The sequence below is a fragment of the Pigmentiphaga sp. MLSB6-MA01 genome (assembly GCF_058793475.1).
In genome coordinates this window covers 1-442,162 of sequence record NZ_JBXAFV010000003.1, presented here as the reverse complement: position 1 = coordinate 442,162, position 442,162 = coordinate 1, and the positions used below count along the sequence as shown (strand labels likewise).

The following is a 442,162-nucleotide window of genomic DNA, read 5'->3' as shown; positions in this document are numbered from 1 at the left end:
TCACTCATCGTCGTCGGTGGTCTTGGACTGGTGGGGTGGGGCCCCCCACCGCGGGCCGCCCCACCCCACCGGTCAAGGACGGTTCAAGAACCTACCGTTGACGCTAGCGCGCCGCGAACTCGCCAGCCAGCGCGTTGACCAGCCCGCCGCTCTCCCAGATCCGCACCATCTGCGGCGAAAACGGCGGCGACGGGATGACGCGGCCGTCGGCCAGTTCGATCGCGCCGGTGGCCGGCGTGACGCCGATCACGTCGCCGTCGGCCACGGCCTGCGTGATGCCGGGGACGAGCAGTATCGGCAGGCCCTGGCTGAGCGCCCGCCGGATGAAGCCCGATTCGCAGGATTCCACCAGCACCGCGGCGATGCCCGATGCCTTGATGGCGACGCTGACTTCCACGTGGTTGTGATGCGCGAAGTTCTTGCCGCCGACGACGATGTCGCCCGGCTGGACGTTCGACGGGAATTCGGGCCGCAATTGGCGAAAACACATCTGCCTGAGCGCGTCCAGGTCGAACGGCTTGCCGAAGCCGTCGCGCACCGCGGCGAATTCGATGATGCCGTCGTCGCCGCAGACCTGGTCGCCGAACTTCCAGACCCGGCCCCGCAGGGTGCGCACGGAGGATGCTTCGTTCATGTCGTGCCGCTCCTCAAAGCCGGCCCGCCAGCAGCGGGCGGGGGTCGGTGATCTCGCCGGCCACGGCCGAGGCCGCCACCGTATAGGGCGAGGCGAGGTGGACCGCGGCCTGGGTGCTGCCGTTGCGGCCCTGGTAGTTGAACTGGTGGGTGGTGATCGAGACGTCCTCGCCGCTGAGCACGCCCAGGTAGCCCCAACAGGTATTGCAGCCGGGCGACAGCACGGTGGCGCCGGCCTCGGCGAACACCTCCAGCAACCCTTCGCGGGCGGCCGCGGCGTAGACGTTCTGGCTGCCCGGCGAGATGTACATCGTGACGTGCTGTGCGATCCGGCGGCCGCGCAGCACGGCGGCCGTCGCCCGCATGTCTTCCAGCCGGTTGTTGGCGCAGGACCCCACGGCGGCCTGGTCGATGCGTCGGCCCGCCACTTGCGCGACGTCCACCGCGCCGCTTTGCGTGGGCGGCACGGTCACCATGGGGGTCAGTTGCGACAGATCGTAGGTCAGCACCGCCGCGTAGTCAGCGTCCGGGTCGCTGCGCAGGACTTGATACGGCCGGCCATCGGCGCGTTCGTCGACGTAGTCGAGCGCGCGCGCATCGACGTCCATGATGGCGGTATCGGACCCCGTGTGGAAGGTCGAGGCCAGGATGGCCTGCCGGTCGTCCAGGCTCAGCCCGGCCAGCGCCGGCCCGCCGTACTCGACGCAGCATTGCAGGAAGGTGCCCTGTTCCTCGTGGTCGCGAATGATGGACTGGACCAGGTCGCGTCCGGTCACGCCGAAGGGCAGGCTGCCCACCAGTTCGATCCGTACCGTGCGCGGCACGCAGACCCAGTGCTGGTCGTTGAGCAGCGGCGCCAGCACGTCGGTGGACATGGAAATGTTCAGCGCGCCCACCGCGCCGATCGAGGCGATGTTGCCTTCGTCCGAAAAGACCAGGGACCCGGGCCGGGCGTAGCCGCGCTCGACCAGCACCAGGTGGCGCAGCCCGGTGTTGGGGCCGTAGAAGTTGTCGACCCCGAAGTCGCGCGTCAGCTGCTTGAGCATGTGATGCGTCGCGGCGTGCGGCGAACCGGTGGCGGCCGCCGGCGTGTGGTCGATGACGATGATGGCCTTCTCGGGCCGGGCGAACGAGGTCGCGCCTATTTTCTCCAGGTTGCGCTTGTGCATGGGCCAGACCATTTCCTGGGTGACCACGTGGTCCGGCACACAGTTGACGTATTCGCCCGGCGCCACGGTCTCGCGGCCCGCGGCGCGGGCGAGGATCTTCTGGGCGATGGTCTGGCCGGTGGAGGCTGGCATGGCAAGGTTTCCTGTGGGAATCGGTCAGTTCAGCGAGATGCCGGTTTCCTTGATGAATTGGCCCCAGAACTCATAGCTGCCGAGGACGTTCTTGCGATATTGCTCGGGCGAGCTGGAGACGGCAAGCGAACCCATCTGCTCGTAGGCCTTGCGCACCTCGGGCGTGGCCAGGATGGCCGCCAGCTCGCGCTGGACGCGGTTGACGATGGCGGCCGGGGTGCCGGGCGGCATGATGACGCCGTATTCGGTCGCCTGCACGACCTTGGGGTAGCCCAGCTCGACCAGGGTGGGCGCGTTGGGCAGCAGCGGGGTCCGCTTCTCGGTGGTCACCGCCAGTACCCGGACGGTGCCCGCCTGCACGTGGGGCAGGATGGGGGTCAGGTCCGAGACCATGGATTCGACCTGTCCGCCCAGGAGATCGGTGATCGCGGGGGCCGCGCCGGCATAGGGCACGTGGACGATGTCGATGCCCGCCTCGCGCTTGAAGCGTTCGCCGGCCAGGTGGACCATGGTGCCGGTGCCCGCGCTGGCATAGTTCATCTTGCCGGGATGGCTGCGGGCGCGCTCCAGGAACTGCGCCATGTTGGCGATGCCGGACTTGGCGTTGACCGCGATGACGGCGGGCACTTGCGCCAGGCTGGAAACGTAGGTCAGGTCCTGCGTGACCGAATAGGGGACTTTCATCAGGTGGGGCATCACCATCAGCGCGCCGCCGGCGCCCAGGCCCATGGTGTAGCCGTCCGGCGCCGCTTTTGCCACGGCCGCCGTGCCGATCGAGCCGCCGGCCCCGGCGCGGTTCTCGACCACGATGGTCTGCTTGAGCGCGTCGCCCAGGGGGCCGGCGATGGTGCGCACATAGGTGTCGGTCGGTCCGCCGGGTGGGAAGGGCACGATGAAGCGGATCGGTCGCGTGGGCCACGAGGCGTCCTGCGCCATGGCCGGTGCCGTGAAGATCCCCAGGGTGCAGCTCGCGATCAGGCATGCCGCAAGGCGTCTGGTGTGCATGGCAGTCTCCTCCGTGGCGGGCGTGGCCGCCTGTCTTGTCGGTGTCCGGGCATGGTATCGGGCGGGCTTCGCCGCCGGATAGGCGCCGCCGCGCAAAGCTGCTATGGCGTGGGCGTTAACCGGGCGCGGCGTACAGGCCCAGCCGTTCGGCGCGCACCCGCGCCAGCGCATAGACCGTGTCGAGCAGCGGCGCGGGCACGCCCAGTTCGGCGGCGATCTCGACGGCCGCGCCCAGGATGCTGTCCAGTTCCACCGCGCGGCCCGCTTCCACGTCCTGCAGCATCGAGGTCTTGATGTGGCCCAGCTTGCGCGTGACCGCCAGCCGCGCCGGGGGCTCGATGGCCAACGGCAGGCCCAGCGCGTCGCCCATGGCCAGCAGTTCGCGCATCATGGCCTGGAACAGGCGGTTGACGCGTTCGTCGTCGATCAGCAGGTCGGTGTGCGAGCCCGTCAGCAGGCTGACCGGGTTGAAGCAGGCGTTGCCCAGCAGTTTTTCCCAGACGATGCGGCGGATGCCGGGGTTGGCGGATGCCTCGAAGCCGGCGGCGGCCAGGCACGCGGCCACGTTCTGCGCGCGCGGGCTGGCGCCGCCGCCCGGCTCGCCCACCACCAGCCGCGACCCCGAGGCGTGGGCGACCACGCCGGGTTCGGGGCAGGAGCTGGAGGGAAACACCACGAAACCCAGGATGCGGTCCGCGGGGATGGCGTGTTCGAGCCGGCCGTCGGGATCCACGGCGCGCAGGCGGTGGCCGGCCAGCGGGCCGCCGCCCGACTGGAAGAACCACCACGGGACGCCGTTCAGGGCGGGCAGTACGAGGGTGTCCGGTCCGATCATGGGACCCAGGCGGTCGGCCAGGTCGGGCAGCGACGGCGACTTGACCGCCAGGATCAGCAGGTCTTGCGGGCCGAGCTGCCGGGGATCGTCGCTGGCGCGGACGCGGGCGGCCGATCGCGCGCCGCCGCTGTCCAGCCGTATGCCGTGTTCGTCCAGCGCGCGCAGCGTGGCGCCCCGCGCCAGCACGCTGACGTCGTTGCCCGCCAGGGCCAGGCGGGCGGCCAGAAAGCCGCCGATGGCGCCCGCGCCGGCGACGCCTATCCTCAGGCGGGCAGGGGTGGGCGGGGTCTGGTCGTGCGCGTCGTTCATCGATGAGGTCTCCTGAGGGAATGGCCGTGAGGTCTGGCCCATTATTCCGGTCCGCGCCGCGCGCGCGGTGTACCCCCGCGGCATTTCTGCCTGCGCGCCGCGGATATAGCGCGCACGTTATGCGCATGGACGCATTGCAGTCTTGCCGGCCCAGGCAGTAGGCAAGCCCGCGCCGCGCCCCTAGAGTCCGGACTGCGGCGACAGGCGCGGACGGGACGAGACGCGTCCGGCCGTCGGCGCGAACGCGGAGGAATGTATGCATCGATCGACGGGCCCGTTGTCGCACGTCAAGGTCCTGGACCTGAGCCGTATCCTGGCCGCCCCCTGGGCCAGCCAGACCCTGGCTGACCTGGGCGCCGACGTCATCAAGGTGGAGCGCCCGGGCAGCGGCGACGACACCCGCGCCTGGGGACCGCCCTTCCTGAAGGACGGCCGGGGCGAAGATACCGAAGAAGCCGGCTATTACCTCGCGGTCAACCGCGGCAAGCGGTCGATCACGGTCGGGCTCGACACGCCCGAAGGCCAGCGCATCGTGCGGGAACTGGCCATGCGCGCCGACATCCTGCTTGAAAACTACAAATTCGGCACGCTGGCGCGCTACGGGCTGGACGAGGCGTCGCTGCGCGCCCTGAACCCGCGGCTGATCTATTGCTCGGTCACCGGCTTCGGGCAGACCGGGCCGCGCCGCGACCAGCCCGCCTACGACTTCCTGATACAGGCCATGGGCGGCCTGATGAGCGTGACCGGCGAGCGCGACGGCCGTCCCGGCGGCGGTCCGCAGAAGGTGGGCGTGCCCATCGTCGACCTGATGACCGGCATGTACACGGCGGTAGCCGTGCTGGCCGCGCTGGCCCGCCGCAACGAGACGGGCAAGGGCGAGTACATCGACATCGGCATGTTCGACGTGCAGGTGGCCACCCTGGCCAACCAGGCGATGAACTACCTTGTGTCCGGCAAGCCGCCCCGGCGCAACGGCAACGCCCATCCCAACATCCAGCCGCAGGACGTCTACCGCTGCGCCGACGGCGACATCATCCTGGTGGTGGGCAACGACGGCCAGTTCCGCAAGCTGTGCGAGGCCCTCGGCCACGCGGAATGGGCGGCGGACGAACGCTACGCCACCAACGCGCAGCGGGTGCGCCATATCGAACAGTTGTCGGCGATGCTGCGCGAGGATCTCGCGCGGCGCGACCGCGCGAGCCTGCTTGCCTTGCTCGACGGCGCCGGCGTGCCGTGCGGCCCGATCAACACCGTGGCCGAGGTGTTCGAGGAGCCGCAGACGATCGCGCGCGGCCTGCTGCGCCATATCGAGCATCCCAGCGGAGGCCGGGTCCCGCAGGTCGCCAGTCCCATGCGGTTCGCCGACGCGGCGCTGCCGGGTCTCGCGGCGCCGCCCACGCTGGGCCAGCACAGCGCGGAGATCCTGGCCGAGCTGGGCTACGACGCGGCCGGCATCGAAGCGTTGCGCGCCGCGGGCGCCATCTGATGGGAGTGGACATGAAGCTGCACTGGTCGCCCAAGTCGCCGTATGTACGCAAGGTCATGGTCTGCCTGTACGAGCTCAGGCTGGAGGACCGCGTGGAGCGCGTGCGGTCGGTCGCGGCTATGCTGCGGCCCAATCCGCAGATCATGCGCGACAACCCGCTCAGCAAGATCCCCACGCTGGTATTGGACGACGGCATGGCCTTGTTCGATTCGGCGGTCATCTGCGAATACCTGGACGACCTGGCCGGCGGCGACCTGTTTCCTGCCCGGAGCGAGGAAAAGTGGCGGGCCCTGCGCTGGCATGCCTTCGCCGACGGCCTGCTGGATGTGCTGATCCTCTGGCGCAACGAGGCCGACCGGGACGCGGCGCAGCGCTCGGATGCGCTCATCGATGCCTTCCGGATCAAGACCGAGGCATCGCTGCGCCGGCTGGAGGGCGAGGCGCGGGAACTGGCGGCTGCGCCGTTCGGCATCGGCCACATCGGGCTGGGCTGCGCGCTGGGCTACCTGGATTTCCGCTTTGGCGCGCTGCAATGGCGCGAGCGGGCGCAGCACCTGGCCGCGTGGTACGACGAGATCGCGGCGCGGCCGTCCTTCCGGCGCACGGAGCCCGTGCTGGAAGGATGAGCGCGCCCTACGCGTAGAGCCGGGTCGGGTTGTCGACCAGGATCCGGCGCGCCAGCGGTTCGCTGTCGGTCCACGCCAGGAAGGTGTCGAACAGCCGGCGCGTGCCGGGCCACGGATCGATGCGGATGTGGGGCCAGTCGCTGCCCCAGACGAGCTGGTCGGGATTGGCCTCGACCAGGGCGCGATGGAAGGGGCGGCCGGGCTCCGGGTCCGGCGTATCCAGCAGGCTGCGGTAGGCCGACAGCTTGACCCAGGCCTTGCCGTCGCCCAGCAGCCTGGCCAGTTGCTGGAAACCCGGGTCGTCCGTGCCCGCCTCCACGTCGAAGCTGCCCATGTGGTCGATCACGACCGGGCAGGGCAGGTCCGCCAGCACCGGCGCGATGCCCGGCAGGGCCCGGCAGTCGGTCCACAGTTCGACGTGCAGTCCGGCATCGGCCACCGCGCGGGCCATCTGTTGGAGATCCTCGATCGAGGCGCTGCCGGCGAAATTCCCGGCCGCGCCGCTGCGGTGGCTGTAGCGCAGCGCGCGCACGCCGCGTGCGCGCAGCGTGGCCAGGTCCAGCGGCGTGCCGGGGCGCGCGACGATGACGCCGCGCAGGTGGTCGTGCGCGGACAGCGCATGGAACAGCAGCGAATAGTCTTCCCCGTACGCGCTGGGATGCACCAGCACCGCATGCGACAGCCCCTGGCTCGCGAGCATGGCCGAGTGGTCCGCGACCAGCGCTTCCGGCGGCGTGTAGCTGCGTTCGGCCGCCAGCGGAAAGCGGTCGTAGGGGCCGAGCAGATGGTTGTGGCAATCCCAGCCGGTGATCGGGGTGGCGTGCCGCGCGACCCCGATCATCGCGGCTTGCCCCATACCGCCGGGTCGTCCTGGGGCAGGGGAAAGGCGGCGACGACGCCGGGTTCCAGCGGGATCTGGTGCGCGTTCAACGTCATCGCCACCAACGTGTAGTAACCGATCAGCGCGGTCAGCTCCACCACCGCGCGCGCGCCGAAACGGGCCAGCGTCGCGGCGTAGGTGGCGTCGGACACCGACCGGTGGGCGTTCAGCTCGCTGGCGTAGCGCACCACCAGCGCATCGTCCTGCGCCAGCTCGATGGGGATGCGGCGTTCGCGCAGCGCCTCGATGATCCAGGCTTCCACGCCCGCCTTCTCGGCCTCGGTCTTGTGGGCGGCCCACTCGAAGGGCGAGCTGCAGGCCCGGGCCGTGACCAGGATGGCCAGTTCCGACAGCCGGGGCGGCAGCGTGGTGTCGTAGCGCAGCAGTTCGCCCATGGCCGACCAGCGCTCGGCCAGCTCGGGGTTGTACAGCGCGGCGCGCAGCGGGCCACGCAGCCGGCCACGCTTGCCGGCGATGACTTTGTCGTGCACCCGGCGTTGTTCCGGGCTCATGGTTTCGGGCGTGGGCAGGTCGATTCTCGGCATGGGCTCCTCTCGTCTTGCCTGCATTATCGGGCGCGCCGCCCGCGCGCGCTATGGCGCCGGGCGCATAGCAGCCTTGACCGCGCCCGCCTTTGCGCGGGTTGCGCGCGCGCCTAGACTCGCTGCGTATCCTGCCCACGATCACGACCCTTTTCCATGAACGAATTCAAGCAACTGCAACTGCGGGTGGATGGCCACATCGCGCTGGTGACCCTGGACAGCCCGCCGGTCAATGCCCTGACCCGCGTGCTGAACGATGAACTGACCGCCGCGCTGGACTGGATATCCGAGACGCCCGAGGTCCGGGTGGTGGTGCTGACCGGGGCGGGGAAGGTGTTCTGCGCCGGCGCCGACCTGAAAGGGCGGGCCGACGTGATCAAGGGACCGGGCGACCTGCCCGCTCACCTGCGCCGCACCCGCGAGTGCTTCCACGCCATCCGCGAATGCGCCAAGCCCGTGGTGGCGGCCATCAACGGCCCGGCGCTGGGATCCGGGCTGGCCATGGTGGCCTCGGCCGACGTGCTGATCGCCTCCGAGCGCGCCTCGCTGGGCCTGCCCGAAGTGGACGTGGGCCTCTTGGGCGGGTGCCGCCACGCGATGCGCCTGTTTCCCCATTCGCTGCTGCGGCGCATGATGCTGACCGGCTACCGGGTGCCGGCGGCCGAGCTCTACCGGCTCGGCATCGTCGAGGCCTGCACGGCTCAGGAAGACCTGCTGCCCGCCGCGATGGAGATGGCCGGCGTCATCGCCGCCAAGAGCCCCGTCTCCACGCGCATGGGCAAGCACACGCTGAACACCATCGAGGACATGAGCCTGCGCGACGGCTATCGCTACGAACAGGACATGACCACGATCATCGCCACCACCGAGGATGCCGCCGAGGCGCAGGCCGCGTTCCGCGAAAAGCGGGCGCCGGTGTTCAAGGGGCGGTAGGGTGTTATACCTAAGTTACATTTATCAGGTATAACATCTGCTGGCTTCTTCGTTGTACCCGAGTTACATTTTGAAGGTACAACCACTCAAAGGGGCATCATGTCCGCACCCTTCGCCCTGGAAGCTCATTACACGGCGCTGCCCATGCGGGCGCAAGCCGCTTTCGCCCAGCTTGGCGATGTTGCCGTGCGAGCCGAGATGGCCCGGAGTGTCGCCTTGTTATCCGGCTCGTTTTCCCGGCGCCAGGTTCGGGGCAAGACATACTGGTACTTCAAGCATACCGATGCCTCGGGCAAACAGCGCCAGATCTATGTCGGGCCCGATTCGCCCGAGATCAGGAGGCTCGTCGAAGAGAAGCAGTCCTCACCGCAGCCCGATGCCCTGCGCCAACTGGCGAAACTGGCCGCGGTCAGTGGGTGCCAGACGACCCCCTCGCTGCATTTCAGGGTGATCAAGCGGCTTTCCGACTATGGTTTTTTCCGCAGCGGCGGCGTGGCCATTGGTTCCCATGCCTTCATCGCCTACGGCAACATGCTGGGCGTGCACTGGGGAGGGGGCTCGGCGGCCATTACGATGGATATCGATTTCGCGCACGCGGGACGAAGCCTCAGCGTCGCGCTGCCGGCCGACGTCGAAGCGAATGCCGGCGATGCCATCGAATCCCTGAAAATGGGGTTCGTGCCGCTTCTTGGCGGCTCGGGTGGCGGGGCCGGCTCCTGGGTGATCCCCGATACACCGGAGTTCACCCTGGATTTCGTGACCCCGAAGACGACCACAGACGGCGCGCCATTCAAGCACGAGCAACTCGGGGTCATGCTGCAACCGCTGCCGTTCATGGAGTACTCGTTGGAAGACGTGCAACAGGCGGTCATCTTCGACATGACCGGAGCCGTCGTTCTCAATGTGCCTCATCCTGCCCGTTATGCGCTGCACAAGTTGATCGTCTTCGGCGAACGCAGCGGCGAGCACCGGACGAAGTCCAACAAGGATCTGCTGCAGTCGGCCTTGCTGCTGCATATCCTGCGTATTCAGCGGCCCGATGAAGTGGAGGAAGCGTGGCGCGACCTGGTGAGCCGAGGGCCAGGATGGAGGAAGCGTGCCAAGCTCGGCCTCGATGCAATCGAAAAACTGTGGCCGGACGAAGGATTCGCGGACTGGCTTCAAGGCGCAGTCAAGGCCTCTTCCAACTGAGTGAACCAGTCAGTGCATGTTTCGCCGTGGTGGGGGTATAAACTCGTCTTCTTTTCCTGGACGAGCGCCGCTTGCGATGCAGCATCCGAAAGCCACCAGCATCCAGCTGGACGTCACCGCCAGCCTGCAGAAATGGCGGGCTTTTCTCGCGATCGGCGAACTGGGCAGCCTGACGCGCGCGGCCCTGTTCCTGAACAGCAATCAATCCTTGCTCAGCCGGCAGTTGAACGCGCTCGAACGCGAGTGCGGCACGCGGCTGTTCGTGCGCACCGGCCGGGGCGTGGAGCTGTCGGACGTGGGGCAGCGCATCTTCCCCCAGGTGCGCGCGCTGCTGGCCGATGCCGAGCAACTGGAAAGCGAGATCCGCGAGCAGGCGCGCGACGCCAGCGGCCGCGTCACGCTGGGCACCCTGCCGTCCATCGGCCACCATCTGGTGGGCCAGCTCTTCACCGAGGTGCGGGCCCGCTATCCCGGCGTCAACCTGAAGGTGCTGGAAGGATCCAGCGGCCAGGTCGAGGAGTGGCTGGTCGACGCGCGGGTGGACATCGGCATCCTGTACCGCTACGGCGGCGCGTTGCCCGAGCATGAGCAGTGTCTGGCCACGGTGGACAGCTACCTGATCGGGCCCGCGGGCGACCGCCTGACCGCGCAGGAGGAAGTGCCCTTCCGCAGCCTGCACGAGCTGCCCTTCATCCTGCCCAGCGCGCCCAACGGGCTGCGCACCGCGCTCGATTCCATCGCGCGCCAGGAACACATCACGCTGGCCCCGGTGATCGAGGCCGATTCGCTGCCGCTCCAGGCCTCGCTGGTCGCGCGCGAGCGGCTGTACACGGTGCTGCCGCTGCACGCGGTATGGACCGAGGTCGGCAAGGGCGAGGTGCAGGCCGCCCGCATCGTCGATCCGCCGTTCCAGCGCGCCGTCGCGCTGGTCTTCGCCAAGACCAAGGGGCCCGGCAAGGCCGTCTCGGCCATCGCGGGCCTGATCGGCGAGATCGTGGACCGGATGGCGCGCGACGGCATGTGGCGGACCGACCGCTAAGTCCCAGGAGGAACCCGATGCCGACAAAACCCGGCAAGCTTTATCTCGTCAGCCTGGGAACGGGGGATCCCGATCACCTGACCCTGCGGGCCGACCGCGTCATGCGCGAAGCCGATCTGGTGGTGGGGCAGGCCGACGCGCCGTCCCGCTATCCGCAACTGGCCGGCAGGCGGTTCATGGAAGCCGGCCACGGCCTCTTCACGCCCATGGCGAGGCGGCGCGCCTCGCCGGAAGAGGTCGAGGCGGAAGAGGCTCCCCGCCGCCGGGCCATCCGCGATTGCATCGCGGCGGGTGGTACGGTGGCGGTCCTGACGCAGGGCGATCCGACGCTGTACGGTCCGCAGATCGGCTACCTGGACGCGTTCCGCGACCTCGGGCCCGAGGTCGTGCCGGGCATCTCCAGCTTCGCCGCCGGCAACGCGGCGCTGGGGTGCGCCGTGACCGGCGGGAGCGACAGCCAGTCGGTGATCCTGAGCCTGGGCAAGAACGCCAACGCAGGCTATGGCGGCCGTGATCGCCTGTCGGTGCTGGCGCAGAGCCGCAGCGCGCTGGTGCTGTTTACGATGCGGACCGACCTGGCGCGGGTGGTGGACGAGTTGAAGGCGGGCTATCCGGGCGACACGCCCGTGGCCATCGTCTGCCATGCCGGGCGCGAGGCGCGGCAGCGGGTGCTGCGCGCCACGCTGGATACGCTGGTGGAGGTGGCTGGCCGGCATGAACTGCCGTTCGAGCACCTCGTCTACGTCGGCGATTTCCTGGCGCGCCCGGCGGGCGACTACCAGGACGGCTGATGCGCCAGCGGGACGTCCCGGCCGTCCTTGGATGATTGCAGCATCGCCAGGCAGATCTCCAGCGTGGCCCGGGCCCAGCGGCCGTCGTGCCGGGGCGGCAGGCCCCGCCGCACGGCGGCCGCGAGTTCATCGATGACCTCGTGGCGCGGCACGGCCGGCCGGTCCAGCGGCACCCATCGTTTCTCTTCGTCGGCGTGGATGGCGATGCCGTCCGGCAGCGGCCGCAGGTCGGCATGGTCGCAGGACACGATGATGGGGCCGAAGTGCTGGTGGGCGCGGGGTTCGTCGTCGGCGGCCGGCGGCCTGTAGGCCGACCCGCCATAGGTGCCGGCGGCCTTGGCGCGGGCTTCTTCTTCCGGCGAGGCCACGGCGGCCAGCTTGCGCCGCGCGGCGCCGTAGTCGTCGGGCGACTTGCGGTTGCCCATCTCGCCTGTCCAGCCCGTCCATTCGTCGGAATCGAAATGCGCGTAGCCGTTGTAGGACAGCGAGGCGTAGGCGCCGGACTCGAACCACAGCATGGCCGAGTAGGCACCCTCGGTGACGCGGCGCGGATCCCAGTTGCCGACCGCGGCGCGCAGCCGCGTGGGCGGCGAGCCCGCCAGCAGCCGCACGATGTCCACCTGGTGCGCGGCCTGGCTGAAGATGGCGCCGCCGCCTTCGGCCGTGACCAGTTCCTCCGGCCGGCGCGGACGGTAGAGGTAGTCGGTGTAGTTCAGCGCGTGGATCATGCGGACCTGGCCGAACTCCCCGCTGGCGATCAGTTCGCGGGTCTTCAGGTAGGGCGTGTCGAAGCTGTGGCAGTGGCCCACGATCAGGTGCACGCCGGCGCGCTCGCAGGCCGCGATCATGCGGTCGCATTCGTCCATCGCCAACGCCATGGGTTTTTCCACCAGCACGTGCTTGCCATGCGCCGCGGCGATCTCGGCGTGGCGGGCGTGGAACTGGTGGGGGCTGGCGATGTAGATCGCGTCCAGCGACGGATCGGCCGCCAGCGCATCGATGTCGCCGTGCACCGGCACGCCGAAGTCGCGCGCGAACTGCGCGCGGGCGGCCTCCCGCGGATCGCAAGCCGCCGCCAGCACGATGCGCGCATCGCCCAGGAAGGTCGGCAACATCAGCGAAAAGGCACGTCCCAGGCCGGCTATGCCCAGCCGCATTGGAGCAATCGACATAAGGCTTCCCCTGGCTACACCTCGTAGTTGGCGTCGAGTCGCCGGGTGGCGGGTACGTCGTCCCACACATGGGACACCTGGTACTCGCGCCAGTCGACCGACTTGGGCACGATGGCCTGGAACGAACAGATCTCCTCGGGAATGGCGTTCTCGCCGAGGGCGATGGGCGCTTCGCCCGCCGCGAACTCGTCCAGCGCCGCCAGCATCCGGCGCCGGAACTCGACGATGGCCAGGTCGCTGGTGCCCAGCCTTTCCTCGGACCGGTCGGCCAGGGGGCCCATGGTCACCCACATGGCGATGTCCTGGTTGGGAAAGCCGGTGATGCCGGTGAAGTTGCCCGCCTTCATCGCCTGACGGTCCTGCCAGAAGCGGTTGTCGTGGTTGCGGTGCGGCCGGTAGCGGTCATCCACGTCCGGGCCGACCTGCGCGCGCAGGAACTTGCGCCAGGTCTCGGTATCGGGCGTCTTGGCCGGATGGCCCCAGGCCAGGAAGTAGAACGCCGTGTTCGTGTCGTCCATGGGCACGTTCACATTGGCGACGTTGTAGAGGTTGTTGGGCGGGACCAGCACCGTGAACGGGGCGACGAACACCGTCGATCGCACGTAGTCCTGCGTGTCGGCATCGAAGATGGGACGGCGGATGGCGGCGTAGCGGAAACCGTAGGGCGTGCGCTCGACCTGCAGGCGGGGTGCCTTGTCGGTGGACGGGCGCAGCCAATTCTTGTCGGTGGCCTCGGCGCCGTTGACCTTGGCCGGCACGAAGTCCGACGAGTGCAGGCTGGAACTGTGGGCCGAGTCGATCGCGCCTTCCAGTACCTGCGCCCAATTGCAGGGCAGGATGACCTTGGCGATGCTGACCTTGGCGTCCCGGGTCGGCGCCCAGGATGGAGGAACGAATTCGGGCGCATCGTCTGCCTTGCCCAGGAAGACCCAGACCATGCCGCCCCACTCCCGCGTGGGATAGGCCTGGGTCCGGACTTTCGAGGCCATGGGGCTGGTCCCGGGCTCGGACGCCATGTCCAGCACTTGTCCGCTCACGTCCATCTTCCAGCCATGGTAGAGGCAGCGCAGGCCGCCTTCCTCGTTGCGGCCGTAGACCAGCGAGACCCGCCGGTGCGGGCATTTCTCGTCCAGCGCGCCGATGCGGCCCTGGGTGTCGCGGAACACGACCAGATCCAGGCCCAGCAAGCGGGCATGCACCGGCGCGCCGTCCGGCTCGGCCACTTCCTCGATCAGGCACAGCGGCAGCCAGTGGCGGCGCATCAGCGCGCCCATCGGGGCGTCGCCCTCCACGCGGCACAGCCGCTCGTTCTTTTCACGCGACAACATGCTGCTTCTCCTTCAATTCTCTGGCTTGATGCCCGCGGCCTTGATCGGGCCGGCATAGCGGCGGGCTTCCTCATCGATGGCTTGCGTGTACTCGGACGGCGTTCCGCCCACGGGTTCGATGCCCAGCCCCTGCAATTGCTTGATGACCTCGGGCTGCTTGACCACCTTGGCGATCTCGGCGCTGAGCTTCTGCACGATGGCCTGGGGCGTGCCGGTGGGCGCCAGCACCCCCACGGTGACCGCGAAGTTGAAATCGGGAACGATCTCGGAGATGGCCGGAACGTTGGGCGCCAGGGTCGAGCGCTTGAGGGAATTCGTGGCCAGGATCTTGGCCTGTCCCTTCTGCGCGAAACCCGCCAGCGAGGGCAGCGCGGCCACCACCAGGTCTACCTGCTTGCCCACCAGCGCGGGCACGGCCTGGCCCGAACCCCGGAACGGCACGTGGTCCAGGCGCAGGTTCAGCGCGCTTTTCAGGGCTTCCATCGTCAGGTGGTGGCTGCTGCCCACGCCCGAGGAACCATAGGTGATGCCCGTGGGACTCTTCTTGGCCAGCTCGACGAATTCCTGCAGCGTGTTGGCGGGGAAGTCGGGCCGGGCGGCGATGAACAGCGGCGAGGTGGCTACCAGCGACACAGGCACGAAGTCGCGCTTGGGGTCGTAGGCGAGGTCTTTGTACAGCGACGGGTTGATCGACATCATCGAGCCGTCGGTCACCAGGAAGGTATAGCCATCGTGCGGGCTGCCCATCAGTGTCTGCGCGGCCACCACGCCGTTGGCGCCGGGCTTGTTCTCGACCACGAAGGATCTGCCCAGGTGCTCGGTCAGGCGTTGGCCGATGATGCGGGCCACCGTATCGGGCAGGCCGCCGGTGGCGTAAGGCACGACGAAGCGGACCGGGCGCGAGGGGTAGTCGGCCGCGTCGTCGGCCTTGGCCAGCGCCGGCGCACAGGCCAGCAGCGCGGCCAGGCCCAGGCGCGCGGCCGCCGTGGCGGTGTCTCGGGCGAGGCGGGGGGCGGAATGGGGCATGGAGGTCTCCTAGGGTGGATTCGCGCCTTGTGCCTGGCGCGTGTCTGCTCGTAAACCGGCACCGGCGATCCGGCCACGCTGGTTTTATTAGAGCTATAAGAATAATATTAAAGCTCTAAGTATTTTTCAAGCCCCCGTTCCCGTGCCACCGGACGGGTATCATCTGCCCGAGTACAGCCCCCGGAAGACCATGAGTTCCGCCGAAGACACCCGCAAGATCCTGGAGCATTGGCAGAGCGCGGCGCCCAACGATCGCCTGGCCCATCTCGTCAAGGACGCCACGCGCGCCTTCGTCCGCGCGTTGCAGATGAGGTTGAACGAGCATCACGTCTCGTTCGGACACTGGGCTTTCCTGCGTATCCTGTGGGAGCGGGACGGCCTGACCCAGCGCGAGCTGAGCGACGAGGCGGGGGTGATGGAACCCACCACCTACAGTGCGCTCAAGGCCATGGAAGCGCTTGGCTACGTCGAGCGCAAGCACCTGCCCGGCAACAAGAAGAACATGTACGTGTACCTGACGGACCGGGGGCGCGCGCTCGAGCGCAAGCTGATCCCGCTGGCCGAGGAGGTCAACCGGATCGGTATCGGCGGGCTGACCGAAGACCAGATAGACGTGGCGCGCAAGGTGCTCCTGGGCATCATCGCCAACCTGGCCGAGGACGAGGAAAAGGCCGAGGCGCGCAGCCTGCGCATCCCGTCCACCCGGGAGTTGTCGCGCCGCGTGTCTGAACGTGTGGAGCGGCAGCGCGCCCGCGCGCCCCGGCGCGAGGCCGAAGCCGGAACGCAGGCCGCCGCGCCGCGGAAAAAGCGGGTCGCCGCCCATGACGAATGAGGCGCGGACCGGGGCCGCCCTGGTGTGGTTCCGGCGCGACCTGCGCAGTTTCGACCACGCCGCGCTGCACCAGGCCCTGATACGCCACGGGAAGGTGTATTGCGCCTTCGTCTTCGATACCGACATCCTCGATGTCCTGCCTGCCCGCGCCGACCGTCGCGTGGAATTCATCCACGCCAGCGTGCTGGAGCTGGACCAGGCGCTGGACCGCATCGCGCGCGAGGCGGGGGCGGCGGGAAGCGGCCTGATCGTCCGCCACGGCGGCGGCGCGGCGGCGTGCATCGTCCGGCTGGCGCGGGAGCTGGGCGTACGGGAGGTCCTGGCCAATCGCGACTACGAGCCCGACGCGATCGCGCGCGACCAGCGGGTGGCGCGGGAGCTGGCGGACTGCGGCATCGCCTTCAGCGACTACAAGGACCAGGTGGTGCTGGACAGGGACGAACTGCTGACGCAGCAGGGCCAGCCCTACAGCGTGTTCACGCCCTACAAGCGCGCCTGGCTGCAACGGGCCGACGACTTCCAGCTCAAATCCTATCCGGTCGAGCGCCATGCCGCGCGCCTGGCGCCCAAGCCACCGGGCGAACATCCGCCCACGCTGGAGGCGCTGGGCTTCCTGCCCACCAATCTTTCCGCGCTGGCGCTGCCCACCGGCATGCGGGGCGGCCGCGAGCTGCTGCGGGATTTCGAGCACCGCCTGGCGCGCTATTACGAGGCGCGGGACTATCCCGCGCGCAAGGGCGTCTCGTACCTGTCCACGCACCTGCGCTTCGGCACCGTGTCCATCCGCCAATTGGCCGCGCTGGCGAGCCGCCACGGCGGCGAGGGGGCGCAAACCTGGCTGTCGGAGCTGGTCTGGCGCGAGTTCTACCAGATGATCCTGTGGCACCACCCGCGCGTGGTGCAAGGCTGCTTCAAGCCGGCCTTCGACCGCCTGTCCTGGGACGACGCGCCCGAACTCTGGCAAGCCTGGTGCGAGGCCAGTACGGGCTACCCGCTGGTGGATGCCGCGATGCGCCAACTGCACCAGACCGGATACATGCACAATCGCCTGCGCATGGTGGTGGCCTCCTTCCTGACCAAGGACCTGGGCATAGATTGGCGCCGGGGCGAGCGGCACTTCGCCGCGCACCTGAACGACTACGACCTGGCGGCCAACAACGGCGGCTGGCAATGGGCGGCTTCGACGGGCTGCGACGCGCAGCCGTGGTTCCGTATCTTCAATCCGGTCACCCAGTCGCAGAGGTTCGATCCCGATGGGAGCTTCATCCGGCGCTACGTGCCCGAACTGGCGCGTGTTCCCGGCCGCTTCATTCATTTCCCTGCCGCGATGCGGCCGGTGGATGCCGAGGCGTGCGGCCTGAGGCTGGGGCGGGACTATCCGCTGCCCGTGGTGGATCATGCGCGGGCGCGCACCCGCACGCTGATGCGCTTCGAGGCGGTGAAGGAGGCGCCGGCGGGTCCGTGACGCCACGGGCCCGCCGGCGTAGTAGTCCGTGAATTCGCCGAACGGTCCCTCGGGCAGCGTGTCGTCCGGATACATCTCGCCTTCCCGCACGATCTCGCTGTGGGCCGGCATGGGCAGCTTGTGGACTTCGCTCGGCACCACGTCGAAGGGCAGGCCGCTGCGCAGCTCGTTGCCGCCGGCCATTTCGTGCAGGAAGGGGATGGGAATCTTGAAGATGTCGACGTCGCCGTCGCGGTCGATGTTCTACAGGACCGGACTGGTTTCCACGCGCGCTCAAGCTGCTGGGGCTGGACGAGGATCTGAAGTAGGGAAGGGAAGCCGGCCGGCTTCCCTTCAATCGACCGACGCGGCGTAGGCGGCCAGGTCCTTCAACAGCACCGACAGGCTGCGGTTGCCGACTTCCTGGACCATCTCTTCCTGGGCCACCGCCACGGCCCGTCCGAAATCATCCAGCCACGCCAGCCCCGCGGGCGTGAAACGCACGATGCGGGCCCGCTTGTCCGTCGGATCGGCCACGCGTTCCACCAGGCCCAGTTCCTCGCACTGTCCGATCAATTCGTTCATCGCCGCGTTGGTCATGGCCGAGCGCCGGGCCAGGTCGGTGATGCGCGTGCCCTCCAGGTCCAGGTGGCGCGTCAGGTTCACGTGCCAGCGGCGCGTCTCGGCATGTCCCGCCTCGGCCATCAGGTCCATGACGCGCTGTTCGAAACGGCGCAAGGCGCTGTTGAGCACGCGGCCGGGGTTGTGGGTGCGCCAGAGGTAGGCGTCGCTGTCGAGGGTTTTCACGGGATCGAACTTGATTGTGCGTGGCAATTTACTTTGGTAACCTAAATAAATATCGAATCAGGCCAGCTAGAGAAGGAAACATACGATGCTTGACGACGCACAGTCTACTGTCAGGGCGGCGACCCGGCTCGACGTCGACGTACTGGTCGCGGGGGGCGGCCCGTGCGGGCTGATGCTGGCCAACGAACTGGGGCCGCGCGGCGTGCGCTGCCTGATCGTGGACGCCAAGCCCGGCACGGCGTTCAACCCGCAGGCCAATGCCACCCAGGCCCGCACCATGGAGCATTTCCGCCGCCTGGGTTTCGCGCACGAGATCCGGGCGCTGGGGCTGCCGGCCGACCATCCCACCGATATCGCGTACTTCACGCGCTATGCGGGCCATGAGCTCGCGCGCATCAAGCTGCCTACCGCCGCCGAGGCCGCGGTGCGTATCAGGACGATGACGGGTTCCTGGAGCGCGGCCGAACTGCCGCACCGCGTGTCGCAGAAGTTCGTCGAGGCGGCGCTGCGGCGGCATGCGCAGGCCTGGCCGTCGATCGACCTGCGCTACGGATGGGCGTTGAGGGAATTCCGCGAGGAGGACGATGGCGTCGTCGCGCTGGTGCGGCCGGTCGACGGCGGCGAGCCCGTGGAGGTGAAAGCCCGGTTCCTGGTGGGCGCCGATGGCGCGCGCAGCTTCGTCCGGGGACGACTGGGCATAGAGTGGGACGGCGTGACCGGCATCCAGCGCGAGTTCATGGGCGGCAAGATGTTCGCCATCTACCTGCGTTCGCCGGAGCTCCTGTCCAGGCTGCCGCACCCCAAGGCCTGGATGTATGTCGCGGTCAACCACCAGCGGCGCGCATTCATGGCGTCGGTGGACGGCGTGGCCGAGTTCGCCTTCCATGCGGCGGTCCACCCCGGAGAGAACCCGGAAAGCTGGACCGAAGCGGACGCGCGCCGCATCTTCGCCGAAGCCGTGGGGGGCGAGGTGCCGATGGAGATCCTGTCCATGGGCACCTGGCTGGCCGGGCACGCGCTGGTCGCGCGGCGCTTGCGCAGCGGCCGCGTGTTCATCGCCGGCGACGCGGCGCACTTGTTCACGCCCACCGGCGGCCTGGGCTACAACACGGCGGTCGAGGATGCGGTGAACCTGGCCTGGAAGGTCGCCAGCGTGCTCAAAGGCCAGGCGCCGCCGTCGCTGCTGGACAGCTACGAGGCCGAGCGCAGGCCGCTGGCCGAACGCAACACCGGTTTCGCCCGGCGCTTCGCCGATTCGGTGGGCCTGTTCCAGGCCCGGGCCGTGCTGGAAGCGGACACGCCGCAAGGCGCGGCCGAACGCGCGTCGGCCGCGCATCATCTGGATGAGCATGCGCGGCTGGAGTTCAACATCCCGGGCGTCACGTTCGGCGGCCGCTACGACGGCTCGCCCATCATCGCGGGCGACGGCGCGGCGCCGCCGCCGGACGAGCCCAACCAGTACGTTCCCACCGCCAGTCCCGGCGGCCGCCCGCCGCACATGTGGCTGGAGGACGGCCGTTCGCTGTTCGACCTGTTCCATCGCGAGTGGACGCTGCTGGTGCTGGGCGAAGACGAGGTATCGCACGCCGGTTTCGAGGCCGCCGCGCGCCAACTGGCCATCGACCTGAAACCCGTCCGGCTGGCGTCCCCGGCGCTGCGCGCGTTGTACGAAGCGCCGCTGGTCCTCATCCGGCCCGACCAGATCGTCGCCTGGCGGGGGGCGAACGCCGACGAGGCGCGTGCCGTATTGGCAACCGTCACTGGCCGCCCAGCCTGATCCCGTCTACACAACCGCTCCACAGGAGCGCCGATCCGCCAGGAATAGGAGTTCGAGGTGGCACGGCGTCATGTCAATCATCGAAGTCCCAGAGCTGGTGCGTGTCCAGTCGCAGGCGGCTGGCGCTTTCCAGTGCGTCGATACGTGCCGTGTGTTCGGCCAGCGTGGCGTCCGCCAAGGCCCGGCGGGTGATCAGCAGTTCGGACAGCCCGGATTCACCCGCGCGCCAGGCCCGTAACGCGCGTTCGGTGGCGTGGCGCTGCAGAGCCACTGCCTCGGCCTGTGCCCCGGCGGCTGCGCGCCTGCCGGTGAGCTGGTTCCAGAGTACGTCGAATTCCGCACCCAGGCGTCGTTCCACCGCCAATCGCAGAGACAGGGCCGCACTCGCGTCGGCTACCGCGGCAGCCGCCTGAGCCCCACGATGCGTTGAACCCAGCGGCAGGCTGATGCTGATGCCGGCGATACGCTCGGCACCGCCGCGTTCGCTGGCCGCGAACACGCCGATGGACGGGTCGGGGCGCCGCTCCAGATCCGCCCGGCGGGCCTGCTCCAGGGCCAGGCCTTCTTCGGCTCGCGCGAGCAGGTAGGCATGGCTTTGCTCGATGAAGCGGCTGCGTAGCCGCTCGAGACTTTCATCGGGAAGATCCGGCAGGATCATGCGGGAGGTTCCAGGTGTGCCCAGCCCGGGGAAGCGGGCTTGCAGTTCCGCGAGCGCGGCATTCTCCGAGGCCGTTGCGATGGCAAGCGCCGCCTGCATGCGCGCTTGTTCGGCGATCGCAAGCTCGCTATCGAGTCGCGCGGCGTCGCCGGCACGCTCCCGGCGTGTGACGACATCGGCCAATTCGGCCGCGGCCCGGGCGCCATCCTGGATGGCCAGGCGAGCCTGTGTCGTGCCAAGCGCGGCAAACCATGCCCGCAGTATCTCCCGTGCAACTTCGTGGCGCGAATCCCGGGCGGCGACGCGGCCGGTGGCCGACGTGGCGTCGGCCAGGCGGGCATCGGCTTCGGCTTTGCCCCACAGGCGCAGCGGTCGTTCGATCGAGATCTGGCCTTCGACATAGCGTTCTGCCGTACCCTCGCGAGTCGAGCGGCGTTGTCCGGTGGCTCGGATCACCGTTTCCCGAGCGCCGGCTCGCAATCCCGTGGCCCGTGCCTCGGCGCCCCGCTCGCGAGCTTGCGCCGCCTGTACCTCGGGCGCCTGCGAGACAACCAGTCGAACGGCCGATTCAGCGGGCAGGTAGTCGGGATATTCGATGGCATGGGCGTGCGTGGAGCCGGCCAGCAGGAGCATTGCGGTCCAACGAACGGATCGGTTCTTCATACGGACTCTCCTGAGGGACGCGCCACACCGAAGCGCTCGAACAACAGTGGCAGCAGCAGCAAAGTCAATGCGGTGGAGCTGACCAGGCCGCCAGCCACGACCACGGCCAATGGCCGTTGGATTTCGGAGCCGGGGCCGGTGGCCAGCAACAACGGCACCATGCCCAGCGCCGTGATGCAGGCCGTCATCAGCACCGGGCGCAAGCGGTCTCGCACCCCCTGGCGGACGGCCTGGGCCAATGGCACGCCGGCGGCGGTCAGGGTGTTGAAGTGCGATACCAGCACTACGCCATTGAGTACGGCGATGCCAAGCAGCGCGATGAATCCGACGGATGCTGGCACCGACAGATATTCGCCGGCCACGTGCAGCGCGGCGATGCCACCCACCAGAGCGAGCGGAATGTTGACAATGACCAGCAGCGCCTGTCTTGCCGAGCGGAAGGTGAGCGTAAGCAGGATGAAGATGGCGGCCAGGGCGGCTGGCACCACAACCGCAAGACGGGCCGCGGCACGTTGTTGGTTCTGGAACTCGCCTCCCCATACGATATGCAGGTCTTTTGGCAGGCTGGCCTCGGCGGCCACGGCGGCCTGCGCATCGCGCACGAAGCCCGTCAGGTCCCGTCCTTCCACGTTGACCTGCACCACGGTGAATCGCATGCCATTTTCGTGGTCGATCCGAACGGGACCGTCCTGGGGCTCGAGGCGTGCCAGCGAGGTCAGCGGCCACGTCTTGCCATCGGGCGCGGTGATCAGCAGACTGGCCAGTCTTTGTGGGGATCGCCGCAGCGCTTCGCCGCCACGAAGTATGAGCGGCGTCCGCACGACTCCCTCGGGAATGATGCCTACGCGTTCCCCCTCCACCAGCATGCGTAGTTGTGCCTGGAGAGCATCTCCGCTTATGCCTGACTGGCCGAGTGCTGCTCGATCCAGTGTCATCTTGAGGTACTGGACGCCGCTATTGGCCGGAGCAATGATTTCCGCCGAGCCAGGAACATCGCGCATGCGGGCGGCGATGGTTTGTGCCGCCGCGGCAATCGCGACCCGATCCGAGCCGAAGATCTTGATCGCAACGTCGCCTCGGGTGCCGGTCAGCATCTCCGAGACGCGCATTTCTATCGGCTGGGTGAAGCCATAGATCAGACCGGGAAAACTCGCCATGATCCGCCGTATGTCATCGGCGATGTCATTCTTGCTGCCTCGCCACGTGTTGCTGGGATTGAGGACGAGGAACGCGTCGCTTTCATTGAGCCCCATGGGGTCCAGTCCAAGTTCGTCCGAGCCGAGCCGGGATACGATCGAGCGGATCTCGGGGACCTGCTCCAGCAGCGCGCGTTGCACGCGCAGATCCATGTCCAGTGACGTTTGCAGCGAAATGGACGGGGCTTTCTGCAATTGCACGATCAGGTCGCCTTCGTCCATGGTGGGCATGAAGGTCTTGCCCGCCGCGACATACAGAAATGCCGCTCCTGCCAGTGCTAGCAACACGGCGGCGTAGACCGTTCGACGGTGGGCCAGGCTCCAGCCCTGCAGGCGCGCGAAACCGTGTGCCAGGTGGCGCATCAGCCATGGGGGACGGGCATCGTGAGCCTGCAGAAGCAGCGATGCCAGGGCCGGTACCACGGTCAATGCAATCAGGGCGGATGACATGAGGGCCATGACGATCGTGATGGCTACAGGCGCGAACAGCTTGCCTTCCAGGCCCTGCAGCGTGAGCAGGGGCAGGAACACGATGGCGATGATGCATACGCCCGCCAACATGGGTACGGAGATGGCGGAGACGGCGGCCCCGATCAGCGTCAGCCTGTCCGAGGTGCCGCCGTGGACGGGATTGGCCAGCGCGGTCTCCACGTTCTCGACCACTACCACGGCCGCGTCCACCAGCATGCCCAGTGCGATGGCGAGTCCTCCCAGGCTCATGAGGTTGGCCGTCAGGCCGGCATAGTGCATGAGCAGGAACGTGGCGAGTATGGCGAGCGGCAGCGTCGCGGCGACGACCAGCGCCGCGCGCACACCCCCCAGGAACAGATAGAGCATGACGATCACGAGCACGCAGGCTTCGAGCAACGCGCGTGTCACGGTGCCCGCGGCGCGCGAGACGAGGTCGCCACGTTTGTAGAACACTTCGACGTGCATGCCTTCAGGCAGTCGTGGCGCCAGTTCGCCCAGCTTGGCCTCCACGTCCCGGACCAGGCCACGGGAATCCACGCCCCTCAGGCCGAGTACCAGTCCTTCCACGGTCTCGCCGCGTCCATCCCGGCTGACCGCGCCATTGCGGGTGGTTTCCCCCATCAGCACCGTCGCAACGTCGCCGACGGTCACGGCCGCTTGCCCGGTGTGGTTGGAAGCGGGTTCGATGACGATGGCCCGCAGGTCTTCCAGCCCGCGCGCGCCCCCCTCCAGACGCACCACCCAGTGTTCTTCGCCCTGGTCCAGCCGGCCGGCCCCGTCGTTCCGGTTGTTGGTCTCGAGCGCGTGGCGCAACTGGTCCAGCGTCACCTCGCGGACGCGCAGGCGGTCCGGGTCCGGAACGACCTCGTAGCTGCGCACTACGCCACCCAAGGGATTCACGTCGGCCACGCCGGGCACGGTTCGCAACGCAGGACGTATCACCCAATCCAGGACTCGCCGGCGTTCCGCCAGGGAATAGGCCTCGCCCTCGATGGTGAACATGAACATCTCGCCCAGCGGCGTGGTGATGGGGGCCAGTCCTCCTTGGGCCGTATCGGGCAGGTCGCGCGCGATTCCGGCCAGGCGCTCGGATACCTGCTGGCGTGCCCAATACACATCCGTGCCTTCGGCAAAGTCCACCGTGACGTCGCTGATGCCGTACTTGGAAACCGATCGCACCATGGTCTTGTTGGGCAGGCCCAGCAGTTCCTGTTCGATGGGTGTGGACACACGCTGCTCCACCTCCTCGGGCGTCATCCCGGGGACCTTCAGGATGACCTTGACCTGGGTGGGAGAGATATCGGGAAAGGCGTCGATGGGAAGATTGACGTAGGCCCATGCGCCCGCGATGGCCAGGGCACAGGCAGCCAGGAGCACCAGCGTGCGTTGCCGCAGCGAGAAATCGATCAGACGTGCCAGCATCATCGATTTCCCGCCATCAAGCCCTTGAGGGCGGCAATGCCGGAAACGGCTATGCGTGTGTCGGCAGGCAGCGTCCCACGCAGTACCGCAGTGACGTCGTCGCTCGCATCGATCGCCATGGGTTGGAACCGCACCCGCCCCATGGCCTCTGTGAACACGCCGGACCTTCCCTGCCAGTGCGCCACCGCGGCCGCCGGCACGCGCACCCGTCTTTCGGTCTGGACGTTGCTCGCGAATGTCAGCACGGCGGTGACGCTTTCTCCCACGCGCAGGTCGCCGGGCTGTTGCAGGCCGATGCGTATTCGCATACCGGCGGAACCGTCGCCCACGGGAGCCACCCCCGCCACAAGGCCGGCCGCGCCGCGCATGGGCACTTCCACGCGATCTCCGATCGCTGGCAGCGGAACGTCGCGGCCTATCAACATGTCGAGCTCCAGGGCCGACGTGTCGGCAATCCGTATCAGAGGGGCGAGAGCGTCCACACGCGTCCCGGGAAGGACATGGACGTCGGCCACGATGCCCGCGCGGGGAGCCAGCAATCGTGTTTCACCGTCGATCAGCGCGACACCGCTGGCAGACAATTCGGCGCGCCTGGCTTGCAACATGGCGGCCGCCTCGGCCGCGCGGGCCTGGGTCGCTTCCCAGCGGCTGGTGGCGATGATGCCGTCCTCGAGAAGGACTTGGTCGCGGGTCAGCGCCTGGCGTGCCAAGCGTGCCTGGGATTCGGCCTCGGAAAGCGCCCGGCGCGCTTCGTATAGCTGCGGGCTGGTGAAGCTTGCCAGCGGCTGGCCGCTGCGCACGGTCTGGCCGATCGCCACCAGCACGCGCGGCACCGCCCCCGGGTAGGGGGCCGCTACCACGGCCTGGGCGTCGGACCGGAGTATCACGCGAGCGTGGGTGGTTACTTCCAGGCGAGGCGCGGCGGCGATGGTTTCGAAGCGCACGCCCAGCGTGCGGGCCTGTTCCGGGGAAAAATCCACCGCCGGCGCGTCGGCGGCAATGGCGGGAGCCGGCAGCGTGAGCGCGCCGGTCAGCAACAATCGAGCAATGAGCATTCCTGGCTCCAAATGCGACCGGATGGCCTGCGGGGACGGGCGCAGGCACGAGCGGTCCAGGTCTTGTTAGGACGAGCGAGTCAGGAAAACCGGGGAGGGGCCTGGGCGGGCGAGGGACGGATGAGGAGGTCCCGACATCGGACGCCCAGATGTTCCGAAGGGCGGCGAGGGGGGAGCAGGTACAGCCTGTACAGGCGCGCCGCCAGCATGCCAAGGGTCAGCAGCGCCAGGCCGACGATGGCCAGTGGGGGCAGGAGCGGGAAGTCCAGGGGCTGCAGGGCGGTTTGTACGTCTATCTCGAAGGGCTCCGCATCCTGATGGGCATCGGCATGCGGAACCCCGACGGGCTGTCGTGACTGGAAATGAGAATCAACCAGTCTCGATGGGAGGGGGTGCACGTGCAGGCCAGCTTGTTTCGGTGTTCCAAGATGGCCATGCAATAGCGGGATCAAGAGCTGTGCCGCCATGATGAGCAGCACTACCGTGATCCTGAGAGGACATCTCCGGCTTGCACGCGACATGCGTGGATTATAACGCGCCCTTGACTGGAGAAAATAAAGTCGGTCGAGAGCGCCGCGGTCAAGCCATTGATCCATAAGACGTTAGGCCGCACTCGAAAGTCTGTCGGACGTAGTCAGTTTGTCGTCTCAAGTTTCACACCGACAAACAAAGTCAGTCGGTGCTGCAAGGGCCAGTCCGACCAAACCAGCCGCCCGGTTCGGCATAGATCGCGCGGGGGTATTCAAAGAGGGCTACCCCGCAACAGCTCCGCGCCTTCGCGCAAGGTCTGAGCGGATATGGTGGAACGACGGGGTAAGGGCGTCACCTTAGCCGCATCGTTCGGCCGTAGACCTTGATCATTTCGGCGCGTATGGCTACCCAGTCGAATGCCATGGAGTCTCCTTCCGCTCAGTCAGCTTCGGGCTCTGCGTCCGGCACCGCCACGATGTCGGGTTGGTCGATGAGCTGGTCGTAGCTGAAAGTCATGAAAGTGGACTCGCCGCGAACGAGCTCGGTCCCACTCATGTCGAAGTCTTTGTGGCCGGTCCTGCCGTATCGCAGTTGATGCTCGACATCCGCCCAGGTGTTCGGCCACAGGGCTGTGGTGAACTTTCCCACCTCGAGCTGCTTGCGATCTTCAATGTGCATGGGCAGCGCGATTTGGAAGACGTGATTGCTGAGCTGCAAGATGAACTGAATGTAGAGGCAATCGTCGGGGCTCCCCAGCTTGCGCCGTAGCAACCAGCAGGCTACCCGGTCGTTGGGCACTGGGCCTGGCGCGAATTGGTAGAGGATGCGGAGCGGCCGGTAGGGATAGCTCTCAAACGTGTGGGTTGGCAGAAGAATCCACTTCTTCAAGTGGGCGCACCGATGCTCCACGTCGGGAGGCATCACCGCAATTGCCATTTTCACCAAGCATTTGAAGGCGCCCATTGGCACGTAGGCTGGCCGGTCGAGCGTGAGTTTGACGGTCTTGGTCGCTTCGTCGAGCTGGTGGCGGACATCGTTGGCTCCCATGAGTATCTTGAGGCCATGGCGCACAGCGCCCGAGCCCGTCTCGGTCGGCGTAGAGGCGACAGTAGCGTCGATACGGAACTTCTTATCGTTGGACTTGATGGAGGGGACGCCTTCCTTACCCTTGATGCGGCCCAAGCTCCGCCAAGGCAGCGTCCACTTGCCGAAGTCGTCTTCGATCCGCTTGGCGAAGTCCCCATTGCAGGTGTCGCACTCCTCGTAATCGAAAAGCCAGTCGTTGCCCACTTGGTCCGGAATGGCATGGGCGAGCTTCTTGAACTTGACCTCCGGCGCGGCCCGCCCGCAGTAGCGGCAAACCTGCTTGGCCTTGTCGCCGAGGTAGACGCGCTCGCTGTCCGGCCGGAAGGCGAACATGTTGGCGATTTCGTACCGAGCATCGAACCATTCAAGGCGCTCGACCATAGCTTTTTTGATGTCTGCACGGAGCTGCACGGCGTCTATTTCGGCAGACTGCGTCATGGCTTCCTCCTTGATCTGGCGTGCGACTGTTCAGCGCGAGCTGCCACTATACTCACCCTGCATCGCCCCGGGTTTCGCGGAGGTCATTTTGTTTACGTCAGGCCCTTACAGCCTGACTGGTTTGACTCCGGTAATAGTTTGACTCAGCTTCAGCCGGTGGCATGCAGCCAATCGGCGCGAGCAATCGGTGATGGTTGAACCAGGCCACCCACTCAAGGGTTGCCAGTTCCACGGCTTCAGCGTTTGCTCACGGCTCAATGGCAGGGCTGCCAATCATCTGCGCTTCCGCTTCAGGGGAGATAGCAGACCATGACGGGGATTGAGACCAGCGACAGCTCAGGCCGAAAAGCAGCCGTCCCGCATGCCCTCCACTATGGCCCCTTCACACGCGCCCCTACCCAAAAAGTAGGGGGCCGACGGCCCCCTCTCTTCGCTCAGACTCCGACGAACTTTATTTGCTCCAGTCACCCTTTCTCGCCGGACTCACTCCACCGTCACGCTCTTGGCCAGGTTGCGCGGCTTGTCCACGTCGGTGCCGCGCGCGCACGCCGTGTGATAGGCCAGCAACTGCATGGGCACCACGTGCAGGATGGGCGAGAGCCAGCCGTAGTGCTCGGGCATGCGGATCACGTGCACGCCGGTTTCCGAGCGGATGTTGCTGCCGGCGTCGGCGAACACGTACAGGTGGCCGCCGCGGGCGCGCACTTCCTGCATGTTCGATTGCAGCTTCTTGAGCAGCGCATCCTGCGGCGCCACGGTGATCACGGGCATCTGGTCGGTGACCAGGGCCAGCGGGCCGTGCTTGAGTTCGCCGGCCGGATAGGCCTCGGCGTGGATGTAGCTGATTTCCTTGAGCTTGAGCGCGCCCTCGAGCGCGATCGGGTAGTGCATGCCGCGGCCCAGGAACAGGGCGTTTTCCTTGCGCACGAACTCCTCGGCCCACGAGATGATCTGCGGCTCCAGGGCCAGCACGGCCTGGATGGCGACCGGCAGGTGGCGCAGCGAGCGGATGTGGTCGGCTTCCTGTTCCGTGGTCAGGCGGCCCTTGCTCTTGGCCAGCGCCAGCGCCAGCAGGAACAGGCCCACGAGCTGGGTGGTGAAGGCCTTGGTCGAAGCCACGCCGATTTCCACGCCGGCGCGGGTCAGGAAGTTCAGCGTGCATTCGCGCACCATGGCGCTGGTGGCCACGTTGCAGATGGTCAGGGTGTGCTTCATGCCCTGTTGCTGCGCATGCTTGAGCGCGGCCAGGGTGTCGGCGGTCTCGCCCGACTGCGAGATGGTGACGACCAGGCTGCGCGGGTTCGGCACGCTGGTGCGGTAGCGGTACTCGCTGGCGATCTCGACGGCGACCGGGACCTGGGCGATGGCCTCGATCCAGTACTTGGCGGTCAGGCCGGCGTAGTAGCTGGTGCCGCAGGCCAGGATCAGCACCGAGTCGATCTGGTCGAAGACGCCGGCGGCGGATTCGCCGAACAATTCGGGCGCGATGGTCTCGATGTCCTGCAGGGTGTCGCCGATGGCGCGCGGCTGCTCGAAGATTTCCTTCTGCATGTAGTGCCGGTAGGGGCCGAGGTCGGCCGCCGCGGTATGCGCGATCACGGCGCGGGCCGGCCGCTCGACCGGCTGGCCGTTTTCGTCGACGATCCAGACGCGGGCGAGCTGCAGGTCGACGACGTCGCCGTCTTCCAGGTAGATGATGTTGCCGGTCGTGCCGGCCAGGGCCAGCGCGTCGGAGGCGAGGAAGTTCTCGTTTTCGCCCAGGCCGACGATGAGCGGCGAGCCGTGGCGGGCGCCGACCACGCGATGCGGTTCATCGCGGCAGAACGCGGCGATGGCGTAGGCGCCCTGGAGTCGCTTGACGGTCTGCTGCATGGCGGCGAACAGGTCGCCGTCGTACAGGTGGTTGAGCAGGTGGGCGATGACCTCGGTGTCGGTCTGGCTTTCGAACTCGTAGCCGTAGCCTTGCAGCTCGGCGCGCAGTTCCTCGTAGTTCTCGATGATGCCGTTGTGCACCAGCGCGACGCGGCTGCGGCCGTTGCGGTCGGCCGAGAAGTGCGGGTGCGCGTTGTTGGTGGCCGGGGCGCCGTGGGTGGCCCAGCGGGTATGGGCGATGCCGGTGAAACCGGTCACCTTTTCGCCCGCGATCAGCGATTCGAGTTCGGCCACGCGCGAGGTGCTGCGGGTGCGCCGCAGTTCGCCCTCGAGGTGGACGGCTACGCCGCAGGAGTCATAACCGCGGTATTCCAGGCGCTTCAGGCCTTCGATCAGAACGGGAACGATGTCGCGTTGGGCGACGGCGCCGACGATGCCACACATGATGCTTGTGTCCTTGATGAACGGGTCCGGCGCAATTCTGGTCTTTTCAGGGGGAAATGTAATTACTATTTTTAGGTATTTTTTGCTGAAAATTTCTTTCTGAAGAGTGGAAGAATTTTTCTTAAAAAATTACTATGATAGTTGTTGAAAATTTCACTTATTGACCTGCCTATGAGCGTGGCCGTGGATCTCGATGACGTCGATCGGCGCATTCTGTCGGTTTTGCAGAACGATGCGACGCTGACCAACCAGGAACTGGCCGCGCGCGTGCACGTGTCGGCGCCGACCTGCCTGCGCCGCGTCCGGCGGTTGATCGAGCAGGGTGTGATCGAGAAGCAGGTGGCCATCGTGTCGCCCGAGAAGGTGGGCGCGGGCCTGACCGGCATCGTCGAGATCACGCTGGACGTGCAGGCGGCCGAGCGCCTGGCCGAATTCGAGGCCGCCATGGCGCGCGAGACCGCCGTGACCCAGTGCTACCGGGTCTCGACCGGACCGGATTTCGTGCTGGTGGTGCAGGTCCCCGACATGGCCGCCTACCATGCGCTGGCGCATCGGGCGTTCACGGCCCAGGGGAACGTGCGCAACGTGCGCACGTTCTTCTCGGTGCACCGGAGCAAGTTCGATACGCGGGTCGCGATCTGAAAGCCGGCGGCGCGCACGCGCCGCCTTCCGGCCTTACTTCTTCTTCACCGGCCGCTTCCAGCCTTCCACCGTGGTCTGCGGCGCGCGGGTCAACGTCAGCTTGTCCGCGGGCGCGTCCTTGGTCAGCGTGGTTCCGGCGCCCAGCGTGGCGCCGCGGCCCACCGTGACGGGAGCGACCAGTTGGGTGTCCGAGCCGATGAAGACATCGTCCTCGATGACGGTGCGCGACTTGTTGACGCCGTCGTAGTTGCAGGTGATGGTGCCCGCGCCGATGTTCACCCGCGCGCCCACGGTCGCGTCGCCGACGTAGCTGAGGTGGTTGGCCTTGGAGCCGGTATCGAAGCTGCTGTTCTTGATCTCGACGAAGTTGCCCACGTGGGTCTGGTCGCCCAGCTGCGTGCCGGGGCGCAGCCGCGCGTAGGGGCCGATACGGGCATCGGCGCCCACGGTGGCGCCGTCCAGGTGGCTGAAGGCCGCCACGCGGGTGCCCGCGCCGACGCGCACGTCGCGCAGCACGCAGTTCGGGCCCACGGACACGCAGTCGGCCAGCTCCACGCTGCCTTCGAAGACGCAGCCCACGTCGATGAAGACGTCGCGGCCGCAGTGGAGGCTGCCGCGCACGTCGAAGCGGGCGGGGTCGGCCAGCGTGACGCCGGCTTCCAGCTGGCGTTCGGCCTGGGCACGCTGGTAGATGCGTTCCAGTTCGGCCTGCTGCACCCGGCTGTTCACGCCCAGCGTCTCCCTGTCGTGGCCGGGGGCGGCGGACAGCACCGGCGTGCCGTCGGCCACCGCCATCGCGATGATGTCGGTCAGGTAGTATTCACCTTGGGCGTTGTCGTTCTTCAGCGCGGCCAGCCAGCGCTTGAGCGCGGCGGTGGGCGCGGCCAGGATGCCGGTGTTGACCTCGCGTATGGCCCGTTCTTCGGGCGAGGCGTCCTTGTGTTCGACCACCCGGTCGATGGCGCCGGCGCCGTTGCGCACGATGCGTCCGTAGCCGGTGGCGTCGTCCAGTTCCACCGTCAGCACGGCCACCGCGCCGGGCCGCGAGGCCTGGGCGTCCAGCAGCCGCTTCAGGGTGTCGCTGTCCACCAGCGGCACGTCGCCGTACAGGACCAGGGTGACGTCGCCGGGCGCGTCGCCGCCCGCCAGCTCCGGTACCGCCTGTTGCACGGCGTGCCCCGTGCCCAACTGCGGTTGTTGTAAAACGAATCCGAGGTCCGTGTCCTGTTCGTAATGGCGCTTGACCGTGTCGGCGCCATGGCCGACCACCAGGACGATGCGGGAGGGGGCCAGCGCCCGCGCGGCGCCGAGCACGTGGGTCAGCATGGGGCGGCCCGCCAGTCCATGTAGTACCTTGGGCAGGTCGGACTTCATGCGCTTGCCCATGCCGGCGGCCAGGATCACGATGTTCAGCATTTGCAGCACTACTCCGCTTGGAGATGGGTGAAAGCGTGGCAGTTTAAGGCAGCTTCGAGACGAATATATGATCAGAAGTGTATTGATCGTTGTCATCCTGGGCCTCTTGGCCGCGTGCAGCGGCGTCAGGCTGGGCTACAACAGCGCGGACAAAGTACTGGCCTGGCGCATGGACGACTGGTTCGACCTGTCCGACGGGCTGCGCCAGCCGGCCCGCGACCGCCTGCACCGGGTGCTGGCCTGGCACCGGCAGGAGGAACTGCCGCGCTATGCCCATATTCTGCGCTCGGCCGAGCGCAGGCTGGCCGACCCGGCGCCGCTCGGCGCATCCGAATTGCTGGCTTTGCAACAACAGGTGACAGGCCGTCTGCAGGTACTGGGCGGCCGGGTGGCCGACGAGTTCGCCGAGGTGCTGGTCCAGTTCGGTCCCGCGCAGCGCCGGCGGCTGCTGGCGCGCCTGGCCGAGAACAACGACGAGTTCCGCGAGGACTACGTGGAGGCGGACGCGGGTGCCCTGCGCAAGCGCCGCATCGACCAGTTGGTGGACCGCTACCAGTTCTGGCTGGGGCGGCTGTCTCCCGGGCAGCGCGCCCACATCGAGCATTGGGTGGAGGTGCGCGGCACGGATGCGGCGTGGCGCCTGTCGCTGCGGCAGGACCGGCAGCGGGTATTCGTCGGGATCGTGGACGAAGCGGTCCAGGGCAAGTCGCCGCCGCAGACCGCCTCGCGGCTGCGGGCGTTCTTCTCGGACCTGGAGGCGCCGTCCGCGGCGCCGGTGCGGGCGCGCCACGAAGAGGGCGAACGGGCCCGCGCGCAGTTGACCGCCGATCTTTTCAACATGGCCACGCCGGCCCAGCGCGACAAGGCGCGCGAGCGGCTGCGCCGGCTGGCCGAGGATTGCCTGGCGCTGGCCGAGCAGGGCGCGGGGTCGTAGCGGCCCGGGCCGCGGTCAACCCGCCAGCAGTTTCTCGATCTCGCGGGTCATGCGGGCGTCGGTGGGTTCGACGGCGCTGGGGAAGGCGGCGACGGGCTTGCCGTCGCGGCCCACGAGATACTTGTGGAAGTTCCACTTGGGTTGCTGGCCGGTCGCCCTGGCCAGCGAGGCGAACAGCGGGTTGGCGTCCTTGCCCGACACCACCGATTTCGAGAAGATCGGAAACTTGACGCCGTAGGTGTTGAAGCACAGGTCCGCGATCTGCTCCTTGGAGCCGGTTTCCTGCGCGAAGTCGTTGGAGGGGAATGCGAGTACCACCAGTCCACGATCGCGGTATTTGGCGTAGACGCGCTCCAGGCCTTCGTATTGGTAGGTGTAGCCGCAATAGCTGGCGGTGTTGACCACCAGCAGCACCTTGCCCCGGTATTGGCACAGGTTCTGCGGGGATTCGTCCTGGAGCTTGGGGAAGGTCACGTCCAGCAGGGCGGGGCAGGCGCCGGCGGGTGCGGCCGGCGTATCGGCCCGGGCGGCGCGTGGCATCGCGGCCATCGCCGCTGCCGCCAGCAGCACGGCGGCCAGCAGGACGCCGGCACGGCGCAGCGGATGCGGCGCGGCGGCCGCGCGGGGGAAATGGGATGGCTTCATGATGCGGCTCCCGGCGGGTGCGCCGTCAGAGGAAGACGGCCAGCACGCCTGCATACCAATATAGCCGGTCTTTGAAGATCTCGCCGTTGGCGTACAGGCCGATCAGCGGCAGGTCGCCCAGTTGCTGCTGGACGAGCTGCATCTCGGCCGAGGGGCCGCCGAACAAGGTGCCGGTGCGGCCCAGGCAGGATATGTAGAGCGCGCCGCGCACGCGATCCATGCCGCCGTGTTCGGACTCGATCTGCTCGCGCAGCGAAGTGCAGGCGCGGATCAGGTCGGCCTGCGCGGCGGCGCGGTCGCGGCGGCAGAACACGACGTGGTCGGCCGCTTCCAGGTCGGTGCCCAGGGCCAGCGCGCGCTCGTGCGGGTCGACGCCGATCAGCGGCCGCACCTGATAGTCGCCGTGTATGAAGGCATCGCCGTTGCCCATGCCGACGAAGGTGCCCTGCAGCATCTGCACCGCCGAGGCGGAAGGGGAGGCGCCGGCCGGCGTGGCGCGCCGCTGGAGTACGTCCGGCGCCCCCATGTCGCGCAGCAGCACGTCCAGCGCGGGGGCGCCGTCCAGGCGGTTGAGCCGGCGGCCGGTGGACTCGGTGATGCGGTGGACCGGTCCGATGGGCTGGCAGCTCTGGCTGACCCGGCTGGCGACGGCGACGTTCTCGGACAGCACCACGCCTGACAGGCCACCGGACAGGACGCTGTCGGCGATGGTGGTCTGTGGGTGGCGGCTGCTGGAGACGCCGCCGAAGACGGTCGCCCCGGCCAGCTTGCCGCGCATGTCATGGATCAGGTCGGGCAGGTCGGGGGTGGCGGCGTCGGCATGGACGAGCGCGGTCCAGGCGGCGCGGCGGCCGTCGGGCGTGCGCGCCAGCCGCTCGGGCGGCGGGGTCGCCCCCGAGAAGACCTGGAAATCATCGGGTGCGAAATCCGCCAGCATCAGTGCCATGGCGGGTTCGTCGATGTATTCGGCGGTGCCGGCCGCGATGCCCACGCCGATCGCGCCGGTCCAGTGCGTGACGCCCGTGCGCTCGCGCAGGAAGGCCAGGATGTCGGCGGCCTCGTCGGCGTGGTGGTCGGTCAGGTAAAGAAAGCCCAGCGTCGCCCCGGCGCCCGCGCCGACGCGGCTGGCCCGTTCGATCTGCGCCAGGCACAGCGACGCCGACATGCGCCAGTCGGGATGCGTGGCGTGGGCCCAGGGGAACCGCGAACTCACGGCACCGCCCTGCCGCCGCCGCGCGGCGTCCCGCCCATGGGGCGGGCGGCGGCTGCGGTCGGCCGGGCGGGCCGGATCATGGCTGGGCCTTGGGCTTGCGGGCCCGGGATGCCGTGGCGGCGCGTCTGGCGGCGGGTTTGGCCGCTGGCTTGGGCGCGGCGGCCGGCGTGCCCTTGCCCGCCTGGGTCCCGGTCGCGGGTGGCGTGGGCATGGACGCGGCCGCGGCGGTCGCCATGCGGTTGAACTGGTCCTGCAGCATGTTCCACCAGGGGTTCGCGGCCAGTGCCTCGGCCGGCTTGGCCGAGGCCTCGGGCCCCTGGCCTTCCCCGGCCTTCGGGGCCGGATCCGGCTCGTTCCTGGTGGTGGCCTTCGCGGCGGGCCTGGCCGGCGCGGGCCGCAGTCCCAGCGCGACTTCCAGCGGCGAAGGCGGCGCGTCGGGGCTGCCGCCACCGTAGGCCTGGCCGGCGGTCTGCGCGAACGAACGCAGGGTGGAGATGGTGGCGCGCTGCACCTCCAGGCCCTGGATGGTCCCGCGCAGCATGGTCAGGTTCAGGTTCAGCCAGTTCTCGACGGCGCGCAGGTCGTTGATGCGCCGGTCCAGGTCATCGAGGCCCATCGTGGGAGAGATCGGCGCGGCCTGTGGCAGGGCGCCCAGGCTGCCCCAGACCTGGCGCAGCATTTCCATGCTTTGCAATACCGGGTTGGCGATGTTGCCATCGCTGCCGGGAAGCTGGAGGCCCGGAATGCCGAAAGGGTTGGTGGGGCCGGCGTTGTGGGAGGCCATGGCGGTTTCCTCGCGGGGGAAGGCGCTATTGCTGTTGCTGGGGCGTGGCGACGGCCTGGTCGATGGCGCCGAACAGGCTGGCGCCCGCGTCGTCGAACATCTCGATGCGTATAGTGTCGCCGAATTTCATGAAGTCGGTGGAGGCCGAGCCGTCGGCGATGACTTCCAGGCAGCGCTTCTCGGCGATGCAGGCATAGCCGACCGACGCATCCTTGTTCGATACGGTGCCCGACCCCACGATGCTGCCCGCGCGGCAATTGCGCGTCTTGCAGATATGGGAGATCAGGCGCGGGAAGCTGAACACCATGTCGGTGCCGGCGTGCGGCCGGCCGACGACCTTGCCGTTCCAGGTCACGGTGAGCGGCAGGTGCACCATGCCGTCGCGCCAGGCGGCGCCCAGTTCGTCGGGCGTGACGGCGACGGGCGAGAAGGCGGTGGCGGGTTTGCTCTGGAAGAAGCCGAAGCCCTTGGCCAGCTCGTTGGGAATCAGGTTGCGCAGCGAGACGTCGTTGGCCAGCATGACGAGCCGGATGGCGTCCGCCGCCTCGGCGGGCGTGGCGCCCATGGCGACGTCGCCGGTGATGACCGCCACTTCGCCTTCGAAGTCGATGCCGAAGGCTTCCGCGCCGCAGACGATGTCGTCGGTAGGGCCGAGGAAGTCGTCGCTGCCGCCCTGGTAGATCAGCGGATCGGTCCAGAACGTCTCGGGCATTTCGGCATTGCGCGCCTTGCGCACCAGCTCGACGTGATTGACGTAGGCCGAACCGTCGGCCCATTGGAAGGCGCGAGGCAGCGGCGCCGCGCACTGTCCGGCCGAGAACTCGAACGGCCGCGTGGCGCGTCCGGCATTCAGGGCATCGTACAGGTCCTGCAATTGCGGCGCGATGAAGTTCCAGTCGTCCAGCGCGCGTTGCAGCGTGGGCGCGATCTCGGTGGCGTAATGGGCGGTGCGCAGGTCGCGGGAAACGACGATCAACTGGCCGTCGCGCGAGCCGTCGCGGTAGGAAGCGAGTTTCATGGCTGCGTGGAAGGAATGCGATGGGGGGACGAGATGCCGAACAGTAACACGATGCCGACGGGGGCCGCCGCGGCCCCGTAGCAGTCGCTAACAGCCTGGCCGCGCGCGTCCGGTACGATAGAGGCATCATCGTATCGAGGGCCGCCCAAGCGTGGTCCGGACCTCCCATGCACGTCGTCTCCCGTTCCTCCCGCCGACATTTCGCCCGCGCTTGCGCGGTCCTGGCGCTGGCCGCCGCGGCGCCCGCCCTGCACGCGGCCGAACGCTATTCGCCGCCTGCCTCCGCCGTGCTGACCTACAAGCTCAATGCCTCGGCCAAGGGTTTCAAGATCAATGTGGACAGTACGCTGGAATGGCAGCGCAACGGTAGCGATTATCGGCTGGTCAACCGCGGCAGTTTCCTCTTTTTCAGCTTCGTCTGGGAAAGCACAGGCAAGGTGGGCGCCGATGGCCTGCAACCCGTGCGCTACCAGGAAACGCGCAACAAGCGCGTCAAGACGGCCGAGTTCGACGCCGCCGCGGGCCGCCTGCGCCTGCCCAGCGGCAACGAGGAGCCGCTCAAGCCCGGCACGCAGGACCGCATGTCGGTGCTGCTGCAATTGGCGTCCATCGGCCGCGCCGACAGCGGCGCCTTCGCCGACGGCAAGGTCGTGCCCTTCCGCGTGGCGGGCTCCAGCCAGTCGGACAACTGGCGTTTCCGGGTGGTGGGCCGCGACAAGCTGTCCACGCCCATGGGCAGCATCGAGACCGTGCACCTGAAGCGCGAACGCGACCACGACGATGGCCAGAAGATCGAGGTCTGGCTGTCGCCCGCGCACGATTGGCTGCCGGTGCGGGTGCTGTCGAACGAGTCCGACGGCGATTTCCTCGACCAGGTCGTGCAGAAGATCGAGCGCCCCTAGGGCGTCCGGCTGCTGACTCCTGCATCCGAGGCGCGGCTTCTCCGCCGCCTCGGATCGTCATCTTCAAGCTCGCGGGCGTGGAGCAAATCCACGCAATGGGCCGGCAGGCCCGAGTCGCGGCGGAATTCCACCGGCTGATTCCAAGCGAGGCGCCCACCTCTTGCGCGAAATCCAAACTCACTTTAGGATGTTCACAAGTAAAAACGTGTCGTTCATGTTTGTGAACATCACGCAGAGTTTCCCATTATCGGAGCCGTGACCGGACGGCCGCGTGTCTCCATTTTCCCGCCGTTACCTTGAAGAGAACGCATCATGACATCGACGAAGATTTTCGCGCCCGCCGACATCACCGGCATCCTGCCTCCCTTGCTCACCCCGCTCGATGACAACGAAGACATCGTCGAAAGCGTGCTGCGCCAGGAAGTGCGCTACATGCTGTCCAAGGGCGTACACGGCCTGGTCCCCGGCGGAAGCGCGGGCGAGGGCAATACGCTGTCGACGGATGAGTTGCGCCGGATCGTGGGCGTGACCTGCGACGAGGCGGATGGCAGCGTGCCGGTCGTGGCGGGCATCATCGTCAACAGCACGCGCCAGGCGATCGAGAAGGCGAAGGCCGTTGCCGACCTGGGTGTCTCCGCCCTGCAGATCACGCCGGTGCACTACATCTACAAGAACGACGACGATGCGATGATCCGCCATTACCGGACCATCTACGATGCGGTGGGCATCCCCATCATCATCTACAACGTCATTCCGTGGAACTATCTCTCGGTGGACCTGATGGTCCGGATGATGCGGGAGGTGCCCGGGGTATTCGGCGTGAAGCAGAGCGCCAGCGATCTCAAGTCCATGGCGGACCTGATCCTGCGTTGCGAGCCGCACCAGCGCATCTACGCGGCCATCGATGCCTTGCTCTATCCGACTTTCGCGCTGGACGCGCACGGCGCCATTTCCCAGATCCTGTCCGCGGTTCCCGGTCCCTGCGTGGAACTGTGGAATCTCGTGAAGGCCGGCGACCACAAGCGCGCCCTCGAACTTCATACCAGGCTGCTGCGGATGTGGAACGCCATCTCCGGCGACAACCGGCTTGCTGTCACCAAATACACCATGTCGCTGCAAGGGGTGCCGGTCGGCAACCCCCGTGCGCCGCTGACGCCGGCCTCGGCTGCGCAGCGCCGGGCCGCCGAACAGGCGCTTGCCGAACTGCTCGGGACCGAGGCGGTGCTGCAAACCGCCTGACGACGGTCGCAGGGAAGGTCGGAGCCGGACCGCCACGCCGGTCCGGTCCGGCAAAAAAAGACCAGGAGACAAGCAATGAAGCAGTGGATTCTCTGCCCGCTGACAGCGGTGATTGCGAGCGTGTCGCAGCCATTGGCGGCTGCCCCGTCTTATCCGTCCCAGCCCATCCGTCTGATCGTTCCTTTCGCGCCCGGCGGCACCACCGACGCGGTTGCCAGGGTAGTCGGCGCCAAGCTGGCGGAGATCACGGGCCAGCCCGTCGTGGTGGACAACCGGGGCGGTGGTGGAACCATCATCGGCACGGAAGCACTGGCGCGGTCGCCGGCCGACGGCTACACCATCATGCTGGCGACGCCGGACTTCACCGTCAACCCGAGCCTGCGGTCCAGGCTGCCCTATGACACCCTGAAAGATTTCACGCCCATCGGGTTGATCGGCACCTACCCCATGGTCATGGTGGCCAATGCCGGCCAGACGCTGCGGTCCGTGGGCGATTTGATCGACAGGGCGAAATCCCAGCCCGGGCAGATCAATTTCGCGTCGGCGGGCAACGGCTCCATGCCTCATCTGTGCGGCGAATTGTTCAACAGCCTGGCGGGCGTGAAGCTGACGCACGTTCCCTACAAAGGGAACGGACCGGCGCTGGCCGACCTGCTGGCCGGCCGGGTATCGGTGCTCTTCACCGGCGGCCCGGCCGTGGACGCATACATCAAGAGCGGCAAGCTGACGATGCTGGGCGTCAGCACGGCGCAGCGGCATGCCTCGCTGCCCGATGTGCCGACCTTGAGCGAGAGCGGCGTCGGGGGCTACGACGTGACTGCCTGGTTCGGTTTCCTCGGGCCGGCCGGGCTTCCCAAGGACACCGTTGCCCGCCTGAACACGGACATCGCCACCGTCCTGCGGTCGTCCGAGGTGCGCGAGAAGCTGTCGTCGCTCGGCGCCGAGCTGGGCATGGGAACGCCCGAGGCCTTCGGCGCGTTGATCCGGGACGAAGTCGACAAGTGGTCGCGCGTCGTGCGCACCGCCAACATCACGGTGGAATGACATGATCGTTGATGACTACCTCGACGCCGCGCGGGCAGGCATCGTGCGGCGCACCCTGGCGTTCATGGCCGTCCTGTTCGCCGCGTTGTCCGTCCTGCCCGCGCAGGCGCAGGAGACGTTTCCCAGCCACCCCTTGCGCATCGTCGTTCCGTTTCCCGTCGGCGGTCCGGTGGATGTGGTGTCGCGCAAGATCGCGCAACAGCTGTCGCAGCGGCTCGGGCAGCCCGTGGTGGTGGACAACCGTCCTGGCGCAAATACCATTCTCGGTGCCGACCTGGTCGCCAAGGCGCCCGCCGACGGCTATACGATGCTTGTGACGAATACCGGCGTGGTGCAGAACCCGTGGTTGTATGCCAGGCTTCCCTACGATCTGGAGTCGGACTTGCTGCCCGTCGCGCAGATCCTGGAAGCGCCGCTGCTGCTGGCCGCGAACGGCACGCTGCCGTATGGCGATGTGGCCGGCCTGCTCGACCACGAGCGTTCGCATCGAGGCAAGACGGCCTTCGGGAGCACCAGCGTGGGAGGCACGACGCACATCTACGGCGAACAGCTCAAGCGCGTGGGCAAGCTGGATACCGTCCACGTTCCGTACAAGGGCGATCCGCCGGCCTTGCAGGACTTGCTGGGCAATCGGATCCAGTGGTACTTCGCCACCGCCTCGCAAGCGGCGAAGTTCGTCGCCAATGGCCGGCTCAAGGCGCTGGGGGTGACCGGGACGCGCCGTCTGGCATCGCTGCCCGATGTTCCAACCATGGCGCAGGCCGGCTTGCCAGGTTTTGAAACCGTGGCCTGGTACGGGGTTTTCCTGCCGGCGAAGACGCCGCGACCGGTTGCCGACCGGCTGGAAAAGGAGCTCGTCGCCATCGTGCGGGGGCCGGAGCTGACCGCATTCATGGTCGACAACATGTTCTCGCCCGCCCCCCTGGACGCGGCCGCCTTCGGAAGCGTGGTCCAGGACAGCCTGGCCAAGTGGCGCGATCTCATCCAGGGCAATGGCATTCGTCTCGAATGACGCCGCCTGCCCGCAACAAGGAAACGACATGCCGAAGTTCGCCGCCAACCTGACCATGCTGTTCACCGAATTGCCTTTCATGGAGCGCTTCCAGGCCGCCGCCAGGGCGGGCTTCGAGGCGGTGGAATACCTGTTTCCCTATTCCTTCGACCGGAAGGAGCTGGCCGCCGCGCTCAAGGTCAACGGCCTGCAACAGGTGCTGCACAACCTGCCGGCCGGCGACTGGGATGCCGGCGAGCGCGGTATCGCCTGCCATCCGGCGCGGATCGACGAATTCCGCGCGGGCGTGGCGCAGGCCATCGCCTATGCCAAGGCGCTGGGCTGCCCGCAAGTCAACTGCCTGGCGGGCAAGCTGCCGCCGGACACGGGCGCCGACAAGGCGCACCGCACGCTGGTGCGCAACCTGCGCTACGCGGCCGAGGCATTGCAGGCCGAGAATATCGGTTTGCTGGTCGAACCGATCAATACCTTCGACATTCCCGGCTTCTTCCTGACCCGTACCGACCAGGCGCTGTCCTTGCTCGACGAGGTCGGCTCGGCCAATCTGCGTGTGCAGTACGACATCTACCACGCGCAGCGCATGGAGGGCGAACTGGGCAATACGCTCGGCCAGCATCTTGCGCGCATCGGCCACATCCAGTTGGCCGACAACCCCGGCCGCAACGAACCGGGAACCGGGGAAATCAACTATTCCTGGCTGTTCAGGCATATCGACGCCATCGGCTACGACGGCTGGATCGGCTGCGAATACAAGCCGCGCACGAATACCGCGGATGGGCTGGGCTGGCGCCAGGCCCTGGCCTGATGAAGAGAAAAGGAGACGTCGCCATGAACGGCACCGCACCACGCAAGATCGGTTTCATCGGCCTGGGCATCATGGGTGCTCCCATGGCCGGCCATTTGATGGACGCCGGCCACGCCTTGTTCGTCAATACCCGCAGTCGCGTGCCGGCCGCCATTGCCGGCCGGGCCGAATCCTGCGCCACTGGCGCCGAGGTGGCCCGCCAGGCGGATGTGGTCTTCCTGATGGTGCCCGATACGCCTGACGTGGAGAAGGTGTTGTTCGGCGCGCATGGCGTGGCATCGGGTCTCGTCGCCGGCAAGACCGTGGTCGATTGCAGTTCCATCGATCCGGTCGCGACCCGGGATTTCGCCCGCCGGATCGCCGCGTTGGGCTGCGGCTACGTGGATGCGCCCGTTTCGGGCGGCGAGGTGGGAGCCAAGGCGGCCAGCCTGACCATCATGTGCGGCGGCAGCGAGGCGGCGTTCGAGTCGGTGCTGCCCCTGCTCGAAACCATGGGCAAGACCGTGACGCGGGTGGGCGAGGCCGGCGCCGGACAGGTCGCCAAGGTGGCCAACCAGATCATCGTGGCGCTGAACATCGCCGCCGTGGCCGAGGCGATGGTCTTCGCAGCCAAGGCGGGAGTCGATCCGGCCAAGGTGAGGCAGGCACTGATGGGCGGTTTCGCTTCCAGCCGCATCCTGGAGGTACATGGCGAGCGCATGATCGGCCGGGCGTTCGCCCCGGGATTTCGCATTGCCTTGCATCAGAAGGACCTGAACCTGGCGATGCAGAGCGCCCGCAGCCTGGGCGTGGCGCTGCCGCAGACGGCCGGGGCGGCGCAATTGATGAATGCCTGCGTCGCGTTGGGGCATGGCCAGTCCGACCATTGCGCCGTCATCTGCGCGCTGGAGGCGCTTGCCGGGGCTTCGGTTGCCGCGTCGGAGGGGTGACGCCGCAGCGTTGGCCTTCGCTGCTGGGCACGTAGAATGTGGTCTCGTCGTATAGATGCCCAGAACATGAATGACTCCGTCAAGTCCGCTACGCGAGTGCTGGATCTCCTGGAACTCTTTTCCGTGGAGACCGGACCGCTCGGGGTGAGCGAGGTGGCAAAGAAAATGTCCATTCCCAAGAGCAGCGCCCAGGCGCTGCTCCTGACCCTTGCCGGCCGGGGCTATCTCGTCCGCGACGAGTCGGGTTACCTGCTGCCCGCGGAAATGCGCGGCGGCTGGGTCGGGGGAATGCGCAACCGCTTGCTGAGCCTGGCGACGCCGGTACTTGGCGAGATGGCGCACGAGAGCAGGGAGTCGGCATTCGTGGGCGTGCTGACCGGCGGCGGCGACGTGCAATACCTGGCCAAGGCCGTCAGCCCCCAGGAGGTGCGGTATGACGCGTCCCTGGAGCATCTTCGACCGATACACTGTACGTCCATGGGGCTCGTATTCCTGGCCCATGCCCCGGAACGCAACCTGTCGCGCTGGCTGCAGGCTTCCCGCCTGGCCGCGATCACGTCAACGACCGAGGTCGATCCCGAAACGATACGGACGTGGCTGCCAGGGATCCGGGAACACGGCTACGCGGAGATCCGCGACGGGAATGTCGAGGGGGCATCCGGTGTTTCCGCGCCCATTTTCGGCCCCAGCAACAACGTGATCGCCGCGCTCAACCTGGGCGCTCCCACCTGGCGCTACGAGAACGCCAGGCAGACGCTCATCAAGATCGTGAAGCGGGAAGCGGCCAACATCTCGCGGGCATTGGGCGCCGCCAACGAGTCATAGCCTGGCCGCGCATATCAGGCACCTACAAATTTGAAATTGGACGGGTGTTTTCCCCCTGCCTAGACTGGTGGTCACCAGATGGACAGGGGAAACACTTGAAGGGAATCATCGCTTATCTGCTGACGCCCTGCGATGCGCGGGGCGAGGTCGATCACGCATTGCTGGCCCGCCACGCCGAACGGCTGATCGGCCAAGGCGTGCATGGACTGGCGCCGCTGGGCAGCGTCGGCTGCCTGCCTTACCTCGACGATGGCGAACGCGATGCGGTCGTGCGGACCGTGATCGATACGGCGGCGGGCCGGGTGCCTGTCGTGGCCGGCGTGTCCAGTCTCACGACGGCCGGCACCGTGCGCCACGCCCGCTACGCCGAACAGGTGGGCGCGACGGCCATCCAGGTGCTGCCGAGCACGTACTGGAAGCTGACCGAGGACGAGCTGTTCGCTTACTACCGAGCGGTCTGCGAGGCGGTCTCCATTCCCGTGATGGCGTACAACAATCCGTTCACGACCGGCATGGACCTGCCCGTGGCATTCCTGCGCCGCCTGGCTGACCTGCCCAATATCACCATGCTCAAGGAGGCGAGCCCCGACGCGACGAAGATCGGCAGGCTTCGCGACGCCTGCGGCGACCGGCTGTCGATCTACGTCGGCCTGAACAGCATGGCACTGCGCGGGTTCAGCGACGGCGCGGCAGGCTGGTGCACGTCGGCGCCGAATGTCTGCGCGTCCATGATGCTGGGCTTTCATCGGTGCGTGGCGGCGGGAGACATGGCCGGCGCCGAAAGCTGGTTCGGGAAGCAGGCCGAACTACTCGACTTCCTGATGGACCATGGACTGCCGCGCACCATCACCGCCGGCCTTGAGCTGCTGGGGATGCCCGCCGGCCACCTTCGCGCGCCGCTCGCGCCGCTGGATGCGGCGCGGCGGGAGCAGCTTCGCTCGATCATCACGAAAATGGGGATACAACCATGAAGAAGACACTGCTGGGCCTGCTGGCCGCGAGCCTGCCGATTTCGTTGGCGTGGGCGCAGGGCTATCCGTCGCAGCCGATACGGATGGTCGTGCCCTTCGGGGCGGGCGGCATCACCGACACCACGGCGCGGACGTTCGCCGAAGGGCTGTCCCGCGAACTGGGCCAGCCGGTCGTGGTGGAAAACCGCGCGGGGGCGGCCGGCGCCATCGCCGCCGGCGCGGTCGCCGGCGCGAAACCGGACGGCTACACGCTGCTGGTCATCACCAACGGCATGTATGCGGTGAATCCGCTCATCTACAAGAAGCTGGCCTACGATCCCAAGCGCGATTTCACCTATGTGGCCATGCTGGCCAATACGCCGACGATACTGGCGGTCGCGCCCGGCAGCCCGTCGCGCACGCTGCAGGAACTGCTGCAGAAGGCGGCGGCGCAGCCGGAGAAGATCGCTTTTTCCACGGCGGGAGAAGGGTCCGACAACTACCAGGTCATGCAGCTTCTCCAGCAGGCCAGCGGTGTGAAGATGCTGCACGTTCCCTACAAGAGCGGTCCGGAATCGCTGACTGCGCTGATCGGCGGCAGTGTGGACGTGACCGCCATTTCCGCCGTGACCGCCGTCGGTTTCGTGGAGTCGGGCCAGATCCGGCCGTTCGCCGTCACCTCCTCCCGCCGCCTGGCGAACCTGCCCGATATCCCGACGGTGGGCGAGGTGCTGGGCAAGAATCTCGAAGGCGGGTCGTTGTCGGGCATTGCCGTGCCGGCCAAGACTCCGCCGGAGATCGTCAAGCGCCTGAACGCCGCGATCGCCGTGGTCGCCAGGAGCGATGCCGTGCGCCGGAACATCTACGCGCGCGGCAGCGAGCAGGTGGAGGGATCGCAGGAAGCGTTCGCGGCGCGCGTGGCGGCCGAACAGAAGAAGTGGGAAGCCATCCTGGGTTCGTCGGCGCAGTGACGCCTCAGGCCTCCAGGACGTCCCGGACGGTCTCGATGAAGGGGGCCACGGCCGGGTTGGGGGAGTTCTCCCGCACCGCCAGCGACATGGCGTAGGTCAACGGACGTCCCGAGGCATCGGAGACGTCCACATAGGCCACGTTCTCGATGGCGATGCGCCGGTGGGCCTCGGGAACGATGGCGATGCCGTGGCCCGCGGCGACCAGCGGCAGGCTGATCAGCGCATGGGACGATTCCTGCAGGACGCGGGGATGGAACCCGGCCTGCTGGCAGGTGGCGGCGATGCTGCCGGCAAAGCCGGGACTGTCCGAATGGGCCAGTGTCACCAGCGTTTCGTCGCCCAGCTCCGACAGCGAGATGGCGGGCCTGCCGGCCGCCCAGTGGTCCGCCGGCACGGCCAGGATCAGGCGCTGCGGTGCCAGCGCGAGCATCTCCGCGCCGGGTACCCGGGAGGCGGGCGGCACCAGGAAGGCGGCATCCAGTTCGTCGCGCTGCAACTCCCCCAGGATGCCCACGGTGCTCCCGCTGGACAGCCGCAGCCGGATCTGCGGAAAGCGCCGGGCGAAGACGGGCAGCACCTTGGGAAGCAGGTTCAGCGATGCGCTGGGCACGGCGCAGACGCGCAGGGTGCCGATGCGGCCCTGCGCGGCATCCCGCGTGATCGCCAGCGCGGACTCCGCGCCGTCCAGCAGGCGCCGGGCCTCGCCCAGGAAGGCGCCGCCGGCCACGGTCAGCCGCACGCCCAGGCGGTCCCGCTCGAACAGCGGCGTGCCGATCTCGGCCTCGAGCTTCTTGATGGCGATGCTCAAGGGCGGTTGCGTCATGTTCAGCCGTTCCGCCGCCTTCCGGTAGTTCAACTCGGTGGCGAGCACCACGAATTGCTTGAGTTGGCGAAGATCCATGAAAGGAGGAAGGGCGGACGATGCGGCGGAGCCGGGGGTCGACGCATTCTCGGGTAAAAGCCGGTGTCCCGCAAGCGCGCGCGGCGCGTGGTCTGCGTTGCTCCGCCAGCAACGCAATGTTCCGCCAGCGGTGATTGTCCGCTCCGGGAGCGCCCGCGAGAATGGGCGCCTGGCATCTCCCCTGGCGGTTCCGTGTCTTCTTCCTTCGTTTCTTCCGCGCTGCGGGATGGCATCGCCATCCTGTGGATCGATCATCCTCCGGTCAACGCCATCGGGTCGGAGGTCCGCGCGGCCCTCGGCCAGGCGCTGGGCTGCATCGAGCACGACGCGTCCGTGCGCGGTGTGGTCGTGGCCGGCACGGGGCGCATGTTTTCGGGCGGCGGCGACCTGCGCGAGGTCGGCCGGCCCGATGCCCCGGGCACGGTCCGCATGGCCGATCTCGCCCGGCGCATCGAGACTTTCCCCAAGCCCGTCGTGGCCGCGGTGCGCGGCAAGTGCATAGGCGGCGGCACGCTGCTGTCCCTGGCCTGCCATGCGCGGGTCGGCGCCGACGATGCGTTGCTGATGCTGCCCGAACTGAACCTGGGCCTGGTGCCCGGCGCCGGCGGGACGCAGCGGCTGCCGCGCCTGGTGGGCCTGGAGGCGGCGCTGGACATGGTGGCGCGTGCCCGGGGCGTGGATGCCGCGACCGCGCTGGCCCAGGGGTTGCTGGATGAGGTGGCCGACGATCCGGTGGCCGCCGCCGTGCGCCGCGCGAACGACATCGCGTCGGGCCGCCTGCCGTGGCGGCGCACCGCGGAACTGTCCGTGCCGGGCGGCGTGGATGCCGGCGCGCAGCGGGCGCGCTACCTGGACGTGGCCGCGCAGGTCTTCCCCGGCCGCGATGCCGGTCCGCGAGCCATCGACCTGATCCTGGCCGCCGCGGTCCTGCCCTTCGAACAGGGTTGCGAGGCCGAGCGCGAGTGTTTCGCGCAACTGGCCGCGGGCCCGCAGGCCCGGGCCCTGCTTCATCTGTTCTTCGCCGAGCGCGCGCTGGCCAAGGCCGCCGACGCGCCCGACGCCGCGGCGCGCACCCGCATCGCCCGCCGGCTGCGGGCCGCGGGCGAGCCCGTGCCGCCCTACGCCGCCTGGGCCGAGGCGGCGCGCGCCTGCCTGGCCGAGGGCCTGGCGCCTCGAGCCGAATTCATCGATGTCATCGCCGTCAAGGACTGCGGCTTTCCCGCCTTGTCCGGAGGACCCCTGCACCATGCTGGACCGAATTGAATCCCCCGTCCGCGAGCACGCGGCCGGTTCCCTCGATCCGTTGTTCTCGCCGGCCGCCATCGCCGTGCTGGGGGCTTCGGCCGATCCGCTCAAGATAGGCGGGCGTCCCATCAAGTTCCTGAAGGCGCACGGCTATGCCGGGACCATCCTGCCGGTGAACCCCCGGGGCGGCGAGGTGCAGGGGCTGCCGGCCCTGCGCAGCGTCGGCGAGTTGCCGTGGGGCGTGGACCATGCGGTCGTGGCGCTGCCGGCCTCGGCCGTGCTGGACGCCGCGCAGGCCTGCGCCGACCGCGGGGTGAAGGCAATGACGGTGTTCAGCGCCGGTTTCGCTGAAGTCGGGCCGGAAGGCGCCGCCATGCAGGCCCGGCTGTCGGCGCTGGCGCGCGAAAGCGGCATGCGCATCATCGGTCCGAACTGCATGGGCGTGATGAACTTCCGCGTCGGCCTGATCGCCAGCTTCGCTTTCATGGTGGACCTGGGGCTGCCGCGCCTGGGGCGCACCGCGCTGGTCAGCCAGAGCGGCGCGTTCGGCGGCCAGGCGCTGGTGATGGCCCGCCGCCGCGGCCTGCCGCTGGGCGCCTGGGTGACCACCGGCAACGAGTGCGACGTCGAGATGGCCGACTGCCTGGCCCACTTCGCGCGCGACGACGAGACCGACGTCATCATGGGCTACATGGAAGGCTGCCGCAGCCCCGACCGGCTGGTGCACGCGCTGGCCCTGGCGCGCGAGCGCGGCAAGCGCGTGGTCATGGTCAAGGCGGGCAGCTCGGACGTGGGGCGGGCGGCGGCGCAGTCGCACACGGGCGCGCTGGCCGGCAACGACCGCGTCTTCGACAGCCTGTTCCGCCAGTACGGCGTGCATCGCGCCGACTCCATCGAATCCTTCTTCGATGCCGCCTACGCGGCGGGCAGCGGCAAACGCATCGTCGACGGACGGGTGGGGGTGTTCACCGTGTCGGGCGGCGTGGGTGTGCTGATGGCGGACGTGGCCGAGCAGGAAGGACTGGACATGGCGCCGTTGCCGCAGCCGGCCCAGGACGAGCTGCGCGCCATGCTGCCGCTGGCCGCCGTACGCAATCCGGTGGACGGCACGGCGCAGATCTGGAGCGACATGGAGCTGTTCCGGCGTTTCCTGCGCACGATGCTGCGCGAGGGGCGCTATGAGGCGGTAGTGTTTTTCCTGACCGCGATGCCGTATTCGCCGCCGCTGCAACAGCCGCTGGCCGAGATATTCGCGGATCTGCGCCGCGAGTTTCCCGAGCCGGCCATGGTGCTGTCCATGCTGGCGCCGCAGGCATTGCAGGACCAACTGGCAGACCAGGGATACCTGCTGATCGAGGATGCCTCGCGCGCGATCCGGGCCCTGTCCGCGCTGCGCGCGCTGTCGCGGCCCAGCCCCGGGCCGGCCGATCTCGCCAGCCTGCCGCGCGTGCCCCGGTTCCCGGCGCTGGAAGCGGCCAACGAGCATGCGGCCAAGGAAATCCTGGCCCGGGTCGGGATACCCGTGCTGCCCGAGCGGGCGGTGGCCGACCTCGATGCCGCCTGCGCGGCCGCGTCGGAACTGGACTATCCGGTGGCGCTCAAGGTCCTGTCGCAGGACATCGTGCACAAGAGCGAGGCGGGGGGCGTGGCGCTGGACATCGCCGACGAGGCGGCGCTGCGCGAGGCCTGGGCCGCGATGCGCGCCCGCGTCGCGCAGGCCGCGCCGCGGGCGCGCATCGAGGGCATGCTGGTCGCGCCCATGGCACCCCCGGGCGTGGAAATGATCCTGGGCGTGCAGCGCGACCCCGTCTTCGGCCCGGTGGTGATGGTGGGGATGGGAGGCATCTACGCCGAGCTGCTGGACGACGTATCGCTGCGCATCGCGCCGGTCGATCCCGAGGGCGCGATGAACATGGTGCGCGAACTCAAGGCCTTTCCGCTGCTGGACGGCGCGCGCGGCCGGCCCCGCGCCGACCTGGACGCGCTGGTCCGCGCCATCGTGCGCCTGTCGGTGTTCGCGCATCAGCACGCCGACCGCATCGAGTCCATCGACATCAATCCTTTCCGGGTGTTCGAGGCCGGCCGCGGCGCCGCCGCGCTCGATGCCGTGCTGCTGACCCGGGAGCCGGAAGACGGAGGCCGCGCGTGAAGACCCTGACCTTTTATTTCTCGCTGCTGTCGCCCTGGGTCTACATGGCCGGGCCGAGGCTGCACGAACTGGCCGCCGAGTCGGGCGCCCGTATCATCTACCGTCCCATGGACCTGCTGCGCGTGTTCAAGGAAACCGGCGGCGCGCCGCTGGCGGGACTGCATCCCTCGCGGCGGGCCTACCGGAGCGCGGAGCGTACGCGCTGGGCCCGCCACCTGGGCATGCCCATCAATGACCAGCCGCGCCATCATCCCGTGGACGAATCGTTGGCGGCCTGTTCGGTGCTGGCCGCCGAGCGCGCCGGGCTGCCGGTCTGGCCGCTGGCCCAGGCCATCCTGGCCGGGGTCTGGGTGCGCGACCTGGATATTTCCGATCCGGAGACGCTGGTCCGGATCGCCGACGAGGCCGGCTATCCCGGCCGCGAGCTGGTGGCCGAGGCGGATACTGCGTCCTGCCGCGGCCTGTTCGAGGACCATACCCGGGAAGCGCTGGCCAACGGGATATTCGGCGTGCCGAGCTTCGTCATCGACGGTGAACTGTTCTTCGGACAGGATCGCCTGGATTTCGTGCGGCGGGCGCTTGTTTGACTAAGGAACCCATCATGAATCCTGCAAGGAAACTCTCCGCTTTCATCCTGCTCGCGGCGAGCCTGCTCGGCTGGCAAGGCGCCAGCGCCCAGGCCTACCCGGCCAAGCCCATCCAGTGGATATCGCCCTGGACCGCGGGCGGCGGCAACGACATCCTGTCGCGCGCGCTGGCCGAACAACTGGCCACCCGCCTGGGACAGCCGGTGGTCGTGGAGAACCGGCCCGGCGCCACCGGCACCATCGGTACTTCCCAGGTGGCGCGGGCCGCGCCCGACGGCTACACGCTGACGCTGGCCAGCGCCGCCACGCATGCGACGGCTCCCGCCATCTACAGCAAGCTGACCTACGATCCGGTCAAGGATTTCACGCCCATCACGCTGGTGGCGACCGTGGCCAACGTGCTGGTCATCCATCCTTCGGTGCCGGCGCACAACCTGAAGGAACTGATCGCCTATGCCAAGGCCAATCCGAACAAGCTGAACTTCTCGTCGGTGGGGGCGGGTTCCATCCAGCACCTGTCGGGCGTGATGTTCAATCAGCTGGCCGGCGTGCAGACCGCCCACGTGCCGTACAAGGGCACGGCGCCCGCGGTGGTGGACCTGTTGGCGGGCCGTGTGCAGATGGCTTTCGAGAGCCTGCCCACCATGCTGCCCCACATCCGCAGCGGCGCGCTGCGCGCCATCGGCGTGACCACGCCCAGGCGCTCGGGAGTGCTGCCCGAGCTGCCCACGCTGGCCGAGGCGGGACTGCCGGGCTTCGATGCCTCGCTGTGGTACGCGGTGATGGGTCCGGCGGGCATTCCGCAGCCGGTGGTGAAAGTGCTGCACGACACCGTGGTCGCCAGCCTGCAATCGCCGGAAGTCATGCGGCGCCTGTCCGAGCAGGGCGCGGAACTGGCCACCAGCTCGCCGCAGGAACTGGCCGAGTTCGTCCGCAAGGACACCGAGAAGTGGAGCGGTTTCATCAAGCGCGCTGGCGTGACGCTGGACTAGACCAGGCCCTGGCGCCCACCTTCGATGTGGGCGCGCAGATGGCGCAGGTAGGCGTTGACCGCCGGCGTCAGGCGGCGCCTGCCCAAGACGCAGATTTCGAGCGCGGTCCGGCCCAGCAGCGGATCGGACAAGGGCACGCCCACCACCAGGGCGCCGGGACCCTGCCGGTGCAGGGATACGCCCAGCAGGATGGCGACGCCGCCCTGGTCGCGCACGAAAGCCTGCATGGCCGCGATCGAGCTGGTGACCAGGGCCGGCGCCAGCTCCAGCTTGTCGACGCGGGCCACCGCGTCCAGCAGGTGCCGGATGCCGGTGTCCGGCGGAGGCAGCGCCAGCGGATAGGCCAGCAGCTCGGCCATCGATACCGAGGCCCGTCCGGCCAGCGGATGGCCGGGCCAGACCACCGCGCACAGCGGCGCCGGCAGGCGGACGGCGCATTCGACCGCGCTGGCCGCGCGCGGCGACAGCGCGATGCCGATGTCCGCCCGCCCGGCCTCGATGGCCGCCATGATCTGGTCGCTGCCGTCCATGGCGAGCTCGAAGGTGATGCCGGGGTACTGCCGCCGGAAGGTCGCGATGGTGGAGGCCGCCAGTTCGGCGGCGTGGCCTTCTATGGTGCGCAGTTTCACATGGCCGGTGCGCAGCCCCTTGAGCGCGTCCAGTTCCTCCAGGACCAGCTTGCGGTTCTGGCGCAGGCTCTCGACGTAGTTCAGGTAGACCTCGCCCGCGGGCGTCAGGGTCATGTTGCGGCTGTTGCGGTCGAACAGCTTGATCTGCAGTTCCGATTCCAGGCGGCCGATCTGCCGGCTCACGACCGAGGGCGCGAGGTCCAGCCGCTCCGAGGCCTTGCGTATGCCGCCGCACAGGGCGACCTGGTAGAAGCAGTCGAGTTCGTCGCTATGCACGGCGGGCCCGCCTCGGAAGCGCGCGCGACGGGTCAGGGCAGCACATGGACCTGGTCGACGATGTCGGTCGTGAACGCCGACCGGTAATCGACCTTGGGACTCAAGAGCTTCTCGCGCACCATGAAGTCATAGGTCTTCTTCCAGCGCGCGTCGGTCATGGTCAGCAGGCCCTGCGTCCGGGCGTCGCCGCCGTCGACCAGCCGCGCGTCGCGCAGCGCCTTGACGCCGTAGTCCAGCAGCGCCCGCGTCATCTGCGGGTTGTCCTTCAGGATCAGCGCGTTGCCGGGGGCGGGATTCTTCAGGTAGCTCTTCCAGCCCTCGGCGCTGGCCTCGACGAAGCGGCGGATCGCGTCCTTCTTCGCGTCCAGCCCCGACTTGGTGGCGACGATGGTCTGCGCATACGGGGGGTAGCCGTAGGCACCCAGCAGGAACACCGTGGGCTTGAAGCGGCCCTGGGTCTCGATGGTGTAGGGCTCGGACGCCAGGTAGCCTTGCACCGCGGAGTTCTTGTCCACCAGGAACGGCTGGACCGAAAAGGTATAGGGTTTCTTCTGGGCTTCGGTGAAGCCGTACTTGGTCTTGAGCCAGGGCCAGTAGGTGGTTTCGCTGGCCTGGCCGATGTACAGGGTCTTGCCCTTGAGGTCGCCCAGGGTCTTGGGGCCGGGGTGGGATACCAGGACGGTGGGCGACTGCTGGAAGGTGGTGGCCACCGTGACCAGGGGCAGGCCCTGCTCGACCGCCTTGTAGGTCTGCAGGTCGTCGCCCATGGCGACGTCGTACTGGCCGGCCAGCAGCAATTGCAGCACGTTGATCTGCGGACCGCCCATCTTGATGGTGACGTCCAGCCCGTGCTTCTTGTAGAGGCCTTCGGCCAGGGCCTGGTAGAAACCGCCGTGCTCGGCCTGGGCGTACCAGTTCGAGCCGAAGACGAGCTTGTCGGCGGGCGCGGGGGCCTGGGCGTGGGCCTGGAAGGCCAGGGCCAGAGGCAGGGCGGCCAGGAGGCCCGCGATGGGGGTGTTTTTCATATGCCTCACTCCTTGGATGGTGGCCATTGCCGGGCTGCGTGCAGTACACGCAGTACACGAATTTTCTCGCCGGTCATGTCATAAACCAGCACATAGTGCCTGTGTACGACGAGTTCCCGGGTACCGGCGACACGGCCAGGCAGGCCCATGTCCGGGTGGTCGACCAGGCGGCCGGATTTTTCTTCAAACAGTTCGTCGAGGGCGAGTGCGGCGACAGGGTCGTCGGTCTCGATGTAGTCATAGATCGATTCACGGTCGCCAATGGCCTCGAATGTCCAATACAGTCGGATCATTCCGACTGTTCAAGCCGGCGTCGCGTGGCAGCCCGACGGGCTGCGAATCGGGTTTCGACCTCGGCGGCCGGTGCCAGACGGCCGCCATTCGCGGAGTCCTGCCCGGCTTTCACTTCGCGGCGGAACCAGGCGTCATGTTCGGCCGCTTCATGTTGTTGCTGCACGAACTCGCGCATGAAGTCGCGTAGAAGTTGGGCGCCGGTCCGGTCGCGAGCCTTGGCCGCGGTGGCAAAAGCGGTCTTCAGCGACTCATCGACCCTGAATGTAAAGGTTGCCTCGCTCATGGCGCTGCTCCCGATGTGTTACATGATAAGTACAGGGTAGCACATGAGGCGTGGCGAAAACAGGACAGGCAGGTCCTGGATGGCTTACCGCATCTCGTGCCAGCCCCGCAGCACGACGCGCGACAGCAGCGTCATCGCCGCGAACAGCACCACGCCGGCCAGGGTGATGAGCAGCAGCGCGGCGAACAGGCGGGGAATATTGATCTGGTAGCCGGCCTGCAGGATCTGGTAGGCCAGGCCGGTCTGCGAGCCGCCGGTGCCGGCGACGAATTCGGCCACGACGGCGCCGATCAGGGCCAGGCCGCAGGCGATGCGCAGGCCGCCGAAGAAGGCCGGCAGGGCCGACGGCAGGCGCAGCCGCCACAGGATCTGCCAGCGGCTGGCCCGCTTGAGGCGGAAGAAGTCGAGCAGGCCGGGGTCGATGCTGCGCAGCCCCAGCACGGTGTTGCTGATGATGGGGAAGATCGCGACGATGGTGGCGCACAGGGTCAGCGCCACCAGGGTGTGTTTGACCCAGATGATGATGAGCGGCGCGACCGCCACGATGGGCGTGACCTGGAGCAGTACCGCGTAGGGAAACAGGCTGGCCTCGATGACGCGGCTCTGCACGAACAGGAAGGCCAGCAGCACCCCCAGCACGGTGGCCGCCAGCAGCGCGAGGCCGGTGATTTCCAGCGTGACCCAGAGCGAACCGGACAGGAGGTCCCAGTCCCGCGCCAGGGCCTGGGCCACGTCCGTTGGCGCGGGCACCAGGTAGATGGGGACGTCGAACGCGCGCACCAGGGCCTGCCACAGCCCGATCACGATCAGCGCGACCACGACAGGGGCGCCCAGGCGCAGCCAGGAGTTCATTGCTGCCCCTCCAGCAGCGCCGCCTGCAGGCGCGCGGCCTGCATGGCGAAGGCGGGCGAGACGCGGAAGGCGGCGTCGCGGGCGGAGGCCTCGATGGGAATGTCGGCCACGATGCGGCCGGGCCGGCGCGACAAGACGATGACGCGGCTCGACAGGTAGACGGCCTCGAAGATGCTGTGGGTCACGAACACCACGGTCAGGTTCTGCCGGGCGGCCAGGCCCAGCAGTTCATCGTCCAGGTGCTGGCGGGTGATGTCGTCCAGCGCGCCGAAGGGTTCGTCCATCAGCAGCAGGCTGGGCTCGGTCGCCAGCGCGCGGGCGATGGATACGCGCATGCGCATGCCGCCGGACAGTTCGCTCGGGCGCGCGGCGGCGAAGTCGGTCAATCCCACGCGTTCCAGCGCCTCGCGCACCCGGCCGCGCCGGGCTTCCATGGGCTGCCGGCGCGGGCCGCGCTCCAGGTCCAGGGGCAGCCGCACATTGGTGGCCACCGAGGCCCAGGGCATCAGGGTGGCATCCTGGAACACGTAGGACAGTTCGTCGACCGCGCCATGCCGCCGCAGGCTGCCGGCGGTGGGTGTATCCAGTCCGGCGAAGATGCGCAGCAGGGTGGTCTTGCCGCACCCTGACGGGCCCAGCAGCGTGACGAACTCGCCCGCGCGCACGGTCAGATCTATCGGCGACAGGGCATCCACGCCGTTGGGAAAGCGGCGGGCGACGCCTCGGGCCTCCAGGACCGGCGTGGCGTTCAATGCGCGGGGCCGTCGCGGAAGAAGCGCACGGTGCGTTCGGCCGGGGGGGCGCCGGCCTCGTCGCCGCACGTGGCGGCGGGGGCGGGCTGCGGATCGATGTGGTCGAAAGCGGTATCGCCGTCCGGGTCGGGCACGCCCGTGGGCCGCAGGTTGGCGAAGTCGAACAGGCCGCGGTCCAGCAGGTGCGACGGGGTCACGCGCGACAGGGCGTTGAAGATGTTCTCGATCCGTCCCGGGAAGGCACGCTCCCATTCGTCGATCAGGCGGCCGGCCTCCTTGCGCTTCAGGTTCTCTTGCGAACCGCACAGGTTGCAGGGGATGATGGGGAAGCCCTTCCATTGCGCATAGGCGATCAGGTCGTCTTCCTTGACGTAGGCCAGCGGCCGGATCACCGTGTGGCGGCCGTCGTCCGACACCAGCTTGGGCGGCATGCTCTTCAACTGCCCGCCGTAGAACATGTTCATGAAGAACGTGGCGAGGATGTCGTCGCGATGGTGGCCCAGCGCGATCTTGGTCGCCTTCAGCTCGTCGGCGACGCGGTACAGGATGCCGCGCCGCAGCCGCGAACAGAGCGAGCACATCGTCTTGCCCTCGGGAATGACGCGGGTGACGATGGAATAGGTGTCCTGCGTCTCGATGTGGAAAGGCACGCCCAGCCCGGTCAGGTAGCGCGGCAGGACATCGTCCGGGAAACCGGGCTGCTTCTGGTCGAGGTTGACGGCGACGATGTCGAAGTCGATGGGCGCCCGCTCGCGCAGCTTGAGCAGGAGGTCGAGCATCCCGTAGGAATCCTTGCCGCCCGACAGGCACACCATGACGCGGTCGCCCGCCTCGATCATGTTGAAGTCGCCGATGGCGCGGCCGGTCTCGCGCATCAGGCGCTTTTCCAGCTTGTTGCGCTCGCGTTCCAGCTTGAGCCGCGCGCGGCCGGCGTCCGCGGCAGGGGCGGCGGGGATGACGATGGCGTCCATCAGTGCCCCTGGCCCCGGCTGGCGGATACCTCGATACCCACGGCGGCGCAGTCGGCGAAGGCCTGCGGCTTGGCCACGCGCAGGCGCACGTCGCGGATCTCGGGGAACTGGGCCAGCAGCCGCGCGGCCAGCCGGTCGCACAGCGTTTCGATCAGATTGACGTGGGTGCGCGTGCATTCGTCGATGATGCATTCGCGCAGCCGCCGGTAGTCCAGCACCTCCTGGATGCCGTCATGGGCCGGACGGTCCACGCCTTCCAGGTCGATCTCGGCGTCCACGTGCAGGGGCTGGGTGGCGCCGCGTTCGTGGTCCAGTATGCCGATCTGCGCATCGATGGCCAGGCGGTTGAAGAAAATGCGGCGTGTGCCCATGGTTTTGCTCAAGTCTGGCCGGCGGCGCCCGCCGGCGGGTTCATCATGCTGAAGTCGCGGTCGAAGCCGACCAGGTGTTGTCCGCCGTCCACCAGCAGCGTCGTGCCCGTGATCGAACGGTTCTGCGCCGCGAACAGGACGGCCTGGGCGATATCCTCGGGGTGGCTGGCATGGCCCAGCGGCGACATCGCATGGGTCTGCGCGAACTGCTGGGGAGTCTGCATATGGCTGATCATGGTCAGTCCGGGAGCCACGCCCACGACCCGCACCGCCGGCGCCAGCGCCTGGGCCAGCATGGTCGTGGCGGCTTCCAGCGCCGCCTTGCTCAGCGTGTAGGAGAAGAAATCCGGGTTGTAGTTCCAGAGCTTCTGGTCCAGCAGGTTGACCACCGCCCCGCGCGCATCCGGGCCGCGCCGGGCCACATCGGCCGCCAGCGCGCGCGCCAGGATCACCGGCGCCACCAGATTGGGCAGCATATGGGTCTGCAGCGCCGCCACGTCGAACGAGGCCACGTCGTCGTACTCGAAGGTGGAAGCGTTGTTGACCACGGCGTCCACCCGTCCGAAGGCCGCCTGGACGGCGGGAAGCAGCGTTTCCGCGGCCGCGGGGTCGGCCAGGTCGCAGGCGTAGGCCTCGGCGCGCACCCCCAGCGCCCGCAGCGCATCGCGCGTTTCCAGCGCGGCGTCGCGCGAGGTCGCGTAGTGCACGGCCACGTCCCAGCCCGCGCGGGCGAAGGCCAGGGCGATTTCACGGCCGATGCGGCGTGCGGCGCCGGTGATCAGGACGGCGGGACGGGAGGAGGAAGGGCGCGCTTCGCGCATGGCGAGTCGGTCCGGGATGACGGCAAAACGGGCATTTTAGCAAGGAGGGGGCGCGGCACGCAGTCATGGGAAAATGGCGGCATGACCAAGCTTCCCGATCTCGACCCCGCCTCCAGCGCCCATTCCCGCCTCGTCGCCCGCCATCTCCAGGCGCGGATCCGCGCCGCCGGCGGCTGGCTGCCGTTCGACCAGTGGATGGAAGAGGCCCTGTATGCGCCCGGCCTGGGCTATTACGCCGCCGGCAGCGCCAAGCTGGCCGAGGGCGGGCGGCATCCGTCCGGGGATTTCGTGACCGCGCCCGAGCTCACGCCCCTGTTCGCGCAGACCCTGGCGCGGCAGGTGGCGGAGGTGCTCAAGGCCTGCGGCGGCGCCGAGGTGCTGGAGTTCGGCGCCGGCACCGGCGCCCTGGCCGAAGGAGTGCTGGCGGCGCTGGACGAGCTGGGCATGCCGGCGCGCTACCGCATCGTGGAACTGTCGGCGGACCTGCGCGATCGCCAGCGCGCGCGGCTGGCGGCCTATGGCGACCGCGTGGCATGGCTGGATGCCTTGCCCGACGCCTTCGTCGGCTGCGTGGTGGCCAACGAGGTGCTCGATGCCATGCCCGTGCGGTTGTTCCGCTGGACCGGGGACGGCCTGGAGGAGCGGGGCGTCGCCCTGGAGGGCGACGAGCGCTTCGTCTGGCAGCACCGTGCCGCGCCGGCCGGGCTGGCGCAGGCGGTCATGGCGCGGATGCCGCCGCTGCCGGGCTACGTGTCCGAGATCAACCTGCGGGGCGAAGCCTTCGTGCGCGGCATGGGCGCGTGGCTGAAGGCGGGCGCGGCGCTGTTGATCGACTATGGATTCGCGCGTGCCGAGTACTATCATCCGCAGCGCGCCGAGGGCACCCTGATGTGCCACCTGCGGCACGTGGCGCATGCCGATCCGTTCGCCGCCGTGGGGGTGCAGGACATCACTGCCCACGTCGATTTCACCGCCATGGCGGAGGCGGCGGCCGAAGGCGGCCTGGACGTGCTGGGCTATGCCTCGCAAGCCGCCTTCCTGATGAACGCCGGGCTGATGGATTTGCTGTCCCGCGTGGACCCGGCCGACGTGCAGGCGTATGCGCGGGCGGTGGCGCCGGTGCAGAAACTGCTGTCGCCGGCCGAGATGGGCGAGTTGTTCAAGGTCCTGGCGGTGGGGCGCGGCGTGGCGCGGCCGCTGTCGGGATTCGGCCGCGGCGACCGCAGCCACGCGTTGTAGGCCGGGCCAGGGCGGGCGCTACGCCGTCAGTCCCAGGCGGCGCGCGGTTGCCATGATGGCGCGGGCGCGCCGGATGAACGGCGCGTCCACCATGCGGCCGTCCACCGTGAAGGCACCCAGCCCGGCGCGCTCCGCTTCCTGTTCCGCCTGCAGTACCCGGGCCGCGTGCCGGATTTCCTCGTCGCCGGGCCGGAAGGCCTCGTTGGCCGCGGCCACCTGGCTGGGATGGATGCAGCTCTTGCCCACGTAGCCCAGCCGTCTGGCCATGTGCGCCTCGGCCAGGTAGCCGTCGCGGTCGGCAATGTCGGCGTAGGCGCCGTCGCACGCCCAGACGCCCGCCCGGCCGGCGGCCAGCCGTATGGCCAGCAGCACGTGGTGGACGGCGGCGGTGTCGCGGCGGTCCACGCCCAGGTCCTCGAAAAGGTCGCCCAGGCCCACCTGCAGGCCCGCCACGCGAGGGTGGGCGCGGGCCAATTCCGCGGCCCGCGCCAGCGCTTCGGGGGTTTCGATGTTGACCAGCAGACCTATCGGCCGGGTGATGCCCCGTTGGCGCTCGAGTTCGTCCAGCCGCCGGGCGGCGGCCTGGACGGCATGCGGCGTTTCGGCCTTGGGCAGGTTGAGCAGGTCCAGCGCGGGCAGCGCCACCGCGTCCAGGTCGGCCTCGAAGTGCGGGCTGTCCGGGCCGTTGACGCGTACGACCATGACCTTGCCCGGCTCGGCCGGCCGCGAGGCGAGAAAGGCGGCGACGGCCGCGCGCGCCTCGTGCTTGCGCGTGTCCTGGACCGAGTCTTCCAGGTCGAACGACAGCGCGTCGGCCTCGCCGGCCAGCGCCTTGGAGAACAGCTCGGGCCGCGAGCCGGGTACGAAGAGTTTGCTGCGCATGGCGTGTTCCTGGAAGGATGCGGACGTCAGTCGTCCTCGTTTTCCCGATGCACGGCGCCGCCCCGCACCAGCTCGCGGTAGCGCCGGTCGTCCACGCCCAGCCCGGCCAGCACTTCGCGGTTGTGCTGGCCGATGGCCGGCGCGGGGGAGCGGATCGCGCCGGGCGTGCCGCCCATGCGCGGCACCACGTGGTGCATGGGGAAGGCGCCCATGTCGGGGTCGGGATAGTCGGCCAGGATCTCGCGCTCGACGAAGTGCGGATCGTCGACGATCTGCGAGATGTCGTAGATGGGGCCGATGGTGACCTGCGCTTCCTCGAAGAAACGGACGTTCTCGGCCTGGGTGCGCTGCGCGATGAAGGTGCCGATGAGGGTATCGAGTTCTTCGGCGTGGCGCACGCGGCCGGCGTTGGTGCGGTAGCGCGGATCGGCGGCCAGGTCGGGCCGGCCGATGGATGCGAACAGGCGTTCGGCCATCTTCTGGGTGGAGGCCGACAGGCCCACGTACAGGCCGTCCCGGCAGCGATAGGCGTTGCGCGGGCCGGAGTTGGTGGACCGGCTGCCGGTGCGCGGCTTGACGCGTCCGGTCAGGCGGTAATTGGCGGCCTGCGGGCCGAGCACCGCGAACAGCGGATCGAGCAGGGGCAGGTCGATCACCTGTCCCTGCCCGCCGTTGACCTCGACCTCGCGCAGCGCGATCAGCAGTCCCGCCACGCCGTACAGCCCGGCCACCGTGTCGGCCAGGTACATGGGCGGCAGCACGGGTTCGCGGTCGGCGAAGCCGTTCATGGACGCGAAGCCGGAAATGCCCTCGACCAGCGTGCCGAAACCGGGCCGGCCGCGATAAGGCCCGGTCTGGCCCCAGCCCGAGATGCGCACCACGACCAGGCGCGGATTGCGCGCCAGCAGTACGTCGGGCGCGAGGCCCATGGCCTCCAGCACGCCCGGCTTGAAGCTCTCGACCAGCACCGCGGCCGATTCCGCCAGCGCCAGCAGCAGGTCGCGCGCCACGGGCTGGCGCAGGTCCAGGCCCAGGCTCTTCTTGTTGCGCGCGTACAGCTTCCAGTTGGTGTCCACGTCCTCGGTGCGCCAGGCACGCAGGGTGTCGCCGTCCGGGCTTTCCACCTTGACCACGTCGGCACCGAAGTCCGCCAGCACCTGGGTGAGCGTGTTGCCCGCCACCAGCCGCGACAGGTCCAGGATGCGCACGCCCGACAGCGGGCCGCCCGCGCCAGGTTCGTAACCGCGTTGTTTCAACGATGCCATCAGTCCGCCTTGATGTCCGCCTGCCGGGCGATGCGCCGCCATTGCTCGATGTCGCCGCGCAATTGGGCGCCGAATGCGTCCGGCGTCTTGGGGTCCGGTTCGGCGCCTTCGCGCAGCAGCAAGTCCTTGATCTCGTCCTGGCCGAGGATACGATTGATCTCGGTGTTCAGGCGAGCCACGACGGGAGCCGGTGTGCCCGAAGGCGTCAGGATGCCCCACCACAGTCCCGATTCGTAGCCCGGCGCGCCGTTGGCGGCCAGCGGCGCCAGCCCCGGCGCCACCGCCGACGGGGTGGCGCTGGTCACGCCCAGCGCGCGCACCTTGCCTGCCTTGACCGTGGGCAGGATGGACGGGCCGCTGGCGATCAGCACCTGGATATGTCCGCCGATCAGGTCGTTGATGGCCGGCGCCATGCCCTTGTACGGGACGTGTGTCATCTGCACGCCCGCGACCTGGGCATATTGGTGGGTGGCGAAGTGGTTGATGCTGCCCACGCCCGAACTGGCGTAGTTCAGCTTGCCAGGCTGGCTTTTCGCCAGCGCGAGCAGTTCCTGCGGCGTCTTGACGGGCAGCTCGTTGTTCACCGTCAGGATCATCGGCCCCTTGGCCACCATGGCGACCGGCGCGAACGCATGCACCGGATCGAACGGCAGGCTGGTCTGGATGGCCGCGTTGGTGGTGTAGGTGGACGACACGAACAGCAGCGTATAGCCGTCCGGCTGCGCGCGCGCCGCCAGCCCCGCGCCCACGCTGCCACCCGCGCCGGCCTTGTTGTCCACCACCACGGGCTGGCCCAGCGCGTCGCCCAGGCGCTTGCCGATCGCGCGCGCGAACACGTCGTTGGAGCCCCCGGGCGGATTGGGCACGATCAGGGTGATCGGCCGGGCGGGGAAGGCTTCCATGGCCAGGACCTGCGCCGGCCCGGCGCAGGCCAGCGCCGCGGCCAGGCAGGCCGCGCGGCGGCCGGGACGCAAGAGGGGCAAGGCACGGGCGGGCGGGAACGTGTTCACGGGAGTCTCCTTGTCGTGGTTATCCGACGGATTCTAGACACTGGATAAACTACGAAAAGCGATTTTTCGTGATACGTCAGTTTAGGAAATCTAATGAAACTGGAATTCCTGCAGACCCTGTGCGCCGTCCTGCGCCGAGGCACCTTCGCGGCGGCCGCGGAGGAAGTGAATCTGACGCCGGGCGCGGTCAGCCAGCACATCAAGTACCTGGAGCAGCATTTCGGGCAAGCCCTGTTCGACCGGGCGGCGCGCCAGGCCCGTCCCACGCCGTTCGCCCACGAGCTCGCGGCGCTGGTCCAGGGCACGCTGGAATCGCTGGATGCGCTGCGCGCGCGCCGCCAGACGCGCGTCTCCGGCAAGGTCGCGCTGGGCACGATCGATTCCATCCAGGCCACGCTGCTGCCCATGGCGATGAAGGTGCTGCAATCGGACTATCCCGAACTGGACGTGCACTTGGCCCGCGGCCGCTCGGAGCGGCTGCTGGGCGAGCTGCGGGACGGCGCGATCGACGCCGCGGTGCTGGTGCGGCCGCAATCGGGCGGATCGAGCCGGCTCCACTGGCAGACGCTGATGCACGAGGCCATGGTGCTGGTGGCCCCGCCCGACGCGCGGGGCGACACGGTCGAGCAATTGCTGCGCGGCCACGACTGGATACGCTTCGACAAGACGTCCACCGGCGGCCGCATCGCCGCCCAGTACGTGCGCCGCCTGCATCCGCGCATGAAAAGCCGCATCGATCTCCTGTCCAGCCACGCCATCATCGCGATGGTCTCGGCGGGACTGGGGGTCTCCATCATTCCGCAGCCCTACGATCCGCTGCGCAAGGCCTACCGCTTCCGCGAACTGGCGCTGGGGCGCGGCGGGCCACGGCGGCAGATCGCCTTCGTGTGCCGCCGGGCGGATGTCGACAAGCCGGCGCTGGGCGTGCTCAGGGCGGCGTTCGAGCGGGTGGCGGCCCAGGCCAGGGACGCGGGCGCGGATGCGGCGTGAGCGGGCCTAGGCCGGGCGCGGCAGCGCTTCGTCGGCCGGCAGGTAGCGAGGCTCGTCCCCCGCCGCGTGGACGGGACGGTAGCGCAGGTGGCGGCCATGCCAGCGGGCGACCGTGCTGCGGTGGGCGATGCTGACGATGGCCGCGCGCGGCAGGCGTTCGACCAGCAAGGCATACATGGCGGCCTCGGTTTCCTCGTCCAGCGCCGAGGTCGCTTCGTCCAGGAACAGGAAGTCGGGCTGCTGCAGGATGGCGCGGGCGACGGCCAGGCGTTGCTGTTCACCCGGCGACAGCCGCATTCCCCAGTTGTCGCGCCGTTGCAGCAGGCCGGCCAGCCGCTCCAGCCGGCAGTCGCGCAGCAGGGCGGCGAGGGTGGCGTCGTCGTGGGTGCCGGGCTGCGAGGGGTAGTCCAGCGCGGCGGCCAGCGTGCCGGTGGGCACGTAGCTGCGCTGCGGCAGGAACAGGGTGCGTGCGTCGGCGGGGCGCTCGATGGTGCCGCGGCCGTAGGGCCAGATGCCGGCCATGGCGCGGAACAGGACGCTCTTGCCCGCCCCCGACGGACCTGTCACCAATACCCGTTCGCCCGGTTGCACGGTCATCGAGAAGGGGTCGGTCAGCGTCCGCCGCTCGCCGCTGCCGGGCAGGGCCAGCACCAGTCCGGCTGCGGCGATGGCGCCGTGTCCGGCGCGATGGTCGTGTTCGACCAGCGCGATGCCGTGCAGGCCGTCGCGCGCACCGTGCTCGGCTTCGGCCGCGCCCAGCGCGGACGAGAAGTCCAGCAGGCGGTTGGCGGCGGCCTGCCAGCCCACCAGCGATGCATAGCCGTCCACGAACCACGACAGCGCGCCCTGCACCTGGCCGAAGGCCGAGGCGATCTGCATCAGCACGCCCAGCGTGATGGCGCCGGAGAAATAATGCGGGGCGGCCACGATCAGCGGAAAGACGATCGCGACCTGGCCATAGCCCGAGTTCACGAACACCAGCCGGCGCGTATAGACCATCAGCCAGCGCCAGTTCTCGCGGATGTGGTCGAACGACCCGCGCAGCCCCGCGCGCTCGGCGGGTTCTCCACCGTACAGCGCGATGCCTTCGGCGTTTTCGCGCAGCCGCATCAGCGCGTAGCGGAAATCGGCCTCGGTCTGTTCCTGGCGGAAGCTCAGGCCGATCAGCGGCTTGCCTATCCTGTGGGTCAGCCAGGATCCCGCCACGGCGTACAGGACGGCGAACCACACCATGTAGCCGGGGATGGAAATGGTCTTGCCGCCGAGCGCGAAAACCAGCGGTCCCGAGATGGTCCACAGCAGCGTGACGAAGGACAGCAGCGTCACCACCGAATTGAGCAGGCCCAGCGACAGCGTCAGGCTGGTGCTGGCCAGTGTGCGCAGGTCCTCGGCCAGGCGCTGGTCGGGGTTGTCGGCGCCATGCGACTGCTCCACCCGGTAGTACGCCTGCCCCGCGGTCCAGCGGTGCAGCCAGTGGTCGGTCAGCCATGTGCGCCAGCGCATCTCCAGCATCATGGTGTAGAACTGCTTCATGATGGCGATGACGATGAATGCCGCCGCGATCGCGCAGAAATGCGCCAGTTGCAGCTTGAACGCCGCGAAATCGCGCGCTTCCAGGGCGTTGTAGAAAACCCGGTTCCAGTTGGTCAGCCAGACGTTGGCGGCCACCAGGGCCAGGTTCAGGCCCACGACCAGGGCCAGCAGGCCGAGTGCCGCCCCGCGGTCGTCGGACACCCAGTAGGGCCTGAGCAGCCGCCACGTGGCGCCCAGGCGCAATTGGCCGCGAATGTCGCGGGGGGCCGGGCCGGCGTCTGCGGCCGGGTCGTCGGGGCGGGGCATGGCGAGGGACATGACGGGCATCCGCGTGGAAATGGCTTCCACGCTATCAATACTGTCTTAAAGGCCGCTTAAAGCGGGCCGGCGCTACTTGGCCCGGATCTCGACCCGCCCGGGCGGGTCGGGAGGCGTGCAGCCGTCCTGGCCGCGGGCCAGCAGGAAAGACCGCAGCACCGATACGGTGGCTTCTTCGACGCGCGCCTGGCCCAGGCCCAGGCCGGCGAAGTTCAGGTGAGTCGCGCCGTCGATGACCGCCAGCCATTTGCAGCCGGGGCGCATGTCGGCAAATGCCAGGGTGCGTGCGCGCCAGTCGGTCCGGTCCTGTCCGCCGTCGCGGGTTCCGGTAATCGACAGCACCGGCTTGGCGATGCCGCGCCAGGCCTGTTCTGGAAAGACGCTGCCCGGGCCCTGGGGCGACAGCACGACATAGGCGTCGAAGGCGTCGCGGCCGTGCACCGCCAGCCGGTTGCGCGCGCCGGCCTCGATGAGGGCGGTGGCGGCGCCCATGGAGTGGCCGAGCAGGATGGCATCGCCGCCGGGACAGCGGCTCGCCGCCCAGGCCCGCGCCGCGGCCACGTCCATCAGCCGCGCCCGGTAGGCCTGGGGGTCGGCCACGAGTTCGGCCAGGCCCTCGCGCAGGCCTTCCTCGCGGATGCGCGAGTGCAGGGCCCGCGGACCGCTTTCGACGTGCCCGGCCACGATGGCCAGATAGCCCTGGTCCGACATGGCCCGGGCCAGGTAGCCGTATCCCTTCTCGGAGCCCCCCGCGCCGGGCGACACCACCGCGATGCCCTGGCAGCGCGGGCCGGCGGGGGCATAGGCGACGGCGGGTACGGACTGTCCGTCGGCGCGCGCCAGCGAGACGGTTTCCTGGCCGTGCGCGGCCGTCGCGGCCAGGCAGGCCGCAAGCAGCGCGAGGGTGCGGGACAGGGTGGGCATGGCGTCTCCTGCGGGAGCCGGCGGGCCGGACGCTCAGGCGCCGCCGGTGTCCATGGCGGGGGCGAGGGCGGCCAGGCGGGCGGCCCGCACGGCCTCGCGGATGCCGCCGGGCTGGCCGGCATGCCGGGCGGCGATGGCGCCGGCGTCGACCGCCTTGACCGTGTCGCGCCACGCCATCCATCGGACCGCGTCCACGGACTGCCGCCGCCGCGCGGCTTCCAGCAGTTGTTCGAAGCGTTCCGGCTTGCGCAGGGCGTCCGTGCGTTCCAGCAAGGCCAGCACGCGCTCCGGATCCTGTCCCGCGCCGGGCAGGTCGGCCAGGGCCACTTGCAGCAGGCGAGCCATGTCGTTGCAGTCGTTCGACGCGCGCAGCCGCTTGCCCAGTCCGGCCGGATCGGCGCTGTCCGAGCACAGCAGCGCATAGCGCGAGGCCAGCGGCAGGCCCGCGCCAGCCGCCTCGTCCAGGATGGCCAACAGGTTGCCGTCCACCGCCAGGCCGGGGGCGACGCGGGGCAGCGCCGCGGTATCGGCCAGCACTTGCACCATGCGGGAGGGCCGTTCCTGCATCAATCCGCGCGACAGTTCGCGCCAGACGCGTTCTGGCACCAGGGCGTCGACCTCGCCGTCGGCGGCCATGCGGCGGCACAGCTCCAGGGTCTCGGGCACCACCGCGAAGTCATGGAAACGGGCGGCGAAACGCGCCAGCCGCAGGATGCGCACGGGGTCTTCGGCAAAGGCCGGGCCGACGTGGCGAAACCGCCGGGCGCGCAGGTCGTCGCGGCCGCCATAGGGGTCGACCAGACGGCCGTCGGGCGCCTGCGCGATGGCGTTGATGGTCAGGTCGCGACGGCCCAGGTCGTCTTCCAGCGTGACGTCGGCGCCGGTGTGGAAGGTGAAGCCCTTGTAGCCGCGCCCCGACTTGCGCTCGGTGCGGGCCAGCGCGTATTCCTCGCGGGTGACGGGATGCAGGAAGACGGGAAAGTCGCCGCCCACGGGCACGAAACCCCGGGCCGACATCTGTTCCGGCGTGGCGCCCACCACTACCCAGTCGCGGTCGCCCGCGGGCAGCCCCAGCAACTGGTCGCGCACCGCGCCGCCCACGACGAAGACCGCCAGTCCGGCGGTGGCCGGATCCGGCACCGGCCGGGCGAGGTCAGCGCCGGCCATGGCGCATGCGGAACATGTCGAAGCGCGTGTGTTCGCGTTGCCCCAGGTAGTCGGGCGCCAGCGCTTCCAGCGAGCTGGGGTGGATGTCCAGCTCCGGTGCCAGCGGTCCGTCCAGGACCGCGTCCCGCGTCAGGGTATCGAGGTTGTCCCGCGAGACCAGCGGCGCGCCGGGCAGCATCTCCATGGCGGCCGCCTGGAGCTTGCCCAGGCCCATGGGCAGCGGCAGCACGCGGCGGGGATGGCCGCTCCAGGCGGCCGCCTTCTCGATCAGTTCCTTGAGCGCATAGGCCTGCGGCCCGGCCACCGGATAGGTCTTGCCGTAGGTCCGGTGGTCGCCCAGCGCGTTGACCATGGCGTCGGTCAGGTCGCCCACGTAGATGGGCTGCAGGCGCGCCGACCCGCCCGCCACCGGCAGGACCGGAAAGCAGCGGGCCAGTGCCGCGAAGGTATTCAGGAAGCGGTCGTTCGGGCCGAACACCACCGAGGGCCGGAAGATGGTCAGCGCGCCCTCGGGCCAGGCATCGAACACGCGCCGCACGGCGGTCTCGCCGTCGCCCTTGGAGCGCTGGTACATGCTGGCGCCCTGGGAGTCCGCGCCCAGGGCGCTCATGTGCAGCATCCGGGTCACGCCCTGGGCCACGCAGGCCCGGGCCAGGCGTTCCGGCAGTTCGACATGCAGTGCGCGGAAAGTCTTGCCGTAGGGCGTGCCGCGTTCGCCGTGCAACGTGCCGACCAGGTTGATGACCGCGTCATGCCCCTGGACCAGGCGCGCCAGCGTGGCGTCGTCGGACAGGTCGGCCAGGGCGATGTCCACCGTGGGCAGCGGCAGCAGGTGGCGGGCGCTCATGTAGCGGCGGGTCGGGACCAGCAGCTTGCGGCCCTGGCCAGCCAGACGGGCCACCAGGTGGCTGCCGATGAAGCCCGAACCGCCCAGCACGAGTATGCGTGGATAGATCATGGTCATGGCGTGTGCTTCCTCAGGGTATGGCGGTGGTCTCCACCGTCTGCGGGACGACCGTTCCCAGCCTGGCCTTCAGGGACTGCGGCTGTCCGGTGAACAAGGCCGCATAGTACGTGGCGTTGGACAGCACTTTCTTGACGTAGTCGCGGGTCTCGGTGAAGGGAATGGTCTCGGCGAAGATCGCGCCTTCCACCGGGCCCGGCAGGGTCGCGCGCCACGTGTGGGGCCGCCGGGGCCCGGCGTTGTAGCCGGCCGAGGCCAGCAGCGGCGAACCGCCCAGGTCGTCCAGCACGATGCGCAGATAGCTGGTGCCCAGGGTCAGGTTGGTATCCATGTCGTTGACGCGGTGCTGCGCGTAGTCGCTCATGCCGATGCGGCGCGCCACCCACTTGGCGGTGGCCGGCATCAGCTGCATCAGGCCGGAGGCGCCGACGCTGGAGCGCGCATCCATGACGAAGCGCGATTCCTGGCGGATCAGGCCATACACCCAGGTCGCGTCCACGCCGATCTCGCGCGACTTGTCCACCAGCTGATCGCGGAAAGGCGTGAGGAAACGCAGGTTGAAATCGTGCTGGTCGCGCGTGCGCTCGGCGGTGTTGACCGCGCGGTCGTACAGGTTCTCGCGGTGGGCGAGCTGGGCGGCGGCCAGCAGTTGCCGGTCGTTCATGCCGCGCAGCGCGTAGTTCCATTCGCGCACGCCTTCCGTGCGCCAGCCCAGCCGGAACAGCGCGACCGCGCGCTGCAGGCCCGGGTTGTACTGCGCCTTGGCCAGTTCGTCCGGCGTGATCGGCGCCGTGGACGTGGGGATGGTGGTGGCGATGCCCAATTCCTCGGCGGCCAGCTGGCCGTAGAAATTGAACTGGCCGGCGATGCTGCGGTAACCCGCCTGGCCGTCCTGCACGGCGCCTTGCGCGACCAGGCCGCGCGCATGCCAATAGACCCAGGTGGGGTCCTCGCGCATGGCGGGCGGCATCTGTTCGATGTAGCGGTTCAGCGTGCGCCAATCCACGGGCTGCTGGCGCAGCACCATGCGGGCGCGCCAGGCCTGGTTGTATTCGGTCAGCCTGCCGCCTTCGCCGGCGCGATACCAGGCGACGGCGACCGGATCGAGCTTGAACGAGGCTTGCAGCGCGAACTGGTTGCGCACCCAGCTGGCATCGTCGGCGGGCAACTGCCGCGCCCAGCTGCGTTCGAAATAGTCGTAGCCGACCTGCAGGTCGTTGCGCGCCAGGCGGCCCAGCGCGGTCACCACCAGCTCGCGGCCGGCGCGGTCGCGCGGCAGCGTGTTCTGCCGCACCAGCCAGATCATGGGCTGGTCCAGCACGCCGTTCAGTGTCTTCTGCTGGGCCGGGTCGAACACATAGCGGGCCATGCGCTTGGCATGGGCGACGGTGTTGGTCTCCAGCAGGTTGCGCATCTGCGCGGAGAAGTCGTCCCACTGCATGACGCCGTCGGCCTGCAGACGGTCGTACAGCGACCAGCAACTGTCGCCCGGCTCGAACTTGGACATGGCCTGCTGGGCGGTGATCCGCTCGCCGCGCGCGTGCATGGCCAACAGCACCGCGCAGTCCACCTGCGGCGTGTTCACCGTGGTATCGGCCAGCGTCCGCACCGTGGCGTAGTCGGCCTGCCTGGCGGCGGCCAGCAGCCACTCGCCGCGCAACCGCTCGGCCAGGTAGGTGCCGCGATGGGCGTTCACGAATTCGTTCAGCTCGGACTCGGGCAGCGGCTTGCGCGGATCGTTCAACTGCTGCCGCAGCAGCCAGTATTGAGGATAGGCCGCCAGCACATGGCCTTCCGTCCGCGGGATCAGCGAACGGACGATGTCCCAGTTGCCGGTCTGCACCGCGGTCCGCGCCGCCAGCAGGGCGTCATCGGACCCGGGCGCCGAGACCTGCGCGCAGGCGGTGGTGCCCACGGCGGCGCTTGCCAGGACGGCGGCAAGTGCTGTAATGCGGATTCTGTTGAGGAGAGCTGAATAGGCCATGGCAGCAAGAATAGCATCGGGTAAACCCAGGGAGGCCACCGCCGCCGCCCTGCGCCCACGCCTGCGCGCCTTGCGCGCGGCCATGAGCGCCACGGCGCGAGCCGCGGCCGACGCCCGCATCGCCGGCCTCCTGCAAGGCAGGATACACGACTGCCTGGCCGCGGCCCCGTGGGGGGGCAGGCGCGTGGTGCTGTCGGCATTCTGGCCCATCGGCGACGAACCCGACCTGCGCCCCGCCTTGCAGGCCTGGGCCCGCGACGACCGGCTGGAACTGACCCTGCCCGTCATCTTGACCAAGGCCGCCCCCCTGGAGTTCCGCGCCTGGACGCCCGACACTCCCATGGCCCCCGGCGCCTACGGCATCCCCGAACCCCAATCCACCCCCGCCCGCGTCCCCGACATCGTCCTCGTCCCGACCCTGGGCTACACCATGGACGGCGACCGCATCGGCTACGGCGGCGGCTACTACGACCGCACCCTGGCCGCCCTGCGCCAGGGCGGCCACGCGACCCTGGCCCTGGGCATCGCCTACGCCTGCGGCCGCCTGGCCCCCGACGTGCACGTACCCGAGCCGCACGACATGCGGCTCGACGCGATCATCACCGAAGAAGGTTGCATGCCCGGCCCCCACACCACGGACCAGGGCAGCACACCATAAGACGCCGCAGGTTGTTTCCGCCCCGCCAACCGCGCCAACTCCGGGAAGCCCCGGCAAAGCCGGGACCGGCTGCGTTGCGCCTCACGGCACCCCGCGCCCCAAGGGCGGAAACAACCGTCTAAAGAACCCGAACGCTCATCAACGCTCCAGCTCTTTCCAAACAGCCTGCGTGGCATCCGCCTGGTTCATCGTATAGAAATGCAACCCCGGCGCGCCCCCATCCAGCAACGTCTGGCACAACTCCGTCACCACATCGTGCCCGAACGCCCGGATCGAAGCCCGATCATCCCCATACGACGCCAGCCGCAACCGTATCCACCGAGGAATCTCCGCCCCGCACATATCCGAAAACCGCGCCAACTGCGTGAAATTCGTGATCGGCATGATCCCCGGCACGATCGGCGCCAACACCCCCTTCGCCGTCGCCCGATCCACGAAATCGAAATACGCATCCGCATTGAAAAAATACTGCGTGATCGCGCTGTCCGCGCCCGCCTGCATCTTCTCCACGAACCGATCCAGATCCGCCTCCGGCCCTTGGGCCTGCGGGTGCATCTCCGGATACGCCGCCACCTCGATGTGGAACCAGTCGCCGGTTTCCCGGCGGATGAAATCGACCAGGTCCCGCGCATGGCGCAACTCGCCCATGTCGCCCATGCCCGACGGCATATCGCCGCGCAAGGCCACCAGCCGCCGGATCCCGGCCTGCCGGTACGTATAAAGCACGTCGCGCAGACTCTCGGCCGTCGAACCTATGCACGACAGATGCGGTGCGACTTCGTAGTCCAGCTTCTGCAACATCGATACCGCCAGCATTGTGCCGTCGCGGGTCGAGCCGCCCGCGCCGAACGTCACGCTGGCGAAATGGGGATGCAGGCCGTGCAACTGCTCGGCCGCGCGGACCAGCTTTTCCTGCGCCGCGCTATCGCGCGGCGGGAAAAACTCCAGACTGAAGACCGGCGCGGCCTCGGCCGGCGCCGCGCCGGGAGAAACGGATGAACTCACTTGGGAGCAACCTGTAGAAAATGGGTCAGTTCGGCACAATGGCCGACAACAGGCCCGAGATCAGACTGTAGAGCAGCGCGCCGATGACCGCCCACCAGAAGCCGTTGACCTGGAAGCCCTTCAGGATCGAGCCCGCGAACCAGAACAGCAGCGCGTTCAACACGATCAGGAACAGGCCCAGCGTGACGACGGTGATCGGCAGCGTCAGCAGCACCAGGACCGGCTTGACCAGCGAATTCAGCAGGCCGAGCACCAGTGCCGCGATCAGCGCCGAGCCGAAGCTCGCCACGGTGATGCCGGGCAGCAGATAGGCCACGACCAGCAGTGCCACGGCGTTGAGCAACCAGACGAGTAAGAGGGTCATCGCGAACTCCTTGCCAGAGGGAAAAGGGGTGGGCGTCCGGGGCGCGATGGCCCCGGAAGGGGACGATCAGTAGCGGTAGTGCCCGGGCTTGTAGGGGCCCTCGACCGGCACGTTGATGTAGGCGGCCTGGTCGGCGCGCAACTGGGTCAGCTGGACGCCCAGCTTCTTCAGGTGCAGGCGCGCGACCTTCTCGTCCAGATGCTTGGGCAGTACGTAGACCTCGCCCTTGGCGTAGTTCTCGTTGCGGCTCCAGAGCTCGATCTGCGCGATGGTCTGGTTGGCGAACGAGGACGACATCACGAACGACGGGTGGCCGGTGGCGCAGCCCAGGTTCACCAGGCGGCCCTGCGCCAGCAGGATGATGCGCTTGCCCGAGGGCAGGACGATGTGGTCGACCTGCGGCTTGATCTCTTCCCACTTGTACTGCTTGAGCGAGGCGACGTCGATCTCGTTGTCGAAGTGGCCGATGTTGCAGACGATGGCCTCGTCCTTCATCGCGACCAGGTGCTCGTGCGTGATGACGTGGTAGTTGCCGGTGGCGGTGACGAAGATGTCGGCCTTGTCGGCCGCGTAGTCCATGGTCACGACCTTGTAGCCTTCCATCGCGGCCTGCAGCGCGCAGATGGGATCGACTTCCGTCACCCACACCTGGGCGCGCAGCGCGGCCAGCGCCTGGGCGCAGCCCTTGCCCACGTCGCCGTAGCCGCACACGACCGCGACCTTGCCCGCGACCATGACGTCGGTGGCGCGCTTGATGCCGTCCACCAGGGATTCACGGCAGCCGTACAGGTTGTCGAACTTGGACTTGGTGACCGAGTCGTTGACGTTGATCGCGGCGAAGGCCAGCTCGCCCTTCTTGGACATCTGGTAGAGGCGGTGCACGCCGGTCGTGGTTTCCTCGGTCACGCCCTTGATCTGGGCAAGGCGGGTGGAGTACCACTTCGGATCGCGCGCGAGGGTCTTGCGGATCGAGTCGAACAGCGCGACTTCCTCTTCGCTGCCGGGCTTGGCCAGCACGGTGGCGTCCTGTTCGGCGCGGGTGCCCAGGTGCAGCAGCAGCGTGGCATCGCCGCCGTCGTCCAGGATCATGTTGGCGTGGGCGCCGGCCGGCCATTCGAAGATCTGGTGGGTGTATTCCCAGTAGTCGGCCAGCGATTCGCCCTTGATCGCGAACACCGGCGTGCCCGAGGCGGCGATGGCCGCGGCGGCGTGGTCCTGGGTCGAGAAGATGTTGCACGAGGCCCAGCGCACGTCGGCGCCGAGCGCCTTGAGCGTCTCGATCAGCACGGCGGTCTGGATGGTCATGTGCAGGCTGCCGGCGATGCGGGCGCCCTTGAGCGGCTGGGTGGCGGTGAATTCCTCGCGGATCGCCATCAGGCCGGGCATTTCGGTTTCGGCGATGCTGATCTCGCGGCGGCCCCAGTTGGCCAGGGCGATGTCGGCGATGCGGTGGTCGGGGGTCTGGGCGTTGGGTACAGCGTTCATGAGGACTCCAAAGTGCTTGCCCTTTGACGCCGCGGCGTGAGCCGGGAGGGCTCGCCGCATGGCCTGCAAGGGGCAGGATGTGGGGCGAGCGCCGTTGCCGTGGACCGGCGGAGCCTTGGCGGGCCGGGTCCGATCCGTTACCTGAGCCTGGCGGCCTGGCAAGAATGCCGGTCGTCGCAACGCTCCTCAGGTGGGGGGCATTGTAGCGGGTTCCCGCGTCGTCGGCATGACAGGCGAAGGCGCGGTGCGGGCGAATCCGGCATCAGAATGTCGCGGGGACCAGGTCCGGATTGCGCTTGAGTTCGGCCAGCAGATAGTCGGCCAGCGCGCGGCAGCGCAGGGGGATGTGGTCGCGCTGGGGCAGGTAGAGATGGACGTCGACCTGGCGCGAGACGTAGCCGATGGAGACGGGGCGCAGCCTGCCCGCGCGGATGTGCGGCGCCGCGTAGTAGCTGGCGATCTGGCCGATGCCCGCGCCGTGAAGCACCGCGCGGTGCTGGCTTTCGGCGTCCTGCACGGACAGCGCGCCCTCGGGGTTGAGCGTGACGATGTCGCCGCCTGACTGGAAGGTCCAGGGCCAGAGCCTGCCCGTGCGGGGGTGGCGCAGCAGCACGCAGCGGTGGTCCCGCAATTCGTCCACGTGGCCCGGCATGCCCCATTCGTCCAGGTAGGCCGGCGAGGCGCACAGCACATGGTTGAAGGCCCCGGCCTTGCGGGCGACCAGCGAGCTACTGGGAAGCTCGCCGCCGATGATGCCCACGTCCACGCCGTGCTCCACGACGTCCGGCAATTGATTCAGGGTCAGCATATCGACCCTGACCTGGGGGTGGTGGTCCATGAAACGCCCCATCAGCGGCGCGACGAGCTCAAAACTGATGGCATAGGGCAGCGCCAGCCTGACCGTGCCCACCATCTGTTCGGTGCGGTCGCGCAGGACGTCGAGTCCGCCCTGGATGGTTTCCATGCCGGCGCGGCAGCGCTCATGGAAAGCCCGGCCTTCCTCGGTCAGGTTGATGCTGCGGGTGGTGCGGTAGAACAGGCGCACGCCCACCTGCTGTTCGAGCTGCCGGATCTGGGCGCTGACGGCCTGCGGCGTCACACCCAGCGTCCGGGCCGCCTTGCTGAAGCTGCCCGCTTCGGCCGCCCGCGCGAACGTGACGATGAGCCGCAGGTGGTCCATTTATTTGCAAATAAAAATTGAAAGTGATTCAAGCGATTATCTACTACACGATAAATATCGACCACCCTAGACTGCGCGTGCATCGAACGCCTTTGGGGAGACGAGTCATGGATGGCAAGTGCAAGGACGGCATCGGGCCCGGCCGGCGCGCGGGATTGCGCATGGCGGCCGGGCTGGCGGCCGGTTGGCTCGCGGGCGGCGGGCTGCTGCCCCGGTCAGCGGTGGCCCAGGGGTTTCCCGCCAGGCCGGTGACGCTGGTCGTGCCCTTCCCGCCAGGGGGCGGGGTCGACCCCATCGCCCGGCTGCTGAGCGAGAAGCTGGGCAAGGCCTGGGGACAGCCGGTGGTGGTCAGCAACCGTCCCGGCGGGGGCAGCAGCATAGGTACCGGCATGGTGGCGCGCGCCGACCCCGACGGCTACACCCTGCTGGTCACCGCCAACACCTTCGCCATGGCCCCTCACGTCCTGCCCCGGAACCTGGGCTATACCTTCGACGTGCAGCGGGACTTCACGCCCATCGCGATGATTTCCTCCACGCCCATGCTGCTGCTGGCGCATCCAAGCCTGGGCGTGAGGAATGCCCGCGAACTGGCCGAGCTTGCCCGGAGCGGGCCGCCCCTGGCCTATGCAACCTCCGGCAACGGTTCGCCCATGCACATCGCCGGTGAACTGTTCAATCGCGCCGCCGGGCTGTCGCTGCTGCATTCTCCCTACCGCGGGGTGGGGCCGGCGCTGAACGACGCGCTGGGCGGGCAGGTCAAGCTCATCTATCTGGGCTACGGCGGCGCCAGGCCCTACATCGAGGCGGGGCGGCTGGTGCCGCTCGCGGTCGTGGACGAGCGCCGCAGCCCCTTGATCCCCGACCTGCCCACGATGGCGGAGCAGGGCTTCCCGGGCGTGTTCGTGAATATCTGGTTCGGCGTCTATGGTCCGGCAGGGTTGGCCCCCCCGCTGGCCGACCGGCTGAATGCCTGGATCAACGCGGCCCTGCGCGAACCGGATGCCGCGGAGCACTTCAAGCAGCGCGGTGAACTGGTCGTGGGCGGACCGCGCGAGGTGCTGGCCAAGGCCACGCGCGACGACTACGAGCGATACGGCGAGATCGTCAAGCGCTTCAAGATCCAGGCGGATTGAGCCATGTCCGCGCCCAACATCCTGATCTTCATCACCGACCAGCACCGGGCCGACCACCTGGGCTGCTACGGCAATCCCGCGCTGCGTACGCCCCACATCGATGCGCTGGCGTCGGCGGGCGTGCGCGCCGAGCGTTTCTACGCCGCCAGCACGACCTGCATGTCCAATCGCGCGACGCTGATGACGGGGCGCCTGCCCTCGGTGCATGGGGTCGTCCACAACGGCATCAATCTGTCGCTGGACCAGACCACCTTCGTGGAACTGCTGCGGGACGCGGGCTACGCCACCGCCTTGATCGGCAAGTCGCACCTGCAATGCTTCGGCTACGACCATCCCGACAAGCGCGCCTGGCTGCCCGCCGAAGGGCGCCGGCCGCCCGCCGAGGGCCTGCGCGACGCGACCAAGCGGCCGCGCATGGGGGAAGGCTATGGCAACGAATGGACGCCGGACTGGAAGGCCGGGCGCCGGCGGCGCGTGGATACGCCCTACTACGGCTTCGATCACGTCGAGCTATGCACGCTGCACGGCGACCAGGTGCAGGGCGACTACGCCCACTGGCTGGCCGAACGCCATCCGGATCCCGACAGCCTGCGCGGGCGGGACCAGGCGCTGCCGGCCCAGGGGTACGGGGCGCCGCAGGCCTGGCGCACGAGCATGCCGGAGTCGCTCTATCCGTCGTCCTACATCGGCGAACGGGCTTGCGACTGGCTGGCCTCCCTGGCCGCGAAAGCCGGGCCGGCGGCGCCGTTCTTCCTGATGTGCTCCTTTCCCGACCCGCATCATCCCTTTACGCCGCCGGGCCGGTTCTGGGATATGTACGATCCGGCGGATGTGCCGCTGCCGGCGTCGTTCCACGCGCCCGGCAGCTCGCCGCTGGTGCGGGGCGTGCACGACTACGGCCGCGGCGGCGGCACGCGCGAGGGCTACACGGCCTTCCCCGTCTCGGAACGAGAGTGCCGCGAGATCACGGCCCTGACCTACGGCATGATCAGCCTGATCGACGAGCAGGTCGGCCGCGTGATGGCGGCGCTGGACCGCCTGGGGCTGCGCGAGAACACCCTCGTCATCTTCACCAGCGACCACGGCGACATGATGGGGGACCATGGCGTCATGCTGAAGGGACCCATGCATTACCAGGGCGTGGTCAGGGTGCCCTTCATCTGGAGCGACCCCGCGCTGCCGGATGCCAGGCGCGGAGCGAGGTTCGAGGGGCCGGCCGGGACACTGGACATCGCCGGGACCGTGCTCGACCGGGCGGGCATCGCCGCCTACAACGGCATGCAGGGCCTGAGCCTGCGCGATGCCCTGGCGTGCGGCGCTGCGCTGCCGAGGCCGGGCGTGCTGATCGAGAACGAGCCCGTCATGTTCCAGTTCGGGCGTCCGCGGCGTTTCCGGCTGCGCACGTTGCTGACGCAACAGTGGCGCATCACGCAGTCGGATGACCGGGCGTTGTGCGAACTCTACGACCTGGAAAAGGATCCGCTGGAACAGCGCAATCTCTGGGCCGATCCGGCGGCGGCCAGCCGGCGCGCCGAGCTGACCGATCTGCTGCTTGCCGCCATGATCGAGCATGCCGACGCATCGCCGCTGCCCGCCGGCGTCGCGTAAGGGTCAGCGGTGGCCGTGGGGCGGATGCAGGTCCGGATAGACCAGGGATAGCAGCGCCAGGTCTCGCAGGTCTTCCGTGGACAGGTCGGTCGGCGCCAGCGTGCCCAGGGCTCGCAGGCCCTTGCGCAGCCAGGCCCGCGATTCGCGGTTGTCGCCGAAGTAGCTGCCGGCGAAGATCAGCGCCTTGGCGACGTCCGGGGCCGAGCCGTCGCGCCAGTGGCGCGAGAAAAACTGGCGCAGGTAGCGGACCTGGACGACGAGACTGCGAAGGGTGGTCTCGTTGGCCAGCCCGCCGCAGCGCAGGTCCCATTTGATCCAGTTGACGATGCGGGGCGCCAGGCTGGGCGCGGCCCAGCCCGGGCCGTGCCCAGGGCCGTTGGCGAGGGTCCAGTTCAGGACCAGGGCCCGGTGCCAGCCCTGCCGCTGGTCGGCGTCGGCGGCATTCAGGTCGTCGAAGCGGTGCAGCTGGCCCATCCAGTCCTCGCCCCAGGGTTGATGGTGCCATCCGCGCGAGTCCGGCAGGACGCGCTCGATGCCCTGGAACGAAAACGCGCGGGGGGCGGTCATGGAGCGGGGACCGCTCCCGGCCGGCCAGCGCCGCGCGGCGGGGCGCAACGACGGGGATCGGCTACCGGTGGCGTCCATGAGGTAGCGCTCGTGGCGCCTCATGCCATGGATATGGTTCCTGACGAACCGGGCCAGGATGCGGCGCCATCCGGAGGCGGGGCGCAGGTTGTCCCGGCCGGGGGTTTCCGGGCCGGCGGCCTGCCTGGTCACAGGAAGTGGCGCAGATCCGTCAGGCATGGGGATTTGAGGAGACGGGCTGGACATGGCGTCTTGGGCGGTACGGACAAGGTGAAGGGGGCGCCGGGCTCCTGCAGCAGGACGATCAGGAAATCCCGCGGCAACTGGGCGTACAGCGGCGCCAGTTGTGCCAGATCGAGGCTCGGCAGGGATGCGTTCAGGAAGAGCGTCGTCGGCTGCCACTCGGCCAGGGCCTGGAGCAGATGCCGCAGATCGTGGACGGCTCGCGCGTGGCAGCCGTGCTGGCTCAGGAAGTCGCAGACATCGGCGCAGAACCGCTTGCCCGTGTCCGCCACCAGGACGCGCTTGTTGGTACGCGCCTGCTGGGAAGCCGGAGGGGCGATGGCCAGCGCGAAATCGCTGTGCGGGATGCGCCTGGCGCTTCGGCGCGGCGCCTTTCGCGAAGGGCGGGCCGTGGCGGCGGAGGCGCCGCGTTCATTCCGGGGGTGGGAGGGCGGCATGGATATCGTCTCGCCGCTCAATGGCGTTCGCCCACCCGCGGCGTGGCGCAAGTCGCCAGGCGCCTGGGACTGTGCCGCAGCCAGGGCGAGCGCAGCACCGGGGGGCCCGACAGGCCGCCCTGGATCCAGACGCCTGCCTCGCGAGGCAGGCGCGGCAGGTCGGCGGGGTCGTCCACGCCCTGGATGACGACCGCGGGAGCCAGGCGGCGGCACAGCCGGATCAGGCCGGACGTTTCGCCCGCGCCATGCAGGCTGCGCGCGCGGCGCAGGTAAGCCGGGGCGATCTTGACGATGTCGGGCCGGGCATCCAGCAGGAAGTCCACGGTACCGCCGGCCGTCCCGAAGTCGTCGACGGCCAGCAGGCAGCCCAGCCGGCGCAGCCGGGCGGCAAGTCCGAGGGCTTGCCGGGTGCGGAGCCGGTCGTCGTCCTGGGCCAGCTCGATCACCAGCCGGCGGGCGAGCTGGTTGTCGGCGCGGAGTTCATCCAGGACCTCGGCCCAGCCCGATCCGTCGGCCAGCGTGCCCGCCGAAACGGCGCACCCCAGCGTGACCCAGGAGTGGTCGCGCAGGACCGCCATCACGGCCTGGACGAGCGGAATGCCGGGCGCGGCCGGCGCGTCGTCATCCGGCGCCGCCAGCAGCCGAACGGTGACGCTCTGGTAGAGGTTGCGGGTACCGTCCAGCAACGAGGAGACGGGCTGGAACGCCAGCGCCTGGGCGCCGGGTTCGGGGATGTCGGGGGGAGCGAGCAGGTGGTGGACCAGGGGCGGCGCGCTGTGGCCGCGAACGCCCGCCAGCGTCCCGGCCGGGTGCGCTGGCAATGGATAGGTAACCTGCATGGGATGCTGCCTTCGACCGTCAGTTCTCTCGACCTGCCGTCCATGTCCATGGACCTGCAGTCGGGAACACAAAGGATACGAGGGGTGTCGTTTCCTTATCTGAGCAAATCTGAGCAAATCCGGACGGTCGCGCATCCGGGCCAGGGCGCGTCGAACGCATGCCGTGTCCGCCGCGCCTGGAGAGGCGCGTGCCGGCCCGCGGGCCGCGGGGACGCTACGCCGCGCTCCGCGGACACCAGTCCAGGTCGGTTTTTTCGCGTTTCGGGTCGGCCGGCACCTGCAACTCCAACAGACGGGAGGCGATGGCGGACCAACTGTGCGCCAGCGCATGCTGGCGGATGTCGGTGCCGGACAGTTCCAGCGCGCCCAGGCAGGCCGTGCGCAAGTCGTCGTCCAGGACGCCGGTGTGCCCTTCGCTCACGACCGCCATCGGGGCCTCGCTGCGGTAGGCGGCCACCGGCGTGCCGCAGGAGATCGCCTCCAGCATGACCAGGCCGAAGGTGTCGGTCTGGCTGGGGAAGACGAATACGTCGGCGCCGGCGTAGTAGCGCGCCAGCTCGCTGTGCGGCTTCATGCCCAGGAACACCGCGCCGGGGAACTTGCGCCGCAGCCGGGCTTCGTCCGGACCGCCACCCACCACTACCTTGGTGCCGGGCAGGTCCAGGGACAGGAAGGCATCGAGGTTCTTCTCTTTGGCCAGGCGGCCCACGCTCAGGAAGACCGGGCCGGGGTAGGGCAGCGCGCTGCCCGCTTCGGGCCGGAACCGCTCGGTATCCACGCCGCGCGCCCAGATGTGGAGGTTGCCCAGGCCCCTGGCCGCGAGCGTGTCCCGCACGGTTGGCGTCGGGACCAGCACCCGTTGCGAGGGCCGGTGGAACCAGCGCATGAACCGCCAGGTCCAGTTCGCCGGTATGCCCATCCGGGCCTGCAGGTAGTCCGGGAACATGGTGTGGAAGGACGTGGTGTAGCGCCAGCCCCGTTGCCGCGCCAGGCGCCGCGCGGCCAGGCCCAGCGGCCCTTCGGTGGCGATGTGCAGGGTATCGGGTTCGCGGCCGGCCAGCGTGCGCAGCAGGTGCCGCCGCGGTTCCACGCACAGCCGGACGTCAGGTTCGGTGGGCGTGGGAATGGTGCGGCTGCCGGTGGGGCTGACGATGATGAGCTCGTGGCCCCAGGACGTCAGCATTTTCTGCATGTACGTCCAGGTGTGGACGACGCCGTTGATTTGCGGATGCCAGGCATCCGTGACGAGGACGATGCGCATGGGCCGTGAGGGTGGGTGCGATGGGACCCATTTAGCCTGTGCAATGTGACAGGCCGAAGACTGTCATGACGCGGGCGCCATGGCCGCGTCAGCCCTTGCGGCGGGGGTAGCCCTGGGCCCGGATCCGTTGCCACACCACCTGTTTTTCCTCGTGGCTCATCTGCACCCAGTTGGCGACTTCCATGGCGGTACGGCCGCATCCGCGGCAGATGTCGTCGAACAAGGTGGAGCACACCGCTACGCAGGGCGAATCGGGGAGGGAGGCAGAAGCGGGAGAGTCGGAAGCAGGATACTTGGCGGTCATATGAGGGCAGTGTAACGCCAACCGCGGCCGCCCTTCCCGGGCCGTCCACGGGCCCGGGCAGCCATTCCGTCCGGCGTTTCCTCAGCTTCGTTCGGCCAGGTTTGCCAGTTCGGCGTCGGACAGGGCCATCGCCAATCCAGCCATCGCGCAGGTGGCCCGCAGCGCCCGCTGGAGTTCGTCCTCCTTCACGATCGACGTCCGGTCGTTCGCTCCCAGGACGGCCCGTGCGCGCGACGCCGGCCGCTCGAAGCCCGCCAGCAGGCGCAGTGCCGGAATGCCGTGGCATGCGAAACTGGCATGGTCCGAATCGGGCATCAGGGGTTCATGCACGCCGATCGGAAGGCTGGCCACATCGCCCGCCCGCCGTACGAGCGCAGGCAATCCGGGGAAGCCGCTGGTCAGCGCCGTCAACGAATCGTCTCCCGCCACGGTGTCCAGATTGATGTTCAGCTTCAGGCTGTTGCGTTCGCCGTCGCCCATCTGAGCGAGATATCGGGCCGAACCCGCCAGGCCCCATTCTTTCGCGGTGAACAGGCAGATCCTCAATCCGGGCGTGGACGGCCCCACCCGCCGGGCCAGCGCGCGCGCGGCAGCCAGCGCGACCGCGACGCCGCTCGCGTTGTCCAGCGCGCTGTTTCCCAGGTCGAGGCCATCGACGTGCGCGCTGATGACGATCCAGCCGTCGCGGCCACCGGGCAGGTCGGCAACTCCCACGCCGGCCCGTGCGCGCGGCGTTTCCTCGCCTTCCACCACCATGCGGACCCGGGCCGGGCCTGCTTGCGCCGCCCGCGACAGCCGCCGCGCGGACGCGTGGTCGACCGACGCGGCCGGAATGCCCGCCGTGCCGCGCGGGCGGCCAGACCACCCCGCCAGCAGGCCGCCGCCTTCCCAGGGATTGGCGATCAAGAAGCCCGCCGCCCCGGCCGCGACCGCCATGTCGTATTTCCGGTGGTGGTGCACATGGCCGGCGGCGTAGGGGTACTCATGGCAAACCAGTGCGATGCGCCCACGCAGCCGGCCGCCCAGGCGGGCGAAGTCGGATTGCCGCCCCGGACCCAGGTCGACCACCTCGGCTTCGAGGCCGCCCGCCGCCGTGCTGGCCGAGCGCAGCAGCGGCCAGCATGACAGCGCCGCCGCGCGTGGTCCGGCCAAGGCCAGGCTGGAGCGCAGGCAGCGCCAGCCGTCATAGGGAACATCGAGCCGGGTCGCGCGCGCGCCCGCCGCGCGCAGCCGACCCAGCGCCCAATTCAGCGCGGCGCTGTCCTGGCCGCTGCCGGACAGGCGTCCGCCGAATGCGCACAGTATCGCGAAATCGGCCATGAGCGCCGGGTCGTTGTCGGTGGCGATCAGCCACGGCAGGTGGGGGAAAACCATCATTCAGCCCTGACCCCCGTGCGCCGTACCACGTCCTGCCAGCGCAGGAAGTCCGCGTCGAGCAACTCCCGCAGCGCGCTGGCGTTCGCGCTGGCCGGCATGCCGACCCCCGTGGCGGCAAGACGCCGGGCGGTCGCGGCCGACCCAAGTGCCTTGGCGGTGGCGGCCTCCAGCCTGGCGATCGTTTCGGCCGGCGTGCCGGCCGGCGCCATCAGGCCCCACCAGCTCTGTACGGTCAGGCCGGGCATGCCCAGTTCCTGGAACGTGGGGACGTCCGGCGTATCGGCCTGCCGCTGCGGCGACGAGACGGCCAGCGCCCGCAGGCGCCCCGCCTGGTAGAGGGCGGCCGCCGTCGGCATGGTCGTGAAGCTGGCCTGTATCTGGGCCGCCGCAAGATCGGCGACGGATGCCGAGGCACCCTTGTAGGGCACGTGGGTCAGCTGCGTGGCGGTCTGGATCATGAAAAGTTCGGCCATCAGGTGGGTCAGCGAGCCGTTGCCGCCGGAGCCGATGGAGACCGTGCCGGGCCGGGCGCTGGCCGTGGCGGCGAGTTCCGGGGCCGATAGGATGGAGGACCGGGCATGGGTGAACAGGTACATGGGCGCCACACCCAGCAGCGCGACCGGCACGAATGCGCGCCGGGCGTCGTACTTCACGACGTTCGCGTACAGGGCCGGCACGATGGTGAAGGGCACGTCGGCGATCAGCAGCGTGTGGCCGTCCGGCCGTTCGCCCGCCACGTAGGCGGTGCCTACCATCGAGCCGGCGCCGGCCCGGTTCTCGACGATGACGGGCTGGCCCAGTTCCCCGCCCAACTGATCCGCCAGGGTGCGGGCGATGACGTCGGAACTGCCTCCGGCCGCGTAGGGAACGACGATCTTGACCGGTCTGTCGGGATAGGCGGAGACGGCGGTGCTGGCCAAGACGGAAAAGGCCAGGATGCCGCGCCATTTGTGCAGCGTGTTCATGGGGACGGGACGGAGGATGGACGGTCCCGCATTGTGGGCAGCCCCTGGCAAGGTGGGCAAAGGAAGTATTCGCATGAGACATTCCTGATTGGAATATCCCGGTGCCCTGGGAGCGGGCCGGATCTTGCGGAGGCAGGGGGATCAGGAGGCCAGGTAGTCCTGGACGGCGTCTTCCACGCGCTGGCTCTCTTCCCGTATCCAGTCGCAGAACGCCTGCGTGCACGGTCCGCTGGTGTCGGGGCGGGGCTGGAGCAGGTAATAGGCGTGGCGTCCCGCAACGACCTCGCCCAGCGGGCGCACCAGCCGGCCCGCGCGCAGGTGCTCGAGAACCAGGCAGATCGGCACGATGGCCAGTCCCAGGCCGTGCAAGGTGGCTGGCAGCAAGAGCGAGAATCCTTCGTATTCCGCGGCATGCTGGCCGGGGCCCGCCCAGTGCGGCGCGATCTCCGCCCGCCATTCGTCCCAGCCATAGCCGCGCTGGGCGCGCTTGAGCAGGGGCAGGTGCTGCAGGTCGTCGATGCCGCGGACCGGCCGGCGTTCGAGCAGGGACGGCGCCGCCACCAGCGTCATCTCGCGTCCGCAGAGGTATTGCGCGGTCTTGCCTGATATGTGGCCGGTGTGGAGCTGGATCTCCGCGTCGAACCGCTCGCCCGCCGGGCGGCCGTAGATCAGGCGTGGCCGTATGTTCACCCGGATGTCCGGGTGCCGGTTGAAGAACTCGGCCAGGCGGCCGATCAACAGGAAGGGCGCGAACGACGGCGAGACCGCGATGTTGAGCGCCACCCGCGAACCCGGGTGGGCGACCGTGGCGTCGGCCTCGTCCAGCAGCCGCAGCGCGGCACTGATTTTCTCCAGGTACAGCGCGCCCGCGTGGGTCAGGCGCAGGCCGGTGGGCGTGCGTTTGAACAGGACGGTGCCGAGGCGTTTCTCCAGCCCGGCGATGTGCTTGCTGATCGCCCCCTGGGTCAGGTGGTGTTCCTCGGCGGTGCGGCTGAAATTGAGCGTGCGCGCGGCTGCCTCGAAAATGCGCAGGGAGGTGAGATTCTTGTGCGTTCCCTTCATGATGGTTCCGCCCCCGCTTGTCTCGCTGGATGGCTTGAGCATACCGCCGGGCGGCCCACGTGCAATCAGCGGAGAACAAGCAGGTTTTCCGCCATGCCGCCCAAAAGCACGGGTACCGGGTCCGGGCGGCGGACGAGGCGCCCCGGCGGACGTCTTCCGGCATATCTTTACTTCCGTTGATTGGTTCCAGGAGTCGCCAGGCTGTTCTAGCATGCAAGGTCCGTCCATCCTTTTGCCTATCCCCCACCATGACGCTGTCCACCACCCGCCTGGGCCGCACCGGCCTGACCGTCAGCCGCCTCGCGCTCGGCACCATGACCTTCGGCCTGCAGACCGAGGAATCCGTCGCCCGCCAGATCCTCGACAAGGCCGCCGAGGGCGGCATCAACTTCCTGGACACGGCCGACGTCTACCCGCTGGGAGGCGGCTTGCAGACGATAGGCGCCACCGAGGAAATCCTGGGCCGCTGGCTGCGCGACGCGCCCGGCCGGCGCGCCGGTTTCGTCGTGGCGACCAAGGCGTTCGGACGGACCGGTCCGCATCCCTGGGACCAGGGCTCGTCGCGCAAGCACCTGCTGGCCGCGATCGATGCCTCGCTCGCGCGCCTGCAGACGGACTATGTCGATCTTTATCAGCTGCATGGCGACGATACGCGCACGCCGCTGGACGAGACCCTGGAGGCCCTGGACACCATCGTCCGCTCCGGCCGCGCCCGCTATGTGGGGGTGTCCAATTTCCTGGCGTATCGCCTGGCCCGCGCGCTGGGGAAGGCCGAGCTGCACGGCCTCGTGCGCGTGGTCTCGGTGCAGCCGCGCTACAGCCTGCTGTTCCGCGAGATCGAGCGCGAACTGCTGCCGCTGGCGCAGGAAGAGGGCCTGGGCGTGATTCCGTACAACCCGCTGGCGGGAGGGCTGCTGACCGGCAAGCACCGCCGCGGCGCGCCCACGCAAGGCACCCGCTTCACGCTGGGCACCGCGGCCGAACGCTACCAGGAACGCTATTGGGCCGACCGGTATTTCGACACGGTGGATGCGCTGCAGGCGCTGGCGAGGGAAGCGGGCGTGCCGCTGGCGACGCTGGCGGTGGCCTGGGTGCTGGCCAATCCGCTCATTTCCGCGCCGCTGTTGGGCGCCAGCCGGCCCGATCAACTGGCCGATACGCTGGCGGCGGCCGAGTACGTGCTCGACGCCGGCCTGAAGCAGCGGTTGGACGAGCTCACGCAGGTCTACCGCTGGGGGGATTCGGCGCGCTAGCCGTCGCGATGGGGCATGACCGCCGCGGCCTTGACTCGTTCATGGCTCCCGGACCGCCTGGGCGATCGCTTGTATCGCGAGCCGGAACCAGATGTGGGCGGGATCGCGGTGGTTCAATTCGTGCCAGTACATGCTGATGTCCGGGTTGGCGATCTTGAACGGCGGCTGCGCGGTCTTGATGTCCAGGCGCTCAGCGGCCTCGCGGGCGATGCGCAGCGGGACGGTGGCGATCATGTCCGTGGCCGCGACCACCGCCGGCACGATGAGGATGTTAGGCACCCGGATGGCGTGCTTGAGCGGATGCCTGGCGTTGCCCAGGGCGCGTGCCACCGAGGTTTCGATGGATCGATAGGAAGTCTCGTCCGCGCCCCAGACGACGTGGGGATACTTGAGGAATTGCCGCAGGGTGATGCGGCCGTCGATCTCGGGATGCCGGGCGCTGACGATGCAGCATGCGCCCTGGGGATAGATGAGCTTCTTCCTGAGGTCGGACGGGGGGTGCAGGATGTGGCCGATGGTCAGGTCGCAGGCCTGGTCCCGCAGCGATTCGACCGTGCCGCGCATGTCCGACGGCTGGATGGTGAGCCGGACACCGGGGGCATGCTGCCTCAGGTGGGCGGCGATCAGGGGAGCGAGCAACAGCGCCAGGCCTTCGGTCGTGAGAATGCGGAAGTGCCGCTCGGACTCGTGCGCAGAGAACGTGCGTCCGTGCAGGCGGTCCGGCTCGAGCAGTTCCAGCGCGACCCGGGCGCGCTTGGCCAGTTCCAGCGCCTTGGCCGTGGGGACCATGCCCTTGGCCGTCCTGATCAGCAGCGGATCGTCGAACTGCCGGCGCAGCCTGGCCAGCGCCGCGCTCATCGTGGACTGGCTGATGCCCATGCGTTCGGCGGCGCGGGTGACGTGGCGCTCCTGTATCAACGCCTCGAACTGTACGAGCAACTGCAGGGTGACGGGAGAGACCGGGGGTCGACCAGGCATGCGAGGCCTCCTGCGAGTGATCGGGACTATTGAATGGAATGAATAATGCCATCGATTCGACACTATCGATCACGGCGCTGCGGGCTGCTTAAATCTGTTTCGTGAAAAGAACATGACACCGGACGGAGACAAGCGATGGCCAGGGTTTCCTATGTGGATGAGAGTTCCCATCCCGAACTGGCGGCGTTGATCGGAGAAATAAGGGAGGAGCGCCGGGGCAGGCTGATTCCCGTCTACGGATTGCTGTTGCACAGCCCCGACGTGGCTCGTGCCTGGCTGGCGCTGATCAACGCGGTGCGCTGGCGCACCCGGCTCGATGCCCGGGTACGCGAACTGGTGATCCTGCGCGTCGCCGCCCTGAACGACGCGGCCTACGTGATCGACGTGCATCGCCGCCACTTCACCGGCGCGGATGGCCTGGGTGCCGCCGAGTGCGATGCCCTGTGCCGGGCGCAGGTGCCGCCAGGGGTGTTCGAGGAGGCGGATGCGGCGGTCATCGCCTATGTGGACGAATCGACCCGCGGCGCGAAGGTGTCGCCCGAGGTGTTCCGGCGCGTGCGGGGTTTCCTGGACGAGCGCCAGGTCGTCGAGCTGTCGGTGTTGATCGGCGCCTACAACATGCACACCCGGGTCATCAACGCGCTGGAAATCGATCCCGAATAGCCGCCTGCCGGCGCTTTTTTCCTTCTTATCATCGGATAGGCCATGTCCAGTCCCCGTATCGTCGTCGAAGAAGACGTATTCACTCGCGTCCTCGGCGTCATTCTCGACCCGTCCACCGACGCTGCCCGCGTGGCGGCCTTCGAAGACTTCTTCGCCCACGACATTCCCGATTTTCGCGGCTGGCTCGCCGCCTTGCGCGCGCGCTGCCGCCAGGTGTTTCCCGCCAGGGTGGTGTTCGTCGCCTCGCCGTCGGAACTGCGCAGGGAGCTGCCGCAAGCCGACGCGGTGCTGGTGGAATCGCTGGCGGTGGGACGCCAGGAGCTGGAGCTGGCGCCGCGGTTGCGCGCGGTCCAGAAGTATGGCGTGGTGACCCGCAACATCGACGTGCAAGCGTGCGAGCGCCACGGCGTCGTGGTGCTGACCCTGCGCCGGCGCGCCAATATCGCCTGCGCGGAGCAGGCGATGATGATGGTGCTGGCATTGGCCAAGCGGCTGGCGGAACTGAACGGACGCACGACCGTGCGCCGCCTGCGCGAAGCCGGGTTCCAGCCGGCGCCGTTCGACCGGGCGCACACGCCTGGTTCCAACTGGGCGCGCGTATCGGGCATTTCCATGCTGAGCGGTGCGACCATGGGCATCATCGGCATGGGCGAGATCGGACGGGAGATCGCACAGCGCGCCCGGTCCTTCGACATGCGTATCGTCTATACCCAGCGCACCCGGCTGGCGGCCGAGGACGAAGCCGCGCTCGGCGTCGAGTACCTGGAGATGGATGAATTGCTGGGCCGGAGCGACTGGCTCGTGCCGCAATTGCCGGCCACGCCTTCTACCGAGGGGCTGCTGGATGCCGCCAGGTTCGCCAAGCTCAAGAAAGGCGCGCGGTTGGTGAACGTGGCCCGGGCGCAGGTCATGGACCGGGAGGCAACGCTGGCGGCGCTGCGCGACGGCACGCTGGCGGGCATGGGGCTGGATACGCTGTGGAGCGAGCCCGGCGCCGACGACGATGAACTGCTGGGGTATCCCCAGGTCGTGCTGACCCCTCACATGGCGGGCAGTCCGCGCTTGAACGCCACCGCCGATTTCGAGGAACTGGTTGCCGGCCTGGACCGGGCATTGGGTCGCTGAGGCGGCCGCGGGCAGGCCATTTCCAATAAGCAGGCGCCTCGTCGCGCCACAGGAGACATCCCATGATTCGACACATAGCGGGTTGGGCCGCGGTGGCCGCGCTGGCGGCCGATGTTGCGCCGGTCCTGGCCCAGGACGCGTGGCCGGACCGGCCGGTCCGGATGGTCGTGCCGTTCCAGGCGGGGAGCGCGACCGACTCGGCGGCGCGGGTGGTGGGCCTGCGCATGGCGGCGTTGCTCAAGCAGCCGGTCATCATCGAGAACCGGGTCGGCGCCAGTGGACTGATCGGGGCCGAGGCCGTCGTGCGCGCGGCTCCCGATGGCTACACGATCCTGCTCGGCACGGTCAGCACCCAGTCGGTGTCGGTCGGGCTGAACAGCAAGATGTCCTTCGATCCGGCCAGGGACCTGGCGCCGATCGGCCTGATCGGCGCATCGCCGTACGTGCTCGTCAGCGCGTCGCGCATCGCGGCCAAGGACCTGCCCGCCTTCATCGGCGAGGCGCGGGCCCAGCCCGGCAAGCTCACCTACGCCTCGGCGGGCAACGCCAGCATGGCGAACCTGGCGGCGCAACTGCTGGCCTATCAGGGAGGCATTCAATTGGCGCACATTCCGTACAAGAGCTCGGCGCAATCGGTCACGGACACGATCAATGGCACCATCACGCTGCAGTTCGGCTCGGTCATGCCCGTCCTGCCCTACGTCAAGAACGGCACGCTCAAGGCCCTGGCGGTGACGGGCGCGCAGCGGCTGCCGCTGCTGCCCGACGTGCCGACCGTGGCCGAATCCGGGCTGCCGGGCTATCGCGCGGAACTGTGGATGGGGCTCTTCGCGCCCAGGGACACGCCGGCGGATGTGCTGGAACGGCTGTCCCGGACATTGAACGCCGCGCTGGCTGACAGGGAGGTGGCCGACAGCCTGCTCGGGCAGGGCATACAGACGAGTCCCCTGGACAGGCAGGCCTTTGCCGGTTTTGTCCGGACCGAGACGGCCAAGTGGAGCAAGGTGGTGAAGGACGCCGGAATTACCGGCGAGTAGATCGCGGCTGCGTGCGTCCCGCCCGGGGGTCAGGAGAAATAGAACCGCAGGGCCGTGTCTCCGAACACCCGGCGCCGGATGGTCGGATCGGCAATGGTGTCGACCAGCCAATCGATCGCGGCTGGATAGCTCATGGTCGATTCGGCGCCGACGAAGGGGCAATCGCTGGCCCACATCAGGCGCTCGTGGCCCGCCTCCCGGCACAAGGCCTGCGCGCATTCGCGGGCGTTGGCGCCCAATCGATAGGCGCCGGACAACTTGACCCAGGTCCGTCCTTCTTCGATGGCGCGCAGCATGGCCTGGAAGCCCTCGCTATCGATTCCGGCGACCGGGTCCGGCCGACCGATATGATCGACGACGATCTTGACGCCGGAGCGCTGCAGCGCCGGCAGCACTTCGGGCAGGCGCGGCCCGTCGAGATGGACGTGTACGTGCCAGTCGAGGTCGACCAGGCGGCGCAGGAATTTGCGGTAATCCCAGGAATCCAGGTCGGGCAGGCGGTCGAGGCTGATGAAGGGCAGGCGCACGCCGCGTATGCCCGCCGCATGCATGTGGTCCAGCACCACCTTTTCGGTCGAGGGTTCGACGATGACCGTCCCGCGCAGCCGTGCCGATTTGCCCAGCGAGGCGATGACGTAGTCGTTGTAGTCGCCCCAGGGGCTGGCGGCGGCGATCACGGCATAGTGCACGCCATGGCTGTCCATGGTGCCCAGCAGTTGCTCTACGGTGAAACTGTAGTCCGGGCTGTGCCGAGGGTTGGGGATGAGCGGCATGTCGCGCGTGAACACGTGGACGTGGGCATCGACCAATACCGCGTCGGCCGGGGAAATGGCGAAGGTCACGAAAAAGCTCCTGCTAGTTCTGCTGCATGGGGATGCCGGCCTTGCGGATGACGTCGGCCCACTTGGCGATGTCGTGCTTGAACACACCGGCGAGTTCCTCGCGGGTGCTGCCCTGGGCCTGCGTGCCGAGTTCCTCCAGGCGCTGGCGGACGGCGGGTTCGCGCAGCACCTCGTTCAGCGCGGCGTTCAGGCGGTCCAGCCGGCGGGGCGGCGTGCCGGCCGGGGCGAACACGGCGTTCCAGCCGGCGACTTCGTAGCCGGGCACGCCGCTCTCGGCGACGGTGGGCACCTTGGGCAGCCAGCTCGAGCGGCGGCTGCCGGTGGCCGCGATCGGCGTCGCCTGGCCCGACGTGATGGCGCCCTTGAGCGCGGCGTAGGACTCGAACATGACGTCGACGTCGCCGCGCAGCAAGGCCGTCAGTACCTCGGGCGTGCTCTTGAAGGGCACGACCATGGCATCGATGCCGGCCATGGACTTGAACAGCTCGGCCGACAGGTTCTGCGTGCTGCCGGGATTGATGGTGCCCAGCACCAATTGCCGCTTCTTGCCCTCGGCCAGCAGCGCGGGCAGGGATTGCAGCCTGCCTTTGGCGTTGGTCAGCAGCACCAGGTCGAAATAGGCAACGGTGGAGACGGGCTCGAAGTCGGCGACGAGATCGTAGGGCAGCTTGAAGAGCGTCTTGCTGATCGCCGTCCCATTGGCGAACACCGCGAGCGTATAGCCGTCGCGCGGCGCGCCCAGCACGGCGTTGGCGGCCACGACGCCGCCGGCGCCGGGCTTGTTCTCGATCACGACCTGTTGCCCCAGGCGTTCAGAGAGCCGCTGCGTGACCAGGCGCAGCGAGATATCGGCCAGGCCGCCGACGCCGAACGGCACGACCACGCGGATGGGCTGGTCGGGGTAGCGGTCGTCCTGGGCATGGAGCGGGGCGGTGGCGAACATCAGCGCGGCGGCGAATGCCAGGCGCGGTCGCCGCATGACGTGATGGTGGAACATGGCGATCTCCTCGTGCGCGGTCCGGACCCGCGGCCAGGGCGCGCGGGAGGATCGTCGATTCGTCGCCAGTCTAGGCAAGGGGCGTATCCCGGACAAATGAATTGTTTGTCGGATTCATGCGTGCCGTTCATGGGCTGCCGCCAGCCGGCCGCGGATCTCGGCGACCAGCAGGTCGCGCATGGCCTGCGCGGCCGGCGCAAGCACCGCGCCGCGGCGCGTGACCACCGCCAGATGGCGTGCCACCGAGGGGCCGGACAGCGGCCGCGTGACCACGCCGGGCGCCTTGACGGCCGAAAGCGCCGGCACCACGGTGAGGCCCAGTCCGCTGGCGACGAAGTCCAGCGCGATCGAGGTGTGCTGGGCCTCGTAGGCCCAGCGGAACTGCAGGCGGCGGTCGCCCAGCGCATCGTCGATGGTGGCCGCGTTGCCGGCGGGCAGGCTGATGCGGATCAGGGGCTCGCCGCGCAGGCGTTCCCAGTCCACTTCCCTGGCTCGCGCCAGCCGATGGCGCGGCGGGCAGGCCAGCACGAAAGGCTCTTGCGCGAACACGTCCATGTCCAGGCCGAACCGGTTCGAGCTGGCAAGCGATACGCCGAAGGCGGCGGTGCCGTTGTGCACGTGCTCGGCGATCTCGCCGATGGAGTCGTCCAGCACGCGCACCGAGATGTCCGGATGCCGCGTGGCGAAGCGCAACAGCGCCGGCGACAATTGGGTGACCGCCAGCGTCGGCAGGCAGCCGAACACCAGCCAGCGCGGCGTGGCCGCCGCGTGCTGGCGCACGGTGTCGTAGGACAGCTCCAGCTCCTGCATGGCCTTGCGCACGCGCGGCAGCAGGGCGCGGCCGGCGTCGGTCAGCGTGATCGCGCGCGTGGTGCGGGTCAGCAGCTTCATGCCCAGGCTGTCTTCCAGCTTGCGCAGGCGATGGCTGACCGCCGTCTGGGACAGGTTCAGGTGGGTGGCGGCCGGCAGGAAGCCGCCTTGCTCGACGATGCAGAGAAAGGCCTGCATGCCGAGGAAATCGATTTGCATGGATGCCTCGTCAGGGAAAACGGCACAGCGACATGATCATCACCAGCGGGGCGGCATGCAAGGAATTCATGGACTGGTGCAAAACAATCATTTGAGGCGGGCCGGCCACCGCCTCTAAGCTCAGCGTCCCGCAAACCAGGAGGCGAGATCCGATGCCGTGTCCATCCCTTGTCCGACGCGCGTGCCTGGCCTGCCTGGCCGCGAGCCTGCCACTGGCCGCGCCGGCCCTGGCCGCCCGCTATCCGTCCCGGCCGGTCACGCTGGTGGTGCCGTTCACGGCCGGCGGGTCGGTGGACGCCGTGGCGCGCATGCTGGCCGCGCAGCTCGGCCGGCGGCTCAATGCCCAGTTCGTGGTCGAGAACGTGCCCGGCGCGGGCGGCGTGATCTCCACCCAGCGCGTCGCGCGCGCGGCACCGGACGGCTACACGCTGCTGTTCACCACGCCCAACCACACCATCAATCCAGCGATCACGCCGCGCCTGTCCTTCGATACGGAAAAGGATTTCGCGCCCATCGGGCTCGTGGCGCAGATCCCCGAGCTGCTGGTGGCCAGCGGCAACCAGCCCTTCGACGACTTCAAGGGCTTTGTCGATTTCGCCCGCAAGAACCCGGGCAAGCTGACCTACGGGTCGGCGGGCAATGGCACGCTGCCCCACGTTACGACGGAACTCCTGCTGGAGCGGCTTGGCATCCAGGTCGTGCACGTGCCGTACAAGGGCGCGGCGCCGGCGCTCAACGACCTGCTGGGCGGCCAGATCGCGGTCAAGATGGACACCGTCACCACTTCGCAGCCCCATTTCGCCAGTGGCCGGCTCAAGCCGCTGGCCATCGCCAGCGCGAAGCGCTCGGCGTTGCTGCCCGAGGTGCCGACCATCGCCGAGTCCGGCGTGCCGGGCTACGAAGGCATTCTGTGGCTGGGCGTGCTGGCGCCGGCGGGCACGCCGCGCGAGGTGATCGACGCGCTGCACCGGACGATGGCCGAGATCGGCAAGGATCCCGCCTGGAACAGCCAGTTGCAGGCGGCGGGCGTGGAGCCCAGGACCAGCACGCCCGAAGAATTCGCCGGCATGATCTCGGCCGAGATCCGTCAATGGAAGGACGTGGTGCGGCGTGCCCGCATCACGGCCAACTGATGGAGAATTCCATGTCCGGCCAGGATGCGCTCCCGCTGACGCCGCCGCCCGATCCGCATCCGCGCAAACCCCGGCTGGCCGCGCCGGCGGGCGCCATCGACTGCCACGTCCACCTGTTCGGACCCGCGAGCCGCTATCCGTTCCACCCGGGCAGCAAGTACCGCTCGGCGGACGCGCTGCCCGAGACCAACATCGCCTTGCAGGAGACGCTGGGGCTGTCCGGCGCGGTGGTGGTCAGCGGCGCCGGCTACGGCCAGAATCCGGACCACCTGGCCGAGGTGCTGCGGCGCTTCCCGGGCCGCTTCCGCGGCGTGGCGCTGCTGCCCGACGACGTGGACCGCGCGCGCGTGGCCGAGCTCGACGCGCTGGGCGTGCGCGGCGCGCGCTTCGTCAGCCACGGCCACGGCGGCGCCTTGCCCCGGCTGTCGTCGCCGCGGATTCCCGAGTTGATCGCGGAGTTCGGCTGGCATGTGCAGTTCTATCCGCGGGGCACCGACCTGGTCGAGCATGCCGATGCGCTGCTGCGCCTGCCCAATCGCATCGTGTTGGACCACTTTGCCTGCATTCCCGCCGAGGGCGGGGTGGACCAGCCGGCTTTCCGGCGGCTGCTGGAACTGCTGGACACCGGGCGCGTCTGGGTGAAGATCTCCGGTCCCATGCGCTGCACGGCCCAGGACTACCCCTATGCCGAGGTCACGCCCATGGCGCGTGCCCTGGTGCGCCATGCGCCCGAACGCCTGCTCTGGGGCAGCGACTGGCCGCATACCAACATGCAGGGCAGGGCCATGCCCAACGACGGGGATCTGTTCGACCTGCTGGGAGAGTGGATAGAGGACCGTCAGGTGCTCGAACGGATCCTCGTCCAGAACCCGCGCGAAGTCTACGGCGACTTCGGTATCACTCCGGCACGATGCCCGCGTCCTGAGCCGCGCTGACCCACTTCCTGGATTCCGCCGAGACGAACGCGCCGAAAGCCTGGGGCGACGAGGGGGCCGCGTCCACTCCCGAGGCGCTTAGTCGCTCGATGACCGCGGGTGCGTTCAAGGCCTGGGAGAAACCGGCATTGATGCGCTCGACCAGTTTTGGGTCCATGTTCGCAGGCCCCCAGATGCCCTGCCAGGCCTGGACGTCGAACCCTGGCACGAGCGTTTCGGCGATCGTGGGCAAATCGGGAATCAGCGGGGAGCGCGCACTGCCCGTCATGGCGATCGGAACCAACCGGCCGGCCTTGATGAACGGCAGAAGCGTGGATTGATCGCCCATGACAAAGTCGACGTTGCCGGCCAGCACGTCGTTGATCCCCTGCATGATGCCCTTGTAGGGCACGTGGGTCGTCTGCACGCCGAGCTTGTGGGTCATCATGGAGAACGCCAGGTGGGCCGCGCTGCCGTTGCCCGACGAGGCGTAGGTCAGCTTGCCGGGCTGAGCGCGCATGGCGGCCAGCGCCTGAGCCGGCGTCTTGATGCCCGTGCGGGGATTGGTGACCCAGATCCAGTTCGCCCGGGTTGTCTGCGAGATCGGTGTGAAATCCTTGATCGGATCGTAAGGCAGGTTCTTGAAGGCACCCCCGTTCATCGCATGAGTTTGCACATTGCCCCACAGGAGCGTGTAGCCGTCGGGGGACGCGCGTGCGACATCGATGCTGCCTATGGTTCCCGAGGCGCCGCCCCGGTTGTCGATGATGATGGGACGCCCCCAGACTTGTTGCAACTGCGCCTGGATGACTCGGGCCAGGAAATCCACCGATCCGCCGGCCGGGTACGGAACGATGATGTGAATGGGCTTTTCCGGGTAGTTGTCCGGGCCGGATGCCTGGCTCGGGCAGGTCAGGCAACCGCCCATCAACAGCAACATCATGCGAAGGAATGGCGATTTCATTGCGGACTCCGAAGGGGGCGGAAGCGGGGGTTATTCGCTCACGATGCGGCCGACGGTTTCGTCGGTGTGGAAGGACGGCTTCTCGAAGTAGTGCGGGCCATCATAGATTTCGATCAGTTGGCAGTCGGTATGGGCCACCGTTGGTCCATGTGGATGGCCCTTGGGATTCATGTAGAAGGACCCTTCGTGCAGCGTCAGCCCCGGGTCGAGGTATTCGTACACCCCCCGGACGCAGTACATGAACTGGTTGGATGCGTGCCGGTGCCGTACGGGGATCCCAGCTCCTTTCGGGACATCAAGCAGGCAAATACTCGCGCCGGTTTCCGGGTTCTCCCAGAATTTATAGATACGGAACCCTCCCGTTTTTTCGACGACGATCCAACCGGCGGGGTCCAGTTGGTCGATCAAGATTTCCTTCAGCTTTTCCAGGTCAGGTGCGGGGGACATGAGTGGCTCCGGGAGATGTTGGTACGAGCGGCCTTTACGGCAGAACCGCGATAGCGTTGATTTCTATCAGCGAGCGTTCGTCCACCAGGCGGCTGATCTGGACCATGGTGGACGCGGGCGGGTTGGCCGGAAAGAACTCCCGCCTGATCTCGTGAATGGCGGAGAAATGGGTGATGTCGACCGTGTAGACATCGACGCGGACGATGTCGGAGAGCTGGCCGCCCGCTTGCTGCACGACATTGCGCAGCATTTCGCAGACGCGACGCGTTTGCGCGCGGATATCGCCGATGCCATGGACGTTGCCTCGCTCGTCGCGAGAGGTGAATCCGGACAGGAAGGCCAGCTTTCCCGGGCGGTCCACGATGACCAGGGGCGTCCAGTTGCCCGATGGCATGGCGATCTGCTGAGGCTGCACGTGTGTAATTTTCATCTGATTCATTTGTGATATTTCCTTGATATATTACGAAAATATTAGGACATAGGGCATTGTTCTTGTCAATCAGAGTCTTTTACGGGGGTGTGAGATGAAAGCGTGGGTCGGCATGGGAAGCGGAGAGGATCTTCACTACGCGTTGCGGGAATTCCCCAGGCCGAAGGCCGGGCGAGGCGAGCTGCTGGTGCGGGTGCGCGGGGTGGGCATCAATCGGGCGGATCAATATCCCAGCGGGGCACACTTCAGCCATTCCTCGCCCGCGCCGGCCCCCATTCCAGGGCTGGAGGCGGCCGGGGAGGTCATGGAGCTGGGCGAAGGCGTGGACGGCTTCGTGCCGGGAGACCGGGTGGCGGCGATGGTGCAGGGAGGGGCCGCCGAATTCGTATGCGTCAAGGCCCCCTTGGCCCTGCGACTGCCCGAAGGTATGGACTGGGCCGTGGCGGCTTCTCTGCCGGTGTCCTACCTGACCGCCCACAATGCACTGGTCGCGCTGGGAGGCCTGGCGCCCGGCGGGAGTGTTCTGATCCACGCTGTTACGTCGGGGGTGGGGCTGGCGGTGTTGCAGTTGGCCGTGCTGCGAGGGGCTGCCGCGATCGTGGGTTCCTCGATGTCACCCGCCAAGCTGGAGCGGCTGGCATCGTCGGGGTTGACGCTGGCCCTGGCCGATCCCTACGCGGGCTTCGAGCAACGGGTTCTGGCGCATACGGACGGCCGAGGCGTGGACGTGGTCGTTGACCTGATCGGCGGTTCGGTGCTGAACGAGACCATGCGCAGCACGGCCTTGGGAGGACGGATTGTGAACGTTGGGCGATTCGGCGGAACGCAGGCGACCGTCGACCTGAACTTGCACGCGGTCAGGCGCATCCAGTTGCTGGGTGCCACTTTCCGGACGCGGTCTCTTGAGGAGCACGGGGCCATCGTCCGGGCGTTCCTGGACGACTACGCGGCGGATCTGGCCGATGGTCGCCTGGCGCCGATGATGGACCAGGTGTTTGGTTTCGATGAATTGCCGGCGGCTGTGCAGCGCTGCGTGGAGCGCCGCCAGTTCGGCAAGGTGGCGCTTAGAGTCTGAACAGGCGCCGGGCGTTGGCACTCAGGATGGCCGAGCGCTGGGTCTCGGGCAGATCCAGGCCGCGGACCTGTCCGACCACGTGGTCGTCCTGGTCCCAGGCGGCGAAGTTGGTGCCGAGGACGATGCGGTCGGCTCCGTGGCTGCGTATCAGGTACTCGAGCGTCGCCGTGTCGTGCACCAGGCAGTCGAACACCATCTGCCGCCAGATGTCGTCGAAGGGGCGCGACAGCGCCGCCTTGCCCCAGGGGCGTTTCTCCAGAGCCATCAGGAAGCGGCTTCGCACGTAGGGCGCGAAGCCGCCGCCGTGGGGAATGACAGCGGTCAGGCCGGGGTGGCGGTCGAGCACACCACCGAATACGAGCTGGGTGATCGCGAGGGTTTCATCGATGGCGAAGCCGACCACCAGTTCGAGATCCCAGCGTGTCAGGTTGCGCGTGCCTCCCGCATCCATCGGACCGGGATGGATGAAGGCGGGCAGGCCGCGTTCGGTCAGGGCTGCCCACAGCGGGTCGTAGCAGGGGGCCGAAAGCTCGCGTTCGCCGTAGCGGCCTCCTATGCTGATGCCTTTCAGGCCCAGGTCATCCAGGGATCGCACGAGTTCCGCGCAGGCGGCCTGCGGGTCCTGCATGGGCAGAGTGGCCAAGCCACTCAGTCGGTCGGGAGCCGACGCCACGAGTGCCGCCATTTCGTCGTTGTGGCGGGCACAGAAGCGGACCGCGTCGGTGGCCGGCTGGTCGTAGAAGTACACCATCGGATAGGGCGATAGCACCTGGTGTCCGATGCCCATCCTGTCCATGAGCGCTAGTCGAAGCTCCAGGTCCGACATTGGCGACGGATGGAATTTCACGCCGCGTATGGTGTAGCCCCCAGCGCGGAACGCCTGTCCGTGGATGTCGTTGATCAGTTCCGGGCCGGCCTCGCCGCATGCGCCCAGGACCCCGGGCAGGAAGACATGGGCGTGCGTGTCCACGACGAGAGTGTCGGGCGAGAGAGGGCTGGACATGATCAATTGGCTCCGGAAAGGATGCGGCGCTTGAGCGAAGTTAGGTGGGTCAGCGCGGCTTCGTAGGCCGCATTGGGGTCGCCGCGCTGAACCGCCTGATAGATGGCTTCATGCTCGTGCAGGGTAACGCGCAGATCGTTCGTGCTCCAGAGCTGCAGATGCCAGATGCGGCTGGCCCGCTCGTGAAGGAGGCGCATGAGGTCGCCGAGCACGGGGTTGGACGCGGCTTGCACCAGTTCGCGGTGAAAGCGCGAGTCCAGCTCCATGAAGGAGCCGGGGGTGCCGTCGGACAAGGCGTGCTGGAACTGCGTCATGATGTCCGCCAGCTCGGCCAGGTGGCTGGCCTGGGCGCGTTCGGCCGCCAGCCGGACGCACTGGGGCTCGACGATCATGCGCGCCTCGAGCAGCGAGATGACGTCCTTGAGCGACTCCGCGCGAATCATGATGCCCTTGCGCGGAATGATCTCGACCAGGCCCTCCAGTTTTAGGCGGTGCAAGGCTTCATGCACCGGTGTGCGGCCCAGGTCGAGCAACTGGCAGATGGTGGTTTCGTTCAGGAATTGGCTAGGCTTGAACTCGAGCGTCAGGATGCGGCGCTTGATCTCCGCATAGGCCTGTTCGGTCATGGAGGTCCGGAGTCCTTGCCGGGAAGGCGCCGCGCCTGTCGCAGCGTCCACGCCATCGGTGCTCCTGGGCTTGGCAGAGGGGGGGGGAGTAGCCATCTTGGGTCGCATGGAATCGGCGCGCCGCGGGCGGGTCATGCGGCGTGGCCTGCCCCGCGCGGATGCGGGGCAGGTGCGTGTCTGGTTACCCCCGCGCCGACCGCAGCGCCGCCGCCTTGTCGGTGGCTTCCCAGCTGAACTCCGGCTCCGAGCGGCCAAAGTGGCCGTAGGCGGCCGACTTCTGGTAGATCGGGCGCAGCAGGTCCAGCATGTTGACGATGCCCTTCGGACGCAGGTCGAAGTGCTCGCGCACCAGCTTGGCGATCTGGTCGTCGGGGATCACGCCGGTGCCGTAGGTGTCGACCGTGATGTTGATGGGCTCGGCCACGCCGATGGCATAGCTGACCTGGATCTGCGCGCGCGTGGCCAGGCCCGCGGCGACGATGTTCTTGGCGACGTAGCGGGCGGCATAGGCGGCCGAGCGGTCGACCTTGGACGGATCCTTGCCCGAGAACGCGCCGCCGCCGTGCGGGCACGCGCCGCCGTAGGTGTCGACGATGATCTTGCGCCCGGTCAGGCCGCAGTCGCCCTGCGGGCCGCCGATGACGAAGCGTCCGGTCGGGTTGACCAGGTAGCGCGTCTTGTCGGTGATCAGGCCGTCGGCGAAGGTCTTCTTGATGATCTCCTCGATGACGGCTTCGCGGATGGTCTCCTGGCTGACATCGGGCGAGTGCTGGGTGGACAGCACCACGGTGTCGACCTCGACCGGCTTGCCGTCGACGTAGCGGAAGGTGACCTGCGACTTGGCGTCGGGCCGCAGCCACGGCAGGCGGCCGTCCTTGCGCAGCTCGCTCTGGCGCTGGACCAGGCGGTGCGCATACCAGATCGGCGCGGGCATCAGATCGGGCGTTTCGGTGCAGGCGTAGCCGAACATCAGGCCCTGGTCGCCGGCGCCCTGGTTCAGGTAGTCGTCGGAGGCGCGGTCCACGCCCTGGGCGATGTCGGGCGACTGCTTGTCGTAGGCGACCAGCACCGCGCAGCCCTTGTAGTCGATGCCGTAGTCGGTGTTGTCGTAGCCGATGCGCTTGATGGTGTCGCGCGCGACCTGGATGTAGTCGACGTTGGCGCGCGTGGTGATCTCGCCCGCCAGCACGACCAGGCCGGTGTTGCACAGCGTTTCCGCGGCCACGCGCGAGGTCGGGTCCTGCGCCAGGAGGGCGTCCAGGATGGCGTCCGAGACCTGGTCGGCGACTTTGTCGGGGTGTCCCTCGGAGACGGATTCCGAAGTGAAGAGGTAGGAATTGGCCACTCGATAGTCCTTTGAAAGCTGACCGGCGCGCACGCCGGCTATCGGTTCCGCGGCGTGTTGCACGTTGTTGGGTCTTGGACCTGAGGCGAGCAGCGACGCTTTAGCGGCATTTATGCGCGCACCGGACGGGCCGGCGCCGCGATCGCCCCGCAAGTTGTCTGTTAACTCGGCGATCTTTTCCATTTTAGGGGAAAATCCCGATGGAGCCCACCCCCCCCCTTTGCCGGCCTGGTGGCCGCGGGGCTTGTTCTTCGAGATTCGGATCGTTCGATGCTGCTGACTTTCTATCGTTTGCTCGCGCGGCTGCCGCTGGGCTGGCTGCACCGCCTGGGCCGCGGCCTGGGACTGCTGGTGTATCGCAGTTCCGCCGACTATGCCGCGCGCTTGCGCGCCAATGCCGCCCTGGCCGGCTACGAGGGCGAGGACTTCGCGCGCCGCTCGGCCGCCGCCGCGGGCGAGGGCGCGCTGGAGATCCCGCGCGTCTGGTTCAGGCCCGACCAGGCGCTGGCGCAGTGCCGCTCCGACGATTGGGACGCCGTGCAGGAGGCGAAGGATGAAGGCAAGGGCATCTTGTTCCTGACTCCGCACCTGGGTTGTTTCGAGGTGGCGGCGCGCTATTGCGCCTACCGGGGCGGCCCCATCACGGTGCTCTACCGTCCGCCGCGCAAGGCCTGGGTCGCGCAATTGGTCGAAGGCGGCCGGCGCGGCCCCAACCTGGATACCGCGCCGGCCAACCTGCAGGGCGTGCGCCAATTGGTGCGGGCGCTGCGCCGCGGCGAGGCAATCGGCATCCTGCCGGACCAGGTGCCCGGCAATGGCGAGGGCGTCTGGGCGCCGTTCTTCGGCAAGCCCGCGTTCAGCATGGTGCTGCCGGGGCGGCTGGCGGCGCAGACGGGCGCGGCCGTGGTGCTGGTGGCGGGCGAGCGCTTGCCCGGCGCGCAGGGCTGGAAGGTCCATTTCCTGCGGCTGCACGGCGCGGTGCCCGAGACGGCCGAAGGCCAGGCCGCCTGGATCAACGCCGGCATGGAGGCCATGATCCGGCGCTGTCCCGAGCAGTACCTGTGGGGCTACAACCGCTACAAGGCGCCGCGCGGCGAGACCCCGCCGGCGGCATGACGCGCGGGCTTCAGCCGGTGAAGAACTTCGCCCCGCCGAAGAAGCGGTTGGGCTTCATGAAGACCGACAGGAAGGTCGCGCCTTCCGGGGCGCGGGCGATATGGATGTTGCCGCCCGGCCGCCAGACGAAGCCCCCGGGGCCCACCTCGCCTTCGTCGTCCACCAGGCGTCCGGTCAGGATGTAGGTCTGCTCCAGCGCCGTGTGCTCATGCAGGGGCACGACCGAGCCGGGCGCCATCCGGAACAGGATGGTCGACATGCCGCTGTCGGCATCGGCGTAGAGGATCTTCATGTCTATGCCGGGGAAATCCGTCGGATGCCAGGCCATGGCCGCCGCGTCGACATAGCGCGAGCGGAGGTCGGCGGGCTGGCTCGGCCTGGCGGGCGAGCGCTGTTCATGCGGTTGTGTCATGGGGCATTCCGTCGGAAGGGAAAGATGAAGAGGGGCCGATGAGCCGCAGGTTGAACGCGCGTTCGTGGGCCAGGCCGGGCAGCTGCGCGCGGACCCGGTCCACGGCCGCCAGGTCCAGCGGCACGACCAGGCAGCCGGGTTCGTCGCCCAGTTCACCCAGCGTGTCGCCCCAGGGGCCCAGCGCCAGGCTATGGCCGTAACTGGCCCGGCCACCGGGGCTGTCGCCGCAGGTGGCGGGCGCCAGCACGAAAGCGCCGTTTTCGATCGCGCGGGCACGCAACAAGGCATGCCAGTGGGCCGCGCCGGTGGCGCGGGCGAAGGCGGCGGGGACCACGAGGATGCGCGCGCCGGCCCGCGCCAGCGCGCGGTACAGGCCGGGAAACCGCAGGTCGTAGCAGATGGAAAGCCCCACACGCCCCCAGGGCGTGTCGACCGCCACCGCCTCGTCGCCGGCGGCGTAGGCGGACGATTCGCGTATCGTCCGGCCATCGGGCAGGGTGGCATCGAACAGGTGCAGCTTGTCGTAGCGGGCGGCCAGCCTGCCCTCGGCATCGAACAGCAGGCTGCGGTTGACCATGCGTCGTGGCCCGTCGGGAACCACCAGGGAGCCCAGCAGCACCCACATGCCCAGGTCCCGCGCGAGGCCGCGCACCGCCGCCTCGACCTCGCCGGCCCGGTCGGCCGCGGCCCGCATGGCTTGCCCGCTGCCGTGCAGCATGGCGGCATACTCGGGCAGCAGCAGCCATTGCGCGCCGTCGCGGCGCGCCCGCATGGCCATGTCCGCCAGATCGTCGAGGTTGCGGTCCAGGTCGGGGCCTGGCCGCACCTGCGCCAGCGCCACGCGCGGCGGAGCTTCCGCGGTCATCGTGGCGGCAGTCCGATCACGCGCCGCGCCTCGTCGGGCGAGGCGGGCGCCATGTCGAGCGCATGCAGGATCTCGACCGCGCGCCGGACCAGCTCCGCGTTGCTCCGCGCCTGCACGCCTTGCGACAGGTACAGGTTGTCTTCCAGCCCCACCCGGACGTGGCCGCCCAGCAACGCGGCCTGGGCCAGCATGGGAAATTCCTGGCGGCCGATGCCGAACGCCGCCCAGCGCGCGCCCGGCGGCAACTGGCCGCGCAGGTGCATCATGGTCTCGCTGTTGGCGGGCGCGCCCCACGGCACGCCCAGCACCAGTTGCCATAGCGGCTCGGGCTCGATCGCGCCGCGATCGATCAGGTGCCGTGCCAGCGCGATGTGGCCGGTGTCGAAGATCTCCAGTTCGGTCTTGGAGCCGGCTTCGCGGATCACGGCGGCGATGGCCTCGATGTGGTCGGGTACGTTGATGAGCGTCCCCTTGCCGAAGTTGAGCGAACCCATGTCCAGGGTGCAGATCTCCGGCCGCAGTTCCAGGATGTGGGCGCAGCGTTCGGCCGGCGGCCGCAGGTTGGAGCCAGGGGCGGCCGTGTTCGGCGAAGACGCGTCGGGCAGGAAGCGCGCCCCCGCGCCGGTGGTCAGGTTCAGGATGACGGGCGAGCCGCTGTCGCGCACGCGTTCGGCCACCTCGCGGTAGAGCGCGGGGTCCAGCGAGGGTTTACCGGTGGCCGGGTCGCGCACGTGGATATGGGCGATGGCCGCTCCCGCGCGGCAGGCCTCGATGGCCGACTCCGCGATCTGGCGCGGAGTGACCGGAACCGCCGGAAATCGGCCGGCCGTGTCGTCCCCGCCCGTGATGGCGCAGGTCAGGATGGGATTGGGCACTTCCTTCTCCATAAATACATACGTTCGTTTAAATTATAGGCGAGGCAAAATAAGACGGTCAACGCTTCCGACGTACAATCCAGACTCGTTCCCGCTACGGCCCTTCATTCATGACCCGCAAATCCGCTTCAGCCGTGTCCGCCCCGCCCGCCACGCGCGTCCGGCCCCGTGGCTCGCAGAACGCGGCGGGAGAGGAAACGCGCACCACCATCCTCGACGTGGCCGAGCGCATCTGCGCGGCGGAAGGGTTCGAAGCCTTGTCGGTGCGCGCCATCAGCGAGGCGGCGGGCGTCAACCTGGCCGCCATCACCTACCACTTCGGCGGCAAGTCCCAGTTGTTCGAGGAAATGTTCCGGCGCCGTGTCGTACCGCTGAACGATGAACGGCTGGCGCTGCTGGACGCGGCGCTGGCCGGAGGCGCGCCGACGCTCGAGGCGGTGGTGCGCGCCTTCGTCGAGCCTCCCATGAAACTGACCGCGGCGATCAACGCCCGCAGTAACAATTCGGCGCTGGTGGTCATGCAGTTCCTGTCGCGCGCCTTCGCCATGCCGGGCGAGAACGAGTTCCTGCAGACCTACTACGAGCCCGTGCGCAGCCGTTTCATCCTGGCGCTCAAGCACTTCCTGCCCAGGCTCCCGCTGGAAGAAGTCATCTGGCGCTACAACCTGATGGTGGGCGGCATCATCTATGCCATGGGCGGCTGGGAGCGCATGGAGCGTCCGCCGGCCGCCTTCGCCTCCGCCTCCGCGCAGCGTGCGCACGTCCACCACCAGCCCGACGAGATGGTCGATCGGATGGTGCGTTTCTTCCTGGCCGGACTGCTGGCCGACTAGCGTTCCGGCGCGGTTCCACGCGCCGCGCCTTGCCCTTCGCGTTGTTCGATCGCCTCCTCCGGCGTGCGCCGGCGTGTGGCGCGTTTGTCGTGCCGGGCGCATGCTTTCCGATCCGTTCATGCCAGGGTTAACCCCGGTGGCGAGGGGGCGACGGCAGCCTATAATCGCCACTAATAATTCAAACGTTGGTTTAATAAATGGAGGAGACAAGCATGATCCGATACTCCATGGCGGGCCTTGTCGTCTTGGCGACGGCGGGGGCCGCCCACGCGGCGGCCGGGACCTGGCCGGCGCATCCGGTCACCATCGTCGTGCCCTATGCGCCGGGAGGCGCGACCGACGCGGTCGCGCGGCTGGTGGGGCAGCGGATGGCGGAACGGCTGGGGCAGCCCTTCATCGTCGAGAACAAGCCCGGCGGCAGCTCCAACATCGGCATGCAGGCCGTGGCGCGCGCGGCGGCCGACGGCTACACCCTGCTGCTGGTGGCCAACTCCATCGCCACCAATAACAGCCTGTTCGCCGACCTGCCGTTCGACGGACAGCGCGACTTCGCGCCGGTGGGCATGATCGCCTCCGCGCCGCTGGTGGTGGCGGTACCGGCGGCCTCGCCGTTCAAGACGCTGGGCGAATTGCTGGCCCGGGCCCGCGCCAGGCCCGGGGAACTGACCTACGCGTCGCCGGGCATAGGCAGCTCGGCCCACCTGGCGGGCGAATCGCTGAAGCAGGTGGCGGGCATCGAGGTCCTGCACGTGCCCTACAAGGGCGCCGCGCCCGCGCTGTCCGACATGCTGGGCGGGCGTATCTCGTTCATGCCGCTGAACACGGTCGAATCCATGTCGCACATCAAGGGCGGCAAGCTGCGCGCGCTGGCGATCGCGCGCGCCAGCCGCATGGATCTGCTGCCCGACGTGCCGACCGCGGCCGAGGCGGGGGTGCCCGGCTACGAGGAGTCGGTGTGGTACGGACTGGCCGCGCCCGCGTCCACGCCGCCGGCGGTGCTGGACAGGCTGAACACGGTGCTGCGCGAGGTCGTGGACGAGGCGGCGGTGAAGCAGCGGCTGGTGGACCTGGGCGCGACGCCGTCGCCGGGCACGCGCCAACAGTTCGCCGACTTCATCGCGCGTGAGCGCGCGCGTGTCGCCAAGGTCGTGAAGACCGCCAACATCCGGGCCGAGTGACGCCATGTCCTCCATCGAACCGGCGTCAGGGGCGCGGACGGTCACGATAGGCGCCGTGGGCGACCTCTACCTGGGCAAGCCGCTGCGCGGCGAGACCGATCCCGGCTTTGCCGCGGCGGTCCAGGCCCTGCGCGCGTGCGACGTGCGCTTCGCCAATCTGGAGGTCCAGTTGCTGCGCCGTCCGACGGCGGCGGCCGCCCAGGCGCCTGGCGCGTGGGCCGGGGCGCCCGCGGCGCTGGCCGGGGACGTGGCCTGGCTGGGCGTCAACGTGGCGTCCACGGCCAACAACCATGCCGGCGACTACGGCGCCGAGGGCCTGCGCCAGACCGAGGAAACGCTCAGGGAGCTGGGTATTCCTCACGCCGGCACGGGCGCCGACCTGGAGCGGGCCCGGCGTCACGCCGTGGTCGAGACCCCGGGCGGCCGCGTGGCCGTGCTGGCTGTCTCGTCCAGCCATCTCGACCACGCGCGGGCCGGGCGATCGCGCGAGGATGCGCCGGGCCGGCCCGGCGTTTCGCCGCTGCGCTTCGGCACGCGCTACCGCGTCGACGCTGAGGCCTATGCCGCGCTCGAACGCATCCTGGAGCGCCTGCCCGCGGGCCATCATCGCGAACACCCGCTGGCGCGCGCCTACGACGATGAACGCGGGCCGGCGCTGTCGCTGCTGGGCGCGCGCTTCGTGCGCGGCGAGGATTTCGGCGTGGAGTCCTGGGCCGCGCCCGATGACGCGGCCGACATCGAGGCGGCGGTGCGCGCGGCGCGGCGCGACGCCGACTGGGTGCTGCTGAGCATGCACACGCACGAGTACGACCGCCGGCCCGACACGCCGCCGGACTTCGCGATGGAGATGGCCCGCCGCGCGATCGACGCGGGGGCCGATACCGTCATCGGCCACGGCGCGCACGGCGTACGGGGGGTGGAACTGTATCGCGGCCGGCCCATTTTCCATGGCATCGGCGCCTTCGTGTTCCAGCCTTATCTGTTTCCCACCCAGCCCGCGGACTTCTTCGACGCGTACGCGATGCGCGACCAGCCGCTGGCCGATGTCTACCGCGCGCGGCGCGACAACGCCGGTTTCTACCGCAGGCGTTCGGCCTGGGAAGCCCTGTTCGTCCGCCTGACCTGCGACCGCGCCGGTCCGCCCGTGTTCACGCTGCAGCCGCTCACCCTGTGGGCCGAGGGAGCAGGACCCGACGGCCTGCCGAGGCTGGCGCGCAACGGCGAAGGCCTGCAACTGCTCGAGAAGGTGCGCGACCTGAGCCGCGAACTGGGTACCGACCTGCGGCTGGACGCCGCGCAACATCTTTTGCATGGGCATGGCGCATCCGTGTCCACCCAACCAAGGAGGCTGTAATGCGTATCTGGTATCAGCTCGTCTCGTCCGAGACCGGCATGGCGAACTTCCTGCGTGCCACCCAGGCGCTGTGCGACGGCGCCGCGTTGCCGGGAACCAAGGTGGAAGTGCGCGGCACCCAGCAGGGCGCGCTGGGTGACCAGTTCCGCCTGTTCTGGAACTACGACGTGCGCGAGATCATCGATAACGCGCTGGCCATCCGCCAGCAGGGCGGCTACGACGCGTTCGTGCTGGCCAACTCGCTGGATCCCGCGCTGGTCGAGCTGCGCGAGATCCTCGATATTCCCGTGGTTTCGTTCATGGAGGTCTGCTGCTTCCATGCCTGCACCATGGGCGAGCGCTTCGGCCTGGTCGTGCCCAACGAGAAGATGGTGCCCCGCTATCGGGAGATCCCCATCGGCTACGGGCTGCGCGACCGGCTGGCCTCGGTCGAGTACATCGAGTTCTCGAACATCCGCGGCTTCGATTCCGTGTTCACCGACACGCGCGCCGGCGACGATTGCGTGGAGCAGATCCTGGCGGCGTCGCGCCGTTCCATCGAGCGGGGCGCCGAAGTGGTGATCCCGGCCGGGCCGTCCGCCACGCTGCTGGCCCAGCGCGGCATCTTCGAGGTCGACGGCGTGCCGCTGCTGGACTGCTACCGGCTGCTGGTCAAGGCGACGGAGATGGTCGTGGCCATGAAAGAGATGACCGGCGTTCACGTCAGCCGCAAGCTGCTGTACCAGGCTCCGCCCGAGGAGTACGTGCGCAAGGTGGCCGAGGTGCGCAACATCGATGCCTTGCGGCCGCGGTGATGGCGCCTGGCATCGTAGGGAGACGCGCATGATGCGGGAGCGGCTGGCCATCAACCAGATCACCACGCCCGCCTGGTCGCTGGAAGAGGCCATTGCCGGCTACGCGCGCCACGGCGTGCGCGGCATCGGCGTCTGGCGCGACAAGCTGGCCGAGTGCGGCGTGGCCCGGGCCCGCCGGCTGTTGCGCGACGCGGATGCCTGGGTGCCGTCGCTGTGCAAGGCGGGGGATCTGGCCCTGCTGCGCGGACGCGGGCCGGGCGCGGCGCTGGCGGATTGCCGGCGGGCCATCGACGAGGCAGCCGAGATCGGCGCCGGCGCCGTCGTGTTCGTCTGCGGCGGCGGGGCGGCGGCGGGCCTGGAACGGGCCCGGGCGGAAGTGCGGGACCTGCTGCGCGAGGCCGCGCCGCTGGGGGCCCAGGCGGGCGTGACGCTGGGCATCGAGCCCTTCCACCCCATGCACGCGGCCGAGCGGGGCTGTGTGAACACGCTGGCGCAGGCCCTGCGTCTGTGCCAGGAAGCCGGCCCGGGTTGTGGCGTCGTGCTCGACGTATTCCACACGTGGTGGGATCCCGACCTGTACGACAGCCTCGCGCCGCATTGCCTGCCCCACATCGCCACCGTGCAGTTGTGCGACTGGCGCGTGCCCACCCGCCATCCGGTCAACGACCGCGCCATGATGGGTGACGGCGCCGCCGACCTGGCGGGGCTGCTGGCCTGCCTGGCGCGCAACGGCTACGCCGGCCCGTATGAAGTCGAGATTTTCTCCACCGATTGGTGGGAGCGCGATCCGGACGAGGTGGTGCGCATCGCCGTCGATCGCTGCCGGACGCTGGAGGCGGCCATCACGGCCTGAATCCTTCTTTCAAACACATGAAACGGAAAGACACCATGCAAGCCATATCGCTGATCGTCGAGTTCTCCATCAAGCCCGAGCATCGCGAGGAATTCCTCGCGGTCATGCGGACGCATGCCGCCAACTCGCTCAAGGAAGCGGGCTGCCTGCAGTTCAAGATCGTCACGCCGTCGGCGCCGATGGATGACCGCGTCTTCCTGTTCGAGGAATGGAAGGACCAGGCGGCGCTGGACTGGCACCTCGCGCATTCCGCGCTCAACGACACGCGCAAGCGCTACGACTCATGGATCTTCAACCGCCACATCATCCACGGCCGCGTGGTCGCGTCCGCCTAGGCGGGCCCGCGGGCATCGCCCAGGCGGCGGCAGCCGCCATTCCGACAACGAGGAGACATCCCATGCATGCCTTGCTCCGTTTCATCGTGTTCACGTCGGCCGCCATGCTTGCCGGTCCGGCGGCGGCCCAGAACGGCTATCCCTCCAAACTCGTGCGCATCGTCGTCGGCGCCGCGCCAGGCGGGCCCACCGACCTGGTCGCCCGGCTGCTGGGGGACAAGCTGTCGCAAAGCATGGGCGTGCCCTTCATCGTGGAGAACCGGGGAGGGGGCGGCGGCGTCATCGCCGCCGAGACCGTGGCGCGGGCGGATGCCGACGGCTATACGCTGTTGATGGGCACGGTCAGCACGCACGGCATCAATCCGGCGCTCTATCGCAAGCTCGGCTACGACGCGCTGAAGGACTTCGCGCCGATTTCCCTGGCCGTCACCTATCCGCTGGTGCTGGCCATCAATCCGGCCACCGTTCCGGTGTCCGACATGACGGAGTTCCTGGCCTATGTCCGCCAGCATCCGGGCAAGGTGAACCGGGGTTCGGCCGGCAATGGCACTTCGATGCACATCGCCGGAGAGTTGTTCAACAGCCTGGCCGACACCCGCATGACGCACGTCCCATATCGCGGCAGCGCCCCCGCCGTGGCCGCCTTGCTGGCCGGCCAGGTCGGCGTCGATTTCGAGAGCATTCCCGTCGTCATGCCGCACGTGGAGTCGGGCAAGCTGCGGGCCCTGGCCGTGACCAGCGCCAAGCGCTTCGAATCGATGCCGGATATTCCCACCGTGGCCGAGACGCTGCCCGGCTACGAGTTCGTCGGCTGGCTGGGGTTGGTCGCGCCCGCGGGAACACCGCGGCCCATCCTCGATGCGCTGTCGCGCAAGATCGCCCTTGCCTTGCAGGACAAGGAGGTCAAGGCGAAGCTGCTGGCCCAGGTCATGCAGCCGGTGGGCGACACGCCCGAGGAATTCGGGCGCTTCATCCGCAGCGAGATCGCCAAGCTGGGGGCGGTGGTGAGGGCGTCGGGCGCGACGGTGGACTGATGCCGCCGCGGCCGTCCCGCGCCTAGGACGCGCTCTCCAGTATCGCGCCCAGGCCATGTTCCATCGCATGCCGCGATACGACCAGTTCCAGCCGCAGCATGGCGCGTGTGGCGCCCACGAAGATCTTGCGCGCCGTCCGCTCGTCCAGGTGGTCGAAGTCGACTTCGGTGAAGACGACGGCGGGCGCGGCCTGGCCCTTGAAACGGTAGACCGATTCCATCAGGACCTCGCCTTCCGAGAATTCCGGCTTGCCGAACAGGTCGTAGCGGCCCGTGAAGGTGCGCATGGCATGCGGACCCAGTTGGGTCTGGCCCAGCACGGCCGAGCTTTCCCGTCCCCGGAAGCTGACCACCGCGATGTCGGCGCGCTTGAAGCCGGCGGCCAGGCATTGCGAGATGGCCTTCTTGGTGTGCGCCAGCAGTTCGGCCTCGTTGTCGTAGACCAGCACGCCCAGCCCGCCGGCGGCAATCGGGCCGCGCGGCTCGATGTGCTGGTCGTCGGGCAACAGGCGGTCCAGCAGCTTCACGATGCTGCGCGGGCTGCGGTAATTGCTTTGCGCGCGCAGCGTGACCCAGCCCGGCAGGTGCACGGCGGGCTTGCCGTACAGGTTCTGCATGGGGTCCTCCAGCCAGACCATGCGCGCGTGTTCGCGCGCATGGCGCAGGATCTGGTCGCGCCATTCGTCGGAGAAGTCCTGGCCTTCGTCGATGATGATGGTGTCGAAGCGCAGGTGGTCGGGCACGGCTTCGCGCGCGGCGCGCGCCACCAGGGTGGTGAAGGCGTCGGGGCCGGAAAAGTCGACCGGCTGCCCGGCGGCGTGCAGCACCTTGTCGCACAAGGTGTGGAAGGTGCAGGCCAGGCCGCCTTCGGGCGCGATGCCGTTGAAATGATCGGCCAGCGGCCGGTTGAAGCAGACGTACAGCGGCCGGCGCCCGGCATCGATCGCCGCGCGGAATTCGGCATGGGCGAGCTGGGTCTTGCCCGACCCGGCCGTGCCGATCACCCGCAGCCGGAACGGTTCGAATTCCAGCCGCCGCGCCCAGTGCGCCAGGCCGCCCGAGATGCGGGTGACCAGCGCCCGTGCCTGCCCCACCAGGGCATTGGCGTCGGGTTCGAGCTGGATGACGTCGTCCAGGAAGCGCCGCACGGCCGGCGCGGCCTGGGTCGCGGGCGCTTGCGGCAGGGCGAGCTGGATGACCGCGCACAGGCGGTCGCGTTCGGCGGCATCGACGATGCGCTCGGACGACAGCCCGGCGGTTTCGGGGTGTCGCACCGAGTAATCCGGGCAGTACAGCAGGTATTCGACGCGGATGGCGTCCAGGTGCGGGCGCCTGGCCAGCCGGCCGCGCAGTACCGCCAGCTGGCGGGCGATCTGGATCGGCACGTTGGTGCTGTGGCTGGGGTATTTCTTGCAGAGCCCGTCGACGGTTTCCTCCAGGAATCCGCTGACCTGCTCGATCAGCAGCAGGTCGCCGGCGGCGTTGACGATGGCGAAATCGATGTCGCCATAGACCGAGAAGCCGTGCTCCACATTGGTCCAGTGGACGGCGTGATAGACCGTGTAGGAATCGGGCAGGCCGCGTTCGAGCGTGGCCAGGGTTTCGATTTCCCGGCGGGCGGCGCCGGTGGCGTTGATTTCCCGCCAACCGTCGGGGACGATACGAGCCATTGCAAGTTCCAGTAGACCGGCCAGTCGCCAGAATACCAAGCTCCGCTTCCCGCGGCGCGTCGCGCCTGGGCGGGGACTATAATCCCGGGATGACCTGGCACTTCACCAAAATGCATGGCGCCGGCAACGATTTCGTCGTCCTGGACGGCGTGCGCCAAGATATCCGACTCACTCCCGAGCGGGCGCGCAAGCTCGCCCATCGGCAGTTCGGGATCGGGGCCGACCAGATCCTGCTGGTCGAGCGTCCCACCCGCTCCGATGCCGATTTCCGCTACCGCATCTTCAACGCCGATGGCGGCGAGGTCGAGCATTGCGGCAATGGCGCCCGCTGCTTCGTGCGCTTCGTCCACGAGCAGGGGCTGACCGATCGCAATCCCGTGCGCGCCGAGATCTGCACCGGCATCATCGTGCTGAACGAACAGGACGATGGCGAGGTCCGCGTCGACATGGGCCGCACCAGCTTCGATCCGGCCGCCGTGCCGTTCGATCCGGCGGGCCTGACATCCCGGCGCGAAGGCTCGGACGACGTCTGGCCGCTGGACGTGTCGGCGCCGGGCGAATCCGGACGCATCGTCTGGGTGTCCGCCGTCGGTATCTCCAATCCGCACGCGGTGCAGGTGGTCGACGACGTCGACGCGGCGCCGGTGGCTTCCGTCGGCCCGCGGGTCGAGAGCCATCCGCGCTTTCCCCGGCGGGTCAATGCCGGGTTCATGCAGGTCGTCGATCGCCACAATATCCGGCTGCGCGTCTATGAGCGCGGCGCGGGGGAAACGCTGGCCTGCGGCACCGGCGCCTGCGCGGCGGTGGCGGCGGGCATCCGTCGCGGGTTGCTGGAATCGCCGGTGCGCGTACAGACGCGGGGCGGCGTGCTGACCATCGCCTGGGACGGCGAGCAATTGCTGATGACCGGCCCGGCCGTGACCGTGTTCGAAGGCACCGTCGACGTCGATCGTCTGCTGGGGTAGAAGGGGCTGGAGAAAGCCCACCCCTGCGCGCTTCGCGCGCCCCTATATCAACAATGAATTCCGGAACATACATGGACGCCAACGAAGTCGCGCAGTATCTCAAGGACAACACGGATTTCTTCGAACGGCACGCGGAGCTGTTCTCCACCATGAGGGTGCCCCATCCCCACGAGGGCAAGGCGGTCTCGCTGGCCGAGCGCCAGGTGCTGGCGCTGCGCGAGCGCGTGCGCGGCATGGAACTGCGGGTGTCGGAACTGGTGCGCGCCGCGTCCGAGAACGAACATATTTCCGACCGGCTGCTGTTGTGGAGCCGCAGCCTGCTCAAGGAGCGCGATCCGCTGGCACTGCCCGCGGCGGTCGCCGGCGGCCTGGGCGAGATATTCAGCGTGCCCGACGTGGCGCTGCGCATCTGGGCCGAGACGGCCCCGGGCGACGCCGAAGCTGCCTGGCGCGGCGAAGTCTCGGCCGACGCCCGCACGTTCACCAACGGATTGATGTCGCCGTATTGCGGTCCCAACTCGGGTTTCGAAGCCTCCGGCTGGCTGGAACGCGAAGTGCGTTCGCTGGCCTTGATCCCACTGCGCGTGGGCATCGCTCCCGAGGCTTTCGGGCTGCTGGTGCTGGCGTCGCCCGATGCCGAGCGCTTCACGCCCTCGATGGGCACGACCTTCCTGACGCGGATAGGGGAGTTGGCCAGCGCCTCGCTGTCGCGCCTGGTGACCGAGGCGCCGCGCGCCTGATGCGCCGCCGTGGCCGACGATCCCCATCCCGGTGAGGCCACGGGGCCGGCGCTTGCCCGGCCCATGCTGGAATGGCTCGAACACCTGGCTTCGGGCCGCCGCTATTCCCCTCATACCCTGGCCGCCTACCGGCGGGATCTCGCCCATCTGGTCGAACTGGCCGATGACGTGCCGTTGGAACGCCTGTCGCAGGGCCACGTGCGCCGCTATCTGGGGCAGTTGCACGCGCAGGGCATGGGCCCCCGCAGCCTCGCCCGGCTGCTGGCCAGCTGGCGCGGTTTCTACCAGTGGTGGGCGCCGCGCGTGGGGATGCCCGGCAATCCGGCCGCGGGCGTGCGCGGCCCCAAGGCGCCGCGCGGCCTGCCCAAGGCCTTGTCGGTCGACCAGACGCAGGCCTTGCTCGATCACAAGCCGGCTGTCGCCGCCGAGGCCACCGGCCAGAACGCCGAGCAGCGGCACGCCGTCGAATTGCGCGACACCGCCATGTTCGAACTGTTCTATTCCAGCGGCCTGCGCCTGTCGGAACTGGTCGGCCTGGATACGGCCTACGCGCGCGAACCCGGCTATGAATCGTCCAGCTGGCTGGACCTGGCCGAGGCCGAGGTCAGTGTGCTGGGCAAGGGCAGCAAGCGCCGCATCGTGCCGGTCGGCCGCCAGGCCAGCAAGGCCCTGCGCGCCTGGCTGGGCGCTCGCCCCGTATTGGCCGCGAACGGCGACGCCCACGCGCTTTTCGTGGGACTGAGGGGCCGCCGCATCTCGGCCCGGGTGGTCCAGGCCCAGCTGGCCAGGCGGGGCCAGGCCGCGGGCGTGCCCACCCACGTGCATCCGCACGTGCTGCGGCACAGTTTCGCCAGCCACCTGCTGCAGTCGGCCGAGGACCTGCGCGCGGTGCAGGAGATGCTGGGCCATGCCAGCATCTCGACGACCCAGATCTACACGAGACTGGATTTCCAGCACCTGGCCAAGGTGTACGACAAGGCGCATCCCCGGGCGGTCCGCAAGGACCCCGGGAAGAAGGATGAGTAGGGCCGGCTGTTTCAGATAGTCAGATAGCTTTCGCCCAGTTGCGCCGACACGCTTTGCACGCAGTCCATGAACAATTTGTCCCTGGCGTGCAGGGGGCGGTCGCGCAGGTGCAGCAGCGAAATGCGGCCGAACACCGGAGGCAGCGTCACCGGGACGATGGACAACTGCCCCGAGGACGCGAATAGCGAAGCGGTGGGCAGGGCGGCCACCGCCATGGCGTGGCTGTTCTGCATGATGACCATGTTGGCCAGCACCGAGGCGCACTCGACGCCGAAACGAGGAGGATTGCCGCCAGCCTCCATGAAGATCAGCTCCAGGCCACGCCGGGTGATGCCGTCGCCGGGCGGCAGTATCCACGGCCATTGTGCGAGCTGCGCGAGGGTGATGCGGCGCCGCTTCAGGATGGGGTGGCCGTTGGCGCAGACGGCGACCATGCGGACGTTGAAGAGTCCGATGTTCTCCACGTTGTCCAGGTACTCGGCGGAATGGAAGCGCCCGAGCAGGAAATCGAGCCGGTTGGCGCGCAGGCCCGCCATCAAATCCTCGAAAGCGCCATCGTGTACCCGGACGGTCAGGCCGGGCAGCAGCGACTTGATCCGCAGGATGATGTGCGGCAGCAGCAGGGCGGTGGCGGAGGTGTTCGCCCCGATGTTGAGGACGCCGGCGACGCCCGTATCGACCGCGTCCAGGTCCTCGCGCATCCGGCCCAGCGAGCCCAGTACCTCTCGGGCGCGCTCGACGATGCCCAGGCAGTGCATGGTCGGGGCCAGGCCCTTGGGCAGGCGCTCGAACAGGCTTACGCCCAGCATCCTTTCCAGCTCGCCGAGGGCCTTGGACAGCGCGGGCTGCGTGGTGTGCAGCAGCCTGGCGGCCTGGCTCAGGTTGCGCGCCGACGCGAGCGTCACCAGTATCTGGAGGTGCCTGAGCTTGAGGCGGTCGCGAAGATACCAGTCCTCTCTGAGCATGAGTGCTTCTCCGGGGGAGCGCCAAGGCGCCATATCCGGATGAGTATGGCCCGAGGCGAAATCGCGATTGGCCTGCCGCCCGGGAAGCGACGATCATTCCTGGCAAAGAACTTCGATCGAATCCCGGGAGACACGGCGATGAATGCATCCATGGTATCCAAGTTGGCTGGCGCCTGGTTCCTTTGCCTGGCATGTTCCGCGCCACAGGCGTCGACCTATCCTTCGCGTTCGATCACGATCGTCGTGTCCTCGGCGCCGGGAGGCGCGCTGGATTCGGTCTCGCGCATCGTCGGCAATCAGCTCGCCAAGGGGCTGGGCACCTCGGTCGTGATCGAGAACCGGCCAGGGGCGAACGCCAGCATAGGCGCGAGCGCGGTGGCGCGCGCCAGGCCTGACGGCTATACCTTGCTGGCGACCAGCGAGAACGCCTTGACGATCGTGCCCGCGCTGATGCCGGACCTGCCCTACGACGTCCGGCGGGATTTCACGCCCATCTCCCTGCTCGCGACCCTGCCCATGGTGGTGGTGGCGAGTCCGGCGTCCGGGCTGCGGTCGCTGGACGGCCTGCTCGACGCCGCCCGCCGCAGCCCGGGCAAGCTGCGCTTCGGTTCGGCCGGCGACGCCTCTGTCCACTATGTCGGCATGGCCCTGCTGCAGAAGGCCGCGGGCATCGGCATGATGCACGTCCCCTATCGGGCCGGGCCACAGGCCATGAACGACATCATGGCCGGCAACATCGACACCATGCTGCTCGCCCCGGGGCCGGCCGAGCAGCAACGCAAGGCTGGCCGCATGCAGGCCTTGGGGGTGACCTCGGCCAGGCGGCTGGACTTCATGCCCGACGTGCCGGCCGTGGCCGAGACGCTGCCCGGCTACACGTTCGAGGCCTGGTTCGGCCTGCTGGCGCCGGCGGGCCTGCCGGCGGACGTGCAGGCCAGGCTTCATGCCGAGGTCGCGCGGGTGCTGGCGATGCCCGAGGTGTCGCGGCAACTGGCGGACGCGGGCATCGTCGCGACCTCGTGTTCGCCGGCCGAGTTCGCCCGCCGCATCGCGGCCGAACGGGACCAGGTCCTGGACACCCTGAAGAAATGAGTGGAAGCGAGCGCATGAACATCATCTTCATCACGTCGGACCAGCACCGCGGAGACTGCTACGGTTTCGAAGGCCGGCGCGTCAGCACGCCGCACCTGGACGACATGGCGCGGCACGGGACCCGCTTTGCCCACTGCGTGACGCCCAGCGTGGTCTGCCAGCCGGCACGCGCGTCGATCCTGACGGGGCTCCTGCCGATGACACATGGCGTGAGCGATAACGGCATCGACCTGCCGTCCGGGATGGGGGAGCGGGGATTCGCCGCGGCGCTGTCGGGCGCCGGCTACCGCACCGGATTCATCGGCAAGGCCCACTTCGCCTCGCATCTGACCTTCGCGCCCACGGGCAGCCCGGAGTGCCGCTACAGCCAGGCGAACTTCGGTGCCGACTGGCACGGCCCCTACATGGGATTCGAGCATGTGGAGCTGATCGTGGAGGGGCACAACAACCACCCCCCTTTCGAGCCGCCGGCCGGGCAGCATTATTCGCGCTGGTACTACGGCGACGGCCGGGGCGTGGAACGCAATGCGCTGTACTCCCGGGACCTGGGGCCCTCGACCGGCGGCGCCTGGGAGACGCATTATTCCGCGCTGCCGGTGGCGTGGCACAACTCGACCTGGATCGGCGACAGGACCCTGGAATTCATCCGGCGCAATCACGACCGGCCGTTCGTCGTCTGGGCGTCGTTCCCGGATCCCCACCACCCCTTCGATTGTCCGGAGCCCTGGTCCAGGCTCCACGCGCCGTCGGACGTCGATCTGCCGCGGGTGCGGACACGCCGCCTGGAGGACAAGCCCTGGTGGCATCGCGCCTACCTGGAAGGCGTGTCGACCGTGGGCAACGAGGATCTGAGGGGCCTGCGCATCCGGCCGGCGAACGAGCCGCCGTCCGATGCCCAGCTCCGGCACATCATCGCCAACTACTACGGCATGATCTCGCTCATCGATCATCAGGTGGGCCGCATCGAGGCGCTCGTCTCGGAGCTGGGCCTGGCCGGCGACACGCTGGTCGTCTTTACTTCCGACCATGGCGAATGGCTCGGGGATCACGGACTGTTGCAGAAGGGACCGATGCTGTACGACGGCCTGATGCGCGTCGGCATGATCGCCAGGGGGCCCGGCATTCCGGCGGGCAGGGTCGTGGCCGACCCGGTCTCCACGCTCGACGTCGCCGCCACGCTGCTCGACTATGGCGGGGTGCCGGCGCCGGCGCCCATGCATGGCGCGACGCTGCGCGGCCTGATCGAAGGGCAGGGCCGCCGCGAGTACGCCTTGTGCGAATGGGACCTGGGCGCGGGCCGCAGGGGAGTGCCGCTGCTGTTGCGCGCGGCGCGAACGGCAAACGCCAAGCTGACGATGGAGATGCGCAGCGGCGACGGCGAGATGTACGACTTGCAAGCCGATCCGCTGGAGACGCGCAACGTCTTCCACGAGCCCCGGTATGCCGGCCTGCGCGCGCGGCTGGAGGCCATGCTGGCCGCACGGCCCGACGATGTCTATGCCGGCAAGCCGGCCTATGCCGGCCTGGCCTGAGCCGTTGCGTCACCCCCATCGCAAGCCGCCGCGTTTGGCCATGCCTCTGATCGGCGCCGGGTTGCCGGGAGCGAGCGCGGCGTCGTGAGCCGATTTGGGCCTCGCGCCCGGCGGCGGTACCATGGCGGTCGGCCATCCGGCCCCATTCCCCCGCCTTGAAGAAGTCCCGATGAACGACGTCGTGCTCAAGCCCGGCAAGGAGAAGTCCTTGCTGCGGCGCCACCCCTGGGTCTATGCCACCGCCGTGGCGCAGGCCGCCGGCCGGCCGCAGGCCGGCGATACCGTGCGCGTGGTCGACAGCCGCGGCAATTTCCTGGCCTGGGGCGCCTACAGCCCCGATTCGCAGATACGCGTGCGCTGCTGGACCTTCCGCGAGGACGAACCGGTCGATGCCGGCTGGATGGCCGCCCGGGTGGCCGACGCCGTGGCCCGCCGCGCCGCGCTGGCCGGCCGCACCGACGCGGCCCGGCTGGTGTTCGGCGAAGCCGACGCCCTGCCGGGTTTCGTGGCAGACCGCTACGCCGGCCAACTGGTGGTCCAGTTCCTGGCCGCCGGGGTCGAACGCTGGCGCGAAGCCCTGGTCGATGCGCTGGTGGCCGCCACGGGCTGCGCCAACGTGTATGAACGCTCCGACGCCGCCGCGCGGGAGCGCGAGGGCCTGGCCCCCCGCACTGGCGTGCTCCGGGGAGCGGAGCCGCCCGCCGAGGTTGAGATCGTCGAGGATGGCGTGCGTTATGGCGTGGACGTGGTCCACGGCCACAAGACCGGTTTCTACCTGGACCAGCGCGAAAGCCGCCGCCGGGTGGCGGAGCTGGCCGCGCTGGCCGGCCCCGGGGCCACGGTGCTCAATTGCTTCTCGTACACCGGCGGCTTTTCGCTGGCGGCGCTGCGCGCGGGGGCGGCCCACGCCGTATCGGTGGATTCATCGGCCGACGCGCTGGCGATGGCCGCCCGCAATGCCGCCCGCAACGGCCTGCCCGAAGCCGCCTTCGAGTGCAGGATTTCCAAGGTGGCCGAGGCGCAGAAGGCGCTGGCCGCCGAAGGGCGGCTGTTCGACATCGTGGTGCTGGACCCGCCCAAGTTCGCCCCATCCGCGCACCACGTGGACAAGGCGGCGCGCGCCTATAAGGACGTCAACCTGAAGGGCATGAAGCTGGTCAAGCCGGGAGGCTACCTGCTGACCTTTTCGTGTTCGGGCGCCATCAGCGTGGATCTGTTCCAGAAAATCGTGGCCGGCGCCGCGGTGGATGCGCGGCAGGATTTCGTGTTGCTGGAACGGTTGGCGGCCGGGATCGACCATCCCATGCGGATGACGCATCCCGAAGGCGAGTACCTGAAGGGACTGTTGTTGCAGCGGGTTTAGGACCGGTTCGAGGCTCCTTTCAGGGGCGCCAGGCCCTTGGCGGTGCCAGGGCCGGCCGGATGGGCCGTTTCGGGCCGTATTCGCTCGTTCTCGTCGCAAACGGTTACCAAAATCGGCCTCGGGGCTTGAATTCCCCCAAAGCGGCCCCATATCTCGCGTTTACCGGCGGGGATTCGTGTTAAACCGTCCGGTGCTTTTTGCCAGGAGCCGTCTCCAGGGGAAAAGCGTGCGCCGTTGGGGGCGGACCGGGGGTTAGTCCGGGTTTGCCCCGGCAAAGCGGCTTGTGCTGTAATCCGGCCCCGCTTGGCGGGCCGAACGGAAGGAGCGACGCGTGGAGGATCTGGCCCGCGAGGCGATACGTGCCCAAGGCGCACGAGTCACCGCGACCCGGGTGCATGTCTTGGCGACCCTGATGGAGGCGGCAAGCGCCCTGTCGCACCAGGAGCTGTTCGACCGCATCGGGTCGTCGGTATCGGTCGACCGGGTCACCGTGTACCGCGTGCTGGAGTGGCTGGTGCAGACCGGCCTCGCGCATCGCATCGCCGGGGAAGACCGCGTATGGCGCTTCAGCGTGGCCAGGCCCGGCGACGATGCGGGAACGCCGCATGCGCATGACCATCATGGCGAGCCGCATGGGCATTTTCAATGCGATGTCTGCCGGCGCATGTTCTGTATCGACGCACCGGTAGGTATCCAGCAGAATCTCGATCGCCTGCCCGACGGGTTCGAAGGGCGCGATGTGGAAATGGTCGTGCGCGGGCGCTGTCCCGCCTGTGTCCAGGCCGGCCGCGAGGCCGGCGACGAACGCAAAACGCATTGACGCGTCTGCAGACGCATGTGCAAGGAGCTGTATAGATGAAGGCTGCGGACAAAACACCGAAGCAGATTCCGGTCACTGTCCTGACGGGGTTCCTGGGGGCGGGCAAGACGACGCTGCTGAACCGGATCCTGAATGAGCACCATGGCCGCCGGATCGCCGTGATCGAGAACGAGTTCGGGCCGGAAGGCGTGGACAACGACCTCCTGATCCAGGACCGCGACGAACAGATCATCGAGATGAACAACGGCTGCGTGTGCTGCACGGTACGCGGCGACCTGGTGCGCATCCTGATCGACCTGAAGGACAAGCGTCGCGCCGGCGCGCTGGACTTCGAGCGAGTCATCATCGAGACCACCGGCATGGCCAACCCCGGCCCGGTGTGCCAGACCTTCTTCATGGAAGACGAGGTGGCCAGCTTTTTCAGGCTGGATGCCGTCATCACCGTGGTGGACGCCAAGCACGGCATGCAGACCCTGGACGAGCAGCCCGAGGCGCTCAACCAGGTGGGCTTCGCCGACCGCCTGCTGGTTTCCAAGGTGGACCTGGTCGCCGACGCCGACTACCAGGCGCTGCGTTCACGCCTGGTCCACATCAATCCGCGCGCCACGATCACCCCGGTCAACTTCGGCGAAGTCGACCTGAAGGAAATCCTGGACATCAATGGCTTCAACCTGAACGCCATCCTGGACATCGACCCGGAGTTCCTGGCCGAAGAGCATCCCGACGCCGCGGCGCATGACCACGACCATGGCCACGGGCACGACCATGGCCACGACCACGCCCACGAACATGGCGAGCAGTGCGCGGTCGACGGCTGCGACGACCCCGCCCACCACCATGGGCACGGCCATCATCACCACCATCACGACGACGCCATCGGCGCCTTCGTCTTCAAGTCGGACAAGCCGTTCGACCCCATGCGCCTGGAGGAATTCCTGGGGGGCGTGGTGCAGGTGTACGGAACCGATTTATTGCGGTACAAGGGTATTCTGTACATGAGTGGCGTGAATCGCCGGATGCTGTTCCAGGGCGTGCACATGCTGATGGGCGCCGATGCCGGCCGGGCCTGGGCGCCGGGCGAAAAGCGCGGCAGCAAGCTGGTCTTCATCGGCCGCAACCTGCCCCGGGATGTCTTCATGCACGGCCTGGAGCAATGTCTGGTGTAGGTCCCCCCCTACGCGCTGACGCGCGCCCCCCAGGGGGCGGCGCTGGCGGACCGGCGGAGCCGGATCCGCGGCGCCCATGGTGGGATACCCGGCTTGCCGGGAGCGATTGGAATATGCGGTGCTGTGTGGGAATTGAAAAGCCTTATTGATTCGCGCGGAGCATTTTCATGGCAACGAAAGCGTCGAGCAAAACCTTAAAAGTCACTCAGGAGGACGCGTTGGAAAACGTGATGACCAAGCCGGCCGAGGCCGTGCTCTCTGAAAAAGAGTTGTTGGCCATGCCCGAGGCCGACTATATGAACGAAGCGCAGCTGGCCTTTTTCAAGAACCGGCTCCAGGAAATCGAGCGCGAGTTGCTGCAGAACGCGGGTGAAACCACCGAGCATCTGCGCGAGACGCCTTTCGTGCCGGACCCGGCCGACCGCGCGACCATCGAGGAAGAGCATGCGCTGGAACTGCGCACGCGGGACCGCGAGCGCAAGTTGCTGAAGAAGGTCCAGCAGGCCCTGGCCAGCATCGACTCGGGCGAGTATGGCTGGTGCGAGGAAACCGGCGAACCCATCGGCGTTGCCCGGCTGCTGGCGCGGCCGACGGCCACGCTGTCGCTGGAGGCGCAGCAGCGCCGCGAACTGCGGCAGAAGCTGTACGGCGACTGACGCGATCGTCCGCGCGATCCGGATGAACGGCGCCTCTGGCGCCGTTTTTTTGGCCGATCGGCCTTGAATCGGGACTTTCGCGCCCCCACTATCGTAGAAGTCGTTTTCGCTCGTCGGCCGCGGCGCCCCAGGCGCGCGGGCGGCGGGCCCATCAGGAAGAGCAAATGGAACAATTCCACGGCACGACCATCATCAGCGTGCGCCGCGGCAACCGCGTTGCCCTGGGCGGTGACGGGCAGGTCACCCTGGGAAACATCGTCATGAAGGGCAGCGCTCGCAAGGTGCGCCGCCTGTACAAGGATTCGGTGCTGGCGGGCTTCGCCGGCGCCACGGCCGACGCCTTCACGCTGATCGAGCGTTTCGAGGGCAAGCTGGAAAAACACCAGGGGCACCTGCTGCGGGCGGCGGTGGACCTGACGCGCGACTGGCGCACCGACCGCGTGCTGCGCCGGCTGGAAGCCATGCTGATCGTGGCGGACCGGGAGTCGACGCTGGTGCTGACCGGCAACGGCGACGTGCTGGAGCCCGAGCACGGCCTGGCGGCGATCGGTTCGGGCGGTGCCTACGCGCAGTCGGCTGGCCTGGCGCTGCTGCGGAACACCGACATGGAGCCCGAGGACATCGTCAGGAAATCGCTGGCGATCGCCGGTGATCTCTGCATCTACACCAACCAGCATCACACCGTCGAGGTACTGGAATGAACATGATGACCCCCGGTGAGATCGTCTCGGAACTGGACAAATACATCGTCGGCCAGGACCGCGCCAAGCGGTCCGTGGCCATCGCGCTGCGCAACCGCTGGCGGCGCCAGCAGGTGGCCGAGCCGCTGCGCCACGAGATCCACCCCAAGAACATCCTGATGATCGGCCCGACGGGCGTGGGCAAGACCGAGATCGCGCGCCGCCTGGCCAAGCTGGCCGATGCGCCCTTCGTGAAGGTCGAGGCGACCAAGTTCACCGAGGTGGGCTACGTGGGCCGCGACGTCGATACGATCATCCGCGACCTGGCCGAGGTGGCGGTCAAGCAGGTGCGCGAGGCCGAGATGCGCCGCGTGCGCACGCAGGCGGAGGACGCCGCCGAGGACCGTATCCTGGACGTGCTGGTACCGCCGGCGCGCGACGCGATGGGCAACCCGCAACGCGATGACAATGCGGCGCGCCAGACCTTCCGCAAGCGCCTGCGCGAAGGGCAGCTCGACGACAAGGAGATCGAGGTCGAAGTGGCCCAGTCCGTGCCGCAGATGGAGATCATGTCGCCGCCGGGCATGGAGGAAATGACCGAGCAGATCCGCGGCATGTTCGCCGGCATGGCCCAGGGCAAGAAGAAGGCCCGCAAGCTGCGCATCAAGGAAGCCTTCAAGCTGCTGGTGGACGAGGAAGCCGGCCGCCGGGTGAACGAGGAAGAGCTGCGAAGCAAGGCACTGGTCAGCGTCGAGCAGAATGGCATCGTGTTCCTGGACGAAGTCGACAAGATCGCGACCCGCCAGGAAACGAGCGGCTCGGATGTCTCGCGCCAGGGCGTGCAGCGGGACCTGCTGCCGCTGGTCGAAGGCACGACCGTCAACACCAAGTACGGCATGGTGCGCACGGATCACATCCTGTTCATCGCGTCGGGTGCGTTCCACCTGTCGCGCCCGTCCGACCTGATTCCCGAGCTGCAAGGACGCTTCCCGATCCGGGTCGAGCTCGATTCGTTGTCGGCCAAGGATTTCGTGCGCATCCTGTCCGAGACCGATGCCTCGCTGGTCAAGCAATACACGGCGCTGCTGGAGACCGAGGGGGTCAAGCTCGATTTCACCGACGACGGTATCGAGCGCCTGGCCGAGCTGGCCTTCGCGGTGAACGAAAGGACCGAGAACATCGGCGCGCGCCGGCTTTACACCGTGATGGAGAAGCTGCTCGAAGAGTTGTCGTTCGATGCCACGCGCAAGAGCGGGGAAGTCATCCGTATCGATGCCGGCTACGTGAACAGGCAACTGGAAGAAGCCGCCGCGCACCAGGACCTGGCGCGCTACGTGCTGTAGGCGCGCAGCAGCCGTCCGCCGCGTGATTCAGGCGGGCTCTTCCGCATTGGAGAGCATGGCATCGATGGCGTCGACGTCGACCGTGTCCCACTGCGCCGGCAGCAAGTGGGTGCGTGCGAAATCCTCCCACAGCCGGTGGTGGAGGAAGTGGCGGAACAAGTCGGTGTCCAGGTGGCGTTCCACCGCCATCTGGGCCATGATGCGCAGCGACTGGGAGAGCGTCTTGGGCGGTTTATAGGGCCGATCCGCGGCGGTCAGGGCCTCGAATACGTCCGCCAGCGCCATCACCCGGTCGGCCAATCCCAACTGGTCGCTGCCCAGTTTGCGCGGATAGCCGCCGCCGTCCAGGCGTTCATGGTGCGTCGCGGCGATCTCGGATACCCGTGCCAGATGCGGCGGCCAGGGCAGGTTGGACAGCATGATGTAGGTCTGGACGATGTGGTCGTTGATCTTGAAGCGCTCTTCGCTCGTCAGGGTGCCGCGCCGTATCGCCAGGTTGTACAGCTCGCCCATGTTCTGGGCGTTGTCCGGCAGCTTCATGTCGAAGCCCCAGCGGTTGTCGGGGTTGCCGCGTTCGACCGGAGGTTTGCGTCCGTCCCACGGCAGGATGTGTTCGGCCCGGTCGGCCAGCAGGGTTTCCAGGGCCGGCAATCGCGCCGCCGCCGCGCCGTGATGGCGCTTCAGTTCTATCGGCGCCAGGCCCAGGCGGTCGTCGAAATGGCGCAGCCATGTCTGGCTGCCGATGGCGCGCAGGCGCTCGATGTCGGTGTCGGTCATCGATTCGCCGCCGATGTTGCAGGCGGCGACGAAACTGAAATCGCGTTGCAGGGCGAATTGTCGCTGCTGCAGTGCGGCCAGCGCGTCGGTGGGGTCCGCGCCTCGGGCAAGGCGTTCCAGATGGTCGATCTTGGCGTCGCGCCACAGGATTTCGAAGCGTGTGCGCACTTCATGGATGCGGTTGTAGATGGTTTCGAGCTTGGTGGCCTTGTCGATGATGTGTTCGGGGCTGGTGACTTTGCCGCAATCGTGCAGCCATGCCGCCAGCCGGAATTCATAGCGTTCCAGGTCGCTCATCGTGAAGCCGGCATAGGGGCCGGTGCGCTCGGCGCACAGGTGGTCGATCATGCTTTCGGCCAGTTTCGGGACGCGCTCGCAGTGCCCGCTGGTATACGGGCTTTTGGCGTCGATCGCATCGGCCAGCAACTGGACCACGGCATTGAACAGGTGCTGCTGGCTGGCGAACAGGTGGCGTGTTTCGACCGACACCGCCAGCGCGCCGGACAGGTTGACCGCGAACGCCCGGAAGTCTTCGCTCTGATGCAGGTCGTCCTGCGCATGATGCAGGACCAGCATGCCCAGCGCCTCATTCTGGCGCCCGATCAACTGCAGGGTCAGTCTCCCGGCCTGGGCGTCGACCAGTGCCGGAGCGTTCGCAGGCAGGCGCATGGGCAGGTCGGCGGACGACCCTGGCTCGACGCACACCGCTTCGCGGACCAGCTCGTTGCCGTCCTTGTCCATCAGATAGACGGCGCCTGCATGGCATTGCGCCGTCTCCACGAGTTTGCGCAGCACGCCGTCCAACATGGCGTCGAGCCGCGGTTCGCGGCTGATCATGTCCGTGGTGAGCAGGAAGTTCTGGATGGTCAGGCACATGGCGCCGAAGGCCGCATCCAGGTCTTTGACCTCACGGACGATGCTGGCGCCCGGGCCGGGTGTATCGAAGTCGAAGCGGGTCAGTTGCTGCGCGCGGCGCGTCAGCTGCGTCAGGCCTTTGCTGACCTGGTGCCCGGCCAGCCAGCCCAGCGGCAGCGACAGCAGCACGAGGCCCAGCGTGAGCCAGCCCTGGTGGGCCAGGCCCTCGCGGATGCCGCCCAGCAGTTCGCTGTCGGGTACGGCGGCCAGGATGTGCAGGGCGTGGCCGGGCAGGCGGTCGAGATTCAATACGATGCCTTGCCAGAGTTCGCCCCCGCTCTGATAGCTGACGGGTTCGCCCACCTGAGGCGCGAGCGCATGCAGCGCCGCCAGGCTGGGGACGCCCAGTTCGCCGAGCCTGGCCAGTCGCTCCTGGCCGTCTACCCGGTGCAGGCTCCGGTCCAGGTCGGGGTAGGCGATGACGCGGCCATCGGCATCGATTACCGCGATTTCGCTGCGTGGCGTGCGGCGCAGGTCGGCGATCTCGCGGCTGAGGTCGGCCAGGGTGGTGTCCATCCCCACGACGGCGGAACCCAGCCCGCCGGGCTGGCTCAGGGTCAAGCCGATCTGGTGCGAGGAGAAAAAGACGTAGGCGTCGCTCATGCCTTGCCTGCCGGTACGCTTGGCGTCCTGGTACCAGGGGCGGGTGCGCGGGTCAAAGCGGTAGTCCGGCCTCGCCTGGTCGCCCAGCGGTTCCAGGCCACCGGTGAAGAAGGCCCAGCGCCCTGCGGGCTGGCCCGTGCGATCGAGCGTAATGGATTGCACCAGATAGTCGGCATGTGGCGGCGCCTGGAAGGCCGCGCGCATGGCCGGATCTGCAAGTGTGCGGACAAGGACGAACTCGCCGTTTTCGTAGCCCACGTAGACCGCCGAAACCAGGCTGTCGCCGGCTAGCGCCTGCACCAGCGGGCGCAGCCGCTGCATGCGCTGTGACAGCGTGGTGGCCTGGGTGATGGGGTCCAGCGCCAACTGGCGCAGCGTGGCCTGGGCGGGTTCGGTCATGCGCCGTACTTTTTCGTCGATGACCAAGCCCATGTCGCGGGCATTGCTGCGCGCGGCTTGCAGCAGGGCGGTGCGGGATGCCTGCCACCCTTGCCACATCAGCACGGCCGCAAGCGCCAGCATGGCCGCGGCGACCAGCCCTCCGAGCAGCAGATGTAGCGGAACCGCCCTGATCGGCGGCGCGGCGTGTCGGGAGACCGGGGAATGCAGTGCCGCCGGATTCGCGGGATCCATGGCAATTCCTTGGCGCGCGGCACAGGCACGCCCGGAACGAAGGCCGGCAGCGGTCGGCTTGCGCTATATGTCGTGCGCCATGCGGCAAATGGTCGATTGTCTGCGAATGTTTAACATAAAAAGTTACATTCGTGGGGGCGTTGTGAGCGCTTCCGACGCGGTCCGTCCGTGGCTATTTCTTGATGGCGGTGATGGTGTACTGGCCGTTGATCTTTTCGGCGGCGAAGCGGACGTTGTCGCCAGGCTTGACGTCGTTGAGCATGGCCGGATCGGCCACCTTGAACACCAGGGTCATCGCGGGCAATTCCAGGTTGGCGATGGGGCCGTGCTTGACGGTGATCTTGCCGTTGGCGGCGTCGATGCGGCGTACTTCGCCTTGGGCGTTCAGCGCCTGCGCGAGCGCGGCGCCCATGGCCAACGCGAGTCCGGCCACCGTGGCGGTCAGGGCGAGTAGACGTTTCACTTCATTCTCCTTCTATCGTTTGCCGGATGCCGGGGGTGAGGCCGGTCCGCCCGTCGCGGCCCGGCTGCCCATGCCGGGCGTGGCCAATCCGCTGAGTATCGGGCAGTCCGGGCGATGGTCGCCATGGCAGTGCGACGCCAACTGCTCGAGCGTGGCCTTCATGGCTTGTAGACCACGGATCTTCTCGTCCAGTTCACCGATATGGTCGCACGCCAGCCGCTTGACCTCGACGCTGGGGCGGCTGCGGTCGTTCCACAGCTCCAGCAGGGTGCCGATCTGGGGAATGGAAAAGCCCAGGTCGCGGGCATTGCGGATGAACTGCAGCGTATGGACCTCGCTTTCACCATACAGCCGGTAGCCGGCATCCGTGCGGTGGGCGGGCGGAATGAGGCCGATGGCCTCGTAGTGCCTGATCATCTTGGCCGACACACCTGAAACGTCCGATGCCTGGCCGATATTGAGCGCTTGCATGCGAGCCTCGCTTGCTCTGGGAGAATCGTTGCTGGCGACTCTAAACCTTAACACGGAGTCAGGGTCAAGGCGCTTTCCGCGGGAGGCGCGACGACCGGTGCCGGCTGGGGGCAGATTTGTGGAAAACCGTGTGGATAGTCGCTGGATATCCTGTGGATGGCATGGGCATGACTTTGTGGACAGCCATGTGGAAAGGCGGTGGGCAAGCCTGTGGAAAAGCTGTGCACAACCCTGTGGAGAGGCTGGGGAATTCCTGTGGATCGCCCGTGCATATCCTGTGGACAAATGCGGCTTTCGCTGTGGAAAGGCTGTGGCCAACCCTGTTGGCAAACCTGTGGGCCGCCTGGGGATATCGTGTGGGGCCAGCGGTGGACGAGGGGGGCGTGGAACAGTCATCGCGCTTAGCTACAATGGCGTTTTGACCGTTCGTCCCTCTTTTCCCCAGGCGCGCCGCCATGACCGACATCGACCAAGCCGACTCCTCCTCCGAACACGGGCCTCTCGCCACGCTCACGCCCCGGATCAAGGCCGGCGTGCTGGCCGAAGCCCTGCCGTACATCCGCCGTTTCCATGGCAAGACGATCGTGGTCAAGTACGGCGGCAACGCCATGACGGAAGAGCGGCTGCAGCGCAGCTTCGCGCATGACGTGGTGCTGCTCAAGCTGGTGGGCCTCAACCCCATCGTGGTGCACGGCGGCGGCCCGCAGATCGACGACGCGCTCAAGCGTGTCGGCAAGCAGGGCACGTTCGTGCAGGGCATGCGCGTGACCGACGCCGAGACCATGGAAGTGGTGGAATGGGTGCTGGGCGGCCAGGTCCAGCAGGACATCGTGATGATGATCAACGAGTTCGGCGGCAAGGCCGTGGGCCTGACCGGCAAGGACGGCGGCCTGATCCGCGCCCGCAAGATGCTGATGCCGGACAAGAACAACCCCGGCGCGCAACTGGACCTCGGCTTCGTGGGCGAAATCGCGTCCGTCGACCCGTCGGTGGTGAAGGCGTTGCAGGACGACCAGTTCATCCCCGTCATCTCGCCCATCGGTTTCGGCGAGGACGGCATGGCCTACAACATCAATGCCGACCTGGTGGCCGGCAAGATCGCCGAGGTGCTGCATGCCGAGAAGCTGATCATGATGACCAACACCCCGGGCGTGCTGGACAAGAACGGCAACCTGCTGACCGGCCTGACCGCCAGCAAGATCGACGAGCTGTTCGCCGACGGCACCATCTCGGGGGGCATGCTGCCCAAGATCTCGTCGGCGCTGGAGGCCGCCAAGAGCGGCGTCAATTCTGTCCACATCGTCGATGGCCGCGTCGAGCACTGCCTGCTGCTGGAAATCCTGACCGCGCAAGGCGTGGGCACGATGATCAAAAGCCACTAGCAGAAGGCCCCCCGTACGCGCTTACGCGCGCCCCCCAGGGGGCGGCACTGGCGGACCGGCAGAGCCGGATCCGCTGTGGCCTGGGAACTCATCGGTTGGTTGAAGGTAGTTTTCGTTCATGAGTCAGGATATTTCCACGCAAGCTCCCGCATCGCCCCCTGGGGCGCGCGCGCAGCGCGTAGGGGGGGACCTCTACGTCAGCGAGATTGCCGCGGCGGTTACCGGGGTGCCGTCGGTGGCTTCGGCGCCGCGGCGGCAGGTGCGGCGGCCGTTGAGCCGGGTGCGGGTGACACGGCGGCCGGTGGGGGCGGGGCAGGGGCAGCCGGTCTGGTTCTTCGACCTGGACAACACGCTGCACGATGCCTCGCATGCCATCTTCTCGCACATCGACCTGTCCATGACCCAGGCGGTCATGGAGACGCTGAACGTGTCGGAAGAGGAAGCCCATGTGCTGCGCAAGCGCTATTGGCAGCGTTACGGCGCGACGCTGATCGGCATGGTCCGGCACCACGGCGTGTCGCCGGCGGAGTTTCTGCATCGCAGCCACAGTTTCGATGTCCGGCCGTTGGTGCGCGCGGACAAGGATTTGCGTAACCGGTTGTCACGACTGCCCGGACGCAAGATCCTGTTGACGAACGCGCCACACAATTACGCGCGCACCATCCTGCGCCACCTGGGCATCCTGCACTGCTTCGATAGCCTCTGGGCGGTCGAGGACATGCGCTTCCATGGCGAATTCCGGGTCAAGCCTTCGCCTGCCTTGATGCGCCACGTCATGGCTATGGAGGGAGTAAGCGCTAACAATTCAGTGCTGGTCGAAGATACGTCGGCCAATCTGCGCGGCGCCCGCAAGGCCGGCATGCGCACGGTCTACGTCCGCCATCCGGGAACGCCGTTCGCGAAGTCGCATCGAGGACGTCCGCTTTTCATCGACCTTCAAGTAAACTCCGTCAGTCACTTGTTGTTACAGCGTCGCGCCTTGCGCCGTAGCTAGCCGTTTCCGCTGGAGGCGGCCCTGCGAAGCGGGCGATTTTTCCCCCTTTGCACGGAAACCTTCCGCGACATGGCCTCTAGCAAGACGGGCGAGCGTAAGACCCAGATCCTTCAGATGCTGGCCGAGATGCTCGAGCACCCCAAGGGCGAACGCATCACCACCGCGGCGCTGGCCGCGCGTCTCCAGGTTTCCGAAGCCGCGCTGTACCGGCATTTCGCCAGCAAGGCCCAGATGTTCGAGGGCTTGATCGAGTTCATCGAAAGCTCGGTGTTCGGCCTGTTCAACGTGATCTCCGAGTCCGAGACCAGCGGCCTCGCGCAGGCGCGCAAGGCCATCCTGATGCTGCTGACCTTCGCCGAGCGCAACAAGGGCATGACGCGGGTGCTGATCGGCGATGCGCTGGTGTCCGAGGACGAGCGGCTGCAGGAGCGCATGAACCAGTTCCTGGACCGCATCGAGGCCTCGCTGCGCCAGTGCCTGCGCAACGCGCTGGCCTTGAACGAGCTGCCCCCGACCGACGACATCCACGCGCGCGCCAGCCTGATCCTGCATTTCATCCTGGGACGCTGGCAGCGTTATGCAAAGAGCGGCTGGAAGAAGTCGCCGTCGGAGTTCCTGGACGTGCAGATCCAGATCATGCTGGCCTGATCGCCACCGTCCGGCGGTCAGTCGCGGCCGGTGCCTTCCCAGCCGCTTTTCGAGATGTCGAACACCACGCCGAAGGGGTCCTTGAACTTCTTCTCGAAGTTCTTCTTTTCCGGATCGTCGCCGAGCGAGAAGAAGAACTTGCCGCCGGCCGCCTCGATGCGGCGCTCGGCCTCGGCCAGGTCGTCGACCTGGAAGCCGAAATGGTGCACGCCGGCAAAGCCGCTGGACGGCGCCAGCGGATGGCCTTCCTTGTACTGCAGCAGCGCCAGGTTGGTGCTGCCGTCCGACAGGTAGATGCCCGAGCCCATTTCCAGGTCGTCGCGCCCGACGCGCTTCATGTCGAAGGCGGTTTCGTAGAAGGTGGCGGCCGCCTCGAGATCGGGGACGACCAGCGCGATGTGCTTGATCTTCATGGGGACCTCCCGGGATGGGCGGCGATGCCGGTTCAGGAAACGTGAGGATGCGCGGGACGCCCGCCGCATACCGGGCAGCCCGCGTCCCGGCCCACCCGCACTTCGTGCCACTTCATCGCCAGCGCGTCCAGCATCAGCAGGCGCCCCGACAGGCTGGTGCCGATGCCCGCCACCAGCTTGATCGCCTCGGCCGCCTGGGTCGAACCGACGATGCCCACCAGCGGCGCGAATACGCCCATGGTGGCGCAATTGATTTCGTCCACGTCTTCGCCATCGGGGAACAGGCAGTGATAGCAGGGCGCATCGTCCCGCCGCAGGTCGAACACGCCGATCTGCCCGTCGAACCGGATGGCCGCGCCCGAGACCAGCGGCTTGCGGTGCCGGACACAGGAACGATTGATGGCGTGGCGGGTGGCGAAGTTGTCGGTGCAGTCCAGCACGATGTCGGCGGCGGCCACCTGGGCGTCCAGCGCCTCGTCCATCAGCCGCTGGGTCAGGGCGTGGACGGCGACCTCGGGGTTGATGGCGGCCAGCGTCTGCTTGCCGGATTCCGCCTTGTAGCGGCCCACGCGGTCGGTGGTGTGCAGGATCTGGCGCTGCAGGTTGGTCAGGTCGACGGTATCGTCGTCGGCCAGTACCAGATTGCCCAGGCCCGCGGAGGCCAGGTAGAAGGCGGCGGGCGAGCCCAGCCCGCCCGCCCCGACGATCAGGGCACGCGCCTCCAGGAGGCGCTGCTGCCCTTCGATGCCGATTTCGTCCAGCAGTACATGCCGCGAATAGCGTAGCAGCTGCTCGTCGTTCACTTGGCCGGTGCGGGAGCGGGTTGCTGCTCGGACGGCGCCGGTGCGGGCGTGGCGGGCTTCTCGTCCTTCGTGGCGCCCTTGGCCTTCTCGGAGGGCGTCTTGTTCCGTTCGGCCAGTTCGGCGGCGGCCTTGGCCACGTCCTCGGCCTTGGCCAGCTGCACCGGCTTGCCGGCCAGCAGGTTGAGCGCCTGCGTGAGCTGGAAGTCGTCGGCGCCGCCGAATTCGAACTGCTTGATGGTCTTGCGCTCGGCGGCCTTGGCCGGATCCTGCGCGGCCGACTTGATCTCGCCGTTGGGATCCTTGTCGTTCAGCAGGTGCTTGGCCAGGTCGGCTTCGCGCGGCCGTTCGTACAGATCGCCTTCGGGCGTGTCGGTGACCGGGTAGTCGGGCACGATGCCCTTGGCCTGGATGGACCGGCCGTTGGGCGTGTAGTAGCGCGAGGTGGTCAGCTTGATGGCCGAATCGCGCGAGATCGGCAGGATGACCTGCACCGAGCCCTTGCCGAAGGTCTGGGCGCCCAGTACCCGGGCGCGCTTCTCGTCCTGCAGCGCGCCGGCCACGATTTCCGAGGCCGAGGCCGAGCCGGCGTTGACCAGCACCACCATCGGCACGGTCTTGGTCCAGGCCGGCAGGCGCTTGATGTAGTCGTCGCTGCTGCGCAGGTAGTCGGCCGGGTTGGTCAGGTACTTGCGCTTGGCGTCGGCGGTGCGGCCGTCGGTGGAAACCACCAGGGTGTTCTGCGGCAGGAAGGCGGCCGAGACCGCGATCGCGCTGTGCAGCAGGCCGCCCGGGTCGTTGCGCAGGTCCAGCACCAGCGCCTTGGGTACGCCGCTCCTGCCCAGGCGTTCGAGGTGCGTGGCGAGGTCGGCGCCGGTCTGTTCCTGGAACTGGGCGATCCGCACGTAGGCGGTATTGCCGTCCAGCATCTTGCTGCGCACGCTCTGGACCTTGATGACGTCGCGCTCGATCTTGACGACGATGGGCTGCGCCTCGTTCTTGCGCACCAGCGTCAGGGTGATCGAAGTCTTGGGCTTGCCGCGCATCAGCTTGACCGCGTCGTTCAGCAGCAGGCCCTTGGTGGATTTGTCGTCGATCTTGACGATGAGGTCGCCCGCCTTGACGCCCGCGCGCGCGGCGGGGGTGTCCTCGATGGGCGAGATGACCTTGACGAAGCCGTCCTCGGTCCCGACCTCGATGCCCAGGCCGCCGAACTCGCCTTGCGTGGCGGTCTGCATTTCGCGGTAGGCGTCGGCGTCCAGGTAGGCCGAATGGGGGTCGAGATCGGACAGCATGCCGGCGATGGCGCCGTCGATCAGCTTCTTGTCTTCGACCGGCTCGACGTAGTTGTTCTTGATGGTGGCGAAAACATTCGAGAACTGCCGGAGTTCCTCGAGCGGCAAGGGGCCGCGGGTTTCCCGCTGGGCCACGGCGGTGATGCCCAGGCTGACCAGGACGCCGGCGACCACGCCGAGGCTGACCAGGCCGATACTGCGAACTTTACTCTTGCTGCCCATGTATTCCTCCGGGCCCCGGTTCGGGACGTCCAACATTTGACATCCCAGGGGCCTCGCGGGTTCTCGTCGATAGGTTGAATGTGCTGGGGAAGTCGCGCAAACGCGCGTGCGATCAGGATATCCGGGTAGGGGGGTCAGCGCAACGAGGCCCACCGCAGCGGGTCGAACGGCGCGCCTTGATGCCGCAGTTCAAAGTATAGGCCCGATTCCGACTGCCCTCCGGTGGCGCCCACGTTGGCCACGATGTCGCCGCCCTTGACGTCGTCGCCGACGTGGCGAAGCACCGACTGGTTGTTGCCATAAATCGACAGGTACTGGCTGCCGTGGTCGATGATCAGGAGGTTGCCGAAGCCCCGCAGCCAGTCCGCGAAGACCACCTTGCCGGCGGCCACGGCCCGCACCTCGGTGCCTTCGCTGGCGCGGATGAAAACGCCCTTCCAGGTGCCGCCCTCGCCGCGGGCGGCGCCGAAGCGGCCGACGACGTCGCCCCGCACGGGCAGGCGCAGGCGGCCGCGCAGTTTTTCGAACTGGCCGGCCAGCGAAGCGTCCGGCAGGGTGTCGTTGCGCGCCACCGCGCGTTCCGGAGGCGGCTCGGGGGGCGGTGGCGGAGGCGGCTTGCCCGCCTCGCGCGCGGCCTGTTCGGCGGCGCGCTGCGCGGCGGCCCGCCTGGCCGCTTCTTCCGTCCGGCGGGCGAGTTCCGCCTTGCGCGCCAGTTCGGCCTTGCGGCGGGCTTCTTCGGCCCGCCTGGCCAGCATCCGGGTCAGGTCCTCGATCACGCGCGACAGGCGCTGTTCATCGCGCGCCAGGCTGGCTGCCTGGCGGCGCTGGCTGCTCAGCTTGGACGAGATGTCGGCCAGCACCTTGCGGCGCTGGTCCGACTGTTTGAGCAGTTCCTGGCGCTGGCTGTTTTCTTCGGACGCCAGGTGTGCGAGCTCGCTGCGCTTGGTGTCGGCCTGGGCCCGCAACTGGGCCAGTTCGTCCAGCTCGCCCTGTAGCTCGGTCACGGTAGTGGCCCGGGCCTGGGCGATGTAGCCCAGGTAGGCGAGGTTGCGATTCAGCCGCTGCGGGTCGTCGCCCGACAGCAGCGCGCCCCAGGGCGTGAGCCCGCCCACCGCGTATTGGCGGCGCAGCAGGTCGGCCAGGTGCGCCTGGCGCAGGGCCAGGTTCTTTTCTTTTTCGGCGATGGCCTGCTTCTGGCGCTCCAGTTCGGTATTCGCCCGCCGCTGGGCATTGCCCAGTTCGACCAGCCGGCGGTTGACCTTGGAGATGGTCTGCTCCGACTCCTTCAGGGCGTCGGCCGCGTCGGCGTGTTCTTCCTCGCCTTCGGCGATGTCCTTCTTGAGCGCTTCCAGCCGCTTGCGCAGGGCCTCGCGCTCGCGGGCCACGGCGGCGGGGTCGGAGGGCGCCTTGCCCGCGTCGGCGGCGGCCGCGGCAGGCGGCCAGCCCGACGCCGCGGGCAGTGCGATCAGCAGTATCGCCGCGAGCCGCTTCACTTGGCCTTGGCCTTTCCTTGCGCGGCCACGGCGGCCATGGCGGCGGCGATCTCGTCCGCGTTGCCCAGGTAGTAGTGGCGGATGGGCTTGAGATCGTCGTCCAGTTCGTACACCAGCGGCTGGGCGGTGGGGATGTTCAGGCCCACGATGTCGTCGTCGGAGATGCCGTCCAGGTGCTTGATGAGCGCGCGCAGGCTGTTGCCGTGGGCGGCGATCAGCACCCGCTTGCCGGCCTTCAGCGAGGGGACGATGGTCTCGTTCCAGTAGGGCACGACCCGGGCCACGGTGTCCTGCAGGCATTCGGTGGCAGGCAGCTCGTGGGCGGGCAGCCCGGCGTAGCGGGGGTCGAAGCGCGGGTGGCGCTCGTCGTCCGCCGCCAGGGGGTTGGGCGGGATGGCGTAGGCGCGGCGCCAGACCAGCACCTGCTCTTCGCCGAACCGGGCGGCGGTCTCGGCCTTGTTCAGTCCCTGCAGGGCGCCGTAGTGGCGCTCGTTCAGGCGCCAGCTGTGCTCGATCGGCAGGTACATGTGGTCCATGGCGTCCAGGGCGATCCACAGGGTGCGGATCGCGCGGCGCAGGACCGAGGTGTAGGCGAGATCGAAGTCGTAGCCTTCCTTCTTGAGCAGTTCGCCTGCCTTGCGGGCCTCTTCCCGGCCCTTGTCCGTCAGGTCGACGTCGGTCCAGCCGGTGAAGCGGTTTTCAAGGTTCCATTGGCTTTCGCCGTGACGCATCAGTACGAGTTTGACCATGTCCCAGGGGCGCAGGCGCGCTGCGCGTAAAGGTTGAATACAATTCGGCTGCCCGCCCGAAAACGGCGGGGACGGACGGCAGCCCGTTGAAAAAGCGGCTGTCCATCCCGACATTTTATAATCCTGCGGCATTGTCTTCGCTGCGGGCCCGGAATCGGGCCGCCGCGGCGGCCGAAATCCGGCGGACTATGTGGTTTTTCCGCCGTTTTGCGAATTCGTAAGCGCGCGTAACGCCAGGCTTTCCGGCCGGCCGGGCGCGCGTTCCTCTCATTAGGTTTCCAGGGCCCGCTCGTGAAATTCATCCTCGACAACATTCTCCTGATCGCATTGGCCCTCGTCTCGGGCGGTATGCTGGTGTGGCAAACGCTGCGTGGAGGCCGGGCCGGCGGGGCCATGAGCACGTCCGAGGCCACGGCCGCGGTCAACCAGCGCCAGGCGGTGTTCGTCGACATGCGCCCGGCGGCCGACTTCTCGGCCGGGCACATCGCCCAGTCCCGCAGCGTGCCGCTGGCCGACCTGGCGCAGAAGGCGGCGGGCCTGCCCAAGAACAAGCCGCTCATCCTGGTGGGCAGCAACGGCCGCGACGCGGCCAAGGCCGTGGCCCAGTTCAAGGCCCAGGGTTTCGCCGACGTCAGCAGCCTGTCGGGCGGACTGTCCGGCTGGGTGCAGGCGGGAATGCCGATCGCGAAAGGATAGCGCCATGCAGAAAGTCCTGATGTACTCGACGGGGTATTGCCCCTTTTGCATGCGCGCCGAGATGCTGCTCAAGCAGCGCGGCGTGCAGGAGATCGAGAAGGTGCGCATCGACGCCGAACCCGAGCGCCGGGCCGAGATGATCGAGCGCACCGGCCGGCGCACCGTGCCGCAGATCTACATCGGCGACACGCACGTGGGCGGTTTCGACGAACTCGCCGCGCTCGACCGCGCGGGCGGGCTGCAACCCCTGCTGGCCGGCCAGGCGACGCAGGACCATTGATTTCGTTGTGGCCGGGGCGTGTCCCCGGCATGTTCTTTTGGTGCATACGTTTCGGCTCCGCGCGTACCGGGGGCCGGGTTCAGCCAGCAGGCTTTCCGTTTCCAGACTTTCTCCCATGTCCGACAATCAAGAGCAGCAAGCCCCCGTGTTCAACATCCAGCGCGTCTACCTGAAAGACCTGTCGCTGGAGTTGCCCAACGCGCCCCAGATTTTCCTGGAAACCGAGCAACCCGGGGTCGAGGTCGCGATCGATGTCGGCGCCCAGGCGCTGGCCGAGACCGTCTTCGAAGTGACCGTGACCGCCACCGTGACCACCAAGGTCGGCGACAAGGTCCTGTACCTGGTCGAAGGCAAGCAGGCCGGCATCTTCGAACTGGCCAACATCCCGCTGGAACAGCTCGATCCGATCCTGGGCATCGCCTGCCCCGGCATCATCTACCCCTACCTGCGCAGCAACATCGCCGACGCCATCACCCGCGCGTCGATGGCGCCGCTGCACCTGGCCGAAGTCAACTTCCAGGCCATCTACGAGCAGCGCGTGGCCCAGGCTGCCGCCGAGCAGCAAGTGGCCCAGGCCGGCAACGACGCCGGCCTGATCCTGCCGCCGGGCACCAAGCACTGAGCGGCCGCGACATCATGGCGGACATGGCGCCGGGCCTGCGCGTCGCCGTCCTGGGGGCGGGCAGCTGGGGGACGGCGCTCGCCGCCGCCTGCGCCCGCGGCCATGCCACCATGCTGTGGGCGCGCCGTCCGGAATTGGCGCGCCGCATCGCCGATGCCCGCGAGAACGCCGATTACCTGCCCGGGGTCGCGCTGCCGCGGGAATTGCGCTGCACCAGCGATCTCGATGACCTGTTCGGCCACCTGCGCGGCGCCGCGCGCCCGCTGCTGGTCCTGGGCGTGCCGGTGGCCGGCATGGAGCAGGCCTGCCGCGACGTGGCGGCGGGCGTGGTCCGCCACGGCATGGGCGATCTGGCCGTGGCCTGGACCTGCAAGGGCCTGGACGCGGACACGGGCCGTCTGCCGCACGCCATCGCCCAGGCAGCCTTCGCGGGCACGGCGGGCATCTCCACCGGCGTGCTGTCCGGCCCGTCCTTCGCCCGCGAGGTGGCCCGCGGCCTGCCGGTGGCGCTGACCATCGCCAGCGCCAGCGCGGAACTGCGCAGCCGCGTCACCGACGCGCTGCACGGCGGCGCGATCCGCGTCTACGGCAGCGAGGACATCGTCGGCGTCGAGGTGGGAGGCGCCGTCAAGAACATCATGGCCATCGCCTGCGGGATCGGCGATGGCCTGGGCATGGGCGCCAACGCCCGTGCCGCGCTCATCACCCGCGGCCTGGCCGAGATGACGCGCCTGGGCGTGGCCCTGGGCGCGCAGGCCGATACCTTCTCCGGCCTGACCGGGCTCGGCGACCTGATCCTGACCGCCACCGGAGACCTGTCCCGCAACCGCCACGTCGGCCTGGAAATCGGCCGCGGGCGGTCGCTGGACGAGATCCTGGGCGACATGACCCAGGTGGCCGAAGGCGTGCGCTGCGCGCCGGCCGTGCGCGACCTGGGCCGCCGCTGCGGGATCGAGATGCCGATCACCGAGGCGGTGTGCGCGGTGCTGTTCGACCGCGTGCCGCCGGCGCAGGCGGTGTCGCGCTTGCTGGCCAGGGATCCGAAGGTGGAAGCCCCCAAGGTAAGCCCCCGCCCTGCGCGCTTGCGCGCGCCCCCCCGGGGGGGCGATGCGGGCGGACCGGCGGAGCCGGATCCGCGGCATCCTGGGTCGAAGGTGCCTGGGTCCGGGGGCGGTAAGGGTTCTTAAGGGAATTTTAGATGGATGCGGTTTGTGTGTATTGCGGGGCCAGTGCCGGGAGCGATCCTTTCTTTGCCGAGGTGGCGCGTGATTTCGGGCGCGCGGTGGCGAGGCGGGGGATGCGGCTGGTGTATGGTGGCGGCAGCGTCGGGTTGATGGGGCACGTGGCCAATGCGGCGCTCGAGACGGGCGGGCAGGTGACCGGTGTCATCCCCGAGCGGCTCTGGGAAAAAGAGGTCGGGCACAAGGGCCTGACCGACATGTACGTCGTGCCCACCATGCACGCCCGCAAGGCCCGCATGGTCGAACTCTCGGACGCCTTCGTCGCGCTGCCCGGCGGTTTCGGCACGCTGGACGAACTTTTCGAGGTGCTGACCTGGCAACAGATCGGCTACCACTCCAAGCCGGTGGGGTTGCTCAACGCCAACGGCTATTACGATGCCTTGCTTGCCTTCGCGCGCCATGCCCATGAACAGGGTTTCGTGCGCGCGGTGCATCTCGAGGCGCTGATCGTCGACACCGATATCGACCGCCTGCTGGACCGCCTGGCCAGCGCGCAGCCGGTACATGTGGACCGATGGGTCAAGAACAGCGACGCGGTCTGAAACAGTCCCGCCCGCCAGTCCAACACCAAATAACGGAGATATCCATGCATTCTTCCGCATCCTCCGCGCCGGCCCTGCGCCGCCGCCTGCTTGGCGCGGCCGTGGCCGCCGGCCTGATGGCCGCCACCCCCGCCTTCGCCCAGCATGACTGGCCCAGCCGTCCCATCAAGCTGGTCGTGCCGTTCCCGGCCGGCTCGTCGCCCGACATCATCGCGCGCGTGATCTCGCAGCCGCTCGCCAAGCAGCTCGGGCAGGCGATCGTGATCGACAACAAGCCTGGCGCCGGCGGCAATATCGGTACCGGCACCGTGGCCCATGCCACGCCGGACGGCTACACCATGCTGTTCACCATCAACGGGCCGCTGGCCACCGCCCCCGCGCTCTACACCAAGCTCAACTACGACCCGCTGAAGGACCTCGCGCCCGTCACGCTGGTCGCCACCAGCCCCAACGTGCTGGTCGTGCCGCCCTCGCTGAACGTCGACTCGGTCGGCGCCTTCACCTCGCTGGTGAAGAAGGAGCCGGGCAAGCTGAACTATGGCACCGTCGGCGCCGGCAGTTCCGCCCACCTGGCGATGGAACTGCTCAAGGGCAAGGAAAACCTGGACATCCTGCACGTGCCGTACGCCGGCTTCCCGCAGGTCGTGACCGCCATGCTGGGCGGCCAGGTGCAGGCCGGCTTCATGGTGCCCGCCATCGCCATGCCGCAGGTGCGCGACGGCAAGCTCAAGGCACTGGCCGTGACCAGCACCAAGCGCAGCCCGGCGCTGCCCGACCTGCCGACCATGGCGGAGCAGGGCGTGCCCGATTTCGAGGTGATCTCCTGGCAGGCCATCCTGGTGCCCGCCGGCACGCCGCAGCCCATCGTCGACCGGCTGAACAAGGAGCTGGTCCAGATCATCAAGAGCGAGGAAGTGCAGAAGCAACTGACCGCGCAGTACTTCACCGCCGCGCCGTCCACCCCGGCCGAGCTGACCGCGCTGATCAAGAAGGAACAGCAGACGCTGGGCGCGGTGATCAAGCGCCTGAATCTGACGCTGGATTGAGCCGGTCGGCTCCGTTCCCGCAAGCGCGGCGCCCCTCGGGGCGCCGTTTTTTTTGGTGCTTCAGGCCGTCTGCGCCGCCCGCGCCAGCATGAGCATGCCGGCCGTGGCCAGGGCCGATCCGGTGATGCGCGCCACCCTTGCGCCCCCGGGCGCGAGACGTTCTCCGGCCGCGGCCGCCGTGGCGATCGCCATGGCCCGCCAGTCCATCATGCCGATGGCAAGCAGGCTGGCGGTCAGGCCGGCGCAGGACACGCCGCAGCGCAGGCCCAGTTGCAGCCCGTGGCGCCATGCCGCGCCAGGGCGCGCGCACGGCACGGCGGCGCGGCCATCGAGGTGGCAACCGGCCAGGTAGCGGGCCTTGAGCGCGGTGAGCTGGAACAGGCCGCCCGCCAGGAGGGCGAGACTCGTCGCCGCGGGACCCAGGCGCGCCAGCGCGGGGACCTGCGCCTGCAGCGCGGCCAGGGCGGCGCCCAGCGGAAACACCAGGAGGCCGATCAGCGTCCACGTGCAGAAGTATCCCAGGCCGGCCATCGAGGCCAGTCCGTCCGCGTGGCGCGAGCCGGTGCCATGCAGCCGGCGGCGGTAGCGCCATAGCGCGGGCGCGACGGCCGGCAGCATCATCGCCACCGCCATGGCCGTCCACATGCCCAGGAAGGCCGCGAGTAGGCCAGCCCATGTCCCGCCCGGCGAGGGCCGCCAGGGCATCGCCACCATGTTCCCGCACAGGACGGCCATGCCGGCCATGGCCCGCATGGCGGCGTTCCAGGCCAGGACGGCGGCGGCCATCGCCAGTGCCGTGCCGCCGAGGAAGCGCAGGCCGGCATGCCGCCATGCGGGCGCGAGCGCCGCCCCCGTTTCAGCGCCCGGCGTACTCATCGCGGCGGCGCCACCACACGCCCTGCTCGTTGCGTCCCAGTGGCGCGCGGTCCAGCCACTGGTACATGCCCCAGAGCCCGTCCAGCCCGCGCGCGTAGGTGGAATAGGTGTGGTAGACGGTGCCGTCCTCGATTGCGAAGGCGCTCATGCCAGGGCGTTCGCGCAGATAGGTATTGGCGTCGGTGCCGCACATCGCGGCCAGACGGCCCTCGGGGCCCTGGCCGGTGCCTGCGGGGGCCGGATGGCATCCGCAGGCGGGTTCGCGCCGGTAGTTGTAGGCTATGCCTTGCTCGAACTGCTGGGCCTCGGTGTGAGAGGCGCCGAAGTCGAAGTTGAAGCCGGCATCCCGGGACGAGGCCCAGGGGAAGCGCCAGCCCATGCGCTGCTTGTATGCCCGCAGCTTGGCCAGCGGGGCGCGCGAGACCGCCATCAGCATGACGTCGTGGTTGGCCAGGTGGACGGCGAAGCCGTCGAAGCTGTCGGCGATCGATGAGCAGGATGGGCATCCGGCCTGGTAGTCGGGACCGAACATGAAGTGGTAGACGAGCAGTTGCGAGCGTCCCTGGAAAAGATCGGCCAGCGAGGCTCGGCCCTGGTCGGTGTCGAAGCGGTAGTCCTTGTCGATCGCCACCCAGGGCAGCGCCCGGCGCCGCTGCGCCAGTTCGTCCGACTGCCGCGTCAAGGCTTTCTCGGCCTCCAGCAGGTCGAGCCGCGCGGCCAGCCATTCTTCCTGTGTACCTGTGATGTGTCGCATTGTTTTCTCCTTGGATTTCCCGTCGATCGCGCCTGGTTGGCGCGACGTATCGGCGGGGGGCGTGTGCTAGATTAGGATCGGGCCGCCGCACGGCGGGAGTGACAAATGTGGCGGGATTCGGATGGATGCATTGATTGCCGGGGCCGCCCAGGCGCTGGCCGCGGGCGATCCCTTCGGGGCCTTGAACCGGGTGGCGCTGCGCGACGATCCGCCGGCGCTGGCGCTGCGCGGCATCGCCATGGCCCAGCTTGGCGAGTTCGTCCGGGCCAGGATGCTGGTCCGGCGGGCGGCCGGCGCCTTCGGGCACAAGCAACCGCTGGCCCGCGCCCGCTGTATCGTGGCCGAGGCCGAGATCGCGCTCGCCTCGCGCGAGCTGGCCTGGCCCGACAAGGCGCTGGCCGCCGCGTGCGCCACGCTCGAAGCGCATGGCGACCTGGCCAATGTCGCACACGTCCGCCAGCTCGAAATCCGGCGCTGCCTCCTGATCGGCAGGCTGGACGAGGCCGAGCGGTTGCTGGCCGGGGTCGATGCCGGTCCGCTGACCGCCGCGGCGGTGGCCATCCACGAGCTGCTGGTGGCGGGCATCGCGATGCGGCGGCTGCGCACCGCTGTCGCGCGCGCCGCGCTGGCGCGCGCGGAACAGGCCGCGAACCGCGCCGGCATTTCCGCGTTGCAAGCCGAGGTCCGGCAGGCCGCTGCCGTGCTGGACATGCCCGCGGCCCGGCTGGCATGGCGGGGGCAGGAGCGCCTGATCGCGCTGGCCGAGGTGGAAACGCTGCTGGCCTCGGACGCGCTGGTGGTCGACGCCTGCCGCCACGCGGTGCGCGAGGCGAGGCAGGTGGTCCCGCTGGCGCGGCGGCCGGTGCTGTTCGCGCTGGCGCGTGCGCTGGGCGAGGCGTGGCCCGCCGACGTGCCGCGCGAGACGCTGATCGAACGGGCCTTCCGCGCCCGGCATCCCGACGAGACGCATCGCGCACGGCTGCGCGTGGAGATGGGCCGGTTGCGCAAGGCGGTGGCGGGGCTGGCCGACGTGGCGGCGACCCGGCGCGGCTTCGCGCTGGCGCCGTGCCGGGCAAGTGACGTCGCGGTGCTGACCCGGCCGGTCGAAGGGCCGCATGCGCCAGTGCTGGCCCTGCTGGCGGACGGCGAATCATGGTCGAGCTCGGCCCTGTCGCTGGCGCTGGGCGCCAGCCAGCGCACCGTGCAGCGGGCCCTGGACCAACTGGCCGAGGCGGGCCGGGTGCAGGCCACCGGACGAGGGCCGGCCCGCCGCTGGCTGATGCCCCCGGTGCCGGGGTTCGCGACAACCTTGTTACTCCCGGCCGCGTTGCCGGAGGGCTAGGATGCCTCCCTGGACATTCCCCTTCTTCCTTCTTCCAGCGAGCAAGCGCCATGAAGACATCGACAGCCCACATCCTTCGTGAATATGGTCCTTTCCCCGAGGCCGACGGCGTGCACGGCGTGACCTATGACGGCAAGAACGTCTGGTTCGCCAGCGGCGACCGGCTCTGTGCCATGGATCCGGCCAGCGGCGAAATCCAGCGCTCGATCCGGACCCCGGCGAACGCCGGCACCGCGTTCGATGGCAAGCACCTGTACCAGATCGCCGATGGCCACATTCGCAAGATCGATCCGGAGTCCGGCCGCGTGCTGGCCACGATCCCGTCGCCGGCCGGCGGCGAGGACTCGGGGTTGGCGTGGGCCGAAGGCTCCCTGTGGGTCGGGCACTACCGCGCCCGCAAGATCCACCAGATCGATCCCGAGACCGGGAAGATCCTGCGCTCGATCACCTCCGAGCGTTTCGTCACCGGCGTGACCTGGGTGGATGGCGAGCTCTGGCACGGCACCTGGGAAGGCGACGCCAGCGACCTGCGGCGGATCGACGCGCAGAGCGGCGAGGTCCTGGCCAGGCTGGAGATGCCGCCCGGCACGGGCGTCTCGGGGCTGGAGTCCGATGGCGGCGACCGCTTCTTCTGCGGTGGCGGCAAGAGCGGGACGCTCCGGTCGGTGCGGCGGCCGGCGCGCGTCTGACCCGCCGACGCGCGGCGTCCGGCTGGCGCCGCGCGGGCCAGGGCCGTCAGATCCTGCCCAGCAGGTTGGTCCGCGCGTGCACGATGTGTTCGAAGATTTCCCGCCGCGCGGTGTCCGCATCGCGATGCTTCAGGGCTTCGACGATGCGGCGATGTTCCGCTTCGTACTCCCTGCGCCGCTCGGGCGTCACGATCTTTTTCTTCAGAAAACCCCATTCGCCGCTGTTCCGGACCTCCGCCAGCAGCCTGAACACGCTCACGAACAGCGCGTTGTGGGTGGCCAGCGCCAGCTGTTCGTGCAGCGCGTTGTCCCAGTGCTCGAACTCCTCCAGCGTGTCGGCGGTCTCGGACCGCGCGCAGCAGGCCTCGAGGCGTTCGAAGTCGGCCAGGGTGGCGTTGCTGACGATGAGCTCGACGATCATGGGCTCCAGCAGCAGCCGCGCTTCCATGATCTCGGCCGGGCTGGCGGACGGAATCGTGAGCAGCTTGCCCGCCGCCGCCATGATGCCCGGTTCGATGCCGGCCGGCGTGTCCGACACATAGGTTCCACTTCCCACCTTCTGCACGATCAGGCCCTGGTCCCGCAGTTCCTGCAGCACGCGGCGCAGGGCGGACCGGCCGACGCCGAAGTCCGCGCACAGGCTGCGTTCGGTCGGCAGGCGGCTGCCGGGCGCCCACTTGCCGGTGCGCAGGCCATCGAGCAGTTCCGTGCGCAGCGCCTGGACGGGGTCGGTGCGGACCTGGAGGCTGGGAGACGGGTACATGGTTGCACTGGTCCTTGATTGGTTCAAATTGGTTTTATTGTAAAGCGTAGATTCGCCATATATTTAGGTGAAAACCCTAGGAATATGGCGATAAAAATGGCTTTATAGTTCGACAAATCAATACCATTGAAAACCAAATTAAACCAATTTGTCGGATCAGGAAGCGGATCCGGCCATTCAGCAAGGAATGCCATGCGACTCGCCACTTTCATGCTCGACGGCCAACGCCATGTAGGAATGGTCTCCGACGACGCGCGCCATGTCACGCTGCTGGACCTGCCCGCCGGCGCGGCGGACCGGGGCGTGCTGCCGCTGGTCGAGATGGCCGTGCGGGGCACGGACATCGGCACGCTGCGCGGCAGGACCGTGGCCTTGGACAGCGTACGTCTGGAAGCGCCCATTCCCGTTCCCCGCCGCAACGTGTTCTGCGTCGGCAGGAACTACCACGCCCACGCCAAGGAGTTGTCGGGCTCGGTCTTCAAGGCCAGCAACGCTGATCCGGCCGCCTGGCCCATCGTGTTCACCAAGGTGCCGGAATGCGTCGTCGGACCCACGGACGACGTCGCGCTGCCGGGCGAGGTCTCGACCCAGATCGACTACGAAGCCGAACTGGCCGTGGTGATCGGCAAGGGCGGCAAGAACATCTCGCGCGACGAGGCCATGGGACACGTCTATGGCTACACCATCGTCAACGACGTGACCGCCCGCGACGTACAGATGCGGCACCAGCAGTGGGACCTGGGCAAGTCCTTCGATACGTTCTGCCCCATGGGACCGTGGGTGGTGACCGCCGACGCGCTGGACGGCACCGGCACGCGCGTGCGCTGCTGGGTCAACGGCGAGCCGCGCCAGGACGCCAGCACCCGTGATTTCATCTTCGATATTCCGACGTTGATCGAGACCTGCTCCCGGGGCATCACGCTGCACCCCGGGGACATTATCGCGACCGGCACGCCGGCCGGAGTCGGCATGGGGCTGACGCCGCCGCGCTATCTGGCCGCGGGCGATGTCGTGCGTATCGAGATCGATGGCCTGGGCGTCATCGAGAACCGGTTCGTCGCGCCGCGATGACCACCGCGCGGCCCGGATGCCCGGGCCGCGCCAAGAGCGCCGCCAGAGCGCGACAAGACTACTTTCCCATGGAGACACCATCATGAAAACCACGCTGTGGGCCGCGGCTTTTGCCGCGTTGTCGCTGGTCGCCGCGCCCGGTGCGCGGGCGGAGTATCCCGACCGGCCGATCAACCTGATCGTTCCCTTTCCGCCGGGCGGTACGGCGGACAACATGGCCCGCGCGCTGCAGCCGGCGTTGCAGCGGGCGCTCAAGCAGACCGTGGTGGTCATCAATCGTCCCGGGGCGGGGGGCGCGATAGGCGTGAGCCAGGTCGCCAACGCGCCGGCGGACGGCTACACGATCCTGTGCTCGCTGCTGAGCGTGGCCAGCCTGCCCGAACAGGCGGTGGTCAACAAGCAGAAGCCGCCGTTCACGCTGGAGCAGCTCACCCCCGTCGCGATGCTGAGCGCCGAGCCGGTGGCCATGGTGGTGCCCGAGGCCAGCCCCTACAAGACCTTTCCCGAGCTGATCGCGGCGGCCAAGGCCAGGCCCGATGCCCTGACCTACGGGTCGACCGGCTTCTTCGGCGAGGTCCACGTGCGCACGGCGGCGTTCGCGGACACGGCGCACATCAAGGTCCGGCACATTCCCTACCAGGGGGGCGGTCCGCTGGTGACCGCGCTGGTGGCCGGCGAGGTCGATTTCGCGCTGCTGTCGCGTTCGCTGTCGCTGACCCAGGTCAAGGCCGGCCGGCTGAAGTACCTGGCCACGGCCGGCGACGAACCGTGGACCGATCCGGCGGGCCTGCCCCGGATGAAGGATGGCGGCGTGGACTTCGACTCGGTCGCGGGCACGGCCATCTTCATTTCCTCCGGCACGCCCGCCGCGGTGGAGCGGAAGATCCGGCAGGCGGTAGAGGCCGCGGCCGGCGATCCGGAATTCAAGAAGATCGTGTCCAGCTCGGGTGGCGAGGTCAAGTATTCCGCCGGCGACAAGTTCGGGGCGTTCTGGGCCTCCTACGTGAAGTCGATCGCGGCCATCACGCACCGCATCGCCGCGACCGAGACGCGGGAGGCGGCCAAATGAGCGGCACGGCGCCGGTCTTCATCGGCACCGACGCGGTCGAACAGGTGCTGACCTGGGACGCGCTGGTGGCCGCGCTGCGCGATGCCTATGCCCAGCGTCACGACGAACATATCAGCCCGCCCCGCACCTTCGCCCGCGGCGATGGCGCGTCGCTGCGGGCCCTGGCCAGCGTGCCGCCCGGCAAGCGTTTCATGGGCGCCAAGGTGTTCGGCCGTGGCCGCAACCGCGGCATGAACTACCTGATCTCGCTGGCGGACCAGGACACCGGCGAGATCCGCGCGCTGCTCGATGCCAACAAGATTACCGCCTACCGCACCGCGGCCACTTCGGCGCTGGCGGTCGACTGCCTGGCGCCCCGGCGGCCGGTGCGGCTGGGCGTGCTGGGCAGCGGCGCCGAGGCGCGTGCCCATGTCCAGGCCATTGCCTCGCTGCGGCAGATCGAGGGCTTGAGCATCTACAGCCCGACGCCGGCCAACCGCGAGCGGTTCGCGCACGACTTCGAAGCGATGCTGGGCGTGCCATGCCGGCCGGCCGCCACCGCCGCGCAAGCCATGGAAGGCGCCGACATCGGCATTGCCGCCGCGCGGTCGCGCGACGAGACGCCCATCCTGCATGCCGACGCGCTGCGCGACGGCATGGTGCTGGTGTCGGTCGGCTCCACGCTGCCGCAGCAGCGCGAGATCGACGCCTCGGTGGTCGAGCGCTGCGACCTCATCGTCTGCGACATGCCCGACGAGGTCAGCGCCGAGTCCGGCGACATGCTGGAAGCCCGGGCGCGCGGGATCGACTTCGCGCCCCGGCTGCGCTCGCTCAACCAACTGGTGCGCGGCGAGATCGCGCCAGGCGCCCGGCTGCCGATGTTCAAGTCGGTGGGCTCGGCCTTGCAGGACATCGTCGCGGCCGAACTTGTCTTCGATCTGGCCACCGGCGCGGGGCTGGCCGTCGAGCTGCCCATTGCCTTTACCTACAAACAATAGATTTCTTCGACCAGGAACTGAAACATGGCCTCCTATAAACGACACGAAGCCCGCGACTGGGCCCACGAACACCTGCGCGGCGTCGCCAACGTCGTGATTCCCTCGTTCACCTCTGACCTCAAGGGCCTGAACGAGCAAGGCATCCGCCACGATATCCGCCACGAGATCGAGCTGGGCTTCTCCGGCACGCTGATGGTCTCGGAAGTGGCGATCACGCTGCCCGAGTACGAGCAGTTCTTCGCGTGGGCCAACGACGAGTCGCGCGGCCGGCTGAAACTCATCCATCACGCCAGCTTCAACACGCTGGAAGAAAACATCGAGGCGGCGAAGATAGCGGAACGCAACGGCGCCGAACTCATCCTGCTGTCCTATCCGGCCAACTTCTACGCCCGCACGTCGCAGGACATCTACGACTACACCAAGGCCTTCTGCGACGCGACGGACCTGGGCGTGATGCTGTTCCAGGTGCCGCACTGGGGCTTCGAGCGCGTGCACCCCTCCGACCTCGAAGCGCCCCTGGTCCGCCGGCTGCTGGACGACTGCCCGAACATCGCGGCGCTCAAGGCCGAGGGCGGCATGCCCAGCATCATGGGCTGGGTCGAGGCCTATCGCCTGTTCAGCAAGGACGTGGTGGTCACCATGCCGCTCGAACAGTACGCGCTGGCGCTGGCCCAGCTCGTGCCCATCCAGTTCATCGGCACCAGCGATACCGAATACTACGGCGGCATGATCCCGCGCATCTTCAACCTGATCCAGGAGAAGAAGTACGACGAGGCGACGAAGCTCTACTGGCAGTTGACGCCGGCGCGCAAGGCCCGCGCCGCGGCCAACTCGTATTCGTCGCAGACCCAGTTCCTGAACCGCATGCTGTGGAAATTCGAAGGCTGGCTCAACGGCTTCAACGGCGGTCCCGTGCGCCAGCCGACCATGCGTATCAACGAGAACACCATGAACAGCCTGCGGCAGGCGCTGGTCAAGTCGGGCCTCACCCCCACCGACTCGCCCAACGGCGACTTCTTCGTTGGCCGGCATCCCATGGATACCGCGGCCTGATCCCATGCGCGAGACTCCCATGCCATCCATCGCCAACCTGCCCACCGATCTCTACATAGACGGCAACTGGACGAAGCCCGCCCAGCCGCGTTCGTTCACGGTATCGGATCCGGCCACGGGCGAACGGGTCGCCCAGGTGGCCGATGCCGGCCTGGACGACGCGCGCGCGGCCGTCGACGCCGCGGCCGCGGCCCTGCCCGCGTGGCGCGACACGCCGCCCCGCGCCCGGGCCGAGGTGCTGCGCAAGGTCCATCTGCTCATGCTTGAGCGGCTGGAGGAACTGGCGCGCATCATCACGCTGGAAAACGGCAAGCCGCTGGCCGACAGCCGGGCCGAGACCCGCTATGCCGCCGAGTTCTTCCGCTGGTACTCGGAAGAGGCCTGCCGCAACCTGGGGTCGGTCAGCCAGGCGCCGGCGGGCGGCTACCGGATCCTGGTCCAGCACCAGCCCATCGGTGTCGTGGCGCTGGTCACGCCGTGGAATTTCCCCTCGGCCATGGGAGCCCGCAAGATCGCCCCCGCGCTGGCGGCCGGCTGCACGGTGCTGGTCAAGCCGGCCTCGCTGACGCCGCTCAGCATGCTGGCGCTGGCCGACATCCTGGCCGAGGCGGGTGTGCCGGCCGGCGTGGTCAACATCGTGCCGACGTCGCGGTCGGGCCCGCTGGTGGACCACTGGCTGCACGACCCGCGGGTACGGCTGGTGTCCTTCACCGGTTCGACCGAGGTGGGACGCATCCTGCTGAAGGCTGCCGCCGACCAGGTTCTGAAGACGCCGATGGAACTGGGCGGCAACGCTCCTTTCCTGGTGCTGGACGATGCCGATGTGGAAGCGGCGGTCGATGGCGCGATGATCGCCAAGATGCGCAACATGGGCGAGGCCTGCACGGCGGCCAACCGCTTCTATGTGGGGGCGGGTGTCTACGATGCCTTCGTCCGGGCCTTCGCGGAACGGATGCGTGCCCAGAAGATCGGCCATGGGCTGGACGAGGCCAATCAGGTTGGCAGCCTGATCGACGCCGCGACCCGCGACAAGGTCGAGGAACTGGTCCGGGATGCCGTCGCGCGCGGTGCCCGTGTGCTGTGTGGCGGGGAAAAGCAGTCCGGGCCCGGCTACTTCTATCCGCCCACTGTCCTGGGTGAGGTGCCGGCCGGCAGCCGCGTGCTGAACGAGGAGATCTTCGGGCCTGTCGCGCCTATCGTGCGCGTGGCCTCCGAGGACGAGATGGTGGAACTGGCCAACGGCACCGAGTACGGCCTGGCCGCGTATCTCTACACGCGGGACCTGGCCAGGGGTCTGAAGCTGGCCGAGCGGCTGGAGTTCGGGATGGTGGCGCTGAATCGGGGGCTGGTCTCGGATCCGGCGGCGCCGTTCGGCGGGGTCAAGCAGAGCGGGCTGGGGCGGGAGGGCGGCCGGGAGGGCATGCAGGAATACATGGAGACGAAGTACGTGGCGGTGGAGTGGTAAGCGGCGGCCCGCGGGCGCGGGCCGCCGCCTCCTTGCCCGCCTATCGGACCGCGCTGGCCCGGTCGGCGCCGTCGCGCAGCGCCGACAGCTTCATCCAGGTCACGGCCGGATCGATCTTGCCGTAGTTCGCGAAGGTGCCGAAGCCGCAGTCGGTGCTGGCCACCACCCGGTCTTCGCCCATGAACGAGACGTAGCGTTCGAGCCGCTGGCGGATCAGCTCCGGGTGCTCGACGTAGTTCGAACAGCTGTCGATCAGCCCGGGGGCCAGGATCTTGTTCTCGGGTTTGGCCGCGCGCCAGATCTCCCACTCGTGCTCGTGGCGGGGGTTGGCGGCTTCGAACAGGATGGTGGCCGGCCGGGCGGCCAGGATCAGGTCGATGACCTTTTCCAGGGCGATGTCGCAGTGGTGGGGGCCCTCGTAGTTGCCCCAGCAGATGTGCATGCGCAGCTTCTCGGGCGGGATGTTGCTCGTGGCCGCGTTCAGGGCCTCGACGTTCTGCCAGGCGCGCTGGACGAACTCGGCCTCGCTCAGGTTCTGGTAGCCGGTGTGCGCGGCCATGGCCAGGTCCGGGCAGTCCAGTTGCAGGTCGAAGCCCGCCGCCACGATGGCCTCGTACTCGGGACGCATGGCCTCGACCAGATCCGCCAGGTAGGCCTCGTGCGTCGGATAGTGCTTGTTGGGCTGGAACGCGGTCACCAGTCCGGGCGAGGCGGCGTTCATGAAGGCCCGGCGGCCCTGGCCGTGCCGCTCGACGGCGGACTTGAAACGGCGGATGTCGGCGTGGCAGGGCTCCATGGTGCGCAGCTTCACCGGACCGACGCAGGCGGCGCGCACGAATTCCTGGGATCCCATGATCGCGGCCAGCTTCTTGCGCAGGTCGGGGAAGTCGGCCAGGTCCTTGGCGGGCTGCCGGTCGATGTGGCCGCCGAAACCTTCCAGCCGTTCGGTGATGTAGGTGGCATAGCCGACCTTGCCGAGTTCGCCGTCGCTCATGATGTCGACGCCGGCCTGGACCTGTTTCTGCACCGCGCCGTCGATGGCTGCCTGCACGGTCCGCTCGAACTGATCCGGATCGACGTCTTCGCCGTGGTCGCGTGCAAGCAGCAGTTTCGCCAGTTCGTCGCCGCGGGGAAGACTGCCGACATGAGTGGTCAGAATAGGCATCGCATTCCTCTTTCACGAGGCGGCCGGGCCGCCTGACATTCGGTGCGGGCCCAAGAGGCCCGCGGTCGTCCGTATCTTACAGGCCGCCTTCGTAGCCCGATTGCCGCCAGGCCTCGAACACCGCCACCGCCACGGAGTTGGACAGGTTCAGGCTGCGCTGGTCCGGCCGCATGGGCAGGCGCAGCCGCTGTTCCTCGGGGAAGCCGTCGCGGATGGCGGGAGGCAGTCCCGCCGTCTCGCTGCCGAACACGAAAGCGTCGCCGGGTTGGAAGCGGACCGTGCCGAACAGCCGGGACCCACGCGTCGTGAAAGCGAATATCCGGTCCGCCGGCGCGCCGGTGGCGGCGATGGCGGCGGCGAAGCCGTCATGTACCTGGACCGAGGCCCATTCATGATAGTCCAGCCCGGCGCGCCGCAGCTTCGCGTCTTCGAGTTCGAAACCCAGCGGGCGAACCAGATGCAGCTGCACGCCGGTATTGGCGGCGAGCCGGATGACGTTGCCGGTGTTGGGCGGGATTTCGGGATGGACGAGGACGACGTGGAACACGATGCGGGACGGAGCGGGAGGCGGTGGGGCGATGGTACCGCATCCCGCCCCGGGGGGAGCGCTACAGCTCCAGCACCAGCTTGCCGCCGCACGCCCGCGAGCAGCAGGCCATCATCCGGTCGTTGGCTTCGCGCTCGGCCTTGGTCAGCACCATGTCGCGGTGGTCGACCGGGCCGGCCAAGACGCGCACCTCGCACGAGCCGCACAGGCCTTCCTCGCAGTCGCTGGGCACGTCGATGTTGGCCGCGCGCAGCGAGGCCAGCACGGTGCGATCCGCCGGGACCGTCACGGTGATGCCGGAATCCTTCAATTCCACGTCGAAGGCGTGCTCCCGCGCCGGATCGAGCTGGGCGAGGCCGGACTCGAAGTGTTCGATCCGCAGCGCGTCGTCCGGCCAGGCCGCGCAGTGCGATTCCAGCGCTTCCAGCATGCGCCTGGGACCGCAGGCGCAGATCCGCCAGCCTTCCCGCGGCTGGTCCAGCAGGGCCGCCAGGTCGTTGCGCCGGCCTTCTTCCGACACGTACACGTGCAGCCGGCTGCCGTGCAGGTCGGCCAGTTCGTCCAGGAAGGCCATGCCGGCGCGGCGGCGGCCGCTGTAGTGCAGTTCGTAGTCCATGCCCAGCTCACGGGCGCGGCGGGCCATGGCGGCGACGGGCGTGATGCCGATGCCGCCGGCCACCAGGATCAGCTTGGCCGCCGTTTCGTCCATGCGGAAGTGATTGCGCGGGCCGCGTATGCGCAGCTTGTCGCCCACGCGCACGTTGCCGTGTATCCACGACGATCCGCCGCGCCCCTGGGGTTCGTGCAGGACGGCGATTTCCAGCGCGCCCGCGTCGGCGGGGTCCCCGCACAGCGAATACTGGCGCGAGCGTCCGGGTTCGCCGCATTCGACGTCGATGTGCGAGCCGGGGGCCCAGCGCGGCAGCGCGCGGCCGTCGGGCGACACCAGGCGCAGCCTGAGGACGCCGTCGGCGACGGGCGTGGCGCTTTCCACCACCACGCTGCGCGCGATGGCGTGGCGCGAGGGCTCGCCTATGCGCACCGGCGCCTGGACCCGCAGCAGCGTGGCATCCTGGCGCTCGGGGTTGCGCGCGGGGTCCCACTCCACCCACAGGTGTTCCGGCCCCCGGAACGAGGTGTTGGGGACGTAGCTGAAGCGCTGGTCGGCCAGGCGCATGTGGGGCAGCCGGCGCGTCAGTTCCTGCAGGAAGACCTGCATTTCCATGCGCGCCAGGTTCTTGCCCATGCACTGGTGCGAGCCATAGCCGAAGGTCAGGTGGTCGCTGGCGTTCTCGCGGCGAATGTCGAAGAAGTCGGCATCGGCGAAGTGGCGGTCGTCGTGGTTGCCCGACGAAGTCACGATCAGCAGCTTCGACCCGGCGGGAATGTCCACGCCTTCGATCCGCGTGTCGCGCGTGACCAGGCGGCGCCAGGCCGCCACCGAGCCGTTGTGGCGCAGGCATTCCTCGACCGCGCTGGGGATCAGGCCGGGATCCTCGCAGATCTCGCGCCAGGCGTCGGGATGCTGCAGCAGCAGCAGCTTGATTGCGTTGGCCGTGGCGTTGGCGGTGGTCTCGTGGGCGGCGACGATGCCGGCCATCATCATCGAATGCAGATAGGAGTCGGTCACCACCTCCGGGTGTTCCTGCTGCTTGCGGATGCCATAGCGCATCCAGCCGGGCAGGTCCGGGGCCTGGCGCATTTTTTCCAGCACCTTGCCGGCGTATTGCCAGAAGTTGCCGACGGCATGGGCCACCGCCACCTGCTCCTCGGGCTTGGGCCGGCCCCAGGTGTTGACCGTGTGGGCGATGGAATAGCGCCGCAGCGTGTCCATGTCTTCCTCGGGCACGCCCAGGAAATGCAGCGCCACGGTCAGCGGCACTTCCCACAGCATCTGGTCGACCAGGTCGGCGCGGCCGTCGTCGACGAAACGGTCCACGTACTCGCGCGCCAGCCGCCGCACCATGGGTTCGTGGTGTTTCAGGTGCTCGGGTGTGAACGGCTCCATCAGCACGCGCCGGCGCGGCATGTGGGCCGGCTCGTCTTCGTTGACCAGGGTGCGGTTCATCGCGTAGCCGTACTGTTCGAGCACGGCGTTGGCCTCGGGGCCCGTGGGCGTGATCTTCTCCAGCGCGATCGACGGGCTGAAGGTGAGGTTATCGCGGAAGATGGCCTTGATGGCGTCGTAGCGCGTGACCACCCAGTAGCCCAGCCGGGGGCTGTAGAAAATGGGTTCCCGATCGCGCGCCCAGCGCACGTAGTCGGGCGGATCCTGCTGGTAGCCGTCTTCGAACGGGTCGAAACCGGCGGCGCCCGCGCTGATGGGGCAGCCGGTGGGGCCGAGGCCGGTGGACGCGGCGTCGTGGTGGACCGGGCAGCCTCCTGCCCGGGACGGGGATGCGGCCATGGCGTGTCTCCTGTCGCGGGATTCCGGGAAAAGGGAATCATTTTGCGTAATTATTGTACGCAATGCGTAAAAAGAGAACCAGCGATTACACCTGGATACCGTAGCCCAGCCGTTTACTGACGGCGGCAGCGGCCTGGCGCACCGATCGCGCGATCTCACCGTCCGGTTCCGGATCGAAGGCCCCCGTCGGGCCCAGCGCCGTCATGACCACGGTGACGGACCCGTCGGCGTTGAATACCGGGGCCGCCACCGCGCTGATGCCGTTCAGCATCACGTCGCGCACGGGGGCGCAGCCCAGGGACCGGATGGAGGCGAACAGGCGGTCGGCCGCCTCGCGGTCCGGTATCTGGCGCCGATGTCCGGGAGTGGCGCCGGCCAGTTCGGCGGCCACCAGCGCGTCGAGCACCGCCGACCGCGCGAAGGCGCCGAAGGCCCGTCCGGTGGCCGACCACAGCACCGGCATGACCGATCCGATGCGCACGTTCACCGCCACCGGCTGGATCGGCTCGCTCCACCGGACGATGGTCGGGCCGGCGTTGCCCAGCACCGAGACGAAGCAGGACAGATTGTGCGATTCGCCCAGCCGGGCAAGCTCGGCGGCGGCCAGGGTCAGGGCGTCCGACTGCCGCATGGCGGCCAGGCCGATGGCGAGCGACTCGGGGCCCAGCACATAGCGCGATGTGGCCGGGTCCTGGATGACGAACCCGGCCTCGACCAGGCTGGCCAGGTAGCGGTGGATCTTGGCCGGGCTTTCTCCCAGCCGTCCCGCCAGCGCGGTCAGCGGCGCGGCGCCTCCCAGGGCGGCCAGGGCCTTGAGCACCGCCATGCCGGTGCCGGCCGATTGCACCTTGCTGCGGCGCGAGGCGGACTTGGCGGGCGCGGCACCGGCCGGGGACGAGGGGGACGAGGCTTGTTCGCGCTTGCTGGCCATGGAAGGGGAAGGAGGGAGGGAATGCGCGCTATGTTACGCAAAAGCCCGGCGCGCGCCTTCCCCTGCGTTCAGGACAGCGCGGCCAGGCCGGCCCGCAGGTCGTCGGCCGAGCGTTCGCCCAGCTCTGCTTCGATGCCGGCGTGCGTGGCGCGCCAGATCGGCAGCGCGCGCGCCAGCGCCGCGTGGCCCCGGTCGGTCAGGACCAGCAGGCGGCCGCGGCGGTCCGCGGGGTCCACGTCCACGCGTACCAGCCCTTCGCGCTCCAGCGGCTTCAAGGCGGCGGTCAGCGTCGTCCTGTCCATGGCCAGCAGCCGCGCCACCGGCGCCATGCCCGGCGGCTCGGGCCGGTTCAGAGACATCAGGAGCGAAAACTGCCCGTTGGTCAGGCCGGCGGGCCGCAGGGCCTCGTCGAAGCGTTTGGCCAGCGCCCGCGCGGCGCGCTGCACGTACAGGCACAGGCAGGCGTCGCGGACTTCGAGCGTGGCGGTGAATGGAATTTTCTTTGACATGGCCCGGATTATTATGTTGATATCAACATAAATGTCAAATTGGCGAGGCATGATCGCCAACGAAGAGTGGTCCGCCGCGGGGGCGGACCACTACACCCGCGAAGGAGATCGACGATGGCGATGAAATATGTGGAAGGGTTTCTCCTGGCCGTGCCGGCCGCCAACAAGGAGCAGTACATCAAGCATGCCGCCGATGCGGCGCCGCTGTTCAAGGAGTTCGGCGTCACGCGCATGGTCGAGTGCTGGGGCGACGACGTGCCCGACGGCAAGCTGACCGATTTCCGCCGGGCCGTGCAGGCCAAGGACGACGAAGTGGTGGTCTTCAGCTGGTTCGAGTATCCGTCCAAGGAAGTGCGCGATGCCGCCAACCAGAAGATGATGACCGATCCGCGCATGAAGACCATGGGCGAAGCCATGCCCTTCGACGGCAAGCGCATGATCTTCGGCGGCTTCGTGCCTGTCATCGACGTCTGATGGGCGTGCGCGGCCCAGGCCGCCCCCGGGGGGGCCGCCTGTTACTGCGTGGATGAGCCCGTCTTGGCGTCGTCCCGCGTCGAGGCCAGGGTGTCCGCGTGCCAGCCGCCGCCCAGCGCGGAAATCAGGTTCACGCTCGCGGTCAGGCGGCTGCCCAGCAGCGACAGCGCCGTGCGTTCGTTGCTGAGGGCGGACGTCTGCACAGTGACCACGCTCAGGTAGTCGATCAGGCCGGATTCGAACTGGTTGGTCGTCAGCCGCAGCGATTCGCGCGCGGCATCCAGGGCCCGCTGCTGCACGACCTGTTCTTCCTCCATCACGCGCAGTTGCGACAGGTAGTTTTCCACCTCGCCCAGCGCGGACAGCACGGTCTGCCGGTAGGCGGCCACCTGCTGGTCGTAGGTGGCTTCGGCCTGCCGGGTCTGCGCGCGGCGCAAGCCGGCGTCGAACAGCGGCGCGGCCAGCGAGGGGCCGAGCGACCAGAAACGCGCCGGCGCGGTCAGCCAGTCCGAGAACTGCGAGCTGCGGTAGCCCAGCGAGGTCGACAGGGTCAACGACGGGAAATAGGCTGCCTTGGCGACGCCTATGCGGGCATTGGCCGCCTGGACCTGGCGTTCCGCCGCGGCAATGTCGGGCCGTCGCTCCAGCAGTTCCGAAGGCAGGCCGACCGGGACCGCGGGCAGCACCGCCCGGAATTCCGTGGCGGCGAGACTGAACCCGGAAGGCGGCTGGCCAGCCAGGATGGCGATGGCGTGTTCGAGCTGGGCGCGTTGCCAGCGCAGGTCCACGACCTGGGCCCGGGTGGATTCGAGCTGGGTGCGGGCCTGGGCGATCTCGGCCTTGGCCGACACGCCCACGGCGTACCGGTTTTCGTTCAGGCGCAGCGAACGTTCATAGACCTTGATGGTGGCTTCCAGCAGGCGCCGCTGTTCGTCCATGATGCGCAACTGGAAGTAGTTGCGCGCCAGTTCGGCCTGCGCGCTCAGGTGGGCGTTCGCCAGGTTGGCGGCGCTGGCCTGCGCGCTGGCGGTGTCGGCCTCGACGCCGCGGCGGATGCGGCCCCACAGGTCGGCTTCCCAACTGGCCGTGGCGCTTATGCTGTACTGGTTGCGGATGCTTTGCGAGCCGCCCTGGCTGATGACGACGCCGCTGCTGTTGGTCGTGGTGCTGCTGCTCGTGCCGGTGCCGCTGCGCGTGGCCGAGGCGCTGCCGTTCAGCGTGGGGAACTGGCCGGCGCGGGTGGCCTGCACCGTGGCCAGCGCCTGCCGGTACTGGGCTTCGGCCTGGGCGATGGTCTGGTTGGCGGTCTCGACCTGGGCCATCAGGCGCGACAGTTCGGGGTCGCCATAGACTTCCCACCAGGGGCCGCGGTGGACCTCGTCGCGAGGCTCGGCGGCCTTCCAGCCGGCGGCTTCCTTGAACTCGACGCCGCTGTTCACGGTCGGCCGTACATAGTCGGGCCCCACCGCGCAGCCGCCCAGCAGGCAGGCCAGCGCGGCGCAGACGGCCAGGCGCGTGCCGGCGGCCCGTGGCGGGCGGCGGTCGGCAAGCGGCGAAGGGCAGGGCGTGCCCGCCACGGCGGGCCACGTCTTGGTCATAGATTGTCTCCGGGTAGCGCGAGGCCCGCCGGTCGTGGCCGGCCCCAGCGCCGTTGCGCCCGCCAATGGAGGCGGTCGAGGTACAGATAGACCACCGGGGTGGTGAACAGCGTCAACAACTGGCTGACGACCAGCCCGCCGACGATGGTGATGCCCAGCGGCTGGCGCAACTCGGCGCCGGCGCCGGTGCTGATCACCAGCGGCACCGCGCCCAGGATGGCCGCCATGGTGGTCATCAGGATGGGGCGGAAGCGCATCAGGCAGGCTTCGTGGATGGCCTCGCGCGAGCTCAGGCCGCGCCGTCGCTCGGCATCCAGCGCGAAGTCCACCATCATGATGGCGTTCTTCTTGACGATGCCGATCAGCAGGAACACCCCGATCAGCGCGATCAGCGAGAACTCCCGGCCCAGCATCATCAGCGCCAGCAGCGCGCCCAGCCCGGCCGAGGGCAGGGTGGACAGGATGGTGAGCGGATGGATATAGCTCTCGTACAGCATGCCCAGCACCAGGTACATGGTGACCAGCGCGGCCAGGATCAGCCAGGGCTGGGCGCTCAGGGACGATTGCAGCGCCTTGGCGCTGCCGGCGAAGCCCGCCTGGATCTCGGTGGTCGGCAGGCTGATGCGGGCGACCGCCTCGTTGACCGCGCGCGTGGCCTGCTCCAGCGATACGCCGGGTGCCAGGTTGAAGGCGATGGTGTCGGCGGCGAACTGGCTCTCGTGCGAGACGCTGAGCGGGGCGTTGGTGGTGCGCCACTTCGCGAACGCGGACAGCGGCACGCGGGCGCCGGTCGAGGTGACGACGGTGACCTGCTGCAACGCGTCCGCGTTCTGGGCGAAGCGCTGGTCCACCTCCATGACCACCCGGTACTGGTTGAGCGGGTTGTAGATGACCGAGACCTGCCGCTGGCTGAACGAATTGTTCAGCACCGCCGCGATCATGGACATGTTCACCCCCAGCCGCGTCGCGGTCTCGCGGTCGATCTCCAGCGAGATCTGCCGGCCCTTGTCCTCGACGTCCACGTCGATGTCGGTCAGCTCGGGCAAGGCCGCCAGCGCCCGCTGGACGCGCGGCATCCAGGTGCGCAGCGTCGACAGCTCCGAGGCCTTCAGCGAGTACTGGTAGCTGGAGTTGGACATGCGCGCGCCGATACGTATGTCCTGGTTGGGCATCAGGAACATGCGCGCGCCGGGCACGTTGCCCAGCTTGCCCCGCAGCCGGTTCATCACGTCGTCCACGGATACCTTGCGTTCGGCCAGGGGCTTGAGCTGGATCATCATGAAGCTGGTGTTGCTGCCGCCGCGTCCGCCGCTGTAGCCGACCATGCTCTCGACCGCCGGGTCGGCCAGCACGACCTTGCGGAAGTATTCCAGCTTGGGGCGCATGGCCTGGAAAGACGTGCCCTGGTCGGCGCGGATGAAGCCCATGAGCTGGCCCGTGTCCTGCTGCGGGAAGAAGCCCTTGGGCACCTTCACGTACAGGTAGACGTTGAGGCCGATCACCACGCCCAGCACGATCAGGGTCAGCAGCGAGTGGCGCAGCACCCAGTGCAGCGCCCGGCCGTAGCCCCGCGTCATCCCGGCGAAGCCGGCCTCCAGCAGCCGCGAGATCCGTCCCGGGGGCCGCTGCTCGCGCACGGGGCGCAGCATGCGGGCGCACATCATGGGCGTCAGGGTGACCGAGACGATCAGCGACATCAGGATGGCGGCGGACAGCGTGACGGAGAACTCGCGGAAGAGCCGGCCGACGATGTCGCCCATCAGCAGGATGGGAATGAACACCGCGATCAGCGACAGGCTCATCGACAGCACCGTGAAGCCGACCTCGCGGGATCCCACGAGGGCCGCCCGCAGCGGCGACATGCCTGCCTCCAGGTGCCGCGAGATGTTCTCCAGGACGACGATGGCGTCGTCCACGACGAAGCCGGTGGCGACGATCAGCGCCATCAGCGACATGGTGTTGAGCGAATAGCCGCACAGGTACATGACGGCGAAGGTGGCGATGAGCGAGACCGGCACCGCCACGCTGGGAATGATCGCGGCGCGGACGTTGCGCAGGAACAGCAGGACCACCAGGATGACCAGGATGACCGCGATGACGAGCGTGTGCTCGGCTTCGGCCAGCGAGGCGCGGATGCTGGGCGTGCGGTCCTGGGCCACGGTGAGCGCGACGTCGCCGGGCAGCAGCGCCCGCATCTGCGGCAGCGCCTCGCGGATGCGGTCCACCGTCTCGATGATGTTGGCGGCGGGCTGGCGGCCCACCACCAGCAGGATGGCGGGGCTGTTGTTGAAGAATCCCATGTTGAACAGATCTTCCACCGAGTCCTCGACCCGCGCCACGTCGCTCAGCATCACCGGCGAGCCGTTGCGGTAAGCCACGATCAGCCGGCGGTATTCGTAGGCCTTGCGCAGCTGGTCGTTGGTGGCGACCTGCCAACTGGTGTCGCTGTTCTCGAGCACGCCCTTGGGCCCCCGCGCGTTGGCGTTGTTCAGCGCGGTGCGGACCTCGTCCAGCGCGATGCCGTACTGGTTGAGCGCGGTCGGGTTCAACTCCACCCGCACCGCGGGCAGCGAGCTGCCGCCCACCTGGACGTCGCTGACGCCCTTGATCTGCGCGATGCGCTGCGCCAGGATGGTCGAGCCCACGTCGTAGAGCTGCCCCTGGTCCAGCGTGGGCGAGGTCAGCGCCAGCACCATGATGGGCGCGGAAGTGGGGTTGCGCTTGGTGTAGGTCGGGTTGCTGCGCAGCGAGCTGGGCAGCATGGTGCGCGCCGCGTTGATGGCGCCCTGCACGTCGCGCGCGGCGCCGTCGATGTCGCGGCTCAGGTCGAACTGCAAGGTGACGTTGGTCGAGCCCTGGGTGCTGCGCGACGTCATCTCGGTAATGCCGGCGATGCTGCCCAGCGCGCGCTCCAGCGGCGTGGCGACGCTGGAGGCCATGGTCTCGGGGCTGGCGCCGGGCAGGCTGGCACGTACCGATATCGTGGGGAAATCCACCTGCGGCAGCGGCGCCACCGGCAGCTTGACGAAAGCCAGGGCGCCGGCCAGCACCACGGCGATGGCCAGCAGCACCGTGGCCACCGGCCGCATGACGAACGGCGCGGAGATGTTCATGGCGTACCGCCCGGCTGGCCCGCCGGGGCCGCGCGCCGCGCCCGCCTGCGGTTCATCGCGTGTCCCAGGCGGTCGAACATCAGGTAGATGACGGGCGTCGTGAACAGCGTCAGCAACTGGCTGACCAGCAGGCCGCCCACCATCACGATGCCCAGCGGCTGGCGCAGCTCGGCGCCGCTGCCGGTGCTGAGCATCAGCGGCACGGCGCCGAACAGCGCGGCGAAGGTGGTCATCAGGATCGGCCGGAAGCGCAGCAGCGCCGCCTGGTGGATGGCATCGCGCGGCGCCATGCCCTGCTTGCGCTCGGCCTCGAGCGCGAAGTCGATCATCATGATGGCGTTCTTCTTCACGATGCCGATCAGCAGGATGATCCCGATGATGCCGATCATGTCGAGGTCGTTGCCCGCGATCATCAGCGCCAGCAGGGCGCCCACGCCGGCCGAGGGCAGGGTGGACAGGATGGTGATGGGGTGGATGTAGCTCTCATACAGCACGCCCAGCACGATGTACATCGTGGCGATGGCGGCCAGGATCAGCAGCAGCGTGCTGTTCAGCGAGGCCTGGAAGGCCTGGGCGGCGCCCTGGAAGCTGGTCTGTATCCCCAGCGGCATGCCGATCTCGTGCTCGGCCTGCAGGATGGCGTCGACCGCGCCGCTGAGCGAGCCGCCATGGGCCAGGTTGAACGAGACCGTGGCCGACGGGAACTGCCCCAGGTGGTTGATCGACAGCGCGGTGGTGCGTTCGGACACCTGCACGATGTTGGTGAGCGGGACCTGCTGGCCGTCGGCGGTCGCCACGTATATCTGCGACAGCGACGACGGGTCCTGCCGGAACTGCGGCGCGACTTCCAGCACCACGCGGTACTGGTTGGCCTGGGTGAAGATGGTCGAGATCAGCCGCTGGCCCAGCGCGTCGTACAGCGCATTGTTGATGTCGGCCGCGGTCACGCCCAGCCGCGAGGCGGCGTTGCGGTCGATCTCGACGTAGGTCTGCAGGCCTCGGTCCTGCAGGTCGTGGGTCACGTCGGCCAGTTGTGGCAGTTGCCTGAGCCGGTCGACCAGCTTGCGCGTCCAGGTGCCCAGGGTGTCCAGGTCGGGGTCCTGCAGCGTGAACTGGTACTGGGTGCGGCTGACGCTGTCCTCGATGGTCAGGTCCTGCACCGGCTGCATGTACATCCGCAGGTCTTCCAGCTTGTCCAGTTGCGGCTGCAGGCGGGCGATCACCTGCGTCGCCGACGCGTTGCGCTCGTCGTGCGGCTTCAGGTTGATCTGCAGCCGGCCGGCGTTGAGCGTGGCGTTGGTGCCGTCCACGCCGATGAAGGACGACAGGCTGGCCACGTCCGGGTCCCGCAGGATGATGTCGGCCGCCGCCTGCTGGCGCCGCGCCATGGCGGCGAAGGACACCGACGGCGAGCTTTCGCTGATGGCCTGGATGACGCCGGTGTCCTGCTGCGGAAAGAAGCCCTTGGGGATGACGACGTACAGCAGCACCGTCAGCGCCAGCGTGCCCAGCGCGACCAGCAGGGTCAGCGGCTGGTGCGCCAGCACCCAGCGCAGCATGCGGTCGTAGCCGGCGATGATGCGGTCGAACCATTCGCCGCTCTTGCGGTAGAACCGGCCCTGTTCTTCGTCGGGGATGTGGCGCAGGTACTTCGAGCACATCATGGGGGTCAGGCTGAGCGAGACCACCAGCGAGATCAGGATGGAGACCGCCAGCGTGATGGCGAACTCGCGGAACAGCCGGCCGATCACGTCGCCCATGAACAGCAGGGGAATCAGCACGGCGATCAGCGAGAACGTGAGCGAGATCAGCGTGAAGCCGATCTGCGCCGCGCCCTTCAGGGCGGCCTGGGCCGGCGTCTCGCCCTGCTCCAGGTAGCGGGCGATGTTCTCGATCATGACGATGGCGTCGTCCACCACGAAGCCGGTGGCGATGGTCAGCGCCATCAGCGTGAGGTTGTTGACGCTGAAGCCGGCCAGGTACATGACGCCGAATGTGCCGATCAGCGACAGCGGGACGACCACGCTGGGAATGATGGTGGCGGTGAGGTTGCGCAGGAACACGAAGGTGACCATGACCACCAGCGCGACCGCCAGCATCAGCTCGAACTGCACGTCCTTGACGGACGCGCGGATGGATTCGGTGCGGTCCGACAGCACGGCCACGTCCAGCGTGCTGGGCAGCGCCGCCTGCAGGTCGGGCAGCAGCTTGCGGATGTTGTCCACCACCTGGATCACGTTGGCGCCGGGCTGGCGCTGCACGTTCAGCAGGATGGCCGGCTGGCCGTTGGCCCAGGCGGCCTGGCGGGTGTTTTCGGCGTCGCGCTCGATCTCGGCCACGTCCGACAGGCGCACCGGCGCGTTGTTGGCATAGGCGATGATCAGGTCGCGGTATTGCTCGATGGTCTTCAACTGGTCGTTGGCGTCGAGCGTGGTGGCGCGTGTGGGGCCGTCGAAGTTGCCCTTGGGCTGGTTGACGTTGGCGCCGGTGATGGCGGTGCGCACGTTGCTGAGGTTCAGCCCCACCGAGGCCAGCGCGCGGGGATTCGCGCGGATGCGGACGGCGGGGCGCTGGCCGCCGGCGATGCTGACCAGGCCCACGCCCGATACTTGCGAGATCTTCTGCGCCATGCGGGTGTCCACCAGGTCGCGCACCTGGTAGAGCGGCAGCGTCGGAGAACTGATCGCCAGCGTCAGGACCGGCGTATCGGCGGGGTTGACCTTGTTGTAGATGGGCGGCGCGGGCAGGTCGTTGGGCAGCAGGTTCGAGCCGGCGTTGATGGCGGCCTGGACCTCCTGCTCGGCCACGTCCAACTGCAGGTCGAGGTTGAACTTCAGGGTGATGACCGAGGCGCCGCCGGAACTGATGGAGGACATCTGGTTCAGGCCGGGCATCTGGCCGAACTGGCGCTCCAGCGGCGCCGTCACCAGCGAGGTCATGACGTCGGGGCTGGCGCCGGGGTATTGCGTGACCACCTGGATGGTCGGGTAGTCGACCTCGGGCAGGGCCGAGACCGGCAGCAGCTTGTAGGCGATCAGGCCGGACAGCAGGATCGCCACCATCGCCAGCGACGTGGCGATGGGGCGCAGGATGAACAGCCGCGACGGATTCATGGCGCGGCGCGTCCGTTGCCGCGGCGGCGCGCGCCCTGGCTGGCGCCGCGCTGCAACTGCGAGCCGGCCGCCTCGGGCACGGTCTCGCTGCCGGTCACGACCTGGACCTGGGCGCCGTCGCGCAGGCGGTCCACGCCCTCGACCACGATGCGGTCACCGGGCTTGAGCCCCTCTTGCACCGATACCCGTTCGCCATCGCTCGGGCCGAGCTTGATCACGCGCAGCGAGACGGTGTTGTCGTCGTTGACGACGTAGACGAAGGTGCCGGGCGAGCCCCGCTGTACCGCCCCCGTCGGTATGATCGTGGCGCCGGCCAGCGTGCGCACGTGCAGCCGGGTGTTGACGAACTGGTTGGGGAACAGGCTTTCGTCCTTGTTCTCGAAGCGGGCCTTGAGCTTGACCGTGCCGGTGGTCGTGTCGATCTGGTTGTCCACGGTGGTCAGCACGCCGTCGGCGAGGTGGCGCACGTCGGCGCGGTCGTAGGCCTGGACGGCCAGGGTCTTGCCCGCCCGCAACTGGGTCAGCACGTCGGGCAGGTCGCCCTCGGCGATGGTGAACAGCAGGGAAATGGGCTGGGTCTGGGTAATGATGACCAGGCCGTTGGTATCGCTGCTGCGCACCAGGTTGCCCAGGTCGACCTGGCGCAGGCCCAGGCGGCCGGCGATCGGCGCGGTGACGCGGGTGTAGTCGAGTTGCAGCTTGGCGTTGTCCACCGCCGCCTGGTTGGTCTTGAGCGTGCCTTCGTACTGCCGGACCAGGGCCGCCTGCGTGTCCACCTGCTGGCGCGCGATGGAGTCCTGCGCGTACAGGGTCTGGTAGCGTTCGAGATCGCGCCGCGCGTTGTCGAGCTGGGCGCGGTTCTGTTCCAGCGTGCCCTGGGCCTGGGCCAGCGCCACCTGATAGGGGCGGGGGTCGATCTGCACCAGCAGGTCGCCGGCCTTGACGAGCTGGCCCTCCTGGAAAAAGATCTTCTGCAGTTCGCCGTCCACCTTGCTGCGCACGGTGGCCGTGTTGTACGCGGTGACGGTGCCCAGCGCCTTCAGGTAGACCTTCATGTCCTCGGCCCGGGCGGGCGAGACCCGGACCGGCGTGGCGGCCTGGAAGCCGCCCGGCCCGCCTGGCCCCCCGGGGCCGCGCGGCGCGCCGGCCCCCGGCTTGCCCGCGTCGGGAGCCGCCTGCTGGCGCGCATGCCACCACCAGTAGCCGCCGCCGGCCAGGGCGACCACGACCGCCAGCCAGAGCCAGCGCTGTTTTTTCTTGCCGTTCGACGTGGAAGAAGACGGAGCCCGTGCGGGCTGGGGGGGAATATCGGCCATGGGGTTCCAGAAAAGGCTTGCCTGATTCGCGCCGCGCGGAAAATGCCCCCGGTCGCGGCGCCCTCTAAGGTATTCCAGTTGCGACGCAATGTGTTGACCAGAAGCCCCGGTTTGAAATCGATCGAAATCGTTTGTTGCCTCAGTCCCGACATTCTGCCCGCGGACCGGCGCGGAAACCGGCTGGGAATTGCCCTGGGGTGCGCGCCACGGCCAGCGCGACGACCGAGGCCGCCCCGGCCATCCGCAGCGCGGCCGCCGCCGCGTGCAGGGTGCTGCCCGTGGTCATGACGTCGTCCACCAGCCCGATGCGCAGCCCCCCGGCCTGGGGGGAGCAGGCATACAGCCCCCGCACCGCTGCGCGGCGTCCCAGCCGTCCCAGGCTGCTCTGCTTGGCCTGTTCGCGGCATCGGCGCAGCAGGTCATGGCGGATCGGCAGGGCCAGGTCCCGGCCCAGGGCGCGGGCGATCTCGGCGGCGGGATTGAAACCGCGCCGCCGCAGCGAGGCGAAGGAGGCCGGAATGGGAACCAGTACGGTGTCCGGCTCCAGTGGCCGGGCCTGATGGCGCACGGCTTCGGCCAGCAGATTGCCCAGCAGGTCGGCCCGCCCGTAGCGGCGGCCGTTCTTCAATTGCAATATCAGGGCATCGGCCGGCGGCGCGTAGTCGAAGGCGATGATGGTGCGCGAGAACGCGGGCGCGAGGCCGGCGCAATCGGGGCAGGCGGTGCCGTGCTCCGGCAGGGGCAGCGCGCAGCGGCCGCAGCGCCACGGCAGGCCGAGCCCGGGCGGGGTGCGCGCCGTCCAGCAGATGGTGTCCTCGCACGCGGCGCACAGCATGCCGCCCCGGCCGCGGCCGGCGCACAACGGGCAGTCGGAGGGCACGGATGCGCGCAGGCTGGCGGCCAGCAACCGCCAGCGCGGCGCGAAGAAGGGTCCGGGCATGAAAAACCTGTCGGTGGCATCATGGAGGCTGGGCGGGGTCGCCGCGCCCAGGCGCGTCTGCGCCGCAGTTTAGGAATTCCTCGGATTTTCGTGCGTGTTGCAATGACAGAAAGCTCCCATCCAGAACGTCTGCCGTCGCTGCCGCTGGCGCGCGAGCACGTCGCGCTGCAGTTCGGGCGCCGGGGGGACCTGGAGACCGCGCAGTTCCTGTACGGCGAGATCGGCGCCCGCATGTTCGAGCGCCTGGAGTACATCCGGCTGGCGCCCCGGGCCATGCTGGACGCGGGTTGCGGCGCCGGCGCGGCGCTGGAGCGCCTCCAGGCGCGCTATCCCGCGGCCGCCTATACCGGCGTGGACCTGAGCGCCGCCGTGCTGGCCCATGCGCGCCGGCTGCACCTGCCGTCGTCGATGGGCGCCCGCCTGCGCCATTCCGCGCTCAAGCTGGCCGGCCGCGGCGCGCCGCCGCTGCCGGCGTTCGTCCAGGCCGACATGGCCGCCACGGGCCTGCCACCCGAGTCGCTGGACCTGGTCTGGTCCAACATGGCGCTGCACTGGCACCCCGAGCCGCACGCGGTGCTGGCCGAATGGCGCCGCCTGCTGCGCGTGGGCGGGCTGGCGATGTTCAGCTGCCTGGGACCCGCGACGTTTCGCGAGCTGCGCGAGGCGGTGGCGCGGGCTGGCCTGGATACGGCCACGCCCGAGTTCGTCGACATGCACGACTTCGGCGACCTGCTGATCGAGAACGGCTTCGCGGACCCGGTCATGGACCAGGAGGTGCTCACCTTCACCTATCGGCACGCCGACAGCCTGCTTGATGACGTGCGGCGGCTGGGCGGCAATCCGGCGCGGGGCCGCAGGCGGGGCCTGGCCACGCCCGCGTGGCGTGCCCGGTTGGTCGAGGCCATCGAGGCCGGACGCGGGCCGGACGGTCTGATCCGCCTGACGGCCGAGGTCGCGTACGGCCATGCGTGGCGGGCCGCGTCGTACCGGTCGGCCCCCGGCGAGACGCATATTCCGGTCTCGTCCATAGGGCGGGGCGGGGTGCGCTGAGCCCGCTCAAAGCGCCTCGGGTTGCTGGTCATGTCTGGCACCCCGTATAATCCTGCGATTCTATGCGCTCGCAAGATAATTATTTACCAAGGCGCATGGTGAGGAGTTTTGTGGCGGTGGGGGCCCGCGCAAGCTGCGCACGGTGTCGGCTGCCTGAATAACACTAAACGCTGTTCTTCGAGGTCGGACATGAAGAAGTGGTTGGGTGGGTCGTTGGGGGCGTTGATGGTCAGCATGCTGACCGGCAACGCAGCATTTGCCGTCAACGACAGCGTGGGCGGCCCGAAAGTCAATCAGCTCAATCTGCACGAGCCTGTCACCAGCATCGCCGCGCAGATCGAGTGGCTGCACTGGATGATGCTGGCCATCTGTATCGTCATCTTCATCGCGGTGTTCGCGGTGATGTTCTATTCCATCTGGGCGCACCGGAAGTCGCGCGGGGCCAAGCCCGCGTCGTTCCACGAGAGCATAGGCGTCGAAGTCGCCTGGACCGTGATTCCGTTCCTGATCGTCATCGGCATGGCCCTGCCGGCCACCAAGACGGTGGTCGCGATGAAGGACACGTCCAATGCCGACGTGACCGTGAAGGCCACCGGCTACCAGTGGAAATGGGGCTACGACTACCTGAACGGCGAAGGCGAGGGCATTTCCTTCCTGTCCAACCTGTCCACCCCGATGGAGCAGCGCAACGGTACCGAGCCCAAGGGCGACAACTACCTGATCGAGGTCGACAACCCGCTGGTCGTGCCGGTCAACAAGAAGGTCCGTGTCATCACCACCGCCAACGACGTCATCCACGCCTGGATGGTGCCGGCTTTCGGCGTCAAGCAGGACGCGATCCCCGGCTTCGTGCGCGACACCTGGTTCCGCGCCGAGAAAACCGGCGAGTTCCGCGGCCAGTGCGCGGAACTCTGTGGCAAGGACCACGCCTTCATGCCCATCGTCGTGAAGGTCGTGTCCCAGGAAGACTATAGTAAGTGGGTCGAGGAGCAGAAGGCCAAGCTGGCCGCTCAGGCCGACGACCCCAACAAGACCTGGACCGCCGACGAGCTGAAGACCCGCGGCGAAAAGGTGTTCGCGTCCAACTGCGTGGCCTGTCACCAGGCCAACGGCAAGGGCGTGCCGGGCACCTTCCCCGCGCTGGACGCCGATCCGACCGTACTGGGTCCCAAGGACAAGCAGATCGAGACCTTGCTGAAGGGCCGTCCGGGCACCGCCATGGCCTCGTTCGCGCACTTGTCCGACGTGGAAATCGCCGCGGCCATCACCTACACCCGCAATGCCTGGAGCAATGCGGGCAAGGGCCAGGATCCCGTCGTGCAGCCGGCCGATGTGAAGTCAGCCCGCTAAGGACGCGCGGCCGCCCCGGTGGGGCGGCCATGCAATACCGGTTCAGTTTTCACATATTGAGCGCCTTCGTCACGATAGCGAAGACAGCAGTACGGAGCAGCAAGGAGCCATCATGAGCAGCACCGCGATCGATCACGCCCACGGGCACGATCATGACGACCACGCCCACGGTCATCCGACTGGCTGGCGGCGCTGGCTGTTCGCCACGAACCACAAAGATATCGGTACGATGTACCTGATCTTTTCCTTCACGATGCTGCTGGAAGGCGGACTGCTCGCGCTGCTGCTGCGCACCGAGCTGTTCGAGCCGGGCATCCAGTTCTTCCAGCCCGAACTGTTCAACCAGTTCACCACCATGCATGGCCTGATCATGGTGTTCGGCGCGATCATGCCGGCCTTCGTGGGCTTCGCGAACTGGATGATCCCGCTGCAGATCGGCGCCTCGGACATGGCCTTCGCGCGGATGAACAACTTCAGCTTCTGGCTGCTGCCCGTCGCCGCCATCCTGCTGACGGTCTCGTTCTTCGTGCCCGGCGGCGCCACCGCCGCGGGCTGGACGCTGTACGCGCCGCTGTCGGTCCAGATGGGCCCGGGCATGGACTTCGCGATCTTCGCGGTCCACATCATGGGCGCTTCGTCCATCATGGGCTCGATCAACATCATCGTGACCGTCCTGAACATGCGCGCGCCCGGCATGACGCTGATGAAGATGCCGCTGTTCTGCTGGACCTGGCTCATCACCGCCTACCTGCTGATCGCCGTGATGCCCGTGCTGGCCGGCGCCATCACCATGGTGCTGACCGACCGCCACTTCGGCACCTCGTTCTTCAACGCGGCCGGCGGCGGCGACCCGGTCATGTACCAGCACATCTTCTGGTTCTTCGGGCACCCCGAGGTCTACATCATGATCTTGCCGGCGTTCGGCATCGTGTCGGCCATCGTCCCGGTGTTCGCCCGCAAGCGCCTGTTCGGCTATGCCTCCATGGTGTATGCCACGGCCTCGATCGCCATCCTGTCGTTCATCGTGTGGGCCCACCACATGTTCACGACCGGCATGCCCGTCACCGGCCAGTTGTTCTTCATGTACGCGACCATGCTGATCGCGGTGCCGACCGGCGTGAAGATCTTCAACTGGCTGGCCACCATGTGGCGCGGCTCCATGACTTTCGAGACGCCGATGCTGTTCGCGATCGGCTTCATCTTCGTGTTCACGATGGGCGGCTTCACGGGCCTGATCCTGGCCGTGGCGCCCATCGACATCCAGGTGCAGGACACCTACTACGTGGTGGCGCATTTCCACTACGTGCTGGTGGCTGGTTCGCTGTTCGCGCTGTTCGGCGGCACCTACTACTGGCTGCCCAAGTGGACGGGCGTGATGTATGACGAAAAGCTGGGCAAGATCCACTTCTGGTCGTCGCTGATCTCGTTCAACATCACTTTCTTCCCGATGCACTTCCTGGGCCTGGCCGGCATGCCCCGCCGCTATGCGGACTATGCCGCCCAGTTCACCGACTTCCACCAGATCGCCACCATCGGCGCCTTCTGGTTCGGTCTGTCGCAGCTGCTGTTCCTGTACGTCGTGCTGAAGGCCTACCGGGGCCATGGCGAGCCCGCTCCCGCCAATCCCTGGGGTGCCGAGGACGGCGGCCTGGAATGGACGCTTCCTTCGCCGGCGCCGTACCATTCGTTCGAAACGCCGCCCCAGGTCAAGTAGATGGTCACGTCCGAGCAGCGCCGCCGCAACCGGCGCACGGGCCTTGCGCTCGCAGTTCTGGTCGCCGCGTTTTTCCTCGCGGTGATCCTGCGCAAGGTCTTCCTCGGCTGACCCGATACGTGTCGCAGGTGCCCGCATGACGCATCCTGACCCCAGGCAACCCGCCAAGCCCGCGTCCGACAACCGTCGGATGCTGGGCAAGCTGGCCGTCATCATCGCGATGATGTTCGGCTTCGGCTATGCACTGGTTCCGATGTACCGCGCCATATGCGAGGTGACCGGCATCAACGTGTTGACCAAGGTCGACGCCGATGCCGCCGCCTTCGCGCGCAATACGCAGGTCGACACCAGCCGTACCGTCAAGATCGTGTTCGACGCGAACATCCACGGTCCGTGGCGGTTCCGTCCGGTGCAGTCGTCCATGGACGTCAATCCGGGCGAGCTGGCGACCATCGTCTACGAAATCGCCAACCAGCAGGACCGTGAAATGGCGGGGCAGGCCATCCCCAGCTATGCGCCGATGGTGGCCGGCCAGTATTTCAAGAAGCTGGAATGCTTCTGTTTTTCCCAGCAGGACCTGAAAGCGCGCGAGACGCGCCAGTTCCCGGTGGTGTTCGTGGTGGATCCCAAGCTGCCGAAGGATGTGCATACGATCACGCTGTCGTACACGTTCTTCGAAATCAGCGGACGGTCCGCCGAGGCGCGGCCCGCCGGCGGCGCCGGGCCCGGAGGCGAGAGTTGAGCGACGATCTGAAATCGGCGGCTGGCCGCAAGCTCAATTTCTTCCAGACCCTGGGCGCGGTGCTGTGGTCATTCACGGGCCTGCGGCGCGGGGCGGACTACCGCAACGACGCCGCCAGGCTCAATCCGATCTATGTCATCGTCGCCGGTGTCGTGATGGCGATGGTGTTTGTGGTAGTGCTGCTGCTGATCATCAGGGCGGTCGTCGGTTAGAAGAACAAGGATGGCCAGGAAGGCCGTCTCCGAATCATGTGCGGTTTTGTGGAATTCGCGAAGGAGAGTTGAGATGAGTGCAAGTCACTCGGTTTCGGGCAAGGAGGCGCCGTACTATTTCGTGCCGGCTCCGTCCATGCATCCCGCCACGGCCAGCCTGGCGCTGCTGTTCTTCCTGCTGGGCATGGCCTTGTGGGTCAACAGCGTGAGCGTCGGCCCCTGGTTCGTGCTGGCCGGCGTCCTCGGTTTCCTGTTCGTGCTCTATCACTGGTTCGGCGATGCCATCGCCGAGTCCACCGGCGGCCTCTACAGCAAGCGCGTCGATGCCTCCTACCGCTGGAGCATGAGCTGGTTCATCTTCTCCGAAGTCATGTTCTTCGCGGCCTTCTTCGGCGCGCTGTTCTATGCCCGCGCGATCACGACGCCCTGGCTGTCCGATCTCGACACCCGGATGGTGCTGTGGCCCGACTTCGCCGGCGCCTGGCCCAATACCGGCCCCGCCGGGACCATCGAGCCCTTCACCGCGATGGGGCCCTTCTGGATCCCCACCATCAACACGGCCCTGCTGCTGACCTCGGGCGTGACGCTCACCATCTCGCACCACGCGCTGCTGGCCAGCAACCGGGCGAAAGCCGCGTTCTGGTTGTTCGTCACCATCCTGCTGGGCGCGACCTTCATGGGTTTCCAGGCCTATGAATACTTCCATGCCTACACCGAGCTGAACCTCAAGCTCACCTCGGGCGCCTTCGGCTCCACCTTCTACATGCTGACGGGTTTCCACGGTTTCCACGTCACCATGGGGGCTCTCATGCTGTCGGTGATGCTGCGCCGCCTGATCCGGGGCGACTTCACGGCCACGCACCATTTCGGTTTCGAGGGCGCTGCCTGGTACTGGCACTTCGTCGACGTCGTGTGGCTGGGCCTGTATCTGTTCGTCTACTGGTTCTAGAGGAAAGGTCCCAACGGAAGGCTCCCCCCCTGTGCGCTGACGTGCGCCCCCGGGGGCGGCACCGGCGGACCGGAAGGGAAAGCCCACCCCCCAAGCGGCCGTCGGCCGCTCCCCCTCAAGGGGGCGGCACTGGCAGACCGGCAAAGCCGGACCCGCGGTGCCCTTGGGGGGCGGTTTTTCCGATGTGGGGGCCGGGCGCGTGATGGAGCGTTGATCTGTCCTCGCGCGGCCTGCGACAGTTGGCCGCTTCCGTGGCGTGGGGCGCGCTGGCAAACTGGCAGGCTGAGACTTGCCGGTGGCCCGGGCAGGGCCCGTTCTTCGCGGTCCGCCGGGGCCGTCCAGACGTCGCGCCGCCTGGCGCGGACCGGTCAACGCAGGCCGGTGCTCTGGATCCAGCCCATCCAATGGGCGAACAGGACGAACAGGAACAGCAGCACCGACAGGCCGATACGGGCCGTCAGCGCACGGGCCATACGCTTGCTGTTGCCGGTATCCCTCATCAGGTAGACCAGGGCGGAAGCCAAGCTGTACAGAATGCCGACGAAGGCTATGCCTACTATGATGCGCATCGAATCTCTCCTCCAGCCCGCGATTATGGCAGTCCGCGCGGTGCCGTGCGCTTCTTCCGCCACATGAAACGCGCGACGTCCGATCTCTCCGGCATGCCGGCGCCGGTTCCGCGGGCCGTCCGCAGGCACGCCGGCGGTGGATCGGTGCCGTTGGCCCTGGTGCTGCTGGCCGCGGCCGTGGTGGTCACGGTTTCGCTGGGTCGCTGGCAACTCGGGCGAGCCCACGAGAAAGCGGCCACGCTGGCCGCGCTCGAGGCGGGCCGCACCCTGCCGCCGCTGCCGCTGGGGCCCGACCGCGCGGGCGAGGACCTGATCCCCTGGCGTTCGGCCCAGGCGTCCGGCCACTGGCTGGCCGACCGGACGGTGCTGCTGGACAACCGCATGGCGGACGGCCGGCCGGGCTTCTGGGTCGTGACGCCGCTGGCGTTCGACGACGAGGGCCGGCAGGCGGTGGCCGTGCTGCGAGGCTGGCTGCCGCGTCCGGTGCCGGATGCCCCGGTGTCCATCCGTACGCCGTCGGGCCCGGTCACGGTGCGCGGCGAACTCGTCCCGCGCGTGCCCCGGCTGTTCGAACTGCCGGCGCTGAGCGGCCGCAAGCGCGACGAACTGGCATCCAGCCTGCCCGGCTGGCCCGGGGCGCCGCCCCGGGTGCAGAACCTGGAGCTGGACACCTATGCCAAGGCCACGGGCGTGGCCCTGCTGCCCGCGGTGCTGGAACAGACAGGCGATGCGCCGGACGGACTGGTCCGCGACTGGGCCGGCCCGCCTACCAATATAGACACGCATCGCGGTTATGCGTTGCAGTGGTTTTCGTTCGCGGCCATCGCCGCCATCGCTTTTGGAGTCATCCTTGTCCGAGTCCTCCGTCCGAAACGCTAGCGGCGCCGCCGTCCGGCCCCGGCGCTCGCTGTTCGCCCTGTACGCGGTGCTGGCGATATGCGCCGCGCCTGTGCTGGTGGCCGCGCTGGTCTATTTCCTGGAGTGGCGCCCGGGCAGCGCCGGCACCAACTACGGCGACCTGGTCGAGCCGCAGCGGCCGGTTCCGCCGGCCGAACAATTACGATTGACGGACCTGGACGGCAGCCCGTTCGACCTGGGCAGCCTGAACGGCAAATGGGTCATGGTGGCCGCGCATGGCGGCGACTGCGGCGACGAGTGCGCCAAGAAGCTCTACATCATGCGCCAGACGCATGCCAGCACGGGCAAGAATGTGGGCCGTATCGAACGCGTCTGGCTGATCCTGGACGACGAGCCCGTGCCGACCATGGTCATCCGGGCCTACGAAGGGACCCACATGGTCCGGGCCCGGGCCGAGCAGGTAGGCCGCTTCCTCGCGCTGCCGCCCGGCGTGGACGCCACGCCCGCCGCGCTGAGCCAGCACATCTGGCTGATCGACCCGCGCAACAACCTGATGCTTCGTTTCCCCGAGAATCCCGATCCTTTGCGCCTGCGCGACGACATCGGCAAGCTGTTGCACGCTTCGCGCATCGGCTAGGGGTAGCGCAGCATGGACACGCAACGCCCCGAGCAGGGGACCTCCCGGACCCGCGCCCGCTACGCCAGGCTGGTGGCGATCACGATGTTCCTGACCTTCGACCTGATCATGTTCGGCGCGTTCGTGCGGCTGACCGATTCGGGTCTGGGCTGCCCCGACTGGCCGGGCTGCTACGGCAATGCCTCGCCCATCGGGGCGCGGCACGACATCCACGCCGCCGCGACGGCCATGCCCGAGGGACCGGTTACACTGTCCAAGGCCTGGATAGAGATGGTCCACCGCTACGCGGGCACCCTGCTGGGCATCCTGATCATCGCCATCGTGTTCATGGCCTGGCGCCACCGCAAGGCGCTGGCGCAGTCGCCCTGGCTGGCCACGGTGATCCTGCCGGCGGTCTGCCTGCAGGGGGCTTTCGGCGCCTGGACCGTCACCCACCAACTGATGCCGGCCGTGGTCACCGCCCACCTGCTGGGCGGGATCAGCCTGCTGGCGTTGCTGACCTGGCTGTCGGCCAGGCAGACCGTGCTGCCGGATATCGTGCCAGAAGCCGGACGTTGGCGGAAATACGTGGCTGTTGGCCTGGTGTTGCTGTATACGCAGCTGGCGCTGGGCGGCTGGGTCAGCACGAACTACGCGGCCTTGGCCTGCATGGATTTTCCGACCTGCCACGGGCAGTGGGTGCCGGATATGGATTTCCACGGCGGCTATTCGATCGTGCGCGGGCTGGGCGAGCTGCCTTCGGGCGAGATCATCTCGCAAAGCGCGCTCACCGCCATCCACTGGACGCACCGCAATTTCGCGTTCGTGGTCTTGATCTACCTGGGCGGCCTGGCGTTCAGGCTGCGCCGCTACGAAGGCCTGCAGGGGCCGTCGCGGGCGCTGCTGGCCATGCTCGTGGTGCAACTGCTGACCGGGCTGACCAGCATTTTCCTGCAATGGCCTATAGTGATCGCGGTGCTGCATAACGGCGGGGCCGCCGTCCTGACCATCCTGTGCGTGACGCTGCTGGTCAGGCTGGCACGGGCCCGCCACGCGCCGGCGAACGGCGCGAGGGCCTACTGAAGTTCGGGAATCCTCATGGAAAGCATTACTGTGTCTACCGTCAGTCTGCGTCTTCGGCAATATTGGGTGTTGACCAAGCCTCGGGTCAGCCAGCTTGCCGTTTTCTGCGCAGTCATCGGCATGTTCCTGGCCACGCCCGCCGTGCCGCCGTGGCGCACGGTCGTCGCGGCGACCGTGGGCATCTGGCTGCTCGCGGCAGCCGCGTTCGCGATCAATTGCCTGATCGAGGAGCAGGTCGACGCGCGCATGGTCCGCACCGCGCACCGGCCCTCCGCCCGGGGCGACATCGGCGCCCTGCAGATCATCGGCATGTCGGGCGTGGTCGGCGGACTGGGGATGCTGGTGCTCTATACCCTGGTCAATCCGCTGACCATGTGGCTGACCTTCGCGACCTTCGTCGGCTACGCCATCATCTATACCGTCATCCTGAAGCCGCGCACGCCGCAGAACATCGTCATCGGCGGCCTTTCCGGCGCGATGCCGCCGGCATTGGGCTGGGCCGCCGTGGCCAACAACGTCCCGGCCGAAGCGTGGCTGCTGGTGCTGATCATCTTCATCTGGACGCCCCCCCATTTCTGGGCCCTGGCGCTGTACCGCACCAAGGATTACGAGAACGCCGGCCTGCCCATGCTGCCCGTCACGCACGGCCAGAAGCTCACGCGGCTGCACATCCTGCTCTACTCCGTGGCGCTGTTCGCCACCACGGTGCTGCCCTATGTCATCCGCATGAGCGGGCTGGTCTACCTGGTCAGCGCCGTGGTCCTGGGCGCGGTGTTCGTGGGCTATGCCTGGAAGCTCTACCGCCACTACAGCGACGAGCTGGCGCGGCGGTTGTTTCGCTATTCGATCCTGTATCTGTCGCTGCTCTTCGCGGCGCTGCTGGTCGACCACTGGATGTGAGGTAGTCATGGCCGAGTTTGGTGTTTCCCGTCGTTTCGTCCTGCGCGCCGGCGCCGCCGCCGTGGCGGCGGCGATGCTGGCGGCTTGCGAAAAGAAGCCGTCGTTCAACAGCACCGACGTCAGTGGGTCGGACCTGGGCACCGATCTGTCGTTGACGGATTTCAACGGCCAGCCGCGCACGCTGCAGGATTTCAAAGGCAAGGTCCTGGTGGTGTTCTTCGGCTTCGTGCAATGCCCCGACGTCTGCCCGACCGCGCTGGCCGAGTTCGTGCAGGTCAAGAACAGCCTGGGCAAGGACGGCGACCGGCTCCAGGTGGCATTCGTGACCGTGGACCCCGAACGCGATACGCCCGAGATCCTGCGCGCCTACGTGACCCAGTTCGACCCCAGCTTCCTGGGGCTGCGCGGCGACGCCGACGCCACCGCCCGCGTGGCCAAGTCCTTCAAGGTGTTCTACGCCAAGGTGCCCGGCAAGGAGCCTGGTTCCTACACCATGGACCACACCGCCGGCGTCTACATCTACGACCCCGAGGGCCACCTGCGCCTGTTCGCCCGCCACACCGCCGGCGCCGACGCCCTGACCAGCGATATCCGCCAGCTGTTGTAGGGTCTTCCGGTTTTTTCTCCAGCGTTCCGGCCCGCCTTGCCCGCGGGCCGTTTCACTTTTGGCAAATGGTCAACGCAGTTGTGACCGGAATGCAGGTTGTTTCGGCCATCCGTTCGGCACACCATGGTGATTGGTGAGGACAAATCCCACGGAACGCATGCACGAAACAGATTCGTGCAACGTTATGGCCGGGATGTATACATCGTGCCGACAAGGCACCCGACATCGCTGAGGAGATCCGGTGGCAATGTTCAAAGCAATTCGCTTCATCGCGCTGGGCCTTGCGGTCCAGGGGCCGGTGTTCGCGGCCGCGGAATCCTATCCGGCGGGGCCGGTGACCATCGTCGTGCCCTATGCCGCCGGCGGCCTGGCCGACAATATCGCACGTCCGATCGCCGATGCCCTGGGGCGTGAGTTGAAGCAACCGTTCATTGTGGAGAACAAGGGTGGGGCGGGAGGGGTGATCGGCATGGGTTCCGTCGCCCGTGCCAAGCCGAACGGCTATACCTTGCTGCTTTCGCTGTCAGGGATCTCGGGCTTGCCCGAGGCAGACCGCTTGCTGGGGCGCAAGCCGGCATTCCAGCTGGACCAGTTCGCACCCATTGCCCGCATCACCGCCGATCCCAACCTGCTGGTGGTCCGCGCGGATGCACCCTGGCGCTCCGTGGCCGAGTTGGTTGCCGCCAGCAAAGCCGATCCGCAGGCCCTGAACTACGGCTCGTCCGGCGTTTACGGCGCGATGCACCTGCCCATGGAAATGTTCAAGGCGGCCAGCGGGGCGCAGATCACGCATGTGCCGTTCTCGGGCGGTAGTCCGGCGCTGGTCTCGCTGATGAGCGGCCAAATCCAGACCGCGGCCGCCGGCGTCGCCAACGCGACCACCTTTCTGAAATCCGGCAAGATGCGCGCGCTCGCGCACTGGGGCAGCGCCCCTCTTGCTTCGTTGCCTGATCTCCCGAGCCTCAAATCGCTGGGCTACGATGCGGAGTTCACGCAATGGTCGGCCTTGTTCGCCCCCGCCGGCGTCCCTGGTGAAGTTACGACGCGCCTGCGCGAAGCCATGAAGAAGATCGTCGCCCAACCCGCCCTTCAGCAAACCTTCGCTTCGCTGGGCAGCCCCATCGACTATATGGACGCCCCCGAATTCGCCCGCTACTGGCAAGCCGACGCTCAACGCGTCCAAGCCGCCGTCCGCCGCATAGGGAAGGTGGACTGATGGTACTAGTCCCGGGAAACTGCGGATCTGGCTTTGCCGGTCCGCCGGTTTCTCCCCCTTGAGGGGGCCTGCGTAAGCGGGGGGGCTTCCTCCCAAAAAAAAACGGGACACCGAAGTGTCCCGTGAATATCCGCCTCAAGTGGGGGGGAGGGAGGAGAAAAGCAGAGGCGGATGTATCGGCTGGTACCGGCAAACTGCGCCGGAAGAAATGTCGTGCGGGGGGAAGCCCGACATTCCGACACGAGGGCGTTGCACCCAAAGCGTGTCCCACCTGACGGTTAGTCAAGGCCCAGGCGGGGAAGTTCACCCGCTACCCGTATTTCCACGTAAATTTCCGCCAAATCTGTAACGATGTATGACCCTTGCGGGAGCGCCGCAAAAAAGGCGGATCCGGTCGTTCCGGAATCCGCCTTGGGGGCCCGCGCCGATGGCGCGGCAGTGCCTGCGAGGTTCAGGCGTACTCGGCCAGCGCGCCTCGCATCTTGGTCATGGCGCGTGCCTCGATCTGACGGATGCGCTCGGCGGACACGCCGAATTCGTCCGCGAGTTCCTGCAGGGTGGCGCCGCCTTCGTCCTTCAGCCAGCGCGCCTCGATGATGCGGCGCGACCGGTCGTCCAGGCTCTCCAGGGCCTGCTGCAGTCCGCTGCCGTGCAACTCGTCGCGGCGGCGTTCCTCCAGGATGGTGCTGGGTTCCTGCTGGCCTTCGTCAGACAGGTAGGCGATGGGGGCGAATTCGTTCTCGCCATCATCGCCGCCACGGCCTTCCAGGGCCATGTCCTGCCCATACAGGCGCACCTCCATCTCGGTCACGTCCTGCGGCCGCACGTTCAGGCTGGCGGCGATTTCCTCGACCTGATCCGGCGTGAGCGCGTGCGAGTCCGGTTTCAGGCTGCGCAGGTTGAAGAACAGCTTGCGCTGGGCCTTGGTGGTCGCCACCTTGACCAGGCGCCAGTTCTTCAGGATGTATTCGTGGATCTCGGCCTTGACCCAGTGGATGGCGAAGGACACCAGGCGCACGCCGCGATTGGGGTCGAAGCGCTTGACGGCCTTCATCAGGCCGACGTTGCCTTCCTGGATCAGGTCGGCGTGCGGCAGCCCATAGCCCAGGTACTGCCGGGCTATGGCGACCACCAGCCGCAGGTGCGACAGCACCAGCTCGCGGGCGGCGTTGAGGTCCTGCTTGTCCTGGTAGCGCTGGGCCAGGTCGTGTTCCTGCTCGGCCGTCAGCACCGGCAGGCGGTTGACGGCGCCGATATAGGCTTCGATCGTACCAAGGGCGCCAGGGTTGGCGATGGCCAGGGCCAGCGCGCCGGGGCCGCTTGTGGCGGATGCGAGGGCGTTGGACTGATTCGACGAACGTTTCATAAACGGCTTACCTCCATGTCTGAAGGTTAGCACTCTCGAACAAAGAGTGCTAATGGGTGTTTTTGATGGGTGCGATAAAGCGAATCGATCGCTGTGCGGTGCAGCACGGCAAGCGAACCCGGCCAGATCGGAATCCGGGACCCGATCGAAGGCCGGCAGCGGGCAGGCAATCGGGGCTTCATACTGCATAGACCATGAAATCGGCGTATCGTTCGCGGAAACCTGCATTTTCCGACCTGAGATATTGATGCGTCCCCGGTAATCATGGCCCGCCTTCCCCGTCTGTATGCCCCGGATCTTCCCCATCTCGCCCAGGCCCGCTTCACGGTTCCCCTGTCGGCGGGAGGCGACGGCGCCGCCATGCTGGACCAGGTCGCCGCCTGGCTGGAGGCCGACGCCAGGCAGCACGGCGTGGCCGTTCATGGGTGGGCGCTTACTTTTGACCAGCTGTTGCTACTGGCTACTCCCGCTGGCCCGGGGGGGATCTCGGCCGTGATCCAGTCCCTGGGGCGCCGCCTGGCTGCCCGGCTGCATATAGGAAGAGTCTTCGCCGGCCGGTTCCGCTCCACGCTGGTCGAGCCGGGCGCCTGGGTGCTGCCCGCTCTGATCTGGCTCGAAACCGTTCCGCTGCGCCAGGGGCTGGCGGGCGACGTGGAGTTGTGGCGTTGGTCCTCGGCCCCGGCGCATATGGGTGCCGCGTCCGCCGGCATGCTGCATGACCACGCCGATTATTGGGCCTGTGGCAATACGCCGTTCGATCGCCAGGCCAATTACCGCGCCAGGATGGCGGAAAGCGTTGCGCCTTCGACGGCGCAGCGTATCGAGCAGGCGCTGTATGGCCAATGGGCCTTAGGCGGTCCCGCGTTCGTGCAGGCGCTGGAGGGCACCAGCAGCCGGCGGGCCGCCGCCAGCAAGCGGGGGAGGCCTCGCAAGCACCCTCGGACTGAGGAAGAAAATGCACGGTAGTGGTGCGACCCTAATTTAATTCCCCGGATTTGTGGCCTGGATAATAATTAGGGACGCTCCCCTTTTTATTTTTCTTGCGACCCCTGGTGCGCCGCAGTATTGTCGATTCCCCCGGCGCGGCATCCGTGCGCGCGCCAAGTTCGGCATCCCGATGTCCAGTACCCCGGATTCGTGTCCGGTACATGAATCCACCAGCGGAGCGCACCATGCCCCTATCCAGCCAGGACCACCTGTCGGCCCCGTCGTCCCCGGCCGCCGTCATCGACGCTTCCCGCATCGGCCTTCCCGCGCCGCGCCAGCCGGACGCACAGGGCCTGTACGATCCGTCCAACGAGCACGACGCCTGTGGCGTGGGTTTCGTGGCCCACATCAAGGGCCAGAAGAGCCATTCCATCATCCAGCAGGGCCTGAAGATCCTCGAGAACATCGACCATCGCGGCGCGGTCGGGGCGGATGCGCTCATGGGCGACGGCGCGGGCATCCTGATCCAGATCCCGGATGCGCTGTATCGCGAGGAAATGGCTGCCCAGGGCGTGACCCTGCCCGCTCCCGGGGAATACGGCGTGGCGATGGTGTTCCTGCCCCAGGAAATGGGGTCGCGCCTGGCCTGTGAAGCCGAACTCGAGCGCGCCGTGCGCGCCGAGGGCCAGGTGGTGCTGGGTTGGCGCGACGTGCCCATCGACAAGGAAATGCCGATGTCGCCCAACGTGAAGGTCATGGAGCCGGTCATCCGGCAGCTCTTCATCGGCCGCGGTGGCGACGTCATGGTGCCCGATGCGCTCGAGCGCAAGCTGTACGTGATCCGCAAGATGGCCTCGCACGCCATCCAGAAGATGCACCTGAAGCACGGCAAGGAGTATTTCGTGCCGTCCATCTCCAGCCGCACCGTGGTCTACAAGGGCCTGCTGCTGGCCGACCAGGTCGGCCGCTACTACCGCGACCTTGCCGATTCGCGCGCGGTCACGGCGCTGGCCCTGGTGCACCAGCGCTTCTCCACCAATACCTTCCCGGCCTGGCCGCTGGCCCACCCCTACCGCCTGATCGCCCACAACGGCGAGATCAACACGGTCAAGGGCAACTTCAACTGGCTGCGCGCCCGCGAAGGCGTGATGCAGTCCCCGGTGCTGGGCGACGACCTGAAGAAGCTCTATCCCATCGTGTACGAAGGCCAGTCCGACACCGCCACGTTCGACAACTGCCTCGAACTGCTGGTCATGTCCGGCTATTCCATCTCGCACGCGATGATGATGATGATTCCCGAGGCCTGGGAACAGCACGCCGAGATGGACGAGGCGCGCCGCGCCTTCTACGAATACCACGCCGCGATGATGGAGCCCTGGGACGGTCCGGCCGCCATCGCGTTCACCGACGGCCGCCAGATCGGCGCGACGCTGGACCGCAACGGCCTGCGTCCGGCGCGCTACATCGTCACCGACGACGACCTGGTCATCATGGCGTCCGAGTCGGGCGTGCTGCCGGTCCCGCAAAGCAAGATCGTCAAGAAGTGGCGCCTGCAGCCGGGCAAGATGTTCCTGATCGACCTGGAGCTGGGCCGGATCATCGACGACAAGGAACTGAAGGACCAGCTCGCCAACAGCAAGCCCTACCGCCAGTGGATCGAGCGCATCCGCATCAAGCTCGACACGCTGCCCGAGCCGGTCCGCGAGGAAATCGAGGAAGGCCGCTCGTCGGTGCCCATGCTCGACCGGCAGCAGGCCTTCGGCTGGACGCAGGAAGACTACAAGTTCATCCTGCGCCCCATGGCCGCGCTGGGCGAGGAAACCACGGGCTCGATGGGCAACGACGCGCCGCTGGCCGTGCTGTCCGGCAAGAACAAGAGCCTCTACAACTACTTCCGGCAACTGTTCGCGCAGGTCACCAACCCGCCCATCGACCCCATCCGCGAAAACCTGGTGATGTCGCTGGTGTCGTTCATCGGGCCCAAGCCCAATGTGCTCGACATCAACAACGTGAACCCGCCGCTGCGCCTGGAAGTGGCGCAGCCGGTGCTGGACTTCGCGGACATGGCGCAGATCCGCCATATCGAGCGCGTCACGAACGGCAAGTTCAAGAGCTTCGAGCTGGACATCACCTACCCGGCCGGCTGGGGCAAGGAAGGCATCCAGGCCCGGGTGGCGGCGCTGTGCGCCCAGGCCGTGGATGCCGTCAAGAGCGGCTACAACATCCTGATCGTGTCCGACCGCCTGGTCGACAGCGGCCGCGTGCCCATTCCCGCGCTGCTGGCCACCTCGGCCGTGCACCAGCACCTGATCCGCGCCGGCCTGCGCACCAGCACCGGCCTGGTGGTGGAAACCGGCTCGGCCCGCGAGGTGCATCATTTCGCGCTGCTGGGCGGCTACGGCGCCGAGGCCGTGCACCCCTACCTGGCGATGGAGGCGCTGGCCCACGAGCACGGGCACGATGCCAAGGTGCCGGTGGACAAGGCCATCTACAACTACGTCAAGGCCATCGGCAAGGGCATGCAGAAGGTCATGTCCAAGATGGGCATCTCGACCTACATGTCGTACACCGGCGCCCAGATTTTCGAAGCCGTGGGGTTGAACCGTCCGCTGATCGAGCAGTATTTTCCGGGCACCGCCAGCAATATCGAGGGTATTGGCATCTTCGAGGTGGCGGACGAGTCCCTGCGCATGCACCAGGCGGCCTTCGGCAACGATCCGCTGTTGGAGGGCGCGCTGGACGAGGGCGGCGAGTACGCTTTCCGCATCCGCGGCGAAGAACATATGTGGACGCCCGACGCCATCGCCAAGCTGCAGCATTCCACCCGCGCGGACAACTACCGCACGTACAAGGAATACGCGCAGATCATCAACGACCAGAGCAAGCGCCACATGACGCTGCGCGGGCTGTTCGAGTTCAAGTTCGACCCGGCCCACGCCATTGCGCTCGCCGAAGTCGAGCCGGCCAAGGACATCGTCAAGCGCTTCGCCACCGGCGCGATGTCGCTGGGTTCGATCTCGACCGAGGCTCATTCGGTGCTGGCGATCGCGATGAACCGCATCGGCGGCAAGTCCAATACCGGCGAGGGCGGCGAGGACGAGCTGCGCTATCGCACCGAACTGCAACACGGCAAGGCCGGCATCAAGGACGGCGATACCCTGGCTTCGGTGCTGGGCGCCGACCGGGTGGCGGCCGACGTGCCGCTGAAGGCGGGCGATTCGCTGCGTTCGCGCATCAAGCAGGTGGCCTCGGGCCGTTTCGGCGTGTCGGCCGAATACCTGGCCAGCGCTGACCAGATCCAGATCAAGATGGCGCAGGGCGCCAAGCCGGGCGAAGGCGGCCAGTTGCCCGGCCACAAGGTGTCCGACTATATCGCCAAGCTGCGCTTCTCGGTGCCGGGCGTGGGCCTGATCTCGCCTCCGCCGCACCACGACATCTATTCCATCGAGGACCTGGCCCAGCTCATCCATGACCTGAAGAACGCCAATCCCCAGGCGTCGATCTCGGTCAAGCTGGTGTCCGAAGTGGGCGTCGGCACGGTGGCCGCGGGCGTGGCCAAGGCCAAGTCCGACCACGTGGTGATCGCCGGCCACGACGGCGGCACCGGCGCTTCGCCCGTGTCGTCGATCAAGCATGCCGGCACGCCGTGGGAACTGGGCCTGGCCGAGACGCAGCAGACCCTGGTGCTGAACCACCTGCGGGGCCGCATCCGCGTGCAGGCCGATGGCCAGATGAAGACCGGCCGCGACGTCGTGATCGGCGCGCTGCTGGGTGCCGATGAATTCGGCTTCGCCACGGCGCCGCTGGTGGTCGAGGGCTGCATCATGATGCGCAAGTGCCACCTGAACACCTGCCCGGTGGGCGTGGCCACACAGGATCCGGTCCTGCGCGCCAAGTTCCAGGGCAAGCCCGAGCATGTCGTCAACTTCTTCTTCTTCATCGCCGAGGAAGTGCGCGAAATCATGGCCCAGCTGGGCATCCGCAAGTTCGACGAGTTGATCGGCCGCTCCGACCTGCTCGACATGCGCGCCGGCATCGAGCACTGGAAGGCGCGCGGCCTGGACTTCAGCAGGGTGTTCCACCAGCCCCGCGTGGCCGCCGGGGTCGCCCGCCTGCACGTGGACGAGCAGGACCATGGCCTGGCCAAGGCGCTGGACCACCAGTTGATCGAGCGCGCGCGCCCCGCCATCGAGCGGGGCGAGAAGGTCTCGTTCATCACCACCGTGCGCAACGTGAACCGCACCATCGGCGCCATGCTGTCCGGCATGGTGGCGCGCAAGTATGGCTACGAGGGCCTGCCCGACGACACCATCCATATCCAGTGCAACGGCACCGCCGGCCAGAGCTTCGGCGCCTTCCTGGCGCACGGCGTGACGCTGGACCTGGTGGGCGACGGCAACGACTATGTCGGCAAGGGCCTGTCGGGCGGCCGCATCATCGTTCGCTCGCCCAATGACTTCCGCGGCCACGGCCCCGAGCACATCATCGTCGGCAACACCGTGCTGTACGGCGCGTTGTCGGGCGAGGCCTATTTCAACGGCGTGGCGGGCGAACGCTTCGCGGTGCGCAACTCGGGCGCCGCGGCAGTGGTGGAAGGCGTGGGCGACCATGGCTGCGAATACATGACCGGCGGCACCGTGGTCGTGCTGGGCGAGACCGGCCGCAACTTCGCCGCCGGCATGTCGGGCGGCGTGGCCTACGTCTACGATCCGGACGGCGTTTTCCGGCTGCGCGCCAACCTGGCCATGGTCGAGCTGGAAGAAGTCGTTCCCGCGGCGGTCCAGGAGAAGGAAGGGTCGGAACGCCTGTGGCACAGCATGGTCCGCGGCGGCGAGCGGGATACCGACGAAGCCATCCTGCGCGGCCTGGTCGAGAACCACTTCCGCTACACCGGCAGCTTCCGCGCCCGCGACATCATGGATGCCTGGGAGACCGCCCGGACCAGGTTCGTCAAGGTCATGCCGACGGAGTACCGGCGCGCGCTGGGCGAAATGTGGGATGCCCGGAATCCGCAAAAGTTGGCCGCCTAGGCACGCCCGACCGCCGGAAGGCGGCGCGAACCGTAACGAAGAATCGGGGCCGGCGCATGCGCCGGCCCCACACAGGATAGTCAGGAAAGAGCCATGGGTAAGGTCACCGGATTTCTGGAATACCAGCGACTGCAGGAAGCGGCGGAAGCGCCCGAGCAGCGCGTCAAGCACTGGAAGGAATTCGTCCTTCACTTGAACACCGAGCAGGCCCGGCAGCAGGGGGCCCGGTGCATGGATTGCGGCATCCCGTTCTGCACGAACGGCTGTCCGGTCAACAACATCATTCCCGACTGGAATGACCTGGTGTATCGCCAGAACTGGAAGCAGGCGCTGGCGGTGCTGCATTCCACCAACAATTTTCCCGAGTTCACCGGGCGCATCTGTCCGGCGCCCTGCGAAGCGGCATGTACGCTCAATATCAATAGCGATGCCGTCGGCATCAAATCGATCGAGCATGCGATCATCGATCACGGCTGGGAGCATGGCTGGGTCGTTCCGGTGTCTCCCAAGGCCAGGACGGGCAAGAAAGTGGCGGTGGTCGGGTCCGGGCCCGCGGGGCTGGCCTGCGCGCAGCAACTGGCGCGCGCCGGGCACGAGGTGACGGTGTTCGAGAAAAGCGACCGCATCGGCGGGCTGCTGCGTTATGGCATTCCCGACTTCAAGCTTGAAAAGTGGCAGATCGACCGCCGTATGGCGCAGATGGAGCAGGAAGGCGTCGTGTTTCGTCCCTCGACCTTCGTGGGCCGGGTCGAGGACGCCAAGACGCTGGGGATTTCCGCCACGGTGAAGGCCCCGGAGGAACTCCAGGCCGAGTTCGACGCCATTGTCGTGTCGGGCGGCGCGGAGACCCCGCGCGACCTGCCTGTGCCGGGTCGCGAGTTCCAGGGCGTGCATTTCGCGATGGATTTCCTGCGCCAGCAGAACAAGGTGGTGGCGGGCGACAAGCTCAAGGACCAGATCCTGGCCACGGGCAAGCATGTCATCGTGATCGGCGGCGGCGACACCGGGTCGGATTGCGTGGGTACGAGCAACCGCCATGGCGCGGCCTCCGTCACGCAGTTCGAGGTCATGCCGCAGCCGCCGGTTTCCGAGAACAAGGACCTGACCTGGCCGTATTGGCCGCTGAAGCTGCGGACGTCCTCGTCCCACGAGGAAGGCGTGGACCGCGACTGGGCGGTGTCGACCAAGACTTTCCAGGGCAAGAACGGCAAGTTGACCTCGCTCGTGGCCTGCCGCGTCGAGTGGGTCCGCGGCGACAACGGCCAGATGAAGATGGCCGAGGTCGAGGGCTCCGAATTCGAGCTGCCCGCCGATCTGGTGCTGTTCGCCATGGGCTTCGTGTCGCCGGTGCAGCAGGTGCTGGACGCCTTCGGCGTCGAGCGCGATGCCCGGGGCAATGCGCGGGCCAATACCGACGATTACCGCACCAACGTCGACAAGGTCTTCGCGGCCGGCGACATGCGGCGTGGCCAGTCGCTGGTGGTGTGGGCCATCCGGGAAGGCCGCCAGTGCGCGGCCTCGGTCGACGCGTTCCTGATGGGGGCGACCGAGCTGCCCCGCTAGGCGAGGGGAGGGCCGGCAGGCCCTCTCGTCCGGCGCGGCGTCAGTGCGCCGGATCCTCGGCCGTATCGGCCCGCGCAAGTTGCAGCGACATGGCCAGGAAGCGGCGGATGCCTTCCGCGTCCACGTTGCGGCGGTGCGCCAGCTCCAGCGGCACGGTGAACGCCGTGGGCGGATCCAGCGGCCGGTAGACCACGCAGTCGGGCTGGATCGAGCGCATGGACTGCGGCACGATCGAGATGCCCAGTCCCGCCGCGACCAGGTGGATGGCCGCGATCAGCCGCGGCACTTCTTCCACGGCGCGAGGCACGAAGCCATTGCGCTGACACACCTCCATCAGCATGTCCTTGATGCCCCATCCGTTGAGCGGATGGAACAGGATGAAGTCCTCGTCCTTCAGCGCGGCCAGCGCGATGCCTTGCCGCGGCTCTTGTGCCATCCGGTGGTTCGATGGCACGGCGACCACCATGTTCTCGCGTACCAGCGTCACGCTTTCCAGGCTCGAGTTGGCGGGCAGTGGCGAGCGCACGAAGGCGATGTCCAGCCGTTCCTGTTCGACGGCGTGCAGCAGGTCGTGCGTCGTGCCTTCGCCTATTTCCAGGAACATCAGCGGATAGCTGGTGCGGAAGGCCCGCACGATGCGCGGCGTCAGATGGTGTAGTGACGCCGAACTGGTGAAGCCGACGCGGATCCTGCCTTCCTCGCCCAGGTCGAAGCGCCGCACGCGCTGGACGGCTGCGTTCACGTCGGCGAGGACCTTCCGCGCATCGCTCAGGAACAGCTTGCCGGCCGCGTTGAGCCGGATGCTGCGCGGCCGGCGATCGAACAACTGCACGCCCAGTTCCTGCTCCAGCGCCTGGATCTGCTGGCTTAGCGGCGGTTGTTGGATCGCCAGCCGCGATGCGGCACGGGTCATGTGTTCTTCCTCGGCGACCGCCACGAAATAGCGCAGGTGTCTCAACTCCAACTTGTCGCTCCGCATCCGCGAAAATCATATTTTATACATATCAATAGGCGACGAAATATGTATTTTTCTGGTTTTTGGATATCAATTAGTCTGGCAGCGCGATACAGACAGACTGATTCGAGGAGCCATGAACAAAGAAACCGAAGTGATCATCATCGGAGCCGGTACCGGGGGGTTGGTGCTGGCGCTGAGCCTGCACCAGATCGGCGTCGCGTGCCGGGTGTACGAAGCGGTGTCCGACATCCAGGCCATCGGCGCGGGCATCAACCTGCTGCCGCACGCCGTGCGCGAGCTGGACGAACTGGACCTGGTGCCGGAGCTGGACCGCGTGGGCATCCGCACCAAGGACGCCTCCTACTACAACCACCACGGCCAGTTCATCTATCGGGAACTGGCGGGCGAAGCCGCCGGCTATGACTGGCCGCAGTTCTCCATCCACCGCGGCGATGTCCAGCAGGTGCTGTTGAAGGCCGTGCGCGACCGGCTGGGCCAGGATGCCGTCGTCACCGGCCATCGCTGCGTGGGCGTCGAGCAGGACGGCGACGGCGCGACCGCCTACTTCACCGGGCCGCAGGGCCAGGATCTTGCGCCCGCCCGAGCCAGGATCGTGGTCGGCTGCGACGGCATCAAGTCGGCCGTCCGCCGGCAATTCCTGCCCGACGAAGGGGAGCCGGTGTATGCGGGCATCACCATCTGGCGAGGCGTGACGCCGTTCAAGCCATTCCTGAGCGGCGCGGACACCATACGCGCGGGCTGGATGAGCGTTGGCAAGCTGATGGTCTATCCGATACGCGAGCAGGTCGATGCCGACGGCAACCAATTGCTGAACTTCGTCGCGTCGCTGGAGCGTCCCAAGCCGGAGCGCTACGACTGGAATCGCTTCGCCAGGCACGAAGACTTCGTCGATGCCTACATGAGCTGGACGTTCGACTGGCTGGACGTGCCGGCGTTGCTGCTGAAAGCCGAGCCGATCCTGATGTTCCCGATGGTGGACCGCGACCCGGTTTCGACCTGGACCTTCGGCCGCGTCACCCTGCTGGGGGACGCCGCGCATCCCATGTACCCGCGGGGCTCGAACGGCGCGGGCCAGGCCATCCTCGACGCCCGCTACATGGCGGGTTGCTTCAAGCGCAAGGGCGTGACGGTCGAGGCGCTGCGCGAATACGACGAGGTCAGGGTGGCGGCCACGGCCAAGGTGGTCAGGATGAACCGCGCCGCGCCGCCCGACACCATCCTGCGGGTGGTGTACGAGCGCACGCAGGGCAAGCCCTTCAACAAGATCGACGACGTGATATCGCAGGCCGAGCTCAAGGAAATTTCCGAGCAGTACAAGCGCGCCGCCGGATTCGACATCGAATTCCTGCGCACGCGGCCGTCCTATGTCCTGTGATGCCGGTCCATCCTCAAGGAGACTGAATTGAAACGACCCGGACTGATCATCCCGCCGCTCACTCCCTTTGGCGCCGACCTGAAGGTCGACCGCGAAGCGCTCAGGCGTGGCGTGGATTACGTGGTGCAAGACTGCGGCGCGGCCATGGTGGTCGCCGCCGGCGTCGAGGCGCAGGAGTATCACTATCTGACGATGGAGGAGCGGCTCGACCTGATCCGGATGACCGTCGATTTCGTCGATGGCCGTTGCCCCGTGGCCGTGGGGGTCTCGCATCCGTCGTATCGCGTGGCGGTCGAGCTGGCCCACTTCGCGGAAGAGCTTGGCGCGCAGGCGGTGCAATTGCTGGCGCCGCTCAGGCCGTTCGGCGGGGAGCCCACCCAGGCCGAGCTGATCGCCTACTTCGAGTCGGTCGCGCGTGAAACGCACCTGCCGATCGTGCTGTACCTGAACCCGGGGCCGGGCGCCGATCCCTCGCCGGCCACCACGCTGGAGCTGGCCAGGCTCGATGGCGTGAAGTACGTCAAGGAAAGTTCGCGCAACCTGCTGCGCGTCGCGCAATTGATCCAGCAGATCGATGTGGCCGGCCACGCCGAGTACTACACCACCATGCAGATGCTGCTGATCACGCTGCAATTGGGCGGCTCGGGCGTCACGCTGCCGCCGCCGGCCGCGCGGCTGGCTCGCCTGGTGGTCGAGGCGTTCGTGGCCGGCGACATGCAAGAGGCCGCCAGGCTGCAGGCGCAGTTCTCGCTGTTTCCGGCCCAATGGATGGGGTATGGCCTGGCGCCGGTGATGAAGGCCGCGATGCGCGTCCTGGGTATCGATGCCGGCGACCCTTATCCGCCGTATCGCGCCATCGGGGGCGAAGCACTGGCCGACCTGGAGCGCTACCTGCGCACCACCGACCTGGCCAAGGGGAGGTAGGCGCCATGTTGACCAGCAAGCGGCTTTCCATCGAAGAGGCCGAGGTCCTGATGCGCGGCGCGGCGGACGAGGCGGGGCGCATGGGTATTCCGATGTGCATCGCCGTGGCCGACGACAGCGGCCAGTTGATCCGCTTCGACCGCATGGACGGCGGCAAGATCAGCAGCATCTCGATCGCGATCGACAAGGCGTTCACCGGCGCCGCGGCGCGCAAGGGGACCCACGTCTACAACCAGCTCTGCGTGCCGGGCGAGCCGACCTTCGGCATCCACGTCACCAATGGCGGCCATTTCTGCGTCATCGGCGGCGGCCTGCCGGTCACGGTGGATGGGCAGGTCGTGGGGGGCATCGGCATCAGTTCGGGTACCGCCATCGAGGACCAGGCCTGCGCCGAGGCCGCGCTGAGTCATTTCCGCGAGCAGACCGGCTACCGGCCGTAGGGGCGCCGGCAACAAGACAGAGGACAGCCCCTTGGACCCGGCCCTGGTGGGGCCGGCCGTCCCGCGCTCGTCCCGCCTGAAAGGAGACAAGACACCATGATTTCCATGAGATCCGCGGTTGTTTTTCCCGCCGGCTGCCTGCTGGCGTGCTCGCTCGCGTGGGCGGACTACCCCGAGCGTCCCGTTCGCATCATCGTGCCCTACGAAGCGGGGGGCGGCGCCGACATGATCACGCGCCTGGTCGCGCTGCGACTGGGCAACCGCCTGAAGCAGAGCGTGATCGTCGAGAATCGCGGCGGCGGCAGCAATACCATAGGCATGAACGCGGTGGCCAAGTCGACGGCCGATGGCTATACGCTGGGCCTGGTCACGCCGACCTTCGTGATGACGCCGCTGCTGATCAAGAACCATCCGTACAAGCCGTTGGCCGATTTCGCCGCGGTCGGCATGGTTGCCACCGCGCCATTGGCCCTGGTCGTGCATCCCAGCGTACCGGCCCGATCCGTGCAGGAATTGATCGCCATCGCCAAGGCCCGTCCCGGCCAGTTGAACTTCGCGTCTGGCGGCGTCACGTCCACCCAGGGGCTGGCGGGCGTGCTGTTCGCCTCGATGGCCGACATCGACGTGGCCAACGTTCCCTACAAGGGCAGTTCGCAGGCCATGACCGATCTGCTGGCGGGCAACGTGCAATTCATGTTCAACCCCATGGCGTCGGTGCTGCCGCACATCGCCAGCGGCAAGCTGCGTGCCGTGGGCGTGTCGAGTGAGGTCCCCGCGTCGCTGCTGCCCGGTGTGGGGACGGTCGCCGCGGCGGTCCCCGGCTACCACGTCACGGGCTGGTTCGGATTGGTCGCGCCCGCCGGCACGCCCGGCCCGGTGGTCGACCGGCTTAACCGCGAACTGGCTTCCATCCTCGAGGCGCCCGGGGTTGCCGAGCAGATGAAGGAGTGGGGCCTGGAGCCCAAGCCGATGGCCGTGCGCGATTTCACGGCCCTGCTTGAGGCGGAAAGCCGCAAGTACGCCGAGATCATCAAGACCCAGAACCTCGCACTGGAATGAAGGAGCGACCATGAACGACAGTAGTCATACGCGACAGGATGCCTTGCACATCGGCCGGCAAGGCGCAGGCGGTGCGATCCTGTTCTCGGAGATGCGCCCCGAGGCCGCCTGGGAGGGCGAGTTCAATAGCTGGTACGACACCGAGCATATTCCGGTTCGCATGGCCGCGCCCGGTTTCATCGGCGCGCGCCGGTATCGAGCCACCGAGAGCGACGACTACCTGGTCGTCTACGAGATGGCGTCGATGGCTGCGCTGGCGACACCTGAATACGATCGCATCAAGAACCAGCCCAGCGAGCTGACCCGCCGCATGCTGGGCGAGGTGCACGGCTTCACGCGGTATCTGGGCGAGACTTTGGCTGTCGCGGGCGGCGCCCGGGCCGACGCGCTCGATGCGCCGCTGCTGTTCGCGGCGATGTTCGACGTGCCGCCGGCGGAGCTGTCCGATTTCGATGCCTGGTACGAGCAGGACCATGTGCCGCTGTTGCTGGAATGCGGCGACTGGCTGATGGTGCGCCGCTTTCACCTGATGGCGGGGGAGCCCCGGCCCTTCAACCGGCTGGCCCTGCATTATCTGGCTTCGGAGCAGGCGCTGTCGTCGCCCGCCCGCGACAAGGCCCGGCAGACGCCCTGGCGTGAGCGGATGGCCGGGCGTGACTGGTTCGGCAAAGGCCGCTACGCCGTGTTCCGGCGTTTCGGCCGGGCGCAGTCCGCGTCCCGCTAGTGGGGTCGGCAGCGCTGATATTAATCAGCGCTTAAAAACATGGTGGCACCATGCCCCGAGTCATCCGGCCGGATCTCGGGGCGTTTTCATGTGGATACAGGCCGGGCGGGCGGTTGTTGTAAAAAACGTAAACCGGCGCGGGGCGCCGTGGTTCATAATCTGCACTCTTCCATGGGCCATGCGGCCGGGATCCGGCGTGCCATGGGCAGAATGAGCATACGCCGTCGGCAAGACGCGGCGCACGCGCCGAGAGGCAAAACCCGCTGCCGCCTAAGGGTTAGCACGGTGCCCAGGCGTGCTGCTGTTAGAATCCCTTGCTGGATTCCCTACGAATCCGCCGGTTTTTTGCAAGCAACGCCCATCTTTTCAACTCTTCTTGCCTCTACATGCCTGATTCGGCACGATCTACGCATTCCCCTACCGATGTGGCGCTAGCCTTCGACGGCCTGTCGGTGGGCTATGGCGACCGTGTCATCCTGCGGGACGTCGACATGCAGGTCCGTCGCGGACAGGTGGTGGCCATCATGGGCGGCTCCGGGTCAGGCAAGACTACGCTGCTGCGCGCGGCCACGGGCCAGTTGCCGCCCCAGGCCGGCAAGGCGCTGGTCCTGGGGCAGGATATCGGGCGGTTGTCGGGCAGTCATCTGTTCGATCTGCGCAAGCGCATGGGCGTGCTGTTCCAGCAGGGGGCGCTGTTCACGGACCTGGACGTCTACGAGAACGTCGCATTTCCGCTGCGCGAGCATACGTCCATGACGGAGCAGGAAATCCTGGAGCGGGTGCTGTCCAAGCTGGACGCCGTGGGCCTGAAGGCGGCCGCCTTCCTGCGCACCTCGGAAATCTCGGGCGGCATGGCGCGCCGGGTCGCGCTGGCGCGGGCCGTGGTGCTTGAGCCCGAACTCATCCTGTACGACGAGCCGTTCGCCGGCCTGGACCCCATCTCCATGGGCGTGACCGCGCAATTGATCCGGACCATGACCGACCGGCTCGGCTGCGCCTCGGTCCTGATCACGCACGACGTGCAGGAGTCCTTCCACATCACCGACCAGGTCTATCTGCTGGGACGTGGAACCGTCGTCGCCGGCGGCACGCCGGCCGAGCTGTCCGCGTCGCAGGACCCGTTCGTGCACCAGTTCCTCCACGGCGAGCCCGACGGTCCGGTGGCTTTCCAGTACCCCGAGACGCCTGCCTACCAGGCCTGGCTCGAACGCCAGCGGAGGATGCGCTGATGGCCCTGACCCGTTTCCTGATTTCGGTGGGGGCCGGCACCCGCGCCTCCATCGTCGGCCTGGGCGCGTTCGCCCGGTTCTTCGTCGAGTTGCTCTTCAAGAGCGGCACCGCGCTGCGCCGTCCGCGGCTGGTGGTGCAGCAAATCCATTTCATCGGCAACTATTCGCTGGTGATCATTGCCGTATCGGGCCTGTTCGTCGGCTTCGTGCTGGGGTTGCAGGGGTATTACACCCTGAACCGCTATGGGTCCGAGCAGGCGCTGGGCCTCCTGGTCGCGCTCAGCCTGGTGCGCGAACTGGGGCCCGTGGTGACCGCGCTGCTGTTCGCCGGCCGGGCCGGGACCTCGCTCACCGCTGAAATCGGCCTGATGAAGGCGGGGGAACAGTTGTCGGCCATGGAGGTCATGGCCGTGGATCCCGTGAGCCGGGTGCTGGCGCCGCGTTTCTGGGGCGGCGTGATCGCCATGCCGCTGCTGGCGGCGGTGTTCTCGGCGGTCGGCATCCTGGGCGGCTGGGGCGTGGGCGTCCTGCTCATCGGCGTGGACGACGGTGCGTTCTGGTCGCAGATGCAGAACGGCGTCGACGTCTGGAAGGACGTCGGCAACGGCGTGTTCAAAAGCGTCGTCTTTGGCGTGGCGGTCACGCTGATCGCGCTTTACCAAGGCTATTACGCCAAGGCCACGCCCGAGGGCGTGTCGCGCGCGACCACGCGTACCGTCGTGGCCGGATCGCTGGCGGTGCTGGGCCTGGACTTCCTGCTGACGGCCTGGATGTTCGGCAACTGAAACAGGGCGCGGCGCCCGCCGGGCGGCCGTTGCAAGAATTGGCTAAGGGACCCGCCGTACGGGCAGGGGACCGGAGGAATATGAGATGTCGCGAGAAAAAGTCGATCTCTGGGTGGGAATATTCGTGCTGGTGGGCGCGCTCGGCCTGGTTTTCCTGGCGCTCAAGGCGGGCAACCTGCTGAGCGTGTTGTCGGTGGGCAAGACCTATGCGGTGACGGCCAACTTCGACAATATCGGGGGCCTCAAGCCCCGCGCGGCGGTCAAGAGCGCCGGCGTGGTCGTCGGGCGGGTCTCCAGCATCGCGTTCGATGACAAGATGTTCCAGGGCGTGGTGACGCTGGACCTGGACGCGCGCTATTTGTTTCCCACCGATTCGTCCGCCAAGATATTGACGTCGGGGTTGCTGGGCGAGCAGTACATTGGCATTGAACCCGGTGGCGACGACAAGAATTTCGCTCCCGGCGACAAGATCCGCTATACCCAGAGCGCGGTCGTGCTGGAGAACCTGATCAGCCAGTTCCTCTACAGCAAGGCCGCCGAGGGCGGTACCGGCAAGCCCGCGGAAGGTGGTTCCGCCGGCGCGGCAGAACCCGCCGCGAAATGACGACGAGCATATGAAGATGAACAAGAAAAACCTGGCATTGATGGTGCTGGCCGCGGGGCTGGCGGGCTGTGCCACCGCACCGGACGGGCGGCCGGCCGACCCGCGGGATCCCCTGGAGGGATTCAACCGCGGCATGTACACCTTCAACGACAAGGTCGATCGCGCCGTACTCAAGCCGGTGGCGCAGGGCTACGTGAACGTGGTGCCGTCGCCGGTGCGCAGCTGCGTGCGCAACATGTTCGCCAACGTGGGCGACGTGATGTCGGCCATCAACAGCTTCCTGCAGAACCGCGCGCCGGATGGCATCAACACGACCTTCCGCGTCCTGCTGAACACCACGATGGGTGTGTTCGGCTGCTTCGACCTCGCCACGCAGAACGGCCTGCCCCGCAACAAGGCCGATTTCGGACAGACCCTGGGCGTCTGGGGTGTCGGTTCCGGTCCCTACCTGGTGCTGCCGCTGCTGGGACCCAGCACCATCCGCGACGCGGGCGGCACCGCCGTGGATTTCCTGGCCGATCCGGTCGCGGTCGGCAACATCGACAACGTGCCCGTGCGCAACAGCGTCTATGGCCTGCGGGTCGTGAACGCGCGCGCCAACCTGCTCGAGGTGGGCAACCTGCTCGACCAGGTCGCGCTGGATCCGTATACCTTCACCCGGGACGCCTACCTGCAGCGGCGCGCCAGCCTGATCCGCGGCGCGACTGGCGGGGAAAACGCCCTGCCGGACTATTCACTGCCCAACTACGATGACGATGACGATGCCACGGCGCCCGCCTCGGCATCGGGTACGCCGAAAAAGTAAGGATTTCCATGATTTCGAAAGACATGACGGTACCCACGGCGGCCACGCCCCGGATCTCGGCCTGGTTGCTGGCGCTGGCCGCCAGCCTGGTCCTGGCCATGGGCGGCATGCAGGCGGCCCGGGCGCAGGGCGCCGGTTCGCCCGAATCGCTGATCCAGCAGGTCACGGGCGAAGTCCTGGCTGCCATCAAGGCCGATCCGTCGGTGCAGTCCGGCAGTCCGCAGCGCTTGCTGCAACTGGTGGACCAGAAGATCCTGCCTTACGTCGATTTCGAGAAGACGACGCGGCTGGCCGCCGGGCGCTACTGGCGCCAGGCGACGCCCGAGCAGCAGAAGGCGCTGGTCAAGGAATTTCGCACCACGCTGGTGCGTACCTATAGCGGCGCGGTCTCGTCCGTGAAGCAGCAGACCGCCGTGGAACTGCGGCCCTCGCACTATCCGGCCGACGCCACGGACGTGGTCGTGAAAACCGTGATCAAGCAGCCGGCCGGCGATCCCGTTCCGGTGGATTACCGCATGGAGAAGGCGGGTCAGGGCTGGAAGATCTACGACGTGAACGTACTGGGCGTGTGGCTGATCGAAAACTACCGCAACCAGTTCTCGCAGCAGATCGGCCAGAACGGCGTCGATGGGTTGATCAAGTCGCTGGCGGAGCGGAACGCAATGTTTAAATGACCCCCCTACGCGCTGACGCGCGCCCCGAATGGTGGACCCCAGCCGCTATGCGGCAGCCCCCCAAGGGGCCGGGACCCGCCTTGGGGCGGCCCGGCGCCGGGTCCCGTGGGGCGAGGGGTTCTTGCCCATTTTGTCCATCCTCTATAATGGGGAATTGCCCGGCGTTTGCCGGGATTTGCGCTTTTGGGGGCCTCGCGGGCCCTTCCCGGCGCGGTAGTGTTTTCTGATCAAGCCATGTCATCCGCCGTTCGCATCGAGCATGTTTCCAAGGTGTACCCCAGGCAGACCAGCCTGTGGCGGCGCATGGGCGCCGGCCAGGCGGTGGATGGGTTCCAGGCGCTGAACGATGTCAGCCTGGACATCGCCCAGGGCGAGTTCTTCGGGTTGCTGGGGCCGAACGGCGCGGGCAAGACCTCGCTGATCGCGATCCTGGCGGGGCTGTCGCGCGCCACCACGGGCCAGGTGTCCATCTGCGGCTATGACGTCGTGTCCCAGTTCCGCGCCTCCCGGCGGGCGCTGGGCGTGGTGCCGCAGGAACTGGTGTTCGACCCGTTCTTCACCGTCCGCGAGACGCTGCGCATCCAGTCGGGCTATTTCGGGCTGCGCAACAATGACGCCTGGATCGACGAGATCCTGGAAAACCTGGGCCTGACCTCCAAGGCCGACGACAACATGCGCGCGCTGTCGGGCGGCATGAAGCGGCGGGTGCTGGTGGCGCAGGCGCTGGTGCACCGGCCGCCCGTGATCGTGCTGGACGAACCCACCGCCGGCGTGGACGTGGACCTGCGGCGCACGCTGTGGCAGTTCATCTCGCGCCTGAACCGCATGGGCCACACCATCCTGCTCACCACCCACTACCTGGAAGAAGCCGAGGAGCTGTGCGGCCGCATCGCCATGCTCAAGGCCGGCCGCATCGTCGCGCTGGACACCACGCGGGCGCTGCTGGCCAAAGTCGGCGGTTCGCGGCTGGTGCTGCACATGGGGGCATCGGGCTGGCCCGCGGGCAAGAGCCGCGCGCTGGACGAGCGGCTGGTGCAGCGCCAGGGCAACCGGGCGGTGCTGCGCATGGACAACAGCACGGAACTGGAGTCCCTGCTGGCGCAGGTCCGCACGGCCGGCGGCGCCATCGAAGGCATCGAAGTGCTGCCCGCCGATCTCGAAGATGCTTTCCTGAACATCATGCACGGGGACTCCGCCTCGGCGTCGCTGGAGAAGGCGGCATGAGCGTCGTCGCACGGCCGCCCGAGGGCGGCGTTTCCACCACCGGTCCCGAGGCCGCCAAGCCGTCGGGTTTCGTCGGCCTGCAGCCCAACCTGAACGCGGGCTCCGGTTTCCTGACGCTGTTCTACAAGGAAATGCTGCGCTTCTGGAAAGTGGGGTTCCAGACCGTGGGCGCGCCGGTGATGACGGCGGTGCTGTACCTGCTGATCTTCGCCCATGTGCTGGAAGGCCGCGTCACGGTCTACAACACCGTGCCGTACACGGCCTTCCTGATCCCCGGGCTCATGATGATGAGCATGCTGCAGAACGCGTTCGCCAATTCCTCGTCGTCGCTGATGCAAAGCCGCGTCACCGGCAACCTGGTGTTCATGCTGCTGCCGCCGCTGACCCACTGGGAAGTCTTCAGTGCCTATGTGCTGGCGGCCATCGTGCGCGCCCTGTTCGTCGGGCTGGGCATCTACGCGGTGTCGCTGTTCTTCGCCGAGCCGCGTTTCGCCGAGCCGCTGTGGATGCTGGTGTTCGGCGTGCTGGGCAGCGGCATCATGGGGGTGCTGGGGCTGGTCGCCGGGATCTGGGCCGAGAAGTTCGACCAGATGGCGGCATTCCAGAACTTCCTGATCATGCCGGCAACCTTCTTGTCCGGGGTATTCTATTCCGTGCATTCGCTGCCGCCGTTCTGGCAGGCGGTGTCGCACTGGAACCCGATCTTCTACACCATAGACGGCTTCCGCTACGGGTTTTTCGGGGTCTCCGACGTCACGCCCTGGCACAGCCTGGCGGTGGTGGCGGGGACGTTCCTGGTGGTGGCCGCGTTCGCGCTGCGCCTGTTGTCCACCGGCTACAAACTTCGTTATTGAGATGAAAGCCCCCCCCCTACGCGCTGACGCGCGCCCCCCAGGGGGCGGCACCGGCGGACCGGCAGAGCCGGATCCGCGGTGCCCTGGGTCGGGCGGTGTGCTTTCATCGGCCGCGGGTCGCGCGCGGCGTTATGGATAACTGAAATGAGCACCATGCTTCCCTCTCCCGAGCAGGTCCGGCAATACATCCTCGACGGACTGCCCTGTGAACATGTCGACGTGCAGGGCGACGGCCAGCACTTCGAGGCGGTCATCGTCAGCGCCGAATTCGCGGGCAAGCGCCCCATCGCGCGGCACCAACTGGTCTATGCCGCGCTGGGCGAGCGTATGCGGGAAGAAATCCATGCCTTGTCGATGCGCACTCTCACTCCCCAGGAATTCAAGGCGGGCAATTGATGGATAAGCTGCAGATCACTGGCGGTCGTCCCCTGCGCGGCGAAGTCGAGGTGTCGGGCGCGAAGAACGCCGCGTTGCCTTGCCTGTGCGCGTCGCTGCTGACCGCCGATGCGGTCACGCTCGAAAACGTGCCCCAGCTCAATGACATCGGCACCACGCTGCGCCTCCTGCGCCAGCTGGGCGTAAAGGCCGAGCGCGCCAGCCAGCCGGGCGACCGCGTCGTGCTGGAGGCCAGCCGGGTCGAGTCGCTCGAGGCGCCGTACGAGCTGGTCAAGACCATGCGCGCGTCGATCCTGGTGCTGGGCCCGCTGGTCGCGCGCTTCGGCGAGGCCCGGGTCAGCCTGCCCGGCGGCTGCGCCATCGGCCAGCGGCCGATCGACCAGCACATCAAGGGGCTGGCGGCCATGGGGGCCGAGATCAGCATCGAGCATGGTTTCGTCGTGGCGCGGGCCAAGCGCCTGAAGGGGGCCACGATCCGCACCGACATGATCACGGTGACGGGCACCGAGAACCTGCTGATGGCCGCCGTGCTGGCCGACGGGCTGACCGTGCTCGAGAACGCCGCGCGCGAGCCCGAGATCGTCGACCTGGCGGAAATGCTGATCAAGATGGGCGCCCGCATCAGCGGCCACGGCACGGACCGCATCGTGATCGAGGGCGTTTCCCGGCTGCACGGCACCACCCACCGGGTCATGCCGGACCGCATCGAAGCCGGCACCTTTCTGTGCGCGGTCGGCGCTGCGGGCGGGGAAATCGTGCTGCGCAACGCCGATCCGGCCAGCATGGGCGCCACGCTGGACAAGCTGGCCGAGGCCGGACTGGCCATCGAGTGCGGCACCGACTGGGTCCAGGCGGGCATGAACGGCCGGCCGCGCGCGGTGGGTTTCCGCACCCTGGAATATCCCGGATTCGCGACCGACATGCAGGCTCAGCTGATGGCCTTGAACGCCATCGCCGAAGGAACCGCGGTCATTACCGAGACCATCTTCGAAAACCGCTACATGCACGTGCAGGAGCTGCGCCGGCTGGGAGCGGACATCGAGATCGACGGCCACACGGCCGTGGTCAAGGGCGTGGCGGGCCTGTCGGGAGCCACGGTCATGGCGACCGACCTGCGGGCGTCGGCCAGCCTGGTCATCGCGGGACTGGTCGCCGACGGCCAGACCACCATCGACCGCATCTATCACCTGGACCGCGGCTACGAACAGATGGAGCGCAAGCTGCTGCAACTGGGCGCCGACATCCGCCGCGTGGGCGGATCCGGAGGGCAGGCACGATGAGCGCCTTCGCTCCGGCGGATCCGAACACGCCCATCACGCTGGCGCTGTCCAAGGGCCGCATATTCTCCGAAACCATGCCCCTGCTGGCCGAGGCCGGCATCACGGCGGCGGAAGATCCGGAGAAGTCCCGCAAGCTCATCCTGCCGACCAGCGATCCCGGGGTGCGCATCATCATTGTGCGGGCGTCGGATGTCCCCACCTATGTCCAGTACGGCGCCGCCGACCTGGGGGTGGCCGGCAAGGACGTGTTGATCGAGCACGCGGCCCAGCATCCGGGCGGCCTGTATCAGCCCGTGGACCTGCGCATCGGCAAGTGCCGGCTGTGCGTGGCCGTGCCCGAGGGCTTCGACTACGCCAGCGCGGTGCGCCAGGGCGCCCGCCTGCGCGTGGCGACCAAGTACGTGCAGGCCGCGCGCGAGCATTTCGCCGCGAAAGGGGTGCACGTCGACCTGATCAAGCTGTACGGGTCGATGGAGCTCGCGCCGCTGATCGGGCTGGCCGACGTGATCGTCGACCTGGTGTCCACGGGCGGGACCTTGCGGGCCAACAACCTGGTCGCGGTGGAAGATATCATGGACATATCGTCACGCCTGGTGGTCAACCAGGCGGCCCTGAAGACCCGGCGACACCGGTTGCAGCCTCTGATCGACGCCTTCGCGCGCGCCAGCCTGGCCATGCCGGCCTGATCTGGCGAGATCCGCGAGGCGTTCGCCGCGCGGCCAGCCCGCCGCGCCATGCAGAGGCTGCGCCGTCCATCGCCGCCGCGCCGCCGGCGCGGGGCAGGGCTGCCTTCCGGAAACCGATTTTGCAGAGCTAGCGTATGTCCCTCATCAACCGACTCGATACCCGTAGCGACGACTTCCGAACCCGCCTGCACGCGCTGCTGGCCTTCGAAGCGTCCGAGGATGCGTCCATCGAACGCGCCGTGGCCGATATCCTGCTGGACGTCCGCACCCGCGGCGACGGCGCGGTGCTGGAATACACCCGGCGTTTCGACCGAGTCCAGGCCACGTCCATCCGCGAACTGGACATTCCCCGCGCCGACTGGGCCGCGGCCCTGGAGGCGCTGCCGGGCGAGCAGCGCGCCGCGCTGGAGGCCGCCGCCGACCGTATCCGGGTCTACCACGAGCGCCAGCGGACCGAGACCTGGACCTACACCGAACCCGACGGCACCGTGCTGGGGCAGAAGGTCACCCCGCTCGACCGCGTGGGCCTGTACGTGCCCGGCGGCAAGGCCGCCTACCCATCGTCGCTGCTGATGAACGCCGTCCCGGCCAAGGTGGCTGGCGTGGGCGAGGTCGTCATGGTCACGCCCACGCCCGACGGCGTGCGCAATCCCATGGTGCTGGCCGCCGCCGCCATCGCCGGCGTCGACCGCGTGATCGCCATCGGCGGTGCCCAGGCGGTGGGGGCGCTGGCCTATGGCACGCCCTCCATCGCCCCGGTCGACAAGATCGTCGGACCCGGCAATGCCTATGTCGCCGCCGCCAAGCGGCGTGTCTACGGCACCGTGGGCATAGACATGATCGCCGGTCCGAGCGAGATCCTGGTCATCTGCGACGGCAAGACGCCGGCCGACTGGATCGCCATGGATCTCTTCTCGCAGGCCGAGCACGACGAACTGGCCCAGGCCATCCTGCTGTGCCCCGACGCCGGCTACATCGCGCAGGTCGAGGCCGCCATCGCCCGGCTGCTGCCCACGATGCCGCGCGCGGACATCATCCGCACCAGCCTGGCCAACCGCGGCGCGCTGATCCTCGTGCGTGACCTGGCCGAGGCCTGCGCCATCGCCAACGACATCGCGCCCGAGCACCTGGAAATCTCCACCGCCGAGCCCGAGCGCTGGGCCGACCTGATCCGCCACGCCGGCGCGATCTTCATGGGAACGCACAGCTCGGAGTCGCTGGGCGACTACTGCGCCGGCCCCAACCACGTGCTGCCGACCTCGCGCACCGCGCGTTTCTCGTCGCCACTGGGCGTGTACGATTTCCAGAAGCGATCGAGCCTGATCAAGGTCTCCGGCGCCGGCGCGCGTACCCTGGGCCGCGTCGCCGCCACCCTGGCCCATGGCGAAGGGCTGCAGGCGCACGCGCGCAGCGCCGAATATCGCCTGGACGACGGCAGCGCCTCGTGACGCCGCCGCCCATTCACCCCGACCATCCGGAAACGATCATGCGTACCGCCGAGATCACCCGCAATACCAACGAAACGCGCATCCGCGCGGTCGTCAACCTCGACGGCACCGGCAAGCAGAACCTGCAGACCGGCGTGCCGTTCCTGGACCACATGCTCGACCAGATCGTGCGCCATGGCCTGATCGACATCGACGTCGTGGCCGACGGCGATCTGCACATCGATGCCCACCACACGGTCGAGGACGTCGGCATCACGCTGGGCCAGGCCGTCGCCAAGGCGGTTGGCAACAAGGCCGGCATCCGCCGCTACGGCCATGCCTACGTGCCCCTGGACGAGGCGCTGTCGCGCGTGGTGGTGGATTTCTCGGGCCGCCCCGGCCTGGAGTTCCATGTGCCCTTCACGCGGGCGATGATCGGCCAGTTCGACGTCGACCTGACCCGCGAGTTCTTCCAGGGCTTCGTCAACCATGCCCTGGTGACGCTGCACATCGACAACCTGCGGGGCGCCAACGCCCACCACCAGTGCGAGACCGTGTTCAAGGCGTTCGGCCGGGCGCTGCGCATGGCGCTCGAAGTCGATCCGCGCGCCGGCGGCACCGTGCCGTCGACCAAGGGAGTCCTCTAGATGACGCGCATTGCCATCGTCGACTATGGCATGGGTAACCTGCGCTCGGTCGCCCGGGCGCTTGAACACGTGGCGCCCGAAGCCGAGGTGCGCATCTGCAGCGATGCGGCCGGCGTGCGCGCGGCCGACCGGGTCGTGTTCCCGGGGCAGGGCGCCATGCCCGACTGCATGCGCTACCTCGAGGAAACCGGCCTGCGCGAGGCGGTGATCGAGGCGTCCCGCAGCAAACCCCTGCTGGGCGTGTGCGTGGGCGAGCAGATGCTGTTCCAGCGCAGCGAGGAAGGGCCGGCCGACGGCCTGGGCCTCTTCGACGGGCAGGTCGTGCGCTTTGCCGGTCCGGCCTTCGAAGGCCCCGAACGGCTGAAAGTGCCCCACATGGGCTGGAACCGCGTGCGGCAGACCCTGTCCCATCCCCTGTGGGAGGGCGTGGCCGACGATACCTATTTCTACTTCGTGCACAGTTACTATGTGGCGCCCGCCGATCTAGGGGTAATTGCCGGTCAATCCGATTACGGGGTCGCCTTTACCTGCGCCGTAGCCAGGGATAACATCTTCGCAACTCAGTTTCACCCTGAGAAAAGCGCGGGGGCTGGCTTGCGTATCTACCAGAATTTCGTGCGGTGGAGCCCGTGAGTCCTGTCAGCCGACACGGCCCCCTTCTTCCGTCCCGCAGTCCAGTTAGCGCCACTGATTCGAACGACATCCTGATTCGCCATGCTCCTTATTCCCGCGATTGATCTCAAAGACGGTCGTTGTGTCCGCCTGCGTCAGGGCGATCTCGACGATGCCACCGTATTTTCCGAAGAACCCGCCGCCATGGCCACGCACTGGCTGGAACAGGGCGCGCGCCGGCTCCACCTGGTGGACCTGAACGGCGCCGTGGCCGGAAAACCCAAGAACGAAGCCTCCATCAAGGCCATCCTCGACGCCGTGGGCGACGAAATCCCCGTCCAGATCGGCGGCGGCATACGCGACCTCGATACCATCGAGCGCTATCTGGACAACGGCATTTCCTACGTCATCATCGGCACCGCGGCGGTCAAGAATCCCGGGTTCCTGCACGACGCCTGCAGCGCCTTTCCCGGCCAGATCATCGTCGGCCTGGACGCCAAGGACGGCAAGGTGGCCACCGATGGCTGGAGCAAGCTCACCGGCCACGATGTCACCGACCTCGCCAAGAAGTTCGAGGACTACGGCTGCTCGTCCATCATCTACACCGACATCGGGCGCGACGGCATGCTGTCGGGCGTCAACGTCGAGGCCACGGTCAAGCTGGCCCAGCACGTGCGCATCCCGGTCATCGCCTCGGGCGGCATCGCCAACCTGACCGATATCGAGAAACTCTGCGCCGTCGAGGACGAAGGCGTGGAAGGCGCCATCCTGGGCCGCAGCATCTACGAGGGCACGCTGGACTTCCAGGCGGCGCAGGCTCGCGCGGATGAGCTAGGTACCCCCCCTACGCCCTGACGGGCGCCCCCCAGGGGGCGATGCGGGTGGACCGGCGGAGCCGGATCCACCGCATCCTGGGGGAACAACCGCGGTGCCCAAGGTGGGCTGCGTTCTTGGGGAATGGGCGTATCGTAGTGGCTGGGCGGAAGGATTCTGCGCCCGGCAACGCGTGTTTTTTGGAATTCTGTGATGTTGACGCGTCGTATTATCCCTTGTTTGGATGTGACTGCTGGTCGTGTCGTCAAGGGGATCAATTTCGTGAATCTGGTCGATGCCGGGGATCCGGTGGAGATCGCGCGCCGGTATGACGACCAGGGCGCGGACGAGATCACGTTCCTGGACATCACGGCGTCGAGCGACCAGCGCGACATCATCCTGTCCGTGATCGAGCAGGTGGCCTCGCAGGTGTTCATTCCGCTGACGGTGGGCGGCGGCGTGCGGCAGGTGGCGGATGTGCGCCGGCTGTTGAACGCGGGCGCCGACAAGGTGGGCATCAACACCTCGGCCGTGACCAATCCCGACCTGGTGCGCGAGGCCTCCGGCCGCTACGGGGCCCAGTGCATCGTGGTGGCCATCGACGCCAAGCGGGTATCGGGCGAGGGCGAGGCGCCGCGCTGGGAAGTCTTCACGCATGGCGGGCGCAATGCCACCGGGCTGGATGCCGTCCAATGGGCGCGCAAGATGGCCGAGTACGGCGCGGGCGAGATCCTGCTGACCAGCATGGACCGCGACGGCACCCGGTCGGGCTTCGACCTGGCGCTCACGCGCGCGGTGTCCGACGCCGTGGCCATCCCCGTCATCGCCTCCGGCGGCGTCGGTTCGCTGAAGGACCTGGCGGACGGCATCACCGAGGGCCATGCCGATGCGGTGCTGGCCGCCAGCATCTTCCACTACGGGCAGCACACGGTGCAGGAGGCCAAGCGCTTCATGGCCGAGCGCGGCATACGCATGAGGCTGGACGACTGATGGATACCGTACCCGAGACCCTGTCCGCCGGCCAGGAAGCCTGGCTGGACGCCATCGTCTACGACGATCACGGCCTGGTGCCCGGCATCGCGCAGGACGTCACGACCGACAAGGTCATCATGTTCGCCTTCCTGAACCGCGAATCGCTGCGCGAGACCCTGCGCACCGGCAACGCCACCTATTGGTCGCGCTCGCGCAACCGCCTGTGGCGCAAGGGCGAGGAATCCGGCCACGTCCAACGTGTGCGCGAGATCCGGCTCGACTGCGACGGTGACGTGGTGCTGCTGCGGGTCGAGCAGGTGGGCGGGATCGCCTGCCATACCGGCCGCGAGCGCTGCTTCTACCGCCGCCTGGAAACCGAAGGCGGCGCGCACTGGGTCGAGACCGACCCGGTCCTGAAGGATCCGGAGAGCATCTACAAATGAACGATTTCCTGGCGCAACTGGCCGACACCATCGCCAGCCGCCGGCCCGACCGGGGCGGCTCGCCCGAGACGTCCTACGTGGCCCGGCTGCTCAGCAAGGGCCCGGACGGCATCCTGAAGAAGATCGGCGAGGAAGCCACCGAGACCGTGATGGCGGCCAAGGACGGCGTGCCGGAAAAGATCATTTACGAGACCGCCGATCTCTGGTTTCATTGCCTCGTCATGCTGGAGTATTACGGTTTGCGTCCCGAACAGGTCGTCGCCGAGCTCGCGCGGCGCGAAGGCCTGTCGGGTTTGGATGAAAAAGCCGCCCGAGCCGGCAACGCCACGAAACAACGAGATGAGTGACAACTGTATTTTCTGCAAGATCGCGCGCGGGGAGATCCCCTCGCGCAAGGTCTACGAAGACGACGAAATCTTCGCTTTCCACGACATCCATCCCATCGCGCCGGTACACTTCCTGGTCATCCCCAAGCGGCACGTTCCGTCGCTGCAGGACGTGGCCGCGAGCGACGTACCGCTGTTGGGTAGAATGCAGGTTCTGATTCCCCGCCTGGCGCTCGAAGAGGGCTGCCGCCCCGGCCCGGAAGGGGGGTTCCGTCTGGTCGCCAACAATGGCGCGGACGGTGGACAGGAGGTGCCGCACCTGCACTACCACGTGATAGGCGGCCCCCGCCCCTGGAAGCGCGACTGAGCCGGGCGCTTCGCCCGGATTGACTGGACGATTTTCCGCCGCAAGGCGTGGAGCATGTAATGGGTAGCTTTAGCATTTGGCACTGGCTGGTTGTCCTGGTGATCGTGGTTCTGATCTTCGGCACCAAGAAACTGAAGAACCTCGGGCAAGACCTGGGCGGCGCCGTGAAGGGATTCAAGGAAGGCATGAAGGAAGGCGGCGACGCCGCGGCCTCCAATTCGGAAACCACCTCCGCCGACCCCAAGCGCGTCTCCGCCGATACCATCGACGTCGAGGCCAAAGAAAAAGAACGGACCTGACAGGACCTCCCTCCAGGATCCATGATCAATACGAAGGCGCTGCGCGCTATGCCAACAACCTGCCCATCCGAGGGCACCGCGGATCCGGCTTTGCCGGTCCGCCAGTGCCGCCCCTTGAGGGGAGCGGTCGGAGACCGCCTGGGGTGGGCTTCCCACAGGCGCTGAATGTTCGACGTCAGCTTTACCGAGCTTCTCACCATAGGCGTGGTGGCGCTCATCGTCATCGGCCCCGAGCGGCTGCCCAAGGTGGCGCGCACCATCGGCCATCTGCTGGGCCGGGCGCAGCGTTACGTCAATGACGTGAAAAGCGACATCCGCCGCGAGATGGAGCTCGAGGAATTGCGCAACCTGCGCAAGGAAATGGAAGACGCCGCCCGTTCGCTCGAGACCACGGTCAAGACCAACGTGGAGGAACTGCACAAGGGACTCAACGAGGTCCAGCAGACCGTCGAGGGGGCCGCCCGCGACGTCAAGGACGCCGCGGCGGGGACACAGGAGCCGGGCACCGCCGCCGAGCCGGCCGCGCTGGACGCGCCGGTTGCCGAAAGGGCCGCCGCCTCGCCCGTGGCTGACGCGCCCGCCGCGGGGCCGGCCGCCCCTCCGGCCGCCGTGCAGGAAGCCCCGTCCGAACAAGACCTCGCCCAGGGCTCGCTGTTTCCGTCGGACCCGCTGCCGTCGTCCGCCAATCAACCCGCCGCCGGCCAGCCGGCCGAGGCTTCGACGGTACGCGAAAGAACGTGACTGACAAAGACGTATCGCAGGAAGACAGCTTCATCTCCCATCTGGTGGAGTTGCGCGACCGCCTGTTGAAGGCCATCGTCGCGATCGTGGCCGTGTTCATCGTGCTGTTCCTCTATCCCGGCGCCTCGGCCATCTATGACGTGCTGGCCCAGCCCATGCTGGCCACCCTGCCACCGGGTACGCGCATGATCGCCACCGGCGTGATCACGCCCTTCATGGTGCCGGTCAAGGTCACGCTGCTGGCGTCCTTCGTCGTCGCGCTGCCTTTCGTGCTCTACCAGGCCTGGGCCTTCGTCGCGCCCGGCCTCTACCAGCACGAGAAGCGGCTGGCCCTGCCGCTGATCGTGTCCAGCACCTTGCTGTTCCTGTCCGGCATGGCGTTCTGCTACTTCGTGGTCTTCAAGACCGTTTTCCACTTCATCGCCACCTTCGCGCCGCAGTCCATCACGCCCGCGCCGGACATCGAGGCCTATCTGAACTTCGTCATGACGATGTTCCTGGCCTTCGGACTGACCTTCGAGGTGCCGGTGGCCGTGGTGCTGCTGGTCAAGACCGGGGTGACCACGGTGGCCAAGCTGTCCGCGGCGCGCGGCTACGTCGTCGTCGGCGCGTTCGTGCTGGCGGCCGTTGTCACGCCGCCGGATGTTGTCAGCCAGTTCCTGTTGGCGGTACCTTTATGCGTGCTCTACGAACTGGGCCTGTTGGCGGCCCGTTTCGTCAAGAGCCGGGACTCGGATTCGACCGCGATAGAAAAAGTCTGAACCCCTCGTGCCCCGGCGCCGTCCGCGTGGCCGGGTCGGGGGTTCGGTTCCAGAACAAGCAGAAAGTGGGGACGTTCATGTTTTCCTTGAGCAAGCTGGCCCTGGCCGTGGGCCTTGGCGTTTTCGCCGCCGCCGCGCAGGCCGATATCACCGTGGGCGTCAACGTTTCCGCTACCGGGCCTGCCGCCTCGCTCGGTATTCCCGAAAAGAACACTTTCGCCCTGATGCCCAAGACCATCGCGGGCCAGAAGGTCAACTACATCGTGCTGGACGACGCCAGCGACACCACGACGGCGGTCAAGAACGCCCGCCGCTTCGTGACCGAGGACAAGGTCGACGTGATGATCGGCTCCACGATCACGCCGAATTCGCTGGCGATGGTCGACGTGGCCGCCGAGTCCGGCACCCCGGTCGTCTCCATGGCCGCGTCGGCCGTCATCGTCACGCCCCAGGACGCCAAGAAGCGTTGGGCCTTCAAGGCTCCGCAGAACGATGCCGAGATGGCCAAGGCCATCGTCGAGCACATGCAGGGCCAGAAGATCCAGTCGGTCGCCTTCATCGGTTTTGCCGACGCCTACGGCGAGGGCTGGTACCAGGAATTCTCGAAGGCGGCCCAGGCCGCCGGCATCAAGGTCCTGACCAACGAGCGCTATAACCGTACCGATACGTCCGTGACGGGCCAGGTGCTGAAGATGATCGCCGCCAAGCCCGACGCCGTGCTGATCGCCGGTGCCGGCACCCCGGCCGCGCTGCCCCAGAAGACGCTGAAGGAACGCGGCTACCGAGGCAAGTACTACCAGACCCACGGCGTCGCCAACAACGATTTCCTGCGCGTGGGCGGCAAGGATATCGAAGGCACTTTCCTGCCGGCGGGCCCGGTGCTGGTGTCGGCCCAGTTGCCGGCCGACAATCCGGTCAAGGCCTCGGCCACCGAGTACGTGCAGAAGTACGAGGCGGCCTACGGCAAGGGGTCGGTGTCCACCTTCGGCGCCCATGCCTGGGATGCCGGCAAGCTGATCGAGGCGGCCGTGCCCGTTGCCCTCAAGAAGGCGCAGCCGGGTACGCCGGAGTTCCGCGCGGCCCTGCGCGACGCGCTGGAAAACGTCAAGAACGTGGCGGGCGCGCACGGCGTGTTCAACATGAGCGCCACCGACCACGTCGGCCTGGACAACCGTTCCCGTGTCATGGTCGTCATCGAAAACGGCACCTGGAGGTTGATCCCTCCCCCTACGCGCTGACGCGCGCCCCCTCAAGGGGGCGATGCGGGGGGACCGGCAAAGCCGGATCCACCGCATCCTGGGGTACCACCAGGCAGGCCCAGGACGGCGTTTTTCCCAGTTGTTCTTCTGGTGGCGAGCTAGCGCCGGTGTAGCTGGGTTGGCTGTGCTCCGGACGTAAAACAATCCTTGCACTCATTGAATTCTCGTCACCCTCTTGGGGCGGTCCGGCGGAGCTGACATGGATCTACAGATCGCCCTTTTCCTGATCCAGGATGGCGTCGTCAACGGCGCCATTTATGCGTTGCTGGGAATGGCGCTGGTGCTGGCCTTCACGGTCACGCGCGTGATCTTCATTCCCCAGGGCGAGTTCGTCGCCTGGGGCGCCCTGACCCTGGCGGGCTTGCAGGCCGGCCAGTTGCCGGGAACGGTCTGGCTGCTGGCCATGGGCGGCGGCGCCGTCATGCTGGTGGAGCTGTGGACCGCGTGGCGGCGGCAGGACTGGCGCGCCATTCCGCGGGCCGCCGGCTGGAACCTGCTTTATCCCGCGTTGATCTTCGCCGCGGCGCGTCTTATCGATTTCCCGCAGATGCCGCTGCTCGCGCAGATCCTGTTCGCGCTGCTGGTCGTGGTGCCGATCGGGCCCATGGTCTGGCGCCTGGCCTTCCAGCCGGTGGCCGAGAGCAGCGTGCTGGTGCTGCTGATCGTCTCGGTGGCGGTGCACGTGGCCATGGTGGGGCTGGGGCTGCTGTTCTTCGGCGCCGAAGGGGCGCGCACCTCGCCCTTCACCGATGGCGGCATCGAGCTGGGCGGCATTCCGGTCCCGGCGCAGACGCTGTGGGTGGTCGGCTCGTCCATCGCCCTCATCCTGGCGCTGACGGTGCTGTTCGGCCGGACACTGTACGGCAAGGCCTTGCGAGCCACGGCGGTGAACCGGGTCGGCGCCCGCCTGATGGGCATCCCGACCAGCCTGGCCGGCAAGCTCAGCTTCACGCTGTGCGCCCTGATCGGCGCGTTCTCGGGCATCCTCATCGCGCCGATCACGACCATCTACTACGACACCGGCTTCCTGATCGGCCTGAAGGGCTTCGTCGCCGCCATCATCGCCGGCCTGGGCAGTTATCCGCTGGCGGCCGCCGGCGCGGTGCTGGTGGGCCTGCTGGAGGCCTTCTCGTCGTTCGCGGCCAGCGCCTACAAGGAAGTCATCGTGTTCACGCTGATCATCCCGGTGCTGATCTGGCGCTCGCTCGCCTCGCGTCACGTGGAGGAGGAATAATGCGGCTGCGGCCCATCTGGTTCGTTGGCGCCGGCCTCGTCCTGCTCGTCGCGGCCGTGTTCGGGATGTCCGAGTTCACCGTCACGCTGCTGAACTACATCGGCCTGTACGCGCTGGTGGCGCTGGGACTGGTGCTGCTGACCGGCGTGGGGGGCGTGACCTCGTTCGGCCAGGCGGCCTTCGTGGGCCTGGGCGCCTATACCAGTGCCTGGCTGTCCATCGCGACGCTGCCGCCCGCCTTTGCGTGGCTGGGCGGATCGCCCTGGCTGGGGCTGCTGGCCGGGCTCCTGGTCACGGCCGTGGCGGCCTGGGTGCTGGGCGCCATCGCGCTGCGCCTGTCCGGCCACTACCTGCCGCTGGGCACCATCGCCTGGGGCCTGAGCCTGTACTTCCTGTTCGGGACGCTGGATTTCCTGGGCGGCCATACCGGGCTGTCCGGCCTGCCGCCCATCTCGGTCTTCGGGCTGGACCTGTCCAAGGGCCGGCACCTGTTCTGGCTGATCTGGGCGATCCTGCTGCTGGCCATGCTGCTGGTCAGCAACCTGCTGGACTCGCGCGAGGGCCGGGCCATCCGCGCGCTGAAGGGCGGCATGGTGATGGCCGAGTCCATGGGCGTGGATACCGCCCGCTCGCGCATCGCGATCTTCATGATCGCGGCCCTGCTGGCATGCGTCTCGGGCTGGCTGTACGCCCACATGCAGCGGTTCGTGAACCCCACGCCGTTCGGCCTGCATATCGGCATCGAATACCTGTTCATGGCGGTCATCGGCGGGGCGGGGCAGGTCTGGGGCGCGCTGGTCGGCGCCGGCCTGGTCACCATGCTCAAGCAATGGCTGCAGGACCTGCTGCCGGGCCTGCTGGGCGCCTCGGGCAATTTCGAGAGCATCGTCTTCGGCATCCTGCTCGTGGTCGCCCTGCAACGCGCGCCGGACGGGCTCTGGCCCGTGATCGTCCGCCTGGCCCGGCGCTGCCTGCCGCTGGCCGAAGCGCGGCGCGCCGTGGACGAGAGGGCGCCGCCGCTGGCCCGGCGCGCCCAGCCGGCGCACGGCGAGGTCGTGCTGGAAGCCCGGGGCCTGACCAAGCGCTTCGGCGGGCTGGTGGCCAACAACGACATCAGCTTCACCGTCCCCGCCGGCGGAGTGCTGGCCCTGATCGGCCCCAATGGCGCGGGCAAGAGCACCATGTTCAACCTGCTGTCCGGCGTGGACGATCCGTCCTCGGGCAAGGTGGTCTTCCGCGGGCGGGACGTGACCGGCCGGCCCTCGCGCGAGATCGCCGCGCTGGGCATGGGCCGCACGTTCCAGCACGTGCGCCTGCTGCCGCAGATGACCGTGATCGAGAACATCGCGCTGGGCGCCCATCTGCGCGAGCGGCCGGGGCTGCTGTCGGGCCTGGTGCTGGGCAGCCTGCACCTGGAGCGCCATGAAGAGGCGCGGTTGCTGGCCGAGGCGGCGCGGCAGGCGAGCCGGGTGGGGCTGGGCGACGCGCTGCACGTGGCGGCCGGCTCGCTGCCGCTGGGCAAGCAGCGGATGCTGGAAATCGCCCGCGCGCTGTGCGCCGATCCCTGCCTGCTGCTGCTGGACGAGCCGGCGGCCGGCCTGCGCTACCTTGAAAAGCAGGCCCTGTCCGATACCCTGAAGGCGCTGCGGGCCGAGGGCATGGCCATCCTGCTGGTCGAGCACGACATGGACTTCGTCATGGGCCTGGCCGACCGCGTGGTGGTGATGGAGTTCGGCGAGAAGATCGCCGAGGGCCTGCCCGAGGACGTGCAGCGTGATCCGCGCGTGCTGGAAGCGTATCTGGGAGGTGTGGAATGACGGGTCCGGCGGCAATGGACGCTCCGCTGCTCGACGTCTCGGGCCTGTCCGTGTCCTACGGCAAGGTCGAGGCGCTGCATGGCATAGACCTGGCGGTGCCGGCGGGTACGATCGTGACGGTGATCGGTCCCAACGGCGCGGGCAAGACGACCCTGCTGTCGGCCATCATGGGGCTGCTGCCGGCGCGCGGCGCCATCAGCCTGGACGGGCGGCCCCAGCGGCGCGTGGAAATCGAACAGATGGTCGCCGCGGGCCTGAATCTCGTGCCCGAGAAACGCGAGCTGTTCGGTGAAATGAGCGTCGAGGACAATCTGCTGCTGGGGGCTTTCCAGCGCTACCGCTCGGGCCACCGCGACCAGGCCGCGTCGATGGAGGAAGTCTACGGCCTGTTCCCGCGGCTCAAGGAGCGCCGCCAACAGTTGGCCGCCACCTTGTCGGGCGGCGAGCGCCAGATGCTGGCACTGGGGCGTGCCCTCATGGCCAAGCCCCGCCTGCTGTTGCTGGACGAGCCCTCGCTGGGCCTCGCGCCGCGCATCGTCAAGGAAATCTTCCAGATCATCGCCGAACTGCGGCGCCGGGGCGTGGCCATCCTGCTGGTCGAGCAGAACGCCCGCGCGGCCCTGCAGACGGCCGACTATGCCTACGTGCTGGAGACCGGCCAGGTGGTGCTGGCCGGCCCGGCCCGCGAACTGGCGGACGATCCCCGCGTGGTCGAGAGCTACCTGGGGCTGGGCAGGAAATAGGGGCCCGCCCGGTCGGGATCAGGGCTGCTGCGCCTCGCGCCGCGGCTTGGGCCGGGTGCCGATGGTCACGCTGGTTTCCATTTCCTGCCCGCCGCGGACGATCTTGATGGCCACCTTCTCGCCTGGCGGAAGCTGGGCGATGGCGTTCAGCATCGTGGTGGTGTCCAGGATGGTCTTGTCCGCGACCGACACGACGATGTCGCCCGTGCGTATGCCGGCCTTGGCCGCCGGCCCGCCGCGCACCACGCCGGCGATGATGACGCCTTCCTTGCGCGACAGCTTGAAGGCGTCGGCCAGTTCCGCCGTGAGGTCCTGCGGCTCGACGCCGATATAGCCCCGGGTGACCGTGCCGGTCGTGATCAACTGCTCCATCACCTGGCGCGCCGTGCTGACGGGGATCGCGAATCCTATGCCCAGCGAGCCGCCCGAGCGCGAATAGATGGCGGTGTTGATGCCGACCAGGTTGCCCTGGGCGTCGATCAGCGCCCCCCCGGAGTTGCCGGGGTTGATGGCGGCGTCGGTCTGGATGAAGTTCTCGAAGGTGTTGATGCCCAGGTGGGTGCGGCCCAGGGCCGAGACGATGCCCATGGTCGTGGTCTGGCCCACGCCGAACGGGTTGCCGATGGCCAGGACCACATCGCCCACCTGGAGGTCCTCGGCGCGGCCGAAGGTGACCGAGGGCAGGTTGGGCAAGGCCAGTTTCAGCACCGCCAGGTCGGTCTCGGGATCGGAGCCGACCAGCGTGGCCTTGCCTTTGCGGCCGTCGGCCAGCGCCACTTCGATCTCGTCCGCGGCCTCGATCACGTGGTTGTTGGTCAGGATGTAGCCTTCGGGGCTGACGATGACGCCCGACCCCAGGCTGGAGACGGGCTCCGGGTTGGTGTCGGGTTCGCCGAAGAAGCGCCGGAAGACGGGGTCGTCGGAGAACGGATAGGCCGGCTGCTGGGGCGTATCCTTGCTGGTGAAGATGTTCACCACCGCCGGTGCCGCCTTGTGGGTGGCCGCCGCGTAGGACGCGGTCGCGCCGCCTTCGCCGGTCGACGAGGGCGAGGCCTCGAAGAACGGGACGACGATGGCGTTATTGCTGCCCGGCCCCCCGCGGCGTGGCAGCCATTCGGGGCGCAGGGTGGCGACGATGAATAAAATGGCCAGACAGACGGTGGTGGTCTGGGCAAAGATCAGCCATAGTCGGCGCATGTGCAAAATACTTTTCCCTAGCTTAGGAGATTGACAATGATCGCAGGCGAGCGAGCCTCAGCGCAAACCCATGCACCAGCGGGGGGCGTCAGCGCCGAGGAACTCGCATCCTGGCTGGCCGCCGAACTGCAGGTCGCCCGGTTCCGCGACTACTGCCCGAACGGCCTGCAGGTCGAGGGCCGGCCCGTGGTCCGGCATATTATCGCCGCCGTTACCGCCTCCGAGGCCGCCATCCGGCACGCCATCGACGCCGGGGCCGACGGCCTCCTGGTCCACCACGGCTGGTTCTGGAAAAACGAGGATCCCCGCGTGCGGGGCACCCGGCGCACCCGTTTGTCGCTGGTCCTGGGCCATGACCTGAACCTGTTCGCCTACCATCTTCCCCTGGATGCCCACCCCCGGTGGGGCAACAACGCACAACTGGCCGAGGTGCTGGGCCTGGCCCCCCATCTGGTGGAGGGCGTGCCCCAGACCGCCGGCCATGATGGCCTGATCTGGCTCGGCCAGGCCCCCGGCGTCGCCACGGTGGGCGACCTGGCGGCCCGCATCGCCCAGCGCCTGCGGCGCGAACCCATGCTGATCGGCGACCCCGCCCGCCCCGTGGGCCGCGTCGCCTGGTGTACCGGCGCCGCCCAAGGCATGCTCCAGGACGCCATCGACGCCGGCGCCCAGACCTACATCACCGGCGAGATCTCCGAACCCACCGTCCACCTCGCCCGCGAAACCGGCACCGCCTTCCTGGCCGCCGGCCACCACGCCACCGAACGCTACGGCGTCCAGGCCCTGGGCCTGGCCATCGCCGACCGCTTCGGTGTCCGGGTGGATTTCATCGACATCGACAACCCCGTCTAAAGGGAAGCCCACCCCCTACCCGCTGACGCGGGCCCCCTCAAGGGGGCGATGCGGGTGGACCGGAAGGGAAACCCACCCCCCATGCCCTTCGGGCGCCCCCTCAAGGGGGCGATGCGGGTGGACCGGAAGGGAAACCCACCCCCATGCCCTTCGGGCGCCCCCTCAAGGGGGCGATGCGGGTGGACCGGCGGAGCCGGATCCACCGCATCCTGGGTCTAGTTCCAGTTTCTTGGGGTGTGGCACCGTTGCTATCGCTGGCAGCCAGCGGTAGCAACCGTGCTTCAGTCCAATATAGTTTCTCTAGACCCAGGAAACCGCGGATCTGGCTTTGCCAGTCCGCCGGTTTCGCCCCCTGGGGGGCGCCCGAAGGGCGTAGGGGGGGGCTACCTCTTGGCTTACCTCTTCAGCAGATCGCGGATCTCACGCAACAGTTCGACGTCTTCCGGTGTCGGCGCGGGCGCGGGAGGCGGGGCTTCTTTGGTGAAGCGGGCCTGGGCGCGGTTCATGGCCTTGACCATCCAGAAGATGACGAAAGCCAGCAACACGAAGTTGATCAGAATGGTCAGGAAATTACCCCACCCGAGCAGGGTGGCGCCGGCCTTGCTGAGGGCGTCGTACGTCTGCGGGCCGGCGTAGTCGGCTGGCGCCCGGAGTACGATGAACTTGTTGCTGAAATCGACGTTGCCGCCCAGGATGACGTTGACGATCGGCATGACGATGTCTTTGACCAGGGAGTCGACGATCTTGCCGAACGCCGCACCGATGATCACACCGACCGCGAGGTCGACGACATTGCCGCGCATCGCGAAATCGCGGAATTCCTTCATGATGCTCATGGACCACCTCCCGTTTGTTGTTGCGCGAAAGTATCCCTTATTTTTTCGCGCCGCGGGAACTTCGGCCGTAATAGTGCGATGGCGAATGTGCTACGAAGTCTGTCGGGGCCTGTAGGCATTGCGTTATACTCGAAGGTTACTATAAGGCGCCGGTCCGCCAAGAGCGCCAATCTGCTTTCAAGTGCTAAGAGAAGAAGTAATCTTGAGGGTCAATCAATGAGTCAGGACAAAGTGGTAGACGCCGACCGCCGGTTTTGGGTCGGCACCACCTGTGCTGTGGGGGGAGTCGCCGCTGTAGGCGTGGCCGTTCCTTTCGTCAGCACGTTCGCCCCGTCCGAACGGGCGAAGGCGGCGGGAGCTCCGGTGGAGGTCGATATTGGAGGCATGCAGCCCGGTGAAATGCGCACCGTCGAGTGGCGCGGCAAGCCGGTCTGGATCATCCACCGCACGCCGGAACAGCTTGCCACGCTGAAGGAAGTCGACGACCAGCTCGCCGACCCCAACTCCCAGCGCAATCCCGACGAAATCACGCCCGAGTACGCGCGCAACGAGTACCGCTCGATCAAGCCGGAGTACCTTGTCGCCGTCGGCATCTGTCCGCACCTCGGGTGCTCGCCCACCGCCCGGTTCGCCACCGGGCCCCAGCCCAGCCTGCCGGCCGATTGGCATGGCGGCTTCCTGTGCCCCTGCCATGGCTCGACGTTCGACATGGCCGGCCGGGTGTACAAGAACAAGCCGTCGCCCGACAACCTGACGATTCCTCCCTACGAGTTCCTGTCCGATACCAAGATCGTGGTCGGTGTCGACAAGAACAACAAGGCCTGAGCGTCAGTCATTCGCAGCGGGGGAGGCGATAGCCGCGTCCTCCTGTCAAACGTAGCCATAGAAACACGTCGGCGTTGCGGCACCAAGCAGTGCAGCGCCGAACCCGCCGAGCAAAAGGAGCAGCAGCCATGGCTGGCGAGAAGAATGTCGAGACAACGGGCCTTCTGGGCTGGATCGACGCCCGCTTTCCGCTCACCTCGACCTGGAAAGCGCACCTGTCCGAGTACTACGCACCGAAGAATTTCAATTTCTGGTATTTCTTCGGTTCGCTGGCGCTCCTGGTGCTGGTCATCCAGATCGTGACCGGGATTTTCCTGGTCATGCACTACAAGCCCGACGCCGAACGCGCGTTCCAGTCGGTCGAATACATCATGCGGGAAGTGCCGTGGGGCTGGCTCGTCCGCTACATGCACTCCACCGGCGCCTCGATGTTCTTCGTCGTGGTGTACCTGCACATGCTGCGCGGGCTGTTCTACGGCTCGTACCGCAAGCCGCGCGAACTGGTCTGGATCTTCGGCGTCGCGATCTTCCTGTGCCTGATGGCCGAGGCCTTCATGGGCTACCTGCTGCCCTGGGGCCAGATGTCGTACTGGGGCGCCCAGGTGATCGTGAACCTGTTCTCGGCCATCCCGTTCGTCGGCCCCGACCTGGCGATCCTGATACGGGGCGACTACGTCGTCTCCGACGCGACCCTGAACCGCTTCTTCTCGTTCCACGTCATCGCCGTACCCCTGGTGCTGCTGGGCCTGGTCGTGGCGCACGTCATCGCGCTGCACGAAGTCGGCTCCAACAATCCCGACGGCGTCGAGATCAAGGAGAAGAAGGACGCCAACGGCATTCCGCTCGACGGCATTCCGTTCCATCCCTACTACTCCGTGCATGACCTGTTCGGCGTGGCCATCTTCCTGATGATCTTCAGCGCGATCGTGTTCTTCGCGCCGGAGATGGGCGGCTACTTCCTGGAGTACAACAACTTCATCCCGGCCGACCCGTTGAAGACCCCGCCGCACATCGCGCCGGTCTGGTACTTCACGCCGTTCTACTCGATGCTGCGTGCCTGCACCGACGACTTCACCTGGGTGCTGGCGTTCGCCGCGGTCGTGGCGGCCGCGTGGTTCCTGTTCAAGAGCCGCGTCGGCGGCGTCGCCAAGATCGCCATCACCGTGGTGCTGCTGGCGATCGCCATCCTGCTGCGCGTCTGGGACGCCAAGTTCTGGGGCGTGCTCACGATGGGCGGCGCGGTGGTCATCCTGTTCTTCCTGCCCTGGCTCGACCATTCGCCTGTCAAGTCCATCCGCTACCGTCCCGGCTGGCACAAGTGGATCTATGGCATCTTCATCGTCAACTTCCTGGTGCTGGGCTACCTGGGAACGCAAGCGCCTACCGAGGTCTTCAACCTCATTTCGCAGGTCGGTACCGTTCTCTACCTCGGCTTCTTCCTGTTGATGCCGTTCTGGAGCCGGCGCGGCACGTTCAAGCCTGTGCCCGAACGCGTCACTTTCTCCGCCCACTGAGGATGCTCACCGGGCCGGCGGCGGCTGCGCCGGCCTGACAGACTACGGATATCACGATGAAGAAGCTGCTCGGTCTACTGATTCTGATGCTGGCCTGCACTGGGGTGCAGGCAGCCGAAGGCGGGTATCACCTGGAGAAGGCGCCCGCGCGCCTGAACGACCTGCCGGCCCTGCAAAACGGGGCCAAACTGTTCGTCAACTATTGCCTCAACTGCCATGCCGCTTCGTCCATGCGGTACAATCGGCTCAAGGACATCGGCCTGACCGACGAACAGATCAAGGACAACCTCCTGTTCACGGACGGCAAAGTCGGCGACATGATGACCGTTGCCATGACCGCCAAAGAGGCGAAGGAATGGTTCGGCGCCGCGCCTCCCGACCTGTCGGTCATTGCCCGGGCGAAATCCGTCAATGCCGGACCGTCGGGCGCCGATTACCTCTACACCTACCTGCGTACGTTCTACCGCGACGATACCCGGCCCACGGGCTGGAACAACCTGGTGTTTCCCAACGTGGGCATGCCTCATGCCATGTGGGAGCGCCAGGGGCCGCGCGAACTCACCACCGTCGCCATGCACCGGGGCGAAGGCGAACACGGTTGGGAGCGTGTCACGACGGTTTACGACGTGAACGGCGCTGCCACCGTCAAGCACGAGCCGGTTGCCGATTACCACGGCCACGAAACGATGGAAACACGTTTCGCGGCCAAGGATGCGGCCCGGGTGCAAGCGTACGACAACGACGTTGCCGATCTGGTCGCGTTCATGTCGTGGATGGCCGAGCCCGTGCAGCAACATCGCGTACGCCTGGGGGTGTGGGTGCTGATTTTCCTGGCTTTCTTCACGGTCATCACCTGGCGACTGAACGCCGTGTACTGGAAGGACGTCAAGTAGTTCTCGAACTACCTGTCCGGGGCCAGCATCCTTTTGGATGGCTGGCCCTTTAACGTTTTTACATACTCTCTCGGAGGCCCCGTCATGATGGTGCTTTACTCCGGAACCACGTGTCCGTTTTCCCAACGCTGCCGTTTCGTGTTGTTCGAAAAGGGCATGGATTTCGAAATCCGCGATGTCGACCTCTACAACAAGCCCGAGGACATCGCCGTCATGAACCCGTACGGCCAGGTGCCCATCCTGGTCGAGCGCGATCTGGTGCTGTACGAGTCGAACATCATCAACGAGTACATCGACGAGCGTTTTCCGCATCCGCAGCTGATGCCCGCCGATCCGGTGATGCGCGCCCGCGCGCGGCTGTTCCTGTTCAATTTCGAGAAGGAACTGTTCGTGCACGTCGGCACGCTGGAAGCACGGGAAAGCCGCGCCGACGAGAAGGCGCTCGACCAGGCGCGCCAGCAGATCCGCGACCGGCTTTCGCAGCTCGCGCCTATCTTCCTGAAAAACAAGTTTATGCTTGGCGAAGAGTTCTCGATGCTGGACGTGGCGATCGCGCCGCTGCTCTGGCGCCTGGACCACTATGGCATCGAGCTGCCGAAGAACGCCGCGCCCCTGCAGAAGTATGCCGAACGCATCTTCTCGCGGCCGGCGTACATCGAGGCGCTGACGCCGTCCGAAAAGGTCATGCGTCGCTGATGCGGGGCGCACGGATCACCAGCCGGCATCGCGCGGCGCCAAGGGTGCAACCATGAGCGAAATCTCCACCAAGCCGTACCTGATCCGTGCCCTGCACGAGTGGTGCACCGACAACGGTTATACGCCCCACATCGCCGTGACGGTGGACGAGCGGGTGGTGGTGCCGCGCGAGCACGTCACGAACGGCGAAATCGTCCTGAACGTCGGTCGGCTGGCCACCCACAAGCTGCAACTGGGGAACGAGTTCATCGAGTTCCAGGCGCGCTTCGGCGGCGTGGCGCGGCAGATTTCCGTTCCCATGGATGCGGTCACGGCCATCTATGCACGCGAAACCGGACATGGCATGGCCTTCGAGGCGGGGCCACCCGCCTTGTCGGACGCGGGCGTCGCGCCCGACAGCCCGGTGGTCGACGACGCGGCCACCGTCGAACCGCAAGAGAATGTTTCGGCAATCCGTCCGCAATTGTCCGCCGTGCCGGCGGGCGATGCGCCTGCCGTCGACGGCAAGCCCGACGACACGGATCCCGCCCCGCCGGGCGGTCCGGACCGTGGCCGGCCGAAGCTGACCATCATCAAGTAAGTCGTTTTCACCGCCGACGGGGCTCGCGCCCCGTCGCGCTTCCCCGCTCCACGCGACGCATAACCAAACTCGGAAACATTCGTTAGCGGCCGCCGCGCCGATCGTTATTCTGGTTCTCTTTCCCGAGACGAATGACGATGAACGCATTGCTCAAGCCGCAACATCGGCCCGCGGATACCGAGCTGCACCAGCCCCGCATTCTTGACCCCGAGCTCTATCGCTACGACGAAGCGAGCCTGGGGGAGATCCGCATCCAGCCTTATTCCCCCATCGTGGGGGGCGTGGTCCGAGGCTTCCGCTTCCAGCCGGATGTCCGCACGCCCGACGAGGTCCAGGCCTTCCTGTACCGTTCCCTGCTGGAGTACGGTTTCCTGTCCTTCGAGCCGGGCTCGGTCGCGGCTGGCGATTTCGAGCCGTTCGCCGCGCTGTTCGGCGCGCCGCGGTTCGCCGGCAATCCCCAGGCGCCGCGCGTGGGGGGCGAGGCCAACGCCATCGATTCGGCGCGCAAGAAAACGCGCACCAACTACATCTGGCATATCGACCAGGCCTATCGAGAGCACCCGCAGAAATTCACCGCCTTGTACGCCGTAGAGGCGCCCCGGCACGGCGGCGGGACCTTGTTTTCGAACGCGACGGCGGCCTACCGGCTGCTCGATCCCCGGTTCGCGGCCTACCTGGATACCCTGACCATCCTGCACAACGCCGACCAGATGGGGCTGGTGTCGATGTCCTATGCGGATCCGGAGCGCCTGGCGCAGGCACGGCTCGATACGCCGCCGCTGGAAGTGCCGCTGGTGCGGGTACACCCCGAAACCGGCGCCCGCCAGCTTTTTGCCTGCGAACTCTACGCGCAGCGGGTGCTGGGCGTGCCCCGGCTGGTCAGCGACCATCTGCTGGGCATCGTGTTCGAGTTCATCAAATCGCCCGAGGTCTGCACCGAGTATCGGTGGGAAACCGGCGCGGCGCTGATCTGGGACAACCGCATCGTCCAGCATCGGGGCATTTTCAACTACGCGGGACAAGGCCGCGTGCTGCATCGCGCGGTGCTGGATTGAACAAGATGAGCAACATGAAAAAGCTGTTCCGGAAAATCGGCGTTGCACTTGCCGTGGGGCTGGCGGTGAATGCCGCGGCATCTGTCGCCCAGGCGGCCGAACCGCTGCCCAAGCTGGCGGTCACGGTGTTCTCGCCGCCCTCGCAAAGCATATGGATTCCGGTGCTGATCCAGCGGCTGGGGCTGGACCGCAAGCACGGGTTCGAACTGACCGTGATACCCAAGCCTTCCAATGTGGCCTACACGGATTTCGCCACCGGCAGGGACCCGGTCTGCTTCTGCGCCGCGATCGCCGCCGTCAGCCGCTTCAAGCAGCAAGGCGCCGATTTCACCTTGCTGTGGAACATCTTCAACTTCGAGTCCGACATCGTCATCCGCGATCCGGGGATCACGGACATCCGGCAACTCCAGGGCAAGGTGGTGCAGACCGACACCATCACGGGGAGCTGGGCGCTGTCCAGGTGGTTCCTGCAGGCCCGCGGCGTGGACCTGGGCAAGGTCACGATCAAGTCATCGAGCGCGCGCGGCGCGGCCGGCCTGGCCGAGTTGCAGCTCGGGCGCATCGACGCGCTGCTGGTCAATCCCACCGAGGGCGCCGCCGCGGTTGCCCAGGGCAAGGGGGCGCTGCATTCGCTGCCGGTGTTCGACCAGGCTGTCTGGCAGAAGGCCTCGGGCACGGACTTCGTCCCGTCCATCACGTTGGGGGTCGCCTCGCCGTGGATCGCCCAGGCATCCAACCAGGCCCTGATACGAAAGTTCTACGCGGCCAACAAGGAAGCGGCCGACTTCATCCGGCAGAAGCCGGCCGAGGCCGCCCGCCTGGTGTCCAAGGATGCCCAGGTCGAGGTGCAGGCGCTGCAAGGCGTGCTGGAGCGTTATCGCGACCTGACCCGCATCGAGCCCCTGCGCCGTCACATCAAGACGGTGGCGCTGCTGACGCAGAAGCTGCTGCCCGAGGGCGGCCAGTTGCCACGCCCGCTGACGGATGCCGAGCTCGATTCGCTGGTCTCGGCCTTCGACGTGGAAGGCAGGAATGAGTAGCCTCGCGGATCACCACGAGCCGGCGCGGCGGCGCGGCGCGGGGCTGCCGTCCTGGCCGTCCGTGCCGTGGGAGGGGGCGCTTGCCATTGCGCTGATGCTGGGGGCGTGGGAGTGGGCGTCGCATCATTCGACTCCCATGTTTTTCCCCTCGCTGTCGCAGATCGCGGCCACCGCGGGCGACCTGCTGGCCTCGCCGGAAGGATGGTCCGCCCTCGCCATCACGTATGGACGTATCTGGGCGTACCTGCTGGCGTCGTTCCTGGTGTCGTCCCTGCTCGGGGCGGCCGTGGCCGGCAACGTCCATGTCGAGCGTTTCCTGGTGCCGCTGGTCGAACTCAAGCAGGGCATCCCTTCCCTGTGCTGGGTCATCTTCGCCATCCTCTGGTTCCGCGATGCCGAGGCGCGCATCGCTTTCGTGGTGGTCACCTCGGCGCTGCCCGCGTTCTTCTACCAGGCCCGCGACGCCTTGCGCGGCATCCCGCGCGACTGGGTGGATCTGGTGCAGTCCATGCGGCCGACGCCGTGGCAGCGGGCCCGCATCCTGTGGTGGCCGGCGGTCCTGCCGTCGTTGCTGACGGTCTGGCGTATCAACATCGGCAATGCCACCCGCGTCACGATCATGGCCGAGCTGCTGGGCGGGATCACCGGCGTCGGCCACCAACTGCGCGTATCGCAGGAGATGTTCCGCATGGATCAGACCATCGTCTGGACGGCCGTGCTGGTGGTTTTCGTCATTCTGAGCAATCAGGTGCTGAGCGGCTTCGAACGGCGGTTCCTGTCGTATCGCGGCCATGACGGAGTGCGCGGCCATGCCTGAGACCATCGCGTTCGTCCAGGTCGAGAAACGATTCGGCAAGAGCCGTCCGCCAGCCATCGCCGGGCTGAGCTTTTCCATTGCCGCCGGCGAGCATGTCTGCATCGTCGGCCGCACGGGCTGTGGCAAGTCGACGGCGGTCAATCTGATCCTCGGCCTGACAGAGGCGTCTGGCGGTCGCGTGCGGGTGTTGGGCGTCGATCCCCTGCGCGACTTCAATCGCCTGCGCGGCCGCATAGGCTGCGTATTCCAGACCGATCGCCTGCTGCCATGGCGCACCGCGCTCGAGAATGTGCTCGTGCCGCTCGAAATCCTGCGCACGCGTTCGCCGGGCACCGAGGCGCAGGCCGTCGGGCTGTTGCACAAGGTCGGCCTGGCCGGGCACGAGCATGCGTATCCCCAGCAGTTGTCGGGCGGCATGCGCCAGCGGGTGGCGCTGGCGCGGGCGCTGATCACCCGGCCCGAGGTCATGATCGCCGACGAGGCTTTCGGCGCGCTGGACGAAGTCACCGCCGCCGCGCTGCGCGCCGATTTCCAGCGCATCGCCAAGGCGCATGGCCAGACGGTCCTGCAGATCACGCATTCGCTGGAGGAGGCGCTGTCCATGGCCGATCGTGTCCTGGTCTTCGACCGGCCGGGGCGGGTGGCGGGCGAGTTCCTGCGCGCGCAATGGGAGACGCCGGCCCAGCGGCAAGCGGTCCGGCAGTCGCTGCGAGGCCTGATCGCGGGCGATGCGGAGGCGGATGCCGGCGTGGCCGGCGTGCGCCGGGTGGCCTGATGCCGCCGGCCGCCACCGCCGGGACCGCGCCGCCCGAACGCCTGTCGCCGCAGACCCGGCGCACAGCGTGGATCGTTTCGTCCATTTTCTTCGTCGAACAGCTCGACGCGACCAGCGTGGCGTCGGCGCTGCCCGCCATGGCGGCGGACCTGAACTCGGACACGGTCACGCTCAGCGCGACCATCACCGCCTACCTGCTCGGGTTGACCATCCTGATCCCGCTGAGCGGCCGGCTGGCCGAACGCCATGGGGACAAGCGGGTGTTCGCCGGCGCGATCTGGCTGTTCCTGGCCAGTTCCATCGCCTGCGGTTTCGCGCCCAATGCCCTCGTCCTGGTCGTGCTGCGCTTCGTCCAGGGCATGGCGGGCGCCTTGATGGCGCCCGTCGGCCGGCTGATCGTGCTGCGGACCGCCGCCAGGCATGAACTCGTCGAGGCGATGGCCCTGGTGATCCTGCTTGCCATGATCGCGCCCATGGTGGGGCCGTTCCTGGGAGGTCTCCTGACGACCTATGTGGGATGGCGCTGGATATTCTGGATCAACGTGCCGCTGTGCCTGGGCGCGCTATGGCTGGTCCGGCGCTTCCTGCCCGCGACCGAGGGCAGGGGCGAGGGCGCGTTCGACCTGCGCGGCACGCTGCTGAGCGGTGCCGGCTTCGCCTGCCTGATGTGGGGGCTGATGGCGCTGGCCGAGGCCCATGTCCGGACAGGGCCGGCCGTGGCGGCGCTGGTGGCCGGCGTGCTGCTGGTGGCGGCCTATATCCGGCACGCGCGGCGGGTCGCCGATCCGGTGTTGGCCCTGGACCTGCTGGCGCTGCGCAGCTTCCGCGATGCGATGGCGAGCGGTTCGGTCTTCCGCATCGCCGTGGGCGGCGTACCCTTCCTGCTGCCGGTGACCTTGCAGCAGCGCGACGGCTACAGTCCGCTGGAGGCGGGACTGGTGGTGCTCATACCGGCCGTGGGAGGCTTCGCGATGAAATTCTTCAGCGGCAAGATCCTGCGCCGGACCGGATACCGCAAGGGGTTGTTCCTGCATGGCGCGCTGGCGGCGGGCTGCCTGGCGGCGGCCGGATGGATCCCGCCGCGCGAGGCGCTGGTCGTGTACGCGGCGGCACTGTTCGGTTTCGGCTGGGCGCGTTCGCTGCAGATGAACGCCTACGGCACGCTGGCGTATGCCGACGTGGCCCGGTCCCGGCTGGCCGCCGCCACCAGTTTCTTCCTGTCCATCCAGAACCTGACGGTGGCCATGGGCGTGGCCGTGGCCGCCCTGCTGCTCAAGAGCGGGACGGCGATCGGTACGGGCGGGGCCGCCTATTCCTGGGTTTATCTCGTCCTGGGCGCGGTCGCCCTGGGCAGCGCGGCCATGACGCTCGCGATGCCGCCGTCGGCGGGCCGGGACCTCCTGCAAACCAAACGCTGATCTGTCACAAGGAATCTCCATGAGCGCCGTGCTTCCCGCTTCCCATACGGTTTTTCCCTTCATCTCCGCCGATGCCCTGGCGACGGCCCTGGCCTCGGGAGGCGTGGTCGTGGTCTACGTCGCCCCCGATGGCGGTCCGCTGCCGGCGGAACCGATTCCAGGGTCCATCGGCACCGCGTTGCCCGCGCACTACGCCGATCCCGGCGATCCCGCCCGCGGCCGCCTGCCCCTGCCGTCGCCGGAGGCGGTCCGGCGCTGGACGGCCGAGGCGGACCTGGACCCGGACGGCGACATCGTCGTTTATGACGCCGCCAATGGCTCCGCCGCCGCGCGCGCGTGGTGGGTGCTGACCTGGGCCGGACTGCCGCGTGTCCGCATCCTGGACGGCGGCCTGGGCGCGTGGGCCGCCCGTAGCGGGGGCGCGGCGCCGCCGCCCGCGCAAACGGCCGTGCCTGAACTGGCGGCCATCGATACCGAGGCCATCGCCGCCGATTTTTCCGCATACCGCCTGTTCGACGCGCGCGCGGCGGCGGCCTATGCGGGAGATGGCAAACAGCCGGCCCACCTGCCGGGCGCGGTCAGCAGCCCGGCAGGCATCTGGCAGGATGCGGACGGCCGCCTGCTGCCCTTCGCCCAGCGCGAGGCCCTGGCGCGCAAGCTCGGGCTGTTCGACGATGACGGGCGGCCGCTGGTGGCCTACTGCGGATCGGGCGTGGCGGCCGCCTACTGGATCGCCGCCGTGCAGGACCTGGGCGTGAAGGCGGCGCTGTACGCGGGCTCGTGGAGCGCCTGGTCCAGCGATCCGGCGCGGGTGGCGGCCGCCGCGCCGGCATGACCGCCGACGATTTCCATTACAATCCCGCCTCCTGCCGGTGTAGCTCAGTTGGTAGAGCAGCTCACTTGTAATGAGAAGGTCGAGGGTTCGATTCCTTTCACCGGCACCACCGCCTTGTCTCCCTGGATGGAAAGCTGCCTGACAAGGCCATTTGACTTATTGCGCTTTTCAGTCCATAGTCCGCCAGCCACGGCCTTCAAGAGTCGTAATCTAGTTCAGTCAAAGTCCACGATAGCGGTCTTCGTCGTTCCAATTTCTTCCTTGAGTGTCGTGAGTTGACGGGAAATCCGTTTTTTATCCCCAAGGAAATGACATGGAACAAACAGGCGTCGTCAAGTGGTTCAACTCTGAGAAGGGCTTCGGCTTCATCATGCCGGATTCGGGCGGAAAGGACCTTTTCGCGCACTTTTCGGAAATCCAGGGCAGCGGCCATCGCTCCCTCGAAGAGAACCAGCGCGTGAGCTTCATCGCTGGCCAGGGCGCGAAAGGCCCGGCTGCGACCAAGATCAAAGTGCTCTGAGCTTGCGTAAGCAGGCCGATTGAAAGCCAACAGCTCCTTCGGGAGCTGTTTTCAATTGGGCGGCTTGCGCCGCTGTCACTTCCTCCGGGGCTTGGGGCCGGGGGTGGCGGCAGGGCGCCCCGCGATATGGCGGAACGTGATGCGGCCTTTGGTCATGTCGTAGGGGGACATTTCGAGCGTGACGTCGTCACCCGCGAGTACGCGGATGTTGAACTTGCGCATCTTTCCGCCGGAGTACGCGGTGATCTCGAAGCCGTTTTCCAGCGTGACCCGGAATCGTGAGTCAGGCAGGACCTCGTTGACCACGCCACGCATTTCGATCAAATCTTCCTTGGGCAAACTGCTCGCTCCTAAATGGGTCTGGCGAAGAAGTCAGTGACCCGGTGATGGGCCACGTTGCCCTGTTTGCGGCAATTGGGCAACCCACCATTATACCCGGAGACTGGCTGAGTCCTTGGCGGTATTATGAAAAGAAAAGCAAACACCGGATCACCGGGGTGGACGGGCGAGTCCTTTCCCCTGTATCTCCCGCACGCGTGACGCAAGAGACTCGATGACAAGCACCGCACCGGCCTGGCTGATGCCAGTAGTGGCCATTTGCATTCTGCAGACCATTTCGTCGTTCCTGACCCGCCTCATCCCCATCGTCGCGCCGGCCATGTCCGTGGAGTTCGGCTGGAGCGGCAGTTCCATCGGCTACCTGACCGCGAGCAATTCGATGGGCGGATTGGCCATCCTGCTCGCAGGCTCCGCATTGTTCAAGCAGATCGGCGGAATGCGCACCTTGCAGCTGACGTTGTCGTTGGGCGCGGTCTGCCTGGCGTTCCTGCTGTATCCCAGCCTGGGCGTGGCGCTGGCCGCATGTTTTGCCATGGGCCTGAGCAATGGCGCCGCCAATCCGGCCGGCAGCGAAGTCCTGCAAAGATTTTCGCCGCCGGGCAAGCGCAATCTGATGTTCTCGATCAAGCAGGCCGGGGTGCCCCTGGGAGGCGTGATGGCCGGGCTGCTCGTGCCCGTGGTGGTGGCGCTGGCGGGCTGGCGCATGGCGCTGCTGGCCTGCGCGGTGGTGGTGTTGCTGCCCATCGTGCTGACCTGGAGGCTGAGCGCCGGCCTGGATGAGATCCCCGCGAGAACCGGACGGGCCTTCCCGAGGCCGACGTGGCGCTCGTTGCGTACCCTGGGCGTGCCTTTGGCATCGCTGATGAACAACCGCGGCCTGCTGCAGATCTCCATCGTGGGCAGCTTGTTCGCCGTGTCCCAGAGTTGCTGGTTCACGTTCACCGTGGTCTATCTGGTGGACGGCCTGGGTTATTCCCTCGGGCGGGCCGGGATGGTGTTCGCCGTGATGCAGGCGGGCGGCGTGATCGGCCGCATCGCACTGGGCTGGCTGTCCGACCATCTGCGGTCGGCTACCGCGGTGTTGTCGATCGCGGCCGTGCTTTCGGCGGTGACGACCGCGCTGCTGGGGCTGACCAGTCCGGAGTGGCCGCTGTGGGCGGCCCTCTTGCTCGCGTTCATCGCGGGGTGTTCGGCCGCGAGCTGGAATGGCGTGCAGATCGCCGAAGTGGCACGCCGGTCGCCGCCGCACATGATTTCGGAAACCGCCGCGGGATCCAGCATCCTGGTCAACCTGACCAATATCGTGGCGCCGACGTTGTTCGCGGTGTTCGTCTCGGCCGGCGGCGGCTATGGCCATGCCTTCATCTGTGCCGGGGCGTTTTCGCTGCTGGTGCTCGTCTGCCTGCCGCGCGACCGCGGCGATGCCGGTACGCAGGAATGCCCGGTGAGCCGACGGTTGCCTCCGCTGTCGTGACGGTCAACCGACGGCGCTGCGCCTGGCCCGCGGGGCACGCGGCCGGGGCGCGACGCCCAGGCGCGGGTCGCGTTCCAGCGCGCGCCTCGCCAGCCTGGCCGCGACGGTTTCGAACTCGGGATGGTCCTGGGGCAGGTACAGCCATTTGCCCAGCACCGCATGAGGCCGCAGCGCGGGCTCGTCGGCCATGAGCGCGGCGTGCCGGTCCCTGGACGTGCACACCAGCAGGCCGTTCCACGGGTCGCCCCGGTCCGCCGCCACGAGGCACAGCAGGTCGTCCAGGTAGGCGGCGAGGCAGCCGAACATGCGCTTGCTGGAGTAGCCGGCGTCCCGTTCCAGCGGCTCGAAGATCCACAGCAGCGAGTTGCGAGGCGCGGCGGCCTGCCGGCGGGGCGGCGCGAAGGGGAGGGGGCGGTCCTGGGGCATCGGGCGTCAGCTCGTCAGCAGTTCCGGCAGCCTTCCCGCCGCCGTCTGCCCGGGGTACAGCGTTCGCAGGGCAAGCCCCGGATCCAGCGCGAAGCATTCGGCGGCGGTGGCGGCGATCAGCGCGGGCAGTCCCAGGGTCGGCCGCAGGTCGCGCGCTTCCAGCAGATGAGCCTGGTCCAACCCCGGCCAGTCGGCGATGACGCGGCCGCCCCGGACCGCGCCCCCGACGAGCATGGCCGCGGATCCCGTGCCGTGGTCGGTGCCGCCGGTGCCGTTGGCGGCGGCGGTGCGGCCGAATTCGGTGGCGACCAGGACGACGGTCTGGTCCCAGGCGCCACCCAGGTGTTCCTTCAGGGCGGCCAGCAACGCGTCGAGGTTTTTCAACTGCGCCGCCAGGCGGGTGTTCTGGCCGGCGTGGGTGTCCCAGCCGCCGGTTTCCACCATGGCGATACGCGGGCCGTCGGGGCGCTTCAGGAATGTGGCGGCCAGCTTGCCCAGTTCGGCGGGATTCTGCCGGGTCCGGCCGGGTCCCGCCATGTCGCGCGCTTCCATGGCCGCGTCCCACAGCGCGTGCAACTGGGCATCGGGTTCGTACAACTGCTGCACGCGCAGCAGCAGGTCGTCCGACGGCGGGGGCAGGGCGGACGGCGCATACGACGCGACCCGGCCTTCGCCGCGCAGCGCCAGTGGAACGGTCGGTGCCAAGGCGATCGCTTCGGCGTCCTTCTGGCCGGGCAGCATGCCCAGCAGCCGGTTCAGCCATCCGTCCTTGCGCTGGTAGGGCCGGGCGCCGCCAGTCTCCAGGACGTTCTGGCCGTCGAAGTGCGAACGTTCCCGATAGGGCGACGCGACGGCATGCAGGAACAGCGCCTGTCCGGACCGGTAGAGTTCGCCGGTGGTGGCGAGCGAGGGATGCAGCGCGAAGCTGCCGTCCAGCCGTATCGCCTGCGCGGGGTCGATGGCCAGTTCGCGCCGCAGCGTGGCGTAGGCGGGGTCCGCGTAGGGAATCACGGTGTTCAGGCCGTCCGCCGCGCCGCGCTGGATGATGAAGATGAAGCGCCGGTCGGTCTCGGCCCGCGCGAACAGCATGCGCGGTGCAAATACGGCGGCGGCCGTGGCAAGCGTGGCCTGCCTGAGCCAGCGGCGCCGGGGATAGGCCAGGGTCATGGTGTCATCTCCTCAGGAACTCGGGCGACACCAGCAGCAGCGCCAGCGCGGTGCGGCCGGATTCGGCGCGAGACACAGCCGTGGCGGTGGCTTCGCCCAGCAGCCCGGGCAGTAGCCGGGGCGCCAGCCGGCGAGCGTCCAGGCCGGCGTCCGGCAGGCTCGCCAGGCGGCCCGCCAGCTCCACACGCCGCATCAGTGCGTCGGGGGCGGCCCAACCGCCTGCCACGTCGTCATAGCCGGCGGGCGAGCCGGGACGCCACAGCGGCTGGCCCAGTTGCTGCATCAGGGCCGCCACCCGTATGCCTTGCAGGTCGGTGCGGCCGAGTCCGCGCAGCGAGGACAGCAGCCATTCCCACGGCGTCTTGAACTTGGCGGACGGGGCGCGCCAGGCTTCCGGGGACGCGGCCAGCGCCTCGTAGACCGGCTTGAGTTCGCCGTCGTGGTCGCGATAGGCCCGGGCCAGCCGATCGACGACCGCGGGCGGTGGGCTGTCGGCCACGAAGTGGCGGGCGAGCTTGGTGGCCACGTGGCGGGCGGTGGCATCGGCCCGCGCGAAATCGCGGATGATGGCGGCGGCCTGCTCTTGCCCGGCTTCGCCATAGCGGCGGCCGAGCACGGTGCGGGAGCCGGGTTCGTGGCGTTCGGCGTGGAAGGCGTAGCCCGTGCCTTCGTCCAGCTCGACGCCGCGCCCGGGCGTGTCGGGCGCGCCCAGGCCGGCCACCGACCAGCCCGTCAGGGCGCGCGCGAACTCCGTGACGTCCTCCTGGCCATAGCCGCTGCGCACGCCCAGCGTGTGCAGTTCCATGATCTCGCGCGCCAGGTTCTCGTTCAGCCCGCGCTGCTGCGCCGGATTGCGCCGCGCGGCCCGGGCCGCCGCCACGCTGCCCGGGCCGATCGAGGCGTTCTGGTTCAGGAAGAGCAGCATCGCCGGGTGACGCTCCACCGCCATCACCATGTCCTCGAAACGGCCGAGTACGTGCGGGCGGATGGCCTCGGCCTCGAAGCTGCCCGCCAGCATCGCGACCGTGGGGTTTTCGACCGAGACGGCGAAGTGGTTGGCCCAGAAATGCACCAGGCGTTCGACGAAGGGCGTGGGCGTATCCAGCGCCGACAGCGCGCGCATGTCGACGGCGTCCAGGTAGTGCTGGCGCTGCGCCTTGCGCAGGGCGCCACGGACGGCGGCCTGTCGGTCGGACGGTGTGTCACGTATTTCGCGCTGACGGGCGACGACGTCCCGGACCAGGTCGCCCGAGGATGGCAGGGGATCCCAGGCGGGCGGACGAGGCTCGTAGCGGCCGAGCTGGTCCAGCAGCCATTGCCTGGCGTCGGCGGGCGCCTTGTCATCGGGACGCCCGCCCAGTCCGAAGCGGTTGGAAGCGATGCCGAGCATCGCGGGGTCGTGTACGGCCATGCCTGCTCCCAGGGATCCGGTGGTTGGACCCGCCGTTTCAGGATTCTTTCGCGGAGCGCGGGGTGGGGGTGTAAGCGCGTGTAAGGCCGCTCAGTCCCGCAGCCCGTCGCACACCGCCTGCGCATCGACATAGGGAACGACGGCATCGGGCGCGGCCATCATGGTCGAGCCGCCCGCCGCGTACCACTGCCGCACGGACTGTCCTTGCTCATAGGCCACGGCGTAGACCCGGCCCTGGCACAGTTCGTCCAGGCGCTGGTCGAGGCGGGCGCGCAGCGCGGCGGGGGAGTCACCGGGCTGGCCGACGACCCGGACGGCGCGCGCGCCCGGGCCCGGTTCCGTTTCGACCGCCTGCGGTCCGGCGGCGGCCGCGCTGGCGGCCAGGCAGCCACCCCAGGCCAGCATGCGCCATGCCCTTCGTATTTTCATCCCACGTCTCCTTGCCCGATGCGGAGCAACGATACGTGGGCCGTGGCCAGCCGGCAAGCGGCCGCTTTACTCGTCGGCCTTGATCCCTTCCGCCCGGATCAGGTCGCCCCACTTCTTGGCGTCCTTGCGGCCCAGTTCGTCGAACTCCTTGGGCGTGGTGGGCGAGAGTTCGACCCCGCTCGATTCGGCATAGGCCTTCAGTTCCGGCGAGCCGAGGACCTTGCGTACCGCGGCGTTCAGCGCGGCGACCTTGTCGGCCGGGGTGTCCTTGGGCGCGTACAGGCCGTACCAGTTGTTGGCGTAGACGTTGGGCACGCCCAGTTCGTCGAAGGTCGGGACCTCGGGCAGCAGGGGTGAGCGCCTGGGCGCGGCGATGGCGAGCGCCTTGACCTTGTTCGCCTTGATGTTGGACATCAGGCCCGAGATGTCGCCGATGAAGCCGTCGACCTGCCCGCCTATGGTGTCGGTGATGGCGGGCGCCGCGCCCTTGTAGGGGACGTGCAGGATGTTGGCCTTGGTCGACAGCTTGAGCTGCACGATGGCCATGTGCGGCATGCTGCCCACGCCGGACGAGGCCATCGTCGCGCCCTTGGCCGACTTGGCGTTGGCGACGAAGTCCCTGGCGGTCTTGCTGGCGCTGCCCGGGCCGACGACCAGCACCTCAGGCGTGGAGACCAGCAGCGAGACCGGCGCGAAGTCCTTGATGGGATCGTAGATCAGCTTGGGGTACAGGGCGGGGTTGATCGAGATCGCGCCCACCGAGCTCAGGAACAGCGTGTGGCCGTCGGGCCGTGAGCGGGCCACCTGGCTGGCGGCGATGGCGCCGTTGCCGCCCGGCTTGTTCTCGATGACGACGGTCTGCTTGAGCTCTTTTTCGAGCTGGGTGGCGACGACGCGCGCAAGCGAGTCGGCGGGGCCGCCGGGCGGGAAGGCGACGACGATGCTGGTGACGGACTGGGCCTGGGCGCCAAAGGCGGCCAGGCCGAGGAGGGCCGCGGCGAGCGGCGCGATGGCGTGGAAACGGGCCGGATGGAACATGGTGTTCTCCTTTATCGTTTTGGAAAACAGGGTGCGGGCAATCAGCCGCCGGGGGCGCCCTGGGTATTGACGAACAACGAGTAGATCGACGTGCAGGACGCCATGAACAGGCGGTTGCGATGCTTGCCGCCAAAACAGAGATTCGCGCAGCGTTCGGGCAAGGCGATGCGGCCCAGGAGTTCCCCCCGGGGCGAGTAGACACGGACGCCGTCCAGCTCCGGCGTGCCCATGCCCCAGCCGCACCAGAGGTTGCCTTCGACGTCCACGCGGAAGCCGTCCGGAGTGCCGTCGGCGGCGTCGAACAGCACGCGTTGCGGGCCCAGTCGCCGGCCGTCGTCGGAGACGTCGAACACCAGGACGTTGCGGGGGCGGGCGCGCGATTCGATCACGTACAGCTGTTTCTCGTCCGGCGAGAAGGCCAGGCCGTTGGGGCCGCTGACCGAGTCGCAGACCAGGTCGACCGCGCCGCTGTGCGGGTCGATGCGATAGATGGCGGCGGGTAGTTCCTGTTCTGCCTTCTCGCCCTGGTAGTAGCCGATGATGCCGAAGGGCGGATCGGTGAACCAGATCGAGCCGTCGGATTTCACGACGATGTCGTTGGGCGAATTCAGGCGCTTGCCCTGGTAGCGGTCGGCCAGCACGGTGATGCGGCCGTCGTGTTCGGTGCGGCTGACGCGGCGCCCCTGGTGTTCGCAGGTGACGAGGCGTCCCTGGCGGTCGCGCGTGTTGCCGTTCGCATGGCCGGATACCGGCCGCCACACGTGCGTCTGGCCGGTGATTTCGTCCCAGCGCATGATGCGGTCGTTGGGCACGTCGCTCCACAGCAGGTAGCGGCCGTCGCCGAACCAGGCCGGCCCTTCGGCCCAGCGGCATCCCGTGGCGAGGCGCTCGACGGCCGCCAGCGGCAGCACCAGTTTCTCGAAGCGAGGATCCAGCGCGATGACGGCGGGATCGGGATAGCGCACGGGTGCGTCAGTCGCAGCGAGCACTCATGCCTCCGTCGACCACGATTTCGGTGGCGGTGATGAAGCGGGCCTCGCTGGACGCCAGGAACAGCGCGGCGTTGGCGGTATCCAGGCCGTCGCCCATGAACGGCAGGGGGATGCGCGACTGGCGTTGGGCCAGCAGTTTTTCGATGTCGCCGCCCGCGCGCTGCCCGGCCAGCCGGACTTCAACCATGGGGGTGTGCATCTGGCCCGGAACGACGGTGTTGCAGCGGATGTTCTTCTTGGCGTATTCCAGCGCCACGACGCGCGACAACTGGATGACGCCGGCCTTCGCGCTGGAATAGCCGACCTGGGCCGAGCCGGTCCAGCGCGTGCCCGAGGTCGAGGCGATGTTGACGATGGCGCCGCCGCCCTGTTCTTCCATCAGCGGCAGCACGTGGCGGCAGCCCAGGTAGACGCTTTTCAGGTTGAAGTCGATCTGCGCGTCCCAGGCCGCTTCGTCCAGGTCCACCGGGCCGCCCTTGCGCGAGCCGCCCACGTTGTTGACCAGGATGTCCACGCCGCCCCAGGTGTCGACGCAGGCGCGCACCATGTCCCGGACCTCGTCCGACGAGGTGACGTCGCAGCGCCAGATGGCGATCTCGCCGCCGATCTCGCGTACGCGGGCCACGGTTTCTTCCATGGCCGCGGGGTCGCGGTCCACCGCGAACACACGCGCGCCTTCCTGCGCGAAACGGTAGGCGATGGCGCGGCCGTTGCCCCAGCCGGGGCCGACGCTGCCAGCGCCGGTGACGATCGCTATCTTGCCTTGCAGGCGGCCAGTCATGATGGGTATCTCGTCCGTGGTGAGGGTTGAAAGGGCATCAACGCCCGAATTCGACGGTGCTGCCGTCGGGCGTGGGGATGTCGAAGACGCTCAGCGTCATCGAGATCAGGGTGTAGTAGCCGGCCATGCCGACCAGGTCGACGACGCCGTCCTTGCCCAGGACCTCGATGGCTTCCTGGTAGAGCGCGTCCGGGACCCGCCGCGTTTCCACCAGTTCGCGCACGAAGCGATAGACGAGCGATTCGTCGCGCTGGGCGAACACGGGGGTGGCGCCGGCGCGGATCTGCTCGGCCACGTCCGCGTCCAGCCCCGCCTTCAGGGCGATGGGATGGTGGGCCCACCATTCGAAAGGCGCGCGCCACAGCGCGGCCATGGTCAGGATGGCCAGTTCGGACAGGCGCGGCGGCAGGCTGGAGTCGTAGCGGCAATACTGGCCCAGCGCCTGGGCGTGTTCGGCCAGGCCAGGGCGGTGCAGCCAGATCGCCAGCGGTCCGCGCACCTTGCCGCGCGGGCCCGAGGCGATGGCGTCGTAGACACGGCGCTGGTGTTCGGACATCTGTTCGACGTCGGGGGGATTCAGCCTAGGCATGCTTGGGTCTCCTGGTGTTCTGGGCGAAGGGGGGGCACGCGCCGCGTCATTGCGCGAACCGGAACAGCTCGTGCGGGTTGTCCGCGAGGATGCGCTGGCGCGTGGCGGCATCGGGGCACAGCCGCAGGAAGGTGTTCAGCAGCTCGCCGTCGTCCGGCATGTCGCCGCGCACGTTCGGATGCGGCCAGTCCGTGCCCCACAGCAGGCGCTCGGGCATGGCGTCCAGCAGCGCCGACACCAGGGGCTCGGCGTCCTGGAACGGCCGCTTGCCGCTGCTGGACGTGCGGTCCAGTCCGGAAATCTTCACCCAGGCGCCGGGGTGGTCGCGCAGCGCGAGCAGGGCGCGGAAGGCCGCGCCCTGCGTGCCCTCCGCGGCCGCTACGCGTCCCATGTGGTCGATCACGAACGGCACGGGCAGCGTCCTGAGCCTGGGCAGCAGGCCTTCGAGCGAGGCCTGGTCCGAATGGATGCAGACGTGCCAGCCGAAAGGGGCGATGCGGGGCACGATACGCGCCAGTTCGTCCCAGCCGGCGTTGGCCAGGTGGGCCACGAAGTTGAAGCGCACGCCGCGCACGCCGCGCCGGTCGAGTTCGGCGATACGGGCTTCGTCGGCGGCCGGGTCCAGCAGCGCCACCGCCCGGTATTGGCCGGCGCCGCGATCCAGCGCATCGAGCGTGACCGACAGGTCATGGCCATGGCAGCCCGGATGCACGATGACGCCGCGTTCGAATCCCAGCCGCCGGTGCAGGTCGCGCAGCCGTTCGAAGGGCGCGTCGGGCGGGGTGTAGGGGCGGTCGTCGGCGTAGGGGAAGACGTCGGCGGGGCCGAAAACATGGAAGTGGGTGTCGCAGGCGCGCGCCGGCAGGGAATCGGCGGGAGGCGTGATCTCGGCAAGGGGAGGAGCGCAGTCGGGCATGGCGGGGTCGTGGTGAACGTCAACCCCGCATCATGCGCAAGCCCCCGGGGCCGAGCAATGCGCCATCGCTGACTTCTGATATAGGAAAAACGTATACCATTGCATCCATGGACCTTCGGCAAATCCGCTACTTCATCGTCGTCTGCGAAATGCGCAGCCTGTCCCGCGCGGGCGAGGTGCTGGGCGTTTCGCAGCCGTCGCTCAGCCGGCAGATCCAGTTGCTCGAAGCCGAGCTGCGCCACCACCTGCTGGTGCGCACCGGCCGGGGCGTGGAGCCCACCGAGGCCGGGCTGCGGTTCCTGGAGCATGCCAAGAGCCTCGATGCCATGGCCCAGCACGCGCGGCAGGACATGCGCGCCTTTCGCGCCGCGTCGCAGGACAAAGTGCGGCTGGGCATGCCGCATCGCGTCGCGCGGCGGATGGCGCCGGACATCGTGCAGTCGTTCCGCCGCCAGCATCCCGATGCCGCGCTGACGCTGGCTGAAGGCCTGAGTTCCGAGATGAACGAGTGGCTGGTCAAGGGCAGGGTGGACCTGGCGCTGCTGTACGATCCGCCGTCCTCGTCCCTGCTGCGGTTCGAGTCCATCTACCGCGAGGACCTGGTGCTGGTCTATGGCAAGGCCTGCCGGCCCGCGCCGCCGCCGCGCGTGCGCGCGCGGGACCTGGGCCGCTATCCACTGGTGCTGCCCAGCGCGCCCAATACCATCCGCGCGCTGGTGGATCGCACCTGCCGCGAAGTGAACGTGACGCTGGACGTGGTGGCCGAGGTGGACGTGGTGCACACCATCCTGGAGACCATGGCCAAGGAAGGCATGTTCACCATCATCCCGCGTTCGGCGCTGAGCGACATGGCGGGCCAGGATTTCCTGGCCTTTTCGTCCATCGTCGAGCCGGTCATCATGAACAACCTGACCCTGGCCACGCCGTCCAGCGGCCCGCTGCCTCCGCTGGCGGAGGCGACCGCGCAGATCATCCGCGGGCTGGAGATGAAGCAGTTCTTCGCGTAGCGCGGCCTTGCGTCAGCCGGCCCTAAGCCATCGCCTCCGGTCCGAAGAACTCATACCGCGTCTGCGCCTCCGGCACGCCAAGTTCCTTCAGGTAGCGCTGCACGTTGCGCATGAAGGGTTTGGGACCCAGGAAGTAGACGTCGACGTCGCGGTCCTGCGGCAGCCACTGCGCCAGTTGTTCCTTGGTCAGCAGGCCGATGGCATCGGGACGCTGGGCTTCGCCGGGTTCGTCGTAGCAATAGAAGCGCTTGAGCTGGGGGAACTTGCCGGCGGCGGCATCCACGTAGTCGCGGAAGGCGTGGACGGCCTGGTTGCGGGCGCAGTGGATGAAGTGGATCGCGCGCGAGCCGCCCAGGGCGGCCTGCAGCATGGCCAGGGTGGGCGTGATGCCGACGCCGCCGCTGATCAGCACCAGCGGCTTGTCGCTGGCCTGCAGCGTGAAGTTGCCCGAGGGCGGGAAGAGTTCCAGCGTGTCGCCTTCGCCGATCCGGTCATGGAGGTGGTTGGAGACGACGCCGTCGCCCTGGCGCTTGACGCTGATGCGGTATTCGCGGCCGTTGGGGGGCGCGGACAGCGAATAGTTGCGGCGGACTTCGGCGCCGTCGACGACCAGCTTCAGGCCGATGTACTGGCCGGGCTCGAAGTCCAGCAGGGAGCCGCCGTCGGCGGGCACGAGGTAGAACGAAGTGATCTCCGCGCTTTCCTGGGCCTTGCGGGCGACACGGAAGGCGCGCGCGCCGCGCCAGCCGCCGGCCGCCTTCTCCTGGGTCGCGTAGCACTGTTCCTCGGCGCCGATCAGCAGCGTGGCCAACTGCTGGTAGGCGGCGCCCCAGGCTTCGATGACTTCGTCGGTGGCGACGTCGGGACCGAGCACTTCGCGGATGGCGCGCAGCAGGCAGGCGCCGACGATGGGATAGTGCTCGGGCAGGATCTGCAGGCCGACGTGCTTGTTCACGATGCGGCCGACCAGCCCGCCCAGGGGGGTGAGGTCGTCGATGTGGCGGGCATAGGCCAGCACGCCGTTGGCCAGCGCGCGGGGCTGGTCGCCGCTGGCCTGGTGAGCCTGGTTGAACAGGGGCCGCACCTCCGGGTACTCGGCCAGCATCAGGCGATAGAAATGGGTGGTCAGGGCTTCGCCGCCGGTTTCCAGCAGCGGGACAGTGGCCTTGATGATGGCTCGTTGTTGAGCGGACAGCATGGTATCTCCTGCAAGAGCGGCCGGCCGGGACGGGACGGCCTTCGCTTTCTCTCTTACAAGATGCGTGCCAGGCGCAATTTCGCGGCACTGCGCCATTTGCTCTCGCCATGAGTCATAATGACTTGGCATTTGCTTGTGTCTTTATGACCTTATGTGAGTCAAAATGACTTCTAACGCCTTGCTGCTCGCACTTGTTCCACTGGTGAACGACCTGGCGCGCGACCTTGCGGAAGGGGAGCGTTACCGGCGCCTGCTGGAGGCCGTGCGCACCCTGGTTCCTTGCGATGCAACAGCCTTGCTGCGGCTCGATGGCGAATGGCTGGTGCCGCTGGCCGTCGATGGCCTGAGCAGCGATACGCTGGGTCGCCGTTTCCGGGTGGACGAGCATCCCCGCTTCCAGTTGCTGCTCGAATCCGACGGCCCCACGCGCTTCCCGGCGGGGAGCGGCCTGCCCGATCCCTATGATGGCCTGGTCGAAGGGATGGAGGGCGAGCAACTGGAGGTGCACGATTGCCTGGGCTGCGTCCTGCGGGTGGGCGAGCGTCCCTGGGGCCTGCTGACACTGGACGCGATGGAGGCCGAGCGTTTCTCGGCGCAGGACCTGGATGCCCTGCAGACTTTCGCCAGCCTGGCGGCGGCGACGGTCAGCGTGGCCGACCGGTTGCAACAGCTTGCCTCGCGCGCCAGCGACGAGCACCAGCGCGCGGAAATCTATCGCGCGGCGGCGGCGGAAACCGCGCCGCGTCCGCTGCTCGGGCACAGCGCCGTCATCCGGCGGTTGCTGGACGAGGTGCGCACCGTGGGCGCGAGCGATCTCACCGTGCTGGTCACGGGAGAGACCGGAGTCGGCAAGGAACTGGTGGCCCAGGCGCTGCATGCGGCTTCGCCGCGCGCGATGCGGCCGCTGGTCGGCATCAATTGCGCGGCCCTGCCGGAAGCCTTGGTGGAAAGCGAACTGTTCGGCCACGTCAAGGGGGCGTTCTCGGGCGCGGTGGGCGACCGGCGAGGCAAATTCGAGCTGGCCGATGGCGGTACGCTGCTGCTGGACGAAGTGGGCGAGCTGCCGCTGGCGGTGCAGGCCAAGCTGCTGCGCGTGTTGCAGAGCGGGCAGTTGCAGCGTCTGGGGTCCGATCGCGAGCATCATGTGGACGTGAGGCTGATCGCGGCGACCAACCGGGATCTGGCCGAGGAGGTCCGCAAGGGGCGCTTTCGCGCCGACCTCTACCACCGCCTGAGCGTCTATCCCCTGCGGGTGCCGCCCTTGCGCGAACGGGGCCGCGACGTGCTGCTGCTAAGTGGCGCCTTCCTGGACGAAAACCGTTCACGCCTGGGGCTGCGCAATCTGCGCCTGGCCGCCGAGGCGCAGGCGGCCCTGTTGGCCTACGACTGGCCGGGCAACGTGCGCGAGCTGGAACACCTGATCAGCCGCAGCGCGTTGAAAGCATTGTCCCGGCAGGCCAGGCGGCCGGCCATCCTGACGCTGACGGTGGCGGACCTGGGGTTGGAGGAGAGGGGCGCCGGCCCGCCCGCTCCCGCGTACGACGACCCGGCCCCCGCCCGCGGCGCTCCCGTGCAGCCGCTGAAGCTGGCGGTGGAGAGCTATCAGCGCGGCCTGATCGGCGCGGCCCTGCGCCGCCACGGGGACAACTGGTCGGCGGCCGCGCGCGAGTTGGGCATGGACCGGGCCAATCTTGCGCGCCTGGCGGGAAGGCTGGGGCTCCGGCCGGGCCTTAATCCGTCCGGTACCGTTCGATGAATTCCGGATCGAAGTCCACGCCCCAGCCCGGCCCCTGGGGCAGGGTGTAGTGCCCGTTTTCTATCCGGCCCCGCCCGAGTACCATCTGGTGGAAGATCGGGTCGCGGTCCGGGTGGTGGGTTTCGACGTAGGTCCCGTTCTCCACCGCGGCCAGCAGGTGCGAGCCCACCATGGGTTCGCCGTGGTGTCCCATCTGCACCCCGAAGCAGGCGGCCATGCGTGCCACCCGCAGCCAGGCGGTCGGGCCGCCGCCCCAGCTCGCGTCCAGGTTGCAGACGTCGATGGCGGCGTCCAGCATCAGGTCGCGGCAGTCTTGCGTGGTGATCTCCGACTGGCCGGCGGCGATGGGCATGCCCGTCTGCGCGCGCAGCAGCGCGAGATCGCGCCGGTCGTCGTCCCAGTGGCAGGGTTCTTCGAACCAGCGCAGGTCCAGGTCCGCCGCCTGCCGGCAGAAGGCCAGGGCCTGGGTGCGGCTCCAGGCGCGGTTGGCATCGGCGAACAGCACGAAATCGTCGCCGCCCGCCCGCCGCGCGGCCCGGGTGCGTGCCAGGTCTTCCTCGACCTCGCGTCCGCCCACCTTGAATTTGCAGCCGGCCAGGCCCAGCGCGCGGTATTCCTCCATCTCGGCGCCGTAGTCCTGCGGCGCGTAGCCGTCGCGGTACTGGCCGCCGATGGCGACGATGGGCAGCGCATGGCGCGCGCCGCCCCACAGCTGATAGAGGGGCAGGCCCGCGCGCTTGCCCAGCAAGTCCCACAGCGCGCTGTCCACGCAGGCTACGGCGCGCACGGCCGACCATTTGTCGCGGCCGCCGCGATGAGTGGCCGCCCACATGCGGGACCACAGGGTTTCGATGGCGGTGGGGTCCTGGCCGATCAGCAGCGGGGCCAGTTCCTGGTCGACGATGTCGCGGGCCTGGCGGTGGACCTCGAAGCTGCCTTCACCGTTCACGCAATGGCCGACCAGGCCCTCGTCGGTATGGACGCGGGTGATGATGGCGTTCTTGCGGGGCACGCTGTAGACGCTGCCGCCATAGTCGCGATTGAGCGCGATGGTCAGCAGGATGGTTTCGACGCGGACGATTTTCATGCGGAATTCCTGCGTGGGGCGGCCGGGGCCGCGGTCATTGCTTGGGGATGCCGGCCCGTTCGACCAGTTCGATGTAGGTGCGGGCTTCGGTCGGGATCATCTGCGCCAACTGTTCGCCGTCCAGCACCTGCGCTTCGCCGAAGGTCTCGGTCAGCTTGGCGACGTTGTCGGGCGCTGCCATGACGGATTTCGTCGTCTGGCGCAGCGTGCGCAGCACGTCCGCCGGCGTGCCGGCCGGCGCGAACAGGCTGATCCAGTTGACGACTTCCACGCCGGACACGCCGGCCTCGGCGGCGGTGGGAACGTCGGGCAGCTTGCTGTCGCGGCGCGAGCGCAGGATGGCCAGCGGCCTGACCTTGCCCGACTCGATATTCCGCAATTGGTTGGTGAGCGAGTCGAACATGACCTGTACATGGCCGCCAGCCAGGTCGGTGGCGGCGGGGGCGCCGCCCCGGTAGGGGACGTGGACCAGCCTGGTGCCGGTGCGGGCCTGGAACAGCTCGCCGCCGAAGTGCTGCACCGTGCCGATGCCCGACGAGGCGTACGACAGCTTGCCGGGATTGGCCTTGGCGTAGGCCACGAGTTCGGCCAGCGTGCGGATGGGAAGCTGGCTGTTGACCACCACGACCTGGCCGGGGGTGACGATGCCCCAGACGGGCGCGAGGTCCTTGACCGGGTCGTAGGGCAGCTTTTCGTACAGCGCGGCGGCGAAGGAGATGGGCGATGCCGTGGTGACCAGCAGCGTATGGCCGTCGGGCGCCGCCTTCGCCACGTAGTTGGCGCCCACGGTGCCGCCGGCGCCGGAGCGGCTCTCGACGACGACATACTTGCCCCAGGCCTGTTCCAGGTTCTGCGCGACGAGCCGGCCAATGTATTCCACCGGCGATCCGGGCGGGAAGGGGTTGACGATGTGCACGCCCTTGGACGGAAATTCCGGGCGCGACTGGGCGTGGGGCGTCCCGCAGGCCAGCAGTGCCGCCAGGGCCAGCGCGGCGGGGGCCAGCAAACGTTTCATGGGTGTCTCCTGTCATCGTGCGGCGCGCGTGCGTGGCGCCTTGGAAGCCAGGCAGTATCATCGGCGGAGGCGGCCCGGGGCAACGGGCCGGCACCCTATATGAGATATAGGCAATGACCTATGGGAGGATGCATGATCAGCCTGTCCCCGCGCGGACTCGAAGTGCTGGTGGCCGTTGCCGAGACGGGCAGCTTCGCCGGCGCCGCCCAGCAATTGGACATCGCCCAGCCGTCGGTCAGCCAGCATATCCAGGCCCTGGAGCGCCGGGCGGGGGCGGCGCTGTTCCTGCGCCGGCGTGGCCGGCGCCCCACGCTGACCGAGGCGGGCGAGCGCGTGCTGGCCCATGCCCGCGCGATGCTGGACGACGCGGCGCGCCTGTCCGAGGACCTCGACGGCGGCCGCCGCTCCGGCGAGCGGCGCATCGTCCTGGCTTGCCAGCGGCCGGTGGCCAATTCGGTGCTGCCGCCCGCGCTGGCGGGTTTCGCCCGTGAACATCCCGAATACGAGCTGGCCATGGTGGCCGGCACGCTGGACGAGGTCCTCGCGCAAGTCCGCGACGGCAGCGCCGACCTGGGCTGCTTCCTGAGCCGGTGGCCGCAGGAGGGGGTGGCGGGCCGGGTCATCGGTGTCGAGCGCTTCGCCCTGGTGGCCGCCCCCTCGCATCCCCTGGCCGGACGCGGCGAGGTGTCGCCGCAGGAACTGGCCCGGCAGAAATTCGTGCGGGCCGCGCATCGTTCCGGGTTCTCGATCCACATGGCCGACATGCTGCGCGCGGCCGGCATCGCCGGCACGCCGGTGGCATCGCGCGCCACCGAATCGGGCATGGTGCGGGAGCTGACGGCGGCGGGCGTGGGCATCTGGTGCGTGCCGGCCAAGACGGTCCGCCGGGACATCGAGTCCGGACTCCTGGCCGAACTGTCGCCCGGCGGGCCGCCGATGACGATGGGGTTGTGGCTGGCCCATGACGACCGGCGGCCGCTTTCCGCGGCGGCGCGGCTGCTGGCCGGCTACATCGAGGCGTGCGCCGCGGCCGGGCGCGATGCCCCCCGCGCGTCGTTCTCGTTCTGATTGGCAGGGCCGCCGTCCGTTGGTATCGTAGGTCCGGCGGGGAGGCTGCGCGATCCACGGCCTTCCCGTCCCGCCTCCGGATCCTCGCCAAGGGAGATCAGCATGGAAGGACCCTCCACCGAAAACCTGCGCTGCATCCTGCTCGCCACCGACCTGAGCGCGCGCTGCGACCGCGCCCAGGACCGGGCGGTGCAATTGGCGCGCGAGCACGGCGCCAGGCTGGTCGCGGTGTGCGTGCACGAGACGTCGCTGGGCGACGTGCTGACCGCCCGGCGCAGCCAGGTGGTCGACCGAAATACCGCCGAGCGGCGCTTCCGGGCCGGCCTGGGCAGCGTAGACGTCCAGGCCGAGCTGGTGCTGGAAACGGGGCATGCGGTCGAGGTCATCCGCAAGACGGCCGAGGCGCGCCACTGCGATCTCATCGTCACCGGGGTGGCCCGCGACGAGACCCTGGGCCGCCTGCTGCTCGGCACCACGGTCGAGAAACTCGCGCGCGAGGCCGCCCAGCCCATCCTGATCGTGCGCGAACGGCCGCATCACGATTATCGCGATTTCGTCGCCGCCGTCGATTTCTCGGAGGGCGCGCGCCAGGCCTTGCAGGCGGCGCTGAGCCTGTTCCCGGATGCGCGGCCGCTGCTGTTCCACGCTTTCTCCACCCATGGCGCGCATGCCGAGGCGGCCGTGGTGGAACAGGCCAGGGCGCGGGCCGACAACGAGGTGGCCGAATTCATGAAACGGAACGCGGCGCTGTTGAACCGGCCCGACGTCGAATGGAAGATCGAGCATGGCCTGCCCGAGGATGTGCTGCCCGACTACGTGGCGCGCCATCCCGCCGAGCTGCTGGTGGTGGGCACGCATGGCCGCACGGGGATCCTGCGCACGGCCATCGGCAGCGTGGCGGAAAAATTGATCCAGCACACGCCCTGCGACGTGCTGATCGTCCGCCAGCGGCAGCCCTGAACGGACTCAGCCGGCGCGCCGTCCGTATTCGCCGGGCGGCACGCCTGCCCAGCGCCGGAAGGCGCGGGCGAAGATCTTTTCGGAGCCGTAGCCGACCAGTTCGGCCACGTCGGCCAGCCGCACCGATCCCAGCCGCAGCCGTTCGGCGGCCCGCTCCATGCGGCGCGCCGTCAGATAGGAGATCGGCGATACGCCCACCAGCTCCCGGAAGCGCGCGCTGAAGCGCGAGCGCGACATGCAGACTTCGTCGGCCAGCCAGGGCAGGGTCCAGGGTTTTTCGGGCCAGCGGTGCATCAGCATGATGGCCTGGGCGATCTTGGGGTCGGCCAGGCCGCGCAGCCAGTTCGGTTCGGTGTCGCGGTGCCGCAGCAGATAGGCGCGCAGCACGTGCACCATCAGCAGGTCGCCCATGCGCGCGGCCGACAGCTTCCAGCCCGGCTGGCGGTTCAGGCTTTCCTCGATGAACAGGCGCATGGTGGGCGCCAGGCACGAGGCCAGGTTCACGTCGTCCTCGCGCAGGTGGATGAGGCCGGGCAGGAAGCGCAGCACGGTGTTCTGCCCCAACGGGCCGTAGTCGACGATGGTGGTGAACAGCTCGGTGGGCGTGCCGCCTTCGCCATGCGTGAACACCAGCGGTTTTTCCCCGCGCTCGCGCATGCCGTGGGCGGCCAGCACGTCGGCGAAGGGCACTGGAGCGAGTCCCGGCTCGGACGAAATGGTATGCCTGCCGCCGCGGGGCAGCACGACGAGGTCGCCCGCGGGCACCCGCACGGGCGGCATGCCTGCGGGCTGTATCCAATAGGGCGCGCCCTGGGCGATACGGAACATCGCGCCCTGTAGTCCCGTGGACTCCAGCGACCACGGGGCATGCAGGATGAAGCGGCCGGTCGTGGCGCTATCGGCCCGGCAGCCGGACAGGACCTCGCTCAATACATCCACGTCTTCCTCCATCGATGGCGCCCTGTCGATTTTATCGGCAGGCGGGACGAATTGCGGCCTAATGAAGCGTTATTGGGGTGGAGGCTGGCGGGTTTTCAGGGAAGAATCTGCGCTTCTCCGCGTTCGGAGGCGCCCGTGGCGTCCCGCGCGGCGCCGTCCGCCCCGCATTTTCATAGGTGCCTCCATGTTCGCATTGCTCCGCAAATTCGCCCTGGCCCTGGGCTGTCTGCCGCTTGCCGCCCTGACCGCGCACGCGCAGGGGAATGATTTCCCGGCCAAGCCCATCACCATCATCGTCGGCTATCCCGCCGGCGGCGGACCGGACATCGGCGCCCGCATGCTGGGCGAGAAGCTCGCCGCGCGCATGCACCAGTCCATCATCGTCGAGAACCGTCCGGGCGTCAGCGGCATGATGGGCGCATCGGCGGTCGCGCGCGCGCCGGCCGACGGCTACACCCTGTTGTTCGCGCCCAATACGTTCCTGATCGCTCCCCACGTATTGCCCAAGAGCGCGAACGTCAACCTGGATGTGCTGAACGATTTCGTACCCGTCGTGGCGCCGTCCAAGGGCGCCATGATGATGGTGGCCCACCCGTCGCTGGGCGTGAAGAACGCCAAGGAGCTGGTCGCGCTGCTCAAGAAGCAGCCCGGAATCGCCTATGCCACCCCGGGCAGCGGTTCGCCCATGCATATCGCCGGCGAGCTGTTCAAGAAGTCCGCGGGCGTGGACATGCTGCACGTGCCCTACAAGGGCGTGGCGCCCGCGATCGCCGACGTGCTGGGCGGCCACGTGAAGATCACCTACGCCAGTATCGGCGTCGTGGCGCAGCATATCGCCGCCGGGCGCCTGGTGGCGCTGGGCATGGCCGAGAAGGAGCGTTCACCCCTGATGCCCGACCTGCCTACGCTGGCCGAGCAGGGCTATCCCAACACCGCGACCGGCGCCTGGTACGGCGTGTTCGCGCCCAAGGGAACGCCGCCCGCCGTGGTCGAAAAGCTGAACCAGGAGTTCAACGCGGTGCTGCGCCAGCCGGACACCGCCGCCAAGCTCAAGCAGCAGTGGGAAGTGCCGCTGGGCGGTTCGTCCGAAGATCTCGCCCGCATGGCCAAGGCCGAGTACGACAGCTACGGCAAGATCGTCAAAGAATTCAACATCTCGGCCGATTGATCGCATGAACCCGCGTGTTTCCAAGCGGCCTAACATCCTGCTGGTCATGACCGACCAGCAGCGGGCCGATCACCTGGGGTGCTACGGCAACCCCATCTTGCGCACGCCGAACCTGGACGCGCTGGCGCGCGCCGGCGTGCGCGCCTCGCAGTTCTACGTGGCCAGTCCCACCTGCATGTCGAACCGGGCGACGTTGATGACCGGCCGGATGCCCTCGCTGCACGGCGTGTTGCACAACGGCATCCCGCTGTCGCGCGAGGACGTCACCTTCGTCGAGCTGCTGCGCGATGCGGGGTACGCGACGGCGCTGATCGGCAAGTCGCACCTGCAGAACTTCGGCTACAACAATCCGCCCATCCGCGGTTGGGAAAACCTGAACGGCGGCACGCCGCCGTCGGAGGCGATGAAGGACGCGCACCGGCACCACCGGCGCGGCCGCGACTACGACAACGAGTGGACGCCCTATTGGAAGGCCGATCCATCCTTCCATGTGCAGACGCCGTTCTACGGCTTCGACGACGTGCGCCTGTGCACCATGCACGGCGACCGCGTGCAGGGCGACTACGCGCGCTGGCTGGCCGAGCGCCATCCCGATCCCGACAGCCTGCGCGGCCGCGAAAATGCCATCGCCGACGACCGCTACGATTCGCCGCAGGCCTGGCGCACACGCATGCCGGTGGAGCTGTATCCCTCGAGCTACGTGGCCGAGCAGACCTGCGAGTGGCTGGCCCGGCACGCGGGGCGGGACGATGATGCGCCGTTTTTCATCCAATGCTCGTTCCCCGATCCGCACCACCCGTTCACGCCTCCCGGCAAGTACTGGGACATGTACGACCCGGCAGGCATTCCGCTGCCGCCGTCTTTCCACCAGGAGAACATGCCGGCGCTGCTGCGGGCCGTGCACGAGCGCACCCGCGCGGGCGCCTCGCGCGAGGCCTACGTGCCTTTCGCCTTGAATGAGCGCGAGTGCCGCGAGGTGACCGCGTTGACCTACGGTTCGATCAGCCTGGTCGACGACTGCATCGGCCGGGTGTTGGCCAGGCTGGACGAACTGGGGCTGCGCGAGGATACCGTGGTCATCTTCACCGCCGACCACGGCGAGATGATGGGCGACCACGGCATCGCGCTCAAGGGCGTCATGCACTATCGCAGCGTGACCCAGGTCCCGTTCATCTGGCACGATCCGCAACTGGCCGAGCAGCGGCGCGGCGCGGTGGTGGACGACGTGGCGGGCACGATAGACATCGCGCAGACCATCCTGGCGCGCGCCGGCCTGGCGCCCTTCAACGGCATCCAGGGCGCGAACCTGCTGCCGATGATCCGCGGCGAGGCCGCGCCGGCGCCGGAGCGCGCCGGCATCGTGGTTGAAAGCGAACCGCTGCAATACGCGTTCGGACGGCCGCGTCGCTTCAAGGTGCGCACGCTGTTCGATGGCCGCCACCGGCTGACGTTGTCGGACGATCCGGCGGTGTGTGAGTTCTACGACCTGGAAGCCGACCCGCACGAGGTCCAGGACCTGTGGAACGTGCCGTCGGCCCGTGGCCAGCGGGATCGTCTGGTGGCCGCGCTGGCGGTGGAAATGATCCGCCTTTCGGAAAGCTCGCCCCTGCCCAGCGCGCAGGCCTGACGCCGGAGGTCAGGCCAGGTCGAACCGGAACAGCGCGGCATAGCGCAGCTCCGATCCGGCCGGCGCCGAGGCGTACAGGCCCAGCGTGCCGAAGCGCGCCGGCGGAATCGCCGGCATGGGCCGCGGCAGGTCCGGCATGGACTGGTCGGCCTTGAAGCGGGCCAGCGTCACATGCGGGCGAAAGGGGCGGCCTTCCACCGGCAGCCCCATGCCGCGCACGATGGTTTGTGTGTCCTCGACCATTCGGCGCAGTGGCGCGGGCAGCGAGAAGCTGGCCACCGCCACGCGGGGCCGCGCCGGCTGCGGCCACAGTTCCAGCGACTCGCCGTCCAGCACGGGCAGGGCGCGCGCCAGGGGCGCCAGCGCCGCGCGCAGCCGGATTTCGTGATCGTGCGTCAGGCCGCCCAGGAAAGCGATCGTCAGGTGCAGGTCGGCGGGATGCAGGCGCGCCGGCGGCAGGTTGGCGCCCAGCGCGGCCAGGCGTGCGCGTGTGCAGTCGTCGGGGCCGAGGGCGATGAAGCAGCGGGAATGGTCGGGAGCGGTGGCGGGCATGCCTTAGGATACCCCGGCCGGGTCAGCGGGCCGGTGTGGGGGCGCCGCTGTTCCGGCGGTCCGGCACGGGTAAACCCCCGTGGTCATTGTGGTCATCCGCTTGCTAGGATTTGATCAAAGATCGAATATCCAAGATCTAATTCTGGCGCGCACCTCGGGGGATCCATGCCGGCAGACATTGCCCATCTTATCGACGACAGGCCCGCCGACGGCGTATTCCGCGTCCACCGCGACGTATTCCGCCGCGACGACGTCTACGCCCGGGAAATGGACCGCTTCTTCCACGGCGGCTGGGTGTTCGTCGCCCATGCTTCCCAGGTGCCCAATCCCCAGGACTACGTCACGACCAGCATCGGGCGGCAGCCGCTGGTCGTCATGCGAGGCCAGGATGGCGTGCTGCGCTGTTTCCATAATTCCTGTCGCCACAAGGGCGCCCTGGTCTGCCATCAGCGTCGCGGCAACCGCCGGACCCATGTCTGCCACTACCATGGCTGGGCCTACGGCAGCGATGGGCGCAACCTGGGCGTCAAGGGCAAGGCCCAGGGCGACTATCCCGCCGCCTTCGACGATGACAGCCACGATCTCCAGCCGGTGGCCCGCTTCGCGGAATACCGCGGCTTCCTGTTCGCCAGCCTGGCGGCCGAGGTGCCGCCGCTCGAGGAATACCTGGGCGACATCCGGCGTTTCATCGACATGGCGGTCGACCAGAGCGAAGCCGGCCTGGAGATCGTGCCCGGCGCGGTCACCTACACCTACCGCGGCAACTGGAAGCTGCAACTGGAGAACTCCACCGACGCCTACCACTTCACATCCACGCATCCGTCCTACCTGCGGTTGCTGGACCGGCGTTCCGGCATGGCGGGACGAACCGACGTCGAGGCGGCGATCTGGCAGGCCGGAGGCAAGAAGCGCGAAGAAATGATGGGGTCCTTCGGCTTTGCCAACGGACACGCGCTGGTCTGGACCACTTCGCCGGTGGAGAACCATCCCTTGTACGCCCGCCTGTCCGAGCTCCGGGAGCGCGTCGGCGGGACGCGCGCGGAATGGATGCTGCGCACGCGCCAGTGCAACGTCTTTCCCAACCTGCAACTGGCTTCCAACGCGGCCTTGCAGATGCGCGTCATCCGCCCGCTGGCGGTCGACCTGACCGAGATCACGTCCTATTGCCTGGCGCCGGTGGGCGAGGATGCTGAACAGCGGCGCCAGCGGCTGCGCCAGTACGAGGACTTCTTCAACCCCAGCGGCCTGGCCACGCCCGACGATACGGTCACTTTCGAGGACTGCCAGCGTGGCTTCGAAAGCGGCGAGATCGAGTGGCAGCAGGGCTACTCGCGCGGCATGGGACGGGTGGTGCGGGGCGCCGATGCGCACGCGGCGGAGCTGGACATCGCGCCTGACACGTCGATCTCTGGAGCGTTCGAGATGAGCGACGAGACCGTGTTCCATGCGCTGTACCGCAACTGGTCGAGGAAATTGAAATGAGCAGGCTGGCGCTGGAAGTGCAGGCCGACGCGCAGGCCCTCGTGTTCCAGGAAGCCGCCCACCTGGACGCGCAGCGCTGGGACGACTGGCTGGCGCTGTATGCCGAGGACGCGAGTTTCTGGCTGCCCGCGTGGACCGACGAGCATCGGTTGTCGGTGTCGCCGGACAGCGAGTTGTCGTTGATGTATTGCGCCGCGCGCGCCGGCCTGGAAGACCGCGTCTGGCGGGTTCGGTCCGGGTTGTCGGTCGCTTCCACGCCCTTGCCCCGTACCTGCCATGCCGTGACTGGATGCGTGGCGACGGCGGCCGGCGAGGGCCGGGTGCGCGTCGAGTCGGCCTGGACCTGCCATGTCTACAACGTCAAGCACCGCGACCAGCATACGTTCTTCGGCCGCTACGAGCACCTGCTCAGGCCGCAGGGCGACGGCTGGCGCATCGCGGCCAAGAAGATCGTGCTGATGAACGACGTCATCCCCACCATGATCGATTTCTACTGTGTCTAGGACGGCCGCCATGCTCCCTGCCCTGGGTGTCATCAAGCCCGTCGTGCGGTCCTCGGTGTCCGACGCGGTCTACCAGACCCTGCGCAACAAGCTGATGCACGGCGAATATCCCGCCGGCCAGTTGCTCGGCATCCAGGACCTGGCCAACGCGCTGGAGACCAGCACCATGCCGGTGCGGGAGGCGCTGCGGCAACTGGTGGCCCAGCAAGGGCTGGAGCCGATGCGCAGCGGCACCGTGCGCGTGCCGTTGATCACGCGGGAGCGGCTGGACGATATCCGCCGCTCGCGCGTGCTGGTCGAGGGCACCGTCACCGAGTGGGCCGGGCCGCGCCTGACCGCCCGCCAGCTGGACGAACTCGGGCGGCTGGCCGCCGAGATCACCGTGGCTCGCCGTTCGCGCGAAGGGCTGGTGGACAGCCTGGAGAAAAACCGCATCTTCCACTACACCATCTACCAGGCCGCGCAGTCGCCCGTCATGCTGGCCATGATCGACAGCCTCTGGCTGCAATCGGGCGCCTACCTGCGCGCCACGCGCGAGTTCCTGCACACCGACACCATCGCCGCCGACCACCTGCACGAGTCGGCGGTGGCGGCCATGCGCGCGGGCGACTTCGCGCAGGCCCGAAAATTCATCGAGACCGACGTGAGCTGGGTGTTCGACCGGCTCAGCGCCGTGCCCGGTGCCATGAGCCGATAAGGCCGGCAACGAAGACCGAGAACCCGGAGTAGAAGAGAATGAAAACCAAGCGCCTGAGATCCGACATCACCCGCGAGGGACTGGACCGGACGCCGCACCGCGCCTTCATGCGCGCCACGGGCCTGGACGACGAGGACATCGCCAAGCCCATGGTCGGCATCGTCAGCATGCGCGGCGACCTGAGCCCCTGCAACATGACCCATGCGCCGCAGGTCGAGGCCGCGCGCATGGGCGTGGCCTCGGCCGGCGGCACGCCGCGGGAGTTCGCCACCATTTCGGTGTCCGACGGCATAGGCATGAACCACGAGGGCATGAAGTTCTCGCTGGTCAGCCGCGAGCTGATCGCCGATTCGATCGAGGCGGTGGTGCACGGCCATGCGCACGACGGCCTGGTGGCGTTCGGCGGCTGCGACAAGACCTTGCCGGGCGCGATGATGGGGCTGGTCCGCTGCAACGTGCCGGGTGTGTTCGTCTACGGCGGCAGCGCGCTGCCGGGACGTTTCGAAGGGCGTGACATCACGGTGCTGGATGCCTACGAAGCGGTGGGCGCGGCCCAGACCGGCAAGATGACCGAAGAGAAGGTCATGATGCTGGAGCGCGCCTGCAAGCCCACCATCGGCGCCTGCGCGGGCCAGTTCACGGCCAACACCATGGCCATGGTGGCCGAGGCGCTGGGGCTGACCGTGCCGAACTCGGCCATGGTGCCGGGCGTGTATTCCGAGCGCCTGGACATCGCCCGCCGCGCGGGCCAGATCGTGATGAAACTGATCGAGAACGGCGGCCCGCTGCCGCGCGAGATCGTTACGCGCAAGGCGCTGGAAAACGCCTGTGCGCTGGTGGCGGCCACGGGCGGTTCGACCAACGCGGCCCTGCACATCCCCGCGATCGCCAACGAGGCAGGCATCGCCTTCGACGTCGACGACGTGGCGGCGGTGTTCGCGCGCACGCCGCTGATCGGCGACCTGCGGCCGGGCGGCAAGTACGTGGCCAAGGACGTCTACGACATCGGCGGCGTGTCGGTGCTGATACGCGAACTGATACGCAGCGGGCACATCGACGGCAGTTGTCTCACCGTGACCGGCCGCACGCTGGCCGAAGAGCACGGGGCGGCGCCGGAGCCCGACGAGAAAGTCGTGCGCCGGGCCGACCAGCCCATCCTGGTCGACGGCGGCCTGGCGGTGCTCAAGGGCAACCTGGCGCCCAGCGGCGCGCTGCTGAAGGTCGCGGGCCTGGCCAGGCGCGTGCACGAGGGCCCCGCGCGGGTCTTCGACGGCGAGGATGCCTGCGCCGAGGCCGTCAGCCAGCGGCGCTACGCCGAGGGCGACGTGCTCATCATCCGCTACGAAGGCCCTGCCGGCGGACCGGGCATGCGCGAGATGCTGGGCGTGACGGCGCTGATCTATGGCCAGCAGATGGGAGAGAAGGTGGCCCTGTTGACTGACGGCCGGTTCTCGGGCGCCACGCGCGGCATCTGCGTCGGGCACATCGCGCCCGAAGCGGCCGCGGGCGGCACCCTGGCGCTGGTACGCGACGGCGACCGCATCCGTGTCGACGGCGACGCGCGTACCCTGGAGCTGCTGGTGGACGACGCCGAGCTGGCGCGCCGCCGCGCCGCCTGGCAGCCGCCGCCGCCCAACCACAAGGCGGGGCTGTTGTCCAAGTATGCCAAGACCGTGGGGCAGGCCGACACCGGCGCCGTCACCCATGACGGCGGCGCGCAGTGGCCCGAACCGGCGAGCCACTCCGTCTGAACCGCCACGATATTCGAGAAAAAGGAAGCACGATGAGTACGGCACGATTGGGATATCTGGGCATGGGCCTGATGGGCTTGCCCATGTCGCTGCGGTTGCGGGCGGCGGGTTGCGGCCTGGCGGTCTGGAACCGCTCGGCGGCCAAGGCCGAACCGGCCCGGGCGGCGGGCGCGCGCGTGGCGGCCAGTCCCGCCGACGTGGCGCGCGAGGCGGACATCATCTTCATGTGCCTGACCGACGCCGCGGCGGTCGAGGAAGTGGCGTTCGGCGCGAACGGGCTGGCGTCCGTGCCGGGCCAGGGCAAGGTCGTGGTCGATTTCTCGTCCATCACGCCGGCGGCCACGCGCGACATCGCGGCCCGCCTGGCCGCCGCCAATGGCATGCGCTGGATGGACGCGCCGGTTTCCGGCGGAACCAAGGGCGCAGAAGAAGGCTCACTGGCCATCATGGCGGGCGGCAGCCAGGAAGATTACGAACGGGTCCGGCCCTACGTGCAGCACATGGCCCAGCGTTTCACGCTGATGGGCCCGCTGGGCGCGGGGCAGACCACCAAGCTGTGCAACCAGATCATCGTCGGCGGTACCATGGCCATCCTGGCCGAGGCCACCCGGCTGGCGGCGAACGCCGGCATCGACCCGATGCTGCTGCCGCAGGCCCTGGCCGGCGGGTTCGCCGATTCCAAGCCGCTGCAGCTGTTCCTGCCGCGCATGGCGCAGGGCGTCCATCATCCCCCCATCGGCCACACCTATACGATGCTCAAGGATCTGGACAGCGTGGTCGAACTGGCCCGCCAGACCGGCACGCCGGTGCCGATGACCGCGGTGGCCTCGCAGATGTTCCGGCTGGTCAACGCCACGCTCGGCCCAGAGTCCGAGGCGCTGGAAATCTATAAGCTGAGCGACCGTAGATGACCCGCTACGCGCTTGCGCGCGCGCCCTTGGGGGCGAAACGTGGTCATGTGCAGCATCGTGGAATTGAAATCCGATCGTCAACCTGCCAGGAGTCATTCATGAAGAAAATCGCAGCGCTTGCCCTGACCGGCCTCATCGCCGCATGGTCCGTACCCGCCGCCGCCCAGCAGGTGATCCGCGTGGGCTGGCTGATCCCCGCCGAGGAAGCCAAGTACTGGATGATGAAGCGGCCCGCCGAGTTCCCGCAGATCGGCTCGAAGTACAAGATCGAATGGGTGCAGTTCCAGGGCACGTCGCCGGTCATGCAGGCCTTCGCCGCCAAGGCGGTGGACTGTGGCACGCAGACGCCGCTGTCCGTCGGGCAGGGCCTGATCGAGGCCAAGGTGCAGACTTCGATCATCGCCCAGCACGTGTTCGAGACCCCCTCCAGCTTCTCGGTCTATTGGGCCGTCAAGGATGATTCGCCCATCAAGTCCGTCAAGGACCTGAAGGGCAAGCGCATCGGCCTGTCGGTGCTGGGGGCGGGCGTCTATGCGCCGCTGGTGCAGATGCTGGAGAAGAACGGCCTGGATCCCAAGACCGACGTGAAGCTGATCGAGACCGGCTTCGCGCCGTCCGAGGACGCGATCCGGGCGGGCCGCGTGGATGCCGGCGTGCTGAACCAGCCTTTCGCGGCGCGCGCCGAAGCCAAGGGCGGCCTGCGCAAGCTCTTCTCGGTGGCCGACCAGCAGCCGAATTTCGTGCACATCCTGGAAGCGTGCCGCAAGGATTTCGTGGACCAGAACCCCGAGCTGGTGAAGGCCTATATCCGCGACCTGACCTCCGCCATGGGCAAGGTGCTGGCCAATCGCCCCGAGACGCTGAAGGTCGTGTCCGAGGTGACCAAGGCGCCCGTATCGGTGCTGGACACCTATCTGCTCAAGGCCAACGACTTCGCCCGCGATCCCGGCATGGCGCCCAATTTCCCGGCCATCCAGAGTCTGCTGGACAGCTTCACGCAAGCCGGCCTGATGTCGCAGAAGGTGGACGTGGCCTCGTTCAAGAACGGCGACATGCACGCCCCGATCAAGTAGCGCCCCGGCGCCCATGCAAGGACAGGCCCCGCGCAGGCGGGGCCGCGCTCTGGAACCCCTCCATGATTGCCATCAAGAACGTTTCCCAGGTCTTCGCCGTCGGCAAGGGCGAGCGGCATGTCGCCCTGTCGGATATTTCTCTGGACCTTCGCGACGGCGAGTTCATCTCCATCCTCGGTCCCTCGGGTTGCGGCAAGTCCACGCTGCTGTACATCGTGGGCGGGTTCGTCAAGCAGATCTCGGGGGTGGTCGAGATCGACGGCCGGCCGGTCACCGGCCCCGGCCCGGACCGCGGGCCGGTATTCCAGGAGTTCGCGCTCTATCCATGGAAGACGGTGCTGGGCAACGTGGCGTACGGCCTGCGCCAGCAGGGCGTGGCGAAGGCGCCGGCCGAGGCGCGGGCGCGCGAGCTGCTGGCCATGGTGGGTTTGTCGGGCTACGAGAATTTCTACGCCAAGCAATTGTCGGGCGGCATGAAGCAGCGGGTGGCCATCGCCCGTACGCTGGCCTACAACCCCGCCGTCCTGCTGATGGACGAACCCTTCGGCGCGCTGGATGCGCATACCCGCAACCGCCTGCAGAACGATCTGCTCAAGATCTGGGAACGCGACCGCAAGAGCGTGCTGTTCGTCACCCACAGCGTGGAGGAGGCGGTCTATCTGTCGGACCGGGTCGTGGTGCTGACCAAGTCGCCCGGGCGCATCAAGGAAATCGTCACCATCGACCTGCCCCGGCCGCGTGTGCGCGCCGAGCTGCTGCTCAATCCCCGCTACCAGCGGTACGTCATTGATATCGAGGCGATGATCGACAACCAGCCCGAGCAGGAGGAAGCGGCGTGAAGAAGGTCCTGCAAGCGCCGGGCGTATCCGCGCTGCTGGTGTGCCTGGGACTGCTGGTGGCGTGGGAGGTCGCGGCGCGCCTGTACGACAACCCGGGCCTGCCGACGGCCGCGCAGGCATTGTGCGAGCTGCCGCGCATCTTCGCCGACCCGCAGGCGACTTTCGACATCCTGGATTCGCTGCGGCGCATGCTGATCGGCTTCGCCCTGGCGCTGATGGTGGCGGGGCCTGTCGGCCTGCTGATGGGCCGCTCGCCGGTGGTCGAGACTCTGATGAATCCGCTGTTGATGGTGGTCTATCCCATTCCGAAGGCCGCGCTGATGCCGCTCATCATGTTGTGGCTGGGCGTGGGCGACGCCTCCAAGATCCTGGTCGTGTTCCTGGGGGTCAGCCTGCCGCTGCTGTACCACAGCTACCAGGGCGCGCGCGCCGTGGAAGAGAAGATGCTGTGGTCCGCCGCGGCCATGGGCATGAACGGCGCGCAGCGCATGTTCCGGATCGTGTTGCCGGCCGCGCTGCCGGAGATCCTGACCGGCTGCCGCACCGGTATCGTGATGGGCCTGATCACCATGATCACCAGCGAAATGATCGCGCGCCAGACCGGCGCGGGCAATATCCTGTTCAACGCCATGGACATGGCCCAGTACGAGACGGTCTACGCGATGATCATCGTCATCGGCGTCCTGGGCATCGTGCTCGACATGTGCTTCGAGGCCGTGCGCGCGCGGCTGACCCGCTGGGCCGACCGGCAGTCCGACGCCACGGCGGGGGCGCTATGACGAAGGCTCGCCGCATTTCTCCCCTCATCGGCGCGCTGCCGCTGGTCCTGATCCTGGCCGCATGGCAGGGGCTGGCCATGTCGGGGCGGGTGACCGAGAACCAGTTGCCCAGCCTGTACGCCGTCGTCATGCGGCTGCTGGAGCAACTGGCCTCGCCCGCCTTCCTGTCCGACGTCGGCATCACCCTGTTCCGGCTGTTCGTGGGCTTCTTCATCGCCCTGGTGCTGGGCGTCGGCCTGGGCATGGCGGCGGCCCGGTCGCGGGTCGGCGCCGCGATCGTGGTGCCCATGGTCCGCGTGCTGGGACCCATCCCCAAGGTGGCGCTCTACCCGGCTTTCATCCTGCTGCTGGGCTTCGACCATTCGTCCAAGATCGCGCTGGTCGTGGCCGATGCCGCCTTCCCCATCCTGCTGGCGACGCTGCACGGCGCGAGGTCGGTCGAACCCAAGCTGATCTGGTCGGCACTGGCCGCCGGAACGCCGCGCTCGCGCATCGTGACGTCCATCGTCCTGCCGGCGGCCATGCCGTCCATCCTGACCGGCTGCCGCATCGGCCTCGTCATATCCTGCGTGGTGGTGTTCCTGGCGGAGATGATCACTTCCACCGACGGCCTCGGCCATCAGCTCGTGATTGCCTCGCGCAGTTTCATCACGGTCGACATGTTCGTGGCGCTGGTCGCGATCTCGCTGCTCGGACTGGTCCTGAATTTCCTGCTGGGACGGGCCCGCCGGTTTTTCCTGCGCGGTTTTCCCGAGGAGTCCTGAAGCCATGCCGGCCCTTGTATCGACCCTGACCTGACCCCGCCATGATCCGATTCTCGGCCAACCTGTCCATGCTTTTCCTCGAAGTGCCTGAACTGGCGCGGCCCGCGGCCGCCCGCCGGGCCGGCTTCGATGCCGTCGAGGTCCAGTTCCCCTACGGCCACGAGGCCGGGCGGTGGCGCGACGCGCTGGACGCGGCCGGGGTCGATCTGGCGCTGTGCAACGTGCCAGCGGGCGACCTGATGACGGGCGGGCAGGGCCTGGCCGGGGTGCCGGGGCGGGAGGCCGCCTTCCGCGAGGCGGTGGCGCAGGCCGCCACGGTGGCGCGGGTGCTCAAGCCCCGCAACATCAACGTGCTGGCCGGCTGCCCGGGGCCCGGGCATGATCGCGAGCGCTGCCTGGACACGCTGGCGGCCAATCTGGCCCATGCCGCGCAGGTCTTGGGCGACCTCGGCATCGGCGTGGTGACGGAGGCGGTCAATACGGTGGACCGTCCCCGCTACCTGATCGACACCACGCGCGCGGCGCTCGACGCCATCGACCGCGCGGGGCATCCCAACCTGCGGATCCAGTACGACCTCTATCACATGCAGATCATGGAGGGCGACCTGATCCGCAGCTTGCGCACCCACTGCGCGCGCATCGGCCACATTCAGTTCGCCGATACGCCGGGGCGCCACGAGCCTGGCACCGGCGAGATCCATTTCGCCAACGTGTTCGCCGCGTTGGACGAGCTGCCCTATGACGGCTTCGTCGGCGCGGAGTACGTGCCGTCGGGGCGGACCGAGGATACGCTGGGCTGGATGGCGGGGCGGCGCCGCTGAGCGATGCCGCCGATCGGCTCGCGGCACGATGGCGGTGTGCTAGGATTCGAGGCCTGTGCCGCCTAGCGCCAGGAGGGAGCAAGGCACGCTACCGGGGGGAAACCGGGTGGTTTTCAAGCAGTATGCGTCGCGCGCCAGGAGCCGGGGGTGACCGGCCGGGCGAGCGTACGCGCATCGATCATCGTGCCTGTCAGGAACGGGCAGCGTTTTCTGGCGCAGGCCTTGTCCAGCATCGTCGGCAATGCGTCCGCGGCCGACGAGCTGATCGTCATCGACGATGGTTCGACGGATGGCACTGCCGCCATCCTGGACGCCTTCCAGCAGGACCATGCCTGCCTGCGCCTGGGTTCGGACGGCGTGGGACCAGCCGGCGCCCGCAATCTGGGACTGGAAGTAGCGGCAGGGCGTTTCATCGCGTTCCTCGACCACGACGACCAATGGCCCGCGGGCCGTCTCGATGCGCATTGTGGGGCACTGGAACGGAATGGCGCCGCCGCCATCATGGGCAAGACCCGGTACGTGGTCGAGGATGAGGCGCAGTCGTCGCGTTTCCGGTTTCCCGACGGCCAGCAAGCCGGCCATTTGCATCACCTGGGCGCCAGTACTTTTCGGCGAGAGGTTTTCCAGCAGCACGGCAGGTTCGATCCGGACCTGCGTTTCAGCGAGGACCAGGACTTCTTCCTGCGCCTGGCGGACGCCGGCTGCGATATCCGCCGGGTCCCGGAGATCGGCCTGCTGTACCGGGTCCACGAGACCAACATGACCCGCGGCGTCCCGACACGCGACCTGGGCCTGTTCCAGGTGCTGCATGCCTCCATCCAGAGGCGGCGCGCGGCCGGGGCCTCGACGATTTGATCATCCAAGCATTCGGAAATCGCAGCATCATGAATTTCTCCAGCTCGTACACGCTACAGTCGCCGCCCTGCATCGCCGAGGTGGTCGGCAATGAAACCATCGTGATCAATCTGGACGTCGGCAACTATTACAACCTGCAGGGCACGGCGGTCGAGGTGTGGCAAGCCTTGATGGCCGGCGTCACGCCGGAGCAACTGGCCGGCGCCAACGGCTGGAGCGAGGCCGCGCGAGACGCGCTCGGCAAACTGGTCCAGCAGGCGCTGGATGAACAGATACTGATCGCGGCGCCGAGCCCGGCCGACGTCGCCGTGCCCGCCATCGCGGTCGCGGACCCCGCGGAGCTGACCATGTCGGTCTACGCCGACATGCAGGAAATCCTTGGGCTGGACCCCATCCACGAGACCGACGTCGTCGCGGGCTGGCCGCAAAAGCCCGCCTGAGGCATGGCGCACCGGCAATGGTTCGATGAGCTGGCTGGCCGCCTGATGCCGTTCGGCCAGGCGCAGGGGGACTGGATCGTCCATGCCGTCCGTGCCGGCCCGGTTCGTTTCGATGTGATCGCGGATGCCCGGTCGGGTTTTGCCGACATCGTCCGCGCGTTCTATGCGGCCACGGAACTGGACCGCCCCGAGCCCGGGGTCTTCCAGGTCTGGTGCCTGGATGGGCGCCATCCACGGACGCTGCCCGGGCTGCACCTGTCGGGCGCCGGGGTCCGCGCGTGTTTCGAGGCGGCCCGGCAAGGCGGGGCGCACCAGTTGCTGTTGCCGGATCCCGCGCGGGGATTGATCACGGCCTTCGATGCGTTGCGCGGCCTGGGTGTATTCCATGCGGAGGACTGCGCGCGGCTGCCTTCCTGGGAACGGTACTCGCCGCTCAAGAGCTTCGTCCACCTGCTGGCCTTGCAGGCTGGCGCATGGCTGGCGCATGGCGGCAGCGTGGCGGATGCCCGTGGACGGGGCGTGCTGCTGGCGGGACCAGGCGGCTCGGGCAAGTCCACCACGACGCTGAACCTGCTGCGGCAGGGGTTGAACTCGGCGGGCGACGACTACGCCGTGCTCGCGCCCGGCGAGGGCGCCTGCCAGGTCCATGCGGTGTATCGCACGCTCAAGCTGCATCCAAGCGCACCGCTGGCAATCGGTCCCGGCCTGGACGGCGAACCCTGGGAGGTCGACGCCACGACCGGCAAGCAGGTGCTGCTGGCCAATCGGGCAGGCGAGGTCGGCCGGCTGGTCCCCGGATTCCGCCTGTCCGCCATCGCCGGGCTGCGGCTGGCGCCGGAGGATGGCGCCGCGCCGGTCCGCGCGGCGCCCGGGTTCATGCATTTCGCCCTGAGCAGCGTGCAGCAGGCCCCCTACTGGGCGGACCGCTCGCTGGCCATGGCGAAGCGGGTCTACGAGGTGGCGCCCTACGCCGATGTGGCCGTCGCCCGGGGGGCGGCGGGCCTGTCCGGGGCAAGCCGCCGCATTGTGGAACTCTTGGAGAGGTGATGATCGGTTCCGGTCTTTCGGTCGTGATCCCCGTGTTCAATGGCAAACGCTTCGTGGAAGAGGCGGTCGACAGCGTCCTGGCCCAGTCGGCGCCGCCGCGCCAGTTGCAGGTCTGCCTGGTCAACGATGCTTCCACCGATGACAGCGATGTCGTGTGCCGGCAGCTGGCGCGGCGCCACCGCGCCATCGAATATGTCGTCCTGCCGCGCAACGTGGGCGTGGCAGGCGCCCGCAACGAAGGAATACGCCGTGCCCGCCACGAGTACCTGGCATTCCTGGACCAGGACGATCGCTGGGTGGCCGACAAACTGGCCCTGCAGGGGGCGGTGTTCGCCGAGCGCCCGGACACGGGCCACGTGCTGGGCATGCAGGCGTTCTTCCTGGACGGCGTGAACGACTATCCGGCCTGGTGCCGCGCCAATTGGAAGGACGGCCCGCAGCTCGGCTATCTGCTCAGCGCCCTGCTGATCAGGACGGAGCGTTTCCGGCGGATCGGCATGCTGGACGAGGCCTATCGCTACAGCGACGACGTGGACTGGTTCGCCCGCGCGCGGCAGGCCGGCGGCACCGAGGTCATGCTGCCCGACGTCGTGCTGGACCGGCGTCTGCATGCCCACAACGCATCCGCCCTGGCCGCGCGGTCCAGCCGCGAACTGTTGCATGTGATCAAGGCCAAACTGGAGCGGCAGCGATGAAAACCAGCGTGATCATGCCGGCCTACCGGGCCTCCGCCTACATCTCGCAAGCGCTGCGTTCCGCGCTGGACGAACTGGCGCCGGACGACGAGGTGATCGTGGTCGACGATGCCTCTCCCGACGACATCCAGGCCATCGTCGAGCAGATGGGCGATGCGCGCATCCGCTACCGCCGCCTGCCCCGCAATGGCGGCGCGGCTGCCGCCCGCAACGAAGGGTTGGCGATGGCCGGGGGCGATCTGATCCAGTTCCTGGATGATGACGACCTGTGGGTGCCCGGCAGGCAGGCCGTGGCATTGGGCCTGATGGCGACGCCGTCGGTCGCGATCGTGTCCGGTTGGGTCGAACACTTCCTCAGCCCGGAGATGCCGTCCCAGGCACGCCAGCGCTACGTGCTGCCGCCACCGCAGGCCGCGGTCCTGTGCGGCTCCACCGCGATACGCCGCGGATTGCTCGAGCGGGTGGGGGATTTCGACACCAGCCTGGTCAGCGGCGAATTCATCGACCTGGCCTCGCGCCTGATGGCTACCCAGGCCGGCTGGGCGCGCTCCGACGCGCTGTTCCTGCGCCGGCGCATACACGGCGGGAATCACACGCTGTCCACGTCGGGACACAGCGCCTATCTGGCGGTGGTGCGCGCCCATCTGCAACGTCAGCGGGGCCGGGCATGATCTCCTTGTTCGGCGTTGCCGACCCGACCGTCCAGCGAGCGTTGCTGGAGCTGTGCTTCGCGGCCCGGCCGGCGGAGCGTGACCTGGCCGTGCTGGAACGGGCCATCCAGGCGGACGCGTTGACCGACGGGCAGCATCGCATGCTGCCCTGGGTGGCCCGGCGCCTGCCCGAAGGCGGCTTGAGCCCGTTCGCGGAATCCCGGGTGCGTGGTACCTACAAGCACACGTTGTATCGCAATCACCTGCTGCTGGACCGTGCCCAGCGGCTGCGGCAGGCATTGTTGCAGGCAGGGTTGGGCGAATGCGTGTTCCTGAAGGGCGTGTCCATGGCGCTGACGAATCCGCATGGGCTGGGTGCCCGGCCCATGGCGGACATAGACTTGCTGCTGGGGGGCATCCAGCATCGTTCCGAGGAGGTCCTGGCTTTTTTCGCCGCGCAAGGCATGACCAAGAAGGGGGCGACGCTGCGTTCCATCACCTGGCTCAGTCCGGATCGCTTCGAGTTCGACGTGCACTGGTACCTGCACAACTGGGCGCTCCGGCAGTCCAGCGTCGATCGTATGTATGCCGAGGCGCTTGTCGTCGAGCATCCCAAAGGGTGCTTCACCATTCCCTGCGTCGAACATAACCTGGCGCACATCCTGGCCCACGGGTTGACGACGCCGTCCGTGCACTATGACGCCCGATGGGTGGTCGATGCACTGTCCATCCTGGTCCAGCGTCCGGTGCTGGACACGGCCCGGTTCCAGTTTTTCGTCAGCGAGTTCTCCGTCCCCGACGCGGTGCGGATCGCGCTGAAGATGTTGGCGGAGCAGGCGCCCGCGACCATAGAGTTCGATCGCCAGGCGGTGCTGGAACTGGCTGCCGGCGTCCGGCGCGGACGGCCCGGCACGTTCTGGCTGTACTACCGCCCGCCGGGGCCATGGGACGCGCCGGGCCAATCGGCGCGCAGGCCCTGGCGCTACCACCTGAAGACCCAGCTGCGCTCGCGATTGATCGAGCCGGCGCAAGTGGCGCGCCACAATGGCGTGCCCTTCTGGACCAGCGTGGGGGCTTCGGTCGACTTTCCTCCCGCGGGGATCGCGGCATTCGGCCGCTGGGCATGGCGTAATACACGGCGCGTGCTGCGTGCGCGCCGCGCGACGCGCCCCGGACCATGAGCCTGCTTTCTTCCACGTCGGCGCAGACCACGCTGCAACTGGTGCGCGGCCTGTGGCGCTGGTTGCCGGGCCGGCACCGCAGCGCGCTGGCGCGTCTGTTGCTGCTCGCCCTGCTGGTGTCGGCCACCGAGGTGCTGACCATCGGATCGGTCGTACCGGTGTTGATCATGCTGGTGGATCCCGCCGGCCTGCCCATGTGGGGCCGCTTGTCCGCCTGGGTGCCCGGGTTGTCTTCCATGGATCCGGCCCGGGTGCTGGGGATCGGCATGGCCACGCTCGCGTTGGCCGCCCTGACCACGGGTGTGCTGAGGGTGTGCCTGGTGGCGCGCCTCCAACATGCGGCCCAGCGCGTCGGCCATGAGCTTGCGCTTGCCTGCCTGGACCGCACGCTGCATCTGCCGTTTCCCGCGCATACCGAGCGCCATTCCAGCGATACCCTGAGCATCCTGTCGTACAAGGTGACCGTGGTGGCCTCGCAGGTCGTGGTGCCTTGTATCCTGATCTGCACGTCCTCGATCATCGCGCTGGCCATCGTCGCCTTCCTGCTGATGGTGAGCGCGCCCATCGCCGGTGGGCTGGCGCTCGCCTTCGGGCTGATCTATGGTGGCATCGCGGCCCTGTCCCGGCGCCGCCTGCTGGATTCCGGGCGCCGCATCGCCGCCAACCATGGCCGCGCTCTCCAGGCGGCCCAGGAAAGCCTGGGCGCGATCCGCGACGTGCTGCTGTCCGGCCAGCAGCGCAGCTACGTCCAGGCCTATGGACAGTACGAAGCGGCGTTCAGGAAGGCGCAGGCCGAAAACAATACGCTGGTGCAGTCCCGCCGCTACGTGGTGGAGACCATCGGGCTGCTGCTGGTGATTGCCCTGACCTACGGCCTGACGCGAACGGCAATGCCCGCCGGTATGATCATCCCGGTCCTCGGTGTGTTCGTGCTCGCCACCCAGCGGCTGCTGCCGGTGTTGCACCAGATCTATTCTGGATGGGCGACTCTCAACGGCGCGGCGCCCGTGCTGCGGGATGTGCTGGAGGCGCTGCCCGTCTTGCCCGGGGACCATCCCCCCGACCACCGGCAATTGGGCTTCCACGACAGCTTCGGGCTGGTCGAGGCCAGTTACTGTCATCCGGGACGCGCCGAACGCGTGATCGACCGGCAGACGCTGCTGATCGGCAGGGGCGAGCGGGTGGGCGTGGTGGGAAGCAGCGGCGCGGGCAAGAGCACGCTGCTGGATCTGCTGTGCGGCTTGCGGGTGCCGCAGCCGGGCGCGCTGTGGGTCGACGGGCGGGTGCTGCCGCCGGCGGACCTGCAACTGTGGCAGCGCAAGATCGCCTATGTGCCGCAGAGCATTTTCCTGTCCAGCGCCAGCATCCGCCAGAACATTGCCCTTGGCGTCGATCCGGCCGCCATCGATGAAGCACTGGTGCGCTGGTCGGCGCGCCAGGCATGCCTGGACGGCATGATCGACCGGCTGCCCCAGGGCTACGAAACGCCCTGCGGCGAAGGTGGCGTCCGCTTGTCGGGGGGCCAGCGCCAGCGCCTGGGTATCGCGCGAGCGCTCTATCAGCGCAAGGAGGTGCTGATCCTGGACGAACCAACCAGTGCGCTCGATGCCGCGGTCGAGGCCGAGCTGCTCGGGGTCATCCGGGGGCTGCCCGCCGGAACCACGGTGATCGTGGTCTCACATCGCCCCAGTACGCTGGATTTCTGCGACCGCGTCCTGCGGGTCGAGGCGGGACGGATCCGGACCGACGATTGACCCGACGGTGTCCCCGTCGCGCCGGCCGTCGGCGCGAGCCAACCCGATCGCGTCCCCGACGAGAATGATCGCGGGGCTGCCCAACCCCGCTTCGCGCGCGTCGTCCGCGAGCCGGCCCAACAGGGTGACCAGCCTTGCCTCGCGTGGTGTCGAGGCCCACTGCACCACCGCGGCCGGCGTGCCTGCCGGCAAGTGCGCCAGCAGACCCGCCGCGACGTCCTCGATGCGCCGCATGCCCATGTAGATGACCAGCGTGGTCCGGCTGCGCGCCAACGCCTGCCAGTCCGGCGGCGTGCCGTCCTGGGTATGGGCGGTGACGAAGCTCACGCCATGGCAGTAGTCCCGATGGGTGAGCGAGATGCCCAGTGCCGCGGCTGCCGCCATGCCCGAGCTGACGCCGTTAATCAGTTCCACCTCGATCCCGGCGGCTTCCAGGAAGGCGATTTCTTCGCCTGCCCGGCCGAACATCAGCGCCTCGCCGCCCTTGACCCGGACGACCGTCCTGCCCTGTAGCGCGTAGCGGCGCATCAGGCGCTGGATGAAGGGCTGGGGCGTGGAGCGGCAGCCGCCGCGCTTGCCCACGCGCAGCACGCGCGCCCGGGGCGCGAGTTCGACGATGTCGGGCGGCACCAGTTCGTCCAGCAGCAGCACGTCGGCGGACGACAGGGCGCGGACCGCCTTGCGCGTCAACAGATCCAGGTCGCCGGGGCCGGCGCCCATCAGGATCACTCGTCCTGGTTTCATCTCATCCTCCTGTTGTCGCGGACTCATGCCGACATCCGCGAGGTCCCGCACAGGCGGGTCAGTTCGGGCACGCAGGAGCCGCACACGGTCCCGCAGCCCAGGGTGGCTTTCAGTGCCGCGACATCGGCGCCGCGCGCGATGGCGGCGGAGATGGCCGATTCGGGCACGCCCTTGCATTGGCAGATCGTGCGGTCCCGCGCGGGCGCGCCGCCATCGGGCGTGAAGACGCGCAGGCGTGAACCGCTCCACGGGGCGTCGGACAGCAGGCGTTCGATCAGCGGCTCGGCATGGCCCACGTCGCCGGCCAGCGCGAAGGCGCGCAACTGTCCGGTGTCCCAGCGCGCGCATTTGCGTACGCCCTGCCGCCGGTCGCGGTATTCGAGGACATCGGGGCTCGCGCCCATGCCCAGCGCGGCGGCCAGCGCATCCAGCCAGGCTTCGTCCGGGGCCGCCATCGCCGCGGTCAGCGCCAGCACGGACCGCGCGGCGTCGCCGCGCAGGCCCAGCGCCGCGTATCCGCAAGACGCCAGCAGGGGCTGCAGCCCGGCGCGCAGGCGCAGGGCGTCCTCCTGGTCCGTTGCCTGGACCGCGGCGCGGACCCGCCATCCCAGGTCCGCCTTCTCGATCCGGACCGCGCTGTGTTTGAGCTCGGGTTGGAAGGACTTGTCGTCCACGGCGGCGTTGCACACTTCGTTGATGCCGCCGCTGTTCAGGAACTGTCCGTTCCAATGCATGGCCGCGAACAGGGTGCCCGGAGGCAGGTCGTCCGTCAGCCGCAGCGGCAGGACCATGGCGCCGTCGCGGCTGATGACGCGCACCAGGTCGCCTTCCGACAGCCCACGCCGGGAGGCGTCGGCCGGATGCATGTCCAGCGTGGGGTCGGGCGCGTGCGAGAACGCCTGGGCGACGCGGCCGGTCCGGCTCATGCCGTGCCATTGATCGCGCAGCCGGCCCGTGGTCAGGTGGAAAGGATGGCGCGCGCTGGTCGCGGCCGCCACGGGCCGGTAGACGACGGGGTGGAAGCGGGCGCGCCCGGAGCGGGTCGCATAGCGGCCGTCGGTGTAGCGCCGGGCGAGGCCGGTGTCCTGGCCGGGGGGGAAGGGCCATTGCTGGGGGCCGCGTATTTCGAGCAGGTCGTAGTCCAGGCCGCCGATATCCAGGTCCCGGCCGTGGGTCAGCGCGCGGTGTTCGTCGAAAATCGCGCGCGCCGTCTGGTAGGGGAACAGGTCCGGGGCGGCTGGACGGAGCAGCGCCTGCATCCGCCGCCCGACCTCGGCCGCGATGCGCCAGTCGGCGCGGGCCTCGCCGGGAGGCGCCACGGCGGGCCGCACGCGCGAGATGCGCCGTTCCGAGTTCGTGACGGTGCCGTCCTTCTCGCCCCAGCTCGAAGCCGGCAGCAAGACGTCGGCGTAGGCCACCGTATCGGTGTCGGCATAGGCCTCCTGCACCACCACCAGCTCGGCCCGCCGCAGCGCGCGGCGCACGGCCGCAAGATCCGGCAGGGAATGGGCCGGGTTGGTGCAGGCGATCCATATCGCCTTGACCTTGCCGGTCTCCAGGGCTTCGAACATGTCGACGGCGGTCAGCCCCGGCCGTCCGGAGACCGCATCCACGCCCCAGAAGGCGGCCACCTCGGCGCGGTCCGTCGCGCTGGCGATGTCCCGGTGGGCGGCCAGCATGGTCGCCATGCCGCCCACCTCGCGGCCGCCCATGGCGTTGGGCTGGCCGGTCAGAGAGAACGGTCCCGCGCCGGCGCGGCCGATCTGCCCGGTGGCCAGGTGCAGGTTGATCAGGGCCAGGTTCTTGTCCGTGCCGTGGCTGGACTGGTTCAGGCCCATGCAATACAGGGACAGCGTGGCGGGACTGCGGGCGAACCATTCGGCCGCCTGGCACAGGTCGCGCTCGCGGATGCCGCACAGCGCCGCGGCGGTCGAGGGGGAGGTGTCGCGCACCATGCGCTTGACGGCGTCGAAGCCCTCGGTGCTGCCGGCGATGTGGTCGGCGTCCAGCCAGCCTTCCCAGATCAGGTGGTGCAACATGCCGTTGAACAGCGCGACGTCGGTGCCAGGCTGGATCGGCAGGTGCAGGTCGGCCATCGCCGCGGTGTCGGTACGCCGCGGGTCCACGACGATCCAGCGGGTGCCGGGGCGCGCTTCGCGCGCCGCTTCCAGCCGGCGGTACAGCACGGGATGGGCGTAGGCCATGTTGCTGCCGGCGATCAATACCGTGTGCGCGTGGTCCAGGTCCTCGTAGCAGGTGGGCGGCCCGTCGGCGCCCAGCGACAGCTTGTAGCCGGTCACGGCGCTGGACATGCACAGGCGGGAGTTCGTGTCGATGTTGTTGGTGCCGACCAGCCCCTTGGCCAGTTTGTTGAAGACGTAATAGTCCTCGGTCAGCAACTGTCCGGACACGTAGAAGGCCACCGCGTCGGGGCCGTGCCGGCGTACGACGTCGGCCAGCCGTGCGGCCACGTGGTCCAGCGCGGTGTCCCAGTCGATCGGCTCCAGCGCCGCGTCGCGCCGCGGCCGCCAGGCCGGGTGCAGCGCCCGGCCGGCATCGCTTTGCGCGGTCTGCGCCAGCGACAGGCCCTTGGAGCACAGCCTGCCGGCATTGGCCGGATGGCCAGGGTCGCCGCGCACGCCCGTGATGCGGCCGTCCTCGCTGTCGATCAGGACGCCGCAGCCCACGCCGCAGTAGCAGCAGGTCGACGCGGTGGTTCGTGCCTCGCCCATGATGGTCTCCCGTCTTCAGTCCAGGTCCAGGTAGACCACGCCTTCGTCCACGCGCACGGAGAAGCGCCGCGCGCATCCCTCGTCGGGCGCGCGGGCGCGGCCGTCCTCCAGCCCCAGTTGCCAGCCGTGCAGCGGGCACGTCACGGACTCGCCGTGCACGATGCCTTGCGACAGCGGCCCGGCCTTGTGGGGGCAGCGGTCGAGCAGCGCGAAGACTTTGTCCTGCGCGGTGCGGAACACCGCCAGGTTGCCCTGCGCGCGCTCGACGACGCGGCTGCCCAGGCGCGGGATATCGTCCACCAGGCACAGGCGGACCCAGGGGTGTGCGTCATTGGCGCTCATCATGCGACTTCCTCGGAGACCAGTTTCAGGGGGATGTACTCGCGGGCGGCCTTGCCGGCCACCCGCTCGGCCCACGGGTCGCGCAAGCCCTGCAAGGCATGCAGCAGCCGCTCGTGCAGCGCGCGGCGGCCTTCCGGGTCCTCGACGATCCGGCGCTTGACGTAGTCCAGGCCCACGCGCTCGACGTAGTGCACGGTCCGGTCCAGGTACCAGGCCTCTTCCCGGTAGAGTTGCAGGAAGGCGCCGGCATATTCCTTGACCTCTTCCGGCGTCCTGACCTTGGCCAGGAACTGCGCCACCTCGGTCTTGATGCCGCCGTTGCCGCCGACATGGATTTCCCAGCCACTGTCGACCGCGATCACGCCCACGTCCTTGATGCCCGATTCGGCGCAGTTGCGCGGACAGCCCGACACCGCCAGCTTGACCTTGTGCGGGCTCCACATGTTGGCCAGCATGGTCTCCAGTTCAATGCCCATCTGCGTGCTGTTCTGCGTGCCGAAGCGGCAGAACTCCATGCCCACGCAGGTCTTCACGGTGCGGATGGACTTGCCGTAGGCATGGCCGGAGTTCATGCCCAGGTCGCGCCAGACCGACACCAGGTCTTCCTTCTTCACGCCCAGCAGGTCGATGCGCTGTCCGCCCGTGACCTTGACCATGGGGATGGCATACCTGTCAGCCACGTCGGCGATGCGGCGCAGCTCGGCGGCGTTCGTGACGCCGCCCTTCATCTGCGGCACCACCGAAAAAGTGCCGTCCTTCTGGATGTTGGCGTGCGCGCGTTCGTTGATGAAACGGCTTTGCGGGTCGTCCACCGCCTCGTGCGGCCAGGTCGAGACCAGGTAGTAGTTGATCGCGGGCCGGCAGGTGCTGCAGCCGTTGGGCGTGCGCCAGTCCATGAAGTCGTGGACCTGGGCGTGGCTCAGCAGTTTGTGTTCGCGTATGGCCTGGCGCAGCGCCGCGTGGCTGTGGTCCGTGCAGCCGCACACCGCCTTGGTCTTGGGCGCTTCCTGGAAGTTCGAGCCCAGCGTGTTCATCAGGATCTGTTCCACCAGGCCGGTGCACGAGCCGCAGGAGCTGGCGGCCTTGGTGTGTTTCTTGACGTCGTCCACGGTGAACAGGCCCTGGTCCTGGATGGCGCGCACGATCGTGCCCTTGCAGACGCCGTTGCAGCCGCATACCTCGTCGCTGTCCTGCATGGCGGCCGCCCGGCTCTGTCCCTGCACGCCGGCATCGCCGACGCTCGATTCGCCGAACATCAGCCGGTCGCGCAGTTCGCCGATGGCCCGGCCCTCGCGCAGCAGCTTGAAGTACCACGCACCATCCACGGTGTCGCCGTACAGGCAGGCGCCGACCAGCTTGTCGTCCTTGATGACCAGCCGCTTGTAGACGCCACCGGCCGGATCGGACAGCACGATGTCCTCGGTGTCCCCGCCGCCGGTGAAGTCGCCGGCCGAGAACAGGTCGATACCCGTGACCTTGAGCTTGGTCGACAGCACCGAGCCCTTGTACGCGCCGTAGCCCAGCTCGGCCAGGTGGTTGGCGGCCACCTTGGCCATCTCGAACAGTGGCGCCACCAGGCCATAGGCGGTGCCGCGATGGTTGACGCATTCGCCCACGGCGTAGATGCGCGGGTCGAAGGTCTGCAGCACGTCGTTGACGACGACGCCGTTGCGGCAGTGCAGCCCGGCTGCCTCGGCCAGCGCCGTGTTGGGCCGGATGCCCACGGCCATCACCACCAGGTCGGCCTCGATCTGCGTGCCGTCCTTGAAGCGCACCCCGCGCACGCGGCCGGCCTCGTCGCCCAGGATTTCGCTGGTCGAGCGGCCCAGGAGGAAGTCCAGGCCGCGATCCGCCAGCGACGCTTCCAGCATCTTGCCCGCCGTGCGGTCGAGCTGGCGCTCCAGCAGCCAGTCGCCCAGATGCACCACGCTTACCTCCATGCCGCGCAGCTTCAGGCCGTTGGCCGCTTCCAGGCCCAGCAGGCCGCCGCCGATGACGATCGCGCGGCGCTGGGTGCGGGCCGCCGCGATCATCTTCTGCGTGTCCTGGATGTCGCGGTAGGTGATGACGCCGTCCAGGTCCTTGCCCGGTATCGGCAGGATGAAAGGGTTGGATCCGGTAGCCAGCAGCAGGCGGTCGTAGGGGGACTCGGCGCCGTCGGCCGCGATCACCACGCGGCGGCGACGGTCGATGCGCGCGACCGGCGTGCCGGTGCGCAGGGCGATGCCGTGCTTCTCGTACCAGGACAGGGGGTTGAGCACGATGTCCTGGAAGTCCTGTTCGCCGGCCAGGACCGGGGACAGCAGGATGCGGTTGTAATTCGGGTGCGGCTCGGCGCCGAAAACCGTGATGTCGTAGCGGTCGGGCGCCAGCGCCAGGAGCTCTTCGAGCGTGCGTATGCCCGCCATGCCGTTGCCCACTACAACCAGTTTCGATCGGTTCATCATGTTCGACTCGGTCAGACAGTTCCGGAAGCGACAACGGCGTCCCGCCGCAGCATGGCTGCGAGGGGACGCCGTTGTCCGGGATCGGGCCGCCGTTGGTGCCGGCGGCCTGGGTGCGGGCCGCGCAGGCGGCCGCATCCTGGGTTAAGCAAGGTGTGTGCCGGATCGCCAGGGTGCCCGCGATGCCGGGCGTTTCCAGGCTCCGGACGGAAAGGCCGGGAAGGGCGCGCCGGCTTCGACGCACCGGCCTTGTGCGTTCCGGCGCGCGGCGCACCCCCGAGGGGCGGCCCATGCCCGATCCGCGCGCGCCGGCGCCGCGCCGTCAGGCCTGGATATCGAAGCCGCGTGCGTAGCCCGCGGCATGTCCGCCGTCCCAGGTCCGGCCGTCGATGAGCCGGCTGGAACGCATGGTGGATACCGGCACCGCCACGCCCACTTGCGCGGCTGCCTCGCGATACAGGTCCAGCCGGTTGATGGATTGCGCGACCCGCAGGTAGTCCGGATCGTCGCGCAGCATGCCCCACCGCCGGTACTGGGTGGCCATCCACATGCCGTCCGACAGATACGGAAAGTTCGCCTCGCCGTCGGCGAAGAACCGTATGCCCGGCGCGCTGCCGTCCGCGGCCTTCTCGGGCAAGAGGCGCGAGGCGATCACGTCGCGCGGCGCGTCGACGAAATCGGGCAGCGCCAGCCATGACGCCGCCTCTTCCCGGTGGGCCGGCACGTCCAGGTAGCGGCAGGCTTCCAGCAAGGCCATGATCAGCGCCCGCGCCGTGTGCGGATGGCTATCGGCGAAGTCGCGGGTGCAGGCCAGCACCTTCTCGGGATGATTGGGCCACACTTCCGAAGTCAGGGCGACGGTGATGCCCTTGCCCTCGCTCTGCGCCAGGGCGTTCCAGGGTTCGCCCACGCAATAGCCGTCCACGTCGCCGCGCCGCAGGGCTTCGGCCATCTGGGGCGGCGGGATGACCGTGCTGCGCACGTCGCGCAGGGGATGGACGCCGTGCGCGGCCAGCCAGTAGTACAGCAGCATGGCGTGGGAGCCGGTCGGGAACGTATGGGCGAAGGTGGGGCGAGTGGCGGCGCCGTGGATGAAACGCGCCAGCGCCGCGCCATCGCGCGCCCGGGAGGCCAGCGCGCGCGACAGCGTGATGGCCTGGCCACCCTGGTTCAGCGACATCAGCATCGCCATGTCCCGCTGCGGTCCGCCCAGGCCCAGCTGGATGCCGTATCCCAGTCCGTACAGCGCGTGCGAGGCGTCCAGGTCGCCCGCCAGCAGCTTGTCGCGCACCGCGGCCCACGAGGGTTGCCGTTGCAGGACGATCTCCAGCCCGTACTTGCGGTCGTAGCCTCGCGCCACCGCGATGACCAGTGGCGCGCAATCGGTCAGCGCGATGAAGCCCACGCGCAGCTGGCGTTTTTCGGGCGCGTCGGATCCCGCGATCACGCGGCCCGCCTGCGGGGTCGGAGGAGAGAGGGACATCGGGGTATCTCCGTTCATGGGCGCGGCGGGTCCGACAGCGACAGCACCTGCCGCGCGACGTCGCCCAGCCGGACGCCCTGTTTCATGGCCTGGCCGCGCAGCAGTTCGAACGCCTCGGCCTCGCCCAGTCCGTGCCGGTCCATCAGCCATCCCTTGGCGCGGTCGATGTCCTTGCGATCGGCCAGTTGTTGCTCGACCTCGGCCAGACGCCGCCGCAGCTTGTCTTCCTCGTCGAAGCGGGCACAGGCCACTTCCAGGATGGGGGCCAGTTTCCCGGGCGCCATGCCGTCGACCACGTAGGTGGTGACCCCCGCGCGCACCGCGGCCCGGATGACGGACTGGTCGGCGGCGTCCGAGAACATGACCACCGGCCGCGGCGCGGCGGCGTTCATGACCGCCAGTTGTTCCAGCGTGTCGCGGGTGGGCGATTCGGTGTCGATCAGGATCACGTCAGGCCGCTGGGTCTCGACGGCATGCAACAGCGCGCGGGCATGCGCGACGTCGGCCAGGATCTCGTAGCCGGCCCGCTGCAAGGCCTCGCGCAGTTCGGCGATGGGCTTGTCGGTGTCGTTGACCAGCAGGACTCGGGGCATGGGAAGATCGCTATGCGGCCTGGCGGGTGGGGTGGCTCTGCTTGCGATAGAGGAAATCGATGACGGCCGTGCGGCAGGCGTGGTAGTGCTCGTCGTCGGCCAGTTCGACCCGGCTGCGCGGCCGGGGCAGGCGCACGTCCAGGATCTCGCCTATCGTCGCGGCCGGGCCGTTGGTCAGCATCACGATGCGGTCCGACAGCAGCACCGCCTCGTCCACGTCGTGCGTGACCATGATCACCGTGCTGCCCGTCTTGGCCACGATCTCCAGCAGCTCGTCCTGCAGGTGGGCGCGGGTCAGCGCATCCAGCGCGCCGAAGGGTTCGTCCATCAGCAGCACGTCGGGCTCGATCGCCAGCGCGCGGGCGATGCCTACGCGTTGCTTCATGCCGCCCGAGATTTCGTGCGGCAGCTTGTGCTCGGCGTGGGCCAGGCCCACCAGTTGCAGCGCGGCCAGTGTGCGTTCGCGCAGCCGGGTCTTGCTCTCGGTGGCGCCGAACACCCGTTCCACGCCCAGGTGAATGTTCTTGTAGCAGCTCAGCCAGGGCAGCAGCGAGTGGTTCTGGAACACCACCGCGCGCTCGGGGCCGGGGCCGTCGATCTCGCGCCCGGCGCAGATGAGCGCGCCGGACGTCGGCCGCGTCAGGCCCGCCACGAGATTGAGCAGCGTCGACTTGCCGCAGCCCGAATGGCCGATCAGGGAAATGAACTCGCCCTTGGAGACGGTCAGGTCGATGTCGCGCAGGGCCACGAAGCTGCCCTTGCGCGTTTTGAACACCTGGCCCACGTTTTCGATGCTGAGGAACTTGTCCATGGCGATTCCTTGGTGGTGTCAGTCGGCGTAGGTGAAACGCTTGACCAATTGGGTCAGCAGGACTTCCAGCACCAGGCCGACGATGCCGATCACGAAGATGGCGATGACGATGTGTTCGACCTTGAGGTTGTTCCATTCGTCCCACAGCCAGAAGCCGATGCCCACGCCGCCGGTCAGCATTTCCGCGGCGACGATCACCAGCCAGGCGGTGCTGATGGACAGCCGCACGCCGGTCAGCATGTAGGGCAGCACGGCGGGAAGCAGCACGCGCGTCATCACCTTCCATTCGGACAGCTTCAGCACCCGCGCCACGTTCATGTAGTCCTGCGGCACGCGTGTCACGCCGACCGCGGTATTGATGATCATCGGCCAGATGGAACAGATGAAGATCGCCCAGATGGCGGCCAGGTTGGCCGCCTTGAACAGCAGCAGGCCCAGCGGCAGCCACGCCAGCGGCGACACCGGGCGCAGCAGGCTGATCAGGGGCGAGACCACCGCGCTGACCGCGGCGAAGCGGCCGATGATGAAGCCGGCCGGGATGCCCACCAGCGCCGCCAGGCCGAAGCCGATGGCCACGCGCCGCAGCGACGACAGCAGGTTCCATCCTATGCCCTGGTCGTTCGGGCCATTGTCGTAGAACGGATCGGAGAACAGCGCCAGGGCGGCCTTGCCCGTCACGGCGGGCGTGGGGATCTCGGGGACCGCGTTGGACACCAGTTGCCAGACCAGGATCAAGAGGGCGAAGCCCAGGCAGGGGCCGGCCACCGTCTTGACGAAGGTTTCCCAGACCCCGCGCCAGTCGATGCGGTCGAGCAGGGTGGCGCGGGCGGGCGCGGGCGGACTCGGCGCCGGCGCCGCGGCCGCATGCAGGTCGATGACCTCGGCGACGGGCGGGGCGGCGGCGGGGCCGGGGGAAAGGGAGCGGGCCGTGGCGGTCATGGCGGTGGTCCTGGAGCGGCGTTCAGGCCGCGTTGATCTTGAAGCCGTCGGCATAGGCGGCGGGGTTCTTCCCGTCCCACACGACTCCGTCGATGAGCTTGGACGAACGCATCTCTGACTTGGGCAGCGAGGCGCCGGCCGCGCTCGCCGCCTGCTTGTAGATGTCGATGCGGTTGACCTGGCGCGCCGTCGCGAGATAGTCCGGGTGGCTCTTGAGCAGGCCCCAGCGCTTGTGCTGGGTCAGGAACCACATGCCGTCCGACAGATAGGGGAAGTTGGCGGCGCCGTCGTTGTAGAACTTCATGGCGTCCGGGTCGTCCCAGGTCTTGCCCAGCCCGTCCGTGTAGCGCCCCAGCATGCGGTCCAGGATCACGTCCATGTCGGTGTTCACATAGGACTTGGCGGCGATGGTCTCGGCCGTCTTGCGGCGGTTCGAGGCCGAGGCGTCGATGAAGCGGCCCGCTTCCAGCACCGCCGCCGTCACGGCGCGTGCCGTGTTCGGATGGCGCTGCACGAACTCCGCGGTGGTGCCCAGGACCTTCTCGGGATGGTCGGTCCAGATGCCCTGCGTGGTGGTGGCCGTGAAACCGATCCTGTCGATGATGGCCCGTGCGTTCCAGGGTTCGCCCACGCAGAAACCGTCCATGTTGCCCACCCGCATGTTCGCCACCATCTGCGGCGGCGGCACGGTGATCACCTTGGCGTCGCGCATGGGATTGATGCCGTAGGCGGCCAGCCAGTAGTAGATCCACATCGCGTGCGTGCCGGTCGGGAAGGTCTGCGCGAAGGTGTATTCGGCCTTCTCGCTCTTCATCAGCTTCGCCAGCGAGGCGCCGTCGCGCACGCCTTTGTCCTTGAGCTTGCCGGAGAGGGTGATGGCCTGGCCGTTGTTGTTCAGGTTCATCAGCACGGCCATGTCCTTGCGGGGGCCGCCTATGCCCAGTTGCACGCCGTAGACGAGCCCGTACAGCACGTGGGCCAGGTCCAGTTCGCCATTGACCAGTTTGTCACGCACGCCGGGCCAGGAGGCTTCCTTGACCGGCGTGATCTTCACGCCGTACTTCTTGTCCAGGCCCAGCGTCGACGCCATGACGACCGAGGCGCAGTCGGTCAGCGGGATGAAGCCGATCTTGACCTCGGTCTTCTCGGGCGCGTCGGAGCCCGCCGCCCAGGCGCCGGCGCGAACCAGCGGGTCGACCAGGCTCATGAGGCCCGTGGCGGCTCCGGCGGTCAGCAGCCTGCGCCGCTGGCCATCGGGGGCGGCGGGGGTGGCGCCTGCTGGCGAAGAGTCGTGCGAGGGGGTCTGTTTCATCCGGCGCTCCAGGCAAAAAAGCGTTCCGCGCGAACAAGGCCCTGCCTGATCGCCACGGAACGCCGTTGTTCCTACCACTGGGTTGTCTGCCGACCCGCTTTGGCCGGCATAGCTATCAAGCAATAGGCGTGCCACCGGGCGCATGCCCGGCGGAGCGAGAGGATGGGGCCGGGTACCCACCCCAACTTTGTGCGGCGCACCACTCAAGTGCCCAGAAACGAGGCGAGCGGAACCGTCATTCGACAAATGATGATAAGAATGATTACTATTATCATGTTTCAGCTGGTTGTAAGTCAGCTGTTCGTCAGATTCGCTGGAGGCGTTCTGCGGCGCCTGGGCGAATTTCCCCCCTTACACCTGGAGAATTTCAAGAATGGCTGTAGCCAACCGGGGCATGTCTTTCCTGCTGTCCACGTCCCATCTTGCCGTCCTTGCCGCGCTCGCTTCCGGCAAGGTCCTGGCGCAGGAACCCACGACCGAACTCGCGCCCATCGTCGTGACGGCGACGGGTTATGAACAGGAAATCAAGAACGCTCCCGCCAGCATCACCGTGATCGGGCAGGAAGCCCTGCAGGAAAAGCGCTACAACAACCTGGCGGAGGCCCTGAGCGAGGTCGAAGGGGTGGACGTGCGCGGCAACACCGGCAAGACCGGCGGCCTGAACATCAGCATCCGCGGCCTGCCCAGCGACTACACGCTGATCCTGATCGACGGCCGGCGCCAGAACGCCGCCGGCGACGTCACGCCCAACGGCTTCGGCGAGACCAGCACCAGCTTCATGCCGCCGCTCTCGGCCATCGAGCGCATCGAGGTCATTCGCGGACCCATGTCCACGCTCTACGGCTCGGACGCCATGGGCGGGGTGGTCAACATCATCACCAAGAAGGTCGCCACGGCCTGGGGCGGCTCGGTCACTTTCGACAAGGGCATCCCGCAGAATAGCGACTTTGGCGGCACCTCCAACGCGAATGTCTACGTGAGCGGCCCGCTGGTGCCTGAAATGCTGGGCCTGGCCGTGCGCGGCGGCATCTTCAACCGGGGCGCGACCGACATCGACCTGCCCGCGGGCACGGGCAGCATCAGCAAGCGCGGTCCGGCGCCGGTGGAGTCGCGGATCTACACGGCCGGCGCCAAGCTCACGCTGACGCCGAACAAGCAGCACGATTTCTGGCTGGACGTCGACCGTTCGCGCCAGTGGTACAACAACGACGAAAGCCAGCTCGGCACGCTGGATGATCCGTCCACCAACACCTACAACGGCTACGGCCGCGACCTGCGCTTCAACCGCGACCAGCTGGCCGTCGGCCATACCAGCCGGTTCGAGTTCGGCACCCTGCAATCGAGCCTGATGGTCAACAACACCGAGACGCTGGGCCGCACGGTGCCCAACATCGCGGCCAATTCGCCGCTGGCGGCGGTGCTGGTGCCGGGCGCGCCCCGCAAGCTGGAAACCACCAACGTCGTGCTCGACACCAAGCTGGTCAAGGCCATCGGCGACTCGCACATGCTGACCGTGGGCGGCCAGTACTGGGATGCCAAAATGACGGATGGCCTGGCCACCCAGCGCTACAAGCAGACCACCAAATCGCTGTTCGCCGAAGACGAATGGCGCCTGCGCGACGACCTGGCCCTGACCACCGGCGTGCGCTATGACCACCACGATGCCTTCGGCGGCCATTTCAGCCCGCGCGGCTATCTGGTCTGGAACACCACGCCCAACTGGACGGTCAAGGGCGGCGTGAGCCGCGGCTACCGCACGCCCCGCCTGAACCAGCTGCATGACGGCATCAACGGCATCAGCGGCCAGGGCCGCACGCTCACCATCGGCAACCCCAACCTCAAGCCCGAGGTCAGCACCAGCACGGAATTCGGCGTCAACTACGACAACCTGGCTGGCCTGACCGGCAACGCGACGTTGTTCCACAACCGCTTCAAGGACAAGATTTCCGCGGCCGCCAACGGTATTCCCAACTGCGACTACGCGGCCAACCCCAACCAGCCGGGCTGCATCTCGATCGGCGCGTTGCCCACCCAGGCGGAGTTCGCCCAGCAGATCAACCTGGAGCAGGCCACCACGCGCGGCCTGGAGCTGGGCACCCGCGTGCCGCTGGCCCATCGCTGGACACTGGCGCTGAACTACACCTTTACCGACAGCGAGGTGAAAAACGGCGGCGTCTACGGTGGCAAGCTGGCCGACACGCCCAAGCACATGGCCAACGCCAACCTGCGCTGGCAGGCCACCGACAAGTTCGCCATGTGGCTGCGCGCCGAGTTCCGCGGCAAGAGCCGCCGTTTCGATGGCGACCCGGCCGCGCTCACCGGCGACAACCTGCGGGCCCAGCAGGCGGTGGGCGACCTGAAGGCCTATTCGTTGCTGCACCTGGGCGGGTCCTACAAGGTCTCGAAGACGGTGACCCTGACCGGCACGGTCTACAACCTGCTGGACAAGGACTTCATGAAGTTCAAGTCCTACGTGAACGGCGCGGGGGACACGGTGTACCTGAACGAGTACATCCATTCTTCGCAATCGACCCGGGGCACCATCCAGCCGGGCCGCACGTTCTGGCTGGCCGCCAACATCACGTTCTGAAAGGGATGATGGTCCGGCTCCTGTCCGGAGCCGGACGGGCCGCGCATGCGCGGCCCGGGGCGCCCGCACGAGGGCATCCCGGCCGGGGCAAAGGCGGTAAACTGCCGGCCATGCGCATACGTCCCGACTCCGCGGCATTCGTCCTGCTTCTGGCCTCATTGTCCGCGTTGCCGGCGCTCTCCACCGATATGGCGCTGCCCGCCCTGGCGGCCATCGGCCTCGACCTGCACGTTCCTCCCTCCAGCGCGGCCCTGACCCTGAGCCTGTTCCTGGCCGGCTTCGCCATCGCGCCGCTGGCCTATGGCCCCCTGGCCGACCGCTATGGCCGGCGTCCCATCGTGCTGTTCGGCGGCGTGCTGTTCTCGCTGGCCAGCGTGGCCTGCGCGCTGGCGCCCAGCCTGGCCGCGCTGCTGGTGTTCCGCGTGCTGCAAGGAGTGGGGGCGGGCGCCGGCTCGGTCATGGCGCTCACCATCGTGCGCGACCTGTTCCAGGGCCACATCGCGCGCGCCCGTCTGTCGTATGTCGCCAGCATGCGCATCGTCGCGCCCATGATCGCGCCCACCCTGGGCAGCTGGGTCATGTACTTCGCCGGCTGGCGCTCGATCTACTGGGTGATGGCCGTGGCGGGCGTGGCGACGACCCTGGCGGTGTACCTGGGCATGGCCGAGACCCGGCCCGCGGGCGCGGCGCCCGTGCGCATCTCCGTGGGGGCGCTGCTGCGTACCTATGCGCGGGTGCTGGGCAATCCCATCCTGCTGGGCAATACCCTGGTCAACGCGTTGACCTTCGGCTGCCAGTTCGCCTACATCACCGGATCGCCGCTGCTGATGATGCAGCTGCTGGGCATGTCGCCGCAGGCTTTCGGCGCCGTGTTCGCGATGACGGCTTTCGGCATCATGGCCGCTTCGCTCATCAACGGGCGCCTGAACGCGCGCGGCGTCGCGCCCCACAAGCTCTTGTGGACCGGATTGGTCCTGTCGAGTTCGACCAGCGTGGCGCTGGCGGTGCTGGGGTTCGCCGATGCCTTGTCGGCATGGTCGCTGGTGCCGCTCTTGATGCTGAACACCTTCTCGTTCGGCATGATCGCGCCGAATGCCTCGCATGCGGCGGTGGAGCCCCTGCCCGAGGTGGCCGGCGTGGCCTCGGCCGTGGTCAGCTGCGTGATGATGGCGGTGGGCGCGCTGTCGGGGTCGCTGGTGACCCTGCTCTACGACGGCCACAGCGCGCGGGCCATCACCGGCATCATGGCCGTGTGCACGCTGTCGGCCTTGTCCCTTTACGCGTTCTGGGTGCGGCGGCTGCCCGCGTCCGCGCCCAGGTACGCCTGATCAGCGCAGCACGAAGCCGCCGACCTTGCCATCCTGCAGGTTGAGCGTGCCGACCAGGTCGTCGCCGCCGTCCTTGAACGTGATCTTCCACAGCGAGAACTGATAGGACTGCTGCCGGTAATCGCCCAGGCGCTGGACCTGGTAGCCGGCGTGCAGGCGCGGTCCCAGCTGCGTCGCCACGGCGTCGAACTGGGCGCGGTCCAGCTTGGCGAAATCGGCGCTGCCCGAAGACACGAACTGCTGGTAATTGTTGCCTTCGATGGCGGTCAGCAGCGTCTTGAGCATCTGCGTTTCGGTCTCGACGGCGGCCGCGTCGGCGGCGTATCCGGGGGCATGGAGCGCGGCGGCAAGCGCCACGGCCGTGAGCGCCCTGCGCGTGAAATTCATGGTGACTCCTGGTGGGATGGAGAGGCCGCGTGCGCCGCGGCGATGGCTTGCAGGCAGTCGTCGGGGCCGCCCTGGACCAGGGTGACGCTGCAAGCCAGCATCAGATTCAGGCCCAATCCGAAATTCTCGACCAGATAACCCTGGCCGTCCACCGGATGGCCATCGGGATCCGTGCCGGTGGCGACGCGCCGCGCCATCGGACGCGTGTCGTCGGCGTATCCCCAGACCGGCTTGCCCCGCGCGGCGGCGTAGCCGATCTCGAACGCGGTGCCCGAGTCCGGTTCCTGGCCGCGGAAGGGCGCCAGGTTGGCCATGACCACGTCGGCCCGCTCCAGCAGCGCCACGTTGGCCTGGTAGATGCCCCGCGCGGCGTCCGGCGGCGCCACGTGCGGCGCGGGCTCATCCAGGGGGAACAGCCCCTCGTAGCCGTGCCGGGCGCAGGAGGCCTTCAGCCGTTGGCCATGGGCGCGGGCGTCGGGCCGGAACACGTCCGGCCCGGCAAGATAGATCCGCATGGCTCGGCCGGTTCCCGATCAGGCCACGACGCCGGCGTCGGCCAGCAACTGCTTGAGCTCGCCGCTTTCATGCAGCTCGGCCAGGATGTCCGAGCCGCCGATGAACTCGCCCTTGATGTAGAGCTGCGGGATGGTGGGCCAGTTCGAATATTCCTTGATGCCCTGGCGGACCGCGTCGTCTTCCAGCACGTTCACGGTGGCCAGCTGGCGCACGCCGTTGGCCTTGAGCAACTGGATGGCGCGCCCCGAGAAGCCGCATTGCGGGAATTGGGCGGTGCCCTTCATGAACAGCACGACAGGGTTGTCGGTAACGGTCTGCCGGATGAAATCTTGCACGTCGCTCATGGCGATCCTCGTACAGTGTGAAAGGTGATGATGTCGATTATAGGTATCCGCCGGAAATCCGCTCGATGCCGCCCAGGTCGCGGTGGCTTTCGACGCGGATGAAGCCGGCGGCGTCCAGCAAGTCCCGCACCTGCCCGGCCTGGTCCCAGCCGTGCTCCATCCAGAGCGCGCCGCCGGATTTGAGCCAGGCCGGGGCGCCGCGGACGATGGCGCGCAGCGCTTCCAGCCCGTCGGCCCGGTCGGTCAGCGCCAGCGGCGGCTCGTGGCGCAGGTCGCCCTGCGTCAGGTGGGGGTCGGCGGCGGCGATGTAGGGCGGATTGGAAACGATCACGTCGTAGGTGGGGGCGGGCGCGGCGCCGTTCAAGGCCCCGTACCAGTCGCCCGGCCGGAACGTGACGGCGGCGCCGAGCCGCGTGGCGTTGGCGGCGGCCACCGCCAGCGCATCGGGACTCAGGTCCGTGGCGTCGACCGCCGCGTCGGGGCGGGCCAGCGCGATCGAGACGGCAATGGCGCCGCTGCCGGTCCCCAGGTCGAGCACCCGGGGGCTGGATTTGCCGCGCAGATGCGCCAGCGCGGTTTCCACCAGCAATTCGGTTTCGGGGCGGGGAATCAGCACCGCCGGCGACACCTGGAAATCGTGGCCCATGAACTCGCGCTCGCCCAGGAGGTAGGCCATGGGCTCGCCGTCGCAGCGCCGCCGCGCCCAGTCCAGGAAGACCGTGATCTGGTCGCCAGGCAGGGATTCGTCGTCGTGGGCGATCAGCCAGGCGCGGCCGACGCCCAGGGCCCGCTCCAGCAGCATGCGGGCCTCCAGCAGCGGCAGGCCGCAGCCGGCGATCAGCTCGCGCGCGGTGGCCATGGCGCTCAGTCGTCGCCCAGCGCGGCCAGCAGCTCGGCCTGGTGTTCCGAGGCCAGGGCGGAGATCAGCTCTTCCAGGTCGCCGTCCAGCACGTTCTGCAGCTTGTACAGCGTCAGGTTGATGCGGTGGTCGGTGACCCGGCCCTGCGGGAAGTTGTAGGTGCGGATGCGCTCGGAACGGTCGCCCGAGCCGACCAGGCTCTTGCGGTGCGCGGCTTCCTTGGCGTGGCGCTCGCGCTGTTCCTTGTCCTTGATCCGGGCCGCCAGCACCTTCATCGCCTTGTCGCGGTTGCGGTGCTGCGAACGGTCGTCCTGGCATTCGACCACGATGCCGGTGGGCAGGTGGATGATGCGCACCGCCGAATCGGTCTTGTTGATGTGCTGTCCGCCCGCGCCGCTAGCGCGGAAGGTGTCGATGCGCAGGTCGGCGGGATTGATCTGCACCTCGGCCACTTCGTCGGCTTCCGGCATGATCGCCACCGTGCAGGCCGAGGTGTGGATGCGGCCCTGCGTTTCGGTGGCCGGGACCCGCTGCACACGATGCCCGCCCGATTCGAACTTGAGCCTGCCGTAGGCGCCGTCGCCCGCGATGCGCACGATCGCTTCCTTGTAACCGCCCAGCTCCGATTCGCTCATCGACATGATTTCCACCTGCCAGCGATTGCGCTCGGCATAGCGGGTGTACATGCGCAGCAGGTCGCCCGCGAACAGCGCGCTCTCGTCGCCGCCGGTGCCGGCGCGCACTTCCAGGAACAGGCTGCGGCTGTCGTCGGGGTCGCGCGGCAGCAGCAGGATACGCAACTCGCCTTCCAGCTCCTCCAGCCGGTCCTTGCCCGCGCGTAACTCTTCCTCGGCCATGGCCTTCATGTCGGGATCGCCCAGCATCTCCTGGGCCGTCTCGATGTCCGCCTCGGTGCCTTCGTACTGCTTGAAGCCATTGGCGACCGGCTCGATCTCCGCGCGCTCGCGCGACAGCTTGCGGAAGGTGTCCATGTTGCTGGCGGTTTCAGGCGCCGCGAGCAACGCGTCCAGTTCGGCGAGGCGTCGAGACAACTGCTCGAGCCGGGCCCGCATCGATGCTTTCATGAAAGGCTAATGGTTGCGCTCGGAACGCGACGAGAACAGGCGCGGCAACCAGGCCAGCAGCTGCTGGCGGTCGGCGCCTTCGCTATGGTTGAGGGCGGACAGCGGGCCGTGCAGGTACTTCTGCGTCAGGCCGTGCGCCAATTGTTCCAGGACTTGCTCGGGCGCGTCGCCGCGGGCCAGCGCCTTGCGGGCGCGATCCAGCTCGGCCTGCCGCATCGCGTCGGCGGCCTGGTGCAGGTCGCGGATGACCGGCACCACCGAGCGCGTATCCATCCAGTGCATGAAATTCTGCACCCGCGTCTCGATGATGGCCTCGGCCTGCACCACCGCCGCCTTGCGCGCATCCGACGCGTTCTGCACCAGCCGGCCCAGATCGTCCACCGAATACAGATAGACGTCGTCCAGCCGGCCCACCTCGGGTTCGATATCGCGCGGCACGGCCAGGTCTATCATCACCATCGGCCGGTGGCGGCGCGTCTTGGTGGCGCGCTCGACCATGCCCAGCCCCAGGATGGGCAGCGAACTGGCCGTGCTCGACACCACCACGTCGAAATCCGCCAGCTTCTCGGGCAGCTCCGACAACCGCATCGCGCCGGCCGAGAACTTCGAGGCCAGCGTCTCGGCCCGTTCCACCGTGCGATTGGCCACCACCATCTTCTTGGGGTGATGCGCGGCCAGGTGCGTCGCACAGAGCTCGATCATCTCGCCCGCGCCGATCAGCAGCACGTTGACCTCGGCCAGGTCGCCGAACACCCGCTCCGCCAGCCGCGCCGCGGCCGCGGCCATCGACACCGACTGCGCGCCGATGGCGGTTTGCGAACGGACCTCCTTGGCCACCGAGAACGTGCGCTGGAACAACTGGTGCAACAGCGTGCCCATCGCCCCGGCTTCCTCGGCCGCGCGCACCGCGTCCTTCATCTGCCCCAGGATCTGGGGCTCGCCCAGCACCATCGAATCCAGCCCGCTGGCCACGCGGAACGCGTGCCGGACGGCGTCGTGGTGGATGTGGCGATATAGGTGGGGTTGCAGCGACCGGTTGTCGAACTGGCGGTAGTCCGCCAGCCACGTCGGCAGATGCTCGGCCACGCCCGGTTCGGCCGCACAGTAGATCTCGGTGCGATTACAGGTGGACAGGATGGCCGCCTCGCGCACCGCACCGCCGAACGCCGACCGCAGCCCCGCCAGCGCCGGGCTGACCAGCTCCAGCGGCAGCGACACCCGTTCCCGCACCGAAACCGGGGCGGAGACGTGATTCAGGCCGAATGTAAGAACGTCGACGGACATGGGGCAAAAGGGAAAAGGGCCACGAATGACAAGGGCCACCCGCCATTATAAAGGGTTGGGAGGGGGGAAGGGTGCGGCGTGGGGTCGCTGGGGGTGGGACAGCAGGGGCGGCGGCGAGGCGCTTTGCCAAAGGTCTGAAAAATGTGTAATATCCTGCGTTCTTTACGGGACGCGCGTAATTGACGCGCAGCCGGTGAAGCTTCGTTGCAGCGCTCGTTGCGACATGGCCTGGTAGCTCAGTTGGTAGAGCAGCGGATTGAAAATCCGCGTGTCGGTGGTTCGATTCCGCCCCAGGCCACCAAGGATTCGATGCCCAGCCTTAAAAGCTGGGCATTTTCATTTGTGCATCAAACTTGGACGGGAGTCTACCCACAACGTCCCAAGCCGTGCCGCCACTTCCCACGTTTGCCCGTACTCTGAGTTACTCCCAGCCATTCGCCGAGGTGGCATGTAACAAAACGTGATATACAAAGAATGGCAAGCGGCATACAAAAACCTGGGGAAGAGGCATGGCCCTACGCTTTCGGCGGTCCATCAAACTGGCGCCCGGCATCCGCATGAATGTCAGTGGATCCGGTGTGAGCTGGACGCTCGGCCCTCGCGGAGCGACGGTTGGCATCGGTAAGCGGGGCACCCGTTTGAATACGAGCTTCATGGGGCTTTCTTCCAGCCAAGACCTCTCTCGTCCTCCCCCTTCTCGTCCTCAATATGCCCTGTCCCCACCAACCAGGTCTATCCCGGTAACTTGCTCGGTGGACAACGACGGAGTTCTCTCCTTCCAGGATGAGCACGGCAACACGTTGGACGACGCCCTGATCGAGATTGCCAAGAAGCAAAATCGCGCTGCGATCCTCGGGCTCATTCAACGCAAATGCGATCAGATCAACGGGGAGTTGGACGGACTGACTACCATCCATCTTCACACGCCTTCTCCCCATACGCCGCCCCGCTTCCACCCCGAATCCTATTTGGAACCGACGCCGATAGCGCCGATGCCGCCTCGGCCGCGTTGGTGGGAAAAATTCCTGACTAAACGCTTGGCGAAGCTGGAAGCGCTTCACCGCCAGGCGCTTGCCGAGCACCAGATCCGAGTAGTGGCCTGGCAAATGGAAAAGACCAAACACGAACAGGAGCAGGCAGCAAAAGAGCGCTTGGTCGAGGAAGACATTTATACCGACACTGCCGCGATGGAGCGCTGGCTGGAGGCGAATCTTCAAGAGATCGCTTGGCCGCGTGAAACCTTGGTTGCCCTGGAAATTGCCGATGAAGGGTGCCATATATTGTTGGACGTCGACTTGCCGGAAATCGAGGACATGCCCTCCAAGCTCGCGGCTGTGCCGGCCCGGGGCTTGAGGCTGTCGGTCAAAGAGCTACCCCCAGCTCAGGTCCGAAAGCGCTATATGGCGCATGTTCACGGCATCGCTTTTCGGTTGATCGGCGAAACCTTCGCGGCTCTGCCAATCGTCCAGCGCATCACGCTATCCGGTTTCTCGCAACGCCATGACCCTTCCACGGGACAGCTCCGGAACGATTATCTGTACTCGGTCTCGGTGAATAGAGAGGCGTGGTCACATATCGATTTCGCACAGCTCTCCGCGATTGACGTCGTAGAAGCTCTGGGTCGATTCGAATTGCGACGACAGATGAGCAAAACGGGCATTTTCAAACCGATCGAACCGCTTTGATTTACCCCAGCATTCCTTGTGGAATGAAGGCTTTGATATGTGAGAACCACTATGAGTCTTATTGGGAGATAGCAATGCAAGTACAGGGACAATGCCATTGCGGCGCGATCCGCTACGAGGCCGAGGTCCAACCGGGGTCGATGCGGATTTGCCATTGTTCGGACTGCCAGATCATGTCGGGCTCGGCGTTCCGCACGAACATCGCCGCGCCGGCCGAGACGTTCCGGTTGCTGCAAGGCAAGCCGCGCCACTATGTGAAGACTGCCGACAGCGGCGCGCAGCGGGTCACGGGTTTTTGCGAGCAGTGCGGCACGCAGCTCTACGCGACCGATCCGGGTACGCCGAAGCGTTATTCGCTGCGGGTCGGGACCCTGGCGCAGCGCGACCAGGTGGGTGGTCCGCAGGGGCAGATCTGGACGCGCCGCCGTGTCGGTTGGATGCCGCCGATCGATGGCGTTGGCGAGGTCGAAGGGCAGCCGTAGCCTTGCTGTTAGGCTCGCGCAGCCTAAAAGAGGCTGTTGTAGTACTTCGCCCGATCGCGGCCTTGCGGCAGCGGCTTCCCCGGACAGTACGTGCCGCTCAAGGCAGCTTGTTCGAGCACCATGCAGGTGAAGAACGGGGTGCCGTGTTGGTGCCAGTAGTCCAGGTCGCGCGCTGGCACGGCGGAGGAACACGACCCGGGTCATCTCGACGGGGCGCGATAGGCGCCTGGCCTGGCAAGCCTGCAAGGCTTCTGCCGCCCGACTCCAGATCCGACCAGGGGTGGGGGGCGGACTTCACCTGTGCGGTACTCCTCCCTCCCATTTCCCCACCAACTCCCGCAACAATGCGGCCACCGATCGTGTCATGCGGCTAGCCGGCCGGGCCCGGGGAACCGCCAGTACCAGCCGGTTGCGCATCGCCGGTGCCTGGATCACCGACGTATGGACCTGCGCCGGATAGTTCCAGGATCGCACCGCTCCCGCTGGCAGCACTGTATAGGCCACTCCTCGCGCGACGATGGACAGCACCGTTTGCACCGAGTCGATTTCGGCTACGGCGCGCAGCGTCAGATTGCGCGGCCGGGCCTCGGCCTCTAGCAATTCGCGCAGGGAGTTGGGGCCGCTGGGCAGGATCAGCGGCAGGTGCGCGACGTCGGCCAGGCGGATGCGTGTCGGCAGCGGATGGGTGCCGACCACGACCAGCGGTTCGCGCAGCAGTGTTTCGACCTGCAGTTGCGGCGAGGTGGGCGGGTCGAAGATCAGCGCCAGGTCGAGCCGGCCGCCTATCAGCCATTCGCGCAGGCGGATGCTGAGCGCTTCGGCCACGCTGATCACCGCATCGGGGTAGAGCGCGCGGAAACCTTCCACCAGATCGGCGCTGAGCGTGTGGGCGACGTGCGGCGGCAGGCCCACGGTGACCCTGCCGCGCGGGCTGAGCTGGCGGTCCCGCATGTCGGTGCGGGCGCGTTCGGTCATCTCGAGTATGGCGCGCGCATGGGCCAGCATGGCCAGGCCGGACTCGGTGGGCTCGACGCCGCGGCCGTTGCGCACCAGCAGGCGCTGGCCCAGTTCTTCCTCGAGCGCGAGCACGTGGCCGCTGAGCGTGGATTGCGCCAGGTGCAGCGTGGCGGCCGCCTGGCTGAAGCCGCCGGTTTCCGCCACCGCCACGAAGTACCTCAGCCGATTGATGTCCACGATCCGCCTCCGACGAAGGCCATGATGGTATCGCAGATCACGATATCTGATATCTGACATATCGGAAACGGCCGAAGATAGAATCGATCGACTCATTGACCGTGACATAAGAACCATGGACACCCGCATTCCCGGGGGTGCGACGGAGACCGCACCCCTGCCACTGCCTCGCGGCGCGTGCGATGCGCACGTGCACGTCGTCGGTCCCGCCAGCCGTTTTCCCTTCGTTGCCGGGCGCCACGCCGACGATGCGCCCAAGGAGGCATTGTTTGCGTTGCACCGGCGGCTGGGCATCGACCGTTGCGTCGTGGTGCAGTCGGCTTCGCACGGTTTCGACAATAGCGCCGTCGAGGATGCCATCCGCGCGGGCGAGGGGCGTTACCTGGGCGTCGCCGCCGTGCCGCCCGACGTCGCCGATGGTGAGCTGCGAAGACTGGCGGACGCGGGGTTTCGTGGCGTGCGTTTCAACTTCATGTCGCATCTGGCCAGTCATGCCGATCCGCGTGCGCTGCCCGATTTTTCGAAACGCCTGGCGCCGCTGGGCATGCACCTGCAATTGCATTTCGCGCCCGAGCGCATCCATGAGTTGGCGCCGCTGCTGCGGGGCTGCTCGGTGCCGGTCATGATCGACCATATGGGCCGGGTAGACGCGACGCAGGGGCCGACGCATGCCCACTTCGGCGCGTTGTGCGAGTTGCTGCGGGACGAGCGTTTCTGGGTCAAGGTCTCGGGCGTCGACCGCGTCAGCCCGCCCGGCGGCTACGCCGACGGCGTGGCGCTGGCGCGGGGGCTGATGCGCGATTTTCCCGACCGCTGCGTCTGGGGCACGGACTGGCCCCACACCAATCATTCCCACCGGCCCGAGGACGAGGCGCTGGTGGGATTGCTCGCTGGCATCGCACCGACCCGGGCCGCGCTCGAGAAGCTGTTGGTCGGTAATCCCATGAACTTCTACAGGTTTGCAGCATGAGCTCCCCCTCCGTTTCCGTAGCATCCCAGGGCCGGCTTGCCGGCAAGGTCGTCTTCGTTTCCGGTGCCGGCTCGGTGGGCCCGGGTTGGGGCAACGGCCGCGCCATTGCCGTGCGTTTCGCGGAGGAAGGCGCGATCATCTTCGGCACCGACCGCGATCCCGCGCGCATGCAGGAAACCCAGCAGCGCATCGCCGACGCCGGCGGGCAGATGGTGGGCGTGGCCTGCGATGCGACGCAGTCCGCGTCGGTGGCCGAGGCCGTGGCGCAGTGCGTCGCGCGCTTCGGTCGTATCGACGTGCTGGTGAACAACGTCGGCGGGTCGGCCAAGGGCGGCCCGGTGGAGATGAGCGAAGAAGTGTGGGACGCGCAGATCGACCACAACCTCAAGAGCGTGTTCCTGGGCTGCAAGCACGTGCTGCCGCACATGGTGGCGCAGGGTGGCGGCGCCATCGTCAACATTGCGTCGACGTCCGGGCTGCGCTGGACCGGATCGGCGCAAATCGCCTATGCCTCGACCAAGGCGGGGGTGATCCAGTTCTCGAAGGTGCTGGCCGTGCAGTACGCCCCGCAGGGTATCCGCGTCAACAGCGTGGTGCCGGGCCAGCTGCATACGCCCATGGTCGAGGTGCGCCTGGCCGGCCAGCGCACCGGCGGCGACGTGGACGCGCTGCTCAGGCAGCGCCAGTCGCGCATTCCCCTGCCGTTCATGGGCGATGGCCGCGATACGGCCTACGCCGCGCTGTACCTTGCCAGCGACGAATCGCGGTTCGTCACCGGCACCGAGATCGTGGTGGACGGAGGCATGTCCGCCCGCTGCGATTGATCGTTCCAACGACGACGACATCTCCATCAGGAGGAGACACCATGCACAACATCCCTATCACGACGCGCTCGGCCTGGGCCGCCGGAATCGCCGCGGCCGCCCTGGCCGTGCCCGCCGCGTGGGCGCAGGACGCCGCCGCGAACTATCCGAACAAGCCCATCCGGATGATCGTGCCGTTCACCGCCGGCGGCCCCACCGACGCGCTGGCGCGTGCCATCGGCCAGAAACTGGGCGAACGCTGGAAACAGTCCGTGGTGGTCGAGAACCGCGCGGGCGCGGGCGGCAGCATAGGCGCGGAATTCGTTGCCAAGTCGCGCGCCGACGGCTACGTCCTGATGTTGACCACCGCTGGCGTGGTTACCGTCAACCCGAGCCTGAGTCCGGTCAACTTCGACACGATGAAGGATTTCGCGCCGGTGGCGCTGGCTTCGACGATCGCCAGCCTGCTGGTGGTGCCGCCGTCGCTGAACGTTCATTCGACGAAAGAGCTGATCGCGCTGGCCAAATCCAGGCCGGGCGAACTGAACTACGGCAGCTCCGGCAACGGCAGCGCCAGCCACCTGGCCATGGCCCTGTTCGACAAGGCCGCCGACATCAAGGTCCAGCACGTGCCCTACAAGGGCGCCGCGCCGGCCGTGACGGACCTGTTGGGGGGCAACGTGCAGGTGATGCTGATCGGCCTGTCGACGGTGTTGCCCTACGTCAGCAGCGGCAAGCTGGTCGCGCTGGGCGTGTCGAGCCTCAAGCCTTCGCCGCTGGCGCCGGCGGTGCCGACCATCGCCGAGGCCCTGCCCGGCTTCGAGGCCAGCAACTGGCTCGGTATCTTCGCCCCGGCCGGGACGCCGCCCGCCATCGTGAACAAGCTCAATGCCGCGATCAACGACATCATGCAGCAGCCCGATACCTGGGGCACGATCTCGAAGGACGGCTTCGAGCCGGTACCGCCCAATACGCCGCAGGAGTTCGGCAAGTACGTGCAATCCGAGATCACCAAGTGGGCCAGGGTGGTCAAGGAAAGCGGCATGACCTCGAATTGACTCCATCCAGGAAGCGTTCCATGAGCGAATCGACAGCTCGATTGATAGACCTGTGCCGCCACCGGCTGACCGCGCGCATCGATGCGCGCGCGCTGGGCGCGGCCACCCAATGCCTGGTCGACAGCCTGGGAGCCGCCTTCGCCGCCTACGGCGAGGCACCCATCGATGTCCTGCGCGAGCTCGACGTAGCGGGCGCGCCGGGCCCCAGCACTGTTATCGGCCACGGCGATCGCGGCCGTCCGGCCGACGTGGCCCTGGTCAATGGCACGATGATCAGCCTGCAATTGTTCGACGACAACCAGGCGCAGATGCGCGGCCATCCGTCGGGGCCGCTGCTGCCCGCGGTATTGGCCCTGGCCGAACAGCAGGACCTGACGATTCGCGCCGCGCTCGAGGCCTTCGTGATCGGCTACGAGATGGAATGCCGCTTCGGCACGCTGCTCAACCCGTCGCACTACGAGGTCGGTTGGCACGCGACCGCGACCCAGGGAACGCTTGCCGCGGTGGTGGCGAGCAGCCTGATCCTGGGCCTGGACGACCAGGCCATGGCGCATGCGCTGGGGATCTCGGCATCGCTGGCCGGTGGGGTGCGGCGCAACTTCGGCACCATGACCATGTCGCTGCACAGCGGCCTGGCCGCCAGCAACGGCGTGCGCGCCGCGCAGATGGCCAGCCGCGGGTTCACCGCCGATCCCCGCATATTCGACGGTCCCATGAATTTCGGCGCCGTGTTCTCGCGGGAGTGGACGGACAAGCTGCTCGAGGACAACCTCGACAAGTGGGGCGATCCGTTCATGATCGTGTCGCCCGGCCCGACCTTCAAGCTCTACCCTTGCGGCCGCCCGCCGCTGTTCGCGGTCGACTGCGTGGTGGACCTGCAGCGCCTGCACGGGGTGACGGCCGGGCAGATCAGGCGCATCCGCTGCGAGGCGAGCTATATGTACCCGCGCACGCTGATCCATTCGCGCCCCGGGAACGGCCTGCAAGGCAAGACCTCGCTGGAGTACTGCGTGGCGACCAGTTTCGTCGACGGCCGGCCCACGCTGGCCTCGTTCACCGACGAAGCGGTACGCCGGCCCGAGGTGCTGCGGCTGCTCGACATGATCGAGGTATGCGTGCCGCCCCACCTGTCGGAGGACGTGCCGGCTGTGCGCAAGGCGCCGTTCGAGCAGCCCGTCACGGTCGAGGTCGAGACGCTGGACGGACAGGTGTTTCGCGTGACGACCCCCATCCACAAAGGATCTCCGGAAAATCCCGCGTCCGACGCCGACCTGAAGCAGAAATTCCTCGATTGCGCGGGTGCCCACCTGGGGGCCGCGCGCTCGGAGGCCGTACTGGACCACATTGGCCGCGCCGACGGCCGGGTCCGGGATCTGATGCGATCGATGATCGTCGACCTTGCACGGTAGCCGCCACCATGCCCCTGATCGTTGTGGAAGAAGACCGCGTGCTGCGGATGGCCCAGGTGATCCTGGATCCCTCGACTTCCGCGGAACGCGTAGCCGCCTTCGCGGACTACAACAGCACCGATCAGCCCGATTTCGCGGGCTGGCTCGATGCGCTGCGCGGCCGTCTGCCGGGGCTGTATCCGGCGGACCTGCGCCTGGTCAACAGCCAGGAGGAACTGCGAGCTGCCCTGCCGCAGGCGGACGCGGTGGTCGTGGAGAGCCTGGACATCGGCGAAGCCGAACTTGCGATGGCTCCGCGCCTGGCCATCGTCCACAAGTTCGGCCGGCTCGGCGACAACATCGACCAGGCCGCGTGCGCCGCCCGGGGCATCCCGGTCATGTCATTGCGCCGCCGCACCAACATCGCGGTGGCCGAGCACACCATCACCCTGATTCTGGCGCTCGCGCGGCGCCTGCCGCTGATCAACGGGCTGGTTTCGGAAAGCCGGCTCCAGCAGGCGGGCTTTGCTTTCCGCGCCTACGACCGGCGCCATACCGCGGCGGCCAACTATGGCCGCATTCCGGACTTGCGCACGCTGCACGGCCTGACGCTGGGCCTGTTGGGTCTTGGAGAGATCGCTCGCGAGGTGGCGATGCTGGCCCGGGCCTTTGGCATGCGGGTGTGCTATCACAAGCGTATGCCGCTCGATGCCGCCGAAGAGCAGGTCCTGGGGGTGACGCACTGCGGCTTCTACGAGTTGTTCGAGCAGTCGGATTTCCTGAGCGTGCATGTGCCGAGCTCGGCAAAGACCCGTAGCCTGGTCGACGCGGCGGCCATCGGCCGCATGCGCCGGGGGGCGTACCTGGTCAATACCGCGCGGGCCGAGATCGTCGACCATGACGCGTTGGTCGAGGCGCTGCGCGCCGGCCACCTGGCAGGCGCCGGCTTCGACGTGCAGTACGGTGAACCGAGCGCGGATGACGATCCGCTGTTGCACTTCGATAACGTCATCCTGACGCCGCACATGGCCGGCGCCTCGCGCATGAACGGACTGATCGATGCCGAGAACCTGCTGTTGAACCTGCACGCGGCGTTGCAGCGCCGCGGATGAAAACCCCCTCAAAGAGGAGACACACGATGCGATCGACGATCATTCAACTTTTCCGTGCCACCGTCTTGGTACTGGGGCTGGCGGGCGCCGGCCTGGCCGCGGCGGCGGATACCGGCCACTATGCCGAACTGCCGGGCGTCAAGCTCTGGTACACCGACTCGGGCGGCAGCGGCACGCCCCTTATTCTGATGCATGCCAACACCGGCACCAGCGAGACCTGGCCAGAACAGATCGGGGCCTTTGCCGCGGCCGGCTACCGGGTCATCGCCTTCGATCGGCGGGGCTGGGGCAAGAGCATGGCCGAGCCGGCCAGCGGCGAACAGCCCGGCAGCGTCTCGGGCGACCTCGATGCGCTGATCGGCCACCTGAAGCTCGACAAGGTATTCCTGGTCGGCGTCGCCGGTGGCGGCTTTTCGGCGCTCGACTATGCCGCCTGGCGTCCCGGCCGTGTGCGTGCCATGGTGGTCGCCGCCAGCAGCGCGCGCCTCGATGCCGAGCCGGAAATGAAGGCGCTGACCGCGCGCATCGACATGCCGGGCCGCCGCAAATTGCCGGTGGTCTATATGGAGGTCAGCCCGGCGTACCGCAGCGCCGACCCGGCGGGCACGGAACTTTGGATGCACCATGAGGAACACGCCAGGCAGAAAGGCGCGGCCGATCAGCCGCTGCGAACAGCCAATACCTATGCCAAGCTCGAGTCCATTACCGCGCCCACGCTGGTGGTGGCGGGAGGTGCCGACCTGATCGCCCCGCCCGGCCTGATGCGCGTCTGGGCTTCGCATGTGAAGGGCTCGGAGTTCAAGGTCATCGGCGATGCCGGGCACGCGGTATCGTGGGAGCAGCCGCATGCCTTCAATGCCGCGGTGCTGGATTTCCTGCGCCGTCATTGAAGGGCGGCAGGCACGACTCCGTCCATCAAGGACATCCTCGGCACGGCGCACCGCGGCAGCGCGGTCGCCGTGCGCCATTTTTTCACGCCCGGGTAGAAGAGGTGGGCCGCGCCTGCCAACATCGCGGCGCAGCCATATGCAGGCCGGCCAGGCAATTGGTGATGGTGTCGCCGGAGGACAGGCAGGACCTGCCCGGGGTGGAAAAGAATGATGTGAACGATTTTCTCTATATGCGCGGATCAGGTTGTGGCAATAGCGATGGCTCGGCATGCGGCCCCAGCATCCCATCCGCGATCCTTCGCGCGGTATTGACCGAGTCGGTCATCCCGAGATGGCCGTGCCCCACGGCCAGCCAGAGGCCCGGCTCGGCGGCCGGGCCGATGACGGGCAGGGAGTCGGGCATGCAGGGCCGGTGGCCCATCCAGTGCGTTGCCGTCGCGCCATGCAGGCCGTCGAAGTTCGCACGCACGATGTGTTCGAGCAGGTGCGCCCGGCGCATGTCCGGAGGGCGGTCGAGACCCGCGATCTCCACCGTGCCGCCGACCCGCAGCCCGTCTTCCATGGGAGCGAGGAATATCTTGCGGTCGGCCAGCACCACCGAGCGCGATACCAATCCGGTACAGCCCGGGAACTGCGCATGGTAGCCGCGCTGGCTCTCCAGCGGCAGCCGTATGCCGAGCGGATCCAGCAGTCGCGTCGACCACGCGCCGGCCGCCACCACGACCCGGGAAAAGCGTTCGCCGCCGCGCGCGGAGATCAGCTCCCATCCTTCGGCGCCGCGCGCGAGCCCGCGCACCTCGTCGCGCCGGACCTCGCCGCCGCGCGCGGCGAACGCCCGCACGATGGCCTGGACGTAGCGCAGTGGATTGAGGATGGTTCCGTCGTCGGGCAGGAATACGCCGACCGTGTAGCGTTTGCCCACATGCGGTTCCAGTTCCAGGATGCCCGGGCGGTCGAGCAGGGTGAAGGGCAGGCCGTGCGAGGCGCGCAGCCGCCACGCGGCCTGGTCTTGGGCGTGGGCGCGGCGGTCGGGGTAGAGGTGCAACTGGCCGCGTTGCAGGATGAGTTCAGGGACGCCGACTTCGCGGGCCAGGGCCTGGTGCGCCGTGACGGCGCCGGCGTGCAGGCGCGCCAGCGTGCGCGACGCTTGCGCGATCTTCGCGGCGCGGGCCGACGCCAGGAACCTGAGCAGCCAGGGTAGTGCCCGCGGCAGGTAGGCAAGGGGCAGGAAGAGCGGGCTTTCGGGATCGCGCAGCATGCCCGGCAACGAGGCCAGGACGCCAGGCATGGCCAGCGGGGCGACCGAGCTCATGCTGATCGCGCCCAGGTTGCCGAAGCTGCAGCCGCGGCCCGGTTCGTCGCGGTCGATCAGCACGACGTCGGCGCCACGGCGGCGCAAGGCATGGGCGATACAGGCGCCGACGATGCCGGCGCCGATCACCGCGATGCGCTCGTCCGGTCCGGGCGATGCGGCGGCCGCTATCCGCATATCTCGCGGAACACGCGCAAGTAGTTCGCGCCGACGATCTTGGCGACGGTGGATTCGGCCATGCCCCGGCGCAGCATGGCCGCGGTCAGGTTGGGCCATTTATCCCAGGTTTCCAGGCCCAGGGTCTGCGCGTTCGGATCGAAACGGTCCTGCGGGCGCCAACCCACCCAGTTGAAGCTGCCGCTCTCGGGCCTGATCATCGACGGTGTCCAGGCCAGCGCGTTGTAGTAGGGCTTGCCCCAGTCGGAGCCGACGCCGACGTGATCCTCTCCCATCACGTCGACCAGGTGCTGGAGGTGATCGACGACGGTATCGAGCGTGGCCCAGCCGCGAGGCTTGCCATGTTTTTCCGCGCGGCCGTCGCCCTCGGCCGGCAGGATGAAGGCCGGCAGGACCACCACGCCGGCGTAGCCTCCACGGTCGGCAATGCCCTTCAACACATCGTCGGGCAGGCCGCGCGGATGGCCGCTGAGCGCGCGGGCGGCGGTATGGGTGGCCACGACCGGCGTCCTGGACGCGGCCACGGCGTCGCGCGCGGTGTTCGCGCTGGCGTGCGAGAGGTCGACCATCATGCGGCGCGCGTTCATCTTCTCGACCAGCGCGGCGCCGAAGCGGCTGAGGCCGCCGTCGTTGGTTTCCAGGCAGCCGTCGCCGAAGCGTGTACGCAGGTTGTAGGTGAGCTGCATGCTGCGCACGCCCAGCTCGTGCAGGACCTCCACCCGGTCGAGGTCGGCCCCGACGGGTTCGGCGTTCTGCAGGTTGTACATGACCGCGTGGCGGCCGTCGCGATGCGCGGCTTCGAGCTGCGCGGCTTGGGTGGCGAGGGTCACCTGCCCGCCCAGCGCGGCCATGAGGGTCTCGGCGCGCCGCGCGCTGGCGATGGTCGCGTCCAGGGCGGTGTCGGGCGGACCGGATGCGTACAGGGTGTAGTTGCATGCCGTGACCCCCGAGCGCCGCCAGTACGAAAGATAGGTGTCGCGCGTTTGCGGATCGTGCGCGCACTGGGCGATGAGGTGTTCGGCCATGGCCTTCTTGATGGCGGGGCGCGAGCCGCCTTGCGCCTGCAGGGCCTTGCCGATCTCGAGCATGGCGGGCGTCAGGGCCCATTCGTCGACGAAGCTGGGCGCGAGTGAATCGATGACGAGATGCTCGGCGTGGATACGGCGGGCGGTCTCTTCTGCTTGCGCCGCCGTGGGGGTCGGTCTGTTCATGGTTGCTCCCCGCGTCACTGCGGTTGGATGCCGGCCAGGGAGACCAGCTCTTTGAGCTTCGCGATGTCCTGCTTGATGATGGCCGCGTACTCTTCCGGCGTGCCCCCAAGCGGACGGGCGCCCGCTGCCTGCATCTGCCGGATGGTCTCGGGCGATTTCAGGATCGCGTTGATCTCGCGATTGAGCCGGTCCACGATAGGGCGCGGGACGTTGGCCGTGGTGAGCACGCCCTGCCAGCTCCTGACCGCGTAGCCCGGCAGGCCCGTTTCGTCGCAGGTGGGGGCATCGGGCAGCAGCGCGCTGCGCCGGACGTCGCCCAGGCAGACCACCTTGAGGCTGCCGTTCCTCAGGTAGGGCAGGTAGGCGGTGACGGCGTCGATGGCGACCTTGACCTCGCCGGAAACGATATCGCGAATGGCTTCGCCCGTGCCTTTGTAGGGCACGTGATTGACCGTGATGCCGGCCATGCTGGTGAACAGGACCTGGGCCATGTGGCTGGACGAGCCGATGCCGGTCGAGGCCATGCTGACGCCGCCCGGGTTCGCCTTCGCGTAGGCGATGAACTCGGCGGCGCCGCGCGCAGGCAGGGATGGATGGGCGATCAACGCATTGAGCGTGGTGGTCACCGTGGTGATGGGCTGGAAATCGGCCACGGGGTCGAAGGGCAGCGACTTGTAGAGCGCGGCGTTGATGGCGTGGGCCGCCGAGGTGTACAGGATGGTGTAACCGTCGGCGGGGGCCTTCGCCACGGCGCTGGCCGCGATGCTGCCACCCGCGCCGGGCCGGTTCTCCACGACGACGGATTGCCCCAGCCGCTCGGACAGGTGCAGGGCGATCATGCGCGCCGACAGGTCGGTCGCGCCGCCCGCGGAAAATCCGACCAGCATGCGGATCGGTCGGCTGGGGTAGTCGTCGGCCGCGCCCGCGCCCGGCGCGAAGGCCAGGCCGCCCGCCAGGGCGGCGACGATCGACGCCTCCAGAGAGAACTTCAAGCCCCACGCTGTTGCATGTTTCATGATCCTTCCCCCGGTTTCGAGCACTATCATTTCTGTGGATGCGCTAGGGTTCCCAGCATACTGATCCCGAAATCCGCGATCCAATCCTGTTTTTCTCTGACTCCATAAAAATCTCCTATACCCCATCCCGCCATGTTCAAAGTGCGTCAGCTCGAAGCTTTTCACGCCGTGATGGTCGCGGGAACCGTGACCGGTGCCGCCGCCCGGCTCGGGCTGTCGCAGCCCGCCATCAGCACCCTGATCGCGGGGCTGGAGTCCGACCTTGGTTTTGGCCTGTTCGTACGCGAGAAGAGCCGCCTGCAGCCCACCGAAGAGGCCAAGTATCTCCATGGCGCGGTGGTGGCCGCGCTTCAGGGGCTGGGCAGCATCGAGCAGCTCGCGGCCGACATCCGCGATGCGAAGGCGGGCAGCTTGCGGATCGCGGCGCTTCCGATGCTGGCGCTTGAGTTCCTGCCGCGCGTCGCGGCGCATTTCCTGCGGGAGTATCCCGGTGTCAACGTCACGCTGCAGGCACGCAGCTCGCCTACCGTCGTGACCCTGGTCACCACCCAGCAATTCGACATCGGATTTTCCGAGACGGCATACGACCCAGGCTGGGTCGACGCCGAAAAGCTGCGCCTGCGCTGTGTCTGCGTCCTGCCCGCGCAGCATCCGCTGGCGCGCAACGAGGTCATTCGCCCGGCCGACCTGAGCGGCCTGCCCATCGTGACCGCGCCGCGCGACCACATCCGCACGCAGCGCCTGCACGAGCTGTTCGCCGAAAACGGCGCCACCTTGTCCATCAAGGTCGAGACGCCGTTGTTCGCGTCGATGTGCGCGTTCGTGGCCGAAGGCGTGGGCTATGGCATCGTCGACCCGGTCACGGCCCACGATTTCTCGGGCCGCGGCCTGGTCGCGCGCCGGTTCGAGCCGGCGTTCTTCAATGATTTCGCGATGCTGTTTCCGGCGGGCAAGCCTCGCTCGCTCGTCACGCAGGCGTTCGTGCGCCTGGTCACCAGGTTCCTGAAAGACTACGACTAGCGTCCCGCCGCGGAGAAGCGCCCGGGAAGGCGTCCGGTTTTCCGCGGGGTGGCGTGGTCGGCGCCCGCTGGCGTCATGCGGGATGCTTCAATCCGGCCGCCACGATGCCGGCCATGACGATCTGCTCGTCTTCGTCGCCGCTGCCTCCCGAGGCGCCCGCCGCGCCGATCACGGCGCCTTGCGCGTCGAGGATCAGGACCGCGCCCGTCTGCGGTATGAATTTCTGTTGCGCCACGGCGGGGATCGCCGCGAAGAATGCCGGCATGTCTGTCGCGCGCTGGACCAGCGCGCGGCTGTTGACGCCCATGCCGATCGAGGCGCCGGCCTTGCCGAGCGCGATGTCCAGGCGCAGCGGCGATGCGCCGTCCTCGCGGGCGCTTGCCATGACTTGCGCGGAGGCGTCGATGACGACGACCCCCATGGGCTTGAATCCGGACTCGCGCGCGGCGGCGAATGCCGCATCGACGATGGTGCGGGCCTGCTGGCTGGTGAGATTGGGCATGGTGGATCTTCTACGGAAAAAGACGTTGATGGAGAGATGCGCGCGGCGAAATCCCGCGGGGCGGGCCGCGCTGCCGCCCGGGCCGCCTCATGTCTGCAGGCTTCCCTGGAAACGGTAGAGCTTCCCCGGGTAGACCAGCCTGGCGATGCTGCCGACGTTGGAACCGCTGACGGTCCGGCGCACCATGACGAGGCAGGGATCCTGGGGCTTGATGCCGAGATGCCCGGCCTCGGCCGGACTGGGCAGGTGCGCTTCGATCGAATAGCTCGCTTCGCTCAGGGGCGCCGCGGTCAGCAAGTGCCTGGCGGGCGTGACCTGGTTGAAGTCGATGGCCGTGTAGTCGGGGGCAACCGCCGGATTCACATAGCGATCTTCGTACTGGATCGGGACCGAGTCCTCCATATGCACCAGGATGCTATGGAAAACCCGCGACCCCACGTTGACTTCCAGCGTGCGCGAAACCGCGGCGGTGGCTTTTTCCGCGGCCACCGTCACCACGCGCACCGAATACTCGTGGCCGCGCTCGATGATTTCCTCCCGGATGTCGCGGATGGAAATGGTCGACGAGATCTTGTCCAGCTCGGCGACGTAGCTGCCCGAGCCTTGGACCCGGATGACCAGGCCTTCGCCCGTCAACTCGCGCAACGCCCGGTTGACGGTCATCCGGCTCAGGCCGAACTTCGCGCCCAGTTCCGCTTCGCTCGGCACCGGGTCGCCGGGCCGCCATTGCCCGCTGCTGATGCGGCCCTTGATGAAATCCTTCACCTGAAGGTAGGCCGGGGTGTTTGTCTTCATTCTGCTCGAGCTCCGATTCGACCGAAGCGATAGAAAAAAACCAGATAAGCAAATGCGCATTATTCCATTGACACGAGTTGTCTATACAACTATTCTCGAAATGCGCAGATATGTATATACAACTTGAAGTTCCTGTCATGACCCAGGCATCAGGAAGGAACCATGTTCTACGAAAGCGAACTCAACAACCACGGGCTGCCGTACAACCCTTTGAAGGCTTGCGTGGTGCCCCGTCCCATCGGCTGGATCACCACCCTGGCCGATGACGGCCGGGTGAACCTGGCGCCGTTCTCGCAGTTCAACATCGTCGGCTTCGACCCGGGTTTCGTCATGTTCTCGGCCAACCGGCACCCGCCGGACTGGCGCCGGAAGGATTCGAGCGACAACGCGGAACGCCGCGGAGAGTTCGTCTACAACATGGCCACCTGGGACCTGCGCCGGCAGGTGACGCGCAGTTCCCAGATCTACGATCCGGCCATCAGCGAACTGGACGCGGTGGGATTGACGGCGGCTCCCAGCCGGCTGATCAAGACGCCCCGGGTCGCGGAAAGTCCGGTCGCGTTCGAATGCCGGTACTACACCACGCTGTGCCTGCCCGGCGACAGTATCGCAAACACCCACTACCTGGTGGTGGGCAAGGTGATCGGCGTGCACATCGACGACTCGGTGATCATGGCGGACGGCAAGGTCGACGTCGCGGGCATCAAGCCCTTGGCCCGGCTCGGCTATGCCGACTATACCTACGTCGACAAGGTATTGCCGATCGAGTTGGAGGATGACTGGGAGGGGCAGGAGGCCGCGGCGGGGCACAACCGCTACGGCCTGTATGGCGGCCGTTGACGGCGGCCGGTCCCTCGTTTCTGTTTCGCTGGCCTTTTCACTGGAGTCATTCATGAAGTCTCTTCTGTTGCGCCTCCATGGTTTCCTGGCGATCCTGCTGTACGCAGGCACGGTCGCGGCCCAGGGCTATCCGAGCAAGACCATCCGCATGATCGTGCCATACCCGCCGGGCGGCACCATCGACCGGATCGCCCGCGACGTAGGCACGGAATTGCAGAAACGGCTCAAGCAGCCGGTGGTGGTCGAGAATCGCAGCGGCGCGGCCGGCAACATCGGTTTCGAATACATGGCGCGCCAGCCCGCCGACGGCTATACGCTGCTGTTCGCGCCGGCATCGAACCTGACGATCCAGACCAGTCTCTTCAAGACCTTGCCCTACGACCTGGAGAAGGACTTCGTGCCGGTTTCCCTGGTGGCGCTGACCCCGCAGATGCTGCTGGTACACCCCAGCCTTCCGGTCAACACCGTGCAGGAACTCGTTGATTATTCGAAATCCCATCCGGGCAAGGTCAACTATGGCGTCACGATCGGTGCCTACTCCCACCTGGCCGGCGAACTGCTCATGGCGAAGACCGGCGCGGATTTCACCGCGGTTCCCTATCAGGGGCCGGCGCCGGCGATGACGGATCTGCTGGGCGGCCAGATGCAGTTCATCTTCTATGAGGTAAGCACCGGCCTGCAGTATGTGCAGTCCGGCAAGCTCAAGGCGCTGGCCGTGGCACACAAGACGCGCGCGCCGCTGCTGCCGAATGTCCCTACGATGGCCGAGGCCGGATTCCCCGCGTTCGAAGTGTCTTCCTGGTATGCCCTGATGGGTCGTTCGGGTACGCCGCGGGCCATCGTCGACCAGTTGTCCGCCGAGGTCCGGGCCATCGTGCAGGAGCCCGGGTTCAAGAAGCGCTACGAAGAGCAGGGAGCGTTCGTCGTGGGGAGCACGCCCGCCGAGCTGGCGGCCTTCATCAAGGCCGACGCGGTGAAGTGGACCGCCGTCGTCAAGCAGGTCGGCATCGAGCCGAACTGAGGGCGTCACGGCCCTCCGGTATTCGAGGACATCCGACCATGCGACGTATCTGGGACCGCTGCGAGATACCGACGTTGCTCCTGGGGCTGGCGCTCTACGCCTCCTGGCTGGCCCTGACGTGGTGGCATGCGTCCATTCCGGCCGTGCTGCTCTTTCTTGCCGGCGGGTATGTAACCCAATGGCACTTCTCGCTGCAGCACGAGAGCATCCACGGCATGCGTTCGTGGCCCGCCTGGCTGCGTACCGCCTTCGTCTGGCCGCCGCTCGGGCTGTGGATGCCCTATCCGATATACAGGCGCAGCCACAGCACGCACCACATCAATTTCTACATGACGCATCCGCAGCGCGACACGGAGAGCTTCTATCACATGCGGCAGGACTGGCCACCGGCCGGCAAGGCCCGGCGGCGACTCGTGATGCTGAACCAGACGTTGGCGTTCCGGCTCGTGTTCGGCCCGTTCCTGAGGCTGTGGAAGCTGGCGAGCAAGGAGGCGGCGCGCGTGCGCGGCGGCGACCATTCGCACCTGCCGCATTGGGGCATGCACGCGCTCAGCCTGGCGGCCGTTCTCGGATGGGTGCTGGCGGTGTGCGACATGCCGCTCTGGAAATACCTGGCGTGCTTTGCCTGGCCGGGGATGTCGCTGGGCATGCTGCGCACGTTCACGGAGCATCGCTGGGGCGACAAGCCCATGGAAAGAGTGGCCATCGTCGAGTCGAACATGCTGATGGGCATCCTCTTCCTCTACAACAACCTGCATCTGGTGCATCACCGCCAGCCCACCTTGCCGTGGTACCGCATTCCGGCCCGGTGGCGCGACCACCGCGCCGAGATGCTGGCGGTCAACGGCAATTTCTACTACCGCGGCTATCTCGACATCGCCAGGCGCTTCATGTTCAGGCCGGTGTTCGATCCCGCGCACCCTCGTTGGTGAGGCTGCCGAGGCGATCAATCGACGCCGGGGTTGTGCGCCGGATGCGAGACGCCCAGCGCGGTATAGAAGCTGGCGGGCGGCGTCGCCGGTTCGACGGTGTAGTTGATCATCTTGGTGTCGATCCGGCCTTCCTTGATCAGGAATGAGTCGATGCCGTCGAGCACCTGGTTGTGCTTCTCGTTTCCATCCAGGTAGGCCCAGCGCTCGGTCACCCAGCCGCTTTCCTTGCCGGTGTCGCGCATGACCGTATCGACGATGGTGTATTGCGTCGTCGCCAGGAGTTCGTTGAGGATGCGCGCCGATTCGGCGATTCCGTCGTGGCCGTGCAGGATGCGTTCGGCGCTGCCGATCAGCGACAGCTTCAGTTTCTCGGAGTAGTTCCGCTCGATATCCAGGGGCACGTTGCCGACATAGCGCAAGAGAATATGCTCCCAATAGACTTCATTGGTGGTGCGTTCCCTGATCGGCTTGAAATTGCCCGAGATGACCCGTTCCAAGGTATCGTAGGATGGCTTGCTGGCCTCGTCGGTCACATTGGCGCGGATCTTGTCGAACTCGCTGCGCAGCCATGCCTCGCCTTCGGGAGTGGCCGGATCGGTTGACAGCTTCGTCTTGTCCGCCACGGCCGTTCCGGCCGGCGTGTCGGGGCGGAATGCGACAACGAATTTCTTGGCGTACTCGCCGGACAGCACGCCGGTGTGCAGGCCGGCGGCAAGGAAGGACGAGCGCGCATGCCTGGCGCGAGCGTGCGCGGATGCGCCATCGGCGGGAGCGGCCCGTCGATCGCCGGGGGCGGAACCGGGAGGAGCATCGTCCCGCCTGGCGGCATGCAGCGCATGATCGGCGGTGGCCAGGGTGGTCAGTCCTGTCGAAAGACCTAGTGAAAGATTGGGCATGATCTGCTCTCAAGAGAAGGAGGCGCAACGCGGCGCCTCCGGGATGGGTCCGGCTGACTTATCTCGTGAGTACAGTGGGTTGGGAAAACGGTTCCTGGTTCCGATGCGATATAAACACATGTCTACATGACTATTGGACCGGGGAGGCGCGATGGATCGGTTGTGGGCGATGCAGGTGTTCGTGCGTGTGACGGAGTGCGGCAGCTTCTCGCGGGCCGCGGCGTCGCTGAACCTGGCCAATGCCACGGTGACCGCGTGCGTGCGCAACCTGGAGCGGCATCTCGGGGCGACGCTGATCAACCGGAATACCCGCTTCTTGTGCCTGACGGACGCCGGCGAGCAGTTCCTGCTGGAGAGCAAGCAGATCCTGCAGGCTGTCGAGCGCGCCGAGGTCAACATCCAGGCGGCGGTGGGGGAGCTGCGCGGCACGCTGCGCATGGAGGTGCCGATCGCGATCGGGCAGACCCTGATCTGCCCGGCCTTGAGCCTCTTCGCCGCCCGCTATCCCGGCCTGTCGGTGTCGGTCACGCTGACCAACAGCACGCACAACATGATCGAAAGCGCGATCGACGTCGCGATACGGATGAGACGTGTGGAGGAGGCGGACCTGGTCGCCCGGCCGATCTATGAAGGCCACTATGTGGTGTGCGGCCGGCCCGATCTGGTGGACCGCCTGCCGGAGCATCCCGCGCAGCTCGACCCCCGCCTGTGCCTCGGCCTGGTCCAGGAAGGCGGCCGGGGGCCGCTGGAATGGCAGTTGCGGCGCGATGGCGAGGAGCATGTGGCCGTCCGTCCCGACGGGCCGCTGCATTTCAACAGCAGCAGCGCGTTGATCGGCGCGGCCCTCCGGGGTAGCGGTCTGGTCCATGTGCTCGACGCCTACATCGGCGCTCACGTCGCCAGCGGCGAGCTGGCCATGGCATATCCCGACTGGACGACCACGACCAAGCCGTTCTATGCCGTTACACCCAAGACTCGTGTCATGTCCCCGAAGATCCGCGCGCTGATCGACTTCCTGCTGGAAACGCTCGACCCGCACCGCCGGCCCCAGGCGTGGCAGACGATCCGGGTGGGGGCGGCGGCGGGGGGGCGTTGACGGGGGCGGCTACGGGAAGCCGCGATAGAACGCGCAGATCTCGTCGATGCGTTCGGGGGCGGGCGGTTCCCGGAAGATGCCGCGGCGACTGGCGGTGATGCCTTGCCGTTGCAGGCTGACCAGCAGTTCGGCGTGCCTGACCCAGCAGCTCAGCGAATCCAGCACGGGAGCGCCATCGACACTGGTGACGCCGTTCTCGAGCAGCAGCACGCACAGCGGGGCTTCGCCGGGAATGATCACGTCGGCGCCCTTTTCGAGCTCGCGCCGGGCCGCGGCCTGGAAGCGTTCGATCAGGGGCGTCGGGTCGCCGTAGGCACGCAGCACGTCATGGAAACGGAAGCCGACGTCCGACACGCTGCACAGCCGTTCCTGCAATCCGTAGCGGCGGACGTTGTCGGCGACCAGTTCGCCCAGTTCGCGGATGAATACCAGGACCGAGAACTTCGCGCCGAGCTGGCACGCCGTCAGCATGGCCGATTCGCCGTAGCCGACCACCGGCAGCGAAAGCAGCGACCGCAGTTCGCGCAGCGCCGTGTCCGGCAGCGTGCTGACGGCGAATGCGTCATAGCCCTCGCGTTGGGCGGCCAGCCCCGCATGGATGAGCTGCACAGCATGCAGGGCTTGCAGGCCATAGTGGCGGATATCCGTGCCGGGATACTCGGATCGGTAGGTGCCGGGCCGCATGCCATGCAGCACGATGTCGGTTCCGGGAGAGGCGACCCGCGCGAAGTGGGTCGCCAGCGCGTCGTTGTACGGACCGAGATCTTCCAGGACGGTGAGGCTCTGGTGCCAGATGCGCAGGCTCATGGGGTTCCTCCGAAATCGACGGCATCGGATTGTTCGACCCGGCAGAAGCGTCCGATGCTCGCGATCGAGTTGCGGTGCTCTTCCGCGGAATGCGCGGCGCAGCAGTCCTCCAGCACCACGACATCGAAGTCCCGGTCGTGCGCGTCGCGAACGGTGGCCTGGACCACCGCCTGTGTCGTTACGCCCGAGCAGACGATGCGGCCGATGCCCAGGGTGCGGAGCTGGAGCATCAGCGGGGTGGCGTAGAACGGACTGACGCGGTGCTTGACGATCTGGATGTCGCCGGTCTGCTGAGGCAATTCGGGGTGGATGTCGCATCCCCAGCTCCCCAGCTTGAAAAGGCCGGCCTTGGGCGCACCCGAGAAGACCGGCGAGCCCGGCGGGCATTCGCGGTAGTCGGGCGAGAATCCGACCCGGACGAAGCCGACGAATGCGCTCGCCCGGCGCGCGCGTTCGATGGCCGACACCGTCCGCGGGATGATGCCGCGCGCGCGGACTTGTTCGCCCAGGGGCGACGCGCCGTTGGGACCTTCGCCGTGGACGAGGTCGTTCTGCATGTCAAGCACGAGATAGATGGACTTCATGGACAGGGAGCCTTGGGAAGGAAAAAATCTGGCGTCAGTCGCACCACATGGCGCCGTTGACGTCGAGAGTCTCGCCGCTGACGAAGCCGGCCTCGTCAGCCGCCAGGAACAGCACCGCGCGCGAGACATCGGCCACCGTGCCCATCCGGCCGGCGGGAATCGCCGCGCGCAGCGCCGCGGGAAACGAGGCCGTCATCCCGGTGGCGATGGGGCCGGGGGCGACGGCGTTGACGGTGATGCCACTGGCCGCCAGCTCCCTGGCCAGGAAGGCGGTCATCACGTGTACGCCGGCCTTGGATACGCCATAGGCCACGTTGCCGGCCAGTTGCTGCTCGGCGGGGTCGAGCCAGGGGCGGGCGTTGCCGCCGTTCTTGCCGACCACGGAGCCGAGGTTGACGATGCGGCCGTAGTGGCGGCGGCGCATCGGGCCGATCACCGCCTGGCAAGCAAGGAAGCTGCCCTTGAGGTTGACGTCGAGGACGCGGTTCCATTCGGCCTCGTCCAGTTCGGCGGCCGTCCCGAAGGACACCACGCCGGCGGCATTGACCAGGATGTCCAGCCGGCCGCGCTCCTGTTCGATGCGATGCACCAGCGCCGTCACGGCCCCGCGATCGGTGACGTCCAAGGGTTCGACGGCGTCGCCGCCGGGGCGTGCCGGCGATCCGCTCCGGTCGGCGGCGATCACCTGGGCGCCGCGTTCTCGCAGCGCGGCGGTGATCGCCTGGCCGATCGCGCCCGCTCCTCCCGTTACCAGGGCGACACGGCCGGCGAAATCATGCATGGCGATCATCCCGCGTCCATGAAGCGTGCATGGGGGTTCCTGTTTCGTTCAAGTGGGACGAGATTGCGCCAGGCGGCCCCTGGCTGGCGAGACGCCGGCGCCGAAAGACCTATTAGATTTTCGTGAAAAGCCGAGCGGGCTTGCGCGGGACGGCGTTGTGGCTGGCCAGGCGGGCAGTCCTGCGGCGCCGCAGCCGGGATTTCGCCTTTGTTGAACAGCCTGTTCGGAATGATCGAACGCGGGGTGGGCGCGGTTCGATAGACTTTCCCGTACGCGTGCATGTCATGCAAGACGGTGCGGCGCATATTCCGACAAGAACAGAGCATCGTCCGCGTGGCGAAACGCGGCGATGCGTGGAGACGATCCGTGAAGAAAGTGTGGTCGAGCAATCGACGCCTGGCCGGCCTGGCGCTGGCCGGCGTAGTCGCGAGCGGCTGGGCAAGCCTTGCGTTGGCGCAGGACTATCCCGCGCGCCCCATCCGCCTGGTGGTACCGTTCGCCGCCGGGGGCGGGACGGACGTGCTGGCCCGTCTGCTGGCCAGGCCCATGGGGCAGAGCCTGGGACAGTCGGTCGTGGTGGAGAACGTGACGGGCGCCGGCGGCGCCATCGGGGCGATGCAGGTGGCGCGCGCGGCGGCCGATGGCTATACGCTCATCATCGGAACGCCAGGAAGCATCCAGATCAATCCCGCGATGCAGCCCGACCTGGCCTATGATCCCTCCAGGGATTTCGCGCCGGTCTCGCGTTTCTCCGACAGTCCGGTCGTGTTGATCGTCAACAAGGACACGCCCTACCAATCGGCCCAGGACCTGGTCCAGGCCGCGCGTGCCAAGCCGGGCAGCATCAATTTCGGCAGTGCGGGGGTCGGTTCGCTGTCGCATTTCAGCGCCGAGATGTTCCAGTACCTCGCCAAGGTGAAGATGACGCACGTGCCTTATCGTGGAACCGCGCCTGCCATGACCGACCTGCGGTCGGGGGTCCTGCAGGTCGATTTCGAGAACCTGCCCGCCGCGCTCGGCCTGATCAAGGACAAGCAGGTGCGGGCACTGGGCATGGGGTCGTCCGGGCGTTCCTCTTTCTTGCCCGAACTGCCCACGCTGGCCGAGCAAGGCGTTGCCGAGTACGAGTCGACCTCGTGGACGGGCCTGTTCGCCCCGGCGGGCACGCCGCCGACGGTCATCGCGCGGCTCGAGCGCGCCGCCATCGCGGCTGCGCGCGACCCGGCGGTGCAGGCTTCGCTGAAGGAGCTTGGCGCCGAACCGGTGGGGAGCACCGCCGGCGAATTCCGCGATTTCCTGGTCAAGCGCAAGCCGCTGGTGGAACAGATCGTCAAGGCCTCGGACATGAAGGCCAAGTGAAGCGCCGCGAACCGGCGAATGCCGCAACAGGAGGATGAAAAAACGATGACAGGCTCAGGACGAGGCAGCGGACCCGATCAACTGGGCGACGGGTTGGCGACCGTCGACGAATTGCTCGCCCGGCTGGATGAATTCCGCGCGAGACGCGGTTATGTGAATCCCCAGCAAGGGCCGATGGCGGCGGCGCTGCCGCAGGTCTTTGACGGCTATCGCGTGTTCTACAAGGCGCTGGTGCTGGACGAGAAGCACCTCGGGCCGCTGGAGAAGGAGTTCGTCTGGCTGGTGTTGCTGTGCGTTGCGGGCGAACTCGGCACGCACCACCTCAACCTGTTCTTCCAGCACGGTGGCACCGATGCCCAGGCCAACGCGGCGTTCCGGCTGTCGGCTTGGGTGGCCGGCGTGCGCGCCTTCGTGTTCGTCGAGGAGAACTGGCAAGGCTATTTCCCTCGTGTCGAGGCGGGCCGCTCCTACCGTGAGGGCGTCGATGCCTTGATCGCCGGGATGGCCGATGTGCCGGCGGACTGGGCGCATCTTGCCCTGCTGTCGGCCCACGCTGGCAACAAATCCAAATGGGGCGTCGGGGCAGAACTCGAGGCGGGCTACGAACTCGGCATATCGGAAGCGCGAATGGCCGAGGCCATGAGCGTGGCGCTATGGCCCTGTGGCGCGAATTGTTTTCACGATGCGGCGGGTGTCTGGCTGGATCTGGTGCGCGCGGGCCGGGTGCCGGCGTCGCCGCAGTTCAAGGCGTGGGCGGCGCTGCCGAGCCAGGATGGGTTCGAGCTGGGGCGGGGATAGCGACGGGCCGGGGCTTCGGGACGAAGCCTCCGGTGCCATGCGCCAGATCGGCCGTATCTCCCGCGCAGGGTGGAGCATGCTGATAAGAACGATTCTCATCGTATGTGCTGACCCGGTCGTGGCAATAAAGACTTGTCAGGTCTTAATCATGCGAATTTAAGTGTTAGACGAGCATGGATCGTCCTCCTACCATAGCCTCACAACAAGGCCATGGCTGGCGTAGCCAGTCGCACAGGAGACGATCATGTTCTTTTCCCAACGCCCACGCGCCGGCTTGCTCCCTCGCATGCTGGCCCTTGCATTCGCGATAGCGGCCGGCGCGGCTGGCGGCACGGCGGTGGCCGATGATTTTCCTTCCCGCTCCATCAGGTTCGTCGTTCCGTTCGTGCCCGGCAGTATCACCGACATTGCCGCCCGCTATTACGCCAAGCGGCTGGGTGAGGAGACGGGCCAGTCGGTCGTCGTGGAGAACAAGGCGGGCGGCAACGGTCTCATCGGTGTCAGCGCCGTGCTGAACGCGCCGCACGATGGCTACACGATGCTGGTGGGAACGACCTCCATCCTGGCAACCAACGTCGCGCTGTACCGGGCTCTTCCCTACGATCCGCTCAAGGATCTGGCGGCATTGGGCATGATGGCCTCGGTGCCGAGCGTCATCGCCGTACCCGTGGGGTCCGAGCGCTCCAGCATCGAAGCGCTGGTGAAGGCCGGCCGCGCCAAACCCGATTCGTTGAACTACGCCGCCGGTGCGACGAGCTATCAGTTGATGGGCGAGTTGCTCCAGGAAAAGGCGTCCTTCACCGCTCGCGCGATTCCTTATAAAGGCGTGGGCGCGGCGCTCAATGCGCTGATTGGCAAGGAAGTCGATTTTTCGATCGTCGACGCGACGAGCGCGCTGGGGTCGGTGCAGGGCGGAACGATTCAGGCTCTGGCCGTAGCCTCCCGGGAACGGCTCCCGCTGCTTCCCAGCGTGCCTACTACGGCCGAGGCCGGCCTTCCCGACTTCGTGGCCTCCACCTGGGTCGCGGCTGTTGCGCCGGCCCAGGTTCCCGCAGCCCGGCTCGCCAGGCTTGAACAATTGTTCGCCAAGATCGCCAACGATCCCGCCACCCGCAAGTTCTTCACCGAGCGCGGCGCGGAAGTCACGGGCGGCGGAGCCGCCGCGCTCCGCGCCCGCCAGAAGGAAGAGATCGAGCTGTGGTCGCGCATCGTCAAGAGCGCAAAGATCGAACAGCTTTAAGCACCAACGACTGATTGGTAGGACTTCCGATGCCCATCGCCCGATTCGCACGCGGGGCCGTCCTGGCCCTGTTCGTCGCCGCTCCTGCCGCGAAAGCGGCTGACTGCCCCGTCATCACGCTGGTCGCGCCGTTTCCCGCCGGTTCGACCACCGATACGATTGCACGCGCGCTTGCCAGGGACATGGGCAGGCAGCTCGCCACGGCCATCGTCGTTGAGAACAAGCCCGGCGCCGAAGGCCAGATCGCGGCGCTTGACGTGCTCAAGGCCAAGCCCGATGGCTGCCGGCTGCTGTTCGCCACGTCGGGCAACCTGTCCATCGCCCCGCACATCCGCCGCCAGCCGCCCTATGAAGTCCATCGGGACTTCACCACCATCGCCGACGTCGGGCGCTATACCTATCTGCTGTACACGAGCGCGAGTTTTCCGGCGCGCAGCTACGCGGAGTTCGTCGCCCAGGTCAAGCACAAGCCGGGTCAGTACAACTACGGAACGGGCTCCAACACCAACCTGATGGCCTTCGCGCATCTCAGCCAGAAATCGGGGTTGGAGATGGTCCGCGTGCCGTTCAAGGGAGAGCCGCCCGCCATCCAGGAAATCATCGCGGGACGCGTGCAGGCCATCGTCGCGACGACCATGGGGATTCCCTACGTGGAAAGCGGCAGATTGCGCGCCCTCGCGGTCATGGGATCGCGGCGCGCGGAACTGCTGCCCGACACGCCTACGCTGGCCGAACTGGGGGTTCCCCCCTTGGACATCGTGCCATGGGCCGGATTGTTCGGCCCCGCCGGCATGCGGCCCGCCATGACCGATCGCTTGCACGCGGTCGCCAACAAGGCGCTGGCCGCCAAGGAAGTCGCGCAGGCGGCGCGCGCCGCGGGCTTCGAACTGAACGCATCCTCCAGGCAGGAATTCGAGCGGCTCATTGCCGAGCAGGACGCCGTCTATCGGCAGAAGATCCAGGAACTCGGCCTGTTGGAAGACTAGCCTCAGCCTCACCAAGGAACGAATAGGATATGTTTGCACCGGGCATTTTCAAGGGACATCGGATTCTCGTCACCGGCGGCGGATCCGGCCTAGGCAAGGAGATCGGCGGCCGGCTCCTGGAGCTGGGAGCCACCCTGTACATCTGCGGCCGGCGCGAGAGCGTGCTGCGGGATGCCGCCGATGAACTGCAACAGCGCCACGGAGGGCAGGTCGTTCCGCTGGCCGTGGACATACGCGATGCCAAGGCCGTCGACGCGATGGTGGCGCGGATCTGGGAAGACGGTCCGCTGACCGGCCTGGTCAACAATGCCGCCGGGAATTTCATCAGCCGCACCGAAGACCTGTCTGCGAACGGTTTCGATGCCATCGCCGACATCGTGCTGCACGGTACCTTCTACGTGACGCAATCGGTCGGCAAGCGCTGGATCGAGCAAAAGAGAAAGGGGTCGGTGCTTTCCATCGTCACGACCTGGGTGCGTACCGGATCGCCCTTCGTCGTGCCGTCGGCCATGTCCAAGGCCGGGGTGGACGCCATGACCAAGTCGCTGGCCACCGAGTGGGGGCGCCATGGCATTCGCTTCAACGCGATTGCGCCGGGGATCTTTCCGACCGAGGGCGCGACAGCCCGCTTGCGCCCGGGGAGCGACCCGCACGCCCGCGAGATCGCGGACAACCCCACGGGGCGGCTCGGCCAGATGCACGAGCTGGCGAACCTTGCGGCTTTCCTGATGGCCGATGGCTGCGAATGGTTGAGCGGCGAGACCATCGCCATCGACGGCGCCTACAACTTGGCGCAGGGGGCCTACTTCACCCACTACATGGCGTGGGGAGACGAACAATGGCGCGAGTCGCGCGAGCGGATCAAGGCGCAGACCGAGGCGGACCGCAGTCAGCGATCAGTGGATGTGAAGACGGGAGGCCAGGCATGAGCGGGACCGATGCGGGCGGCTGCGTCTATGACGGCCAGAATCGTCTGGCCGAGGAGTCGCCATACGGACGCTACCTGGCGTTTCTCGAGCAAGGAAAACTGGCATTCCAGCGCGACCTCGAGAGTGGACGCGCCGTCTTCTATCCCCGGGTGGCGGTTCCCGGTACGGGCGGCTGCGGCCTGGCATGGGAAGTCTCGGCGGGGATGGGTACCGTCCATGCCGTGACCACGGTCCATTACCGCGGGGACGCGGCGCTGAACGTCTCGCTCATTGACATGGACGAAGGGTTCCGGCTGATGAGCCGGATCGAAGGCATCCCGGCTTCGGAGGTCAGGATCGGCATGCGCGTGCGGATGCGTGTCCATCGTCCGGATGAAGGCCAGCCTTATCCGGTATTCGACGTCGACCGGCCGGTTTCGCCGTCGTCCCGCGAGGAGCGCCAGCCATGAATGCTTCGATGCGCGGGCGTGTCGCGGTGGCGGGCGTGGCGGAGTCGGACCTGGGGCAGATGGCGGCAGGCACGACGCCGCTGGATCTGATGGCCCAGGCCACGACGCGGGCCCTGGCGGACGCGGGTTTGTCGCTGCGGGACGTGGACGGCCTGTTCGTCGCCAGCGCGCAGGTCCGGTTCGGGCCGATGATGCTGGCGGAATACCTGGGCATTTCGCCGCGCTGCTTCGACGGCACGCAGATCGGCGGCTCGTCGTTCATGTCCCATGTGGCCCATGCGGTGCAGGCCATCGAGGCCGGCGTCTGCGAGGTCGCCTTGATCGCCTATGGAAGCACCCAGCGGTCGGTGTCGCGGACCACGGCATCTCGTCCCGACCCGAACCCCTACGAGGATCCGTTCAGGCCGCTGCTTCCGGTCAGCGCCTATGCCCTGGCCGCCTCGCGCCACATGCATGAATACGGGACGACGCGCCGGCATCTCGCGGAAGTGGCCGTGGCGGCCAGGCAATGGGCGCTCCTGAACCCCAAGGCCTGGGAGAAAGAGCCGCTCGCCGTCGAGCAGGTGCTGTCGTCGCGCATGGTCTCTGAACCGCTGACGGTGCGCGACTGCTGCCTGGTCCTGGATGGCGGCGGCGCGATGGTGCTGACCTCGGCGGGCCGCGCCCGTTCATTGCGCAAACCCCCGGTCTATGTGCTCGGGGTGGGCGAAGCGCTGGGGCACGGCACGATTTCGAACATGCCCGAGCTGACCACGACCTGCGCCGTCCAGTCGGGGCAGGCGGCTTTCGCCATGGCGGGGTTCGGGCCTGCCGACGTGGACGTTCTAGGTCTCTATGACGCCTTCACGATCACGCCCATCTTGTTCTTGGAGGACCTGGGCTTCTGCGCGAAGGGGGATGGCGGCGCATTCGTCGCCGATGGCGCGATCGCGCCGGGCGGGCGCCTGCCCGTCAACACCAATGGCGGCGGCTTGTCGTACTGCCACCCCGGCATGTACGGCTTGCTCGCCATGATAGAGATCGTGCGGCAGATACGCGGGGAGTGCGGCGAGCGCCAGGTTGCTTCCTGCGACGTCGGCCTGGCGCATGGCAACGGCGCCGTGCTGTCGAGCCAGTGCACGGCGCTTTTCGGCAGCGCGGGCACGCTTTGACGCCGCCTGCCACATCATCGAAGACTGAGGAAAGACAATGGGCATGCTGGATGGAAAAGTCGCGCTCGTGACGGGCGCGGGCCGGGGTATCGGCCGCGACATTGCATTGGCCATGGCCGCGCACGGCGCGAAAGTGGTGGTCAACGATCTCGGCACGGCGCTGGACGGCAGCGGGACCGACTCCGGCCCGGCCGCCGAAGTCGTCCGCGAGATAGGCGCGGCCGGAGGAGAGGCCATTGCCAATACCGACTCGGTGTCGGATTGGGATTCGGCGCAGAACATGGTGGATACCGCGATCCGCCACTTCGGGCAGCTCGACGTGGTGGTCAACAATGCCGGCATCGTTCGCGACCGCATCTTTCACAAGATGTCGGTGGAAGAATGGAAAGCCGTCGTCGACGTGCATCTGAACGGCTCGTTCTACGTCAGCCGCGCGGCGGCACCGCACTTCAAGGCCCGCAACGGTGGCCGCTACGTATTCATGACTTCGGCCTCGGCGTTGGTGGGTAATTTCGGACAGGCCAATTACGCGGCGGCCAAGCTGGGCGCCGTGGCGCTGGCGAAATCGGTGGCCCTGGATATGGCGCGCTATGGCGTCACCGCCAACGCGGTGTGTCCTTTCGCCTGGAGCCGGCTCATCGGCTCCATTCCCGCCGACACGCCGCAGGAGCAGGCCCGGGTCGAAAAGATCAAGACCATGGAGACCGCCAAGATCGCTCCCATGATCGTCTACCTCGGCTCGGAAGCCGCCAGCGACGTGACCGGACAGATATTCGCCGTGCGCGCCAATGAGCTCTTCCTGATCAGCCAGAACCGTCCGCTTCGCTCGGTGCAACGCAGCGAAGGATGGACGCCCGAGGCGATCGCGGAGCATGCCATACCCGCCATGCGTTCCAGTTTCTATGCGCTGGACCGTTCCGCAGACGTATTCAGCTGGGATCCGATTTGAGGCCCACGGACAAAGGATAGAGAGACAAGCATGAGCACGACTCCCATCGATTCGCGGATCTTCGGCGATATGTTCGGCACGGCCGACATGCGTGGGGTTTTCTGCGACGACGCCCTGGTCGGCCGCTATGTGGAGGTCGAGGCGGCATTGGCCCGGGCGCAAGCCCGCGTCGGCATCATCCCCGTCCAGGCAGCCGCCGACATCACCCGCGCCGCGAGCGCCTTCACCGCCGACTTCGACCGACTGGCGCGCGAGACGCTGATCGTCGGCTATCCCATCCTTCCCCTCGTCAGGCAATTGTCCGAAGCGGCGGGAGACGCGGGGCGCTACGTGCACTGGGGCGCCACGACACAGGACATCATGGATACCGCGCTGGTTCTGCAGCTTCGGCAAGCGTTGCGGCTGACAGAGGAACAGATCGGCACTCTTCGGGCCGTGCTCGCGCGCATGGCTGGCGAGCATCGCGAGACCCTGCTGGCGGGCCGCACGCATTTGCAGCACGCGCTGCCCATTACGTTCGGCTACAAGGCGGCGGTGTGGCTGTCGATGTTCGACCGCCATATGGCCAGGCTGCAAGAGCTCAAGCCCAGGTTGCTGGTGGGATCGTTCTCGGGGGCGGCCGGCACGCTCGCGTCGCTGGGAGACCGTGGCCTGCAAGTGCAGCGCGCCCTGTGCGAGGAACTGGGTCTCGGCATTCCCGCGATCACCTGGCACGTGGCGCGCGACAACCTGGCCGAGGCGGTCGGCTTGCTGGCACTGCTGACGGGGTCGCTCGCCAAGATCGCGACCGACGTATCGTTCATGATGGCCAACGAGTTCGGCGAAGTGGCCGAGCCGTTCGTGCCTGGCCGGGGCGCATCCAGCACGATGCCGCAGAAACGCAACCCCATTTCGTGCGAGGTGATCATCGCGAACGCCAAGGCGGTACGCCAGAACGCCGCCCTGATGTTCGATGCGGCCGTGCACGACTTCGAGCGTTCGACCGGTCCCTGGCAGGCGGAATGGCTGGCCATTCCGCAAAGCTTCGTGCTGGCCGCGGGCGCCTGTGCGAACGCGATTTTCATGCTCGAAGGCCTGACCGTCGACAAGCAGCGCATGCGCCGGAATCTGGATCTCACCGGCGGGCTGATTGTGGCGGAAGCCGTCATGATGGCCGCCGCCGAAGCGCTGGGCCGGCAGGCTGCCCATGAGCGTGTCTACGAGGCCTGCAAACAGGCGGCGGAAAGCGCGCGGCCGCTTTGGGAAATCCTGGCCGGGCAGGCAGATATGCGCGACGTGCTGGGGGGCGAAGAGGGAATCAAGCGGCTGTGCAGCCCGGAGTCCTACCTGGGCAGTACGCTCGCCATGGTCGACGGTCTGCTGGCGGCTGGCGGCCGCCGTCCCGCAAACACTTCGGAAGGCCGGTCCGCATGAAGCACTCGTGGGTTATGCCCGATCCGAATCTCCAGCATTGGCTCGCCAAACATGCGCAAAGAAGTCCCGATGCCCTGTCGATGGTCTATTGGAGGAGGGGAGAGGAGACAGAGCGCTGGACATATGGACACATGCACCGGATGGCGCAAGGCCTGGCTGCCTGGATGTTCGAGGCGGGGGTGCGACCAGGCGACCGCGTGGCGCTGCTGGATTTCAACGACGTGCGCTTCCTGGTAACGATGTTCGCCGCCGCCAGCATGGGAGCGGTCTTCGTTCCGCTGAACTTCCGGCTGAGCGCGCCCGAGGTGGTGGCGATGGTACGGGATTGCGGTGCCGCGCTGCTGATCCATGGCGCGGAGTTCGCGCCCATCCAGGCGGAGGTGGCGCGGCAGACCAACTGCGGTCTTTTCCTGCGTTCGGACAGGAACGGCGGCGACGAGTTTGCCCAGGCCTGCGCCGCCGCGCCGGACGCCCGCGCGAGCCATCGTCCGGCTGGGTGGGACGAGACAGCCTGGCTGCTCTACACCTCGGGCAGCACGGGCCGCCCCAAGGGCGTCATGCTCAGCCATGGCAACATCTTCTGGAACACCCTCAATACCATCCTTATCCAGGGGGGGCTGCCCACCGATAAAGTGCTCGTTTCGGCGCCACTGTTCCATGCGGCCCCGGTTTCGACGGTGATGGAAAGTTTCTTGCGCGGTGCGACGATCCACCTGGAGAAGTCGTTCGATCCCGGCAGCATCATCGGGCGCATCGCCTCGGAGCGCATCTCCATCATTGCCGGCGTACCGGCCATGTACCAGTTCCTTGCGGAACAGGACGACTTCCACCGCGCCGACCTGTCCAGCCTGCGCGGCATCATCGTAGGGGGCGCTCCCGTTTCCGACGCACTGATCAAGCGCTACCACGACCGGGGCATCGCCGTGATCCAGCGCTATGGCTTGACCGAGGCCGCGCCGCTGGTGACCGCCCTGGCCCCGGGCGCACCCGCTGCAAAGGCGATGACGGCTGGCCAGGCGCCCATGTTCGGCGATGTCCGCATCGCGGCCGCCGGCATCGACGGGATCGGAGAGATCCAGATGCGGGGCCCCAACGTCATGCTCGGCTATTGGGACCAACCCGCTGAATCGGCGGCCGCGTTCGAAGACGGATGGCTTCGCACGGGCGACCTGGGGCGGCTGGACGGCGACGGTTTCCTGACCGTGGCCGGACGCATCAAGGAAATGATCGTCAGCGGCGGCGAGAACATCTACGCCGCCGAAGTGGAGGCCAGACTGGCCGAGAACCCGGACGTGCTGGAATCCGCCGTCATCGGAATTACGCATCCGAAGTGGGGCGAGACCGTCTGCGCCGTCATCAGCCCCGTTCCCGGATGTGGCCTGGACGAACGTCGAATCATGGCCCATCTGCAAGGCAGGCTCGCCCGCTACAAGCAGCCGACGAAGATCGTTATCGTGGACGACCTGCCCAAGAACGGGGCGGGCAAGATCGACAAGCTTACGCTGAAACGGCGATATGGCGACGACAGCGATCGCCGCGTGGAGAATGCATGATGTCCGGATCAAGCCTGTGGGCCGCACGGATTCCGGCCGGCGCGCGCCCCGATGCCGACCCGGTCGCCGATGCGCAACTGGACGCCTGCCTGGCGGTCCTGGGATTGAAGCGAACGGATGCTGGCGGCGAGGTGTCGATCACCGGGGCCGACCCTGCTATCGACAGCCCCCATCGGCTGGCGGGCGCCATGGCGGTCGCCGCGGCGGCGCAGGGAACCGCGCTGGCCAGTCTCGCCAGGGAACAGGGGCATGCCGGCCAGGACGTGTCCGTGGAGATCGGGCGGGCGGCGCATGCGCTGCATCCTGCGCGATACCTCAAGCAGAACGGTTATCCGATAGGTTTCGATTTCACCTTCAACGAGCCCGGCAATGGCTATTTCCGGACGCGGGACGGCCGGTGGGTGTATCTGGTTTTCACCCGCCCGCAGTTGCGCAACGAGTTGCTGACGCTGTTGGGCGCCCCGAACAACCGGGAGGCGGTGGCGCAGGCGGTCGCCGCCTGGTCTGGGCAAGAGCTCGAGGATGCGTGCATCGCGGCCAACCTGCCGGTGTCGCTGGTCCGTTCGCCGGAAGAATGGCGCCTCCACCCGCACGCCCAGGCCCTGTCCAGACTTCCCGTGATCCATACCGAACGGGCGGCGCGGGGCGCTCCCCGGTTGTGGCGCCAGACCGGTCCTCGGCCACTGGCCGGGCTGCGGGTACTGGACCTGAGCCATATTCTTGCCGGCCCGGGGCTGACCCGGACGCTGGCTGAGCAAGGCGCCGACGTCCTGCGCATTTCCGCCCCGACCCAGACGGATCCGCTGAACTTCATGCTGGATACCGGCTTCGGCAAACGCAGCGCCTTCCTCGACCTCGATACGCCCGGGGACCTGGCCACCGTCCGTGAACTGATTGCCGGCGCGGACGTCGTCGTTCAATCGTACAGCCCCGGCAGTCTTGCGCGGCGGGGCCTGTCGTTCGAGCACATGATCGCCGGCCATCCCGGTCTGGTCTACGTCGAATTGAGCGCCTATGGCGATGCCGGCGGGCCATGGGCGCACCGTGTGGGATTCGACCACAACGCGCAGTCGACGACGGGTATCAGTTGGGTGGAGGGCGGGCCGGATTCTCCTCGCCTGCCGCCCACCACCCTGGTGGCGGACTACACCACGGCCTACCTGGGCGCCGCGGGCGTGCTGGCCGCGCTGCGGCGCCGCGCGGCCGACGGGGGCAGTTATCGCGTCAGCCTGGCGCTGGCCCGGACGTGCATGTGGGTCCAGGACATGGGCCTGGTGGGGGCCGGCGCACCGGCGGCGCCGCTGGAGCCGGACGTGCTGCAGATGGACAGCCCCTTCGGGAAGCTCGATTATCTTGCTCCGATCACCCGGTTCTCGAGCACTCCGGCCTTCTGGAGCGATCCTCCTCTGCTGCTGGGAGCAAGCCTGCCGCGGTGGTCGTCCTAGCAAATGTTCACGGGAGCCGCGCCGGCCATGGATTTGAGACAACTCCGTTATTTTCTTGCCGTTGCCGAAGAACTCCACTTCGGCCGCGCGGCCGAGCGCGTGCACATCGCCCAATCGCCGCTGTCGCGGCAAATCCGGCTTTTGGAGGAATCCCTGGGCGTCGTGCTGTTCGTCCGGACCAAACGGCATGTGGAACTGACGGACGCCGGCCGCGCCTTTCTTCCCGAGGCCCGGGACATCCTGAGAGCGGCCGAGCGCGCGCGCGACACGGCCATACGCGCCGACGCGGGGCAGGTGGGCAGGCTCAGCCTGGGCTTCACCAACTCGGCCATTTACTCCGAGCTGCCGCGGCTGCTTGCCGACTATCGCAGCCAGTACCCCCAGGTCCAGTTGGAACTGCACGACAGCATGCTGACGCCCCAGCAAGTGGAGGCCATTCTCCAGGGAAAACTGGATCTGGGCATCGTGCGGCCGCCCGTCGCCTCGCCCGATATCGAGCTGCTGCCTTTCGCCAGGGAACACCTGGTCGTGGCGCTCCCGGCAGGCCACCCGCTGGCCCGGCGCGAAAGGATAGATATCGCCCTGTTGGCCGGCGAACCGTTGATCACGTTCGGCCGCGCCCTGGACTCCTCGCTCTCGCACCGCATCACCCGCCTCTGCAATGACGCGGGCTTCCATCCCCGTGTCGCCCAGGAAGTGGGCGACATACCCAGCATGATCATGCTCGTATCGAGCGGGATGGGGGTGGCGCTCGTGCCCTCTTCGTCGAAGAACATCAAGATGAAACAAGTCACATTCCGGCCGTTGGCCGGGCCGGCGGGCCCGCTTACCTTGACGCTGGCGCTTGCATGGAATGGCAGCGTCGAGTCCCGGCTGCGGGAGCGCTTCATCGCGCTCGCCAGGAAACGGCTGTCCCGCCAACTGGACTGAGAGGCCTGAGATGAGCCAGTCATTCGTTCACTATCGCGTCGATGGGCACGTTGCGTCCATCACCCTGGCGCGGCCGGAAAAGCGCAATGCCATGAACCGGGCCATGCGCGACGAACTCTGGCGATCGTTCGATCGCGCCGGGAGCGACGAGTGTGTCCGGGCGGTTCTGGTGCGCGCCGAGGGCGGTCACTTCTGCGCTGGGGGCGATATCGCGGACATGCGTCCCGGCGAGCTGGACGCCGAGGCGGGCCGCGACCGCATTCTTTCCGCCACGGCCGGCGCGCGCCGCCTGCTGGAACTCCCCAAGCCGGTTGTCATGGCGGTGGACGGATGCGCTTATGGCGCGGGCTGCAGCCTGGTGCTGGCGGCCGACCTCGTGATCGCCACGGACCGGGTCCGGCTTGCCATGTCGTTCCTGCGCATCGGCCTGGTGCCCGACCTGTGCTCGTTGTTCACGCTGCCGCGCATCGTGGGATGGGCGCGCGCCAAGGCGCTGCTGTATTCGAACCGCGAAATCGGTGCGGAAGAAGCATTGCAGCTGGGCATTGCCAGCGAAGTCGTTTCGCCCGACGCGCTTGACCATCGCACCGGAATGATCGCACGGGCGCTGACCCGGCTGCCGCGCAGTGCGTTCGCCATGACCAAAGCGGCCCTGGCCAGATCCCTGTCCGCCGATCTCGACTCGATGTGCGATACGGAGACATCGGCGCAGGCCATCGCCTACTCCACGAGCTATCACGCGGACGCAGCCGGAAGGCTGTTGGCGCGGGAGCCGCTGCCTTACCAATGGCCCCTCTTTTCATTGCCAGGAGACAAGGATGCGGACAATCCGGACACTCGATGAACTGCATGAACAGATAGGAAAGGAGGTTGCCATCAGTCCATGGGTGCGCGTGGACCAGCAGCGCATAGACCTGTTCGCCCAAGCCACGGGCGACCAGCAATGGATACATGTGGATCAGGAGCGGGCAAGCCAGGAATCGGCGTTCGGCACGACCATTGCGCATGGCTATCTGACGCTTTCGCTCTTGCCGGATCTGATGAGCCAGGCGGTGACCCTTCCTCCTTCGGAGATGAGCATCAACTATGGGCTCAACAAGGTTCGCTTTCCCACGCCTGTACTTCAAGGCAGCATGTTGCGGGCCCGTATCAAGCTCAAGGATATGCGCTGGCTGCCGGCCATGGCGGGTCAGCCTGACGTCAGGGTCGTCGAACTGATCTGGGAGTCCAGTATCGAGTGCGACGGTATGTCCAAGCCCGCGTGCGTCGCCGAAACCATCAGCCGGCGCTACGACAGGATCCGGTAGCACCGGGCTGGGAGCCGTCTCGCAGGGCGGCGGCCCACGCGCCGGCGTAGCCTGCCCCTGCAGCTAGCGGTGGTAGTCGCTGTACAGGTTGTGGCAATAAGGATCGTGTTCACTGCGCGGTATTGACCGAGGTCATAGCTCTGGCTCGATGCCTATGCCTGGTGCGTTCCCGAGAGAGACCCTACCTGCGCCAACCGCTGCCAACCGTCCGCAGAATCTTGTGCGGAGAGGGTTGTCGTTGGCATCCACTTCAAGCCAGCCTGATCCTCCCGTCGCGGCGAGCAGATGCGCCGAATGCAGCAGACCTATGCCGCCGCCCAGGTAGTGTGGAAAATACTGCAAGCCGTGTTTCTGGATGCGTCGGACGAGGGGCTGGATATCGGAGATTCCGCCCCATTTTGCGATGTCTGGTTGTACGATGCGTACCGCACCAGAATCGAGGAGCGAGGAGAAAGCCTGTTGGCTGCTGACGTTTTCTCCGGCTGCCAGCGGCGTGTTCGTGTGGGTGGCCAGTTCCCGCCATTCTTGCCACGGACGGTCGGCCCGCAACGGCTCTTCGAGCCAGCCCAGTTCAAATTCCGCGAGTGCCTGGACGCGTTGACATGCGGTCGGCAGATCCCAGGCCTGGTTGGCATCTGCCATGAGCATGGCGGATGTGCCCACGGCGTCCCTGATCCTTCGCAGGTTTTCCAGATCCCTCGTCGGTTCGAAGCCGATCTTGAGTTTGAATGCGCGAAAACCTTCTTCCCATTTTCGGGCGACGAGTTGTTCCGGTGCGTGAGGATTCAAACCGCTTGCATACACGCCGATCGTGTCTCGAGTCCCTCCGAGAAAGCGCCACAAGGGCTCCCCGGCGCGTCTTGCGCACAGATCCCACATCGCCAGATCCAGTCCCGCGATGGCCTGGGCCAGGGGGCCGGGCTCGCCGGACTGGATGGCCAGGACCGCGGTCTCCGCGCTGAGGTGCTCATGGACTGCGCAGGGCGAATCGAAGGCGCGCCCTTCGAGCAAGGGCCAGAGGACGGTCTCTATCAGCCGGCCGCGGTGTTCTGCTCCGCAGCCCGGGTAGTTGCACCACGCTTCCCCCCAGCCGTAAGCCCCGTCGGTATCCTCGATGCGGATGAATACGGCGGGCCGGTCATGCATGACGCCAAAAGAGGTCCGGACAGGGGTCGAGATCGGGTGACGCAGCACGTGTACCTGAATGCGCGCAATGTGCAGAGGATGTGAGATGTCCATGTGGGGCGGGTTCTGGTCGGGTTGATCGAGACGCGCCGATCAGGCGCCGGCCGGCTTGATGCCGAGTCGATTGATTGCCGCGAGCCAGGCCGCACTGTCCTTTTTCTGCCGCTGTTCAAGCGTAGCGGCATCGCTGCCGACCGCGTCGATTGCGTTCTCCGCCAACTTCTCGCGCACCGCTTGCTGTTGGAGGGCCGCGGCGGCGTGTCGTTGCAGCGCTTCCAGTACTGGCGCCGCCGTACCGCGTGGTGCATAGAGCGCGAACCATTGCGTGATGTCGATGCCTGGAATGCCGGCCTCGGCCAGGGTCGGTACGTCGGGCAGACTGGTCGAGCGTTCGGCCGAGGTGACGGCCAGAACGCGGATCCGGCCGCTGCGTGCATGGGCGGCGATTGCACCAGCGCCCAGGCAAGCCACGGGAATCTGGCCTGCGATCAGGTCGGCGATTGCCTGGCCGCCACCCTTGTAGGGGATCGAGGTCATGCTGATGTTCGCAGCACTACAGAACATCTCGGCTGCGACATGGTGGGTGGAGCCGACGCCCGACACTCCGTATGACAGCTTGCCCGGTTCGGCCTTGGCGCGCGAGATCAGGTCGGCAACGCTGCGTATGCCGGTGTCCGGATGGACAGCAAGCACGACGGGTTGGGCCACCAGAAGGGAGACGGGTACGAAATCCCGCTCCATCGTGAATGACGGGGGCTCTTGCACCAGCGGAACATAGGTGGCGGAGTCGCCCGCGACGACGAAGGTGTAGCCGTCCGGTTTGGAGCGGGCAACCGCGACCATGGCGATGGTGCCGTTGCCGCCGGCTCGGTTTTCCACGATGAAAGACTGATGGACGGCAGCGCCCACGCGCTCGAAGACAATGCGGGCAGTGATGTCCGCCGTGCCGCCGGGCGGGTTGGGCACGACGATTCGTACGGGCCGATCCGGCCACTGGGCGCCTCGGGATGGGAGCGGCAGCGCCAGTGTGCCCGCGCCTTGCAGTAGCCCGAACTGAATGATGCGTCTACGGGTCCACATGTTCTGTCTCCTCTGTCATTCAATTGTTGCCCGGCGGCGGTCAGGCCATGCCGATGATGGGCAGTTGTGGATGCTCCTGGTTGCGGGAAGGCGCCGCGGCCAGCAGTCGCTCGAGTTCTTGCTGAAGCGCCGCGGCTTCCGGCCGGCCAAACAGGTTGTCCATCTCATCAGGGTCTGCTTGCAAGTCATAGAGTTCGCCGGCGCCAGACAGCTCTTCGAGGGTGAGCTTGGCGTGACGGGTGCGGACCGTATGGAGATGCAGCGGGACGCCACATCGCGACGCATCGACGTGCCACTCGCAGTAGGCCGCATCGCGCGGCGCGTTCCGACCCTGGCAAAGCGCGCTCAGGCTGGTTCCGTGCATGTCGTCCGATGTTCCCGCGCCGCTCCATTCCAGGAAGGTCGGCGCCAGATCCAGCGTGGATACCGGTTCGGTGACCGTGGCGCCGGAGGCGACACCGGGTCCGCGAATGATCAGGGGAACCCGGAGCAGATCCTCATAGGGCGTGGGCCCTTTCAGGTACAGGCCATGGTTGCCCATCATGTCGCCGTGGTCACTGGCATAGATCACATAAGTGTTCTCGTCCAGGCCCTGGTTCGACAATGCTTCCAGGATGCGCCCCACGGAGTGGTCGACCAGGGAGATCATGCCGTAGTAGTTGGCCGTCATCTCCGCCAGTTGCGCATCGCTCTGCGGCTCCACCCGGGAGCCCTTTTCGCGGAAGCCCCGCAGGACAGGATCTTTCAGGTCGGGAGTACCTTCGAGCGATGCGCGGTGCCACCAGGGACGGCGATCGAGATCCATGGTGCGCTGACGGGGAAGTGGAAGTTCGCCCGGCCGGTGCAGCCGGCTCCAGGGAAGCGGGCAATCGAACGGGTGATGCGGATCGGGAAAGGATGCCCAGATGCAAAAGGGGCGGTCTTTCTCCCGCGCCGCCAGCCAGTCTATGGTCCTGTCGGCGATCCAGGTCGACGAATGCCAGGCGACAGGTAGCGCCGATTCCCATGTCTGAGCGGCGCCGCAGCCTGGGTCGACGGATTGCGCCCATAGCCGCAATGCCTCTTCGTCGTGACCTCGTTCGACAAACCATCGCTCCCAGTGGCCGACCAGGGGGTAGGTAGCCGGGCGATCTTTGTGGAAATGGCCGACTGCGGCGAGGTTGACGTGTTGAAAGCCCATGTATGGCCCAGTCCATCCCTGCTCGTACAGATCACCGTTGAACCGGTCTTCCGGCGTGCCGGTTGCCGCAAACGTAGCCTTGGTCGAGAAGTGGGCTTTACCGAAGAAGGCTGTGCTGTATCCCCGTTGTCCAAGCCGGGCGGAGAAACCGTTTCCGCCCGTGGCGGGGGGCAGATCGATGCCGTTGTCGCGGACACCATGCACGAGGGGCAGCAACCCTGTCAGCATCGACGCGCGCGCGGGCTGGCAGACGTAACTGGGAGTGATGCAGGTACTGAAGTGGGTGCCGTCGGCAGCGAGACGGTCCAGGTGCGGTGTGCTGATTTCGGGCTTGAGGAAGCCCATGGCATCAGCTCGGTGCTGGTCTGCGGTGATGAACAGGATATTGGAAGCCATCGTAGAGCATCGCGGATTGGGATGGAAGCAATCTACTTCGGCCCGGCGAACACCATAAGATGGCAATAATGCTTCACCTGAAATCGTTTTCGGATCACCCGGTCTTGGCAGCGAGGGCTGTCGACAGGACCAATTCGAGCAGCGCGCGGATAGCCGGCAGCCGTTGGGCTTCGGTGCGGCAGACAAAGGCCAGAGGAGGCGCTTCGATGGAGAAATCCGTGCGCACCGCTTTGAGTTGCCGGGGGCCGGGCAGCGAACGCAGCATGGATGACGGACAGATAGTCAGAAGGCGAGCGTTCATCGCCATGGCGACACAGTACTGGAGGCCGTCGACGACAAGCGCCGGAGCCGGGGCCGGGACGCCCGAGCGCATGCAGGCATTTCGAAACATGAGATAGGTCTGGCTGTCGCTGGCAGGCAGGACCCATGGGTGGGCAAGCAGCGTCTCGGCCGGGACGGGGGTGCGCGACTTCAGCGCGGGATGTCCTACGCTGGCCACCACGTTCCAGGGATCGGCGGGAAGCTGCCATACCCGGCATGTGTCGTGTATGGCGCCGGCCAGGTTCTGAGACGGAAAGCGAGCAATGGCACAGTCGAGGTCCCCCGTCGCGACGTTTTCCAGGAGTTCCGGCGCCGCGGATACCTGTACGCGCAACTGCCATTGAGAGGCGAAGCGCAGCATATCGGTCAGCCAGGGAATACCGTGCAAGATCATTGCGTGATGCACGATGCCGACACGCAAAGTAGGTGTAGTGCCTTCGGCTACTTCGTCCAGGCCTATCCGCAGCGTTTCGAGAGCGACGTCGGATCTGGCCGCCAGAGCAAGGGCCGCGGGGGTGGGGCTGACCCCGGTCCTGGACCGGATGAAAAGGTCTTGACCGACCGCATGCTCGAGCTCCCGCAGCAGAGCGCCGACTGCGGGCTGAGCGATGCCGAGGCGGCGTGCCGCCTCGCGTAGCGATCCGTGCTCCACCAGCAGGGCCAGCAGCATGAAGTGCCTGACACGGAGTTTCGACGAACGGATCGACAGTGCCGTCTGGGCCCGGGAACGGGTGTTCGAATGGGCCTGTGTGCTACCACCGGGTTTCATGGACTTGTTCCTGGTTCGGAGGCGCCGGACGACGACTACACGCTCGGAATAGGAACGTCCGGGCAACTGGCCAATACCGCTGATACCCCGGAGTTTACTTGCCCCGGCTGGCCTTGCTGACATACTGCGCCAGCGCCTCGATATCCGCATCGCTCATCGTGGCCTTGAACGACGGCATGCTGCCGATGCCATCGCGCAGCGCGCGGGCGACGCGGGGGGCGTCGGGTTTCAGTTCGTCAAGCACGGGGCCGATGGCGCCTTCGGCTCCGGCGTCCTTGAGCGTGTGGCACACGGCGCAGGCCGGGGTGGCGGTGGTGAACAGTTTCTTGCCACGCGCCATTTGCGCGGCGTCGTCGGCGGCATGCGCCGCGGTGGCGGCCAGGGCCGAGAGGGCCAGCGTACAGAAGGTGAGGACGTTCTTCATTTCGAGAGTGATGGCTTGATGGGAAACATGCCCGGGGAGTGCTCTCCCCGGGGCGTACCGTCGCTTAGGCGACGGTGATGGTGACGGCGTGGTCGGCCCAACTGGTGTTGTTGTAGCCGCTCTGGTTTTCACCGCGCGTCTCGGGCTGGACGTTGCCCCGGTCGTCGGTGGCGCGGCTGGCCAGCACGTGCTTGCCCTTGGGCAGGGTGGCCTGGAGCACGAACTGGCGCCAGGCGTATTTGCCCATGTCGGGGCCCACCAGGCGCGCCGCGCGCCAGGTCTTGCCGCCGTCCAGCGAGACTTCCACGCCCTTGATGCCGTTCAGGCCGCCGAAGGCCACGCCGTGGATCTGCACGGTGCCGGCCGTTTGGGCGCCGTCCTCGGGGACGGGGCTGTTGATCCAGGACTTGACGCTCATCTCCTGCACCGACGGCTGGCTGGGGTCGCCCTTGCCGCCGGGGGGCGTCATGCGGTAGCCGTGCGACATGATGCGCGCGTCGCTTTCCTTGGGGGTGAAGGCCAGCTGCTTGATGTACTTGATGTTGTTGACGCCGGTGTAGCCGGGCACGATCAGGCGCAGCGGGCCGCCGTGGGCCAGGGGGATGGGCTCGCCGTTCAGTTCCCAGGCCAGGATGGCATCCTGCATGGCGGCGACGGGCACGGAGCGTTCGACGATCACGGTCTTGGGATCGATGCCGGCCGGCAGCACCTCGCCGCCGGTGCCGGTCATGTAGGGTACGCCGTCCATCAGGCCGCCCAGGGCCTGGACGACGTCGCGCACGGGCACGCCGCTCCAGGTCACGCAGCCGGCGGCGCCGACGGTCCACGGGGTGCCGCTGGGCTTGCTGGGGAAGAAGCCGCGGCCGTTGCCCGAGCACTGCAGCACCATGGTCACGGTTTCCAGGCCCATGGTCTTGAGTTCGCGCAGGCTGATGGTCCGGGGCTGCTTGACGCCCGAGACCTGCAATTGCCAGGCGTCGCGGTTGGCGACGATGGTGTCGGCGGGCGTGGGCAGGTTGTTGCGCACGTAGAGCTGGTTGGTGGGCGTGACCACGCTGGTGCCGAAGGCGCTGCGCTTGGTTTCGATCGTGGTGCTGCTGTGCACGACGACGGCGTCGGCGTTTTTCCAGCCGGCGTAGCCGGGCAGGGGCTTGGCCGCGGGCGCGGCGGCGGCTTGTGCCAGCGCCTGGCCGTGCAGGCCCGCCAGTCCGGCGGTCGCGACCGCGGTGGCGCCGCCGGCAAGCAGGCGGCGGCGGGGCAGGGAGGTGGGGGAGGTGTCGTGCATGGTCTCTCCTTGTTGTTGTGGACGAGAACGGGAAGTCAGGAGGCGGGGGCGGCTTCAGGCTGCCCCAGTGCGCGCGAGGCCACGGACAGGGCCTGTTTTTTCTGGGCGATCAGGATCAGCGGACGGCCTTCGTGCGAACGCACGACTTTCCAGTAGGTATTGGCCCACCATCCTTCGCCGTCGGGAATCTGCTGGAACTGCTCGAAAGACAGCACGGTGACGATGCCGCCTTTCTCGAAGAACGTGGTCAGGTGGTAGGCGCGCTCGCGGCCGATATCGCAGGGGCGCATCAACTGGATGAAGCCGGGCAGCGCCTGTTGCGCCGGCAAGTCCAGGTGGCGCGCCATTTCCGTCGCGGGCAGGAAGCTGCCGCGCAGCGTGCGCTCGTAGTATTCGTGCTCGATGGCCGAGCGCACCAGTTCGGGCGGGCGCATGGTGAGGACGGCACCCACCGCCGAGCCGCCGATCAGCAAGGCGGCCAGCATGCCGCGCAGGCCGCGCCGGGCGTGCCAGGGGGTATGGCGCAGCAGGTGCGGCGGCGGATCGCCTGGTTCGAACGCCAGGGCCAGTTCGGCGCGGGCGCGCAGGTCGAATTCCGTATCTTGGAGGCTGTCGTCGCAATTCATGGGGTCTGTTTTCGCAGCGGGATGACACTGGCCGCCGTTTCCGGAGCACAAGGGCGCGGGGGGGCCTGCAGGGCGGCCTTCAGGGCATCGCGGGCGCGCGCCAGGCGCGACAGCACCGTGCCGGGCGCGATGTCCAGGGCTTCCGCCATCAGGGCGGTGGGCATGTCGTCGAAGTAGTACAGCACCAGCACCTCGCGGTGGATGGGGGCGATGCGGGACAGGGCCTTGACCACGTCCAGCTGTTCGTCCAGCGTATGCGCGCGGGGATCGGCTTCGTCTTCGACCCGGCCGTCCCCCTGGGCCGCCATGTGGGCCGGATCGATATTGCGGAACGCATGGCGCCGCATGATCTGGAACAGCCAGGCGCGCGCCATGGCGGGATCGCGCAACTGGTCGCGAAAGCGCCAGGCGCTGGTGAAGCAGTCCTGCACCACGTCCTCGGCGATCGCGCGGGAGCCGGTCAGGGCCCAGGCGCTGCGCAGCAGGAAGCGGTAGTGTTCGCGCACCCATTGGTTGTAGCGCGACTCGGCGGAAGAGATCATGGTGTACAAGAGCGCGCCGGGTGGGGTTTCATTCCATCCGACGCAAAATTAAGGGTATTCCCTGATTAATCGTCATGGCCTGGCGCCACCATGCGCGCGCCCTTCCAGGCGCCGTCGGCCACCAGCGCCTCGCATTGCGTTCGCAGCATCCGCAGGAATTGCCACAGCCCGGTCGTCATCGACCGGTTGTTCGCATAGGCGATCACGAGCCGGCGCGACAGGTCGGGCTTGCGGATAGGCAGCGCCGCGAGCGTGCCGCCCTCCACCTCGTCGTGCACGCCGGAGAACGGCAGCACGGTGCAGGCCAGATCCGTCAACGGCATCTGCTTGGTCAGCGTCAGCGAGGTATCGAATTCATGGCGCACGTCCAGGCGCACCCGGTGCACCGCCGCCTGGTCTTCCAGCAGTTCGCGCAAGCCATGGGGGCGGCTGGGAAGGGAAAGGGGAAATTCCCCCAACTGCGAGAAGTTGACGGATTTCTTGTTGCGCGCGCGCGCCGGCGCCATGACCAGGCACAGTTCCTCGTCCAGCAGCGGATCGGCATGCAGCCCCGCGATGGGAATCATCGTATAGAGCAGCGCGAAGTCGAGGTGCCCCCGGTGCAGCGAATCGACCAGGGCCCGGTGGAAACCCTCGACGACGTGCATGCGCAGCATCGGCAGCGTCGTCCGCACGGTACTCAACAGCCGCGGCCCCAGGATGTTGGCGACTGAAGGGGGAAGGCCCATGGTGACCTGGCGCAGGCCGGTGTCGTCGACCTCCGCCATGGCCAGCCGGCGGCCGTTCAGCAACTGCTCGAAACCCGGCAGCACGGCGTCGTAAAGGCGGCGTCCCGCCGCCGTCAGCGTCACGCCCCGGCCCACCCGCTCGAACAGGCGGGCGTGCATTTCGCGCTCCAGCTTCAGGACATGGCGGCTGAGCGTCGGCTGGCTGACGCCAGCGCCCAGGGCGCCGCGCGAGAGCGATCCCGCCTGGGCGGCCAGCACGAAGAAGTGCAGCGAGGTGAAATCGGCGCTCTGGAGTTCCCCGAATTTCATGGCCGGCGCCTTGTATTCGATTATGAATAGTAAGTATACGAACTTGTATGAGAAACCGCATGCTTGCCCAGTAGAGTAGAGCCACAAAACAAAGCACAGGAGACATTCCATGGCTTTCATCCGGGTACTCGTCATGCTTGGCGCGCTTGCCGTGTTCACTCATCCCGCGCAGGCCCAGGACTACCCGGACAGGCCCCTGCGCCTGATCGTTCCGTTCTCGGCCGGCGGCGTCACCGATCTGGTGGCGCGGGTCTACGCCGGCGAGCTGGCCAAGGCACTGGGGCAGCCGGTGGTGGTGGAGAACAGGACGGGCGCGGCCGGCGCCGTCGCGATGGACACGGTGAAACAGGCGGCGGCGGACGGCTACACCCTGATGCTGGCGACGATAGGCACCCAGGCCATCAACCCCGCGCTGCTTCCCAACCTGCGCTATGCGCCGGGCGACCTGGACTACGTGACCATGCTGACCACCGTGCCGCAGTTGCTGGTCGTGAACGCGAAATCGCCGATACGCACGGTGGCCGAGCTCGTCGAGCATGCGAAGAAGCATCCGGGCAAGCTGTCCTACGGCTCGTCGGGCATCGGTTCCGCGCCGCACCTGGCGGTCGAGATCTTCGCCTCGCGGGCCGGGTTCCGGGCGGTGCACGTGCCCTACCGGGGAAGTTCGCAGTCGATCACCGACCTGATCGCCGGGCAGCTCGATTTCATGATCGACCCTGTGACGACGACCCTGCCGTACATCCAGTCGGGCAAGCTGCGGGCGCTGGCCGTGTCGACGCCCCTGCGCCTGCCCGCGCTGCCGGATCTGCCGACCATCGCGGAATCCGGATACGCCGACTACGACGTGGGCGTGTGGAACACCATCGCCGTGCCCAAGGGTACGCCGCGTCCCGTCGTCAGGCGTCTGGCCGGGGAGTCCGCCCGCATACTCGCCGCCGACCAGGTGCGCAAGCGGCTCCTGGATGTCGGCGCGGTGGCCGTGCCGGCGTCGCCGGACGACACCCGCGCATTCGTGGAACGGGAGCAGGCGAAATACGTGCAGATCGTCCGCGACGCCAATCTCAAGGTGGAATAAGCATGGATCTCGGTCTTCAAGGACGCCGCGCGGTCGTATGCGCGGCCAGCAGCGGCCTGGGCCTCGCGTGCGCCGAGGCGCTGGCCCGCGAGGGCGCGGCGGTGACCATCGTGGGGCGCGACGAGGCCCGGCTGGATGCCGGGGCGCGGCATATCGCCGCCGCAACCGGCGGGGTGGCCGTGCGGACCGTGGTCGCCGATCTGTCGGATCCGCGGGCATGCGGCGACCTGCCGCGCCGCACCGGCGTCCCGGACATCCTGGTCGCCAATGGCGGCGGGCCTCCCGTCCGGCACGACGCCGCCGGTATCGAAGCCGCGCTGTGGGAGTCGGCGATGAACAGCCTGTTCCACGGTCCGGCGGCCTTGATCGGCGCGTGCGTGGGGGAGATGCGCGCGCGGGGCTTTGGCCGCATCGTGAACATCTCTTCGGCCGCGGTACTGAGTCCGCGTCCGGGGTTCGCGCTGTCGGTGTCGCCGCGCGCGGCGCTCATTGCCTTCTGCGACCTGCTCGCGCGCGAGGCCGCGCCGTACGGCGTGACGGTGAATCATCTGCTGCCGCACAGCATCGAGACGCGGCGGCTGGGCGACAACCTGGCCGTGGAGGCAGCCAATCTGGGAATCGGCGCCGACGAACTGCGCGCGCGCCGCGTGGCGTCGATACCCGTGCAACGACTGGGGCGCCCCCAGGAACTCGGCGCCTACTGCGCGTTCCTGTGCGGCGATCTGGCTGGCTATGTGACGGGGCGCAAGCACGTCATCGATGGTGGAACCTATATCTGATGGAGATGGATGCGATGAACGAATCCGCGGCGGTATCGCCGAGCGGCGGCGAACTGCTGGTGCGTTGCCTGATCGAGCAGCGGGTGGACCTTGCCTTCTGCGTGCCGGGCGAAAGCTATCTGGATGTCCTGGATGCGCTGTTCGAGCATCGCGAGCGGCTGCGCCTGGTCGTGTGCCGCCACGAGGCGGCGGCCGCCAACATGGCGGAGGCCTACGGCAAGCTGACCGGCAAGCCGGGCGTGTGCTTCGTCACGCGCGGGCCCGGCGCAACGCATGCAGGCATCGCCGTGCATACGGCGTATGAAGACGAAACGCCGCTGGTGCTGTTCGTCGGGCAGGTCGCGAGGGGACACATGGGGCGGGGCGCGTTCCAGGAAGTCGACTACCGCGCCATGTTCGGCGGCATGGCGAAATGGGTGGCCCAGGTGGACGACCCGGCCCGCCTGCCCGAGATGGTCGCGCGTGCCTTCCAGGTCGCGGCCAGCGGCCGTCCTGGGCCTGTCGTGCTGGCGCTGCCGGAAGACGTGCTCGAAGCGCGCGTCCCCGATCCGGCCGCGCCGGCGCGCGCGTGGTCCCGGCTCGGCTTCGACCCCACCCCGGCCGCCATCGGCGACGTGTACGGCGAACTGGCCCGCGCCCGCAAACCCTTGTTGATCGTCGGCGGCGGCGGGTGGAGCGCGCCGGCCTCGGTGGCCCTGGCGGCTTTCGCGCGGGACTTGCAACTGCCCGTGGTCGCCGAGTTCCGCTGCCAGGACTATCTGGACAACCGGCACGACGGCTATGCCGGTGACCTGGGGTTGTCGACCAATCCCGCGCTGGCTGCCCGGGTGCGCGAGAGCGACCTGCTGCTGGTACTGGGCGGCCGGCTCTCGGAAGCCCTGACCGGGGGCTATCGGCTGGTCGACGTGCCTCGGCCGCGGCAGCGGATGATCCATGTGCATGCCGATGTCGATGAGCTGGGCCACGTGTACCAGGCTGATGTGCTCGTGCCGGCGACGCCGGAGGCCTTCCTGCGCGCCGCGCTGGCGGCCCGGGAGTCGTTGTTGCCGGATGCCCCGCCCTGGACGGACTGGACCCGGGAGGCGAGGTCCGACTATCTGCGCTTTCTCGCGCCCACGCGGGAAGGCGGCGCCGTCGACATGTCCCGGGTCGTGGCGGCACTGGACCAGGAACTCGCGCCGGATGCGATCGTGACCAACGGCGCCGGCAACTACACGACGTGGCTGCATCGGCACTATCGATACAAGCATTTCCGCAGCCAGCTCGCGCCGCTGAACGGCGCCATGGGCTATGGCCTGCCCGCGGCCATCGCCGCCAAGATCCACGCGCCGGAGCGGCAGGTGGTCTGCCTGGCGGGCGACGGCTGCTTCCTGATGAACGTCCAGGAACTGGAGACGGCGGTTCGATACAACGCCGCCATCGTCATCGTGGTCGTGGCGAACGGCTCGTACGGCACGATCCGCGCCCACCAGGAGCGGCGCTTTCCCGGACGGGTCTATGCGACCGACATCGGCAACCCCGACTTCGTGGCGCTGGCCCGCTCCTTCGGCCTGGCCGCCGAGCGGGTTCCGCGCCACGAGGACTTCGCGCCGGCGCTGCGGCGCGCACTGGAGGCCGGCGTGCCGAGCCTGATCGAGCTGCCCACGGACATCGAGCACCTCAGCGCCCAGAGCCGGCTGTCCACCGTCCGCGATCGTGCGCTTGGCGCCGCGCGACAGCATTCTTCCCAACCCTAGGTTCCCGGAACGCCACCATGATTCCCAATCCTCTCGTCAAGAAACTCGCCGCGTCGCAGACCGTCCTGGGTGTGGCGGTCCGCCAGGCCCGCACCGTGGATATCGCGCGGATCATGAAGACCGCCGGCTACGATTTCCTGTTCATCGACACCGAACATACGCCCGTGCCCGCGGACGTCGTGAGCCAGATCTGCCAGGCCGCCCTTGGCTCCGGCATCGCGCCCATCGTGCGGACCCCCAATCTGGAACGTGTCCACGCCATCCATGCGCTGGATAGCGGCGCGCAGGGCCTGGTCTTTCCGCATGTGGAAAATGCAGACGAAGCGCGGCACGTCGTCGACATCTGCCGCTATGCGCCGGCGGGCCGCCGGTCCATGGCCTACGGCCTGCCCCACGTCGAGTTCGCCAGCCTCGAACCTCGCGCGTTGATGGACGCCGTGAACCGCGAAACGCTGATCGCCGTCATGCTGGAGACGCCCCAGGCCATCGAACGCTGCGAGGAGATCGCCGCCGTGCCGGGCATAGACATTCTTCACGTGGGCACCCAGGATCTGTCCGCCGAGATGGGCATCCCGGGCGAGGTCGGCGCGCAGCCCATCGCCCAGGCCATCGCGAAGGTGTCGCGCGCCTGCGCGGCCCACGGCAAGGTGCTGGGCGTGGGCGGGTGCTACGACCCGGAATTCATCCGGCGCTACGTCACCGAGGCGCAGGCCCGGTTCTTCGTGGTCGGCAGCGATCTCGGCTACCTGCTGGGCGCCGCCCGGGCGCAGTCCGCCAAGGTGCGCGCGTCGATGGAACACCAGGACTGAACGGCCATGGCCGAGGAGAAAACCATCATGCGGGAAACCCACGAACGGCTGCGCCGCGCCGGCGCCAGCACGGTGTGCGCGGTGCTGGACATGCTGGGTGTTGCCGGCACCATCACCGGACTGCCCGCCATCCGCCCCGGCGGCTCGTTCGCGGGGCCGGCCTTCACGGTGCGGGCCGCGACCGGGCCGCTCGGAACCTATGACCCGGACGAGTTCGACATCGCGCGGTATGCCGACCAGGCCGGCGCGGGTCAGGTGATCGCGATCGACGCCGGCGGCGCGCGCGTTTCGCTGGCGGGCGGCATCGCCGCGATGGCGAGCGCGCGGCGTGGCGTCGCCGCCTGGGTGGTCGATGGCGGCATGCGCGACGTGGACGAACTGGGGGAAGCCGGCATTCCCATCCATGTCCGCCATGGACTGGCCGTCACGGGCCGCACCCGGGTCCGCATCGAGCACGTCAACGGCCCCATCGTCATCGACGGAGTGTCCGTCGAGCCCATGGACGTGCTCGTCGGCGATGCGAGCGGGATCGCCCGCGTGCCGGCGCAGCGGCTCGAGAGCGTGGCGAACATGGCGGACTGGATCGCCGGCCGGGACCGGATCGCGGGCAGGCTGGTCCGAGAAGGACTCTCGTTTTCCCGCGCTTTCAAGGAAGCGACCGTGGAACACACGGCCTTGCACGGGCCGCTGGAAAGCTGAACCCGCCAAACTTTTCACTCACCGAAAACTTCCAAAACTTGCCTTGATGGCGCATGACGCCGGGGTGCATCCTCTTTCGCGGAGACGGCGTCGTTGCCTTCCTGCGACTCAGGCTGGCCCGGCCATGGCCTTCCCCGTCTCCAGCGATGCGGGTCCGACCCGTCGGACCCGCATCGCCTGCATTCATCGAAAAAAAGCGGAGCCCGCTTCCCGCGGGCTTCTCGATACGCTGGACACAGCACACGGAGACAACGATGAAGCCCTACGCATTCCCCCACGCATGCGCCACCCTGGCGGCGCTGCTTCTTGTCATGCATGGCGCCGCGGCGCAGGCGGACGGGGCCTGGCCCACCAAGCCCGTCCGCGTGATCATGCCTTTCGCCGCCGGCGGCAGTTCCGACCTGGTCGGACGCCAGGTGGCACAAAGCTTGAGCGCGCACTACGGCCAGCAATTCGTGGCCGAGAACCGCGCGGGCGCCGGCGGCAACATCGGCGTCGATGCGGTGGCGAAGTCCGCGCCGGACGGCTACACCCTCGGCATCGGCACGTCTGGCCCGCTGGCCAACAACAAGTCGCTCTACCACCCCATGCCGTTCGACGCGGAGAAGGACCTGACGCCGATCGCGCTGGTCGGGGAAATCCCGGTCGTGATCGCGGTCAATCCGGCGGTGAAGGCGAACACGCTGGCCGAGCTCGTCGCCTTGAGCAAGTCGTCCGCCAATGCGGTGACGGTTTCCAATCCGGGCAATGGCACCATCGGCCATCTCGCCACCGAGTACCTGAGCATCCAGACCGGGGCGAAGCTCCAGCCGGTGCCGTACAAGGGCGATTCGCCGGCGATGGTGGATGCGATGAGCGGCTCGGTCGCGGCGGTCGTGGCGCCGGTCACGTCGCTGATCCCCAATATCCAGGCCAACAAGCTCAGGGCGCTGGCGGTGATGTCCAAGACCCGGTTCCCGGGCCTGCCCGATGTGCCGACCGCCAACGAGCAGGGCGTCAAGCTGGAAGCCACGGTATGGAGCGCCATGGTGGGGCCCGCCGGCCTGCCGAAGTCCATCGTCGCGTCGCTGAATGCCGAAATCAACAAGTACACGGCGTCGCCGGAAGGCAAGGCCAAGCTGAACTCGCTGGGCATGGTGCCGCTGTCGGGCACGCCCGAGCAACTGCGCGAGCTGATGAGGAATGAGGCGACGAAGTGGCAGGAGGTCGTCAAATCCGCGCGGATCGCGATCGAATGACCATGGACGCGTCGAAGTTCTATATCGACGGTGCCTGGGTGGACCCGGTGGCGCCGAAAAGCCTGGAGGTCGTCAACCCGGCCACCGAAGAGCGTTTCGCGCGCATCAGCCTGGGCGCGGCCGAAGACGTGGACCGCGCGGTGCGCGCCGCCCGGCGGGCGTTTCCGGCCTATGCGGGGACCACCGTGCGGGAGCGCCTGGGCTGGCTGGAACGGATCGTCGCGGGGTTTCGCGCGCGATTGCCCGAACTGGCGCGGACGATGACGCTGGAGATGGGTGCGCCCATCACCTTCTCCACCGAGCGCCAGGCCACCGTCGCGTTGTTCCATTTCGAGGAGGCGGTGCGCGTGCTGGCCGACTACCCGTTCGAGGAGCGCATGGGCAGCGGCATCGTGCGGCGCGAGCCCATCGGCGTCTGCGGGCTGATCACGCCCTGGAACTGGCCGCTCAACCAGGTGGCCTCCAAGGTGGCGCCGGCGCTGGCGACCGGCTGTACCGTCGTGCTCAAGCCCAGCGAGATCGCGCCGCTCAGTTCGCTGCTGTTCGCCCAGGTCGTGCACGAGGCCGGACTGCCGCCCGGGGTCTTCAACCTGGTCAACGGCGACGGGCCGACCGTGGGCGAGGCGATCGCCGGCCATCCCGGCGTCGACATGGTGTCGTTCACGGGCTCCACGGGCGCGGGCGTCAGGGTGGCCAAGCTGGCGGCCGAGACCGTCAAGCGCGTGGCGCAGGAGCTGGGCGGCAAGTCCGCGAACATCATCCTGCCCGATGCCGACCTCCGGGCCGCCGTGATCGCCGGTGTGCACGCATGCAACACGAACGCCGGCCAGAATTGCCAGTCGCCCACCCGCATGCTGATCCCGCGCGAACGGCGCGATGAAGCGTTCGCGGCGGCGCGCGAGGCGGTCGAGGCGATACGCCTGGGAGATCCGCTGGATCCGGCGTCCACCATGGGGCCGCTGGTCAGCCAGGCGCAGTTCGACAAGGTCCAGGCACTGATCCGCTCGGGCATGGACGAAGGCGCGGCGCTGGTGGCTGGCGGCACCGGCCGTCCGCCAGGCCTCGAACGCGGCTATTACGTGCTGCCGACGGTGTTCGGCGACGTCACGCCCGACATGCGGATCGCGCGCGAGGAGATCTTCGGCCCGGTGCTGTCCATCATGAACTACGACACCGAGGACGAGGCCATCGCCATCGCCAACGACACGCCATTCGGCCTGGCGGGGTTCGTGCAGTCGCCGGACCTGGAGCGGGCCCGGCGCGTGGCCAACGCGATCCGCGCCGGCCGCGTCTATCTGAACGGCGCGCCGTTCGACCGCAGCCTGCCTTTCGGCGGCTACAAGCAGTCCGGCAACGGACGTGAATTCGGTGTTTTCGGATTCGAGGAATATCTCGAAGTGAAAGCCATACTCGGCTATGGAAACTGACTGATGACGACTACGAATTCCTCCCGGGCCGCCGCGAACGGCGGGGAGGCCCGCTGTTTCGAGGATTTCCAGGTGGGAGAGCGCTGGACCAGCGGCCCGACGGTGGTCACCGAGGAAGCGATCATCGCGTTCGCCCGCGCCAACGATCCGCAGCCCATGCACATGGATCCCGACGCGGCGCGGGCCGGCCCCTTCGGCGCGCTGATCGCCAGCGGCTGGCAGATCGCCGCGCTGTCGATGCGTGTCTTCCTGGAGGCGGGCGGCTATGGCAAGACGCCCATGGTGGGCATGGGCCTGGACGAGCTGCGGTGGACGAAGCCCGTCAAGGCTGGCGACAGGCTGGTGGTCGAGCGCGAGGTGATCGAGACCGTGCGTTCGAAGTCCCGTCCGGGCGTGGGCATGATCCGCACGCGCGTCACCGTGCGCAACCAGGACGGCGAAGCCGTGATGTCGCTGGTGTCGCTGGGCCGGGTGCCCGCGCGGGCGCCGGCCTAGGGCCTGTCACAGGCCCTGGCGGTTTTTTTCATCGATAGTCGAACCCAGGGAGTCGTCATGGTGGTTCTCGACCGTCCCGCCGATCTGAAGGCGTGGATAGGCAAGGAAATAGGGGTCAGCGAGTGGCTGGCCATCGATCAGTCGCGCATCGACGATTTCGCCCGGATCTCGGGCGACGATCACTGGCTGCACGTGGACGTGGAGCGCGCGCGGCGCGAGATGCCGGATGGCAAGACCATCGCGCACGGCTTCATGACCTTGTCTCTCATTCCCTATCTGGTCCGCTCGGTCTATGCGATCACGCACCGGGGCCGCGGGCTGAACTACGGCACCAACAAGATCCGCTTCGTCAATCCGGTCCAGGTCGGCGACCGCGTACGCTTGCGCCAGCGCATCAAGGCGGTCGAGCGCGGCGAGGGTGGGGGCCAGGAGGGCGCCACGCGGGTGGTGTCGGACTGCACGATAGAGATCGAAGGCAAGGAACGCCCCGCGCTGGTCGCGGAGTTCCTGATGCTGGTCTATGACGAGTGACGCCGCCATGATCCAGAACGTCCACGACATCCTGGCGCGGCAGGCGCAGCAGCCCTTCGTCGACTTCCCTTCCCTGATCGCCCGCCACGCGGCCGAGCGGCCCGGCGCGCCCGCCTTCGTGTGCGGCGGCGATGCGCTCGATTGGGCCGGACTGGCTCGCCAGGCGGACCGCGTCGCCGCCGCGTGCGCCGCCATGGGCGTGGGGGCCGATGGCAAGGTCGCCCTGCTGGCCTCGCCCGGCGTGCGCGCGATCCAGGCCTTCTTCGGCGTGGTGCGGGCCGGCGCCTGCGTGGTGCCGCTGGCCACGTCCGCGACGGCGGCGACCCTGATGGGCATGCTGGGCGATTCGGACGCCACGGTGCTGGTTGCCGATGCCGACGCTCGCGCGACCTTGGCAGAAGTCGAAGCGGAATTGACCTCCGCGTTTCCCCATCGCCTCGTCGCCCTGGATTTCCAGGCGCCCGGCTGGCTGGGCTGGGACGACTGGCTGGCCGGGGGCGGCCAGCCGCCTGCCGTCGATCACCGGGCCGACCAGGCCTTCAATCTGATCTACAGCTCGGGCACCACCGGCAAGCCCAAGGGCATCCTGCACCATCACGGCATGCGGTCGAGGCAGGCCAACCGCCGCAGCTTCGGGCTGGGGCCGGACAGTGTCATGCTGCTGTCGACCCCGCTGTATTCGAACACCACGCTGCAGCCCATGCTGGCCACGGTGGCCAACGGCGGGCTGACGGTGTTGATGCGCAAATTCGACGCGGCCGGGTATCTGCGGCTGTGCGCCACCCATGGGGTCACCCACACCATGCTGGTGCCCGTGCAGTACCAGCGCCTGCTCGCGCACGAGGACTTCGCGCGCACCGATCTGTCTGCCTTCGTGCTCAAGCAATGCACAGGCGCACCGCTCGATGCCCGGCTCAAGTCGCAGATCCTGGCGCAATGGCCGGGCGGGCTGCGCGAGATCTATGGCATGACCGAGGGCGGATGCAGCTGCGTGCTCGATGCCCACGAGTTTCCGGACAAGCTGGGCACGGTCGGCCGTCCGGCGCCGGACCATGACATGCGCATCGTCGACGACGACGGGCGGGTGCTCGCGCAGGGCGAGGTTGGAGAAATCGTCGGCTGGTCGCCGTACATGATGGCGGGCTACTACAAGCAGCCGCGGGCCACCGAGGCTTTCTACTGGCGCGACGAGTCGGGCGTCGCCTTCCATCGCAGCGGCGATATCGGCCGCTTCGACGAGGAAGGCTTCCTGGTCCTGCTGGACCGAAAGAAGGACCTGATCATCTCTGGCGGATTCAACATCTATGCGACCGACCTGGAGTCGGTGGCCGCCGCCCATCCCGAGGTGGCCGACGTGGCGGTCATCGGCATTCCCAGCGAGCAATGGGGCGAGACGCCGCTGGCGCTGGTCGTGCTCAAGCCGGGCAGCACGCTGGATCCGGAGGCGCTGCGGGCGTGGGTGAATGGCCAGGTCGGCCGCACCCAGCGGCTGGCCGCCGTGGAATATCGAAACGAGCTGCCGCGCTCGGCGCTGGGCAAGCTGCTCAAGCGCGAACTGCGCCAGCCTTACTGGACATGAGAGGGGAAAGCATGGAGCAAGTCTGCCTGGTGACCGGCGCCACCGGCCGGAACGGCGCGGGGTCGGCCACCATCAAGTTCTTCGCCAAGCAGGGATGGCGTGTCGTCGTCAATTATTCGCGGGACGCGGCGGCGGCGGAGGAAGTCGCCGCCGAGTGCCGGACGCTGGGCGCCGCCGATGTGCTGGTGGCCCGCGCCGACGTGACCAGCGACGAGGCCTGCCGCGCCATGGCGCGCGACATCGAGCAGCGCTGGGGGCGCCTGGACGTGCTGGTCAACAACGCGGCCGTGACGACCTTCAATGACCACAAGAACCTGGACGGCCTGTCGTTCGACGACTTCCAGCGCGTGTTCGCCATCAACGTCGCGGGCGTCTATGTCGTCACGCGGGCCATGGCCGCCCTGCTGCGGCGGACCGGCAATGCCTCGGTCGTCAACATGTCCTCGGTCGGCGGGCTGCGCGGCACGGGGTCCAGCATGGCCTATGCCGCGTCCAAGAGCGCGCTCAACGCCATGACGTTCTCGTTCGCGCGGGTGCTGGCGCCCGAGGTCCGCGTCAACGCGCTGTTGCCCGGTTTCATCGAGGGCGACTGGCTGATCAACGGGATGGGGCGCGAACGCTACGAGACCGTGCGCGCCGCGCTGATCGCCAAGAATCCGCTCAAGTCGGTGCAGACGCCGGATGAGATCGCCGAGGCGGTCTGGTGGCTGGTGCACGGGCCAGCCGCGCTGACCGGCGAACTGGTGCAGCTGGATGCCGGAGGGCGCCTGGCGGTGTAGCGGGGCGTGTCAGTCCAGCTTCCTGGCGAAGCCGCGCTGCACGGCGGGCCGTTCCATCAACGCCGCATACCAGCGCGCGACGTTCGGATAAGTGGCCAGGTCGACCTGATGGCGCTCGTGCCGCCAGGCCCAGCCCAGGATGGCGAAGTCGGCGATGGATAGTTCGCCCGCCACGTAGTCGGCCGAGGCCAGGCGGGCGTCCAGCACGCCGTACAGGCGGTGCGTTTCGACGCTGAACCGCTGCAGGCCGTAGCGGCGGTCGGTCTCGTCGGCCACGGCGCGGAAGTGATGGACCTGCCCCGGTATGGGACCGAAGCCGCCCATCTGCCACATCAGCCATTCCATGACCGAGGTCTGCGCGCGCAGGTCGGCCGGCAGGAACTTGCCGGTCTTGCGCGCCAGGTAGAACAGGATGGCGCCGGATTCGAACACGCTGATCGGTCCGCCGTCGGGGCCGTCGGGGTCGACGATGGCGGGGATCTTGTTGTTGGGGCTGATCCGCAGGAAAGATGCCTCGAACTGCTGCCCGTTGCGGATATCGACGGGCACCACTTCGTAGGGCAGTTCCATTTCTTCCAGGGCCACGCTGATCTTGCGGCCATTGGGGGTGTTCCAGGCGTGGAGTTCGATGGTCATGTGCGCCGGTACCGGTTGGTGGGGTCCGGGCCATTATCCCCCACCGGCGGGCGACGCTCTACCGGCGGGCCGGCCTGGGAGCCGTTCAATACGGGTGTCAGGATGCTAGGGTAAACCCTAGTTTTGCGGTAGAATGGACACATACCGCGCCTGGGCATCGCCGCAGGCGCCGACAGGCCGAACGCGCCGCCCCGTGGGCGGCGCCGTCCGTTCGGCTGTTCCTTCATCGATACCCGGTTGCGACGGCAGGTGCCGTACCCGGCGTGCGTGCGCGTTTCGCCGGAGCTCCCGGCGGACGTGGCGGTTTTTTCGGAATGCCCATGATTGACCTAGACGATCGCCGTCCATCGGCGCCCGCCCGCGTGTGCGCGGCGGCCGCGCCGGATGGGACGACGCGCGCCACCGCGGCGCGCTATCTGCTGACCCCGGCCCAGTTGGGAGAGAGCCTGGCCATGGCCGCGCCGCCGTCCCTGCGCAACGCCGTGGTGGCCGGGATGCAGGCGACCTTGGCCGTGGTCGTGGCCCTGGTGTGCTTCCACCATTCGCCGTGGCCGCAACTGGTGGGCTTCGGCGCGCTGGGCGCGCTGGCCTCGCTGTTCGGCCGCTACGCCTCGCGGGCGCGCCGCCGCAGGACGGTTTTCCTGAGCGCCTTCCTGCTGGCCGCGGCCACGCTGGCGACATCCGCGGCCGCCCAGGCGGGGGCTTCGCCGGCGGCGATGGTGCTGGTCCTGGCGCTGATGGCCGGCGTGTCCACTGTGGCGGTGTCGAGCTGGAGCCTGGGCGGCCCGGGCGCCGTCATCGTCGTGTTCGCGGCCGGCGCGGCGCTGGGCGCGCCCGGGTCCTGGGAGGCGGTTTTCGCGCGCGCCGCGGCCACGGCCGGGGGCGGCATGCTGGCCTGGATCATCTGCGCCCTGACCGATCGGCTCAGGCACGAAGAGCCCGCCGCGGGCGCCTTTCCCAGCGATCCTCCCCGCCCCATGGCGCATCGGCTGATCGCCGCCGGCCGCATCGCCGTGGGCGCGGCCGTCGCCGCGCTGCTCGCGCACGCGGCCGGTTGGCAGCATCCCTCGTGGGCGGTCATAGGCGCGACCGCCGTCATGCAGGGCGGGCACCTGCACATCACGATGAGCCGCGCGCTGCAGCGGATGGCCGGCACCGTGGTGGGCGCGGGCGTGGCCGGCGCCATCCTGGCGCAGTCGCCCTCGTTCTGGGTGGTGGTGGGCCTGATCGCGCTATTCCAGTTCGTGACCGAGATCATCATCGGCTACAACTATGCGCTGGGACAGATCACCGTGACGCCCATGGCCCTCCTGATGACCCACATGGCCGCGCCCGCCATGGCCGGGAACATGGCGATCGAGCGCGTATTCGATACCGTCGCAGGCGCCGCCGCGGGCATCGTGCTGGCGGTGCTGTTCTCCAGCCTGGATGACCGGGCCCATCTGGCGCGCCACCGCGGGGCGGCGGCGCGGGGAAGCGACGCGGGACTTCCCGGACCCGCCCGGGAACCGGCCTGAAATGCTATATGATCGGGCGGCTCTCACGCGCGGGCCCGGTCACCGCGCGGACCCCTGCAACGTGCCATGCTAGACCCGATCAGCGTCATTTTCGTCACGATATTCTCCGCCATCATGAGCACGGCGGTGCTGGGTTCGCTGCTGCCTACCGCGATCCCGGGCGTCAGGCGCTGGTTCACCGCCAGCGCGCTGGCCATCGTGGCGCTGGCCCTGTTCCTGCTCCAGAGCGTAGGCCCCCGTTGGCTGACGATACTCGTCTCCAATCAGCTGCTGGCCGTGGCGATGCTGCTCATCCTGCAGGGGTGCAGGCAGTTCGTCGGCCTGCGGCCCGTGCGGTACGCCGAGTATGGCGTCTTGCTGGCGCTGCTGGCGGGCATGGCCTACTGGACCTATGCCGTGCCCGACGTCAACATCCGCATCGCGCTGGTGTCGGTGTTTTACACCTATGCCTATATCGTGGTCGCCAGGATCGTGTTCATGGCCCGGCCGCTTGCCCGGCCGCACTATGCCTACTGGTTCGTCAGCATAGGCGCGTGCCTGGGCATGATCGGCCACATGGGCAGGGGCCTCGCCTATGGCATCGGGTGGGTGCGGCAGGCGGAGTTGCTGCAATCGACGCCCGTCAACATCGCGTTCCTGGCGCTGGGCGTGCTGGCGCTGCCCTGGTTGTCGATCGGCATGGTGCTGCTGACCCATGACCGCCTGGCCCACAGGCTCGAACGGCTGGCGAACCTGGACGAGCTGACAGGCATCCTGGCCCGGCGCGCGTTTCTCGCGCAGGCCGAGGCCGCTGCCCGCACCGCGTCGCGTTCCGGGCGTCCGCTGGTGCTGGCCATCATCGACATCGATCACTTCAAGAACATCAACGATACCTACGGGCATGCGGCGGGAGACCGGGTGCTGGCCCATTTCACCGGGGTGGTGGCCGGCAACCTGCGCGCCGGCGACGGGTTCGGCCGGCTGGGCGGCGAAGAGTTCGCCGTCCTTTGTCCCGACACGTCCCTGCCGGCTGCGGTCAAGATGCTGGACCGGCTGCGCGCCAGGGTCGCACAGGCCGAAAGCGCGCTGCCGGGGCGCAAGCTCAAGGTCACGTTCAGCGCGGGGGTCGACCAATACCGCTCTGGCGAGCCGCTGACGAGCCTGATGGCCCGGGCCGACGCCGCACTTTATTCGGCCAAGGCGATGGGGCGGGACCGTGTCGTGACCGTGGCCGCCGACGACCCGCTACCCGTCGAGCAGTCTCCCGGAATGGCGGACTGACGGGCCGGCTGCGGCCCTGGGGCCCGTGCCTTGGGCACGGGGGGATTGGGCGTGACCGGCGCTAGTCGTCGGACGCGCCCGTCTGCCGCATGAGCCAGCCGCGAAACGCCTGCAAGGCCGGCAGGGTGACGTTGGCGGGCGGATAGACCAGGTAGTACGAAGTCGGCGATCGCGCCACCGGCCCGAAGGGCGAGGCCAGGCGGCCATCCTCCAGTTCCTTTTCCACCAGCAGGCGCGGCACCACGGCGGCGCCCAGGCCGGCCATGGCGGCCCGCAGCACCAGCGAAAACGATTCGAACTTCATCCCCGTGGTCGTGCGGTCGACGGACAGGCCCGCGGCGGCCAGCCAGTCGTGCCAGGCGTGCGGCCGGAACGTCATCTGCAGCATGGGCACGCGGGGCAGGTCGGCCGGCGTGCGCAGGGCGGTGGCCGCCATCTCCGGCGCGCAGACCACGATCATGTGTTCGTCCATCAGCCAGTCCGAGCGGGCGCCGGGCCAGCGGGTGTTGCCCAGGTTGATGGCGGCGTCCAGGCTGTTGTTCTGGAAGTTGAACGGCAGCCGCGTGACCAGGGTGAGCGCGGTGCGCGGATGCTCGCGCTGGAAGTCGGGCAGGCGCGGGATCAGCCATTGCGTGGCGACGGCGGGCACCACGCCCAGCCGCAGCACGCTGGAGGCGGGTTCGGTCGACACGGTTTCGATGATGGCCGACTCCAGCGCGTCGAGCGCCGGCGTCAGCCGCAACAGCAGGATCTCGCCGGCCGACGTGAGCTGCAGGCGCTTGCGGACGCGCTCGAACAGCCGGACGCCGAGGAAATCCTCCAGTGCCTGGATCTGGTGGCTGATGGCGCTCTGCGTCAGGTTCAGCGAATCGGCCGCCTGCGTGAAGCTGAGCGTGCGGGCGGAGAGTTCGAACGCCTGGAGCATGACGGGCGAGGGAATCTTGCGACGCATGTCATTAATCCTGCTAATGAATTCATGATGAGACGTCGCTTGTGGGCAGGCTGGCGTCTCCGATACCTTAGGTCCCGCGTGTCTTGGTTGCGGCACCGGCATTGTGCAGGAAGACTGCTTGCATGGGAGTGAGTCGATGAATCGTCGCGATGTACTGCGTCTGGGGATGGCTGCGGGCCTGGGGGCCGCGGGCAGGGCATGGGCGCAGGAGGAGTTTCCGAACCGCCTGATGAAGGTGGTCGTGCCTTATCCGCCCGGGGGCATCACCGACCTCCTGGGGCGCGTGCTGGCGGATATCCTGGCCAAGGAGTTTCCCGCCAAGCCCGTGATCGTCGAGAACAAGGGGGGCGGCACCGGAACGGTGGCCCAGCAGTACATCCTCCAGCAGCCGCACGATGGGCATCTGCTGTTGTCCGGCGGCCTGGGCGGCCTGATCCTGCCGACCATCCTGAACCCCAGCCTGCCCATCGACCCGCAGGAGAACTTCGTTCCGGTGGCGCAACTGGCCGAGCTGATGAACGTGCTGGTGGTGGGGCGCGACGTCGAGGCCCGCACGCTGCCGGAACTCGTCGCCTACGGCAAGACGCGCGTGGGCAAGCTCAACTACGGCTCCAACGGCGTCGGGACGCTGGCCCATTTCACCTCGGTCCTGTTCAACCAGCGGGCGGGCACGCATTTCGTCCATATCCCCTATCGCTCCAGCGGCGAGATCATCACCGGACTGAAGAATGGCGATATCCAGGTGTCCTTCGCCAACCTGCCGTCGGTGGCGGCGCTGGTCCGCTCCGGTTCGCTGCGCGCGATCGCGGTGACCGGGGCCCGGCGCGCGCAGGCGCTGCCCGACGTGCCGACCCTGGTGGAACTGGGCATGGAGGACTTCGTCGCGACGGGATGGCTGGGCGCCTATGCGCCGGTGGGCACGCCCCAGGCCAGCATCGACAAGCTGGCCGCCGCCATCGTCAAGGGCGGCAAACAGCCCGAGAACATCCAGCGGCTGCAAACCGCGGGTTTCGAGGTGACGGTGCGCGGCCACGCGGACTTCGCGGCCTGGAACCGCAGCGAGTTCGTGAAGTGGAACGAACTGGCGCGCCGGGAAAACATCCGGCCCGAGGCCTGACCGGGATTCATCAACAAGGACCGCACATGCTGCCCACCGCAAGAAAACTGGTTTTTTCGGAAGTGCCCATCGTCGACCTGGGGCCCGCCTGGCGCGATGACGCCGGTCGCGCCGAAGTGGCCGACGCCATTGCCGCCGCCGCGGGAACCGTGGGTTTCTTCTATGTCAGGAATCACGGCCTGTCCGACCAGGACATCCGCGACGTCTTCCAGACCGCCGTGGATTTCCACGGCCTGCCCATGGAAGCCAAGATGGAGGTCTCGCTCAAGCTCAACGATCATGCGCAAGGCTATCTGCATGGCATGAGCAAGGGCAACGACGCCAACATCAGGGAGAACCTCCAGGAGGCCTTCCAGATCCGCCGCCCGCTGGCCGACGACGATCCCGACCTGCTGGCCGGCAAGCCCTTGCACGGCCGCATTCCCTGGCCTTCGGCCATGCCGGATCTGAAGCCGCGGATGATGGCGTACTACGACAAGGTCAACGGCCTGGGCTACCGGCTGCTGGAGCTGTTCGAGCTGAGCCTGGGGCTGGCGGCCGGCGCGCTGAAGGCGAGCTTCGCCAAGGACATGAACTCGCTGCGCCTGCTGCACTATCCGCCGCAGCGTCCCGACGAATCGGGCGAGCACCTGGGCGCGCGCGGGCATACCGATACCAATGCCTTCACCATCCTGGCGCAGGATGCGAATGGCGGGCTGGAGGTGCGCAACCGGGATGGCGAATGGGTGGCCGTGCCGCCGGTCGAAGGCACGCTGGTGGTCAACGTGGGAGAGGTGCTGAAGGTCTGGACCGACGGCGTGTTCACGTCGGCGGTGCACCGGGTGATCAACCGCTCCGGCAACGAGCGCTATTCCATCCCGTTCTTCATGTATCCCAGTTTCGATGCGTGGATCCAGCCGCTCATCCGCAACCCCGATCCGGCCAACGTGGCGCCCGAGGACTTGCCGACCTCGTTTCCGCGCGACAGGCCTTTCGTCTACGGCGAATTGAAGGCGCGCAACGTCGCGCGCATCATGCCGCAGAAGAGCGCGGCCTAGCGGGTCGCGCGGGCCGCGGCCGATCATCGATGTGAATTCTTGGAGAGCGGGACATGGCGGCCTACGTCATCGGCGAGGTAAAGGTTCTGAAACCCTCGGAAATGGGCGAGTACGGCCGCATGGTGGCCGAGGCGGTGGCCGCGCATGGCGGACGCTATCTGGCCCGGGGCGCCGAGCCCTTCGTCCTCGAAGGCGGACCGGCCCACAACGTGTTGCTGATCGAGTTCCCGGACAGGGAAGCGGCCCTGGCCTGGTACGCCTCGCCGGCCTACCAGGCGGCCAGGACGCTGCGCGAGGGCAAGAGCAACCTGAGGCTGATCGTGATCTGACGCGGCGGGCGGCGTCAGCGCCCGGGGGCGGGCGCCCCGGGGTAGAGCTTGCGCAGGATCTGCTGGCAGGCGTCCTCGAGCACGTTCGCCAGTTCCGCGATGGCGGGCTGTGGCTCGGCGTCCTGGCGCGCGCGGGCCCAGACGCGCTGCAGCGCGGCGTCCCGGGCCTGGACGACTTCCATGACCTCGTCGCGCCAGAATGCCGGCGCCTCGCCTTCGACGTAATCGCCCCGCCCACGGCCGAAGTGGATGATGGCGAGATAGCGCAGCAGGTCCGCCACCACCAGCGCGTGCAGGAATTCGTCCGTCAGACGGGCCGTGGCGTGTTCGGTGCCCTTGGCCTTGTTGATGCCCCATGCCGCGCCGGCGAACGTGGCCGCGCCGACGACGGCGCCCACCAGCATTCCGCCGCCCAGGGTCAGGCCACCGGCCAGGAGATCGGCCGACGCCCCGGTGGCGGCACCCGAGGCGATGGCGCCCAGCAGTCCCGCCTGTTTCACGTCCACCGGCGCGCTGAAGGCGAAGTTCTCGCGCAGCCGCTGGTTCAGCGGGGCCGCCGCGTTGCCCTGGAGTCCATGCAGCGCCAGCAGCCGGGCGGTGGTCCGGGCGCCGGCGCGCGACAGGCGCGTGGTGATGGCGGCCATGGCCTGGTCCCGGGTGCCGTCCGACGCGGAACGGGCCAGGCCCAGGGTGCCCAGCGCCGACCGGATCGCCGAGGCATCGCCCACGGCTTCGGCGTCGCGCGCGGCCTCGACGATCTGCCCCGCGATCAGGCCCATGGACTGGTGGAAGCGGTCGAGGTTGCGCTTGTCCCAGGCGGCGGCCAGCCGGGCGCAGCCGGGCTGGGCGGCCGCCGGCAGGCAGGCGCGGATGGCGTCGAACAGCACGCGTTCGTGCACCCAGCTGCGGGCGAAGGCATCCAGCGGCACGACCTGGCGCACCACGCCGTAGGGCCGCAGATGCTCCGTCCAGCGCGAGACGTCTTCCTGCTCGCGGGGGGCGGGGCGGGGTGGCCCCATCTGATTGAGCAGCACCACCACGGGTTTGCCCAGCCACTGGAGTATCTGCATCTCGGGCGGGACATAGCCCGCGTCCTGAGGATCCTCGGAGGCATTGACGAGATACAGCACCACGTCCGCGTTGTCGCGCGCGGCCCGCAGCGCGCGCTGGCTGAGCCAGAATGCGCGGTCGCCGACCCGGTCCCAGACCTCGGTCAGGAACCAGCCGACCGGGTTGCCCGCCATCTCCAGCCGCCTGGCCAGCCGCGCGGAGTCGCCGAAGCCCGGGGTATCCCACAGATACAGTTCGTCGCCATCGTCGGTAGCGAACAGGCGGTAGGCATCGGCGGTCTGCGTGACGTGGGCCGCGTCACGGACTTCACCCACGTCCGCGCCCAGCAGGGTGCGGGCCAGCGTCGTCTTGCCGGCGTTGGTGTGCGAGACCAGGCAGAGTTGTATGCGGGCGGGTTTGTCAGGCATCGGGAGGGTGGCGCAGATCGATGAAAGTGACCGGTACCTTGTGCAGCGAGCCGAAATCCTGCCACAGGCGCCTGCGTTCTTCCAGGCGGCGGTCGGCGCCGGCCTGGCCGTCCAGGCGTGCCGCGTAGGCTGACTGGTCGACGGCCAGCACGACCTTGCCGGGCAGGGCGCGCGCCAGATGATCGAGAAAGGTGCCGTGGTTCTCGGCTTCAGGCGTGGCGGACAGGTTCACCAGCGCGGCGGTGACGGTGGCCGGCTCGCCTGCGGCGTCCGGCGAGGGCATGTCCTCCGGGTCGGCGCCATAGTCCAAGGCCGGCTGCACCACGGCCTGGGCGGTATCGCCCAGCATGGAGCGCGCCACCGCCTGCAGGGCCTGGCCGCGCGTCTCGTCGATGGCGAAACTGTAGGGGATGACGCGCAGTCGCAGCGGTACGGGGCTGAGCGAACCCAGCAGCTTGCGGTAGTAGGGCAGGCCGAGGTCCAGGGGGAAGTCCGCGCGCAAGTGCGTTTCCTTCCAGCGCGACACCGCCGCCAGCAGCAGGCGCGGGATCACGATCACGATGGCCAGCAGCGCCGCGTACAGGTGGACCCAGCGGGCGCCGCCGGCAACGGAGCCGGCGGCGTCGAACCGGAGCGCGGCGACTTCCGCCGGCGTGAAGCCCGGCAATTGGAACAGCCAGACCGCCGGTGCGAACAGTACGCTCAGGATCGCATGTACCTGCCCGGCATCGAGGAAGGTGCTTTCCCAGCCGACGCGATACTCGACGGTCAGGCCGCGCGCATACAGAGACAAGGCGACGCCGGCGCCGAACAGCGCGGCTGAAAGATGCAGGATGCGTTTGCCGCGCGCGAGGTGGAGCGGCGCGGCAAGGCGCTGCCAGTCGATCGCGAAGCGCGCGCCGGCGGCGGCCAGCGCGGAGGGCGCCCGGCGCCGGGGCCAGCGCCAGCCGTCGGGAAGCCACGGCCGCGCGAACAGCGCGGCTCCCCGCCGCCGCAGCGGCGGCACCGCGGCGGACACGACCAGGATCGCGTACATCAGCAGATTCCAGCCCAGCACGCCCAGCAGCGGCGGCGACAGCAGGTCCATGCGGTGCGGGTTGGCGATGCGTTCGGTCAGCGCCCCGGCCAGGAAGCCGGCCACGGGGACGAGCCAGCCGGCCGGGCCGATCAGGCGTGGGGGATGGCGCATGGCCTTGAGCGCCGGCACGCGCCGTTCCAGTCCATCGAGCAGCAGGGCCGCGCGGATCTGGAGGAAACTGCCGGCAGGGTCCCGCCCGGCGTCGCGGCCGCCTTGCAGTCCGCACAGGTTGCGGGCGCTCAGGCTGGCCTCGCGGCCTTCCTCGGCGCGCAGCAACTGGTGTTCGTCGTCGGTGGTTTCTATGGCATGAGCCAGAACCACCTCCCTGGCCGCTCGTTCGTCCATCGGCGTCCTGATCGGTTTTCCAAGCCGACAGACTATATAGGAATCGGCGCCCGGAGGTCGCGCCGGCCGCCGCTCACCGCGGGGGGGAGGACGTGGGCATGGCGTAGGCCCGGCGCCGTGGCGGGGCATCCAGCGTCGCGCGCAGGGATGCGTATTCCTGCTCGATGCGCGCCAGCCGCGCCCGTCGCGCCGATTCGTCGGTCCAACTGCCTTGCAGCGCGCTTTGCCGGTCGAAGCGGTATACGAGAGAGGCGTTGTCCAGCAGTGCGGCGTCGCCCGCCGCTTCGAATCCCGCCAGGTCGTGCCGGGCCAGTTGTTCCTGGCCCGGACGCGTCTGGCCCAGGGCGGCCAGGTGGGCGGCCAGGCGCGCCCGCACGGCTTCCGGCAGCGCGCGCCGGGCCACGACCAGCGGGGCGGGCAACGGATCCGACCGCCACAGTACGGCCAGGCGCGCGTACTCCATCGGAAAGCGTTCCTTGAAGCGCGCCAGGTCGGAACCGGTGGTCAGGCCCACGTCGGCCTCGCCGTTGGCGACCGCCAGTGCGTTGGTCTGGTGGCTGCCCTGGACTTCGGTCGCGAAGAAGGCTTCCATGCGCAGTCCGCGAGGCAGGAACAACTGGAGCTGAGGCACCAGATATCCCGAGAAGGACCGGACCTCGCCCCGCGCCAGGCGCCATTTGGCCGGCAGCGCCAGCATCTGGTCCAGCGTGGCGGGCGTGGCGCCACGCCGGACGATGAGCAAGGTGCGGTGGCGGTCGGCGTCGGCCGGCAGGCCGCGGGCGACCACCGTCATGCCATAGCGGGTGACGGCGTCGATGGCCAGCTGGCCCGACAGCATCGTCAGGTCGATGTCGCCCTGCTGCAAGGCCGAGGCCATGGCGTCGTAGGACGTCGGGGTGAGCAGCCGGGCCGGCTGGCCGAGCGCCCGGGACAGGTCCGTGACGAGCGGCACCCAATCGTTGCGGGTTTCCAGCGGGCCTTCGACCGGCAGCACGCCCAGACTGAGTGGCTGGCCGTGGACGGCGGAGGCGGCCGCCACCAGCCCCAGCGCCATCAGGCGCAGAAGGGCGGGCACCACGGACCGGAGAGGCGGCCGCGGCGGACGGCGAAAGACAGGCATGGGTACGTCCTGATGAATCGGGTCTGTGCTTATGGATTTATTTTTGGTATCTTCTTTTCCTGTAATTGGATTCTTTTTTTGTGTCCATTGCAAGGCGCGTCACAATATTCCCTTCGGAGCCCTCTTTCTGCCCATGCCCCTGCAAGCTCCCGCCCCGGCCGATCCGGTATTGGAGTTGCTGCTTTCGCGGCTGCGCCTGCACGACACCGTCACCACGCCGTACTACCTCCAGTTGCAGCGCCAGATCCAGGCGCTGATCGACGGCGGTGAGCTGCGCCCCGGCCATGGGCTGCCGTCCGAGCGTGTGCTGGCCCAGGCACTGAACCTCAGCCGCACGACCATCAAGCGCTGCTATGACGCCTTGCGCGATGCCCAGGCGGTGGCCAGTTCCCAGGGGCGTGGCGGCACCGTGGTCAAGGCGGCCCCCCGCGTATCGCCCGCCATGCAGCGGCTCAAGGGTTTCACCGAGGAAATGCGGGAACTGGGGCTGGCGCCCTCGACCCGGGTCCTGGAGCGGGCCGTGGTCCAGGACCGCATGGCGGCGTCCATTTTCGGACGGCCTTCGAATGCCGAGTTCCTGAAACTGATACGCGTGCGCCTGGCGGACGAGGCGCCCATGTCCCGCGAAGTCGCCTGGTACGACCTGGCCGTGGCGCCGGCATTGGCGGCGTGGGACGGCGATGGGTCGGCCTATGCCTACCTGCGCGAACATTGCGGCATCGAGCTGGCCTGGGCCGACCAGTCGGTCGAGGCCGTGCTCAGTTCACCGGAAGAGGGCGAGGTGTTCGGCTTTTCCCAGCCCGGACCCTGCCTGCTGCTGAAGCGGCGGTCCCATTCGGCCCAGAACACGCTGGTCGAATACGTGGAAGGCACGTTTCGCGGCGATGCCTACATCTACCGGCTCAAGCTGCGGTCCTGAGCATGGTTCCGAGCGCGGCGCGATCTGGCAGCGCGGCCAGGATGCCGGGGCGTGCCACCGACCATGCGCCGCATGCGTTGGCCGTCTCCAGCGCGTCCGCCATGCTTCGTCCGCCGGCCAGCGACCAGCACAGGCCCGCGCTGAACGCATCGCCCGCGCCTATGGTCCCGACCGCGCGCGTGGGGAAGGGCGCGGCCACGCAATGGGCGCCGTCGCGGCCCCACGCGGCGCTGCCCTGGTCTCCCAGGGTGACCACCAGCCAGTTGCCAGGCCAGCGGCGCCACAGCGCGGGCAAGGCCGAGGCGACCCTCTGCAGGCGCTCGTCGCGGCCGCCGGGCAGCGCGCACTCCAGCAGCGCTTCCGCTTCGCCGGTGTTGACGACCAGGATGTCGGCGCATGCCAGGATCTCGTCCGGCAGGGCTTGCCAGGGGGAGGGATTCAGGACCGCCAGGACGCCGTGCGAGCGTGCCCGAGCCAGCGCGGCGCGCACCGTGGCGAGCGGGACTTCGAGCTGGGCGTAGAGCAGGCCGGCCGCGGCGATCTCGTCGTCCGCCGCGGCGATCCGGCTGGTGCCCAGTGCTTCGTTGGCGCCGGGGTGCACGACGATCTGGTTGTCGCCATTGGCGTCGACGAAACCGGCGCCATGGCCCGAGGGCTGGTCGAACCGGCCGACCAGCCTGTCGTCCAGCCCTTCGTCGCGCAGCCAGGCCAGCAACCGGTCGGCCGGCGCGTCGTTGCCGATCGCCATCAGCAAATCGACCTGGGCGCCCAGCCGATGGCACCCAACGGCCACGCTCAGGCCCTTGCCCGCGGCTTCCGTGCTGAAGGTCGTGGCCCGCAGTGTCTCGCTCTGCCTGGGCAGCCGTTCCACGCTCCAGCAGCAGGCCTGCATGAAACTGCCCAGGACGACGATGCGCGGCGGTGTGTCGGACATGTTCGAGTCCTCGTGTTGCGGGGAGGTTAGCCCGGTCCGGCGCCTGCGCGCCTTGCATTACGACTTTGTAATGACCCGTGGTGCCCGAATCGCATGTATGACGGGCGTGAGCGGCGGATGGCTCCTTTCCGGATAGTAACCGTCGCGACGGTCGCGGCGGGAGTGCCGACATTAGACTGAAGGTTCACAATAGGAGGACTCGCCATGGCAACATTTCTGGTCTTTATCGGCATCATCGCGGCAACGGTGGCCGTCATATATGTCCTGGTCAGGCTCCTGATGCTGTTCAACGGCTCGGACAAGGATGACGAGACCCGGCAGGATGTCGCATCTTCCTCCCACCACCACGCCAAGGTAGAAACGGCCCGGAAATAACCCCGGACCGCGTGCGGCCTCACTTGTCCGAGAACTGGTCGAAGATGAGGCCGCGCAGCCATTGGTTGGACGGCTCGCGATGGAACTTCGCGTGCCAGAACAGATTGATGCCTATCCGGGGCAGCGCCACCGGATGTTTCACCGCCGTCAGCTTGAACGGCTCCAGGCACTCGGCCGCGTAGCGCTCGGGCACGGTGGCGATCATGTCGGTCGATTGCAGGATATGGCCGATCGCCACGAAGTGCGGCACGGTCAGGCGCACCTTGCGCTGCACGCCTTTCTTCTTCATGAATTCATCGACGATGCCATGTCCGGTGCCGGCCGACACCGCCACCACGTGGTCGGCCTTGCGGAACGCATCCAGCGTGAGCTTGCGGCCGTCCAGCTCGTGCCCGCGCCGGAACATGCAGACGTATTGCTGCGTGAACAGCCGGCGCTGGAAAAAACCGGCATTGAGCTGCGGCAGCAACCCGATGGCCAGGTCCACGTGGCCGCTCTCCATCTCGTCCCTGAGGTTGACCGCGGTGTTGCGCACCGTGTTGATCGACACGCCGGGCGCGATGCGGGCGGTGGCCTCCATCAGCCTGGGCAGGAAATAGATCTCGCCGATGTCCGTCATGCCCACCGTGAAGGTACGCGCGCTGCCCGCCGGATCGAAGCTGCTGCGGAAGTTCAGCGTGTCCTGGATGGTGCCCAGCGCGTAGGCGATGGGTTCGGCCAGTTGCCGCGCGTAGGGGGTGGGTTCCATGCCGCGCGTGGTACGCAGGAACAGGTCGTCGCCCAGCAGCTTGCGCAGCCGGTTGAGGGCGTTGCTGACCGCGGGCTGCGTCAGCCCGAGCTTCTCGGCCGCGCCCGATACCTTGCGTTCCATCAGCATCTGATTGAAGACCACCAGCAGGTTCAGGTCGATGTCTTTCAGTTCCATGGGCGTCACCATTCACGCTGGTGATTGAGTCTATTCACGATATTCTATATATAAATAATCGACCGCTTCCTATACTTTCGTCGACAAGTACAACTACTCCAAGACGCGAGACATACATGGAATTGGTCGTTCAGCCCATGGGCCGCTCGCTGGCGGTGGAGCCCGGCGCGAACCTGCTCCAGACGCTGCGCAGCAACGACGTGCCGGTCTCTTACAGCTGCATGGCCGGCCGTTGCGGCACCTGTCGATGCAAGGTGCTGGACGGCGGCGTGCTGGAGTCGGGCCGCGAGGCCAAGCTCACCAACCCGCACGATGGCCGCTACGTGCTGGCCTGCATGAGCGTGCTGACGGACAACTGCATCATCGAGATCCCCGAGGTCGACGAACTGGTGGTGCATCCGGCCAGGGTGCTCAAGGCGTCGGTGGCCAGCATCGAGGCCGTCACCCACGACATCCGCCGCGTGGTCCTGCGATCGGCCAAGCCGCTGGAATTTTCGCCTGGCCAGTACGCGACGCTGCAATTCACGCCCGGGCACATCCGGCCGTACTCCATGGCCTGCCTGAGCGGCAACGAGCTGGAGTTCCACGTACGCGTGGTGCCGGAAGGGCGCGTCTCGGGCTATATCGACACCCGATTGAAGGCGGGCGACCCGGTGCGCGTCAGCGGCCCGCTGGGCACGGCCTACCTGCGCCGCAAGCACGCCGGCCCGATGCTGTGCGTGGCCGGCGGGACCGGGCTGGCGCCGGTGCTGTCCATCGTGCGCGGCGCGCTCGAGGCGGACATGCGCAACGACATCCACCTGTACTTCGGCGTGCGTTCCGAGCAGGACGTCTACGGCAAGTCCTGGCTCGACGGGCTGGCGGCCCGGCATGACAATCTGCACGTGCACGTCGTCGTGGCGGCCGGGGCCGAACTGCCGGGACACCGCAGCGGCCTGGTGACGGACGCGGTCGATGCCGACTGGGCCAGCCTGGCGGGCTGGCGCGCCTACCTGTGCGGAGCGCCGCCCATGGTCGACGCCGCCGCCCTGGTGCTGGCGCGCAAGGGCCTGTCCGCCGACCACGTCTACGCCGACGCTTTCTACGCAAGCAGCGATTGACCGCGCCCGCGCGCGATCCCAACCATCACGACAAGGAGGCAAGCATGGGCGAAACCACCGTTTTCCCGCGCGAACTCGAATGGAAGGACAGCGGTTCCAGCCGCATCCCGTTCTGGGCCTATACCGACGAGTCGCTCTACAAGAAGGAGCTGGAGCGCTTCTTCTATTCGGGCCATTGGAACTACGTCGGCCTGGAGGCCGAGATCCCCGACCCGGGCGACTTCAAGCGCACCGTGGTGGGCGAGCGCTCGGTCATCATGACCCGCGCCGAGGACGAGACCATCCACGTGATCGAGAACGTCTGCGCGCACCGGGGCATGCAGTTCTGCCGCGAGCGTAGCGGCAACCGCAAGGAACTCGTCTGTCCCTATCACCAGTGGAACTACACGCTCAAGGGTGACCTGCAGGGCGTGCCGTTCCGTCGCGGGGTCAAGCAGGGCGGCAAGGTGAACGGCGGCATGCCGGCCGACTTCAAGACCGCCGACAACAACCTGAACAAGCTCAAGGTCGCCACCCGCGGCGGCGTCGTGTTCGCCTCGTTCGACCACGGCGTGCCGTCGCTGGAGGAGTTCCTGGGCCCGGTCATCCTGGGCTACTTCGACCGCCTGTTCAATGGCCGCAAGCTCAAGCTGCTGGGCTACAACCGCCAGCGCATCCCGGGCAACTGGAAGCTGATGCAGGAGAACATCAAGGATCCGTACCACCCGGGCCTGCTGCATACCTGGTTCATCACCTACGGCCTCTGGCGCGCGGACAACAAGTCCGAACTGAAGATGGACGACCGGTTCCGCCATGCCGCCATGATCTCCACGCGCGGCTCGGCGGGCGTGAAGTCCGAGGTCACAGCCGGCGTGACCAGCTTCAAGGAGACGATGGAGATCAACGACAAGCGCCTGCTCGACATCGTCCACGAGCCGTGGTGGGGCGAACCCACCGCCGTGATGATGACGATCTTCCCCAGCGTGATCTTCCAGCAGCAGGTCAACAGCGTATCCACGCGGCACATCCAGCCGAACGGGCATGGTTCGTTCGACTTCGTCTGGACGCACTTCGCCTTCGAGGACGATACGCCGGAGATGATCCAGCGCCGCCTGGTCCAGGCCAACCTGTTCGGCCCGGCGGGGTTCGTCTCGGCCGACGACGGCGAGGTCATCGAGTTCTCGCAAAGCGGCTTCGAGCAGAAGCCTTATCACCGCGCCCTGGCGGAACTGGGCGGGACGGGCGTCGAGAACACGGACCACATGGTGACCGAGACGCTGATCCGCGGCATGTACGAATACTGGCGACAGGTGATGGATGTCTGAGGGGCCTGGAGAAACGAACATGAACGATTTGCAGACCTACCTGGAAGTGGCCCGCCTGCACGCCGATTACGCGGCGGTCGTGGACAGCCGGCAATGGGCGGCGTGGCCCGATTTCTTCCTGGACGAGTGCGAATACAAGATCCAGCCGCGCGAGAACTTCGACCGCGGACTGCCGCTGGCCACGCTCTACCTGATCAGCAAGGGCATGCTGAAAGACCGCGTGTACGGCATCAGCGAGACCTTGTTCCACGATCCCTATTACCAGCGGCACGTGTGCGGCCTGCCGCGCATCCTGAAGGACGAGGATGGCGAGCTGCACGTGGAGGCCAACTACGCCGTGTTCCGCACCAAGCTGACCGGCGAGTCCACGGTATTCAACGTGGGCCGCTACATCGACCGCATACGGCGCACCCCGGAGGGGCTGAAGTTCGCGTCGCGCGTGTGTGTGTTCGATACCGAGATGATTCCCAATTCCCTGATCTATCCCATTTGAGGCAAGCATGGCTGACTGGACCGATGTGGCGGCGACGGACGACGTACCGGAAGATGACGTGATCGGCGTGCAGGCGGCGGGCAAGGACCTGGCGCTGTACAGCGTGGAGGGAGCGTTCTACGCTACCGACAATATCTGTACGCACGGCCACGCACGCCTGTGCGATGGCTTCCTGGAAGGGGGCGAGATCGAATGCCCGCTGCACCAGGGCCGGTTCGACGTGCGCAACGGCAAGGCCATGTGCGCGCCGTTGACCGAAGACATCAAGACCTACCCCCTCAAGGTCGAGGGAGGGCGTATCTGGCTGCAACTGAGCTAGCCCGGTGCCGTATTCGCGACAAGGAGACATGCATGCAGGAGCCTGACCAGACGGGCCGCCCGCTACGGGCCTATACCGATCCGGCGTACCGGCCGCTGTGCGCGACGTTGGCCGGGGTCCGCGCCAACATCGACCGGCTCGACGACGAGATCGTGGCGCTGCTGGCGCAGCGCGCCATGTACGTGAAGGATGCCGCGCGCTTCAAGAAGGACGCCTTCCAGGTCAGCGCCCCGGCGCGCCAGGCCGAGGTGTTCGCCAAGGTGCGCGCGCTGGCCACGCGCCACAACCGGGGATTCGAAGGCCTGGAGGACGTGGTGGATGCCGGCTACCGGGCGATGGTGGCCGCGTTCATCGCCGTCGAGCAGAAGTACCACGACAGAATGACCAGCACGGAGGACGGAGATGCATAAGGAATGGAAGCGCGCCGCGGCGCGGGGAATGATGGCGGCGCTGGCGGCCTGCGTGCTGCCGCTCGCCGCCCAGGCGCAGGCCTGGCCGGCTCATCCGCTGAAACTGATCGTGCCGTTCGGGCCCGGGTCCAGTCCCGACCAGGTCGCGCGCGTGGTGGGCGACCGCCTGGGCGGCCTGCTGGGCCAGACCGTGGTGGTCGAGAACCGTCCCGGCGCCAGCGGCAACATCGGTACCAATGCCATCGCCAAGGCGCAGCCGGACGGCTATACCTTCGGCGTGTCCATTACCGGCCCGCTGGTCAACAACACGGTGTTGTTCGATTCGCTGCCCTACGATCCCGCCAGGGACATCGCGCCGCTGACCCTGGCGGTGCACCAGCCCAACGTGCTGGTGGTGCCGGCGTCGTCGGGCATCGCCAACGTGGCGCAGTTGCTGGACATGCTCAAGAAGAACCCGGACAAGTACAACTTCCCGTCCACCGGCGCCGGCACGGTCTCGCACCTGTCGGTGGAGCTGATGCTGCAGCAGATCGGCGCCAAGGCGGTGCACGCGCCCTATCCGTCGTCCCCCGCCGCGCTGACCTCGCTGCTGTCGGGCGACACCCAGTTCGGCGCGCTGCCGCCGATCGCCGTCATGCCCATGGTGAAGGACGGACGGCTCAAGGCCCTGGCGGTGACCTCGTCCAGTCGCTCGGCCCTGCTGCCCGACATTCCCACCCTGGGCGAGGCCGGCGTGCCCGGTATCGAGGGCTCGGCCTGGATCGGCTTCGTCGTTTCGTCCAAGGTGCCGGCCGACATCCAGAAGAAGCTGTCCGACGCGTTGATCACGGCGCTGAAGGACCCCGAGGTCCGCAAGAAGCTCGAGACGCAGTACATGGAACCCGCCGCCACGACGCCGCAGGCGTTCCGCCGCTATATGGACGACGAGCTCAAACGCTGGGCGCCGCTGATCAGGAAGCTGGGGTTGAAGGGGCAGTAAGCCCGGATATGGGCCCGCGCCCGTGCTTCCTTCGAGCGCCCGCGCGGGCTGTGCGTCCGGCCGCCGCCTGGATCAGTCCAGCCTGACGTTGGCCTTGCGCACGACCTCGCCCCACTTGGCGCGGTCGGCCGCGATGAACGCGGCGAATTCCGCCGGCGTGTTCCCCTTCAATTCCCCGCCATACGAGCGCCATTTCTCGGCCAGTTCCGGCGACTGCGCGGCCTTGCGCATGGCTTCGCTGAGCTTGTCGACGATGGCCTTGGGGGTGCCCGCCGGCGCCAGCAGCCCCTGCCAGGCGATGGGTTCGAAGTCCGCGATACCCGATTCGGCGAAGGTCGGCACGTCGGGAAAGGTGGGGTGCCGCTGCTTGCCCGTGATTGCCAGCAGTTTGAGCTTGCCCGCGCGGATGTTGCCCGCCGCCGCGGGAAGGCCGTCGAACATCAGCTGTACCTGGCCCGCCAGCAGGTCGGCGTAGGGGCTGTTGCTGTTGTACGGCACGAAATTGGGCTTGGCGTTGGCGCTGAATCCGAACCATTCGCCCGACAGGTGGGAGTAGCTGCCCGGCCCCTGCGTGGCCACGTTGACGGCATCGGGCTTGGATTTCATCAAGGCCAGCAAGGCGCGGATGTCGTTGGCGGGCAGCCTGGGCGTGGCGATCAGGCCCGTGTTCAGGATGCCGAGCAGGCTGACCGGCGTGAAATCCTTGGCGGCGTCGAACGGCAGCCTGGCGTACAGGTGCGGCACGACCGACAGTGTGCTGGTGGTGCCGACGTACAGGTTGTAGCCGTCGGGCGTGGCGCGCGCGGCCGCCTCGGTGCCGATGATGCCCGATGCCCCGGGGCGGTTGTCCACGAACACTGTCTGCCCCAGGACCTTGGTCAGTTCGGCCGCGATCTCGCGGGCATTGGCATCGGGTCCGGTGCCGGCGGCGAAGGGGGCGATGATGCGGATCGCCCGCGCGGGGTAGTCCTCGGCGTGGGCGCCGGCCGACGCGAGGGCCGCCAGGGCGATGGCGGACAGGCCGATGGCGGACAGGCCGATGCGGCGTAACAGCGGATTCATGGGGCGTCTCCTGGGTTCATCACGTCCGTAATTTTTGTTTTTCTATTATCAAAATAAGAGAATTCGTATATATTAAAAACACACGATAAACAAAAAATCAACTTTTATTCTCTTTTAAAGAGAAAGAAAGGAGGAGTAATGGCAGTGCAACCCTCCCATGCCGCATGCAAGCCGGCCAGCATGTGTGAACGTCCATCGATGACGGCCGACGTGGCGATCGTCGGCTATGGGCCGGTGGGGGCGCTGCTGGCCAACCTGCTGGGGCAGGCGGGAATGTCGGTGCTGGTGCTGGACAAGGAGCGCCAGGTCTATCCCTTGCCGCGGGCCATCCATTTCGACGGCGAGGTCATGCGTATCTTCCAGAGCGCGGGCCTGCGGGAAGCGGTGCTGGAGGTGGCGCGGCCCGGCAACCAGGGCATGCATTTCATCAACGCCGAAGGCCGGACCCTGCTGATCCGGGGCGGCACGGCCGACGATGGACCGCACGGGTGCGCCAACAACTACTATTTCCACCAGCCCGAACTGGAGCGCGTGCTGCGCGAGGGCGTTGCCCGCCATGCGGGCGTGGAGGTCCGGCTGGGCTGCGAAGTGACGGCCCTGCGCGAACGCGGCGACTGGGTCGAGCTGGACCTGGCGCAAGGCGGCACCGCGCGCGCCCGCTATGTCGTCGGCTGCGACGGCGCCCGGTCGCTGGTGCGCAGGACCATGGACAGCAGGATGGAGGACCTGGGCCTGCACCAGCCGTGGCTGGTCTTCGACGCGATCCTGAAGGACGATGGCTCGTCCTTGCCCGTTCACACGGTGCAGTACTGCGATCCCGCGCGGCCCATGACCTACTGCAACGTGGTCGGCCGCCGCCGGCGCTGGGAGATCATGGTCATGCCGGGGGACGACACCGCCGCCCTGGTCCGGCCGGACGCGTTGTGGAAGCTCGTGCGCCGCTGGGTCACTCCCGAGCAGGCCGACCTCGAACGCGCCGTGGTCTACACCTTCCACTCCGTGCTGGCGCATGGCTGGCGCAAGGGCCGCATGCTGCTGGCCGGCGATTCGGCGCACCAGACGCCGCCGTTCCTGGGACAAGGCATGTGCGCCGGCATGCGCGACGCGGCCAACCTGGCGTGGAAGCTCGAGGCGGTGCTGCGCGAGCGGGCCGGTGATTCGCTGCTGGACTCCTACGAGTCCGAGCGTGCGCCGCATGTGCGGGCGTTCGTGGAACTGGCCGTGCGCCTGGGCGACATCATCCAGACCACCGATCCCGAGGCGGCCCGCGAGCGCGACCGGCGTTTCCCGGCCGGCGGGCCGGAGATCTTCGAGTTCCCGTCGCCCGTCCTGGGGCCGGGGCTGCAGGGCGATGCGCCGGCGCCCGCGGGGCAGCCTTTTCCGCAGCCGCGCCTGGACGACGGCAGGTTGCTGGATGAGGCGCTGGGCAACCGCATGGCGATCATCGGCGACCCGGACGTGGTGCGCGGGGCCGGAGAGGCCGCGCGGGCGCGCTGGCGTGCGATGGACGCGGCGGTGCTCGACCGCCCGGGCCGTACACTAGCGGCCTGGCTCGATGCGCACGGCGCCCGGGCCGTCGTGCTGCGTCCCGACCGCTATTTGATGGGCATGGCGCGCACTTCCGACGAACTCGAGCGCATCACGGCCCGCCTGCCCGCGGCCGAGGTGGCTTTGTCCCGATGACCGCATGGAAGAAAAATCCGCCACCAGCCTGGAGCGCATGCTGCGGGTGCTGGACCTGTTCGACGACGAGCACCTGACCCGCACCGCGGAAGAGATCGCGTCGCTGCTGGATGTGTCCCTGCCCACCGGCTATCGCTACGTGAAGACGCTGGGCGAGGCGGGACTGCTCCAGCGCGCGGGCGATTCCCGCTACGCGCTGGGGCCGCGCATCGTGGTGCTGGACTATTACATCCGGCGGGCCGATCCGCTGCTGCAGGTCGCGATTCCCCACATGGCCGAACTGGTGGAGAAGACCAGCTTCGATTGCGTGACCTCGGCCTGGTTCGGTTCGCAGATCCTGGACACGCACCGCGAGATGGGCAAGGCGCCCGCGACCTTGTCCTACGGAAGGGGGCGGCCCCGCCCGCTGTTCAGCGGTGGCGCGCCCAAGGTCATCCTGGCGTCGTTCCCGCCGGCGTCGCTGCGCAAGCTGTTCGACGCGCATCCCGGCGATATCGCCCGGGCCGGCCTGCCCACCGAGTGGTCCGCTTTCCGGAAGTACTACGCCGCGATCCGCCGGGCCGGCCATTACGTGTCCCGGGGCGAGCTGGAGCCGCAGCTGGCAGCCATCGCGGCGCCCATACCCAAGGCCGACGGCGCCGTCTGGGGCGCCTTGTCGGTGGTGATAGACATGCCGCGCATCGACGTGGTGGACGTGCCGCGCGTGGTGCAGCTGGTCAGGCAGGCCGCCGGCCGGATCGCCGACGAACTGGCGGGCTGAGGGCCTCAGCCCCGGTCCGGCGGCTCCACTTGCGCGGCTAGCGCCGTCTTGCTGGCGTGGGCCTGGATTTCCGCGACGAAGGCGAGCAGGTGCGTTTCGGCCAGCCGCCCCGCGGTCGTGCCGTCCCGCCGCGTCAGCGCCTCGATGATCTCGTCGTGCTCGTCCAGCGCGGCTTCCACCCGTTCGCCGAAGCGGACCGTGCCGACGCCGGCGCTGATCAGGAATTCGCCCCGGTCCCACAACGAAAAAGCCAATTCGTTCAGGTTGGTCGCGCGGGCGATGGTGTGCAGCATCAGGTGGAATTTTCGATTGCCGAGCCGATAGACCTCGTCTCGTCCCGACGCGGACGAGGCCCGGTTGAAGGCTTTTCTCATCCGGTCGTTGATCGACTGTAGCTCGTCGATTTCCTCGGGCAGGGCTCGTTGCGCCGCCAGCCGGGCGAAATAGCCCTCGATCACCGCGAACAGGCCCAGGAAGTCGGTGACGTCGGACAGCGATGGCGTGGAAACGCGGCAGCCCACCTGGGGCGTGATCTCGACGAACTTCTCGATTTCCAGGCGCTTGAGCGCTTCCATGACGGGGAAGCGGCTGCTGCCTATGGCGGCCAGGACGGCGTCGATGTCGATCAACGCGCCCGCCGGCAACTCGCCATTGAGCATCTGGGCTTTCAGGTGGTCGTAGGCCTGGTTCGCGAGCGGTTGCTTGCCCCTTGATTCCATGCGTATCTCGTATTCGTGGGTAGGCCCGGCACTGCAAGCTCCGGAGCAGTGCTACGCCTTCCTGTGACGCGGCTGGCCGGCATTATAGCCGCCGGGTCATGGCCGATGACGCCCCGTTCAGGCATGCGGGGCGGGCGCGTCGCCGGAGAAACGGCCGAAGCGGCCACGGTAGTAGACCAGCGGATCGGCATCGTCGCCGGACTCCACCGCCACCACGTGCCCGACCAGGATGACGTGGTCGCCGGCGTCGTACTCGCAGGCCGTGTCGCAAAGCATGGACGCATGCGTATCCGGCAGGCGCGGCGGTTCGAGGCCGGCATGCGGCGCCGCCGGCTCGGCGAACTTGGCCACGCCGCGCTTCGCGAAACGCATGGCCATGCCGGCCTGCTCCTGCGCCAGCACGTGGACACGGAATTGCCTGCTGCCCGAGAAGGCCTCGCGGGACAGCGCGTGCTTGTCCAGGCAGAACAGGATCAGGGGTGGCGTCAGGGAGACGGAGGTCAGGGAACTGACCGTCACGCCCACGGGCGTGCCGTCCGCCGCGGTGGCGGTGACCACCGCGACCCCCGTGGGAAAGCTGCCCATGCAGCGCTTGAATTCGTCGGACGAGAGCATGTCGCGGGCCTTTCAGATCGTATTGACATGTTAACATGTTAATCCTACGATGCGGGCAAATCAACACAAGGCTCAAGGAGAGCATCGATGGGTGTGCGCAGCGGATCAGAGTACTTACGCCATTTGCAGGCTCACTCCCGGGAGGTCTGGGCCGAGGGGCAACGGGTCGAGGACGTGACGCGTCATCCGGCCTTCGGCCGCACCGCCGCGCAGGTGGCGCGGCTGTACGACCTGCAGGCGGACCCGGCGCATGCCAAGGTCCTGGCCGCCGCTTCCGACTCGCGGGGACGGCCGTGCGCCACCGCCTTTCTCGTGCCGAAGACGCGTGACGACCTGCGCATCAGGCGGGCGGCGTTCGAAACGGTGGCCGAGCAGACCTTCGGGCTGCTGGGCCGCTCGCCCGATTTCATGAACACGATGCTGGCCGCGTTCTACGATGGCCGGGACTATTTCCGCAAGGCGGGCGCGCGCTTCGAGGACAATCTCGTGCGCTACGTCGAGCACGTGCGCGACAACGACCTGTTCCTGACGCATGCCCTGATAACGCCGCAGAATGACAGGTCCAAGGCCTCGCACGAGCAGGTCCAGCCCGACCTGCACCTGGGCGTGGTCCGCGAAACCGACGAGGGGCTGATCGTGCGCGGCGCCCGCATGCTGGCGACCATGGGGCCGGTTGCCGACGAGGTGCTGATCTACAGCCTGCCCATGCTCAAGCCGGGCGACGAACGCTATGCGGTCGCGTTCGCGCTGCCCCTGTCGACGCCGGGCCTGCGCCAGATCGCGCGGCCGCCGTTCGAGAAGGGGCTGGCCCGGGACCACTACGAGCATCCGCTGGCCAGCCGCTTCGAGGAGCCCGATTCCCTGCTGGTGTTCGATGACGTGCTGGTGCCCTGGGACCGGGTGTTCATCAACCAGGACGTGGAACTGTCCAACGGGATGTACGGCGGAACGGCGGTGCGGCAGTTCACGGCGCAGCAGACGTCGGTGCGGGGCCTGGTCAAGCTGAAGCTGGTCACCGGCGCCATGATCGCCGTCGCGCGCGCGATCAAGGCCGATATCCACCTGCACGTGCAGAACATGATCGGCGAGTGCCTGGATGCGGTCGAGATGGTCGAGTCCTGCATCGTGCGCGCCGAGCTGGAAGCGGAGGCGGCGCCCAACGGTACCTTGCGCCCCAACCTGCGGCCCTATCACGCGATCCGCACCTTCCTGCCCACCATCTATCCGCGCGCGGTCGAATACCTGCAGAAGATAGGCGCGGGTGGCCTGCTGATGATGCCGGCCGAGTCCGATTTCTCCAGCCCGGTCGCGCGCGACGTGCTCAAGTACTACCAGGGCGCGGCCACCGGTTCGGTCGATCGCATCCGCATCTTCAAGCTGGCGTGGGACTTGTGTGGCGACGCTTTCGCCAGCCGGCAGATGCAGTACGAACGCTACTACGTGGGAGATCCGGTGCGTCTGCTGGCCAATTCCTACCACGAGGGCAACCGCTCGGCCTGCACGGCGCTGGTCGATCGCGCGCTGGCGCTGGCCGGCGAGCCGGCGGGGATGGAGCGATGAGCGCCGCGCGCCGGTCCGGCCCGGGATGCCGGTGGGCGGGACGTCTGGTGCTGGCGGCGGGGCTCGCGGGCGCGGCGGTTGCCGTGGCCGGCGACGCCAAGCCCGCTCTGCCGACGGCTTACCCCGCCGAATGGGACGTCACGTTCACGCAACGCGCGCCGCTGAAGGTCGGCGAAGGTTTCTGCCAGCCTCCCGTCGGCCCGGGCGTGTCTTCGGGCCTTTGCTACGGGAAGTACCTGGGATTCGATCCGAAGAAAATCACCTACGCCAAGGGAACCCGCCTGTTCGCTGCTTCCCGGCCGCTCGACTGCGACATCCAGATGGACCAGGACGTCGCCATCACGCTGCGCGACGGCGTGAAGATCTACGCCGACGTGCTCCGCCCCGCCGGACAGGACAAGCTGCCCGCGATCATCGCATGGGGGCCGTATACGAAGTCGTTGCCCCAGGATCCGGAGTGGGTCTATCCCAAGGAAATGGGCGTGGATCCGGGATGGCTGACCGGCCTGGCGAAGTTCGAGGCGCCGGATGCCGGCTATTGGGCCTGCCACGGCTATACCGTCGTCAACGTCGATCCGCGCGGGGTCGACGTGTCGGAAGGGGACATGCAGTTCTTCGGCCGGGTGGACGCGGCCGATGGCTACGAGGTGGTCGAATGGGTGGCGGCGCAGCCCTGGAGCAATGGCAAGGTCGGGATACATGGCAGCTCCTGGCTCGCCATGGTCCAGTTCCACATCGCCGCGCTGCGGCCCCCGCACCTGGCGGCCATCGCCCCGGCCAGCGCCCACATCACCGACCTGTACCGCCATCGGCTCATGAAGGGCGGCATCCCGAACACGCGGCTCAACACGGTGCTCACGCGGAGCATGCGCGGCTCGAATCGCTACGAGGAACCGTCGGTCATGGCGTCCAGGCAGCCTTTGATGAATGCCTACTGGGAAGACAAGATCGCCGACATGTCCAAGGTCGAGGTTCCCATGTACCTGGTCGGCAGCTATGGGCTGGAGGTGCAGGCGGCGGAAATGGATGGCTTCTTCCGGGCCGCGTCCCGGAACAAGTGGCTGCGCATCACCGACAAGGGGACGTGGGCCGACCAGTACATGCCCGAGAACGTGGACGACACGCGGCGCTTTTTCGACCGCTATCTGAAAGGGGTGGACAACGGCTGGGAACAGACGCCCAGGGTCCGGCTGGCCGTGCTCGATCCCGGCGGCGAGGACCGCGTGAACGTGCCCGCGAGCGACTGGCCGCTGGCGAATACGCAATACCGGAAGATCTACCTCGATGCGGCGAACGGTACGTTGTCGCCGCGGCCGGTCGGCCCGGCCTCGTCGGCAAGCTACGACGCCAGGACGGGGAAGCGCACCTTCGTCTACAGGTTCGACCGGGATACGGCCGTCGTGGGGTACCTGCGGCTGCGCTTGTGGGTCGAGGTGGCCGATGCCGATGACGGGGATTTCTTCGTCACGGTGCAGAAGACCGGCGCCGATGGGAAAGTCATCGAGGCGGCCAGGGGATACAAGGGGACCGGGGGCCGCCTGCGGGCGTCGATGCGCGCGCTCGATGCCGGCCAGTCCACGGACTTCCTGCCGGTCCCGTCGTTCCGCAAGCGCGAGCTCCTCGGCGCCGGGCAGGTCGTGCCGCTGGACATCTCGATTTCACCGACCGGCATGATGTGGCGCGCGGGCCAGGAACTGCGATTGACCGTGGCCGGAGACGTGTTGAAGGGCACCACCGCGCCCGCCAATGCGGGCCGGCACGTCATCCACGCTGGCGGCAAGTACGACGCCTATCTGCAGATTCCCGTGGTCGCGTTGGGCGACAGATAGCAGGCGGCCGGAAACAGACAACCAATCAGAACAGGAGGGGGGACAGACATGCATTCCAGGATATCTTTCATGGTGCTGGCGGCGGGGGTCGCCGGCGCGGCGGCCATCGTCGCACACGCGGCGCCGGCCGCCGCCAGGCCCGAGCTGCCCGTTGCGTATCCCAAGGAGTGGGACGTGACGTTCACGCAGCGCGCGCCGCTGAAGACCGGCGATGGTTTCTGCCAGCCTGCCGCGTCCGGGGCGTCGGGACTCTGCTACGGGAAGTACCACGGGTTCGATCCGAAGAAGATCATGTATGCCAAAGGGACGCGTCTCTTTGCTTCCACGCTTCCTCTTGCCTGTGACATCGAGATGGAGCAGGACGTCGCCATCACCTTGCGCGACGGCGTGAAGATCTATGCCGACGTGTTCCGTCCCGCCGGCCAGGGCAGGCTGCCCACGATCATGGCATGGGGACCGTACACGAAATCGGTGCCCCAGGATCCCGCCTGGGTCTATCCCAAGGGGATGCTGGACCCGTCCTGGATTTCCGGCCTGGCGGCGTTCGAGACGCCGGATCCCGGCTACTGGTCCTGCCATGGCTATACCGTCGTCAACGTCGATCCGCGCGGAGTCGACATGTCGGAAGGGAACATGCAGTCTTTCGGCCGGGTGAACGCGGCCGATGGCTACGAGGCCATCGAGTGGGCGGCCGGGCAGCCCTGGAGCAACGGCAAGATCGCGATGCATGGCAGCTCGTGGCTGGGCATGGTCCAGTACCAGATCGCCGCGCTGCGGCCCCCGCACCTGGTGGCCATCGCTCCGATCGGGGTCCACATCTCGGATCTGTACCGCGACCGTCTCATGAAGGGCGGGATCCCGAACACGCAGCTCAATACCTTCCTGCTCAGGAGCATGCGCGGCTCGAATCTCTACGAAGAACCGTCCGTCACGGCGCGGCGGCATCCGTTCATGGACGCCTACTGGGAGGACAAGATCGCCGACATGTCCCGGATCGAGATCCCGATGTATCTGGTCGGCAGCTACGGCCTGGAGATCGCCGCCGCCGAACTGGACGGGTTCCACCGGGTGGCTTCGCGCGACAAGTGGCTGCGCATCACCGAGAAGGGGTTGTGGAACGACCAGTACACGCCGGAGAACGTGGAGGACTACCGCCGCTTCCTGGACCGCTACCTCAAAGGGGTGGACAACGGCTGGGAGCGAACCCCCCGGGTCCGGATGACGGTGCTCGACCCCGGCGGCAGGAATCAACGGCACGTGCCCGCGAGCGACTGGCCGCTGCCCGATACGCGATACCGGAAGGTCTATCTGGATGCGGCCACCGGCACGCTGTCGCCCGGGCCGGTCGGTGCCGCGTCGTCGGCGAGCTATGACGCCAGGACCGGGACGGCCGTGTTCGTCCACCGGTTCGATCGGGATACGCGCCTGATCGGATACCTGAAGCTGCGCCTGTGGGTCGAGGTGGCGGGGGCCGACGACGGGGACTTCTTCGTCACGGTGCAGAAGACCGGCGCCGACGGGAAAGTCCTGGAGACCACCGAGGGATTCAAGGAAACGGGGGGCCGCTTGCGGGCGTCGATGCGCGCGCTGGATGCCGCCCGGTCCAAGGATTTCATGCCGGTCCATGCCTTGCGCAAGCCTGAGCGCCTGCGGGCCGGGCAGGTCGTGCCGCTGGACATCGCGATCGCGCCGACGGGCATGGTATGGCGCGCGGGCCAGGAACTGCGATTGACCGTGGCCGGCGACGCGCTCAAGGGGGTCACCGCACCCAGCAACGCGGGCCGCCATGTCCTGCACACCGGTGGCAAATACCCGGCCTACCTGCAGCTTCCCGTCATCGACTGAAACGTAGTTTCCCCACGCCATGCCTCGTATCCGCGAGCATGGCCAGCAACGTGTATCCCAGGAGAGTTGGATGAACCAGGTTTTCATGGCAGCACCCGCTTCCTCGTTCCCGATGCGCAGCCGCCTGCTTGCCGTCGCCGGTGTCCTGCTGCTTGCCGCATCCGGCGCGCAGGCCCAGACATGGCCGGCGCAGACGGTATCCATCGTCGTGCCCTATCCGCCGGGCAGCGCCCCCGACGTGCTGGCGCGTGGCCTGGCCGAGCGGTTGGGCGGCGCGACGGACAAGACCGTCGTCGTCGAGAACAAGCCCGGCGCCAATGCCATCGTCGGCAGCGACGCCGTTGCCAAGGCCGCGGCCACCGGCAATACCTTGCTGCTGGTCGACCGGTTGACGCTGTCGGTCAACCCGGTGCTCTATGCCAGGCTGCCGTACGCGGCCCGGGACCTGACCGGCGTGTCCGACGTCGCCAGCGTCGATCTGGCGGTCGTCTGCCGCGCCGACGCGCCGTTCAAGACCTGGGGCGAGATGATCGATCACGCGCGCAAGCATCCGGGCGCGTTGATGGTGGCCACCGGTGGCCAGGGCAGCGTGCATCACCTGAGCCTGGAACTGATCGAACGCCACTACGGCGTGCAGATCACCGACGTGCCGTACAAGGGCATGGTGCCGGCGGCGGCCGCCGTGGTGGGCGGCGACGTGCCCTGTGTGGTGACGGGGCCCGAGACCGTGCTCGAACACATCCGGTCGGGCCGGCTGCGCGGGCTGGTCGTGGGCAACGCCAGGCGTTCCCCGCTGATGCCCGACGTGCCGACGCTGGCCGAGGCCGGGGCGCCTGGCGATCTGCTGATCCCCACCCATTTCACCCTGTTCGCTCCCGCCAAGACGCCGCCGCAGGTGATCCGCGGCATCAACGCCGCGGTTGCGCGGGCACAGGCCGATCCAGGCTTCGTCTCGACCTTCGCGGCACGCGGGCTGGTGATCGCGCCCAGCACGCCCGAGCAGGTGAACGCGGGGGTCGAGGCCGAGACGGCGCGCCTGGGCAAGCTGATCCGCGACGCGAACATCCGGCTGGAATGAGATGCGGCCCGAAGTGCCTCAGGCCTGCGCGCCCTGCGAGATCCTGCGTGTGATTTCCCCGGCGGCCTCGCGCAGCCGCTTGGCCAGGTATTCCTCGTTGAATGCCTGGAAGCGGTCCACCGATCCCACGGCGGTGATGCTGCCCAGTATCCGCTTGCGTTCGTCGAAGATCGGCGCCGCGATCCCGGCCTTGTCCGGGTCGAGGTCGCCGACGGACAGGCAGTATCCCGCGCGACGTATCTCCAGCATGGCGCGCGAGAAGTCCTTCCAGCTGGCGCCCAGCCGCTGCATGTCCGCTTCCTGCGCGTGCTCGTCGTACAGGCGGCGCAGCTGGCGGGGCGGCAGGCTGGCCAGTACCACGCGCGCCGTGGCGCTGCGCAGCAGGGCCATGGGACGGCCGCGGCCGAAGCGCAGCGGCTCGGCGTCGCGCCCCGGGTGGTGGTGGACGGTGATGACGGTGCTGCCGTACAGCTCGCTCAGCAGCACGTTCAGGCCCGTTTCTTCCCCCAAGGCCTCGATCAGGTCCCGGCTCTCGTTGAGCATCGGGTCGTATTCGCGCATCTGCAGATCGAGCTGGATCACGCGCGGCCCCAGTGCATATCCCCCCGGAAGCCGCACCAGGAGGCCCACCGCGCAGAGCTCCCGGATGTAGCGATAGGCCGTGGCGGGCGCATAGCCGAGCTGGTTGCAGATCACGTCGACGTCAACGGCAGGCTGGTCGGGCCTGAAGAGATCGAGGACGTCGAGCATGCGGCGAAGGCTGTTCATGAGAGGCGGACGGCAGGGGAAAACGAAGCCCGCCAGGGTGCCGCAATGGCGGCGCTTTGGCAAGCCAGGGGCCGTCGTCGTCCCGCTGGGTTATGCAAATTTATCAAATAAGCAAATTTCTATCGAAATTATGGGGTCAATATTTTTATTGAATTTACGTTTTTATCGAATAGCGATAATACTGAAAAAAAGGAGTTCGACATGACGACTGGAGCGCAAGCCTTGCTGGCGGCCTTGCAGGTGGAAGGCGTGGAGGTGTGTTTCGCCAATCCCGGCACGACGGAACTGGACGTCGTGCGGGCGTTCGACGCCGTGCCCGGCATGCGCTGCGTGCTGGGCCTGCAGGAGAACGTCTGCACCGGCGCCGCCGATGGCTATGGGCGCATGCGCGGCGCGCCGGCGGCCACGCTGCTGCACCTGGGGCCCGGCTTCGCCAACGGGATCGCCAACCTGCACAACGCCCGGCGCGCCCATACCCCCATCGTCAACCTGATCGGCGACCACATGAGCTGGCATCTGCCGTTCGATGCGCCGCTGACTTCCGATATCGAGTCGCTGGCGCGGCCGGTGTCGGGCTGGGTGCACCGGGTGGCCAGCGCCGGGGATGCCGCGCGGGCCGGCCGGGAAGCCGTGCGCGCCAGCCTGGCGCGCGGCGGGCAGGGCGCGACCGTGATCTTCCCGGCCGATTTCCAGGTGGGCGAGGCGGGCGCGAGCGATGAAGCCGCCGGTGCCGATGCCCGCGCGGAACCCGTGGCCGCCCCCGACCTCGAGGCCTGCGCCGCGCGGCTGAAGTCCGCGCGCAAGGTCCTGTTCCTGCTGGGAGGCGGGGGGCCGGCCAGCGGCCTGGGCGCCCGCGGGCAGCGGGCCGCCGCCCGGTTGTGCGCCGCCCTGGGCGCGTCGGCCTATGCCGAGACTTTCCCGTCGCGCGCCGAACGCGGCGGCGGCCTGCCCGATTTCGATCGCCTGCCGTACTTCCCCGAGCCCGCCCGGGCGGTACTGGACGAAGCGGATGTGGTCGTACTGGCCGGCGCGCTGCCGCCCGTGACCTACTTCGGCTACGAGGGCCACCCCAGCCGGATGGTGGAGTCCGGCCGGCTGCTGGCGCTGGGGGCGCCGGGCGAACCGGTGGCGGACTACCTGGAGGCGCTGGCCGGGATGCTGGGCGCGCCCGCCTGGCAAGACGCCGCGCCGGCGCCCCTGCCGGCGCAGCAGGGCCGGCTGACCCCCGCGGCGGTTTCGGCCACGGTGGCGCGCCTGCTGCCCGGGGACGCCATCGTTTCGGTGGAGGGTGGCACCTGCGGCTATCCGTTCTACGCCGCCTCGGCCGCCTCGGCCCGCCACACCGCGCTGACCAACACCGGCGGCGCGATCGGGCAGGGCCTGCCGGTGGCGCTGGGCGCGGCGATCGCCAGCCCCGGGCGCCGGGTGGTGGCGCTGCTGTCGGACGGCAGCACGCAGTACACGGTGCAGACGCTCTGGTCGCTGGCGCACGAGAACCTGCCGGTGGTCGTGCTGATCGCCGCCAATCACCAGTACGGAATCCTGCGCAAGGAACTGGCGCGCGGCGAGCAACCCGGTCCGCAGGCCGAGGCGCTGACCAGCCTGGACCGGCCGCGCATCGACTGGACGCGGCTGGCCGACGGCTACGGCGTGCCGTCCAGCCGGGTCGAGACGGCCGAGGAACTGGCCGAGGCCTTCGCCGCCGCCTGCGCGCGTCCCGGGCCGACCCTGATCGAAATGCAGCTGTAGTGCCGCTGGCCCCTGGGGGCCGCGCCGATAACGATTGATTGGAGAAATGATGGACCTAGAACTGAAAGGCCGCGCGGCGGTCGTGACGGGCGGCAGCCTGGGCATAGGACGGGCGACCGCCGAGGCCCTGGCGGCCGAAGGCGTGAACGTGGCGATCGTCTCGCGCAACCAGGCCCAGCTCGATGCGGCCGCGCGCGAGATCCGCGCCGCGCATGGCGCGGACGTGCTGCCAGTGGCGGCCGACGTGTCCGATACCGCGCAGGTGGCGGCAATGATGGATCGCGTGGCCGCGCACTTCGGCCGCCTGGACATCCTGGTCAACGGCGCGGCCCATCCGGGCGGGCTGGTGCGCAGCGAGATCGAGCTGGCCGATCCCGAGGGACTGCTGCAGGACATCAACATCAAGGTCGTGGGCTACATGCGCTGCGCCAAGGAAGCGGCACGGCACATGAAGGCCGGCGGCTATGGCCGCATCGTCAACATCGGCGGCCTGACCGGGCGCGGCAGCAAGCAGCTCTCGGGCATGCGCAACGTGGCCGTGTGCCACATGACCAAGACCCTGTCGGACCAGCTCGGGCCTCACGGCATCACGGTCAACGTGATCCACCCCGGCGTGGTCGATACGCCCCACATCCGCGAGCTGTACGAGAAGGAAGCCGCCAAGCAGGGACTGAGCGTGGACGAGGTCGAGGCCAACTACGTCCGCGCCACGCCCATCCGGCGCACGCTGACGCCCGCCGAGATCGCCGACACCATCCTGTTCCTGGCCTCGCCCCGGGCGGCCGCCATCACCGGCGAGTCGATAGGCGTGGACGGCGGCATCACGCGCGGCATTTTCCTTTGAGCGGGAGAAGAACCATGCAAGGCACGCTATTGGTGGGAACGGCCGGACAGGGCATCCTGCGCAGCGTCGACGACGGCGCGAGCTGGCACCGGCTGGGCCTGAAGGAAGCCATCGAGTTCGACGGCGTGGTCCGCTGCCTGGCGGTGGACCCGGCCGATCCGCGCCGCGTGTTCGCCGGGGCCGATTGCGGCATCTGCCTGAGCACCGACGGCGGCGCGCATTTCACGCGCATCGCCTCGCCCGCGGACGGCATGACGGTCTGGGCCCTGGCCATCGATCCGCGCGATCCGTCCGTGGTGTACGCCGGCACCGGCGCGCCCTCGCGCGCGGCCATGTTCCGGTCGCTGGACGGCGGCGCGAGCTGGACCCGGCTGCCGCCGGAGATCCCGGAGTTCTGCCGGGGCGTGAACCGGCCGCGCATCCTGGCCATCTGCGTGGATCCGGCGGTGGCGGGCGAGGTCTGGTTCGGCGTGGAGGAAGGCGGCGCCTGGCGCAGCGGCGACCGCGGCGACACCTGGACGCGCGTCGACCAGGAGGGCGCGCGCGAAGGCGCGATCGCCAATCCCGACATCCACGGCGTCACCATTCTCGCGCCGGCGGACGGGCAACCCAGGAAGACGCTGGTGCTGTCGGTCAACACCGTCTATGCCAGCACCGACGACGGGCGGACGTGGGTGGGAGAACCCTCGCGCCTGCGCTTCGACGGCATGTACTACACCCGCACCGCCCAGCCCCTGGCCGACGGCAGCGCCTTGCTGCTGGCCATCGGCGACGGTACGCCCGGCACGCGCAGCCACATCTACCGCTCGGCCGACCGGGGCGCGACCTGGGAGCGGGCGCTGCTGCATGCCGCGCCCAATTCGACCTTCTGGGCCTTCGGCACGCACGCGGCCGATCCGCGCTTCGTGCTGGCCGGCACCAAGTACGGCCACCTGTTCCGCTCCATGGATGGCGGGCGCAGCTGGTTCAAGGACTGGCGCGATTTCAGCGAGATCACCTCGGTCGCGTGGACGCCCCACGTGGCGCCGGTGCACGCGCATCCGCAGTCCATCGTCTGAGGAGACACGCCATGCAGGATATCAAGCCCCGGATCACCCGCACGCATCTTTCCCTGTTCGTGGCCGACCCGTTCAAGTCGGGCCCCTGGTACGAGGACGTGCTGGGCATGACCGAGACGGCGCGCGGCGAGAAGTGGGTGTTCCTCTCGTTCGGCGTCAAGCACCACGACATCGCGCTGATCCGCGCCGAGTCCGCCGACGGCTCGCCGCTGTCGCGCGGCCAGATCAACATGCAGCACTACGGCCTGGAGATAGACGGCGACGTCGACGAGCTGCGCCGCCTGTACGGGATGTTGCTGCGCAAGGGCGTCGAGGTGGTCAAGACCACCGACCACAAGGTCGGCTATGGCGTCTATTTTCACGATCCCGACGGCCACCGCCTGGAATTCTTCTGCCACACGGTGCACGACGACGAAGAGGGCAAGCGCATCCTGCACCAGTATCACGCGCCCAGCGACCCCATCGACCTGCGGCCGCTCTGAACCCTTATCGAATCACGGAACCCATCATGAAATCCCCCAACTTCGGCCCCTACCATATCCGCAAGTGGTACCTCCAGATCGAGGACACGCTGGCCACCGAATCGGGCATGCCCGCCGACGGCGACCCGCTGCGCAAGATCGTCGTGGGAGTCGTGCTGCACAATCCCTACGCCGGCCGCCACGAGGACAACCTGGGCGCGTACATCGAGCCCTCGAACCTGCTGGGCGTGGAGTTCGGCCGCCGCATCCAGGAGGCGGCCGCCGGCACGCCCATCGAAAGCTACGGCAAGGCCTGCCTGGTGGGCGCGGACGGCGAGTACGAGCACGGCAACGCGCTCCTGACCACGGTGTTCGCCAACCCCGTGCGCGACGCCCTGGGCGGCGGCCAGTCGTGGGTGCCGTCCACCGGCAAGCGCGGTGGCCCGGGCACGGTCATCGACATTCCGTTGGCGCACAAGGACGCGCTGTACGTGCGCTCCCACTACGACACGGTGTCGGCCATGTTCAACGATGCGCCCAACCGCGATGAAGTGCTGATCGCCTTTGCCTTCGCCACGCGCGGCCGGCTGCATGCCCGCCTGGGCGGCTTGAAGGCGAGCGACATCGTCGGCGACGGGCTGAACTGACATGGACCGCCGCGACCATACTGTCCGTTGCGCGGGCCTGAACCTGCACGTCGCGGACTGGGGCGATGCCGGCGGCTGGCCGGTCCTGATGCTGCACGGCATACGCAGCTTCGCCGACACCTTCGAGGGGCTGGCCGGCGCGCTGCAGCCCGGCTACCGGGTGCTGGCGCTCGACCATCGCGGCCGCGGACAGAGCGACTGGGACCCGGGCCACAACTACTACACCGATGCCTACGTCCAGGACGTGCGCGCGGTGGCCGAACAACTGGGGCTGTCCCGTTTCGACCTGCTCGGGCACTCCATGGGCGGCATCAATGCCATCGTCTACGCCGCCGCCCATCCCGACCGGGTGCGCAGGCTGGTGGTCGAGGACGCCGGACCGGGCGCCTTCGACGACAGCGATGGCGCCCGGCGTATCCGCGCGGAACTGTCCCGCACGCCCGAGTCCTTCGCCGACTGGGGCGAAGCCGAGGCCTTCATGCGCGAGATCCGGCCCACGGTGACCCCCGAGGCCATCGCGGCGCGGCTGCGCCACATGCTGGAGCCGGATGGCGGCCGCCTGCGCTGGCGCTATGACCATGCGGGCATCAAGGCCGCCCGGCTCGATCCCGACCCGGCCCGGGTGGTCGACCTGTGGCCGCCGGTCGAGGCGCTGCGTTGCCCCACGCTGGTCCTGCGCGGCGGCCGGTCGGACTACCTGAGCGTGGCGACCGCCCAGGCCATGGAGGCGCGCAATCCCGCGGTTGCCTGGCGGGAGATCCCCGATGCGGGCCACTACGTCCACGACGACCAGCCCGAGCGGGTCGCGCGGGCGGTCACGGAGTTTCTGGGCGCGGCCCCCGCGCCCTGAGGAGATGCACATCATGATGGTGGAAATGCGGACCTACACGCTGGTGCCGGGCGGCGGCGCGGAATACCTGCGCATCTACAAACAATCCGCCCAGGCGTTGCAGACGCGCATCCTGGGCAACCTGGCCGGCCTCTACCAGTCCGAGACCGGCGAGCTCAACCAGCTCATCTTCCTGTGGGCCTACGAATCGCTGGACGAACGCGCCAGCCGCCGCGCGGTGCTGGCCGCGGACGCCGAGTTCGCCGCCTTCCGCAAGTCGGTCCGGCACCTGCTGGTGCGGCAGGAAAGCCGCATCCTCGCGCAGGCCTGAGGCGCATCGGAGAACAGGGATGAACAAGTCTTGCGACGTGCCCGTGCTGGTCGTCGGCGCCGGTCCGGTGGGCGCGACGCTGGCCAACCTGCTGGGTACCTACGGGGTCGGCACGCTGCTGGTCGACCGCAGTCCGGCGATCCTGGAATATCCGCGCGCGGTAGGCCTGGACGACGAGGCCATGCGCACCTTCCAGGCCGCCGGCCTGGCCGAGGCCATGCTGCGCGACATGATCCAGAACGTGCCCATGCGCATGTACGGCGCCCGCAAGCAATGCTTCGCCGAGATCCTGCCCGCCACGCGCGAGTTCGGCTGGTACCGGCGCAACCTGTTCTCGCAGCCCCTGGGCGAACAGACCCTGCGCGCCGGCCTGACGCGCTTTCCCCACGTCGCGCTGGAGCTGGGCGTGGAACTGGTGGCGCTGGAGCAGGACGAGGGCGGCGTCACCGCGACGCTGCGTCGCGAAGACGGCGGCGAACGAAAGGTGCGCGCCGCCTACCTGCTGGCCGCCGACGGCGGCCGCAGCACCGTGCGCGAAGGGCTGCTCAAGCTGCCCTTCGGCGGCCAGACCCACGCCCACAAATGGGTGGTGATCGAGTGCGACCAGGACCCCCTGGACGCGCCCTATACCGCCCTGCATTGCGAGCCCGCGCGTCCCTATGTCTGCCTGAAGCTGCCGTATGGCCTGCGCCGCTGGGAGTTCATGCTGTTCGACGGCGAGGACGAAAGCCAGATCCTCGACCCGGCCAAGGTGCGCGAACTGCTGGCGCCGCACGTGCCGGATCCGGACGCGTTGAACGTGATCCGCGCGCGCGTCTACACCCATCATTCGCGCATTGCCGGGTCCTTCGTGGTCGGACGCGTCTGTCTGGCCGGCGACGCGGCCCACCTCACGCCGCCCTGGATCGGGCAGGGGCTCAACGCCGGCCTGCGCGACGCCTGCAACCTTGCGTGGAAGATCGCGTGGATCGTTGGCGGCCGCCTGCGTCCGGAGGCGTTGCAGTCCTACCATGACGAGCGGCACGCCCATGCCAAGGCGATGATCGACCTGGCCGACCGGTTCGGCGCGGTGCTGTCGCTGCGCAACCGGTGGCTGGCCTGGCTGCGCGATGCGTTCTTCGGCGCCATCCGCGGCATACCGGCCGTGCGCGACTACGTGCTGCAGATGAAATTCAAGCCCATGCCCCGGTATCGCGCCGGGGTCGTGCAGGACAGCGGCCAGGCGGCGCGCGACGACCGTGTCGGCCGCATGTTCATCCAGCCAATGGTGGAGAAGGACGGCGGCGATTTCCAGAAGCTCGACGATGCGCTCGGCCCCGGGTTCGCGCTGCTGGTGCGCGCGCCTGCCGTGGCGCTTCCGGACCGGCTGGGCGAGGCGCTGCGGCGCCTGGACTGCCGGCTGGCCGCCGTCGCGCTGCCCCGCAGCGGTCCCGCGCCGGGTTCGCGCCCGCCGGCCCCCGCCGGCATGAGCCTGCTCGAAGATACCGAGAATGCGCTGCACCGCTGGTTCGCGGCGGCGGGTGCCGATTGGGTGCTGCTGCGTCCCGATCGCTACGTGGCGGCGGCCGGCAGGCACGCCGATCTGCGCGGCGCGCTGGAGCGTTTCGTCGCCGAATTCCTTCCGGCCCTGCCCGAGCAGGCATCCGCCACGCCCGTCCTGGAGGCCGCCGCATGAACGCGCCGAACGAGACCCCCACCCATGCGGCGCGCAACGTGCTGTTCATCATGTGCGACCAACTGCGGGCGGATGCCTTGTCGTGCTATGGCGGGGGCGGCGCCCTGCACACCCCCAACATCGACCGCCTGGCCGGGATGGGCGCGCGCTTCGAGCGCGCCTACGTCAGCGCCGCGGTGTGCGGGCCGTCGCGCACCTCGTACTACACCGGCCGCTATCCCGGCTCGCATCGCGTGACCTGGAACCGCGTGCCCATGCCGGCGGACGAATGGAGCCTGGGCGACTACCTGGCCGAGGCGGGCCGCGACTGCTGGCTGCTGGGCAAGACCCATTTCGTGCCGGACCGGCGGGGGCTGGCCGCGCGCGGCCTGTCGGCCGAAGGCGCGGCCGGCGAGCGGTTGATGGAAGGCGGCTTCAAGGTGCTGGAACGCTACGACGGCCATTTCGAGATGGACGCGGGCAGCGGCTATCGCCGATACCTGATCGAGCACGGCTACGACCGCGACCGGCCCTGGGAGCGCGACGTGATCGGCAGCACGGGCCCGGACGGCAGCTTCGCCACGGGCTGGCTGCTGCGCAACGCGGGCCTGCCGGCGCGGGTGGCCGAGCGCGATTCGGAGACCGCCTACCTGACCGACCGGGCGATCGATTTCATCGCCGGGCAGGGCGAGCAGCCGTGGGTGCTGCACCTGTCCTACATCAAGCCGCACTGGCCCTACAAGGCGCCCGCGCCCTACCACGACATGTATTCGGCGCGGGATGCCGCCGCGCCGGTGCGCGGCCAGGCCGAGCGCGAGCGGCCCCACCCGGTGCACGGCGCCTACCAGCGCCACGAGGAGTCCCTGTCGTTCGCGCAGGACGAAGTCTGGCGCGCCGTGCGGCCCGTCTACATGGGGCTGGTCAAGCAGATCGACGACCACGTCGGCCGCCTGCTCGACCACCTGGAACGCGCGGGCCGCCTGCGCGACACGCTGATCGTCTTCTGTTCCGACCACGGCGACCTGCAAGGCGACCACTGGCTGGGAGAGAAGGAGTACTTCTTCGAAGGGGCGGTGCGCGTGCCGCTGATCGTCTACGACCCGTCGTCCGCCGCCGATGCGCGGCGCGGCCAGGCCGTGGCCGAGACGGCCGAATGCGTGGACGTGGTACCCACCATCCTGGATGCGCTGGGTCTGCCGGTACCCGCGCATCGCGTCGAGGGGCTGTCGCTGCTGCCCTGGGTGCGCGGCCAGGCGGGAACGCCCCCACGGGAATTCGCCGTTGGTTTCCTCGACTACGCCTATCGCGAGGCGCGGCTGTTCCTCGACCGCGGCGTGACCGGGTGCAACGGCATGATGCTGGCCGACGGCCGCTACAAATTCATCTATTGGCAGGGGTTCCGTCCGCAGTTGTTCGATCTGCGGGAGGATCCGGGCGAGTTGCGCGACCTGGCCGAAGAGGCCTGGGCCGCGCCGGTCCTGCGCCGCATGGGCGAGGCGCTGTGCGACTGGAACTGGCGCCGCCAGCGCCGCTGCACCGAGACCTTCGAGCAGGTCGCCGCCCGCACGCATGCGCACGAACGCATGATGAACATCGTCATCGGGCGCTGGTGAGCCCGCTTCCTCGTGGTGGCCGGGGTGTCCCGGCGTCGCCGTTTTCGGAGAGCATCATGGCAAGTCTGAAGTCTCTTTTCGTCTTTCTCGCGCTGGCCTGCACCCTGTGCCTGCCGGCCCGGGCCGAAACGCCCTGGGGGCCTGAGCAGGTCCGCATCGTCGTTCCCTATCCCCCGGGCACCGAGCCCGACGTGCTGGCCCGCGACCTGGGCAACCAGCTCGCCAGGCGTACCGGCAAGGTGTTCGTGGTGGAGAACAAGCCCGGCGCCAATGCCATCATCGGCGCGGGCAACGTGGCGAAGTCGGCGGGCGACGGTTCGACCCTGCTGATGGTCGACCGGCTGGCGCTGGTCGCCAATCCCTTCTTGTACGCCAACCTGCCCTACGACTGGCGCAAGGAGCTCAAGCCCGTTGCGGACGTCGGCCACATCGACCTGTACGTGGCCGTGCGCAGCAGCCTGGGCGTGAACGACTACAAGGGCTTCATGGAGAAGGCGCGCACCGGACGCGGCGCCATCAACGTTGGCACCGGCGGGAATGGCCACGTATCCCACCTGGGCATGGCCATGCTGGCCGCTTCCGAGGGCGTGGATTTCACCTACGTGCCCTTCAAGGGCGTGGCGCCCGCGCTGACCGCGCTGCTGGGCGGCGAGGTCGACGCCTTGATGGCGGGCGGCCTGGTGATGAGCCAGCAGGCGCAGGGCGGCAAGATCAAGGTGCTGGTGAGCGGGGCGGACCAGCACAGCGGCTTCATGCCCGAGGTGCCGACGCTGGCCGAGGCCGGCGGCAAGCCCGGGTCGATTCCGTCGACGGTGTTCTCGGTGTTCGCGCCGGGCACGATGTCCGACGCGCTGGCCGCCCACATCAACAAGGAGATCCGCATGGCGATGGACGATGCGGCGCTGCGCGGCAACTACGGCAAGCGCGGCGTGGAGATCCGCGTACCGGCTCCCGAGCAGACCCGCGCCGAGATGGAGCGGGACGCGTCCGTATACGGACCGCTGATCAGGAAACTGGGCGTGACGGCGCAATGACGAATCTTGGAACCAGGAGCACGGATATGTACCGCAAGCTGTCCTTCTACATCGATGGCGAATTCATCGAGGACGCCGGCGGCCCCGGCGGCGAGGTGATCAACCCGGCCAACGGCCAGATCATCGGCCGTCTGCCGCACGTGGGCGCGGCCGAACTGGATCGTGCCATCGCCGCCGCCGAGCGCGCCTTTCCCGGCTGGCGGCGCACTTCTCCGCTGGCGCGGTCCGACCTGCTGCGGCAGGTGGCGGCGCTGGTCCGCGCGCGCGCCGCGCGGATCGCTCGGGACATCACGCTGGACGAAGGTAAGCCGCTGGCCGAGGCCCTGGTCGAGGTCGAGTCCTGCGCCGAGCACGTGGAGTGGCACGCGGAGGAATGCCGGCGCATCTACGGCCGCGTGATCCCGCCGCGCCAGCCCGGCGTCCGGCAATGGGTGGTGCGCGAGCCGATCGGCGTATGCGCGGCCTTCTCGCCATGGAACTTCCCGTTCGCGCAGGCCATCCGCAAGGTGGCCGCCGCGCTGGCGGCCGGCTGCACGCTGATCCTGAAGGGACCCGAGGAATCGCCCAGCGCGGTGGTCGCGATCGCCGAGCTGTTCCACGATGCCGGTTTTCCGCCCGGTGTGTTCAACATCGTCTGGGGCGATCCCGCGGCGATTTCCCGCCACCTGATCACCGCGCCGGCCGTGCGCAAGATTTCCTTCACCGGGTCGGTGCCGGTGGGCAAGCAACTGGCCGCGCTGGCGGGCGCGCACATGAAGCGGACGACGATGGAGTTGGGCGGCCATTCCCCGGTCCTGGTGTTCGCCGATGCCGACATCGACCGGGCGGCGGCGATGCTGGCGCGCTTCAAGCTGCGCAATGCCGGCCAGGTGTGCGTGTCGCCGACCCGCTTCTATGTCCAGCGGGCCGCCTATCCGCGTTTTCTGGATGCTTTCGCGCAAGCCATGGCCGGGACCCGGCTGGGCGACGGCCTGGAAGAAAACACGCAGATGGGGCCGCTGGCCAACCCCCGCCGCGTGGCCGCGATGGCTGCGCTGGTCGAGGACGCGGTGGGGCGGGGCGGCCGCGTCGTGACTGGCGGTGGCCGGCGCGACGGACAGGGGTTTTTCTTCGCCCCGACGGTGCTGGCGGACCTGGCCGACGATGCGCGCATCATGCAGGAGGAACCCTTCGGCCCGGTGGCGCCGGTGGTGCCCTTCGACACCGAGGACGAGGTCTTGCGGCGCGCCAACGCGCTGCCGTTCGGCCTGGCTTCATACGTCTTCACCGAGTCGCTGAAGACGGCCACGCGCGTGGCCGACGGGCTGGAGGCCGGCATGGTGAACATCAACCATTTCGGCATGGGTCCGGCGGAAATCCCTTTCGGCGGGATCAAGGACAGCGGGATGGGAACCGAGGGCGGCACCGAGACCTTCGACGGCTACCTGGTGACCAAGTTCATCACGCAGGTCTAGGCTTCCCCGGCTTCGGGTCCGGCGCGCAGCATCCGGATGGCGAGTTCGCAGGCGGGGTGGCGCTCGCCGGCGCGCAGCAGGATGGCGCCTATCTGCTGCGGCGGCAGCGCCAGTCCTTCCACGCAGGACACCGTGCCTGATTCCACCAGCCGCCGCGCCTCGCTGCGCGGCGCCAGCGCCAGCACCGGCTGGGTCTCCACCAGCCGGATATCGCCCGGCCCCAGCGTGGAGACGATGCCGGGCGCGGGCGGCGTCAGGTTCTCGGCCAGGAACGCCTGTTCCACCAGATGGTGGGCGAAGGTGCCCGGCGGGGGCAGTACCCAGGTCTGGCCCGAGAGTTCTTCCAGGCTGGCCGTCCTGCCCGCCAGCGGATGCTGGCGGCCGCACACGACCGCGTAGCTTTCGCTGTACAGCGGGTGGTACTCGAAGTCGGGCAGGCGGAATCCCGCGTCGCAACGCCCGAACGCCATATGTATGGACTTGGCCGCGAGTTCGCTGTGCATCTGCTCGCGCGTGCCGTGGCGCAGGCTGACGCGCACGCCCCCTTCGGCCAGGGCATAGGGCAGGGCCGTCGCCACCACCGCTTCGGCGATGCGGGTCAGGCCCAGGCCGAGCGGCGAGTCGCCGGCGCGGCCGCGGCGGGCGGTATCCCGCTCCAGGTCTTCCACGTTGCGCAGGATCGCGCGAGCCCGCTGCAGGGTCGCCTTGCCGGCGGCCGTCCAGGCCAATCCGTCGGGAGTGGGCTCGAACAGCGGGTCCTGCAGGATGTCGCGCAGGTCGCGGATGGCCTTGGAGACGGCGGGCTGGGTGATGTGCAGCAACTGGGCCGTGCGCGTGACGCTGCCGAGTTCGCCCAGCATGACGAGCAGGCGCAGGTGGCGCAGGGTCAGTCGGCGGATGAGGTCGCTCATGGGCATAAACCGCGGGTTATGGGCGGCACGGTGCTTTTCATTATCCCGGTGGCGAGGGGCTCCCTAGAATGAGTGCTCCATCCCGCTTTGGAGACGACGATGCTCACCCGGCGCCACTTCCTTAGTGCTGCAGCGGCATCCATGATGACTTGCCGCGCGGTACGCAGTCAACCGGTCACGCGGCTGCGGCTGCTGGTGGCCGGGCCTGCCGGCGGCGCGGTCGACGTGGCCGCCCGCATGGCCGGCGACCAGTTGCGCGGCGCTGGCTATCTGGCCATCGTCGAGAACCACGCCGGCGCCGCCGGGCAGATCGGTGTCGAGGCCCTGCTGCGATCGCCCGCCGATGGCGGAGCCGTGCTGGTCACCCCGCCCGGGGTGTTCACGATCGCGCCCCGCGTCAACGCCGGCCTGGGCTACAAGATGAGCGACGTCGCCTGCCTGACCACGTTGTGCGGCTACCAGTTCGGTTTCGCGGTCGGCGCCGCCGCGCCGGCGCGCACGATGGCCGATTTCCTGGCCTGGGCCAAGGCCCATCCCGCCGAGGCGTCCTATGGCACGCCGGGCGCGGGCACCGAACCGCATTTCATCGGCACCGAGATCGAACGTCTGTCGGGCGTGCCTCTGATCCATGTGCCTTACCGGGGCGGGGCACAGGCGTTGAACGATATCTCCGGCGGTCACCTGCCGGCCGTGATCTCCGCCCTGCCCAATCTCGTGACGCCCTACAAGTCGGGCAAGGCCCGGGTGCTGATGATGACAGGCTCGCGGCGCAGCCCTTTCATGCCCGACGTCCCCACGGTGGCGGAGTCCGGGTTCCCTGATCTTGCCAGCGATCTGTTCTATGGCGTGTACACGCAAGCCGCCGTGCCGGCCCCGGTCCGGCAGGCCCTGACCCAGGCCCTGGTCAAGGCCTGCCAGGCACCGGCCTACCGGGAGGGGCTGGAGCGCATGTCGCTCGATCCGCTGTCCCTGTCCAGCCAGGAGCTCGATGCCTCCATGCGCGCCATGGACGCCAAGTGGGCCGCGGTGGTCAAGCGCACCGGTTTCTCGCTGGAGAAATGACGCCATGGCCGACCCCACCAACGTCCTGGTGCTGCTGTCCGACGAGCACAATCCCTGGATCGCGGGGTTCGCCGGCCATCCCTGTGTGCGCACGCCCAACCTGGACCGGCTGGCGCGCCGGGGCACGGTGTTCGAGCGCGCCTGGACGCCCAGCCCGCTGTGCGTGCCCGCGCGGGCCAGCCTGGCGACTGGGCGATATGTGCACGACCATCGCTACTGGGACAATGCCATCGCCTATGACGGCCGGGTGAGGTCCTGGATGCAGGACGTGTCCGGGGCCGGACTGCTGGCCGAGTCCGTCGGCAAGCTGCATTTCCGCCGTGCCGAGGACCCCACCGGTTTCCGGCGCCAGCGGCTGCCCATGCATATTCCCGGCGGCGTGGGCCAGGTCTGGGGATCGGTGCGCAATCCGCTGCCGCAGACCTCCATGCCGTCGGGCATGTTCAAGTCCCTGGGCGCGGGCGAGTCCGCCTACAACGAATACGATCGCACGGTCGGCGCAACGGCTTGCGAGTGGCTGCGCTCGCACGCCGCCGACTCCGCGCCGTGGGCCCTGTTCGTGGGGATGGTCGCGCCGCATTTTCCACTGGTCGTTCCGGAGCGCTACCTGCGCCGGGTGCTGGAGGATCCGTTGTTCGACGGTTGTCTGCCGGAGCCGGCCGCCGCGCGCCATCCGTGGATCAGGCGGTCGCTGGCCTACATCGATCACGCGGCGGCGCTGGAAGGGCCCGAGCGCGTCCGGCTGGCGGTGGCGGCCTACTTCGCGCTGGTCGAGTTCATGGACGAGCAGATGGGCATGGTGCTCGACACGCTGGATGCGACCGGGCTGTCGGCGCGGACCACGGTGATCTACACGTCGGACCATGGCGACAATCTGGGCGCCCGCGACTTGTGGAACAAAGGCACGCTGTATCGCGAGGCGGCGGGCATTCCCCTCGTGCTGGCCGGCCCGGGCGTGCCGGCCGGGCACCGGTGCCGCACCGATGCCAGCCTGGTGGACGTGTATCCCACCGTGCTCCAGGCGATGGGCCTGGCGCCGTCCGCGGCCGGGCTGCCCGGCCGGTCGCTGCGGGACCTGGCAGCGGGGCCCGATGAGTCCGATCGCGTCGTCCTGGGCGAATACCATGGTGTCGGATCGCCCAGCGCCGCCTACTACCTCGTGCGCGGCCGCTACAAGTACCACCACTACGTGGACTACGCCCCCGAGCTGTTCGATATCGTGGCCGATCCACGCGAGCGTGACGACCTCGCCGCCCGTCCCGACATGGCCGCCACCGTGCACGCCATGCGCGCCGCCTTGTGCGAGCGGCTCTATCCCGAAGCGATCGATCGGCTTGCCAAGCACGACCAGGACGAACTGGTCCGCCAGGCCGGCGGCCGCGAAGCCGCGCTTCGAACGGGGCACCGCGGCGCTACGCCAGTTCCTCAATCCGCCACCGAAGGCCTGCATCCATGAACGCATCGATTTCCAGCCAGCACACCGTGGGCGACGCCCTGGTCCAGTACCTGCACCGACTGGGCGTACGCCAGGCCTACGGTGTCCTGTCCATCCACAACATGCCGCTGCTCGATGCGCTGGGGCGCGATGGGCGTATCCGCTACGTAGGCGCGCGCGGCGAAGCCGGCGCGGTGGGCATGGCCGACGCCTGCGCCCGCGCCACGAATTCCCTGGGCGTGGCTTTCACGAGCACGGGCACGGGCGCCGGCAATGCGGCCGGCGCGCTGGTCGAGGCCTGGACCGCGGGTACGCCGCTGCTGCACATCACCGGGCAGGTCGCGCTGCCTTACCTGGACCGGGGCCGCTCCTACGTCCACGAGGCCAAGGACCAGCTCGGCATGCTGCGGGCGGTTTCCAAGGCGGCGCTGCGCGTGTGGTCGGCCGAGACGGCCCTGGCCACGATCCAGGAGGCCGTCCGGCTGGCGCTGACCGCGCCCACGGGGCCGGTCAGCGTGGAGATTCCCATCGACCTGCAAGGCGCCCTGGTCGATGTCCTGCCACCTCCGCCACCGCCCGTCCTGGCACCGGCCGAGCCGGACGACGCGGCGGTCGACCAGTTGGCCGATCTGCTGGCCGACGCCCGGCGGCCGGTCCTGTGGATAGGCGGCGGTGCGCGCCATGCCCGCGCCGAGATCGTCCGCCTGCTGGACCTGGGCTTCGTGGCCGTGACCACCCTGCAGGGCAAGGGCGCGGTGCCCGAGGACGACCCGCGCACACTGGGCGCCTTCAACGGCCAGCCCGCGATCGAGGCTTTCTACCAGGGCTGCGACGCGATGCTGGTCGTGGGGTCCCGCCTGCGCGTCCCGGAAACGCTGACCCACACGCTGCAACTGCCGCGCATGCTGGTCCAGATCGACACGGATCCCCTGGCCGAGCAGCGCGCCTATCCGACTTCATTGTTCGTGCGGGGCGATGCGCGCCTGACGCTGGCCAGGCTGGCCGACCGACTCGCCGGACGCATGCGGGCCGATGCCGGACTGGCGGACGAGGCCGCGCGCGCCAGGCAGCGCGCCCAGTCCACCATGCGCGGCGCGATCGCGCCCTACGACCGCATCGCCGACGCCGTGCAGGCCGTGTGCGGCCGCGACTTCGGCTGGGTGCGCGACGTCACCATCTCCAACAGCACCTGGGGCAACCGCCTGATGCAGGTATTCGCGCCGGGGCAGGGCATCCACGCCGTGGGCGGCGGAATCGGCCAGGGGCTGGCCATGGCCATCGGCGCGGCCACCGGCCGGCCGGACCGCAAGACCTGGCTGCTGGCCGGGGACGGCGGGTTCATGCTGAACCTGGGCGAGCTGGCCACCGCGGTCCAGGAGCGGACCGGCATCGTCATGCTGGTGATGAACGACGGCGGCTACGGCATCCTGCGCAACCTCCAGGACGCGGACTACGGCGGCCGCCGCTATTACTGCGACCTGCACGGCTTCGAACTGGGCGCCCTCGCGCGATCGGTCGGCATGGACCATATCGCGGTGCGCGACCTGGACGGCCTGGAGCATGTGCTGCGCGACGCGGCCGGGCGCGACGCGCCGGCCGTGCTGGTGGAGTTCGACATGCGCGCGATCGGGCCTTTCGCCAAGCCGTTCTCGGGGCCGCCGCTGGCGCGGGGGTAGGGCGTCAGGGCCGGATCAATCCGGCGTCAGCCGCGTGCTGCCCGGTTGGCGCCGCTCGATGCTCCACTTCAGCAGCGCGGCGCATCGGTAGATGCCGTGCGCGAACTTGCCGTAGGGCAGGGTCAGGAACAGGGCCATCACCACGCCCAGGTGCACGGCCAGCAGCAGGCCCATGGCGCCGGTGTCGCGCACGGCCAGCAGCGCGAGGCCGGTCAGGCTGGTCAGGAACAGCAGGCAGATGAAGCCGCGGTCCATGGGGCGCTGGTCGGGATCGCCGTGCTCCGGGTGCCGCCGCAGGTTCAGCCACAGCAGCCCGGCCGGTCCGATCAGCAGGCCGATGCCGCCCGCCGTGCCCAGCAGTACGGGCAGGCTGGTCAAGGGATACGGGGCGTGCAGGTCCAGCGCGTAGTGGTAGAGCGTGGCGACGCAGGTGGCGGCGAAGCACAGCATGAAGCCGTAGAAGGTGAAGTGGTGGAACCGGCGCCGTGCCAGCGTGAACGCGTCGTCCGCTTCATTGCAGCCCTTGCCGTGTCCGCCGTCCAGGTACTTCAGGCGCAGCGCGTCGTGCGCGGCCTCGGCCACGGCGGGGCCGGAGGGCGAGCCGGGGGACACGTCCCGCCAGAAACGCGTCACGCCCACCCCCAGCGCGGCGATGGCGAGCACGAACACCGTGCCGAACAACGCCACCAGCAGGTTGTGCGGAAAGATGGCGTAGAAGTTGCCGGCGAGCGGTTCGTGCCGGATGCCGCCGTTCATGGCGGCGGCCAGCACCAGGAACAACGCCAGCGCGAAGGCCGTCGCCAGCGCCACCGTCACGCCGTTGTGGCGGTACAGGCGGCCCAGGAAGCCCGGCCAGGCGTAGTCGCCATAGGTCTGGACGCGCACCTTGGCCATCGCGCGGGGCACGTTCACGCCGAATTCGTTCGGCGGCGCGTACTGGCAGGCGTGCAGGCAGGCGCCGCAGTTGTGGCACAGGTTGGCCAGGTAGTGGACGTCGGCCTTGCCGAATTCCAGCCGGCGCATCATGGCCGGGAACGTCGCGCAGAATCCTTCGCAATAGCGGCAGGCATTGCATATCTGCAGGACGCGGGCCGCTTCGTTTTCGTCGGCGGTCAGCGCGGTCGAACAGGCGCCGCCCTGCGCGGCGGCCTGGGTCCGCCACTGTACCGGCACGGCCTGCACGCCGGCCGCCAGGGTTTGCGCATCGCGCGCGAGGTCCTCAAGCTGTTTCAAGTGTGGGCGCTCCGTGGATACTGGTGTTCTTCTCCGCTGCCTCGGCGGCGCGGGTGCCGGCGATGCGGCCGAAGGCCGTGCCGATGGACATGCCGACGCCAGCCGTGTAGCCCTTGCCCAGCACGTTGCCGGACATCATTTCGCCGGCGCAGAACAGATTGGGGCTGGGACGGCCGCCGAAATGCACGGCGGCGTTCTCGTCGACCTTGGTGCCGAGATAGGTGAAAGTGATTCCCGGCCGCAGCGGATAGGCGAAATAGGGCGGGGTATCCAGCGGCCGGGCCCAGTGTGTCTTGACGGGCGAGATGCCCTCCGTGCGGCAGTCGTCCATGATGGTGTGGTCGAAGCGCTCGCCCCGGCAGGCCGCGTTGAATTCCCGTACCGTCTGCATCAGGCGGGTCTCGTCCAGCCCCGTCAGCCGCGCCAGCTCGGGCAGGCTGTCGGCCCGGATGCCGGTGAACACCGGCGGCATGAAACGCCCGACCGCCTTGGCGTCGATGATGGAATAAGCGATCTGGTCCGGCTGGAAGGCGACCAGCCGGCCCCAGATCGCATAGCGCTTGGGCCAGAAATCCTCGCCTTCGTCGTAGAAGCGCTGGGCGTCGCGATTGACGACGATGCCCAGCGACACGCAGTCCAGGCGGGTGCAGATGCCGCCGTCGTAGGCGGGCGAGCGCGCGTCGATGGCCACGCAGTGGGACTGGGTCGGATCGCCGATCATGTCGGCGCCGGCGTCCATCATGAATTTCAGCAGCGCGCCCTGGTTGTAGCGCGTGCCGCGCACCAGGAAGTTGTCCGCCGGCCATTCGCCCCGTTCGTTCTGGCCCCAGGCCTCGCGCACCCACGCCGTGTTGGACTCGAAGCCGCCGCAGGCCATGACACAGGCGCGGGCGGGAATCCGTTCGTTGCCGGCCAGCGCCGCCACGAAGCGGCCGCCGTCCAGTTCCAGCGCATGCACCGGCGTGCCGTAGCGGATCTGCACGCCCAGGTTCTCGGCGCTGCGATAGTAGGCGTTGACCAGTGCCCGGCCGCCGCCCATGAAGAAAGCGTTGGTGCGGGCGATGTGCAGGGTGCCGGACAGCGCGGGCTGGAAGTTCACGCCATGCCGGCGCATCCAGTCCCGGCAGTTGGACGAGGCCCGGATGACCAGGCGCGCCAGCTTTTCATCGGTGATGCCGCCGGTGACCTTGAGCAGGTCCTGCCAGAATTCCTCTTCCGGGTAGCTGTCGACCAGCACGTCTTCCGGACCGTCGTGCATGCAGCGCAGGTTGCGCGTGTGCTGCGAGTTGCCGCCGCGCCATTCCTTCGGCGCGGCCTCCAGCAGCATGACGCTGGCGCCCGCCTCGCGGGCCATCAGGGCCGCGCACAGGGCGGCGTTGCCGCCGCCGATGACCAGGACATCTATCATTCCGCTTTCCTATCAGTGAGGAATCACTGTAGGCGCAGCGGCCCGGCCGGGCTAGACGGCGCGCGGGCAATGGGTATTCACGATTCGTGAATGGTGGCTCCCGGCCAATGGCCGTCGCGCACCAGCGTGCGCATCAGGTCCGCCAGGACCACCCGCGCGGCCAGCGCCGCGGGAGAAAGTTCGTCGTCCGAGACGCTGGTGACGACGTTGCGCCGGAACAGGTAGGGATCGTCCAGCGGATACAGGCACAGGCGCCCCTCGTGCATCCCGCCGGCGGCGACGCCGGGCTGGATGGTGGCGATGGGGGTATCGATCACGGTGTTCATCAGCGTGGTCAGGCCGTCGATCTCCAGCGCGATGTCCGGTTCGACGCCCGCGCGGTCGAAGGCGGCATCGACCAGGATGCGCAGGCCATGCGTCTTGCTGGGCATCGCCAGCGGCAGCCGCGCGGCATCGGCCACGGTCATCGGCTGGCGGGGCTGGCGGTCGGATACGAGGTCGGGCCGGGCCACCACGAACAGCTTTTCGTCCAGCAGCGGCAGGACGCTCCAGTGCCGGCCGCTGTCGGTCTGGAACAGCACGGCCAGGTCCAGCAGGCGGGCGTTGAGCATGCCGGCCAGATGGCCGGACAGGCTTTCCACCAGATGTAGCCGCACGTCGGGGTAGCGGTCATGCATGGCGGCGATGAAGGGGCGGGCCAGCAGCGATGCCGTCGAGGGCGCGAAGCCTATGCTGACCGCGCCCGACAACCGGGCCTCGCGCGCCGCGACCACGGCCTGGTCGGCGTGCCGCAGCGCCATCTGCGCCTGCCGCCAGAACGCCAGTCCCGCGTCGGTGGGGATGACGCCGGTCGCGGTGCGCTGCAGCAGCCGGGTGGCCAGCTCGCCCTCCAGGCGGCTGATCTGCTGGCTCAGGGCGGAGGGCACCAGGCCCAGCTCGCGCGCGGCGCGGCCCATGCTGCCCAGTTCGACCACGCGGACGAAATAGCGGAGTTGGCGCAGTTCCAAGGTGGGATCAGTCCTCCGCCAGCAGGCGATAGAGCGACGACCCCGACCGCATCTGCGGCTGGCCGCCGACCGTCGAGAACTCGAGCTCGACCAGGTCCCGCCCGTGATTGACGGGTACCTGTATCGTCATTCTGGCACGGTCGTCGCCATCGGGCCGCAGCAACTGGCCGTCGTTCCACATCACGTATCCCGGCAATTCAGCCAGCTCGTCCAGCGCGGCGATGCCATCGCCCAGGACCAGCGCCACGGACTCGGGCGATTCGTTGGTGGGTTCCCAGCGCGTGCCCAGGCGGGCCTGCCAGGCGGGGGACAGCGGTGGCAGCGGCGCCAGGCGCTGGCCCACGGACAGGGTCAGCCGGTAGTGCCCCCAGCCGGCCGGGACGCGCTGGATCATGTACTGCTTGCCGTCCAGGACCAGCCATCGAAAGCTGTTCCCGGTCGGCGCGTCGTTCCACCACCAGCAGTCGGCGCGCAGGGTCAGGCCCGGGGCGAGCGGCTCCCAGGCGCCGGCCTTCCTGCGCAGCAAGTCGATCGTGCCGGCATCGGCGGCCTGCACCTTGTACGGCCCTTCGAAATCGGCATAGATGCCCGCCAGCCCGGCGGCATCGATGGACGGCGCCGCCGCCGCGGGGATGCCTTCCAGCGCCGCCGGCACGGCGGGAATCGCGCGCGTGGTCGACAGGGCCCGCAGCAGCACGCCTTCGGCGATGCGCAGCGGCCCGTAGGTGGTGCCGGCTCCCGTCAGCAGCAGGGCCATGCGCTGGTCGGGCAGCACGAAGAACTCGGTCGAGAAGAAGCTCGTGCCGCCGTTCTTCTGCCAGGCCTTGATGCCGACGCTGTCCAGGCCGGGATGCCGCGCCGAGTCCCAGCCCAGGCCCCAGCGCCATTCGGGACAGGGGTTGATGCGCAGGCTCGTGGTCTGGTCTTTGCCCATTTCCTGGACGGCCGCCTGCGACACCAGGCGCTTGCCCTGGTACATGCCCAGGTCTAGGAACATCTTCGCCAGCCGCATCATGTCGCCGGGCGTGGAGGCCAGGCCGCCGGTGGCGTAGGCCGACACGAATTCCTGCCCCATGCGCCGCCCTTCGTAGACCGGATGCACGAAGCTGCCTTCGGGGAAGGCCTGCACCGGGTAGGCGGAACGGCTCATGCCCAGGGGGTCGAGGATCTCGCGCCGGACGAACTCGGCGTACGACTGGCCCGTGACCGCCGCCACCAGGTTCTCGACCATCGTGAAACCGTCGTTGCAATAGACGGCCAGCTCCCCCGGCTGGTGCTTCAGGTGGAAGTGGGCCAGGCCGTCCTCGGTGTCCTGCGCGTAGCCGGCGATGGGCTCGAACGCGAAGATATTGCGCCAGTTGGTACCGGGCAGCCCGGACGAATGGCTGAGCAGGTGGCGCAGCGTGATCTGGCCGTATTCGCCGGACAGCATCGAGAACCGGGGCAGATAGCGGGTGATCGGCGCGTCCAGCGCCAGCTTGCCCCGGTCGCACAGCACCATGGCCGCCAGCGCGGCCAACACCTTGCTGACCGAGCCGATATTGAAGCGGGAATCGACGGTGGCGGCCACCTTGCCCTGCGGATCCGCGAGTCCGAAGGCTTCCTGCCAGATCACCCCTTCGCTGGTCATCAGCGCGACCGAGACCGCGGTGGCCTGGTCTTTCTGGACGGCCTGGCGGATGGCGTCGCGCCCCCACTGGATGGCCTCGGACAGCCGGCCTGCGTCGGGCACGGGATCGTCGCCGCCGCCGCAGCCGGGCAGCGCGTGGAGCAGGGCGCCGGCGCCGGCGAACTGCATCCAGTGGCGGCGCGACGGGGAAAGCAGGGGGGATGCCCCTGCCGGCGCGATTCCGGCGGGGCAATCCAGATTCAGTTTCCTTGAATTCATCTCGATTACCCTTGCGTGGCCGAATATCGGGAAAATGATTCTATCCCGGCTCGACCGTACGGAGGCGGTCTTCATGTCTTATATAAGATATAAGACACTTGCGGCACGCCGCCGCTAGTCCTACAATCCCGGCGATCGCCCTCAATCCCTTCACACCGGGACACCTCCAATGCTTGAATCCTACCGTCAACACGTTGCCGAGCGGGCCGCGCTTGGCATCCCCCCGCTGCCGCTGTCGGCGCAGCAGACCGCCGACCTGATCGAGCTGATCAAGAATCCGCCCAAGGGCGAGGAACAGACGCTGCTGGATCTGCTGACCCATCGCGTGCCGGCCGGCGTGGATGACGCCGCCAAGGTCAAGGCGTCCTATCTGGCCGCCGTCGCCCTGGGCAAGGAAGCCTGCCCCCTGATCGACCGCGCCAAGGCCACCGAGCTGCTGGGCACGATGCTGGGCGGCTACAACATCAGCGCCCTGATCGAGCTGCTGGACGACGCCCAGGTGGGCGAGATCGCCGCCGCGGGCCTGAAGAAAACCCTGCTGATGTTCGACGCCTTCCACGACGTGAAGGAAAAGGCGGACAAGGGCAATGCCAACGCCAAGGCCGTGCTGCAAAGCTGGGCCGACGCCGAGTGGTTCACCAGCCGCCCCGAGCTGCCGCAAAGCCTGACGCTGACCGTGTTCAAGGTCACGGGCGAAACCAACACCGACGACCTGTCGCCCGCGCCCGACGCCTGGAGCCGCCCCGACATCCCGCTGCACGCGCTGGCCATGCTCAAGAACCCGCGTCCGGGCATCGAGCCGCAAGAGCCCGGCAAGGTCGGTCCGCTCAAGCTCATCAATGACCTGAAGGAAAAGGGCCACGCGGTCGCCTACGTCGGCGACGTGGTCGGCACCGGTTCCTCGCGCAAATCGGCCACCAACTCCGTGCTGTGGTGGACCGGCGAAGACATCCCCTTCGTGCCGAACAAGCGCTTCGGCGGCGTCTGTCTGGGCAGCAAGATCGCTCCCATCTTCTACAACACCATGGAAGACGCGGGCGCGCTGCCGGTCGAGCTGGATGTCTCCAAGATGGACATGGGCGACGTCATCGAGCTGCGCCCCTATGAAGGCAAGGCCCTGAAGAACGGCGAAGTGATCGCCGAATTCGAGATCAAGTCCGACGTGCTGTTCGACGAAGTGCGCGCCGGCGGCCGCATTCCGCTGATCGTGGGCCGCGGCCTGACCGCCAAGGCGCGCGAGGCCCTGGGCCTGGCTCCCTCGACGTTGTTCCGCCTGCCCAACAACCCGGTCGATACCGGCAAGGGCTACACGCTGGCCCAGAAGATGGTCGGCCGCGCCTGCGGCATGCCGGAAGGCAAGGGCATCCGCCCGGGCACCTACTGCGAGCCGCGCATGACCTCGGTCGGCAGCCAGGACACCACCGGCCCCATGACCCGCGACGAGCTGAAGGACCTGGCGTGCCTGGGCTTCTCGGCCGACCTGGTGATGCAGTCGTTCTGCCACACCGCCGCCTATCCCAAGCCCGTGGACGTCAAGACGCACCACACGCTGCCCGAATTCATGAGCAATCGCGGCGGCATCTCGCTGCGTCCGGGCGACGGCGTCATCCACTCGTGGCTGAACCGCATGGTGCTGCCCGACACGGTCGGCACCGGCGGCGACTCGCACACCCGCTTTCCCATCGGCATCAGCTTCCCGGCCGGCTCGGGCCTGGTCGCCTTCGCGGCGGCCACCGGCGTCATGCCGCTGGACATGCCTGAATCGGTGCTGGTCCGCTTCAAGGGCAAGCTGCAGCCCGGCGTCACGCTGCGCGACCTGGTCAACGCCATCCCCTACTACGCGATCCAGCAAGGCCTGCTGACCGTCGAGAAGCAGGGCAAGAAGAACATCTTCTCGGGCCGCATCCTGGAAATCGAAGGGCTGCCGGACCTGAAGGTGGAACAGGCCTTCGAACTGTCCGACGCCTCCGCCGAGCGTTCGGCCGCCGGCTGCACGGTGCGCCTGAACAAGGAACCGATCATCGAGTACATCAACAGCAACATCACGCTGCTGAAGTGGATGATCGCCAACGGCTATGAAGACGAGCGTTCGATCGGCCGCCGCGTCAAGGCCATGGAAGCCTGGCTGGCCAACCCTGAACTGTTGCAACCCGATGCCGACGCCGAGTACGCCGCCGTCATCGAAATCGACCTGGCCGACGTGCACGAGCCCCTGGTGGCGTGCCCGAACGACCCGGACGACGTCAAGACGCTGTCCGCCGTGGCCGGCGCCAAGATCGACGAAGTGTTCATCGGCAGCTGCATGACCAACATCGGCCACTTCCGCGCGGCGTCCAAGCTGCTCGAAGGCAAGCGCGACATCCCGGTCAAGCTGTGGGTCGCTCCGCCCACCAAGATGGACCAGCAGCAGCTGACCGCGGAAGGCCACTACGGCGTCCTGGGTTCGGCCGGCGCCCGCATGGAAATGCCGGGCTGCTCGCTGTGCATGGGCAACCAGGCGCAGGTCCGCGAAGGCGCGACGGTCATGTCGACCAGCACCCGCAACTTTCCGAACCGCCTCGGCAAGAACTCCTTCGTGTACCTGGGTTCGGCCGAACTGGCCGCCATCTGCTCGCGCCTGGGCCGCATCCCGACCAAGGAAGAGTACATGGCCGAGACCGGCGTCCTGGCCGAGCACGAGAAGACCATCTATCGCTACATGAACTTCGACCAGATCCCCGACTTCAAGGACGTGGCCGATTCGGTGGGCGTGTGATCGGCAGGTGAGGAAGGGCGGCCCGTTCGGGTCGTCCGGCAGTATTGAAAGGCGCCCCGGACGGGGCGCCTTTTCTATTGGAGCGAAGGGCGCCGCGTGGCGCAGGCGCGTGAGCTATCATTGCCTGGGCCCAATGATGTTCACGACTATGCGCACTCAAGACTATCCCATCGATCGCAGCATAGGTTTCCTGCTCGGCAGGACCTTCCGCCGCCTGCGCCCGATCATGGAACAGCAGATCAACAGCGCCGGGATCTCGTATGGCATGTGGTTCTTCCTGCGCGCCCTGTGGGAAAAGGACGGCGTGAGCCAGCGCGAGATCGCCGAGATGGTGGGGCTGACCCAGCCCACCGCGTGGGCGGCGCTGCGCAAGCTCGAGGCGCAGAAGATGGTGACGCTGCAGCCCGACTCCGAGGACAAGCGCAAGGTGCTGGTGTCGCTGACCGAGAAGGGCAGGGGCCTGGAGGAGGTGCTGCTGCCTCGGGTCGAGAACATCAACGAGGTCGCCTTGCAGGGCATCAGCAAGACCGACCTCGCGACCTTCATGCGGGTGCTGGGCAGGATAGAGACCAACATCGGACCCGCGGAGTAAGGCCCGCGGGCCCGCGGGTCAGATGGCGTTGATGACGCCGCCGTCCACTTGCAGCGCCGTGCCGTTGATGTACGAGGCGCGCTCGGAGCACAGGAAGGCGACAGCCCCCGCGATGTCCTCCGGCTGCCCGAAGCGGCCCACGGGAATGCCCGCCAGCTTGCCGGCCGTGTAGGCCTGGCTGTCTGTGGCCAGGTCCTGGCCGCCCTTGAAACGGTCGGTCATGATGCGCCCGGGCACGATGGTGTTGAGCAGGACGCCGTCGCCGGCCACTTCCTTGGACAGGTACTTGAACAGTCCGTTGACGCCGGGGCGGGTGGCGATCGAGGTCACCAGGTCGGGTATCGGTTCGCGCACCGCCCGCGACTGCACGGTGACCACGCGGCCCCAGCCACGGGCCCGCATGCCCGGCAGCGTGCGGTTCAACAATCTGAAGGCGGCGATGACCGACATCTCGAAGGCATCGCGCAAGTCCTGCTCGGTGATGGCGTCGAAGCCGCCGCGCTTGGGCGAGCCGCCGATGGAAACGAGGATGTCGATGCCGCCGTGGCGTTTTTCGGCCGCATCGATCAGCGCGTCGATGTCCTTGGCCGAGGTCAGGTCCGCGGGGATGGCCGTGACCTCGCCGCGCGCGACGGCCCGGACTTCCTCGGCCGCCTGCTCCAGCTGCGCACGTCCGCGCGCGCACATCACGATGTTCGTTCCCTGGCTGGCCAGCTCCATCGCGCAGGCCTTGCCTATGCCCTTGCTCGAAGCCGTGATCAATGCCGTGCGTCCCGCGATTCCCAGATCCATGATGTCATCCTTGCGATGGGGTGATTGGCCGCATGCCTGTCATGCCTGCAGGCTGCGGTCCAGAAAGCTGCGATCCCAGACGTCTTCCAGCCGCAGCGCGGGGCGGGAGCTGGTCGCGGCATACAGGTCGATGACCCGCTGCAGGCCGGCTTCCGACGGATGGGGCCGGCGCTGGAAGCGCCGGGAATAGAAGTCGTGGACGGCCAGCGCCTGCGCGTGGTCCAGGAAGCCCAGATGGCGTTTCATGCTCTCCAGGACGCGGTCGGGGTGGTCCGCGAACAGCTCGATGGTGCGCACGTAGGCGGTCACGGCACGTTGGACGCGGTCCGGATGCGCGCGCGCGTAGCGCCGGGTCGTGGCGACGATGGGGCCCTGGAACCGCAGTTCCTGGCCCAGGTCGGCCAGCCGGTGCAGGCCGAAGGCGACCGAACCGGCGACGCCGTAGTCGGCGGTCAGCACGCCGGCGGCAATGCGGCCATCCTGCAGCGCCTGGTAGATCGCGGGATAGGTGCCCAGCTCCAGCAGCTCCACGTCCTCGCGGCGCAGCGTCCACCGGTCCAGCATGGTGGCCGCGCTGACGCCGGTCTGGCCCGCGATGCTGAGCACGCCGATTTTCTCGCCGACGAGGGCGCGCGGCGCGTCGATGCGGGCGGCGCCGAGCAGATACATGGCATTGGTCTGTTCGGCGGCCAGCAGCACGACCGGGTCGTGCCCTTCGTAGACGGCCTGCACCAGCGGCACGGCGCCGAATTCGGCCAGATCGTATTCCCCGGCGACGAGGCCGCGCACGCCGTCCGGTCCCGCCGTTTCTTCCCGCGCGATGACCAGGTCCAGTCCCTGCTCGCGGAATACGCCGGCGTCGCGGCCAATGACGCCCAGGCTTTGCGCCGTCGACCGCAGGCCCAGCGCCAGGCGCACTTCGGGCAGCGGCGTCATCGTCCGGCTCCGTCGAAGATCGCCACCGCGCAGCCGGTGTCCCAGGCCTCGATGGGCTCGTAGGCCAGGGTGCGGGGATGGCGGTCGTGGGCCGCGCTCATGGCAGCCACCCACAGCCGCACCTCCCAGGCGCCGAAACCCGCCTCGTCCAGCCGCGCGGCGGGAATGGACAGAATCCCATCCAGATCGCCTTTGTCCAGCATGGACAGGAATTCGCGGTCGAATGCCTCGTCCAGCCGGTCCGCCTCGGCGGCGCCGGGAGCGTGGGAAAGGCCGCCGGAGCCCAGCACGCCCACGCGCAGGCCACTGGCGTCGATGGCGGCACGGATGGCGCGGCCCAGCTCGTGGCAGCGGGGCAGGGACATCAGCGGCGGAACCTGGCAGTTCATCATGACCCAGACCACGGGGATGTCGAATGCCGGCGTGACCAGCGAAAGCGGGACGATGACGCTGTGTTCCAGTTCGGTCTGCGCGGCGCCCGCCGGTTCGATGCCCCGGTTATAGGCATGCTGCATGATGAGGTCGGCCAGGCCGGGGGCGCCGGGGATGTCCATCCTGGGCATGCCCAGCCAGTCTTCCACCGGACCGCTGTACCGTTCGTTCAGCGAGACGCAGCAGGCCGGCATGTTGCCCATGAAGAAATTGGAGAAATGATCGGGCGCGATCACCACCATCGCGTCCAGCCTTGCCGCCGCGGCCGCCGTTTTCAAGGTGCTTGCGGCGTCGAGGAAGGCCTGCCGCTGCGGGGCGGGGGCGGCCTGGGTGAAGGCGGCGATGCCCGGGGCATGGCTCATCGCCGCGGCGAATTCTAGGGATCCCATTCAAGCCTCGCTGTGGCCGTCGAGCCGGTAGTCGCTGGAGAAGCGGCGGGCGCCCTTGAGGGGGGCCAGCGCGTGTTGATAGTCGCTGCGGGACAGGCCGGCCATGCGCGAGTACGGCGCGAGCAGCAGGGGGTGGACGCCCATCAGGTAGAGCCCGGCCAGGTCCCCGCCGGCCAGGGCGTTGCGCTCCGCGTCGGTCAGGTCGGCATCCCGCAGCGCGGCGTGGGGATCCGTGCGCAGCAGCGCGGCGCGAGGCTTGTCGTGCTTGAGTTCGAAGATCACTCTCTGGACCGCGTAAAGACTCATGGCGCCATCCTGAAATTAATTAGATAGCAATCTAAATTGTTTGGTGTATAGTGTCAATCAACATCGGAGCCGGGAGGTACCCGTGAACGCGATTCACCCAGGTGGTCATCCATGGCAGCTTGGCGCCAGCGAAAGCGCCGCCTTGTTGCGGGCCGGCCGGTTGGCCAGCGTTGAACTGGTCGAGTCGGTCCTGGAGCGGATGCGGTCGTGCAACCAGGCGGTCAATGCCATCGTGGCCCAGGTCGATGCGGCATCCCTGCTGGCCCAGGCCAGCGCCGCCGACCGGCGACACGCGGCGGGCAATCCCGCCGGCGCGCTCGACGGCATCCCGCTGACGGTCAAGGACAACCTTTGGGTGCAGGGACTGCCGGCGACATGGGGCGTGGAGGCACTGGCCACCTTCGTTCCCGATCATGACGAACCGGTGGTGGCCCGCGTGCGCGAAGCGGGCGCGATCGTGCTGGGCAAGACCAATGTCCCGCCCATGGCCCTGGCGGCCACGACCGGCAATGGCGTGTACGGCCCGACGTGCAATCCCCTGGCTCCGGCCATGACGCCGGGCGGCTCCAGCGGCGGTGCCGGCGCCGCGCTGGCGTTGGGCATGGGCGCGCTGGCGCTGGCGACCGACGCGGGCGGATCGATACGGCGGCCGGCGGCCTATACCGGCACCGTCGGCTTCAAGCCCTCGACCGGCGCGGTACTGTCTTCTTCCGGTTTTCCCCGTACGTCCCTGGATTTCCAGGTCGTCGGTCCCATGGCGCGATCGGTGGAGGATTGCGCCCTGCTGGCCACGATGATCGCCGTCGACGCATCGCGCTTTCCCGGGCAGGGGCAGGCGGCCCGGCCCGAGGTCTGGCTGCGCGAGCGGGCACGGGCGCGGCGGGCCCGCATCGTGGCCATCGTGCCGCCCGACCAGGGCCAGGAGCCCGTGGTCACGGCCGCGCTGAACGAATGCGTGGAGCGCCTGGCGCGCGCGGGCCATCGGGTCGCCTGGCAGCCGATGCCGTATTCGGTCGCGCAGGTCGACGCCTTCTGGCTGGAGATCATTCCGCATGGCGTGCGCGCCGCCGTCGACGAGCTGGGGCTGGACGAGTCCGCGCTGCCGGCCGCCTTGCGCGATCTCGCGCGGCGCTCGTCGGAGCCGTCGGCCGTGGACGTGTACCGCACCATCGCGCGCCTGCTCGACTGGCGGCAGCGCACGCGAGCGCTCTGGGCCGAGGCGGACGTGGTGCTGTCCCCGGCTTCCCCCTGTCTGGCCTGGCCGCTCGATGCCCCCTATCCGGCCAGCATCGATGGTTGCCAGGCGTCGCCGCGGGCGGGCGCCTTGTACGCGACGTTCGCCAATGCGGCCGGGGCACCGTCGATCTCGGTGCCGGTGCCGTGGCATCCCGGCATCGGCATGCAATTGACCGGGGCGCCCGGCGACGATGCGCAATTGCTGGCCTGGGCCTGGGAATGCGAGCAGGCGATGCTGGCATGAACGTGTTCGGATTTTTCTTTTAATAAAACGTTAGCTATCTAATTGATTGGTGGCCGACGTCTTCCGACTGGGAGGAGAAGGTGAGCGACAAGCAGGATGGTCCCGAACTCGTCCGCGGCGTGCCGCGAGGGTTGGAACGGGGATTGAGGAACTACTGGTATCCCGTGATGCAAAGCGAGGAACTGCCCGCCGGCAAGCCGGTCGGCGTGCGGTGCCTGGACGAGGACCTGGTGGTGTTTCGCGACGCGGCGGGCGTGCCCGGCGTGCTGTTCGACCGGTGCCCGCACCGGTACGTGCAGCTCTCCAGCGGCCGGGTGATGGATGGGCAACTGCAGTGCGCCTACCATGGCTTGCGCTTCGACGGCGCGGGGGCGTGCACGCTGATTCCGTGGGACACGGAAGCCGGCGCCGGCCAACGGGAGAAGGTGCGCGCCCGGTCCTATCCCTGTGCCGAACTGGGCGGCTATGTCTGGGCCTACATCGGGGACACCGAGCGCTTCCCCGCGCCGCCCATCGAAACGTGCGTGCCGGAAGAGCTCCTGCACCCCGAGCGCTTCGTGCATTTCCGGCTGCCCACCGAAGAGTGGGACGCGAACTGGCTGCTGGTGATCGACGGCAGCGATGCCTACCACGCCGTCACGCTGCACATGGAGTCGCAATATCACGAAGCCGTGGCCCGCTACCTGGGGGATGGGGAAGACGGCGGCGCGGCGCAGAAGCTGACGCCGCTGGAAGACCGGCGGGTGAAGATCGTCGAGACCGACGGCCACGGCCTGCGCGGCATCTCCGTGGACCTGGAAGGGAACATGCTGGACCACGGCCATGGCCTGGACAGGATCCAGGGCGAGCGCTTCAATCTGCCGGGCCTCGTGTCCAACGTGCTGCGGCCCAAGGCCGACGCGGCGCCCTATGTGTCGAGGCTGTTCCAGGTGCCCATCGACTATCACCGCACGCGCTTGTTCCGCTATGCGGCGTGGCGCGCCGAAACGCCGGAAGCGCGCGAACGGCTGGCCCGGCATTTCGAGAGCGTGGTCAAGCCCCGGCAGCTCAAGACGTCGGCGGAGGACAAGGAAATGGCGCGCGTGGCGGGCGATCTGGTGGAGTCCCGCGCGAACGAGATCCTGTTCGGCCCGGACCGCGACATGATCCGCATCAGGCGGCGTATTGCCGCGGCGTTCGAGGCACAGCAGACTGACGGTCTTCGCGCGCCCGCCGACGAGCCGACGCCCGCGCCGGCCTCCCTGGTGTTCCCGGTCTGAGCAGGGCATGGGCAGTACCGTCTGGCGGCGGCGGTCCGGGCGGACCGCCGGCCGTGTTTCCCGCAGTTCACCCGGCTGCCCGCAGGGCGGCCGCATGGCGTCTAGCAGAGGTGGAGCATGAAAAAGCTTGTGGCAGTCCTCGGGATGGGAATCGCGGCCGTGCTGGCCTGTCCGGCGCAGGCACAGGGGCCCGACTATCCGGCAAGAGCGGTGACCCTGGTCATGCCCTATAGCGCGGGGACGGGTATCGACACCGCCACGCGGGCGCTGGCCGAAAAGCTGCGCGTGGGCATGAAGGCGCCGTTCATCGTGCAGAACAAGGTCGGCGCGGGCGGCAACATCGGCAGCGAGTTCGTCGCGCGGTCGGCGCCGGACGGGTACACCCTGCTGGTGGTCGCCAACACGCTGGCCATGAACCCCAGCCTGTACAAGAACCTGCCCTATGATCCGGTCAAGGATTTTGCTTCCGTGGGACTGCTGTTCAAGGGAGCGATGGTGCTGGTGGCTTCCAGCAAGGTACCCGCGCGCAACCTCGCCGAGTTCGTCGCGGCCGCCGCGAAGGCGCCCGGCCAGTACAACTACGCGTCCTCCGGCGTCGGCACGCCGCAGCACCTGGCGATGGAACTGCTCAAGGAGGCGACGGGCATGAACATCGTGCACATTCCCCACAAGGGCGCGGGCGAAGCCGTGACGGCCATCGCCGGCGGGCAGGTGGAAGTGGGCTTCGTGCCCATCCAGTCCGCGCTGGCGCAGATCGAGGCCGGCAAGATGCACGCCCTGGCGGTGTCGAGCCCCGTGCGCCAGGCGGCCCTGCCCAACGTGGCGACGGTGGCCGAGTCGGTGGGCAAGCCTTTCGACGTGGACCTCTGGTATGGGCTGTTCGCGCCGGCGGGCACGCCCGCGGCCATTGTCGACAGGCTGCATCGCCAGATGCAGGCGGCGCTGGCGGAGCCCGACATGCAGCAAAGCCTGGCGGCCCAGGGCATGACCAGCGCGGTCAGCTCTCCCGCGGAACTGACCGCGCTGGTGCGCACGGACCTGGCGCGCTGGGCGCGGGTGATTGAAGCCCGGGGCATCGCCGCGAACTGAGGGGCCCCATACCCAGTTCGCGCGCGCCCCCAAGGGGGCGCGATGCGGGTGGACCGGCGGAGCCGGATCCACCGCCTCCTGGGTCCGGTGCCGTGGTCTGGGTTTGTTGCACCGGTGCTTCGATGGTTGCTGCGAACCCATGAGGTTATCGTCTCAGTATGTGAGAAATTCCGTTGACGCCGGATACTCGGCGCGGGATAGTTCGCCCAACAGAAATGAAACGCCATGGGTGGAACGAAACAATGGAATTGGGCGCATCGCTGCATCATCTGCATCTGACCTCGCCGCAGCCGCGGCGGCTGGCGGATTTCTATGCCCGCACGCACGGCCTGGCCGCGAGCGTGGAAGACGGCCGCTGGGTGTGCGCGGCGCCGGGACGCACGCTGGTGCTGTCGGAAGGCCCGGCCAACCAGCTTGAGCACGCGTTGTTCGGTTTCGAGGATGCCGGCCGCTGGCAGGCCTTCAAGGTGCGCGCCGGCGCGCACGCGGCGGCCGAGGTGCCGCCGCTGCCGGTGGCCTGCGACGACGCGCTGGCGGTGCGCGACCCCGACGGCAACCTGATCGTCTTCGCGCTGCGCCCTGGCACGCCCGGGGGCGTGCGGTCCGGTGATGCGCTGCCCGAGGCCCACTTGCAGCACTTCGCGTTGCGCACCCTGGATCCCGCGCCCATGCTGGCTTTCTACGAAGGCGTGCTCGGCTTCACGCTGTCGGACCGCGTCCAGGACGACGAGGGCGTGTTGCGCGCCTGCTTCCTGCGCACCGAAAGCCTGCATCACGCGCTGGCGCTGTTCCGCGCCCCGGTGCGCTGCTTCGACCACCAGTCCTTCGAGACCACGTCGTGGGACGACATGAAGGCCTGGGGCGACCACATGGCCTCCATCCGCGAGACCATCGTCTGGGGCATCGGCCGCCACGGCCCCGGCAACGACGTGTTCTTCATGGTGCGCGACCCGGACGGCAACCTGGCCGAGATCTCGGCCGAGATCGAGGTTTGCCCGCCGGAGCGCCCGGCGGGGGTGTGGGTGCACGAGGAGCGCACCCTCAACCTCTGGGGCAAGGCCATCATGCGCGATTGAGGCCATCGTGTCCGACCGTCTGCTGCGCATACTCCAGTCCTTCGACCTCAGCCGCCCGGTGCGCAAGCCGGCCCAGCTCATGGACGAACTGGGCGTATCGCGGGCCAGCATCTACCGTGACCTGAAGTCGCTCGAGGAAGCCGGCCTGCTTGAACGCGTGGCGGACCGGGGCTATGCGCTGGGCCCCCTGATCGTCGAGCTGGACCGCCAGATCCGCCTGGCCGATCCGCTGCTGCAGGCGTCCGGCACGCTGCTGCGCAAGCTGGCCGCCGAGACGGGCGGCACCGTGCTGCTGTGCCGCGTGCATGGCGACAAGGTCCTGTGCATCCACCAGGAGATGCCTTCCGATCCGGTCACGCCGGTCAGCTATGAACGCGGCCGCGCGATGCCCTTGTACCGGGGCGCGACCTCCAAGGTGATCCTGGCGCATCTGCCGCGCGCCGAACTGGAGCGGCTGTGGCACCGTGATCGCGCCACCATCATCGCGGCCGGGTTCCCCGCCGGCCTGCAAGGTTTCCTGGCCGAACTCGAACCGCTGCGCGAGGCGAAGGCCTGCGTGACGCACAGCGAGGTCGACGCGGGGATGGCGGGCCTGGCCGTCGCCCTGCTGGATGGACAGCGGGTGCTGGGCAGCCTCAGTGTCGTCGTCCCGCTGGTCCGGCTGCCAGCCGGGCGCGGCAAGGCCGTCCTGTCCAAGGTCTTCTCGGTCGCATCCTCCATCGAATCGACTCTCGAAAACGAACGCCTGCGGGCGCGCAGCAAAAGATAGCAATCATGCATGCAACTTCCCACTATCCGGTCATCGTCCTCGGTGCCGGCCCGACCGGCTTGACCCTCGCGAACCTGCTCGGGGTCTACGGCGTTCGCACGCTGCTGCTGGAGCGCAATGCATCGACGGTGGACGAACCCCGTGCCGTGTCGATCGATGACGAGAGCCTGCGGACCGCCCAGTCGGCCGGACTCATCGACGAGATCCTGCCTTCCATCGTCCAGGGTTACGGGGTCCATTACTTTTCCTGGTCGGGGCGCGAGTTCGCGCGCATCGAGCCGCGATCGACCGAGTACGGCTACCCCAAGCGCAACGCCTTCCGGCAGGCCGTGCTGGCCGCGCAGCTGTGCGACGGCCTGCGGCGCTTTCCGCACGTCGAGACGAGATTCCGCCACGAGCTGCGGCGTTTCGAGCAGGACGCGGACAGGGTGGTGCTGGAGGTCGACCACGACGGCGCGGCGGTCACGCTGAGCTGCGACTGGCTGGTCGCGTGCGATGGCGGCCGCAGCGGGACGCGCGAGCAATTGGGCATCCCGTTGTCGGGCAATACCTTTGCCGAGAAATGGCTGATCGTGGACCTGCTCGACCGCAAGACGCCGTTTCGTCATACCCGGACCTACTGCGACCCGGACCGGCCTGCCATCCGCTTGCCCGGTCCGCAGGGCACGGTGCGCTACGAATTCATGCTCAGGGAAGGGGAGACCGCCGACTACGTGCTGGACGAGGCCCGTCTGCGCGGCTGGATCCGCGAGCGCGAGCCCTTGGACGAGGGCCTGCCCATCGCCCGCAAGGTGGTCTACACCTTCCATGCCCGGCTGGCCGAACGCTGGCGCGAGGGCCGGGTGCTGCTGGCCGGCGACGCCGCCCACCTGACGCCGCCGTTCGCGGGCCAGGGCATGAACAGCGGCGTGCGCGATGCCACCAATCTGGCCTGGAAGCTTGATGCCGTGGTGCGGGGGCGGTGCGGCCCCGCGCTGCTCGATACCTACGAGATGGAGCGCAAGCCGCACGCCTGGGCGCTGATCGAGATGGCGATGCGCATCGGCCGCTACATGCAACCGAAGTCCCGGTTCGAAGCCATGGCCGCACAGTGGGCGCTCAAGCTGTGCAGCCTGTATCCGCCGGCGCGGGACTACGTGCTGCAGCTCAAGTTCAAGCCCAAGCCACGCTTCGGGGAGGGTTTCTTCGTGCCCTGCCAGGCGCCCGATACCGCGATCAAGGCGGGGCAACTGCTGCCGCAGCCCCTCGTGGAGTGGCCCGGCGGGCAGCGGCGGCGGCTGGACGAGGCGCTCGGCCCCGGCTTCGCCTGCCTGAGCAGGGCTGGCGAGACGCTGGGCCCGGAAGTCGAGGCCTGGATGTCCGCGCTGGATGTCCGCCGGATCGAACTGGTCGCCGCCGAGGACGACTTCCCCTGGCCCGCGGAGCCGGCGCGTCTGGCCGTGCGGGACTGCGAGGGTGTCCTGGCGCGGGTGATGGCCGAGGCCGGCGCGCGGGCCGTGCTGGTCAGGCCCGACCGCTACGTACTCGCGTTCCTGTCGTCCGGCAGGGATGACGCGGCGCGACTGCGGGCGTTGCTGGGCCGCTACCCGGCGCAGCGGTAGGCGCCCATCGCCGCCGGCGCGGGGACGCCTACCAGGCGACCTGGCTCATCGGATCGCCGTCTTCCTCGCGCCCGTCCATCAATGCTTCCGCGATCTGGTCCCGCACCCAGCGGTGCAGCGGGCTCAGGTGCGTGCGCACGTGCCAGGCCATCGCGAACTCGAACTTCGGCAGGGTATAGGGCAGCGCATAGCTCTTGAGCGTGGACATCATGCCGCGCGCCAGCGACGTCGGGAATACCGAGACGAAGTCGGTGCCGCGCAGCACCCGCTCGGCCACGAGAAAACTCGGCACCGATACGACGGTCTGCCGCGACAGGCCCATGCCTTCCAGGATCTCGTCGGTGACGTCGTCGAATTCTCCGCCCAGGGGCAGCACGATGACGTGCCGCATGGCGGCGAAATCCTTGAGCGTCAGTTGCTTCTTCCGGTAGGGATGGTCCCAGCGCATGGCGCAGACGAAAGTCTCGTCGTGCAGCGGACGCACGTGCAGCCGGTCGGGAAAGGCCGAGCGGCGCGCAATGACCAGGTCCACCTGGCCCGAAGCCATGTGCTGTTCGACGTCCGGCACCGTCGAGCGATTGGCGTTGACGAAACCGATCCGCACGCCCGGCGCCATGTTGGCGAGATTGCCGAACCATCTGGCCAGCCGGCACTGCGTCGCGTCGTTGGTGCCGATCAGGATGCTGCCCTGCGCCGTCTTGGGATCGAAGTGGTCTGGCTGGACGATTGCCCGGAAACCGTCCAGGAGTTCCGATAGCCGCGGGGCGAGTTCCAGCGCCCGCGGGGTGGGCGTCATGCCCCGGGCGCCGGGGATCAGCAAGGGGTCGTCGAACATGCGCCGCAGCCGCACCAGTTGGGCGGACACGGCCGGCTGGCTGCTGTTGAGCTTGACCGCCGCCTTGGTGACGTTCAACTCGTTGAGCAGGGTCTCCAGCGTGAGGAGCAGATTCAGGTCTACACGGCCAGCCATAATCAAATCCTTATGCCAACAATTCGACTTATTGATTTCAATTATGCCTTCAAAGGGCGCAATATTCCTACACGGTCAATCAAGCAATGAGTACATACCCTTGAGTCTGACTGAAAGATCAATGAGAAAACGGAGTTCACCATGAAGACCTTTGCATACACCGCCCTGATTGCCGCTTCGCTCATCGGCGCCGCCGCCCATGCCGACCAAGGCAACAACTACGGCAATGATTTTCCTCCTCCCGCGATTTCGACCACGCATGAGCTGACCCGCGCGCAGGTGCTGGCCGAGCTGGCCGAGGCCAAGGCCAACGGCGGCATCGTCTACGACCAGGAAGGCTTCCCGTACGCAACGGCCCAGAAGGCCGCGCCGGTCAGCCGGGCCCAGGTGGTCGAGGAACTCAAGCGCGCCGAACTGGCCCGCCGCGTGGGTGGCCCGGGCGAATACCCGAACAACCTGTAAGCGATGCCGCGGGCCGGCCGGGACCGCATCTCCCGGCCGGCCCGCCAGCGCCTGACCAGATTCTGGAGTTCCCGTCATGAAAGCCCAGGTTTCTTCCTGCCTCGCCGCGGCCCTGATCGGCCTGGCGAGCGTTTCGGCCCATGCCGCGTCGACGCGGCCGGACCTGCTGGGTTCGCCGGTCACCGTCGAGAGCGCCGGACGCGCCATCGTGTTGAACGACGGCACGCGCTACATCAACGTGCAGTACGGTGAAACCGTGCGCTTCGACGTCAACGGCAAGCATTTCGCCGTGAAGTTCAACGGTATCCGTGGCGCGTTCGACCTGAACGACCTGGCTCCCGCCGGCGTGCTGGACCACACCATCAGGGCCTACGTCAGCCCGTCCTCCCTGGACGAGCGCGGTCTTTAGGGAAGCCCACCCCGGGGGGAAGCCCACCCCGGGGGAAGCCCACCCCCATGCGGCCTTCGGCCGCTCCCCCTCAAGGGGGCGGCGCTGGCGGACCGGCAAAGCCGGATCCGCGGCGCCCTGGGTCTAGTGCCTGTCTCTTGGTACGCCACGCCGTTGCTACCGCTGGCAGCCAGCGATAGCAACCGTGCCACGACCCAAGATGGTCCCACTAGACCCAGGATGCGGTGGATCCGGCTTTGCCGGTCCACCCGCATCGCCCCCTGGGGGGCGCGCGAAGCGCGTAGGGGGGGCCCTCATTCGAAGCGATAGCCGATGTTGGTCAGCAGCAGGGTGTCCGACTTCTTCACCCCAGGCTGCGGATTGCTCATGTAGCGGTTCGACAGCGTGACCTTGAGCTCGATCTTCTTCGTGATGGACGTGGTGATGCCCGCGTCGAACTGGACGCGGTAGTCGCCGCCGTTGCTGATGTTGGGGTAAAGCGCCAGGCGCTGGTTGAGCGAGGTCGTGTCCGAGATCATGTGGGTGGACTCTTCCCCCAGCAGCAGTTCGGCCGAGTTGCGGGTCTCGGTGGTGAAGCGCTCGTGGTTGTACGCCAGGCCCGTGAACAGGTCGAAGATCGTCTTCTCGGTCTTGATGATGTGCCGCCCGACGCCGGCCGCCGCGACGCCGCGCACGTCCAGTTCCTGCAGCTTGTCGTGTTCGATGTCCAGCGAACCGAAGCCGAAGGTCCGGTCGGTGATGTCGCGATCGTACTTGCCGCCCATGCGCAGCAGATTGGCGGTTTCGGAGCTGTTGCCGTTTTCCTTCTTGGTTCCGTACAGCGCCGTGAGCGTGAAGTTCAGGCGGTCCCGGTCCGTGGCGCGGCCCGCGTTGGCGCCCAGGTTGAACGAGGTGGAGTCGGTGTTGCCGGAAGCGAGGCTGGCGCCGGCGTTGATGGAACCGCGCCACTTGCCGTCGGTCTTGAGCGGCGCTTGGGCCCATGCGGGCGCGGCGGCCAGAGCGAAGGCGAGGGGGGCGATATGTCGGGTCTTGAACATCGATGCGTTCTCCTTATTGCACCAGGCCGCATGACGGGCACGCGGCGGGACATCCTCAATGACGGGTTGCCATTCGGAGTGGGGTTGGACGAGTCCGCGGCCGGTCGCTGCGTGGCCGCGGGCGGCCGGGTCGAGGCTCGAAGGGGTAGCGTCGCGAGACGCGGTCTGGCACGGGAGAGCGGCGCGGCCGCTTCCCGGGTGGGGCACGCCGCAAGCAGGGCGCGCCGCCTGGGCGACGATGCGCCCAGGCATCACCATACACCGCCCATGTGGCCGGTGCCAACGTAGAATGGCGTGATCGCTCATTCCGGCGTATGCCGATTCGCTTCATGGATGTCATCGTTTCGCTCTGGGACAGGCTGGTGGCGTGGTTCACCGCTTCCGATACCCCTGGCCAGCTCGTGGTCTCGCTGGTGGTGCTGCTTGCCGCCATGTTCGCCACGCGCGCCACCACGCGCTATTACCGGGGAAAAGGGTCGGGATCGACCGAAGAGCGCCGCACCAGCTACCTGACCGTGCGCAATTCCATCGTCATCGTGACGATGCTGCTGATGCTGTTCATCTGGGGCGGACAACTGCGCCATTTCGCGCTGTCGGTGGCGGCGCTGGCCGCCGCGGTGGCCATCGCCAGCAAGGAATACGTGATGAGCGCGCTCGGGTCGCTGATGCGGGCGACCCAGCGGACCTACTCGGTGGGCGACGTGATAGAAATGAGCGGCATGAAGGGCGAGGTGCTGACCATTGACCTGTTCACCACGGCGCTGCTGGAGCAGACGTCGTCGGGCCTGGTCACCGGCCGCGTCTGCCGCTTTCCCAACATGATGCTGCTGCTCAACCCCGTGCGCACGATCTCGGCCATGGGCACGTTCGTGCTCGAGTCGGTGCGGGTGCCGCTGGAGCCGGGGGACGACATCCCGGCGGCCCAGGAGCGGCTGCTGCGGGCGGGCAGGGAGGTGTGCGAACCCTGGCTGGAACAGGCGGACGTGCATTTCCGCCATATCGAAGGCGCCTACCTGATCGCACTGCCCGCCAGCGAGCCGTTGGCCGTGATCGAGCCCGTCGATCCCAAGCGGCTGGACGTGGTGCTGCGGTTCCCCTGCCCCAGCAACCGGCGCGTGCGCACCGGCCAGGAAGTCCTGACCCACTACTACCGGCAATTGCAGGAGCAGGCGGCGGGCGGCTGAGCCCGGCGCTGTACACTGGCGCCTGTAGCGTCGTTCCTGCCATGACCCAAGCCACTTCTTCCCAAGCGGACATCATCGTCGTCGGTACCGGCATCGCCGGACTGGCCGCCGCGCTCGCGTTGGCCCGCCAGGGGCTGCGCGTAGGCCTGCTGGGCCCGCGCGCGCCCTTGCCCGCGCCGGTGGTGGGCAGCTTCGATCCGCGCGTCTACGCGCTTTCGCCGTCCAGCCGTGAACTGCTGGACGGCCTCGGGATCTGGGAGGCCCTGCCGGCCGAGCGAATCACCGGCGTGCGGCGGATGGAAATCCTGGGCGATCGGCCCGCCTGGGGCGATCGCCCAGGCCGGCTCGCGCTGTCGGCGTGGCAGGCCGGTTGCGATCACCTGGCCTGGATCGCCGAGTCGCGTGAGCTGGAACGGGTCTTGAGGCAGGCGGTGCAGTGGTCCGGCATACGCTGGACGACCGAGGATTTCGTCGCGCTCGATGGCGGGCGCGATGCGGATGGGGTGACCCTGCGGACGTCCGGCGGCCAGGCGCTGCGGGCGCGGTTGGCGGTGGCGGCGGACGGGGCCGATTCGGCGTTGCGCGAGGCCGCGGGGCTGCATGCCCAGCGATCGGACTACGGGGCGACCGGCGTCGTCGTGCACCTGGCCGCGGAACTGCCGCACCAGGAGTGCGCCTGCCAATGGTTCACGCCCGATGGCATCCTGGCCTTGCTGCCGATGCCCGATGCCGATGACGGCCCGCAGGTCTCGATGGTCTGGTCGATGCCGCGCGCGCAGGCCGCCGCCTTGCTGGCGCTGCCCGAGCCGGATCGCGCGCCGGCGCTGGAGGCGCGGCTGGCCGCGGCCACCGGGGGCCGGCTGGGCGCGCTGCGCGTGCGCAGTCCGCTGTTCGGTTTCCCGCTGGTCCTGCAGCATTGTCCGCAGCTCTCCCATCGTGGCGTGGTTCTGCTGGGCGATGCCGCCCATGTGGTGCATCCGCTGGCAGGCCAGGGCCTGAACCTGGGGCTGGGCGACGTCAAGGCGCTGGCGGAAGTGCTGGGCGGCCGTGAGCCGTTCCGCACCGTCGGCGATCCCCGGTTGCTGCGCCGCTACGAACGGGCTCGCGCCGAGCCGCTGCTGGCCATGCGCGCCGTGACCGACGGGTTGTTCCATCTGTTCGGCACCCAGGCGGGGCCGGTCGCCTGGCTGCGCAATGCCGGGCTGGACTTCGTGGATCGCGTGCCTTTGCTCAAGCGTATGCTGGTGAACGGTGCGTCGGGTACGGGAACCCGCGCCTGACGGGCGCGGTCCGACTGTTTAGGAGATTCGATGAAACGCATGCTGACTTCCCTGTTGCTGACCGCGGCCATGGCCGTGCCCGTGTCCATGGCGTGGGCGCAAACCGCGAGCAAGAACGCGCCGACCACCGAGGAAGCGGTCAAGCAGCGCTTCGTGCAGCGTTTCGGCGAAGTGGGCGTCGAGGGCGTGTCCCGCACGCCCTATGGCCTGTACGAGGTGCGCATCGGCGGCGAGCTGGTCTACACCGACGAGAAAGTCAGCTTCGTGCTGGACGGCAACCTGATCGACGCCTCGACCCGGAAGAACTTGACGCGCGAGCGCAAGGAGCAATTGCTGGCCGTGAAGTTCGACGAACTGCCGCTGAACCTCGCCATCAAGCAGGTGCGGGGCAACGGCTCGCGTCGCATCGCGTTGTTCGAAGACCCCAATTGCGGCTATTGCAAGCAGTTGCGCCGTTCGATGGAAGGCATCGATAACGTGACCATCTATACCTTCCTCTATCCCATCCTGTCGCCTGACTCCTCCGTCAAGTCGCAGGCGGTCTGGTGCGCGCCGGACAAGGGCAAGGCCTGGGATGAATGGATGCTCAACGGCAAGACGCCCAAGTCCGCCACGTGCGATGCGCCGCTCAAGGAACTGCTGGCGCTGGGCAAGAAGTTGCAGGTGACCGGCACCCCCACCATCATCTTCGGCGACGATACCCGGGTGGGGGGCGCGATTCCGGCCGAACGACTGCGCCAGAAGCTCGATTCCCTGGGCAAGGCCAGCTGAGGCCGGCCCGGGGCGGGAGTCAGCGCGCCGGCGCCGGTACCCCTTCGTTCTTCGGCCACAGTACCCACAGCCGGGTCGGCTGCTTCATGCGGCCCGCCATTTCTCCGGCCTCGTCGCCGAATCCCCAGAACAGATCCACCCGGGCCGGGCCCTTGATGGCCGTGCCGGTGTCCTGGGCCAGCGCCACGACGTTCATGGGCTGGCGCGAAGCCGGCTGGGTGGTCGACAGGAACACCGGGCTGCCCAGCGGCACGATGGACGGATCCACGGCCAGCGAGCGATGGGGCGTCAGGGGCAGGCCCATGGCGCCGCGCGGCCCTTCGGAAGGATCGACGACCGCTTCCTCGCGGAAGAACACCACCGCCGGGTTGGCGTTGAGCATTTCCTTGACGCGGGCGGGATTGCGCCGGGCCCAGGCCCGTATGCCTTGCATCGACGCCTGCGCCGGCGTCAGCTCTCCCTTGTCGATCAGCCACTTGCCGATCGAGACGTAGGGGTGGCCGTTGTGGTCGGCATAGGCCACGCGGATGGTGCCGCCTTGGCCGGGACCGGTATCGAGCACCGCGCGGCCGGTGCCCTGCACCTGCAGGAAGAAGGCGTCGACCGGGTCGTTGACCCAGACGATGGCCGGCGGCTGGCGCTCGGGCCGTTCGATCTCGCCGCGGGTGTCGTAAGGCACGACGCGCTTGCCGTCGAGCTTGCCCCGCACGCGCTTGCCCACCAATTCCGGATACAGGCCCCCCAGGTCTATGGTCAGCAGGTCGGGGGGGACCGCGTAGAGCGGCCACTGGTAGGCGCCGCCGCGCTCGCGCGAGGCGTGGACCAGCGGTTCGTAGTAGCTCGTGGCCAAGCCAGCGGCGACTTCGCTGCCGGGGCCGCGTACCGTCCACGGTTGCAGCCATTGCTCCATGAAGGCGCGCACCTGGTCGGCCGAGGGCGTGGGAGGCAGGTCGCGCGCGGCGGCGCATGCCTGCTGCCAGGCATAGGGGTCGGCCATGGGCGGGGCGGTATTGGAAACCGGCCGGCCGGTGCGCAGGATGATGGACCGGCAGTTGGCCAGGAACGGGCGCCAGATTGCCTCGACCGTATCGGTCCGCCATCCCGGCAACTGCTGCCAGGTCCCGCGCACGAAGTGCTTGCTGCTTGGCAGGGCCGGCTTGCTGGCCGGCCGGGGGACGGGCGGGGGCAGCGGCCTGGCGCCGTCGGGCACCGGCGCGGGCGCCGCCGTGGCCGGCGGGGCGGTCACGACGGGCTGGGCCGGCGCCGTGCCCGCCTCCGGCAGGGGCTGCACCGTGCCGGCCGGCTGCGCGCAGCCGGCCACGGCCGCGGCCAGCGCGAGCGCGGGCAGGGGGAAGCGGTTAAATTGGCGGCAATGCCAGTTTCTGGCAATGAACTCGCGAAGGGACATTATGTGGTTGCTCCTGCTGGAAGCGTTCCTGGCGCTTTCCATACTGGTATTCATCGTGGTGTGGACCATGCGAGGTAGGCGGAATCCCCCGGCTGCGCGCTCCGCACATCCTCCGGCCGAGCCGGATCCATCGCAGCCCGGATCCCCATCGTCGCAGCCCGAAAGGGATGCCCGGGAGCCGTAGGGAGTCTCATATTCCAGAGCGCCGCCCGACCCAGGGCACAGCGGATCCGGCTTCGCCGGTCCGCCGGTGCCGCCCCCGGGACCCGGTGCCGGGCCGCCCCAAGCCGGGTCCCGGCCCCCTCGGGGGGCTGCCGCGTAGCGGCTGGGGGTCCACCATTCGGGGCGCGCGTCAGCGCATAGGGGGGGACCTCACCCATCAGTGCAGCGTCCGGGGCATGGCGAGGACGAATTCGGGGATGTCGACCTCGAAGGGCATGCCGTTCTCACCCACGCAGTGGTAGGTGCCGCGCATGGTGCCCACCGGCGTGGAAAGCGGGCAGCCGCTGGTGTATTCGAAGCTTTCGCCGGGCTGCAGCAGGGGCTGCTGGCCCACGACCCCCAGGCCCCGGACTTCCTGTTCCTGCTGATTGCCGTCGGTGATGATCCAGTGGCGGCTGATCAACTGGGCGGGTTCGGATCCGCTGTTGGTGATGCGGATGGTGTACGCGAAGACGTACTGCCGCTTGCCCGGGTCGGATTGTTCGGCCAGGTAGCGGGGCTGTACGGTAACCGTCAGTTCATGAGATTTCATGCGTGCGCCATAGGGATCTGACAAGCTTCTACAATGGGAGGCATCCGGCCGGGCCGGCATCAGCGGGCGCGGCGTCCGCAGGCATGCCCAGCGGCCTGCTCCTGTAAACGGAATATCTTATGCCAGCCTTCACCATTTCCGGGCCCGCGTCCACGCGTATCGCCCCCAGCATTCTATCCGCCGATTTCGCCCGCTTGGGGGAAGAGGTGCGCAATGTCGTGGCTGCCGGTGCGGATTGGATACATTTCGACGTGATGGACAACCATTACGTGCCTAACCTGACCATCGGCCCCATGGTCTGCGAGGCCATCCGCCCCCACGTGCAGGTGCCCATCGACGTGCACCTGATGGTGGAACCGGTGGATGCATTGATCCCCATGTTCGCCAAGGCCGGCGCCGATGTCATCACCTTCCATCCCGAAGCCTCGCGCCACGTCGACCGCACCCTGGCGCTGATCCGCGACCACGGCTGTCAGGCCGGGCTGGTGTTCAACCCCGCCACGCCCCTGGACTGGATGGATCACGTGATGGACAAGCTCGACATCGTATTGCTGATGTCGGTCAACCCCGGCTTCGGAGGCCAGAGCTTCCTGCCCTCCACGCTGGACAAGCTGCGCCAGGCGCGCGGCCGGCTGGACCGCTGGCAGGCGGAAACCGGCCGCGCCATCGCGCTGGAGGTCGACGGCGGGGTGAAGGCCGACAACATCGCCGCCATCCGCGCGGCGGGCGCCGATACCTTCGTCGCGGGGTCGGCGATCTTCGGCAAGCCCGACTACGCGGCGGTCATCAAGGACATGCGTGCGCAGATCGCCAAGGGCGATGCGTCCTACGCCTGAGCCCGAACCCGGAAAGCAAGGAGCCAGCATGAGTTTTCGCGCCGTACTGATCGATCTCGACGGGACCCTGGTGGATTCCGTGCCCGACCTGGCGCGCGCCGCGAACATCATGCGGGTCGAGTTCGGGCTGGTGCCGCTGCGCGAGGACGTGATCGCCACCTTCGTCGGCAAGGGGATGGAGAACCTGGTGCACCGCGCGCTGTCGGGCAGCCTGGACGGCACCGCAGAGCAGGAGCGCTTCCCGGCGGCGCTGGATGTTTTCCGCGATGCCTACCAGGAGGTCAACGGCGAAACGGCGCGCATCTTCGACGGCGTGATCGAAGGCCTGCAAGCCATGCGGGCGCAGGGGCTGCGCATCGCGGTCGTGACCAACAAACCGGCCGAGTTCACCGCGCCGCTGCTGGAGCGGATCGGGCTGCGCGCCTATTTCGACGCCGTGGTCAGCGGCGACAGCGTCGCCCGCAAGAAGCCCGATCCCGATCCCGTGCTGCATGCCTGCGAACTGCTGGGCGTCACCCCGGCCGAGGCCGTGGTGGTGGGCGACTCCATGAACGACGCCTCCGCGGCCAAGGCCGCCGGGTGCCGCGTGCTGCTCGTGCCGTATGGCTACAACGAGGGGCGCGATGTGCATGCCATCGAGTCCGATGGTATAGTTTCCACGCTTGTCGAGGCGGCGCAGTGGATTTCCCAGTCGCAGGTCCTGTCCCGGACCACGGTGGTTCCGCCGGCATCGCTCTAGTTTCTTCCCAGGGTTCTTTCCCGCACATATGGTTGCCATGACTCGGTCGTCCGTCCAAACCTGCGCCTGGTGGCGCTGGTGGCGTTCGTCTGCCGGGTGGTGGTGATTCTCTCCGGCCGTATGTCAGCGCGCTGACCGGCCTTTGGCAAAATCCCGTACGAATCTCCCCGCCCGAGTCCTTGCCGGACCGTCGGGGCATGTCTGCTCGTGGGTTCCGGACAAGGTCTCCGGCGGAACCGCAACATTCCCCGCGATACGAGGCAAACATGACCGAAGTCGAATTCCAGGCCCTGGCCTCCCAGGGATACAACCGCATCCCGCTGGTATCCGAAACCTATGCCGACCTGGATACCCCGCTCGGGCTCTACCTGAAACTCGCCCAGAGCGGACCCCGGCGCGGCGCCATGAGCTGCCTGCTGGAGTCCGTGGTGGGCGGCGAGCGCTTCGGGCGCTATTCCTTCATCGGCCTGCCCGCGCGCACCTTCATCCGGGCGCGCGGCCGCAATGTCGAAGTGGTGACCGACGACCAGGTGGTCGAGCGCCACGAAGGCGATCCGCTCGCCTTCATCGCCGACTACCAGAAGCGCTTCAAGGTGGCGCTGCGCCCCGGGATGCCCCGTTTCGTGGGCGGCCTGGCCGGTTATTTCGGCCACGACATGGTCCGCCACATCGAGCCGAGGCTGGGGCCTTGCACCAAGCCCGATCCCGCCGGCATGGGCGATCCGGTCCCCGACCTGTTGCTGCTGCTGATCGACGAACTGGCCATCATCGACAACCTGAGCGGGCGGCTCTACCTGATGGTCTACGCCGATCCCGGCCAGCGCGAGGCCTACGCCCGCGCCCGCACCCGTCTGCTGGACCTGCGCACCCAGTTGCGCCGCCCGGCCGAGATCCCGTACAGCCAGGCCAGCATGGTCACCGAGACGCGCCGCGATTTCCAGAAGCCGGACTACCTGGCGGCCGTGCTCAAGGCCAAGGAATACATCGCCGCCGGCGACCTGATGCAGGTCCAGGTGGGCCAGGTCATCGCCAAGCCCTTCCGCGATTCGCCGCTGTCGCTGTACCGGGCGCTGCGTTCGCTCAATCCTTCGCCCTACATGTATTTCTGGAATTTCGGCGACTTCCACGTCGTGGGATCGTCGCCCGAGATCCTGGTGCGGCAGGAAGCGGTGCAGGAACAGGGCGAGGCCCGCAGCCGCGTCACGATCCGGCCGCTGGCCGGCACCCGCCCGCGCGGCGGCACGCCCGAGGAAGACCTGGCGCTGGCCGAAGAACTGCGCGCCGACCCCAAGGAAATCGCCGAACACGTCATGCTGATCGACCTGGCCCGCAACGACGTCGGCCGCATCGCCGACATCGGCTCGGTGCAGGTGACCGACCAGTTGGCGATCGAACGCTACTCGCACGTCATGCACCTGGTGTCCAACGTCACCGGCTTGCTGCGCCGGGGCATGAGCTCCATGGACGTGCTGCGCGCGACCTTCCCGGCGGGCACGCTGTCTGGCGCGCCCAAGGTGCGGGCGCTGGAACTGATCGATGAACTGGAGCCTGTGCGGCGCTGCGTGTACGGCGGGGCGGCGGGTTACCTGAGCTACGGCGGCGAGATGGACCTGGCCATCGCCATCCGCACCGGCGTGATCAAGAACGGCATGCTGTACGCGCAGGCGGCCGCCGGCGTGGTAGCCGATTCCGAGCCCGAGAAGGAGTGGGCGGAAACGGAGGCCAAGGCGCGGGCGGTGCTGCGGGCGGCGGAGCAGGTGCAGTTGGGGTTGGATGACCCGGTCTGATAGCATCTCTCGTCGTACTTGGATACAAAATCACCAGTGGCAGGGGCCGCACCTGCCCTGTCCCAACCCGCCAACGGTACGCCCATGCATCTTCGCTTTGTTTCAAGAGTCCTGAGCCCCTGTATCACCGCTTTGGTGCTTACCGGCTGCATGTCAATGCAGAACATCGAAAGAAGCACAGTCTTTGGAGCGAATTCGCCCGAAGCCGTTGTAATCATGGGCGTCAGTCCAGCCTATCGGATTGCGGTCAAGCCGGGCGTTGTTACGCTGACGACTTTTCAGAATTCGGATTGGCGTGTCGGAGAGTTCAATGTCCGGCCCGAAAACGGCTACATCGTGGCTCGTGTGTCGGCAAATCAGCCGAGCGAGGCACATGCCATTGTTCAGGTGCTTGGTGACGGCCTTATCGGACCGGCGTTCAGGCCTTGCAACGGCCAGGACGTCATTACCTTCGAGGCGAAACCGGGCGAGGTCCTCTATCTCGGAGACTTTCAGTACCTCATCTCAGAGAAGAAGTTGATGTTCTCTCGTTCGGAGAAGCTTGAGCAGGCTCAGACGTACTTGAAGGCGTCCTACCCGCAGATAACACCGGACGCCAAGGTTGCGCAATTGGTGAGTCGGACGATGACGGGGTATACCTGCAATCAGACGCTGCATTTGGCGATACCCGTTCCGCGTTGACCTGCCTGGCTGCGCATTCGAGTCAACCCGCCGGCGCCACCGAGACGCCCTCGATCCGGTGGCGTTCCAGGGCCTCGGCCACGAAGCCGGAGGCCTTGGCTTCTTCCACGTAGGCCCGCAGCACCTGGGCGGCCTCGTCGCTCCTGCTCTTGGGCAGACCCATGGCCTGGCGTATCTCCATAAAGCGGCCGGGCAAGAGGCGAAGCCCGCCGCGGGCCGCCATGTCGGCCTCCAGTTGCTGGCGCACGCCGGCGGCGACGTCGGCGCCTTCCTTCACGAACACATCGACCACCGACGGCGACGTGGGGGCGCGCAGCAGCGTCGCGTGCTGGAGCGCGCGGGTCAGGAACAGGTCGTAGGCGCTGCCGCGGCCGACCACGACGGTGGTGCCCGGGGCGTCGACGTCGTCGTTGCTGCGCAGCGGCGAGTCCTGGGGCACCAGGTAGCATCCCTCGATGATCACGTAGGGCGCGGTGAAGCCTATGCCCTGGCCGCGCTCGGGGTCGATGGCGAAGAAGCCGACGTCGGCCGCTTCGTCGGTGACCGCGCGCACCGATTCGCCGGCGCTCTTGAACACCTTCAGCTCGATGGGCAGGTCCAGCGCGCGTGCCAGTTGCCGGGCCAGGTCGACGGACACGCCGCGCGGGGCATCGCTGCCGGGGTCCAGCGAAGCCAGGATGGGGTTGCCGATATTGATGGAGGCCCGCAACACCCCGGTGGGGGCGAAGGCGGCGCGTATTTCAGGGGAGATGTGCATGGTCAATCGTTCGAGAGTTGGGAAAAATCGAGTCGGGGCGCGCAGCAGAGATCGATCTTCGTCTGTTGCAGCGTTTCGCTGAACCAGGCGCCGATTTCCGCGGCGCGTTCGCCCACATAGACGGGGCGGCCTTCGGCGTCCAGGCGCATGCTCAGGTCGTGGCCCGGGACCAGCAGGGTGCCGGGCCGCCGCTTCCAGAGCTGCCAGATCTTTTCCAGGCTGCGGGCGCTGGCCCGCGCGTCGTCGGTATCGGCCACGCTCATGCTGAGCAGTTCGGCGCGGTTCTTGGCGGCGTCGCCGGTAAACAGCACGGGCTCTTGCGCGTCGGTCAGGTAGAACAGGAGATGGCCGGGCGTATGGCCGGGCGCCGCGATGGCCTGCAGTCCGGGCAGGAAGGTCTCGCCGTCGCGTACCCGCCGCACGCGCGGCGAGGCGCACAGTTCGCGCACGTAGAGTTCGGGAATGGGGTTGAAGCCCGGCGGCTGCGCGGCGGCCCAGCTCAGTTCCTCGTCGCCGATCCAGACCGTGGCCCATGGAAACAGCGTGAAGTTGACCGCATGGTCGTAGTGGGCATGGGTCAGGACCACGTCGGTGACGTCGGCCGGCTGCACGCCGCAGTGGGTGAGAGCCTTCAGGATGGGTTTGCGGGCCCCGAAGGCGCCTACGTCGACCAGGATGTTGCGGCCGCCGGTGCGCACCAGCGTCACCGTGCTCCAACCCAGTCCGCCGTGATGGGTGGCGCGTCCGGGATAGCCCTGGACGAGGACATCGACCGTGGTCATGTTCATTGCATCCTGATGTTCGCGTCCTGGATCAGACGCCGGTACATGTCGAGTTCGGTAGTGATGAGTCCGGCGAAATCCGCCGGGGAGCCGGCGACGATCTCGTAGCCGCCTTCGTCGGCGAGGCGCTTGACGACATCGGGCTCCCGCATGGCGGCGCGCACCGCGTCGTTGAGCGTCTTCACGATGGCCGCATCGGTGCCGGCAGGAGCAAGAATGCCCTGGAACTGCGTGATGTGGAAGCCCTTGTAGCCGAGCTCTTCCATGGTGGGGACGTCGGGCAGCGCGGGCGAGCGGGCCGGGCCGGACACCGCGAACGCGCGCAGCTTGCCGCTGCGGATGTGGGGTACCGCCGTCACGATGGTGTCGAAGGTGAAGGACAACTGTCCGCCCAGGATGTCGGCCAGCGCCTGGGCATTGCCCTTGTAGGGAACGTGCGTGAGGTCGCTCTTGCTCATCAGCGCCAGCAGCTCGCCGGCAAGGTGGCCGCCCGCACCGATGCCGGCCGAGCCGTAGCTGAGCTTGCCCGGCTGCTTCCGCGCCGTCCGGACCAGATCGTCCAGGCTGCGCAGCGGCGAGGCTGCGGGCACGACCAGGGCGTACTGGTAGCTGGTCAACTGGCTGACGGGCACGAGATCCTTTACCGGGTCGTACGGCACCTTCTCGTACAAGGACGGATTCACGACCAGCGGCCCGCTGGCGTCGGCCAGCAGGGTATAGCCGTCCGGCTTCGCCTTGGCGACGAAGTCCGTGCCTATCATGCCGTTGGCGCCTGGCTTGTTCTCGACGATGAAGCTCGCGCCCAGGCGGTCCGAGAGCTTCTGGGCGATCACCCGCGTGGTGATGTCGGCGGCGCCGCCGGCGACGTAGGGCACGATGACCCGCACGGGTTTGGACGGGTACTTGTCCGCGGCGTGCGCGTACCCGGGCAGTGCCAGGGCGAGCATCGCCAGCGTTGCCAATGTCTTCATGTCTTCCTCCTCGATCTTGTCGTCGTCCGGCTTAGCGGGGCGCGGCGTAGGCGGCCAGCAGGGCGGCGGTGTCGGCATCCAGTTCGACCCCGTCCGCGCGGCTGCGCGCCAGCCGGCCCAGTTCGATTTCGCCGGGAACGATGACGGGTTGCCCGGGGTCGACGGGCGCGCTGCCGTGCAGGATCGCGGCGAAGTCGTTCATCCGCTCGGCCAGCCACGCGGTCGAGCCGAGCCGGCGCGTGTCGATCAGGATGAAGAAGTGCCCCAGGTTCTGCGGCTGGTCGGGCGCTTCGACCCAGGACTTGACGTGGGTCAGGTAGGCGGCGTTCGACAACAGGCCGGCGAACAGGTCCACCATCAGGGCCAGGCCATAGCCCTTGTGCCCGCCGATGGGAAGCAGGAATCCGTCCAGCGCGGCGGCCGGGTCGGTGGTGGCGCGGCCGGACCGGTCGGTCGCCCAGGTGTCGGGGATGGATTGGCCCTGCTTGAGGGCCCGGCGGATCTTGGCGCGCGCCACGACGCTCATCGCCATGTCGAGCAGGAAGGGATCGCCGCCGGGGTTGGGGACGCCGAATCCGATCGGGCTGTTGCCCAGCCGGGCGTCGTTGCCGCCCCACGGCGCGATGGTGGTGGTGGCGTTGCTGCCGATGATGCTGGCGAATCCGCTCTGGGCGGCGATCAGCGAGTAGGGCGACACCGGGCCGAAATGGTTGCTGGCGCGGGCGAACGCGACGCCTACGCCGCACTCCGTCGCGGCCTCCATGGCGGCGCGCAGGGCATGCATGCCGACCAGCGGGCCCACGCCGTTGCCGCCATCGACCAGGCGCAGCGCGGGTGCCACCGTGTTCACCGTTACCTGGGCGCGCGCGGCGATGCCGCCGACCTTCAGGCGGTCGCCATACGATTCGAGACGGCTCAGGCCGTGGGTCGACAGGCCGAACATGTCGGCCAGTACCAGCACGCGGGTGACGTCCTCGGCGTCCTGCTCGGGCAGGCCGAGCGCGCGGAACGCGAGGATGCCCAGGCGGGTCAGTTCTGCTTCGGAGTATTTCGTGGGTGGGGCAACGGTGGAGGGCATGAGGCGTTCCTGCTTGGGGAAAGGGGGGGAAGTCAATCGGCCGAGATGCCGGCGGCGCGGACCACGTCGCCCCAGCGGGCCTGTTCGCTGTGGATGAAGGCCGAGAATTCGGCGGGCCCCTGGCCCAGCGATTCGCTGGAATCGTGCTGCAGGCGCTGCTGGACCGAGGGCGAGCGCAGGGCCTTCAGCGCTTCCTCGTGCAGGCGCTGCACCACGGGCCGGGGCGTGCCGGCGGGCGCCAGCAGGCCGAACCACTGGGAGCTTTCGAAGCCCGGGTAGCCGAGTTCCGCCACGGTGGGGACCTCCGGCAATACCGCCAGCCGCTTCGAGGCGCCCACGGCAAGAATGCGGATCCGGCCGGCCTGGAACGGCGGCAGGAGGCCGGGCGTGCCGGCGGCCGCGGCGTCGATGTGGCCGGCGATCAGGTCGGCGACCTGGGCCCCGGTGCCCTTGTAGGGGACATGCGTGATGGCCGTCTTCGTCGTGGACTTGAGCATTTCGAAGGCGAGGTGCCCGGCGCTGCCGTTGCCGGCCGAACCGTAGTTGAACTTGCCAGGCTGGGCGCGGGCCAGCCGGATGAAGGCGGGAAGGTCGGCGGCGTCCACCCGGTCGGACACGGCGAACACCATGGGCAGGCGCGCCAGCAGCGTGATGGGGGCGAAGTCCTTGTCGACCCGGTAGGGCAGGTCTTTCATCATGGCCGGGTTGACCGCCAGCGTGCCCACGTGGCCGAGCACGATGGTGTAGCCGTCGGGTCGGGCCCGGGCCACTTCGTTGGTGGCGATCGTGCCCTGGCCGCCGCCCTTGTTTTCCACCACCACGGCCTTGCCCAGGCCCTTGGCCATTTCGGTGGCGATGGCGCGGGCGATCACGTCCGAGCTGCCGCCGGGGCCGTAGGGCACCAGCAGGCGGATGGGCTTGGCCGGCGTCCAGCTGTCGGCCTGCGCCGGGCAAAGCGATGCGGTGGCCAGCAGCGCGCAGCCGGTGAGCAGCCGCAAGCCGGCGCGGCGGGATATCGAATGTGGCAAGTCTGTCTCCGTATCTGGCCTGCCGTGAAGACAGGGCTATGGAGCGCATCTTGGGCGACGGCCAAAAAGGAGTAAAGTGCAAAAATTGGATGGATTGTTGACAAAAACGCATGAAATTCGATCTGGCCGATCTGCGCGCCTTTCTTGCCGTGGCGGACCTGGGAAGCTTCCGGGCCGCCTCCGAGTTCCTGCACGTGTCGCAGTCCGCGCTGTCCCGGCGGGTGGACAAGCTGGAGGATGCGCTGGGCGTCAAGCTGTTCGAGCGGACCACGCGCAAGGTCCAGCTGACGACCATAGGACGCGGCTTCGTGCCGCGTGCAAGGAACGTCCTCAACGAGCTCGAGAGCGCCCTGATCGGGATCCAGGACGTGGCCGAGAAACTGTCGGGCGAGGTGACCATCGCCTGCGTGCCGTCGGCGGTGGCCTATTTCCTGCCCGAGGTCATCCGCCAGTACCACCAGCAATACCCGCGCATCCGCATCCGCATCATCGATGAGTCATCGTCCGAAGTCCTGACCGCGGTGGCGCGCGGCGATGCCGATTTCGGCCTGACCTACATCGGCACGCAGGACGCCGAGATCACTTACCAGCCCCTGCTGAACGAACCCTTCGTGGTGGCGCTTCGGCGCGACCACCCCCTGGCCGCGCGGCGCACGCTGACCTGGGCGCAACTGGCCGACCACCATTTCATCCGGCTGGCCCAGGGCAGCGGCAACCGCTTCCTGATGGACCAGGCGCTGGCCCACAGCGCGCAGCAGCCGCGATGGTTCTGCGAGGTCCAGCACGTGCCCGCGCTGGTCAGCCTGGTGGAAGCGGGGGTGGGCATAGGCGTCGTGCCGCAATTGGCCATGCCCAAGGGACGGCATGCGGCCCTGGTCAGCAAGCCCTTGCTGGAGCCGGCCGTCAGCCGGGACATCGGCCTGATCCACCGGCGCGGCAGGCAGCTCAGCCCGGTGGCGCAGCTGCTTTACGACATGTTGATGAAGACCCGGCGCACGGTTTGAGCTGTATCTGCGCACGCAGGAAATCCGCCAGGGCGCCGACCGTGCGGTGGACGGGAAGCGAGGCCGGCGACACGATGCCGATCTCGATTCGTTCGGCTGGCGCCAGCGGCAGCACGTGCAGCGGTTCCCCGCCGAAAGGCGGGACGCTGATGCGGCCGACGATGGCGGCGCCCACGCCGCCGCGCACGAGCTCGATGGCGGTCCAGGCATCGCGTACTTCGATGTCGAAGCGCGGCTTGACGCCCGCCGCCGAGAACCAGCGGTCGACGATGGGCCGGATCACGCCGCTGGGTTTGAGTCCGATCAGCGGGCAGCCGGCCAGGTTGCCCGGGGCGATGGTGTCCGGCCGGGGCGGTTCATGGTGCGCGGGCAGGACGCAGACCAGATCGCTTTCGAACACGCTGGTCGCCACGATCCGGTCCGTTTCCACCGGCAGCGACAGCACAGCCAGGTCGGCGTGTCCCGATAGCAGGCGGCGCAGGATCGTCGCCCGGTGCGCGGTGTCGATGTCCAGGCGGATGCCCGGGTGCAGCGCCGCGTAGCGGCCGATGGCCTGGACGCATGCGCCGGTGGACAGCGCGGGGGTCAGCAGGATGCGCAGCACCGCGCGCTGGTGGTTGGCGATCAGGCGAGCTACCGCCTCGACCTCGTCCACGCCCTCGTACAGGCGGTCGACTTCGTCGATGAGCTGGTGGGCTTCGGGCGTGGGAACGAGCTTGCCTTTCTCGCGCCGGAAGAGCGCGAAACCCACGGCGCTTTCAAGCGAACCGATCAGGTAGCTGACGGCCGGCTGGGTGATGGCCAGCACCGTGCTGGCGCGCACCATGCTGCCTTCCCGCATGACCGCGCGAAAGGCCTCGATCTGCCTGAGTTTCAATGCCAAGGTCTATCGTCTGTGCAGGTGGGAACCGGAGACGATGATCGGGCAGAAATGCCGGCTAGTCCACCGAAATATGGGCGGTCCTGCGGATGGCCGCGACGCTGTCCATATCGCGCCGGATGGTTGCCGCGAATTGCTCCGGTGTGCCCAGGCCGGGAAATACGCCTTGTCCGCGATACTTTCCCTGCAGGCCCGGGTCGGCCAGCGCTGCCTGCATGGCGGCCCGCAGCGCACGGCGCCTTTCGTCGGCAAGACCGGCCGGCCCCACCAGGCCGTACCAGGTCGGCTGGTTGTTCTCCGGCCATCCCGCTTCGGCGTAGGTCGGCACCTCGGGCAGCATGTCCAGGCGCCTGGGCCAGCTTACCGCCAGCGCGCGCACGCGGCCGTTCTTGAGATGGGGCATGGCCGAGGCGACCGAGGTGAAGGTCGAGTCGACCTGCCCGGCGGCCAGGTCGGCCAGGGCTTGCGAAGCGCCCTTGTACGGCACGTGCAGCATGGCCGTCCCGGTCGAGTGCTTGAACAGTTCGCCCCAGACGTGGCCGATGGTGCCGTTGCCGGGAGATGAATACGTCAGTTGATCGGGATGGCTGCGGAGGTACTGCACGAACTGCGCCAGCGTCGTGGCCGGAACTTTGGCGTTGACCAGCAGGATGCCGGGGGCCTGTGCGATTTCGCCCAGCAGGGTGAAGTCGGCAAGCGGGTCGTATCCCACCTTGCGATAGACGACGGGATTGACCGCATGGGTGGATTGCGTGGCAAGTCCGAGGGTGTAGCCGTCGGGCGCGGCGCGCGCCACTTCCGATGTGCCGATCGACCCGCCCGCGCCGCCGCGGTTCTCCACTACCATGGTGGCGCCCAGGTGTTTGCCCATCAGCACGGCGATCTCGCGTGCGATGACGTCCGTCGCGCCGCCGGGCGCGAAGGGAACCAGCAGGCGGACCGGCCGGTTCTGGGCCCATGCGGGCATGGCGGCGGCCGCCGCCACGGTGAACAGGAATCGTCGTCGTTCCATATGGTGTTTCCTTGGAAGGGATGCGTGCGAACCGTGTCGTCTCAGGACGAGGCCAGCTCGGCCGCCGCCGCGGCCAGGGCCACCGCCCCGGACTCGATGGCTCGTTCGTCGCAGAAATAATCGCTTTGATGCAGTTGTGTCGAGCGCCCGGCGCAACGGGAGCCGATGCGCAGATGCGCCGCGGGCACCCGCTGCGTGTACCAGGCGAAGTCCTCGCCGCCCATGGATGGCGCATCGAGTTCGACCAGCGCGCCGGCGCCCAGGCACGAGCCGATCGCGCGGATGGCCCGGTCCAGGGTCTCCCGGTCGTTGACCAGGGCGGGGGCCAGGGTCCGCCATTGCACTTCCACCGTCGTCCGCGTGGCCATGGCCGTGCCCTGCGCCAGTCTGCGCAGCGCGGCCTCGGCCTCGTCGCGCACGGCATCGTCCAGCGTCCGGCAGGTGCCTTCCAGCGTGACCGAATCGCAAATGACATTGCGCGCGCGCCCGCCCTGGATCCGGCCCACGGAAAGAATGAGGGGCTGGTCGGCCGCGACTTCCTTGGCGCGTATCGCGTTGAGTCCGGCCAGCAGCATCGGCAAGGCCTGCAAGGCATCCACGCCCGAGCGGGGATGGGCGGCATGGCCCGCCGTGCCTCGGACGTCGATGACGAAGGCGCTGGACGAAGCCATGGACGCTCCATGCCGATAGCCGATCCGGCCTGTCTCCAATTGCGGCGAGTTGTGGCAGCCCAGCAGCACATCCACGGCCGGTGCGTCCAGGACGCCCGCCTCGATCATGGCCCGCGCGCCCTCCAGCGTTTCTTCCGCCGGTTGGAAAATGAACTTGAAGCGGCCGCGCAGTGTGTCCCGCCGTTCGCACAGCAGGGAGGCGGCGCCCAGTCCGATGACGCAGTGCACGTCATGGCCGCAGGTATGGGCCGTGCCCGGCACCTCGGACTTGAAGGGCACATCGGCCGTTTCTGTCATGGGCAGGGCGTCCAGGTCGACGCGCAGACCGACCGTGCGTCCGGCGCGCCCGGTGTCCAGCACCGCGACGACGCCGGTGCCCGCCACGCCGCAGAGGGGGGCGAGCCCGAGGGCGGCCAGGTCGCGCCGGACGATGGCCGCGGTGCGATGTTCCGCGAACGCGAGTTCGGGATGGCGGTGGATATCCCGCCGGATCCTGACCAGTTCATCGTATCGCCCGGGGAGCAGGGAGAATGTCGTCATCGCGCCGCCTGCGCCAGGATCCGCGCGAACGCTTCGTCCGTGCCGTTGAGCGCGGCCAGGCGTTCGCCCGCGCGGACGCGGGCATAGCGCTGCGCTTGCGCGGCCTGCCTTGCCTTCGCCTCGGGCGCGCAGGCGCGCAGGCCGGCTCCGTCCACGAAAAGCACGCCGTTTTCGTCGCCCAGGGCGAACATGCCGGGCACGATGGCCACGCCGCCGATGGCGACGGGTTCGCAGAACTCGCCCTGTTCATAGCGCCGCTTGCAGGTCAGGGCGGTCAGGCCGGTGGCCCAGACGGGGAGGGCCAGTTGCCGCAGTTCCTGCACGTCCGTCACCGGTCCGTCCACCAGGATGCCGGCGCAGCCCGCCCGTTCTGCGGCGAGTGCGAGGCCGCCGCCCAGGCAGGCCTCGGGCCTGCCGGGCTCGCGTGCGATGACCAGGAAGTCGCCGGGCCGCAGGCGCGAGATCGCGTGGTGCACGATGGCGTTGTCGGCGCCGTGGCTGCGGCAGGTGACGACCAGGCCCAGCGACGCTTCGCGGCGGCCTGCCAGATGGCGGTGGCGCGGTCCGGTGAAGCCTTCGTCCAGCAGGTGGCCCAGCGCGGCGGGCTCCAGGCCGTCCGCCAGCGCGAGCAGGTCGGGCGGCAAGGGCGGAGGCATCGCGGCGAAGCGGAAGGCGCCGGGATTGGCGGAGTCAGGCATGGGCCAGCTCCGCCGCGACGGGCCGCTCGCCCTCGACGGTGGTCCGGTGCAGCCGCCGCACGGACCGCGGGTCGAAGGCATCGCGCTTGTGCAGCAGACAGCGGTTGTCCCACATCATCATGTCGCCCGGCCGCCATTGCTGCGCCCAGACATGGCGGGCATCGGTGGCGGCCGCCCACAGGTCCGCCAGCAACGGCGCCGCTTCGTCTTGCGGCATGCCGGGGATGGACTGGTGCGGACGATCGCCGCCCAGGTACAGGCATGGCCTGCCGGATCCGGGGTGCCTGCGCACCAGCGGATGATCGACGCCGGGCCAGGAGGCGAAGTCGCCGGAGGCCGGCGGCGCCTTGCCCAGCCGGACCTCGCCACGCCCGTCGATGACCGATTGGTGATGGATGGCGAGGCCGTCCAGACGCGTCTTCATGGCGGCGTCCAGGCCCTCGTAGGCGGCGTACATGTTGGCGAAGTAGGTGTTGCCGCCCTGGCCGGGCAGTTCGACCGCGCGCAGGATGGCGGCCGACGGGGGCTGCTCGACGAACCAGGTATCCGTGTGCCAGCGCACTTCGCCGTCGCCCAGGTCGCCGGCCGGCGAACCGTCCGCCTTTTTCTTGTTGCTGATGACCAGGATCTCGGGGAATTCGGCGCTCTTGCCTTGCTGGAGCTGCCGCGGATGGAATACCGCCGGACCGAGCGCCCGGCTGAAGGCCACCTGTTCCCGGTCGCCGATCAGGACGTCGCGAAAGCGCAGGACGGGGTAGCGGAACCACGCCGCTTTCAACTGCGAGACGATTTCCTGGTCGATGGCGTCGAAGGGAAAGCCCTCGATCTCGCCCACGAAGTTCTCGACTATCTCTGTTACCGCGAATCGCATCGACCCATCTCCGGTTGGCCCCGGATGCATCCGGCCGCGCCGGGGCATCGAGGTGGAGCGATTATGCGAACGCGGGCGGCTTCTGCGCCAATCGAATCGAGGCGGTGGGCAATAAGGGGATTTGATAGGGGGGGGTCAGGGGTGAGACGTGTCGACCAGGAAATCCACGAAGCTGCGCACCGTCGCGGGCACATGGCGGTTGCCGGGCCAGACGGCGGAAACCGGCTGGGCTTGAGGCCGCCACGGCGCCAGCACTTCCACCAGGCGGCCGCTGCGCAGGTCGTCCTCGACCGTGAAGTCGAGCAACTGCGCCAGGCCCGCATCGCTCAACGCCGCCGCCAGCGCGCCGAGCGGATGATCGACGTTCATCACGGTCTGGAGCCGGACCTGCGTGGCCGTGCCGTCGGCCGATGGCGCGAAGGCCCAAGGCATGGCGCGCCCGCTGTCGGGCATGATCAACCCCAGGCAGGCGTGGCTGGCGAGGTCTCCCGGCACCTCGGGGGTGCCGTGCCGGCGCAGATAGGTGGGCGAGGCGACGATGCACGGGCTGGCCGCGCACAATTGCCGCGCGACCAGCCGGGAGTCCGCGACCTCGCCGATGCGTATCGCCATGTCGACGTCGTCCATCACGAAATCCGCCACGGCGTTGCTGACCGAGACGGTCACCTTCACCTGGCCGTGATGGCGCGCCACGTAGCGAGGCACGAGCGGGATCAGCCGCTTGATGCCGTAGCTGGCGGGGGAACTGATGCGCAACTCGCCACGCGGCAGCCGGTGCCCCGTCAGCGAACGCTCGATGTCGTGGATGTTTTCCAGGGCCTGGCTGCACGTGTGGTAATAGGCCTGCCCGTCGTCCGTCAGCCGGATCGCGCGGGTGGTTCGCGCGAATAGCTTGACGCCCAGCCGGTCCTCCAGGCGCCGCACCGCCTTGCTGATCGCGGACGGCGTCGTGCCCAGCACGGCCGCGGCCGCGGTGAAGCTGCCGGCCCGGGCCGCCGCGCAGAACATTTCCACCGTGCCCAGGGTGCTTGTCGCCGCCTCGTTCATGCCGTTCGCCCTGCATCGTCCGGATGCCCATTGTGCGCGTGTTCGCTCGCGCGATCCATGAATTGATGCCGCCAAGGCACAAATGAAATGCCCGTCGCCCCCTTCATCAGCGTCGTCCCCAAGCCTAGAGTAGGACTTGTCGGGCCGGCCACCGCGGCCTTCAACCATCCCTGGCAGGAGAAGCACCATGGCATCGCAAGCACTCGTCACCACGTCCGAGGCCCTTCAGGGCGCTGTGCGCGATGCCGGCCGGCGGGTCATCGCGATAGGCGGAACGCTGTCCGGGCTGCCTTCGATCCGGCTGCTGCCGGGGCAGTCCCTGGTCGGCGGAGCCGCCGGCGCGACACTGGCCTTCGCCGCGGGCAGCGATGGCCTGCAATTGAGCACGGACAACGATATCCGGGATTTGCGCATCGAAGCCTCGCCGGACCGGCGCGCCATCTTCAACGACACCGGGGTGGAGGGGCTCGGCCGTATTCGCCTGTCGGCGCTGTCCATCGTCGGGCAGGTCCAGATCCTGGTCCGGGACAAGATCCGCGCGGGCCATGTCGAGGTCGACGGGCTGGACATCGCCGCGGCCGATGCGCGGGCGAGGTCCGACCGGCCGCAGGGCTACGGCGTCTACGTGACCCAGGGCGCCTTCACGCTGTGGAACATGCAGGACGATCCCGCGGTGGTCCTGAGCGCGCGCCTGACCGGGTTGTCGGCCGGCCGGCCCGCCGCGCCCGTGCTGGGCAGCGGCATCTTCGTCAGCGGGACGCACGGGGGAGGGCGCCTGATCGTGCCTTTGCTGGAGACTGGCGCGGTCTACAGCGACGGCCGCATTCCCGCCGGTACCCCCGACCAGATCACCGGCGGCGTATTCACCGTCTACAACGCCTTCGTCGACGTGGTTCGCAATCTCGGGCCGGTCGTGACCTACGGCGTCAACGACATGGTGCTCGACAACTGGGGCACCGTGGACCGCTGGGACGCGCGGGAGAAACTGACTTCGTATGGCCCCAGCGGCATCGGTTTCGTCAACTTCGGCGTGGTGAATGAACTGCGCGTGCATGCGCCGATCGAAACGTTCGGCCAGGGCGCGCGCGCATTCAACGTCTACGACGGCACCGTCAACGTGGCCGAGTTCGACCGGCTCGTCACGCATGCCGACGGCGCCGTCGGCATCCAGATCAGCCAACCCATCGGCCGCCTGTCGGTGCGCCGTGGCATCGAGACCTTCGGCGGCACGGGCGACTCGCTGGTCAAGGGCGTGGTGGTGACGCTGTCGGCCATCGCGCTCAGCGTCAAGCCCGGCGGTTCGGCGCGCGAGATCGAGATCGCGGGCGGCGTGGTGGTCCACGGCAAGGATATCGCGCCCATCGAGGTGCACGGCGCCATCGGGGCGCTGCGCATCGACGGCCTGGCCGCGGCCGGTGCGTGAACGACGACAGGAGGATTTCCATCATGGCCGAACGTCTCATCGCCACCGTGCTGCCCGCGCAGCGCGTCATCGACGACGGCGACATGCTGCTGTGGCGCGCGCTGCCGCAGCGGAGCCGGCTGTCGCTGGGCCCTTTCGTCTTCATCGACCACTACCGTCATCGCAGCCGGCGCGGCATCGGCGATTCGCCCCACCCGCATGCGGGCATCGAGGTGATCAGCTACCTGCTGGAGGGGGAAGTCGAGCATCGCGACAGCGAAGGTTTCCACGACCACCTGGGCGCGGGCGATGCCCAATGGATACGGGCCGGCCGGGGCATGCTCCACGCCGAGCAGCCGGCCGGCGGCCGCCATGGCCTGCAACTCTGGACCAGCCTGCCGCCTGAACAGAAATGGATCGAACCCGCCTACGCTTCCTTCCGGCGCGACCGTATCCCCGAATTCGAACAGGGCGAGGCGCGCGTGCGCGTGATCGCGGGCCGCATCGGCGACCATGCCGGCCCCATGGCCACGACCATGCCCACGCTGCTCGCGCATGTCCGGCTGCCATCGGGAGGGCGGACCGTGCTGCCGGTGCGGGAAGACGAACTGGGCCTGGTCGTGCTGGACGGCCAACTGGACCTGGGCGATGGAAACACCCTCGGCGCCGGCGCGCTGGCGGTCCTGACGCCTGGCGACCCGGTCGCGCTGCGGGCCACGGCGCAGGGGCCGGCCGATGTCGTCCTGCTGGGCGGGCCGCCGGTACAGGGGCAGATCCTCTTCGGCGGGCCGTTCGTGATGGACACGCCCGAGCGTCTGGCCCAGGCCAGGCGCGATTTCGCCAGCGGCAAGATGGGGCGGCTGGACGGGGTACCCTTTTGAGGGACGGGGAAATCATGGCTCCGCCATCCGTCCCCATTTCTTCCGTTCGACAAGCAAAACGCGGACGCGCTAGAATCCCAGCCGGAGCAGAAACGCGCACATGGTCGCGGCTCCCGACTCACTTCAAGACATGAACCGCATCGTTTCGAACCAAGCAGCTCAGTGGTGGCGCTTCCGTTAGGAAGCGGCACGTTGTTGCGGTTCGAAAACTGCACCTTGCCGCCGTAACCGGTGGCAGGTCGCGAATTCATACAGCTTCCCCGGCACGGCGGCTCCCGATCCAGGAGATTGTCCGTGTATCCAGCAGTACCCCCCCTTGCCAGCCGAACCCCCGCACACGCGCACCGTGGCTCGTCGCTCGCGTGGTGGCGTCCGCTTCCGGACGGCGCGATCGCCGATGTGTTCCCGGCCTCCGGCCTGTTCGATTCCACGGGGAGAGCAGCATGCTGCTGATGCTAGACAACTACGATTCCTTCACCTACAACCTGGTCCAGTATTTCGGCGAATTGGGCGCCGACGTGCGGGTGTTCCGCAACGACCAGATCACGCTCGACGAAATCGAGGCCCTGGGGCCCGAGCGCATCTGCGTTTCGCCCGGGCCGTGCTCGCCGGCCGAAGCCGGTATCTCGGTGCCGCTCATCCAGGCCTATGCCGGCAAGGTGCCGATCCTGGGCGTGTGCCTGGGCCACCAGTCCATCGGGGCGGCATTTGGTGGCAAAATCGTCCGCGCGCGGCAGATCATGCACGGCAAGACGTCGGTCATCACGCATACGGGCAGTGACGTGTTCCGGGATTTGCCGTCGCCGTACACGGTGACCCGGTATCACTCGCTGGCCATCGAACGCGCCGGCCTGCCCGATTGCCTGGAAGTGACGGCGCAGACCGACGATGGCGAGATCATGGGCGTGCGGCATCGCACCCTTCCGGTCTACGGGGTGCAATTCCATCCCGAATCCGTCCTGAGCGAGCACGGCCATGCCTTGCTGCGCAATTTCCTGCAGTTGAACGCATGAACCAGCGGCAACGATTTCCCGAGGAGTCCATGGTGTCCATTACCCCTACCGAAGCGCTGGTGCGTTGTATCGAACACCGCGAGATCTTCCATGACGAGATGCTGTCGCTGATGCGCATGCTGATGCGCGGCGAAATGTCGCCCGCGACCGCGGCCGCGCTCATCATGGGCCTGCGCGTCAAGAAAGAGACCATCGGCGAGATCACCGCCGCCGCGCAGGTCATGCGCGAGTTCGCCGACGGCGTGAAAGTGGCCGATACGGACAGCCTGGTCGACCTGGCCGGCACCGGCGGCGATGGCGCGCACACCTTCAACATCTCCACCGCGGCCATGTTCGTGGCGGCGGCCGGCGGCGCGAAGATCGCCAAGCACGGCAATCGCGGGGTTTCCTCGTCCTCGGGCAGCGCCGACGTGCTGGAGGCGCTGGGCGCCAACGTCATGCTGCCGTCGGAAGCCGTGGCCGAATGTATCGAAGCCATTGGCATCGGTTTCATGTTCGCGCCCATCCACCACGCGGCAACGAAGAACATCGCGCCTATCCGCAAGGAACTGGCGGTGCGTACCATTTTCAACCTGCTGGGGCCCCTGACCAATCCGGCCGGCGCCGCCAACCAGCTCATGGGCGTCTTCCATCCCGATCTGGTCGGCATCCAGGTCAGGGTGTTGCAGCGCCTGGGATCCAAGCACGTGCTGGTGGTCTACGGCAAGGACGGCATGGACGAAGCCTCGCTGGGCGCGGCCACGATGGTGGGCGAGCTGCGCGACGGCGAGGTGAGCGAATACGAGATCCATCCCGAGGACTTCGGCCTCCAGATGGTGTCCAACCGCAGCCTGAAAGTCGCCAATCGCGACGAATCCAGTGAACTCGTGCTGGAAGCCCTGTCCAACGTACCGGGCCCCGCGCGCGACATCGTCGCGCTCAACGGCGGCCTGGCGATGTATGCCGGCAACACCGTGTCGTCGGTGGCCGAGGGCATACGCAAGGCCTTCGAGCTGATCGCCAGTGGCGCCGCGCGCGCGCGGCTGGACGAATTCGTCTCCTTCACCAGGAAGGCGGCGCAGTAGGCCGTCTTCGTACAGGATATCCATGGGTCAGTCATGAGCGACATTCTCCAACGCATACTGGAAGTAAAGGCCGAAGAGGTCGCCACCGCGCGCCTGCTTCGCAGCGAGTCCGACCTGCGGCGCGAGGCCGAGGCCCGGCAGGACGTGCGCGGCTTCGCGCAGGCGATCGAGTCCAAGGTCGCGGCGGGCCGGTCCGGCGTCATCGCCGAGATCAAGAAGGCCTCGCCGTCCAAGGGCCTGCTGCGCGAGAACTTCCAGCCCGACGAAATCGCGGCTTCGTATGCCACGCATGGCGCGGCCTGCCTGTCCGTGCTGACCGACGTGCAGTTCTTCCAGGGGTCGCAGGACTACCTGCGGCGTGCCCGCGCGGCCTGCGCGCTGCCGGTGCTGCGCAAGGATTTCATCGTCGATCCCTATCAAGTGGTCGAGGCGCGGGCGATGGGCGCCGATTGCATCCTGCTGATCGTGGCCGCGCTGGAAGCTCCGCAACTGCGGGACCTGGAAGCGCTGGCCATGGAGCTTGGCATGGATGTGCTGGTGGAAGTCCACGACGCGGCCGAGCTCGACACCGCCCTGGAATTGCGTACCAGCCTGCTCGGCATCAACAACCGCAACCTGCGGACCTTCGAGGTTTCCTTGAACACGACGATCGGCCTGCTGCCGCGGATCCCGGCCGGCAAGCGGGTGGTCACGGAAAGCGGCATCCTGGGCCCGTCCGAGGTGCGCCAGATGCGCGAGTACGGCGTCAACGCCTTCCTGGTTGGCGAGGCCTTCATGCGGGCCCCCGATCCCGGCGCCGAGCTGGCGCGGCTGTTCGCATGAGCGCGCCCGCCCGGCCGCCCGAAGGGCGCGCGACCTCCCCCGGGGAGGATGTCGCGCAGCGACAGGAGGGTAGTCCAGCGAGCGCCGTCAGGGACCCGGCCCGGGGCGAGTCCGCCGATCTGTTCGCGGCCGAGCCGGACAACCGCCTGGCCGAACCGCTGCAGGACCACGTTGATCGCCTGCCTGCCGGCTGGCGCGAATTGCTGGCCGACGCGCTCGCCCGCCCGTCGTTCGACGCCTTGCGGCGTTTCGTCGACCTGCGCCGGGAGTCGGGCGCGGTGATCTATCCGGCCATGCCGTTCCGCGCGCTGGACCTGGCCACGCCCGAGTCCACCCGGGTCGTGATCCTGGGGCAGGATCCCTATCACGGGCCAGGCCAGGCACAGGGCCTGGCGTTCTCGGTCCCCGACGGCTTCAAGCGTCCGCCCAGCCTGCGCAACATCTTCAACGAGGTGGCGGCCAGCTTCGGCGGCAATCCCGCCGCATTCGGCAACGATCTCGGACGATGGGCCCGGCAGGGCGTGCTGCTGCTCAACACCTCGCTGACCGTGGAGGACGGCGCGCCCGCCTCGCATGCGAAGCAGGGCTGGGAAGCGTTCACCGACGCGGTCATCACCGCGATCGCGCGCGAGCCCTCGCCCAAGGTCTTCATGTTGTGGGGCGCGCACGCCCAGGCCAAGCAGGCGCTGCTGCCGTCCGGCGGCAAGCACCTGGTGCTGATGGCCAATCACCCATCGCCCCTGTCGGCCCGGCGCCCGCCGGTTCCGTTCCTGGGCTGCGGGCATTTCGAAACGGCCAACCGCTGGCTGGCCGGGCAGGGGCGGGAGCCCGTTGCCTGGTGACCGCCGGCGGCCGGGTCAGGCCGCCGCGATCACGCACTCCGTTTCCGGCGCCGCGTCGAGCTTCAGCGTGAACCGGCGCAACTCGTCGCGCCGGAACGCATGGATTTCGACCTGGTCGCCAGGCCGGTAGCGCGCCAGGAGCTTGTCCAGGTTGCCGTTCTGTATACGCAGGCCGTCGATGGCCGCCAGGAGGTCCTGGGCGGACAGCCCCGCCCGGTGGGCCGGGCCGTGCGTGTACACGGTGGCCAGGCGCAGGTCTTCTCCCTGCCGCGCGGTTTTCACGCCCAGCGAGGGGAGCGGCGACGAGGCCTTCCAGGTCAGGGCGTAGCCGTGCTGGGCGAGCAGTTCCGCCAAGGGCACGTCCTCGCGGCCGTAGGCGTGGCGGCGCAGGAAGTCCCGCGCGTCCACGCCGGTGGCTTCCCGGATCAGGTCGGGCATGGCGTCTTCCTCGACCCCGCGCGCGCCGCCCCGGTAGAAGTCGCGGCCATAGCGTGTCCACAACAGCCGCATCACGTCGTCCAGGCCGTGCCGCTGGCCGGTTTCGTGCCGCAGCAGCAGGTCCAGCCCCAGCGCCACCAGCGAGCCCTTGGTGTAATAGCTGACGATGGCGTTGGGCGAGTTCTCGTCCTGGCGGTAGTAGCGCGTCCAGGCGTCGAACGAGCTTTCCGCCACGGATTGCTTGAAGCGGCCGGGCGCCGCGTGCACCGAGCTCACCGTCTTGGCCAGCGTGCGCAGGTAGTCCTGTTCGGTGATCAGCCCGGCCCGCAGCACCAGCAGGTCGTCGTAATAAGAGGTGAAGCCCTCGAACAGCCACAGCAGCCGGGTATGGTTCTCGCGTTCCAGGTCGTAGGGCGCGAAGGCCGCCGGCTTGATGCGCTTGACGTTCCAGGTATGGAAGTATTCGTGGCTGACCAGGCCCAGGAAGTTGCGGTAGCCATCGGTCTGCTCCGGCCGGCCGCGCACGGGCAGGTCCGCGCGCGAGGTCATCAGCGCGGTGGACGACCGGTGTTCCAGTCCGCCATAGCCGTCCCCCGTGACCATGGTCATGAATACATAGCGGTCCGAGCTGTCCAGGAATGGCGCCCGGCGCGTGCGGGGTTCAAAGAAGGCGATCTGCTTCTCGCAGATCTTGCGGATGTCCGAGACCAGCCGTTCGAGGTCCAGGTTGGGGATGTCGCCGGTGAAGACCAGCTCGTGCCGGGCCCCGCAGGCCTCGAAGCTGGCGACCTGGGGGGTACCCATTTCGATGGGGTGATCGACCAGCGCGTCGTAGTCCGGCGCGCGATACATGCCGAAACCGTGGCGCGGCGCGCGCCGGGGATGCCCGTCGGCCTCGGGCAGGCTGGTGTAGACCTTCCAGTCCAGGCCGCGCGGGGGCGCCAGCTCCAGCAGGCAGGGCGCGCCTTCGTGGCCCGCCGCGCGCAGGAAGACGCTGGTGCCGTTGAAGAACCCGTGGCTCTGGTCCAGGTGGGCGGCGCGCACGGACAGGTCCCAGGCGTAGATTTCGCAGACGATCTGCAGGGGCCCGCGGCAGGGGGCGGCCTGCCAGGTCTGCTTGTCCAGCTTGGTCAGTTCGATCTTGCGGCCCCAGGCCCGCGCCTCGATGCTTTCGATCTGCCGCGCGAAGTCCCGGATCATGTAGCTGCCGGGTATCCAGGCGGGCAGGCCGACGCATTGTCCGGTCGGGTCGGGATCGGGAATGGACATCGTGACCCGGCAGCGGTGTCCGGCCGGATCGATGGGTTCCAGGCGATAGGAGATGGCTTCGGTCATGGGCGTGTCCGGTTGGGACGCGCGCCGGCGGGGCGCGGGGCGATTGGAAGCGGCGGTTCGTTGCATAGGTTCCTTCATGTTAGTTATCCATGGCGCTACGCGCCACCGCACTCGACAGGACGGGAGTATCGGAGCCGGTCAGCCAGCGCCGCCCCCCGGGGGGCGCGCGCAAGCGCGCAGGGCGGCACCTCATCCCAGGCGCGTAGGGCCCGGCGTCAGGTCGTCGGGCGTATCGACGTCGCGTACGCAGCCCGGGTCCTCGACGGCCAGGGGGGTGACCTGGCCGGAGATCAGGGCGCGCGCGCCCTCGTCGCCCTGCAATTGCGACAGCGCGGCGGCCCAGGCCGGTCCCAGCAGGACGGGGTGGCCGCGCATCTGCCGATAGGTGGGGGCGAGTACCGCGCGTTCGCGCCGGGACGCGGGCAAGGCGAGCCAGGCGTCGCGCAGTGCCGCCACGGTGTCGGGATGCACCCACGGCATGTCGGCGGGCATGATGCACCAGGCGGGCGCCTCGTTGCCGGCGGCATGCTCCCGGGACGACAGCCACGAGACGGCCTGCGCCAGCGTGCCACCCATGCCTTCGGCGGCCCGTTCGCACACGATGATTTCGCAGCCGGCTTGCCGCAGCGCCTCGCCCACCAGGGGGGCCGAGGGCGAGACGGCGGCCGCCACCCGCGGCAGCGCTTCGCGCAGGGACCGGGCTGCCGCGGCGCAGACCGGCCGGCCGTCGACGCTGGCCAGCAGCTTGTTGGCGCTGCCGTCCGCCGAAAAGCGCGATCCGCGGCCCGCGGCCAGCAGCAGTCCGATGATGCCGCGGCCGCTGCTTGCTCCTCCAGCCATGTCCTTTCCTTGAAATATGGAACCAAAGATGGTGCGCCATGGCGGGGTGAAACTCAAGCCGCCATGCCTTCATGGGGGGGCGGGGTATGCTTGAGGCGGCACCGGCGCGTCCGGTACATGGACGGTCTCCCGCACGGGGGCCGCATCCCTGCGCATATATATAGGAAGGAGTGTGGTCGTGAGCGAAGCTCTGGTTTTGGTCGAAAATCGTGGCCGGGTCGGCCTGCTGACCCTGAATCGCCCCAAGGCGCTCAATGCGCTGAACGATGCGCTGATGGACGAGCTGGGGGCGGCGCTGCTGGCCTTCGACGCCGACCCCGATATCGGCGCCATGGTCATCACCGGTAGCGAGAAGGCCTTTGCTGCGGGCGCCGACATCGGCGCGATGAAAGACCTCTCTTATATGGAGGCTTACGCCTCGGACTTCATCACCCGCAATTGGGAGACCCTGCGCCGTATCCGCAAGCCCGTGATCGCGGCCGTGGCCGGCTATGCGCTGGGCGGCGGCTGCGAGCTGGCCATGATGTGCGACATCCTGGTCGCGGCCGAGACGGCGCGCTTCGGCCAGCCCGAGATCAAGCTGGGCATCATTCCCGGCGCCGGCGGCACGCAGCGCCTGCCGCGCGCGGTGGGCAAGGCCAAGGCCATGGACCTGGTCCTGACCGGCCGGACGATGGATGCGGCCGAAGCCGAGCGCGCGGGCCTGGTGTCGCGCGTCGTGCCCGCGGACAAATTGCTGGAGGAAGCGATCGGCATGGCCACTGTCATTGCCGCGATGTCGCTGCCATCGGTCATGATGGCCAAGGAGGCCGTGAATCGCGCCTACGAGACCCCGCTGGCCGAAGGCATGCAGTTCGAGCGCCGCCTGTTCCATTCGCTGTTCGGAACGCACGATCAGAAGGAAGGCATGGAGGCCTTTGTCGCCAAGCGGCCTCCGTCGTTCCAGCATAAGTAGGCGCCCGGGCTGGCTGCCAGGCAGGGCGGAAAAAATTTTCTGCGCCCGCCAAATGGCGATACAGCGCGCTTTGCGCGCTGTATCGGGGTTTGAAAAGGCCCGTTTCCGGTCATGAAACTGACAAGAAAGCCTGGATCGATTTGCATGGCGATTTCAATGCGTGCTATAGTCTCTTTCTCGACGCAAACAACGCAACCGCAGCGGCAACAAGCGCAGCGCAGCGAGGGAAGCGAAGGGTGAGGAAAGCGGTTTGCAGCGGTTACGCATAAGCGGGCGCAGCGAACAGGCCGACCAAAAGAAGGGGCCTTGCGGCAGGGCGGTAGCGCGGCAAGGGTCTGACGAATCGAAGTGGGTGGCGTAGTAAGCAGCAGCCAACGACGATTTGACAGACGTAAAAAACTTCTTCATAATCTCGTTTCTCTGCTGATGACGCAGCGCCAAGCAAGACAGCGCAGCGAACGGCAGGAAAG

At 68.1% G+C, this 442,162-nt stretch carries 433 protein-coding genes, 2 tRNA genes, 2 pseudogenes and 1 riboswitch; of the genes and pseudogenes, 256 read left to right on the top strand and 181 right to left on the bottom strand.

Features of this window, described 5'->3' with window-relative positions; translation table 11 throughout:
• Positions 1-103: 103 nt before the first annotated feature.
• From AC1Q6E_RS07675 to AC1Q6E_RS07660, 4 genes are all read right to left on the bottom strand, one after another.
• Positions 104-634 carry a 3-isopropylmalate dehydratase small subunit gene (locus AC1Q6E_RS07675; protein WP_152797938.1) on the bottom strand — a complete coding sequence of 177 codons (531 nt, stop codon included), beginning with the start codon at positions 632-634 and terminating at the stop codon, positions 104-106.
• Between the two features lie 13 nt (positions 635-647).
• Entirely contained in the window at positions 648-1,934 is a 1,287-nt protein-coding gene (locus tag AC1Q6E_RS07670; protein WP_152797939.1) for an aconitase family protein, read from the bottom strand.
• A gap of 24 nt (positions 1,935-1,958) precedes the next feature.
• Positions 1,959-2,939, bottom strand: coding sequence for a Bug family tripartite tricarboxylate transporter substrate binding protein (locus AC1Q6E_RS07665; protein WP_492572505.1), 981 nt, complete (start codon positions 2,937-2,939; stop codon positions 1,959-1,961).
• A gap of 115 nt (positions 2,940-3,054) precedes the next feature.
• Positions 3,055-4,083, bottom strand: coding sequence for a ketopantoate reductase family protein (locus AC1Q6E_RS07660; protein WP_492572504.1), 1,029 nt, complete (start codon positions 4,081-4,083; stop codon positions 3,055-3,057).
• A 256-nt stretch (positions 4,084-4,339) separates the two neighbouring features.
• Here AC1Q6E_RS07660 and AC1Q6E_RS07655 point away from each other — a divergent pair, with 256 nt between their 5' ends.
• A complete protein-coding gene (locus AC1Q6E_RS07655; protein ID WP_492572503.1) occupies positions 4,340-5,569 on the top strand; it encodes a CaiB/BaiF CoA transferase family protein in 1,230 nt (409 codons plus the stop codon).
• An 11-nt stretch (positions 5,570-5,580) separates the two neighbouring features.
• Complete coding sequence (locus AC1Q6E_RS07650; protein ID WP_296555082.1) at positions 5,581-6,195, top strand: glutathione S-transferase family protein; 615 nt, start codon at positions 5,581-5,583, stop codon at positions 6,193-6,195.
• 7 nt (positions 6,196-6,202) lie between these two features.
• On the opposite strand, the gene AC1Q6E_RS07645 is transcribed toward AC1Q6E_RS07650, so the two are convergent.
• Positions 6,203-7,051: an amidohydrolase family protein gene (locus AC1Q6E_RS07645; RefSeq protein ID WP_492572502.1), complete on the bottom strand. Its 849-nt coding sequence runs from the start codon at positions 7,049-7,051 to the stop codon at positions 6,203-6,205.
• On the bottom strand, positions 7,033-7,620 hold the full coding sequence (locus AC1Q6E_RS07640) for a carboxymuconolactone decarboxylase family protein (RefSeq protein WP_492572501.1): 588 nt from the start codon (positions 7,618-7,620) through the stop codon (positions 7,033-7,035). Before AC1Q6E_RS07640 ends, AC1Q6E_RS07645 begins: the two co-directional genes overlap by 19 nt.
• Positions 7,621-7,773: 153 nt before the next feature.
• Between AC1Q6E_RS07640 and AC1Q6E_RS07635 the strand changes: the two genes are divergently transcribed.
• From AC1Q6E_RS07635 to AC1Q6E_RS07620, 4 genes are all read left to right on the top strand, one after another.
• Positions 7,774-8,550, top strand: coding sequence for an enoyl-CoA hydratase/isomerase family protein (locus tag AC1Q6E_RS07635; RefSeq protein ID WP_492572500.1), 777 nt, complete (start codon positions 7,774-7,776; stop codon positions 8,548-8,550).
• 99 nt (positions 8,551-8,649) lie between these two features.
• Complete coding sequence (locus tag AC1Q6E_RS07630) at positions 8,650-9,741, top strand: GSU2403 family nucleotidyltransferase fold protein (protein ID WP_296555084.1); 1,092 nt, start codon at positions 8,650-8,652, stop codon at positions 9,739-9,741.
• 76 nt (positions 9,742-9,817) lie between these two features.
• A complete protein-coding gene (locus tag AC1Q6E_RS07625; protein WP_152797946.1) occupies positions 9,818-10,780 on the top strand; it encodes a LysR family transcriptional regulator in 963 nt (320 codons plus the stop codon).
• A gap of 17 nt (positions 10,781-10,797) precedes the next feature.
• The gene (locus AC1Q6E_RS07620) at positions 10,798-11,571 is read left to right on the top strand and encodes an SAM-dependent methyltransferase (RefSeq protein WP_492572499.1); all 774 of its coding nucleotides are present in this window, start codon (positions 10,798-10,800) and stop codon (positions 11,569-11,571) included.
• Here AC1Q6E_RS07620 and AC1Q6E_RS07615 read toward each other — a convergent pair.
• Genes AC1Q6E_RS07615 through AC1Q6E_RS07605 form a run of 3 tightly spaced genes read right to left on the bottom strand, consistent with a single transcriptional unit; the run spans position 11,556 to position 15,097 of the window.
• A complete protein-coding gene (locus AC1Q6E_RS07615) occupies positions 11,556-12,743 on the bottom strand; it encodes a Gfo/Idh/MocA family protein (RefSeq protein WP_492572498.1) in 1,188 nt (395 codons plus the stop codon). The two genes, AC1Q6E_RS07620 and AC1Q6E_RS07615, sit on opposite strands and share 16 nt — an antisense overlap.
• Positions 12,744-12,757: 14 nt before the next feature.
• Positions 12,758-14,071, bottom strand: coding sequence for a Rieske 2Fe-2S domain-containing protein (locus tag AC1Q6E_RS07610; protein ID WP_152797949.1), 1,314 nt, complete (start codon positions 14,069-14,071; stop codon positions 12,758-12,760).
• Between the two features lie 12 nt (positions 14,072-14,083).
• On the bottom strand, positions 14,084-15,097 hold the full coding sequence (locus tag AC1Q6E_RS07605; protein ID WP_492572497.1) for a Bug family tripartite tricarboxylate transporter substrate binding protein: 1,014 nt from the start codon (positions 15,095-15,097) through the stop codon (positions 14,084-14,086).
• A gap of 190 nt (positions 15,098-15,287) precedes the next feature.
• Here AC1Q6E_RS07605 and AC1Q6E_RS07600 point away from each other — a divergent pair, with 190 nt between their 5' ends.
• Positions 15,288-15,929: a MarR family winged helix-turn-helix transcriptional regulator gene (locus tag AC1Q6E_RS07600; protein WP_152797951.1), complete on the top strand. Its 642-nt coding sequence runs from the start codon at positions 15,288-15,290 to the stop codon at positions 15,927-15,929.
• Positions 15,919-17,394 carry a cryptochrome/photolyase family protein gene (locus AC1Q6E_RS07595; RefSeq protein WP_492572496.1) on the top strand — a complete coding sequence of 492 codons (1,476 nt, stop codon included), beginning with the start codon at positions 15,919-15,921 and terminating at the stop codon, positions 17,392-17,394. Before AC1Q6E_RS07600 ends, AC1Q6E_RS07595 begins: the two co-directional genes overlap by 11 nt.
• Positions 17,395-17,418: 24 nt before the next feature.
• Here AC1Q6E_RS07595 and AC1Q6E_RS07590 read toward each other — a convergent pair.
• Positions 17,419-17,577 (bottom strand): annotated as a pseudogene (locus tag AC1Q6E_RS07590) (UbiD family decarboxylase domain-containing protein); the annotation flags it as partial.
• Between the two features lie 150 nt (positions 17,578-17,727).
• Positions 17,728-18,180: a MarR family winged helix-turn-helix transcriptional regulator gene (locus AC1Q6E_RS07585; RefSeq protein WP_492572495.1), complete on the bottom strand. Its 453-nt coding sequence runs from the start codon at positions 18,178-18,180 to the stop codon at positions 17,728-17,730.
• 85 nt (positions 18,181-18,265) lie between these two features.
• Here AC1Q6E_RS07585 and AC1Q6E_RS07580 point away from each other — a divergent pair, with 85 nt between their 5' ends.
• Complete coding sequence (locus tag AC1Q6E_RS07580; RefSeq protein ID WP_492572494.1) at positions 18,266-19,957, top strand: FAD-dependent oxidoreductase; 1,692 nt, start codon at positions 18,266-18,268, stop codon at positions 19,955-19,957.
• Positions 19,958-20,030: 73 nt separating this feature from the next.
• Here the strand turns inward: AC1Q6E_RS07580 and AC1Q6E_RS07575 are convergent, their stop codons facing one another.
• The 3 genes from AC1Q6E_RS07575 to AC1Q6E_RS07565 are packed head-to-tail and all read right to left on the bottom strand — an operon-like array spanning position 20,031 to position 25,422.
• A complete protein-coding gene (locus AC1Q6E_RS07575) occupies positions 20,031-21,278 on the bottom strand; it encodes a TolC family protein (RefSeq protein ID WP_492572493.1) in 1,248 nt (415 codons plus the stop codon).
• Positions 21,275-24,367 carry an efflux RND transporter permease subunit gene (locus AC1Q6E_RS07570; protein ID WP_492572510.1) on the bottom strand — a complete coding sequence of 1,031 codons (3,093 nt, stop codon included), beginning with the start codon at positions 24,365-24,367 and terminating at the stop codon, positions 21,275-21,277. The genes AC1Q6E_RS07575 and AC1Q6E_RS07570 overlap by 4 nt, the downstream gene beginning before the upstream one ends.
• Positions 24,367-25,422 (bottom strand): efflux RND transporter periplasmic adaptor subunit, encoded by a 1,056-nt coding sequence (locus AC1Q6E_RS07565; protein WP_492572492.1) that lies wholly within the window; start codon positions 25,420-25,422, stop codon positions 24,367-24,369. Before AC1Q6E_RS07565 ends, AC1Q6E_RS07570 begins: the two co-directional genes overlap by 1 nt.
• A gap of 149 nt (positions 25,423-25,571) precedes the next feature.
• On the opposite strand from AC1Q6E_RS07565, the gene AC1Q6E_RS07560 reads away from it, so the two are divergent.
• Positions 25,572-25,778 (top strand): hypothetical protein, encoded by a 207-nt coding sequence (locus AC1Q6E_RS07560; protein WP_492572491.1) that lies wholly within the window; start codon positions 25,572-25,574, stop codon positions 25,776-25,778.
• Between the two features lie 553 nt (positions 25,779-26,331).
• On the opposite strand, the gene AC1Q6E_RS07555 is transcribed toward AC1Q6E_RS07560, so the two are convergent.
• The 3 genes and pseudogenes from AC1Q6E_RS07555 to glmS form a co-directional block, all read right to left on the bottom strand.
• A complete protein-coding gene (locus AC1Q6E_RS07555) occupies positions 26,332-27,417 on the bottom strand; it encodes an HNH endonuclease (protein ID WP_492572490.1) in 1,086 nt (361 codons plus the stop codon).
• A 97-nt stretch (positions 27,418-27,514) separates the two neighbouring features.
• Positions 27,515-27,655: pseudogene (locus AC1Q6E_RS07550) on the bottom strand (IS3 family transposase); the annotation flags it as partial.
• Positions 27,656-27,900: 245 nt separating this feature from the next.
• Entirely contained in the window at positions 27,901-29,733 is a 1,833-nt protein-coding gene (gene glmS, locus AC1Q6E_RS07545; protein WP_152797958.1) for a glutamine--fructose-6-phosphate transaminase (isomerizing), read from the bottom strand.
• A 171-nt stretch (positions 29,734-29,904) separates the two neighbouring features.
• On the opposite strand from glmS, the gene AC1Q6E_RS07540 reads away from it, so the two are divergent.
• A complete protein-coding gene (locus tag AC1Q6E_RS07540) occupies positions 29,905-30,375 on the top strand; it encodes an Lrp/AsnC family transcriptional regulator (RefSeq protein WP_152797959.1) in 471 nt (156 codons plus the stop codon).
• Positions 30,376-30,408: 33 nt separating this feature from the next.
• Here the strand turns inward: AC1Q6E_RS07540 and glmU are convergent, their stop codons facing one another.
• Entirely contained in the window at positions 30,409-31,791 is a 1,383-nt protein-coding gene (gene glmU / locus AC1Q6E_RS07535) for a bifunctional UDP-N-acetylglucosamine diphosphorylase/glucosamine-1-phosphate N-acetyltransferase GlmU (RefSeq protein ID WP_492572489.1), read from the bottom strand.
• Between the two features lie 67 nt (positions 31,792-31,858).
• Between glmU and AC1Q6E_RS07530 the strand changes: the two genes are divergently transcribed.
• The gene (locus tag AC1Q6E_RS07530; RefSeq protein WP_492572488.1) at positions 31,859-32,725 is read left to right on the top strand and encodes a DUF6279 family lipoprotein; all 867 of its coding nucleotides are present in this window, start codon (positions 31,859-31,861) and stop codon (positions 32,723-32,725) included.
• A gap of 15 nt (positions 32,726-32,740) precedes the next feature.
• Here the strand turns inward: AC1Q6E_RS07530 and AC1Q6E_RS07525 are convergent, their stop codons facing one another.
• From AC1Q6E_RS07525 to AC1Q6E_RS07510, 4 genes are all read right to left on the bottom strand, one after another.
• Positions 32,741-33,370 carry a thioredoxin domain-containing protein gene (locus tag AC1Q6E_RS07525; RefSeq protein WP_152797962.1) on the bottom strand — a complete coding sequence of 210 codons (630 nt, stop codon included), beginning with the start codon at positions 33,368-33,370 and terminating at the stop codon, positions 32,741-32,743.
• 25 nt (positions 33,371-33,395) lie between these two features.
• On the bottom strand, positions 33,396-34,583 hold the full coding sequence (locus tag AC1Q6E_RS07520; protein WP_152797963.1) for an FIST signal transduction protein: 1,188 nt from the start codon (positions 34,581-34,583) through the stop codon (positions 33,396-33,398).
• A 76-nt stretch (positions 34,584-34,659) separates the two neighbouring features.
• The gene (locus tag AC1Q6E_RS07515) at positions 34,660-35,367 is read right to left on the bottom strand and encodes a PhaM family polyhydroxyalkanoate granule multifunctional regulatory protein (protein ID WP_152797964.1); all 708 of its coding nucleotides are present in this window, start codon (positions 35,365-35,367) and stop codon (positions 34,660-34,662) included.
• Positions 35,368-35,392: 25 nt separating this feature from the next.
• Positions 35,393-36,385, bottom strand: a complete 993-nt coding sequence (locus AC1Q6E_RS07510; RefSeq protein ID WP_152797965.1) for a fumarylacetoacetate hydrolase family protein — start codon at positions 36,383-36,385, stop codon at positions 35,393-35,395.
• A gap of 167 nt (positions 36,386-36,552) precedes the next feature.
• On the opposite strand from AC1Q6E_RS07510, the gene AC1Q6E_RS07505 reads away from it, so the two are divergent.
• The 9 genes from AC1Q6E_RS07505 to AC1Q6E_RS07465 all read left to right on the top strand — a co-directional run bounded on the left by AC1Q6E_RS07505 (position 36,553) and on the right by AC1Q6E_RS07465 (position 45,062).
• Entirely contained in the window at positions 36,553-37,287 is a 735-nt protein-coding gene (locus AC1Q6E_RS07505) for a DUF3108 domain-containing protein (RefSeq protein WP_152797966.1), read from the top strand.
• A 312-nt stretch (positions 37,288-37,599) separates the two neighbouring features.
• Positions 37,600-38,526, top strand: coding sequence for a dihydrodipicolinate synthase family protein (locus AC1Q6E_RS07500; protein WP_152797967.1), 927 nt, complete (start codon positions 37,600-37,602; stop codon positions 38,524-38,526).
• A 75-nt stretch (positions 38,527-38,601) separates the two neighbouring features.
• Entirely contained in the window at positions 38,602-39,570 is a 969-nt protein-coding gene (locus AC1Q6E_RS07495; RefSeq protein WP_152797968.1) for a tripartite tricarboxylate transporter substrate binding protein, read from the top strand.
• Between the two features lies 1 nt (position 39,571).
• Entirely contained in the window at positions 39,572-40,582 is a 1,011-nt protein-coding gene (locus AC1Q6E_RS07490; RefSeq protein WP_296558865.1) for a Bug family tripartite tricarboxylate transporter substrate binding protein, read from the top strand.
• Positions 40,583-40,610: 28 nt separating this feature from the next.
• Positions 40,611-41,387 carry a hydroxypyruvate isomerase gene (gene hyi, locus AC1Q6E_RS07485; protein WP_152797970.1) on the top strand — a complete coding sequence of 259 codons (777 nt, stop codon included), beginning with the start codon at positions 40,611-40,613 and terminating at the stop codon, positions 41,385-41,387.
• Positions 41,388-41,410: 23 nt separating this feature from the next.
• Positions 41,411-42,316, top strand: coding sequence for a 2-hydroxy-3-oxopropionate reductase (locus tag AC1Q6E_RS07480; protein ID WP_152797971.1), 906 nt, complete (start codon positions 41,411-41,413; stop codon positions 42,314-42,316).
• Positions 42,317-42,382: 66 nt separating this feature from the next.
• Positions 42,383-43,141 (top strand): IclR family transcriptional regulator, encoded by a 759-nt coding sequence (locus AC1Q6E_RS07475; RefSeq protein WP_492572487.1) that lies wholly within the window; start codon positions 42,383-42,385, stop codon positions 43,139-43,141.
• A 95-nt stretch (positions 43,142-43,236) separates the two neighbouring features.
• Entirely contained in the window at positions 43,237-44,112 is an 876-nt protein-coding gene (locus tag AC1Q6E_RS07470) for a dihydrodipicolinate synthase family protein (protein WP_152797973.1), read from the top strand.
• Positions 44,109-45,062, top strand: a complete 954-nt coding sequence (locus AC1Q6E_RS07465; RefSeq protein ID WP_152797974.1) for a Bug family tripartite tricarboxylate transporter substrate binding protein — start codon at positions 44,109-44,111, stop codon at positions 45,060-45,062. The genes AC1Q6E_RS07470 and AC1Q6E_RS07465 overlap by 4 nt, the downstream gene beginning before the upstream one ends.
• A 4-nt stretch (positions 45,063-45,066) precedes the next feature.
• Here AC1Q6E_RS07465 and AC1Q6E_RS07460 read toward each other — a convergent pair whose 3' ends face one another.
• Positions 45,067-45,963: a LysR family transcriptional regulator gene (locus AC1Q6E_RS07460; RefSeq protein ID WP_492572486.1), complete on the bottom strand. Its 897-nt coding sequence runs from the start codon at positions 45,961-45,963 to the stop codon at positions 45,067-45,069.
• 192 nt (positions 45,964-46,155) lie between these two features.
• Here AC1Q6E_RS07460 and AC1Q6E_RS07455 point away from each other — a divergent pair, with 192 nt between their 5' ends.
• Genes AC1Q6E_RS07455 through AC1Q6E_RS07440 form a run of 4 tightly spaced genes read left to right on the top strand, consistent with a single transcriptional unit; the run spans position 46,156 to position 50,936 of the window.
• On the top strand, positions 46,156-47,226 hold the full coding sequence (locus tag AC1Q6E_RS07455) for an enoyl-CoA hydratase/isomerase family protein (RefSeq protein WP_492572485.1): 1,071 nt from the start codon (positions 46,156-46,158) through the stop codon (positions 47,224-47,226).
• Positions 47,210-49,357 (top strand): acetate--CoA ligase family protein, encoded by a 2,148-nt coding sequence (locus AC1Q6E_RS07450; RefSeq protein ID WP_492572484.1) that lies wholly within the window; start codon positions 47,210-47,212, stop codon positions 49,355-49,357. The genes AC1Q6E_RS07455 and AC1Q6E_RS07450 overlap by 17 nt, the downstream gene beginning before the upstream one ends.
• Positions 49,354-49,944 (top strand): 2-hydroxychromene-2-carboxylate isomerase, encoded by a 591-nt coding sequence (locus tag AC1Q6E_RS07445; protein ID WP_492572483.1) that lies wholly within the window; start codon positions 49,354-49,356, stop codon positions 49,942-49,944. The genes AC1Q6E_RS07450 and AC1Q6E_RS07445 overlap by 4 nt, the downstream gene beginning before the upstream one ends.
• 14 nt (positions 49,945-49,958) lie before the next feature.
• Positions 49,959-50,936 carry a Bug family tripartite tricarboxylate transporter substrate binding protein gene (locus AC1Q6E_RS07440; RefSeq protein WP_152797979.1) on the top strand — a complete coding sequence of 326 codons (978 nt, stop codon included), beginning with the start codon at positions 49,959-49,961 and terminating at the stop codon, positions 50,934-50,936.
• On the opposite strand, the gene AC1Q6E_RS07435 is transcribed toward AC1Q6E_RS07440, so the two are convergent.
• From AC1Q6E_RS07435 to AC1Q6E_RS07395, 9 genes are all read right to left on the bottom strand, one after another.
• Complete coding sequence (locus AC1Q6E_RS07435) at positions 50,933-51,841, bottom strand: LysR substrate-binding domain-containing protein (protein ID WP_152797980.1); 909 nt, start codon at positions 51,839-51,841, stop codon at positions 50,933-50,935. The genes AC1Q6E_RS07440 and AC1Q6E_RS07435 overlap by 4 nt on opposite strands.
• 32 nt (positions 51,842-51,873) lie before the next feature.
• Positions 51,874-52,866, bottom strand: a complete 993-nt coding sequence (locus AC1Q6E_RS07430; protein WP_152797981.1) for an ABC transporter substrate-binding protein — start codon at positions 52,864-52,866, stop codon at positions 51,874-51,876.
• Positions 52,867-52,871: 5 nt separating this feature from the next.
• Positions 52,872-53,159: a type II toxin-antitoxin system RelE/ParE family toxin gene (locus tag AC1Q6E_RS07425; protein ID WP_492572482.1), complete on the bottom strand. Its 288-nt coding sequence runs from the start codon at positions 53,157-53,159 to the stop codon at positions 52,872-52,874.
• Positions 53,156-53,443 carry a CopG family ribbon-helix-helix protein gene (locus AC1Q6E_RS07420; RefSeq protein WP_152797983.1) on the bottom strand — a complete coding sequence of 96 codons (288 nt, stop codon included), beginning with the start codon at positions 53,441-53,443 and terminating at the stop codon, positions 53,156-53,158. The genes AC1Q6E_RS07425 and AC1Q6E_RS07420 overlap by 4 nt, the downstream gene beginning before the upstream one ends.
• Positions 53,444-53,527: 84 nt before the next feature.
• Entirely contained in the window at positions 53,528-54,295 is a 768-nt protein-coding gene (locus tag AC1Q6E_RS07415; RefSeq protein WP_152797984.1) for an ABC transporter permease, read from the bottom strand.
• The gene (locus tag AC1Q6E_RS07410; RefSeq protein WP_152797985.1) at positions 54,292-55,047 is read right to left on the bottom strand and encodes an ABC transporter ATP-binding protein; all 756 of its coding nucleotides are present in this window, start codon (positions 55,045-55,047) and stop codon (positions 54,292-54,294) included. The genes AC1Q6E_RS07415 and AC1Q6E_RS07410 overlap by 4 nt, the downstream gene beginning before the upstream one ends.
• Complete coding sequence (ttcA, locus tag AC1Q6E_RS07405; RefSeq protein ID WP_152797986.1) at positions 55,044-56,018, bottom strand: tRNA 2-thiocytidine(32) synthetase TtcA; 975 nt, start codon at positions 56,016-56,018, stop codon at positions 55,044-55,046. Before ttcA ends, AC1Q6E_RS07410 begins: the two co-directional genes overlap by 4 nt.
• Entirely contained in the window at positions 56,018-56,389 is a 372-nt protein-coding gene (gene folB, locus AC1Q6E_RS07400) for a dihydroneopterin aldolase (protein WP_296557494.1), read from the bottom strand. The genes ttcA and folB overlap by 1 nt, the downstream gene beginning before the upstream one ends.
• Before the next feature lie 8 nt (positions 56,390-56,397).
• Positions 56,398-57,210, bottom strand: coding sequence for an SDR family oxidoreductase (locus AC1Q6E_RS07395; RefSeq protein WP_152797988.1), 813 nt, complete (start codon positions 57,208-57,210; stop codon positions 56,398-56,400).
• An 81-nt stretch (positions 57,211-57,291) separates the two neighbouring features.
• On the opposite strand from AC1Q6E_RS07395, the gene AC1Q6E_RS07390 reads away from it, so the two are divergent.
• On the top strand, positions 57,292-58,449 hold the full coding sequence (locus AC1Q6E_RS07390) for a class I SAM-dependent methyltransferase (protein WP_492572481.1): 1,158 nt from the start codon (positions 57,292-57,294) through the stop codon (positions 58,447-58,449).
• A gap of 18 nt (positions 58,450-58,467) precedes the next feature.
• On the opposite strand, the gene AC1Q6E_RS07385 is transcribed toward AC1Q6E_RS07390, so the two are convergent.
• From AC1Q6E_RS07385 to AC1Q6E_RS07375, 3 genes are read right to left on the bottom strand one after another with little or no spacing between them, the layout of a single operon-like run.
• Entirely contained in the window at positions 58,468-59,331 is an 864-nt protein-coding gene (locus AC1Q6E_RS07385) for an HpcH/HpaI aldolase/citrate lyase family protein (protein ID WP_152797990.1), read from the bottom strand.
• A gap of 26 nt (positions 59,332-59,357) precedes the next feature.
• On the bottom strand, positions 59,358-60,596 hold the full coding sequence (locus AC1Q6E_RS07380) for a CaiB/BaiF CoA transferase family protein (RefSeq protein ID WP_296557487.1): 1,239 nt from the start codon (positions 60,594-60,596) through the stop codon (positions 59,358-59,360).
• Positions 60,596-61,606, bottom strand: a complete 1,011-nt coding sequence (locus tag AC1Q6E_RS07375) for a tripartite tricarboxylate transporter substrate binding protein (protein ID WP_296557486.1) — start codon at positions 61,604-61,606, stop codon at positions 60,596-60,598. Before AC1Q6E_RS07375 ends, AC1Q6E_RS07380 begins: the two co-directional genes overlap by 1 nt.
• A gap of 93 nt (positions 61,607-61,699) precedes the next feature.
• Between AC1Q6E_RS07375 and AC1Q6E_RS07370 the strand changes: the two genes are divergently transcribed.
• On the top strand, positions 61,700-62,596 hold the full coding sequence (locus tag AC1Q6E_RS07370; protein ID WP_152797992.1) for a LysR family transcriptional regulator: 897 nt from the start codon (positions 61,700-61,702) through the stop codon (positions 62,594-62,596).
• A gap of 6 nt (positions 62,597-62,602) precedes the next feature.
• Here the strand turns inward: AC1Q6E_RS07370 and AC1Q6E_RS07365 are convergent, their stop codons facing one another.
• From AC1Q6E_RS07365 to AC1Q6E_RS07345, 5 genes are all read right to left on the bottom strand, one after another.
• Positions 62,603-64,447: an ABC transporter ATP-binding protein/permease gene (locus AC1Q6E_RS07365; RefSeq protein WP_492572480.1), complete on the bottom strand. Its 1,845-nt coding sequence runs from the start codon at positions 64,445-64,447 to the stop codon at positions 62,603-62,605.
• Between the two features lie 72 nt (positions 64,448-64,519).
• Positions 64,520-65,371 carry an alpha/beta hydrolase family protein gene (locus AC1Q6E_RS07360; protein WP_492572479.1) on the bottom strand — a complete coding sequence of 284 codons (852 nt, stop codon included), beginning with the start codon at positions 65,369-65,371 and terminating at the stop codon, positions 64,520-64,522.
• Between the two features lie 33 nt (positions 65,372-65,404).
• Complete coding sequence (locus AC1Q6E_RS07355; RefSeq protein ID WP_152797995.1) at positions 65,405-66,538, bottom strand: tRNA nucleotidyltransferase/poly(A) polymerase-related protein; 1,134 nt, start codon at positions 66,536-66,538, stop codon at positions 65,405-65,407.
• Complete coding sequence (locus tag AC1Q6E_RS07350) at positions 66,525-67,502, bottom strand: complex I NDUFA9 subunit family protein (protein WP_296557480.1); 978 nt, start codon at positions 67,500-67,502, stop codon at positions 66,525-66,527. Before AC1Q6E_RS07350 ends, AC1Q6E_RS07355 begins: the two co-directional genes overlap by 14 nt.
• A gap of 13 nt (positions 67,503-67,515) precedes the next feature.
• The gene (locus AC1Q6E_RS07345; RefSeq protein ID WP_492572478.1) at positions 67,516-69,417 is read right to left on the bottom strand and encodes a lytic transglycosylase domain-containing protein; all 1,902 of its coding nucleotides are present in this window, start codon (positions 69,415-69,417) and stop codon (positions 67,516-67,518) included.
• Positions 69,418-69,484: 67 nt separating this feature from the next.
• On the opposite strand from AC1Q6E_RS07345, the gene AC1Q6E_RS07340 reads away from it, so the two are divergent.
• Complete coding sequence (locus tag AC1Q6E_RS07340; protein WP_492572477.1) at positions 69,485-70,144, top strand: 5-formyltetrahydrofolate cyclo-ligase; 660 nt, start codon at positions 69,485-69,487, stop codon at positions 70,142-70,144.
• 138 nt (positions 70,145-70,282) lie between these two features.
• On the opposite strand, the gene metF is transcribed toward AC1Q6E_RS07340, so the two are convergent.
• From metF to AC1Q6E_RS07320, 4 genes are all read right to left on the bottom strand, one after another.
• Positions 70,283-71,149 carry a methylenetetrahydrofolate reductase [NAD(P)H] gene (gene metF, locus AC1Q6E_RS07335; protein WP_296557473.1) on the bottom strand — a complete coding sequence of 289 codons (867 nt, stop codon included), beginning with the start codon at positions 71,147-71,149 and terminating at the stop codon, positions 70,283-70,285.
• A 25-nt stretch (positions 71,150-71,174) separates the two neighbouring features.
• Positions 71,175-71,513: a phage holin family protein gene (locus AC1Q6E_RS07330; RefSeq protein WP_087838715.1), complete on the bottom strand. Its 339-nt coding sequence runs from the start codon at positions 71,511-71,513 to the stop codon at positions 71,175-71,177.
• A gap of 66 nt (positions 71,514-71,579) precedes the next feature.
• Positions 71,580-72,998, bottom strand: coding sequence for an adenosylhomocysteinase (gene ahcY / locus AC1Q6E_RS07325; RefSeq protein ID WP_152793712.1), 1,419 nt, complete (start codon positions 72,996-72,998; stop codon positions 71,580-71,582).
• Between the two features lie 79 nt (positions 72,999-73,077).
• A riboswitch (S-adenosyl-L-homocysteine riboswitch) is annotated at positions 73,078-73,192 on the bottom strand.
• Positions 73,193-73,260: 68 nt separating this feature from the next.
• On the bottom strand, positions 73,261-74,178 hold the full coding sequence (locus AC1Q6E_RS07320) for a LysR family transcriptional regulator (RefSeq protein ID WP_152793711.1): 918 nt from the start codon (positions 74,176-74,178) through the stop codon (positions 73,261-73,263).
• Positions 74,179-74,285: 107 nt separating this feature from the next.
• On the opposite strand from AC1Q6E_RS07320, the gene AC1Q6E_RS07315 reads away from it, so the two are divergent.
• On the top strand, positions 74,286-75,311 hold the full coding sequence (locus AC1Q6E_RS07315; RefSeq protein ID WP_296557468.1) for a tripartite tricarboxylate transporter substrate binding protein: 1,026 nt from the start codon (positions 74,286-74,288) through the stop codon (positions 75,309-75,311).
• Between the two features lie 3 nt (positions 75,312-75,314).
• Complete coding sequence (locus AC1Q6E_RS07310; RefSeq protein WP_492572476.1) at positions 75,315-76,919, top strand: sulfatase-like hydrolase/transferase; 1,605 nt, start codon at positions 75,315-75,317, stop codon at positions 76,917-76,919.
• Between the two features lie 3 nt (positions 76,920-76,922).
• Here AC1Q6E_RS07310 and AC1Q6E_RS07305 read toward each other — a convergent pair whose 3' ends face one another.
• The 8 genes from AC1Q6E_RS07305 to AC1Q6E_RS07270 form a co-directional block, all read right to left on the bottom strand.
• Entirely contained in the window at positions 76,923-77,486 is a 564-nt protein-coding gene (locus AC1Q6E_RS07305) for a hypothetical protein (protein ID WP_152793709.1), read from the bottom strand.
• A 206-nt stretch (positions 77,487-77,692) separates the two neighbouring features.
• Positions 77,693-78,184: a response regulator gene (locus AC1Q6E_RS07300; protein WP_152793708.1), complete on the bottom strand. Its 492-nt coding sequence runs from the start codon at positions 78,182-78,184 to the stop codon at positions 77,693-77,695.
• Between the two features lie 17 nt (positions 78,185-78,201).
• Complete coding sequence (locus AC1Q6E_RS07295; RefSeq protein WP_492572475.1) at positions 78,202-79,023, bottom strand: EAL domain-containing protein; 822 nt, start codon at positions 79,021-79,023, stop codon at positions 78,202-78,204.
• 214 nt (positions 79,024-79,237) lie between these two features.
• Positions 79,238-80,284 (bottom strand): glycosyltransferase family 4 protein, encoded by a 1,047-nt coding sequence (locus tag AC1Q6E_RS07290; protein WP_152793706.1) that lies wholly within the window; start codon positions 80,282-80,284, stop codon positions 79,238-79,240.
• A gap of 88 nt (positions 80,285-80,372) precedes the next feature.
• Positions 80,373-80,588, bottom strand: coding sequence for a DUF1289 domain-containing protein (locus AC1Q6E_RS07285; protein WP_152793705.1), 216 nt, complete (start codon positions 80,586-80,588; stop codon positions 80,373-80,375).
• Positions 80,589-80,669: 81 nt separating this feature from the next.
• A complete protein-coding gene (locus AC1Q6E_RS07280) occupies positions 80,670-81,965 on the bottom strand; it encodes a M28 family peptidase (protein ID WP_492572474.1) in 1,296 nt (431 codons plus the stop codon).
• The gene (locus tag AC1Q6E_RS07275) at positions 81,962-83,005 is read right to left on the bottom strand and encodes a Bug family tripartite tricarboxylate transporter substrate binding protein (protein ID WP_492572473.1); all 1,044 of its coding nucleotides are present in this window, start codon (positions 83,003-83,005) and stop codon (positions 81,962-81,964) included. Before AC1Q6E_RS07275 ends, AC1Q6E_RS07280 begins: the two co-directional genes overlap by 4 nt.
• 66 nt (positions 83,006-83,071) lie before the next feature.
• The gene (locus AC1Q6E_RS07270) at positions 83,072-83,992 is read right to left on the bottom strand and encodes a LysR substrate-binding domain-containing protein (RefSeq protein ID WP_296555412.1); all 921 of its coding nucleotides are present in this window, start codon (positions 83,990-83,992) and stop codon (positions 83,072-83,074) included.
• A 248-nt stretch (positions 83,993-84,240) separates the two neighbouring features.
• On the opposite strand from AC1Q6E_RS07270, the gene AC1Q6E_RS07265 reads away from it, so the two are divergent.
• Positions 84,241-85,245, top strand: coding sequence for an aldo/keto reductase (locus tag AC1Q6E_RS07265; protein ID WP_152793701.1), 1,005 nt, complete (start codon positions 84,241-84,243; stop codon positions 85,243-85,245).
• A 39-nt stretch (positions 85,246-85,284) separates the two neighbouring features.
• Here AC1Q6E_RS07265 and AC1Q6E_RS07260 read toward each other — a convergent pair whose 3' ends face one another.
• Positions 85,285-86,223: a LysR family transcriptional regulator gene (locus AC1Q6E_RS07260; protein WP_152793700.1), complete on the bottom strand. Its 939-nt coding sequence runs from the start codon at positions 86,221-86,223 to the stop codon at positions 85,285-85,287.
• A 135-nt stretch (positions 86,224-86,358) separates the two neighbouring features.
• Between AC1Q6E_RS07260 and AC1Q6E_RS07255 the strand changes: the two genes are divergently transcribed.
• The 3 genes from AC1Q6E_RS07255 to AC1Q6E_RS07245 all read left to right on the top strand — a co-directional run bounded on the left by AC1Q6E_RS07255 (position 86,359) and on the right by AC1Q6E_RS07245 (position 89,048).
• On the top strand, positions 86,359-86,886 hold the full coding sequence (locus tag AC1Q6E_RS07255) for a carboxymuconolactone decarboxylase family protein (RefSeq protein ID WP_152793699.1): 528 nt from the start codon (positions 86,359-86,361) through the stop codon (positions 86,884-86,886).
• A 42-nt stretch (positions 86,887-86,928) separates the two neighbouring features.
• Positions 86,929-88,011 (top strand): 2-hydroxyacid dehydrogenase, encoded by a 1,083-nt coding sequence (locus AC1Q6E_RS07250; RefSeq protein WP_492572472.1) that lies wholly within the window; start codon positions 86,929-86,931, stop codon positions 88,009-88,011.
• A gap of 62 nt (positions 88,012-88,073) precedes the next feature.
• Positions 88,074-89,048: a tripartite tricarboxylate transporter substrate binding protein gene (locus AC1Q6E_RS07245; protein ID WP_152793697.1), complete on the top strand. Its 975-nt coding sequence runs from the start codon at positions 88,074-88,076 to the stop codon at positions 89,046-89,048.
• A 29-nt stretch (positions 89,049-89,077) separates the two neighbouring features.
• Here AC1Q6E_RS07245 and AC1Q6E_RS07240 read toward each other — a convergent pair whose 3' ends face one another.
• The 3 genes from AC1Q6E_RS07240 to AC1Q6E_RS07230 all read right to left on the bottom strand — a co-directional run bounded on the left by AC1Q6E_RS07240 (position 89,078) and on the right by AC1Q6E_RS07230 (position 91,916).
• Positions 89,078-89,890 (bottom strand): amidohydrolase family protein, encoded by an 813-nt coding sequence (locus AC1Q6E_RS07240; protein WP_296555417.1) that lies wholly within the window; start codon positions 89,888-89,890, stop codon positions 89,078-89,080.
• Between the two features lie 13 nt (positions 89,891-89,903).
• On the bottom strand, positions 89,904-90,887 hold the full coding sequence (locus AC1Q6E_RS07235; protein WP_492572471.1) for a Bug family tripartite tricarboxylate transporter substrate binding protein: 984 nt from the start codon (positions 90,885-90,887) through the stop codon (positions 89,904-89,906).
• A 114-nt stretch (positions 90,888-91,001) separates the two neighbouring features.
• The gene (locus tag AC1Q6E_RS07230; protein ID WP_152793695.1) at positions 91,002-91,916 is read right to left on the bottom strand and encodes a LysR family transcriptional regulator; all 915 of its coding nucleotides are present in this window, start codon (positions 91,914-91,916) and stop codon (positions 91,002-91,004) included.
• A 152-nt stretch (positions 91,917-92,068) separates the two neighbouring features.
• Between AC1Q6E_RS07230 and AC1Q6E_RS07225 the strand changes: the two genes are divergently transcribed.
• Both AC1Q6E_RS07225 and AC1Q6E_RS07220 read left to right on the top strand, forming a co-directional pair.
• On the top strand, positions 92,069-93,049 hold the full coding sequence (locus AC1Q6E_RS07225) for a Bug family tripartite tricarboxylate transporter substrate binding protein (RefSeq protein ID WP_152793694.1): 981 nt from the start codon (positions 92,069-92,071) through the stop codon (positions 93,047-93,049).
• A gap of 11 nt (positions 93,050-93,060) precedes the next feature.
• Positions 93,061-93,984 (top strand): amidohydrolase family protein, encoded by a 924-nt coding sequence (locus tag AC1Q6E_RS07220; protein WP_492572470.1) that lies wholly within the window; start codon positions 93,061-93,063, stop codon positions 93,982-93,984.
• On the opposite strand, the gene AC1Q6E_RS07215 is transcribed toward AC1Q6E_RS07220, so the two are convergent.
• From AC1Q6E_RS07215 to AC1Q6E_RS07205, 3 genes are read right to left on the bottom strand one after another with little or no spacing between them, the layout of a single operon-like run.
• Positions 93,947-94,927 carry a Bug family tripartite tricarboxylate transporter substrate binding protein gene (locus AC1Q6E_RS07215; RefSeq protein WP_492572469.1) on the bottom strand — a complete coding sequence of 327 codons (981 nt, stop codon included), beginning with the start codon at positions 94,925-94,927 and terminating at the stop codon, positions 93,947-93,949. The two genes, AC1Q6E_RS07220 and AC1Q6E_RS07215, sit on opposite strands and share 38 nt — an antisense overlap.
• Before the next feature lie 30 nt (positions 94,928-94,957).
• Positions 94,958-95,374 carry a cupin domain-containing protein gene (locus AC1Q6E_RS07210; protein WP_492572468.1) on the bottom strand — a complete coding sequence of 139 codons (417 nt, stop codon included), beginning with the start codon at positions 95,372-95,374 and terminating at the stop codon, positions 94,958-94,960.
• 34 nt (positions 95,375-95,408) lie between these two features.
• Positions 95,409-95,813 (bottom strand): RidA family protein, encoded by a 405-nt coding sequence (locus tag AC1Q6E_RS07205; RefSeq protein ID WP_492572467.1) that lies wholly within the window; start codon positions 95,811-95,813, stop codon positions 95,409-95,411.
• 85 nt (positions 95,814-95,898) lie between these two features.
• Here AC1Q6E_RS07205 and AC1Q6E_RS07200 point away from each other — a divergent pair, with 85 nt between their 5' ends.
• Positions 95,899-96,879, top strand: coding sequence for a zinc-binding dehydrogenase (locus AC1Q6E_RS07200; RefSeq protein ID WP_492572466.1), 981 nt, complete (start codon positions 95,899-95,901; stop codon positions 96,877-96,879).
• Here the strand turns inward: AC1Q6E_RS07200 and AC1Q6E_RS07195 are convergent.
• From AC1Q6E_RS07195 to metK, 3 genes are all read right to left on the bottom strand, one after another.
• Positions 96,869-97,882 (bottom strand): amidohydrolase family protein, encoded by a 1,014-nt coding sequence (locus tag AC1Q6E_RS07195; RefSeq protein WP_492572465.1) that lies wholly within the window; start codon positions 97,880-97,882, stop codon positions 96,869-96,871. The genes AC1Q6E_RS07200 and AC1Q6E_RS07195 overlap by 11 nt on opposite strands.
• A 2-nt stretch (positions 97,883-97,884) precedes the next feature.
• On the bottom strand, positions 97,885-98,559 hold the full coding sequence (locus AC1Q6E_RS07190; RefSeq protein WP_492572464.1) for a GntR family transcriptional regulator: 675 nt from the start codon (positions 98,557-98,559) through the stop codon (positions 97,885-97,887).
• Positions 98,560-98,689: 130 nt separating this feature from the next.
• Positions 98,690-99,853 carry a methionine adenosyltransferase gene (metK, locus tag AC1Q6E_RS07185; RefSeq protein ID WP_492572463.1) on the bottom strand — a complete coding sequence of 388 codons (1,164 nt, stop codon included), beginning with the start codon at positions 99,851-99,853 and terminating at the stop codon, positions 98,690-98,692.
• Positions 99,854-100,123: 270 nt separating this feature from the next.
• On the opposite strand from metK, the gene AC1Q6E_RS07180 reads away from it, so the two are divergent.
• Positions 100,124-100,969 (top strand): lysophospholipid acyltransferase family protein, encoded by an 846-nt coding sequence (locus AC1Q6E_RS07180; RefSeq protein WP_152793692.1) that lies wholly within the window; start codon positions 100,124-100,126, stop codon positions 100,967-100,969.
• A gap of 10 nt (positions 100,970-100,979) precedes the next feature.
• Here AC1Q6E_RS07180 and AC1Q6E_RS07175 read toward each other — a convergent pair whose 3' ends face one another.
• Genes AC1Q6E_RS07175 through AC1Q6E_RS07165 form a run of 3 tightly spaced genes read right to left on the bottom strand, consistent with a single transcriptional unit; the run spans position 100,980 to position 103,133 of the window.
• Complete coding sequence (locus AC1Q6E_RS07175) at positions 100,980-101,381, bottom strand: cupin domain-containing protein (RefSeq protein ID WP_152793691.1); 402 nt, start codon at positions 101,379-101,381, stop codon at positions 100,980-100,982.
• Positions 101,365-102,246 carry a carbon-nitrogen hydrolase family protein gene (locus tag AC1Q6E_RS07170; RefSeq protein ID WP_152793690.1) on the bottom strand — a complete coding sequence of 294 codons (882 nt, stop codon included), beginning with the start codon at positions 102,244-102,246 and terminating at the stop codon, positions 101,365-101,367. The genes AC1Q6E_RS07175 and AC1Q6E_RS07170 overlap by 17 nt, the downstream gene beginning before the upstream one ends.
• Positions 102,243-103,133, bottom strand: a complete 891-nt coding sequence (locus AC1Q6E_RS07165) for a beta-keto acid cleavage family enzyme (protein WP_152793689.1) — start codon at positions 103,131-103,133, stop codon at positions 102,243-102,245. The genes AC1Q6E_RS07170 and AC1Q6E_RS07165 overlap by 4 nt, the downstream gene beginning before the upstream one ends.
• A 98-nt stretch (positions 103,134-103,231) precedes the next feature.
• Between AC1Q6E_RS07165 and AC1Q6E_RS07160 the strand changes: the two genes are divergently transcribed.
• The 7 genes from AC1Q6E_RS07160 to AC1Q6E_RS07130 all read left to right on the top strand — a co-directional run bounded on the left by AC1Q6E_RS07160 (position 103,232) and on the right by AC1Q6E_RS07130 (position 109,502).
• Positions 103,232-103,954: a TetR/AcrR family transcriptional regulator gene (locus tag AC1Q6E_RS07160; protein ID WP_296555426.1), complete on the top strand. Its 723-nt coding sequence runs from the start codon at positions 103,232-103,234 to the stop codon at positions 103,952-103,954.
• A 212-nt stretch (positions 103,955-104,166) separates the two neighbouring features.
• A complete protein-coding gene (locus tag AC1Q6E_RS07155) occupies positions 104,167-105,132 on the top strand; it encodes a tripartite tricarboxylate transporter substrate binding protein (RefSeq protein WP_492572462.1) in 966 nt (321 codons plus the stop codon).
• Between the two features lie 4 nt (positions 105,133-105,136).
• Complete coding sequence (locus AC1Q6E_RS07150; protein WP_492572461.1) at positions 105,137-106,486, top strand: CapA family protein; 1,350 nt, start codon at positions 105,137-105,139, stop codon at positions 106,484-106,486.
• A complete protein-coding gene (locus tag AC1Q6E_RS07145) occupies positions 106,486-107,280 on the top strand; it encodes an aspartate/glutamate racemase family protein (protein WP_152793686.1) in 795 nt (264 codons plus the stop codon). The genes AC1Q6E_RS07150 and AC1Q6E_RS07145 overlap by 1 nt, the downstream gene beginning before the upstream one ends.
• 28 nt (positions 107,281-107,308) lie before the next feature.
• On the top strand, positions 107,309-108,133 hold the full coding sequence (locus tag AC1Q6E_RS07140) for a sugar phosphate isomerase/epimerase family protein (RefSeq protein WP_492572460.1): 825 nt from the start codon (positions 107,309-107,311) through the stop codon (positions 108,131-108,133).
• 35 nt (positions 108,134-108,168) lie between these two features.
• On the top strand, positions 108,169-108,468 hold the full coding sequence (locus AC1Q6E_RS07135) for a putative quinol monooxygenase (RefSeq protein WP_492572459.1): 300 nt from the start codon (positions 108,169-108,171) through the stop codon (positions 108,466-108,468).
• A gap of 62 nt (positions 108,469-108,530) precedes the next feature.
• Positions 108,531-109,502, top strand: coding sequence for a Bug family tripartite tricarboxylate transporter substrate binding protein (locus tag AC1Q6E_RS07130; RefSeq protein WP_492572458.1), 972 nt, complete (start codon positions 108,531-108,533; stop codon positions 109,500-109,502).
• Between the two features lie 22 nt (positions 109,503-109,524).
• Here AC1Q6E_RS07130 and AC1Q6E_RS07125 read toward each other — a convergent pair whose 3' ends face one another.
• Positions 109,525-111,171 (bottom strand): DEAD/DEAH box helicase, encoded by a 1,647-nt coding sequence (locus tag AC1Q6E_RS07125; RefSeq protein WP_152793682.1) that lies wholly within the window; start codon positions 111,169-111,171, stop codon positions 109,525-109,527.
• A gap of 89 nt (positions 111,172-111,260) precedes the next feature.
• Between AC1Q6E_RS07125 and dapF the strand changes: the two genes are divergently transcribed.
• From dapF to xerC, 3 genes are all read left to right on the top strand, one after another.
• Positions 111,261-112,136, top strand: a complete 876-nt coding sequence (gene dapF, locus AC1Q6E_RS07120) for a diaminopimelate epimerase (RefSeq protein WP_152793681.1) — start codon at positions 111,261-111,263, stop codon at positions 112,134-112,136.
• 71 nt (positions 112,137-112,207) lie between these two features.
• Positions 112,208-112,876 (top strand): DUF484 family protein, encoded by a 669-nt coding sequence (locus AC1Q6E_RS07115; protein ID WP_296555216.1) that lies wholly within the window; start codon positions 112,208-112,210, stop codon positions 112,874-112,876.
• 63 nt (positions 112,877-112,939) lie between these two features.
• Complete coding sequence (xerC, locus tag AC1Q6E_RS07110) at positions 112,940-113,902, top strand: tyrosine recombinase XerC (protein WP_492572509.1); 963 nt, start codon at positions 112,940-112,942, stop codon at positions 113,900-113,902.
• Positions 113,903-113,913: 11 nt separating this feature from the next.
• Here the strand turns inward: xerC and AC1Q6E_RS07105 are convergent, their stop codons facing one another.
• Positions 113,914-114,867, bottom strand: coding sequence for a LysR substrate-binding domain-containing protein (locus tag AC1Q6E_RS07105; protein ID WP_296555217.1), 954 nt, complete (start codon positions 114,865-114,867; stop codon positions 113,914-113,916).
• A 138-nt stretch (positions 114,868-115,005) separates the two neighbouring features.
• Between AC1Q6E_RS07105 and AC1Q6E_RS07100 the strand changes: the two genes are divergently transcribed.
• From AC1Q6E_RS07100 to hslU, 8 genes are all read left to right on the top strand, one after another.
• Positions 115,006-115,959 carry a Bug family tripartite tricarboxylate transporter substrate binding protein gene (locus AC1Q6E_RS07100; RefSeq protein WP_296555218.1) on the top strand — a complete coding sequence of 318 codons (954 nt, stop codon included), beginning with the start codon at positions 115,006-115,008 and terminating at the stop codon, positions 115,957-115,959.
• Between the two features lie 14 nt (positions 115,960-115,973).
• Positions 115,974-117,491, top strand: a complete 1,518-nt coding sequence (locus tag AC1Q6E_RS07095) for a sulfatase-like hydrolase/transferase (protein WP_296555219.1) — start codon at positions 115,974-115,976, stop codon at positions 117,489-117,491.
• A gap of 169 nt (positions 117,492-117,660) precedes the next feature.
• Positions 117,661-118,854 (top strand): class I SAM-dependent rRNA methyltransferase, encoded by a 1,194-nt coding sequence (locus AC1Q6E_RS07090; protein WP_152793676.1) that lies wholly within the window; start codon positions 117,661-117,663, stop codon positions 118,852-118,854.
• A 331-nt stretch (positions 118,855-119,185) separates the two neighbouring features.
• Entirely contained in the window at positions 119,186-119,674 is a 489-nt protein-coding gene (locus tag AC1Q6E_RS07085) for a Fur family transcriptional regulator (RefSeq protein ID WP_296555253.1), read from the top strand.
• A gap of 35 nt (positions 119,675-119,709) precedes the next feature.
• Positions 119,710-120,840: a CobW family GTP-binding protein gene (locus AC1Q6E_RS07080; protein WP_152793675.1), complete on the top strand. Its 1,131-nt coding sequence runs from the start codon at positions 119,710-119,712 to the stop codon at positions 120,838-120,840.
• A gap of 230 nt (positions 120,841-121,070) precedes the next feature.
• Positions 121,071-121,496, top strand: a complete 426-nt coding sequence (gene dksA, locus AC1Q6E_RS07075; protein ID WP_492572457.1) for an RNA polymerase-binding protein DksA — start codon at positions 121,071-121,073, stop codon at positions 121,494-121,496.
• 164 nt (positions 121,497-121,660) lie between these two features.
• Positions 121,661-122,197: an ATP-dependent protease subunit HslV gene (hslV, locus tag AC1Q6E_RS07070; RefSeq protein ID WP_152793673.1), complete on the top strand. Its 537-nt coding sequence runs from the start codon at positions 121,661-121,663 to the stop codon at positions 122,195-122,197.
• A gap of 5 nt (positions 122,198-122,202) precedes the next feature.
• Complete coding sequence (gene hslU / locus AC1Q6E_RS07065; RefSeq protein ID WP_152794743.1) at positions 122,203-123,519, top strand: ATP-dependent protease ATPase subunit HslU; 1,317 nt, start codon at positions 122,203-122,205, stop codon at positions 123,517-123,519.
• Positions 123,520-123,546: 27 nt separating this feature from the next.
• On the opposite strand, the gene AC1Q6E_RS07060 is transcribed toward hslU, so the two are convergent.
• The 3 genes from AC1Q6E_RS07060 to cueR all read right to left on the bottom strand — a co-directional run bounded on the left by AC1Q6E_RS07060 (position 123,547) and on the right by cueR (position 127,381).
• Positions 123,547-126,447 (bottom strand): HD domain-containing phosphohydrolase, encoded by a 2,901-nt coding sequence (locus AC1Q6E_RS07060; protein WP_492572456.1) that lies wholly within the window; start codon positions 126,445-126,447, stop codon positions 123,547-123,549.
• A gap of 172 nt (positions 126,448-126,619) precedes the next feature.
• Positions 126,620-126,859, bottom strand: a complete 240-nt coding sequence (locus tag AC1Q6E_RS07055) for a copper-binding protein (RefSeq protein ID WP_152794740.1) — start codon at positions 126,857-126,859, stop codon at positions 126,620-126,622.
• Positions 126,860-126,922: 63 nt separating this feature from the next.
• Positions 126,923-127,381, bottom strand: a complete 459-nt coding sequence (cueR, locus tag AC1Q6E_RS07050; RefSeq protein ID WP_152793671.1) for a Cu(I)-responsive transcriptional regulator — start codon at positions 127,379-127,381, stop codon at positions 126,923-126,925.
• A gap of 455 nt (positions 127,382-127,836) precedes the next feature.
• Here cueR and argB point away from each other — a divergent pair, with 455 nt between their 5' ends.
• The 3 genes from argB (at position 127,837) to slmA (ending at position 130,405) form a co-directional block, all read left to right on the top strand.
• Entirely contained in the window at positions 127,837-128,763 is a 927-nt protein-coding gene (gene argB, locus AC1Q6E_RS07045) for an acetylglutamate kinase (protein WP_152793670.1), read from the top strand.
• A 118-nt stretch (positions 128,764-128,881) separates the two neighbouring features.
• Positions 128,882-129,757, top strand: coding sequence for a pyrimidine 5'-nucleotidase (locus AC1Q6E_RS07040; protein WP_152793669.1), 876 nt, complete (start codon positions 128,882-128,884; stop codon positions 129,755-129,757).
• A 69-nt stretch (positions 129,758-129,826) separates the two neighbouring features.
• Positions 129,827-130,405: a nucleoid occlusion factor SlmA gene (slmA, locus tag AC1Q6E_RS07035; RefSeq protein ID WP_132979582.1), complete on the top strand. Its 579-nt coding sequence runs from the start codon at positions 129,827-129,829 to the stop codon at positions 130,403-130,405.
• Positions 130,406-130,422: 17 nt separating this feature from the next.
• On the opposite strand, the gene AC1Q6E_RS07030 is transcribed toward slmA, so the two are convergent.
• From AC1Q6E_RS07030 to gpmA, 5 genes are all read right to left on the bottom strand, one after another.
• The gene (locus AC1Q6E_RS07030; protein ID WP_296555263.1) at positions 130,423-130,818 is read right to left on the bottom strand and encodes a VOC family protein; all 396 of its coding nucleotides are present in this window, start codon (positions 130,816-130,818) and stop codon (positions 130,423-130,425) included.
• A 32-nt stretch (positions 130,819-130,850) separates the two neighbouring features.
• Positions 130,851-131,621 (bottom strand): HesA/MoeB/ThiF family protein, encoded by a 771-nt coding sequence (locus AC1Q6E_RS07025; RefSeq protein ID WP_296555264.1) that lies wholly within the window; start codon positions 131,619-131,621, stop codon positions 130,851-130,853.
• Positions 131,618-133,135 (bottom strand): S41 family peptidase, encoded by a 1,518-nt coding sequence (locus AC1Q6E_RS07020; protein WP_152793667.1) that lies wholly within the window; start codon positions 133,133-133,135, stop codon positions 131,618-131,620. The genes AC1Q6E_RS07025 and AC1Q6E_RS07020 overlap by 4 nt, the downstream gene beginning before the upstream one ends.
• Positions 133,136-133,269: 134 nt before the next feature.
• Entirely contained in the window at positions 133,270-134,628 is a 1,359-nt protein-coding gene (locus AC1Q6E_RS07015; RefSeq protein ID WP_296555266.1) for a murein hydrolase activator EnvC family protein, read from the bottom strand.
• Positions 134,625-135,377, bottom strand: coding sequence for a 2,3-diphosphoglycerate-dependent phosphoglycerate mutase (gene gpmA / locus AC1Q6E_RS07010; RefSeq protein WP_152835888.1), 753 nt, complete (start codon positions 135,375-135,377; stop codon positions 134,625-134,627). Before gpmA ends, AC1Q6E_RS07015 begins: the two co-directional genes overlap by 4 nt.
• 291 nt (positions 135,378-135,668) lie before the next feature.
• Between gpmA and AC1Q6E_RS07005 the strand changes: the two genes are divergently transcribed.
• The 6 genes from AC1Q6E_RS07005 (at position 135,669) to AC1Q6E_RS06980 (ending at position 139,804) form a co-directional block, all read left to right on the top strand.
• On the top strand, positions 135,669-136,073 hold the full coding sequence (locus AC1Q6E_RS07005) for a rhodanese-like domain-containing protein (RefSeq protein ID WP_492572455.1): 405 nt from the start codon (positions 135,669-135,671) through the stop codon (positions 136,071-136,073).
• A gap of 4 nt (positions 136,074-136,077) precedes the next feature.
• A complete protein-coding gene (grxC, locus tag AC1Q6E_RS07000; protein WP_152799579.1) occupies positions 136,078-136,353 on the top strand; it encodes a glutaredoxin 3 in 276 nt (91 codons plus the stop codon).
• Positions 136,354-136,468: 115 nt separating this feature from the next.
• Complete coding sequence (gene secB / locus AC1Q6E_RS06995) at positions 136,469-136,975, top strand: protein-export chaperone SecB (protein ID WP_087838656.1); 507 nt, start codon at positions 136,469-136,471, stop codon at positions 136,973-136,975.
• A 14-nt stretch (positions 136,976-136,989) separates the two neighbouring features.
• Positions 136,990-138,162, top strand: a complete 1,173-nt coding sequence (locus AC1Q6E_RS06990) for an NAD(P)H-dependent glycerol-3-phosphate dehydrogenase (RefSeq protein WP_152799580.1) — start codon at positions 136,990-136,992, stop codon at positions 138,160-138,162.
• Between the two features lie 11 nt (positions 138,163-138,173).
• Positions 138,174-138,758, top strand: a complete 585-nt coding sequence (locus tag AC1Q6E_RS06985) for an LOG family protein (protein ID WP_152799582.1) — start codon at positions 138,174-138,176, stop codon at positions 138,756-138,758.
• A 44-nt stretch (positions 138,759-138,802) separates the two neighbouring features.
• On the top strand, positions 138,803-139,804 hold the full coding sequence (locus AC1Q6E_RS06980; protein ID WP_152799584.1) for a tripartite tricarboxylate transporter substrate binding protein: 1,002 nt from the start codon (positions 138,803-138,805) through the stop codon (positions 139,802-139,804).
• 60 nt (positions 139,805-139,864) lie between these two features.
• Here AC1Q6E_RS06980 and AC1Q6E_RS06975 read toward each other — a convergent pair whose 3' ends face one another.
• Both AC1Q6E_RS06975 and AC1Q6E_RS06970 read right to left on the bottom strand, forming a co-directional pair.
• On the bottom strand, positions 139,865-140,680 hold the full coding sequence (locus AC1Q6E_RS06975) for a DUF2182 domain-containing protein (RefSeq protein WP_492572454.1): 816 nt from the start codon (positions 140,678-140,680) through the stop codon (positions 139,865-139,867).
• On the bottom strand, positions 140,661-141,434 hold the full coding sequence (locus AC1Q6E_RS06970; protein WP_152799588.1) for a DUF899 domain-containing protein: 774 nt from the start codon (positions 141,432-141,434) through the stop codon (positions 140,661-140,663). Before AC1Q6E_RS06970 ends, AC1Q6E_RS06975 begins: the two co-directional genes overlap by 20 nt.
• 121 nt (positions 141,435-141,555) lie before the next feature.
• On the opposite strand from AC1Q6E_RS06970, the gene AC1Q6E_RS06965 reads away from it, so the two are divergent.
• On the top strand, positions 141,556-142,776 hold the full coding sequence (locus AC1Q6E_RS06965; RefSeq protein ID WP_492572453.1) for a helix-turn-helix domain-containing protein: 1,221 nt from the start codon (positions 141,556-141,558) through the stop codon (positions 142,774-142,776).
• Positions 142,777-142,826: 50 nt separating this feature from the next.
• A complete protein-coding gene (locus AC1Q6E_RS06960; protein ID WP_492572452.1) occupies positions 142,827-143,465 on the top strand; it encodes a Vgb family protein in 639 nt (212 codons plus the stop codon).
• Between the two features lie 46 nt (positions 143,466-143,511).
• On the opposite strand, the gene AC1Q6E_RS06955 is transcribed toward AC1Q6E_RS06960, so the two are convergent.
• Together AC1Q6E_RS06955 and AC1Q6E_RS06950 are read right to left on the bottom strand one after the other, a co-directional pair.
• A complete protein-coding gene (locus AC1Q6E_RS06955) occupies positions 143,512-144,228 on the bottom strand; it encodes a FadR/GntR family transcriptional regulator (protein ID WP_152799594.1) in 717 nt (238 codons plus the stop codon).
• Positions 144,229-144,251: 23 nt separating this feature from the next.
• Positions 144,252-144,422: a hypothetical protein gene (locus AC1Q6E_RS06950; RefSeq protein WP_296555269.1), complete on the bottom strand. Its 171-nt coding sequence runs from the start codon at positions 144,420-144,422 to the stop codon at positions 144,252-144,254.
• Here AC1Q6E_RS06950 and AC1Q6E_RS06945 point away from each other — a divergent pair.
• The 5 genes from AC1Q6E_RS06945 to AC1Q6E_RS06925 all read left to right on the top strand — a co-directional run bounded on the left by AC1Q6E_RS06945 (position 144,421) and on the right by AC1Q6E_RS06925 (position 149,863).
• Entirely contained in the window at positions 144,421-145,299 is an 879-nt protein-coding gene (locus AC1Q6E_RS06945) for a fumarylacetoacetate hydrolase family protein (protein ID WP_492572451.1), read from the top strand. The genes AC1Q6E_RS06950 and AC1Q6E_RS06945 overlap by 2 nt on opposite strands.
• Before the next feature lie 82 nt (positions 145,300-145,381).
• Positions 145,382-146,368, top strand: a complete 987-nt coding sequence (locus AC1Q6E_RS06940; protein ID WP_492572450.1) for a Bug family tripartite tricarboxylate transporter substrate binding protein — start codon at positions 145,382-145,384, stop codon at positions 146,366-146,368.
• A complete protein-coding gene (locus AC1Q6E_RS06935) occupies positions 146,365-147,345 on the top strand; it encodes an ornithine cyclodeaminase family protein (RefSeq protein WP_296555273.1) in 981 nt (326 codons plus the stop codon). Before AC1Q6E_RS06940 ends, AC1Q6E_RS06935 begins: the two co-directional genes overlap by 4 nt.
• 24 nt (positions 147,346-147,369) lie before the next feature.
• Positions 147,370-148,398 carry a dihydrodipicolinate synthase family protein gene (locus AC1Q6E_RS06930; protein ID WP_152799602.1) on the top strand — a complete coding sequence of 343 codons (1,029 nt, stop codon included), beginning with the start codon at positions 147,370-147,372 and terminating at the stop codon, positions 148,396-148,398.
• A 19-nt stretch (positions 148,399-148,417) separates the two neighbouring features.
• The gene (locus AC1Q6E_RS06925) at positions 148,418-149,863 is read left to right on the top strand and encodes an NAD-dependent succinate-semialdehyde dehydrogenase (protein ID WP_492572449.1); all 1,446 of its coding nucleotides are present in this window, start codon (positions 148,418-148,420) and stop codon (positions 149,861-149,863) included.
• 40 nt (positions 149,864-149,903) lie between these two features.
• Here the strand turns inward: AC1Q6E_RS06925 and AC1Q6E_RS06920 are convergent, their stop codons facing one another.
• The 5 genes from AC1Q6E_RS06920 to AC1Q6E_RS06900 form a co-directional block, all read right to left on the bottom strand.
• Positions 149,904-151,028, bottom strand: a complete 1,125-nt coding sequence (locus AC1Q6E_RS06920; RefSeq protein WP_492572448.1) for a cobalamin-independent methionine synthase II family protein — start codon at positions 151,026-151,028, stop codon at positions 149,904-149,906.
• 76 nt (positions 151,029-151,104) lie between these two features.
• Entirely contained in the window at positions 151,105-151,575 is a 471-nt protein-coding gene (locus tag AC1Q6E_RS06915) for a tRNA (cytidine(34)-2'-O)-methyltransferase (protein ID WP_296555280.1), read from the bottom strand.
• A 61-nt stretch (positions 151,576-151,636) separates the two neighbouring features.
• Complete coding sequence (locus tag AC1Q6E_RS06910) at positions 151,637-153,982, bottom strand: cytochrome P450/oxidoreductase (protein ID WP_492572447.1); 2,346 nt, start codon at positions 153,980-153,982, stop codon at positions 151,637-151,639.
• Positions 153,983-154,067: 85 nt separating this feature from the next.
• Positions 154,068-154,913 (bottom strand): IclR family transcriptional regulator, encoded by an 846-nt coding sequence (locus AC1Q6E_RS06905; protein ID WP_492572446.1) that lies wholly within the window; start codon positions 154,911-154,913, stop codon positions 154,068-154,070.
• A 68-nt stretch (positions 154,914-154,981) separates the two neighbouring features.
• Positions 154,982-155,422 (bottom strand): MarR family winged helix-turn-helix transcriptional regulator, encoded by a 441-nt coding sequence (locus AC1Q6E_RS06900; RefSeq protein WP_152797921.1) that lies wholly within the window; start codon positions 155,420-155,422, stop codon positions 154,982-154,984.
• A gap of 120 nt (positions 155,423-155,542) precedes the next feature.
• Between AC1Q6E_RS06900 and AC1Q6E_RS06895 the strand changes: the two genes are divergently transcribed.
• Entirely contained in the window at positions 155,543-155,896 is a 354-nt protein-coding gene (locus tag AC1Q6E_RS06895; RefSeq protein ID WP_152798873.1) for a DUF1428 family protein, read from the top strand.
• Between the two features lie 41 nt (positions 155,897-155,937).
• Here the strand turns inward: AC1Q6E_RS06895 and AC1Q6E_RS06890 are convergent, their stop codons facing one another.
• The 5 genes from AC1Q6E_RS06890 to AC1Q6E_RS06870 all read right to left on the bottom strand — a co-directional run bounded on the left by AC1Q6E_RS06890 (position 155,938) and on the right by AC1Q6E_RS06870 (position 165,976).
• Positions 155,938-157,494 (bottom strand): efflux transporter outer membrane subunit, encoded by a 1,557-nt coding sequence (locus AC1Q6E_RS06890; RefSeq protein WP_492572445.1) that lies wholly within the window; start codon positions 157,492-157,494, stop codon positions 155,938-155,940.
• The gene (locus AC1Q6E_RS06885) at positions 157,491-160,607 is read right to left on the bottom strand and encodes a multidrug efflux RND transporter permease subunit (RefSeq protein ID WP_152797923.1); all 3,117 of its coding nucleotides are present in this window, start codon (positions 160,605-160,607) and stop codon (positions 157,491-157,493) included. The genes AC1Q6E_RS06890 and AC1Q6E_RS06885 overlap by 4 nt, the downstream gene beginning before the upstream one ends.
• Positions 160,604-163,720: an MdtB/MuxB family multidrug efflux RND transporter permease subunit gene (locus tag AC1Q6E_RS06880; RefSeq protein ID WP_152797924.1), complete on the bottom strand. Its 3,117-nt coding sequence runs from the start codon at positions 163,718-163,720 to the stop codon at positions 160,604-160,606. The genes AC1Q6E_RS06885 and AC1Q6E_RS06880 overlap by 4 nt, the downstream gene beginning before the upstream one ends.
• Positions 163,717-165,027 (bottom strand): MdtA/MuxA family multidrug efflux RND transporter periplasmic adaptor subunit, encoded by a 1,311-nt coding sequence (locus tag AC1Q6E_RS06875; RefSeq protein ID WP_492572508.1) that lies wholly within the window; start codon positions 165,025-165,027, stop codon positions 163,717-163,719. The genes AC1Q6E_RS06880 and AC1Q6E_RS06875 overlap by 4 nt, the downstream gene beginning before the upstream one ends.
• 148 nt (positions 165,028-165,175) lie before the next feature.
• Positions 165,176-165,976 (bottom strand): ComFC family protein, encoded by an 801-nt coding sequence (locus tag AC1Q6E_RS06870; RefSeq protein WP_296555287.1) that lies wholly within the window; start codon positions 165,974-165,976, stop codon positions 165,176-165,178.
• Between the two features lie 102 nt (positions 165,977-166,078).
• Between AC1Q6E_RS06870 and AC1Q6E_RS06865 the strand changes: the two genes are divergently transcribed.
• The 7 genes from AC1Q6E_RS06865 to AC1Q6E_RS06835 all read left to right on the top strand — a co-directional run bounded on the left by AC1Q6E_RS06865 (position 166,079) and on the right by AC1Q6E_RS06835 (position 171,993).
• Positions 166,079-167,026: a methyltransferase domain-containing protein gene (locus AC1Q6E_RS06865; protein WP_152797927.1), complete on the top strand. Its 948-nt coding sequence runs from the start codon at positions 166,079-166,081 to the stop codon at positions 167,024-167,026.
• Between the two features lie 189 nt (positions 167,027-167,215).
• Positions 167,216-168,376, top strand: coding sequence for a cytochrome c oxidase subunit II (coxB, locus tag AC1Q6E_RS06860; RefSeq protein WP_152797928.1), 1,161 nt, complete (start codon positions 167,216-167,218; stop codon positions 168,374-168,376).
• 112 nt (positions 168,377-168,488) lie between these two features.
• Positions 168,489-170,090 (top strand): cytochrome c oxidase subunit I, encoded by a 1,602-nt coding sequence (gene ctaD / locus AC1Q6E_RS06855; RefSeq protein ID WP_152797929.1) that lies wholly within the window; start codon positions 168,489-168,491, stop codon positions 170,088-170,090.
• On the top strand, positions 170,091-170,201 hold the full coding sequence (locus AC1Q6E_RS06850) for a cytochrome oxidase small assembly protein (protein ID WP_217896306.1): 111 nt from the start codon (positions 170,091-170,093) through the stop codon (positions 170,199-170,201).
• Positions 170,202-170,226: 25 nt separating this feature from the next.
• Entirely contained in the window at positions 170,227-170,832 is a 606-nt protein-coding gene (locus AC1Q6E_RS06845) for a cytochrome c oxidase assembly protein (RefSeq protein ID WP_152797930.1), read from the top strand.
• Positions 170,829-171,044, top strand: coding sequence for a DUF2970 domain-containing protein (locus AC1Q6E_RS06840; protein ID WP_152797931.1), 216 nt, complete (start codon positions 170,829-170,831; stop codon positions 171,042-171,044). The genes AC1Q6E_RS06845 and AC1Q6E_RS06840 overlap by 4 nt, the downstream gene beginning before the upstream one ends.
• Positions 171,045-171,117: 73 nt before the next feature.
• Positions 171,118-171,993 carry a cytochrome c oxidase subunit 3 gene (locus AC1Q6E_RS06835; protein WP_492572444.1) on the top strand — a complete coding sequence of 292 codons (876 nt, stop codon included), beginning with the start codon at positions 171,118-171,120 and terminating at the stop codon, positions 171,991-171,993.
• Between the two features lie 368 nt (positions 171,994-172,361).
• Here the strand turns inward: AC1Q6E_RS06835 and AC1Q6E_RS06830 are convergent, their stop codons facing one another.
• Positions 172,362-172,562 (bottom strand): twin transmembrane helix small protein, encoded by a 201-nt coding sequence (locus tag AC1Q6E_RS06830; protein ID WP_152797933.1) that lies wholly within the window; start codon positions 172,560-172,562, stop codon positions 172,362-172,364.
• A gap of 63 nt (positions 172,563-172,625) precedes the next feature.
• Between AC1Q6E_RS06830 and AC1Q6E_RS06825 the strand changes: the two genes are divergently transcribed.
• The 6 genes from AC1Q6E_RS06825 (at position 172,626) to AC1Q6E_RS06800 (ending at position 177,842) form a co-directional block, all read left to right on the top strand.
• Complete coding sequence (locus AC1Q6E_RS06825; protein WP_366058370.1) at positions 172,626-173,441, top strand: SURF1 family protein; 816 nt, start codon at positions 172,626-172,628, stop codon at positions 173,439-173,441.
• Positions 173,413-174,057, top strand: coding sequence for an SCO family protein (locus AC1Q6E_RS06820; protein ID WP_296555294.1), 645 nt, complete (start codon positions 173,413-173,415; stop codon positions 174,055-174,057). The genes AC1Q6E_RS06825 and AC1Q6E_RS06820 overlap by 29 nt, the downstream gene beginning before the upstream one ends.
• A gap of 12 nt (positions 174,058-174,069) precedes the next feature.
• On the top strand, positions 174,070-175,119 hold the full coding sequence (locus AC1Q6E_RS06815; RefSeq protein WP_296555296.1) for a COX15/CtaA family protein: 1,050 nt from the start codon (positions 174,070-174,072) through the stop codon (positions 175,117-175,119).
• A gap of 15 nt (positions 175,120-175,134) precedes the next feature.
• On the top strand, positions 175,135-176,019 hold the full coding sequence (gene cyoE, locus AC1Q6E_RS06810; RefSeq protein ID WP_152797935.1) for a heme o synthase: 885 nt from the start codon (positions 175,135-175,137) through the stop codon (positions 176,017-176,019).
• Positions 176,020-176,026: 7 nt separating this feature from the next.
• Positions 176,027-176,626: an SCO family protein gene (locus AC1Q6E_RS06805; protein ID WP_152797936.1), complete on the top strand. Its 600-nt coding sequence runs from the start codon at positions 176,027-176,029 to the stop codon at positions 176,624-176,626.
• Between the two features lie 247 nt (positions 176,627-176,873).
• A complete protein-coding gene (locus tag AC1Q6E_RS06800; RefSeq protein WP_296555311.1) occupies positions 176,874-177,842 on the top strand; it encodes a tripartite tricarboxylate transporter substrate binding protein in 969 nt (322 codons plus the stop codon).
• A gap of 451 nt (positions 177,843-178,293) precedes the next feature.
• On the opposite strand, the gene rpoH is transcribed toward AC1Q6E_RS06800, so the two are convergent.
• Positions 178,294-179,208, bottom strand: a complete 915-nt coding sequence (gene rpoH / locus AC1Q6E_RS06795) for an RNA polymerase sigma factor RpoH (RefSeq protein ID WP_152797916.1) — start codon at positions 179,206-179,208, stop codon at positions 178,294-178,296.
• A gap of 264 nt (positions 179,209-179,472) precedes the next feature.
• On the opposite strand from rpoH, the gene AC1Q6E_RS06790 reads away from it, so the two are divergent.
• The 3 genes from AC1Q6E_RS06790 to AC1Q6E_RS06780 all read left to right on the top strand — a co-directional run bounded on the left by AC1Q6E_RS06790 (position 179,473) and on the right by AC1Q6E_RS06780 (position 186,728).
• Positions 179,473-180,174 (top strand): hypothetical protein, encoded by a 702-nt coding sequence (locus AC1Q6E_RS06790; RefSeq protein WP_152797915.1) that lies wholly within the window; start codon positions 179,473-179,475, stop codon positions 180,172-180,174.
• 206 nt (positions 180,175-180,380) lie between these two features.
• Positions 180,381-185,165 carry a glutamate synthase-related protein gene (locus tag AC1Q6E_RS06785; RefSeq protein WP_492572443.1) on the top strand — a complete coding sequence of 1,595 codons (4,785 nt, stop codon included), beginning with the start codon at positions 180,381-180,383 and terminating at the stop codon, positions 185,163-185,165.
• Positions 185,166-185,258: 93 nt separating this feature from the next.
• Complete coding sequence (locus tag AC1Q6E_RS06780) at positions 185,259-186,728, top strand: glutamate synthase subunit beta (protein WP_152797913.1); 1,470 nt, start codon at positions 185,259-185,261, stop codon at positions 186,726-186,728.
• A 40-nt stretch (positions 186,729-186,768) separates the two neighbouring features.
• Here AC1Q6E_RS06780 and AC1Q6E_RS06775 read toward each other — a convergent pair whose 3' ends face one another.
• Positions 186,769-187,692, bottom strand: coding sequence for a LysR family transcriptional regulator (locus AC1Q6E_RS06775; protein WP_296560067.1), 924 nt, complete (start codon positions 187,690-187,692; stop codon positions 186,769-186,771).
• A gap of 127 nt (positions 187,693-187,819) precedes the next feature.
• On the opposite strand from AC1Q6E_RS06775, the gene AC1Q6E_RS06770 reads away from it, so the two are divergent.
• The 30 genes from AC1Q6E_RS06770 (at position 187,820) to AC1Q6E_RS06625 (ending at position 213,227) form a co-directional block, all read left to right on the top strand.
• Complete coding sequence (locus AC1Q6E_RS06770; protein ID WP_152797911.1) at positions 187,820-189,082, top strand: flavin-dependent oxidoreductase; 1,263 nt, start codon at positions 187,820-187,822, stop codon at positions 189,080-189,082.
• 27 nt (positions 189,083-189,109) lie between these two features.
• On the top strand, positions 189,110-190,006 hold the full coding sequence (locus tag AC1Q6E_RS06765; RefSeq protein ID WP_492572442.1) for a dihydrodipicolinate synthase family protein: 897 nt from the start codon (positions 189,110-189,112) through the stop codon (positions 190,004-190,006).
• A gap of 5 nt (positions 190,007-190,011) precedes the next feature.
• Positions 190,012-190,446 (top strand): GlcG/HbpS family heme-binding protein, encoded by a 435-nt coding sequence (locus tag AC1Q6E_RS06760; RefSeq protein WP_152797909.1) that lies wholly within the window; start codon positions 190,012-190,014, stop codon positions 190,444-190,446.
• 96 nt (positions 190,447-190,542) lie between these two features.
• Positions 190,543-191,505 carry a tripartite tricarboxylate transporter substrate binding protein gene (locus tag AC1Q6E_RS06755; RefSeq protein WP_296560072.1) on the top strand — a complete coding sequence of 321 codons (963 nt, stop codon included), beginning with the start codon at positions 190,543-190,545 and terminating at the stop codon, positions 191,503-191,505.
• Positions 191,506-191,515: 10 nt separating this feature from the next.
• Positions 191,516-192,229, top strand: a complete 714-nt coding sequence (locus AC1Q6E_RS06750; RefSeq protein WP_296560074.1) for a DUF4286 family protein — start codon at positions 191,516-191,518, stop codon at positions 192,227-192,229.
• 386 nt (positions 192,230-192,615) lie between these two features.
• Positions 192,616-193,458, top strand: a complete 843-nt coding sequence (locus tag AC1Q6E_RS06745) for an ABC transporter ATP-binding protein (RefSeq protein ID WP_152797906.1) — start codon at positions 192,616-192,618, stop codon at positions 193,456-193,458.
• A complete protein-coding gene (mlaE, locus tag AC1Q6E_RS06740) occupies positions 193,458-194,243 on the top strand; it encodes a lipid asymmetry maintenance ABC transporter permease subunit MlaE (RefSeq protein ID WP_152797905.1) in 786 nt (261 codons plus the stop codon). Before AC1Q6E_RS06745 ends, mlaE begins: the two co-directional genes overlap by 1 nt.
• A gap of 85 nt (positions 194,244-194,328) precedes the next feature.
• The gene (mlaD, locus tag AC1Q6E_RS06735) at positions 194,329-194,847 is read left to right on the top strand and encodes an outer membrane lipid asymmetry maintenance protein MlaD (RefSeq protein WP_152797904.1); all 519 of its coding nucleotides are present in this window, start codon (positions 194,329-194,331) and stop codon (positions 194,845-194,847) included.
• A 16-nt stretch (positions 194,848-194,863) separates the two neighbouring features.
• Positions 194,864-195,652 carry an MlaA family lipoprotein gene (locus tag AC1Q6E_RS06730; protein ID WP_152797903.1) on the top strand — a complete coding sequence of 263 codons (789 nt, stop codon included), beginning with the start codon at positions 194,864-194,866 and terminating at the stop codon, positions 195,650-195,652.
• Positions 195,653-195,660: 8 nt separating this feature from the next.
• Positions 195,661-196,326: an MlaC/ttg2D family ABC transporter substrate-binding protein gene (locus AC1Q6E_RS06725; RefSeq protein WP_152797902.1), complete on the top strand. Its 666-nt coding sequence runs from the start codon at positions 195,661-195,663 to the stop codon at positions 196,324-196,326.
• Positions 196,327-196,629: 303 nt separating this feature from the next.
• Complete coding sequence (locus AC1Q6E_RS06720; protein WP_296560230.1) at positions 196,630-197,550, top strand: ABC transporter ATP-binding protein; 921 nt, start codon at positions 196,630-196,632, stop codon at positions 197,548-197,550.
• Positions 197,547-198,404, top strand: a complete 858-nt coding sequence (locus AC1Q6E_RS06715; RefSeq protein ID WP_296560078.1) for an ABC transporter permease — start codon at positions 197,547-197,549, stop codon at positions 198,402-198,404. Before AC1Q6E_RS06720 ends, AC1Q6E_RS06715 begins: the two co-directional genes overlap by 4 nt.
• A 153-nt stretch (positions 198,405-198,557) precedes the next feature.
• The gene (locus AC1Q6E_RS06710; RefSeq protein ID WP_152798871.1) at positions 198,558-198,800 is read left to right on the top strand and encodes a BolA family protein; all 243 of its coding nucleotides are present in this window, start codon (positions 198,558-198,560) and stop codon (positions 198,798-198,800) included.
• Positions 198,800-200,080: a UDP-N-acetylglucosamine 1-carboxyvinyltransferase gene (gene murA, locus AC1Q6E_RS06705; RefSeq protein ID WP_152797899.1), complete on the top strand. Its 1,281-nt coding sequence runs from the start codon at positions 198,800-198,802 to the stop codon at positions 200,078-200,080. The genes AC1Q6E_RS06710 and murA overlap by 1 nt, the downstream gene beginning before the upstream one ends.
• Positions 200,077-200,766, top strand: a complete 690-nt coding sequence (hisG, locus tag AC1Q6E_RS06700) for an ATP phosphoribosyltransferase (protein ID WP_152797898.1) — start codon at positions 200,077-200,079, stop codon at positions 200,764-200,766. Before murA ends, hisG begins: the two co-directional genes overlap by 4 nt.
• A 134-nt stretch (positions 200,767-200,900) precedes the next feature.
• Positions 200,901-202,214, top strand: coding sequence for a histidinol dehydrogenase (gene hisD / locus AC1Q6E_RS06695; RefSeq protein WP_152797897.1), 1,314 nt, complete (start codon positions 200,901-200,903; stop codon positions 202,212-202,214).
• Positions 202,215-202,252: 38 nt separating this feature from the next.
• A complete protein-coding gene (gene hisB, locus AC1Q6E_RS06690) occupies positions 202,253-202,840 on the top strand; it encodes an imidazoleglycerol-phosphate dehydratase HisB (RefSeq protein WP_152797896.1) in 588 nt (195 codons plus the stop codon).
• The gene (gene hisH / locus AC1Q6E_RS06685; RefSeq protein ID WP_152797895.1) at positions 202,841-203,473 is read left to right on the top strand and encodes an imidazole glycerol phosphate synthase subunit HisH; all 633 of its coding nucleotides are present in this window, start codon (positions 202,841-202,843) and stop codon (positions 203,471-203,473) included.
• Between the two features lie 81 nt (positions 203,474-203,554).
• Positions 203,555-204,307 (top strand): 1-(5-phosphoribosyl)-5-[(5-phosphoribosylamino)methylideneamino]imidazole-4-carboxamide isomerase, encoded by a 753-nt coding sequence (hisA, locus tag AC1Q6E_RS06680; RefSeq protein ID WP_152797894.1) that lies wholly within the window; start codon positions 203,555-203,557, stop codon positions 204,305-204,307.
• Positions 204,308-204,475: 168 nt separating this feature from the next.
• On the top strand, positions 204,476-205,255 hold the full coding sequence (hisF, locus tag AC1Q6E_RS06675; RefSeq protein WP_296560082.1) for an imidazole glycerol phosphate synthase subunit HisF: 780 nt from the start codon (positions 204,476-204,478) through the stop codon (positions 205,253-205,255).
• A complete protein-coding gene (gene hisI, locus AC1Q6E_RS06670) occupies positions 205,255-205,680 on the top strand; it encodes a phosphoribosyl-AMP cyclohydrolase (RefSeq protein WP_296560085.1) in 426 nt (141 codons plus the stop codon). Before hisF ends, hisI begins: the two co-directional genes overlap by 1 nt.
• Positions 205,677-206,027 (top strand): phosphoribosyl-ATP diphosphatase, encoded by a 351-nt coding sequence (locus AC1Q6E_RS06665; protein WP_152797891.1) that lies wholly within the window; start codon positions 205,677-205,679, stop codon positions 206,025-206,027. Before hisI ends, AC1Q6E_RS06665 begins: the two co-directional genes overlap by 4 nt.
• Positions 206,020-206,373 (top strand): histidine triad nucleotide-binding protein, encoded by a 354-nt coding sequence (locus tag AC1Q6E_RS06660; protein WP_152797890.1) that lies wholly within the window; start codon positions 206,020-206,022, stop codon positions 206,371-206,373. Before AC1Q6E_RS06665 ends, AC1Q6E_RS06660 begins: the two co-directional genes overlap by 8 nt.
• A gap of 59 nt (positions 206,374-206,432) precedes the next feature.
• Positions 206,433-206,672 (top strand): Sec-independent protein translocase subunit TatA, encoded by a 240-nt coding sequence (gene tatA, locus AC1Q6E_RS06655; protein ID WP_124691501.1) that lies wholly within the window; start codon positions 206,433-206,435, stop codon positions 206,670-206,672.
• A 165-nt stretch (positions 206,673-206,837) separates the two neighbouring features.
• Positions 206,838-207,413 carry a Sec-independent protein translocase protein TatB gene (gene tatB / locus AC1Q6E_RS06650; RefSeq protein ID WP_152797889.1) on the top strand — a complete coding sequence of 192 codons (576 nt, stop codon included), beginning with the start codon at positions 206,838-206,840 and terminating at the stop codon, positions 207,411-207,413.
• A complete protein-coding gene (gene tatC / locus AC1Q6E_RS06645) occupies positions 207,410-208,174 on the top strand; it encodes a twin-arginine translocase subunit TatC (protein WP_296560092.1) in 765 nt (254 codons plus the stop codon). Before tatB ends, tatC begins: the two co-directional genes overlap by 4 nt.
• 77 nt (positions 208,175-208,251) lie before the next feature.
• On the top strand, positions 208,252-209,412 hold the full coding sequence (locus AC1Q6E_RS06640) for an ABC transporter substrate-binding protein (RefSeq protein ID WP_152797888.1): 1,161 nt from the start codon (positions 208,252-208,254) through the stop codon (positions 209,410-209,412).
• 220 nt (positions 209,413-209,632) lie between these two features.
• Positions 209,633-210,667, top strand: coding sequence for a branched-chain amino acid ABC transporter permease (locus tag AC1Q6E_RS06635; protein WP_152797887.1), 1,035 nt, complete (start codon positions 209,633-209,635; stop codon positions 210,665-210,667).
• Entirely contained in the window at positions 210,667-212,484 is a 1,818-nt protein-coding gene (locus tag AC1Q6E_RS06630; RefSeq protein WP_152797886.1) for a branched-chain amino acid ABC transporter ATP-binding protein/permease, read from the top strand. The genes AC1Q6E_RS06635 and AC1Q6E_RS06630 overlap by 1 nt, the downstream gene beginning before the upstream one ends.
• Positions 212,485-212,498: 14 nt before the next feature.
• Positions 212,499-213,227, top strand: a complete 729-nt coding sequence (locus tag AC1Q6E_RS06625) for an ABC transporter ATP-binding protein (protein ID WP_492572507.1) — start codon at positions 212,499-212,501, stop codon at positions 213,225-213,227.
• Between the two features lie 18 nt (positions 213,228-213,245).
• Here AC1Q6E_RS06625 and AC1Q6E_RS06620 read toward each other — a convergent pair whose 3' ends face one another.
• Positions 213,246-214,424, bottom strand: coding sequence for a S1C family serine protease (locus AC1Q6E_RS06620; protein WP_152797885.1), 1,179 nt, complete (start codon positions 214,422-214,424; stop codon positions 213,246-213,248).
• A gap of 36 nt (positions 214,425-214,460) precedes the next feature.
• Between AC1Q6E_RS06620 and AC1Q6E_RS06615 the strand changes: the two genes are divergently transcribed.
• Positions 214,461-215,276, top strand: coding sequence for a Nif3-like dinuclear metal center hexameric protein (locus AC1Q6E_RS06615; RefSeq protein ID WP_492572441.1), 816 nt, complete (start codon positions 214,461-214,463; stop codon positions 215,274-215,276).
• Positions 215,277-215,671: 395 nt separating this feature from the next.
• Here the strand turns inward: AC1Q6E_RS06615 and mscL are convergent, their stop codons facing one another.
• Positions 215,672-216,112: a large conductance mechanosensitive channel protein MscL gene (mscL, locus tag AC1Q6E_RS06610; RefSeq protein ID WP_124691493.1), complete on the bottom strand. Its 441-nt coding sequence runs from the start codon at positions 216,110-216,112 to the stop codon at positions 215,672-215,674.
• A 216-nt stretch (positions 216,113-216,328) separates the two neighbouring features.
• Here mscL and petA point away from each other — a divergent pair, with 216 nt between their 5' ends.
• The 13 genes from petA to AC1Q6E_RS06545 all read left to right on the top strand — a co-directional run bounded on the left by petA (position 216,329) and on the right by AC1Q6E_RS06545 (position 227,080).
• Positions 216,329-216,937 carry a ubiquinol-cytochrome c reductase iron-sulfur subunit gene (petA, locus tag AC1Q6E_RS06605; RefSeq protein ID WP_152797883.1) on the top strand — a complete coding sequence of 203 codons (609 nt, stop codon included), beginning with the start codon at positions 216,329-216,331 and terminating at the stop codon, positions 216,935-216,937.
• 128 nt (positions 216,938-217,065) lie between these two features.
• Positions 217,066-218,451 carry a cytochrome b gene (locus AC1Q6E_RS06600; protein WP_152797882.1) on the top strand — a complete coding sequence of 462 codons (1,386 nt, stop codon included), beginning with the start codon at positions 217,066-217,068 and terminating at the stop codon, positions 218,449-218,451.
• A gap of 50 nt (positions 218,452-218,501) precedes the next feature.
• Entirely contained in the window at positions 218,502-219,344 is an 843-nt protein-coding gene (locus AC1Q6E_RS06595) for a cytochrome c1 (RefSeq protein WP_296560235.1), read from the top strand.
• 84 nt (positions 219,345-219,428) lie between these two features.
• Positions 219,429-220,040, top strand: coding sequence for a glutathione S-transferase N-terminal domain-containing protein (locus AC1Q6E_RS06590; RefSeq protein ID WP_152797880.1), 612 nt, complete (start codon positions 219,429-219,431; stop codon positions 220,038-220,040).
• A 52-nt stretch (positions 220,041-220,092) separates the two neighbouring features.
• The gene (locus AC1Q6E_RS06585; protein WP_152797879.1) at positions 220,093-220,620 is read left to right on the top strand and encodes a ClpXP protease specificity-enhancing factor; all 528 of its coding nucleotides are present in this window, start codon (positions 220,093-220,095) and stop codon (positions 220,618-220,620) included.
• A gap of 137 nt (positions 220,621-220,757) precedes the next feature.
• A complete protein-coding gene (locus AC1Q6E_RS06580; RefSeq protein WP_492572440.1) occupies positions 220,758-221,675 on the top strand; it encodes a TauD/TfdA dioxygenase family protein in 918 nt (305 codons plus the stop codon).
• Positions 221,676-221,680: 5 nt separating this feature from the next.
• Positions 221,681-222,715 carry an ABC transporter substrate-binding protein gene (locus AC1Q6E_RS06575; RefSeq protein ID WP_492572439.1) on the top strand — a complete coding sequence of 345 codons (1,035 nt, stop codon included), beginning with the start codon at positions 221,681-221,683 and terminating at the stop codon, positions 222,713-222,715.
• A complete protein-coding gene (locus AC1Q6E_RS06570) occupies positions 222,708-223,532 on the top strand; it encodes an ABC transporter permease (protein ID WP_152797876.1) in 825 nt (274 codons plus the stop codon). Before AC1Q6E_RS06575 ends, AC1Q6E_RS06570 begins: the two co-directional genes overlap by 8 nt.
• On the top strand, positions 223,525-224,307 hold the full coding sequence (locus tag AC1Q6E_RS06565; RefSeq protein ID WP_296560103.1) for an ABC transporter ATP-binding protein: 783 nt from the start codon (positions 223,525-223,527) through the stop codon (positions 224,305-224,307). The genes AC1Q6E_RS06570 and AC1Q6E_RS06565 overlap by 8 nt, the downstream gene beginning before the upstream one ends.
• The gene (locus tag AC1Q6E_RS06560; protein ID WP_492572438.1) at positions 224,307-225,725 is read left to right on the top strand and encodes an MFS transporter; all 1,419 of its coding nucleotides are present in this window, start codon (positions 224,307-224,309) and stop codon (positions 225,723-225,725) included. The genes AC1Q6E_RS06565 and AC1Q6E_RS06560 overlap by 1 nt, the downstream gene beginning before the upstream one ends.
• Before the next feature lie 19 nt (positions 225,726-225,744).
• On the top strand, positions 225,745-226,560 hold the full coding sequence (locus AC1Q6E_RS06555) for a sulfurtransferase (protein WP_492572437.1): 816 nt from the start codon (positions 225,745-225,747) through the stop codon (positions 226,558-226,560).
• 33 nt (positions 226,561-226,593) lie between these two features.
• A tRNA-Thr gene (locus AC1Q6E_RS06550) sits at positions 226,594-226,669 on the top strand.
• Between the two features lie 204 nt (positions 226,670-226,873).
• Positions 226,874-227,080, top strand: coding sequence for a cold-shock protein (locus tag AC1Q6E_RS06545; protein WP_152797872.1), 207 nt, complete (start codon positions 226,874-226,876; stop codon positions 227,078-227,080).
• 75 nt (positions 227,081-227,155) lie between these two features.
• Here AC1Q6E_RS06545 and infA read toward each other — a convergent pair whose 3' ends face one another.
• Positions 227,156-227,419: a translation initiation factor IF-1 gene (gene infA / locus AC1Q6E_RS06540; RefSeq protein WP_152797871.1), complete on the bottom strand. Its 264-nt coding sequence runs from the start codon at positions 227,417-227,419 to the stop codon at positions 227,156-227,158.
• A gap of 214 nt (positions 227,420-227,633) precedes the next feature.
• Between infA and AC1Q6E_RS06535 the strand changes: the two genes are divergently transcribed.
• Positions 227,634-228,893 (top strand): MFS transporter, encoded by a 1,260-nt coding sequence (locus AC1Q6E_RS06535; RefSeq protein ID WP_152797870.1) that lies wholly within the window; start codon positions 227,634-227,636, stop codon positions 228,891-228,893.
• A 3-nt stretch (positions 228,894-228,896) separates the two neighbouring features.
• On the opposite strand, the gene AC1Q6E_RS06530 is transcribed toward AC1Q6E_RS06535, so the two are convergent.
• From AC1Q6E_RS06530 to AC1Q6E_RS06490, 9 genes are all read right to left on the bottom strand, one after another.
• Positions 228,897-229,319 carry a hypothetical protein gene (locus AC1Q6E_RS06530; protein WP_296560109.1) on the bottom strand — a complete coding sequence of 141 codons (423 nt, stop codon included), beginning with the start codon at positions 229,317-229,319 and terminating at the stop codon, positions 228,897-228,899.
• A 6-nt stretch (positions 229,320-229,325) separates the two neighbouring features.
• Positions 229,326-230,486 carry a DUF1501 domain-containing protein gene (locus tag AC1Q6E_RS06525; protein WP_296560111.1) on the bottom strand — a complete coding sequence of 387 codons (1,161 nt, stop codon included), beginning with the start codon at positions 230,484-230,486 and terminating at the stop codon, positions 229,326-229,328.
• A gap of 4 nt (positions 230,487-230,490) precedes the next feature.
• Complete coding sequence (locus AC1Q6E_RS06520) at positions 230,491-231,897, bottom strand: DUF1800 domain-containing protein (RefSeq protein ID WP_492572436.1); 1,407 nt, start codon at positions 231,895-231,897, stop codon at positions 230,491-230,493.
• Positions 231,898-231,987: 90 nt separating this feature from the next.
• Positions 231,988-232,326 carry a hypothetical protein gene (locus tag AC1Q6E_RS06515; RefSeq protein WP_152799622.1) on the bottom strand — a complete coding sequence of 113 codons (339 nt, stop codon included), beginning with the start codon at positions 232,324-232,326 and terminating at the stop codon, positions 231,988-231,990.
• 66 nt (positions 232,327-232,392) lie between these two features.
• On the bottom strand, positions 232,393-233,364 hold the full coding sequence (locus AC1Q6E_RS06510) for a Bug family tripartite tricarboxylate transporter substrate binding protein (RefSeq protein WP_152799620.1): 972 nt from the start codon (positions 233,362-233,364) through the stop codon (positions 232,393-232,395).
• Between the two features lie 41 nt (positions 233,365-233,405).
• The gene (locus AC1Q6E_RS06505; RefSeq protein ID WP_492572435.1) at positions 233,406-234,353 is read right to left on the bottom strand and encodes an SMP-30/gluconolactonase/LRE family protein; all 948 of its coding nucleotides are present in this window, start codon (positions 234,351-234,353) and stop codon (positions 233,406-233,408) included.
• Positions 234,337-235,137 carry an SDR family NAD(P)-dependent oxidoreductase gene (locus AC1Q6E_RS06500; protein WP_152799618.1) on the bottom strand — a complete coding sequence of 267 codons (801 nt, stop codon included), beginning with the start codon at positions 235,135-235,137 and terminating at the stop codon, positions 234,337-234,339. Before AC1Q6E_RS06500 ends, AC1Q6E_RS06505 begins: the two co-directional genes overlap by 17 nt.
• Positions 235,138-235,174: 37 nt before the next feature.
• Complete coding sequence (locus AC1Q6E_RS06495) at positions 235,175-235,726, bottom strand: carboxymuconolactone decarboxylase family protein (protein ID WP_152799616.1); 552 nt, start codon at positions 235,724-235,726, stop codon at positions 235,175-235,177.
• A 46-nt stretch (positions 235,727-235,772) separates the two neighbouring features.
• Complete coding sequence (locus AC1Q6E_RS06490; protein WP_152799614.1) at positions 235,773-236,642, bottom strand: amidohydrolase family protein; 870 nt, start codon at positions 236,640-236,642, stop codon at positions 235,773-235,775.
• Positions 236,643-236,749: 107 nt separating this feature from the next.
• Here AC1Q6E_RS06490 and AC1Q6E_RS06485 point away from each other — a divergent pair, with 107 nt between their 5' ends.
• Positions 236,750-237,649 (top strand): LysR family transcriptional regulator, encoded by a 900-nt coding sequence (locus AC1Q6E_RS06485; protein ID WP_492572434.1) that lies wholly within the window; start codon positions 236,750-236,752, stop codon positions 237,647-237,649.
• Between the two features lie 22 nt (positions 237,650-237,671).
• Here the strand turns inward: AC1Q6E_RS06485 and hmpA are convergent, their stop codons facing one another.
• The gene (gene hmpA, locus AC1Q6E_RS06480) at positions 237,672-238,847 is read right to left on the bottom strand and encodes an NO-inducible flavohemoprotein (protein ID WP_152799610.1); all 1,176 of its coding nucleotides are present in this window, start codon (positions 238,845-238,847) and stop codon (positions 237,672-237,674) included.
• Between the two features lie 163 nt (positions 238,848-239,010).
• Here hmpA and norR point away from each other — a divergent pair, with 163 nt between their 5' ends.
• Complete coding sequence (gene norR, locus AC1Q6E_RS06475; protein WP_152799608.1) at positions 239,011-240,603, top strand: nitric oxide reductase transcriptional regulator NorR; 1,593 nt, start codon at positions 239,011-239,013, stop codon at positions 240,601-240,603.
• Here norR and AC1Q6E_RS06470 read toward each other — a convergent pair.
• Positions 240,578-241,690: a mandelate racemase/muconate lactonizing enzyme family protein gene (locus AC1Q6E_RS06470; protein WP_152799606.1), complete on the bottom strand. Its 1,113-nt coding sequence runs from the start codon at positions 241,688-241,690 to the stop codon at positions 240,578-240,580. The genes norR and AC1Q6E_RS06470 overlap by 26 nt on opposite strands.
• 34 nt (positions 241,691-241,724) lie before the next feature.
• Positions 241,725-242,705, bottom strand: a complete 981-nt coding sequence (locus AC1Q6E_RS06465; RefSeq protein WP_296560126.1) for a Bug family tripartite tricarboxylate transporter substrate binding protein — start codon at positions 242,703-242,705, stop codon at positions 241,725-241,727.
• 132 nt (positions 242,706-242,837) lie between these two features.
• Here AC1Q6E_RS06465 and AC1Q6E_RS06460 point away from each other — a divergent pair, with 132 nt between their 5' ends.
• Both AC1Q6E_RS06460 and AC1Q6E_RS06455 read left to right on the top strand, forming a co-directional pair.
• A complete protein-coding gene (locus tag AC1Q6E_RS06460; protein ID WP_296560128.1) occupies positions 242,838-243,773 on the top strand; it encodes a LysR family transcriptional regulator in 936 nt (311 codons plus the stop codon).
• A gap of 102 nt (positions 243,774-243,875) precedes the next feature.
• Entirely contained in the window at positions 243,876-244,733 is an 858-nt protein-coding gene (locus AC1Q6E_RS06455) for a universal stress protein (protein ID WP_152792411.1), read from the top strand.
• A gap of 6 nt (positions 244,734-244,739) precedes the next feature.
• Here AC1Q6E_RS06455 and AC1Q6E_RS06450 read toward each other — a convergent pair whose 3' ends face one another.
• Positions 244,740-245,672, bottom strand: a complete 933-nt coding sequence (locus AC1Q6E_RS06450) for an AraC family transcriptional regulator (protein WP_492572433.1) — start codon at positions 245,670-245,672, stop codon at positions 244,740-244,742.
• A 184-nt stretch (positions 245,673-245,856) separates the two neighbouring features.
• Here AC1Q6E_RS06450 and AC1Q6E_RS06445 point away from each other — a divergent pair, with 184 nt between their 5' ends.
• Positions 245,857-246,840: a Bug family tripartite tricarboxylate transporter substrate binding protein gene (locus AC1Q6E_RS06445; protein ID WP_296560136.1), complete on the top strand. Its 984-nt coding sequence runs from the start codon at positions 245,857-245,859 to the stop codon at positions 246,838-246,840.
• Between the two features lie 4 nt (positions 246,841-246,844).
• A complete protein-coding gene (locus AC1Q6E_RS06440) occupies positions 246,845-248,467 on the top strand; it encodes a sulfatase family protein (RefSeq protein WP_492572432.1) in 1,623 nt (540 codons plus the stop codon).
• A gap of 9 nt (positions 248,468-248,476) precedes the next feature.
• Here AC1Q6E_RS06440 and thpR read toward each other — a convergent pair whose 3' ends face one another.
• Entirely contained in the window at positions 248,477-249,019 is a 543-nt protein-coding gene (gene thpR / locus AC1Q6E_RS06435; RefSeq protein ID WP_296560142.1) for an RNA 2',3'-cyclic phosphodiesterase, read from the bottom strand.
• Positions 249,020-249,184: 165 nt separating this feature from the next.
• On the opposite strand from thpR, the gene AC1Q6E_RS06430 reads away from it, so the two are divergent.
• The 17 genes from AC1Q6E_RS06430 to AC1Q6E_RS06350 all read left to right on the top strand — a co-directional run bounded on the left by AC1Q6E_RS06430 (position 249,185) and on the right by AC1Q6E_RS06350 (position 265,261).
• Positions 249,185-250,501, top strand: a complete 1,317-nt coding sequence (locus tag AC1Q6E_RS06430) for an aromatic ring-hydroxylating oxygenase subunit alpha (RefSeq protein ID WP_492572430.1) — start codon at positions 249,185-249,187, stop codon at positions 250,499-250,501.
• Entirely contained in the window at positions 250,498-251,004 is a 507-nt protein-coding gene (locus AC1Q6E_RS06425) for an aromatic-ring-hydroxylating dioxygenase subunit beta (protein ID WP_296560146.1), read from the top strand. The genes AC1Q6E_RS06430 and AC1Q6E_RS06425 overlap by 4 nt, the downstream gene beginning before the upstream one ends.
• A gap of 10 nt (positions 251,005-251,014) precedes the next feature.
• Entirely contained in the window at positions 251,015-251,701 is a 687-nt protein-coding gene (locus AC1Q6E_RS06420; RefSeq protein WP_152792404.1) for a GntR family transcriptional regulator, read from the top strand.
• Between the two features lie 38 nt (positions 251,702-251,739).
• Positions 251,740-253,452, top strand: a complete 1,713-nt coding sequence (gene ilvD / locus AC1Q6E_RS06415) for a dihydroxy-acid dehydratase (protein WP_152792403.1) — start codon at positions 251,740-251,742, stop codon at positions 253,450-253,452.
• Positions 253,422-254,363 carry an NAD(P)-dependent oxidoreductase gene (locus tag AC1Q6E_RS06410; protein WP_366059961.1) on the top strand — a complete coding sequence of 314 codons (942 nt, stop codon included), beginning with the start codon at positions 253,422-253,424 and terminating at the stop codon, positions 254,361-254,363. Before ilvD ends, AC1Q6E_RS06410 begins: the two co-directional genes overlap by 31 nt.
• A 98-nt stretch (positions 254,364-254,461) precedes the next feature.
• Positions 254,462-255,436, top strand: coding sequence for an ABC transporter substrate-binding protein (locus AC1Q6E_RS06405; protein WP_152792401.1), 975 nt, complete (start codon positions 254,462-254,464; stop codon positions 255,434-255,436).
• Between the two features lie 62 nt (positions 255,437-255,498).
• Positions 255,499-256,275, top strand: coding sequence for an ABC transporter ATP-binding protein (locus tag AC1Q6E_RS06400; RefSeq protein WP_492572429.1), 777 nt, complete (start codon positions 255,499-255,501; stop codon positions 256,273-256,275).
• The gene (locus AC1Q6E_RS06395; RefSeq protein ID WP_296560154.1) at positions 256,272-257,054 is read left to right on the top strand and encodes an ABC transporter permease; all 783 of its coding nucleotides are present in this window, start codon (positions 256,272-256,274) and stop codon (positions 257,052-257,054) included. The genes AC1Q6E_RS06400 and AC1Q6E_RS06395 overlap by 4 nt, the downstream gene beginning before the upstream one ends.
• Positions 257,051-257,818 (top strand): ABC transporter permease, encoded by a 768-nt coding sequence (locus AC1Q6E_RS06390; RefSeq protein WP_152792399.1) that lies wholly within the window; start codon positions 257,051-257,053, stop codon positions 257,816-257,818. Before AC1Q6E_RS06395 ends, AC1Q6E_RS06390 begins: the two co-directional genes overlap by 4 nt.
• A 41-nt stretch (positions 257,819-257,859) precedes the next feature.
• Positions 257,860-258,639: a TIM barrel protein gene (locus AC1Q6E_RS06385; RefSeq protein WP_152792398.1), complete on the top strand. Its 780-nt coding sequence runs from the start codon at positions 257,860-257,862 to the stop codon at positions 258,637-258,639.
• 147 nt (positions 258,640-258,786) lie between these two features.
• Positions 258,787-259,494 (top strand): glycosyltransferase, encoded by a 708-nt coding sequence (locus AC1Q6E_RS06380; RefSeq protein ID WP_152792397.1) that lies wholly within the window; start codon positions 258,787-258,789, stop codon positions 259,492-259,494.
• Between the two features lie 29 nt (positions 259,495-259,523).
• On the top strand, positions 259,524-259,934 hold the full coding sequence (locus AC1Q6E_RS06375) for a PqqD family protein (protein ID WP_152792396.1): 411 nt from the start codon (positions 259,524-259,526) through the stop codon (positions 259,932-259,934).
• Between the two features lie 3 nt (positions 259,935-259,937).
• Positions 259,938-260,981, top strand: a complete 1,044-nt coding sequence (locus AC1Q6E_RS06370) for a hypothetical protein (RefSeq protein ID WP_492572428.1) — start codon at positions 259,938-259,940, stop codon at positions 260,979-260,981.
• The gene (locus tag AC1Q6E_RS06365) at positions 260,981-261,676 is read left to right on the top strand and encodes a glycosyltransferase family A protein (protein ID WP_492572427.1); all 696 of its coding nucleotides are present in this window, start codon (positions 260,981-260,983) and stop codon (positions 261,674-261,676) included. Before AC1Q6E_RS06370 ends, AC1Q6E_RS06365 begins: the two co-directional genes overlap by 1 nt.
• Complete coding sequence (locus AC1Q6E_RS06360; RefSeq protein WP_152792395.1) at positions 261,673-262,347, top strand: glycosyltransferase family 2 protein; 675 nt, start codon at positions 261,673-261,675, stop codon at positions 262,345-262,347. Before AC1Q6E_RS06365 ends, AC1Q6E_RS06360 begins: the two co-directional genes overlap by 4 nt.
• Positions 262,344-263,507 (top strand): nucleotidyltransferase family protein, encoded by a 1,164-nt coding sequence (locus AC1Q6E_RS06355; RefSeq protein WP_152792394.1) that lies wholly within the window; start codon positions 262,344-262,346, stop codon positions 263,505-263,507. Before AC1Q6E_RS06360 ends, AC1Q6E_RS06355 begins: the two co-directional genes overlap by 4 nt.
• Positions 263,504-265,261, top strand: coding sequence for an ABC transporter ATP-binding protein (locus AC1Q6E_RS06350; protein ID WP_152792393.1), 1,758 nt, complete (start codon positions 263,504-263,506; stop codon positions 265,259-265,261). The genes AC1Q6E_RS06355 and AC1Q6E_RS06350 overlap by 4 nt, the downstream gene beginning before the upstream one ends.
• Here the strand turns inward: AC1Q6E_RS06350 and cobA are convergent.
• From cobA to AC1Q6E_RS06305, 9 genes are all read right to left on the bottom strand, one after another.
• Positions 265,184-266,005 (bottom strand): uroporphyrinogen-III C-methyltransferase, encoded by an 822-nt coding sequence (gene cobA / locus AC1Q6E_RS06345; RefSeq protein ID WP_152792392.1) that lies wholly within the window; start codon positions 266,003-266,005, stop codon positions 265,184-265,186. The two genes, AC1Q6E_RS06350 and cobA, sit on opposite strands and share 78 nt — an antisense overlap.
• Before the next feature lie 23 nt (positions 266,006-266,028).
• Positions 266,029-268,737, bottom strand: a complete 2,709-nt coding sequence (locus tag AC1Q6E_RS06340) for a nitrate reductase (protein WP_152792391.1) — start codon at positions 268,735-268,737, stop codon at positions 266,029-266,031.
• 15 nt (positions 268,738-268,752) lie between these two features.
• On the bottom strand, positions 268,753-269,082 hold the full coding sequence (nirD, locus tag AC1Q6E_RS06335) for a nitrite reductase small subunit NirD (protein WP_296560172.1): 330 nt from the start codon (positions 269,080-269,082) through the stop codon (positions 268,753-268,755).
• On the bottom strand, positions 269,079-271,523 hold the full coding sequence (gene nirB, locus AC1Q6E_RS06330; protein WP_152794408.1) for a nitrite reductase large subunit NirB: 2,445 nt from the start codon (positions 271,521-271,523) through the stop codon (positions 269,079-269,081). The genes nirD and nirB overlap by 4 nt, the downstream gene beginning before the upstream one ends.
• A gap of 322 nt (positions 271,524-271,845) precedes the next feature.
• Positions 271,846-273,006 (bottom strand): CmpA/NrtA family ABC transporter substrate-binding protein, encoded by a 1,161-nt coding sequence (locus tag AC1Q6E_RS06325; RefSeq protein WP_492572426.1) that lies wholly within the window; start codon positions 273,004-273,006, stop codon positions 271,846-271,848.
• Between the two features lie 14 nt (positions 273,007-273,020).
• Entirely contained in the window at positions 273,021-273,599 is a 579-nt protein-coding gene (locus AC1Q6E_RS06320; protein WP_296560173.1) for an ANTAR domain-containing response regulator, read from the bottom strand.
• Between the two features lie 10 nt (positions 273,600-273,609).
• The gene (locus AC1Q6E_RS06315) at positions 273,610-274,410 is read right to left on the bottom strand and encodes an ABC transporter ATP-binding protein (protein ID WP_492572425.1); all 801 of its coding nucleotides are present in this window, start codon (positions 274,408-274,410) and stop codon (positions 273,610-273,612) included.
• An 18-nt stretch (positions 274,411-274,428) separates the two neighbouring features.
• Entirely contained in the window at positions 274,429-275,349 is a 921-nt protein-coding gene (gene ntrB, locus AC1Q6E_RS06310) for a nitrate ABC transporter permease (protein WP_296560175.1), read from the bottom strand.
• 22 nt (positions 275,350-275,371) lie between these two features.
• Entirely contained in the window at positions 275,372-276,661 is a 1,290-nt protein-coding gene (locus AC1Q6E_RS06305; RefSeq protein WP_296560177.1) for a CmpA/NrtA family ABC transporter substrate-binding protein, read from the bottom strand.
• Positions 276,662-277,034: 373 nt separating this feature from the next.
• Between AC1Q6E_RS06305 and AC1Q6E_RS06300 the strand changes: the two genes are divergently transcribed.
• Complete coding sequence (locus AC1Q6E_RS06300) at positions 277,035-279,251, top strand: TonB-dependent receptor domain-containing protein (protein ID WP_492572424.1); 2,217 nt, start codon at positions 277,035-277,037, stop codon at positions 279,249-279,251.
• Positions 279,252-279,361: 110 nt separating this feature from the next.
• Positions 279,362-280,579, top strand: a complete 1,218-nt coding sequence (locus tag AC1Q6E_RS06295; RefSeq protein ID WP_492572423.1) for a multidrug effflux MFS transporter — start codon at positions 279,362-279,364, stop codon at positions 280,577-280,579.
• On the opposite strand, the gene AC1Q6E_RS06290 is transcribed toward AC1Q6E_RS06295, so the two are convergent.
• The 6 genes from AC1Q6E_RS06290 to hemA are packed head-to-tail and all read right to left on the bottom strand — an operon-like array spanning position 280,580 to position 285,054.
• On the bottom strand, positions 280,580-280,966 hold the full coding sequence (locus AC1Q6E_RS06290) for a hypothetical protein (protein WP_152793892.1): 387 nt from the start codon (positions 280,964-280,966) through the stop codon (positions 280,580-280,582). It lies immediately after the preceding gene.
• Positions 280,963-281,481: a nucleoside 2-deoxyribosyltransferase gene (locus tag AC1Q6E_RS06285; protein ID WP_492572422.1), complete on the bottom strand. Its 519-nt coding sequence runs from the start codon at positions 281,479-281,481 to the stop codon at positions 280,963-280,965. Before AC1Q6E_RS06285 ends, AC1Q6E_RS06290 begins: the two co-directional genes overlap by 4 nt.
• 18 nt (positions 281,482-281,499) lie before the next feature.
• Complete coding sequence (gene grxD / locus AC1Q6E_RS06280; protein WP_124691404.1) at positions 281,500-281,826, bottom strand: Grx4 family monothiol glutaredoxin; 327 nt, start codon at positions 281,824-281,826, stop codon at positions 281,500-281,502.
• Between the two features lie 37 nt (positions 281,827-281,863).
• A complete protein-coding gene (prmC, locus tag AC1Q6E_RS06275; RefSeq protein WP_492572421.1) occupies positions 281,864-282,685 on the bottom strand; it encodes a peptide chain release factor N(5)-glutamine methyltransferase in 822 nt (273 codons plus the stop codon).
• Between the two features lie 5 nt (positions 282,686-282,690).
• Entirely contained in the window at positions 282,691-283,770 is a 1,080-nt protein-coding gene (gene prfA / locus AC1Q6E_RS06270) for a peptide chain release factor 1 (protein WP_152793897.1), read from the bottom strand.
• A 6-nt stretch (positions 283,771-283,776) separates the two neighbouring features.
• Entirely contained in the window at positions 283,777-285,054 is a 1,278-nt protein-coding gene (gene hemA, locus AC1Q6E_RS06265) for a glutamyl-tRNA reductase (RefSeq protein WP_492572420.1), read from the bottom strand.
• A gap of 225 nt (positions 285,055-285,279) precedes the next feature.
• Here hemA and AC1Q6E_RS06260 point away from each other — a divergent pair.
• From AC1Q6E_RS06260 to AC1Q6E_RS06250, 3 genes are all read left to right on the top strand, one after another.
• Positions 285,280-285,355, top strand: a tRNA-Phe gene (locus AC1Q6E_RS06260).
• Between the two features lie 208 nt (positions 285,356-285,563).
• Complete coding sequence (locus tag AC1Q6E_RS06255) at positions 285,564-286,739, top strand: DUF4236 domain-containing protein (protein WP_492572419.1); 1,176 nt, start codon at positions 285,564-285,566, stop codon at positions 286,737-286,739.
• A 74-nt stretch (positions 286,740-286,813) separates the two neighbouring features.
• Entirely contained in the window at positions 286,814-287,221 is a 408-nt protein-coding gene (locus AC1Q6E_RS06250) for a GFA family protein (RefSeq protein ID WP_492572418.1), read from the top strand.
• 294 nt (positions 287,222-287,515) lie between these two features.
• On the opposite strand, the gene AC1Q6E_RS06245 is transcribed toward AC1Q6E_RS06250, so the two are convergent.
• The gene (locus AC1Q6E_RS06245; protein WP_492572417.1) at positions 287,516-288,415 is read right to left on the bottom strand and encodes a LysR substrate-binding domain-containing protein; all 900 of its coding nucleotides are present in this window, start codon (positions 288,413-288,415) and stop codon (positions 287,516-287,518) included.
• Between the two features lie 115 nt (positions 288,416-288,530).
• Between AC1Q6E_RS06245 and AC1Q6E_RS06240 the strand changes: the two genes are divergently transcribed.
• From AC1Q6E_RS06240 to AC1Q6E_RS06215, 6 genes are read left to right on the top strand one after another with little or no spacing between them, the layout of a single operon-like run.
• Positions 288,531-289,385, top strand: coding sequence for an amidohydrolase family protein (locus tag AC1Q6E_RS06240; RefSeq protein ID WP_492572416.1), 855 nt, complete (start codon positions 288,531-288,533; stop codon positions 289,383-289,385).
• Positions 289,382-290,209 carry an SDR family NAD(P)-dependent oxidoreductase gene (locus AC1Q6E_RS06235; RefSeq protein ID WP_492572415.1) on the top strand — a complete coding sequence of 276 codons (828 nt, stop codon included), beginning with the start codon at positions 289,382-289,384 and terminating at the stop codon, positions 290,207-290,209. Before AC1Q6E_RS06240 ends, AC1Q6E_RS06235 begins: the two co-directional genes overlap by 4 nt.
• Before the next feature lie 41 nt (positions 290,210-290,250).
• The gene (locus AC1Q6E_RS06230) at positions 290,251-291,246 is read left to right on the top strand and encodes a tripartite tricarboxylate transporter substrate binding protein (protein ID WP_492572414.1); all 996 of its coding nucleotides are present in this window, start codon (positions 290,251-290,253) and stop codon (positions 291,244-291,246) included.
• 20 nt (positions 291,247-291,266) lie between these two features.
• Positions 291,267-292,655, top strand: coding sequence for an MmgE/PrpD family protein (locus AC1Q6E_RS06225; RefSeq protein WP_492572413.1), 1,389 nt, complete (start codon positions 291,267-291,269; stop codon positions 292,653-292,655).
• Between the two features lie 8 nt (positions 292,656-292,663).
• Positions 292,664-293,746, top strand: a complete 1,083-nt coding sequence (locus AC1Q6E_RS06220) for a 2-hydroxyacid dehydrogenase (protein WP_492572412.1) — start codon at positions 292,664-292,666, stop codon at positions 293,744-293,746.
• Between the two features lie 26 nt (positions 293,747-293,772).
• Positions 293,773-294,636 (top strand): alpha/beta fold hydrolase, encoded by an 864-nt coding sequence (locus AC1Q6E_RS06215; RefSeq protein ID WP_492572411.1) that lies wholly within the window; start codon positions 293,773-293,775, stop codon positions 294,634-294,636.
• A 226-nt stretch (positions 294,637-294,862) separates the two neighbouring features.
• Here AC1Q6E_RS06215 and AC1Q6E_RS06210 read toward each other — a convergent pair whose 3' ends face one another.
• From AC1Q6E_RS06210 to AC1Q6E_RS06200, 3 genes are read right to left on the bottom strand one after another with little or no spacing between them, the layout of a single operon-like run.
• A complete protein-coding gene (locus AC1Q6E_RS06210) occupies positions 294,863-296,125 on the bottom strand; it encodes an NAD(P)/FAD-dependent oxidoreductase (RefSeq protein WP_492572410.1) in 1,263 nt (420 codons plus the stop codon).
• Positions 296,116-297,336: a membrane dipeptidase gene (locus AC1Q6E_RS06205; protein WP_152799356.1), complete on the bottom strand. Its 1,221-nt coding sequence runs from the start codon at positions 297,334-297,336 to the stop codon at positions 296,116-296,118. The genes AC1Q6E_RS06210 and AC1Q6E_RS06205 overlap by 10 nt, the downstream gene beginning before the upstream one ends.
• 14 nt (positions 297,337-297,350) lie before the next feature.
• The gene (locus tag AC1Q6E_RS06200) at positions 297,351-298,352 is read right to left on the bottom strand and encodes a Bug family tripartite tricarboxylate transporter substrate binding protein (protein WP_492572409.1); all 1,002 of its coding nucleotides are present in this window, start codon (positions 298,350-298,352) and stop codon (positions 297,351-297,353) included.
• A 132-nt stretch (positions 298,353-298,484) separates the two neighbouring features.
• Between AC1Q6E_RS06200 and AC1Q6E_RS06195 the strand changes: the two genes are divergently transcribed.
• On the top strand, positions 298,485-299,372 hold the full coding sequence (locus AC1Q6E_RS06195) for a LysR substrate-binding domain-containing protein (RefSeq protein WP_152799349.1): 888 nt from the start codon (positions 298,485-298,487) through the stop codon (positions 299,370-299,372).
• Positions 299,373-299,445: 73 nt separating this feature from the next.
• On the opposite strand, the gene AC1Q6E_RS06190 is transcribed toward AC1Q6E_RS06195, so the two are convergent.
• Positions 299,446-299,874 (bottom strand): GlcG/HbpS family heme-binding protein, encoded by a 429-nt coding sequence (locus AC1Q6E_RS06190; RefSeq protein WP_152799347.1) that lies wholly within the window; start codon positions 299,872-299,874, stop codon positions 299,446-299,448.
• Positions 299,875-299,961: 87 nt separating this feature from the next.
• Entirely contained in the window at positions 299,962-300,669 is a 708-nt protein-coding gene (hutC, locus tag AC1Q6E_RS06185; protein WP_492572408.1) for a histidine utilization transcriptional repressor HutC, read from the bottom strand.
• A gap of 162 nt (positions 300,670-300,831) precedes the next feature.
• On the opposite strand from hutC, the gene AC1Q6E_RS06180 reads away from it, so the two are divergent.
• From AC1Q6E_RS06180 to AC1Q6E_RS06170, 3 genes are read left to right on the top strand one after another with little or no spacing between them, the layout of a single operon-like run.
• Complete coding sequence (locus AC1Q6E_RS06180) at positions 300,832-301,509, top strand: flavin reductase family protein (protein ID WP_152799341.1); 678 nt, start codon at positions 300,832-300,834, stop codon at positions 301,507-301,509.
• 52 nt (positions 301,510-301,561) lie between these two features.
• The gene (locus AC1Q6E_RS06175; protein WP_152799321.1) at positions 301,562-302,530 is read left to right on the top strand and encodes a Bug family tripartite tricarboxylate transporter substrate binding protein; all 969 of its coding nucleotides are present in this window, start codon (positions 301,562-301,564) and stop codon (positions 302,528-302,530) included.
• A 38-nt stretch (positions 302,531-302,568) separates the two neighbouring features.
• Positions 302,569-303,462, top strand: a complete 894-nt coding sequence (locus AC1Q6E_RS06170) for a fatty acid desaturase (RefSeq protein ID WP_492572407.1) — start codon at positions 302,569-302,571, stop codon at positions 303,460-303,462.
• Positions 303,463-303,476: 14 nt separating this feature from the next.
• Here AC1Q6E_RS06170 and AC1Q6E_RS06165 read toward each other — a convergent pair whose 3' ends face one another.
• Complete coding sequence (locus AC1Q6E_RS06165; protein WP_492572406.1) at positions 303,477-304,358, bottom strand: hypothetical protein; 882 nt, start codon at positions 304,356-304,358, stop codon at positions 303,477-303,479.
• A gap of 151 nt (positions 304,359-304,509) precedes the next feature.
• Here AC1Q6E_RS06165 and AC1Q6E_RS06160 point away from each other — a divergent pair, with 151 nt between their 5' ends.
• Positions 304,510-305,454, top strand: coding sequence for a LysR family transcriptional regulator (locus AC1Q6E_RS06160; protein ID WP_152835824.1), 945 nt, complete (start codon positions 304,510-304,512; stop codon positions 305,452-305,454).
• A 9-nt stretch (positions 305,455-305,463) separates the two neighbouring features.
• On the opposite strand, the gene AC1Q6E_RS06155 is transcribed toward AC1Q6E_RS06160, so the two are convergent.
• From AC1Q6E_RS06155 to AC1Q6E_RS06145, 3 genes are read right to left on the bottom strand one after another with little or no spacing between them, the layout of a single operon-like run.
• Positions 305,464-306,261, bottom strand: a complete 798-nt coding sequence (locus AC1Q6E_RS06155; RefSeq protein ID WP_152799791.1) for an aspartate/glutamate racemase family protein — start codon at positions 306,259-306,261, stop codon at positions 305,464-305,466.
• Complete coding sequence (locus AC1Q6E_RS06150) at positions 306,258-306,845, bottom strand: cysteine hydrolase family protein (protein ID WP_492572405.1); 588 nt, start codon at positions 306,843-306,845, stop codon at positions 306,258-306,260. Before AC1Q6E_RS06150 ends, AC1Q6E_RS06155 begins: the two co-directional genes overlap by 4 nt.
• Before the next feature lie 34 nt (positions 306,846-306,879).
• Entirely contained in the window at positions 306,880-307,635 is a 756-nt protein-coding gene (locus AC1Q6E_RS06145) for an SDR family NAD(P)-dependent oxidoreductase (RefSeq protein ID WP_492572404.1), read from the bottom strand.
• 357 nt (positions 307,636-307,992) lie between these two features.
• Between AC1Q6E_RS06145 and AC1Q6E_RS06140 the strand changes: the two genes are divergently transcribed.
• The 14 genes from AC1Q6E_RS06140 to AC1Q6E_RS06075 all read left to right on the top strand — a co-directional run bounded on the left by AC1Q6E_RS06140 (position 307,993) and on the right by AC1Q6E_RS06075 (position 322,135).
• Entirely contained in the window at positions 307,993-308,985 is a 993-nt protein-coding gene (locus AC1Q6E_RS06140) for a Bug family tripartite tricarboxylate transporter substrate binding protein (RefSeq protein WP_296560837.1), read from the top strand.
• A 45-nt stretch (positions 308,986-309,030) separates the two neighbouring features.
• Positions 309,031-309,783 carry a hypothetical protein gene (locus AC1Q6E_RS06135; RefSeq protein ID WP_152799785.1) on the top strand — a complete coding sequence of 251 codons (753 nt, stop codon included), beginning with the start codon at positions 309,031-309,033 and terminating at the stop codon, positions 309,781-309,783.
• A 286-nt stretch (positions 309,784-310,069) separates the two neighbouring features.
• Positions 310,070-311,023: a Bug family tripartite tricarboxylate transporter substrate binding protein gene (locus AC1Q6E_RS06130; RefSeq protein WP_492572403.1), complete on the top strand. Its 954-nt coding sequence runs from the start codon at positions 310,070-310,072 to the stop codon at positions 311,021-311,023.
• Between the two features lie 29 nt (positions 311,024-311,052).
• Positions 311,053-312,009: a Bug family tripartite tricarboxylate transporter substrate binding protein gene (locus AC1Q6E_RS06125; protein ID WP_492572402.1), complete on the top strand. Its 957-nt coding sequence runs from the start codon at positions 311,053-311,055 to the stop codon at positions 312,007-312,009.
• A gap of 29 nt (positions 312,010-312,038) precedes the next feature.
• On the top strand, positions 312,039-312,938 hold the full coding sequence (locus AC1Q6E_RS06120; RefSeq protein WP_152799780.1) for an SDR family oxidoreductase: 900 nt from the start codon (positions 312,039-312,041) through the stop codon (positions 312,936-312,938).
• On the top strand, positions 312,935-313,387 hold the full coding sequence (locus tag AC1Q6E_RS06115; protein ID WP_296560845.1) for a Zn-ribbon domain-containing OB-fold protein: 453 nt from the start codon (positions 312,935-312,937) through the stop codon (positions 313,385-313,387). Before AC1Q6E_RS06120 ends, AC1Q6E_RS06115 begins: the two co-directional genes overlap by 4 nt.
• A complete protein-coding gene (locus AC1Q6E_RS06110; protein ID WP_492572401.1) occupies positions 313,384-314,538 on the top strand; it encodes a thiolase family protein in 1,155 nt (384 codons plus the stop codon). The genes AC1Q6E_RS06115 and AC1Q6E_RS06110 overlap by 4 nt, the downstream gene beginning before the upstream one ends.
• A gap of 43 nt (positions 314,539-314,581) precedes the next feature.
• Positions 314,582-315,487, top strand: a complete 906-nt coding sequence (locus AC1Q6E_RS06105; protein ID WP_492572400.1) for an SDR family NAD(P)-dependent oxidoreductase — start codon at positions 314,582-314,584, stop codon at positions 315,485-315,487.
• Positions 315,488-315,517: 30 nt separating this feature from the next.
• Positions 315,518-316,900 carry a class-II fumarase/aspartase family protein gene (locus AC1Q6E_RS06100; protein ID WP_492572399.1) on the top strand — a complete coding sequence of 461 codons (1,383 nt, stop codon included), beginning with the start codon at positions 315,518-315,520 and terminating at the stop codon, positions 316,898-316,900.
• A complete protein-coding gene (locus AC1Q6E_RS06095) occupies positions 316,897-318,453 on the top strand; it encodes an AMP-binding protein (protein ID WP_152799770.1) in 1,557 nt (518 codons plus the stop codon). Before AC1Q6E_RS06100 ends, AC1Q6E_RS06095 begins: the two co-directional genes overlap by 4 nt.
• Positions 318,450-319,898 carry a CoA transferase gene (locus AC1Q6E_RS06090; RefSeq protein ID WP_492572398.1) on the top strand — a complete coding sequence of 483 codons (1,449 nt, stop codon included), beginning with the start codon at positions 318,450-318,452 and terminating at the stop codon, positions 319,896-319,898. The genes AC1Q6E_RS06095 and AC1Q6E_RS06090 overlap by 4 nt, the downstream gene beginning before the upstream one ends.
• 27 nt (positions 319,899-319,925) lie before the next feature.
• Positions 319,926-320,828, top strand: a complete 903-nt coding sequence (locus tag AC1Q6E_RS06085) for a LysR family transcriptional regulator (RefSeq protein ID WP_296560853.1) — start codon at positions 319,926-319,928, stop codon at positions 320,826-320,828.
• A gap of 10 nt (positions 320,829-320,838) precedes the next feature.
• Positions 320,839-321,672 (top strand): enoyl-CoA hydratase/isomerase family protein, encoded by an 834-nt coding sequence (locus AC1Q6E_RS06080; RefSeq protein WP_296560855.1) that lies wholly within the window; start codon positions 320,839-320,841, stop codon positions 321,670-321,672.
• The gene (locus AC1Q6E_RS06075; protein ID WP_152799763.1) at positions 321,647-322,135 is read left to right on the top strand and encodes a MaoC family dehydratase; all 489 of its coding nucleotides are present in this window, start codon (positions 321,647-321,649) and stop codon (positions 322,133-322,135) included. Before AC1Q6E_RS06080 ends, AC1Q6E_RS06075 begins: the two co-directional genes overlap by 26 nt.
• Positions 322,136-322,267: 132 nt before the next feature.
• Here the strand turns inward: AC1Q6E_RS06075 and AC1Q6E_RS06070 are convergent, their stop codons facing one another.
• The 9 genes from AC1Q6E_RS06070 to AC1Q6E_RS06030 all read right to left on the bottom strand — a co-directional run bounded on the left by AC1Q6E_RS06070 (position 322,268) and on the right by AC1Q6E_RS06030 (position 330,980).
• On the bottom strand, positions 322,268-323,374 hold the full coding sequence (locus tag AC1Q6E_RS06070) for a mandelate racemase/muconate lactonizing enzyme family protein (RefSeq protein WP_296560857.1): 1,107 nt from the start codon (positions 323,372-323,374) through the stop codon (positions 322,268-322,270).
• A 39-nt stretch (positions 323,375-323,413) separates the two neighbouring features.
• Positions 323,414-324,400, bottom strand: coding sequence for a tripartite tricarboxylate transporter substrate binding protein (locus AC1Q6E_RS06065; RefSeq protein ID WP_152799759.1), 987 nt, complete (start codon positions 324,398-324,400; stop codon positions 323,414-323,416).
• Positions 324,401-324,440: 40 nt separating this feature from the next.
• Entirely contained in the window at positions 324,441-325,976 is a 1,536-nt protein-coding gene (locus AC1Q6E_RS06060; RefSeq protein ID WP_152799757.1) for a sulfatase family protein, read from the bottom strand.
• A 94-nt stretch (positions 325,977-326,070) separates the two neighbouring features.
• Positions 326,071-327,066, bottom strand: a complete 996-nt coding sequence (locus AC1Q6E_RS06055; RefSeq protein WP_492572396.1) for a LysR family transcriptional regulator — start codon at positions 327,064-327,066, stop codon at positions 326,071-326,073.
• 94 nt (positions 327,067-327,160) lie between these two features.
• Positions 327,161-327,490, bottom strand: a complete 330-nt coding sequence (gene sorU, locus AC1Q6E_RS06050; RefSeq protein ID WP_152799753.1) for a SorU family sulfite dehydrogenase c-type cytochrome subunit — start codon at positions 327,488-327,490, stop codon at positions 327,161-327,163.
• Positions 327,491-327,554: 64 nt separating this feature from the next.
• Positions 327,555-328,775, bottom strand: coding sequence for a SorT family sulfite dehydrogenase catalytic subunit (gene sorT, locus AC1Q6E_RS06045; RefSeq protein ID WP_492572395.1), 1,221 nt, complete (start codon positions 328,773-328,775; stop codon positions 327,555-327,557).
• Between the two features lie 35 nt (positions 328,776-328,810).
• Complete coding sequence (locus AC1Q6E_RS06040; RefSeq protein ID WP_152797567.1) at positions 328,811-329,401, bottom strand: hypothetical protein; 591 nt, start codon at positions 329,399-329,401, stop codon at positions 328,811-328,813.
• Positions 329,398-329,943, bottom strand: coding sequence for an RNA polymerase sigma factor (locus AC1Q6E_RS06035; RefSeq protein ID WP_152797566.1), 546 nt, complete (start codon positions 329,941-329,943; stop codon positions 329,398-329,400). The genes AC1Q6E_RS06040 and AC1Q6E_RS06035 overlap by 4 nt, the downstream gene beginning before the upstream one ends.
• A gap of 65 nt (positions 329,944-330,008) precedes the next feature.
• Positions 330,009-330,980 (bottom strand): LysR family transcriptional regulator, encoded by a 972-nt coding sequence (locus AC1Q6E_RS06030; RefSeq protein ID WP_152797565.1) that lies wholly within the window; start codon positions 330,978-330,980, stop codon positions 330,009-330,011.
• A 109-nt stretch (positions 330,981-331,089) separates the two neighbouring features.
• Here AC1Q6E_RS06030 and AC1Q6E_RS06025 point away from each other — a divergent pair, with 109 nt between their 5' ends.
• From AC1Q6E_RS06025 to AC1Q6E_RS05975, 11 genes are all read left to right on the top strand, one after another.
• Positions 331,090-332,055, top strand: coding sequence for a Bug family tripartite tricarboxylate transporter substrate binding protein (locus AC1Q6E_RS06025; protein ID WP_296560865.1), 966 nt, complete (start codon positions 331,090-331,092; stop codon positions 332,053-332,055).
• Positions 332,056-332,057: 2 nt separating this feature from the next.
• On the top strand, positions 332,058-332,834 hold the full coding sequence (locus AC1Q6E_RS06020; RefSeq protein WP_492572394.1) for an SDR family oxidoreductase: 777 nt from the start codon (positions 332,058-332,060) through the stop codon (positions 332,832-332,834).
• Positions 332,835-332,848: 14 nt separating this feature from the next.
• Positions 332,849-334,570: a thiamine pyrophosphate-binding protein gene (locus tag AC1Q6E_RS06015; protein WP_492572393.1), complete on the top strand. Its 1,722-nt coding sequence runs from the start codon at positions 332,849-332,851 to the stop codon at positions 334,568-334,570.
• Between the two features lie 17 nt (positions 334,571-334,587).
• The gene (locus tag AC1Q6E_RS06010; protein WP_296560873.1) at positions 334,588-335,379 is read left to right on the top strand and encodes an HpcH/HpaI aldolase family protein; all 792 of its coding nucleotides are present in this window, start codon (positions 334,588-334,590) and stop codon (positions 335,377-335,379) included.
• 6 nt (positions 335,380-335,385) lie between these two features.
• On the top strand, positions 335,386-336,078 hold the full coding sequence (locus AC1Q6E_RS06005) for an RraA family protein (protein ID WP_492572392.1): 693 nt from the start codon (positions 335,386-335,388) through the stop codon (positions 336,076-336,078).
• Positions 336,079-336,332: 254 nt separating this feature from the next.
• Entirely contained in the window at positions 336,333-337,316 is a 984-nt protein-coding gene (locus AC1Q6E_RS06000) for a Bug family tripartite tricarboxylate transporter substrate binding protein (RefSeq protein WP_296555639.1), read from the top strand.
• Positions 337,313-338,743, top strand: a complete 1,431-nt coding sequence (locus AC1Q6E_RS05995; protein ID WP_492572391.1) for an aldehyde dehydrogenase family protein — start codon at positions 337,313-337,315, stop codon at positions 338,741-338,743. The genes AC1Q6E_RS06000 and AC1Q6E_RS05995 overlap by 4 nt, the downstream gene beginning before the upstream one ends.
• A gap of 3 nt (positions 338,744-338,746) precedes the next feature.
• Complete coding sequence (locus AC1Q6E_RS05990) at positions 338,747-339,238, top strand: MaoC family dehydratase (protein ID WP_492572390.1); 492 nt, start codon at positions 338,747-338,749, stop codon at positions 339,236-339,238.
• A gap of 57 nt (positions 339,239-339,295) precedes the next feature.
• A complete protein-coding gene (locus AC1Q6E_RS05985; protein ID WP_152797560.1) occupies positions 339,296-339,769 on the top strand; it encodes a MaoC family dehydratase in 474 nt (157 codons plus the stop codon).
• A 7-nt stretch (positions 339,770-339,776) separates the two neighbouring features.
• A complete protein-coding gene (locus tag AC1Q6E_RS05980; protein ID WP_492572389.1) occupies positions 339,777-341,348 on the top strand; it encodes a class I adenylate-forming enzyme family protein in 1,572 nt (523 codons plus the stop codon).
• 11 nt (positions 341,349-341,359) lie between these two features.
• Positions 341,360-342,127 (top strand): SDR family NAD(P)-dependent oxidoreductase, encoded by a 768-nt coding sequence (locus AC1Q6E_RS05975; protein WP_296555634.1) that lies wholly within the window; start codon positions 341,360-341,362, stop codon positions 342,125-342,127.
• 9 nt (positions 342,128-342,136) lie between these two features.
• Here AC1Q6E_RS05975 and AC1Q6E_RS05970 read toward each other — a convergent pair whose 3' ends face one another.
• Complete coding sequence (locus AC1Q6E_RS05970; RefSeq protein ID WP_296555633.1) at positions 342,137-342,763, bottom strand: glutathione S-transferase family protein; 627 nt, start codon at positions 342,761-342,763, stop codon at positions 342,137-342,139.
• A 320-nt stretch (positions 342,764-343,083) separates the two neighbouring features.
• Here AC1Q6E_RS05970 and AC1Q6E_RS05965 point away from each other — a divergent pair, with 320 nt between their 5' ends.
• Positions 343,084-344,280: an FUSC family protein gene (locus AC1Q6E_RS05965; RefSeq protein WP_492572388.1), complete on the top strand. Its 1,197-nt coding sequence runs from the start codon at positions 343,084-343,086 to the stop codon at positions 344,278-344,280.
• A gap of 66 nt (positions 344,281-344,346) precedes the next feature.
• Entirely contained in the window at positions 344,347-345,540 is a 1,194-nt protein-coding gene (locus AC1Q6E_RS05960; RefSeq protein WP_152797555.1) for a GGDEF domain-containing protein, read from the top strand.
• A 61-nt stretch (positions 345,541-345,601) separates the two neighbouring features.
• Here the strand turns inward: AC1Q6E_RS05960 and AC1Q6E_RS05955 are convergent, their stop codons facing one another.
• Positions 345,602-346,492, bottom strand: a complete 891-nt coding sequence (locus tag AC1Q6E_RS05955) for a LysR substrate-binding domain-containing protein (protein ID WP_492572387.1) — start codon at positions 346,490-346,492, stop codon at positions 345,602-345,604.
• Positions 346,493-346,628: 136 nt separating this feature from the next.
• Here AC1Q6E_RS05955 and AC1Q6E_RS05950 point away from each other — a divergent pair, with 136 nt between their 5' ends.
• From AC1Q6E_RS05950 to AC1Q6E_RS05940, 3 genes are read left to right on the top strand one after another with little or no spacing between them, the layout of a single operon-like run.
• Complete coding sequence (locus AC1Q6E_RS05950) at positions 346,629-347,609, top strand: Bug family tripartite tricarboxylate transporter substrate binding protein (protein WP_152797553.1); 981 nt, start codon at positions 346,629-346,631, stop codon at positions 347,607-347,609.
• Between the two features lie 26 nt (positions 347,610-347,635).
• Positions 347,636-348,646 carry an isopenicillin N synthase family dioxygenase gene (locus AC1Q6E_RS05945; protein ID WP_152797552.1) on the top strand — a complete coding sequence of 337 codons (1,011 nt, stop codon included), beginning with the start codon at positions 347,636-347,638 and terminating at the stop codon, positions 348,644-348,646.
• Positions 348,647-348,699: 53 nt separating this feature from the next.
• Positions 348,700-348,975 (top strand): DUF1330 domain-containing protein, encoded by a 276-nt coding sequence (locus tag AC1Q6E_RS05940; protein ID WP_152797551.1) that lies wholly within the window; start codon positions 348,700-348,702, stop codon positions 348,973-348,975.
• A gap of 14 nt (positions 348,976-348,989) precedes the next feature.
• Here AC1Q6E_RS05940 and AC1Q6E_RS05935 read toward each other — a convergent pair whose 3' ends face one another.
• From AC1Q6E_RS05935 to AC1Q6E_RS05925, 3 genes are all read right to left on the bottom strand, one after another.
• Positions 348,990-350,453, bottom strand: coding sequence for a DUF3482 domain-containing protein (locus AC1Q6E_RS05935; RefSeq protein ID WP_492572386.1), 1,464 nt, complete (start codon positions 350,451-350,453; stop codon positions 348,990-348,992).
• Positions 350,446-351,876, bottom strand: coding sequence for a DUF2868 domain-containing protein (locus tag AC1Q6E_RS05930; RefSeq protein WP_492572385.1), 1,431 nt, complete (start codon positions 351,874-351,876; stop codon positions 350,446-350,448). Before AC1Q6E_RS05930 ends, AC1Q6E_RS05935 begins: the two co-directional genes overlap by 8 nt.
• Before the next feature lie 73 nt (positions 351,877-351,949).
• Positions 351,950-352,996: a phosphate/phosphite/phosphonate ABC transporter substrate-binding protein gene (locus AC1Q6E_RS05925; protein ID WP_152797548.1), complete on the bottom strand. Its 1,047-nt coding sequence runs from the start codon at positions 352,994-352,996 to the stop codon at positions 351,950-351,952.
• 133 nt (positions 352,997-353,129) lie between these two features.
• Between AC1Q6E_RS05925 and AC1Q6E_RS05920 the strand changes: the two genes are divergently transcribed.
• Positions 353,130-353,915 carry a GntR family transcriptional regulator gene (locus AC1Q6E_RS05920; protein ID WP_152797547.1) on the top strand — a complete coding sequence of 262 codons (786 nt, stop codon included), beginning with the start codon at positions 353,130-353,132 and terminating at the stop codon, positions 353,913-353,915.
• Here AC1Q6E_RS05920 and AC1Q6E_RS05915 read toward each other — a convergent pair.
• Positions 353,899-354,849, bottom strand: a complete 951-nt coding sequence (locus AC1Q6E_RS05915; protein ID WP_296555624.1) for a ribokinase — start codon at positions 354,847-354,849, stop codon at positions 353,899-353,901. The two genes, AC1Q6E_RS05920 and AC1Q6E_RS05915, sit on opposite strands and share 17 nt — an antisense overlap.
• Before the next feature lie 204 nt (positions 354,850-355,053).
• On the opposite strand from AC1Q6E_RS05915, the gene AC1Q6E_RS05910 reads away from it, so the two are divergent.
• Positions 355,054-355,224: a hypothetical protein gene (locus AC1Q6E_RS05910; RefSeq protein ID WP_296555623.1), complete on the top strand. Its 171-nt coding sequence runs from the start codon at positions 355,054-355,056 to the stop codon at positions 355,222-355,224.
• 19 nt (positions 355,225-355,243) lie between these two features.
• Here the strand turns inward: AC1Q6E_RS05910 and AC1Q6E_RS05905 are convergent, their stop codons facing one another.
• A complete protein-coding gene (locus AC1Q6E_RS05905; protein WP_152797545.1) occupies positions 355,244-356,149 on the bottom strand; it encodes a LysR family transcriptional regulator in 906 nt (301 codons plus the stop codon).
• A gap of 116 nt (positions 356,150-356,265) precedes the next feature.
• Between AC1Q6E_RS05905 and AC1Q6E_RS05900 the strand changes: the two genes are divergently transcribed.
• Genes AC1Q6E_RS05900 through AC1Q6E_RS05875 form a run of 6 tightly spaced genes read left to right on the top strand, consistent with a single transcriptional unit; the run spans position 356,266 to position 360,754 of the window.
• A complete protein-coding gene (locus AC1Q6E_RS05900; protein WP_492572383.1) occupies positions 356,266-357,249 on the top strand; it encodes a 2Fe-2S iron-sulfur cluster-binding protein in 984 nt (327 codons plus the stop codon).
• A 44-nt stretch (positions 357,250-357,293) separates the two neighbouring features.
• A complete protein-coding gene (locus tag AC1Q6E_RS05895) occupies positions 357,294-358,553 on the top strand; it encodes an aromatic ring-hydroxylating dioxygenase subunit alpha (protein ID WP_152797543.1) in 1,260 nt (419 codons plus the stop codon).
• 19 nt (positions 358,554-358,572) lie between these two features.
• Positions 358,573-359,046, top strand: coding sequence for an aromatic-ring-hydroxylating dioxygenase subunit beta (locus AC1Q6E_RS05890; protein WP_296555618.1), 474 nt, complete (start codon positions 358,573-358,575; stop codon positions 359,044-359,046).
• Positions 359,047-359,053: 7 nt separating this feature from the next.
• Complete coding sequence (locus tag AC1Q6E_RS05885) at positions 359,054-359,365, top strand: non-heme iron oxygenase ferredoxin subunit (RefSeq protein WP_152797541.1); 312 nt, start codon at positions 359,054-359,056, stop codon at positions 359,363-359,365.
• Positions 359,366-359,397: 32 nt separating this feature from the next.
• Positions 359,398-359,775 (top strand): chorismate mutase, encoded by a 378-nt coding sequence (locus tag AC1Q6E_RS05880; RefSeq protein WP_152797540.1) that lies wholly within the window; start codon positions 359,398-359,400, stop codon positions 359,773-359,775.
• Complete coding sequence (locus AC1Q6E_RS05875) at positions 359,768-360,754, top strand: Bug family tripartite tricarboxylate transporter substrate binding protein (protein ID WP_152797539.1); 987 nt, start codon at positions 359,768-359,770, stop codon at positions 360,752-360,754. Before AC1Q6E_RS05880 ends, AC1Q6E_RS05875 begins: the two co-directional genes overlap by 8 nt.
• 72 nt (positions 360,755-360,826) lie before the next feature.
• On the opposite strand, the gene AC1Q6E_RS05870 is transcribed toward AC1Q6E_RS05875, so the two are convergent.
• The gene (locus AC1Q6E_RS05870; RefSeq protein ID WP_492572382.1) at positions 360,827-361,816 is read right to left on the bottom strand and encodes a Bug family tripartite tricarboxylate transporter substrate binding protein; all 990 of its coding nucleotides are present in this window, start codon (positions 361,814-361,816) and stop codon (positions 360,827-360,829) included.
• A 138-nt stretch (positions 361,817-361,954) separates the two neighbouring features.
• Here AC1Q6E_RS05870 and mhpA point away from each other — a divergent pair, with 138 nt between their 5' ends.
• Together mhpA and AC1Q6E_RS05860 are read left to right on the top strand one after the other, a co-directional pair.
• On the top strand, positions 361,955-363,499 hold the full coding sequence (gene mhpA, locus AC1Q6E_RS05865) for a bifunctional 3-(3-hydroxy-phenyl)propionate/3-hydroxycinnamic acid hydroxylase MhpA (protein ID WP_492572381.1): 1,545 nt from the start codon (positions 361,955-361,957) through the stop codon (positions 363,497-363,499).
• A 4-nt stretch (positions 363,500-363,503) separates the two neighbouring features.
• On the top strand, positions 363,504-364,259 hold the full coding sequence (locus tag AC1Q6E_RS05860) for an IclR family transcriptional regulator (protein WP_152797537.1): 756 nt from the start codon (positions 363,504-363,506) through the stop codon (positions 364,257-364,259).
• Positions 364,260-364,264: 5 nt separating this feature from the next.
• Here the strand turns inward: AC1Q6E_RS05860 and AC1Q6E_RS05855 are convergent, their stop codons facing one another.
• Both AC1Q6E_RS05855 and AC1Q6E_RS05850 read right to left on the bottom strand, forming a co-directional pair.
• On the bottom strand, positions 364,265-364,978 hold the full coding sequence (locus AC1Q6E_RS05855; RefSeq protein WP_152797536.1) for a GntR family transcriptional regulator: 714 nt from the start codon (positions 364,976-364,978) through the stop codon (positions 364,265-364,267).
• Between the two features lie 117 nt (positions 364,979-365,095).
• The gene (locus AC1Q6E_RS05850) at positions 365,096-365,593 is read right to left on the bottom strand and encodes a flavin reductase family protein (protein WP_152797535.1); all 498 of its coding nucleotides are present in this window, start codon (positions 365,591-365,593) and stop codon (positions 365,096-365,098) included.
• An 87-nt stretch (positions 365,594-365,680) separates the two neighbouring features.
• Here AC1Q6E_RS05850 and AC1Q6E_RS05845 point away from each other — a divergent pair, with 87 nt between their 5' ends.
• The 4 genes from AC1Q6E_RS05845 to AC1Q6E_RS05830 all read left to right on the top strand — a co-directional run bounded on the left by AC1Q6E_RS05845 (position 365,681) and on the right by AC1Q6E_RS05830 (position 371,905).
• Entirely contained in the window at positions 365,681-367,153 is a 1,473-nt protein-coding gene (locus AC1Q6E_RS05845; RefSeq protein ID WP_492572380.1) for a 4-hydroxyphenylacetate 3-hydroxylase family protein, read from the top strand.
• Positions 367,150-368,982 (top strand): CocE/NonD family hydrolase, encoded by a 1,833-nt coding sequence (locus AC1Q6E_RS05840; RefSeq protein ID WP_152797533.1) that lies wholly within the window; start codon positions 367,150-367,152, stop codon positions 368,980-368,982. The genes AC1Q6E_RS05845 and AC1Q6E_RS05840 overlap by 4 nt, the downstream gene beginning before the upstream one ends.
• A 48-nt stretch (positions 368,983-369,030) precedes the next feature.
• On the top strand, positions 369,031-370,827 hold the full coding sequence (locus AC1Q6E_RS05835; protein WP_492572379.1) for a CocE/NonD family hydrolase: 1,797 nt from the start codon (positions 369,031-369,033) through the stop codon (positions 370,825-370,827).
• A gap of 70 nt (positions 370,828-370,897) precedes the next feature.
• Positions 370,898-371,905 carry a Bug family tripartite tricarboxylate transporter substrate binding protein gene (locus tag AC1Q6E_RS05830; RefSeq protein ID WP_492572378.1) on the top strand — a complete coding sequence of 336 codons (1,008 nt, stop codon included), beginning with the start codon at positions 370,898-370,900 and terminating at the stop codon, positions 371,903-371,905.
• Positions 371,906-371,923: 18 nt separating this feature from the next.
• On the opposite strand, the gene AC1Q6E_RS05825 is transcribed toward AC1Q6E_RS05830, so the two are convergent.
• Positions 371,924-372,673: an IclR family transcriptional regulator gene (locus AC1Q6E_RS05825; protein WP_296555597.1), complete on the bottom strand. Its 750-nt coding sequence runs from the start codon at positions 372,671-372,673 to the stop codon at positions 371,924-371,926.
• A 201-nt stretch (positions 372,674-372,874) separates the two neighbouring features.
• Between AC1Q6E_RS05825 and AC1Q6E_RS05820 the strand changes: the two genes are divergently transcribed.
• The 11 genes from AC1Q6E_RS05820 to AC1Q6E_RS05770 are packed head-to-tail and all read left to right on the top strand — an operon-like array spanning position 372,875 to position 384,347.
• On the top strand, positions 372,875-374,422 hold the full coding sequence (locus AC1Q6E_RS05820) for an acetolactate synthase large subunit (RefSeq protein ID WP_492572377.1): 1,548 nt from the start codon (positions 372,875-372,877) through the stop codon (positions 374,420-374,422).
• 49 nt (positions 374,423-374,471) lie between these two features.
• Positions 374,472-375,266 (top strand): SDR family NAD(P)-dependent oxidoreductase, encoded by a 795-nt coding sequence (locus AC1Q6E_RS05815; RefSeq protein WP_492572376.1) that lies wholly within the window; start codon positions 374,472-374,474, stop codon positions 375,264-375,266.
• Positions 375,267-375,280: 14 nt separating this feature from the next.
• Complete coding sequence (locus AC1Q6E_RS05810; protein WP_492572375.1) at positions 375,281-376,324, top strand: WD40/YVTN/BNR-like repeat-containing protein; 1,044 nt, start codon at positions 375,281-375,283, stop codon at positions 376,322-376,324.
• A gap of 11 nt (positions 376,325-376,335) precedes the next feature.
• Positions 376,336-376,806 (top strand): VOC family protein, encoded by a 471-nt coding sequence (locus tag AC1Q6E_RS05805; protein WP_152797527.1) that lies wholly within the window; start codon positions 376,336-376,338, stop codon positions 376,804-376,806.
• 26 nt (positions 376,807-376,832) lie between these two features.
• Positions 376,833-377,432, top strand: coding sequence for an amino acid synthesis family protein (locus AC1Q6E_RS05800; protein WP_296555591.1), 600 nt, complete (start codon positions 376,833-376,835; stop codon positions 377,430-377,432).
• Between the two features lies 1 nt (position 377,433).
• Complete coding sequence (locus AC1Q6E_RS05795; protein ID WP_492572374.1) at positions 377,434-378,282, top strand: alpha/beta fold hydrolase; 849 nt, start codon at positions 377,434-377,436, stop codon at positions 378,280-378,282.
• A 13-nt stretch (positions 378,283-378,295) separates the two neighbouring features.
• Entirely contained in the window at positions 378,296-378,592 is a 297-nt protein-coding gene (locus AC1Q6E_RS05790) for an NIPSNAP family protein (RefSeq protein WP_152797524.1), read from the top strand.
• A gap of 19 nt (positions 378,593-378,611) precedes the next feature.
• Positions 378,612-380,267: a bifunctional 3-(3-hydroxy-phenyl)propionate/3-hydroxycinnamic acid hydroxylase gene (locus AC1Q6E_RS05785; protein ID WP_492572373.1), complete on the top strand. Its 1,656-nt coding sequence runs from the start codon at positions 378,612-378,614 to the stop codon at positions 380,265-380,267.
• Positions 380,264-381,859 (top strand): sulfatase-like hydrolase/transferase, encoded by a 1,596-nt coding sequence (locus tag AC1Q6E_RS05780; RefSeq protein WP_152797522.1) that lies wholly within the window; start codon positions 380,264-380,266, stop codon positions 381,857-381,859. Before AC1Q6E_RS05785 ends, AC1Q6E_RS05780 begins: the two co-directional genes overlap by 4 nt.
• A 56-nt stretch (positions 381,860-381,915) precedes the next feature.
• The gene (locus tag AC1Q6E_RS05775; RefSeq protein WP_296555584.1) at positions 381,916-382,893 is read left to right on the top strand and encodes a Bug family tripartite tricarboxylate transporter substrate binding protein; all 978 of its coding nucleotides are present in this window, start codon (positions 381,916-381,918) and stop codon (positions 382,891-382,893) included.
• A gap of 26 nt (positions 382,894-382,919) precedes the next feature.
• Positions 382,920-384,347, top strand: a complete 1,428-nt coding sequence (locus tag AC1Q6E_RS05770) for an NAD-dependent succinate-semialdehyde dehydrogenase (protein WP_152797520.1) — start codon at positions 382,920-382,922, stop codon at positions 384,345-384,347.
• Here the strand turns inward: AC1Q6E_RS05770 and AC1Q6E_RS05765 are convergent.
• On the bottom strand, positions 384,344-385,258 hold the full coding sequence (locus AC1Q6E_RS05765) for a LysR family transcriptional regulator (RefSeq protein WP_296555582.1): 915 nt from the start codon (positions 385,256-385,258) through the stop codon (positions 384,344-384,346). The two genes, AC1Q6E_RS05770 and AC1Q6E_RS05765, sit on opposite strands and share 4 nt — an antisense overlap.
• Before the next feature lie 141 nt (positions 385,259-385,399).
• On the opposite strand from AC1Q6E_RS05765, the gene AC1Q6E_RS05760 reads away from it, so the two are divergent.
• The 3 genes from AC1Q6E_RS05760 to AC1Q6E_RS05750 are packed head-to-tail and all read left to right on the top strand — an operon-like array spanning position 385,400 to position 389,431.
• Complete coding sequence (locus AC1Q6E_RS05760) at positions 385,400-386,320, top strand: tripartite tricarboxylate transporter substrate-binding protein (RefSeq protein ID WP_296555581.1); 921 nt, start codon at positions 385,400-385,402, stop codon at positions 386,318-386,320.
• Between the two features lie 4 nt (positions 386,321-386,324).
• Positions 386,325-387,776, top strand: coding sequence for a sulfatase family protein (locus AC1Q6E_RS05755; RefSeq protein WP_492572372.1), 1,452 nt, complete (start codon positions 386,325-386,327; stop codon positions 387,774-387,776).
• Complete coding sequence (locus tag AC1Q6E_RS05750; RefSeq protein ID WP_492572371.1) at positions 387,773-389,431, top strand: thiamine pyrophosphate-binding protein; 1,659 nt, start codon at positions 387,773-387,775, stop codon at positions 389,429-389,431. The genes AC1Q6E_RS05755 and AC1Q6E_RS05750 overlap by 4 nt, the downstream gene beginning before the upstream one ends.
• Positions 389,432-389,446: 15 nt before the next feature.
• On the opposite strand, the gene tcuB is transcribed toward AC1Q6E_RS05750, so the two are convergent.
• The 4 genes from tcuB to AC1Q6E_RS05730 form a co-directional block, all read right to left on the bottom strand.
• On the bottom strand, positions 389,447-390,664 hold the full coding sequence (gene tcuB, locus AC1Q6E_RS05745; RefSeq protein WP_152797515.1) for a tricarballylate utilization 4Fe-4S protein TcuB: 1,218 nt from the start codon (positions 390,662-390,664) through the stop codon (positions 389,447-389,449).
• Positions 390,651-392,072, bottom strand: coding sequence for an FAD-dependent tricarballylate dehydrogenase TcuA (gene tcuA, locus AC1Q6E_RS05740; protein WP_152797514.1), 1,422 nt, complete (start codon positions 392,070-392,072; stop codon positions 390,651-390,653). The genes tcuB and tcuA overlap by 14 nt, the downstream gene beginning before the upstream one ends.
• A 77-nt stretch (positions 392,073-392,149) precedes the next feature.
• Entirely contained in the window at positions 392,150-393,079 is a 930-nt protein-coding gene (locus AC1Q6E_RS05735) for a LysR family transcriptional regulator (protein ID WP_152797513.1), read from the bottom strand.
• Between the two features lie 7 nt (positions 393,080-393,086).
• The gene (locus AC1Q6E_RS05730; RefSeq protein WP_492572370.1) at positions 393,087-394,967 is read right to left on the bottom strand and encodes a serine hydrolase domain-containing protein; all 1,881 of its coding nucleotides are present in this window, start codon (positions 394,965-394,967) and stop codon (positions 393,087-393,089) included.
• A gap of 169 nt (positions 394,968-395,136) precedes the next feature.
• On the opposite strand from AC1Q6E_RS05730, the gene acnB reads away from it, so the two are divergent.
• Positions 395,137-397,722 (top strand): bifunctional aconitate hydratase 2/2-methylisocitrate dehydratase, encoded by a 2,586-nt coding sequence (gene acnB, locus AC1Q6E_RS05725; RefSeq protein WP_152797511.1) that lies wholly within the window; start codon positions 395,137-395,139, stop codon positions 397,720-397,722.
• Between the two features lie 148 nt (positions 397,723-397,870).
• A complete protein-coding gene (locus AC1Q6E_RS05720; RefSeq protein ID WP_296555576.1) occupies positions 397,871-398,314 on the top strand; it encodes a MarR family winged helix-turn-helix transcriptional regulator in 444 nt (147 codons plus the stop codon).
• An 18-nt stretch (positions 398,315-398,332) separates the two neighbouring features.
• Here the strand turns inward: AC1Q6E_RS05720 and AC1Q6E_RS05715 are convergent, their stop codons facing one another.
• From AC1Q6E_RS05715 to AC1Q6E_RS05700, 4 genes are read right to left on the bottom strand one after another with little or no spacing between them, the layout of a single operon-like run.
• Complete coding sequence (locus AC1Q6E_RS05715; RefSeq protein WP_152797509.1) at positions 398,333-399,106, bottom strand: SDR family oxidoreductase; 774 nt, start codon at positions 399,104-399,106, stop codon at positions 398,333-398,335.
• Between the two features lie 39 nt (positions 399,107-399,145).
• On the bottom strand, positions 399,146-400,042 hold the full coding sequence (locus AC1Q6E_RS05710; protein ID WP_152797508.1) for an ABC transporter substrate-binding protein: 897 nt from the start codon (positions 400,040-400,042) through the stop codon (positions 399,146-399,148).
• Positions 400,039-400,863: a DODA-type extradiol aromatic ring-opening family dioxygenase gene (locus tag AC1Q6E_RS05705; protein WP_492572369.1), complete on the bottom strand. Its 825-nt coding sequence runs from the start codon at positions 400,861-400,863 to the stop codon at positions 400,039-400,041. Before AC1Q6E_RS05705 ends, AC1Q6E_RS05710 begins: the two co-directional genes overlap by 4 nt.
• Positions 400,864-401,169, bottom strand: a complete 306-nt coding sequence (locus AC1Q6E_RS05700) for a hypothetical protein (protein WP_152797506.1) — start codon at positions 401,167-401,169, stop codon at positions 400,864-400,866.
• An 82-nt stretch (positions 401,170-401,251) separates the two neighbouring features.
• Between AC1Q6E_RS05700 and AC1Q6E_RS05695 the strand changes: the two genes are divergently transcribed.
• The 6 genes from AC1Q6E_RS05695 (at position 401,252) to AC1Q6E_RS05670 (ending at position 408,443) form a co-directional block, all read left to right on the top strand.
• Entirely contained in the window at positions 401,252-402,649 is a 1,398-nt protein-coding gene (locus AC1Q6E_RS05695; RefSeq protein ID WP_152797505.1) for an amidase, read from the top strand.
• A gap of 80 nt (positions 402,650-402,729) precedes the next feature.
• Positions 402,730-403,908, top strand: a complete 1,179-nt coding sequence (locus AC1Q6E_RS05690) for a Rieske 2Fe-2S domain-containing protein (RefSeq protein ID WP_152797504.1) — start codon at positions 402,730-402,732, stop codon at positions 403,906-403,908.
• A gap of 117 nt (positions 403,909-404,025) precedes the next feature.
• Positions 404,026-404,997, top strand: a complete 972-nt coding sequence (locus tag AC1Q6E_RS05685) for a tripartite tricarboxylate transporter substrate binding protein (RefSeq protein ID WP_152797503.1) — start codon at positions 404,026-404,028, stop codon at positions 404,995-404,997.
• Between the two features lie 242 nt (positions 404,998-405,239).
• Positions 405,240-406,073 carry a VOC family protein gene (locus tag AC1Q6E_RS05680; protein ID WP_492572368.1) on the top strand — a complete coding sequence of 278 codons (834 nt, stop codon included), beginning with the start codon at positions 405,240-405,242 and terminating at the stop codon, positions 406,071-406,073.
• Positions 406,074-406,080: 7 nt separating this feature from the next.
• Positions 406,081-406,842: an IclR family transcriptional regulator gene (locus tag AC1Q6E_RS05675; protein WP_492572367.1), complete on the top strand. Its 762-nt coding sequence runs from the start codon at positions 406,081-406,083 to the stop codon at positions 406,840-406,842.
• A 5-nt stretch (positions 406,843-406,847) separates the two neighbouring features.
• The gene (locus AC1Q6E_RS05670; RefSeq protein WP_152797501.1) at positions 406,848-408,443 is read left to right on the top strand and encodes a bifunctional 3-(3-hydroxy-phenyl)propionate/3-hydroxycinnamic acid hydroxylase; all 1,596 of its coding nucleotides are present in this window, start codon (positions 406,848-406,850) and stop codon (positions 408,441-408,443) included.
• A gap of 28 nt (positions 408,444-408,471) precedes the next feature.
• Here the strand turns inward: AC1Q6E_RS05670 and AC1Q6E_RS05665 are convergent, their stop codons facing one another.
• Entirely contained in the window at positions 408,472-409,413 is a 942-nt protein-coding gene (locus tag AC1Q6E_RS05665; RefSeq protein ID WP_492572366.1) for a LysR family transcriptional regulator, read from the bottom strand.
• A gap of 141 nt (positions 409,414-409,554) precedes the next feature.
• On the opposite strand from AC1Q6E_RS05665, the gene AC1Q6E_RS05660 reads away from it, so the two are divergent.
• Positions 409,555-409,875 (top strand): DUF4148 domain-containing protein, encoded by a 321-nt coding sequence (locus AC1Q6E_RS05660; RefSeq protein WP_296555566.1) that lies wholly within the window; start codon positions 409,555-409,557, stop codon positions 409,873-409,875.
• Positions 409,876-409,951: 76 nt separating this feature from the next.
• Positions 409,952-410,284, top strand: coding sequence for a CzcE family metal-binding protein (locus AC1Q6E_RS05655; protein WP_152797498.1), 333 nt, complete (start codon positions 409,952-409,954; stop codon positions 410,282-410,284).
• A gap of 293 nt (positions 410,285-410,577) precedes the next feature.
• Here AC1Q6E_RS05655 and AC1Q6E_RS05650 read toward each other — a convergent pair whose 3' ends face one another.
• A complete protein-coding gene (locus tag AC1Q6E_RS05650) occupies positions 410,578-411,321 on the bottom strand; it encodes a DUF481 domain-containing protein (protein WP_296559714.1) in 744 nt (247 codons plus the stop codon).
• A gap of 329 nt (positions 411,322-411,650) precedes the next feature.
• On the opposite strand from AC1Q6E_RS05650, the gene AC1Q6E_RS05645 reads away from it, so the two are divergent.
• The 3 genes from AC1Q6E_RS05645 to AC1Q6E_RS05635 are packed head-to-tail and all read left to right on the top strand — an operon-like array spanning position 411,651 to position 414,556.
• Complete coding sequence (locus AC1Q6E_RS05645) at positions 411,651-412,505, top strand: mechanosensitive ion channel domain-containing protein (protein WP_296559712.1); 855 nt, start codon at positions 411,651-411,653, stop codon at positions 412,503-412,505.
• Between the two features lie 41 nt (positions 412,506-412,546).
• A complete protein-coding gene (locus AC1Q6E_RS05640; protein WP_152792372.1) occupies positions 412,547-413,785 on the top strand; it encodes an FAD-dependent monooxygenase in 1,239 nt (412 codons plus the stop codon).
• Between the two features lie 30 nt (positions 413,786-413,815).
• Complete coding sequence (locus AC1Q6E_RS05635) at positions 413,816-414,556, top strand: DsbC family protein (RefSeq protein ID WP_492572365.1); 741 nt, start codon at positions 413,816-413,818, stop codon at positions 414,554-414,556.
• Positions 414,557-414,575: 19 nt separating this feature from the next.
• Here AC1Q6E_RS05635 and mltA read toward each other — a convergent pair whose 3' ends face one another.
• Both mltA and apaG read right to left on the bottom strand, forming a co-directional pair.
• The gene (gene mltA, locus AC1Q6E_RS05630) at positions 414,576-415,964 is read right to left on the bottom strand and encodes a murein transglycosylase A (RefSeq protein WP_492572364.1); all 1,389 of its coding nucleotides are present in this window, start codon (positions 415,962-415,964) and stop codon (positions 414,576-414,578) included.
• A 379-nt stretch (positions 415,965-416,343) separates the two neighbouring features.
• Positions 416,344-416,718, bottom strand: coding sequence for a Co2+/Mg2+ efflux protein ApaG (apaG, locus tag AC1Q6E_RS05625; protein ID WP_152792368.1), 375 nt, complete (start codon positions 416,716-416,718; stop codon positions 416,344-416,346).
• 119 nt (positions 416,719-416,837) lie between these two features.
• Here apaG and rpe point away from each other — a divergent pair, with 119 nt between their 5' ends.
• The 4 genes from rpe (at position 416,838) to AC1Q6E_RS05605 (ending at position 420,761) form a co-directional block, all read left to right on the top strand.
• Positions 416,838-417,554, top strand: a complete 717-nt coding sequence (gene rpe, locus AC1Q6E_RS05620; RefSeq protein ID WP_152792367.1) for a ribulose-phosphate 3-epimerase — start codon at positions 416,838-416,840, stop codon at positions 417,552-417,554.
• A 28-nt stretch (positions 417,555-417,582) separates the two neighbouring features.
• Positions 417,583-418,293 (top strand): phosphoglycolate phosphatase, encoded by a 711-nt coding sequence (locus AC1Q6E_RS05615; protein WP_296558698.1) that lies wholly within the window; start codon positions 417,583-417,585, stop codon positions 418,291-418,293.
• A 266-nt stretch (positions 418,294-418,559) separates the two neighbouring features.
• Positions 418,560-420,080: an anthranilate synthase component I family protein gene (locus AC1Q6E_RS05610; protein WP_152792365.1), complete on the top strand. Its 1,521-nt coding sequence runs from the start codon at positions 418,560-418,562 to the stop codon at positions 420,078-420,080.
• Positions 420,081-420,236: 156 nt separating this feature from the next.
• A complete protein-coding gene (locus tag AC1Q6E_RS05605) occupies positions 420,237-420,761 on the top strand; it encodes a hypothetical protein (protein WP_492572363.1) in 525 nt (174 codons plus the stop codon).
• 22 nt (positions 420,762-420,783) lie between these two features.
• Here the strand turns inward: AC1Q6E_RS05605 and AC1Q6E_RS05600 are convergent, their stop codons facing one another.
• From AC1Q6E_RS05600 to AC1Q6E_RS05580, 5 genes are read right to left on the bottom strand one after another with little or no spacing between them, the layout of a single operon-like run.
• On the bottom strand, positions 420,784-421,518 hold the full coding sequence (locus AC1Q6E_RS05600) for an ABC transporter substrate-binding protein (protein ID WP_492572362.1): 735 nt from the start codon (positions 421,516-421,518) through the stop codon (positions 420,784-420,786).
• Positions 421,519-421,520: 2 nt separating this feature from the next.
• Positions 421,521-422,300: an MBL fold metallo-hydrolase gene (locus AC1Q6E_RS05595; RefSeq protein ID WP_152792363.1), complete on the bottom strand. Its 780-nt coding sequence runs from the start codon at positions 422,298-422,300 to the stop codon at positions 421,521-421,523.
• A gap of 2 nt (positions 422,301-422,302) precedes the next feature.
• The gene (locus AC1Q6E_RS05590; protein WP_492572361.1) at positions 422,303-423,271 is read right to left on the bottom strand and encodes a Bug family tripartite tricarboxylate transporter substrate binding protein; all 969 of its coding nucleotides are present in this window, start codon (positions 423,269-423,271) and stop codon (positions 422,303-422,305) included.
• 31 nt (positions 423,272-423,302) lie between these two features.
• Positions 423,303-424,349, bottom strand: coding sequence for an Ldh family oxidoreductase (locus AC1Q6E_RS05585; RefSeq protein WP_492572360.1), 1,047 nt, complete (start codon positions 424,347-424,349; stop codon positions 423,303-423,305).
• 32 nt (positions 424,350-424,381) lie between these two features.
• Positions 424,382-425,377, bottom strand: a complete 996-nt coding sequence (locus tag AC1Q6E_RS05580) for a Bug family tripartite tricarboxylate transporter substrate binding protein (protein ID WP_296558706.1) — start codon at positions 425,375-425,377, stop codon at positions 424,382-424,384.
• Positions 425,378-425,487: 110 nt separating this feature from the next.
• Here AC1Q6E_RS05580 and AC1Q6E_RS05575 point away from each other — a divergent pair, with 110 nt between their 5' ends.
• On the top strand, positions 425,488-426,381 hold the full coding sequence (locus AC1Q6E_RS05575; protein WP_152792359.1) for a LysR family transcriptional regulator: 894 nt from the start codon (positions 425,488-425,490) through the stop codon (positions 426,379-426,381).
• Here AC1Q6E_RS05575 and AC1Q6E_RS05570 read toward each other — a convergent pair.
• The 6 genes from AC1Q6E_RS05570 to AC1Q6E_RS05545 all read right to left on the bottom strand — a co-directional run bounded on the left by AC1Q6E_RS05570 (position 426,323) and on the right by AC1Q6E_RS05545 (position 432,100).
• On the bottom strand, positions 426,323-427,264 hold the full coding sequence (locus tag AC1Q6E_RS05570; RefSeq protein WP_492572359.1) for a LysR family transcriptional regulator: 942 nt from the start codon (positions 427,262-427,264) through the stop codon (positions 426,323-426,325). The two genes, AC1Q6E_RS05575 and AC1Q6E_RS05570, sit on opposite strands and share 59 nt — an antisense overlap.
• Before the next feature lie 55 nt (positions 427,265-427,319).
• Entirely contained in the window at positions 427,320-428,273 is a 954-nt protein-coding gene (locus AC1Q6E_RS05565) for a tripartite tricarboxylate transporter substrate binding protein (protein ID WP_152792357.1), read from the bottom strand.
• 41 nt (positions 428,274-428,314) lie between these two features.
• On the bottom strand, positions 428,315-429,484 hold the full coding sequence (locus AC1Q6E_RS05560; RefSeq protein ID WP_296558712.1) for a M20 metallopeptidase family protein: 1,170 nt from the start codon (positions 429,482-429,484) through the stop codon (positions 428,315-428,317).
• Positions 429,481-430,182, bottom strand: coding sequence for an RraA family protein (locus tag AC1Q6E_RS05555; protein WP_296558713.1), 702 nt, complete (start codon positions 430,180-430,182; stop codon positions 429,481-429,483). Before AC1Q6E_RS05555 ends, AC1Q6E_RS05560 begins: the two co-directional genes overlap by 4 nt.
• The gene (locus AC1Q6E_RS05550) at positions 430,175-431,053 is read right to left on the bottom strand and encodes a TauD/TfdA dioxygenase family protein (RefSeq protein WP_492572358.1); all 879 of its coding nucleotides are present in this window, start codon (positions 431,051-431,053) and stop codon (positions 430,175-430,177) included. The genes AC1Q6E_RS05555 and AC1Q6E_RS05550 overlap by 8 nt, the downstream gene beginning before the upstream one ends.
• Before the next feature lie 135 nt (positions 431,054-431,188).
• Positions 431,189-432,100 (bottom strand): LysR family transcriptional regulator, encoded by a 912-nt coding sequence (locus tag AC1Q6E_RS05545; RefSeq protein ID WP_492572357.1) that lies wholly within the window; start codon positions 432,098-432,100, stop codon positions 431,189-431,191.
• A gap of 187 nt (positions 432,101-432,287) precedes the next feature.
• Between AC1Q6E_RS05545 and AC1Q6E_RS05540 the strand changes: the two genes are divergently transcribed.
• The 6 genes from AC1Q6E_RS05540 to AC1Q6E_RS05515 all read left to right on the top strand — a co-directional run bounded on the left by AC1Q6E_RS05540 (position 432,288) and on the right by AC1Q6E_RS05515 (position 438,124).
• The gene (locus AC1Q6E_RS05540) at positions 432,288-433,523 is read left to right on the top strand and encodes a hypothetical protein (protein ID WP_492572356.1); all 1,236 of its coding nucleotides are present in this window, start codon (positions 432,288-432,290) and stop codon (positions 433,521-433,523) included.
• Positions 433,524-433,546: 23 nt separating this feature from the next.
• A complete protein-coding gene (locus AC1Q6E_RS05535; protein WP_152792351.1) occupies positions 433,547-434,383 on the top strand; it encodes a pirin family protein in 837 nt (278 codons plus the stop codon).
• A 443-nt stretch (positions 434,384-434,826) separates the two neighbouring features.
• Positions 434,827-435,396, top strand: a complete 570-nt coding sequence (locus tag AC1Q6E_RS05530; RefSeq protein WP_152792350.1) for an aminodeoxychorismate/anthranilate synthase component II — start codon at positions 434,827-434,829, stop codon at positions 435,394-435,396.
• A 32-nt stretch (positions 435,397-435,428) separates the two neighbouring features.
• The gene (trpD, locus tag AC1Q6E_RS05525; protein WP_492572506.1) at positions 435,429-436,460 is read left to right on the top strand and encodes an anthranilate phosphoribosyltransferase; all 1,032 of its coding nucleotides are present in this window, start codon (positions 435,429-435,431) and stop codon (positions 436,458-436,460) included.
• Between the two features lie 33 nt (positions 436,461-436,493).
• On the top strand, positions 436,494-437,282 hold the full coding sequence (gene trpC / locus AC1Q6E_RS05520; RefSeq protein ID WP_152792349.1) for an indole-3-glycerol phosphate synthase TrpC: 789 nt from the start codon (positions 436,494-436,496) through the stop codon (positions 437,280-437,282).
• Positions 437,279-438,124, top strand: coding sequence for a uracil-DNA glycosylase (locus AC1Q6E_RS05515; protein WP_152792348.1), 846 nt, complete (start codon positions 437,279-437,281; stop codon positions 438,122-438,124). The genes trpC and AC1Q6E_RS05515 overlap by 4 nt, the downstream gene beginning before the upstream one ends.
• A 15-nt stretch (positions 438,125-438,139) precedes the next feature.
• Here the strand turns inward: AC1Q6E_RS05515 and AC1Q6E_RS05510 are convergent, their stop codons facing one another.
• Both AC1Q6E_RS05510 and AC1Q6E_RS05505 read right to left on the bottom strand, forming a co-directional pair.
• The gene (locus AC1Q6E_RS05510; protein WP_296558727.1) at positions 438,140-439,897 is read right to left on the bottom strand and encodes a M61 family metallopeptidase; all 1,758 of its coding nucleotides are present in this window, start codon (positions 439,895-439,897) and stop codon (positions 438,140-438,142) included.
• A gap of 189 nt (positions 439,898-440,086) precedes the next feature.
• The gene (locus tag AC1Q6E_RS05505; RefSeq protein ID WP_152792346.1) at positions 440,087-440,737 is read right to left on the bottom strand and encodes a nucleotidyltransferase family protein; all 651 of its coding nucleotides are present in this window, start codon (positions 440,735-440,737) and stop codon (positions 440,087-440,089) included.
• Positions 440,738-440,915: 178 nt separating this feature from the next.
• Between AC1Q6E_RS05505 and AC1Q6E_RS05500 the strand changes: the two genes are divergently transcribed.
• Positions 440,916-441,692 (top strand): enoyl-CoA hydratase, encoded by a 777-nt coding sequence (locus tag AC1Q6E_RS05500; protein WP_296558730.1) that lies wholly within the window; start codon positions 440,916-440,918, stop codon positions 441,690-441,692.
• A 153-nt stretch (positions 441,693-441,845) separates the two neighbouring features.
• Here the strand turns inward: AC1Q6E_RS05500 and AC1Q6E_RS05495 are convergent.
• Positions 441,846-442,162: hypothetical protein (locus AC1Q6E_RS05495; RefSeq protein WP_492572355.1), on the bottom strand; the 317-nt coding region annotated here is incomplete at its 5' end.

Coding starts and splice junctions, on each gene's coding strand:
- AC1Q6E_RS06710 (WP_152798871.1), top strand. CDS start 198,558: ATGCTTCCCTCTCCCGAGCAGGTCCGGCAATACATCCTCGACGGACTG.
- AC1Q6E_RS06060 (WP_152799757.1), bottom strand. CDS start 325,976: ATGGCTTCCAATATCCTGTTCATCACCGCAGACCAGCACCGAGCTGAT.
- ilvD (WP_152792403.1), top strand. CDS start 251,740: ATGAAAACCAAGCGCCTGAGATCCGACATCACCCGCGAGGGACTGGAC.
- AC1Q6E_RS05660 (WP_296555566.1), top strand. CDS start 409,555: ATGAAGACCTTTGCATACACCGCCCTGATTGCCGCTTCGCTCATCGGC.
- AC1Q6E_RS07280 (WP_492572474.1), bottom strand. CDS start 81,965: ATGATGGTTTTCCCCCACCTGCCGTGGCTGATCGCCACCGACAACGAC.
- AC1Q6E_RS06350 (WP_152792393.1), top strand. CDS start 263,504: ATGAGCCTGCTTTCTTCCACGTCGGCGCAGACCACGCTGCAACTGGTG.
- AC1Q6E_RS05845 (WP_492572380.1), top strand. CDS start 365,681: ATGGGTGTGCGCAGCGGATCAGAGTACTTACGCCATTTGCAGGCTCAC.
- AC1Q6E_RS06400 (WP_492572429.1), top strand. CDS start 255,499: ATGATTGCCATCAAGAACGTTTCCCAGGTCTTCGCCGTCGGCAAGGGC.
- AC1Q6E_RS06120 (WP_152799780.1), top strand. CDS start 312,039: ATGTTTGCACCGGGCATTTTCAAGGGACATCGGATTCTCGTCACCGGC.
- AC1Q6E_RS06830 (WP_152797933.1), bottom strand. CDS start 172,562: ATGCGCATCATAGTAGGCATAGCCTTCGTCGGCATTCTGTACAGCTTG.
- AC1Q6E_RS06155 (WP_152799791.1), bottom strand. CDS start 306,261: ATGAGCCTGCGCATCTGGCACCAGAGCCTCACCGTCCTGGAAGATCTC.
- AC1Q6E_RS06070 (WP_296560857.1), bottom strand. CDS start 323,374: ATGGACATCTCACATCCTCTGCACATTGCGCGCATTCAGGTACACGTG.
- AC1Q6E_RS06955 (WP_152799594.1), bottom strand. CDS start 144,228: ATGTACCCGTCTCCCAGCCTCCAGGTCCGCACCGACCCCGTCCAGGCG.
- AC1Q6E_RS07300 (WP_152793708.1), bottom strand. CDS start 78,184: ATGCCGCCCTCCCACCCCCGGAATGAACGCGGCGCCTCCGCCGCCACG.
- AC1Q6E_RS07030 (WP_296555263.1), bottom strand. CDS start 130,818: ATGAAGATCAAGCACATCGCGCTGGTCGTCCCCGATCTCGAGGCGGCC.
- AC1Q6E_RS07465 (WP_152797974.1), top strand. CDS start 44,109: ATGAAGAAGACACTGCTGGGCCTGCTGGCCGCGAGCCTGCCGATTTCG.
- AC1Q6E_RS05590 (WP_492572361.1), bottom strand. CDS start 423,271: ATGAAGACATTGGCAACGCTGGCGATGCTCGCCCTGGCACTGCCCGGG.
- AC1Q6E_RS06295 (WP_492572423.1), top strand. CDS start 279,362: ATGCGCATACGTCCCGACTCCGCGGCATTCGTCCTGCTTCTGGCCTCA.
- prmC (WP_492572421.1), bottom strand. CDS start 282,685: ATGGCCACCGCGCGCGAGCTGATCGCCGGCTGCGGCCTGCCGCTGCTG.
- AC1Q6E_RS05885 (WP_152797541.1), top strand. CDS start 359,054: ATGGCTGACTGGACCGATGTGGCGGCGACGGACGACGTACCGGAAGAT.
- tatA (WP_124691501.1), top strand. CDS start 206,433: ATGGGTAGCTTTAGCATTTGGCACTGGCTGGTTGTCCTGGTGATCGTG.
- AC1Q6E_RS07285 (WP_152793705.1), bottom strand. CDS start 80,588: ATGACCGCCAAGTATCCTGCTTCCGACTCTCCCGCTTCTGCCTCCCTC.
- dapF (WP_152793681.1), top strand. CDS start 111,261: ATGACCTGGCACTTCACCAAAATGCATGGCGCCGGCAACGATTTCGTC.
- AC1Q6E_RS07135 (WP_492572459.1), top strand. CDS start 108,169: ATGCAAGCCATATCGCTGATCGTCGAGTTCTCCATCAAGCCCGAGCAT.
- AC1Q6E_RS05595 (WP_152792363.1), bottom strand. CDS start 422,300: ATGACCACGGTCGATGTCCTCGTCCAGGGCTATCCCGGACGCGCCACC.
- petA (WP_152797883.1), top strand. CDS start 216,329: ATGAGTCAGGACAAAGTGGTAGACGCCGACCGCCGGTTTTGGGTCGGC.
- AC1Q6E_RS06485 (WP_492572434.1), top strand. CDS start 236,750: ATGGACCTTCGGCAAATCCGCTACTTCATCGTCGTCTGCGAAATGCGC.
- AC1Q6E_RS06570 (WP_152797876.1), top strand. CDS start 222,708: ATGAGTAGCCTCGCGGATCACCACGAGCCGGCGCGGCGGCGCGGCGCG.
- AC1Q6E_RS05970 (WP_296555633.1), bottom strand. CDS start 342,763: ATGACCATCGAACTCCACGCCTGGAACACCCCCAATGGCCGCAAGATC.
- AC1Q6E_RS05530 (WP_152792350.1), top strand. CDS start 434,827: ATGCTGCTGATGCTAGACAACTACGATTCCTTCACCTACAACCTGGTC.
- AC1Q6E_RS06730 (WP_152797903.1), top strand. CDS start 194,864: ATGAACAAGAAAAACCTGGCATTGATGGTGCTGGCCGCGGGGCTGGCG.
- AC1Q6E_RS06845 (WP_152797930.1), top strand. CDS start 170,227: ATGACGCATCCTGACCCCAGGCAACCCGCCAAGCCCGCGTCCGACAAC.
- AC1Q6E_RS05925 (WP_152797548.1), bottom strand. CDS start 352,996: ATGCCTGTCTTTCGCCGTCCGCCGCGGCCGCCTCTCCGGTCCGTGGTG.
- AC1Q6E_RS06095 (WP_152799770.1), top strand. CDS start 316,897: ATGAAGCACTCGTGGGTTATGCCCGATCCGAATCTCCAGCATTGGCTC.
- hslV (WP_152793673.1), top strand. CDS start 121,661: ATGGAACAATTCCACGGCACGACCATCATCAGCGTGCGCCGCGGCAAC.
- gpmA (WP_152835888.1), bottom strand. CDS start 135,377: ATGGTCAAACTCGTACTGATGCGTCACGGCGAAAGCCAATGGAACCTT.
- AC1Q6E_RS07210 (WP_492572468.1), bottom strand. CDS start 95,374: ATGTCCCCCGCACCTGACCTGGAAAAGCTGAAGGAAATCTTGATCGAC.
- AC1Q6E_RS05990 (WP_492572390.1), top strand. CDS start 338,747: ATGACGACTACGAATTCCTCCCGGGCCGCCGCGAACGGCGGGGAGGCC.
- AC1Q6E_RS06510 (WP_152799620.1), bottom strand. CDS start 233,364: ATGTTCCATCCGGCCCGTTTCCACGCCATCGCGCCGCTCGCCGCGGCC.
- AC1Q6E_RS05615 (WP_296558698.1), top strand. CDS start 417,583: ATGAGTTTTCGCGCCGTACTGATCGATCTCGACGGGACCCTGGTGGAT.
- xerC (WP_492572509.1), top strand. CDS start 112,940: ATGCTGGAATGGCTCGAACACCTGGCTTCGGGCCGCCGCTATTCCCCT.
- AC1Q6E_RS07080 (WP_152793675.1), top strand. CDS start 119,710: ATGAAGGCTGCGGACAAAACACCGAAGCAGATTCCGGTCACTGTCCTG.
- AC1Q6E_RS05665 (WP_492572366.1), bottom strand. CDS start 409,413: ATGGCTGGCCGTGTAGACCTGAATCTGCTCCTCACGCTGGAGACCCTG.
- AC1Q6E_RS07645 (WP_492572502.1), bottom strand. CDS start 7,051: ATGGGGCAAGCCGCGATGATCGGGGTCGCGCGGCACGCCACCCCGATC.
- AC1Q6E_RS05585 (WP_492572360.1), bottom strand. CDS start 424,349: ATGCCCTCCACCGTTGCCCCACCCACGAAATACTCCGAAGCAGAACTG.
- AC1Q6E_RS07165 (WP_152793689.1), bottom strand. CDS start 103,133: ATGGAGAAGGAAGTGCCCAATCCCATCCTGACCTGCGCCATCACGGGC.
- AC1Q6E_RS05670 (WP_152797501.1), top strand. CDS start 406,848: ATGCATGCAACTTCCCACTATCCGGTCATCGTCCTCGGTGCCGGCCCG.
- AC1Q6E_RS07630 (WP_296555084.1), top strand. CDS start 8,650: ATGTCCGCACCCTTCGCCCTGGAAGCTCATTACACGGCGCTGCCCATG.
- AC1Q6E_RS07510 (WP_152797965.1), bottom strand. CDS start 36,385: ATGAAACTCGCTTCCTACCGCGACGGCTCGCGCGACGGCCAGTTGATC.
- AC1Q6E_RS07330 (WP_087838715.1), bottom strand. CDS start 71,513: ATGACCCTCTTACTCGTCTGGTTGCTCAACGCCGTGGCACTGCTGGTC.
- AC1Q6E_RS07530 (WP_492572488.1), top strand. CDS start 31,859: ATGATCAGAAGTGTATTGATCGTTGTCATCCTGGGCCTCTTGGCCGCG.
- mlaD (WP_152797904.1), top strand. CDS start 194,329: ATGTCGCGAGAAAAAGTCGATCTCTGGGTGGGAATATTCGTGCTGGTG.
- AC1Q6E_RS06150 (WP_492572405.1), bottom strand. CDS start 306,845: ATGAAGTCCATCTATCTCGTGCTTGACATGCAGAACGACCTCGTCCAC.
- sorT (WP_492572395.1), bottom strand. CDS start 328,775: ATGCACGACACCTCCCCCACCTCCCTGCCCCGCCGCCGCCTGCTTGCC.
- AC1Q6E_RS06565 (WP_296560103.1), top strand. CDS start 223,525: ATGCCTGAGACCATCGCGTTCGTCCAGGTCGAGAAACGATTCGGCAAG.
- AC1Q6E_RS06375 (WP_152792396.1), top strand. CDS start 259,524: ATGAATTTCTCCAGCTCGTACACGCTACAGTCGCCGCCCTGCATCGCC.
- AC1Q6E_RS07660 (WP_492572504.1), bottom strand. CDS start 4,083: ATGAACGACGCGCACGACCAGACCCCGCCCACCCCTGCCCGCCTGAGG.
- AC1Q6E_RS07170 (WP_152793690.1), bottom strand. CDS start 102,246: ATGACCGCGGAAGCTCCGCCGCGCGTGGCGCTGGCGCAGGTGCGGCCA.
- AC1Q6E_RS07095 (WP_296555219.1), top strand. CDS start 115,974: ATGAACATCATCTTCATCACGTCGGACCAGCACCGCGGAGACTGCTAC.
- AC1Q6E_RS05720 (WP_296555576.1), top strand. CDS start 397,871: ATGCGCACTCAAGACTATCCCATCGATCGCAGCATAGGTTTCCTGCTC.
- AC1Q6E_RS05930 (WP_492572385.1), bottom strand. CDS start 351,876: ATGGACGAACGAGCGGCCAGGGAGGTGGTTCTGGCTCATGCCATAGAA.
- AC1Q6E_RS07340 (WP_492572477.1), top strand. CDS start 69,485: ATGGCAGCAAGAATAGCATCGGGTAAACCCAGGGAGGCCACCGCCGCC.
- AC1Q6E_RS07390 (WP_492572481.1), top strand. CDS start 57,292: ATGACCAAGCTTCCCGATCTCGACCCCGCCTCCAGCGCCCATTCCCGC.
- AC1Q6E_RS05650 (WP_296559714.1), bottom strand. CDS start 411,321: ATGTTCAAGACCCGACATATCGCCCCCCTCGCCTTCGCTCTGGCCGCC.
- AC1Q6E_RS05780 (WP_152797522.1), top strand. CDS start 380,264: ATGAACGCGCCGAACGAGACCCCCACCCATGCGGCGCGCAACGTGCTG.
- AC1Q6E_RS06555 (WP_492572437.1), top strand. CDS start 225,745: ATGAGCGCCGTGCTTCCCGCTTCCCATACGGTTTTTCCCTTCATCTCC.
- AC1Q6E_RS06355 (WP_152792394.1), top strand. CDS start 262,344: ATGATCTCCTTGTTCGGCGTTGCCGACCCGACCGTCCAGCGAGCGTTG.
- AC1Q6E_RS06660 (WP_152797890.1), top strand. CDS start 206,020: ATGAGTGACAACTGTATTTTCTGCAAGATCGCGCGCGGGGAGATCCCC.
- AC1Q6E_RS07615 (WP_492572498.1), bottom strand. CDS start 12,743: ATGTCGATTGCTCCAATGCGGCTGGGCATAGCCGGCCTGGGACGTGCC.
- AC1Q6E_RS06240 (WP_492572416.1), top strand. CDS start 288,531: ATGGACACCCGCATTCCCGGGGGTGCGACGGAGACCGCACCCCTGCCA.
- ntrB (WP_296560175.1), bottom strand. CDS start 275,349: ATGACCGCCACGGCCCGCTCCCTTTCCCCCGGCCCCGCCGCCGCCCCG.
- AC1Q6E_RS06025 (WP_296560865.1), top strand. CDS start 331,090: ATGGCTTTCATCCGGGTACTCGTCATGCTTGGCGCGCTTGCCGTGTTC.
- AC1Q6E_RS06905 (WP_492572446.1), bottom strand. CDS start 154,913: ATGGCCAGCAAGCGCGAACAAGCCTCGTCCCCCTCGTCCCCGGCCGGT.
- AC1Q6E_RS07475 (WP_492572487.1), top strand. CDS start 42,383: ATGAATGACTCCGTCAAGTCCGCTACGCGAGTGCTGGATCTCCTGGAA.
- AC1Q6E_RS05730 (WP_492572370.1), bottom strand. CDS start 394,967: ATGAATTCAAGGAAACTGAATCTGGATTGCCCCGCCGGAATCGCGCCG.
- AC1Q6E_RS07125 (WP_152793682.1), bottom strand. CDS start 111,171: ATGGCTCGTATCGTCCCCGACGGTTGGCGGGAAATCAACGCCACCGGC.
- hisG (WP_152797898.1), top strand. CDS start 200,077: ATGAGCGCCTTCGCTCCGGCGGATCCGAACACGCCCATCACGCTGGCG.
- AC1Q6E_RS07020 (WP_152793667.1), bottom strand. CDS start 133,135: ATGGGCAGCAAGAGTAAAGTTCGCAGTATCGGCCTGGTCAGCCTCGGC.
- AC1Q6E_RS06170 (WP_492572407.1), top strand. CDS start 302,569: ATGCGACGTATCTGGGACCGCTGCGAGATACCGACGTTGCTCCTGGGG.
- AC1Q6E_RS06365 (WP_492572427.1), top strand. CDS start 260,981: ATGATCGGTTCCGGTCTTTCGGTCGTGATCCCCGTGTTCAATGGCAAA.
- AC1Q6E_RS07395 (WP_152797988.1), bottom strand. CDS start 57,210: ATGCGCGAAGCGCGCCCTTCCTCCTCCCGTCCCGCCGTCCTGATCACC.
- AC1Q6E_RS06145 (WP_492572404.1), bottom strand. CDS start 307,635: ATGATCGCCATGCATGATTTCGCCGGCCGTGTCGCCCTGGTAACGGGA.
- AC1Q6E_RS05555 (WP_296558713.1), bottom strand. CDS start 430,182: ATGCCTGACTCCGCCAATCCCGGCGCCTTCCGCTTCGCCGCGATGCCT.
- glmU (WP_492572489.1), bottom strand. CDS start 31,791: ATGCTGAACATCGTGATCCTGGCCGCCGGCATGGGCAAGCGCATGAAG.
- AC1Q6E_RS07610 (WP_152797949.1), bottom strand. CDS start 14,071: ATGTTGTCGCGTGAAAAGAACGAGCGGCTGTGCCGCGTGGAGGGCGAC.
- AC1Q6E_RS07420 (WP_152797983.1), bottom strand. CDS start 53,443: ATGAGCGAGGCAACCTTTACATTCAGGGTCGATGAGTCGCTGAAGACC.
- AC1Q6E_RS05830 (WP_492572378.1), top strand. CDS start 370,898: ATGAACCAGGTTTTCATGGCAGCACCCGCTTCCTCGTTCCCGATGCGC.
- AC1Q6E_RS06130 (WP_492572403.1), top strand. CDS start 310,070: ATGCTGGCCCTTGCATTCGCGATAGCGGCCGGCGCGGCTGGCGGCACG.
- AC1Q6E_RS07290 (WP_152793706.1), bottom strand. CDS start 80,284: ATGCGCATCGTCCTCGTCACGGATGCCTGGCATCCGCAAATCAACGGC.
- AC1Q6E_RS07650 (WP_296555082.1), top strand. CDS start 5,581: ATGAAGCTGCACTGGTCGCCCAAGTCGCCGTATGTACGCAAGGTCATG.
- sorU (WP_152799753.1), bottom strand. CDS start 327,490: ATGAAGAACGTCCTCACCTTCTGTACGCTGGCCCTCTCGGCCCTGGCC.
- AC1Q6E_RS07205 (WP_492572467.1), bottom strand. CDS start 95,813: ATGAATCAGATGAAAATTACACACGTGCAGCCTCAGCAGATCGCCATG.
- AC1Q6E_RS06205 (WP_152799356.1), bottom strand. CDS start 297,336: ATGAACAGACCGACCCCCACGGCGGCGCAAGCAGAAGAGACCGCCCGC.
- AC1Q6E_RS06925 (WP_492572449.1), top strand. CDS start 148,418: ATGCCATCCATCGCCAACCTGCCCACCGATCTCTACATAGACGGCAAC.
- AC1Q6E_RS07305 (WP_152793709.1), bottom strand. CDS start 77,486: ATGACCGCCCCCCGCGCGTTTTCGTTCCAGGGCATCGAGCGCGTCCTG.
- AC1Q6E_RS05755 (WP_492572372.1), top strand. CDS start 386,325: ATGGCCGACCCCACCAACGTCCTGGTGCTGCTGTCCGACGAGCACAAT.
- AC1Q6E_RS07560 (WP_492572491.1), top strand. CDS start 25,572: ATGTTCCGAAGGGCGGCGAGGGGGGAGCAGGTACAGCCTGTACAGGCG.
- hisH (WP_152797895.1), top strand. CDS start 202,841: ATGACGCGCATTGCCATCGTCGACTATGGCATGGGTAACCTGCGCTCG.
- AC1Q6E_RS07580 (WP_492572494.1), top strand. CDS start 18,266: ATGCTTGACGACGCACAGTCTACTGTCAGGGCGGCGACCCGGCTCGAC.
- AC1Q6E_RS06305 (WP_296560177.1), bottom strand. CDS start 276,661: ATGAAACAGACCCCCTCGCACGACTCTTCGCCAGCAGGCGCCACCCCC.
- AC1Q6E_RS07370 (WP_152797992.1), top strand. CDS start 61,700: ATGAAACTGGAATTCCTGCAGACCCTGTGCGCCGTCCTGCGCCGAGGC.
- AC1Q6E_RS05705 (WP_492572369.1), bottom strand. CDS start 400,863: ATGGGATCCCTAGAATTCGCCGCGGCGATGAGCCATGCCCCGGGCATC.
- AC1Q6E_RS05950 (WP_152797553.1), top strand. CDS start 346,629: ATGAATCGTCGCGATGTACTGCGTCTGGGGATGGCTGCGGGCCTGGGG.
- hemA (WP_492572420.1), bottom strand. CDS start 285,054: ATGTCCGTCGACGTTCTTACATTCGGCCTGAATCACGTCTCCGCCCCG.
- AC1Q6E_RS07200 (WP_492572466.1), top strand. CDS start 95,899: ATGAAAGCGTGGGTCGGCATGGGAAGCGGAGAGGATCTTCACTACGCG.
- AC1Q6E_RS05560 (WP_296558712.1), bottom strand. CDS start 429,484: ATGACGACATTCTCCCTGCTCCCCGGGCGATACGATGAACTGGTCAGG.
- AC1Q6E_RS06970 (WP_152799588.1), bottom strand. CDS start 141,434: ATGCGACACATCACAGGTACACAGGAAGAATGGCTGGCCGCGCGGCTC.
- AC1Q6E_RS06020 (WP_492572394.1), top strand. CDS start 332,058: ATGGATCTCGGTCTTCAAGGACGCCGCGCGGTCGTATGCGCGGCCAGC.
- AC1Q6E_RS06105 (WP_492572400.1), top strand. CDS start 314,582: ATGCTGGATGGAAAAGTCGCGCTCGTGACGGGCGCGGGCCGGGGTATC.
- AC1Q6E_RS06850 (WP_217896306.1), top strand. CDS start 170,091: ATGGTCACGTCCGAGCAGCGCCGCCGCAACCGGCGCACGGGCCTTGCG.
- hisB (WP_152797896.1), top strand. CDS start 202,253: ATGCGTACCGCCGAGATCACCCGCAATACCAACGAAACGCGCATCCGC.
- AC1Q6E_RS05975 (WP_296555634.1), top strand. CDS start 341,360: ATGGAGCAAGTCTGCCTGGTGACCGGCGCCACCGGCCGGAACGGCGCG.
- AC1Q6E_RS06100 (WP_492572399.1), top strand. CDS start 315,518: ATGAGCACGACTCCCATCGATTCGCGGATCTTCGGCGATATGTTCGGC.
- AC1Q6E_RS06035 (WP_152797566.1), bottom strand. CDS start 329,943: ATGATCTCTTCCGCCGAGTCGCGCTACAACCAATGGGTGCGCGAACAC.
- AC1Q6E_RS05680 (WP_492572368.1), top strand. CDS start 405,240: ATGGAATTGGGCGCATCGCTGCATCATCTGCATCTGACCTCGCCGCAG.
- AC1Q6E_RS07450 (WP_492572484.1), top strand. CDS start 47,210: ATGCTGGACCGAATTGAATCCCCCGTCCGCGAGCACGCGGCCGGTTCC.
- hyi (WP_152797970.1), top strand. CDS start 40,611: ATGCCGAAGTTCGCCGCCAACCTGACCATGCTGTTCACCGAATTGCCT.
- AC1Q6E_RS05770 (WP_152797520.1), top strand. CDS start 382,920: ATGTACCGCAAGCTGTCCTTCTACATCGATGGCGAATTCATCGAGGAC.
- AC1Q6E_RS05645 (WP_296559712.1), top strand. CDS start 411,651: ATGGATGTCATCGTTTCGCTCTGGGACAGGCTGGTGGCGTGGTTCACC.
- AC1Q6E_RS06360 (WP_152792395.1), top strand. CDS start 261,673: ATGAAAACCAGCGTGATCATGCCGGCCTACCGGGCCTCCGCCTACATC.
- AC1Q6E_RS05940 (WP_152797551.1), top strand. CDS start 348,700: ATGGCGGCCTACGTCATCGGCGAGGTAAAGGTTCTGAAACCCTCGGAA.
- AC1Q6E_RS06135 (WP_152799785.1), top strand. CDS start 309,031: ATGACAGGCTCAGGACGAGGCAGCGGACCCGATCAACTGGGCGACGGG.
- AC1Q6E_RS07040 (WP_152793669.1), top strand. CDS start 128,882: ATGAGTCAGGATATTTCCACGCAAGCTCCCGCATCGCCCCCTGGGGCG.
- secB (WP_087838656.1), top strand. CDS start 136,469: ATGTCCGACAATCAAGAGCAGCAAGCCCCCGTGTTCAACATCCAGCGC.
- AC1Q6E_RS06325 (WP_492572426.1), bottom strand. CDS start 273,006: ATGTCCCTCTCTCCTCCGACCCCGCAGGCGGGCCGCGTGATCGCGGGA.
- AC1Q6E_RS06000 (WP_296555639.1), top strand. CDS start 336,333: ATGAAGCCCTACGCATTCCCCCACGCATGCGCCACCCTGGCGGCGCTG.
- AC1Q6E_RS06785 (WP_492572443.1), top strand. CDS start 180,381: ATGCCCCTATCCAGCCAGGACCACCTGTCGGCCCCGTCGTCCCCGGCC.
- AC1Q6E_RS06625 (WP_492572507.1), top strand. CDS start 212,499: ATGGACGCTCCGCTGCTCGACGTCTCGGGCCTGTCCGTGTCCTACGGC.
- AC1Q6E_RS06720 (WP_296560230.1), top strand. CDS start 196,630: ATGGGCGCCGGCCAGGCGGTGGATGGGTTCCAGGCGCTGAACGATGTC.
- grxD (WP_124691404.1), bottom strand. CDS start 281,826: ATGAGCGACGTGCAAGATTTCATCCGGCAGACCGTTACCGACAACCCT.
- AC1Q6E_RS06340 (WP_152792391.1), bottom strand. CDS start 268,737: ATGGGCGAGGCACGAACCACCGCGTCGACCTGCTGCTACTGCGGCGTG.
- AC1Q6E_RS07180 (WP_152793692.1), top strand. CDS start 100,124: ATGCTGCTGACTTTCTATCGTTTGCTCGCGCGGCTGCCGCTGGGCTGG.
- AC1Q6E_RS07500 (WP_152797967.1), top strand. CDS start 37,600: ATGACATCGACGAAGATTTTCGCGCCCGCCGACATCACCGGCATCCTG.
- ttcA (WP_152797986.1), bottom strand. CDS start 56,018: ATGGACGCCATCGTCATCCCCGCCGCCCCTGCCGCGGACGCCGGCCGC.
- AC1Q6E_RS06500 (WP_152799618.1), bottom strand. CDS start 235,137: ATGACTGGCCGCCTGCAAGGCAAGATAGCGATCGTCACCGGCGCTGGC.
- AC1Q6E_RS06870 (WP_296555287.1), bottom strand. CDS start 165,976: ATGCCCGGACCCTTCTTCGCGCCGCGCTGGCGGTTGCTGGCCGCCAGC.
- AC1Q6E_RS06910 (WP_492572447.1), bottom strand. CDS start 153,982: ATGGCCGCATCCCCGTCCCGGGCAGGAGGCTGCCCGGTCCACCACGAC.
- AC1Q6E_RS07385 (WP_152797990.1), bottom strand. CDS start 59,331: ATGCGCAGCAAACTCTTCGTACCCGGCTCGCGGCCCGAGCTGTTCTCC.
- AC1Q6E_RS07440 (WP_152797979.1), top strand. CDS start 49,959: ATGAATCCTGCAAGGAAACTCTCCGCTTTCATCCTGCTCGCGGCGAGC.
- AC1Q6E_RS07515 (WP_152797964.1), bottom strand. CDS start 35,367: ATGGCCTCCCACAACGCCGGCCCCACCAACCCTTTCGGCATTCCGGGC.
- AC1Q6E_RS07225 (WP_152793694.1), top strand. CDS start 92,069: ATGCCGTGTCCATCCCTTGTCCGACGCGCGTGCCTGGCCTGCCTGGCC.
- AC1Q6E_RS05810 (WP_492572375.1), top strand. CDS start 375,281: ATGCAAGGCACGCTATTGGTGGGAACGGCCGGACAGGGCATCCTGCGC.
- AC1Q6E_RS05575 (WP_152792359.1), top strand. CDS start 425,488: ATGAAATTCGATCTGGCCGATCTGCGCGCCTTTCTTGCCGTGGCGGAC.
- AC1Q6E_RS06530 (WP_296560109.1), bottom strand. CDS start 229,319: ATGCCCCAGGACCGCCCCCTCCCCTTCGCGCCGCCCCGCCGGCAGGCC.
- AC1Q6E_RS07355 (WP_152797995.1), bottom strand. CDS start 66,538: ATGGCCGGCGCTGACCTCGCCCGGCCGGTGCCGGATCCGGCCACCGCC.
- AC1Q6E_RS06200 (WP_492572409.1), bottom strand. CDS start 298,352: ATGAAACATGCAACAGCGTGGGGCTTGAAGTTCTCTCTGGAGGCGTCG.
- AC1Q6E_RS07655 (WP_492572503.1), top strand. CDS start 4,340: ATGCATCGATCGACGGGCCCGTTGTCGCACGTCAAGGTCCTGGACCTG.
- AC1Q6E_RS06770 (WP_152797911.1), top strand. CDS start 187,820: ATGAACAAAGAAACCGAAGTGATCATCATCGGAGCCGGTACCGGGGGG.
- AC1Q6E_RS07140 (WP_492572460.1), top strand. CDS start 107,309: ATGATGCGGGAGCGGCTGGCCATCAACCAGATCACCACGCCCGCCTGG.
- AC1Q6E_RS06055 (WP_492572396.1), bottom strand. CDS start 327,066: ATGAAACCCGGTGGTAGCACACAGGCCCATTCGAACACCCGTTCCCGG.
- AC1Q6E_RS05655 (WP_152797498.1), top strand. CDS start 409,952: ATGAAAGCCCAGGTTTCTTCCTGCCTCGCCGCGGCCCTGATCGGCCTG.
- AC1Q6E_RS05765 (WP_296555582.1), bottom strand. CDS start 385,258: ATGAGCGACCTCATCCGCCGACTGACCCTGCGCCACCTGCGCCTGCTC.
- AC1Q6E_RS07220 (WP_492572470.1), top strand. CDS start 93,061: ATGTCCGGCCAGGATGCGCTCCCGCTGACGCCGCCGCCCGATCCGCAT.
- AC1Q6E_RS06115 (WP_296560845.1), top strand. CDS start 312,935: ATGAGCGGGACCGATGCGGGCGGCTGCGTCTATGACGGCCAGAATCGT.
- hutC (WP_492572408.1), bottom strand. CDS start 300,669: ATGAAGACAAACACCCCGGCCTACCTTCAGGTGAAGGATTTCATCAAG.
- AC1Q6E_RS06825 (WP_366058370.1), top strand. CDS start 172,626: ATGAAACGCGCGACGTCCGATCTCTCCGGCATGCCGGCGCCGGTTCCG.
- ahcY (WP_152793712.1), bottom strand. CDS start 72,998: ATGAACGCTGTACCCAACGCCCAGACCCCCGACCACCGCATCGCCGAC.
- AC1Q6E_RS07350 (WP_296557480.1), bottom strand. CDS start 67,502: ATGACCATGATCTATCCACGCATACTCGTGCTGGGCGGTTCGGGCTTC.
- AC1Q6E_RS06515 (WP_152799622.1), bottom strand. CDS start 232,326: ATGAAAATACGAAGGGCATGGCGCATGCTGGCCTGGGGTGGCTGCCTG.
- mscL (WP_124691493.1), bottom strand. CDS start 216,112: ATGAGCATCATGAAGGAATTCCGCGATTTCGCGATGCGCGGCAATGTC.
- AC1Q6E_RS06865 (WP_152797927.1), top strand. CDS start 166,079: ATGACAGAAAGCTCCCATCCAGAACGTCTGCCGTCGCTGCCGCTGGCG.
- AC1Q6E_RS06805 (WP_152797936.1), top strand. CDS start 176,027: ATGGCCGAGTTTGGTGTTTCCCGTCGTTTCGTCCTGCGCGCCGGCGCC.
- AC1Q6E_RS07415 (WP_152797984.1), bottom strand. CDS start 54,295: ATGAACTCCTGGCTGCGCCTGGGCGCCCCTGTCGTGGTCGCGCTGATC.
- hisA (WP_152797894.1), top strand. CDS start 203,555: ATGCTCCTTATTCCCGCGATTGATCTCAAAGACGGTCGTTGTGTCCGC.
- glmS (WP_152797958.1), bottom strand. CDS start 29,733: ATGTGTGGCATCGTCGGCGCCGTCGCCCAACGCGACATCGTTCCCGTT.
- dksA (WP_492572457.1), top strand. CDS start 121,071: ATGACCAAGCCGGCCGAGGCCGTGCTCTCTGAAAAAGAGTTGTTGGCC.
- AC1Q6E_RS06545 (WP_152797872.1), top strand. CDS start 226,874: ATGGAACAAACAGGCGTCGTCAAGTGGTTCAACTCTGAGAAGGGCTTC.
- AC1Q6E_RS06210 (WP_492572410.1), bottom strand. CDS start 296,125: ATGCGGATAGCGGCCGCCGCATCGCCCGGACCGGACGAGCGCATCGCG.
- AC1Q6E_RS06835 (WP_492572444.1), top strand. CDS start 171,118: ATGAGTGCAAGTCACTCGGTTTCGGGCAAGGAGGCGCCGTACTATTTC.
- AC1Q6E_RS07540 (WP_152797959.1), top strand. CDS start 29,905: ATGAGCGTGGCCGTGGATCTCGATGACGTCGATCGGCGCATTCTGTCG.
- AC1Q6E_RS06225 (WP_492572413.1), top strand. CDS start 291,267: ATGAGCGAATCGACAGCTCGATTGATAGACCTGTGCCGCCACCGGCTG.
- AC1Q6E_RS05960 (WP_152797555.1), top strand. CDS start 344,347: ATGCTAGACCCGATCAGCGTCATTTTCGTCACGATATTCTCCGCCATC.
- apaG (WP_152792368.1), bottom strand. CDS start 416,718: ATGAAATCTCATGAACTGACGGTTACCGTACAGCCCCGCTACCTGGCC.
- AC1Q6E_RS06980 (WP_152799584.1), top strand. CDS start 138,803: ATGCATTCTTCCGCATCCTCCGCGCCGGCCCTGCGCCGCCGCCTGCTT.
- AC1Q6E_RS06250 (WP_492572418.1), top strand. CDS start 286,814: ATGCAAGTACAGGGACAATGCCATTGCGGCGCGATCCGCTACGAGGCC.
- AC1Q6E_RS05635 (WP_492572365.1), top strand. CDS start 413,816: ATGAAACGCATGCTGACTTCCCTGTTGCTGACCGCGGCCATGGCCGTG.
- AC1Q6E_RS07310 (WP_492572476.1), top strand. CDS start 75,315: ATGTCCGCGCCCAACATCCTGATCTTCATCACCGACCAGCACCGGGCC.
- AC1Q6E_RS06470 (WP_152799606.1), bottom strand. CDS start 241,690: ATGAAAATCGTCCGCGTCGAAACCATCCTGCTGACCATCGCGCTCAAT.
- rpe (WP_152792367.1), top strand. CDS start 416,838: ATGCCAGCCTTCACCATTTCCGGGCCCGCGTCCACGCGTATCGCCCCC.
- AC1Q6E_RS07100 (WP_296555218.1), top strand. CDS start 115,006: ATGAATGCATCCATGGTATCCAAGTTGGCTGGCGCCTGGTTCCTTTGC.
- AC1Q6E_RS06290 (WP_152793892.1), bottom strand. CDS start 280,966: ATGAATTTCACGCGCAGGGCGCTCACGGCCGTGGCGCTTGCCGCCGCG.
- AC1Q6E_RS06220 (WP_492572412.1), top strand. CDS start 292,664: ATGCCCCTGATCGTTGTGGAAGAAGACCGCGTGCTGCGGATGGCCCAG.
- AC1Q6E_RS05750 (WP_492572371.1), top strand. CDS start 387,773: ATGAACGCATCGATTTCCAGCCAGCACACCGTGGGCGACGCCCTGGTC.
- AC1Q6E_RS06075 (WP_152799763.1), top strand. CDS start 321,647: ATGCGGACAATCCGGACACTCGATGAACTGCATGAACAGATAGGAAAG.
- hmpA (WP_152799610.1), bottom strand. CDS start 238,847: ATGCTGTCCGCTCAACAACGAGCCATCATCAAGGCCACTGTCCCGCTG.
- AC1Q6E_RS07635 (WP_492572500.1), top strand. CDS start 7,774: ATGAACGAATTCAAGCAACTGCAACTGCGGGTGGATGGCCACATCGCG.
- AC1Q6E_RS06420 (WP_152792404.1), top strand. CDS start 251,015: ATGCTCCCTGCCCTGGGTGTCATCAAGCCCGTCGTGCGGTCCTCGGTG.
- AC1Q6E_RS05790 (WP_152797524.1), top strand. CDS start 378,296: ATGATGGTGGAAATGCGGACCTACACGCTGGTGCCGGGCGGCGGCGCG.
- AC1Q6E_RS05875 (WP_152797539.1), top strand. CDS start 359,768: ATGCATAAGGAATGGAAGCGCGCCGCGGCGCGGGGAATGATGGCGGCG.
- AC1Q6E_RS06930 (WP_152799602.1), top strand. CDS start 147,370: ATGGCCTCCTATAAACGACACGAAGCCCGCGACTGGGCCCACGAACAC.
- AC1Q6E_RS06455 (WP_152792411.1), top strand. CDS start 243,876: ATGGAAGGACCCTCCACCGAAAACCTGCGCTGCATCCTGCTCGCCACC.
- AC1Q6E_RS06495 (WP_152799616.1), bottom strand. CDS start 235,726: ATGCCTAGGCTGAATCCCCCCGACGTCGAACAGATGTCCGAACACCAG.
- AC1Q6E_RS06125 (WP_492572402.1), top strand. CDS start 311,053: ATGCCCATCGCCCGATTCGCACGCGGGGCCGTCCTGGCCCTGTTCGTC.
- AC1Q6E_RS06990 (WP_152799580.1), top strand. CDS start 136,990: ATGGCGGACATGGCGCCGGGCCTGCGCGTCGCCGTCCTGGGGGCGGGC.
- AC1Q6E_RS05610 (WP_152792365.1), top strand. CDS start 418,560: ATGACCGAAGTCGAATTCCAGGCCCTGGCCTCCCAGGGATACAACCGC.
- AC1Q6E_RS06215 (WP_492572411.1), top strand. CDS start 293,773: ATGCGATCGACGATCATTCAACTTTTCCGTGCCACCGTCTTGGTACTG.
- AC1Q6E_RS07675 (WP_152797938.1), bottom strand. CDS start 634: ATGAACGAAGCATCCTCCGTGCGCACCCTGCGGGGCCGGGTCTGGAAG.
- AC1Q6E_RS06715 (WP_296560078.1), top strand. CDS start 197,547: ATGAGCGTCGTCGCACGGCCGCCCGAGGGCGGCGTTTCCACCACCGGT.
- AC1Q6E_RS06370 (WP_492572428.1), top strand. CDS start 259,938: ATGGCGCACCGGCAATGGTTCGATGAGCTGGCTGGCCGCCTGATGCCG.
- AC1Q6E_RS05600 (WP_492572362.1), bottom strand. CDS start 421,518: ATGCACATCTCCCCTGAAATACGCGCCGCCTTCGCCCCCACCGGGGTG.
- AC1Q6E_RS07160 (WP_296555426.1), top strand. CDS start 103,232: ATGACCCGCAAATCCGCTTCAGCCGTGTCCGCCCCGCCCGCCACGCGC.
- AC1Q6E_RS07195 (WP_492572465.1), bottom strand. CDS start 97,882: ATGTCCAGCCCTCTCTCGCCCGACACTCTCGTCGTGGACACGCACGCC.
- AC1Q6E_RS05710 (WP_152797508.1), bottom strand. CDS start 400,042: ATGACGCCGCTGCCCGAAGTGCGCCTGGCGCTGGGCCTGCGGTCGACG.
- AC1Q6E_RS05685 (WP_152797503.1), top strand. CDS start 404,026: ATGAAAAAGCTTGTGGCAGTCCTCGGGATGGGAATCGCGGCCGTGCTG.
- AC1Q6E_RS07295 (WP_492572475.1), bottom strand. CDS start 79,023: ATGCAGGTTACCTATCCATTGCCAGCGCACCCGGCCGGGACGCTGGCG.
- AC1Q6E_RS06065 (WP_152799759.1), bottom strand. CDS start 324,400: ATGTGGACCCGTAGACGCATCATTCAGTTCGGGCTACTGCAAGGCGCG.
- AC1Q6E_RS05955 (WP_492572387.1), bottom strand. CDS start 346,492: ATGCGTCGCAAGATTCCCTCGCCCGTCATGCTCCAGGCGTTCGAACTC.
- AC1Q6E_RS05800 (WP_296555591.1), top strand. CDS start 376,833: ATGAAATCCCCCAACTTCGGCCCCTACCATATCCGCAAGTGGTACCTC.
- AC1Q6E_RS05820 (WP_492572377.1), top strand. CDS start 372,875: ATGACGACTGGAGCGCAAGCCTTGCTGGCGGCCTTGCAGGTGGAAGGC.
- AC1Q6E_RS05915 (WP_296555624.1), bottom strand. CDS start 354,849: ATGTCCGACACACCGCCGCGCATCGTCGTCCTGGGCAGTTTCATGCAG.
- AC1Q6E_RS07320 (WP_152793711.1), bottom strand. CDS start 74,178: ATGGACCACCTGCGGCTCATCGTCACGTTCGCGCGGGCGGCCGAAGCG.
- AC1Q6E_RS06665 (WP_152797891.1), top strand. CDS start 205,677: ATGAACGATTTCCTGGCGCAACTGGCCGACACCATCGCCAGCCGCCGG.
- AC1Q6E_RS05835 (WP_492572379.1), top strand. CDS start 369,031: ATGCATTCCAGGATATCTTTCATGGTGCTGGCGGCGGGGGTCGCCGGC.
- AC1Q6E_RS06520 (WP_492572436.1), bottom strand. CDS start 231,897: ATGGCCGTACACGACCCCGCGATGCTCGGCATCGCTTCCAACCGCTTC.
- tcuA (WP_152797514.1), bottom strand. CDS start 392,072: ATGATAGATGTCCTGGTCATCGGCGGCGGCAACGCCGCCCTGTGCGCG.
- AC1Q6E_RS07265 (WP_152793701.1), top strand. CDS start 84,241: ATGACGCTGTCCACCACCCGCCTGGGCCGCACCGGCCTGACCGTCAGC.
- AC1Q6E_RS07595 (WP_492572496.1), top strand. CDS start 15,919: ATGACGAATGAGGCGCGGACCGGGGCCGCCCTGGTGTGGTTCCGGCGC.
- AC1Q6E_RS06390 (WP_152792399.1), top strand. CDS start 257,051: ATGACGAAGGCTCGCCGCATTTCTCCCCTCATCGGCGCGCTGCCGCTG.
- AC1Q6E_RS06750 (WP_296560074.1), top strand. CDS start 191,516: ATGAACGACAGTAGTCATACGCGACAGGATGCCTTGCACATCGGCCGG.
- AC1Q6E_RS07525 (WP_152797962.1), bottom strand. CDS start 33,370: ATGAAGCCATCCCATTTCCCCCGCGCGGCCGCCGCGCCGCATCCGCTG.
- AC1Q6E_RS06880 (WP_152797924.1), bottom strand. CDS start 163,720: ATGAATCCGTCGCGGCTGTTCATCCTGCGCCCCATCGCCACGTCGCTG.
- murA (WP_152797899.1), top strand. CDS start 198,800: ATGGATAAGCTGCAGATCACTGGCGGTCGTCCCCTGCGCGGCGAAGTC.
- AC1Q6E_RS05920 (WP_152797547.1), top strand. CDS start 353,130: ATGCCCCTGCAAGCTCCCGCCCCGGCCGATCCGGTATTGGAGTTGCTG.
- AC1Q6E_RS05840 (WP_152797533.1), top strand. CDS start 367,150: ATGAGCGCCGCGCGCCGGTCCGGCCCGGGATGCCGGTGGGCGGGACGT.
- AC1Q6E_RS07665 (WP_492572505.1), bottom strand. CDS start 2,939: ATGCACACCAGACGCCTTGCGGCATGCCTGATCGCGAGCTGCACCCTG.
- AC1Q6E_RS06030 (WP_152797565.1), bottom strand. CDS start 330,980: ATGAAATTCGGGGAACTCCAGAGCGCCGATTTCACCTCGCTGCACTTC.
- AC1Q6E_RS07315 (WP_296557468.1), top strand. CDS start 74,286: ATGGATGGCAAGTGCAAGGACGGCATCGGGCCCGGCCGGCGCGCGGGA.
- AC1Q6E_RS06950 (WP_296555269.1), bottom strand. CDS start 144,422: ATGGCATTCCTTGCTGAATGGCCGGATCCGCTTCCTGATCCGACAAAT.
- AC1Q6E_RS06900 (WP_152797921.1), bottom strand. CDS start 155,422: ATGTCAAAGAAAATTCCATTCACCGCCACGCTCGAAGTCCGCGACGCC.
- AC1Q6E_RS07600 (WP_152797951.1), top strand. CDS start 15,288: ATGAGTTCCGCCGAAGACACCCGCAAGATCCTGGAGCATTGGCAGAGC.
- AC1Q6E_RS06445 (WP_296560136.1), top strand. CDS start 245,857: ATGTTCGCATTGCTCCGCAAATTCGCCCTGGCCCTGGGCTGTCTGCCG.
- AC1Q6E_RS07060 (WP_492572456.1), bottom strand. CDS start 126,447: ATGGATCCCGCGAATCCGGCGGCACTGCATTCCCCGGTCTCCCGACAC.
- AC1Q6E_RS05850 (WP_152797535.1), bottom strand. CDS start 365,593: ATGCTCTCGTCCGACGAATTCAAGCGCTGCATGGGCAGCTTTCCCACG.
- AC1Q6E_RS05510 (WP_296558727.1), bottom strand. CDS start 439,897: ATGACCGAAGCCATCTCCTATCGCCTGGAACCCATCGATCCGGCCGGA.
- AC1Q6E_RS06960 (WP_492572452.1), top strand. CDS start 142,827: ATGAAGACATCGACAGCCCACATCCTTCGTGAATATGGTCCTTTCCCC.
- AC1Q6E_RS05985 (WP_152797560.1), top strand. CDS start 339,296: ATGGTGGTTCTCGACCGTCCCGCCGATCTGAAGGCGTGGATAGGCAAG.
- AC1Q6E_RS06165 (WP_492572406.1), bottom strand. CDS start 304,358: ATGCCCAATCTTTCACTAGGTCTTTCGACAGGACTGACCACCCTGGCC.
- mhpA (WP_492572381.1), top strand. CDS start 361,955: ATGGCAGTGCAACCCTCCCATGCCGCATGCAAGCCGGCCAGCATGTGT.
- AC1Q6E_RS06575 (WP_492572439.1), top strand. CDS start 221,681: ATGAGCAACATGAAAAAGCTGTTCCGGAAAATCGGCGTTGCACTTGCC.
- AC1Q6E_RS05900 (WP_492572383.1), top strand. CDS start 356,266: ATGGAATTGGTCGTTCAGCCCATGGGCCGCTCGCTGGCGGTGGAGCCC.
- AC1Q6E_RS07055 (WP_152794740.1), bottom strand. CDS start 126,859: ATGGGCGCCGCGCTCGCGCAGGCGCTGAACGCCCAAGGCGAAGTACGC.
- AC1Q6E_RS05825 (WP_296555597.1), bottom strand. CDS start 372,673: ATGAACAGCCTTCGCCGCATGCTCGACGTCCTCGATCTCTTCAGGCCC.
- acnB (WP_152797511.1), top strand. CDS start 395,137: ATGCTTGAATCCTACCGTCAACACGTTGCCGAGCGGGCCGCGCTTGGC.
- AC1Q6E_RS07090 (WP_152793676.1), top strand. CDS start 117,661: ATGAACGACGTCGTGCTCAAGCCCGGCAAGGAGAAGTCCTTGCTGCGG.
- trpC (WP_152792349.1), top strand. CDS start 436,494: ATGAGCGACATTCTCCAACGCATACTGGAAGTAAAGGCCGAAGAGGTC.
- AC1Q6E_RS07215 (WP_492572469.1), bottom strand. CDS start 94,927: ATGAAATCGCCATTCCTTCGCATGATGTTGCTGTTGATGGGCGGTTGC.
- AC1Q6E_RS07245 (WP_152793697.1), top strand. CDS start 88,074: ATGATTCGACACATAGCGGGTTGGGCCGCGGTGGCCGCGCTGGCGGCC.
- nirB (WP_152794408.1), bottom strand. CDS start 271,523: ATGAACCGATCGAAACTGGTTGTAGTGGGCAACGGCATGGCGGGCATA.
- AC1Q6E_RS05880 (WP_152797540.1), top strand. CDS start 359,398: ATGCAGGAGCCTGACCAGACGGGCCGCCCGCTACGGGCCTATACCGAT.
- AC1Q6E_RS05700 (WP_152797506.1), bottom strand. CDS start 401,169: ATGAGTCTTTACGCGGTCCAGAGAGTGATCTTCGAACTCAAGCACGAC.
- AC1Q6E_RS05785 (WP_492572373.1), top strand. CDS start 378,612: ATGAACAAGTCTTGCGACGTGCCCGTGCTGGTCGTCGGCGCCGGTCCG.
- grxC (WP_152799579.1), top strand. CDS start 136,078: ATGCAGAAAGTCCTGATGTACTCGACGGGGTATTGCCCCTTTTGCATG.
- AC1Q6E_RS07480 (WP_152797971.1), top strand. CDS start 41,411: ATGAACGGCACCGCACCACGCAAGATCGGTTTCATCGGCCTGGGCATC.
- AC1Q6E_RS06320 (WP_296560173.1), bottom strand. CDS start 273,599: ATGCCCCGAGTCCTGCTGGTCAACGACACCGACAAGCCCATCGCCGAA.
- AC1Q6E_RS06935 (WP_296555273.1), top strand. CDS start 146,365: ATGAGCGGCACGGCGCCGGTCTTCATCGGCACCGACGCGGTCGAACAG.
- AC1Q6E_RS07425 (WP_492572482.1), bottom strand. CDS start 53,159: ATGATCCGACTGTATTGGACATTCGAGGCCATTGGCGACCGTGAATCG.
- AC1Q6E_RS07150 (WP_492572461.1), top strand. CDS start 105,137: ATGTCCTCCATCGAACCGGCGTCAGGGGCGCGGACGGTCACGATAGGC.
- AC1Q6E_RS06090 (WP_492572398.1), top strand. CDS start 318,450: ATGATGTCCGGATCAAGCCTGTGGGCCGCACGGATTCCGGCCGGCGCG.
- AC1Q6E_RS07105 (WP_296555217.1), bottom strand. CDS start 114,867: ATGCTCAGAGAGGACTGGTATCTTCGCGACCGCCTCAAGCTCAGGCAC.
- AC1Q6E_RS07155 (WP_492572462.1), top strand. CDS start 104,167: ATGATCCGATACTCCATGGCGGGCCTTGTCGTCTTGGCGACGGCGGGG.
- AC1Q6E_RS05760 (WP_296555581.1), top strand. CDS start 385,400: ATGATGACTTGCCGCGCGGTACGCAGTCAACCGGTCACGCGGCTGCGG.
- AC1Q6E_RS06180 (WP_152799341.1), top strand. CDS start 300,832: ATGTTCTACGAAAGCGAACTCAACAACCACGGGCTGCCGTACAACCCT.
- AC1Q6E_RS07625 (WP_152797946.1), top strand. CDS start 9,818: ATGCAGCATCCGAAAGCCACCAGCATCCAGCTGGACGTCACCGCCAGC.
- AC1Q6E_RS07495 (WP_152797968.1), top strand. CDS start 38,602: ATGAAGCAGTGGATTCTCTGCCCGCTGACAGCGGTGATTGCGAGCGTG.
- AC1Q6E_RS07575 (WP_492572493.1), bottom strand. CDS start 21,278: ATGAAGAACCGATCCGTTCGTTGGACCGCAATGCTCCTGCTGGCCGGC.
- AC1Q6E_RS07360 (WP_492572479.1), bottom strand. CDS start 65,371: ATGCCCACCCTGTCCCGCACCCTCGCGCTGCTTGCGGCCTGCCTGGCC.
- AC1Q6E_RS06385 (WP_152792398.1), top strand. CDS start 257,860: ATGATCCGATTCTCGGCCAACCTGTCCATGCTTTTCCTCGAAGTGCCT.
- AC1Q6E_RS06815 (WP_296555296.1), top strand. CDS start 174,070: ATGGACACGCAACGCCCCGAGCAGGGGACCTCCCGGACCCGCGCCCGC.
- argB (WP_152793670.1), top strand. CDS start 127,837: ATGACCGACATCGACCAAGCCGACTCCTCCTCCGAACACGGGCCTCTC.
- AC1Q6E_RS06465 (WP_296560126.1), bottom strand. CDS start 242,705: ATGAAACGTTTGCTGGCCCCCGCCGCGCTGGCCCTGGCGGCACTGCTG.
- tatB (WP_152797889.1), top strand. CDS start 206,838: ATGTTCGACGTCAGCTTTACCGAGCTTCTCACCATAGGCGTGGTGGCG.
- AC1Q6E_RS06640 (WP_152797888.1), top strand. CDS start 208,252: ATGTTTTCCTTGAGCAAGCTGGCCCTGGCCGTGGGCCTTGGCGTTTTC.
- hisI (WP_296560085.1), top strand. CDS start 205,255: ATGGATACCGTACCCGAGACCCTGTCCGCCGGCCAGGAAGCCTGGCTG.
- AC1Q6E_RS06600 (WP_152797882.1), top strand. CDS start 217,066: ATGGCTGGCGAGAAGAATGTCGAGACAACGGGCCTTCTGGGCTGGATC.
- AC1Q6E_RS07605 (WP_492572497.1), bottom strand. CDS start 15,097: ATGCCCCATTCCGCCCCCCGCCTCGCCCGAGACACCGCCACGGCGGCC.
- AC1Q6E_RS06235 (WP_492572415.1), top strand. CDS start 289,382: ATGAGCTCCCCCTCCGTTTCCGTAGCATCCCAGGGCCGGCTTGCCGGC.
- AC1Q6E_RS07275 (WP_492572473.1), bottom strand. CDS start 83,005: ATGCGAATACTTCCTTTGCCCACCTTGCCAGGGGCTGCCCACAATGCG.
- AC1Q6E_RS07255 (WP_152793699.1), top strand. CDS start 86,359: ATGGCCAGGGTTTCCTATGTGGATGAGAGTTCCCATCCCGAACTGGCG.
- AC1Q6E_RS05815 (WP_492572376.1), top strand. CDS start 374,472: ATGGACCTAGAACTGAAAGGCCGCGCGGCGGTCGTGACGGGCGGCAGC.
- AC1Q6E_RS05890 (WP_296555618.1), top strand. CDS start 358,573: ATGAACGATTTGCAGACCTACCTGGAAGTGGCCCGCCTGCACGCCGAT.
- AC1Q6E_RS07250 (WP_492572472.1), top strand. CDS start 86,929: ATGTCCAGTCCCCGTATCGTCGTCGAAGAAGACGTATTCACTCGCGTC.
- AC1Q6E_RS07380 (WP_296557487.1), bottom strand. CDS start 60,596: ATGGCATCGTTGAAACAACGCGGTTACGAACCTGGCGCGGGCGGCCCG.
- AC1Q6E_RS07230 (WP_152793695.1), bottom strand. CDS start 91,916: ATGCAAATCGATTTCCTCGGCATGCAGGCCTTTCTCTGCATCGTCGAG.
- AC1Q6E_RS05895 (WP_152797543.1), top strand. CDS start 357,294: ATGGGCGAAACCACCGTTTTCCCGCGCGAACTCGAATGGAAGGACAGC.
- AC1Q6E_RS06895 (WP_152798873.1), top strand. CDS start 155,543: ATGAAATATGTGGAAGGGTTTCTCCTGGCCGTGCCGGCCGCCAACAAG.
- AC1Q6E_RS07430 (WP_152797981.1), bottom strand. CDS start 52,866: ATGAAAAACACCCCCATCGCGGGCCTCCTGGCCGCCCTGCCTCTGGCC.
- AC1Q6E_RS06425 (WP_296560146.1), top strand. CDS start 250,498: ATGAGCAGGCTGGCGCTGGAAGTGCAGGCCGACGCGCAGGCCCTCGTG.
- AC1Q6E_RS07640 (WP_492572501.1), bottom strand. CDS start 7,620: ATGCCGAGAATCGACCTGCCCACGCCCGAAACCATGAGCCCGGAACAA.
- AC1Q6E_RS07145 (WP_152793686.1), top strand. CDS start 106,486: ATGCGTATCTGGTATCAGCTCGTCTCGTCCGAGACCGGCATGGCGAAC.
- AC1Q6E_RS05995 (WP_492572391.1), top strand. CDS start 337,313: ATGACCATGGACGCGTCGAAGTTCTATATCGACGGTGCCTGGGTGGAC.
- AC1Q6E_RS06985 (WP_152799582.1), top strand. CDS start 138,174: ATGGATGCGGTTTGTGTGTATTGCGGGGCCAGTGCCGGGAGCGATCCT.
- AC1Q6E_RS07670 (WP_152797939.1), bottom strand. CDS start 1,934: ATGCCAGCCTCCACCGGCCAGACCATCGCCCAGAAGATCCTCGCCCGC.
- AC1Q6E_RS06560 (WP_492572438.1), top strand. CDS start 224,307: ATGCCGCCGGCCGCCACCGCCGGGACCGCGCCGCCCGAACGCCTGTCG.
- AC1Q6E_RS06940 (WP_492572450.1), top strand. CDS start 145,382: ATGAAAACCACGCTGTGGGCCGCGGCTTTTGCCGCGTTGTCGCTGGTC.
- mltA (WP_492572364.1), bottom strand. CDS start 415,964: ATGTCCCTTCGCGAGTTCATTGCCAGAAACTGGCATTGCCGCCAATTT.
- hslU (WP_152794743.1), top strand. CDS start 122,203: ATGACCCCCGGTGAGATCGTCTCGGAACTGGACAAATACATCGTCGGC.
- AC1Q6E_RS07460 (WP_492572486.1), bottom strand. CDS start 45,963: ATGGATCTTCGCCAACTCAAGCAATTCGTGGTGCTCGCCACCGAGTTG.
- AC1Q6E_RS06885 (WP_152797923.1), bottom strand. CDS start 160,607: ATGAACATCTCCGCGCCGTTCGTCATGCGGCCGGTGGCCACGGTGCTG.
- AC1Q6E_RS06945 (WP_492572451.1), top strand. CDS start 144,421: ATGCGACTCGCCACTTTCATGCTCGACGGCCAACGCCATGTAGGAATG.
- AC1Q6E_RS06920 (WP_492572448.1), bottom strand. CDS start 151,028: ATGCCTATTCTGACCACTCATGTCGGCAGTCTTCCCCGCGGCGACGAA.
- AC1Q6E_RS07555 (WP_492572490.1), bottom strand. CDS start 27,417: ATGACGCAGTCTGCCGAAATAGACGCCGTGCAGCTCCGTGCAGACATC.
- AC1Q6E_RS07270 (WP_296555412.1), bottom strand. CDS start 83,992: ATGAAGGGAACGCACAAGAATCTCACCTCCCTGCGCATTTTCGAGGCA.
- AC1Q6E_RS06760 (WP_152797909.1), top strand. CDS start 190,012: ATGTTGACCAGCAAGCGGCTTTCCATCGAAGAGGCCGAGGTCCTGATG.
- AC1Q6E_RS05980 (WP_492572389.1), top strand. CDS start 339,777: ATGATCCAGAACGTCCACGACATCCTGGCGCGGCAGGCGCAGCAGCCC.
- AC1Q6E_RS06975 (WP_492572454.1), bottom strand. CDS start 140,680: ATGAGTACGCCGGGCGCTGAAACGGGGGCGGCGCTCGCGCCCGCATGG.
- AC1Q6E_RS07175 (WP_152793691.1), bottom strand. CDS start 101,381: ATGACACAACCGCATGAACAGCGCTCGCCCGCCAGGCCGAGCCAGCCC.
- AC1Q6E_RS05545 (WP_492572357.1), bottom strand. CDS start 432,100: ATGAACGAGGCGGCGACAAGCACCCTGGGCACGGTGGAAATGTTCTGC.
- AC1Q6E_RS05640 (WP_152792372.1), top strand. CDS start 412,547: ATGACCCAAGCCACTTCTTCCCAAGCGGACATCATCGTCGTCGGTACC.
- cobA (WP_152792392.1), bottom strand. CDS start 266,005: ATGAAACCAGGACGAGTGATCCTGATGGGCGCCGGCCCCGGCGACCTG.
- AC1Q6E_RS05715 (WP_152797509.1), bottom strand. CDS start 399,106: ATGGATCTGGGAATCGCGGGACGCACGGCATTGATCACGGCTTCGAGC.
- AC1Q6E_RS06745 (WP_152797906.1), top strand. CDS start 192,616: ATGCCTGATTCGGCACGATCTACGCATTCCCCTACCGATGTGGCGCTA.
- AC1Q6E_RS06725 (WP_152797902.1), top strand. CDS start 195,661: ATGATTTCGAAAGACATGACGGTACCCACGGCGGCCACGCCCCGGATC.
- AC1Q6E_RS06195 (WP_152799349.1), top strand. CDS start 298,485: ATGTTCAAAGTGCGTCAGCTCGAAGCTTTTCACGCCGTGATGGTCGCG.
- AC1Q6E_RS07505 (WP_152797966.1), top strand. CDS start 36,553: ATGCACGTCGTCTCCCGTTCCTCCCGCCGACATTTCGCCCGCGCTTGC.
- AC1Q6E_RS06080 (WP_296560855.1), top strand. CDS start 320,839: ATGAGCCAGTCATTCGTTCACTATCGCGTCGATGGGCACGTTGCGTCC.
- AC1Q6E_RS05860 (WP_152797537.1), top strand. CDS start 363,504: ATGGAAGAAAAATCCGCCACCAGCCTGGAGCGCATGCTGCGGGTGCTG.
- AC1Q6E_RS06615 (WP_492572441.1), top strand. CDS start 214,461: ATGATCGCAGGCGAGCGAGCCTCAGCGCAAACCCATGCACCAGCGGGG.
- AC1Q6E_RS05775 (WP_296555584.1), top strand. CDS start 381,916: ATGGCAAGTCTGAAGTCTCTTTTCGTCTTTCTCGCGCTGGCCTGCACC.
- AC1Q6E_RS06460 (WP_296560128.1), top strand. CDS start 242,838: ATGATCAGCCTGTCCCCGCGCGGACTCGAAGTGCTGGTGGCCGTTGCC.
- AC1Q6E_RS06015 (WP_492572393.1), top strand. CDS start 332,849: ATGAACGAATCCGCGGCGGTATCGCCGAGCGGCGGCGAACTGCTGGTG.
- ctaD (WP_152797929.1), top strand. CDS start 168,489: ATGAGCAGCACCGCGATCGATCACGCCCACGGGCACGATCATGACGAC.
- AC1Q6E_RS07235 (WP_492572471.1), bottom strand. CDS start 90,887: ATGTTCCACCATCACGTCATGCGGCGACCGCGCCTGGCATTCGCCGCC.
- AC1Q6E_RS06010 (WP_296560873.1), top strand. CDS start 334,588: ATGATTCCCAATCCTCTCGTCAAGAAACTCGCCGCGTCGCAGACCGTC.
- AC1Q6E_RS07115 (WP_296555216.1), top strand. CDS start 112,208: ATGGACGCCAACGAAGTCGCGCAGTATCTCAAGGACAACACGGATTTC.
- AC1Q6E_RS05550 (WP_492572358.1), bottom strand. CDS start 431,053: ATGCGATTCGCGGTAACAGAGATAGTCGAGAACTTCGTGGGCGAGATC.
- mlaE (WP_152797905.1), top strand. CDS start 193,458: ATGGCCCTGACCCGTTTCCTGATTTCGGTGGGGGCCGGCACCCGCGCC.
- AC1Q6E_RS06255 (WP_492572419.1), top strand. CDS start 285,564: ATGGCCCTACGCTTTCGGCGGTCCATCAAACTGGCGCCCGGCATCCGC.
- thpR (WP_296560142.1), bottom strand. CDS start 249,019: ATGCCCGCCACCGCTCCCGACCATTCCCGCTGCTTCATCGCCCTCGGC.
- coxB (WP_152797928.1), top strand. CDS start 167,216: ATGAAGAAGTGGTTGGGTGGGTCGTTGGGGGCGTTGATGGTCAGCATG.
- AC1Q6E_RS05795 (WP_492572374.1), top strand. CDS start 377,434: ATGGACCGCCGCGACCATACTGTCCGTTGCGCGGGCCTGAACCTGCAC.
- cyoE (WP_152797935.1), top strand. CDS start 175,135: ATGGAAAGCATTACTGTGTCTACCGTCAGTCTGCGTCTTCGGCAATAT.
- AC1Q6E_RS06800 (WP_296555311.1), top strand. CDS start 176,874: ATGTTCAAAGCAATTCGCTTCATCGCGCTGGGCCTTGCGGTCCAGGGG.
- AC1Q6E_RS06110 (WP_492572401.1), top strand. CDS start 313,384: ATGAATGCTTCGATGCGCGGGCGTGTCGCGGTGGCGGGCGTGGCGGAG.
- rpoH (WP_152797916.1), bottom strand. CDS start 179,208: ATGAAACGTTCGTCGAATCAGTCCAACGCCCTCGCATCCGCCACAAGC.
- AC1Q6E_RS05935 (WP_492572386.1), bottom strand. CDS start 350,453: ATGCCTGACAAACCCGCCCGCATACAACTCTGCCTGGTCTCGCACACC.
- AC1Q6E_RS05540 (WP_492572356.1), top strand. CDS start 432,288: ATGGCATCGCAAGCACTCGTCACCACGTCCGAGGCCCTTCAGGGCGCT.
- AC1Q6E_RS05870 (WP_492572382.1), bottom strand. CDS start 361,816: ATGAATCCGCTGTTACGCCGCATCGGCCTGTCCGCCATCGGCCTGTCC.
- cueR (WP_152793671.1), bottom strand. CDS start 127,381: ATGCAAGCGCTCAATATCGGCCAGGCATCGGACGTTTCAGGTGTGTCG.
- AC1Q6E_RS07570 (WP_492572510.1), bottom strand. CDS start 24,367: ATGCTGGCACGTCTGATCGATTTCTCGCTGCGGCAACGCACGCTGGTG.
- hisD (WP_152797897.1), top strand. CDS start 200,901: ATGTCCCTCATCAACCGACTCGATACCCGTAGCGACGACTTCCGAACC.
- AC1Q6E_RS06780 (WP_152797913.1), top strand. CDS start 185,259: ATGGGTAAGGTCACCGGATTTCTGGAATACCAGCGACTGCAGGAAGCG.
- AC1Q6E_RS07620 (WP_492572499.1), top strand. CDS start 10,798: ATGCCGACAAAACCCGGCAAGCTTTATCTCGTCAGCCTGGGAACGGGG.
- AC1Q6E_RS05945 (WP_152797552.1), top strand. CDS start 347,636: ATGCTGCCCACCGCAAGAAAACTGGTTTTTTCGGAAGTGCCCATCGTC.
- folB (WP_296557494.1), bottom strand. CDS start 56,389: ATGGGCACACGCCGCATTTTCTTCAACCGCCTGGCCATCGATGCGCAG.
- AC1Q6E_RS06755 (WP_296560072.1), top strand. CDS start 190,543: ATGATTTCCATGAGATCCGCGGTTGTTTTTCCCGCCGGCTGCCTGCTG.
- AC1Q6E_RS05505 (WP_152792346.1), bottom strand. CDS start 440,737: ATGGCTGGAGGAGCAAGCAGCGGCCGCGGCATCATCGGACTGCTGCTG.
- AC1Q6E_RS05805 (WP_152797527.1), top strand. CDS start 376,336: ATGCAGGATATCAAGCCCCGGATCACCCGCACGCATCTTTCCCTGTTC.
- AC1Q6E_RS06430 (WP_492572430.1), top strand. CDS start 249,185: ATGCCGGCAGACATTGCCCATCTTATCGACGACAGGCCCGCCGACGGC.
- AC1Q6E_RS06190 (WP_152799347.1), bottom strand. CDS start 299,874: ATGCCCAATCTCACCAGCCAGCAGGCCCGCACCATCGTCGATGCGGCA.
- AC1Q6E_RS06585 (WP_152797879.1), top strand. CDS start 220,093: ATGAGCGAAATCTCCACCAAGCCGTACCTGATCCGTGCCCTGCACGAG.
- AC1Q6E_RS06230 (WP_492572414.1), top strand. CDS start 290,251: ATGCACAACATCCCTATCACGACGCGCTCGGCCTGGGCCGCCGGAATC.
- AC1Q6E_RS06535 (WP_152797870.1), top strand. CDS start 227,634: ATGACAAGCACCGCACCGGCCTGGCTGATGCCAGTAGTGGCCATTTGC.
- AC1Q6E_RS05565 (WP_152792357.1), bottom strand. CDS start 428,273: ATGGAACGACGACGATTCCTGTTCACCGTGGCGGCGGCCGCCGCCATG.
- AC1Q6E_RS07490 (WP_296558865.1), top strand. CDS start 39,572: ATGATCGTTGATGACTACCTCGACGCCGCGCGGGCAGGCATCGTGCGG.
- AC1Q6E_RS06005 (WP_492572392.1), top strand. CDS start 335,386: ATGGCCGAGGAGAAAACCATCATGCGGGAAACCCACGAACGGCTGCGC.
- AC1Q6E_RS06580 (WP_492572440.1), top strand. CDS start 220,758: ATGAACGCATTGCTCAAGCCGCAACATCGGCCCGCGGATACCGAGCTG.
- AC1Q6E_RS05605 (WP_492572363.1), top strand. CDS start 420,237: ATGCAGAACATCGAAAGAAGCACAGTCTTTGGAGCGAATTCGCCCGAA.
- nirD (WP_296560172.1), bottom strand. CDS start 269,082: ATGATGAGCGCCAATGACGCACACCCCTGGGTCCGCCTGTGCCTGGTG.
- slmA (WP_132979582.1), top strand. CDS start 129,827: ATGGCCTCTAGCAAGACGGGCGAGCGTAAGACCCAGATCCTTCAGATG.
- AC1Q6E_RS06300 (WP_492572424.1), top strand. CDS start 277,035: ATGGCTGTAGCCAACCGGGGCATGTCTTTCCTGCTGTCCACGTCCCAT.
- AC1Q6E_RS06175 (WP_152799321.1), top strand. CDS start 301,562: ATGAAGTCTCTTCTGTTGCGCCTCCATGGTTTCCTGGCGATCCTGCTG.
- AC1Q6E_RS06085 (WP_296560853.1), top strand. CDS start 319,926: ATGGATTTGAGACAACTCCGTTATTTTCTTGCCGTTGCCGAAGAACTC.
- AC1Q6E_RS07260 (WP_152793700.1), bottom strand. CDS start 86,223: ATGCCTGGTCGACCCCCGGTCTCTCCCGTCACCCTGCAGTTGCTCGTA.
- AC1Q6E_RS07130 (WP_492572458.1), top strand. CDS start 108,531: ATGCATGCCTTGCTCCGTTTCATCGTGTTCACGTCGGCCGCCATGCTT.
- AC1Q6E_RS06890 (WP_492572445.1), bottom strand. CDS start 157,494: ATGACCAAGACGTGGCCCGCCGTGGCGGGCACGCCCTGCCCTTCGCCG.
- AC1Q6E_RS06040 (WP_152797567.1), bottom strand. CDS start 329,401: ATGAATTGCGACGACAGCCTCCAAGATACGGAATTCGACCTGCGCGCC.
- AC1Q6E_RS06285 (WP_492572422.1), bottom strand. CDS start 281,481: ATGCGGATCTATCTTGCCGGGCCGGACGTGTTCCGGCCCGACGCCCGC.
- AC1Q6E_RS06620 (WP_152797885.1), bottom strand. CDS start 214,424: ATGCGCCGACTATGGCTGATCTTTGCCCAGACCACCACCGTCTGTCTG.
- AC1Q6E_RS06630 (WP_152797886.1), top strand. CDS start 210,667: ATGCGGCTGCGGCCCATCTGGTTCGTTGGCGCCGGCCTCGTCCTGCTC.
- AC1Q6E_RS05515 (WP_152792348.1), top strand. CDS start 437,279: ATGAGCGCGCCCGCCCGGCCGCCCGAAGGGCGCGCGACCTCCCCCGGG.
- AC1Q6E_RS05855 (WP_152797536.1), bottom strand. CDS start 364,978: ATGGAATCAAGGGGCAAGCAACCGCTCGCGAACCAGGCCTACGACCAC.
- AC1Q6E_RS06405 (WP_152792401.1), top strand. CDS start 254,462: ATGAAGAAAATCGCAGCGCTTGCCCTGACCGGCCTCATCGCCGCATGG.
- AC1Q6E_RS05905 (WP_152797545.1), bottom strand. CDS start 356,149: ATGGAACTGAAAGACATCGACCTGAACCTGCTGGTGGTCTTCAATCAG.
- AC1Q6E_RS06790 (WP_152797915.1), top strand. CDS start 179,473: ATGGCCCGCCTTCCCCGTCTGTATGCCCCGGATCTTCCCCATCTCGCC.
- AC1Q6E_RS07565 (WP_492572492.1), bottom strand. CDS start 25,422: ATGCTCATTGCTCGATTGTTGCTGACCGGCGCGCTCACGCTGCCGGCT.
- AC1Q6E_RS06965 (WP_492572453.1), top strand. CDS start 141,556: ATGGATGCATTGATTGCCGGGGCCGCCCAGGCGCTGGCCGCGGGCGAT.
- AC1Q6E_RS06490 (WP_152799614.1), bottom strand. CDS start 236,642: ATGCCCGACTGCGCTCCTCCCCTTGCCGAGATCACGCCTCCCGCCGAT.
- AC1Q6E_RS06315 (WP_492572425.1), bottom strand. CDS start 274,410: ATGGACAAGTTCCTCAGCATCGAAAACGTGGGCCAGGTGTTCAAAACG.
- prfA (WP_152793897.1), bottom strand. CDS start 283,770: ATGAAAGCATCGATGCGGGCCCGGCTCGAGCAGTTGTCTCGACGCCTC.
- AC1Q6E_RS05965 (WP_492572388.1), top strand. CDS start 343,084: ATGATTGACCTAGACGATCGCCGTCCATCGGCGCCCGCCCGCGTGTGC.
- norR (WP_152799608.1), top strand. CDS start 239,011: ATGACTTCTAACGCCTTGCTGCTCGCACTTGTTCCACTGGTGAACGAC.
- AC1Q6E_RS05535 (WP_152792351.1), top strand. CDS start 433,547: ATGGCCGAACGTCTCATCGCCACCGTGCTGCCCGCGCAGCGCGTCATC.
- AC1Q6E_RS06635 (WP_152797887.1), top strand. CDS start 209,633: ATGGATCTACAGATCGCCCTTTTCCTGATCCAGGATGGCGTCGTCAAC.
- AC1Q6E_RS06440 (WP_492572432.1), top strand. CDS start 246,845: ATGAACCCGCGTGTTTCCAAGCGGCCTAACATCCTGCTGGTCATGACC.
- AC1Q6E_RS06590 (WP_152797880.1), top strand. CDS start 219,429: ATGATGGTGCTTTACTCCGGAACCACGTGTCCGTTTTCCCAACGCTGC.
- AC1Q6E_RS06160 (WP_152835824.1), top strand. CDS start 304,510: ATGGATCGGTTGTGGGCGATGCAGGTGTTCGTGCGTGTGACGGAGTGC.
- AC1Q6E_RS07365 (WP_492572480.1), bottom strand. CDS start 64,447: ATGTCCCTCGCCATGCCCCGCCCCGACGACCCGGCCGCAGACGCCGGC.
- AC1Q6E_RS06525 (WP_296560111.1), bottom strand. CDS start 230,486: ATGACCCTGGCCTATCCCCGGCGCCGCTGGCTCAGGCAGGCCACGCTT.
- AC1Q6E_RS05910 (WP_296555623.1), top strand. CDS start 355,054: ATGGCAACATTTCTGGTCTTTATCGGCATCATCGCGGCAACGGTGGCC.